At 73.4% G+C, this 456,853-nt stretch carries 399 protein-coding genes, 4 pseudogenes and 1 riboswitch (2 of these 404 running past the window's edge); of the genes and pseudogenes, 189 read left to right on the top strand and 214 right to left on the bottom strand.

Going from position 1 to position 456,853, the window contains the following annotated elements; translation table 11 throughout:
- From OG455_RS03880 to OG455_RS03855, 6 genes are all read right to left on the bottom strand, one after another.
- Positions 1-1,526: the 5' portion of an MFS transporter gene (locus tag OG455_RS03880; RefSeq protein ID WP_266290199.1), read on the bottom strand. Its footprint begins 61 nt before the window's first position; only the first 1,526 of its 1,587 coding nucleotides appear in the window; the start codon lies at positions 1,524-1,526; its stop codon lies beyond the left edge, outside the window.
- A complete protein-coding gene (locus OG455_RS03875; protein ID WP_266290197.1) occupies positions 1,523-2,074 on the bottom strand; it encodes a TetR/AcrR family transcriptional regulator in 552 nt (183 codons plus the stop codon). Before OG455_RS03875 ends, OG455_RS03880 begins: the two co-directional genes overlap by 4 nt.
- A 179-nt stretch (positions 2,075-2,253) precedes the next feature.
- The gene (locus OG455_RS03870; protein ID WP_266290195.1) at positions 2,254-2,649 is read right to left on the bottom strand and encodes a cell division protein SepF; all 396 of its coding nucleotides are present in this window, start codon (positions 2,647-2,649) and stop codon (positions 2,254-2,256) included.
- Positions 2,650-2,920: 271 nt separating this feature from the next.
- Positions 2,921-3,433 (bottom strand): DinB family protein, encoded by a 513-nt coding sequence (locus tag OG455_RS03865; RefSeq protein ID WP_266290193.1) that lies wholly within the window; start codon positions 3,431-3,433, stop codon positions 2,921-2,923.
- A gap of 64 nt (positions 3,434-3,497) precedes the next feature.
- Complete coding sequence (locus tag OG455_RS03860) at positions 3,498-4,178, bottom strand: TVP38/TMEM64 family protein (protein WP_266290191.1); 681 nt, start codon at positions 4,176-4,178, stop codon at positions 3,498-3,500.
- A gap of 40 nt (positions 4,179-4,218) precedes the next feature.
- Positions 4,219-5,415, bottom strand: coding sequence for an MFS transporter (locus tag OG455_RS03855; RefSeq protein WP_266290189.1), 1,197 nt, complete (start codon positions 5,413-5,415; stop codon positions 4,219-4,221).
- Between the two features lie 200 nt (positions 5,416-5,615).
- On the opposite strand from OG455_RS03855, the gene OG455_RS03850 reads away from it, so the two are divergent.
- The 6 genes from OG455_RS03850 (at position 5,616) to OG455_RS03825 (ending at position 15,347) form a co-directional block, all read left to right on the top strand.
- Positions 5,616-6,923: an ROK family transcriptional regulator gene (locus OG455_RS03850; protein WP_266290187.1), complete on the top strand. Its 1,308-nt coding sequence runs from the start codon at positions 5,616-5,618 to the stop codon at positions 6,921-6,923.
- A gap of 312 nt (positions 6,924-7,235) precedes the next feature.
- Positions 7,236-11,405 carry a Pls/PosA family non-ribosomal peptide synthetase gene (locus OG455_RS03845; RefSeq protein WP_266290185.1) on the top strand — a complete coding sequence of 1,390 codons (4,170 nt, stop codon included), beginning with the start codon at positions 7,236-7,238 and terminating at the stop codon, positions 11,403-11,405.
- A gap of 259 nt (positions 11,406-11,664) precedes the next feature.
- A complete protein-coding gene (locus OG455_RS03840; RefSeq protein ID WP_266300652.1) occupies positions 11,665-12,081 on the top strand; it encodes a molybdopterin-binding protein in 417 nt (138 codons plus the stop codon).
- Between the two features lie 83 nt (positions 12,082-12,164).
- Positions 12,165-12,929 carry a glycerophosphodiester phosphodiesterase gene (locus OG455_RS03835; RefSeq protein WP_266290184.1) on the top strand — a complete coding sequence of 255 codons (765 nt, stop codon included), beginning with the start codon at positions 12,165-12,167 and terminating at the stop codon, positions 12,927-12,929.
- A complete protein-coding gene (locus tag OG455_RS03830) occupies positions 12,929-14,044 on the top strand; it encodes a winged helix DNA-binding domain-containing protein (protein WP_266290182.1) in 1,116 nt (371 codons plus the stop codon). Before OG455_RS03835 ends, OG455_RS03830 begins: the two co-directional genes overlap by 1 nt.
- A 154-nt stretch (positions 14,045-14,198) precedes the next feature.
- A complete protein-coding gene (locus tag OG455_RS03825) occupies positions 14,199-15,347 on the top strand; it encodes an AI-2E family transporter (protein ID WP_266290177.1) in 1,149 nt (382 codons plus the stop codon).
- Positions 15,348-15,437: 90 nt separating this feature from the next.
- Here the strand turns inward: OG455_RS03825 and OG455_RS03820 are convergent, their stop codons facing one another.
- Entirely contained in the window at positions 15,438-16,394 is a 957-nt protein-coding gene (locus OG455_RS03820; protein ID WP_266290175.1) for an alpha/beta hydrolase, read from the bottom strand.
- A gap of 346 nt (positions 16,395-16,740) precedes the next feature.
- Between OG455_RS03820 and OG455_RS03815 the strand changes: the two genes are divergently transcribed.
- The 7 genes from OG455_RS03815 to OG455_RS03785 all read left to right on the top strand — a co-directional run bounded on the left by OG455_RS03815 (position 16,741) and on the right by OG455_RS03785 (position 23,459).
- Positions 16,741-17,529, top strand: coding sequence for a spermidine synthase (locus OG455_RS03815; RefSeq protein ID WP_266300651.1), 789 nt, complete (start codon positions 16,741-16,743; stop codon positions 17,527-17,529).
- A 221-nt stretch (positions 17,530-17,750) separates the two neighbouring features.
- Positions 17,751-18,617 carry a class I SAM-dependent methyltransferase gene (locus OG455_RS03810; protein WP_266290173.1) on the top strand — a complete coding sequence of 289 codons (867 nt, stop codon included), beginning with the start codon at positions 17,751-17,753 and terminating at the stop codon, positions 18,615-18,617.
- 566 nt (positions 18,618-19,183) lie between these two features.
- The gene (locus OG455_RS03805) at positions 19,184-20,071 is read left to right on the top strand and encodes an ABC transporter substrate-binding protein (protein WP_266290171.1); all 888 of its coding nucleotides are present in this window, start codon (positions 19,184-19,186) and stop codon (positions 20,069-20,071) included.
- A 40-nt stretch (positions 20,072-20,111) separates the two neighbouring features.
- Positions 20,112-20,945: an amino acid ABC transporter permease gene (locus OG455_RS03800; protein WP_266290169.1), complete on the top strand. Its 834-nt coding sequence runs from the start codon at positions 20,112-20,114 to the stop codon at positions 20,943-20,945.
- A 67-nt stretch (positions 20,946-21,012) separates the two neighbouring features.
- Entirely contained in the window at positions 21,013-21,726 is a 714-nt protein-coding gene (locus tag OG455_RS03795; RefSeq protein ID WP_266300650.1) for an amino acid ABC transporter ATP-binding protein, read from the top strand.
- Between the two features lie 223 nt (positions 21,727-21,949).
- Complete coding sequence (locus OG455_RS03790) at positions 21,950-22,651, top strand: DedA family protein (RefSeq protein ID WP_266290167.1); 702 nt, start codon at positions 21,950-21,952, stop codon at positions 22,649-22,651.
- Positions 22,652-22,790: 139 nt separating this feature from the next.
- Positions 22,791-23,459, top strand: a complete 669-nt coding sequence (locus OG455_RS03785; protein ID WP_266290165.1) for an O-methyltransferase — start codon at positions 22,791-22,793, stop codon at positions 23,457-23,459.
- Between the two features lie 139 nt (positions 23,460-23,598).
- On the opposite strand, the gene OG455_RS03780 is transcribed toward OG455_RS03785, so the two are convergent.
- The gene (locus OG455_RS03780) at positions 23,599-24,486 is read right to left on the bottom strand and encodes an SDR family NAD(P)-dependent oxidoreductase (RefSeq protein ID WP_266290163.1); all 888 of its coding nucleotides are present in this window, start codon (positions 24,484-24,486) and stop codon (positions 23,599-23,601) included.
- 144 nt (positions 24,487-24,630) lie between these two features.
- Here OG455_RS03780 and OG455_RS03775 point away from each other — a divergent pair, with 144 nt between their 5' ends.
- Positions 24,631-25,065, top strand: coding sequence for a MarR family winged helix-turn-helix transcriptional regulator (locus tag OG455_RS03775; RefSeq protein WP_266290161.1), 435 nt, complete (start codon positions 24,631-24,633; stop codon positions 25,063-25,065).
- Positions 25,066-25,105: 40 nt separating this feature from the next.
- Positions 25,106-25,546, top strand: coding sequence for a DUF3574 domain-containing protein (locus OG455_RS03770; protein ID WP_266290159.1), 441 nt, complete (start codon positions 25,106-25,108; stop codon positions 25,544-25,546).
- 88 nt (positions 25,547-25,634) lie between these two features.
- Here OG455_RS03770 and OG455_RS03765 read toward each other — a convergent pair whose 3' ends face one another.
- The 7 genes from OG455_RS03765 to OG455_RS03735 all read right to left on the bottom strand — a co-directional run bounded on the left by OG455_RS03765 (position 25,635) and on the right by OG455_RS03735 (position 32,716).
- Complete coding sequence (locus OG455_RS03765; RefSeq protein ID WP_266290157.1) at positions 25,635-25,946, bottom strand: hypothetical protein; 312 nt, start codon at positions 25,944-25,946, stop codon at positions 25,635-25,637.
- 90 nt (positions 25,947-26,036) lie between these two features.
- Entirely contained in the window at positions 26,037-27,461 is a 1,425-nt protein-coding gene (locus OG455_RS03760) for a family 2B encapsulin nanocompartment shell protein (RefSeq protein ID WP_266290155.1), read from the bottom strand.
- Between the two features lie 379 nt (positions 27,462-27,840).
- Positions 27,841-28,833, bottom strand: a complete 993-nt coding sequence (locus OG455_RS03755) for an aldo/keto reductase (RefSeq protein WP_266290153.1) — start codon at positions 28,831-28,833, stop codon at positions 27,841-27,843.
- Positions 28,834-29,112: 279 nt separating this feature from the next.
- Positions 29,113-30,204: a hypothetical protein gene (locus OG455_RS03750; RefSeq protein ID WP_266290151.1), complete on the bottom strand. Its 1,092-nt coding sequence runs from the start codon at positions 30,202-30,204 to the stop codon at positions 29,113-29,115.
- Positions 30,205-30,431: 227 nt separating this feature from the next.
- Positions 30,432-31,166 carry a hypothetical protein gene (locus OG455_RS03745; RefSeq protein ID WP_266290149.1) on the bottom strand — a complete coding sequence of 245 codons (735 nt, stop codon included), beginning with the start codon at positions 31,164-31,166 and terminating at the stop codon, positions 30,432-30,434.
- The gene (locus tag OG455_RS03740) at positions 31,163-31,321 is read right to left on the bottom strand and encodes a hypothetical protein (protein ID WP_266290144.1); all 159 of its coding nucleotides are present in this window, start codon (positions 31,319-31,321) and stop codon (positions 31,163-31,165) included. The genes OG455_RS03745 and OG455_RS03740 overlap by 4 nt, the downstream gene beginning before the upstream one ends.
- A gap of 747 nt (positions 31,322-32,068) precedes the next feature.
- Positions 32,069-32,716, bottom strand: a complete 648-nt coding sequence (locus tag OG455_RS03735; protein WP_266290142.1) for a TetR family transcriptional regulator — start codon at positions 32,714-32,716, stop codon at positions 32,069-32,071.
- Positions 32,717-33,114: 398 nt separating this feature from the next.
- Here OG455_RS03735 and OG455_RS03730 point away from each other — a divergent pair, with 398 nt between their 5' ends.
- The 3 genes from OG455_RS03730 to OG455_RS03720 all read left to right on the top strand — a co-directional run bounded on the left by OG455_RS03730 (position 33,115) and on the right by OG455_RS03720 (position 35,084).
- Positions 33,115-34,269, top strand: coding sequence for an inorganic phosphate transporter (locus OG455_RS03730; protein WP_266290140.1), 1,155 nt, complete (start codon positions 33,115-33,117; stop codon positions 34,267-34,269).
- Entirely contained in the window at positions 34,266-34,631 is a 366-nt protein-coding gene (locus tag OG455_RS03725; protein ID WP_266290138.1) for a hypothetical protein, read from the top strand. Before OG455_RS03730 ends, OG455_RS03725 begins: the two co-directional genes overlap by 4 nt.
- Before the next feature lie 102 nt (positions 34,632-34,733).
- Complete coding sequence (locus OG455_RS03720) at positions 34,734-35,084, top strand: hypothetical protein (protein WP_266290136.1); 351 nt, start codon at positions 34,734-34,736, stop codon at positions 35,082-35,084.
- 185 nt (positions 35,085-35,269) lie between these two features.
- Here the strand turns inward: OG455_RS03720 and OG455_RS03715 are convergent, their stop codons facing one another.
- Positions 35,270-35,689: an ATP-binding protein gene (locus OG455_RS03715; RefSeq protein WP_266290134.1), complete on the bottom strand. Its 420-nt coding sequence runs from the start codon at positions 35,687-35,689 to the stop codon at positions 35,270-35,272.
- A 221-nt stretch (positions 35,690-35,910) separates the two neighbouring features.
- On the opposite strand from OG455_RS03715, the gene OG455_RS42005 reads away from it, so the two are divergent.
- The 4 genes from OG455_RS42005 (at position 35,911) to OG455_RS03700 (ending at position 38,249) form a co-directional block, all read left to right on the top strand.
- The gene (locus tag OG455_RS42005) at positions 35,911-36,297 is read left to right on the top strand and encodes an STAS domain-containing protein (protein ID WP_323185408.1); all 387 of its coding nucleotides are present in this window, start codon (positions 35,911-35,913) and stop codon (positions 36,295-36,297) included.
- A gap of 100 nt (positions 36,298-36,397) precedes the next feature.
- Complete coding sequence (locus OG455_RS03710; protein WP_266290132.1) at positions 36,398-36,994, top strand: PP2C family protein-serine/threonine phosphatase; 597 nt, start codon at positions 36,398-36,400, stop codon at positions 36,992-36,994.
- 314 nt (positions 36,995-37,308) lie between these two features.
- Entirely contained in the window at positions 37,309-37,683 is a 375-nt protein-coding gene (locus OG455_RS03705) for an STAS domain-containing protein (protein WP_266290130.1), read from the top strand.
- 95 nt (positions 37,684-37,778) lie between these two features.
- On the top strand, positions 37,779-38,249 hold the full coding sequence (locus tag OG455_RS03700) for an ATP-binding protein (RefSeq protein ID WP_266290128.1): 471 nt from the start codon (positions 37,779-37,781) through the stop codon (positions 38,247-38,249).
- A gap of 151 nt (positions 38,250-38,400) precedes the next feature.
- Here OG455_RS03700 and OG455_RS03695 read toward each other — a convergent pair whose 3' ends face one another.
- From OG455_RS03695 to OG455_RS03665, 7 genes are all read right to left on the bottom strand, one after another.
- A complete protein-coding gene (locus OG455_RS03695; RefSeq protein WP_266290126.1) occupies positions 38,401-38,835 on the bottom strand; it encodes an ATP-binding protein in 435 nt (144 codons plus the stop codon).
- A gap of 146 nt (positions 38,836-38,981) precedes the next feature.
- Entirely contained in the window at positions 38,982-40,496 is a 1,515-nt protein-coding gene (locus tag OG455_RS03690) for an MFS transporter (RefSeq protein WP_266290124.1), read from the bottom strand.
- The gene (locus OG455_RS03685; protein WP_266290119.1) at positions 40,493-41,092 is read right to left on the bottom strand and encodes a hypothetical protein; all 600 of its coding nucleotides are present in this window, start codon (positions 41,090-41,092) and stop codon (positions 40,493-40,495) included. The genes OG455_RS03690 and OG455_RS03685 overlap by 4 nt, the downstream gene beginning before the upstream one ends.
- Positions 41,093-41,201: 109 nt before the next feature.
- Entirely contained in the window at positions 41,202-43,964 is a 2,763-nt protein-coding gene (locus OG455_RS03680) for a LuxR C-terminal-related transcriptional regulator (protein WP_266290117.1), read from the bottom strand.
- A 125-nt stretch (positions 43,965-44,089) separates the two neighbouring features.
- The gene (locus OG455_RS03675; RefSeq protein ID WP_266290112.1) at positions 44,090-44,752 is read right to left on the bottom strand and encodes a PRC-barrel domain-containing protein; all 663 of its coding nucleotides are present in this window, start codon (positions 44,750-44,752) and stop codon (positions 44,090-44,092) included.
- 94 nt (positions 44,753-44,846) lie between these two features.
- Positions 44,847-46,052, bottom strand: a complete 1,206-nt coding sequence (locus tag OG455_RS03670; RefSeq protein WP_266290109.1) for a PP2C family protein-serine/threonine phosphatase — start codon at positions 46,050-46,052, stop codon at positions 44,847-44,849.
- Complete coding sequence (locus OG455_RS03665) at positions 46,049-47,728, bottom strand: ATP-binding protein (RefSeq protein ID WP_266290107.1); 1,680 nt, start codon at positions 47,726-47,728, stop codon at positions 46,049-46,051. Before OG455_RS03665 ends, OG455_RS03670 begins: the two co-directional genes overlap by 4 nt.
- Before the next feature lie 279 nt (positions 47,729-48,007).
- Between OG455_RS03665 and OG455_RS03660 the strand changes: the two genes are divergently transcribed.
- Positions 48,008-48,442, top strand: a complete 435-nt coding sequence (locus OG455_RS03660) for a response regulator (protein ID WP_266290101.1) — start codon at positions 48,008-48,010, stop codon at positions 48,440-48,442.
- Between the two features lie 28 nt (positions 48,443-48,470).
- Here OG455_RS03660 and OG455_RS03655 read toward each other — a convergent pair whose 3' ends face one another.
- Positions 48,471-48,857 carry a hypothetical protein gene (locus OG455_RS03655; protein WP_266290099.1) on the bottom strand — a complete coding sequence of 129 codons (387 nt, stop codon included), beginning with the start codon at positions 48,855-48,857 and terminating at the stop codon, positions 48,471-48,473.
- Positions 48,858-49,001: 144 nt separating this feature from the next.
- Between OG455_RS03655 and OG455_RS03650 the strand changes: the two genes are divergently transcribed.
- The 3 genes from OG455_RS03650 (at position 49,002) to OG455_RS03640 (ending at position 51,452) form a co-directional block, all read left to right on the top strand.
- Positions 49,002-50,258, top strand: coding sequence for a PP2C family protein-serine/threonine phosphatase (locus OG455_RS03650; RefSeq protein ID WP_266290097.1), 1,257 nt, complete (start codon positions 49,002-49,004; stop codon positions 50,256-50,258).
- A 4-nt stretch (positions 50,259-50,262) separates the two neighbouring features.
- Complete coding sequence (locus OG455_RS03645) at positions 50,263-50,757, top strand: MarR family transcriptional regulator (protein ID WP_266290095.1); 495 nt, start codon at positions 50,263-50,265, stop codon at positions 50,755-50,757.
- A gap of 248 nt (positions 50,758-51,005) precedes the next feature.
- A complete protein-coding gene (locus tag OG455_RS03640) occupies positions 51,006-51,452 on the top strand; it encodes an STAS domain-containing protein (protein ID WP_266290093.1) in 447 nt (148 codons plus the stop codon).
- 324 nt (positions 51,453-51,776) lie between these two features.
- Here OG455_RS03640 and OG455_RS03635 read toward each other — a convergent pair whose 3' ends face one another.
- The 11 genes from OG455_RS03635 to OG455_RS03585 all read right to left on the bottom strand — a co-directional run bounded on the left by OG455_RS03635 (position 51,777) and on the right by OG455_RS03585 (position 66,595).
- Complete coding sequence (locus OG455_RS03635) at positions 51,777-53,390, bottom strand: fused response regulator/phosphatase (RefSeq protein WP_266290091.1); 1,614 nt, start codon at positions 53,388-53,390, stop codon at positions 51,777-51,779.
- Complete coding sequence (locus tag OG455_RS03630; protein ID WP_266290089.1) at positions 53,387-55,387, bottom strand: ATP-binding protein; 2,001 nt, start codon at positions 55,385-55,387, stop codon at positions 53,387-53,389. Before OG455_RS03630 ends, OG455_RS03635 begins: the two co-directional genes overlap by 4 nt.
- Complete coding sequence (locus tag OG455_RS03625; RefSeq protein ID WP_266290083.1) at positions 55,384-56,439, bottom strand: SpoIIE family protein phosphatase; 1,056 nt, start codon at positions 56,437-56,439, stop codon at positions 55,384-55,386. The genes OG455_RS03630 and OG455_RS03625 overlap by 4 nt, the downstream gene beginning before the upstream one ends.
- Positions 56,427-56,810, bottom strand: a complete 384-nt coding sequence (locus OG455_RS03620) for an anti-sigma regulatory factor (RefSeq protein WP_266300649.1) — start codon at positions 56,808-56,810, stop codon at positions 56,427-56,429. The genes OG455_RS03625 and OG455_RS03620 overlap by 13 nt, the downstream gene beginning before the upstream one ends.
- 41 nt (positions 56,811-56,851) lie before the next feature.
- Positions 56,852-57,223 (bottom strand): STAS domain-containing protein, encoded by a 372-nt coding sequence (locus tag OG455_RS03615; protein WP_266290082.1) that lies wholly within the window; start codon positions 57,221-57,223, stop codon positions 56,852-56,854.
- A complete protein-coding gene (locus tag OG455_RS03610; RefSeq protein WP_266290081.1) occupies positions 57,220-58,068 on the bottom strand; it encodes an STAS domain-containing protein in 849 nt (282 codons plus the stop codon). The genes OG455_RS03615 and OG455_RS03610 overlap by 4 nt, the downstream gene beginning before the upstream one ends.
- A 130-nt stretch (positions 58,069-58,198) precedes the next feature.
- Entirely contained in the window at positions 58,199-59,032 is an 834-nt protein-coding gene (locus OG455_RS03605) for a hypothetical protein (protein WP_323185405.1), read from the bottom strand.
- Positions 59,033-59,087: 55 nt separating this feature from the next.
- Entirely contained in the window at positions 59,088-63,398 is a 4,311-nt protein-coding gene (locus OG455_RS03600) for a caspase family protein (protein WP_266290079.1), read from the bottom strand.
- 43 nt (positions 63,399-63,441) lie between these two features.
- A complete protein-coding gene (locus tag OG455_RS03595; protein WP_266290077.1) occupies positions 63,442-64,455 on the bottom strand; it encodes an NAD(P)-dependent oxidoreductase in 1,014 nt (337 codons plus the stop codon).
- Positions 64,452-65,660 carry an aminotransferase class I/II-fold pyridoxal phosphate-dependent enzyme gene (locus OG455_RS03590; RefSeq protein ID WP_266290075.1) on the bottom strand — a complete coding sequence of 403 codons (1,209 nt, stop codon included), beginning with the start codon at positions 65,658-65,660 and terminating at the stop codon, positions 64,452-64,454. The genes OG455_RS03595 and OG455_RS03590 overlap by 4 nt, the downstream gene beginning before the upstream one ends.
- A gap of 29 nt (positions 65,661-65,689) precedes the next feature.
- Complete coding sequence (locus OG455_RS03585; protein ID WP_266290073.1) at positions 65,690-66,595, bottom strand: hypothetical protein; 906 nt, start codon at positions 66,593-66,595, stop codon at positions 65,690-65,692.
- 122 nt (positions 66,596-66,717) lie between these two features.
- On the opposite strand from OG455_RS03585, the gene OG455_RS03580 reads away from it, so the two are divergent.
- The 3 genes from OG455_RS03580 to OG455_RS03570 all read left to right on the top strand — a co-directional run bounded on the left by OG455_RS03580 (position 66,718) and on the right by OG455_RS03570 (position 69,973).
- On the top strand, positions 66,718-67,236 hold the full coding sequence (locus tag OG455_RS03580) for a GNAT family N-acetyltransferase (protein ID WP_266290071.1): 519 nt from the start codon (positions 66,718-66,720) through the stop codon (positions 67,234-67,236).
- Between the two features lie 412 nt (positions 67,237-67,648).
- Positions 67,649-68,329 (top strand): alpha/beta fold hydrolase, encoded by a 681-nt coding sequence (locus tag OG455_RS03575; RefSeq protein ID WP_266290069.1) that lies wholly within the window; start codon positions 67,649-67,651, stop codon positions 68,327-68,329.
- Between the two features lie 285 nt (positions 68,330-68,614).
- Positions 68,615-69,973, top strand: coding sequence for a GH1 family beta-glucosidase (locus OG455_RS03570; RefSeq protein WP_266290067.1), 1,359 nt, complete (start codon positions 68,615-68,617; stop codon positions 69,971-69,973).
- 667 nt (positions 69,974-70,640) lie between these two features.
- On the opposite strand, the gene OG455_RS03565 is transcribed toward OG455_RS03570, so the two are convergent.
- The 3 genes and pseudogenes from OG455_RS03565 to OG455_RS03555 all read right to left on the bottom strand — a co-directional run bounded on the left by OG455_RS03565 (position 70,641) and on the right by OG455_RS03555 (position 73,184).
- On the bottom strand, positions 70,641-71,900 hold the full coding sequence (locus OG455_RS03565) for an ammonium transporter (RefSeq protein WP_266290065.1): 1,260 nt from the start codon (positions 71,898-71,900) through the stop codon (positions 70,641-70,643).
- Positions 71,901-72,088: 188 nt separating this feature from the next.
- Positions 72,089-72,232: pseudogene (locus OG455_RS03560) on the bottom strand (FAD-dependent monooxygenase); the annotation flags it as partial.
- A 46-nt stretch (positions 72,233-72,278) separates the two neighbouring features.
- Positions 72,279-73,184, bottom strand: a complete 906-nt coding sequence (locus OG455_RS03555) for a LysR family transcriptional regulator (protein WP_266300648.1) — start codon at positions 73,182-73,184, stop codon at positions 72,279-72,281.
- Between the two features lie 140 nt (positions 73,185-73,324).
- Between OG455_RS03555 and OG455_RS03550 the strand changes: the two genes are divergently transcribed.
- The 3 genes from OG455_RS03550 (at position 73,325) to OG455_RS03540 (ending at position 75,461) form a co-directional block, all read left to right on the top strand.
- Positions 73,325-74,143, top strand: coding sequence for a 3'(2'),5'-bisphosphate nucleotidase CysQ (locus tag OG455_RS03550; RefSeq protein ID WP_266290063.1), 819 nt, complete (start codon positions 73,325-73,327; stop codon positions 74,141-74,143).
- A 41-nt stretch (positions 74,144-74,184) separates the two neighbouring features.
- Positions 74,185-74,781, top strand: coding sequence for an NADPH-dependent F420 reductase (locus tag OG455_RS03545; protein ID WP_266290056.1), 597 nt, complete (start codon positions 74,185-74,187; stop codon positions 74,779-74,781).
- 578 nt (positions 74,782-75,359) lie between these two features.
- Positions 75,360-75,461: a hypothetical protein gene (locus tag OG455_RS03540; protein WP_266300647.1), complete on the top strand. Its 102-nt coding sequence runs from the start codon at positions 75,360-75,362 to the stop codon at positions 75,459-75,461.
- A gap of 83 nt (positions 75,462-75,544) precedes the next feature.
- Here the strand turns inward: OG455_RS03540 and OG455_RS03535 are convergent, their stop codons facing one another.
- Entirely contained in the window at positions 75,545-76,789 is a 1,245-nt protein-coding gene (locus OG455_RS03535) for a hypothetical protein (RefSeq protein WP_266290054.1), read from the bottom strand.
- Positions 76,786-77,958 (bottom strand): TOMM precursor leader peptide-binding protein, encoded by a 1,173-nt coding sequence (locus OG455_RS03530; RefSeq protein ID WP_266290052.1) that lies wholly within the window; start codon positions 77,956-77,958, stop codon positions 76,786-76,788. Before OG455_RS03530 ends, OG455_RS03535 begins: the two co-directional genes overlap by 4 nt.
- 288 nt (positions 77,959-78,246) lie before the next feature.
- On the opposite strand from OG455_RS03530, the gene OG455_RS03525 reads away from it, so the two are divergent.
- The 7 genes from OG455_RS03525 (at position 78,247) to OG455_RS03495 (ending at position 85,566) form a co-directional block, all read left to right on the top strand.
- Positions 78,247-79,551, top strand: a complete 1,305-nt coding sequence (locus tag OG455_RS03525) for a M14 family zinc carboxypeptidase (RefSeq protein WP_266290050.1) — start codon at positions 78,247-78,249, stop codon at positions 79,549-79,551.
- 347 nt (positions 79,552-79,898) lie between these two features.
- Entirely contained in the window at positions 79,899-81,179 is a 1,281-nt protein-coding gene (locus tag OG455_RS03520) for a lipase family protein (protein WP_266290049.1), read from the top strand.
- A gap of 461 nt (positions 81,180-81,640) precedes the next feature.
- Positions 81,641-82,999: an MFS transporter gene (locus OG455_RS03515; RefSeq protein WP_266290047.1), complete on the top strand. Its 1,359-nt coding sequence runs from the start codon at positions 81,641-81,643 to the stop codon at positions 82,997-82,999.
- A gap of 133 nt (positions 83,000-83,132) precedes the next feature.
- Positions 83,133-83,750: a GNAT family N-acetyltransferase gene (locus OG455_RS03510; protein ID WP_266290046.1), complete on the top strand. Its 618-nt coding sequence runs from the start codon at positions 83,133-83,135 to the stop codon at positions 83,748-83,750.
- Entirely contained in the window at positions 83,750-84,490 is a 741-nt protein-coding gene (locus OG455_RS03505; protein ID WP_266290045.1) for a class I SAM-dependent methyltransferase, read from the top strand. Before OG455_RS03510 ends, OG455_RS03505 begins: the two co-directional genes overlap by 1 nt.
- A 63-nt stretch (positions 84,491-84,553) precedes the next feature.
- The gene (locus OG455_RS03500; RefSeq protein ID WP_323185403.1) at positions 84,554-85,150 is read left to right on the top strand and encodes a GNAT family protein; all 597 of its coding nucleotides are present in this window, start codon (positions 84,554-84,556) and stop codon (positions 85,148-85,150) included.
- 125 nt (positions 85,151-85,275) lie between these two features.
- A complete protein-coding gene (locus OG455_RS03495) occupies positions 85,276-85,566 on the top strand; it encodes a hypothetical protein (RefSeq protein ID WP_266290044.1) in 291 nt (96 codons plus the stop codon).
- A 56-nt stretch (positions 85,567-85,622) separates the two neighbouring features.
- Here OG455_RS03495 and OG455_RS03490 read toward each other — a convergent pair whose 3' ends face one another.
- Positions 85,623-86,906, bottom strand: a complete 1,284-nt coding sequence (locus OG455_RS03490; RefSeq protein ID WP_266290043.1) for an MFS transporter — start codon at positions 86,904-86,906, stop codon at positions 85,623-85,625.
- A gap of 107 nt (positions 86,907-87,013) precedes the next feature.
- Here OG455_RS03490 and OG455_RS03485 point away from each other — a divergent pair, with 107 nt between their 5' ends.
- Positions 87,014-87,514, top strand: coding sequence for a MarR family winged helix-turn-helix transcriptional regulator (locus OG455_RS03485; protein ID WP_266290041.1), 501 nt, complete (start codon positions 87,014-87,016; stop codon positions 87,512-87,514).
- Between the two features lie 90 nt (positions 87,515-87,604).
- Here the strand turns inward: OG455_RS03485 and OG455_RS03480 are convergent, their stop codons facing one another.
- The 3 genes from OG455_RS03480 to OG455_RS03470 form a co-directional block, all read right to left on the bottom strand.
- Positions 87,605-88,378 carry a hypothetical protein gene (locus tag OG455_RS03480; protein ID WP_266290039.1) on the bottom strand — a complete coding sequence of 258 codons (774 nt, stop codon included), beginning with the start codon at positions 88,376-88,378 and terminating at the stop codon, positions 87,605-87,607.
- Between the two features lie 517 nt (positions 88,379-88,895).
- Positions 88,896-89,486, bottom strand: coding sequence for a hypothetical protein (locus tag OG455_RS03475; RefSeq protein ID WP_266290037.1), 591 nt, complete (start codon positions 89,484-89,486; stop codon positions 88,896-88,898).
- 264 nt (positions 89,487-89,750) lie between these two features.
- Positions 89,751-90,974, bottom strand: coding sequence for a beta-ketoacyl synthase (locus OG455_RS03470; protein ID WP_266290035.1), 1,224 nt, complete (start codon positions 90,972-90,974; stop codon positions 89,751-89,753).
- 303 nt (positions 90,975-91,277) lie between these two features.
- On the opposite strand from OG455_RS03470, the gene OG455_RS03465 reads away from it, so the two are divergent.
- Entirely contained in the window at positions 91,278-92,252 is a 975-nt protein-coding gene (locus OG455_RS03465; protein ID WP_266290030.1) for an amidohydrolase family protein, read from the top strand.
- Here OG455_RS03465 and OG455_RS03460 read toward each other — a convergent pair.
- Complete coding sequence (locus OG455_RS03460) at positions 92,226-92,519, bottom strand: MTH1187 family thiamine-binding protein (RefSeq protein WP_266290028.1); 294 nt, start codon at positions 92,517-92,519, stop codon at positions 92,226-92,228. The two genes, OG455_RS03465 and OG455_RS03460, sit on opposite strands and share 27 nt — an antisense overlap.
- A 1,344-nt stretch (positions 92,520-93,863) precedes the next feature.
- On the opposite strand from OG455_RS03460, the gene OG455_RS03455 reads away from it, so the two are divergent.
- On the top strand, positions 93,864-94,727 hold the full coding sequence (locus tag OG455_RS03455; protein WP_266290026.1) for a DUF3626 domain-containing protein: 864 nt from the start codon (positions 93,864-93,866) through the stop codon (positions 94,725-94,727).
- A 272-nt stretch (positions 94,728-94,999) separates the two neighbouring features.
- Here the strand turns inward: OG455_RS03455 and OG455_RS03450 are convergent, their stop codons facing one another.
- The 3 genes from OG455_RS03450 to OG455_RS03440 all read right to left on the bottom strand — a co-directional run bounded on the left by OG455_RS03450 (position 95,000) and on the right by OG455_RS03440 (position 97,157).
- Positions 95,000-95,341 carry a hypothetical protein gene (locus tag OG455_RS03450; RefSeq protein ID WP_266290024.1) on the bottom strand — a complete coding sequence of 114 codons (342 nt, stop codon included), beginning with the start codon at positions 95,339-95,341 and terminating at the stop codon, positions 95,000-95,002.
- 77 nt (positions 95,342-95,418) lie between these two features.
- Positions 95,419-96,804 (bottom strand): DUF4331 domain-containing protein, encoded by a 1,386-nt coding sequence (locus OG455_RS03445; protein WP_266290022.1) that lies wholly within the window; start codon positions 96,802-96,804, stop codon positions 95,419-95,421.
- Between the two features lie 95 nt (positions 96,805-96,899).
- Positions 96,900-97,157 (bottom strand): hypothetical protein, encoded by a 258-nt coding sequence (locus tag OG455_RS03440; RefSeq protein ID WP_266290020.1) that lies wholly within the window; start codon positions 97,155-97,157, stop codon positions 96,900-96,902.
- 517 nt (positions 97,158-97,674) lie between these two features.
- Here OG455_RS03440 and tatA point away from each other — a divergent pair.
- From tatA to OG455_RS03420, 4 genes are all read left to right on the top strand, one after another.
- Positions 97,675-97,929 (top strand): Sec-independent protein translocase subunit TatA, encoded by a 255-nt coding sequence (gene tatA / locus OG455_RS03435; RefSeq protein ID WP_323185401.1) that lies wholly within the window; start codon positions 97,675-97,677, stop codon positions 97,927-97,929.
- Positions 97,930-97,959: 30 nt separating this feature from the next.
- A complete protein-coding gene (gene tatC, locus OG455_RS03430; RefSeq protein ID WP_266290016.1) occupies positions 97,960-98,850 on the top strand; it encodes a twin-arginine translocase subunit TatC in 891 nt (296 codons plus the stop codon).
- A gap of 103 nt (positions 98,851-98,953) precedes the next feature.
- Positions 98,954-99,367: a hypothetical protein gene (locus OG455_RS03425; RefSeq protein WP_266290014.1), complete on the top strand. Its 414-nt coding sequence runs from the start codon at positions 98,954-98,956 to the stop codon at positions 99,365-99,367.
- A gap of 173 nt (positions 99,368-99,540) precedes the next feature.
- Entirely contained in the window at positions 99,541-101,649 is a 2,109-nt protein-coding gene (locus OG455_RS03420) for a protease pro-enzyme activation domain-containing protein (protein ID WP_266290012.1), read from the top strand.
- Between the two features lie 121 nt (positions 101,650-101,770).
- Here the strand turns inward: OG455_RS03420 and OG455_RS03415 are convergent, their stop codons facing one another.
- From OG455_RS03415 to OG455_RS03395, 5 genes are all read right to left on the bottom strand, one after another.
- A complete protein-coding gene (locus OG455_RS03415) occupies positions 101,771-102,781 on the bottom strand; it encodes a TIGR03842 family LLM class F420-dependent oxidoreductase (RefSeq protein WP_266290010.1) in 1,011 nt (336 codons plus the stop codon).
- Positions 102,782-102,816: 35 nt separating this feature from the next.
- Positions 102,817-104,220 (bottom strand): dihydropyrimidinase, encoded by a 1,404-nt coding sequence (gene hydA / locus OG455_RS03410; protein WP_266290008.1) that lies wholly within the window; start codon positions 104,218-104,220, stop codon positions 102,817-102,819.
- Complete coding sequence (locus tag OG455_RS03405; RefSeq protein WP_266290002.1) at positions 104,217-105,584, bottom strand: aspartate aminotransferase family protein; 1,368 nt, start codon at positions 105,582-105,584, stop codon at positions 104,217-104,219. Before OG455_RS03405 ends, hydA begins: the two co-directional genes overlap by 4 nt.
- An 85-nt stretch (positions 105,585-105,669) precedes the next feature.
- Entirely contained in the window at positions 105,670-106,518 is an 849-nt protein-coding gene (locus OG455_RS03400) for a nitrilase-related carbon-nitrogen hydrolase (RefSeq protein WP_266290000.1), read from the bottom strand.
- A 375-nt stretch (positions 106,519-106,893) separates the two neighbouring features.
- On the bottom strand, positions 106,894-107,781 hold the full coding sequence (locus tag OG455_RS03395) for a DMT family transporter (RefSeq protein WP_266289998.1): 888 nt from the start codon (positions 107,779-107,781) through the stop codon (positions 106,894-106,896).
- Between the two features lie 266 nt (positions 107,782-108,047).
- Between OG455_RS03395 and OG455_RS03390 the strand changes: the two genes are divergently transcribed.
- Positions 108,048-108,353, top strand: a complete 306-nt coding sequence (locus OG455_RS03390; protein ID WP_266289996.1) for an antibiotic biosynthesis monooxygenase — start codon at positions 108,048-108,050, stop codon at positions 108,351-108,353.
- Positions 108,354-108,526: 173 nt separating this feature from the next.
- Positions 108,527-108,934: a pyridoxamine 5'-phosphate oxidase family protein gene (locus OG455_RS03385; RefSeq protein WP_266289994.1), complete on the top strand. Its 408-nt coding sequence runs from the start codon at positions 108,527-108,529 to the stop codon at positions 108,932-108,934.
- A gap of 85 nt (positions 108,935-109,019) precedes the next feature.
- Here OG455_RS03385 and OG455_RS03380 read toward each other — a convergent pair whose 3' ends face one another.
- Positions 109,020-109,349 (bottom strand): hypothetical protein, encoded by a 330-nt coding sequence (locus OG455_RS03380; protein WP_266289992.1) that lies wholly within the window; start codon positions 109,347-109,349, stop codon positions 109,020-109,022.
- A 290-nt stretch (positions 109,350-109,639) separates the two neighbouring features.
- On the opposite strand from OG455_RS03380, the gene OG455_RS03375 reads away from it, so the two are divergent.
- Entirely contained in the window at positions 109,640-110,170 is a 531-nt protein-coding gene (locus tag OG455_RS03375; RefSeq protein WP_266289990.1) for a methylated-DNA--[protein]-cysteine S-methyltransferase, read from the top strand.
- Positions 110,171-110,629: 459 nt separating this feature from the next.
- Here the strand turns inward: OG455_RS03375 and OG455_RS03370 are convergent, their stop codons facing one another.
- On the bottom strand, positions 110,630-111,001 hold the full coding sequence (locus tag OG455_RS03370) for a helix-turn-helix domain-containing protein (protein ID WP_266289988.1): 372 nt from the start codon (positions 110,999-111,001) through the stop codon (positions 110,630-110,632).
- A gap of 91 nt (positions 111,002-111,092) precedes the next feature.
- Here OG455_RS03370 and OG455_RS03365 point away from each other — a divergent pair, with 91 nt between their 5' ends.
- Positions 111,093-111,932 carry an SDR family oxidoreductase gene (locus OG455_RS03365; protein ID WP_266289986.1) on the top strand — a complete coding sequence of 280 codons (840 nt, stop codon included), beginning with the start codon at positions 111,093-111,095 and terminating at the stop codon, positions 111,930-111,932.
- 248 nt (positions 111,933-112,180) lie between these two features.
- Here OG455_RS03365 and OG455_RS03360 read toward each other — a convergent pair whose 3' ends face one another.
- From OG455_RS03360 to OG455_RS03340, 5 genes are all read right to left on the bottom strand, one after another.
- Complete coding sequence (locus tag OG455_RS03360) at positions 112,181-112,633, bottom strand: hypothetical protein (RefSeq protein WP_266289984.1); 453 nt, start codon at positions 112,631-112,633, stop codon at positions 112,181-112,183.
- Positions 112,634-112,644: 11 nt separating this feature from the next.
- Entirely contained in the window at positions 112,645-113,622 is a 978-nt protein-coding gene (locus OG455_RS03355) for a C40 family peptidase (protein ID WP_266289982.1), read from the bottom strand.
- A gap of 237 nt (positions 113,623-113,859) precedes the next feature.
- Positions 113,860-117,801, bottom strand: coding sequence for a helix-turn-helix domain-containing protein (locus OG455_RS03350; protein ID WP_266289976.1), 3,942 nt, complete (start codon positions 117,799-117,801; stop codon positions 113,860-113,862).
- A gap of 290 nt (positions 117,802-118,091) precedes the next feature.
- Positions 118,092-118,988, bottom strand: coding sequence for a LysM peptidoglycan-binding domain-containing protein (locus OG455_RS03345; RefSeq protein WP_266289974.1), 897 nt, complete (start codon positions 118,986-118,988; stop codon positions 118,092-118,094).
- Between the two features lie 8 nt (positions 118,989-118,996).
- Positions 118,997-119,194, bottom strand: a riboswitch (cyclic di-AMP (ydaO/yuaA leader).
- Positions 119,195-119,358: 164 nt separating this feature from the next.
- Positions 119,359-120,738: a serine hydrolase gene (locus OG455_RS03340; protein ID WP_266300645.1), complete on the bottom strand. Its 1,380-nt coding sequence runs from the start codon at positions 120,736-120,738 to the stop codon at positions 119,359-119,361.
- A 309-nt stretch (positions 120,739-121,047) separates the two neighbouring features.
- Here OG455_RS03340 and OG455_RS03335 point away from each other — a divergent pair, with 309 nt between their 5' ends.
- Together OG455_RS03335 and OG455_RS03330 are read left to right on the top strand one after the other, a co-directional pair.
- Positions 121,048-121,845 (top strand): SAM-dependent methyltransferase, encoded by a 798-nt coding sequence (locus OG455_RS03335; RefSeq protein ID WP_266289972.1) that lies wholly within the window; start codon positions 121,048-121,050, stop codon positions 121,843-121,845.
- Between the two features lie 289 nt (positions 121,846-122,134).
- A complete protein-coding gene (locus tag OG455_RS03330) occupies positions 122,135-124,243 on the top strand; it encodes an alpha-galactosidase (RefSeq protein WP_266289971.1) in 2,109 nt (702 codons plus the stop codon).
- A 209-nt stretch (positions 124,244-124,452) separates the two neighbouring features.
- On the opposite strand, the gene OG455_RS03325 is transcribed toward OG455_RS03330, so the two are convergent.
- Complete coding sequence (locus OG455_RS03325; protein ID WP_266289970.1) at positions 124,453-125,400, bottom strand: carbohydrate kinase; 948 nt, start codon at positions 125,398-125,400, stop codon at positions 124,453-124,455.
- A 95-nt stretch (positions 125,401-125,495) separates the two neighbouring features.
- Here OG455_RS03325 and OG455_RS03320 point away from each other — a divergent pair, with 95 nt between their 5' ends.
- The 4 genes from OG455_RS03320 to lpdA all read left to right on the top strand — a co-directional run bounded on the left by OG455_RS03320 (position 125,496) and on the right by lpdA (position 129,909).
- Positions 125,496-126,425 (top strand): pseudouridine synthase, encoded by a 930-nt coding sequence (locus tag OG455_RS03320; RefSeq protein WP_266289969.1) that lies wholly within the window; start codon positions 125,496-125,498, stop codon positions 126,423-126,425.
- Positions 126,422-127,171 (top strand): pyridoxal 5'-phosphate synthase, encoded by a 750-nt coding sequence (locus tag OG455_RS03315; RefSeq protein ID WP_266289968.1) that lies wholly within the window; start codon positions 126,422-126,424, stop codon positions 127,169-127,171. Before OG455_RS03320 ends, OG455_RS03315 begins: the two co-directional genes overlap by 4 nt.
- A gap of 187 nt (positions 127,172-127,358) precedes the next feature.
- Positions 127,359-128,336: an alpha/beta fold hydrolase gene (locus OG455_RS03310; RefSeq protein ID WP_266289967.1), complete on the top strand. Its 978-nt coding sequence runs from the start codon at positions 127,359-127,361 to the stop codon at positions 128,334-128,336.
- Between the two features lie 163 nt (positions 128,337-128,499).
- On the top strand, positions 128,500-129,909 hold the full coding sequence (gene lpdA, locus OG455_RS03305) for a dihydrolipoyl dehydrogenase (RefSeq protein WP_266289965.1): 1,410 nt from the start codon (positions 128,500-128,502) through the stop codon (positions 129,907-129,909).
- 91 nt (positions 129,910-130,000) lie between these two features.
- Here lpdA and OG455_RS03300 read toward each other — a convergent pair whose 3' ends face one another.
- The gene (locus OG455_RS03300) at positions 130,001-133,120 is read right to left on the bottom strand and encodes an acyltransferase family protein (protein ID WP_266289963.1); all 3,120 of its coding nucleotides are present in this window, start codon (positions 133,118-133,120) and stop codon (positions 130,001-130,003) included.
- 12 nt (positions 133,121-133,132) lie between these two features.
- Positions 133,133-134,869 (bottom strand): cellulose synthase catalytic subunit, encoded by a 1,737-nt coding sequence (locus OG455_RS03295; protein ID WP_266289962.1) that lies wholly within the window; start codon positions 134,867-134,869, stop codon positions 133,133-133,135.
- 164 nt (positions 134,870-135,033) lie between these two features.
- On the opposite strand from OG455_RS03295, the gene OG455_RS03290 reads away from it, so the two are divergent.
- On the top strand, positions 135,034-135,165 hold the full coding sequence (locus OG455_RS03290) for a hypothetical protein (protein WP_266289961.1): 132 nt from the start codon (positions 135,034-135,036) through the stop codon (positions 135,163-135,165).
- Positions 135,166-135,169: 4 nt separating this feature from the next.
- Here the strand turns inward: OG455_RS03290 and OG455_RS03285 are convergent, their stop codons facing one another.
- Entirely contained in the window at positions 135,170-135,514 is a 345-nt protein-coding gene (locus OG455_RS03285) for a rodlet layer protein (protein WP_266289956.1), read from the bottom strand.
- Between the two features lie 181 nt (positions 135,515-135,695).
- Positions 135,696-136,346, bottom strand: coding sequence for a TetR family transcriptional regulator (locus tag OG455_RS03280; protein ID WP_266289954.1), 651 nt, complete (start codon positions 136,344-136,346; stop codon positions 135,696-135,698).
- Between the two features lie 135 nt (positions 136,347-136,481).
- On the opposite strand from OG455_RS03280, the gene OG455_RS03275 reads away from it, so the two are divergent.
- A complete protein-coding gene (locus OG455_RS03275) occupies positions 136,482-136,640 on the top strand; it encodes a hypothetical protein (RefSeq protein ID WP_266289952.1) in 159 nt (52 codons plus the stop codon).
- A 175-nt stretch (positions 136,641-136,815) separates the two neighbouring features.
- On the top strand, positions 136,816-137,031 hold the full coding sequence (locus OG455_RS03270; RefSeq protein ID WP_266300644.1) for a DUF4190 domain-containing protein: 216 nt from the start codon (positions 136,816-136,818) through the stop codon (positions 137,029-137,031).
- Between the two features lie 187 nt (positions 137,032-137,218).
- On the opposite strand, the gene OG455_RS03265 is transcribed toward OG455_RS03270, so the two are convergent.
- Together OG455_RS03265 and OG455_RS03260 are read right to left on the bottom strand one after the other, a co-directional pair.
- Positions 137,219-138,004 carry an SGNH/GDSL hydrolase family protein gene (locus OG455_RS03265; protein WP_266289950.1) on the bottom strand — a complete coding sequence of 262 codons (786 nt, stop codon included), beginning with the start codon at positions 138,002-138,004 and terminating at the stop codon, positions 137,219-137,221.
- A gap of 194 nt (positions 138,005-138,198) precedes the next feature.
- Entirely contained in the window at positions 138,199-138,483 is a 285-nt protein-coding gene (locus OG455_RS03260) for a DUF427 domain-containing protein (protein ID WP_266289948.1), read from the bottom strand.
- Between the two features lie 316 nt (positions 138,484-138,799).
- Between OG455_RS03260 and OG455_RS03255 the strand changes: the two genes are divergently transcribed.
- The gene (locus tag OG455_RS03255; RefSeq protein ID WP_266289946.1) at positions 138,800-139,039 is read left to right on the top strand and encodes a hypothetical protein; all 240 of its coding nucleotides are present in this window, start codon (positions 138,800-138,802) and stop codon (positions 139,037-139,039) included.
- 120 nt (positions 139,040-139,159) lie between these two features.
- Here OG455_RS03255 and OG455_RS03250 read toward each other — a convergent pair whose 3' ends face one another.
- Positions 139,160-140,083 carry a hypothetical protein gene (locus tag OG455_RS03250; RefSeq protein ID WP_266289944.1) on the bottom strand — a complete coding sequence of 308 codons (924 nt, stop codon included), beginning with the start codon at positions 140,081-140,083 and terminating at the stop codon, positions 139,160-139,162.
- A gap of 370 nt (positions 140,084-140,453) precedes the next feature.
- Between OG455_RS03250 and OG455_RS42205 the strand changes: the two are divergent.
- The 3 genes and pseudogenes from OG455_RS42205 to OG455_RS03245 form a co-directional block, all read left to right on the top strand.
- A pseudogene (locus tag OG455_RS42205) lies at positions 140,454-140,666 on the top strand (PT domain-containing protein); the annotation flags it as partial.
- Positions 140,585-140,800 (top strand): annotated as a pseudogene (locus tag OG455_RS42200) (PT domain-containing protein); the annotation flags it as partial. The pseudogenes OG455_RS42205 and OG455_RS42200, both read left to right, overlap by 82 nt.
- Positions 140,739-141,836 carry a serine hydrolase gene (locus OG455_RS03245; protein WP_266289942.1) on the top strand — a complete coding sequence of 366 codons (1,098 nt, stop codon included), beginning with the start codon at positions 140,739-140,741 and terminating at the stop codon, positions 141,834-141,836. The pseudogene OG455_RS42200 and the gene OG455_RS03245, both read left to right, overlap by 62 nt.
- Positions 141,837-142,075: 239 nt before the next feature.
- Here OG455_RS03245 and OG455_RS03240 read toward each other — a convergent pair whose 3' ends face one another.
- The 3 genes from OG455_RS03240 to OG455_RS03230 are packed head-to-tail and all read right to left on the bottom strand — an operon-like array spanning position 142,076 to position 145,670.
- Positions 142,076-144,406 (bottom strand): ABC transporter permease, encoded by a 2,331-nt coding sequence (locus OG455_RS03240; protein WP_266289940.1) that lies wholly within the window; start codon positions 144,404-144,406, stop codon positions 142,076-142,078.
- A complete protein-coding gene (locus OG455_RS03235) occupies positions 144,403-145,146 on the bottom strand; it encodes an ABC transporter ATP-binding protein (RefSeq protein ID WP_266289938.1) in 744 nt (247 codons plus the stop codon). The genes OG455_RS03240 and OG455_RS03235 overlap by 4 nt, the downstream gene beginning before the upstream one ends.
- Complete coding sequence (locus tag OG455_RS03230) at positions 145,146-145,670, bottom strand: PadR family transcriptional regulator (protein WP_266289936.1); 525 nt, start codon at positions 145,668-145,670, stop codon at positions 145,146-145,148. Before OG455_RS03230 ends, OG455_RS03235 begins: the two co-directional genes overlap by 1 nt.
- Before the next feature lie 303 nt (positions 145,671-145,973).
- On the opposite strand from OG455_RS03230, the gene gndA reads away from it, so the two are divergent.
- The 3 genes from gndA to OG455_RS03215 are packed head-to-tail and all read left to right on the top strand — an operon-like array spanning position 145,974 to position 149,379.
- A complete protein-coding gene (gene gndA, locus OG455_RS03225) occupies positions 145,974-147,410 on the top strand; it encodes an NADP-dependent phosphogluconate dehydrogenase (protein WP_266300643.1) in 1,437 nt (478 codons plus the stop codon).
- On the top strand, positions 147,407-148,555 hold the full coding sequence (locus tag OG455_RS03220) for a Dyp-type peroxidase (RefSeq protein ID WP_266289934.1): 1,149 nt from the start codon (positions 147,407-147,409) through the stop codon (positions 148,553-148,555). The genes gndA and OG455_RS03220 overlap by 4 nt, the downstream gene beginning before the upstream one ends.
- Entirely contained in the window at positions 148,552-149,379 is an 828-nt protein-coding gene (locus OG455_RS03215) for a family 1 encapsulin nanocompartment shell protein (protein ID WP_266289928.1), read from the top strand. Before OG455_RS03220 ends, OG455_RS03215 begins: the two co-directional genes overlap by 4 nt.
- On the opposite strand, the gene OG455_RS03210 is transcribed toward OG455_RS03215, so the two are convergent.
- From OG455_RS03210 to OG455_RS03190, 5 genes are all read right to left on the bottom strand, one after another.
- Entirely contained in the window at positions 149,369-150,481 is a 1,113-nt protein-coding gene (locus OG455_RS03210; protein WP_266289926.1) for a calcium:proton antiporter, read from the bottom strand. The genes OG455_RS03215 and OG455_RS03210 overlap by 11 nt on opposite strands.
- A gap of 37 nt (positions 150,482-150,518) precedes the next feature.
- Complete coding sequence (locus OG455_RS03205; RefSeq protein ID WP_266289924.1) at positions 150,519-150,944, bottom strand: NUDIX domain-containing protein; 426 nt, start codon at positions 150,942-150,944, stop codon at positions 150,519-150,521.
- Positions 150,944-151,639 carry an HAD family hydrolase gene (locus OG455_RS03200; protein ID WP_266289922.1) on the bottom strand — a complete coding sequence of 232 codons (696 nt, stop codon included), beginning with the start codon at positions 151,637-151,639 and terminating at the stop codon, positions 150,944-150,946. Before OG455_RS03200 ends, OG455_RS03205 begins: the two co-directional genes overlap by 1 nt.
- A 113-nt stretch (positions 151,640-151,752) precedes the next feature.
- The gene (locus OG455_RS03195) at positions 151,753-153,030 is read right to left on the bottom strand and encodes a glycoside hydrolase family 3 N-terminal domain-containing protein (protein ID WP_266289920.1); all 1,278 of its coding nucleotides are present in this window, start codon (positions 153,028-153,030) and stop codon (positions 151,753-151,755) included.
- A 60-nt stretch (positions 153,031-153,090) separates the two neighbouring features.
- On the bottom strand, positions 153,091-154,632 hold the full coding sequence (locus OG455_RS03190) for a PLP-dependent aminotransferase family protein (RefSeq protein WP_266289918.1): 1,542 nt from the start codon (positions 154,630-154,632) through the stop codon (positions 153,091-153,093).
- Between the two features lie 47 nt (positions 154,633-154,679).
- Here OG455_RS03190 and OG455_RS03185 point away from each other — a divergent pair, with 47 nt between their 5' ends.
- Positions 154,680-155,183: a carboxymuconolactone decarboxylase family protein gene (locus OG455_RS03185; protein WP_266289916.1), complete on the top strand. Its 504-nt coding sequence runs from the start codon at positions 154,680-154,682 to the stop codon at positions 155,181-155,183.
- Between the two features lie 136 nt (positions 155,184-155,319).
- Here the strand turns inward: OG455_RS03185 and OG455_RS03180 are convergent, their stop codons facing one another.
- The gene (locus OG455_RS03180; RefSeq protein WP_266289914.1) at positions 155,320-155,607 is read right to left on the bottom strand and encodes a DUF6296 family protein; all 288 of its coding nucleotides are present in this window, start codon (positions 155,605-155,607) and stop codon (positions 155,320-155,322) included.
- A 310-nt stretch (positions 155,608-155,917) separates the two neighbouring features.
- On the opposite strand from OG455_RS03180, the gene OG455_RS03175 reads away from it, so the two are divergent.
- The 4 genes from OG455_RS03175 to OG455_RS03160 all read left to right on the top strand — a co-directional run bounded on the left by OG455_RS03175 (position 155,918) and on the right by OG455_RS03160 (position 157,552).
- Positions 155,918-156,088 carry a hypothetical protein gene (locus tag OG455_RS03175; RefSeq protein ID WP_266289912.1) on the top strand — a complete coding sequence of 57 codons (171 nt, stop codon included), beginning with the start codon at positions 155,918-155,920 and terminating at the stop codon, positions 156,086-156,088.
- Between the two features lie 132 nt (positions 156,089-156,220).
- On the top strand, positions 156,221-156,394 hold the full coding sequence (locus tag OG455_RS03170; RefSeq protein ID WP_266289910.1) for a CsbD family protein: 174 nt from the start codon (positions 156,221-156,223) through the stop codon (positions 156,392-156,394).
- Between the two features lie 358 nt (positions 156,395-156,752).
- Complete coding sequence (locus OG455_RS03165) at positions 156,753-156,905, top strand: hypothetical protein (RefSeq protein ID WP_266289908.1); 153 nt, start codon at positions 156,753-156,755, stop codon at positions 156,903-156,905.
- Between the two features lie 227 nt (positions 156,906-157,132).
- Entirely contained in the window at positions 157,133-157,552 is a 420-nt protein-coding gene (locus OG455_RS03160; RefSeq protein WP_266289906.1) for a YidH family protein, read from the top strand.
- 42 nt (positions 157,553-157,594) lie between these two features.
- Here OG455_RS03160 and OG455_RS03155 read toward each other — a convergent pair whose 3' ends face one another.
- Positions 157,595-158,392, bottom strand: coding sequence for a DedA family protein (locus OG455_RS03155; RefSeq protein WP_266289902.1), 798 nt, complete (start codon positions 158,390-158,392; stop codon positions 157,595-157,597).
- Between the two features lie 304 nt (positions 158,393-158,696).
- On the opposite strand from OG455_RS03155, the gene OG455_RS03150 reads away from it, so the two are divergent.
- Together OG455_RS03150 and OG455_RS03145 are read left to right on the top strand one after the other, a co-directional pair.
- On the top strand, positions 158,697-160,226 hold the full coding sequence (locus OG455_RS03150; protein ID WP_266289899.1) for an MFS transporter: 1,530 nt from the start codon (positions 158,697-158,699) through the stop codon (positions 160,224-160,226).
- The gene (locus tag OG455_RS03145; protein WP_266289897.1) at positions 160,223-160,843 is read left to right on the top strand and encodes a TetR/AcrR family transcriptional regulator; all 621 of its coding nucleotides are present in this window, start codon (positions 160,223-160,225) and stop codon (positions 160,841-160,843) included. Before OG455_RS03150 ends, OG455_RS03145 begins: the two co-directional genes overlap by 4 nt.
- Positions 160,844-160,912: 69 nt before the next feature.
- Here the strand turns inward: OG455_RS03145 and OG455_RS03140 are convergent, their stop codons facing one another.
- Together OG455_RS03140 and OG455_RS03135 are read right to left on the bottom strand one after the other, a co-directional pair.
- A complete protein-coding gene (locus tag OG455_RS03140; protein ID WP_266289895.1) occupies positions 160,913-161,197 on the bottom strand; it encodes a hypothetical protein in 285 nt (94 codons plus the stop codon).
- Positions 161,198-161,359: 162 nt separating this feature from the next.
- Complete coding sequence (locus OG455_RS03135; protein WP_266289893.1) at positions 161,360-162,103, bottom strand: PIG-L deacetylase family protein; 744 nt, start codon at positions 162,101-162,103, stop codon at positions 161,360-161,362.
- 93 nt (positions 162,104-162,196) lie between these two features.
- Between OG455_RS03135 and OG455_RS03130 the strand changes: the two genes are divergently transcribed.
- Together OG455_RS03130 and OG455_RS03125 are read left to right on the top strand one after the other, a co-directional pair.
- A complete protein-coding gene (locus OG455_RS03130) occupies positions 162,197-162,538 on the top strand; it encodes a helix-turn-helix transcriptional regulator (RefSeq protein WP_266289891.1) in 342 nt (113 codons plus the stop codon).
- A 132-nt stretch (positions 162,539-162,670) separates the two neighbouring features.
- Positions 162,671-163,909 (top strand): ROK family transcriptional regulator, encoded by a 1,239-nt coding sequence (locus tag OG455_RS03125; RefSeq protein WP_266289889.1) that lies wholly within the window; start codon positions 162,671-162,673, stop codon positions 163,907-163,909.
- Positions 163,910-163,979: 70 nt separating this feature from the next.
- Here OG455_RS03125 and OG455_RS03120 read toward each other — a convergent pair whose 3' ends face one another.
- Both OG455_RS03120 and OG455_RS03115 read right to left on the bottom strand, forming a co-directional pair.
- A complete protein-coding gene (locus OG455_RS03120; protein WP_266289887.1) occupies positions 163,980-165,416 on the bottom strand; it encodes an APC family permease in 1,437 nt (478 codons plus the stop codon).
- Positions 165,417-165,489: 73 nt separating this feature from the next.
- The gene (locus OG455_RS03115; RefSeq protein WP_266289885.1) at positions 165,490-166,005 is read right to left on the bottom strand and encodes a DUF664 domain-containing protein; all 516 of its coding nucleotides are present in this window, start codon (positions 166,003-166,005) and stop codon (positions 165,490-165,492) included.
- Between the two features lie 238 nt (positions 166,006-166,243).
- On the opposite strand from OG455_RS03115, the gene OG455_RS03110 reads away from it, so the two are divergent.
- Positions 166,244-166,825 (top strand): DJ-1/PfpI family protein, encoded by a 582-nt coding sequence (locus OG455_RS03110; RefSeq protein WP_323185398.1) that lies wholly within the window; start codon positions 166,244-166,246, stop codon positions 166,823-166,825.
- A gap of 123 nt (positions 166,826-166,948) precedes the next feature.
- On the opposite strand, the gene OG455_RS03105 is transcribed toward OG455_RS03110, so the two are convergent.
- Both OG455_RS03105 and OG455_RS03100 read right to left on the bottom strand, forming a co-directional pair.
- The gene (locus tag OG455_RS03105) at positions 166,949-167,632 is read right to left on the bottom strand and encodes an NADPH-dependent F420 reductase (RefSeq protein WP_266289883.1); all 684 of its coding nucleotides are present in this window, start codon (positions 167,630-167,632) and stop codon (positions 166,949-166,951) included.
- Positions 167,633-167,682: 50 nt separating this feature from the next.
- Complete coding sequence (locus OG455_RS03100) at positions 167,683-167,874, bottom strand: hypothetical protein (protein WP_266301089.1); 192 nt, start codon at positions 167,872-167,874, stop codon at positions 167,683-167,685.
- Between the two features lie 95 nt (positions 167,875-167,969).
- Between OG455_RS03100 and OG455_RS03095 the strand changes: the two genes are divergently transcribed.
- Positions 167,970-169,085: a hypothetical protein gene (locus OG455_RS03095; RefSeq protein WP_266289881.1), complete on the top strand. Its 1,116-nt coding sequence runs from the start codon at positions 167,970-167,972 to the stop codon at positions 169,083-169,085.
- A gap of 38 nt (positions 169,086-169,123) precedes the next feature.
- Here OG455_RS03095 and OG455_RS03090 read toward each other — a convergent pair whose 3' ends face one another.
- The 8 genes from OG455_RS03090 to OG455_RS03055 all read right to left on the bottom strand — a co-directional run bounded on the left by OG455_RS03090 (position 169,124) and on the right by OG455_RS03055 (position 177,610).
- Positions 169,124-169,561, bottom strand: coding sequence for a hypothetical protein (locus tag OG455_RS03090; RefSeq protein WP_266289879.1), 438 nt, complete (start codon positions 169,559-169,561; stop codon positions 169,124-169,126).
- The gene (locus OG455_RS03085) at positions 169,558-171,654 is read right to left on the bottom strand and encodes an integrase (RefSeq protein ID WP_266289877.1); all 2,097 of its coding nucleotides are present in this window, start codon (positions 171,652-171,654) and stop codon (positions 169,558-169,560) included. The genes OG455_RS03090 and OG455_RS03085 overlap by 4 nt, the downstream gene beginning before the upstream one ends.
- Positions 171,651-173,588: a hypothetical protein gene (locus tag OG455_RS03080; RefSeq protein ID WP_266289875.1), complete on the bottom strand. Its 1,938-nt coding sequence runs from the start codon at positions 173,586-173,588 to the stop codon at positions 171,651-171,653. The genes OG455_RS03085 and OG455_RS03080 overlap by 4 nt, the downstream gene beginning before the upstream one ends.
- On the bottom strand, positions 173,588-174,400 hold the full coding sequence (locus OG455_RS03075) for a hypothetical protein (protein ID WP_266289873.1): 813 nt from the start codon (positions 174,398-174,400) through the stop codon (positions 173,588-173,590). Before OG455_RS03075 ends, OG455_RS03080 begins: the two co-directional genes overlap by 1 nt.
- A 109-nt stretch (positions 174,401-174,509) precedes the next feature.
- Positions 174,510-175,067: a hypothetical protein gene (locus tag OG455_RS03070; RefSeq protein ID WP_266289871.1), complete on the bottom strand. Its 558-nt coding sequence runs from the start codon at positions 175,065-175,067 to the stop codon at positions 174,510-174,512.
- 89 nt (positions 175,068-175,156) lie between these two features.
- Entirely contained in the window at positions 175,157-175,474 is a 318-nt protein-coding gene (locus tag OG455_RS03065) for an HIT family protein (RefSeq protein WP_323185396.1), read from the bottom strand.
- 7 nt (positions 175,475-175,481) lie between these two features.
- Positions 175,482-176,876, bottom strand: a complete 1,395-nt coding sequence (locus OG455_RS03060; RefSeq protein WP_266300641.1) for an MFS transporter — start codon at positions 176,874-176,876, stop codon at positions 175,482-175,484.
- A gap of 101 nt (positions 176,877-176,977) precedes the next feature.
- On the bottom strand, positions 176,978-177,610 hold the full coding sequence (locus OG455_RS03055; RefSeq protein WP_266289869.1) for a TetR/AcrR family transcriptional regulator: 633 nt from the start codon (positions 177,608-177,610) through the stop codon (positions 176,978-176,980).
- 466 nt (positions 177,611-178,076) lie between these two features.
- Here OG455_RS03055 and OG455_RS03050 point away from each other — a divergent pair, with 466 nt between their 5' ends.
- From OG455_RS03050 to OG455_RS03035, 4 genes are all read left to right on the top strand, one after another.
- Positions 178,077-178,841, top strand: coding sequence for a transglycosylase family protein (locus tag OG455_RS03050; RefSeq protein ID WP_323185394.1), 765 nt, complete (start codon positions 178,077-178,079; stop codon positions 178,839-178,841).
- A gap of 185 nt (positions 178,842-179,026) precedes the next feature.
- Complete coding sequence (locus OG455_RS03045) at positions 179,027-179,755, top strand: maleylpyruvate isomerase family mycothiol-dependent enzyme (RefSeq protein ID WP_266289867.1); 729 nt, start codon at positions 179,027-179,029, stop codon at positions 179,753-179,755.
- An 87-nt stretch (positions 179,756-179,842) separates the two neighbouring features.
- Positions 179,843-181,099, top strand: coding sequence for an SLC13 family permease (locus OG455_RS03040; RefSeq protein ID WP_266300639.1), 1,257 nt, complete (start codon positions 179,843-179,845; stop codon positions 181,097-181,099).
- A 4-nt stretch (positions 181,100-181,103) separates the two neighbouring features.
- Positions 181,104-181,562, top strand: coding sequence for a universal stress protein (locus tag OG455_RS03035; RefSeq protein WP_266289865.1), 459 nt, complete (start codon positions 181,104-181,106; stop codon positions 181,560-181,562).
- On the opposite strand, the gene OG455_RS03030 is transcribed toward OG455_RS03035, so the two are convergent.
- The 6 genes from OG455_RS03030 to OG455_RS03005 form a co-directional block, all read right to left on the bottom strand.
- On the bottom strand, positions 181,551-183,356 hold the full coding sequence (locus OG455_RS03030; protein ID WP_266289863.1) for a condensation domain-containing protein: 1,806 nt from the start codon (positions 183,354-183,356) through the stop codon (positions 181,551-181,553). The genes OG455_RS03035 and OG455_RS03030 overlap by 12 nt on opposite strands.
- Positions 183,353-184,234, bottom strand: a complete 882-nt coding sequence (locus tag OG455_RS03025; protein WP_266289861.1) for a hypothetical protein — start codon at positions 184,232-184,234, stop codon at positions 183,353-183,355. Before OG455_RS03025 ends, OG455_RS03030 begins: the two co-directional genes overlap by 4 nt.
- Positions 184,231-185,001 carry a 4'-phosphopantetheinyl transferase superfamily protein gene (locus OG455_RS03020; RefSeq protein ID WP_266289859.1) on the bottom strand — a complete coding sequence of 257 codons (771 nt, stop codon included), beginning with the start codon at positions 184,999-185,001 and terminating at the stop codon, positions 184,231-184,233. Before OG455_RS03020 ends, OG455_RS03025 begins: the two co-directional genes overlap by 4 nt.
- A complete protein-coding gene (locus OG455_RS03015) occupies positions 184,995-185,960 on the bottom strand; it encodes a hypothetical protein (protein ID WP_266289857.1) in 966 nt (321 codons plus the stop codon). Before OG455_RS03015 ends, OG455_RS03020 begins: the two co-directional genes overlap by 7 nt.
- A gap of 4 nt (positions 185,961-185,964) precedes the next feature.
- Positions 185,965-186,282 (bottom strand): phosphopantetheine-binding protein, encoded by a 318-nt coding sequence (locus OG455_RS03010; protein WP_266289855.1) that lies wholly within the window; start codon positions 186,280-186,282, stop codon positions 185,965-185,967.
- 200 nt (positions 186,283-186,482) lie between these two features.
- Complete coding sequence (locus OG455_RS03005; protein WP_266289853.1) at positions 186,483-187,415, bottom strand: 3-oxoacyl-[acyl-carrier-protein] synthase III C-terminal domain-containing protein; 933 nt, start codon at positions 187,413-187,415, stop codon at positions 186,483-186,485.
- Between the two features lie 144 nt (positions 187,416-187,559).
- Here OG455_RS03005 and OG455_RS03000 point away from each other — a divergent pair, with 144 nt between their 5' ends.
- The 3 genes from OG455_RS03000 to OG455_RS02990 all read left to right on the top strand — a co-directional run bounded on the left by OG455_RS03000 (position 187,560) and on the right by OG455_RS02990 (position 190,724).
- Positions 187,560-188,804: a glycosyltransferase gene (locus OG455_RS03000; RefSeq protein ID WP_266289851.1), complete on the top strand. Its 1,245-nt coding sequence runs from the start codon at positions 187,560-187,562 to the stop codon at positions 188,802-188,804.
- A gap of 164 nt (positions 188,805-188,968) precedes the next feature.
- Positions 188,969-189,934 (top strand): ATP-binding cassette domain-containing protein, encoded by a 966-nt coding sequence (locus tag OG455_RS02995; RefSeq protein WP_266300638.1) that lies wholly within the window; start codon positions 188,969-188,971, stop codon positions 189,932-189,934.
- A gap of 31 nt (positions 189,935-189,965) precedes the next feature.
- Positions 189,966-190,724: an ABC transporter permease gene (locus OG455_RS02990; protein ID WP_266289849.1), complete on the top strand. Its 759-nt coding sequence runs from the start codon at positions 189,966-189,968 to the stop codon at positions 190,722-190,724.
- Positions 190,725-191,200: 476 nt separating this feature from the next.
- Here OG455_RS02990 and nagB read toward each other — a convergent pair whose 3' ends face one another.
- Positions 191,201-191,983, bottom strand: coding sequence for a glucosamine-6-phosphate deaminase (gene nagB / locus OG455_RS02985; protein WP_266289847.1), 783 nt, complete (start codon positions 191,981-191,983; stop codon positions 191,201-191,203).
- A 198-nt stretch (positions 191,984-192,181) separates the two neighbouring features.
- On the opposite strand from nagB, the gene OG455_RS02980 reads away from it, so the two are divergent.
- Together OG455_RS02980 and OG455_RS02975 are read left to right on the top strand one after the other, a co-directional pair.
- Entirely contained in the window at positions 192,182-192,535 is a 354-nt protein-coding gene (locus tag OG455_RS02980; RefSeq protein WP_266289845.1) for a helix-turn-helix transcriptional regulator, read from the top strand.
- A complete protein-coding gene (locus OG455_RS02975; protein ID WP_266289843.1) occupies positions 192,532-192,666 on the top strand; it encodes a DUF6126 family protein in 135 nt (44 codons plus the stop codon). Before OG455_RS02980 ends, OG455_RS02975 begins: the two co-directional genes overlap by 4 nt.
- A gap of 94 nt (positions 192,667-192,760) precedes the next feature.
- Here OG455_RS02975 and OG455_RS02970 read toward each other — a convergent pair whose 3' ends face one another.
- Both OG455_RS02970 and OG455_RS02965 read right to left on the bottom strand, forming a co-directional pair.
- Complete coding sequence (locus OG455_RS02970) at positions 192,761-193,351, bottom strand: hypothetical protein (RefSeq protein ID WP_266289842.1); 591 nt, start codon at positions 193,349-193,351, stop codon at positions 192,761-192,763.
- 267 nt (positions 193,352-193,618) lie between these two features.
- Complete coding sequence (locus OG455_RS02965; protein ID WP_266289841.1) at positions 193,619-193,861, bottom strand: hypothetical protein; 243 nt, start codon at positions 193,859-193,861, stop codon at positions 193,619-193,621.
- Between the two features lie 126 nt (positions 193,862-193,987).
- On the opposite strand from OG455_RS02965, the gene OG455_RS02960 reads away from it, so the two are divergent.
- Positions 193,988-196,180, top strand: coding sequence for an RHS repeat-associated core domain-containing protein (locus tag OG455_RS02960; protein ID WP_266289840.1), 2,193 nt, complete (start codon positions 193,988-193,990; stop codon positions 196,178-196,180).
- A gap of 287 nt (positions 196,181-196,467) precedes the next feature.
- Here OG455_RS02960 and OG455_RS02955 read toward each other — a convergent pair whose 3' ends face one another.
- Entirely contained in the window at positions 196,468-197,502 is a 1,035-nt protein-coding gene (locus OG455_RS02955; protein ID WP_266289839.1) for a GNAT family N-acetyltransferase, read from the bottom strand.
- Positions 197,503-197,768: 266 nt separating this feature from the next.
- On the opposite strand from OG455_RS02955, the gene OG455_RS02950 reads away from it, so the two are divergent.
- Entirely contained in the window at positions 197,769-199,079 is a 1,311-nt protein-coding gene (locus OG455_RS02950; protein ID WP_266289838.1) for a S8 family serine peptidase, read from the top strand.
- 113 nt (positions 199,080-199,192) lie between these two features.
- Here OG455_RS02950 and OG455_RS02945 read toward each other — a convergent pair whose 3' ends face one another.
- The 7 genes from OG455_RS02945 to OG455_RS02915 all read right to left on the bottom strand — a co-directional run bounded on the left by OG455_RS02945 (position 199,193) and on the right by OG455_RS02915 (position 208,193).
- Positions 199,193-200,551 (bottom strand): ricin-type beta-trefoil lectin domain protein, encoded by a 1,359-nt coding sequence (locus OG455_RS02945; RefSeq protein WP_266289837.1) that lies wholly within the window; start codon positions 200,549-200,551, stop codon positions 199,193-199,195.
- A 298-nt stretch (positions 200,552-200,849) separates the two neighbouring features.
- Positions 200,850-202,463, bottom strand: a complete 1,614-nt coding sequence (locus tag OG455_RS02940; protein ID WP_266300637.1) for a glycoside hydrolase family 13 protein — start codon at positions 202,461-202,463, stop codon at positions 200,850-200,852.
- A 66-nt stretch (positions 202,464-202,529) separates the two neighbouring features.
- Positions 202,530-203,420 carry a carbohydrate ABC transporter permease gene (locus OG455_RS02935; protein ID WP_266289835.1) on the bottom strand — a complete coding sequence of 297 codons (891 nt, stop codon included), beginning with the start codon at positions 203,418-203,420 and terminating at the stop codon, positions 202,530-202,532.
- An 83-nt stretch (positions 203,421-203,503) separates the two neighbouring features.
- Positions 203,504-204,430: a carbohydrate ABC transporter permease gene (locus tag OG455_RS02930; RefSeq protein WP_266289833.1), complete on the bottom strand. Its 927-nt coding sequence runs from the start codon at positions 204,428-204,430 to the stop codon at positions 203,504-203,506.
- A gap of 68 nt (positions 204,431-204,498) precedes the next feature.
- Positions 204,499-205,905, bottom strand: a complete 1,407-nt coding sequence (locus OG455_RS02925) for an extracellular solute-binding protein (protein WP_266289831.1) — start codon at positions 205,903-205,905, stop codon at positions 204,499-204,501.
- Positions 205,906-206,306: 401 nt separating this feature from the next.
- The gene (locus OG455_RS02920; protein ID WP_266289829.1) at positions 206,307-207,326 is read right to left on the bottom strand and encodes a LacI family DNA-binding transcriptional regulator; all 1,020 of its coding nucleotides are present in this window, start codon (positions 207,324-207,326) and stop codon (positions 206,307-206,309) included.
- A gap of 66 nt (positions 207,327-207,392) precedes the next feature.
- The gene (locus OG455_RS02915; protein ID WP_266289827.1) at positions 207,393-208,193 is read right to left on the bottom strand and encodes a thioesterase family protein; all 801 of its coding nucleotides are present in this window, start codon (positions 208,191-208,193) and stop codon (positions 207,393-207,395) included.
- A 267-nt stretch (positions 208,194-208,460) separates the two neighbouring features.
- On the opposite strand from OG455_RS02915, the gene OG455_RS02910 reads away from it, so the two are divergent.
- A complete protein-coding gene (locus OG455_RS02910) occupies positions 208,461-208,946 on the top strand; it encodes a hypothetical protein (RefSeq protein WP_266289825.1) in 486 nt (161 codons plus the stop codon).
- A 103-nt stretch (positions 208,947-209,049) separates the two neighbouring features.
- On the opposite strand, the gene OG455_RS02905 is transcribed toward OG455_RS02910, so the two are convergent.
- Together OG455_RS02905 and OG455_RS02900 are read right to left on the bottom strand one after the other, a co-directional pair.
- Positions 209,050-210,492 (bottom strand): hypothetical protein, encoded by a 1,443-nt coding sequence (locus OG455_RS02905; RefSeq protein ID WP_266289823.1) that lies wholly within the window; start codon positions 210,490-210,492, stop codon positions 209,050-209,052.
- Between the two features lie 205 nt (positions 210,493-210,697).
- On the bottom strand, positions 210,698-211,246 hold the full coding sequence (locus OG455_RS02900; RefSeq protein ID WP_266289821.1) for a GNAT family N-acetyltransferase: 549 nt from the start codon (positions 211,244-211,246) through the stop codon (positions 210,698-210,700).
- Positions 211,247-211,409: 163 nt separating this feature from the next.
- On the opposite strand from OG455_RS02900, the gene OG455_RS02895 reads away from it, so the two are divergent.
- Complete coding sequence (locus OG455_RS02895) at positions 211,410-212,270, top strand: NAD(P)-dependent oxidoreductase (RefSeq protein ID WP_266289819.1); 861 nt, start codon at positions 211,410-211,412, stop codon at positions 212,268-212,270.
- Positions 212,271-212,359: 89 nt separating this feature from the next.
- Here the strand turns inward: OG455_RS02895 and pepN are convergent, their stop codons facing one another.
- On the bottom strand, positions 212,360-214,849 hold the full coding sequence (pepN, locus tag OG455_RS02890) for an aminopeptidase N (RefSeq protein ID WP_266289817.1): 2,490 nt from the start codon (positions 214,847-214,849) through the stop codon (positions 212,360-212,362).
- Here pepN and OG455_RS02885 point away from each other — a divergent pair.
- The 19 genes from OG455_RS02885 (at position 214,848) to OG455_RS02795 (ending at position 232,578) form a co-directional block, all read left to right on the top strand.
- The gene (locus OG455_RS02885; protein WP_266289815.1) at positions 214,848-215,624 is read left to right on the top strand and encodes a hypothetical protein; all 777 of its coding nucleotides are present in this window, start codon (positions 214,848-214,850) and stop codon (positions 215,622-215,624) included. The two genes, pepN and OG455_RS02885, sit on opposite strands and share 2 nt — an antisense overlap.
- Positions 215,625-215,665: 41 nt before the next feature.
- The gene (locus tag OG455_RS02880; protein WP_266289813.1) at positions 215,666-216,187 is read left to right on the top strand and encodes a MarR family winged helix-turn-helix transcriptional regulator; all 522 of its coding nucleotides are present in this window, start codon (positions 215,666-215,668) and stop codon (positions 216,185-216,187) included.
- 87 nt (positions 216,188-216,274) lie between these two features.
- A complete protein-coding gene (locus OG455_RS02875; protein WP_266289811.1) occupies positions 216,275-216,766 on the top strand; it encodes a hypothetical protein in 492 nt (163 codons plus the stop codon).
- Positions 216,763-217,629, top strand: a complete 867-nt coding sequence (locus OG455_RS02870) for an NmrA family NAD(P)-binding protein (protein ID WP_266289809.1) — start codon at positions 216,763-216,765, stop codon at positions 217,627-217,629. Before OG455_RS02875 ends, OG455_RS02870 begins: the two co-directional genes overlap by 4 nt.
- A gap of 403 nt (positions 217,630-218,032) precedes the next feature.
- Entirely contained in the window at positions 218,033-219,121 is a 1,089-nt protein-coding gene (locus OG455_RS02865) for a hydrogenase expression protein HypE (RefSeq protein ID WP_266289807.1), read from the top strand.
- Between the two features lie 121 nt (positions 219,122-219,242).
- On the top strand, positions 219,243-221,027 hold the full coding sequence (locus OG455_RS02860; protein ID WP_266289805.1) for a nickel-dependent hydrogenase large subunit: 1,785 nt from the start codon (positions 219,243-219,245) through the stop codon (positions 221,025-221,027).
- Positions 221,024-221,488, top strand: coding sequence for a thioredoxin (locus OG455_RS02855; protein ID WP_266289803.1), 465 nt, complete (start codon positions 221,024-221,026; stop codon positions 221,486-221,488). Before OG455_RS02860 ends, OG455_RS02855 begins: the two co-directional genes overlap by 4 nt.
- 2 nt (positions 221,489-221,490) lie before the next feature.
- Positions 221,491-222,132 carry a DUF5947 family protein gene (locus OG455_RS02850; RefSeq protein WP_266300636.1) on the top strand — a complete coding sequence of 214 codons (642 nt, stop codon included), beginning with the start codon at positions 221,491-221,493 and terminating at the stop codon, positions 222,130-222,132.
- The gene (locus OG455_RS02845; protein ID WP_266289801.1) at positions 222,129-222,773 is read left to right on the top strand and encodes a DUF6084 family protein; all 645 of its coding nucleotides are present in this window, start codon (positions 222,129-222,131) and stop codon (positions 222,771-222,773) included. Before OG455_RS02850 ends, OG455_RS02845 begins: the two co-directional genes overlap by 4 nt.
- The gene (locus tag OG455_RS02840) at positions 222,770-224,143 is read left to right on the top strand and encodes a hypothetical protein (protein WP_266289799.1); all 1,374 of its coding nucleotides are present in this window, start codon (positions 222,770-222,772) and stop codon (positions 224,141-224,143) included. Before OG455_RS02845 ends, OG455_RS02840 begins: the two co-directional genes overlap by 4 nt.
- The gene (locus tag OG455_RS02835; RefSeq protein ID WP_266289797.1) at positions 224,140-224,745 is read left to right on the top strand and encodes a hydrogenase maturation protease; all 606 of its coding nucleotides are present in this window, start codon (positions 224,140-224,142) and stop codon (positions 224,743-224,745) included. The genes OG455_RS02840 and OG455_RS02835 overlap by 4 nt, the downstream gene beginning before the upstream one ends.
- Before the next feature lie 255 nt (positions 224,746-225,000).
- Positions 225,001-225,381 (top strand): hydrogenase maturation nickel metallochaperone HypA, encoded by a 381-nt coding sequence (hypA, locus tag OG455_RS02830; RefSeq protein ID WP_266289795.1) that lies wholly within the window; start codon positions 225,001-225,003, stop codon positions 225,379-225,381.
- Between the two features lie 5 nt (positions 225,382-225,386).
- Positions 225,387-226,214, top strand: a complete 828-nt coding sequence (gene hypB / locus OG455_RS02825; protein ID WP_266289793.1) for a hydrogenase nickel incorporation protein HypB — start codon at positions 225,387-225,389, stop codon at positions 226,212-226,214.
- Positions 226,211-228,532 carry a carbamoyltransferase HypF gene (hypF, locus tag OG455_RS02820; RefSeq protein ID WP_266289791.1) on the top strand — a complete coding sequence of 774 codons (2,322 nt, stop codon included), beginning with the start codon at positions 226,211-226,213 and terminating at the stop codon, positions 228,530-228,532. The genes hypB and hypF overlap by 4 nt, the downstream gene beginning before the upstream one ends.
- A gap of 5 nt (positions 228,533-228,537) precedes the next feature.
- Complete coding sequence (locus tag OG455_RS02815) at positions 228,538-228,840, top strand: HypC/HybG/HupF family hydrogenase formation chaperone (protein ID WP_266289789.1); 303 nt, start codon at positions 228,538-228,540, stop codon at positions 228,838-228,840.
- Entirely contained in the window at positions 228,837-229,958 is a 1,122-nt protein-coding gene (gene hypD, locus OG455_RS02810) for a hydrogenase formation protein HypD (protein ID WP_266289787.1), read from the top strand. The genes OG455_RS02815 and hypD overlap by 4 nt, the downstream gene beginning before the upstream one ends.
- Positions 229,959-230,004: 46 nt before the next feature.
- On the top strand, positions 230,005-231,015 hold the full coding sequence (hypE, locus tag OG455_RS02805) for a hydrogenase expression/formation protein HypE (protein ID WP_266300635.1): 1,011 nt from the start codon (positions 230,005-230,007) through the stop codon (positions 231,013-231,015).
- Between the two features lie 157 nt (positions 231,016-231,172).
- Positions 231,173-231,820, top strand: coding sequence for a TMEM175 family protein (locus OG455_RS02800; RefSeq protein WP_266289785.1), 648 nt, complete (start codon positions 231,173-231,175; stop codon positions 231,818-231,820).
- 158 nt (positions 231,821-231,978) lie between these two features.
- Positions 231,979-232,578: a hypothetical protein gene (locus OG455_RS02795; RefSeq protein ID WP_266289783.1), complete on the top strand. Its 600-nt coding sequence runs from the start codon at positions 231,979-231,981 to the stop codon at positions 232,576-232,578.
- Positions 232,579-232,611: 33 nt separating this feature from the next.
- Here OG455_RS02795 and OG455_RS02790 read toward each other — a convergent pair whose 3' ends face one another.
- The 9 genes from OG455_RS02790 to OG455_RS02750 all read right to left on the bottom strand — a co-directional run bounded on the left by OG455_RS02790 (position 232,612) and on the right by OG455_RS02750 (position 246,590).
- Positions 232,612-233,637 carry an aldo/keto reductase gene (locus tag OG455_RS02790; protein ID WP_266289781.1) on the bottom strand — a complete coding sequence of 342 codons (1,026 nt, stop codon included), beginning with the start codon at positions 233,635-233,637 and terminating at the stop codon, positions 232,612-232,614.
- A gap of 8 nt (positions 233,638-233,645) precedes the next feature.
- Positions 233,646-234,110 (bottom strand): MerR family transcriptional regulator, encoded by a 465-nt coding sequence (locus OG455_RS02785; protein WP_266289779.1) that lies wholly within the window; start codon positions 234,108-234,110, stop codon positions 233,646-233,648.
- A gap of 80 nt (positions 234,111-234,190) precedes the next feature.
- Positions 234,191-235,021 (bottom strand): alpha/beta fold hydrolase, encoded by an 831-nt coding sequence (locus OG455_RS02780; protein ID WP_266289777.1) that lies wholly within the window; start codon positions 235,019-235,021, stop codon positions 234,191-234,193.
- Between the two features lie 56 nt (positions 235,022-235,077).
- Positions 235,078-237,186 carry a hypothetical protein gene (locus OG455_RS02775; RefSeq protein WP_266289775.1) on the bottom strand — a complete coding sequence of 703 codons (2,109 nt, stop codon included), beginning with the start codon at positions 237,184-237,186 and terminating at the stop codon, positions 235,078-235,080.
- A 103-nt stretch (positions 237,187-237,289) separates the two neighbouring features.
- Positions 237,290-238,480 (bottom strand): VWA domain-containing protein, encoded by a 1,191-nt coding sequence (locus OG455_RS02770; RefSeq protein WP_266289773.1) that lies wholly within the window; start codon positions 238,478-238,480, stop codon positions 237,290-237,292.
- A complete protein-coding gene (locus tag OG455_RS02765) occupies positions 238,477-240,927 on the bottom strand; it encodes a DUF5682 family protein (protein ID WP_266289771.1) in 2,451 nt (816 codons plus the stop codon). The genes OG455_RS02770 and OG455_RS02765 overlap by 4 nt, the downstream gene beginning before the upstream one ends.
- The gene (locus OG455_RS02760; protein WP_266289769.1) at positions 240,927-242,069 is read right to left on the bottom strand and encodes an AAA family ATPase; all 1,143 of its coding nucleotides are present in this window, start codon (positions 242,067-242,069) and stop codon (positions 240,927-240,929) included. Before OG455_RS02760 ends, OG455_RS02765 begins: the two co-directional genes overlap by 1 nt.
- A 95-nt stretch (positions 242,070-242,164) precedes the next feature.
- Positions 242,165-245,989: a DUF4132 domain-containing protein gene (locus tag OG455_RS02755; protein WP_266289767.1), complete on the bottom strand. Its 3,825-nt coding sequence runs from the start codon at positions 245,987-245,989 to the stop codon at positions 242,165-242,167.
- A gap of 148 nt (positions 245,990-246,137) precedes the next feature.
- The gene (locus OG455_RS02750; protein ID WP_266289765.1) at positions 246,138-246,590 is read right to left on the bottom strand and encodes a nuclear transport factor 2 family protein; all 453 of its coding nucleotides are present in this window, start codon (positions 246,588-246,590) and stop codon (positions 246,138-246,140) included.
- 255 nt (positions 246,591-246,845) lie between these two features.
- Here OG455_RS02750 and OG455_RS02745 point away from each other — a divergent pair, with 255 nt between their 5' ends.
- Positions 246,846-247,478: a TMEM175 family protein gene (locus OG455_RS02745; protein ID WP_266289763.1), complete on the top strand. Its 633-nt coding sequence runs from the start codon at positions 246,846-246,848 to the stop codon at positions 247,476-247,478.
- Between the two features lie 100 nt (positions 247,479-247,578).
- Here the strand turns inward: OG455_RS02745 and OG455_RS02740 are convergent, their stop codons facing one another.
- The 5 genes from OG455_RS02740 to pip all read right to left on the bottom strand — a co-directional run bounded on the left by OG455_RS02740 (position 247,579) and on the right by pip (position 254,374).
- A complete protein-coding gene (locus tag OG455_RS02740) occupies positions 247,579-249,783 on the bottom strand; it encodes an MMPL family transporter (protein ID WP_266289761.1) in 2,205 nt (734 codons plus the stop codon).
- A gap of 344 nt (positions 249,784-250,127) precedes the next feature.
- The gene (locus OG455_RS02735) at positions 250,128-250,805 is read right to left on the bottom strand and encodes a YoaK family protein (protein ID WP_266289759.1); all 678 of its coding nucleotides are present in this window, start codon (positions 250,803-250,805) and stop codon (positions 250,128-250,130) included.
- A 239-nt stretch (positions 250,806-251,044) separates the two neighbouring features.
- Positions 251,045-251,674, bottom strand: a complete 630-nt coding sequence (locus OG455_RS02730) for an alpha-ketoglutarate-dependent dioxygenase AlkB (protein ID WP_266289757.1) — start codon at positions 251,672-251,674, stop codon at positions 251,045-251,047.
- Positions 251,675-251,931: 257 nt separating this feature from the next.
- Positions 251,932-253,062, bottom strand: coding sequence for a C40 family peptidase (locus OG455_RS02725; protein ID WP_266289755.1), 1,131 nt, complete (start codon positions 253,060-253,062; stop codon positions 251,932-251,934).
- A gap of 352 nt (positions 253,063-253,414) precedes the next feature.
- Positions 253,415-254,374, bottom strand: coding sequence for a prolyl aminopeptidase (gene pip / locus OG455_RS02720; RefSeq protein WP_266289753.1), 960 nt, complete (start codon positions 254,372-254,374; stop codon positions 253,415-253,417).
- A gap of 358 nt (positions 254,375-254,732) precedes the next feature.
- On the opposite strand from pip, the gene OG455_RS02715 reads away from it, so the two are divergent.
- Together OG455_RS02715 and OG455_RS02710 are read left to right on the top strand one after the other, a co-directional pair.
- Positions 254,733-256,586, top strand: coding sequence for a hypothetical protein (locus tag OG455_RS02715; RefSeq protein WP_266289751.1), 1,854 nt, complete (start codon positions 254,733-254,735; stop codon positions 256,584-256,586).
- A gap of 114 nt (positions 256,587-256,700) precedes the next feature.
- Complete coding sequence (locus OG455_RS02710; protein WP_266289749.1) at positions 256,701-257,147, top strand: DUF5955 family protein; 447 nt, start codon at positions 256,701-256,703, stop codon at positions 257,145-257,147.
- A gap of 57 nt (positions 257,148-257,204) precedes the next feature.
- On the opposite strand, the gene OG455_RS02705 is transcribed toward OG455_RS02710, so the two are convergent.
- Positions 257,205-257,957, bottom strand: coding sequence for a class I SAM-dependent methyltransferase (locus tag OG455_RS02705; RefSeq protein WP_266289747.1), 753 nt, complete (start codon positions 257,955-257,957; stop codon positions 257,205-257,207).
- Positions 257,958-258,075: 118 nt separating this feature from the next.
- Here OG455_RS02705 and OG455_RS02700 point away from each other — a divergent pair, with 118 nt between their 5' ends.
- Positions 258,076-258,666, top strand: a complete 591-nt coding sequence (locus OG455_RS02700) for a DinB family protein (protein ID WP_266289745.1) — start codon at positions 258,076-258,078, stop codon at positions 258,664-258,666.
- A 44-nt stretch (positions 258,667-258,710) separates the two neighbouring features.
- Here the strand turns inward: OG455_RS02700 and OG455_RS02695 are convergent, their stop codons facing one another.
- The 3 genes from OG455_RS02695 to OG455_RS02685 form a co-directional block, all read right to left on the bottom strand.
- Complete coding sequence (locus tag OG455_RS02695) at positions 258,711-259,229, bottom strand: MarR family winged helix-turn-helix transcriptional regulator (RefSeq protein ID WP_266289743.1); 519 nt, start codon at positions 259,227-259,229, stop codon at positions 258,711-258,713.
- Positions 259,226-260,950, bottom strand: a complete 1,725-nt coding sequence (locus OG455_RS02690) for an MFS transporter (RefSeq protein WP_266300634.1) — start codon at positions 260,948-260,950, stop codon at positions 259,226-259,228. Before OG455_RS02690 ends, OG455_RS02695 begins: the two co-directional genes overlap by 4 nt.
- Before the next feature lie 238 nt (positions 260,951-261,188).
- Positions 261,189-261,698: a DinB family protein gene (locus OG455_RS02685; protein WP_266289741.1), complete on the bottom strand. Its 510-nt coding sequence runs from the start codon at positions 261,696-261,698 to the stop codon at positions 261,189-261,191.
- A 433-nt stretch (positions 261,699-262,131) separates the two neighbouring features.
- Between OG455_RS02685 and OG455_RS02680 the strand changes: the two genes are divergently transcribed.
- Positions 262,132-263,142, top strand: coding sequence for a LuxR C-terminal-related transcriptional regulator (locus tag OG455_RS02680; protein WP_266289739.1), 1,011 nt, complete (start codon positions 262,132-262,134; stop codon positions 263,140-263,142).
- Here OG455_RS02680 and OG455_RS02675 read toward each other — a convergent pair.
- The 7 genes from OG455_RS02675 to OG455_RS02645 all read right to left on the bottom strand — a co-directional run bounded on the left by OG455_RS02675 (position 263,132) and on the right by OG455_RS02645 (position 272,028).
- Positions 263,132-264,520, bottom strand: a complete 1,389-nt coding sequence (locus OG455_RS02675) for a cytochrome P450 (protein ID WP_266289737.1) — start codon at positions 264,518-264,520, stop codon at positions 263,132-263,134. The genes OG455_RS02680 and OG455_RS02675 overlap by 11 nt on opposite strands.
- Before the next feature lie 93 nt (positions 264,521-264,613).
- The gene (locus OG455_RS02670) at positions 264,614-265,219 is read right to left on the bottom strand and encodes a GAF domain-containing protein (protein WP_266289735.1); all 606 of its coding nucleotides are present in this window, start codon (positions 265,217-265,219) and stop codon (positions 264,614-264,616) included.
- Complete coding sequence (locus OG455_RS02665) at positions 265,216-266,052, bottom strand: S8 family serine peptidase (protein WP_266289733.1); 837 nt, start codon at positions 266,050-266,052, stop codon at positions 265,216-265,218. Before OG455_RS02665 ends, OG455_RS02670 begins: the two co-directional genes overlap by 4 nt.
- Positions 266,049-269,519: an adenylate/guanylate cyclase domain-containing protein gene (locus OG455_RS02660; RefSeq protein WP_266289731.1), complete on the bottom strand. Its 3,471-nt coding sequence runs from the start codon at positions 269,517-269,519 to the stop codon at positions 266,049-266,051. Before OG455_RS02660 ends, OG455_RS02665 begins: the two co-directional genes overlap by 4 nt.
- Positions 269,520-269,702: 183 nt before the next feature.
- A complete protein-coding gene (locus OG455_RS02655) occupies positions 269,703-269,906 on the bottom strand; it encodes an aroma-sacti cluster domain-containing protein (protein ID WP_266289729.1) in 204 nt (67 codons plus the stop codon).
- Between the two features lie 95 nt (positions 269,907-270,001).
- Positions 270,002-270,625: an iron-containing redox enzyme family protein gene (locus OG455_RS02650; protein ID WP_266300633.1), complete on the bottom strand. Its 624-nt coding sequence runs from the start codon at positions 270,623-270,625 to the stop codon at positions 270,002-270,004.
- 125 nt (positions 270,626-270,750) lie between these two features.
- Complete coding sequence (locus OG455_RS02645; RefSeq protein WP_266289727.1) at positions 270,751-272,028, bottom strand: radical SAM protein; 1,278 nt, start codon at positions 272,026-272,028, stop codon at positions 270,751-270,753.
- Positions 272,029-272,396: 368 nt separating this feature from the next.
- Here OG455_RS02645 and OG455_RS02640 point away from each other — a divergent pair, with 368 nt between their 5' ends.
- From OG455_RS02640 to OG455_RS02605, 8 genes are all read left to right on the top strand, one after another.
- Entirely contained in the window at positions 272,397-272,714 is a 318-nt protein-coding gene (locus OG455_RS02640) for a hypothetical protein (protein WP_266289725.1), read from the top strand.
- Between the two features lie 137 nt (positions 272,715-272,851).
- The gene (locus tag OG455_RS02635) at positions 272,852-274,063 is read left to right on the top strand and encodes a radical SAM protein (protein ID WP_266289723.1); all 1,212 of its coding nucleotides are present in this window, start codon (positions 272,852-272,854) and stop codon (positions 274,061-274,063) included.
- Positions 274,064-274,113: 50 nt separating this feature from the next.
- Positions 274,114-275,358 carry an MFS transporter gene (locus tag OG455_RS02630; RefSeq protein ID WP_266289721.1) on the top strand — a complete coding sequence of 415 codons (1,245 nt, stop codon included), beginning with the start codon at positions 274,114-274,116 and terminating at the stop codon, positions 275,356-275,358.
- Positions 275,359-275,573: 215 nt separating this feature from the next.
- Positions 275,574-277,799 carry a prolyl oligopeptidase family protein gene (locus OG455_RS02625; protein WP_266289719.1) on the top strand — a complete coding sequence of 742 codons (2,226 nt, stop codon included), beginning with the start codon at positions 275,574-275,576 and terminating at the stop codon, positions 277,797-277,799.
- Entirely contained in the window at positions 277,796-279,037 is a 1,242-nt protein-coding gene (locus tag OG455_RS02620; RefSeq protein WP_266289717.1) for a glycosyltransferase, read from the top strand. The genes OG455_RS02625 and OG455_RS02620 overlap by 4 nt, the downstream gene beginning before the upstream one ends.
- Positions 279,038-279,364: 327 nt before the next feature.
- On the top strand, positions 279,365-279,586 hold the full coding sequence (locus OG455_RS02615) for a hypothetical protein (protein ID WP_266289715.1): 222 nt from the start codon (positions 279,365-279,367) through the stop codon (positions 279,584-279,586).
- 2 nt (positions 279,587-279,588) lie between these two features.
- On the top strand, positions 279,589-279,837 hold the full coding sequence (locus tag OG455_RS02610) for a hypothetical protein (RefSeq protein WP_266289713.1): 249 nt from the start codon (positions 279,589-279,591) through the stop codon (positions 279,835-279,837).
- A 92-nt stretch (positions 279,838-279,929) separates the two neighbouring features.
- Positions 279,930-281,795 (top strand): BTAD domain-containing putative transcriptional regulator, encoded by a 1,866-nt coding sequence (locus tag OG455_RS02605; protein WP_266289712.1) that lies wholly within the window; start codon positions 279,930-279,932, stop codon positions 281,793-281,795.
- Between the two features lie 7 nt (positions 281,796-281,802).
- Here the strand turns inward: OG455_RS02605 and OG455_RS02600 are convergent, their stop codons facing one another.
- The gene (locus tag OG455_RS02600) at positions 281,803-282,462 is read right to left on the bottom strand and encodes an HD domain-containing protein (RefSeq protein ID WP_266289710.1); all 660 of its coding nucleotides are present in this window, start codon (positions 282,460-282,462) and stop codon (positions 281,803-281,805) included.
- Between the two features lie 129 nt (positions 282,463-282,591).
- Between OG455_RS02600 and OG455_RS02595 the strand changes: the two genes are divergently transcribed.
- Positions 282,592-286,185: a tetratricopeptide repeat protein gene (locus OG455_RS02595; protein WP_266289708.1), complete on the top strand. Its 3,594-nt coding sequence runs from the start codon at positions 282,592-282,594 to the stop codon at positions 286,183-286,185.
- A 51-nt stretch (positions 286,186-286,236) separates the two neighbouring features.
- Here OG455_RS02595 and OG455_RS02590 read toward each other — a convergent pair whose 3' ends face one another.
- The 3 genes from OG455_RS02590 to OG455_RS02580 all read right to left on the bottom strand — a co-directional run bounded on the left by OG455_RS02590 (position 286,237) and on the right by OG455_RS02580 (position 289,369).
- Positions 286,237-287,463: an NAD(P)/FAD-dependent oxidoreductase gene (locus OG455_RS02590; RefSeq protein ID WP_266289706.1), complete on the bottom strand. Its 1,227-nt coding sequence runs from the start codon at positions 287,461-287,463 to the stop codon at positions 286,237-286,239.
- A 140-nt stretch (positions 287,464-287,603) separates the two neighbouring features.
- On the bottom strand, positions 287,604-288,503 hold the full coding sequence (locus OG455_RS02585) for a metallophosphoesterase (RefSeq protein WP_266289704.1): 900 nt from the start codon (positions 288,501-288,503) through the stop codon (positions 287,604-287,606).
- Positions 288,504-288,586: 83 nt separating this feature from the next.
- On the bottom strand, positions 288,587-289,369 hold the full coding sequence (locus OG455_RS02580) for a ferritin-like domain-containing protein (protein WP_266289702.1): 783 nt from the start codon (positions 289,367-289,369) through the stop codon (positions 288,587-288,589).
- Positions 289,370-289,678: 309 nt separating this feature from the next.
- Here OG455_RS02580 and OG455_RS02575 point away from each other — a divergent pair, with 309 nt between their 5' ends.
- From OG455_RS02575 to OG455_RS02560, 4 genes are all read left to right on the top strand, one after another.
- Positions 289,679-291,187 carry an FAD/NAD(P)-binding protein gene (locus tag OG455_RS02575; protein ID WP_266289701.1) on the top strand — a complete coding sequence of 503 codons (1,509 nt, stop codon included), beginning with the start codon at positions 289,679-289,681 and terminating at the stop codon, positions 291,185-291,187.
- A 204-nt stretch (positions 291,188-291,391) separates the two neighbouring features.
- Complete coding sequence (locus OG455_RS02570) at positions 291,392-292,183, top strand: hypothetical protein (protein ID WP_266289699.1); 792 nt, start codon at positions 291,392-291,394, stop codon at positions 292,181-292,183.
- Between the two features lie 70 nt (positions 292,184-292,253).
- Entirely contained in the window at positions 292,254-292,949 is a 696-nt protein-coding gene (locus OG455_RS02565) for a YcnI family protein (protein WP_266289697.1), read from the top strand.
- Positions 292,950-293,047: 98 nt separating this feature from the next.
- Positions 293,048-293,497 carry a hypothetical protein gene (locus OG455_RS02560; protein WP_266289695.1) on the top strand — a complete coding sequence of 150 codons (450 nt, stop codon included), beginning with the start codon at positions 293,048-293,050 and terminating at the stop codon, positions 293,495-293,497.
- 47 nt (positions 293,498-293,544) lie between these two features.
- Here the strand turns inward: OG455_RS02560 and OG455_RS02555 are convergent, their stop codons facing one another.
- Entirely contained in the window at positions 293,545-293,901 is a 357-nt protein-coding gene (locus OG455_RS02555) for a PRC-barrel domain-containing protein (RefSeq protein WP_266289693.1), read from the bottom strand.
- A 337-nt stretch (positions 293,902-294,238) separates the two neighbouring features.
- Between OG455_RS02555 and OG455_RS02550 the strand changes: the two genes are divergently transcribed.
- Genes OG455_RS02550 through OG455_RS02540 form a run of 3 tightly spaced genes read left to right on the top strand, consistent with a single transcriptional unit; the run spans position 294,239 to position 296,810 of the window.
- Complete coding sequence (locus tag OG455_RS02550) at positions 294,239-294,589, top strand: acyl carrier protein (RefSeq protein WP_266289691.1); 351 nt, start codon at positions 294,239-294,241, stop codon at positions 294,587-294,589.
- The gene (locus OG455_RS02545) at positions 294,586-295,803 is read left to right on the top strand and encodes a beta-ketoacyl synthase (RefSeq protein WP_266289689.1); all 1,218 of its coding nucleotides are present in this window, start codon (positions 294,586-294,588) and stop codon (positions 295,801-295,803) included. Before OG455_RS02550 ends, OG455_RS02545 begins: the two co-directional genes overlap by 4 nt.
- 29 nt (positions 295,804-295,832) lie before the next feature.
- The gene (locus OG455_RS02540) at positions 295,833-296,810 is read left to right on the top strand and encodes an ACP S-malonyltransferase (RefSeq protein WP_266289687.1); all 978 of its coding nucleotides are present in this window, start codon (positions 295,833-295,835) and stop codon (positions 296,808-296,810) included.
- A gap of 12 nt (positions 296,811-296,822) precedes the next feature.
- Here the strand turns inward: OG455_RS02540 and OG455_RS02535 are convergent, their stop codons facing one another.
- The 4 genes from OG455_RS02535 to OG455_RS02520 are packed head-to-tail and all read right to left on the bottom strand — an operon-like array spanning position 296,823 to position 301,835.
- A complete protein-coding gene (locus OG455_RS02535) occupies positions 296,823-297,665 on the bottom strand; it encodes an SDR family NAD(P)-dependent oxidoreductase (RefSeq protein WP_266289685.1) in 843 nt (280 codons plus the stop codon).
- On the bottom strand, positions 297,662-298,774 hold the full coding sequence (locus tag OG455_RS02530) for a 3-oxoacyl-ACP synthase III family protein (protein ID WP_266289683.1): 1,113 nt from the start codon (positions 298,772-298,774) through the stop codon (positions 297,662-297,664). The genes OG455_RS02535 and OG455_RS02530 overlap by 4 nt, the downstream gene beginning before the upstream one ends.
- Entirely contained in the window at positions 298,771-300,825 is a 2,055-nt protein-coding gene (locus tag OG455_RS02525) for a hypothetical protein (protein WP_266289681.1), read from the bottom strand. The genes OG455_RS02530 and OG455_RS02525 overlap by 4 nt, the downstream gene beginning before the upstream one ends.
- Positions 300,822-301,835 carry an ACP S-malonyltransferase gene (locus OG455_RS02520; RefSeq protein ID WP_266289679.1) on the bottom strand — a complete coding sequence of 338 codons (1,014 nt, stop codon included), beginning with the start codon at positions 301,833-301,835 and terminating at the stop codon, positions 300,822-300,824. Before OG455_RS02520 ends, OG455_RS02525 begins: the two co-directional genes overlap by 4 nt.
- A gap of 395 nt (positions 301,836-302,230) precedes the next feature.
- On the opposite strand from OG455_RS02520, the gene OG455_RS02515 reads away from it, so the two are divergent.
- The 4 genes from OG455_RS02515 to OG455_RS02500 all read left to right on the top strand — a co-directional run bounded on the left by OG455_RS02515 (position 302,231) and on the right by OG455_RS02500 (position 304,940).
- Positions 302,231-303,646, top strand: a complete 1,416-nt coding sequence (locus OG455_RS02515) for a hypothetical protein (protein ID WP_266289677.1) — start codon at positions 302,231-302,233, stop codon at positions 303,644-303,646.
- Positions 303,647-303,932: 286 nt separating this feature from the next.
- Positions 303,933-304,259, top strand: coding sequence for a PadR family transcriptional regulator (locus OG455_RS02510; RefSeq protein ID WP_266289675.1), 327 nt, complete (start codon positions 303,933-303,935; stop codon positions 304,257-304,259).
- On the top strand, positions 304,256-304,612 hold the full coding sequence (locus OG455_RS02505) for a DUF1048 domain-containing protein (protein WP_266289673.1): 357 nt from the start codon (positions 304,256-304,258) through the stop codon (positions 304,610-304,612). Before OG455_RS02510 ends, OG455_RS02505 begins: the two co-directional genes overlap by 4 nt.
- Position 304,613: 1 nt before the next feature.
- The gene (locus OG455_RS02500; RefSeq protein WP_266289671.1) at positions 304,614-304,940 is read left to right on the top strand and encodes a DUF1048 domain-containing protein; all 327 of its coding nucleotides are present in this window, start codon (positions 304,614-304,616) and stop codon (positions 304,938-304,940) included.
- A 207-nt stretch (positions 304,941-305,147) separates the two neighbouring features.
- On the opposite strand, the gene OG455_RS02495 is transcribed toward OG455_RS02500, so the two are convergent.
- Both OG455_RS02495 and OG455_RS02490 read right to left on the bottom strand, forming a co-directional pair.
- On the bottom strand, positions 305,148-306,488 hold the full coding sequence (locus OG455_RS02495) for a serine hydrolase (RefSeq protein WP_266289669.1): 1,341 nt from the start codon (positions 306,486-306,488) through the stop codon (positions 305,148-305,150).
- Positions 306,489-306,637: 149 nt separating this feature from the next.
- Complete coding sequence (locus OG455_RS02490) at positions 306,638-307,546, bottom strand: DUF2797 domain-containing protein (RefSeq protein WP_266289667.1); 909 nt, start codon at positions 307,544-307,546, stop codon at positions 306,638-306,640.
- 413 nt (positions 307,547-307,959) lie between these two features.
- Between OG455_RS02490 and thrS the strand changes: the two genes are divergently transcribed.
- Together thrS and OG455_RS02480 are read left to right on the top strand one after the other, a co-directional pair.
- Positions 307,960-309,207, top strand: a complete 1,248-nt coding sequence (thrS, locus tag OG455_RS02485) for a threonine--tRNA ligase (RefSeq protein WP_266300632.1) — start codon at positions 307,960-307,962, stop codon at positions 309,205-309,207.
- 116 nt (positions 309,208-309,323) lie between these two features.
- On the top strand, positions 309,324-310,142 hold the full coding sequence (locus OG455_RS02480; RefSeq protein ID WP_266289665.1) for a VOC family protein: 819 nt from the start codon (positions 309,324-309,326) through the stop codon (positions 310,140-310,142).
- A gap of 31 nt (positions 310,143-310,173) precedes the next feature.
- Here the strand turns inward: OG455_RS02480 and OG455_RS02475 are convergent, their stop codons facing one another.
- Together OG455_RS02475 and OG455_RS02470 are read right to left on the bottom strand one after the other, a co-directional pair.
- Positions 310,174-311,655: an amidase gene (locus OG455_RS02475; protein WP_266289663.1), complete on the bottom strand. Its 1,482-nt coding sequence runs from the start codon at positions 311,653-311,655 to the stop codon at positions 310,174-310,176.
- A gap of 100 nt (positions 311,656-311,755) precedes the next feature.
- Positions 311,756-312,907, bottom strand: coding sequence for a sigma-70 family RNA polymerase sigma factor (locus tag OG455_RS02470; protein ID WP_323185391.1), 1,152 nt, complete (start codon positions 312,905-312,907; stop codon positions 311,756-311,758).
- A 78-nt stretch (positions 312,908-312,985) separates the two neighbouring features.
- On the opposite strand from OG455_RS02470, the gene OG455_RS02465 reads away from it, so the two are divergent.
- Entirely contained in the window at positions 312,986-313,726 is a 741-nt protein-coding gene (locus OG455_RS02465; RefSeq protein WP_266289661.1) for an FMN-dependent NADH-azoreductase, read from the top strand.
- 26 nt (positions 313,727-313,752) lie between these two features.
- Here the strand turns inward: OG455_RS02465 and OG455_RS02460 are convergent, their stop codons facing one another.
- From OG455_RS02460 to OG455_RS02440, 5 genes are all read right to left on the bottom strand, one after another.
- Positions 313,753-314,631, bottom strand: coding sequence for a hypothetical protein (locus OG455_RS02460; protein ID WP_266289659.1), 879 nt, complete (start codon positions 314,629-314,631; stop codon positions 313,753-313,755).
- Positions 314,628-316,436 carry a GMC family oxidoreductase gene (locus tag OG455_RS02455; RefSeq protein WP_266289657.1) on the bottom strand — a complete coding sequence of 603 codons (1,809 nt, stop codon included), beginning with the start codon at positions 316,434-316,436 and terminating at the stop codon, positions 314,628-314,630. Before OG455_RS02455 ends, OG455_RS02460 begins: the two co-directional genes overlap by 4 nt.
- Entirely contained in the window at positions 316,433-316,795 is a 363-nt protein-coding gene (locus OG455_RS02450) for a hypothetical protein (RefSeq protein ID WP_266289655.1), read from the bottom strand. Before OG455_RS02450 ends, OG455_RS02455 begins: the two co-directional genes overlap by 4 nt.
- A 221-nt stretch (positions 316,796-317,016) precedes the next feature.
- Entirely contained in the window at positions 317,017-317,736 is a 720-nt protein-coding gene (locus tag OG455_RS02445; protein ID WP_266289653.1) for a hypothetical protein, read from the bottom strand.
- A 92-nt stretch (positions 317,737-317,828) separates the two neighbouring features.
- Entirely contained in the window at positions 317,829-318,437 is a 609-nt protein-coding gene (locus OG455_RS02440) for an RNA polymerase sigma factor (protein WP_266289651.1), read from the bottom strand.
- Between the two features lie 316 nt (positions 318,438-318,753).
- Between OG455_RS02440 and OG455_RS02435 the strand changes: the two genes are divergently transcribed.
- A complete protein-coding gene (locus OG455_RS02435) occupies positions 318,754-319,560 on the top strand; it encodes an SAM-dependent methyltransferase (RefSeq protein ID WP_266289649.1) in 807 nt (268 codons plus the stop codon).
- 124 nt (positions 319,561-319,684) lie between these two features.
- Here OG455_RS02435 and OG455_RS02430 read toward each other — a convergent pair whose 3' ends face one another.
- Positions 319,685-320,977 carry a globin domain-containing protein gene (locus tag OG455_RS02430; RefSeq protein WP_266289647.1) on the bottom strand — a complete coding sequence of 431 codons (1,293 nt, stop codon included), beginning with the start codon at positions 320,975-320,977 and terminating at the stop codon, positions 319,685-319,687.
- Positions 320,978-321,367: 390 nt separating this feature from the next.
- Here OG455_RS02430 and OG455_RS02425 point away from each other — a divergent pair, with 390 nt between their 5' ends.
- Positions 321,368-322,804 carry a glycosyl hydrolase family 28-related protein gene (locus OG455_RS02425; protein ID WP_323185390.1) on the top strand — a complete coding sequence of 479 codons (1,437 nt, stop codon included), beginning with the start codon at positions 321,368-321,370 and terminating at the stop codon, positions 322,802-322,804.
- Between the two features lie 67 nt (positions 322,805-322,871).
- Here OG455_RS02425 and OG455_RS02420 read toward each other — a convergent pair whose 3' ends face one another.
- On the bottom strand, positions 322,872-323,120 hold the full coding sequence (locus OG455_RS02420; RefSeq protein ID WP_266289645.1) for a hypothetical protein: 249 nt from the start codon (positions 323,118-323,120) through the stop codon (positions 322,872-322,874).
- 72 nt (positions 323,121-323,192) lie between these two features.
- Complete coding sequence (locus OG455_RS02415; protein ID WP_266289643.1) at positions 323,193-325,004, bottom strand: sodium:solute symporter family protein; 1,812 nt, start codon at positions 325,002-325,004, stop codon at positions 323,193-323,195.
- 342 nt (positions 325,005-325,346) lie between these two features.
- Between OG455_RS02415 and OG455_RS02410 the strand changes: the two genes are divergently transcribed.
- The 5 genes from OG455_RS02410 (at position 325,347) to OG455_RS02390 (ending at position 334,742) form a co-directional block, all read left to right on the top strand.
- Positions 325,347-327,116, top strand: coding sequence for a hypothetical protein (locus tag OG455_RS02410; protein ID WP_266289641.1), 1,770 nt, complete (start codon positions 325,347-325,349; stop codon positions 327,114-327,116).
- A gap of 291 nt (positions 327,117-327,407) precedes the next feature.
- Entirely contained in the window at positions 327,408-329,192 is a 1,785-nt protein-coding gene (locus OG455_RS02405) for an alkaline phosphatase family protein (RefSeq protein WP_266289639.1), read from the top strand.
- Positions 329,193-329,815: 623 nt separating this feature from the next.
- Entirely contained in the window at positions 329,816-331,033 is a 1,218-nt protein-coding gene (locus OG455_RS02400; protein WP_266289637.1) for a GNAT family N-acetyltransferase, read from the top strand.
- Entirely contained in the window at positions 331,030-332,202 is a 1,173-nt protein-coding gene (locus OG455_RS02395; protein WP_266289635.1) for an acyl-protein synthase, read from the top strand. The genes OG455_RS02400 and OG455_RS02395 overlap by 4 nt, the downstream gene beginning before the upstream one ends.
- Complete coding sequence (locus OG455_RS02390) at positions 332,199-334,742, top strand: acyl-CoA reductase (protein WP_266289633.1); 2,544 nt, start codon at positions 332,199-332,201, stop codon at positions 334,740-334,742. Before OG455_RS02395 ends, OG455_RS02390 begins: the two co-directional genes overlap by 4 nt.
- 60 nt (positions 334,743-334,802) lie before the next feature.
- On the opposite strand, the gene OG455_RS02385 is transcribed toward OG455_RS02390, so the two are convergent.
- On the bottom strand, positions 334,803-335,909 hold the full coding sequence (locus tag OG455_RS02385) for a WD40 repeat domain-containing protein (RefSeq protein ID WP_266289631.1): 1,107 nt from the start codon (positions 335,907-335,909) through the stop codon (positions 334,803-334,805).
- 84 nt (positions 335,910-335,993) lie between these two features.
- Positions 335,994-337,292, bottom strand: a complete 1,299-nt coding sequence (locus OG455_RS02380) for a phenylacetate--CoA ligase family protein (RefSeq protein ID WP_266289629.1) — start codon at positions 337,290-337,292, stop codon at positions 335,994-335,996.
- Between OG455_RS02380 and OG455_RS02375 the strand changes: the two genes are divergently transcribed.
- Positions 337,291-337,806: a hypothetical protein gene (locus tag OG455_RS02375; RefSeq protein WP_266289627.1), complete on the top strand. Its 516-nt coding sequence runs from the start codon at positions 337,291-337,293 to the stop codon at positions 337,804-337,806. The two genes, OG455_RS02380 and OG455_RS02375, sit on opposite strands and share 2 nt — an antisense overlap.
- 290 nt (positions 337,807-338,096) lie before the next feature.
- On the opposite strand, the gene OG455_RS02370 is transcribed toward OG455_RS02375, so the two are convergent.
- The 3 genes from OG455_RS02370 to OG455_RS02360 all read right to left on the bottom strand — a co-directional run bounded on the left by OG455_RS02370 (position 338,097) and on the right by OG455_RS02360 (position 340,368).
- Entirely contained in the window at positions 338,097-338,279 is a 183-nt protein-coding gene (locus tag OG455_RS02370; RefSeq protein ID WP_266289625.1) for a hypothetical protein, read from the bottom strand.
- Positions 338,280-338,538: 259 nt separating this feature from the next.
- Positions 338,539-339,390, bottom strand: coding sequence for a YhjD/YihY/BrkB family envelope integrity protein (locus OG455_RS02365; RefSeq protein WP_266289623.1), 852 nt, complete (start codon positions 339,388-339,390; stop codon positions 338,539-338,541).
- A 261-nt stretch (positions 339,391-339,651) separates the two neighbouring features.
- Positions 339,652-340,368, bottom strand: a complete 717-nt coding sequence (locus tag OG455_RS02360; RefSeq protein ID WP_266289621.1) for a TetR/AcrR family transcriptional regulator — start codon at positions 340,366-340,368, stop codon at positions 339,652-339,654.
- A 156-nt stretch (positions 340,369-340,524) separates the two neighbouring features.
- Between OG455_RS02360 and OG455_RS02355 the strand changes: the two genes are divergently transcribed.
- The 3 genes from OG455_RS02355 to OG455_RS02345 all read left to right on the top strand — a co-directional run bounded on the left by OG455_RS02355 (position 340,525) and on the right by OG455_RS02345 (position 344,048).
- Positions 340,525-342,369: an FAD-dependent monooxygenase gene (locus tag OG455_RS02355; protein WP_266289619.1), complete on the top strand. Its 1,845-nt coding sequence runs from the start codon at positions 340,525-340,527 to the stop codon at positions 342,367-342,369.
- 133 nt (positions 342,370-342,502) lie between these two features.
- Positions 342,503-343,198, top strand: coding sequence for a type 1 glutamine amidotransferase domain-containing protein (locus tag OG455_RS02350; RefSeq protein WP_266289617.1), 696 nt, complete (start codon positions 342,503-342,505; stop codon positions 343,196-343,198).
- Between the two features lie 208 nt (positions 343,199-343,406).
- Entirely contained in the window at positions 343,407-344,048 is a 642-nt protein-coding gene (locus OG455_RS02345) for a hypothetical protein (RefSeq protein WP_266289615.1), read from the top strand.
- A gap of 85 nt (positions 344,049-344,133) precedes the next feature.
- Here the strand turns inward: OG455_RS02345 and OG455_RS02340 are convergent, their stop codons facing one another.
- From OG455_RS02340 to dacB, 7 genes are all read right to left on the bottom strand, one after another.
- Positions 344,134-345,777, bottom strand: coding sequence for an NAD(P)/FAD-dependent oxidoreductase (locus tag OG455_RS02340; RefSeq protein WP_266289613.1), 1,644 nt, complete (start codon positions 345,775-345,777; stop codon positions 344,134-344,136).
- A 3-nt stretch (positions 345,778-345,780) separates the two neighbouring features.
- Positions 345,781-346,227 (bottom strand): nucleoside deaminase, encoded by a 447-nt coding sequence (locus OG455_RS02335; RefSeq protein ID WP_266289611.1) that lies wholly within the window; start codon positions 346,225-346,227, stop codon positions 345,781-345,783.
- Positions 346,228-346,316: 89 nt separating this feature from the next.
- Complete coding sequence (locus OG455_RS02330) at positions 346,317-347,150, bottom strand: M55 family metallopeptidase (RefSeq protein ID WP_266289609.1); 834 nt, start codon at positions 347,148-347,150, stop codon at positions 346,317-346,319.
- Between the two features lie 125 nt (positions 347,151-347,275).
- Positions 347,276-348,169: an ABC transporter permease gene (locus tag OG455_RS02325; RefSeq protein WP_266289607.1), complete on the bottom strand. Its 894-nt coding sequence runs from the start codon at positions 348,167-348,169 to the stop codon at positions 347,276-347,278.
- Entirely contained in the window at positions 348,162-349,088 is a 927-nt protein-coding gene (locus OG455_RS02320; RefSeq protein ID WP_266289605.1) for an ABC transporter permease, read from the bottom strand. The genes OG455_RS02325 and OG455_RS02320 overlap by 8 nt, the downstream gene beginning before the upstream one ends.
- 35 nt (positions 349,089-349,123) lie before the next feature.
- On the bottom strand, positions 349,124-350,800 hold the full coding sequence (locus OG455_RS02315) for an ABC transporter substrate-binding protein (protein WP_266289603.1): 1,677 nt from the start codon (positions 350,798-350,800) through the stop codon (positions 349,124-349,126).
- Positions 350,794-352,335 (bottom strand): D-alanyl-D-alanine carboxypeptidase/D-alanyl-D-alanine-endopeptidase, encoded by a 1,542-nt coding sequence (gene dacB / locus OG455_RS02310; protein ID WP_266289601.1) that lies wholly within the window; start codon positions 352,333-352,335, stop codon positions 350,794-350,796. Before dacB ends, OG455_RS02315 begins: the two co-directional genes overlap by 7 nt.
- A 166-nt stretch (positions 352,336-352,501) precedes the next feature.
- Between dacB and OG455_RS02305 the strand changes: the two genes are divergently transcribed.
- Positions 352,502-353,143, top strand: a complete 642-nt coding sequence (locus OG455_RS02305) for an HAD-IA family hydrolase (protein ID WP_266289599.1) — start codon at positions 352,502-352,504, stop codon at positions 353,141-353,143.
- Positions 353,144-353,366: 223 nt separating this feature from the next.
- The gene (locus OG455_RS02300) at positions 353,367-355,502 is read left to right on the top strand and encodes a SpoIIE family protein phosphatase (protein ID WP_266289597.1); all 2,136 of its coding nucleotides are present in this window, start codon (positions 353,367-353,369) and stop codon (positions 355,500-355,502) included.
- Positions 355,503-355,532: 30 nt separating this feature from the next.
- Here OG455_RS02300 and OG455_RS02295 read toward each other — a convergent pair whose 3' ends face one another.
- The 3 genes from OG455_RS02295 to OG455_RS02285 form a co-directional block, all read right to left on the bottom strand.
- Complete coding sequence (locus tag OG455_RS02295) at positions 355,533-358,442, bottom strand: helix-turn-helix transcriptional regulator (protein ID WP_266289595.1); 2,910 nt, start codon at positions 358,440-358,442, stop codon at positions 355,533-355,535.
- A gap of 105 nt (positions 358,443-358,547) precedes the next feature.
- Positions 358,548-358,721 (bottom strand): hypothetical protein, encoded by a 174-nt coding sequence (locus OG455_RS02290; RefSeq protein WP_266289593.1) that lies wholly within the window; start codon positions 358,719-358,721, stop codon positions 358,548-358,550.
- A 186-nt stretch (positions 358,722-358,907) separates the two neighbouring features.
- Positions 358,908-359,723 carry a leucyl/phenylalanyl-tRNA--protein transferase gene (locus OG455_RS02285; RefSeq protein ID WP_266289591.1) on the bottom strand — a complete coding sequence of 272 codons (816 nt, stop codon included), beginning with the start codon at positions 359,721-359,723 and terminating at the stop codon, positions 358,908-358,910.
- Positions 359,724-360,067: 344 nt separating this feature from the next.
- Between OG455_RS02285 and OG455_RS02280 the strand changes: the two genes are divergently transcribed.
- Complete coding sequence (locus OG455_RS02280) at positions 360,068-361,063, top strand: helix-turn-helix domain-containing protein (protein ID WP_266289589.1); 996 nt, start codon at positions 360,068-360,070, stop codon at positions 361,061-361,063.
- A 140-nt stretch (positions 361,064-361,203) separates the two neighbouring features.
- On the opposite strand, the gene OG455_RS02275 is transcribed toward OG455_RS02280, so the two are convergent.
- Both OG455_RS02275 and OG455_RS02270 read right to left on the bottom strand, forming a co-directional pair.
- Entirely contained in the window at positions 361,204-361,608 is a 405-nt protein-coding gene (locus OG455_RS02275; RefSeq protein WP_266289587.1) for a nuclear transport factor 2 family protein, read from the bottom strand.
- Positions 361,609-361,789: 181 nt separating this feature from the next.
- Positions 361,790-362,371 carry a hypothetical protein gene (locus OG455_RS02270; RefSeq protein WP_266289585.1) on the bottom strand — a complete coding sequence of 194 codons (582 nt, stop codon included), beginning with the start codon at positions 362,369-362,371 and terminating at the stop codon, positions 361,790-361,792.
- 517 nt (positions 362,372-362,888) lie between these two features.
- Between OG455_RS02270 and OG455_RS02265 the strand changes: the two genes are divergently transcribed.
- Entirely contained in the window at positions 362,889-363,794 is a 906-nt protein-coding gene (locus OG455_RS02265) for a carbon-nitrogen hydrolase family protein (protein ID WP_266289583.1), read from the top strand.
- Between the two features lie 87 nt (positions 363,795-363,881).
- Here the strand turns inward: OG455_RS02265 and OG455_RS02260 are convergent, their stop codons facing one another.
- Positions 363,882-372,641, bottom strand: a complete 8,760-nt coding sequence (locus OG455_RS02260; RefSeq protein WP_266289581.1) for a non-ribosomal peptide synthetase — start codon at positions 372,639-372,641, stop codon at positions 363,882-363,884.
- Positions 372,642-372,914: 273 nt separating this feature from the next.
- On the opposite strand from OG455_RS02260, the gene OG455_RS02255 reads away from it, so the two are divergent.
- From OG455_RS02255 to OG455_RS02225, 7 genes are all read left to right on the top strand, one after another.
- Positions 372,915-373,448 carry a cobalamin B12-binding domain-containing protein gene (locus tag OG455_RS02255; protein WP_266289579.1) on the top strand — a complete coding sequence of 178 codons (534 nt, stop codon included), beginning with the start codon at positions 372,915-372,917 and terminating at the stop codon, positions 373,446-373,448.
- Positions 373,435-374,781: a methylaspartate mutase gene (locus OG455_RS02250; protein WP_266289577.1), complete on the top strand. Its 1,347-nt coding sequence runs from the start codon at positions 373,435-373,437 to the stop codon at positions 374,779-374,781. Before OG455_RS02255 ends, OG455_RS02250 begins: the two co-directional genes overlap by 14 nt.
- Before the next feature lie 21 nt (positions 374,782-374,802).
- Positions 374,803-375,822, top strand: coding sequence for an asparagine synthetase A (locus OG455_RS02245; RefSeq protein ID WP_266289575.1), 1,020 nt, complete (start codon positions 374,803-374,805; stop codon positions 375,820-375,822).
- Entirely contained in the window at positions 375,819-377,102 is a 1,284-nt protein-coding gene (locus OG455_RS02240) for a glutamate synthase-related protein (RefSeq protein ID WP_266289573.1), read from the top strand. The genes OG455_RS02245 and OG455_RS02240 overlap by 4 nt, the downstream gene beginning before the upstream one ends.
- Positions 377,099-378,049 carry a 2,3-diaminopropionate biosynthesis protein SbnA gene (gene sbnA, locus OG455_RS02235; RefSeq protein ID WP_266289571.1) on the top strand — a complete coding sequence of 317 codons (951 nt, stop codon included), beginning with the start codon at positions 377,099-377,101 and terminating at the stop codon, positions 378,047-378,049. The genes OG455_RS02240 and sbnA overlap by 4 nt, the downstream gene beginning before the upstream one ends.
- A 226-nt stretch (positions 378,050-378,275) precedes the next feature.
- Positions 378,276-379,286 (top strand): 2,3-diaminopropionate biosynthesis protein SbnB, encoded by a 1,011-nt coding sequence (sbnB, locus tag OG455_RS02230; RefSeq protein WP_266289569.1) that lies wholly within the window; start codon positions 378,276-378,278, stop codon positions 379,284-379,286.
- Positions 379,287-379,727: 441 nt separating this feature from the next.
- Positions 379,728-380,378, top strand: a complete 651-nt coding sequence (locus OG455_RS02225; protein WP_266289567.1) for a DUF5994 family protein — start codon at positions 379,728-379,730, stop codon at positions 380,376-380,378.
- Positions 380,379-380,438: 60 nt separating this feature from the next.
- On the opposite strand, the gene OG455_RS02220 is transcribed toward OG455_RS02225, so the two are convergent.
- Positions 380,439-380,690 (bottom strand): hypothetical protein, encoded by a 252-nt coding sequence (locus OG455_RS02220; RefSeq protein WP_266289565.1) that lies wholly within the window; start codon positions 380,688-380,690, stop codon positions 380,439-380,441.
- Positions 380,691-380,875: 185 nt separating this feature from the next.
- Here OG455_RS02220 and OG455_RS02215 point away from each other — a divergent pair, with 185 nt between their 5' ends.
- Positions 380,876-381,343: a hypothetical protein gene (locus OG455_RS02215; RefSeq protein ID WP_266289563.1), complete on the top strand. Its 468-nt coding sequence runs from the start codon at positions 380,876-380,878 to the stop codon at positions 381,341-381,343.
- A gap of 78 nt (positions 381,344-381,421) precedes the next feature.
- A complete protein-coding gene (locus OG455_RS02210; protein WP_266289561.1) occupies positions 381,422-382,048 on the top strand; it encodes a class I SAM-dependent methyltransferase in 627 nt (208 codons plus the stop codon).
- A 69-nt stretch (positions 382,049-382,117) separates the two neighbouring features.
- On the opposite strand, the gene OG455_RS02205 is transcribed toward OG455_RS02210, so the two are convergent.
- Both OG455_RS02205 and OG455_RS02200 read right to left on the bottom strand, forming a co-directional pair.
- A complete protein-coding gene (locus OG455_RS02205; protein WP_266289559.1) occupies positions 382,118-382,528 on the bottom strand; it encodes a DUF3224 domain-containing protein in 411 nt (136 codons plus the stop codon).
- Between the two features lie 46 nt (positions 382,529-382,574).
- Positions 382,575-383,822 (bottom strand): M20/M25/M40 family metallo-hydrolase, encoded by a 1,248-nt coding sequence (locus OG455_RS02200; protein ID WP_323185388.1) that lies wholly within the window; start codon positions 383,820-383,822, stop codon positions 382,575-382,577.
- Positions 383,823-384,162: 340 nt separating this feature from the next.
- Between OG455_RS02200 and OG455_RS02195 the strand changes: the two genes are divergently transcribed.
- On the top strand, positions 384,163-385,779 hold the full coding sequence (locus tag OG455_RS02195) for a WD40 repeat domain-containing protein (protein WP_266289557.1): 1,617 nt from the start codon (positions 384,163-384,165) through the stop codon (positions 385,777-385,779).
- Positions 385,780-385,856: 77 nt separating this feature from the next.
- Here the strand turns inward: OG455_RS02195 and OG455_RS02190 are convergent, their stop codons facing one another.
- The 4 genes from OG455_RS02190 to OG455_RS02175 all read right to left on the bottom strand — a co-directional run bounded on the left by OG455_RS02190 (position 385,857) and on the right by OG455_RS02175 (position 405,652).
- Entirely contained in the window at positions 385,857-389,840 is a 3,984-nt protein-coding gene (locus tag OG455_RS02190; RefSeq protein WP_266289555.1) for an amino acid adenylation domain-containing protein, read from the bottom strand.
- Positions 389,837-397,789 (bottom strand): non-ribosomal peptide synthetase, encoded by a 7,953-nt coding sequence (locus tag OG455_RS02185; protein ID WP_266289553.1) that lies wholly within the window; start codon positions 397,787-397,789, stop codon positions 389,837-389,839. Before OG455_RS02185 ends, OG455_RS02190 begins: the two co-directional genes overlap by 4 nt.
- 84 nt (positions 397,790-397,873) lie before the next feature.
- The gene (locus OG455_RS02180) at positions 397,874-404,899 is read right to left on the bottom strand and encodes a non-ribosomal peptide synthetase (protein ID WP_266289551.1); all 7,026 of its coding nucleotides are present in this window, start codon (positions 404,897-404,899) and stop codon (positions 397,874-397,876) included.
- A 231-nt stretch (positions 404,900-405,130) separates the two neighbouring features.
- Positions 405,131-405,652, bottom strand: a complete 522-nt coding sequence (locus OG455_RS02175; protein WP_266289549.1) for a pyridoxamine 5'-phosphate oxidase family protein — start codon at positions 405,650-405,652, stop codon at positions 405,131-405,133.
- A 132-nt stretch (positions 405,653-405,784) separates the two neighbouring features.
- On the opposite strand from OG455_RS02175, the gene OG455_RS02170 reads away from it, so the two are divergent.
- The gene (locus tag OG455_RS02170; protein WP_266289547.1) at positions 405,785-406,543 is read left to right on the top strand and encodes a hypothetical protein; all 759 of its coding nucleotides are present in this window, start codon (positions 405,785-405,787) and stop codon (positions 406,541-406,543) included.
- A gap of 136 nt (positions 406,544-406,679) precedes the next feature.
- Here the strand turns inward: OG455_RS02170 and OG455_RS02165 are convergent, their stop codons facing one another.
- The 5 genes and pseudogenes from OG455_RS02165 to OG455_RS02145 form a co-directional block, all read right to left on the bottom strand.
- Complete coding sequence (locus OG455_RS02165; protein WP_266289545.1) at positions 406,680-408,098, bottom strand: MFS transporter; 1,419 nt, start codon at positions 408,096-408,098, stop codon at positions 406,680-406,682.
- A gap of 4 nt (positions 408,099-408,102) precedes the next feature.
- Positions 408,103-408,756 carry a transcriptional regulator gene (locus tag OG455_RS02160; RefSeq protein WP_266289543.1) on the bottom strand — a complete coding sequence of 218 codons (654 nt, stop codon included), beginning with the start codon at positions 408,754-408,756 and terminating at the stop codon, positions 408,103-408,105.
- Between the two features lie 132 nt (positions 408,757-408,888).
- Positions 408,889-409,032, bottom strand: a pseudogene (locus OG455_RS02155) (cytochrome P450); the annotation flags it as partial.
- Between the two features lie 18 nt (positions 409,033-409,050).
- Entirely contained in the window at positions 409,051-410,871 is a 1,821-nt protein-coding gene (locus OG455_RS02150) for a hypothetical protein (RefSeq protein ID WP_266289541.1), read from the bottom strand.
- Between the two features lie 196 nt (positions 410,872-411,067).
- Positions 411,068-411,847, bottom strand: a complete 780-nt coding sequence (locus tag OG455_RS02145; RefSeq protein WP_266289539.1) for an NAD(P)H-dependent oxidoreductase — start codon at positions 411,845-411,847, stop codon at positions 411,068-411,070.
- A gap of 138 nt (positions 411,848-411,985) precedes the next feature.
- Here OG455_RS02145 and OG455_RS02140 point away from each other — a divergent pair, with 138 nt between their 5' ends.
- Positions 411,986-412,834, top strand: coding sequence for a helix-turn-helix transcriptional regulator (locus OG455_RS02140; RefSeq protein WP_266289537.1), 849 nt, complete (start codon positions 411,986-411,988; stop codon positions 412,832-412,834).
- A 36-nt stretch (positions 412,835-412,870) separates the two neighbouring features.
- On the opposite strand, the gene OG455_RS02135 is transcribed toward OG455_RS02140, so the two are convergent.
- Positions 412,871-413,851: a serine hydrolase gene (locus OG455_RS02135; protein ID WP_266289534.1), complete on the bottom strand. Its 981-nt coding sequence runs from the start codon at positions 413,849-413,851 to the stop codon at positions 412,871-412,873.
- A 419-nt stretch (positions 413,852-414,270) separates the two neighbouring features.
- On the opposite strand from OG455_RS02135, the gene OG455_RS02130 reads away from it, so the two are divergent.
- The 3 genes from OG455_RS02130 to OG455_RS02120 all read left to right on the top strand — a co-directional run bounded on the left by OG455_RS02130 (position 414,271) and on the right by OG455_RS02120 (position 418,737).
- The gene (locus OG455_RS02130) at positions 414,271-415,161 is read left to right on the top strand and encodes a xanthine dehydrogenase family protein subunit M (RefSeq protein ID WP_266289532.1); all 891 of its coding nucleotides are present in this window, start codon (positions 414,271-414,273) and stop codon (positions 415,159-415,161) included.
- Entirely contained in the window at positions 415,158-417,941 is a 2,784-nt protein-coding gene (locus OG455_RS02125; RefSeq protein WP_266289530.1) for a molybdopterin-dependent oxidoreductase, read from the top strand. The genes OG455_RS02130 and OG455_RS02125 overlap by 4 nt, the downstream gene beginning before the upstream one ends.
- A 100-nt stretch (positions 417,942-418,041) precedes the next feature.
- Positions 418,042-418,737 carry a Type 1 glutamine amidotransferase-like domain-containing protein gene (locus OG455_RS02120; protein ID WP_323185386.1) on the top strand — a complete coding sequence of 232 codons (696 nt, stop codon included), beginning with the start codon at positions 418,042-418,044 and terminating at the stop codon, positions 418,735-418,737.
- Positions 418,738-419,057: 320 nt separating this feature from the next.
- On the opposite strand, the gene OG455_RS02115 is transcribed toward OG455_RS02120, so the two are convergent.
- On the bottom strand, positions 419,058-420,368 hold the full coding sequence (locus OG455_RS02115) for an MFS transporter (protein ID WP_266289526.1): 1,311 nt from the start codon (positions 420,366-420,368) through the stop codon (positions 419,058-419,060).
- Positions 420,369-420,446: 78 nt separating this feature from the next.
- On the opposite strand from OG455_RS02115, the gene OG455_RS02110 reads away from it, so the two are divergent.
- Positions 420,447-421,034 (top strand): CGNR zinc finger domain-containing protein, encoded by a 588-nt coding sequence (locus OG455_RS02110; RefSeq protein ID WP_266300628.1) that lies wholly within the window; start codon positions 420,447-420,449, stop codon positions 421,032-421,034.
- A gap of 65 nt (positions 421,035-421,099) precedes the next feature.
- Here the strand turns inward: OG455_RS02110 and OG455_RS02105 are convergent, their stop codons facing one another.
- Genes OG455_RS02105 through OG455_RS02095 form a run of 3 tightly spaced genes read right to left on the bottom strand, consistent with a single transcriptional unit; the run spans position 421,100 to position 422,552 of the window.
- Positions 421,100-421,525: a DUF3052 domain-containing protein gene (locus OG455_RS02105; protein ID WP_266289524.1), complete on the bottom strand. Its 426-nt coding sequence runs from the start codon at positions 421,523-421,525 to the stop codon at positions 421,100-421,102.
- On the bottom strand, positions 421,522-421,668 hold the full coding sequence (locus OG455_RS02100; RefSeq protein ID WP_266289522.1) for a hypothetical protein: 147 nt from the start codon (positions 421,666-421,668) through the stop codon (positions 421,522-421,524). Before OG455_RS02100 ends, OG455_RS02105 begins: the two co-directional genes overlap by 4 nt.
- A 35-nt stretch (positions 421,669-421,703) precedes the next feature.
- On the bottom strand, positions 421,704-422,552 hold the full coding sequence (locus OG455_RS02095; protein ID WP_266289520.1) for a patatin-like phospholipase family protein: 849 nt from the start codon (positions 422,550-422,552) through the stop codon (positions 421,704-421,706).
- Between the two features lie 115 nt (positions 422,553-422,667).
- Between OG455_RS02095 and OG455_RS02090 the strand changes: the two genes are divergently transcribed.
- Complete coding sequence (locus OG455_RS02090; protein WP_266289518.1) at positions 422,668-423,234, top strand: TetR/AcrR family transcriptional regulator; 567 nt, start codon at positions 422,668-422,670, stop codon at positions 423,232-423,234.
- A 99-nt stretch (positions 423,235-423,333) separates the two neighbouring features.
- Here OG455_RS02090 and OG455_RS02085 read toward each other — a convergent pair whose 3' ends face one another.
- Positions 423,334-424,089: a bifunctional 2-polyprenyl-6-hydroxyphenol methylase/3-demethylubiquinol 3-O-methyltransferase UbiG gene (locus OG455_RS02085; RefSeq protein ID WP_266289516.1), complete on the bottom strand. Its 756-nt coding sequence runs from the start codon at positions 424,087-424,089 to the stop codon at positions 423,334-423,336.
- 151 nt (positions 424,090-424,240) lie between these two features.
- Between OG455_RS02085 and OG455_RS02080 the strand changes: the two genes are divergently transcribed.
- A complete protein-coding gene (locus OG455_RS02080) occupies positions 424,241-425,251 on the top strand; it encodes a ketopantoate reductase family protein (protein WP_266289514.1) in 1,011 nt (336 codons plus the stop codon).
- A 27-nt stretch (positions 425,252-425,278) separates the two neighbouring features.
- Here OG455_RS02080 and OG455_RS02075 read toward each other — a convergent pair whose 3' ends face one another.
- Positions 425,279-426,178 (bottom strand): alpha/beta fold hydrolase, encoded by a 900-nt coding sequence (locus OG455_RS02075; protein ID WP_266289512.1) that lies wholly within the window; start codon positions 426,176-426,178, stop codon positions 425,279-425,281.
- Positions 426,179-426,280: 102 nt separating this feature from the next.
- Between OG455_RS02075 and OG455_RS02070 the strand changes: the two genes are divergently transcribed.
- Positions 426,281-426,934, top strand: coding sequence for a TetR/AcrR family transcriptional regulator (locus OG455_RS02070; RefSeq protein ID WP_266289510.1), 654 nt, complete (start codon positions 426,281-426,283; stop codon positions 426,932-426,934).
- Positions 426,935-427,082: 148 nt separating this feature from the next.
- On the opposite strand, the gene OG455_RS02065 is transcribed toward OG455_RS02070, so the two are convergent.
- On the bottom strand, positions 427,083-428,195 hold the full coding sequence (locus OG455_RS02065) for a protein kinase family protein (protein ID WP_266289508.1): 1,113 nt from the start codon (positions 428,193-428,195) through the stop codon (positions 427,083-427,085).
- A 465-nt stretch (positions 428,196-428,660) separates the two neighbouring features.
- Here OG455_RS02065 and OG455_RS02060 point away from each other — a divergent pair, with 465 nt between their 5' ends.
- Entirely contained in the window at positions 428,661-430,199 is a 1,539-nt protein-coding gene (locus OG455_RS02060) for an FAD-dependent monooxygenase (protein ID WP_266289506.1), read from the top strand.
- A 30-nt stretch (positions 430,200-430,229) separates the two neighbouring features.
- Here the strand turns inward: OG455_RS02060 and OG455_RS02055 are convergent, their stop codons facing one another.
- On the bottom strand, positions 430,230-430,799 hold the full coding sequence (locus OG455_RS02055; RefSeq protein WP_266289504.1) for a DinB family protein: 570 nt from the start codon (positions 430,797-430,799) through the stop codon (positions 430,230-430,232).
- 85 nt (positions 430,800-430,884) lie between these two features.
- Positions 430,885-431,103 (bottom strand): hypothetical protein, encoded by a 219-nt coding sequence (locus tag OG455_RS02050; RefSeq protein ID WP_266289502.1) that lies wholly within the window; start codon positions 431,101-431,103, stop codon positions 430,885-430,887.
- A gap of 126 nt (positions 431,104-431,229) precedes the next feature.
- Between OG455_RS02050 and OG455_RS02045 the strand changes: the two genes are divergently transcribed.
- Positions 431,230-431,532 carry a DUF6011 domain-containing protein gene (locus OG455_RS02045; protein WP_266289500.1) on the top strand — a complete coding sequence of 101 codons (303 nt, stop codon included), beginning with the start codon at positions 431,230-431,232 and terminating at the stop codon, positions 431,530-431,532.
- A 69-nt stretch (positions 431,533-431,601) separates the two neighbouring features.
- Here the strand turns inward: OG455_RS02045 and OG455_RS02040 are convergent, their stop codons facing one another.
- The 4 genes from OG455_RS02040 to OG455_RS02025 all read right to left on the bottom strand — a co-directional run bounded on the left by OG455_RS02040 (position 431,602) and on the right by OG455_RS02025 (position 434,116).
- Positions 431,602-431,976: a hypothetical protein gene (locus OG455_RS02040; RefSeq protein WP_266289498.1), complete on the bottom strand. Its 375-nt coding sequence runs from the start codon at positions 431,974-431,976 to the stop codon at positions 431,602-431,604.
- 155 nt (positions 431,977-432,131) lie between these two features.
- Positions 432,132-432,557, bottom strand: coding sequence for a roadblock/LC7 domain-containing protein (locus OG455_RS02035; protein ID WP_266289496.1), 426 nt, complete (start codon positions 432,555-432,557; stop codon positions 432,132-432,134).
- 43 nt (positions 432,558-432,600) lie between these two features.
- The gene (locus OG455_RS02030) at positions 432,601-433,614 is read right to left on the bottom strand and encodes a hypothetical protein (RefSeq protein WP_266289494.1); all 1,014 of its coding nucleotides are present in this window, start codon (positions 433,612-433,614) and stop codon (positions 432,601-432,603) included.
- Positions 433,615-433,732: 118 nt separating this feature from the next.
- The gene (locus OG455_RS02025) at positions 433,733-434,116 is read right to left on the bottom strand and encodes a hypothetical protein (protein ID WP_266289492.1); all 384 of its coding nucleotides are present in this window, start codon (positions 434,114-434,116) and stop codon (positions 433,733-433,735) included.
- Between the two features lie 509 nt (positions 434,117-434,625).
- Here OG455_RS02025 and OG455_RS02020 point away from each other — a divergent pair.
- The gene (locus OG455_RS02020; protein ID WP_266289490.1) at positions 434,626-435,018 is read left to right on the top strand and encodes an alpha/beta fold hydrolase; all 393 of its coding nucleotides are present in this window, start codon (positions 434,626-434,628) and stop codon (positions 435,016-435,018) included.
- 79 nt (positions 435,019-435,097) lie between these two features.
- Here the strand turns inward: OG455_RS02020 and OG455_RS02015 are convergent, their stop codons facing one another.
- Together OG455_RS02015 and OG455_RS02010 are read right to left on the bottom strand one after the other, a co-directional pair.
- Positions 435,098-435,607 (bottom strand): GNAT family N-acetyltransferase, encoded by a 510-nt coding sequence (locus OG455_RS02015; RefSeq protein WP_266300627.1) that lies wholly within the window; start codon positions 435,605-435,607, stop codon positions 435,098-435,100.
- A 44-nt stretch (positions 435,608-435,651) separates the two neighbouring features.
- The gene (locus tag OG455_RS02010) at positions 435,652-436,020 is read right to left on the bottom strand and encodes a hypothetical protein (protein WP_266289488.1); all 369 of its coding nucleotides are present in this window, start codon (positions 436,018-436,020) and stop codon (positions 435,652-435,654) included.
- Positions 436,021-436,182: 162 nt separating this feature from the next.
- Between OG455_RS02010 and OG455_RS02005 the strand changes: the two genes are divergently transcribed.
- From OG455_RS02005 to OG455_RS01995, 3 genes are all read left to right on the top strand, one after another.
- Complete coding sequence (locus tag OG455_RS02005) at positions 436,183-436,545, top strand: hypothetical protein (protein WP_266289486.1); 363 nt, start codon at positions 436,183-436,185, stop codon at positions 436,543-436,545.
- Positions 436,546-436,645: 100 nt separating this feature from the next.
- Entirely contained in the window at positions 436,646-437,425 is a 780-nt protein-coding gene (locus OG455_RS02000) for an SDR family NAD(P)-dependent oxidoreductase (RefSeq protein WP_266289484.1), read from the top strand.
- Positions 437,426-437,478: 53 nt separating this feature from the next.
- Entirely contained in the window at positions 437,479-438,378 is a 900-nt protein-coding gene (locus tag OG455_RS01995; protein WP_266289482.1) for a hypothetical protein, read from the top strand.
- Positions 438,379-438,481: 103 nt separating this feature from the next.
- On the opposite strand, the gene OG455_RS01990 is transcribed toward OG455_RS01995, so the two are convergent.
- Together OG455_RS01990 and OG455_RS01985 are read right to left on the bottom strand one after the other, a co-directional pair.
- The gene (locus OG455_RS01990; protein WP_266289480.1) at positions 438,482-439,036 is read right to left on the bottom strand and encodes an isochorismatase family protein; all 555 of its coding nucleotides are present in this window, start codon (positions 439,034-439,036) and stop codon (positions 438,482-438,484) included.
- 116 nt (positions 439,037-439,152) lie between these two features.
- On the bottom strand, positions 439,153-439,617 hold the full coding sequence (locus OG455_RS01985; RefSeq protein WP_266289478.1) for a MarR family winged helix-turn-helix transcriptional regulator: 465 nt from the start codon (positions 439,615-439,617) through the stop codon (positions 439,153-439,155).
- A 236-nt stretch (positions 439,618-439,853) separates the two neighbouring features.
- Between OG455_RS01985 and OG455_RS01980 the strand changes: the two genes are divergently transcribed.
- On the top strand, positions 439,854-440,345 hold the full coding sequence (locus OG455_RS01980; protein ID WP_266289476.1) for an NUDIX hydrolase: 492 nt from the start codon (positions 439,854-439,856) through the stop codon (positions 440,343-440,345).
- A gap of 175 nt (positions 440,346-440,520) precedes the next feature.
- Complete coding sequence (locus OG455_RS01975; protein WP_266289474.1) at positions 440,521-440,973, top strand: nuclear transport factor 2 family protein; 453 nt, start codon at positions 440,521-440,523, stop codon at positions 440,971-440,973.
- A 249-nt stretch (positions 440,974-441,222) separates the two neighbouring features.
- Here OG455_RS01975 and OG455_RS01970 read toward each other — a convergent pair whose 3' ends face one another.
- The 3 genes from OG455_RS01970 to OG455_RS01960 form a co-directional block, all read right to left on the bottom strand.
- Positions 441,223-441,591, bottom strand: a complete 369-nt coding sequence (locus OG455_RS01970) for a hypothetical protein (RefSeq protein WP_266289472.1) — start codon at positions 441,589-441,591, stop codon at positions 441,223-441,225.
- Entirely contained in the window at positions 441,575-442,033 is a 459-nt protein-coding gene (locus OG455_RS01965) for a hypothetical protein (protein ID WP_266301088.1), read from the bottom strand. Before OG455_RS01965 ends, OG455_RS01970 begins: the two co-directional genes overlap by 17 nt.
- A 225-nt stretch (positions 442,034-442,258) precedes the next feature.
- Positions 442,259-442,744 carry a hypothetical protein gene (locus tag OG455_RS01960; protein ID WP_266289470.1) on the bottom strand — a complete coding sequence of 162 codons (486 nt, stop codon included), beginning with the start codon at positions 442,742-442,744 and terminating at the stop codon, positions 442,259-442,261.
- Positions 442,745-442,998: 254 nt separating this feature from the next.
- On the opposite strand from OG455_RS01960, the gene OG455_RS01955 reads away from it, so the two are divergent.
- From OG455_RS01955 to OG455_RS01940, 4 genes are all read left to right on the top strand, one after another.
- Positions 442,999-444,009, top strand: coding sequence for a quinone oxidoreductase (locus OG455_RS01955; protein ID WP_266289468.1), 1,011 nt, complete (start codon positions 442,999-443,001; stop codon positions 444,007-444,009).
- A 228-nt stretch (positions 444,010-444,237) separates the two neighbouring features.
- Positions 444,238-444,402 (top strand): hypothetical protein, encoded by a 165-nt coding sequence (locus OG455_RS01950; protein ID WP_266289466.1) that lies wholly within the window; start codon positions 444,238-444,240, stop codon positions 444,400-444,402.
- A gap of 55 nt (positions 444,403-444,457) precedes the next feature.
- Positions 444,458-444,586, top strand: a complete 129-nt coding sequence (locus OG455_RS01945) for a hypothetical protein (RefSeq protein WP_266289463.1) — start codon at positions 444,458-444,460, stop codon at positions 444,584-444,586.
- Between the two features lie 144 nt (positions 444,587-444,730).
- Positions 444,731-445,792, top strand: a complete 1,062-nt coding sequence (locus OG455_RS01940) for a HEAT repeat domain-containing protein (protein WP_266289461.1) — start codon at positions 444,731-444,733, stop codon at positions 445,790-445,792.
- A 374-nt stretch (positions 445,793-446,166) separates the two neighbouring features.
- Here the strand turns inward: OG455_RS01940 and OG455_RS01935 are convergent, their stop codons facing one another.
- The 3 genes from OG455_RS01935 to OG455_RS01925 form a co-directional block, all read right to left on the bottom strand.
- Positions 446,167-447,135 (bottom strand): NADP-dependent oxidoreductase, encoded by a 969-nt coding sequence (locus tag OG455_RS01935; protein ID WP_266289459.1) that lies wholly within the window; start codon positions 447,133-447,135, stop codon positions 446,167-446,169.
- A gap of 151 nt (positions 447,136-447,286) precedes the next feature.
- Positions 447,287-449,692 (bottom strand): alpha-N-acetylglucosaminidase, encoded by a 2,406-nt coding sequence (locus tag OG455_RS01930; RefSeq protein WP_266289457.1) that lies wholly within the window; start codon positions 449,690-449,692, stop codon positions 447,287-447,289.
- 203 nt (positions 449,693-449,895) lie between these two features.
- Positions 449,896-450,978: a HEAT repeat domain-containing protein gene (locus tag OG455_RS01925; RefSeq protein ID WP_266289455.1), complete on the bottom strand. Its 1,083-nt coding sequence runs from the start codon at positions 450,976-450,978 to the stop codon at positions 449,896-449,898.
- Between the two features lie 42 nt (positions 450,979-451,020).
- Here OG455_RS01925 and OG455_RS01920 point away from each other — a divergent pair, with 42 nt between their 5' ends.
- Positions 451,021-451,197, top strand: coding sequence for a hypothetical protein (locus OG455_RS01920; protein WP_266289453.1), 177 nt, complete (start codon positions 451,021-451,023; stop codon positions 451,195-451,197).
- 117 nt (positions 451,198-451,314) lie between these two features.
- Positions 451,315-451,461, top strand: coding sequence for a hypothetical protein (locus OG455_RS01915; protein ID WP_266289451.1), 147 nt, complete (start codon positions 451,315-451,317; stop codon positions 451,459-451,461).
- A gap of 100 nt (positions 451,462-451,561) precedes the next feature.
- Here OG455_RS01915 and OG455_RS01910 read toward each other — a convergent pair whose 3' ends face one another.
- A complete protein-coding gene (locus OG455_RS01910; RefSeq protein ID WP_266289449.1) occupies positions 451,562-452,041 on the bottom strand; it encodes a MarR family winged helix-turn-helix transcriptional regulator in 480 nt (159 codons plus the stop codon).
- Positions 452,042-452,255: 214 nt separating this feature from the next.
- Between OG455_RS01910 and OG455_RS01905 the strand changes: the two genes are divergently transcribed.
- Positions 452,256-452,885: a hypothetical protein gene (locus OG455_RS01905; protein ID WP_266289447.1), complete on the top strand. Its 630-nt coding sequence runs from the start codon at positions 452,256-452,258 to the stop codon at positions 452,883-452,885.
- Positions 452,886-452,914: 29 nt separating this feature from the next.
- Here OG455_RS01905 and OG455_RS01900 read toward each other — a convergent pair whose 3' ends face one another.
- The gene (locus tag OG455_RS01900; protein ID WP_266289445.1) at positions 452,915-454,429 is read right to left on the bottom strand and encodes an MFS transporter; all 1,515 of its coding nucleotides are present in this window, start codon (positions 454,427-454,429) and stop codon (positions 452,915-452,917) included.
- A gap of 314 nt (positions 454,430-454,743) precedes the next feature.
- Here OG455_RS01900 and OG455_RS01895 point away from each other — a divergent pair, with 314 nt between their 5' ends.
- The 3 genes from OG455_RS01895 to OG455_RS01885 form a co-directional block, all read left to right on the top strand.
- On the top strand, positions 454,744-455,121 hold the full coding sequence (locus tag OG455_RS01895; protein ID WP_266289443.1) for a TetR family transcriptional regulator: 378 nt from the start codon (positions 454,744-454,746) through the stop codon (positions 455,119-455,121).
- A 24-nt stretch (positions 455,122-455,145) separates the two neighbouring features.
- A complete protein-coding gene (gene rfbB, locus OG455_RS01890) occupies positions 455,146-456,108 on the top strand; it encodes a dTDP-glucose 4,6-dehydratase (RefSeq protein WP_266289441.1) in 963 nt (320 codons plus the stop codon).
- A gap of 229 nt (positions 456,109-456,337) precedes the next feature.
- Positions 456,338-456,853: the beginning of an SUKH-4 family immunity protein gene (locus OG455_RS01885; protein ID WP_266289439.1), read on the top strand. The gene runs 699 nt beyond the window's last position; the window shows 516 of its 1,215 coding nt (coding positions 1-516); the start codon lies at positions 456,338-456,340; its stop codon lies off the right edge, out of view.

The following is a 456,853-nucleotide window of genomic DNA, read 5'->3' as shown; positions in this document are numbered from 1 at the left end:
CAGAGCGCCGCCAGGCTCATGCCCTGCACGAACGCGCCCCGGGCCGCCTCGGCCAGCGCCTGGCCCGCGGCGCCCGGCAGCGTGTGGGCCGCCTCCACCGCAGCGCCCAGCGACTGGTGCGCCTTGGCGGCCGTCGCCTCGTCCACGCCCGGCGGGGTGCCGACCGCGCCGGGGTAGACGGCGGTGAGGACGGAGCCGAAGAGCGCGATGCCCAGGGCGGTGCCCAGCTCGTAGGCCGTCTCGGAGACCGCTGAGGCGGCCCCCGACTTCTCGGCGGGCGCGGCGGTCAGCACCAGGTCCGAGGCGAGCGTGTAGACCAGCCCCTCGGCGGCGCCGACCCCGAGGAAGGCCACCGCGAGCACCAGGTACGGGGTGTCCTGGCGCAGCCAGCCCAGCATCCCGAGCGCCAGGCCGAGCAGCACCATGCCGCCCACCAGCGCGCCCCTGGCGCCGGCCCGCCGGGCCAGCCGGGCGGTCACCATCGAGGCGATCGCCGCGCCCGCGAAGGCCGGCATCTCGGCCAGCCCCGCCTTGAGCGGCGAGAACCCGCGGACCAACTGGAGGTACTGCGAGGTGAAGAAGACCACGCCGGCCAGCCCGAAGACGGCGATCAGCGCGCCCAGCACCGCGGCGGTGAACCGGCGGTCGGCGAACAGCCGCACGTCCAGCAGCGGGCTGGCCAGCCGCAGCTGGCGGCGTACGAAGAGCCAGAGGCCGAGCCCGCCCAGCACGGCGGCGAGCGGCACGTCCCAGCGCTCCACGCCGTGCGCGGCGCCCTCCTTGATCGCGTAGACCAGGGCGATCAGGCCGCCCATCGAGCAGAAGACGCTGGGCAGGTCGAACCGGCCCGGCTCCGGGTTCTTCGACTCCGGCAGCAGCCAGCCGCCGAACACCAGCAGCAGCGCGACCAGCGGCAGGTTGAGCAGGAAGACCGAGCCCCACCAGAAGTGCTCCAGCAGCAGCCCGCCGATCAGCGGCCCGGCCGCCGCGCCCGCGGTCGCCGCGGCGCCCCAGATGCCGATCGCCCTGGCCCGCTCCCGGGCGTCGGGGAAGAGAGCGCGGATCAGCGAGAGGGTCGAGGGCATGATGGTCGCCCCCGCGACGCCGAGCAGCGCGCGGGCGCCGATCAGCCAGCCCGGGCCCGGCGCGTACGCGGCCAGCAGCGAGGCCGCGCCGAAGGCGGCGGCGCCGATCAGCAGCAGGCGCTTGCGCCCGATCCGGTCGCTCAGCGCGCCCATGCTGACCAGCAGGCCGGCCAGCACGAAGGAGTAGATGTCGCCGATCCAGAGCAGCCCGGTCGAGCTGGGCGCCAGCGTCTCGGTGATCGAGGGGATCGCCAGCACCAGTACCGTCGCGTCGACCACGACGACGGTGACGGCCAGGACCAGCACGGCCAGCCCGGACCAGCGGTGCGGGCGCGGCGCGGCGGGGGAGGCGGTGGCCGGGCCGGTGGTGCTCGGGCCGGTGGTGCTCGGGCCGGAGGTGGTAGAGGTCGCGGTGCTGGTCGGGGAGGTGGTGCTGGTCATGAGCTGGTTCTCCTGAGTGCCCCGCCGAGGAAGAGCTCGGTGAGGGCGAAGGCGCTGTCACGCGGGGCGAGCCGACCGTCCTGCACGGCCCAGCCGACGCCGGCCAGCAGGTCGAAGAAGGCCTCGCTGAGCCAGCCGGCCGGCAGCTCGACGCGGAACACCCCCTCCTGCTGCCCGCGCAGGAAGAAGGCCCGCACCCGGGCGTCCTGCTCCTCCCAGAGGGCGCAGAGCTCGGGGTCGTCGAAGAGCTGGTTCTCCCCGGCCAGGAAGGCGCAGAGCGCGGCGTCGGGGACCATCACCCCGATCAGCCGGCGCAGGGCCGCGGCGGTGTCGCCGGTCTCGATCGCGGCGGTGTCGAGCGCGTTGTTGTAGCGGCGCAGCCCGAGCAGGCCCACTTCGCGGATCAGCGCCTCGCGCCCGGGGAAGATCCGGTGCAGCGAGGCCCGGCTGATCCCGGCCGCGCGGGCGATCTCGTCCAGATGTGCGGTCGGCTGCCGGGACAGGACGCCGACGGCTGCTTTGAGTACCGCGTCGCGGTCGATGGCCATGAGAACAGGATAGCTCATCTGAGACATGCGCGTCTCATTTGAGACTGATCGTGCCCATAGCCGCCCGGGTGCCGGGTGCCGGTGCTGGTTGCCGCTGGTAGTCCGCGGTCCGGATGCCGAAAAGCCGGCGGCGGCCCCCCGCTCGGGGACCGCCGCCGGCCTCTCGCTGCCTGATCCGGTCAGCTCTGGTTGTAGAACCCGCTGTCGTCCAGTGGCCGGTCGATCACCATCACCTCGACCTCCGGCGGCGTCAGCAGGAAGACCCGCCGGGCGATCCGCTCGATGCCGCCACGGGTGCCGAAGACCAGGCCCGAGGCGAAGTCGACCATGCGCTTGGCCTCGGCGTCGTCCATCTCCGTCACGTCCATGACCACGGGCGTGCCGCAGCGGATGTGCTCGCCGACCGTGCGGGCCGACTCGAAGCCGGTGGGCTTCACCGAGACGATCTTCGCCGGGTTCGGCAGCATCGGGACGGTGTCCGCGGTCGCCCACGGCTCCTCCCCGTACACCGCGGCGGGGTAGCTCCCGGACGGCATTAGCCACCCGTTGTGGTGCTCGTCGCGAAGTGCTCCCATGCCGCGCCTCCCTGTCCCTGTCCCCGTCTGGCCCCGGGCGTCGCGCAGCCTGCTGACGCGTCGTCCACTCACCGGAGCTGTCCGAGTATCGCACTGATCACCGCTTCGGCGCCCGCGCTGGCGCGCCGTTCAGGTTGTGGCGTGTGCCGGTGGCACAAGCCGTCCTCATGGAGAGCGGACGCCGCAGCTCGGCCGGTGGTTGCGCGGGCCGGCTGAGATCATTCCGACGGCGCGTCGAACGTCCATTCGACGTACCGGAGTTGACGTGAGGTCACTCCCCGGTGACGCCGTCCAGTGCCTCGCGCAGCAGATCCGCGTGGCCGTTGTGCCGGGCGTACTCCTCGATCATGTGGACCTGGATCCAACGCAGCGTCACCTCGTCGTCGCGGCGCAGCCGCTTGCCGACCGTCTCCAGCGGCAGGTCGCCCACGGCCTGCTCGGCCAGCCGGATCTGCTGGCGCCAGGTGGCGAAGGCCTCGGCCGGATCGGCGTCGGCGACCCCGTTGAAGTCGAAGTCCGGATCCTCCGCGGTGCCGTAGAGGTACGTCGGCTCGCCGCCGAGCAGGACCACCTGGTACCAGTAGTGCTCCACCTCGGCGAGATGGCGCACCAGGCCGAGCAGGGTGAGCGTGGAGGGGGAGACCGGGCGCCGCTTCAGCTGCTCCCCGGTCAGGCCGGCCGTCTTGAGTGCCAGGGTCTTGCGGTGGAAGTCCAACCACGAGGCGAGCATGGTCCCCTCGTCCGCGGCGAAGGGCGGGTCGAGCCGGTCTGTCGTGTCGTCCATGGGGCCATCCTGGCGCAGAGCCGGAGGGCACGGCGAATGCGTTTTCCGGCGCGGCCCGTCGGGCTCAGCCGGTGGAGGGCGCCGCTGTGGCCGGTGCCGTGCCCCGGCGGTGGGCGCGCCGGGCGCCGAGCAGGCTCGCCGCGCCCAGCAACACGATCACCGCACCCGAGGCGAGGAAGGCGGGCGAGCCGGGTGAGCCGGCCGAGGCGCCTGCCACCACGTAGGCCGCCGTGCCCGGCAGCACGCCCAGCGCGGTGCCCGCCAGGTAGGGCCGCAGCCGCACCCCGGACACGGCCGCGCCCAGGTTCACCGCCTGGAACGGGACGCCGGGTACCAGCCGCATCAGCAGCACCGTGCGGAAGCCGTGCTCGGTCAGCCCCCGGTCCAGGGCCAGCAGCGCCCGGCCGCGCAGCAGCGGCCGCAGCGCCCGCTGACCGAGGCCCCGGCCCAGGGCGAAGGCCAGCAGGGCGCCCGCCGTCGTGCCCAGCACCGCGACCGGCACGCCCCAGCGGGCGCCGAACAGCAGGCCGGCCGCCACACTCAGCGCGGGCTTGGGCAGGAAGGCGAGCGTGCCCAGTGCGAAGAACAGCACGAACGCGGGCGCCCGCCAGGCCCCGGGCACCGATGCGGCCAGTTGCCGCGGGTCCCAGAAGAGCACCGACCCGGCCGCCGCCGCCAGGATGAGCGCCAGCAGCGCGGGGCGGGCCCAGCGCGCGTGCGGCAGCGCCAGGCGGATCGGTGTCATGCGGGCGAGTGTAGCCAGCCGCGGCCCGCACCTTCGCAGCTCAGACCGCGGCCCGTCGCTCGGCCGGCTCCGCCGCCCGCGCCCGCACCGCGCCCGCGGCCCGTAGCGCGCCCGCCGTCACGGTCAGGGCGGCGGCCAGCACGGTCACCACCGCGAACGACACCCGCAGCGAGCTGCCCTGGGCGATCGTTCCCACGATCGCGGGCGCGACCAGCCCCGAGGTGTAGGTGACGGTGGCCACGCCCGCGATCGCCTGGCTCGGGTTGGGCCCCGCGTGTCCGGCGGCGGCGAAGGCCAGCGGCACCACCACCGCGATCCCGACGCCGAGCAGCGCGAAGCCCGGGATCGCCACCGCCGGGCTGCTCGCGCTCACCACCAGTACCCCGCCCAGCGCCGCGACCGCTCCGCCGACCCGCACGGTGCGCACCGCCCCGAGTCGCCGCACCACCACGTCGCCCGCCAGCCGGGCCACCGCCATGGTGCACGCGAAGGCGGTGTAGGCGAAGGCCGCGGTGCCGGCGGCCGCGCCGGTCAGGTCGCGCAGGTAGACGCTCGACCAGTCCGCCCCCGCGCCCTCGGCGAAGACCGCGCAGAAACCGACCAGGCCGATCGCCAGCGCCGAGCGCGGCGGCAGCGCGAACCGGGGCGGCGCCTCGGCCTCGGGCTCGGGGCGCACGTCCAGCAGCCAGGTGCAGACCAGCTGGCCGACGGCGAGCAGCACCACGGCGGCGATCGCCAGGTGCGGCGCGGCGGCCAGGTGCTGGTGGGCCGCCAGGGCACCGCACGCCGCGGCGATCAGGCCGCCCAGGCTCCACATCCCGTGCAGCCCCGACATGATCGACTTGCCCATCCGGTGCTCGACCTCGACGCCCTCGGCGTTCATCGCCACGTCCGCCATCCCGGCGGCACCGCCGAAGAGCAGTAGGGCCAGGCAGAACCAGGGCAGGCCGGGGGCGAGCGCGGGCAGCGCCAGCGAGAGGCACCAGAGCGCCAGCAGCAGCCGGATCGCGGCCCGCGCGCCGAGCCGGTGGGCGATCCGGCCGGCCAGCGGCATCGCGGTGGAGGCGCCGATCGCGGGCATCACCAGGGCCAGTCCGAGCTGGCCCGGGCTCAGGTGCAGCCGGTCCTGCAGGGCCGGGATGCGAGTGGCGAAACTGCCGCTGACCGCGCCGTGGACGGCGAAGACCAGCGCGATGCTGAGCCGGGCCCGGCGCAGCGGATGGGCAGGTGTCGGCATGTCGGAATTCTCCCCGTTCGACGGATGGACCACGCGGCGGATAAATTATCAGGAAGGGACCCTGATAGATAGCGGAATTCCGTCGGAAAGTCCGGCGCTCCGCGGCGTCCTGCGGAGCCTGGTGCCCCTGCGGCGCTCGGTGACCGGGCCGCTCGGCGTCCGGGCCGACCCCTCCGACCGATCTGGAAGGATGCGTGGTCATGACCACCGCGCGCACGGCCACCCCGAGCACCGCCCGTGCGATCAACGACCGGTTGGCCCTCGACCTGCTGCTCGGCCACGGCCCGCTGACCGCCACCGAGCTGCGCACCCTCACCGGGCTCTCCCGCCCCACCATCGCGGACCTGCTGGAACGGCTGCAGCGCGGCGGCCTGGTGGCCATCGTCGGGGAGCGCGGCGAGCAGCGGCGCGGACCCAACGCCCGCCTGTACGCGCTGCGCGCCGACCGGGCCCACGTGGCCGGGATCGACGCGCGGATCTCCGGGGTCACCCTGATCGTCGCCGACCTGACCGGGCGGACCCTGGCCAGCGCCGCACTGCCGGTCGAACCCGGCCAACCCGGCCAACCCGGCCACCCCGAGCTCCCCGGCCACCCCGAGTTCCCCGCCGACGAGGCCCACCCGGAAGGCCCCGCCGACCCGGCCCGTCCCGCCGGCCCGCCGGCCGGCTTCGCCGAGCAGGTGCTGCGGACCCTGCTCGACACCGCGCGCCGGGCCGGCGCGCACACGCTGCACACCGTCGCCATCGGCGCCCCCGGCCTGATCGACCCGGCCACCGGAGCGCTGAGCAGCACCTCGCGACTGCAGCACTGGCACGCCCGGCTGGTCGCCACCCTGCGCGCGGGGCTGGACTGCGAAGTGCTGCTGGAGAACGAGGCCAACCTGGCCGGCATCGCCGAGCACCGGCTGGGCGCCGCCACCGACCGGGACACCTTCGTGCTGCTCTGGCTGGGCCACGGCACCGGCGCCTCGGTGGTGCTGGACGGCCGGCTGCGCCGCGGTGCCTCCGGCGGCACCGGCGAGATCGGCTTCCTGCCGGTGCCCGGCACCGGGGGGCTGCCCGACACGGAGAGCTGCGACGGCGGCTTCCACAGCCTGGCCGGCGCCCAGGCCGTCTGCGCGCTGGCCCGCTCTCACGGCCTGCCGGTCAGCGACGGCGCGGAGGACGCGGGCGGCGCCGGGCCGGCCGAGGCGGTGGTGCGCGCCGCGGTCGCGGCCGGCCCGGCGGGGGAGCCGTTCCTGGACGAGCTGGCCGACCGGGTGGCGATCGGCGTCTCGGCGCTGAGCGTGATCCTGGACCCGGGCTGCGTGGTGCTGGGCGGCGAGGTCGGCCGGGCGGGCGGTGTGGCGCTGGCCGATCGGGTGGCGGTCCGGCTGGCGCGGCTCTCCCCGCTGCGCACCGAGGTGCGGGCCAGTACGACCGGCGGCGACGCGGTGCTGAGCGGGGCGGTGCTGACGGCCTCGGACGTGGTGCGGCGCGATCTCTTCGGCGGGCTCGACCTGGCCTGAGGCGGGCTCGACCTGGCCTGAGACGGCCTCGACCTGCTCTGAGACGGCCTCGACCTGTGCCTGAGGCGGGCTCCAGGCCCGGCTGATCATGTGATGAGCTTTGTCCGGTTCATGAGGGTTTCATGAACAATCGGCGCCGTCGTCGGGGTTGTCGAGATCGCCCGCCTACTCTCCGTTGTGGGGTCAGTGGGCCGGATGGGTCGATTTGTGCCGATCGTCCAACCGTTCGCCACCACGCCGCGTCCCCACGCACGCGGCCGGGTTCCCATCGCCCGCTGCCGACCCGCAAGCCGTCCGGCGAGAGCAAGGTCCATGGAAGCAGTAGAAGATCTAGGCGCCCCGCTGCGCGAATCCTGGGGAGCGGCGCAGGCCGCCCAGCCGGCGCAGGCCACCGGCGTACTCTGGCCGGTCGCGCCCCCCGCGCCCGCCCGCACCCTGGTGGACGTCCTGGAGGCCGCCGCGCACGCCTGGCCGCAGGCGCCCGCGCTGGACGCCGACGGGCAGGTGCTCGACTACCGGACGCTGCTGGCCGCCGTGGCGGAGTCGGCCCGGCACCTGGCCGCCGCCGGGATCGGCCGTGGTGACCGGGTCGGCGTACGGGTCCCGTCGGGCACCGCCGACCTCTACCTCGCGATCCTCGCCGTGCTGGAGGTCGGCGCCGCCTACGTCCCGGTGGACTTCGACGACCCGGACGAGCGGGCCGAGCTGATCTGGGCCGACGCCGGTGTCTGCGCCGTGATCGGTGCCGGGCGCACGTTCACCCTGCGCCCCGCCGTGGCGCCCGGCCGCCGCCCGGCCCGGCCCACCCCTGGGGACGACGCCTGGATCATCTTCACCTCCGGCACCACCGGCCGCCCCAAGGGCGTCGCCGTCAGCCACCGCTCGGCGGCCGCCTTCGTGGACGCCGAGGCCGGACTCTTCCTGCGCGGGAACGAGCTGCGCCCGGGCGATCGGGTGCTGGCCGGCCTCTCGGTCGCCTTCGACGCCTCCTGCGAGGAGATGTGGCTGGCCTGGCGGCACGCGGCCTGCCTGGTACCCGCGCCGCGCGCGCTGGTCAAGGCCGGCGCCGACCTGGGGCCCTGGCTGGTACAGCGCGGGATCACGGTGGTCTCCACCGTCCCCACCCTGGTCGCGCTCTGGCCGGTGGCCTGCCTGCGGCAGGTGCGGCTGCTGATCCTGGGCGGTGAGGCCTGCCCGGCCGAGCTGGTCGAGCGGCTGGCCGCCCCGCACCGCGAGCTGTGGAACACCTACGGCCCCACCGAGACCACCGTGGTCGCCTGCGCCGCGCCGCTGGTACCAGGGGAGCCGGTGCGGATCGGCGTGCCGCTGGCCGGCTGGGAGCTCGCCGTCGTCGACCGCGCGGGCGACCCGGTCGCCTGGCACGAGACCGGTGAGCTGCTGATCGGCGGCGTCGGTGCCGCCCGCTACCTCGACGCGGCCAAGGACGCCGAGAAGTTCCGTCCGCACCCGTCGCTGCGCGCCCCGCGGGTCTACCGCAGCGGCGACCTGGTCCGGGCCGATCCCGCGGGGCTCGTCTTCGTCGGCCGCGCCGACGAGCAGGTCAAGCTGGCGGGGCGCCGGGTCGAGCTCGGCGAGATCGACGCCGCGCTGCAGGCGCTGCCCGGTGTGCGGGCCGCCGCGGCGGCCGTGCGCGGGACCGCCGGGGGCGGCGAGGTGCTGGTCGGCTACCTGGTCCAGGAGCGGGCGGCGGGTTTCGACACCGAGGCCGCCCGCGCGCTGCTGCTGGAGCGGCTGCCCCGTTCGCTGGTCCCGGTGCTCGCCCTGGTCGAGGAGCTGCCCACCCGCACCTCGGGCAAGGTGGACCGGGCCGCGCTGCCCTGGCCGCTGACCGGCCAGGCCGACCAGCGGACGGCCGGTGGCGCCGCCAGTGGCGCCGACGCCGACGGGCTGGCGGGCACCGCCGCCTGGTTGGCCGCCCGCTGGCGCGAGCTGCTCGGCCTGCCGGTGACCGGGCGATCCGACTTCTTCGCGCTCGGCGGCACCAGCCTGGCCGCCGCGCGGCTGGTCTCGGCACTGCGCGAGCGCCACCCCGGCGTCTCGGTGGCCGATGTCTACGGCCACCCGACGCTGCGCGCGCTGGCCGCCCGGCTGGACGAGCTGACCGGCCCGCCGCCGGAACACTCCTGCGGCGCGCCGTTCACCACCGCGTCCGGCGCGCCGTTCACCACCGCGTCCGGTGCCCCGTCCGGTGCCCCGACCGGCGCGCCGCACGTCTCGGCGCCGCAGGCCGTGCGCGGCGAGCCCCGCCCCGTGCGGCCCACTCCGCGCCGCGCCGGGCTGGTCCAGCTGCTGGTGCTCACCGTCGCCTACACCGTCAGCGGCCTGCGCTGGGTGCTGGCGCTGGCCGCGCTCGACAACCTCACCGGCCGGGTGCCGTGGGCTCCGCACGCGCCCTGGTGGCTGATCATCACCGGCTGGCTGGTGCTGGCCAGCGCGCCCGGCCGGCTGCTCCTGGGCGCCGGCGCGGCCCGGCTGCTCACCGCCGGCCTGCGGCCCGGCAACTACCCGCGCGGCGGCTCGGTCCACCTGCGGCTGTGGACCGCCGAACGGGCGGTGGCGGCCTTCAACCTGGCCGCGCTGATCGGCACCCCCTGGGCCCGGCACTACGCCCGCGCGCTCGGCTGCCGGGTCGGCCGGGGCGCCGACCTGCACACCATGCCGCCGGTCAGCGGCCTGGGCCGGTTCGGCCCCGGCTGCTCGGTCGAGCCCGAGGCCGACCTGGCCGGCTGGTGGCTGGAGGGCGACATGCTGCGGCTGGGCCGGATCGGGGTCGGCGCCGGCGCCCGGGTCGGCACCCGCGCGATGCTGATGCCCGACGCCCGGCTGGGCGCCGGTGCCGACCTGGCGGCCGGCTCCTGCCTCTTCGGCGAGCTGCCGGCCGGCGAGCGCTGGCACGGCTCCCCGGCCCGCCCGCTGGACGGCCCGGGCGTGGCCCGGGCCGGCGAAGGCTGGCCGGCCCCCGCGCACGGCAGCTCGCGCACCTGGCGCCTCGCCTACGCGCTGGCCCTGCCGCTGCTCGGCCTGCTGCCGCTCCTCGCCGCCGCGCCCGCGCTGCTGGTGGTCTTCCAACTGGTCGACCAGGACCGTTCGCTGGGCGCCGTGCTGGTCCAGCTGCTGACCGTCTCGCCGCTGGCCGCGCTCGTCTCGATGGTCTGCTACGCGGGCCTGCTGGTGCTGCTGGTCCGCCTGCTCGGCCGGGCCATCACGCCCGGCTTCCACCCCGCGCACGGCAAGGCCGCCTGGTGCACCTGGGTGGTCAGCCGCCTGATGGGCACCGCGCGCGGCGCGCTCTTCCCGTTCTACGCCAGCCTCTTCACCCCCGTCTGGCTGCGGCTGCTCGGCGCCGGCGTCGGTCGCCGGGTGGAGGCCTCCACGGTGCTCACCCTGCCCGGCCTGATGCGGGTGGCGGACGGCGCCTTCCTCGCCGACGACACGCTGATCGCGCCCTTCGAGATGCGCGGCGGCTGGCTGCGCCTGGGTATCGCCCGGGTCGGCCGCCGGGCTTTCGTCGGCAACTCCGGCATCGTCGGCCCCGGCCGCTCGCTGCCCGACGACGCCCTGGTCGGCGTGCTCTCCGACGCCCCGCCGCAGGCCGAGCCCGGCTCGTCCTGGCTGGGCCGCCCCGGCCTGGCGCTGCCCCGGATCGCCGAGACGGGTGACCCGAGCCGCACCTACGAACCGCCGCGCCGGCTGATCCTGGCCCGCGCCGCGGTGGAGCTGTGCCGGGTGGTGCCGGTGCTCTTCGCCGTGCTGCTCGGCGACCTCGCGGTGGTCGCCATGCAGGAGCTGGTCGACAGCGACGGGCTGGTCCTGGGCGGCGCCCTGGTCGGCCCGGTGCTGATCGGCGCGGGCATCGCCGCCTGCCTGGTCACCACCGCCGCCAAGTGGCTGCTGGTGGGCCGCTTCAAGAGCGGTGAGCACCCGCTCTGGTCCTCCTTCGTCTGGCGCAACGAGCTCTACGACACCTTCGTCGAGGAGCTGGCGATGCCCTGGCTGGGCCGGACCCTGGTCGGCACCCCGTTCCTCAACCTCTGGCTGCGCTCGCTCGGCGCCCGGATCGGCCGGGGCGTCTGGTGCGAGACGCACTGGCTGCCGGAGACCGACCTGGTCGCCGTCGCCGACGGGGCGAGTGTCAACCGGGGCTGCGTGCTGCAGACCCACCTCTTCCACGACCGGGTGATGCGCCTGGACCAGGTCCGCCTCGGCGCCGGTGCCACCCTGGGCCCGCACTCCATCGTGCTCCCGGGCTCGGCGGTCGGCGCCGGCACGGCCGTTGGCGCCTCCTCCCTGGTGATGCGGGGCGAGGAGATGCCCGACGGCACCCGCTGGGCCGGCAACCCGGTCGCCGCCTGGCCCACCGCGCAGCGCACCACCGCCGCCCGCACCCCGCGCCGCCACGCCACCCCGGCCCGCCACCGCCCGGCCCCCCGCCGGCCCGCCTCCCCGGGCCGCCAGCGCTGACGCCACCGCCCGCCCCCGACCGCCGCTCGCCCCCACCGCCGGCCGGGGGTGGGCGGCGCCGGCCTCGCGGCACGGCGGTGAGAACGTCCGACCGGTGGTCCGGTTCGACAACCGACCGGGTGCGGCCTTCGGCGGCGTGCGGCGTGCGGCGTCCGGGGCTCGGTGTGCGGGGGCTCGGTGTGCGGCGGGTCGGGGACGATGCGGCAGGATGGAGACCGCATTCGATCACCACGAGCGCCACGAGATCCCGGGGAGTGCCATGGGACAGCCCGCCCGTCCGGTCCACCACTACCGCATCGGCGAGGCCGCGGCCATGCTCGGTGTCAGCGCGGACACCATGCGCCGCTGGGTCGACGCGGGCCGGCTGGCCGCCGAGCGGGACGAGCACGGGCACCGGATCATCGCCGGGGACAAGCTGGCCACCTTCGCGCGTGAACTGGCCAAGCCCGGGGTCGCCGAGGCCGAGGGGCGGACGTCCTCCGCGCGCAACCGCTTCCCCGGGATCGTCACGCACGTGGTGCTGGGGGACGTGGCCGCGCAGGTGGAGATCCAGGCCGGGCCGTTCCGGGTGGTCTCGCTGATCAGCCGCGAGTCGGCCGAGGAACTGGGCCTGGTGCCCGGCGCCCGGGCCACCGCGGTGATCAAGTCGACCAATGTGATGATCGAGGGACACTGACCCGGAAGCACCGGCGCCCACCGCCGTCGCACCGCCCGAGGCGGTGTCAGGTCCCGCACCACGAGCCGCAGTTGAGGAGAGCCGTGTCCCGAGCCGTTCCGTCCACCCCCCAGGCCGCGGTGGACGCCGCCCCGGTCCCCGCCGGTGCCGGCCCCCGCCCGCTGGCCGTCGCGCACCGGGGCGATCCGTACCGCTTCCGCGAGAACACCCTGCCCTCGGTGGCCGCGGCGCTGGCCGCCGGGGCCGACGCGGTGGAGGTCGACGTGCGGCTCACCCGCGACGGCGTCCCGATGCTGCTGCACGATTCCACGCTCAAGCGGCTGTGGGGCCTGGACCGTCCGCTGCACGCGCTCACCGCCGAGAAGTTGGCCGCCCAGCGCTTCGAGGGCGGCGAGCGGGTCCCGACGCTGGCCGAGGCGCTCCAGCTGGTGGCCGAGCACCCCAGCGCCAGGCTGATGATCGACCTGGACGACCCGGCGCCCGCCGCGGCGGCCTGGCAGGCCGTCAGCGAGCGGCGGGCCGCGGACCGGGTGCTCTTCTGCGGGCCCGCGACCGCCCTGCTGGCGGTGCGCGCGCTGGCGCCGGAGGTGCCGCTCGCGCTCACCTGGGAGCGGCCGGGCCTGCCGGTCGCCGCGCTGCTGGCCGACTTGCGCCCGCGGTACCTCAACCCGCCCTTCGGGCTGGTCGACCAGGCCCTGGTGGACCGGGCGGCGCAGGCCGGGCTGGCGGTCAGCACCTGGACGGTGGACCGCCGCCGCACCATGCGCCGGATGCGCGCGGCCGGGGTCGCCTCGGTGACCTCCAACCGGATCGGTCTGCTGCGCTCCGTGCTCGACGGCCGTCCCTGATGCCCGCCGTCCTCGGCCGGCGCGCCCTGAACCGCGCCCTGCTGGCCCGCCAGCACCTGCTCGCCCCGGCCGAGCTGACGCCCGAGCAGCTGCTCACCCACCTGGTCGGCCTGCAGTCGCAGGCCACCGATCCGCCCTACTACGGCCTCTGGTGCCGACTGCCCGACTTCGCCCCCGAGCAGCTCGGCGGGCTGCTCGAAACGCGGGCCGCGGTCCGGCTCGGGCTGCAGCGCGGCACCATCCACCTGGTCACCGCCGCGGACGGCCTGCGGCTGCGCCCGCTGCTGCAGCCGGTGCTGGACCAGGGCCTGCGCGGCGGCTACGGCAAGCTGCTGGCCGGCCTCGACCTGGCGGCGATGACCGAGCGCGGCCGTCGACTGGTGGACGAGGCGCCGCGGACCTTCCAGGAGCTCGGCGCGCTGCTCGGCGCCGACCACCCCGAGCGCGACCCCGCCGCGCTGGCCCAGGCGCTGCGGGCCCGCCTCGCCCTGGTCCAGGTGCCGCCGCGCGGTCTGTGGCGCACCGGCGGGGCGGCGGCGCACACCACCGCCGAGCACTGGCTGGGCCGACCGCTGGACACCCCGGCCGACCCCGCCGAGCAGGAGCTGCGCCTGGACGAACTCGTGCTGCGCTACCTGGCCGCCTTCGGTCCCGCCACCGTGGCCGACGCGCAGAAGTGGTCCGGCCTGACCCGCCTCGGCGCCGTCTTCACCCGGCTGCGCCCGCGGTTGACCGAACTGCGGGACGAGGCCGGCCGCACCCTCCACGACCTGCCCGACGCGCCCCGGCCCGGCCCGGCCGCCCCGGCTCCGGTGCGGCTGCTGGCGCCGTTCGACAACCTGCTGCTCTCGCACGCCGACCGGACCCGGGTGCTGCCGGAGGAGTACCGGACGCGGGTGATGACGCAGAACGGCATCGTGCCGGGCACCCTGCTGGTGGACGGCTTCGTGGCCGGCACCTGGCGGGTGGAGCGCTCGGGCGACCGGGCGGCCGCCGAGCTGACGGTGTTCGCGCCGCTGGCCGCATCGGCCCGGCGGGCGGCCGAGGAGGAGGCGGAGCGCCTGCTGGCCTTCGCGGCACCGGAGGCGACGGCGCGTGAGGTGACGCTGCGGTAGGTGACGCCGCGGTAGGCGCGGGTCGAATCGGGTCTCGGGGTGCCAAATATGCTCATATGTAACTCGCTGACGCGGCGGAGTCAGCCGGGCCGGTAGCGGTACGGAGACGGCGGCGGAGGCAGAGTCGCGGAGGCAGAGTCGGAGGCGGAGGAGCATGCGGGCCGGAGAAGCCGAGCACCCCGAGAGCTCGGGTCAGCCCGGGCGCCCCGCCCAGGTGCTGCCGCCCGGTGTGCGCACCGCCGCGGCCTGGTCCGTCGCGGTGATCCTCTTCATCGCCGTCGGCACCCTGGTCGTCTACGCCCTGGTCGCGCTGCGCGCCGCGACCGTCCCGCTGCTCCTCGCGCTGCTGGGCACCGCGCTGCTCTACCCGGTGATGCCCTGGCTGGTCGGGCGCGGCGTGCGGCGTGGCCTGGCCGCCGCGCTCACCTGCGCGGTACTGGTCGCGATGGTCTTCGCGGTGCTGGCCGTGCTCACCAACTCCCTGGTGCACAGCGCGCCGCAGATCGCCTCCTCGCTCCAGGAGGCCGGCCGCCAGATCGCGAGCCGGCTCGGTCCACTCGGGGACAAGATCAAGTACGCGCTCTCCCAGTCCGCCGGCTCCGGCAGCTCGCTGGTCTCCTCGCTGGCCGACGGCGTGCTCTCGGGCCTCGGCTTCGCCACCCAGGTGGCCACCGGCGGGGTACTGGTCCTCGCTCTGGTCTTCTTCTTCCTGCGCGACGGCCACCGCAGCGGCGACCTGGTCCGCTCCGTGCTGCCGGGTGAGCGCGCGGAGACGGTGATCGCCTGCGGTCAGCGGGCCTTCGACGCGATGGCCGGCTTCATGCGCGGCACCTCCCTGATCGCCCTGATCGACGCCACCTGCATCGGCGTCGGCCTGCTGATCCTGGGCGTCCCCGGCGCGGCGGGGCTGGCCGCGCTGGTCTTCCTAGGCGCCTTCGTCCCGTTCATCGGTGCCTTCCTCTCCGGCACCGTGGCGGTGCTGGTCGCGCTGGCGGACGGCGGACCCGGCAAGGCGCTCTGGACGCTGGGCGTGGTGCTGGCCGTCCAGATGGTCGAGGGCAACATCCTGCAGCCGGTGATCCAGAGCCGGACCGTGGAGCTGCACCCCGCGACGATCATGATCGCGGTGGTGGCCGGCGCCGGCGTGGCCGGGATCCTCGGCGCGCTGCTCGCCGTCCCGCTCAGCGCCGCCGTGCTCGGGGTGGTCTCCGTGCTGCGCGGCCGAGGCTTCGGCGAGCCGCCGCCGGGGGCGCCGCCCCGGTCGGCGGCGGCCCCTGCCCCGGGGGCCGCGCCCGCGGAGTGATGCGGAGTGCGGCCCCCAGGGCAGTCGGTGACTGACGACCGGTCTGACGGCCGGTCAGACAGCCGGTCAGACAGCCGGTCAGGCGGCCGGTCAGGCGGCCGGAGCGGGGACGTACGCGCCGATCCAGCGGTCCAGCTCGGCGAAGACCTGGGCACGGGCCCGCTCACCGGAGAGGACCAGGTCGTGCATGCCGCCCTCGATCCGCACGGTGGTGACGTGGCGGCCCAGTCGGGGTGCGAGCGCGGCGATGTCGTCGGCGCGCAGCACCGCGTCGCGCTGGTGCATCGCCGGGTCCCACTTGGAGGTGATGATCGAGGCGGTGGAGGCCATCAGCAGGACCGGGCAGTCGATCCGCAGGCCGCGCCGCACCTCGCGGTGACCGCGCTGGATGGCCGCCAGCCAGCCGGCGTACATCGGGAAGCCCTCGGCGGGCTTGAAGGCGAGGTCGAAGTCCCACTCGCCCCGGTGGTCGCGGTGCAGGCTGTGCACGTAGTGCGGGTTGAGCGGGGCGGGCAGCTTGCGGGTGGCGGCGAGGCGGCCCAGGGCGCCGACGGCCGGGGCGCCGAGGGTGCGCATGGCGGGGCTGGTGGGCATCGACAGGAACGGGCTGTTGAGGAAGAGCCCGTCCACCAGGCCCTGGCCGCTGCGGCGCGAGGCCCACAGCGCGGCGACCAGGCCACCGGTGGAGTGGCCGTTGAGCAGCAGCTGGGTGTGGCCGTCGGCCCGGATGGTCCGCACCGCCTGCTCCAACTCCTCGTCGTAGGCGGCGAGGTCGCGTACGAAGTTCGGTGACTGGTGCGGCCGCAGCGAGCGGCCGTACTTGCGCAGGTCCAGCGCGTAGAAGGAGAAGCCCGCCGCGACGAAGTGGTCGGCGAGGTTCGTCTGGAAGAAGTAGTCGGTGTAGCCGTGGAGGTACAGCACGGCCTTCGCGGCACCGGGGAACAGCCGCCTGACCAGGGTCGCGCCGACCGGGCCCTCCTCGTCCGGAGCCAGGGCCAGCTCCGCCGCCTCGTACGGGGCACCCAGGATGTCTTCTCGAAAGTCCACGTCTGCTGCCGCACCCAATCTCTGCTCTGCTCCGACCTGCTCGGGAGCACCGACGATACCGGCCGGTAGCCTGCGGGGTGCGGTGCACGGGCCGATGATCCGGGGCCTATGCTGCCGACATGTCGATCACCGCCGCCGCCGGGCAGAGCCGCCGCGTGGCGTCCGGGCCGCCCCGGCTTCATCGCAGGCCCCGACACCGGCCTCACCACCGGCCTCACCACCGGCCTTGTCGCCGGCCTCACCACCGGTCGGGGGCCCGCCGGTGACGGCGTCCCCGCCCGTCGGCGGTGCGGCGGGCGAGCCGGTGCCGGTGCAGCGCGAGACCGCCTTCGGCACGGCCAAGCTGATGCCGGACCTCGACGAGGAGGGCGGCTGGCTGCTCACCCTGGACGGCACCCCGCAGTCCTACGTCGACCTCGCCGACCCCGGTCACCTCGAATTCGAGTACACCCAGCGGCTCGGCCACTTCGCCGACACGCTGGCCGCCGAGGGGCAGGGTCTGGCGGTGCTGCACCTCGGCGGCGGCGCCCTCACCCTGCCCCGCTACCTCGCCGCCACCCGACCCGGCTCGCGCCAGCGGGTGGCGGAGGCGGACGGCCCGCTGGTCGAACTGATCCGCGAGGTGCTGCCCTGGCCGGAGCCGGACATCACGGTGACCGTCGGCGACGCCCGAGAGGTGCTGGCCACCACCGCGCCCGCGTCGCTGGACCTGGTGATCGCCGACGTCTTCCAGGGCTCGCGCACCCCCGCCCACCTCACCAGCACCGAGTTCGTCCAGCAGGCCGCCGCCGTCCTGCGCCCCGGCGGCAGCTACGCGGCCAACCTCGCGGACAGCGCGCCGCTCGACTTCGCCCGTGCGCAGGCCGCCACGGTGCGAGCGGTCTTCGCGCACAGCTGCCTGATCGCCGAGCCCTCGGTGCTGCGCGGCCGCCGCTACGGCAACCTGCTGCTGATCGGCTCGCAGGCCCCGCTCCCGGTGGAGCCGCTGGCCCGCCGCCTGGCCGGCGACCCGTTCCCGGCCCGCCTGGTCGAGGGCGCCGAGCTGCGCCGCCTGATCGGCGCCGCCGTCCCGGTGGGCGACGCGCAGGCGCGCCGCTCGCCACCGCCGCCGGCCGGGGCGTTCAGCATCGGCTGAGGCTGAGGCTGAGGCTGAGGCTGAGGGAGGCTGAGGCTGCGGTCGGATCGGGGCCCGTGGTGGCGGCCAGAGTCTCGGCAGGTGGCCCGGCTGACGCGGTGTCAGAATGTCGGTACGCCCCGAGAACCGAGGAGTCGACCGCGTTGCCCGCATCCGATGGCCGCCCTGAGTCCGCCCCGGGTTCCGACGCTCCTGAAGCCGCTGCTCCTGAGGAGACCTGCATGGCCCCTGACGCACCGTCGACACCGCCGTCCACCGGAATGCTGCCGGCCACGCTCAGCGCCGTGCCCGAGACCGCGCTCTGGACCCTCTACCAGCGTGCCGCCGAAGCCCGTCGCCCGGACGCGCTGCTGCACGATCCCAAGGCCGTCGAGCTGGTGGACCGGATCGACTACCCGTTCGCCGAGCGGTTCGGCCACAGTTCCCTCCAGGCCCAGTTGCAGGCGCTGCGGGTGGCGTGCTTCGACCGCGAGGTGGCGGATTTCCTGGCCCGGGAGCCGCGCGGCACGGTGGTGTGTCTGGGGGAGGGGTTGGAGACCCAGTTCTGGCGCGTCGACAACGGGCGGGCCCGCTGGCTCAGTGTGGACCTGCCCGAGTCGATCGCGCTGCGCGAGGAGTTGCTGCCGCCCGGGTCGCGGCAGCGCTATCTTGCCGCTGACGTCACGGAGTTCGGTTGGGCCGGGGAGGTGGACCGCAGCCGTGCGGTGCTCGTCACCGCGCAGGGATTGCTGATGTATCTGCACCCGGCGAAGGTGCGGGCCCTGATCGCGGGCTGCGCCGAGCGGTTCCCCGGCGGCTCGCTGGTGCTGGACGCCGTGCCGCACTGGTTCAGCCGGATCACCTTGAGCGGCAGGATGGGCAACCGCGACTACCAGGTGCCGCCGATGCCCTGGGCGATGGACGCGGGCGAACGGGACAAGCTCCGCACCGCGAGCCCGGCGGTGGCCGCGGTGCGGGACGTGCGGCCGGTCGGCGGGCGCGGGCTGGTCGGTGCCCTGCTGCCGCTGGCCCTGACCGTTCCGCCGCTGGCGACCCGTCGTCCCTCGGTCACCGTCCTGGACTTCGCCGAGCGGCTCCAACGGTCGTAGTGCTCCGACGGGCGTGGTGCTCCAACAGTCGTAGTGCTCCGACGGTCGTAGTGGCCGACCGCGGCGACCGCGCCGCGGAGTTCGCCTGCCCGGAGCGGGACCGTGCCGGGTGGTTCAGTGCCGCGATCCCACCCCCGCACCCCGGCACCCCGGCACCCGCAAGCGAACGCCTGCGCCGAGAGATTCGTACGGTCCTCGGGCCCCGGTTCGCAGCCGCCTCCGGCCGGCGAGGGAGCCCTTCGAACACGGATTTGACTCCGGCGCTGGTCAGCACGCATAGTGCCGACATGGCTGGATATCTGGTGACCCGCAGGCACATCGACCTGCGCCGCGTGACGGCGATGAGCTGTCGCGCCGGTCGCTGACCCCATTCGCGGGCGTGTTCGCGGGCGTGTACTGACGCCGCCTGCGTCTCTTCCGCACATCGGCCGCCTTCTCGGCCTGTTTCTCACCAATCACTCTGTCGCATAAGGCTGTTCGCCGCTGCCTGCTGCCCTGTGGTCCGTCGACCCCGGGCGGGTCCGGCATGCGCCCGTCCACGCGTCACCATGCCCTCAGGAGCTCCCGTGCGCCCCCGTATCGTCCTCGGCACCCTCACCGCCCTCGCCACCCTGCTGTCGGTCGCCGCCTGCAGCAGCAGCGGCTCCTCCACGAGCTCGGCCGACGGCAACCCGTACCAGCTCGCCACGCCCGGCACGATCCAGGTCGGCACGCTCTCCGACGCCCCGCCGAACGTCTACCTCAAGGACGGGAAGTTCACCGGCTTCGACAACGACCTCTTCACCGCGGTCGCCGCCAAGGTCGGGCTCAAGGTGCAGTTCGCCTCCACCGACTTCTCCGCGCTGCTCTCCCAGGTCGCCAACCACAAGTTCGATGTGGGTAGTTCCTCCATCACCATCACGGAGGCCCGGAAGAAGACGGTGGACTTCAGCAACGGTTACGACTTCGGCTACTTCGGCCTCGACGTCCCCGCCGGCTCCCCGATCACCAGCTTCGACCAGCTCTCCGGCAAGCGGGTCGTGGTGGTCCAGGGCACCGTCCAGGACGACTACGCGACCCAGAAGAACCTCAACCCGGTGCGAGTGCCCGACTACAACAGCGCGCTCAACCAGCTGAAGGCCGGCACCTCGCAGGCCTGGATCTCGCCCGCCGAGATCGGCGAGCAGAGCGCCACGGAGAGCGGCGGCAAGGTGGTGCTCGCGCAGAAGCAGCTCAGCTCGGCGCCGACCGCCTTCGCGGTGGCACACGACCGCCCCAAGCTGCTCGCCGCGCTCAACAAGGGCCTCGACGAGGTGATCGCCGACGGCACCTGGACCAAGCTGCAGGAGCAGTACTACCCGGGGCGGTCGGTGCCGGCCGACTTCAAGCCCGGCAGCGGATCGGTCGCCTTCCCGCCGGTCACCGGAGCCAGCACCTCGCCCAGCACCTCGTCCAGCGCCTCGCCCAGCTCCTGATTCTCCGTCCGTTCCCGCGACCCACCGAAAGGAGGACGACGTGGACCAGCTCGGCGTGCTGGCGCAGACGTTCTTCAACTGGGGATCGATGCGTGCCGCGATCTCCGACCTGCTCACGACCGGCGTGCCGAACACGCTGATCCTCTCGGTGTCCGCCGCGGCCGCCGGCACCCTGCTCGGCCTGCCGCTGGCGGTCGCGGGAACGGCCAGGTCACGCTGGCTGCGCTGGCCGGCCAGGGTGTACACCGATGTGTTCCGCGGCCTGCCGGCCGCGGTCACGATCCTGCTGATCGGCGTCGGTCTGGCACCCCAGGGGCTGGCCGTCTGGGGCCCGGACCCGTACCCGCTCGGCATTCTGGCACTCTCGCTGATCGCCGCCGCCTACTTCGGCGAGATCTTCCGCTCCGGCATCCAGAGCGTGGAGGGCGGCCAGCTGGAGGCCGCGCGCGCCCTCGGGTTCTCCTACCCGGCGGCGATGCGGCTGGTGATCATCCCCCTGGGCGTCAGGCGGGTGCTGCCGGCCTGGGTCAACCAGCTCATCGGGCTGGTCAAGGACTCCAGCCTGATCTACTTCCTCGGACTGACGGCTGATCAGCGGGACCTGTTCCGGATCGGACAGGACGCGGCGGCCAACACCGGGAACGAGTCCGCGCTGGTCCTGGCCGGACTGTTCTACCTGCTGCTCACGGTGCCGCTGACCCACCTCGTCAACGTGATCGACCGGCGGCTGCGGAACGGGCGGCGGGTGGTCGAGGAACCGGCGGACCTGCCGGAAGCCGAGGCGCCTGACAGCACACCACCCGACGCCGCCGCACCTGACACGGCCGCACCCGCCCCCGCCGCACCCGCTGCCGAGGGAGCTTCCCGTGCCTGACCAGCGACCCACCGCACCCACCGCACCCACTGCCACCGGCGTCGGAGCGTCCTTCTCCCCGGTCAGCCTGGCCACCCGGGACCTGCGCCTGTCGCTCGGCGGCAACCCCATCCTGCGCGGCGTGAACCTCGACGTGCCGCGTGGCCACACCCTCTGCGTCATCGGCCCGTCCGGTTCCGGCAAGTCCACCCTGCTGCGGACCGTCAACCGGCTGCTGGAACCAGATCACGGAGACGTGCTGCTGGACGGCGAGAGCGTGCTGCGGCGCGACCCGAATCTGCTGCGGCAGCAAGTCGGCATGGTGTTCCAGCAGTTCAACCTGTTCCCGCACCTGAGCGTGCTGCGCAACCTCACCCTTCCGCTGCGCAAGCTGCGTGGGCTCTCCCGCGAGGAGGCGGACGAGACCGCGCTGCGCCAGCTCGACCAGGTCGGTCTGCGGCACAAGGCCCAGGCGCGGTCCGGACGGCTCTCCGGGGGCCAGCAGCAGCGGGTGGCCATCGCCCGGGCGCTGGTGATGGCACCTCAGGTGATGCTCTTCGACGAGGCCACCTCCGCACTCGACCCCGAGCTGGTCAAGGGCGTGCTCGGTCTGATGGCGGAGCTCGGCCGCGAGGGAATGACCATGGTGGTCGTCACCCATGAGATGGGCTTCGCCCGCGAGGTCGCGGACCGGGTGGCCTTCATGGACCACGGGGTGGTGGTGGAATCCGGCTCACCGGAGGCGCTGTTCGAAGCCCCGAGCAGCCCGCGCCTGCGGCAGTTCCTCGCGGATGTGCTGTGAGCGGTGGCCGGCACGGCGTCGGTCGGCACGGCGTCGGTCGGTGTGGCGCCGGCCGACGTGGCGTCGGTCGGTGTGGCGCCGGCCGACGTGGCGTCGGCCGGCGCTGCGCCAGGGCCTCCGCCGGGTCCGAGGGAACTTAAAGGGACGGTAAAGCGTTCGGGCTTTCAGTGGCAGACTAGGCTGCCGTCGCTACCGACCGACCCGCGTTCTGGAGGAACCGGCCTTGCACATCGACGTGTGGATGCAGAGTGTGCCGCCGAACGCGGTCTATGCCCTGGTCGCCCTGATCATCGGCATCGAGAGCCTCGGCATCCCGCTGCCCGGCGAGCTCGCGCTCGTCGGCGCCGGCATGCTGGCCGCCAAGGGGACGGTCAACCCGGAGCTGGTCGCGGCCTGCGCGGTGGCCGGTGCGGTGATCGGCGACTCGATCGGCTACGCGATCGGGCGCAAGGGCGGCAAGCCGCTCTTCGACAAGCTCGGGCGGAAGTTCCCGCGCCACTTCGGGCCGGACCACCTGGCCACCGCCGAGCGCTCGTTCCACAAGTGGGGCATGTGGGCGGTCTTCTTCGGCCGCTTCATCGCGCTGCTGCGGATCTTCGCCGGCCCGCTGGCCGGTGCGCTGCGGATGCCGTACTGGAAGTTCCTGATCGCCAACGTGCTCGGCGGGATCTGCTGGGCCGGCGGCACCACGATGGCGGTCTACTACGTGGGCAAGGCGGTGGAGCAGTACATGGCGAACTTCTCCTACATCGCCCTGGTGCTGGCGGTGGTGGCCGGGGCCGTCTCGGGCCTGGTGGTCAAGCGCCGGGCGGCGCGTGCCCACGCCGCTCACGAGGCCGAGGACCAGGCCGCCGAGCCGGTCGGGTCCACCCCGTCCGGCCGGTCCGCCGAGCCGCTGGACTCGCAGGTGGCCGCGGGGGAGTGAGCGGTTCGCCCCGCCACCCCGCCACCCCGACTCCGGCCGATGCCCCGCCACTGGTGTCCTGCCACCGGTGGCCCGGCGCCGCACGTAAGATCGTCGCCGGTACGTCCGGTGGGCGCGGGTGAGAGTGCGGAGAGAACCGATGGCAGATCAGCAGTGGGGCGTGGTCGACCAGTACCTCAACGAGGCGCTGGTCGGGGAGGACGCGGCGCTGACCGCCGCGCTGGCGACCAGCGCGAAGGCCGGCCTGCCGCAGATCGCCGTCTCGCCCACCCAGGGCAAGCTGCTCCACCTGCTGGCCCTGACGGTGGGGGCCAAGCGGATCCTGGAGGTCGGCTCGCTCGGCGGATACAGCGCGATCTGGCTGGGCCGGGCGCTGCCCGCCGGCGGGCGGTTGGTCTCGCTGGAGCTCTCCCCGGCACACGCCGCCGTCGCCCGGGCCAACCTGCACGAGGCGGGGCTGGAGAAGGTGGCCGAGGTGCGTACCGGCCGGGCCGCCGACAGCCTGGCGGAGCTGGTGGACGACGGCGCCGAGCCGTTCGACCTGGTCTTCATCGACGCGGACAAGCCCAGCAACCCCGAATACCTCGAATGGGCGCTGCGGCTGACCCGCCCCGGCTCGCTGATCATCGTGGACAACGTGGTGCGCGGTGGCGCGGTCGCTGACGCCGACAGCACCGACCCGTCGGTCGTCGGGATCCGCAGGATGCACGAGCTGATCGCCGCTGAGCCCCGGGTGGAGGCGACGGCGGTGCAGACCGTCGGCAGCAAGGGGTACGACGGGTTCACGCTGATCCGCGTGATGAGCTGATCGGCGGCGACCGGTGCGAGGGCCGGGCCCTCGGCGCGTGCTTCGGTTCTGGCGGCGCCGGGGGTCTTGACGTTCTGCGGGTCGCCGTTCCGGGATCAGCCGTGCCGGGGTCGGCGGCTCCGGGATCGGTCGTTCGCTGTCAGCGGCTGCGGGGCCGGTCGATCGGGGCGCTGAACGGTGCGGTGAGGCGCTCGGTCAGTTCGGCCAGGCGCGCGCGGGCCTCGGGGTCGTAGGCCTGTTCGTGGGCGCGGGTGTCGGTGAACTGGTCGAAGTAGCGGCCGGTGACGCCCGCCAGCTCCGGGTCCGCGATCAGCCGGACGGTCGGGCGAACCCCCTCCTCCACCCCGACCCGCGGGGTCAGGCCGTAGGCGCGGACGCCCTCGGTGTCCATCAGGTGCGCCGGGTGCAGGGTGTTGACCGTGACCTGCTGTGCGGGGAGGGCGGCCGCCAGGTCGAAGGTCGACATGATCAGGGCGAGCTTGCTGCGGCAGTACGCCTCCAGACCCTCGTAGTCCTGCTCCAGCATCGGGTCGGTGAAGTCGATCGCCGCTTGCCCGATCGAGGCGATGTTGACCACCCGGGCGGCGGCGGCGCCGGCCTCGGCCCGGCCTCGCACGAGCAGCGGCAGCAGCAGCTGGGTCAGCAGGTGCGGCGCCAGGTGGTTGACGGTGAGTCGGAGCTCGTGACCCTGCGCCCCGGTCTCGCGGACGGTGGGCTGGGTCCCGCCACCGGCCACGGCGTTGTTGACCAGGACGTCCAGACGCGGTTCGGCCGCCGAGAGGCGGACGGCCAGCGCCCGCACCTGGTCGAGGTCGGCCAGGTCGGCCAGGTAGCCGCGGGCCTGCGGAGCGCCGGCCTCGCGTACGTCCGCGAGGACCGAGTCGAGCCGGGCGGCGTCGCGTCCGTGCAGCAGCAGGGTGGCACCTCGGCGGGCGAGTTCGAGGGCGAGGCCGCGGCCGAGGCCCTGGGTGGCGCCGGTGATGAGGACGGTGCGGTCTCGGAGGGTGGGGGGAGTCAGGGCATCCATGAGCTGATTTATATCAATGTATTGATACTATGCCAAGGCTTGTCATGTGATCGATGCTTGATCATCGATCGAGCATTGAGGAACATCAGGCATCTGGGCGTTGCCACAGCGCTGACCTATGTTCGAGTCTGTAGGATCCCGCTCATGGGTATGCCTCCCGAGGAGCGGCTCGGTCTGGACCTCAAGCGCACCGAGCAGGCGGTGATGGCCGCCAAGGCCGCCGCGCTGAGCGGTTCGGGGCTGAGCGTGCCGCAGTACGCGGCGCTCGCCGTGCTCGCCGAGAATCCGGGGATCTCCGGTGCGGCGCTGGCCCGCGCCTGCCTGGTCACGCCGCAGGCGATGGCGGCACTGCTGAAGAACCTCCAGGAGATCGGCCTGATCGAGCGTTCACCCCACCCCTGGCACCAGAAGATGCTGGAGACCCGCCTCACCGCGGAGGGCCAGGAGTCCGTGCGGATCGCCGAGACCCGGGCCGTCGCCTTCGAGCGGCGCCTCGCGGGCGAGTTCACCCCTGCCGAGCGGGAGACCCTGCGCGCGCTGCTGGCCCGCTGCGTCGAGGCGGCCACGCGCAAGCCCTGACCAGGCGTGACCTCGGGCGCCCGGTCGCGTTGGACCGGCTGTGGACACCAAGAACCGGATCTGGCTGTTCGGCGGCCTGGCCCTGCTGGCGGGCGGCGCGCTGCTCGGGTCGGAGTCGGCCGCCATCGGACTGCCCCGTGCTCCGCACGACGCCTACACCCGCACCGAGTTGTACTTCGGCACCCAGCGCCCGGACGGTGGGTCGGCGATCAGCGAGCAGGAGTTCCAGGACTTCCTGGACCAGCGGGTGACCCCGATGTTCCCGGACGGTGTCACCGTGCAGGAGGGGCGCGGCCAGTACCGCGACAGCGCGGGGGTGATCCAGAAGGAGCGGTCCTACCAGGTGATCGTGTTCTATCCACGCGTCATGACCGCGGCGGCGGACAGCAGGATCGAGAGCATCCGCCGCCAGTACGACCTGGCCTTCCAGCAGGAGTCGGTCGGCAGGGTCGATGAACCGGTGCGGGCCTCGTTCAGCTGACGGCGAGGACGGCTGAACGAGGCCCGGCGGCCGGGCCGACCCTGAGACGGGCCGCTCGGGGTGGGCGCCCCGGTCTGTCCGGCCCGGGTCAGCGCACCGGAGGAGCGGGTTGCCCAGGGACGGCGGACAGCCCGAAGCCGGTGGTGCCCAGACCGGTCGGGCCGCTGGGGATCCGTCCGCCCGATGCCCGGGCCGACGCCGTCCCAACCGCGCGGGCGGCCCCGTTCGCGGCGCGGGTCGCCACCGCTTCGGCGGCCGCGGGCCGCCGGTCGGTCGAGCGCTCCTGCACCGCCCGGTCGATCCCGGGTCGGGCGGGCAGCCGGGCCGCTGCCGTGCCGAGCCCCGTCGGCCCGGCGTTGAAGCGGCTCCGGGAGGGTGGGGTCGGCTCTGCTGATGTCATGTCAGTTCTCCTTCCGTGGTCCGTGGTCCGTGCTGGAGCGGTGGAGCGGTGGAGGGGGTGCCGGCGGGGACGTCCTCTTGTGGGATCCCGTCAGTCACGAGGGCGCGACACCTCGACGTTCTCCAGCACGCCGAGCGCGTCGGGCACCAGGATGGCGGCGGAGTAGTAGGTGCTGACCAGGTAGGAGATCACGGCCTTCTCGTTGATGCCCATGAACCGGACGTTCAGCCCGGGCTCGTACTCGTCCGGGATGCCCGTCTGGTGCAGGCCGACCACGCCCTGGTTGGACTCGCCGGCCCGCATCGCGATGATCGAGGAGGTGTGCCCGTCGGCCACCGGGATCTTGCCGCAGGGGAAGATCGGCACGCCGCGCCAGGCCGGGATGTGGTGGCCGCCGACATCGACCGAACCGAAGTAGATGCCGCGCTTGCTGCACTCGCGCCCGAAGGCGGCGATGGCGCGCGGGTGGGCGAAGAGGTGGGAGGTCTCGCGCCGCAGGCTGAGCAGCTCGTCCAGGTCGTCGGGGGTGGGCGGGCCGGAGTGGGTCTGGATCCGCTGCTCGTAGTCGGCGTTGGCGAGCAGGCCGAACTCCGGGTTGTTGACCACCTCGAACTCCTGGCGCTCGCGCAGCGCCTCGACGGTCAGCTTCAGCTGCTGCTCGATCTGGTTCATCGGGTCGTTGAAGAGGTCGGCGACCCGGCTGTGCACCCGCAGCACGGTCTGCGCCACGCTCAGCTCGTACTCGCGCGGGGCCAGCTCGTAGTCCACGAAGGTGCTCGGCAGCTCCGGCTCGCCGTCGTGCCCCGCGGCCAGCTCGATGTCGGCCTCGCCGTGCTGGTTCTGCGCCTGGCCCGCCCCGGTCAGGTACTGGTTGATCTGCTCGCGCAGCTCCGCGGAGCGGTCGGCCAGCTCCTGGAACGCGCCCCAGGGGAGGGTGAGCACGGTGCCGGAGGTGGCCGCCTTGATGGTGTACTCCCACAGGGCGTCCGACTGGCGGACCGCCTCGTCCCCCAGGTGGTCGCCGTCGGCGAGGTTGCCGAGCACGGCGGCCTCGCCGTACTTGCCGGTGCCGATCTTGTCGATCTTGCCGTGGGCGATCAGGTAGATCTCGTCGACCGGCTGGCCGGCCTCGACCAGCACCTCGCCGGCGGCGACCTCGCGCTGGGCGAAGCGGCCGGCCAGCTCGCCCAGCAGCGCCTCGTCCGCCACTCCGCGCAGCACCGGGATCTCGCGCAGCGACGGCGGGACGACCCGCACCTCGGTTCCGGTCTTCACGAAGCTCACCCGGCCGCGGCCGACCGTGTAGCTCAGGCGGCGGTTCACCCGGTAGGTGCCGCCGGAGACCTGCACCCAGGGCAGGGCACGCAGCAGCCAGCGCGAGCTGATCCCCTGCATCTGGGGCTGGGACTTGGTGGTGGTGGCGAGGTTGCGCGCCGCCACCGTGCTCAGGCTGAGCTGAGCGCGCACCTGGACGTTCTGCGGTTCGGTCGGTGCCGGCCCGGTCTCGATCGACATCGGCTATCTCCATTCGTCACGGTCGCCGGCAGCCGGGCGAGATCCGCTGCCGCGAGGGATCCGTTGCGTACTCAGATTCCACCGCACGGCCGACGTTCAGGAGTGGGAGATCAGCAAAATCACCGGCTTTTCCGGGAAGCACTCCTCCCGGCCCGCGCCCCCGCGGGGCAGCCGGTGCTCGACGGGGCGTGTGAACTGCGGAAATGCGCCGTTTGAGGCGAACGCATCAGCCTTTATCGACTAACAGTTCGAATATGCCGCCGAGTGGGTTCAGTGGGTGGCTCCGGGCAGCGTTTCTCCTATTGGGAACCATAAGTAGGATTGTCGCATTAATGATCCGCTGGACCTTGTGCAATTAGTGGATTCCGGCTCTGCGGACCTATGCCTGACCGGCCTCGTCCAACTGCCGGCGCTGCTCCTCGGTCAGCTCCAGCTCGACCGCCGCCAGGCTCTCGTCCAACTGCGCCACCGAGGAGGCGCCGACCAGGGGGATCACCGGGACCTGGCCGCCGATCAGCCAGGCCAGCACCACCTGGCCGGCGCTCGCACCGGTCTCCTTGGCCACCGCGTGCAGCGCGGCGAGTCGGGCCGCGGTGCCCGGGTGCTCGAACTCCGGGCCGAGCGGGCGGTCCGGTCGGACGTAGGAGCCGGCGAGCAGCGGCGAGTAGGCGACCAGCGCGAGGCCCGGCTCGGCGCGCAGGTAGCTCAGCACCTCGCCGCTCGCCACTCCGATGCTGCCGTCCGCCGAGCGCAGGGTCGGGAGGTCGGTGCGTCGGCGCAGGTAGGTGTGGTGGTACTGGAGCACCTCGTACCCGGGCAGCCCGGCCGCCGCCGCCAGGGCCCGGGCGCGCTCCACCCGCCAGGTCCAGTGGTTGCTCACCCCGAGCAGGCCCACGCTCCCCTCCGCCACCAGCTCGGCGAAGGCGGCCACCGTCTCGGCGGGGGCCACCCGCTCGTCCTCGATGTGCGCGTACAGCAGGTCGAGCTTCTCGACGCCGAGCCGCTCCCGGCTCGCGGCGGCGGAGTCGCGGATCACCTGGGCGGAGAGACCCTCGACGCCCTTGGTGAAGTCGGTGGCGGGAGTCAGTGGGCGGGCGCCCAGCTTGGTGGCGATGACCACCTCGTCGGTGATCCCGCGGCTGCGCCGCCAGCGCCCGAGTAGCGACTCGCTCTCGCCGCCCTGGGTTCCACTCACCCAGAAGGCGTAGTTGTTCGACGTGTCGATGAAGGTGCCGCCCGCGGCGACGTACCGGTCCAGGACGGCGAACGAGGTCTTCTCGTCGGTCCTGCTGCCGAAGTTCATCGCGCCCAGGCTGAGCACGCTCACCTCCCGGCGGGTCGCTGGGTCCTGGCCGATGGTGCGGTACTTCACGGGGGCTCCTCGTGCTCGCTCATCCGGCGGCTGCCGTAGCGCCGGTGCAGGTGAGGAGTCTGCATGCTGGAGTGCGCTCCATGTCAACGCGCGCTGGGGCGTCAACGGTCGAACCGGTGTCAAGGGATGAACCGGTGTCAATAGTCGAACCAGTGCCAAGGGATGAACCGGTGTCAGTGGTCGAACCGGTGTCAGTGGCTGAACCAGAGCCAGTGGCTGAACCAGAGCCAGCGGTCGAACCGGTGTCGATCATCGAACGGGTGGCGATGCTCCGACCGGTCACGGCACCAGCCCCGGCCTGCGGTCGGCCGGTCGGCGCGGCGGGATCGGGGTGGCCGGGAAGTCGCGCGGGCCCGTCCACAGTGCGGGCACCGCGTCCGAGCGTCGGGCCAGTTCGTAGGCGATGGCCTCGTAGTTGACCCGCCAGCCGTTGAAGTGCGGCCAGGCCAGTATCGTCGGGCGCTCGGTGGCGAAGCCGGCCGCGGTGATCATGGTGACCGCCGCGTCGAACTCGGCGTAGCTGATCCGGATCGGGCTGTTCGGCTCCGGATCGGCTTCGTAGTCGATCCGGACCACCCGGGCGATGTCGCGCAGCGCGGTGAAACCGGCGCGCAGTACCAGCCGGGCCTCCGGCGGTGCGTTGCGCGGGCTGACGGCGAGTTGGATCGCGGCGGCGTCCATCACGGCGATCAGGGCGACGATCCAGCTGCGGTGCGGCTGTGGCGAGCGGAAGGAGAGCAGCACCGGGTAGTTGGAGTGGCTCTCGCCCAGTTCGGCGGCCAGCCGCTCCCAGTCGCGGTAGAGCTGCGGCAGCGCCGTCTCGGTGTCCACCAGGGACTGCCGCGCCAGCAGCTCGGGCCCCCAGGCCGGTTCGCCCGCCCGGGACTGCAGCAGGGTGACCTCGACCTCCCGGCGGTTGTACGAGCCGTACAGCGTGGGCAGGTAGGCGATCTGCAGGGCGATCATCACCGGGCCGGTCGCCGCGGCCAGGAAGTCCAGCGCCGAGAGCCGCAGCCGCTCGCCGCTCGCGAACCCGAGGGTGAAGAGGCTGGACCCGGCCTCGCGCAGCGAGACGCCCCAGGAGAGTCCCGAGCTCGCGTACATCAGCAGCGTGAAGGACCCCAGCAGGGCGCAGAGCCAGCAGAACAGCATGCCGACCAGGATCAGCGGCGCCAGCCAGGCCTGGGCCCGGTCGTGCGCGCGGTAGTTGCCGAAGGGCGCCGCGCAGAGGTGCAGCAGGGCACGCAGTGAGCGCCACAGCCGCGTCACCAGCGAGGAGTAGAGCCCGCGGGGCACCACCAGGGTGCGCAGGATGCTGGCGAGCGTGAGTGCGAGCAGCAGGACGCCGACCAGCGCCGAGATCAACCTCATGGCGGACATTGTCGATCATCCGACCGCGGGCTTGTCGGACCGGCTCGGTCGTTCTGGCCCGGCAGGGGCCTGGATGGCCGGATTCGAGGGCGGCTCAAGGCCGGACGTGGGGCCCGCTCGCCGGCCGACCCGCCCGCCGGACCTGGGCCCGCCTGCCGCCCGTCCGCCGGCCGGACGTGGGGCCGGCCGGCCCGCTGTCGAGCCGGCTGGCGGGCGGACCGGGTGGCTCAGCCGGCTTGCTCGGAGAGCTGGCTGAAGCGCTGCAGACTCTGCTGGTAGGCGACGGGCGTGACGTGCATCGGGCCGATGTACGGGTGCGTCATGTGCAGCACCAGGTAGACGCCGAAGCCCACCACCGAGCCGACCAGGCCCAGCGCGATCGCCTCCCGGCGGTGGAAGGTGAGCCCGGCGATCGGCGCGTAGAGCAGCACCAGCAGTCCGGTGCCGATCAGTGCGGGGTAGAGGGGGGAGGGCAGCGACAGCGAGGTGTCCGCGAGCCGGATCTGCCGCTTGGTGTAGATGTCGTCCAGGTCGCTCAGCTCGGCGGTCCGCTGCGGCGAGTTGGCCTCGGCCTCGACGTGCTGCCGCGCGGCGTCCAGGCCGGCCCAGGTGCCGGGATCGGCGCTGCCGTGGGTCATCGCCGCGAAGTCCGGGCCGATCACGTCGGTGACGTAGGTGCGCAGCAGTGGCCGGGTGCTGGCGTCCGCGTCGGTGTAGGCGGCGTTGAGCGAGCGGGCCTCGTCCCAGGTGTGGCCGCGCGCGGTGTTCAGGTTTGACCAGGAGCCGGCGATCAGGAAGGCGGCCACCAGGATGAAGGAGGAGAGCGAGGCCGAGCCGAGGAAGCTGAGCGCGCCACCGGAGAAGGTGCCCTCGCGCGAGCGGGTGGTACGGCCGAGGGCGGCGAGGATGCCCACGGCGATGGCGGCGCCGAGGACCACGGCGATGACGATTCCCAGGCTCAACGACGTCTCCCGATGGTGTGGTTGATGAAGCCGACCGCCGCGGCGAGGACGGCGGGAACGGTGATGGCGACGAAGACGAACGCGCTCTGCGCGTCGCCAGGCAGCGCGAGGCTCTCGTCCGGAGGCCGGGTCGGCACGGCGGTGACCGCGTGCACCTGGCCCGGGGGTGGCGGTGCGGGCAGCGCGGGGGTCGGGCGCGGCTGCCGCGGGGCCGCTGGGGGTGGCGCGTGGGTGACGGGCGCGACCGCCTTCGGGACGACTGCCTTCGGGGCGGGCGGTTTGGGGGCGGGCGGTTTGGGTGGGGGCGGGGCGGCCTGGTGCGGGGGCGGGGGCGGGGGCGGCGGAGGTGGTGGGGGCGGCGGTGGGGTGGGGTGTGGTGGGGGCGCCGGGGGTGGGGGCGGTGTCGGCGGTGAAGGCGGGGTGGGTGGTGGTGGCGGTGGCGGTGGACAGGGAGGAGGCGGCGGGGGCGGGGGAGGAGGCGTTGGCGGACACGGTGGGGGTGGCGGGCAGGGGTGCGGCGGGCACGGGGGATGGGGAGGGTGCGGCGGGTGCGGCGGCTCATGGTGCGGTGGTGGGGAGGGCGGCCCGGGATGGTCGTGCCCCGATCCGTGGTCCCCTGATCCGTGGTCCCCAGGCCCGTGGTCCCCGGGGTCGTGGTCCCCAGGCCCGTGGTCCCCGGGCGGGTGCGGTCCGGGTTCCGGCCGCCCCGGGGTGTGCTGATGGCCCGGCACCTGCTGCGGGCCGTCGTCGTCGCCTTGCATGCGCAGGACGATAATCAGCTGCCAACGTGCCGGTACATGGAATGGTGTCCCCGGCCGGGGAATTGACCCTTGCGGGGGTTCAATGCTCGCCAGCGCGTACGTGCGGCGAACTCATGTTCTGCGAGATGTCCGGCCGGCTGATCAGCCGGCCAGGTAGCGCCGGAGCAGTACCTTGCATTCGGCGATCAGCGTGGGATCGCCGTCCCGGTCGCTCCGGAAGGCGAGTTTGAGCACCGCGTCCGCGCACTCCAGGGCCACTCGTAGCGCCAGCGGGCCGGGGCGCACGCCATCGCCCGCCAGGTGCTCGAAGGTGAGTTGGTGCAGCAGCCGGGCCACCGCGCTGTTGTTGTCCAGCGTGCCGTCGAGCAGGTGCTCAACGTCCGCCAGTGCGGGCGGGGTCGGACCGGTGAGCCCGAAGTCGAGTGCTCCGAAGCCTGGCACCGCGCGCTTCATCGCGACGAACTCCTCGACCGCCAGATCCACGAAGCCGCCGATGTCCTGCGGGGATTCGGCCGCCAGCCGCCGGGTCAGCCGATCCAGGTAGCGCCGCAGGTTGCGGCGGGCGAGCGCGGCCAGCAGACTCTGCTTGCCGGTGAAGAACTGGTAGAGCGTGCCGATCGGCACCTGGGCCCGAGCGGCGATCTCCTTGGTGGTCAGCGCGTTCGTGCCCACCTCGTCGAGCAGTTCCGCGCAGGCGTCCAGGATCCGCTCCAGGCGCTCCTGGCTGCGCTGTTGCACCGGCTTGCGGCGAAGCTCGGGCTCCGCCGCCTCGACGCTCAGCTCGTTCATCCGCCGCCCAGCTCCCGTCGTCAACCGCGCGCGCCGACCGCGTGCACCCGCACCGGCTACCACTGTGCCGCATCGGGCGTCCGGCGCGCGAATCACTATCATGAGTCAACCTCATGTTCTCGCGGAACCAGGCCGGACGCCACCCCCGGCGCCCCTCTGCGCAACCCCGCCCCGCTGCTCGCGCCTGTCCGGCGAGGGCGGGCGCGTCGTTCGATGCCCGGATGTGGGCCCACCTGGACCAGGACGAGACGGCGCCGGCCCGAGGAGCTCGGCCCCGAGCAGCACGCGGGCGGCCCGGGGCCATGGTGTTGGTCCGATCGGATGGCGACTCCGGGCCGCCCGGCGTGCCGGGCTGTCGGGGGCCGTGCCCGCCGGAGCGGCGGGCTAGGTTCGAGCGTGTGACCGGTAATGACGCGGTCCTGGCGCTGGTCATCGTCACCGCGCTGGGCTTTGACTTCACCAACGGATTCCATGACACCGGCAACGCCATGGCCACCTCGATCGTCACCGGTGCCCTACGGCCGCGCCTGGCGGTCGGCATCTCGGCGGCGCTGAACCTGGCCGGGGCGTTCCTGTCGACGGCCGTCGCGGCGACCATCGCCAGTGGCCTGGTCAACAGTCACGACGTGACCCTGACGGTGGTCTTCGCCGGACTGACCGGCAGCATCCTGTGGAACCTGGCCACCTGGTTCCGTGGGATCCCCTCAAGTTCCTCGCACGCGCTGATCGGTGGCGTCGTGGGAGCGACGATGGCGGCGGCGGGTGGCTCGGCCGTCAACTGGCAGGGCCTGGTCTCCAAGGTGATCGTGCCCGCCGCGCTGTCGCCGTTCATCGCCGGCGCGGTCGCCGCCCTCGGCACCTACCTGGTCTACCGCCTCACCCGCGAGGTGCCCGAACGCCCGCGCGGGCACGGTTTCCGGCTCGGCCAGATCGGCTCGGCCTCCATGGTCTCGCTCGCCCACGGCACCAATGACGCGCAGAAGACCATGGGCGTCATCACTCTGGCGCTGATCGCCAACGGGACCCTGCACACCGGCGCGAAGGCGCCGACCTGGGTGATCGCCTCCTGTGCCATCGCGATCGCGCTGGGCACCTACTTCGGCGGCTGGCGGGTCATCAGGGCGCTGGGCAAGGGGCTGGTGGAGATCGAGTCGCCGCAGGGCATGGCCAGCGAGTCGGCCTCGGCGGCGGTGATCCTCGCCTCCACCGACTTCGGCTACTCGCTCTCCACCACCCATGTGGCCACCGGGTCGATCCTGGGCGCGGGGGTGGGCAAGAAGAGCGGCGTGGTGCGCTGGCACGTCGCCCGGCGGATGGTGGGAGCCTGGCTGCTCGCCCTGCCGGCCGCGGCCGTGGTCGGTGCGCTGGCCTACTGGACCGCCCACGGGATCGGCGGGACGCCGGGGGTGCTGGTTGTCTTCATCGTGCTGGTGCTGGCCTCGATCGTCTTCTTCGCCGCCTCCCGCCGCCCGGCGGTGACGCCGGAGAACGTCAACGCCACGTGGACCGATTCGCTCGCCCCGACGCCGGAGTCGAAGGAGGTTGCCTCGTGAACTCCTGGATCAATCTGAACGCGCTGTGGAAGATCGTCGTGGTCGGCCTGCTCGCCGGAGCCGGTCTGCCCGCGCTCTTCGCGATCGGCCTGCGCTTGCTCAGCCCGCCGCCCGCAGCCGGGCGGGGCACGGTGGACCGGGGCGGGGTCGATCGGGGCGCGGCCGAATGGGCTATCGGTGAGCGTGCTGCCGGTGAGCGTGCTGCCGGTGAGCGGGCTGATGGCGAGTGGACTGCCGGTGAGCCGGCCGCCGGTGAGCGGACCACCGCCGGGCCGGTCGGCTTCGCCCTGGCGGGTCTCTGCTTCGCGGTGGTGCTCGCGGCGACCGGCTGGGGGATCTCCGTCGTCGTCAACCACAGCTGACGGTCCGGCAGGCCCACCGGATCGGCGCACGCTGTCGCCCGGGCAGCCTTACTCGCGGCTTCACCATCCGTTCATATGAAGTTCGGCGCGTAGACTCTTCATATGGCTGACCATCACACACTGCTCGGCTCGATCGCCCACACGCTCCGCGAGGCGGGCCTCCCGCTCGCCGACCAGGGCGGCCGGGCCACGGCCGGGGCGGTGCTCTCCAGCCACGCCCACGGCGTGACCGTCTCCTGGCGGAGCGGCCCGCAGGGCGGCACGGTGGAGCCGGCGGGTGCGGGTGCGGGCGGCGGCGGTGCCGATGCCTCTGCCCGGGCTCGTGGAGCCGCCACCATCCACTCCCGGGATTTCCGGCTCACCCTCTGCCTCGCGGCGCTGCTGGCCGAGGCCGGCTACCAGAGCGAGCACGCGGGGGACCGGGTGCTGGTCAGCAACCCCGCCGGTCGCTGACGCCCCGCCCGCGCCCGCTGCTCGACCATGCGTCAGCAGGCGCAGGGGCCCGGCTGACGTGCGGTCAAGCACCGGGCGCCAGCAGTATTCGGCGGCAGTATGAGGTGTGCTCATGTTCCTCGGTCGCCGGAGCCGAGGCCGGAGCTGCGGCGCGGGCCGGCGCTGGGGGGTCAGGCCCGCGGGGATCAGGCCTGGGGGAAGGGCAGGACGGCGACGATGGTCTTCCCGTCCGCCCCGTGGCGGGCGATGTGGATGTCCTTGGTGAGGCTGGTGAGTACGTTCCAACCGAATCCGCCGCTGCCGGTGAGGAGGTCGCCGGGGCGGCGCCGGGGCAGCTCGGGGCCGGTGTCGCTGATCGCGATCACCAGGCTGGAGCCGTCGTACACCAGGCCCAGCGAGCAGGGCCCCGGCGCGTGGCGGACGGCGTTGGTGACCAGCTCGCTGACCAGCACCAAGACGTCGCTCGCCGCGGTGTGCTCGCTCTCCCGGAGGGGGATCTGCGCGAGGAACGCACGAGCGTGGTTCCGGGCGGTGGCGATCGACCCGGGCAGGCCGTCCAGGCAGAGGACGGTGTGGAGCGGGGACGGGTACTGGTGGAGATCCATGGCCGTCCGCGCCCCTTAGCGTCTGTTTTCCGTGGTCCGCTGCCCGGGCGCGGTGGGTGAAGGCGGGCGCGGGACTGCCAGGTATCTTAATCGGCGCCCTCGTGCGTTCGTCCTGCGACTTCCCCGGACGGGACGGCGGACACCTCGGCTCGGCTCCCGGTACGGCCAACTCCGGCGAGGTCGTCATGAGGGGCCGGACGCGGGCTTCGGCAAATTGAGGCATGACCACTGACGGCGGTCCCTTCGCGTCCTTGCCGGTCATCGCTGCGAGCGGTGAGCCGGACGCCGACACGCTGGGGCCGTTGACCGCCGAACTCGAAGCCGCCGCCGCGTCGCACCCCGTGGTGATCCTCGACGCCAGTGGCATCACGTTCGGTGACTCCGCGTTCCTGCGCACGGTCACAGCGTGGTCCAGGACTACGTCGCCGAAGCCCTCCGGAGGAGCCCGCCGCCCGGCGAGGGCCGGAGCCCGCCGCCCGGCGAGGACGAGGGTACCGGCCCGCGCGGCGCCCGCACACCGGGCAGAGGCACGGTGCTGGTGGCCGAGGACAACGCCGACCTGCGGACCTGTCTCGCGGCCCTGCTGGCCCCCGAGTACACCGTCCTGAGCGGCAGGTCGCCCTCGCTCTCCAGCGCGCCATCCTGGGCCCCGCCGACCTGCCCGGCGGCTTCGCCGTCCGCTACGAACCCGGCGGTTCCACCCTGGAGGTGGGAGGCGACTGGTACGACGTCGTCGAACTGCCCGGCCGCCGCTTCGGCGTGGTCGTCGGCGACGTGGTCGGACGCGGCCTGGACGCGGCCGCCACCATGGGCCAACTGCGCAGCGCGGCGCGGGCCCTGCTGCTGGAGAACAACGGCCCGGCCCGCGTCCTGGAGGCCCTGGACCGGTTCGCCGACCTCCTGCCCGGCGCGTTCTGCACCACCGTCTTCTGCGGAGTCATCGACCCCGCCACGCGGACCGTGCGCTACAGCAGCGCGGGCCACCTGCCGGCCCTTCTGGTCGAGCCCGGCGGCGTCGTGCACCGCCTGCAGGACGCCCAGAGCCCGCCGCTGGCCGTCAGCACGGGCAGCGAGCGGCCCGAGAGCACGGCGATCCTCGCCACCGGCGCCCGCCTGCTGCTCTACACCGATGGACTGGTCGAACGGCGCGACGAGATCATCGACTCCGGCATCGAACGAGCCCAGGCGGCGCTGGCCGCGGAACTCCCGACAGCCGAAGCCGTGGTCGACCACCTCTGCACCGTGCTGCTCGGCCAGGGCCGCCACGGGGACGACGTGGCCCTCCTCGTCTACCTGCAGTCCTGAGCCCGGTCGCCGTCGAGTGAGGAGCAGCGGGGCAGCGGGGGGTGAGGAGCAGTGGAGCAGTGAGGAGCAGTGGAGCAGTGAGGAGCAGTGGAGGTACGCCTCGGAGATGCCCGCCGTGGGCGAGCCCTGGGACCACACCGACGGCTGCCCCCGATCCGGGCGGCCAAGCCGCCCGGCCGGCAACCTTCACCGTTTCTTCGCATGTTTCCAGGTTTTCGGATCGTGCCGGGCGTCGACCGCGCAGGTCCCTGACCAGAGGGCCCACGGGCATGGCAGACTGGCGGCCGCGTCACCACCCAGTGCAGAGGAGTGTCATGCAGAGCAGTGCCGGCGAAGGGACCGGGACCCCAGCCGACCGATTGACCGTAGCTGTCCGGGTCCACGGCCGGAGCGTCGTCGTCTCGCCGGCCGGCGAGTTGGACCACGACAGCGTCGGCCTGCTCCACGAGCGGCTCGTCGACGCGCTGAGCCGGCCTGACAGCGACCGCTTGGTGGTGGACTGCCGCGACCTCTGGTTCTGCGACTCCACCGGGCTGAACACGCTGCTCGCCGCCCGGCGCGACGCCGAGCAGGCCGGCGCCGCGCTGGTGCTGGCAGGTCTGCAGCCCGCGGTGGCCCGGGTCTTCGAGATCACCGGCGCCGACACGGTCTTCGACATCCGCCCGGATCTGGACGCCGTCCTGCGGTAGACCCCCCGGTCGTGTGTCCTGTCCCGATCAGGGGGCAGAGGAGTGCACAGCTGTTGACCCGTTTCCCAGCATCCCGGCTGTCAGAGTGAGGAAAGATGAGCGCTAGCGATCCCCGGACGACAGGCCGGGCAGTGCTGCCCTCGCTCCCTCCGCACGGCCAGATCCGCCGGCTCGCCCTGACCGGGGCCGCCGGCACGGTGGGGCGCTGCCGCGACCACACCCGCCAGGCCCTGCACGACTGGGGCTGGCTGCCCACCGACGACCCGGACCAGCAGGCCCGCGCCGACGACGTACTGCTCGTCGTCTCCGAGCTGGTCACCAATGCCTCCCGGCACGCCCAGGGCCCTGACCAGCTGATCCTGAGCGCTACCGAGCGGATGCTGCGCGTCGACGTCCTCGACGGGCTCGCCGCACCCCCGCAGCCCCAGCTCCCGCACTCGCCGGGGCGCCTCGGCGGCCACGGCCTGCACACCGTCGCGCTGCTGACCAGCCGCTGGGGATCCACGCCGCGCGGTGACGCGCCGGGCAAGTCCGTCTGGGCCGAGTTCGACGTCCCCACGGCCTGACCCGTCCCGATCCGGCCTGACCTGTCCCGATCCGGCCTGACCTGTCCCGATCCGGCCTGACCCGTCCCGATCCGGCCTGACCCGTCCCGATCCGGCCTGGTCCGCCCCGATCCGGCCCCGTCGGGCGGCCCGACCGAAGCGATACCGCCGTTCAGCCGTTGGTACGGGCCTCGGCTTCGGGTTGCTCCGGGGCGAGGAAGCAGGCCGCGATGGTCTTGCCGTCCGCCTGCGGCCGGGTCCGCCAGCTGTCGGCGAGCGCGTCGATGATGGCCAGGCCCCGCCCGTCGGGCCGGCCCGCGTCCGGCGGCTTGGGGCGGGGCAGCGCGGAGGAGGAGTCATGGACGTAGACGTGCAGGTGGCGCCGGTCCCGGAGCAGGACGAGCTGGGCGCTGCTGTGCGCGTGGACGTGGGCGTTGGTGATCAGTTCCGACACCGTCAGCAGCACGTCGTCCACGGTGTCGGGCGCCGCGGAGGCCCACCCCAGGGCGTCCAGGTGTTCGCGCGCCCACTGCCGGCCCGCCCGCACACCGCCGCTCACCGGGAAGGACCGGGCCCATCCCGTGGCTCTGATCGATGTCTCACCCATCACGTGCCTCCCTCTCCGTGGTCGGCGTCCGCCTACCCCGGTTCGCGCCGGGCACCGTTCAGAGCCGCGGTCCGTCGGACGGGGCGGCGGGGTTCCACTCGATTCCGCCCGCTGTCGCCCGCACGGGGCCGGCTGCCGGGTGGGATTCACCCGTCCGCCGCCGGGTGCCGGGCCGGTGCCGCAGCCCGTCCGCGCGGGAGCAGCAGCCAGGCGGCGGCGAGCCCGAGCCCGAAGACCGCCGCGGCCACCGCGAACCCCGCCGTCATCGCCTCCGCGGTGTCGTGGACCCGGGCGGCGGGCGGCACGAGGTGGAGGCGGGCCGTGACGACGGCCCCGACCACCGCGACGCCCAGCGTCCCGCCGAGCTGGCGCACGGTCTGCACGATGCCCGACGCCTGCGGCCGGTCCGCCTGCGACACCCGGCTCAGCGCGTCGGTGTTGATCGGGGACATCACCAGGCCCAGGCCGAGCCCGACCAGCGCCATGCCCGGCACCTTGGAGACGTACTCGATGTGCGGCAGCATCGAGGTCCACTGCGCCGCCCCGACGGTGGCCAGGGTGAGGCCGGTGAGGAGCGGCGGCCTCACTCCGGAGCGGTCGTACCAGCGACCGGCGATCTGGGCGCCGAGCATCAGCGGCAGGATCATGGCCAGCGCGCACAGGCCGGCCTTCACCGGGCTGTAGCCCAGCAGGTTCTGCGAGTAGAGCGCGGAGAACAGCACCATGGCCAGCATGCTGAACTGGGTGGTGAACAGCACCAGGACGTCCCCGAGGAAGCCCCGGAGCCGGAACAGCCGGACCTGCACCAGCGGATCGGCGGCGCGCAGCTGGGTGAGCACGAAGGTCACTGTCAGCGCGAGGCCGACGCCCAGGCACACCAGGGTCTTCGGGGAGCCCCAGCCCCACGGGCCGGACTGCTGGAGCGCGTACACGGTGCCGCCGATCCCGCCCATGAGCAGCAGGGTGTGGACCGGTGAGATCGTCAGCCCCGGCTGCGCCGGGTTGGCGGGGCGGGCGCGCCGGACGAGGAGGAGGGCGACGATGCCGACCGGCACGTTGATCCAGAAGACCGCGCGCCAGCTGACCCACTCGGTGAGCGTTCCGCCGAGCAGCGGTCCCAGGGCCAGGAAGATCTGACTGATCCCGACGTAGACGCCCATGGCGCGGCCGCGGATCGCGAGCGGGAAGGCCGCCATCACGATGCTCGCGCTCACCGGCATCATCAGTGCCGCGCCGCAGCCCTGCGCCACCCGGGCGGCGATCAGCCACCCCTGGCCCAGCGACCCGGTCGGGGCCAGGCCGCACAGGGCCGAGGCGATGAAGAAGAGGCCCACGCCCACCCGGAAGGTGGTGACCGGGCCGAGCTTGCTGCCCAGTTTGCCGCCGAGGGCGACGGTGGCGGCCATGGCCAGGACGTAGGCGTTGACGACCCACTGCTGACCGCTCGCCGACAGGGCGAGCTGGCGGCTCATGGTGGGGAGGGCGACCGAGACGACGGTCTGGTCGAGCATGATCATGGACAGGCCGCCGGTCATCGCGACCAGGGTGGTCCAGGCTCCCCGAGGCACTCGGGTGGCCTCCGGAGCCGTGGTCCCGATCGTCGCGGTGGTCGTCGCGGCGCCGGTGGTCGCGGCGCCGGTGGTCCTCCTGGTCTCGCTCATGCCCGACCACCGGCCGTGGCGCCGACCCCCGCGTCGGTGGCGATCTGCTGGCTGCGCTTGAGGCCGCCGAGGATCAGCAGCACCGGGATGACCCAGTTGAGCAGCAGGTTGCCGGTGTCGCCGTGGCCGGAGGCCTGCAGGGCACCGGCGCTGAGGTGGCACAGGGCCATCACGAGGATGACTGCCGACCAGAGCAGCGAGATCCGCCGGTTGAGCGCGCGGAAGACGGGGCTCGCCCAGTAGCGCCGGTCCACGCCGGCACGGGCGTACTGCTCGGTGAACGGCACGGTGAACGCCGACACCAGCATGACGGCCGCGAGCACCAGCGCCGAACCGCCGCGGCCGTAGTCGACCAGCAGCGTCCGGACCTGGTGGCCGCTCGCGAAGCCGACGGCGGCCAGGGCGCCGAAGGTGAGCACCCCGGCGGCGTCGATCAGCTTGAGTCCGCCGTGCAGGGTGCCCCGGACGGTCAGCACCAGCGAGCCCAGGCAGGCGGCCAGCGCCGCGAGACCGACCGCTCCCGCGCCGATGTGCTCGGCGATCATCGAGAACAGGACCCAAGGGGCCAGTCCTAGCAGCATATTCGTCGGTTTCATGGCGTCTCTCCGCAGTCGCCGGATGGGATGCCTCCACCCTGCTGGCACCGCGGCCGCCGAACATCCGTCGGATGACAGAGGAAACCGTGCCAGCCGTCAGCCCGCTCCGTCAGCCCGCTCCGGCACCCTTCGCGGCAACCGCCGCGGCGCGGGCCGCGCCGGCCGCCGCCAGCTCGACGCGGCTGCTCAGCCCGAGCTTGGCCAGCACGTGCGAGACGTGCGTCTGCACCGTCCGCGGTGAGACGTGCAGCCGGCGGGCGACCTCGGGCCCGGGGAGCCCCGACGCGACGAGCTCGGCGACCAGCGTCTCCGTCGGGGTGAGCGCGTCCCAGCCGCGGGTGGGGCGGCGGCGCCCGGCGGTGGCGCCCAACCGTACGCCGAGCGAGCGCAGCCGGCCCGCCACGCGTACCGCCACTGTCACCGCGCCGGTCTCCTCCGCCAGTTCGAGGGCCCGCCGGGCGTACCGCCGGGCCGCCTCCTTGTCGCCCTGCCCCGCCGAGGCGACGGCTGCCTCCTCCCAGGCGGAGGTCTCCACCAGCGCGTCCCCGACCCGGGCCGCGTGGGCCGCCGCGGTGGCCGCCCGGTCGGCGAGGCCGTGGTCGGCGGGCCCGGTGAGGGCCTCGGCCAGCCGGACGGAGGCGATCGCGGCGGGGCTCAGCGGGCGCGGGAGCAGGGCGAGGTCCCGCGCGATCATCACCCGCAACCGGTCGTCGGCGGCCCGCAGCGCGACGCGGCCGAGATCCGGTGCCACGGCGGCCAGCCAGGTGTGGCAGTGCTGCGCGCGGGCCGTCGCCCACACGTCGCGGGCGAGCCGGGCCGCCTCCACGTGCCGCCGCCGTGCCTCCAGCAGCGCGACCCGCGCGCGGGCCGGCTGCGGGATGCCGAACTGCAGGACGCGCGGCTCGGCGTCCCACTCCCGCAGCCGGCGGTCCGCGGCGTCCAGGTCGCCGCGCAGCACGTCGACCATCGTGCGGGCCCCGACCGCCAGCGAGGTCCAGGCGAACTCACCCGGCTCCACGAGCTCCAGCGCCGCGTCGAACGCCGCCGCGGCGTCGGCCAGCCGCCCGGCCACCAGGTCGATCGAGGCGCCGATGAGCTGGTGGGAGGGCACCTGCCAGGAGGCCCCGCGGTCCTCGCGCAGCCCCTCCACCTCGCGCAGGGCCGCCGTGGCCGAGGCGGGGCCGCCGAGCGAGAGCTCGATGAACGGCGGCCAGATGTCGCCCGAGAGGCCCTCGTACGGGTCGACGTCGCGCGACATGTGCTGCCGGGAGGCCTCCCAGGCCAGCTCGATCGCCACCTGGGGGTGACCGGTCAGGCAAGCGCGGACGGCCTCGCAGACCAGCCCGGTGAGGGTGAGGGTGCGGGGGTCGGCCACCGGGGGCCCGAGCGGGAGCGGTGCCAGCCCGGCGAGCTGGGCGGCCTGCTGCCGGTGGTCGGTGAGGATGTCGCGGACCCGTGCGGGGACCGGCCCGGCCAGCGTCTCGTCGATCAGCCGCAGCGCAGCGGGGACCTCGCCGCGTAGCGTCAGCGCGAAGATCAGCACCCGGCTCAGCTCGACCCGGTCACTCGGCCCGGTGGCCGACGCCAGCGCGCCGCGGGCGCTCTCCTCCGCGCGGCGCAGCTGCCCGGAGCGGGCCAGCGCGCGAGCCCGTCCGACGGCCAGTTCGGTGGCCGCCGAGCCCGCCGTCGAACTGTTCGCCGCGGCGGCGGCGCGGGCCAGCAGGTCGGCCTCCACCGCGGGGGCGTGCACCAGGTCGGGACCGGCCGCCCGGACGGCCCTCAGCACCTCGTCGAGCGGGGCGCCCGAGGCGATCACGTGGTGGGCCCGGTCGGCCGCGTCGGCGTGCTCGGCCGCGGCGGCGTGCAGCACGCGGCGCAGCGGGGCCGGGATCCCGTGGTGCACGACCTCGCGATAGCTGTCGTGCGCGAAGGCCAGCCGCTCGCCCGCTCCGAAGGTCACCACGCCCCGGTCGAGCAGCGCCTGCACCGGTTCCACCAGTGCGACCGGCTCCAGTCCGCTCACGGCGGCGAGATGCCGCAGGGTCGTCGGCGCGCCCATCACCGACAGCGCCCTGACGACCTCCCTGGCCGGGCCCTGCAGTCCGGCCAGCTCGGACTCGATGACCTCCTCCAGGCTGCGGCCCCCGGCGGCCCCCTGGCCGACCCGCCACCCGGGCAGCAGTTCGAGCCGGCCGTGCTCGGTGAGCGCGCCGGAGCGTCGCAGGTCGTCGATGACCGTGATCGCGTACAGCGCGTTGCCGGGGTGGCGCAGCAGCAGCGAGCGCAGGGCGGACCCGGGCCATCGGCCGGTGTACTCGTGCACCAGCGCGTCGAGGTCGATCTCGTCCAGCGCGGGCAGGGTGATCTCGCCGGTGTCGGGCCGGCGCAGCAGCCGCAGCAGGTGCTCGCGCTCCGGCAGCGGCCGACGGGCCATCAGCAGGGCCAGCGGCAGGTCGCGGGCGGCCGCCGCCACCAGGTTCAGCACGGCCAGCGAGGCGGCGTCGGCCTGATGGGCGTCGTCGACGGCGAGCACCAGCGGGCCACCCGCACAGAGCTCGTCGAGCCGTGCCAGCAGCCGCTGCTCGGCGTCCGCGGGCAGCGGCCGCCCCAGCTCCACGCCGAGCAGCCCCGCGGCCAGCGCGTACGGGTGCCGAACCGCCGCCTCGTCGGCCGCGGCCCACCGGAGCGGCACGGACAAGCCCGACACCGCGGCCCGCAGCGCATGGCTCTTGCCGGCCCCCGCCTCACCGGTGAGAACGAACGCCGTGGCCGCGCCGGTGGCGTGCGCCGACCCGTCGAGCGCGGCCGCCAGGCCCCTCGCGAGCACCGTGTCGACGTCGCGACGGCTCCTGGTCGGCGGCATCCTGCTCATCCTCAAAGCCTAGAGCCGCTCGGGCCGCCTTTCGCGACCGGTGGGGGCGGGCGGGAGGCGCGGATGTGCGCGGCCCGGTCGGTTGGTTGCCACCGACCGGGCCGCGCACATCCGCGCCGCGGGCCCTACCGGAGGGCGTGGACGTCCACCGAGGGCAGCTCGGCCAGCTCCGCCTTGCTGAGCCGCACGGTGACGCTCCCCGCGCTCCAGCTCACCTCGCCGATCGGGATGGCGACGGTCTTCCTGCCCCACAGGTGGCCCTCCTTGAGGAGCACGTGGGTCACGCCGTGGTCCTGCGGATCGACCACCAGGCCCTGGACCCGGCCGATCTCGCCGTCGGTGGCCTCGACCCGGTCGCCGTGGCGGATCTGGACCTGGTCGCCGGGCACCCGCTCGTGCACGACGGTGGACGGCTCCAGCTGGACGGGCTCCGGCCCGGGGATCATGCCGACGCCGCCCACGCCCATGCCGTAGACGGGCAGGGTGACCAGTTGCTCCGGCTGGTAGCCGAGCTGGTCCGAGGAGCCCGGGAGGTACTCCGTCTCCTCGGCCGGCTCCAACTGCCGCACCGCCGCGCTGTCGCAGCGCAGCCTGATGTGCTCGGCGTCGGTGGCCTGCCCGTCGACCAGGTCGACGGGCACCAGTCGGTCCTCGTCGTGGTGCCCGCCGACCACGAGGTGGGTGACCCGCAGGGCCAGCGGGTCGATCACCACGCGCTTCAGCTCGCCGTAGGTGTCGTCCTGGCTGTGGACCTCGGCGCCTATCGCGTACGGCACGGTCGTCGTCATGTCGTCCTCCCAATCGCTCCGCCGGGTCGCATCCATGAGATCCGGGCGACGCTCGTCTGCCCGCGACGCGCGGTCCGACACCTGCGAGGTCGGCTCAGGGGGCCGGGCGGCCCGCGCCGTCCCAGGCGAGGTGGAGGATGGCCAGGTCGTCGGCGTGCCGGCCCGCGTTGAGCCGTTGCGCGGCGCTGATCAGCCGGTCGAGGAAGGGCGCGGTGTCATGGTCCGGGGTCCGGGCGATCAGGTCGAGCAGGCCCTCGGTGCCCAGCCGCTCGGCACCGGGCCCCCGGTGGCCCTCGATCAGGCCGTCGGTGTAGAGCATCAGCGATCCGGTGGCCGGCAGCGGCACGGTGCTGGCCTGCCAGTGGCGCAGCCCGGGCGCGATGCCCAGGGCGATGCCGTGCGCGGCCTCGGCGGGCGCGGTGCGCCCGGCGGTGAGCAGCGGCTCGTGGTGCCCGGCCAGGTGGACGGTCGCGCGGGCGGCCGCCAGGTCGAGGTCGAGCAGGGTGCAGGTGGCGAACATGTCGGAGCGGGTGCGCTCGGCGACGAGCACCTGCTCCAGCAGGTCGAGCAGTTCGGTGCCGCGGTGGCCGGCCAGCACCAGGGCGCGCCAGGTGATCCGCAGGCACACGCCGAGGGCGGCCTCGTCCGGCCCGTGGCCGCTGACGTCGCCGATCACGGCGTGCACGACACCGTCCGCGGTCTGCACCGCGTCCAGGAAGTCCCCGCCCAGCTGGGCCCGTTCACGGCCGGGCAGGTAGCGGGTGGTCACCGTGACCGCGCTGTCGCGCAGCAGCGGGGTGGGCAGCAGGCCGCGCTCCAGACGGGCGTTCTCCTGCGCCCGGATGCGGTTCTCGCGCAGTTCGGCACCGGCCTGTTCGGCCTGCTTGCGGTGCACCGCGTAGCGCAGCACGCGCTGCAGCAGGGCGCCGTCGACCTGGCCCTTGATCAGGTAGTCCTGGGCGCCGACGGAGACCGCCTCGACGCCCGCCCGGGTGTCGCCCAGCCCGGTCAGCACGATCACCGCCCCCTGCGGGCAGGCCTGCTGGACGGCTGTCAGGACGGCGAGGCCGGTGGCGTCGGGCAGGTGCAGGTCCACCACGACGCAGTCGGCCGGCCGCCGGGTCAGCTCGGCGACGGCCTCGGCCAGGGTCTGCTGCCACTGCAGGGTGTGCTGGAGCCCGGTGTCCCGCAGGAGTTCCTCGAAGAGCAGGGCGTCACCGGCGTCGTCCTCCAGCAGGAGGATCCGGTACGGCCCGTCCAGCGTCGGGCCGGCCTGCGGGAGCCGGAGGGAGGAGGTCATGGCCGCCCGGCTCCGTCCAGCTCCGCCGCCCGCCCGCCGTCGGTGGCCGCCTTCGCCGGTCCGCCGGGTTCGGCGGGCAGGGTGAACGTGATCCGGGTGCCGGGGGAGTGGGCGAGGTCGACGCCGATGGTGCCGCCGTGGAAGTCGACGATCTTCTTGCACATGGCCAGGCCGATCCCGTTGCCGGGGTAGGCGATCCGGGTGTGCAGGCGCTGGAAGATGACGAAGACCTTGTCCGCGAACTCCGGCTCGATGCCGATCCCGTTGTCGCGCACGGCGAGCTGCCAATGGTCGCCGGCCAGCACCGCCTCCAGGTGGATCCGCGGTGCCCGCTCCGGACTGCGGAACTTGATGGCGTTGCTGAGCAGGTTCTGCAGCAGCACGCTCAACTGGGTGGCGTCGCCGCGGATCTCGGGGAGCGGGTCGTGGCTGATCTCGGCGCCGCTCTCCTCGATCGCCATGCTCAGCGCGTCGACCGTGTCGGCGAAGACGCCTTCCAGGGCGACGGGCTGGTGGTCGGCGTGCAGGCGGCCGACCCGGGAGAACGCGAGCAGGTCGTTGATCAGGGTCTGCATCCGGTTGGCGCCGTCGACCGCGAAGGCGATGTACTGGTCGGCCCGGTCGTCCAGTTGTCCGGCGTAGCGGCGCTGCAGCAGCTGGCAGAAGCTGGCCACCTTGCGCAGCGGTTCCTGGAGGTCGTGCGAGGCCACGTAGGCGAACTGCTCCAACTCGGTGTTGGAGCGGCGCAGATCGGCGGCCTGCTCGTCCAGGGTGCGGCGGGCCTGGTCGCTGAAGGACAGCTCCTCGGCCAGCCGTCGGCGCATGGCTTCGATGGTCCGGGCGAGTTGGCGCAGGTCGGCCGGCCCTGTGGGGTTGATCGGGTGCTCGAAGGAGCCCCGGGTCACCAGCTCGGCGTCGGCTGCCAGCAGCTCCAGCGGCTTGGTGACACCGCGTCGGAGCCCTTCGAAGACCAGGATGGCGAGCGTCAGGAGGACGGCGCCGATCAGCGAGAAGATCAGGTCGCGCAGCTCCCGGGCGGACTGCAGGTCGGTGCGGGCGGCGGCGCGCTCGGCCTGCAGGTGCTGCTGCTGGGCGGCGGTGGCGGTCCGTACCGCGTCGAAGAGCTGCTTTCCCTCGTCGGCCAGCGCGGTGGCGGCGGGGTTCGCGGCGCCGGCCGGGGCGGCGGCCAGCGGCCGGGCGATCCGGGCCTGCCAGTCCTCGGCGCGCCGCAGCACGAGGGCCAGGTCGGCGCGGTCCGTGCTGTCCTCGGCGACCAGCGGAGTGAGGGTGTCCAGCGACTGCTGCTGCTCGGTGAGTCCCGCCTGGTACGGATCGAGGAACTCGGTGCGGCCGGTGAGGCCGTAACCGCGTATCCCGGTCTCCTGGTCGACCAGGCCGGCCTCCAGCCGGACGGCCGCGACCAGCGCTGGTGAGCTGCGGTCCACCAGCTTGTCGGTGACCTCGCTGGAGTGGGCGAAGTCCCAGCTGACCAGGAGGCCCAGCAGGACCAGTACCGCCAGTGAGGCCGTGACACCGCCGCGCAGCCACTGGCGGGTCGTCCAGCGCGCGGCGCGGCCGGGGCCGGCCGGCCCAGGGGCGTCGGCCGGCGGGGCGTCCGGGGCGTCCGGGGTGTCCGGGGCGCGGTGGCCGGTCCCCGGCGGGGTCTGTCCTACCATGCTGCGTTTCCTTCCCGCCGCGCCGATGGGCGCGGGCGGCTCTTGCGCGGTGAACGCGCGCTCCCCGGGCCGGGCAGACGTACCTTACAGGCATGGTGACAACCCTGGTTGTCGCCAGGGTGCGGAAGGGCGGTAGGGTGATCGCATGCCGCCTCCCGCGGCCTCGGCGCCGGGTGACCCGCGCGAGGGGAGCCCGCGGGACTTCCCCGGGGGTCGGCCGCGGTCGGCCGGGCCCACCGCCGCTTCGCGGCGCCGCCCTGCCACTGACCGGAGTTCTCGATGTCCCAGCCCGGCCCCGCCAAGTCCTACCGTGTCCTGCTGGTCGAGGACGACCACGCCGACGCGATGCTCATCGAGGAGGCCCTCTTCGACCGCGGCGCCGCGCGGACGATCACGCGGGCCGAGGACGGCGTCGCCGCGCTCGAACACCTGCGCGCGACCCGTCCGCTGCCCGACCTGATCATCCTGGACCTCAACATGCCCCGGATGAACGGCCGGGAGCTCCTCGCCGTGCTGAAGGGCGACGCCCTCCTCCGGGCCATCCCGGTGGTCGTGCTCACCACCTCGGGGGCGCCCGACGACGTCTCCGGCGCCTACAGCGGCCACGCCAACGCCTACGTCACGAAGCCGGTCAACCTCGACGACTTCACCCAGGCCGTCCAGAGCATCGACAGCTTCTACCTGGAGACCGCCGCCGTGCTCCCGCGGGTCTGAGCGCTCACGCCGCCGCGGGGCCGAGCTCTCACGCCACCGGGCCGGCGGCCGGGCGGGGCGGTGCGCCGACCAGTCCCGGCCAGCGCTTGCGGGCGCCCTGACGGCTCATTTCGAGCGCGTCGCCGAGCTGGGGGTAGCCCGCCCCGGCCTCGGCCGCCTCGCGCGCGGCCTGGTCGGTGAGGCGCTCCACCGCGCGCTGCAGGTGCAGCAGGGTGTGCAGTCGGGCGAGTGCGTCGCCCTGGGCCGGCTCCCAGACGGGCGCCGCCCCCTGGTCGGCGGCGTCGGGTGCCGTCAGCGACGGGAGCGGCCGGAAGGCGCGCGCGGCCAGTCGGGAGGCCAGGTCCGCCACCGCCGCGTCCGCGAGCGCGGCGATCTGTTCCTCGCTCATCAACGGGGAGAACTGGGCAGGCGACATGGGCGCAGTTTACTGGGTTCCAGTCATCTCACACGACAACCGCGGTTGTCGGTTTGGCGGTATGGTGTCCTGTGCCGTGCCGATCGGGAGGGTCGTGCCGGATCGGCCGGACCAACTGACGTTCCGAAGAGAAGAACCCCAAGGATGACCGCTGATCTCGCCACCGTGGAGCGGGCACTGCGCGGCGCGGCACCTCATGCGCTGCTGGACGCCCTGGCCACCGCTCTCGCCCCGTGCGGGGTGTTCGATGTCCGCCTGCTGATGGCCGACTACGGCCTGACCGTGCTGCAGCCGGTCACCAGCCTGCCGCGCACCGCGCAGCCACTGGCGGTGCACGCCGGCGCGCCCGGACGGGCCTTCGGCGCGCAACTGCCGTACGCCGAGCCGCTGGCGGATCCGCCGCCCGGACGCGCCGAAGGCACGGCGACGCTGCTGCACCTGCCGGTCTCCGTGCGCGGCGACCGCCTCGGGGTGCTCAGCCTCGCGCTGGACGCGGACCGGCTGACCGAGGAGCTGCGGGAGGAGCTCGCCGAGGTGGCCGAGATGCTGGGCCACCAGATCGTGGTGGCCGAGCGCGACACCGACCTGTACCTCCAGGCGCGTCGCAAGGACCGCCTCACGCTGGCCGCCGAGATGCAGTGGCAGCTGCTGCCGGCCCGGGCGTGCTCCCGCGCGGAGTACGCCATCGGCGCGCAGCTGGAGCCGGCCTACGCCATCCACGGAGACAACTTCGACTGGTCCGCCACCGGCGACCGGCTCACCCTGACCATCACCAACGGAATGGGCGAGGGCATCGAGGCCTCGCTGCTGACCAACCTCGCCATCAGCGCGTTGCGCAACGCGCGCCGGGCCGGCGTCGACCTGGCGGACCAGGCCGCGCTCGCGGACCAGGCGGTCTACGGGCAGTACCGGGGGCGGGCCTACGTCTCGGTCCTGCTGCTGGAGTTCCACCTCGACACCGGGGCGGTGGAGATCGTCGACGCGGGCTCGCCCGAGCTGCTGCGGCTGCGGGACGGCCTGGTCGAGCGCATCCCCTTCGAGGCGCAGCTGCCGCTCGGCCTCGCGGACGACACTCCCTATGTCGCGCAGCGGATCCAGGTGCTGGCGGGCGACCGGTTGATCTTCGTCAGCGACGGCGTCCACGCGGTCGCGGGTGCCGCCGACGAGTCCCGCGGGGAGCGGGCGCTGGCACGGGCCATCCGGGCCAGCAGGATGCTGCCCGCCGCCGAGGTGCCGCGCAAGGTGCTCAGTGAGCTCGCCAGGCGCCAGGACCAGGCTCCGGCGGACGACGCCCTGGTGGTCTGCCTCGACTGGTTCGGCCGGTCCGCCGGTGCCGCCGGCGCGGAAGGAGGTGATGGCGCCAATGGGCTCCCGCACCGCGCACCCGGGATGTCAGACTGACTCCATGGAACCCGCCGCCCCGCTCCCGCACCGCACGGATGGCCCCGCCGTGGCGTCGTCCGTGGTGGAACTGCTGGAGGTGCTCTGGGGTGGCGGCCGGGACCTGTCGGCCGCGCCGGTGTCGGTGTCCCAGCTGCGGGTCCTCTACGTCCTGGAGGCGAACGATGGCATCAACCTGCGTACGCTGACGGACCAGTTGGGCTCGCTCCCGTCCTCGGTCAGCCGGCTCTGCGACCGGCTGGAGGCGGTCGGTTTCGTGCAGCGCACGCCGAGCGCCGTGAGTCGGCGCGAGCTGGGGCTGCACCTCACGCCGATGGGCCAGGCGTTCCTGGCCGACCTCCGGGCCCGCCGCGAGGAGGAGTTGGCGCAGGTGCTCGCCACCATGACGCCGACCGGCCGGCGGGCCCTGATCACCGGTCTGGAGGCCTTCCGGGCCGCCGCGGGTGCGCGCCGGGAGGTCGGCGCCGACGGCTCGGCGGGCGCCTCGCGCACCGCGTAGCGCCGCTGCCCGCTGCCCGCGAAGCCCGGTCCGGCTGCGCCGAAGCGCAAGTCGTCCCCCCGGCAGGTTGGTTGACCTCTGGTGCTGGTCCGGCGCTGGTCCGGCGCTCGTCCGGTGCTGGTCCGGTGTGCCTGCGAACCGTTGCCGGGCGTGGAATGTTGTCGAATGGCAAATATTGCCCCTAGGATAGCCAGCGCCGCAGCGCGCGGTCCCAGGTGCCCTCTCGCACCTGGTGAAGGGAGGCCTGCGTGGCCGAACGACCGAGAACCCCGAGTACTCCCCAGAGCTGCCCGGTCCCGGTGCGGGCGGCCGGCGGCGGCCCGCTGCTCAGCGTCGGCCTCGCGGTGGTCGGCACGGTGGTCCGGGTCGACCTGTTGGGCGACCTCGACCTCGACACCGGCCCGCAGCTCACCGAGGCGGTCTCGCGGGGTCTGATCGACCGTCCGCGGGTGGTGATCATCGACCTGTCGGGCGTGGGCTTCTGCGATTGTGCCGGCCTCACCGCGCTGCTCCGGGCCGGCCGCAGGATCGCCGGCACCGGAGCCGCCTTCCACCTTGAGCGGCCCTCCGCCGTGGTGCGGCGGCTGCTGCAGCTCACCGGGACCGCGGCCGCCCTCGGCCTGCCCGACGGCGCCAGGCTGGTCGGCCCACGCGGCGGACCGGCCCGGACGGCTTCGCCGCGGCCCACCTGCTGAGCGGACTTCAACTTTTTCTCGCGCACCGGGACATGGGACGCCGGAACCGGGGGAGCCGTGCTGGGACCGGTTCGACTCGGCGGTGCGCAGAGAGGAATTCACGTGTACATAGGACTTGGCACACTCGTGGCGATCGTGGTTGTGGTGCTGGTCGTTCGCGCGCTGCTGCGCGGCTGACGGCTCGACTCGGGAGCAAGCGGCGCTCGGGCCCCCGCGCAACGGGGGCCCGAGCGCCGCTCCGTGCTGTCGGTCCGGGCGCCGCGGGTCGGGTCAGGCCGCTCAGCGCAGTCAGGCCGGTCGCGCCGGTCGCTCCAGTCGCGCCGGTCAGTCCAGGCGGACCGCGAGGAGTGCGATGTCGTCGCTGTTCTCCGTGCCGAAGCCGTCCAGCAGCGCGTCGCAGAGCTGACCGGGTGCCTCGGGGCCGGTCGCGACCGCCTGCCGGAAGGCTTCGAGGCTCGTGTCCAGGTTCTCGCCGCGGACCTCGACCAGGCCGTCGGTGAACAGGACCAGGGTGGCGCCGGCCGGGACCGGGTGGCTGACCGCGGGCGGGTGGGGCACCCCCAGGCCCAGGAGGGTGCCGTGCTCGGTCAGGTACCGGGCGGTGCCGTCGGGGTGGCGCAGCAGGAGCGGGAGGTGGCCGGCGTTGGCGAGTCGCAGGCGGCGGCGGTCGGCGTCCACCAGGACCAGGCAGACCGTCGCGGTGACGTCGGGGTGCAGCGTGGTGAGCAGGGTGTCGAGGCGGTCCAGGACCGCGGCCGGATCGTGGCCCTCCACGACGTAGGCCCGCAGCGCGTGGCGCAGTTCGCCCATGACGAAGGCGGCGGCCAGCGAGTGGCCGGCCACGTCGCCGATCACCAGCAGCAGCCCGGCCGGGGTCTCCAGCGCCTCGTAGAAGTCGCCGCCGATCTCGGTGCGGTCGCTGGCCGGGACGTAGCGGACCGTCATCCGCACACCGGGCACCGACGGGAGAGCGCCGGGGAGGAAGGTGCGCTGGAGGGTGAGGGCCAGGTCGTGCTCCTCGCGGAAGCTGTGCTGCGCCTCCAGCGCCAGGGCGCAGGTCTGGGCGAGCTGGGTGAGCAGATCGCGGTCGTCATCGCCGGTCACCGCCCGGGCCGGCAGGGCCAGCAGCACGGGCGCGCGGCCGCGCTTGGTGCGGGCGAGCACCACGGCCACCTCGGGCTCGTCCGCGAACACGCCGCAGGAGGAGAGCTCGGACCAGCGGCTGCCCGGCAGGGTGGCGGTCGCGATGCCGGTGGCGTCGCCCAGCGACTCCTCGGCCAGCCGGTCCAGTTGGGCCGGCTCACCCTCGTGGAAGGCCGGGGCGGCCCCGGGGGCGGCGACGGCGTGCACCAGCGAGCCGCGGGTGTCGAGCGCGAGTACGGCGGCCGGCGCCGACATCAGGGAGACGGCCGCCGTCACCGCCGCCGCCGCGAAGGACCGGCCGTCCTGCCGGTCGTAGATGGCCAGCGTCGCGCGGTTCAGTTCGGCGATCCGCTCGGCCAGCCGCTCGGCCCGGCGGCGGGCCCGGGCGTAGCGCAGCGCGGCGGTGACGGTGGCCAGGAACTCGGTGGGGGCGATCGGTTCGGTCAGGTACGCGTCGGCACCCCGGTAGAGGCCCTGCGCGCGGTCGCTGACGTCGATGGCGGTGGCGGAGACGTGGATGACGGGCAGGTGGGCGGTGCGGGGATCGGCCTTGATCACCTCGCAGACCTGGAAACCGCTCATGTCGGGCAGTCGCACGTCGACCACGGCCAGTTCGGGCTGCTCGGCCCCCTCGGTGGCGGCGAGCAGCGCCAGGCCCTGCGTCCCGTCCGCCGCCTCGACGACGGTGTGGCCGGCCCTGCGCAGCCAACTCCCCATGATGTAGCGGTTGGTGTCGCTGTCGTCGATGATCAGTACGGAGGCGGCCGCACTGTCGGTGGTGCTGCCCTCGCTCATGGGCGGCCTTCCCTCTCGTCCGAGTGCCCGTTCCGCGACTGGTGCGACTGGTGCGACTGAGGCGGCTGCTGCGACCGGTGGCCGACGGCGGCCGGCGGCGCGGCCCGGTCGGACCCCCGGGGCGCGATCCCCTCCCGGGCGAACGCTTCGGCGAGGGCGCCGGCAGTGAGCCCGCGCTTGTCCAGCACCGCGCGGGCGTGGCCGAGCCGGGCGGTGTCCAGCAGGGCGGCCGCCGCGGAGGTGAGCAGGAAGGTGGGGATCTCGCGCAGCAGCGGGTCCTCCGCCAGCTGGGCCAGCAGGGTGTAGCCGTCGGGGTCGGGCATGTTGAGGTCCAGCAGCACGGCGTCCGGCCGCTCGCGCCGGATCGTGGCCAGGGCCTCGGAGCTGCGGGCCACCTCGACGACCCGCTCGGCCAGCTGGGCCAGGATCGGACGGATGCCGGCGCGGAAGGCCGCGTCGTCGTCGACCGTCAGCAGGGTGGCGAGGCGGCCGCCCGTCCCGCCGGGGTACGGGTCGGCCGGCACGGCGGGGCCCGCCGCCCGCGCCCTGACGGGCAGCCGCAGGGTGAAGACGCTGCCGTGGTCCGGGCGGTCGCCCACGGTGAGGGTGCCGCCGAGCAGTTCGGCCAGCCGTCGCGCGTAGGGCAGGCCGAGGCCGGTGCCAGCGCGGCCGCGCTGGTGCGGACCACGGACCTGGTAGAACTCCTCGAAGATCCGCTCCTGCTCCGGCACCGGGATGCCGACCCCGGTGTCGGCCACGGTGAACACCAGCCACGCGCCCTCCTCGGGCGCCCCGCCGGCCTCGCCCGACACGCACTGCGGCTCGGTCTCGGCCGTCAGCCGCACCTCGCCCTCGGCGGTGAACTTCAGCGCGTTGGAGAGCAGGTTGCGCAGGATCCGGGTGAGCATCACCTCGTCGCTGACCAGTTCGGCGGCGGCGGGGGGCTCCGGGACCACCAGGGCCACCCCGTCCCCGGCCAGGTCCCGCATGGTTCCGTGCAGTTGCCCCAGCAGGGCCCGCAGGTCCACCCGGGTCCAGTGCGGCTCCAGCGTGCCGGACTCCGCCTTCGCCACGTCGAGCAGCTCGTCCACCAGCGCGAGCAGGGTGGCGCCCGAGGCCGCGATCAGCGAGAGCTGGTGCCGGCGCTCCTGGGCCGCTGCCGCCTTGTCGTCGAGGTCGTCGGGGTCGTCGGGGTTGTCGGGGTTGTCGGGGTCGTCGAGGTCGTCGAGCAGCAGTCTGGACAGGCCGATCACCGAGTTCACGGGGCTGCGCAGCTCATGGCTGATGTTGGCCCAGAAGCGGGTCTTGGCCTGGCTCGCCTCGCGGAGCAGCCGGGACTTGTCGTCGAGTTCGGCGTAGAGGGCGACCACACCGCTGTTGGTCTCCTCCAGCTCCTGGGAGAGCTCGGTGTAGAGCGCCAGGACACCTTGGTTGGTCTCCTGCAGCTCCTGGTTGAGCCGCTGCAGTTCGTTGTTGAGCTGCTGCAGCTCCTCGCGCCGGGCCCGCGAGTCCTCCAGCGCCGTGATCAGCTCCCGCCCCTGGGCCCGCAGCTCCTCCATGGAGGTGGTCCCGGGCAGTGAACGCAGTGCGCCGCGGGCCCGCTCCGCCAGCTGCCCGGCCGGTCGGGCGGTGGGCGGCAAGGGCTGTTCGAGAAGGACCTTCCCCGGGGCGCCGCCCTGGTGCGCGATGGCCGGAACCAGGCGCCGGGCCGCGCGCAGCGACTCGGCGCTCAGGCCCGCGCCGCCCTCCCAGCGCAGCGTGACGACCAGCGTGGCAGGACTGCGCGGCGCGAGGGCGAAGTCCGCGGTCAGGCCGGTGGAGCCGAGCAGGTCGCGACCGAGCTCGCTCAGCGCGGTGGCGAACCTGACCTGGTCCTGGTTCTCCAGGCCGAGCTCCTGCGCCACGGTCCGGCCGGCCCGCCGCAGCGCGAACACGTCCGTCTCGGTGGCGACCGTGGTGGTGAGCAGGGCGATCCGGGACGGGTCCACGGCGTTCACCGCAGCACCCGGGCCACGACCACTCCGGCGTCGTCGCGCCGGACCCCCGCCTCGCGCAGCAGCAGGCCGGCGGTCACCACCGGGAGGTGGCGCAGCAGCCCGGGCAGTGCCGCGGGCTGCCAGCGCTCGGTGAGGCCGTCCGAGTGCAGGACGACGGCGCCGTCGGGCGGCAGCGGCTGCTCGTGGGTGCGCAGCGTGGGCAGTTGGTGCCCCACGATCCCCGGCGCGGAGAGCAGCGCGTGGCGCTTCTGCGGGTCGCTGGTGAACCCGCTGATGTTGCCGACCCCGCAGAACCGCACGCGCCCGGCGGCGGGTTCGATCCGGACGACCGCCGCCGCACCGCCGCGCGTCCCGTTCAGGGCGTGGTGGATGCCCGTGAGCACGTCCGCGGGTGCCTCGGCGGTGCCGGCCCGGAAGGCGGCCACGGCGCGCTGCGAGGCCACCGCCGCGAGCGGGCCGTGGCCCAGCCCGTCGCAGAACATCACCAGCAGGGCGCGGTCCGGGCCGGCCGGCCCCGCCGCCCAGCGGGCCGCCCAGGCGTCGCCGCAGCTCTCCTCCCCACTGATCGGACGGGTCAGGCCCGCCACGCCCAGGCTGCCGGGTGCCGCCGCGGCGGGGACCCGCCCGCGGCCCCAGAAGCGGGCGACGAGGACGGTGCCGCGGTCCGGCAGCGAGTGGACGTCGAAGGTGTCCGCCAGGCGGGCGATCGCGCCCAGGCCGATCCCCAGGGTGCCCGCCGAGGAGGTGCCGTCGGCCATCGCGTAGGGGATGTCCCGCATCCCGGGGCCGTTGTCCAGGGTGAGGAACTCGACCGCGGCGTCCTCCTCGGTGCGCAGCACCCGCAGCAGCAACGAGCCGTCCACCGCGTGCCGGCGCAGGTTCGTGGCCGCCTCGGTGATCGCCAGGGCCACCTCGGCGGCCCGCTGGTCGCCGAGGCCGATCCGCCGGGCCAGCGCGGTGGCCGCACTGCGCGCGGCCACCGGCAGGCTCTCGGAGTCGCGGAACCAGGCGATGTCCTGGGACTCCGGCAACGCCGTGCTCAACGGGCCCACTTGGTGATGGTGACGGTGGTGCCCCGGCCGGCCGTGGTGTCGATGGTGAAGTCGTCGGTCAGCCGCCGGGCCCCGCTCAGGCCCAGGCCCATGCCGCTGCCTGAGGTCCAGCCGTCGGTCAGCGCCAGCTCCAGGTCCGGGATGCCGGGGCCGGAGTCCTCGAAGAGGGCCGTGACCCCGGTCCGGCTCCCCTGGTGCACCAGGAGCGTGCGCATCGTCCCACCACCACCGTGTACCAGGGTGTTGCGGGCCAGCTCGCTGGCCGCCGTCACGAGCTTCGTCTGGTCCACGAGGGACAGCTTCGCCTGCTGGGCCAGGTTACGCACCACCTGCCGGGCCCGGACCACGTCGCCGTTGGACGTGATCGGCAGCCGCTCCGCGTCGGACGTGCCGAGGTCGTGCCCCGCTCCCGTCACCGGCTTCGGCCCGCACCGGCGCTGCCGAGCAGGGCGAGGCCCTTCTCCAGGCTCAGCGCGGTGCGCACCCCGCCGAGCGAGAGTCCCAGTTCCACCAGCGTGATGGCCACGGCCGGCCGCATGCCGACCAGGACCGTCTCGGCGTCCAGCAGTCGCGAGATCGAGGCGGTGGTGGCGAGCATCCGGCCCACGAAGGAGTCGACGATCTCCAGGGCGGTGATGTCGATCACCACCCCGTGCGCGCCGGTCTCCACGATCCTGGCCGCCAGGTCCTCCTGGAGGTTCAGCACCGACTGGTCCTCCAGGTCCGTCTGGATGGAGACCAGGAGCACGCCCCCGATCCGAAGCACCGGAATCCGCTCGGTCACCGCGCGCTCCGCTCGGCGGTCGGGCCCGAGGCGTCGAGCCGCTTCATCGCGTGCTTGAGGGCGTCGGCCAGGGTCGCCTTGGTGACGATGTCACCGAACTGGATGCCGAGCGCGACGATGGTCTGCGCGATCTGCGGACGGATGCCGGAGATGGTGCACTCCGCCCCCATCAGCCGGGCGGCCACCACTGTCTTCAGCAGGTGCTGGGCGACCTCGGTGTCCACCGCCGGCACCCCGGTGATGTCGATGATCGCCTGGTCGGAGCCGGTGTCGACCAGCGTCTGCAGCAGCTTCTCCATCACCACCTGGGTGCGCGCCGAGTCCAGCGTCCCCACCAGGGGCACCGCGACCACGCCGTCCCACAGCTTGACCACGGGGGTGGAGAGCTCCAGCAGCTGCTCGGCCTGGGACCCGATGATCTCCTCGCGCGTCCTGGAGTAGGTCTCGACCGTGAACAGGCCCAGCGCGTCGACCAGCCGGTTCAGCTGGAGGTAGGCGGCGATGTCCTCCTGCGAGGTCCCGGTGTCGGGGACGAGCAGGTCCTTGAACGCGAAGACCGCGGTGGCCGTCTCCGTCGGGGTGAACCCCTGCCGGGCCCGGTTGCGCGACAGCTCGGTGAGCAGCGCCCGCACCTCGGAGAACTCCTCCGCCCGCCAGTCGTCGCCCGACCGCAGGCCCCGCACCAGCGCGGTGTACAGCTCGCGCAGCTCCGAAGCGAGTTCGGCGGCGCTCAGACGCCCGCGCAGGGTGTGGGAGACCTCGGCGATCCACTGCCTGGCCAGTGCCTCCTCCTGCTCCGAGAGCAGTTCGACAAGACGTGCGGAATCTCGACGTTCAGCCGTCACGGCAATCCCTTCACAACCACCGGAACACTCCGGTTGTCCAGCAGGCAGCCTATGACACGGGGGAGCGGACCCGACCACGTGACCCCGCGGCCCAGGTCGGGGCGCGGCGGGTGCTGTGCGCTCGCGTCCCTCAGGTGAGCCCGGCGGCGAGCGCCGCTCCGGTGACGGCCTTGGTCAGGTAGTGGGAGGCGTCGTGAGCGTGCGAGCCGTTCGGCACGAGGTGGCAGGCGACGCCGGGGCCGAAGCATGGGCGCAGGTCCTTGACCAAGGCGACGACGTCCCGGGCGTCGGCGATGTTCGTCCATCGCAACGACGGCTCGCCGGGCCAGTGGCCGAGCCCGTCGACCGGTGCGGGCACGAGGCGATCGAAGATCAGATTGGGTATCCCGAGTGGGGACCCGAGGGTGATCAGTGCGCGGACCGGGTGCCCCGGCAGTGCGCACAGCGCCTCGTAGGCCACCAGCGTGCCGAGCGAGTGGGCCACCACCACCGCCGTGTCCGGCCCGACGAGTGCCCGGACACGATCGCGCGCCGCTTCCCGCAACGTGCGGTCGGCGAGGTAGCGGCGCGTCTGCTTGAGGTCGAGGATCAGGGCGCGTTCAGCCAAGCCGGCGAAGAACCGGGACTGGGACAGGGCGAGGAGCGCACCCTGGACCGAGGCCGTGAGGCCACCGAGCATGCCGGCCGCGTCCGGTCCGGCGATCTGCGGCTCGGCCTGGGCCGCCTGCTCCCACCAGTGCGTCAGCAGATCGGTCTCCCAGCCCGGCAGGACGTCGGACCAGCTGAAGAACGGATCGTCGGCGGCGAGCAGTTGACCCGGCGGCAGGAACAGGTCGCCGTAGAAGGCCATGGCGACATCCGACTCGGACACCGTGACCGCCGTCCCCGCCCTGCTCAGCCCGTCCCGCAGGGCCGGCAACCAGTGCTGGAGCAGGGTGGCCTCGCCGAACTGCTGCTTTCCCACACCGTGTACGCACACCACGCGCGGCATTCCGTTCCCCTCACCTCGTCCTGGTGGCCTAGCGGGAGAGGCCGACTCCCGCGACGCTGCCCAGCTCGAAGGCGACGACCTCGTGGCCGGTGCCGATGATGATGTCCGCGCCCGGCGTCAACGTGACGGCCCTGGCCGGATAGGGGGTGGCCCAGCGCAGCAGCTCGATGCCCGCGGCCAGGTTCCACACCCGCACGGTGTAGTCGTCGCCCACGGTCACGGCGATGGGCACGCCGTCGAGCCGCCGCGCGGCGACCGCGTTCACGACGCCGGTGTGCCCGGCGAGCCCGCCGAGTCGCTCCCCGGTGTGCACGTCCCAGGTGCGCATGGCACCGTCGTCGCCGACGGTGAGGGCGACCTGCCGGTCGCCGGTTGTCGTGCAGGCGATGCCGTTGACGACACCCGTGTGTGCGACGAACGAGCCCAACTGCTCGCCCGTGCGCAGGTCCCAGGTGCGCATGGCACCGTCGTCGCCGACGGTGAGGGCGACCTGTCGGTCGCCGGTTGTCGTGCAGGCGATGCCGTTGACGACACCCGTGTGTGCGACGAACGAGCCCAACTGCTCGCTCGTGCGCAGGTCCCAGGTGCGAACCGTACCGGCGGCGTCGCCGGTGACCGCCAGTGGACGACCGTCGACCTCGGCGGTGTCGACCGCCCAGATCCAGTCCGTGTGCCCGCGCAGCGCCGGGCGCCGACGGCTGGTCGACAGGTCCCACACGGAGAGCGAGTGGTCGCCGCCACCTCCGACGATGGCGACCGGTACGCCGTCCACACGGGTGCAGGCGACGGAGTTGACCGCCCCCGTGTACCCGCTGAGCACCTCGCGCCGCAGGCCGGTGCGCAGGTCCCACAGCCGTACCGCGCCCTCCCCGTCGCCGCCCACGGTCACCGCGACCGGTACGCCGTCCACCGTTGTGTGTGCCACCGACCAGAGCCATCCGGTGTGCCCGCTGAAGACACCGCGGTCCGGCTCCGAGAGCGCGGTGGCCGGCGAGGCCTCGGCAGGGGGGCCGGGCGGATCGTCCCGGATGACCGGTTCGGGGCGCCCCATCGTCAGCCGCGGCCGACCGGTGCGCAGGTCCCACGCCCGGACGGAACCGTCCGCGCCCCCCGTCACCGCCACCGGGTCGCCCGCCACCGTGGTCGTGGCGACGGCGTTCACGGCACCGGCGTGGCCCGCCAGTACCGCGCGCTGGGTGCCCCTGGCCAGATCCCGGACCCGCACCGTGAAGTCGCCGCCGCCGACCACCGCCAGCGGGCTGCCGTCGAGGTCGGCGCAGGCCACGCCGTTCACCCAGCCGGTGTCCCCGCTGAGCACCTGCCGGGAGGCGCGCTCCCGCAGGTCCCACACGCAGAGGTGGCCGTCACCACCGCCGCCCGAGACGGCCACCGGCGTCCCGGCCAGGTCGGCGCAGCTCACCGCCCACACCCAACTGGTGTGGCCGTGGAAGACCGCCGTCCCGACCCGGTCCTGCAGGTTCCACAGGCGCACCGCCCCCTCGGCGCCGACGCTGACGGCGTGCGGCAACCCGTCCACGGTGGTGCAGGCGACGCCGTTGACCGCGCCCGTGTGACCGACGAGGGTGGCGATCTGGTCGCCGGTGCTGAGGTCCCACAGGCGCACCGCCGCGTCCCCACCGCCGACGACGGCGACCGGCACCCGGTTCACCGTCGTACAGGCCAGGCCGTTCACGGCGCCGGCCTGGCCGCTGAGTACGGCCACGGTGCTGCCGGTCAGCAGATTCCAGACCCGAACGGTGTAGTCGTCCCCGCCGGTGACGGCGACGGGGGTGTCACCGAGCATGGTGCAACCAACGGCGTTCACCGCTCCCTGATGACCGGTGAGCAGCCACCGTTGGGCGCCGCTGACCAGGTCCCAGACCCGCACGGCACCGTCGGTGCCGGCACTCACCGCGACCGGCCGCCCCTCCACCTCACCGCAGGCGACACCGTTGACCGCACTGGAGTGGTCCTTGAAGGCCCCCGTGATCTGGCTGTCGGTGGCCCAGGCCGGCCGCCAGGCGCTGCCCTGGCTCAGGGCCCGGGCCAGGTCCCGGTCGCCGAAGCGCGCCGCGTCGACCGCCAGCAACTCCCGACGGATCCGCGGATCGGTGCGCCGGTGGTCTCCCGCGGAGGCCCGGTAGACGGCGGCCCACCGGCGGGCCGGCTCGGTCGTCAGCTGGTCGAGGGCCGGCAGCAGGCCGGTGGGCTCTGCGTGGACGAGGAACTCGCAGTCGGCGACCAGCGCGTCGAGTTGCCCACTGCGTGCCGCGTGGGTGGACAGGTAGCCGAGCGTGTAGGGGTGTGCTCGCGCCCAGTCGGGGCGCCCCAGGGCGTTGCGCGGCAGGGTCCGCCGCAGTACCTCCACGTAGGCGCGATGAGCCGCCGGCTCGTCATCGTCCCGGCGCAGGTGCTCGGAGAGGGCCTGGTGGTACAGGCGGTACGCGGAGTGCCCGGATTCGGTGGCCTCGACGACGTAGCGCCCGGTGGAGCGCTGGAGCCACAGCAGGTCCTCGTCGCTGTAGGGACGGCCGGCCAGCCGGGCGGCCAGCGGAGCCCAGATGTCCTCCCACGGCAGGCCCTGGCCCTCCGCGTAGGCGAGCGGGCGCAGCAGGTGCCTGGCCCGCTCGGCGTCCGCGCCGAGTCGTTCGTTCAGGTCCTGGGCCATGGCGGAGTCGGCCGTCTTCGGCAGGGTACGCAGCCAGTCCGGGTCGCCCGGATCGACCGTGCCGTCCTGAGCGGCGAGGGTGCCGGAGGTGATGCGCGCGACCAGGAAGGACGGGAAGGCGGCGTCCGCGACGGCGCGCGCCACGTCGCTGACGAGCCTGGGACGGGCGGTGGCGTAGGGGCTGCGCGGATGCGAGTCGGTCAGCCCGCGCATGGCGTAGGCGCCGAGCGCGGCGCGGTCCGCGAAGTCGGGGCTGTCCAGGTCGAGGACGGCGGTGTCGGCCTTGAGGTGGCGCAGCAGGTGCGGGCGGGTACCGAGGAGCAGGCGCAGCCGCCCGTTGCCGTACCGGATCAGCGGATGGAGGAGATGGGTGAGCAGCGTGTCGGGAGTCGCCGCTTCGTCGAGCGCGTCGATTATCGCGGTGAACGGCTGGTCCCTGGCGCTCAGCGCGTCCAGGAACGCTCCTGGGGTGGACGCGCTCACCTGGGCGGCCGCGGTCAGTCCCTTGAGCACGTCCTCGTTGGTCAACGCCTGGGCGTAGACGGCGACATCGACGCTGCCCGGCCGCGGGATGGCGCGCTCCGGCAGGTCCAGCAGGTGCACCGGCACGCTGTGGTGACGCTCGGTGTGGGTGAGCACCGCGATCAGCCCGAGCACGGCGGTCTTCCCCGATCCCGGCCCCCCGGTGACCACCAGGGCGGGCCGCAACGGGTCGGCTCCGTGCACCCAGGCGGTGATCTCGGTGAGCGCGTGCCGACGGCCGGCGAACCACCAGCCGCCCTCCTCACCGAAGGAGGCCTTGGCACGGACGAGCATGCGCCGGGCCAGCTCGGTCTCCCGCCGCTGGGCTTGGCTCTGCCATTCGGCGGCCTGCTGAATGGCGAGGTCGGCCTCGAAGGGACGCTCATGGTGGCGGGGGTTGGGGAAGAACGGCGGCACCCGGCCGAGCATCTTGGCCGAGTGCCATTCGATGCTCTGGGTGGGCGGCCGCCGCGGGCTGGCGTTCATGTGGGCGACGAGTGACCCCAGGCTGAGGATCTCCGGCTTCTCCCCGGCTGTCGCCAGGCTGTCCACGGCTGCGCGGAGCAGTTCGGGGAAGGCCTCGGCCAGGGCGGGCTGGGCCGGCTGCGCGGAGGCGACGAAGGCGACGCCCGCGCTGTCGTTGTCCGGATCGCGGCGCAGGCTCTCCAACGCCGCGGCCACGGCGTCGGAGGTGCCCTGGCCGGCGTGGCAGGTGTCGAGCAGTAGCAGCAGATGGTTGATCTTCGTGTCGTCGAGCAGGACGGAGGCGATCTGCGCGGTCGGCAACGCCTGCTTCGGGCGGGCCAGATCGGCGTCCGACGGGAAGAACATGTGGGAGCGGCGGGAGGAGCCGAGAAGCTGACCGTGACCCGCGAGGTACACCACGACGATGTCGTCCGGTCGCCGGTCGGGGTCGGTGGCGAAACGCTCCAACTGGTCGAGGAGCGCACCGCGGTCCGGGTCCAGGCCCAGGCTGCTGACGTGGGTGTACCCGAGCCGGGTGGTGAAGAGATCGATGATCTCCTGCCGTGCCCTGACCAGCCCCGGCCGGTCACCTCCTGGCGACCGGGGCAGATGTGCGACGGCGGTGGCGATCAGCAGGCGCCGCGGCGGCCGCCCGCCGGCACCCGGCTGTCGACTCGATGTCATGCGCTCCCCCCGCAGCCCGGCCGACGGCCTCGGCCGGCCGACGTCACCTGGCGCCGTCTTGATCTGACTCGTCGTCAACTGTACCGAGCAGAGGGGCATGGCGCTGCGCATCCAGCAGATCGCACACCGCCCGTGCGGCCGTGCGGCTTGCCGCCTCGTTCGCCTCAAGGGTGTGGTAGCCGGCGGTCGGCCCGGCGATCAGGCCATGGGAGCCGCGTGCGGTCAGGGCGTCCCAGGCGGGTCCCTCGCCCTGCCCGTCGAAGGCGCAGCGCACCTGCCTGTGCTCGATGGCCTCCAGCAGGGCGGCGAAGTCCACCAGAGCCGGGTGGACGGTGTCGATGACCAGCGTTCCCGGCCTCATGGCGGTGAACTCCTCGGCGCCGAGCTCGGGGGCTTCCCCCGTAGCCGGTCCTGGCCGGTGCAGGGACACGATGTCGCTCCAGCCCAGCAGTTCGGGCTTGGGGCACCGGCGCAGGCCAAGGGCCCGCGCCGTGGCGGGGTTCGGTCGCGGCGCGCTGTAGCGGACCTCCATCCCGAAGCCCTGCCCCGCGATCCGGGCGACCTCGGCCCCGATGCGGCCCAGGCCGATGACGCCCAGGCGGCGACCGCGCAGCGCCCTTCCCAGTGGCGGGGCGCCGACCGCCGTGGTCCGCGCGGGGCCGACAGCGCCGGTGCGGCCCCGTGCGAGGCCGAGCATCAGCAGCAGGGTGTACTCCGCGACCGACACCGCGTTCGCCCCCGGTGCACTGACCACCGCCATGCCCAGCTGGCGCGCTCGGCGCCAACCGGGCACGTAGAGCTGGTAGTCGGTGCCGACGAACCCGATCGCCGCCAGTCCGCGAACCGTCTCGAAGACCCGGTCGGTGGGCGTCTCCCAGCCCCCGAGCAGATAGCCCAGCGCGCCGTCCAGGACGGCGATGAGTTCGTCCTCGCTCAGGTCGTCCCGGCGGACCCGGCGCGGGGTGTAGCCACGGGCCCGCACGTAGTCGACGACCGAGTCCGGTACCAGGTCGGTGCCGGTGATCAGGATCTCCGGGTCCCGCCGGGGGGCGTTCACGTCGTCCACCGGCGGCCGGCGGCCGGCGAGACCGCCACCGACTCGCCGTGGGTTCGCACGGCGTCGAGGAGGATCGCGACCCCGCGCCGGACGTCGGCGGGGTCGCGCAGTAGCGCCACTCTCACCCATCCGGTGGGCCGTTCGCCTGCCCCGGTCGACCAGAAGAAGGGTTGGCCGGGCAGGATCTGGAGGCCCGCCGCACGGCAGTGCTCCAGGATCCGCTGCTGAGCGGGACCGACGTGCAGCCATTCGACGTTGATCGTGCTGCCGTCGTCGGGCGCCCCGGCGGGCAGCAGTGCGGCCAGTCCGGCTGCGCGGAGGGCGTCACGCAGGGTTCCCCGGTTGCTCCGCGCGATGTCCCGGGCCCTGAGGACCTCGTCGCAGTGCTGGGACGGGGTCAGCACGGTGGTCAGCAGGCGCAGGTCCAGGCACGAGACGTTCAGCAGGTACTGGCTGACGATCTCGGAGACGGCGGGGGCCAGGCCGGACGTGACCGTGAGCACGCTCGCCTTGGTGTCCTGCAGTGGCAGGGCCTTCCCCGTGTCGTCGATCACCGCGGCGTCCGCCGCACACCGCTCCGCCAGCGCGAGGACGTCCCAGCAGGACGACGGGTCCAGGAGGCGGAACGAGGCGTCGAAGACGACCAGGACGTCGCGTTCGCCCGCCCACCGGAGCAGCCTGCGGGCCGCGTTCGGCGCCATCCCGGTGCCGGTCGGATTGTTCGGCAGGACCACGACGAGCGCGGCGAGCCCGAGCGCGTCGAGGCGGTCGAGGTCGGGTTCGGGCAGCAGGCTCCTCTCGTGGACGGGTACCACCTCGACGCCGGCCATGGTGACCAGGGCGGGGATGTTGTCGAAGGTCGGCGCGATCACCCCTGTCCTGCGGCCGGTCAGGGCCAGGTGCTTCGCGACGATGTCGGTGGCGACGGAGGCCGAGTACACGATGTGGGCCCTGGCCGGGTGGTACTCCTGGCCGGTGTGGTGGCCGAGCGCGTCCAGGAAACGCCGCTCCACCCGCTTGACCTGACCGTGGCGGGGTTCCTCGAAGGAGCGGGCGAACGTCCTGCCGAGCGCGGTCCGGGTCCCGTGGTGGAGGCTGTGGTTCGCGTGCCCGTCGGCGAGGTCGAGCTGCGAGGACTGGGCCTGGAGCTCGTACTCGGTCAGGTTGCGCGGGCCGGCGGGGTCCATTGGGTCCTTGTGGTTCATGGGGCCGATGGGGTCGATGGGGTCCATGGTCAGAACCGGCAGACCAGGAGGGAGAGCGGACCGCCGGCGGAGAACGTGCCGACACGGAGGATCTCCACACTCTCCGCGCCCACCTCGCCGACGATGCGCTCGGCCACCGCGGGCAGCCTGTCCCCGGTGCTGGAGCCCGGCTCGTGCTCGATGATCGCGGTGGCGTGCGGTGCCGCCGTCCGGATGGCCCGCAGCGCACCCACCACCAGATCGCCGTAGCCGCGTGGCGTGGGGCCCGGCGTGGTGCCGGTACCGGCACCGGGGTCGCCGTCCCCGGACGGGTGCCGGGCCGCGAGGGCCGCCCGCGCCTCGGAGCGCAGGCCGGCGGGTACCTCGGGTCCGGCCCAGGCGTCGTAGAACGGGGGCGAGGTGAAAACGACCACGCCGTCGGCCGGGACCGGCAGGCCGTCCCAGGAGTGCGGGTCGGTGGCGTCGCCGTGCACCACCGCGCTGCCCGGCGGGAGCGCGGGTCCGCGTACCAGGTCGTCGGCGAGCTGCCGCTCACTGAGCGAACCGCCTCCGGCGGCGCCTTGCAACCGATGGACGAACCGGAGGCACCGCAGCGCCACACCTTCCCGCCCCTCCGGAGGCCGCAGCAGGGCTTCGCCCTCGGCCGGCCCGCAGAGCGCCTTGGCGGTACTGACACAGGCGAGGACCGGATCGACCTCGGCGCCGATGAAGGGGATCCCGAGATGACGGGCCGCCAGGCAACCGCTGCCCGCACCGCAGAACGGATCGATCAGAACGGTGGGAGCCACCGGGCTCAGATCGAGGACGGTCTTCGCCACGGCTTGCGAGTTGCCGGTGTTCGGCATGGTGAACCAGCGGCCGATGGGCTCGTCAGGATCCGGCAGATACTCCGCCGTGCAGCCTGGAATTCCGTACGCGCGTACCGAGTGCTCCATTGGCCCCCCTGAATCGCACCGACTGCGTCCTCAGCCAATCGCAGAGTATGATGGACCGTCAAGATGCTTACTGGATACGGGGATAGCGGCCCTCGGTCAGCAGCGCGACAGTCGGGAGCGAGATGTCTCGGTACCACGACGATCACCTCCAGCCGGACGGCGCGGCGGAGCGGCTCCTCGCCGCCCGGGGCGCTTCGATCACGGTGCGGCCGGCCCTGGAGGGCGACCTCCCGGCTCTGGCCCGGCTCGAGGCGCTGTGCTTCGCGGAGCAGCCATACCCCTTCTTCGTCCTGCGCCAGCTCTTCGACGTCCACGGCCGCCACCTCCTGGTGATCGGCACGAGTACCGAGGTGTACGGCTACGTGCTACTGGCCGCCGGGCCCGGCCGCGACCGCAACTGGGTCCTGTCCATCGCCGTCGCGGCGGAGTACCGCGGGCACGGCTACGGGCGGCGCCTGATGACCGAACTGCATCTCCTGGCAAGCGCGGAGGGTATCGGCGACCTGTGGGTGACCGTGGCTCCGGAGAACGCTGCCTCGCTCACTCTCGCCCACTCGCTCGGATACGTCGTCGCGGGTCGCGCGCAGGACTACCTCGGACCAGGGCAGGACCGACTGGTGATGGTGTGCAGGGCCGGTTGAGTGGTCCGGTCGGACCTCGGCGTCGAGGTGTCCCGGGGCAGACACGGTACGGGCAGGGACCCGGCTCGTGCTCCGGGGCGAGGGCGGCGGCACGAGCTCTTCGCTGGGCGTCAGCGGCTGCAACGGCCGGCTGTAACGGCACGAGCCGCCAGCGGCCGCGGCACACGTGCGACCTCGTTGTCTCCTCCTGATCCCGCTGCCCGGCCGGCACCGGGAATCGCGGTTCAGTCGTCCGACATGAGCTGACGCACCTCGACTCCGCCGAACGGGTGCGGGCATCTCGTCGCCCTGGGGCGCGGCGTCGGTTGGCGAGGGCGCACTACGCGACGATCGTGATCAGGCAGCACTCCTGACCACCCGGGGGATGGTCGACGCGGCGCATCGTGCAGGTACTCATGGAGGAGGAACCATCATGGCGGGCAAGCCCAGCATCGTCTTCGCCCACGGGCTCTGGGCCGACGGGTCGTGCTTCAGCAAGCTCATCCCGGCACTCCAGGCCGAGGGGCACGAGGTCTTCGCCTCGCAGCACGGCCTCAACTCCCTGGAGAGCGACGTCGCTTGCGTGAACTTCACGCTCAACCACGTCCCGGGGCCGATCGTACTCGTCGGTCACTCGTACGGTGGGACGCTGATCACCAAGGCGGGTACCCACGACCGGGTCGGTGCGCTGGTGTACATCGCCGCGCTCGCCCCGGACGAGGACGAGACCTCGCAGCAGCATCAGGAGCAGTTCGCCCCCATGCCCGTCTTCGAGCACATCGAGGTCGCTGACGGGCGTCTGTGGCTCAAGTCCTCGGGTGTCGCGGACTTCTGCGGCGACCTCCCGGAGGCGGAGCGGAAGCTCGTCCTGGCGACGGGTGCGGTACCGACGGCGGACCTGTTCAGTCAGCAGGTGCCCGGCACCGCCTGGCGTGACACGCCGAGCTGGTACATCGTGGCCAACAACGACCGTACCGTGAACCCCGAGCTGGAGCGCTTCGCCGCCGAGCGGATGGGCGCGAAGACCTATGACGTCGACAGCAGTCACGTCCCGATGCTCTCGCACCCCGACTTCGTGCTGGACGTGATCCGCGACGCGGCGAAGTCCTTGTAGGCAGGTGCGGGCCCTGGTTCGACTCCATGGGGCCGCTGGGCTCTCGCCGGGTGTGCGGCGGGGCGGAGTTGATCCGGCCGGGCCTCGGCGGGGAGGTGCCGAGGCCCGGCCGGCGGGTGATTCAGTCGCCCAGCAGCGGTTCGACCGTGCCCGGCAGCGCCCGGCGCCCTCGGCGCCGGGCGCCCGTCGTTCACCGACGGGCGGTCGCCCGTGCGAACGTCTGGCGTTCCGGCGGTGTGTCGCTAACATGAGTTCTCCTCGTGTTTGATGAAAGGGGATGGCGAGATGGCGAATCGACGCGACCTGCCGGCCGGTTTCCAGTGGGGTGCCGCCACGGCGGCGTACCAGGTGGAGGGGGCGGTGGCGGAGGACGGGCGTGGGCCCTCGATCTGGGACGTGTTCGCCGCTCGCCCCGGGGCTGTGCGTGACGGTCACACGGGGGAGTTGGCCTGTGACCACTACCATCGCTACGGCGAGGACGTGGAGTTGATGCGCGGCCTCGGCCTGGATGGGTACCGCTTCTCGATCGCCTGGCCCCGGGTGCGGCCTTCGGGCAGCGGGGCGGTCAACAAGGCCGGACTCGACTTCTACGACCGGCTGGTGGACGAGCTGCTCGCCGCCGGGATCACGCCGCTGCCGACGCTCTTCCACTGGGACCTGCCGCAGGCGTTGGAGGACGGCGGCGGCTGGCTGGCCCGGGACACCGCGTACCGCTTCGCGGAGTACGCCCGGATCGTCGTGGACCGGCTGGGGGACCGGGTGCCGGCCTGGATCACGCTCAACGAGCCCTTCGTGCACATGGTGTACGGCTACGCGCTTGGCGTGCACGCCCCGGGGCGCGCGCTGATGCTGGACGCGCTGCCCGCCGCGCACCACCAGCTCCTCGGCCACGGCCTGGCAGCCGCCGTGCTGCGCGAGCGTGGCCACCAGGTGCTGATCGCCAACAACCTCACCCCGGTGTGGTCCGCGAGCGAGGCGGTGGCGGATGTGGCGGCCGCGGCGGCGTATGACGCGCTGCACAACCGGCTCTTCACCGACCCGCTGCTGCTCGGGCGCTACCCCGACCTGTCCGCGTACGGCGTCGCCCCTGACCTCGGCGGCAGCGTCCGCCCCGGAGACCTGGAGCTGATCGCGGGCGCGGGGTTGGACGGGCTCGGCGTCAACTACTACAACCCGACCCGGATCGCCGCCCCGACCGAGCCCGCCGGACTCCCGTTCGCCGAGGCCGAGATCGAGGGTGTGCCGCGAACCGCCTTCGGCTGGCCGGTCGTTCCGGACGGCCTGCGCGAACTCCTGGTCGGCCTGCGGGACCGCTACGGCACGGCGCTGCCGCCGATCACCATCACTGAGAACGGCTGCTCGGTGGACGATCGGGTCGCCGCCGACGGCACGGTCCATGACCAGCCCCGGATCGACTATCTGGCCGGCCACCTCGACGCCCTCGCGGCGGCGGTGGCGCAAGGGGTGGACGTGCGCGGCTACTACACCTGGTCGCTGCTCGACAACTACGAGTGGGCGGAGGGGTACCACCAGCGCTTCGGCCTGGTCCACGTCGACTTCGCGACGCAGCGGCGCACCCCGAAGGCGTCGTACGGCTGGTACCGCGACCTGATGACAGCTCACCGAGTGTCGCATGGAAGGTAGTTGGGATCGGTGCCGGAGGTGGCAGCCGTCAGGCGCGATGCAGATCCGGCGGGGCTCTACGAGGCAGGCCCATAGCTGGGCACTGCACCCGGGGAGGAGATGACAGGGTGTTCGACTGGTGCGATGGTCTTCACCAGTGGTTCATCCGCCGGCCCGCACCAAGCGGAAGGTCGGCCCCGACCGAACGCTCCGGGTGTTCGTCGCCCGCGCGTACCGGCGGCTCGACGTCATCGGCAGCTGTGGTGATGATCTGGAACGGTCGTGCCACCGGGGCGACTTGTTGTTCTCGCTGGCGCCCATCGGCGGGTTCTTCCTCGTCCCGTTCGGCGTGCTGACCGTGCTGGCCTTCTCGGCCGGCGACCTTGCTGCTGCCCGGTACGGTCGTGCTCGGCGCCGCGGTCTGTGTGCTGCTGGACGCCGTGGTGGACCCGGGGTAGTACCCCGGGTCCCTCCAGACTGACGGGCGGCGTGGCTGAAGTGTCTACGGCCTAGGCCGTGTCTGACAATTCCCGCCGGGCCCGCGACGCCGGGCATCCCGGCTGGACGCACCGCCGAGCCACCCAAGTACGACCCAGTACGAGGGCGACTCGGCGGCACGCCCAGCCGGGCGCCCAACGCCGCGGGCCTGGCCGACGCGAATTGTCAGACACGGCCTGGGGCCGAGGCGTCACGGCTCGGTCAGTACGTACGCGGTCTCACCGTGGTGGCTGAGGTCGAGCCCGCGCTCTTCCTCCTCCTCGGAGACCCGGTCGCCGATCAGCCTCTTGAGAACCAGGGCGATGGCGAGCGTCACCGCCACTGTGTAGCCGAGGGCCGCGCCGACGCCGATCGCCTGCCTGCCCAGCTGTGTCAGGCCGCCGCCGTAGAACAGGCCGTTCGCCCCGGCCGGGTTGATCGACCTGGTGGCGAACAGGCCGACCGCGAGGGCGCCGAACACGCCGCCCACCAGGTGCACGCCCACCACGTCCAGGGCGTCGTCGTAGCCGAGGTGGTGCTTCCAGTCGACGGCGAACTCGCAGAGCACGCCGGCCGCCGCCCCGATCGCGAGCGCGCCGAGCGGGCTGACGAACCCGGCGCACGGCGTGATCGCGGCGAGGCCGGCGACGGCACCCCCGGCCGCGCCGACCGTGCTGGTCCTGCCGTGCCGGAGCCTCTCCACGGCCAGCCAGCCGAGCAGTGCCGCGGCGCCCGCGGTGTTCGTGTTGAGGAACGCGCTGGCGGCCAACTCGTTGGCGCCGAGGGCGGAGCCGCCGTTGAAGCCGAACCAGCCGAACCACAGGATCCCCGCGCCGACCAGCATCAGGGGCAGGCTGCTCTGCGGCATCTGCCGGCTCGGCCAGCCGTTGCGCTTGCCCAGGACGAGCGCCATGACGAGCGCGGCGGCGCCCGCAGTGGTGTGCACGACGATCCCTCCGGCGAAGTCGAGCACGCCGAGTCGGGCGGCCCATCCGGTCGGTGAGAATATCCAGTGGGCGACCGGGCTGTAGACCAGCAGTGACCACAGGACGACGAACGGCACGAACGTGTTGAACCGCCAGCGGTCCGCCGTGGCCCCGGTGATGAGCGACGGGGTGATCACGGCGAACATCATCTGATAGACGACGAAGACCAGCGGCGGAATGGCCATCGCACTGCTCCCGGTGAAGCCGGGAACCACCTGGTCCAGATGGGCGAGACCGGCGAAATGCAGATCGCCGATGAATCCGTCGCCCTTTCCGAAGGCGAGGGTGTAGCCGACCAGCACCCACGCCACGCTCACCAGCGCGATGGCCATGAAGTTCTGCATCAACATACTCATGACGTGCTTCGCGCGGACCATGCCGCCGTAGAAGAACGCGACGCCCGGCGTCATGAAGAGGACGAGTGCTGCGCTGACCAGGACCCAGGCGGTCGAACCGGAGTCGACCCGTGCGAAGTCAAATGTCATGGGGCCTTCCGAGGCCGGATGCGGATGGCGCGGATCAGGGGTTCGAGGCGCGCCGACGGGCTGGAGCCCGGCCGAACCGTCCTCGGGGTCTCCGCAGGGGGCGAGCGGGCGCCGGATGGAAAAGATAGGCCCAGCTTGCGCGTTCGCTCAGTCACGGGATGGCAAAAAAGGGCTCAGCGCCGTTGCTGCGGCAGGGTGTGGATCATGCGTGCCACCGGGGCCGGGGCGGTCTCGCCGTCGGTGATCAGCGCGGTGAGGTGCGGCGTCCACCCGTCGAACTCGGCCGCGACCCGGGTGGTGGCCGCCGCGGTGTCGGTGAAGTCCGTGGCGGCGACGGTCGTGCCGGACAGGCCGCAGCGCGCGGCCGTACGGCGTCGGCTACGACGCTCCGCAGGTGGCCAGTGCGTTTCGCGCCAGCGCGCGCAGCCAGGTGTGGGCGTGGTCGGTGTCGTAGCGCTGATGCCACGACAGGTAAACCGGTGCCGACGGCAGTTCGAGCGGCAGGGGGAGCACGACCAGACCGAGGCCGGCGGCCGCGGTGCGTATGGTGATTTCGGGGACGCTGATGAGGAGATCGGAGCCGCGCGCGAACTCCAGCGCGGCCGCTTCCGTGGGCGCGGCCGCCACCACCCGGCGGGTGAGGCCGAGCCGAGCGAGGGCGTCGTCGACCGCGTTGCTGAGGTTCCCACGTCGCGAGACGGTGACGTGTTCGGCGGCGGCGTACCGCTCTGTGGTGACGGTTCGGGCGCGGGTGAGGGGGTGCCCCTGCCTCACGACCGCGACGAGGCGGGTCTCGCCCACCTTCTCGGCGCGGATGTCGGGTGCGCTCGGACGGTTGGCGTTCGCCTCCAGATCGACCTCGCCACGCCGCAACTCGGCGGTGTCGACGCTCGATTCCGCGACGAAGCGCAATCGCACGCCCGGCGCCTGTCCGCGTACGGCCGCGAGCAGCGTGGGGCCACTCATGGCGACCAGGGAATCGTGCCAGCGGAGTGTGAAGGTGCGTTCCAGCGTTGCCGGATCGAGTTCACGGCTCGGGGCCAGCACGCCCCGGACCTGGTGCAGCAGCTCGTGCACCTGCTCCCGGACGGCGATCGCATAGGGCGTCGGGGTCATGGTGCGGCCGGTGCGCACCAGGATCTGGTCTCCGGTCGTGCGCCGGATCCGGCCCAGACTCCGGCTCATCGCGGGGGCAGTGACGTGCAGTCGTGCGGCCGCCCCGGCCACGCTGCCCTCCTCCAGCAGCGCGTCGAGCGCGGTGAGCAGATTCAAATCCAATTGCATGGGAGTAATCCCAGCCGTGCTTGACATGCATTTGATGTTAATGGAGGGGGTGGATAGCGTCGTCACCACGGCGCAGGACGGAACGCGCGTCCTGGCCCGAAATCCTCTTCAACGCCACTTCCTCAGACGGGAGTTCCACCATGTCCGAAACGCTTCGGACCACTGACGTCACCGGCTCCGACGCCGGCCTGCTCGACCGGACCGCGGCCGCCGTGCGTGAGGCCGGTTCGGCACTGCGCGAGCGGTACGGCGAGGTGGTCCCCTACCGGACCCGCGAAGAGCTGATGAGCGCGCTCGCCGCCAACGACGACACGGCCCTCGGCATCCTGCGTCCCCGCCTCACGAGCCTGCGCCCGGACGCCGGCTGGGTGGAGGACGAACTGGACGGCGGGGCGCTGCCGCCCGGCGAGTGGTGGGTCGTGGATCCGGCCGAAGGCAACGTCAACCACCTGCACGCCCTGCCGGAGTGGGCGGTGACCGCCACCCTCGTGCGCGACAGCCAGCCGGTGCTCACCGTGGTCCACCTGCCGTTGACCGGCGAGACCTACACCGCGCTCACCGGCGCCGGCGCCCACCTCGACGGCCGGCGTCTGCACGTCTCCCGGACCGCGGACCTCGGCCTGAGCATCGTGGCCACCAGCCAGGCCCGGCCGGACGAGGACGAGAAGGTCGTGCGGCGCGTCGGCTCCTCGATCACCGCGATGCTCGTCGACGCACTCGTCGTCCGCGTCGCCGTGCCCGCGACCCTGCACCTGCTGAATGTGGCCGCCGGCCGGCTCGACGCCTTCTGGCAGTTCGCCGGCGCCCGAGCGGACCTGCTGCCCGGCGTGCTCCTCGTCACCGAGGCCGGCGGACGGATCTCCGACGCCGAGGGCCGCCCCTGGACCCCGCAGAGCGAAAGCTTCCTGGCTGCCGCGCCCGGCGTCCACGCCGAGGCCGTCGCCACGCTTTCACGCTGACTCCGCACCACAACCCGCACGCACGGAAGGACCAGATCATCATGACCACGATCGCCGTTCTCGGAAACGGCCGCGTCGGCGGCAACCTGGCCACCGCCCTCACCCGGGCAGGACATGAGGTGACCGTGGCGGACCGTGCGCCGGGCGCCGCCGCCGGCGCCGCCCGAACAGCCCGGATCGTCATCAACGCCACCCCGGGCGCCGGCTCCCTGGACCGGCTCGCCGCCCTGCGCGACGAACTGCGCGACAAGATCCTCGTCGACGTCTCCAACGCCACGATCGACGGACCGGACGGCCTGCCCGCCGACCTGCTCCACCCCGGTTCGAGCCTCGCCGAGCAACTCCAGGAAGCGCTCCCCGAGACACACGTCGTCAAGACCCTCAACACCATGCTCTTCCCGGTGATGACCGCGCCGGCCTCGCTCACCCAGACGCCCACGGTGTTCGTCTCCGGCGAGGATCCAGGGGCCAAGCAGACCGTGCGCGAACTCCTCTCCGACCTCGGCTGGCGCAAGGAGTGGATCACTGACCTCGGCGGGATCCGGACCGCCCGCGCCACGGAGGCCGCGATCCTGTTCGTACCCCACGTGATCCGCTCCAGCGGATTCGTCCCCTTCGCGATTTCGATCACCCGCTGACCCCGGATCGCGGTGCCTCCGGCGACACAGCGGTAGGCGGTCGCTCGCGAGACGTCGAACCCGGCGCCGAGGGCTTGTCGGGTGGACACGGGCCTCCGCGGAAGCGGTGCGGGCCTGCGGACACACCGCGTGGCCGGAGCCTTGAGGCACGGCGGGGCCGGGGGCGCCTGCTTCCACGCTGATCCGGCCCTCCTCGGTCCAGTAGACGTCCCGCAGGGTCAGCAGCAGCGCGAACTCGTCGGCCGCCCCGGATGCCGTGGGTGATCAGCCGGACGGTGCCGAAGGTCGTACCGAGACGGTCCAGGTCACCAGGAGGGGCCTCTTGGCGGTGTCAGGTAAGTGGCGGCAGCCTGGCTCCACCGATGTGCCAGGCCTGTCGGCGGGGAGCCGCGCCGGGCCCCGCGCGGGGCTCTCCCCGCGATCTGCCACCCGCCCGGCGCAAGGCCGCTGCCGCCGGCCCGACGGTCGAAGGCCCGGCAGAGGAGGCAGAGGAGGCAGAGGAGGCAGAGGCCGAGCCTGCCGTCCGGGTACGGTGACAGGGTGTTCGACGGGCTGAGGGGTACCACCAGCGCTTCGGCCTGGTCCACGTCGACTTCGCCACGCAGCTTCGTACTCCGAAAGCCTCGTACGCCTGGTACCGCGATCTGATCGACGTCCATCGAGCCCGGCGCGAGGGGTAGTTGGGCTCTTCGTGACGTCGGCGGCACCGTGGGCGAGTGGTCCGGCCGAGCCCGGTCGGAACGGCTGGTCCTGATCCGACTGGCTACCGCGGAGAGGGCCGGGTCGTGCCGGCGCTTGCCCGTCGCCGCCGGTACGCGGCCCACCTGGTGCGGACCCAGAGCGCCTGGGCCCCGCCGAGGAAGAGCAGTACGGCCAGGCCGTCGGTCCGCTGCAACGCGCTGTGGCCGGGGCCGACCCGGCGGGCGGCGCGCAGCAGTACGGTGAGGTCGGTGGGCGCGGTGATCGTGGCCAGGACGGCCAGGCAGAGCACGGTCCCGATGACCAGGACGGTGCTGTAGAGCCTGACAGCGCGTCGCTGCGCGGGCGGCAGGTGGCGGCTGGGGTCCTCAGGGGTGACCTTGCGCCAGGGCAGCGCACGGCGGGCGAGGTAGCGCGCGTAGGCTCGCCCGTCGCCGAAGAGGTCATGGCAGCGGGTGAGGTCCTGCAGTACGAAGTACAGGTCGGTCCGCATGAACACCATGCCCTGGAACGGCAGCGGGATCAGGGCCATGAGCACCAGGATCGCGACCACCCGGTGGGCAGGGGTGTGCGGTCCGGTCGCGGCCAGCAGGAGGAGGCCGCCGGCCGCGACCGCGAGGTTGACCGCGATGCCGGCGAGGTAGGCCGTGAGCCGGTGGCGCCGCGGTGCCAGGTCGATGCCGCTCATGTCCGTCTGGAGCACCAGGAACTGCAGCCGGGTGCCGAGTCCGATCCGGGCGGGTACGCCGGTCGCGCGCGCGGTGACCAGATGTGCGGCCTCGTGGAGGAGGAGCAGGGGCCAGCCCAGGCAGAACGACCCCAGCAGGACCAGGCCCCCGTACGGGCTCCAGAGCAGCGCGTGGTAGCCGGGCATCACTCGGGGGCGCAGCGCCAGGACGATCACGGCTGCCGCCACCAGGGCGCCCACCCCGATGGCGGGCAGTGGGCTGAGCGACCACGCGGCGCGCGACGGGGTGAGCCAGGGCAGGGTGGGCCGTGGTGGCTCGGCGCCCGGCACGGGCATGCCATCGATCTCCGCTACGAACCCCAGGGCCACCAGGTTGTCCAGGAAGTCGACCACATCGACCTCCGAGCCGGTCTCCGCCGCCAGCCGGTCGCGGGCTTCCCCGGCGGTGAGCCGCAGGCCGAGCAGCTCGATCGCACGCGCGCCGACGGGGGGCAGCGCGACGAAGTCACCAGTGGCCAGTCGCCCGACGATGACCTCGTCGCCGTCCGGACGGGTGGCCAGCTCGTGGAGGCGCACCACCGTGTGCTCGGTGACCGGCGGTAGCGGAGCCGGCGCCGTCACCGGCCCGCTCCGTCGCTTCGCGCCGCTGCGCCGGCGGCCGAGTCCGGCCGTTCCTCCTGGGGCGTGCCGCAAGCGGGGCAGTCGGGCCGGCGTGGAAACCGCTGCCGCACGGTGTCGTCCAGGGCGGCGAGATTGATCCCGTAGCGGAAACCGGGCTCCATCGGCGGAGCACCGGTGACCAGGGCCAGGGCGGCGTGTGCGATCAGCAGGCCCGAGAGGCCCGCGGTGACCGCGGTGACCGGGTTCCACGGCATCCGCGGTGAGGCTGCCTCCTCGTCCTGGCCCGGCGCGAGCCCCAGGTCCCGGCGTTCGACCTCGCCCGCGCGCAGACACTCCCAGCACGCCCCCTCGCCCGGGACGTGGACGCCCGCCGTGACGAGCGGGCCGTGGTAGCCGGCGTCCACCCAGGGGGTTCCGGTGGCCAGGCAGACGCGGTTGGCCCAGCGCCGGATCTCGGGCGGCTGGTCGGCGCAGACCAGGAGCACGTCGTACCGGCCCTCCCCGGAGCCCAGCAGCTCGGCCAGCTCCGCCGGTCCCCCCACCCGGCGCCGCTCGCCGGTGACCCGCACGGCGGAGTTCCGGGCCCGCAGGTCCCGCAGGGCCGCCTCGACCTTGGGGCGGCCCAGGTCCTGCTCGCGGTAGAGCGGCTGGCGGTTGAGGTTGGACAGCTCCACGGTGTCGGGATCGACGCAGTGCAGGTGCCCGACACCCGAGGCCACCAGGGCCTGCGCGGCGTAGCCGCCGGTGCCGCCGAGGCCGACCAGCAGCATCCGGGCGGCTCGCAGGAGTTCTTGCAGCTCCCAGGCGGACGGGCGCGGGCTGCGGTCCAGCCAGCGCAGCAGCGGGACGCCGCGGCTGTACCGCTCCCGCTCGTTGGCTGACAGCTCGGGCGCGGGAGCACCCGTGTCCTCCAGGTGGCCGGCCGCCTGCAGATCGGTGATCGCCTGCACGACCTCGGTCGCGGTCACCTCCGGGTGCGTGGCGGCGACCAATCTGCCGAGCTCGTCGGGGGTTCTGCCGCCGTCCATGGCTTGGACCAGGGTCCAGACCCAGCCGCTCGGGTCGTCGATCTCGACCCCGATCCCGTAGATCACGCTGCCCAGCCGGACCGTGCCGGAGACAGTTCTGTACCCGGAGTGCTCGGGCTTTATCCGGGGGCGCAACATCATCGGTCGAATCCTCCAGCACAATAGGTCACTTGACACCAAACCTGGCCCGTGAGCTACTGATGGTACGTCAACGTACTTTTGTTTGACGCACTTTGATCGCCTCGGGAAAGGGTGTGCCATGAACAAGATCGTGATCAAGCCGCTGGACAAGAAGCAGACCACCGGCGACAGCAACAGCTACGGCAACTGACCGATCGGCGCGGTGACCGGCCCGGTCGGGCACCGCGCCACGGCGGCCGCCGGCTCCCGGCGGTCGCGGCAATGGCTCCGGCAGGCGGGGAGGCCGCGATGTTCCCCTTCCACACGTCGACCGCGGCAGGCCGAGCGGTGGTGGTCCACGACCGCTACCCGACCCTGGATGCCGTGGTGGAGGCCGCACAGCGGCTGGCTGCCGCCCGGCCGCGGGAGTGCCGACTGCGCGTTGTCGGTTCCTCGCGCGGCGGTCGGCCGCTGCATCTGCTGTCGGTCGGGCACGGGAGTGACCAGGTGCTCGTGGTGGCCGGCGCGCACGCCAACGAGCCGGTGGGTGGCGCCACGGTGGTGGAGCTGGCCCACCGGGTGCTGGCCGAGCCGGACCGTCTTGCGGGGATCGCCTGGAACTTCCTGCTCTGCGCGGATCCGGACGGTGCGTTTCTGGCGCAGGGCGAGGGCCGACACCCCAGCGAACTGCTGGGCCACCTGCTGGACTTCTTCCGCCCGGTGCCCGAGGAGCAGCCCGAGTGGGCACCGTCCACCGGTGTGCTGCTGCCGGAGAGCCGAGTGCTCCTGGGCTTGATCGAGGAACTGCGCCCGTTCCTGCAGGTCTCGCTGCACGGTTCCGAGGTTGGCGGGACCTTTCTCCAGGCCACCCGTGAACTGCCCGGCCTGGCCGAGCCGTTCGCCAGGTCCGCGGCCGGTCTCGGGATCCCGGTGGACGCCGGCCCCTACGACACCCTCTACTGGCCCAGTGTCGGATCGGGCGTCTACCTGATGCCGCCGGTGGCCGAGGTCGAGCTGTCCGCACCCGCCTCCTGGGCGGTGGGCACCACCACCTGGCACGCGCCGCACCGATTCGGCGGTGCCACGGTGATCGTCGAGGTGCCGCTCTGGGTCACCGAACGGGTGGCCGACACCACCCCGCTCGCCTGCCCGGCGCCGGGTCTGACTGCCGCCGCCGACCGCCTGCGGCAGCGTGGACGACTGCTCGGCGAGCTTCTCGCGGCCGCCGCACCGCACTTGGGCGACGGGGACGACCCGCTGCTCCGCTCCGCGCGTGGCCATCAGTCGGTCTGCGCGCCGCTGGCCGATGAATGGGATCCGCGGGTGCGCCAGCCGCAGGCGCAACCCATGCCACCGATGACCGCCGCCCGCCAGGCCGGGTTGGAGCTGTGGGCGCACCGGTTGCCACTGCGTGCCGCGGCGATGCTCCGCAGGCTGCTCGCGCCGGCGCAGTCCGGCACCGGAGCGCTCCATTCGCACCTGGAACGGTTGATCGAGCAGTGGTGTGCCGAGTACCAGGCATGCTTCAGTCCCGTGTGGCTGCCGGTCGCCCGGCAGGTCGAACAGCAGATCAGTGCCGTCCGGGCCGCCGTCGAGATCGCGCGGCCGCGCTGACCGAGGCTCGGGCGAAGGCAGTTGCGGCGTCCGCCGCCGACGCTCACGTCGGGCCGCCGCGGCCGGGGTGCGGTGCCGGGACGATCGACGCCTTGAGGGGCATCACCGGGGCATCGCCGGGGCATCGCCAGCGCTTCGGCCTGGGCCGCGTCCCGATGCCCTTGGTCGTACTGCGCTCGGCGCAGCCTTCACCAAGTGCCCACACGATGCCTTGTCGTCTCCCTGTACGGGCGTCCTACTGGTAGGTAACTTACTTCTCGGTCAGGAGTGTGACCCGTCTCACCAACTTCGGGGGAGCCATGTACAGAAGATCTGCTCGGCGCCTGGTCGTTCTCGCCGTCGCGGCCATGGCCGCGTCCGCCGCCCCGTGCGCCTGGGCCGCGCCGGCAAGCAGCGCCACGGGCGATCCCTTCTACACCTACAGCGGCAGCGCGCCGCTGTCCTCCTTCGCGCCCGGCTCCGTGCTCAAGACGCGGACGCTGCAGTACCACATCGAGGGCATCGCCACGCCGGTCACCGCGATCCAACTGCTCTACCGCACGACCGACGCCCAGGGACGACCGGCCGCGAACGTGACCTCGGTGGTGCGCAGCCTCACGGGCAGCAGCGCGAAGGCCGTGTCCTACCAGTCGTTCTACGACTCCCTGAACCCGCAGGACGGACCGTCCCGGGCCATCGCCGGGAACGTGACCCTGGGAGGCACGATCGCCAACTTCGAATCCGCCGCCCTCTCGGCGCTGTTGCTGCAAGGCGACAACCTCGTCATCCCGGACACCGAGGGCCAGTCCGCGGACTTCGCGGCCGGACCGGAGTACGCCTTCAACACGCTGGACTCGATCCGGGCCGCGATCAACTCCCCCTCGACCGGGCTGAACGGTGGGAGCAAGTTCGGTTTGATGGGCTACTCCGGCGGCTCCATCGCGACCGACTGGGCGGCGGCACTCGCCCCGAGCTATGCGCCCGACGTCAACAAGGACCTCGTCGGCTTCGCCGAGGGCGGGGTGCTCGTCGACCCGGCGCACAACCTGAACTACGTCAACGGCTCCCTGGTCTGGTCCGGCGTCATCCCCATGTCGATCATCGGGGTCTCCCGTTCGTACGGCATCGATCTGACGCCGTACATGAACAGCTACGGTGTCCAGATCTACAACCGGCTGCAGAACGGCTCGCTCCTCGACGCACTCGGCCACTTCCCCGGTCTGACCTGGCAGCAGATCGCGAAGCCCCAGTACGCCGACCCGGACTCGGCGACCGCGTTCGTCGAGGCGGTGAACAAGATCAACCTGGGCTCGGCCCCCAGCCCGACCGTCCCCGGCTACCTCGCCCAGGGCGACGGGGGCGTGCTGGAGGGAACCTTCGCCGACCCGGCCGGCATCGGGACCGGCGACGGCGTCATGGTCGCCGGTGATGTGCGGGCGCTGGCCAACCAGTACTGCGCCGCCGGCGACAGTTCGATCACCTACGACCAGTACGACCTGCTCAGCCATGTCGGAGCGGCGGCGGTATGGGCGCCCAAGGCGGTGTCGTGGCTCAACGACCGGTTCGCGGGTGAGCCGGCTCCGTCCGACTGCGGACAGATCCCGGCGGGCAACTCGCTCGCGCCGGAGCGGACCGTTCCCCCGTCCTGACCTCTGCTTCGGTCGTGTCGAACTCGGCCGCCGCCCACCGGCGCGGCCTGAGTTCGGCAGGCGAACGGGATGACAGGGCGTTCGACGGCAACGGCACGCCGCGCAACGACACCTACCGCCCGCCCGTCTGGATCGGTCCAGCCTCCGACCCGTCGCCGGCGCGCACAGCGCGCCGGCGGCACCCGGCTGTCCGACTGCCCGACTGCCCGGCCCTCACGGATCTCTGCCGCGCATCTGGTGTTTTGCCGGCACGTCACTAACATGAGGACAACTCATCTTCAGAGGGCAACTCGTCTTCAACGGAAGGGCTGGACATGCCGCACCGATGGCGCTGCTCGACCGGCGGATCGCGCTCATCGAGGACGGCATCTCCTTCGCCGATGTGCCCAGCCCGGGAGGCGCCGGGCGCACGGTGCCGCGGCCTGACCGCCCGGCTCCGCGCGGGGAGATGAGGTGCCCTCATGATCAGCGGCGACTGCCCGGGCCCTGTCCCGTCGCGGAACCCCGCGGAGGTCCCCCTCGACCCCCTCGACCCCCTCGCTCCTCAAGCCCCCTTCACCCCGAGTGCCCCTCACGCCTCGCGCGCCGTTCCGGCGGCGCTGGCCGAGCCCAGGGTCCGGGTCGGCACCCGCTTCACCGGCTCGCTCAGCCTGGCCAACCTGGCCGTCTTCATGGGGTTCTTCACCCCGATCCAGATCCTGCTGCCCGAGCAACTGGCCAGGCTGGACGCCGCGCACAAGGCCGCCGACCTCTCCTGGGTGACCGGCGCCGGAGCGCTGGTCGCGCTGCTCGCCAACCCGCTGGCCGGCGCCCTCTCCGACCGCACCGCCGGGCGCTTCGGGCGCCGCCGTCCGTGGATCCTCGGTGGCGCGCTGGCCGGGGCGCTCGGCCTGCTGCTCACCGCAGCCGCGCACTCGGTGCCGGGGCTGGTGCTCGGCTGGGTGGTCGCCCAGGCCGGGTTGAACGCGATGCTGGCCGGGGTCACCGCGCCGGTGGCCGACCAAGTGCCCACCGAGCAGCGGGCGGTGGTCTCCGGGTGGACCGGCATCAGCCAGTCGCTGGGCCTGGTGGTCGGCGCCCTGCTGGCCACCCTGCTGGTCCAGGGCATCGCGAGCGGCTACGCCCTCACGGCCGCCCTGACCGTGGTCCTCGCGCTGCCCTTCGTCCTCGGCTGCCCCGACCCGGTGCTGCCACGCTCGGCCCGCCGCCCACTGCGGGCGCGCGCACTTGCCGCGGGCTACTGGGTCAGCCCGCGCCGGTACCCGGACTTCGGATGGGCGTGGGCCACCCGGTTCCTGATCAACCTGGGGAACGCGATCGGCACCCTCTACCTGCTCTTCTACCTCACCGACGCCGTGCACTACCCGTCTCCCGACGACGGCGTCCTCATCCTCACCGCCGTCTACACGCTGGCCGCCCTGCTCACGGCGATCCCCAGCGGGGTGGTCTCCGACCGCACCGGGCGCCGCAGGGCGCTGGTGGTCGTCTCCTGCGTGGTGATGGCTCTGGCCGCCGCGCTGCTGGCCGCCGTTCACACGTGGCCGGCCACGGTGCTGGCCGCCGGGGTGCTCGGCGCGGGCTACGGGATCTACCTGGCCGTCGACCAGGCCCTGGTCACCCAGGTGCTCCCCGCCGCCGCCGACCGGGCGAAGGACCTCGGCGTGATCAACATCGCCAACTCCGGCCCCCAGGTGCTCGCCCCGGCGCTCGCGGCGCCCATCGTCGCCCACCTCGGCGGCTACGGCGGCCTCTACACCGCCACCGCGCTGGTCACCCTGCTGGCCGGTCTCCTGGTCCACCGCATCCGGGGCGTCGCCTGACGGGAGAGGGGGATCGGCGGGAGCGGCGGGAGAGGTGGGAGGGGGCGGGAAGGTGGCAGGGGCTTTGACGGGCAGTGCGCGGCGGCCGGAAATTCGATTGCCCCCCTGGCACCCGCTGCCCAGAATCCTGGCCATGGACGAGCAACCGGCCGCGGCCGCCTTCGCCGAGAAGCCGACCCTGATCGGTGAGCACGCGCTGCTTCGCCCGTTCCGCCTCGACGAGGACGTGGACGTGCTGCGCGAGCTGCTCACCGACCCAGAGGTCAGCCGCTTCACCGCGGCCGACCCGGGCCTGACCCCGCCCCCGCCCTGGGACGAGGCGGCCGAGCAGCGGATGCGCGCCTGGTACGGCAGCCGGGCCGACCAGTCGGACCGGCTCGACCTCGCGGTGGTCGACCGCGCCGCCGGCCGATGTGTCGGCGAGGTGGTGCTCAACGAGTGGGAGCCCGCCCACCGCAGCTGCAACATCCGGATCTGCCTGACCGCAGCCGGCCGCGACCGGGGTCTGGGCACCGAGGCGATGCGCCTGATGGCCGGCCACGGCTTCGAGCGGCTCGGCCTGCACCGGATCTCGCTCGGCGTCTTCTCCTTCAACCCGAGGGCCCGGCGCAGCTACCGGAAGGTCGGGTTCGTGCCGGAGGGGGTGCGCCGGCAGGCCGTGTGGTTCGGTGACCACTGGGCGGACGACGAGCTGATGGCGGTGCTCGCCACCGAGTGGGAGCAGCACCGCGGTTATCCCGAGGGCCGCTGATGGCCGCCGTCGAGTACGACCAGCGGCTGGCCGAGCAGTACCGGGCGGCGCGTGAGATCCCGCGCGAGGGCCTGGCCGACTGGCGGGCCGTGATCGGCGCCGAGGCGCGCCTGGCACCGGGCCGGACGGTGCTCGACGTCGGCGCGGGCACCGGCGGCTTCGCGGCCGCGCTGCGGGACTGGTTCGGCGTGCGGGTGCTGGCCGTCGAGCCGGCCGAGGCGATGCGGCGGCTGATCCCGGCCGGCGACGGGATCGAGGTGCTGGACGGGCGTGCGGAGGCCCTGCCGGTGGCGGACGGCACCGCGGACGCGGCCTGGCTGGCATCGGTGCTGCACCACCTCAGTGACCTGCCGGCCGCCGCCCGCGAACTGCGCCGGGTGCTCAAGCCCGGTGCCCCGGTGCTGATCCGGAACATCTTCCCGGGGCGCGCCGAGCGGGATCTGCGGGTGCGTTTCTTCCCCGAGACGGCGCGCGGGATCGAGCACTACCCGAGCGTCGAGCAGACCTGCGCCGCCTTCACCGACGCCGGGTTCCGGCGGGTCGCGCTGCACTCCGTGCCGCAGCGCAACGCCGCGACCCTGGGCGAGTTCGCCGACCGGCTGCGGCGCGAGACGGACTCCAAGCTCCGGGGCCTGACCGACGAGCAGTACGCCGTGGGCCTGGCCCGCCTGCGGGCGGCAGCCGCCGACGCGCCGACGGGGCCGGCGTGCAGTTGGATGGACCTGCTGGTACTGGCCTGATCGGTGCTGTGCTGTGCTGTGCTGTGCGGGGCGGTGCCGTGCTTGCTGAGGGAGCGTCAGAACATGTCCGAACCGTTGAGACCCGCGTCCGCGTCCGCGTCCGCGTCCGGGTACCGCACGCCCGCCGACCCGACCCTGCGCGGTGCCCAGGTGCTGCTGCGCCCCGTCACCGCCGACGACATCCCGGCGCTGGCCGAGATCCGCCGCACCCCCGAGGTCTACCGGCGCTGGCGCGGTGGCACCGACCTGGCGGCGGCGGTCGCCGAGGACTTCGCCGAGCCCGGCAGCCACTCGCTGGCCATCGTCCACCAGGGCAAGGTGGCCGGGGCGATCCAGTGGGCGGAGGAGACCGAGCCCGAGTACCGGCACGCGAGCATCGACATCTACCTCGATCCCGCGCTGCACGGCCGGGGACTGGGCGCTGACGCCGTGCGCACGTTGGCCCGCCATCTGCTCACCGCGCAGGGGCACCACCGGCTGGTGATCGACCCCGCGGCCGACAACACCGCCGCGATCCGCTGCTACACGAAGGTCGGCTTCCGCCCGGTGGGTGTGATGCGCCGCTACGAGCGCGGTGCGGACGGCGACTGGCACGACGGGCTGCTGATGGACCTGCTCGCGGAGGAGCTGACAGCGGAGGGTCCGGCCGCCGGCGGCTGACCACGGGCCGAGCGGTGCCCCGGTCCGACCCGCCCGGTGTCGACCGAAGGGACCCGGACTACCCTGCACGACCAAGGCCATCCGCGACGACCGGGCTGGCGGGGACTCGATCATGGGGGTGGAGCATGCAGAACCCGGACAGCGGCACCGAGGACGACTGGCCGTCCGACGGATCGACCTACCACGCACCGCAGGCCTGCCCGCTCTGCGCCGGCGAGCTGCGCGGCGTGGAGGTGGACGCCCACACCGACCGGTCGGGCCGGCTGCTGGTCAAGGCCTTCGTGCCGGGCAAGATGTTCTCGCGCAAGAGCAGCGTGGAGGCACTGGCCTGCCGGGGCTGCGGTCACCTGCTCCTCTTCATGGCGAATCCGGAGATCATGGACGCGCCGCCGCCGCGCACCCGCCGCTGGCGCTGACCGCTGACCGCTGACCGCTGGCGCTGACCGCTGGCGCTGACCGTTCGGGCGACCGCTCAGGCGACCTCTTCGGTGACGTCGGCGGCGGCCACACCAGCGGCCTCGTCGCTGTCCGGGTCGCCGACCGCGCCGGTGGGAGCGCCCGGTCGGCCCGTCGCGGTCAGTCGGCGGACGTCCGGGAACGCGGCGGTCGCCAGGCAACTGCCCGCGACCAGCACGGCGGCGATCAGCAGCGGGGCGGAGGTGCCCCAGGCGCTCGCCGCCACCGGGGTCAGCGCGTACCCGACCGGGGTCGCGGCCAGCGAGAGCAGCCAGTCGTACGAGGTGACCCGCGCCAGCACGTGGGCCGGGATGTGCTGCTGGACCGTGGTCTGCCAGACCGGGTTGAGGAATCCGAGCGCACCCATCGCCACTGCGTAGCCGCCGACCAGCAGCGGCACCGGGGCGGCCAGGGCCAGCAGGACCAGCGGGAGGGCGTACGACGCCAGACCCAGGTTGCCGACCAGCACCGGCCGACGCGGCGTCAGGCGGCCGGCCAGCACGGATCCGACGGTGAGCCCGACCGCGCCGGCCTCCAGCACCACGATCCACGCCCCGTCACCGCCCAGTCGGCGCGCGGCGACCAGCGGACCGAGGGTGGCCAGCACGGCCGCTGCCCCGTTCCAGACCGAGTGGGCCACCAGACTGCTCCAGTACCAGCCGCGCGAGCGCACCTCCGACCAGCCCTCGGCGAGATCGGCCAGCATCGTGCGGCGGGCGATGGGCGTGCGGCGGACCCGGATCACCGCCAGCATGCTCGCGCTCACCAGGAACGAGGCCGAGTCCAGGACGAAGGCCCAGCCCGCGCCGACACCGTAGATCAGCAGACCGGCCAACGCCGGGCCGCAGAGCTGGATCAGCGCGGTGGCCGAGCCGGTGAGTGCGTTGGCCTTGAGCCGGGCCGGTCCGTCGACCGTCCCCGCGACCAGCGCCATCCGGGTGGGCATGGCGAAGGCGGACGCGGCACCCCCGAGCGCGGCGGTGGCCGCCAGGTGGACCAGGTCCGGTCGGCCGCCCAGCAGTTCGAGCCCGACGACGAGCTGGCACAGGCAGCGCACCAGGTCGCTGGCGACCGCCACCCGCCGGGCGTCCCACCGATCGGCGACGACCCCGCCGATCGGCAGGAGCAGCAACCGTGGCAGCATCGCGCAGCCCAGCACCGTGGCCAGGGCCGCGGCCGACCCGGTGGCCTGGGTGACCGCGATCGCGAGCGCGGTGGGCACCACGGCGTCGCCGACCGAGGAGATGGTGCGACCGATGAAGAGCAGTCGGAAGGCGCGGATGCGCAGCGGGTGTGTCATGGCGGCGATAGTATTTCGGTGACGAAAGTTTCGTCAACGAAATAAGCGCGTTCGAGGCCGTTGCTCGGAGGGCGGCCACCTGGAGGGAGGCTGCCTAGAATCAGGTCATGGAGCCCAGCACCTCACCCGAGGACAGCACCGATCGCCACGTCGAGCGCTGGCTTCCGGTGCTCCCCGAACTCGACGCCGACATCGAAGGCGCGGTCACCAGGATGCTGGTGGTGACGAAGCACCTGCGGCGGGTCCGCGAGCGGTCGCTGGTCGAGTTCGACCTGCAGAAGCACGAGCACGACACGTTGCACGCCCTTGCAGGCCGGGGCGGCGGGGCCACCCCCTCCGAGCTCGTCCATGACCTGGACCTGGCCCCCGCCTCGGTCACCGGGCGCCTCGAAGCCCTGGAGCGCCGAGACTTCGTCCGGCGCACCCCCTCCCGCGCCGACCGCCGGCGGGTCGACGTCCAGCTGACCGAGTCGGGCTGGCAGGCCTGGCGTCAGGCGATCGCCGTGGTCGGCCGCGAGGAGCACCGGATCCTGGCCGCCCTGGACCCCGACGAGCGCCGGCTCCTCTCCGACCTGCTGCGCCGCGTGGTGCTGCGGATCGAGGAGTGATCGAGGAGCGATCGAGGAGTGATCGAGGAGTAGCGGCGCCGGGATCGGAGAGCCGGGACCAGCGCGGGAGGCGGCGGCGCGGCGCGGCCGTCAGCTGCTGAAGCCGATGTGTACGTGGTCGTGGTGGGTGTCATCCGTGAAGAACTGGTTCGGTGTCGCCCCGCCGGACAGTTGACGCGGCCCGCCCACGTTGTACGACCCGGCCGCCGCGGCGGCGCGCATGAAGCCGTCCACCAGGTCGGTCGGCGTGCTCGGGTCCACCACGGCGCGGCCGTTGATCCGCCAGACATCGAAGGCCCGCCCCAATGGGTGATCGCTCGGCCGGTCGGTGCCGAACACGTCCAGCGGGTGTCCTGAGCGGACCACGCTGACCGAGATCGTGTAGGCCTGGGCCAGCGTCAGCATCGCCCGCAGCACGGTGTCGTGCACCGAGCCGCTGCGCACGTCCGCGAGCGCGGCCGGGGGCAGGTCGATCCGGGCGTCGGCGAGCACCTGGGTCGCGGTGGCGGAGAGGGCGGCGGCCGGCGGACCGGGGTCCGCCGGGTGGAGCGCCGTGACGGTCCAGCGCGGTGCGGCGGCGCTCAGCCTGACGTCCACCGTGGTGCCGCCCGCGGTCACGGCGCTGCCCGGCCCGGCGCTGGTCCACTGGTCGCAGACCACCAGGACGCTGGCGGTGGTGGCCAGGATTCCGCCGTACTGGGCGTCGATCACCTGCAGGGCGGCCTGGTCGGCGGGGGTGAGCAGCGGGCCGGCCTGGTCGACGAGCGCGCCGTCCACGCCGCCGAGCGTGCCGACCCGCGCGCGGGCCGCCGGCGCACCCGAGCCGCCGGGCGGCCAGCTGCTGAGCGCCTCGACCAGCTGCACCGCCCGCAGTTTGACGTCCGGTTGGATCTCACCGGGCCCGGGGACCCACGGCGTGGTGGCCGGCAGGCCGCCCGAACCGGTCGTGGTTGGTGAGGAGGGCGACGATGTCGCGGTACCGCCAGCGCCGGCGGAGGTGGTCGTGCTGGGAGTCGCTGTCGTTGTCCGGGCCGCCGTGCCCGTGCCCGTGGCTCCGCTGGGGCCCGGCTTGCTCCCGCCGGCGCATCCGGCGAGGGCGAGCACCCCGGCGCCGACCCCCGCCACCAGTGCCGACCGCCGGCTGACCGGTGCTGCTCCTTGTGCTGCCGTTTCCCCGGCCGGTGCTGATCCGGTGGGCCGCGCGCCATGCTCCATGACCCACTATGGGCACGCTCCGTTCCGTGCGGCGAGCCTCCCCGCCGCACGGAGGGGGCGTCGACACCGGATCAGCCCAGCCCAGCCCTGCCCGGCCCAGCCCAGCCCTGCCCGGCCTGGCTCAGCCGGCCGCTGCCTGGGTCGGGCCCTGGCCCGCCTTCGTACGTCAGGCCAGGCCCAGCGTGCTGAGCGCGGTGGTCCAGTCCGTCGCGATCGCGTTCTGCGCGGGGGCCAGTTGCACCTTTCCCGAGCAGACGGCGTTCTTCAACTTGGTCTCCACGCCGTCCTTCCCGTAGGAGGTGCCGCCGTTGGTGTTGTAGTGCGGCTCGGGCCAGAGGTTGAGCGGCGAGGTGGGGGAGCCGCCCAGCTCCAGTGGTATGAAGTGGTCCTCCTCGTAGTCCGCCATGCTGGTGTCCGCGTAGCCGTAGGCCACGATCTGCTGCGCCTTCAGGCGGTTGGTGTAGGAGGTCGACGGCCGAACGGTCGCGGTCCAACCGGACACGCATATCGTCGAGTTGATGGTGCTCTGGGAGACGGTCGGGTTGAGCGCGCCGGGCGTGCACGCGGGGTCGGGCAGCGGCAGGTAGGCCTGGGAGCAACTGGCCCCGGCGGTCGCGGTGTGCGGCTGCGGGGCGTGCCGTGCCGGGGCGTCGGCCGCGTGTGCGGCGGGCGCCCCGGCCAGCGCGATGGTGCCTGCGGTGAAGGCGAGCGCGAGCGCGCTCCCGCTGCCGGCGAACCTGCGGTGCATCGAACGCATGGACGCTCCTGTGGGGTTGACCCGGCGTGGGGCCGAGTGGATGCGTCCATGACAGCGATTGGTCGGCGTCCTCGGAAGGGGGTGCGCGGTGAATTGTTCGTGACGCGCGTAGAACGTCTTGGCTGCCGGAGCTGCACCTGACCGCAACCGTCGACGGTCGCCCCGCCCCGCCCCGCCCCGCCCCGCCCCGCCCCGCCCGGCCCCGCCCGGCCCCGCTACCCCGCTAGCGCGTTCTGCTACCCCACCCGGTCGCCCCCGGCGGCCTCACCCCGTCCTGGTGAAGACCAGCGAGACGTTGTGCCCGCCGAAGCCGAACGCGTTCGCCACTGCCGCGCCGTACTGGCCGCGCCGCGCCGCGCCCATGGCCACGTCGAGCTTCACTCGCGGATCCAGCTCCGTCAGGTTGCGGGTCGCCGGCAGTACGCCGTCCCGCAGCGCCAGGATCGCCACCAGCGCGCCGAGCGACCCGGCGGCACCGAACAGATGGCCCGTCATCGACTTGCTGGCGGTGACGACCGGGTGAGTGCCGATCGCCTCGGTGATCGTCCCGGCCTCCGTCAGGTCGCCCAGTTCGGTCGACGTCGCGTGCGCGTGCACCAGGTCGATCTGCTGCGGACTCAGGTCGGCCGCAGCCAGTGCCAGCCGGACCGCGCGGACCTGGCCGTCCTGGCTGCCCGCCGTGATGTGGTAGGCGTCGGAGTTGACCCCGGCCCCCGCGAGGGCGGCGTGCACCTGAGCGCCGCGGGCCGCCGCGAACTCGGGACGCTCCAGCACCACCACGGCCGCGCCCTCACCGAAGACGAAGCCGTCCCGGCCGGTGTCGAACGGGCGCGAGGCCTCGTGCGGTGCGTCGTTGCGGGTCGAGTGCGCCTTGGCCTGGGCGAACGCGGCGATCGGCAGCGGGTGGACGCAGGCGTCGGTGCCCCCGGCGACCACCACGTCCGCCCGGCCCAGCCGGATCAGATCCAGACCTGCCGCGATCGCCTCGGCCCCGGACGCGCAGGCGCTGACCGGGGCGTGGGCCCCGCCCCGCGCGCCGAGTTCGATGCTGACACAGGCGGCGGGGCCGTTGGGCATCATCATCGGGATGGTGTGCGGGGAGACCCGGCGGACCCCGGCGGTCTCCAGCACGTCGTCCTGCCCGAGCGCGGTCAGCAGGCCGGCGTTGCCGGTACCGATGACCACGGCCAGCCGATGCGGATCGACCTCGGGGCGCCCGGCGTGGGCCCATGCCTCCCGTGCGGCGACCAGGGCGACCTGCTGCGCCCGGTCCAGCCGCCGGGCCTGCACCCGGTCCAGGACCAGCGAGGGCTCGATCCGCAGTCGTGCCGCGATCCGGACCGGCAATCCGGCCGCCCACGGCTCGTCGAGCACGCTCACGCCGGACTCCCCGGCCAGCATCGCGGCCCAGGTCGAGTCGACGTCGCCCCCTAGCGGTGTCGTCGCGCCGAGGCCGGTCACCACGGCTGCTGCCTGACCGGTCGTCATCGGAATCATTCTTTGTTCCCCTCCACTAGTGCAAAGCGTACCGAGTCGCCCTCAGCCGGGCGATCTCCATCGCTTGACCCAACTCTGGCAAGGAGATTGAACCCGGGCCGATATGGTTTGCGCTCCACTTTGACCACGATCTCTTGTCTGGTCCGGACAACTATCACGAAAACCGTCGGCTCATCGCCCATCGGCCCGTACCGACGCGTAGGTTGGGTGCGGGTGATCAGCCGGGCGGTGACCGCCCGCAGGGCCTGTGAGCGCACCGGGTGCTCAGGGGCGGACCACGGGAGGTGGCGGCCAATGGCGGTGAACCAGCGGCGGGCGGCAGGCGCGCCCGACGGAGCCGGCGAGGGCGGGCCGGTCGAGGACGGGCCGGTCGAGGGCGGGGCGGTCGTCGCCTTCTGGCAGCGCCTCGGGCTGCCCGGACTGATCGACGTGCACACCCACTTCATGCCGGAGAACGTGCTCGCCAAGGTCTGGGCCTACTTCGACGCGGCCGGGCCGCTGATCGGGCGGGACTGGGGGATCACCTACCGCGAGGGCGAGGCCGAACGGCTCGCCGTGCTGCGCGGGTTCGGCGTCCGGGCGTTCACCGCGATGCTGTACCCGCACAAGGCGGGTATGGCCGAGTGGCTCAACCGCTGGGCGGCCGACTTCGCCGCGCGGACCCCGGACTGCCTGCACACCGCGACCTTCTTCCCCGAGCCGGGGGCCGAGCGCTACGTGACCGAGGCGGTCGAGGCCGGTGCCCGGGTCTTCAAGGCGCACCTGCAGGTCGGCGGCTACGACCCGACGGACCCGCTGCTGGACGGTGTCTGGGGTCTGCTGGCCGAGCGGGGGATCCCGGTGGTCACCCACTGCGGCTCAGGTCCGGCGCCCGGCAAGCACACCGGCCCCGGGCCGATCGGCGAGGTGATGGCCCGTCACCCGCGGCTGCCGCTGATCGTGGCGCACCTGGGGCTGCCGGAGTACGCGGAGTTCCTCGACCTGGCGGAGGCCTACCCGTCCGTGTACCTGGACACCACGATGGCGTTCACCGACTTCATCGAGCAGCGGGCGCCGTTCCCGGTCGAGGCTCGTCCTCGCCTGCTGGAGCTCCAGGACCGGATCCTGCTCGGTACCGACTTTCCGAACATCCCCTATCCGTACCGCCACGCCCTGGACTCGCTGGCGCGCCTCGACCTCGGCGACGCCTGGCTGCGTGCGGTCTGCCACCACAACGCGGCCCGGCTCTTCCAACTGCCGGACTCAGCCGGTCAGGTGGTGCTCCAGTGAGGCCATCTTGCGGGTCAGCCCGTCCGTGACACCGGTCCGATCATCGATCTTGATGACGGTGCTCACCCGGTTGGCGAAGGGCTTCACGGCCGCCACGGCCTCCTTGATCACGGCCATCACCTCGTCCCACTCGCCTTCGATCGAGGTGAACATGGCGTCGGTCTGGTTGGGCAGGCCGCTGGCCCGCACCACCCGGACAGCTGCCGCGACCGCCTCGGCGACGTCCTCGCCGATGCCGAGCGGGGTCACGCTGAATGCGGCGATCATGATTCCTCCACAGCGAGCGGGGTGAAGCGGGGGACGAACGGGTGAATGTGATCACCAGCATGCTGCCACAGTGCGAACCGGCGACCGGTGACCGGCGACCAGTGGCGGTGACCGGCGGCGGTGACCGGCGACCGGCGACCGGCGGCACGCTGGGTGTCCGTCCGCATCGTCCTGATCACTCGTCATCCACCGTATACACCACGGCAGATCCGTTCCTGTTCGGATCCGGGGGGCCAGTTCCCGTAGGTCTGCGCCAGTGCGCAGACCCCTGAGCCGCCCGAACCACCTGTGTCGCCCGGCCCGGCGGCGGGTGCCGGCCGCTGCTCCCCCGGGCGTCCTCCCGCCGCGGTGGCAGGTGTGCCGACCGGGGCGGGGGAGGGCGCGGGGGAGGGCGCCGGTCGTGGCGCGGCCGCCGGACCGCCGCGCCCCGCCGAGCCCGATCCCCGGCCCGCGCCGCCGGCCGACACCCCGGACCGGCCGCCACGCGAGTAGCCTGCCCCGGGCGGGAGGGTCGGGCCCGGCTCGCCGCTGTCGTCCGAGGCCGCCGGATCCGTCCTTTGGCCTTCGGCGCTCGACCCCGCCGCTCCATCGCCGCCCTCGGTGGATGGCGGAACGGTGCTGGCGCCCGGGCCCCCGGCCTCAGCGGCGCCCGCGGCGGGCATACTCACGGCGCTGTGCTCCAGCCGGTTCCGGAGACTGCCCGGTGCGGCGGACGGCTGAACCGGTGTCAGCGGACCGGGGCCACGGGTCGGCGTCGTCGACGCCCCGGACTGCTCACCACCGTTGGCCGCCGGGCCCGGCGGAGTGTCGAGCCGCTGGGCGCTCTGGTCCTGGCAGCCTGCCAGGGCCAGCGTCACGGCGCAGCCCAACCCGGCGAGCGCGGTCCGCAGCAGCAGGCGCGGGCGTGGTCGGAACGGTGCGGCGGAGAGCGAGTTGTGGTCCACACGAGAGCAACGAGCCGACCGCGCACAAGGAGACCGGCCGTCAACTCGACTCTTCCGCCGTCACGCTTCCCGGTCTTCAGCGGCCGCCCAGGCCGCCCACCACGTTTCCTCGGGTTTCCCAGAACCGGTGAAGGGGTTTCCCAAGGGTTTCCCGCTTCCTGAGGGAAACGGGAAACCCCTCGACACCCGGCCGGCGGCAGTCGACTGTTGATGGTGTCGGAACCAGCGGCTCCCCGGAATGCGCCGCAGCAGCTCCGCAGCAGTTCCGCACCAGTTCCGCACCAGCTCCCGGGCCCGATCGGACCCGCCGCACGACCGGGCCCGGGCTCGCTCCTTCTCAACTGCACAGTGGTGGGGAAACCCCTTTCCCCGGTGATCGACTTTCGGGCAGACTGCACCGGTGAGTAAAGATACGGACGAGCTGCCCGGCCCGCGCGCCATTGGCCACGTCGCCGCGCGCTCCAGCGGCGCGGCGGTCGATCCGGACCTTCGCGTGACGCTGAACTTCCACCCCGACCGGCTGGTGCGCGGGCAGTGGATCCTGGAGGCGATGGCGGTCGACGGACAGTACCGCTCACAGTTCGTCACCGGAACGAGCAACGGCGGGCTCACGGCCCATCAGGGCGGGGACCGCTGGCGGTGGGAGCAGCGGATCTTCGGCGGCGCCTATGACGAGGCGCCCGCGCACCAGCGCCCGGTCTACGGGGCGCTGAACTTCCGGCGCCAGGTGGTGGGCGCCGCACCGCGGTTCGGGTCCGCGCACTTCCGGCTCGGCGCCGAGCCGGTCGCGCGCTGCACCTTCTGCTACCCGGACAGCTTCACCGAGCCTGCGGACTTCGGGGTCGCCGCGGCCATGCCCCTGGTCGAGCTGGCCGCGGCGGACAGCAGGGACGCGCTGGACGACTACATCGAGGCACACGTGCACGGTCCGGTCCGCTTCGACCAGCACATGGAGGCGCTGGTCCTGGATCCGAGCTTCCGGGGCACCGAGGTCGAGGAGGCCGCTCGCCGACTGCCCTGCCCGATCGAATGGCATCCCGGATACCGCCTCTCGGTCGAGGAGCTGCGCCGCCACCCCGACTTCCGCGGCCCCGAGTTCGTGGCGCTCGGCGTCGAACTGGCACGGGACGGGCAGCTCGACCCCGCCATCCTCGGCGCCGCCTCACGCTCCGGCCGCTACGACGAGCAGGCCCTGAAGCGGGTCTGGCACTACCTCGCCCGCTTCGGCGCCCCGGCTCCCGCCTTCACGCCCCCTGTGGCCTGAGGCCGTCCGGCCGCCAACGCATCTCGGCTGCCCGGCATCTGGTCAGCGCAGAGCGAGTCGGCCTTCATCGTCACCTCGGTCTGCGCGATCCCGCTGTTCTCGGCGCCCGCCAACGAGAGCTTGCCCAACCCGATCAGGGCACCATCCACGTGGGCGGCCCAGTCGCAGGCGGGCAGGCCTGCGGGCAGGCCCTGAGTATCGCTGGTTCTCCGGCCCCGCCAGTTGATCAGATGGTCATCAGCCGACCGGACCGCCATGCGCCAGGACGCACCTCAGGACCAGCGGTGCTCGGTGACTTCACCGCCCCGGACGGTGACCGTTGCCTCGGGGGTGTCGGCGGTTCGCCAGATGGTGTAGTCCCCTTCCTGGAGCGGGGAGATCACCACGCAGTGGATGCTGCGTCCGACCAGGTGGCGGGGGCGGACGGCGGCATGGGTGCGGGGTTCGGGAGCGTCGATCGGGTCGGCTCCGATCGGGCTGACCTCGATCTCCAGGCCGTCCTCAGCGGCGCTGGTGTGGATGATCAGGGCGCCGAGATCGCCCCCGATCTCCAGGACGACGCTGCCCTCGCGGGAGGGAGCGGGCAGGGGCGGGTGCTCATGGGTGTGTGACATGGATGCCTCCGGAGGCCGGGACCGGAACGGGGGCGGTGCGGGCGATTCCAGATCGCCCGCACCGCGGTGCCGCTGTGTCAGTTCGACGGGTTGTGGTAGCCGTCGTAGGGGACGCCGAGGTAGGGGAAGACGTCCAGGTAGGGGTTCTTGACGTCGGCAGGGGTGAGCCCGTCGGTGATCACGCCGGCCGCGCCGTCCGGGGTGTAGGTCGGGTCCACCAGGTGGTAGGTGAGGCCCGCGATGGCGCGCAGCTCGACGGTGACCACATCGTCGAAGACACGGCGTCCGTTGGGGAACCCGGCCGCGTCACCGGCGACCAGCCCGAGGATGTTCGGGGAGGAGCTCGGCGGAACCGCCACGTTCAGGCGCAGCATGTCGGCCTGGGTGTCGCCGGTGTAGTTCTGGAAGCCGGCGATGATTCCGCTCGGGATGCCGGTGAGCAGGATGGCGAGCAGGTCGGCGCGGGGCTTGCCGGAGGTGTCCAGGCCCGCGAGGTTGGGGAACACACCCGGGTACAGCGCGGGCAGCAGGTTGGCCAGCTCGGGGTGGGCGACGTACTGGGCGAAGTTCTTGTCGTCGGCCGGGGGCTGGGAGTTCCACAGGTCCTTCTTGCCCATGGGCACGAGGACCTCGTTGAAGAGCGGGTTGCCGAGGCGGGAGACCTGGACGAACGGGCCGGACTCGGTGTCGCGCCCGTCGGGGTTGATGATGCGGGCCTTGCGGCGCGAGGCGGTGGTCCAGACACCGATGGTGGCGTGCGGGTCCAGCACATCGGTGGGGCGCCGGTGGTCCTTGGTCAGGTCGGTGATCGGGACCTGCAGCGCGATGCTGTGGACGTTGAGCGCCTTGGTGGTGTTCACGCCGGGGGCGGGCTGGGTGAACGCGGGCATCACGTGCAGCTGCTGGAAGGGGCGCAGGGTGCCGAGGTCGAAGATCGAGCCGAGGTCCACGTAGAAGCCCTCGGCGCGCTGGCCGGCGAAGACCCGGCGGTCGCCGTCCAGCTTGTGCACCGCCATGGCCGCCAGCGAGGCGTAGTCGGGCGTGGAGAGCGGGCCGATGTTGCACGGCGGGCAGGCCAGGCCCTCGGCGAGCAGGCGGGTGCGGCCCCCGGCCTCGACCTTGGTGATGCTGTAGGTCTGGCGCCGGTTCCAGTTCGGGGAGTCCAGCGAGGTGATCGGGCCGGTGTTGTAGAGGAACGAGTCGGGGTTGCGGACCTCGACGTGGAACCGCAACTCGTAGGTGATGTCCGCCCGGCCGTCGTTGTCGTTGTCGATGTGGATCGAGTAGAGGACGTCCTCGCCGAACTCGTAGAAGTTCGGGCCGCCGGCCGGGCCCTGCAGCGGCAGGTAGTTGGCGATCAGGGTGACCGTGTCGCAGTCGTCGGGGCTGACGAACGCGTAGACGTCGGTACTGTCGGCGACCGGGTCCTTGGAGATCTCGGGGGCTTCGCGGTGGGACGACACAGGAACCTCACAGGGGGAAGGGCAGGTTGACGGGTTGGCGGGCCGGCCGCCCCCGGCAGCTGTCTGCCGGGGACAACAGGTGTCCTGAGGGCTGGTCAGCCCAGCGCGCGGACCAGCGCGGCGGCCAGCGCCGGGTCCTGGACGCGGTGGTGCTGCTCACCGCTGAACAGGTCGAGGTGGCCCGATCGCACGTCGCGCACGTGGACGATCATCGGCTGGGCGTGCTCGTCGGCCGGCGCGGGCGCGGCGTCGTCCGCCGGCTCCTGGTCGGCGGGCTTGGCAGCGGCGACGGCGCTGCCGGCCAGCAGGTTGACGGCGAGGCCGGCGGCGCCGACGGCTGCCGCCTTACGCATCAGCCGCCTGCGGGACAGGCCTTCTGACGCACTGTCGGACGCACTGTCGGCCGTATCGGTATCCAGGGACATGGTTCCTCCGAATCGGTGAGAGGGAGCGAGGTGCCGCCGGCTCCGCCTGATCTGCCGCACGCAAAGTTGGCCGATCCCGGTCCGGGACACGCCGGGGCGGGAGGGACGATTGAAGGTGACGGCCATAGCCCCAGGAAGTGGCGGGCGGTCAGAGGGAAGTGAAATGGTGACGGATTATCCACGTCAAGGCGACACGCGCCCACCCGGAGCGGCCAACCGTTCGACCGCCCGCACTGCGCCGCAGCTCAGTGCCATCGCACTGGCCCTTACGGGTGAACCTGTACCCGGGTCGAGATCGGGACCCATCCGCCGGGGACAGGGCGACGAATGACTATGCGACGGGGCAGTCCGGTTCTCTCCGGCCCTGCGATCCCGCCGCGTTCAAAACAAAGCCAGATCGTGCACGGAAAATCGAGGTGGTCTTGAAGTGTTCCAGACTCGCGGATTGGAAATCATCATTATCGGCCTGGTGGTGCTGGTGCTCTTCGGCGCCAAGCGACTCCCGGACTCCGCGCGGGCATTGGGCAAATCGCTGCGGATCCTCAAGGCGGAGGCGAACGCGCTGAAGACGGACGGGGTCGACGCGGCCGCGGCTCCCGCTCCCGCGCCTGGTCAGCGGGTCGAGGCGTCCGCCCTGGAGGGCGAGATCGTCGAGCCGGCCGCTGCCCGCGCCGCCGAGCCGCGCCGCGCCACCGTCTGAGCCCTCCCACCAGCGTCCGGAGCACACACCGTGAAACTGCCTGGCCCGCGGGCCGACAACCCGCACAGCGCCACGATGCCGCTCGGCGCCCATCTGCGGGAGCTGCGCGGTCGATTGACCAAGGTCGCGCTCTCCCTGCTGGCCGGCTCCGCGGCGGGCTGGCTGGTGCACGCCCAGGTCATCGCGGCGCTGACCGGGCCGGCCTGCCGCATCGAGCACGTGCACGGGGTGGGCGCGGCGACACCGGCCTGCCCCAACGGACTGCTCGTGCTGCAGGGCGCGTTGGCCCCGCTCAGCTTCTCCTTCAAGGTCGCCCTGGTCGTCGGGGTCCTGCTCGCCAGTCCCCTCTGGTCGTACCAGCTGTGGGCGTTCGTCGCGCCGGGCCTCTACCGCCGCGAGCGCCGCTACGGCCTGGCCTTCGCCGCCGCGGCCGTGCCGCTGTTCGCCTCCGGCGCCGCTCTGGCCTACATGGTCTTCCCGAAGACCATCGAGCTGCTCGCCTCCTTCACCCCGGTCTCCTTCGGCCTGGTGCTGCCCGGCGACGAGTTCCTTGACTTCTTCCTGCGGATGGTGGTGGTCTTCGGCCTCTCCTTCCAGTTCCCGCTGCTGCTGGTGGTCCTCAACCTCGTCGGCGTGGTCAGCGCCCGTCGGCTGCGCGGCTGGTGGCGGATCATCATCTTCCTGATCTTCGTCTTCGCCGCCGTCGTCGTACCTACCGGGGACCCACTGACGATGCTGGTGCTCGCGGTCCCGATCTGCCTGCTGTTCCTGGTCGCCCTGGGGATCTGCTCGCTGCACGACCGCCGCGGGGCCGTGCGAGCCGCGCGCGAGGCCGCCACCGAGCCGCCCGACGACCAGGCCTCGCCGGCTCCGACTGCTGATCCGGTCGAGCGCTCCGAGTTCGCGGATGCGGACCGCTGATGACGTCCCTGCTCCCGTCCGCCCTGCTCCGGTCCGCCCCGATCCGGTCCGCCCTGCTCCGGTCCGCCCCGATCCTGACTGCCCCGATCCCGAGGAGACCGCCGTGCTCGATCTGAGCTTCGTCAAGATCGCCGTTCTGATGGCCCTCGCCGTCATGATCTTCGGACCGGAGAAGGTCCCGGTGCTGATCGCCGACGCCCTGCGCCTGCTGCGCAATCTCCAGGCCTTCGCCCGCACCGGTACGGACGAGCTGAAGAAGACCCTCGGCCCCGAGTTCGCCGACCTCCGCCCGCAGGACCTGCACCCCAAGGCACTGATGACCAGGGCTGTCACCGGAGCGATTCCGGAACTCGGCGAACTCGGGCAGGAGCTCCGCTCCACCGTGCACCCGGTCCAGCAGGCACTGAGGGAACACCACGACCCGGATATTCCCTCTGCCCCCGGCCCCGGCCCCGGCACGGCCTCCGCCCCGTCGACCGCCACCATGCCCGCGGCTGACCGCGTCGCGGCCCGGTAGCCGAGCGCGCGTCACCGAGGAGGGCAGCAGCCGAGTGACCCGGTGCGACCGAAACCGCGCGTCGACACGTTTCCAGCTGCTGAGCGGCCGTCGCCGCCGGTGCACCGCGGGTGCATCGGCGATCGAGGCGGTCCGTGGGGTCCGCCCACCGCCGGTCGGACCGAAGCCTCTTGATGGAGCGTGAGACCTTGGCCCAGCAGCAGCAGTCCGCCACCCCGACCGCCCGACGCCCCGGAGCCGGCACCATGGCGGGCGCCGCGGCGCTGGCCGCGGCCACGCTGGTCGCGGCGGGTGCGGTCGCGCCGGTCGCCGGCGCCGCGACCCCCACCCGCACCGCCCTGCCGTCCGCCGTCCCGAGCTGGACCGCATCCTCCCAGCCGCCCGCCGACACCGGTGCGGCCCCGGGAAGCTGGACCTTGTCGCTGCGGGTCTACCTGGCGGGGCAGGATCCGATGGGTCTGGCCGAGGCAGCCCGGTCGGTCTCCGATCCGTCCGGCCGCGACTACGCCCACTACCTGACGCCCACCCAGTTCGAGCAGCGCTACGGCACCACCGCGGCCCAGACGGCGAAGGTCAGCAGCTGGCTGAGCGGCCTGGGCATGCACGTCACGGGCAGCAACGCCCACTACCTGACGGTCACCGGCACCGTGGCCGAGGCGCAGCAGGCGTTCGCCACCACGTTGCACAGCTACGCCTGGTCGTGGGGCGTCGGTTACGCCCCGGTGAGCGGGATCTCGGTGCCGGCGGCGCTCGGCCACGACATCACCACGGTCATCGGGCTCGACAACCCGTCCGCCAACGAGCCGACGGACCCGGCCCCGCCCGCGGCTCCCACCGGCACCACCCCGACGGCCACCCCCAGGGGCACGGCCGCCAAGCCCACTGCCCCCACGCCCGCCGCCGCCAGGGCCGCCGCCCCCACGCCCGCCGCCGGGTCGAGCGGCGGAGCCGTTCCGCAGCCGTGCTCGCAGTGGTGGGGCGAGAGCAGCTCCCCGATCCCGGCGGTCAACGGCCGCACCACTGCCATCGACCAGGTCTGCGGCTACACGCCCCAGCAGATGCGGGACGCCTACGGGGTGACGAACAGTCCGTACACGGGCAGGGGCCGCACGGTGGCCGTGGTGCTGGACGGCGCGCTGCCCACCATGGAGGCCGACGCCGACACGTTCTTCGCCGCGCACGGCGTGCCCGGCTTCGCCCCCGGCCAGTACAGCGAGAACTTCGGCCCGAACTTCGCCGCCAGCTGCCGCACATCCGCCCAGGCGACCGAGGAGTCGCTGGACGTGGAGACGATCCACATCGCCGCCCCGGACGCCAAGGTGGTGTACGTCGGCGCGGACTGCACGTCCGACGAGGGCTACGGTGGCGGCTCGCTGGCCTACCTCGACGCCACCACCCGGATCGTCGACCAGCACCTCGCGGACGTGGCGACCGACTCGTACAGCACCGACGAGCGGACCAGCACGCCCACCACGATGGCGGCCTGGGACCAGATGTTCCAGCAGGGCACGCTGGAGGGCATCGGCTTCGACTACGCCTCCGGCGACTTTGGTGACGGGCTGGACGGCGAGCCGGCCGGCACCCCCGGCATGGTGGTCTTCCCGGCAGCCGACCAGTGGGCGACCTCCGTCGGCGGCACCACCCTGGAGATCGGCAGGTCCGGCAAGGTGGCCGGCGAGCTCGCCTGGGGCAGCGACGCGGTCCAGCTCGACCCGCAGGGCACCGGCTACCTCACGCCGCCGCCCGGGACGTTCCAGATGGGTTCGACCGGTGGCCGCAGCTCCCTGATCAGTGAGCCCTGGTACCAGAAGGGCAAGGTCCCCTCGGCCCTTGCGACCGCCGGCGGCACGGCGCCGGCCCACCGCGTGCAGCCGGACCTCTCGGCCGACGCCGACCCGGCCAGCGGCTGGCTGGTCGGCTACACCCCGCTCGGCGGCGCCTACCAGGAGGTCATGGGCGGCGGCACCAGTGGCTCGTCCCCGCTGATCGCGGGACTGGAGGCGGACGCGGCCCAGGCCGCGGGCCACGCGCTGGGCTTCGCCAATCCGCTGCTCTACTCGATGGGTGGTACGCCGGCGATCCACGACGTGCTCCCGGCCCCGGCCGGTCAGGCGCCGTGGGTGCGGACCTACCAGGCCGACTGGGAGCACCCGGGGGCCTTCCTCACCTTCCTGTCACTGGAGGACCAGGACACCTCGCTGAAGGCCGCGCCGGGTTACGACGACGCCACCGGGCTCGGCTCGGCGACCGCGAGCTTCGTGCGCACCTTCGCCCGGCACTGATGGCTCACCCACCGGCGCCGGTGGCCGGCCCCGCCGGCCGCCCGGCCCGGCCCCCGGCAGCGAGATCACGGCAGCGAGATCACGGCAGCGAGATCACGGCAACGGGATCACGGCAACGGGATCACAGCAGCGGGATCACATCGCTCCCGTACGTCTCGATGGTGCTGTCGATCGCGTCGTGCATCGCGTAGACCGCGAACTGGTCGACGCCGAGTGCGCGCAGCTCGGCCAGCCGCGCCAGGTGGGTGGCGGGCGGGCCGATCAGGCAGAACCGGTCGACGATCTCGTCCGGCACGAAGGTGGTGTCCGGATTGCCCGCCCGGCCGTGGTGGCTGTAGTCGTAGCCGTGCCGGTCCTTGATGTAGGCGGTGAGCGCCTCCGGCACCAGGTCGGAGTGCTCGCCGTAGTGGGTCACCAGGTCCGCCACGTGGTTGCCGACCATGCCGCCGAACCAGCGGCACTGCTCGCGGGCGTGGGCGAGCGCGGCGGGGGAGTCGTCCGCCGTCACATAGGCGGGGGCGGCGACGCAGATCCGCACCGAGCCCGGGTCGCGCCCGGCCGCCGCCGCGGCCGAGCGCACCGCCTTGATCATGTACTCGGTCAGGTACGGGTCGGCCAGCTGCAGGATGAAGCCGTCGGCCTGGCGGCCGGTCAGCTCCAAGGCCCTGGGGCCGTAGGCACCCATCCAGATCGGCAGCGCGCCGTCCCGCACCCACGGCAGTCGCAGCTCGGTGCCGTCGACCACCGCCGAGCGACCCTCGGCGAGTTCCTTGATCGCGTGCATCGCCTCGCTGAGCCGGGCCAGCGTGGCCGGGCGCCGCCCGGCCACCCGCATCGCCGAGTCGCCGCGCCCGATCCCGCACACCGTGCGGTTGCCGAACAGGTCGTTGAGCGTGGCGAAGAGCGAGGCGGTCACCTCCCAGGTCCGGGTGGACGGGTTGGTGACCATCGGCCCGACGGTCAACCTGACCGTCTGGCTCAGGATCTGACTGTAGATCACGAAAGGCTCCTGCCACAGCACGCAGGAGTCGAAGGTCCAGCCGTGGGTGAAGCCGGCCAACTCGGCGCGGCGCATCCGCTCGATCAGCAGGCGGGCCGGGGGGTCGGTCTGGAGCACGAGCCCGATGTCCATCCGCACTCTCCGTTCGTCGGGGTCAGGGGGTGGTGTCAGCCGAGGTACTGGCAGGTCCCCCGGCGCAGGAACGACCCGTGCCCGGCCCGGCCGTGCCAGCGGCCGTCCGCCACCACCACGCTGCCGCGCGACAGCACCAGCTCCGCCCGCCCGGTCACCTGCCGGCCCTCGTAGGCCGAGTAGTCGACGTTCATGTGGTGGGTGGCGGCCGAGAGGGTCTGGACCGCGCCGGGGTCGTAGATGACGATGTCGGCGTCGGCACCCGGCGCGATGGTGCCCTTGCGCGGGTAGAGGCCGAACATCCGGGCCGGTGCGGCGCAGGCGATCTCGACCCAGCGGCGCCGCGAGATCCGCCCCTCCAGCACCGCTTGGTGCAGCAGGTCCATCCGGTTCTCCACGCCGGGCAGCCCGTTGGGGATCTTCGAGAAGTCGTCGCGCCCCAGCTCCTTCTGGCCGGCGAAGCAGAACGGGCAGTGGTCGGTGGAGACCACCTGCAGGTCGTCGGTGCGCAGGCCCTTCCACAGCTCGGCCTGGTGCTCGCGCGGGCGCAGCGGGGTGGAGCAGACGTACTTGGCGCCTTCGAAGCCGGGTTCGGCCAGGTTGTCGGTGGAGAGGAAGAGGTACTGCGGGCAGGTCTCACCGAAGACCGGCAGGCCCTGGTCCCGGGCGGTGGCCAGCTCGGCCAGCGCGGAGGCGGCCGAGACGTGCACCACGTAGAGCGGGGAACCGGCCACCTGGGCCAGCTTGATCGCCCGGTGGGTGGCCTCGGCCTCCAGCAGCTCGCGGCGTACCTCGCCGTGGTAGCGCGGGTCGGTGTGCCCGGCGGCCAGCGCCTGCGCGACCAGCACGTCGATGGCGATCCCGTTCTCCGCGTGCATCATGATCAGGCCGCCGTTGCCCGCGCAGCGCTGCATCGCCCGCAGGATCTGGCCGTCGTCGCTGTAGAAGACGCCGGGATAGGCCATGAAGAGCTTGAAGGAGGTCGACTCGCCGCTCTCGGTGAGCAGGTCCAACTCCTTCAGCACCTCGTCGGTGACGTCCGAGACGATGGTGTGGAAGGCGTAGTCGATGGCGCAGTTGCCCTCGGCCTTGGCGTGCCAGCTGTCCAGGCCGGCCCGCAGCGAGCCGCCCCTCGGCTGGACCGCGAAGTCCACGATGGTGGTGGTGCCGCCCCACGCGGCGGCCCGGGTGCCGGTCTCGAAGGTGTCGGAGGCGCTGGTGCCGCCGAACGGCAGCTCCATGTGGGTGTGGGCGTCCACCCCGCCGGGGATCACGTACCGGCCGCTCGCGTCGATCACCCGGTCGGCCTGCCAGCCGGCTGCCACGTCGCTGCCGGTGGTGGCGAGCGCGACGATCCGCTCGCCCTCGATCAGCACGTCGGCCAGGAGCTCCTCGGCGGCGGTGATCACCAGGCCGCCGGTGATCCGGATGCGCGTCACGCCCGCAGCTCCGCCCCGGTCGCCCCGGTCGCCCCGGTCGTGCCGGCAGCCCCGGTGCCCCCGGCCGCCTGCTCGCGCTCGGCGCCGGCCCGGCGCAGCGCCTCGACGAGCAGGTCGGCCCCCTCGCGCGCCTCGACCTCGGTCAGCGACAGCGGCGGAGCGATCCGCAGCACGTCACCGGCCCGGCCGCCCTTGCCGATCAGCAGGCCCAGCGCCCTCGCGTGCTCCAGGGTCGCGGTGGCCGCGGCGGCGTCCGTCAGCGCGACACCCAGCATCAGGCCGCGGCCGCGCACCTCCCGCACGATCGGCAGTTCCAGCCGCGCGGCCTCCAACTGGGCGCGCAGCACGGCGCCGGTGCGCCGGGCATTGGCCTGCAGGTCGTGTTCCAGCAGGTGGCGCAGGTTGGCCAGGGCGGCGGCACAGGTGATCGGACTGCCACCGAAGGTGGAGATCGAGTTGGCGCCCAGGCAGTCCATCACCTCGGCGCGGGCCACCACACCGCCCATCGACATCCCGTTGGCGATGCCCTTGGCGAAGGTGAGGATGTCGGGTGGGCCGGCCTGACCGTGCGCCTGCCAGCCCCAGAAGTGGTCGCCGGTGCGGCCCCAGCCGGTCTGCACCTCGTCGCTGATCCACAGGATCCCGTGCTCATCGAGCACCTCGCGGAAGGCGGCCAGCAGCCCGTCCGGGCCGTGGGTGAAGCCGCCGACGCCCTGGATCGGCTCGGCGATCAGCGCGGCCACCGTGCCCTCGGCCTGGCCGAGCATCTCGCGCAGGTCCGTCACGCAGGCGGCGATGAACTCGGCGTCGGTCAGCCGCGCGTACGGGCCGCTGTCACGCACGCCGCCGTGCACGTAGAGCGTCTGCAGCGGCGAGAGGCTGGTGGGGGACCAGGCGGTGTTGCCCGTGATGCCCACGGTGGTGAACGAGCGGCCGTGGTAGCTGTTGCGCAGCGCCAGGATCTGGTTGGAGCGGCGGTAGCTGGTGGCCAGCAGCAGCGCGGCGTCATTGGCCTCGGTGCCGGAGGTGGTGAAGAAGACCTTGGCGTCCGGGATGCCGGAGAGCTCGGCGATCTGCTCGGCCAACTCCACCATCCCCGAGGAGAGGTAGAGCGTGGAGGTGTGCAGGATCCGGCCGGCCTGCTCGGCCACCGCCTTGGTCACCTCGGGCAGCGCGTGGGCGGTCATCGTGGTGAGGATGCCGCCGAAGAAGTCGAGGTAGCGGTTGCCCTCGGCGTCCCAGACGTGCCGGCCCTCACCGTGGGTCAGCTCGATCGGCTCGCGGTAGTAGGTGGCCAGCCAGGCGGGCAGGACGGCACGGTGCCGGGCCCGCAGCTGGTCGGTCGCGAGGTCGGTGGTGGTCATCGGGTGGATCCTCCTCGGCAAGGGGGTGCGGCGTTCGGTGGTCGCGCGTGGCGCGGGCTCGGGCCTCCGCGCGGCGTGCGCGGGCTCAGGCCTCGCTCAGCGACCCGTAGGCCTCCGGCCGCCGGTCGCGGTAGAACGCCCACTGCTGGCGGACCTCGTCGATCAGTCCCAGGTCCAGATCCCGGACCACCAGTTCCTCCTCCTTGTCGGAGGCCACCTCGCCCACGAACTGGCCGCGCGGGTCCACGAAGTACGAGGTCCCGTAGAAGTCGTTGTCCCCGTACTCCTCCACCCCGACCCGGTTGATCGCGGCCACGAAGTACTCGTTGGCGACGGCCGCGGCCGGTTGCTCCAGCTGCCACAGGTAGCCGGAGAGGCCGCGGCTGGTCGCCGAGGGGTTGTAGACGATCTGCGCCCCGGCCAGTCCGAGCGCCCGCCAGCCCTCGGGGAAGTGCCGGTCGTAGCAGATGTAGACGCCCACCTTGCCCACGGCGGTGTCGAAGACCGGCCAGCCGAGGTTGCCGGGCTTGAAGTAGTACTTCTCCCAGAACCCCTTGACCTGCGGGATGTGGTGCTTGCGGTACTTGCCCAGGTAGCTGCCGTCGGCGTCGATCACGGCGGCGGTGTTGTAGTACACCCCGCTCTGCTCCACCTCGTACACCGGCACGACCATCACCAGGCCCAGCTCGGCGGCCAGTTCGCGCATCCGGCTGACAGTGGGGCCGTCCGGCACCGGCTCGGCCCAGCGGTAGTGCTCGGGCTCCTGCACCTGGCAGAAGTAGGGCGCGTTGAAGACTTCCTGGAACCCGATGATCCGCGCTCCCCGCGCGGCGGCCTCGCGGGCGTACCGCTCGTGGAGTTCGAGCATCGAGGACTGCTCGCCCGTCCACCGGGTCTGGACGAGGGCGGCACGGACGATCCGGGACTGCGACATGGGACCGCTCCTGAATCAGTGAGAGCTGATGGGGAACTGGAGCTGGTGGGGCCTGGAGCTGCTGGGACTTGGAGCTGATGGGGCCTGGACCAGTGGGACCAGGCGTTGACGGGAGCCGGCGCCGGCGGGACGGGTCGGTGAGATACCAACGATCCACCGGCCAACGAGCCGGACGCCTCCGCGTCACCCAGGCGATCGGGTGATCTCAAATGATCACGGGTGCTCACGGGTGCTCACGGGTGTCATCGGGTGCTTTCGGGTGTCCTTGCAGCCTCCCCACCCGGTGTCAGCCCAATCCCGACAACCTGTCAGCTCTCAGGCGGCCTTCGGCCCAGGCCGGTGACACACCGCACCTAGCCGGTGCTGCGCCGGCGCTCACGGGTGCGGCAGCTTCGTCGCGCCGGGCCCGGCCCCGCAGGCGTTCGGCAGCGACGGGTGGCGGCCGATCACCACGACGCCCAGCACCATCGCCAGCAGACCGACGGCCTCCCAGGCCAGCGCGACCGGCGTCACCCGCAGCCGGTCGCCGAGGAACCCGACCGCGCAGACGATTCCCGCCAGTGGTTGCGCCGCGGTGAGCGCCGGCAGCGACATCCGCAGCGGCGCGACCTCGAAGGCGCTCTGCACCAGCAGCAGCCCGGTGGCGCCGAGCCCGATCACCGCGTACGGCTCCCAGTGGTGCAGCACCGCCCGCAGCCCGCCGGCGTCGATGTGGGTCGCGGTGGCACGGGTGAGCGCGTCCTGCAGTCCGTAGAGCAGCCCGGCGGCCAGCGCCAGGATGGTGGCCTCCTCGAAGAGCGGCAGGCGCCGTCCGAAGGAGACCAGCAGCAGTGCCAGCCCGGCCACCACGCCGAAGACCAGCCAGTGCCGCAGCTGGCCCGCCACCGCGCCGCCTCCGTGCGGATCGCCCGCCACGATGAAGGCCGTCACGCCCAGACCCAGCAGTAGCACCCCGCCCCAGCCCGAGCGCCCCAGCCGCTGCCGGGTCAGCACGCTGGCCAGCGCCATCGCGAAGACGAGGTTGGTGGTGAGCAGCGGCTCGACCAGCGAGACCTCGCCCAGGGCCAGTGCCCAGGCACTGAGCACCAGGCCCACCACCATGGCCCCGATCCCGGCCAGCCACTCGGGCATCTTGAGCAGGTCCAGCAGCAGCCGCCAGCGCAGCAGGTCGGCCCGCGGCGCCCGCTGGGCGGCGTGCTGCTGCAGCACGAAACCCAGGCCCAGGCAACAGGCCGAGCCGATCGCCAGGAGGAAGACCGCCACGCAGGATCACCCGGCCGTCGTGTGGTCCGGACGCGCCGACCCGGCGCCCTCGTGGGGCGGCGGGGTCCGGCGCTCGATTGGCGGCCAGCCTACCTCCGCCCGGCCGGTGCGGCCCCGAGTGTGTGGCCGGCGCGTGTCGGGGTGGTGTCGGGGTGGTGTCGGGGTGCGCCTGTCGGGTGGCAGCGGGTGGCAGCGCCTGGTCGCAGTCGATAATGGAGTCCTGAGACTTCCGCCGGGACGTACGGACCGCGGGGGAGGAGGCAGCGATGATCATCCGGATCTGGGAGGCGCAGGTCGCGCCCAGGATGATGAGCGATTTCTGCGCGGTGATCCAGTCGGAGATGCTGCCGGAGCTGAACGGCCTCGACGGCTACCTCGGTGGTGAGCTGCTGCGTTCGCTGCCGGACAGCGCGCACCGTGTCCTGGTGGTGACCAGGTGGCGCGACGAGCCGGCGCTGCGTGCCTACGCGGGGCCGATGTGGGCGATGCGCCCGGTCTGGTCGGAGAACGAGCTGACCTATCTGGAGCACCCGCCGGAGGTGCGTCACTACACGGTGGTCAGCACGAACTGAGGTCGCCCGCCGGAGTTCAGCGCGTGCAGGGCGCCCCGTAGGGTGGGGCGATGACCAGCCCCGATGCCGGCCGCGACGCCGCCCCCGCCCCTGCCGACGCCGCGACGGTGACTGTGCCCGCGCCTGTGCCCGCGCCTGTGCCCGTGCCTGTGCCCGTGCCCGTGCCTGTGCCCGTGCTCAGTGACGAGTTCCTCGCCTTCTGGACCGAGCGGCACCTGTGCACCCTCACCACGCTGCGGCCCGACGGCACACCGCACGTCGTTCCGGTCGGAGCCACCTACGACCCGGCCACCGGCACCGCCCGGGTGATCACCAGCGCCGGCAGCCGCAAGGCCCGCAATGTCGCGGCGGCGGGCGAGCGGGGTGCCCGGGTCGCGCTCTGCCAGGTGGACGGTGCTCGCTGGGCGACGCTGGAGGGGATCGCGGTGCTGCGTCGCGAGCCCGAGGCGGTGGCGGACGCCGAGGACAGGTACGCCCGGCGCTACCGCGCCCCGCGCCCGAACCCGGAGCGGGCGGTCATCGAGATCACGGTCACCCGCACGCTCGGCCGCGGCACCAGCCCGCGTCCGGCCGCCGGGTGACTGCGTTCCTGACCGCGTTCCTGACCGCGTTCCTGAGCGCGCTCCTGGCTGCGCCCTCGACGCCGTGGGCGCGTCGGGCCGCGGTTCAGCCGACCGGCCTTGCGGCCGCCTCCCGCAGTGCGCACAGCGCCTCGGCCTCGACGCCCAGCACCCGGGCCCGGACCAGCACCGGATGCTCCCGCACCGCGGCACCGGCCCGCACGTACGCCTCCCAGCGGCGGTCGAACTCGGTCTCCTCGCCCGCCGCCCGGGTACACCGCTGCACGGCCTGCGACGGTTCGGGAAAGGCGGCCCGCCTGCGGTCGCGCACGGCGAGCGCGAAGTCGCCCACCGCCCGATCGGCGGCGAGCAGCGCCTGCTGGAGGGCGATCAGATCGACTGGCAGGGCGAGGGCCCGGGTCGGCGCGGTGAACACGGAGCCCACGTTAGGCACTGCCCCTGACAATCGCTCGATCCGCGCTGGAGCGACCGCGGCGACCGCGGCGACAGCAGTCACCGCGGCCGGCAGCAGTCACCGCGGCCGGCAGCAGTCACTGCGGCCGGCAGCTCCGGCCGCCCGCCGTGGCCCGGCCCGGCCCAGCTCCGTGCGGTAGCTTGAACGAGCGGACAGTGCCTGAGGGCGAGGTCCGAAATCCGCCGGTCGGGGGGCCCAGGGCACGGCAGAGTAGAGGGGTACACCGCCTTCAGCCAGAGAGGTCAGCCGCCGTGACCACCACCGTGACCAGCACTCTTTACACCACGACCGACAGCCCGCTCGGCGAGTTGCTGCTGGTTGGTGAGGAGTCGACGAGCTCGCCCGCAGGGCTCGCGCTCCGTTCGCTCACGGTGACCGGCCAGCGCCGTGCGGCCACCGTCCAGCCGGACTGGCGGTCGGCCCCCGGGGCGTTCCCGGAGATCGTCGACCAGCTGCGCGCCTACTTCGCCGGGGATCGCGAGGAATTCGCCCTGGAGCTGCGCGCCGGCGGCACCGAGTTCCAGCAGCGGGTCTGGCAGGCGATCGACACCATCCCGTTCGGCAGCACCACCACGTACGGGCGGCTGGCCGAGCAGATCGGTGCGCCGCGCGCGGCGGTCCGCGCGGTCGGGACCGCGATCGGCGCCAACCCGCTGCTCATCGTCCGCCCGTGCCACCGGATCATCGGCGCGAACGGTTCGCTCACCGGCTACGCCGCCGGGCTGGAGCGCAAGGAGTACCTGCTCACCCACGAAGGGTCGCTCCCGGCCGCGTTGCTGTGACCGCGGTTGCGGATGCGGTGGACTCCGCGCAACCTACGTCGCCACGGCAGCATCCGACCTGTCGTCAGGTATTGCCGTCGGAGGGCTGCTCGCTGTCGCGGGCCTGGGCCGGAGGGGCTCGGATCAGAACATCGAAACCCGGATGCCGGCCCCGACGATGCCCATGGTGTGGATCGCAGAGCATCGTCGGACCCCGGCGGTGACGTCTTGACGGACATCCCATGAGCCGACGTGTCCCACGGTGAGTGCGTGGCGCGGCGCGACCAGCCGGTCGTCTCGTCGCACAGTTGCCGGTCGCTCGGCCCGAACCTCACCGGCCCGTCGGCGCACAACACCGGCCGCCTCGGCGCGAGCTGAGCGTGAGTCAAGCCCGCCTCCTGGCGGACCGGCCGTACCAAGGTCTCGGGCCGTGGGGCGCTCGGACAGATTGGATGCGCTTTGGTGGTGGCCGCTCCCACGCTATCCGGCGTCGCGCGGCGACAGCCGCCGCGTGATCCGGTCGAACAGCTCCGCCAGCGGCTCGCCGACGTCCCGGCCGAACTCGGTCAGCCCGTAGGTGACCTGGGGCGGCGTCGTCGGCTCGACCTCCCGCCGGAGCAGCCCGTCCTGGACCAGTGCGCGCAGGGTCTGGGCGAGCATCTTCTCGCTGATGCCCTGGATGCTCTCGCGCAGCTCGTAGAACCGGAGGTCGTTGCTCCGCAAGGAGATCAGCACCCAGACACCCCACCTGCTGGTCACATGGTCGACCACATCACGCGCGGGGCACTCGGTGTGAAACACCTCATACCGTTCCCCCGCCTCGGCCCGTGTGTGCTGCGCGCTTCCCGTCACGTGTTGAGCTTACCTAAAGGTATGTACTTACCAAGAGTTAGCCGGACTCCTACCGTGAAGGCCACAGAAGGCACTGGACAAGGAGCTGGACATGATCGTGGTGACCGGGGCTACCGGGAATGTGGGCCGGCCGTTGACCCGGGCATTGGCCGAGGCGGGCCAGCGGGTGACGGCGGTGTCACGGCACGCGGCGGCGGTGCCGGACGGCGTCCGCCACGTGGTGGCCGACCTGGCCGAGCCCGCCGGCCTTGAGCCCGCGCTGGCCGGAGCGAAATCGCTGTTCCTGCTGCTGTCCGGCGACCTGCACGCCGCCGGAGCCGGCCCGGCCGACATCATCGGCGCAGCCGAGGCCGGCGGGGTCCGTCGGGTCGTCCTGCTCTCCACACAGGGCGCGGCGACCAGGCCCTTCGGCGCAACGCGGATCGCGATGCGCGCGCTGGAGGACGTGCTGCGCAAGTCCGGCCTGGAGTGGGCCGTCCTGCGGCCGGGCGGCTTCGCCTCCAACGCCCTGTGGTGGGCCGATTCCATCCGCGCGCGGCGGGTCGTCGCCGCTCCCTTCGGCGACATCGGTGTGCCGATCATCGACCCGGCGGACATCGCGGACGTCGCGGCGGCCTGCTTGCTGGATGACCGGCACACCGGTGGCGTGTACGAGCTGACCGGCCCGGAGGTGATCACGCCGCGCCAGCAGGCGGCGGCCATCGCCACCGCGCTGGGCTCGCCAGTGCGGTTCCACGAGCTCACCCGCGACGAGGCCAAGGCCGCCATGGCCCGGACCATGCCGGCGGAGCTCGCCGAGGACACCCTGGACATCCTCGGTTCCCCGAACCCGGCCGAACTGCGCGTGAGTCCGGACGTCCGGCGCGTCCTCGGCCGCGCCCCGCGCCCGTTCGCCGACTGGGCCGCCCGCAATATCGCCGCGTTCCGCTGACACCGGTCAGCGCCGCTGGAACTGCTCGGCGTGCTCGGCGATCACTGCTGATGGTCGAGGAACCTGATCCGAAGCCGGCGCCGCGGCAGCTCCTACAGCGGACGGCGTCCAGCGAAACGGCGTATGGGGCGAGCGCGGCTCGGTGAGCAGGACCTTCACCGCGTTGCTGCTCGCCGCGCGGGGCCGTGCGCCCCGCTCGGCCCGCCCTGCCTGGCCCGAGCGGGGCGCACGGCCCCGGGCCGCGTGGTCTACCACCAGTCGGTACAGCTGATCGCCTGGTCGAGGGTCAGGCCGCAGGCGCGGAACCGGTAGTTCGGGTCGGAGCTGGTGGTCTTGGCAGCAGAGGTCTTGGTGGAGCCGTCGCCGTGGTCGACGCCGAACGGGCCGCACTGGAGCCAGGTGTGGCCGCCGTCGCGGGTCCAGTCCATCCAGATGCTCTCGCCGGAGCGGGTGGCACCCTCGATCTTCGCGAAGCCCTTGCCGCCGGTGGACTGCAGGGTGATCGTGTCGCCCTGGTGGGAGATCGAGCGCTGGACGGTGCCGGAGGCGCTGTCGGAGATGTCGGTGAAGCCGTTGGCCCCGCCGGCGCAGTCGGCGGCCGAGGCCGAGGCCGGGCCGGCCGGGGCGGCGATCAGCAGACCGGCGCCGAGGGCGAGAGCGGCGGTGACCGCCGCGGTGCGGAAGGTGGGCAGGCAGGACATGGGAGTTCTCCTCAGCAGGTGGGGACGGAGTCGAGCCAGGCCGGGCCCTGGAGATAGATGTTGCTCAGCCAGGCCCGGTAGTCGGGCAGGTAGGACCAGGCGTCGTTGGTGATGCCTTCGGCCGTGACGCTCTGGGCGTGCTCCTGGCAGGAGACCCGCACGGTGGTGGCGTCGGCGAAGGCGTAGACGCGGGGGCTGTCGGTGGACGGCTGGGCGTGGGTCCAGACGCCGGTGCCCCAGGTCTGCTCGGTGGTTCCGGACACCGGGCCCGGGTCGATCCGGACCGCGCCGAAGTAGTCGCCGCCGAGCCGGGCGTCGCTGACCATGATGTGGGTGCCGGACTGGCGGGCCTCGACCATCTTGCCCGCGCCCAGGTAGATGGCGATGTGGTGGAGGTTGTCGGAGCTGCCGTAGGCGAGCAGGTCGCCGGGGAGCAGCGGGCCGCCGCCCTGCTCGGGGGTGAAGCGCTGGGCCGTGTGCGGGGTGTAGAACTGCTGGCCGGCATCGCCGTTCAGCAAGTCCTGCCCGGTGGCCTGGGCGTAGGCGTAGCGGACCAGGCCGGAGCAGTCGAAGCCGAGGCGCTCACCGTCATGGTCGCTGGCCGGATCGACCCCGTCGGGGTAGCCGTAGGTCGCGCCCGGGGTCGCGCCGTGGCCGCCGCCCCAGGTGTACCAGACACCGAGTTGCCCGCAGGCGGCTCGGACCGCGCTCTCGGCCGTTGCCGAGGCACCCGGCGCGAGCGGCGCGCACTCGCCGGTGTCGGCGGCCTGGCCCGGGTAGGCGCTGTCCGGCACGGGCCCGGCACGGCCCGTGGCCGGCGCGGCGTGGGCGGCCACGGGCGGCCCGGTCAGCAGCAGGAGCAGGCAGGCGATGGTGGTGAGCGCGACGCGGAGCCTGGCCCGGACCGTGGCAGCGTGCAGGACGGCGCTCACGTCGGCGTTCGGTGCGTTCGGTGCGTTCGAGGTGGGCATGGTAGGCAAGGTGGGCATGGCGGGGCTCCCAGAGAGCACGGGGCACAGGGCACGGGGCATGGTGGTCACTGATGAACCGTCAGGGCCGCAGGGCTGTGGAACCGCTGCGGCGACTGCCGCGACAGCGCCGCGACTGACGGTGCTTCGAGAGTGGTCGCCGGCTCCCGGTGGTGTCCAGTGGACAGCTGTCGCCCAATCACCGGGAAACGGGAAACGCTCTGGGAAACCCCTGCTGAGCTGCGCTTCTCTGCCGGCTCAGCAGCCGGGCCGATAGGGCTGGTCGGGGAGCAGTCGGGCCCACTGCTCCGGGCTGACCACGCCCAGCAACCGGCAGATCTCGGCGGCACGGTCCTCGGTGCTGGCGTTCCACAGGCGCACGGTGCCGTCACTGCCGCTGCTCGCCAGGGTGCGGCCGTCCGGGCTGAATGACACCGACCAGACGGCGTCGGTGTGGCCGGTGAGGGTGGCGGTGAGGGTGCGGTCGCGGGTGTCCCAGGTGCGGACGGTGCCGTCGTTCCCGGCGCTGGCCAGGGTGCGGCTGTCGGGGGCGAACGCGATGCCGCGGACCGACCCGGTGTGCCCGGTGAGTGTCGCGATGGCGGTGGGGATGGCGCCAGGTGCGTGGTCGTGGGTGTCCCAGGTGCGGACGGTGCCGTCGTTCCCGGCGCTGGCCAGGGTGCGGCCGTCCGGGGCGAAGGCCACGGCGCGCACCGCGCCGGTGTGCCCGGTCAGCGTGGTGGCGAGCCGCCGGTCGGCGACGTCCCAGAGCCGGACCGTCAGATCATCGCTCCCGGAGGCCAGGCGTCGGCCGTCCGGGCTGAAGGCGACCGCGTTCACGAAGTCGGTGTGCCCGCTCAGCACGCCCACCGGTCGCCGGGTGCGGACGTCCCAGAGGCGCACGGTGCGGTCCTCGCCCGCCGAGGCGAGCAACTGCCCGTCCGGGCTGAAGGCCACGGCGAAGACCGAGCCCTGATGGCCGCTGAGCACCGCCAGTTGGCTGCCACTTGCGAGGTCCCACAAGCGGACGGTCTGATCGGCGCCGGCGGAGGCGAGTAGCCGCCCGTCCGGGCTGAAGGCGACACCGAAGACCGAGCCGCTATGACCGCCGAGCGTACCGGCCGGCCGGTGCCGGGCCACGTCCCAGAGCCGCACGGTGTGCGCGGCGTCCGCCGCCGCGACGGTGCGGCCGTCGGGGCTGATGGCGCTCTGCCAGATCTCGGTGAACGGGTGCGCGGTGAGCGCCGACGCGCCGGGCCGCCAGAGCGCGGCGGTCTGGTCGAAGCCGGCGGTGGCGATCACGGCACCGTCCGGGCTGACGGCCACGCCCTGGACGTAGTCGGTGTGACCGCACAGGGTGGCGGTGATCCGGCGGGTGGCCAGGTCCCAGAGCCGGACCGTGCCGTCGCCGCTCGCGCTCACCAGAGTGGCGCCGCCGTCGGTGTAGGCCACGCCATTGACGTCGTCGCTGTGGCCGGTGAGGGTGGTGAGCAGGGTGTGGCTGGTGGTGTCCCAGAGGCGGACGGTGCGGTCGGCGGAGGCGGAGGCGAGTGTGTGGCCGTCGGGGCTGAACGCCACGCCGAGGACTTCGTCGCTGTGGCCGGTGAGCGCGCCGAGCAGCCTGTCGCCGATGGTGTCCCAGAGCCGGATGTCATGGTCGGCGGAGGCGGAGGCGAGGGTGTGGCCGTCGGGGCTGAACGCCAGGCCGAGGACTTCGTCGCTGTGGCCGGTGAGGGTGGCGAGCAGGGTGTGGCTGGTGGTGTCCCAGAGCCGGACAGCGCGGTCGGCCCCGCCGGAGGCCAGGGTCCGGCCGTCTGGACTGAACGCCACCGAGCGGACGCCGCCGCCGTTACCGAAGAGGGTGACCGGCAGCTGACGGCCGGTCAGGTCCCACAGGCGCGCGGTGCCATCGCTGCTGCCGGAGGCCAGGGTCCGGCCGTCGGGGCTGAACGCGACGGCGCGCACCGGTCCGCCGTGGCCGGTGAGGGTGGTGTCGAGCCGCCGGTCCGCGGGCTGCCAGAGCTTCAGCGTGCCGTCCGAACTCGCGGTGGCCAGCCGGGTGGAGTCCGGGCTGAACGCGACGGCGTTGACCGGCCCGGTGTGGCCGAAGAGCCGGCCCGCGAAGGCCTGCGACTGGGTGCTGAGCAGCGCGCCGCGCGCCTCCGTGGTGGGCGCGGTGCGGAAGGCCTCGTCCGCCAGCAGCATCGAGGCCTCGGGCCGGCCGGCCGCGAGCCCGGCCGATTCGGCGGCCAGTGCCTTGGAGAGCGCGGTCCGGCGCTCGGCGAAGGCGGCGGCCCGTTGCCGGTAGGCGGTGGCGCTCGCGGTGACGGCCAGCACCAGTAGCACCGCGAGGGTGACCAGCAGTTGGCGTCGCCGACGGGCTTGGCGCCGCGCGGTCCGCTGCCGCTCGGCCTCCTGCTGGTGACCTGCGGTCAGGAACTCGACTTCGCCCGGGGTCAGTTCGGCCCGTCGTCGCGGATCGTGCAGATGCTCGACGGCGGTGGCGAGTCTGCTGCCCCGGTAGAGCAGGGCGGGATCATGGCGGGTGCGCTCCCATTCGGCGGCGGCCTCGGCGAGCTGCTGGCGGACCAGCAGGCCGGCCCGGTCGGCCTGCAGCCAGCCGCGCAGCCGGGGCCAGGCCCGCAGCAGCGCCTCGTGGGTGATCAGTACGGTCTGGCTGTCGACGGTCAGCAGTCTGGCCTGCACGAAGGCGTCGAGCACGGGCGCGGCCGGATTGCCGGTGCCCCCCGGGCCCCGGAGCTGGTCGAGCGGCACGGGCCGGCGCGTCGCCTCGCTCTCCTCGCCGACGTGGACCAGGCGGAGCAGCAGTTGTCGGGCCGCCTGCCGGCCTTCGCCGGTCAGCCCGGCGAAGAGGTTCTCGGCGGTCGCGGCGATCGCGCCCTGCACGCCGCCGGTGCGAAGGTAGCCCGCGACGGTGAGGGTGCGCCCCTCGCGCTGCTGCCAGGTCGCGAGCAGAGCGTGCGAGAGCAGCGGCAGCACCCCGGCCGGCCCGGCCCGCAGCGGAGCGGCGCCGAGCGCGTCGGACTCCTCCGGCGAGCCGCCCTGGTGCGGGACGCCGGCCAGGCCGAGGTCACGCAGCAGCACCTCGACCAGGCCGGGTTCGAGCAGCAGGCCGGCCGCCACCGCCGGAGCGGTGATCGCCTCGCGCAGCTCGGTGGCGCTCATCGGGCCGAGGGCGAGCAGACCGCGGCTGAGGACCGGGACGAGGTCGGGGTGGTCCAGGCAGCGCCCGCAGAAGTCGGCCCGGACGCCGAGGACGACCAGGGCGGGTGCGCGGTCTGTGCTGGTGGCGAGGGCGCAGAGGGCCTGGATGAACGCTTGCCGCTCGACGGGGTCCTGGCAGAGGGTGAAGACCTCCTCGAACTGGTCCACCACCAGCACCAGGCCGCTCCGGGCCTGCTCGCCGCCGGTCGGGGCGTTGGTCGGGGCGTTGGTCGGAGCGCCGGTCGAGCCGCCGGTCGAGGTGTTGATCGGGGCGTTGGCCGAGGCGCCGGCGAGGACGCGGCGCAGCTCGGCGAGTGGGTGGGCGGTGGGGGTGCAGACCACCGCCCGGCGCGGACCGGGCTCCGTGACGGGCAGCTCGCCGCGCCGCAGCGCGGGCAGCAGGCCGGCCCGCAGCAGCGAGGACTTCCCGGCGCCGGACGGCGCGACCAGGGCGAGCGGGCCGTGGCCCGCACGCTCGGCCAGCCGGTCGAGCAGGGCTGCCAGCGCGCTCGCGCGACCGGCGAACCAGCGGGCGTCCTGTGGCCCGAAGGCGGCCAGGCCCAAGTACGGGCAGGGGAGGTCGGGCTCGGCCGGCACCGCCCCGGAGGGCGCCCCGGGCACGAGGACCATCGGCGCGGGGGGCACCGGCGCGGGGGGCACCGGCACGGGGTGCATCGGCACGGGGGGCACCGGCACGGTGGGTGCGACCTCGGCGTCGGCCACGGGGTCGGCGAGGCGCAGCAGTGCGCCCTGGGCGTCCAGCAGCGCGTCGCAGCGGCGGGCCAGATCGGGGCCGGCCGGCTTGCCGCCGTTCTCGATCTTGCTGAGATAGCCCTTGCTGTAGTGCAGCAGTCGGGAGAGCGCGCTGAGCGAGAGGCCGCGCTCGGTCCGAAGACGGCGCAGCTCGGCGCCGAACTCCGGCTGCGGGGCGGCGGACGGGTGGACGGGATGCCCCGTCGGCGGAAGCCGGTCCATGCGTAACCCCATGACGGCCTGTCGGATCTACCGGTTCTGTCATCGACAGGTTACCGGCTGTGATGGGGTCCTCCCGGCATCCCGGATCGGGATACCGCAGATCCGATGCCGAGGGTCCACCCCCGCAGATCCGACCCCCGCAGATCCGGCGCCGGGAGCCGACGCCGAGCGGCCGACACCGAGCAGTGGCCGCCGAGCAGTGGCCGCCGAAAAGCCGCCGGCCGGTCGGCAGGTGGAGGACCTGTCGACCGGCCGGGCGGTTCAGCTGCGGCTGGTGATCACCGGAGTGATCAGTACGCCGAGTGGGTCTGCCAGAAGGCCCACGCCTGGTTCGGGCTGCCGTACGTGGTGTTCATGTACTGCAGCGCCCACTTGAGCTGGGTGGCGGGGTTGGTCGCCCAGTCGGAACCGGCCGATGCCATCTTGTTGCCGGGCAGGGCCTGCGGCAGGCCGTAGGCGCCGGAGCTCGGGTTGGTGGCGGTGACGTTCCAGCCGCTCTCGTGGGTGATGATCTGGTCGAACGACGCCAGCTGGTCGGCCGGGACGATGGAGGCGGCGAGCGCCTGCAGCGAGCCCGGGCTGTTGTCGGTCGGGGCCGTGACGGCGGCGGCGGGCGCGGCCGGAGCGGCGGCCTGGGTGCTGGTGCTGGTGCTCGGCGCGGCCGGGGCGCTCTGCTGCTTGGCGGGCGCGGCGGCGGCCGGGGCCGGGGCGGCCTGCGGGGCAGCGGCGGCCTGGGCGTCGCCCAGCACCAGGTGCTGGCCGGGGTAGAGCACGTCCGGACCCTGGTTCAGCACGGACTTGTTCAGGTCGTACAGCTTCTGCCAGCCGCCCTGGACGTTGTGGGTGGTGGCGATCTTGGAGAGCCAGTCGCCGCTCGCCACGGTGTAGCCGGCCGGCGCGGCGGCGGGGGCCGGGGTGGCCTGCGCGGCAGCGGCGGGCGCGGCCGGGGCCGGGGCGGAGGTCCGCTGGACCGGAGCCTGCTGGTGGGTGGCGGCCTGGGGAGCGGTGTAGGCGTGGCCGGCACCGTGGTGGTGGCCGTAGCCGCCCTGGTGGAGCGGGGCCGCGCTGGCGCCGGTGGCGGCGATCACGGGCAGGCCGGCGCCGACACCGGCGACGACGGCGATGGCGACGGCGCGCTTGATGGTGGCGCGGCTGGGCAGGCTGGAGCGACCGTTGACGGACAGCATGAAAAAGCGTTTCCTCTCCCACGCCTGCGAGGTGAGCTGTCGGATTCGGGCTGGAGTTGCCCGGCCGCGCAATGCGCGGCTTCACCCCAAGTCCCACCCGGAGAAATCCGGGTGGGACGACTTACCTTGGGTCCCCCGCCCCTGCCGTGGTGCTTTGGATGCACGTGCCCGCTCCGTCCGGCGGCAGGATTCGGCGTTCCGGAGAGCGGGGTTCGTGTGAAGACGAACGAGATGCACCGTAAGCGGGTCGAAGGTCCTATCACAAGCCGATGTGAGGTGTCTCATGTTCGGCTTCGCGACAGGCTTTCCGATTCCCGCGTGATTCCCTTCACAAAGCGGGGCCGTTATCTCCCCGTGATTTGATAATCCGTCAGCCCGCGTGCCAGCCCAGTGGGTCGACGCCGCCCGGCACGGCCCCGGCCGGGTCGTAGGGGGTGCGGGTCAGCACGAAGCTGCCCAGGTCGAGGTGGCTGACCGAGCCGTCGTCGGCCCGCACGACGCGCAGCGTCTCCCCGGCGTAGTAGCCCTCCAGGCCGATCCAGGTGCCGTCGGACTCCGGCTGGAAGGCCGAGCTGCGCGCCTGGCTGCCGAGCGCGGTGAGTTCCAGGACCTGGCCCGCCCGCAGGTGCAGGGCCAGCGCGGTGGGCCCCCAGTACCAGGGCCCGGTCAGCGCGAGCAGCTCCGGATCGGCGTCGGTGAACGGGCGCCAGGGCTCGGGGATGCGCGGTTCGCGCTCGGCAACGATGGCGACCAGGTCGATGGCCACGTCCCAGACCGCCGCGCTGGCCGTCACGTTGGTGAGCGTGACGGCCGCCACATCGTCCTCCGGGCTCAGCCAGAGGCCGGCCAGGAAGCCGGGCATCGAACCGCCGTGGCCGATCAGCAGCCGGCCGTCCCGGCGCAGCAGCTGCAGCCCGAGCCCGTAGCAGGCGGTCCAGTCGCCCTCCGGCGCGCCGGCCGGCAGGCGCATCTCGGCGAGCGTGGCGGGGGCGAGCACCTTCTCGGCGCCGCCCGCGGCGGTGCCGGCCAGGAACGAGGCCCAGCGGGCGAGGTCGGCGGTGGTGGACCAGAGCTGGCCGGCCGGTGCCATCAGGGCGGTGTCGGTGAGCGGCTCGGGGAGCATCACGTCCGCCCACGGGTGCACCGCGAAGCCGCCCGCGTGCGGGGCCTGCGGCAGCAGCGTGGTGCGGGTCAGGCCGAGCGGCTCCAGCACCTCCTGGCGCAGCGCCTCGCCCCAGGGCAGGCCGCGGACCTTGGCCACCAGTGCGCCGAGCAGTGCGTAGCCGGTGTTGGAGTAGTGGAAGCGTTCGCCGGTGGCGTGCCGGAACGGCTGGTCCTCCAGCAGGTGGCCCAGCTCGGGGCGCAGCTCGCCGGCGGTGCGCTCCCACCAGGGGCCGGGCGTCTCGGCGGCCAGACCGCTGGTGTGGCTGAGCAGTTGGCGGATGGTGGCGCCGCCTGCGGCGGTGTCGGGCAGGTGCTGCTCCAACGGGTCGGCCAGGTCGATCAGGCCTTCGTCGCGCAGCCGCATGACCAGGACCGCGACGAAGGTCTTGGTGATCGAGCCGATCCGGTACTGGACGTTCTCGTCCGGTGCGTGACCCTCGATCATGCTGCGGGCGCCGGTCCACACCAGGTGGCCGCCGCGAACCACCGCGGCGGCCAGGGAAGGGGTTCGGCCCTGCGCCTGGCCGACGGCGACGCGGCGCAGCAGTGCCCGTCGGGTCCCGGGCAGGAGTTCGGGTGCGGTCAGGGCAGGGGGTGACAGCTCGTCGGCTCGCTGCTCGTTGAAGGGCAACTCGGCGGCCGGGTCGGTCATCTGAACTCGCATTCGCAGCTGGGACGGGGGCAGCGGCACGCGCTGGACCGCTCGACCTTACCGGGGCCGACCCGACGTTGCGCGGCATTAAATCCGACTCGTTCGACCGCGCCGCGCGCCCGCCACCGACCGCGCCGCGCGCCCCCGTCCATGGTCGCCCCGCCCCTGCCCCCGCCGCTGTTCGAACGCCCGCTATGCTGCACCCGGCCGCCCGGCAGGCGGGCCCGGCGCAAGGGGGAGACGGTGCAGCAGTCCGATCAAGGCAGCGATCTGACGGATCTTCAGACAAGCCGCCCGCACCCTGCCCGGATCTACGACTACTGGCTCGGTGGCAAGGACAACTTCCCGCCGGACCGGGAGGCGGCCGAGCACGCGATCAGCGTCTCGGCGGACATCCCGGCCGCCGCCCGGGAGAACCGCGCCTTCCTGCGCCGGGCGGTGCAGCTGGTCGCGCGGGCCGGGATCCGGCAGTTCATCGACATCGGCGCGGGCCTGCCCTCGCCCGGCAACGTCCACCAGGTGGCGCAGGACGTCGACCCGCTGGCCCGGGTGGTCTACGTGGACAACGACCCGATCGTGCTCACGCACGGCCGCGCGCTGCTCTCCGACAACCGCACGACCACGGTGCTGACCGGGGATGTCCGCGACCTGGACGAGCTCTTCGAGCGTCCGGAGCTGCGCGAGTTGGTGGACCTCGACGAGCCGGTGGCCGTGCTGCTGCTCGCGGTGCTGCACTTCGTCACGGACGAGCAGGCGCACGAGGCGGTGCGGCGGATCCACGAGCGGGTGGCGCCCGGCAGCTACCTGCTGCTCTCGCACAGCACGCACGAGGGCAACCCGGAGCGGGCCGCCGAGGCGGCCAAGACCTGGGACAAGACGGCCTCGGGGATCCGGCTGCGCACGCGCGAGCAGGTGACCGCGCTGTTCGACGGTTGGGAGCTGCTGGAGCCCGGCGTGGACTTCGTCCCCCTCTGGCGGCCGGAGGGGTCGACGGAGGCCACCACTCGCTGGATGTACGCGGGGGCCGGCCGCAAGAACTGACGGATGATCAGCCGTCCGGGCCGCTGGGCCGGTCGACTGGACCGAGGGCGAGACGAGTGGGGCGTGGCCGTGGCGGCCGCGCCCCACTCGGCGTCTCCGTGTCCGTATCTGGGCGCCTTGGCATCTGGGCGCCTGGGCGTCTGTGCTGGTCAGTGGCCGGATCGGCCTGCGCTGCGTGACGGTTCGTGCGGATTCGGTGAGTTCTGCCCGAAACGTTGACATATTCCAACAGAACCAAATACTTCTCAACAGCGGCGGGCAGCCGCTTCCCCCACAGAAGGTATCCGGAATGGTTGAGTCCTGGTCGACCGCGTCACGCCGTCTCGGCGCGCTCGCGCTCTCCTCCCTCGTGCTGACCTCCCTCGCGCTGACCGGCGCTCAGCACGGATCCGCGGCCCCCACCGCGGTCGGCGCCGCCGCCACCCCGCCGCTCGGCAACGGCCTGGCCCTGACCCCGCCGATGGGCTGGAACTCCTGGAACAGCCTGGGCACCGATGTGACCGAGCAGCAGGTGGCCGACACCATCGACTTCATGTCGGCCAACGGCCTGGTGGCCGCCGGCTACAACACCGTCACCATCGACGACGGCTGGTCGCTCTGGCACCGCACGGGCCAGAGCACCGACCTGGTCAAGAACTCCTACGGCGCGCTGCAGCTCTACGACGGCAACGGCAGCCCGGTCAGCGGCACCGACGGCACGGGCAACGACCCGACCTCCGGCCACCTGATCCCCAACCCGGCCCACTTCCCGTCCCAGGTGGTGAACGGCCAGACGCTCAACGGCATCCAGTACCTGGCCTGGTACGCGCACAGCAAGGGCATGAAGTTCGGCCTCTACGCCACCGACACCTACACCACCTGCCAGAGCCACCCCGGCAGCCTGGGCCACGAGGCGACCGACGCGAGCGACTTCGTCTCCTGGGGCGTCGACTACGTGAAGTACGACGACTGCCCCTACGGCCCGGCGATCACCGGCCCGGACGGCCACAACTACGGCACCCAGGGCGAGGGCAGGGAACTCACCGAGTCCATGTACGCCCGGGTGCAGGCCTTCCAGCAGGCCCTGGACGCGGCCTCCGCAGCCCAGGGCCGCCCGAAGGTCGCCCTCAGCGTCTCCGCGCAGCCGGTGCACACCGGTGTCCCGTACCTGGAGTCCGCCGGTGACCCGGCCCGCGCCGACTCGCTGGTCGCCGCCGCCGGCACCCCGCAGTACGACGCGCCCGGCTACGCGCCCACCGGTGTCTGGTGCGGCCAGGTGGCCAACCTGTGCCGGATCGGCGGCGACCGGGCCAGTGACCTGAGCGGTGTGCTCTACGGCGGGGCGCTGCAGACCGCGCTCCAGTACCCGGGCAACGTCCGGCCCGGCAGCTGGAACGACATGGACATGATGTTCGCCGGCTGGAACGACCCCTACGGGTCGTGGGGCGTCACCGACACCTGCACCTGCCACAAGCCGTTCAACGACACCGAGTCGGCCACCGAGCTCTCCGTGCTGTCGATGATGGCCTCGCCGCTCATCTCCGGCGCCGACTTCCGTACCGCCGCCGCCTCGCAGCGCAGCGCCAACGGTGCCACCTGGTCGACCGGCGTCAGCGCCTCCTCGCTCGCCGTCTACAAGAACGCCGATGTCGTCGCCGTCGACCAGGACGCGCTCGGCAAGCCCGCCACCCTGGTCGGCAGCCCGCCCAACTCCTCGACCGCGCCGGTGGTGCTGCGCCGTCAGCTCGCCAACGGCGACGTCGCGGTGCTGCTGCTCAACCAGGACCCGAACAGCAGCCAGACCATCTCCACCAGCCTGAGCGCGCTGGGCCTGTCCGGCAGCGGCTACCGGATGGAGGACCTCTGGTCCAAGGCCACCGGCACGGTCAGCGGCACGCTGAGCGCGAGCGTGGCCCCGCACGGGGTCGCGATGTACCGGATCACGGCCGGCGTCACCACCACTCCGGCGATCATCGGCGACGGCAAGTACCACGGTCTCTCCAACAGCGGCGCCGCCGGCAGCGCCCTGGAGGTGGCCGGCCACTGCGACGCCCCCGCGAACGGCGCGGCCGACCTGAACGCCTTCGACCCGACCCACACCTCCGAGCAGTGGCAGTTCACCGCGAACGGTGACGGCACCGTCCGGATCACCGACAACTGCTACACCGGCACCCAGGTCCACGGCACCCTGACCGCCACCGGCGGCGCGGGCTCCACCGTCACGGTGCTGAACAGCTACGACCCGACCAGCGCCGCGCAGAAGTGGCGGGTCACGCAGAACGCCGCCGGCGCGCTCACCCTCGTCAACGCGGCCTCCGGTGACGCCCTCGACTCGGCCGGCACCGCCGCGGGCGCCCTGGTGCTCGTCGACCCGCCGAGTGCGGCCGTCGGCACGCAGGCCTGGGTGACGCTCGGCTGACCATCCGTCGGCAATCGTCGACCACCGGCCGCTGAGTGGCCGGTGGTCGGCGGCCGGGGCCCCGGGACGCGCTCGCGCCGCGCACCGGGGCTCCGGCGTCCGCGCGGCACCGGCGGGAATCGTCGGTCAGCCGGTCCGGCCCGGCCGTCCGGTGGTCCGGCCCGGCGGTTCGGTGGTCCGGCCCGGCCGTCCGGTGGATCGGACAGGCCTTACGGCCGGGCCGCCAGGGCGGTGGCCAGCTCGCGGGTGTCCGGCGGGTTGGCGCCGGGGCGGGAGACGGTGACGGCGGCGGCGGTCGTGGCGTGCCGGAGCAACTCGGTGAGCGCCCGCTCGTCCAGCGCGCGCAGGGCCGGTCGGGCGGTGGGGCCGAGCAGCGCGCGGGCGGCCAGGGCGTCCAGGGTCGCGGACATGAAGGAGTCGCCCGCCCCGACGGTGTCCACCACCGCGGCCTGCCGCGCGGGCAGCTCGGCGCCGGCCGCGTGGGAGCGCGCGAAGGCGCCCTGCCCACCGCGGGTCACCAGGACCGCGGCCGGGCCGAGCGTGAGCCAGTCGGCCGCCACCTCCTGCGGCGTGCGGTGCGGGTAGAGCCAGGCGAGGTCCTCATCGCTGGCCTTCACCAGGTCGCTGAGCGCCACGCAGCGCTCCACCTGGGCGAGCACCTGGGCCGGGTCGGCCAGCAGCGCGGGGCGGATGTTGGGGTCGTAGCTCACCGTGGCCCGGGCCCGGCGGCAGGCCACCAGGTCGAGCGTCGGCGCGGCCCCGGGCGCCAGCAGTGCGGCGATCGAGCCGAAGTGCAGGTGGGGCGCCGGGCCCGCGGGTTCCGCGAGGGGCCCGGCGGCGGGCGGCAGGGACCAGTGGATGTCGAAGGTGTAGCTCGCGCGCCCCCCGGCGTCCAGGCTGACGATCGCGGTCGGGGTGCGCAGGCCCGGCAGCTGCCCCTGCGGCAGCAGCTCGACCCCGGCCGACCGCAGGTGGGCGCCGATCAGCTCACCGGCGGCGTCCGCGCCGAGCTGGGTGAGCAGGGCGGTGGGGCGGCCGAGCCGGGCCAGGCCGTAGGCGACATTGGCCGGACTGCCGCCCGGGTGCGGGACATCGGGGTGGCCGGAGGTGCGGACGACGTCCGCGACGCTCTCGCCGATCACGAGGAAGTTGGGCATTCCGCTGGACTCCCGTGCTGGACTGGGTGGACAGCCATCTTCGCGGTCCCGGCGGGCGGCCGTGAACTCCCGCAGGTCACCGTAGGCTCTGCGGCATGAGACGCAGGACGAAGTCGGTCGGATCCCCGCTGCCGCAGCGCGCCGGGGTGGACCCGGTCCGGATCCGGCTGCCCGTCGAGGGCCCCTGGCCGACGGTGGCCGACTACCTGGCGCACCGGCTGCCGGACGACGTCGGCGAACGGCTGGCGCAGATGCTGCGGTCCGGTGAGATCGTCGGCCTGGACGGGCCCATCGGTCCGGACACCCCGTACGAGCCCGGCGCGAGCGTCTGGTTCCACCGGGACCTGGCCCCCGAGGTCCCGGTGCCCTTCGAGATCGAGGTGGTCCACCGGGACGAGCACCTGGTGGTCGTGGACAAGCCGCACTTCCTGGCCACCACCCCGCGCGGCAGCCACGTGGTGGAGACCGCGCTCTCCCGGCTGCGGCGCGACCTGGACCTGCCCGAGCTGATCCCCGCCCACCGGTTGGACCGGCTGACGGCCGGGCTGGTGATGTTCGTGGCGAGTGCCCGGGCGCGTGGCGCCTACCAGACGATGTTCCGGGACCGGCTGGTGACGAAGGAGTACGAGGCCGTCGCGCGCTACGACGCGGAGGTGGCACTGCCCCGCCTGGTGCGCAGCCGGATCGTCAAGGAGCGTGGGGTGATCGCGGCGCGTGAGGTGCCGGGCGAGGTCAACGCGGAGAGCAGGATCGAGCTGATCGAGCGGCGCGGGGAGCTGGCCCGCTACCGGCTCGCCCCGCTGACCGGCCGCACCCACCAGCTGCGGCTGCACATGAGCGGCCTGGGGCTGCCGATCCTGGGCGACCCGGTCTACCCCGAGCTGCTGCCCGAGCCCGCGCCGGACGACTTCGGGACACCGCTGCAGCTGCTCGCCGTCGGCCTGGCCTTCACCGACCCGCTGAGCGGTCGGCCCGTGCGGCTGCGCTCGCGGCGGACCCTGGCAGCCTGGGAGGCGGCGGTATGAGCGGGCCGGAGGAACTGAGCGGGCCGGAGGAGCTGAGCGGGCCGAGGGAGCAGCGGGAGCAGCGGGTGGCGGGGGAGGGCGGGGAGCTGGCGGAGCTGCGCGAGCTGCTGGCCACCCGGCCGGCGATGGCGCGTGAGCTGCCCGGGTTCGACCCGCGGCAGGCGCCGGCCGGCCCGGGCGAGCTCTTCGTGAGCTGGCTGTCGGCTGCGCTGCGGGCGGAGGTGCCGGACGCGCAGGTGGCCACGCTCGGCACGCTCGGTCTGGACGGCGCGCCGGACGCGCGGATCCTGGTGCTGCGCGACGTGGACCCCGAGGGCGGCGCCTGGTGGTTCGCCGGGGACGCCCGCAGTCCCAAGGGGCGGCAGCTGGCCGCGCTGCCGCTGGCCTCGCTCACCTGGTACTGGCCCGAGCTCGGTCGGCAGGTGCGGGTGCGCGGGCAGGTGGTGACCGGCCCGGCCGAGGCGGCCGACCAGGTCTTCCGGCGGCTCGGGCCGGCGACCCGGGTGGCGGCACTGGTGGGGCGGCAGAGCGAGCCGCTGGCCACGGCGGACGAGTTCTGGGTGGCCTGGGACGAGGCGGCACGGGAGTTGGCTGCCGAGCCGGAGATCGTCGCGCCCGGGTACACGCAGTACGGGGTGCGGGCGGAGCAGGTCGAGTTCTGGCAGGGCGCCCGCGATCGGCGGCACGTGCGGCTGGCGTACCGGCGGCGGGGCGAGGAGTGGGAGCGGGGGCTGCTCTGGCCCTGAGCGCGGTCGACCCCGCGCGTGGCTGGACGGGAGTGGGTGAGCGGGGTGTTCGGTGCCGGGCGACCAGCGTTTTCCGGAGGTTGGCCGAACCGGCCCTACTGGTTGGTAAGTTGGCTCGCTAGGCTGCTGTTCGCCAGCGAGCGCCCACAGCCGGTGCCCACAGCCAGTGCCCAGTGAAGGAGCCACCGTGGTCCACGCGATCGAGCACAGCCATGTCGAGGTCAACGGGATCCGCCTGCACATCGCCGAGCTGGGCGAAGGCCCGCTGGTCCTGCTGCTGCACGGGTTCCCCGAGAGCTGGTACTCCTGGCGCCACCAGTTCGAGCCGCTGGCCGCCGCCGGCTACCGCGTGGTGGCCCCCGACCAGCGCGGCTACGCGCGCAGCGACCGGCCCGGCGAGGTGGACGCCTACACGCTGCCGCACCTGGTCGGCGACGTGGTCGGCCTGATCCGGGCGCTCGGCGCCGAGCAGGCGGTGGTGGTCGGCCACGACTGGGGCGCGCCGGTCGCCTGGATCTCCGCGATGCTGCGGCCGGACGTGGTGCGCGCGGTCGCCGGGCTGAGCGTGCCGCCGCTGCTGCCGGGCGGCCTGGCGCCGCTGGCCGTGAGCCGGAAGAACTACGGGGAGGGCTTCTACCAGAGCTACTTCCAGCGGCCGGGGGTGGCCGATGCGGAGCTGGCGCGGGACCGGGCGACCACCTTCCGCCGCACCCTCTTCGGCGCCTCCGGGGACAACCCGCGGCAGCCCGCGCCCTGGGTGCTCCACGAGGGGCAGACGCTGCTGGACTCGCTGCCCGAGCCGGCGGAGCTGCCCGGCTGGCTGACCGAGGAGGACATCGCCGCGTTCGCCGAGGACTACGCGCGGCACGGCGAGCACGCGTTCACCGGGCCGCTCAACTGGTACCGCAACATCGACCGCAACTGGGAGCTGCTGGCGGCGTTCCAGGGGCTGGGGATCACGGTGCCCGCGCTCTACGTGGTCGGCGACCGCGACCTGGTGACCGTGCTGCGCGGGGTGGACCGCCGGGTGGCCGAGCTGCCGAACATCGCGCCGAAGCTGTTCCGCAGCGTGACACTGCCGGGCTGCGGTCACTGGACCCAGCAGGAACGCCCGGCCGAGGTCAACGCGGAACTGCTCGCCTTCCTGACCCACCTGGACGGCTGACGCCCCGCCTGTCCGCCTGTCCGCCTGGCTGCCCGGCCGGCGGCTCGCCCTGCCTGCTCGCGCCGCCTGCCGACCGGGTGGGCAGGGCCCGCGTGGTCACCGCGGACCCCTGGGAATACAGTCAGCTGCGTCAACGTCTCACCGAAGGACCGGAACGAGGATCATGAGCACCAACCATTACGACGTCGTCGTCCTGGGAGCGGGTCCCGGTGGTTACACCGCGGCCATCCGCTCGGCCCAGCTCGGACTGAAGACCGCGGTCATCGAGGAGAAGTACTGGGGCGGGGTCTGCCTCAACGTCGGCTGCATCCCCTCGAAGGCGCTGCTGCGCAACGCGGAGCTGGCCACCATCTTCACCCGTGAGGCGAAGACCTTCGGCATCAAGGTCGAGGGCCAGGTCACGTTCGACTACCGCGAGGCGTTCCTGCGCAGCCGCAAGGTGGCCGACGGCCGGGTGGCCGGCATCCACTACCTGATGAAGAAGAACGCCATCGACGAGTTCGACGGCCGCGGCACCTTCGTCGACGACCGCACCCTGCAGGTCGCGCTGACCGCGGGCGGCTTCGCCACCGTCACCTTCGACCACGTGATCATCGCGGCCGGCGCCACCACCCGCCTGCTGCCCGGCACCTCACTGAGCGACCGGGTGGTGACCTACGAGGAGCAGATCCTCTCCGACACGCTGCCCGAGAGCGTCATCATCGCGGGCGCCGGCGCGATCGGCGTGGAGTTCGCCTACGTGCTGAACAGCTACGGCGTGCAGGTGACGATCGTCGAGTTCCTGGACCGGATGGTCCCGCTGGAGGACGCCGACATCTCTGCCGAGCTGGCCAAGCAGTACAAGAAGCTCGGCATCCAGGTCCTCACCTCGACCCGGGTGGACTCGATCGACGACGCCGACCCGGCCGCCAAGGTCAAGGTCACCGTCACCCGCAACGGTCAGCAGGAGGTGCTGGAGGCCGACAAGGTGCTCCAGGCGATCGGCTTCGCGCCCCGGGTCCAGGGCTACGGCCTGGAGGCCACCGGTGTCGCGCTGACCGAGCGCGGCGCGATCGCGGTGGACGGGCGCGGCCGCACCAACGTGCCGCACATCTTCGCCATCGGCGACGTCACGGCCAAGCTGATGCTGGCGCACGCGGCCGAGGCCATGGCCGTGATCGCGGCCGAGACCATCGGCGGCGCCGAGACCATGGAGGTGGACTTCGTGATGATCCCGCGGGCCACCTACTGCCAGCCGCAGGTGGCCAGCTTCGGCTACACCGAGGCGCAGGCCCGCGAGCTGGGCCACGACGTCAAGGTCGTCAAGTTCCCGTTCACCGCGAACGGCAAGGCGCACGGCCTGGGCCACCCGATCGGCTTCGTCAAGATCGTCAGCGACGCGAAGTACGGCGAGCTGCTGGGCGCCCACCTGATCGGCCCCGAGGTCACCGAGCTGCTGCCCGAGCTGACCCTGGCCCAGCAGTGGGACCTGACGGTGCACGAGGTGGCCCGCAACGTGCACGCCCACCCGACCCTGGGCGAGGCGGTCAAGGAGGCCATCCACGGCCTGGCCGGACACATGATCAACTTCTGACACGGCCGCCGGCCCGGTCGCTGATGGTACGTCAGCGACCGGGCCGGTCCGTGCGGTTGGTCGGTTCCGTGGGTCCATGCGGTTGCCCCGGCTACGGACGGGTGGCCACCGAGACGTAGTCGACCCGCATCGGGTGCCCCGGCTCCGTGGCCGGCGAGAGCGACCCGCCGAACGCGGCGGGCAGCTTGCCGCCGACCGCGACGTCCAGGATCAGGAACACCCCGTGGTGCACCGCCTGGTCCCAGGTGGCCGGGTCCATCTGGTCCGCCGACACCCGGTGGTACTCCTTGCCGTCCAGGTACCAGCGCACCTGCTCGGGGCTGGTCGAGCGGTCCACCTCCACCGCGTAGGTGTGGAAGCCGCCCTGGCACGCGGGGCACGGCTGCTCGCCCGAGCCCAGACCCTGCGGCTCCTGGCAGGGACCGCCTTGTGCGGTGCCGCAGTGCATGGTGCCGAAGACCGAGCCGCGCCCGTTGACCGACTCCATCACGTCCAGCTCGCCGATCCCGGGCCAGCCGGTGAAGCCGTTGCGCAGGCCGGCGCCCAGGGTCCAGAAGGCGGGCCAGTAGCCGGCCGCCGCCGGGCCGCTGACCTGCGGCAGCTGGATCGAGGCCTCGATCCGCAGCACCCCGCCCGCGGGGGCGGCGAAGTCGGCCCCCTTGGTCTCCAGCCGCCCCGAACTCCACTGCCCGTTCTGCTCGGTGGGGGTGATCTCCAGGGCGCCCCGCCCGTCCAGCGCGACGTTGCCGGGCGCGTCGGTCATCGACTCCACCTCGCCGGTGCCCCATTGGGCGGCTGGGCAGCCCGGGTAGCAGGTGCCGGTGTCGTACTGCCAGAGCGCGCTGGAGGGCTTGGCGCCGGCCGGGCCCTGGAAGTCGTCGCGCAGCAGCTGGGTCCAGCCCGCCGGTGCGGCGGCGCTCGCGCTCGGTCCACCCGTCCCGCTCGCCCCGCCCGCCCCGCTGGGTCCACCCGCCCCGCTGTCCCGCGCGGGCACCAACGAGGCGTCCACCAGCAGCTGTTCAACGCGCGGGGTGAGCACCACCACCGCCGTGTTGGTCAGGTGCGCGTCGTCGCGGTAGAGCAGGATCCGCTGCAGCACCGCCGGGCAGTTCGGCCCCGAGCCGGGGCAGAGCACCGAGTTGACCGAGATCGCCCGCACTCCCGGCTCGCGGCCCGCGGCGATCGCCTCGGCCAGCGGGTCGGGCCAGTTCGCCTGGCCGCGCGGGAAGTCGCAGGCGCCCGGGTCCGCGGTGTGCCCGGAGACACAGGCCGGGACGTCCTGGCCCGGGATCGGGGGGTCGGTCAGGTAGACGATCGGCACCCCGATCGCGCGCAGCGGGGTCAGCGTCTGCTCCCACGCCTGGGCCAGCAAAGTGTCGTCGGCCGTGTAGCGGTTGAGCGAAGCCACCACGATCAGGCTCGGCTTGGGTTCGCGCTGCAGACGGGCCAGGCTGTCGGCCCGCCAGCTGTCGCACTCCTTGTAGGTGCGGCCGAGCTGCGGGTTGGTCACCGTCAGCTGCGGCAGCGGACAGCCCTGCTTGACCAACTCCTCCAGCGCCCAGTGCCGTTCGGCGGCGATGGCGAGCATGGCCGAGAACCACTGGCCGGCGTGCGAGTCGCCGAGCAGCACGATCCGGTTGCTGCTCGCGGTGTCACCGAAGAGGCAGGGCGGGCTGCTGGTGGCGGTCGGCGGCACCTCGCAGGCGCCGTCCGGCGGGAAGTCCTTGCGGGCCTGGGCCGCGCTGGGCACGATCGTGTGCCCGGTGGGCCCGGTGGCGGGCTGCAGCAGCGAGGGCCCGGTGGCGGCGCCCGGTGGCAGACCGGCCAGGTCGATCGGACCGCCGGAACCGAGCACACGCAGTGTGCCGGTGCCCACCACCAGCGCCAGCACCACCGGGATGATCACCGCGCTCAGACCCAGCGAGAGTCCCCGGCGCGGGAGTTCGGTCACCACCGGGTTGCGGCGCAGCGGCCGCTCGACCCAGCGCATGGTGGCCAGTGCGGGCAGCGCGGCGGCCGCGGTGAGCGCGAGCCTGACCGGCCAGCCGAGCTGGCCGAAGCGGGCCTCGGCCAGCACCAGCACCGGCCAGTGCCACAGGTAGAGGTTGTACGAGAGCCGGCCGACGGCGCGCGGCGCGGCCAGCGCCAGCAGTCGCCCCGGTCCGACCGGGCCGGCCTGCGGTGCCTGCCCGCGTCCGGGGATCCCGGCCAGGATCAGCGCGCCCGCGCCGAGCGTCGGCAGCAGCGCGGCGTAGCCGGGGTACGGGGTGCTCGCGGTGTAGACGATCACCGACCAGGCGATCGCCGCCGCTCCCGCCCAGCCGACCAGCGCGCGCAACCCGCGCGGGCCGGGCAGCCGGTGCCAGGGCAGCAGTGCGATCAGCGCACCCACGCCGAACTGCCAGACGCGCGAGGGCGAACCGAGATAGGCGAGCGAGACCTCGCGGTGCGTCCAGTAGAGCGCGAGCAGCAGCGAGACGGCGGTCACCGAAGCGGTGACCGCGATCACCGCGGCCCTTGCGTGGCGCCTGCTGTGACGGATCGTCAGATAGACGAGCAGGGCCAGCAGCGGTGCCCAGACCAGGTAGAACTGCTCCTCGACGGCCAGCGACCAGAAGTGCAGCAGCGGACTCGGATCGCGGCCCGCCGCCAGGTAGTCGGTCTGCTGGGCCACGAATCGCCAGTTGGCCACCGAGAGCGCCGAGGCCAGGACGTCGTACTCCAGGTCGGTCCGGCGCAGTGGCGCGGTCAGCCAGACGCTCGCGAGCGCCACCACCGCCAGCACCAGGGCGGCCGAGGGCAGCAGGCGCCGGGCGCGGCGGGAGAAGAACTCGGCCAGCCGGATCCGCCCGGTGCCCAGCGCCTCGCGCAGCAGCTGACCAGTGATCAGGTAGCCGGAGATGACGAAGAAGACGTCCACCCCGACGAAGCCGCCGGCCAGGTGCGGCACACCCGCGTGAAAGCCGAGGACCGCCAGCAGCGCGACCGCGCGCAAGCCCTCGATGTCCGGCCGGAAGCCGGTGGTCCCCTCACCCGGTCCGCCCGGCGCGCCGGGGGCGTGTGGTCGGCCGGGAAGGACCGGCCCGTTCGGCCGGCCCGGCCTGCCGAGGCCCCCGGGCTCGCTCGGCGCGCCGGTCCGGGTCGGCTCGTGCGGCTTGGTCAGCGTCTTCAGTGTCGTCAACTCGTTCAGGTCGTCGGGTTGGTTCAGCACCTGTGCCATCGCTCAGCCCAGCCAGGGGAACATCGGCGTCACCCAGCCGGAGGCCAGCAGCGCGGTCAGTACCAGGGCGGCGGTCACGGCCAGCCCCTCCGGCCAGCGGCGCGGCAGCATGCCGGCCCGCGCGGCGGACGTGCCGGACGTGGCGGGTGCGGCGGGTGCGGTGGGCGCGGCGGGTGCGGTGGAGGTGGCGGCCTCGGCGGCCTCTGCGCGCCGGGTCGTCCCCGCGCGCAGCTCCACCAGCAGGTCGCGCAGCAGCGGCAGGCCGATCTGCGCCTGCACCAGGAGGTAGAGCGCGAGGCCCCAGTTGGGCGCCCAGCCCTGACCGGCCACGTCCAGCGCGAGACCCACGGCCGCGGCCAGCAGCGAGCCGCCGACCCAGGCGAAGGAGACCAGCACTACCCGGCGGGCCAGGCCGCCCGGCTTGGCCCGACCCGCGCCGGTCGGCACCCAGGCGGCGCTGCGGCCGCGCAGGGTGTGCAGGAAGGCGGCGGCAGCGGCCACGCTCAGCAGGGTGTTGGCGCGGACCACCTCGACCCGCCAGCGGGTGCGGCTCACCCGGGGCAGCAGCACGTGCCAGAGCCAGAGCGGGGCGAGCAGCGGCAGCACGTGCCAGGGCCGGATCTGCGCCGGATAGAAGTACATCATCACCAGCGGCGGCAGCGGGGCGGCGAAGAGGTTCACCGCCATGGTCAGATAGCCGATGATGCCCTCGTAGAAGCAGAGCCGCATCCGCCAGGGCGCGCGCATCCGCTTCAGGTCCCGGCTGGTGAGCAGGTGCAGGTTGCCCATCGCCCACCGGTACTGCTGGTTGACGAAGGAGGCCAGGCTGTCCGGCGAGGTGCCCTTGGCGAGCAGGACCGGCACGTAGAGCGTGCGGTAGCCCAACTCGTAGAGGGCGAGGCCGGTGTACAGGTCCTCGCTGTGGTCGAGTTTGGCGAAGCCCCCGGCGGCCTCGATCGCGCTGCGCCGGTAGACGGCGTTGCTGCCGCAGCAGATCGCCGCGTCACTGGCGTCGCGGGAGGGCTGGATCCAGCGGAAGAACCACTCCTGCGCCGAGCCGGCCGCGCGCTCGATCCAGTTCATCGAACCGTCGGTGTCGAAGCACTGCGGGCTCTGCACGATGCCGGTCGCCGGGTCGGCGAAGTACGGCAGCAGGTGCTGCAGGAAGTCGGTGCGCGGCGCGAAGTCGGCGTCCAGGATGGCGATGTACTCGCCGGTACCCAGGCCCAGCGCGTGGTTGAGGTTGCCTGCTTTCTTCAGGTGCCCGCGGTCCGGGCGGACCACGTAGCGGTAGCCGAACTCGGCGGCCAGTTCGGCGACTTCGCCGCGATCCGCGTCATCCAGCACCCAGACCGCCAACTCGCCCGGCCAGCGCACCGCGTGGACCGCCCGGTAGGCGTTGGCGAGCACGTCCAGCGGCTCGCCGCAGGTCGGCAGGTAGAGGTCGACGCTCGGAGCCTCGGCCGGCTGCCAGGCGCGGACCAGGATCTCGTGCGACTGCTGGGTGAGCCGGCGCTTGCGCAGGCTGTTCACCGAGGAGAGCAGCAGCGCCAGCACGTTGAGTGCCAGCACCGCGAGGAAGGCCCAGAGCGCTGGTGTGCGCAGGGCGAAAGTGAGCATGGTCGCCGCCGTCAGGACGAAGGCGAGCGATGTGCAGAGCAGGACCCACCGGCGTTGCGGACCGAAGTACCAGTAGAGCTCCTGGTCGTTCGGTGGCGCCGGAAGGTGATGGACGGTCATATGGCCCCCACAGCCGTGTCGAACAGCTTCCGGCCACCAGGATAGCCGATTGGTATAGACCACTGTTACGTGGCAGGTGAACACTGACACAACGACAGGTGGGGACGGCGCGAGGCCCCCGCGGAAGATCCGCGAGGGCCTCGGGGGCGGCGCCGTTGGCGCCGATGGAGCTGGTTGAGCCGATGGAGCTGGTTGAGCTGGTTGAGCCGATGGAGCTGGTTGGGCTGGTTGAGCCGATGGAGCTGGTTGAGCTGGTCGAGCGGGTCTGCAGCCGGTCGAGCGGGGCGAGCGGGTGAAGGGTCAGCCGATCGCGTGCGAGAGCAGCGCGCCGTCGCCCTCGCCCTGGGTGGTCTGGCCCACGTTGCAGATCTGGTGCTGCTGCTGGTTGGCGATCGGCACGTCCACCTGGACCGGGACCAGCACGCCGACCTGCACGTGGTGCACCTCGGGCAGGCAGAGGTTCAGGTTGTCGGCGGCGTGGTAGGACGCGCTGTGCTCGCCGACGGTGCCGGTGTGGTTGGTGCCGCCGTTGCCGGAGACCGAGGCCGCCGAGCCGTCGGCGTCGCCGATCGCCATGGCGGGGGAGGCCACCGCGGCGAGCGAGGCGAAGGCGAGGCCGGCGCCCGCCAGAGTCTTCTTCAGCATGAGTCATATCCTCTCGACAAGAACCGGCGCGGGCAGTGTGTGAAGGGGCCGTGCGCCGGCGTCCGAACGTTGTTCGCGACGCCGCGTTCAACGCCCGGACCGCGGCGAGGACACTGGCGGCGGCTCGGACTCACCCGTCCGGCGTGATCAACGCCCGGTGCGGGGTGACCCGGGCGGGTGGTCACCGCTGCGGCGCGGTCGGCCAGTGCCGGCGGCCCAGGCTGATCAGGCGCAGCTGGTCGCGGGCCAGTGCCGCGATGCGGCGCTCGGCCGCGCGCGCCGCGGCCGGCGGTTCGGTGGGCGCCTCCAGGAAGGCGGCCGCGGTGGCCACCAGGTGCTCCACGTAGAGCCCGGCGAGCATCCGCAGATCGGCCCGGCTCCAGTCGGCGCTCTGCGGCTGGCCGCCCAGCGCCGCGGCGGTCTCCTCGGTGAAGGTGGCGAGTTCGGCCGCGATCGCCTCGCGCACCGGGCGCACCCCGCCGTGCCGCTCGCGGGCCAGGAAGCGGATGTGCGACCGGTGTTCGCGTACGTGCCGGGCGATCACCGCGATCGTCCCGTCGATCAGCTCGTTGGCCTCGCTCTGGCCGGCCAGGATCGTGCGGATCATCAGGTGCAGGCTCTGCAGCGACTCGGTGACCAGCACCACACCCAACTCGTCCAGGTCGCGGAAGTGCCGGTAGAAGCCGGCCGGTGAGAGGCCGGCCTCCCGGGTCACCTCCCGGACGCCGAGGCCGCTGAGGTTCTGGTGCTCGAGCAGTCGCAGGCCCGCGTCGAGCAGTGCGCGGCGGCTCTGCTCCTTCTGGGCGGCTCTGACTCCGACAGTGTGACTCACATCATTCAGTAAACAACTGTTTGCCGACTTCCACCAGCGTAGAGTGGCGATGTCGGCGAACACTTGTTAGCTCAACTGGAGTGCGGGGGTCTGCCGACGGCACCCGGTACGTCCCGTCGTTCGAAGGGTCCGACCATGATCTTCCTGTTCGCGGCACTCGCGGCTGCCGGCTTCCTGCTCGGTGCCGCCGCGCACACCACGCTGTCCCAGTTCGCGCTGGCCGGTGCGCTGATCGGCGGCTGGCTGCTGCTCTTCGGCGCCCGCGAGGGTGCCGCCTGGCTGCGCCGCCGCTGACCGGCGGCCGCCACCCGTGTCGCGGTGCGCCGTGACGGCCTGTGCTGCCACGGCTCGTACCGCTCGTACTGCTCGTACCGCTCGTACTGCTACAGCTCGTACTGCTGCTGCTCGCTCTGTCATCCGAAAGGGGAATCCGGTGGAGACTCGGACGCTGACCCGTGAGGCGGACGGGATGGCCGTCGCCTCGTTCGTCCTCGGCCTGATCGGCCTGCTGCTCTTCAACATCGTCTTCGGGCCGCTGGCGCTGGCGCTCGGTGCGCTCGCACTGCTGCGCGGCACCGCCCGTCGCGGGCGGGCACTGCTCGGTCTCGCGCTGGGCGCCGCCGACCTGGCCGTGTTCGCCGTGGCGCTGGCCGGCAGCCACGGCTCACTCTGGCAGGTCGGCTGACGGCTGGTCAGACGGACGGGTGCGTACTTCAGACGTTCAGGTACTCAGACGTTCAGGTACTCAGACGTTCAGGTACTCAGACGTTCAGGTACTCAGACGTTCAGGAACTCAGACGTTCAGGAACTCAGACGTTCAGGAACTCGGCTACGCCCGGATGCCCCCCGTGGGCATCCGGGCGTCGCGCTGCTCACAGCGGCAGCAGGTCGGGGCGCTTGGCCTCCACGTGGTCGCCCGAGGACTCACCGCGCAGCCGCCGACCGACCCAGGGCAGCAGGTAGTCCCGCGCCCACTGCAGGTTCTCCCGGCGCAGCTCGGCGGCGCTGTGCTCCGCCTCGGCGGGCCACGGCGCGGCCGGATCCTCCTCGGTGGCCAGGCCGAGCGCCCGGGCGGCGAGCAGTGCGACCCGCTGGTGCCCCTCGGGGGACAGGTGCAGTCGGTCCCCGCTCCAGGCCCGGCGGCCCTGCAGCGGACGCAGCGACCAGAGGTCGGCCACCGCGCAGTCGTTGCGGTCCGCGATGGCCCGCAGGTGCGCGTTGTACGTCGCGATCTTGCCGCGCAGGTGCTTGAGCACCGGCACGCCCCGGGTGTCGAATCCGGTGCAGATCAGCACCGTGCCGGCCGACTCGCGCAGTTGCACGACGGCGGCCTCGAAGCGCTCGGCCACCTCGTCCGGGTCGCTGCCCGGGCGCAGGATGTCGTTGCCACCGGCGCAGAAGGTCACCAGGTCCGGCTGGATCCGCCGGACCTGGGGGACCTGCTCGGTGACGACCTGGTCGAGCAGCCGCCCGCGCACCGCGAGGTTGGCGTAGCGGAACTCGCCCCCCGGGTCCCGGTCGGCCAGCAGGGCTGCCAGCCGATCGGCCCAGCCGGCGAAGGTGCCGTCCGGGTTGGGGTCGTTGAGGCCCTCGGTGAAGCTGTCGCCGAGGGCCGCGTAGGAGCTGATGGGGTCAAGGATCTCCAGATGGTCAGCCATGGGCTGAATATTTCACTGTCTCAAGTGACCTACGCCACCGTAGGGCCGCGGCTCGGTGCGTGACATTGGCCACCCGGACGCCGGGAATACCAGGGCGGGTAGTGTGCGGAGCGTCCGACCCGCGTGGGGCGGACGGCTGATGTCGCGTCAGGTTCCTGGGACGGGCGCGGCAGGCGCGATGCCCGCGGCGCGGCTCAGGAGCGGACCTCCACCCCGCGCCAGAACGCGACCCGGCCGCGGATCTGCTCGGCCTCTGGGCTTGGGTCGGTGTAGTACCAGACGGCGTCCTCGTTGCGCTCGCCGTCGACCACCAGTGTGTAGTAGTTCGCCGTCCCCTTCCACGGGCAGACGCTGGTGGTCGCCGAGTCGGTCAGGTATTCGGACCGGACGGCGCTCAGCGGGAAGTAGTGGTTCTGCTCGACGACCACGGTGTCGTCGCTCTCGGCGATCACCTGGCCGTTCCAGTGCGCGGTGGGCATCGGGGACTCCGCTCGCTCGGTTCTGATCGGGTCTGTTCGAGGGCCTGCTCCAGGTCCTGCCCACAGGCTCGCCGGAGGGCCTGCCTCTGCTGCGGGACCGGGTGCTGCTCCTGGTCCAGTTTAGGTCTGATGGGTTGTCAGCCGGTCGGTTACGGCTCCTCACCCGGACGGGACCGGCGTGCGGCCGATCGCCCAGGGGCGGCTCGGCCCGCCGGGTGACCGGCCCGGGCGAAGGTGTGACGGGCGGTTACCGGGCGGGTGTGCGGGCGAGACTGCTACTCGGGCCGTTCGCCGACGATCGGAAGAGGTGTCCGCCATGACGCTGACCATGCTGCTGCTGACCGTCCCGCCGTTGCTGGCCCTGCTGCTCAGTCTCACTGACCCGGCCCGGGCCCGGGCCCGCGCGGCCCGGTCGGCCCCCGCCTGGCTCCGCCCGCGCCGTCGTGGCGCTGGCGGTGGCCGTGGCGGTGGTGGTGGCCGTGGTCCTGGGCACGGGCGGGCGCGCGGGCGGCACGCGGCTCCGGCGGGGCAGCGAGTGCTCAGCCGGGTCCTGTGACGCCGGCCGGGCGAGGCCGACCGGCGCGCGTGGCGCTGACCGACGGCCGTCCGGCCGTCCGGCCCGTCCGGCGGTCCGGCCCGTCCGGCGTCACAGCCGACCGGCCGTCGGCAGGTCGGGTCAGCTGAACGCAGGCCTGGCCAGCAGCGAGGTGACGCAGAGGCTGGTCTCGGCGGCCGAACCGACGAACGGCAGCCGCAGCCGGCGCAGCGAGTAGTGGTAGGCCTCGCGCTCCCGGGCGTCGGCGAAGTGCCGTTGGTGGCGCGGGGCCGGATCGGGCCTGGTGACGGTGAGGCGATGGCTCGCCAGGCAGCGGGCCAGTGATTCGGTGGGCTGACCGTAGAGCGGCCACCCCAGCACCACCGGTGGCGCGGCCTGCAGGGCGAGGACGCGGTCCAAGGTGGCCGGGCCGAGGTAGCTGAACGCCCCGGTGGCCAGCACCAGGTCGGCCCCGGCCAGTGCGGCCTGGTCGGCCGGGGTGGGGTCCTGGTGCTCCAGATCGGTGTTGACGGCCGCGTCCAGCAGCCCGGTGGCGAGCGCGTACTCGGTCGCCGGACGCGAGACGTCCAGCCCGACGATGGTCAGCTCGGTGTCGGTGGGCCGGGTTCGCAGGAACGCGGTGTCCCGGGCGACGGCGTGGCGGGTGCCCTCACCGCCGCGGCCGGCCGGGTCGAGCCGGTGCGCCCGGACCGGGTCGAGCGGATGGGCCCGGACCGGGTCGAGCGGATGGTGCGCGGCCTGCTCGTCCGGCGCGGCTTGGTAGCACCTGGCGAAGGTCGCGAAGTCGACGCCGAACTTGAGCAGCGCCCCGTTGATCCCGTAGCCGCAGGCCAGGTCGAGGATCTTCAGCCGTTGCCGGCCGGTGCGTCGCCGCAGACGGGCGATGGTCTGCGGGAGCAACCCGCGGGCGAAGTCCGGGCTCCGGTAGCGCAGCGGTGCCAGTCGGTGGAAGTAGCCGCGCGGTAGCGGCTGTTGGTAGAGGGTTTCGAAGGACTGCTTGGCGAAGGAATGCTTGCTGAACGACTGCTTGGCGAAGGTGCCCACGCGGCCTCCTGGATCGGGCGCCCGCAGCCGGAGCGGCTCGGGGCGGGACCTGACGGCCCGTCAAGCTTGACATGGCCAGGGCGGCTCTGGTCATCGCCGCTCCGGGGGCGGCCGTAACTCGCCCGGAACTGGCCCGGAACTTGGGCGAAACCCGGCGCCCGCGAGGCGTCGAGGATTCATCAGAGCGAGTGAACGAGCTCGCCCGGTTCCGGATCCGGTGGCCTGAATGACCGTCAGGGACAGTCCGATCCGCCATCGCGACCGCCCAGTACCGCGACGCGGGCATACGTGTGAGCAACTGGCCTGCCGAGCCGCTAAGTTCACCGGGCATGAGTGAGCGGGGGGAGGGGAGACGCTGGTGCCCGCTCCGATGAAGCTGTCCTGGGCCGCGCGGCCGCTCCTGGTCCTGGAGCGGTACGCAGGAGCGAGTCCGGGGAATCCTTCCTTCACGGTAGCGCCGCCGCCACCACCGGGTCAGTACGCTGCGCCGACCGACCGACCGACCGACCGACCGACCGACCGACCGACCGACCGACCGACCGACCGACCGACCGACCGACCGACCGACCGACCGACCGACCGACCGACCGACCGACCGACCGACCGACCGACCGACCGACCGACCGGGCCAGGGTCCGGACCGAACCGGGGGACGATGAGCGCCACCACCGACCGCATCCGCCACATCCGTCGACTCATCGCGGACGGCGCCGATGAGCAACAGGTCTACCCCGGTGCCGTGTGGGCCGTCGGCGATGCGGCCGGGACGTTGGCCGGCGGGGCCGTCGGGCTGCTCGACCCCGCCGTGCCGCAGGTGCCGATGCGCCCTGACACCCTCTTCGACCTCGCCAGCCTGACCAAGATCCTGGCCGTCTGGTCGACCCTGGGCACCCTCTGGGAGACCGGTCGGCTCGTGCTGGACGAGCCGCTCGGTGCCCACTGGCCCGAGGTGGCCGGGCGCCCGCTCGGCCGGATCACCGCCGGCCAGCTCCTCACGCACACCGCCGGGCTGCCCCTGCACGCACGGCTGCGTGAGTGCTTCGGCACGGACCCCGCCGCCATCCGCGCCGGGGTGCTCGCCGCCGCCCCGCACCGCCCACCCGGCGAGGCCGTGGAGTACACCGACCGGGCCGGACTGGTCCTCGGCTACCTCGCCGAGTACCGCACGGGCCGGCCGCTCGACGAGCTGGCCGCCGAGCGGATCTGGCGGCCGCTCGGCATGCGAGCCACCCGCTTCGGTCCGCTGCCCGCCGAACTGACCACCCGCTGTGCGCCCACCGAGGCCGATCCGGCCACCGGCGCGCCGTTCCGGGGTGTGGTGCACGACCCCTCCGCGCGGCTGCTCGGCGGCATCTGCGGGATCGCCGGAGTCTTCTCGACCGCCGAGGACCTGGCGCTGTTCCTGCGGCACTTGCTCGACCCGGCGGCCCGGCCCGGCCCGCCATACAAGCCGGGCAGGTCGGACGGGGCGCACGGAGCGGGCCCGGGCTTCGGTGCGGCCTGGACGGCACAGTCGCTGACCGTGCGCACCGGCTCCCTCGAGCCCGCCCGTGGCCTGTTCTGGCAGGTCGCGCCGCGAAGCGACCCGGCCGCCGACATTTGGGTGCACTACGGCTTCACCGGGACCGGCATGTGGCTCTCACCCCGGCTGGGGCGGTGGGCGGTGCTGCTCACCAACCGGGTCCGGCTGTCGCGGGAGAGTCAGCCGCTGACCGATCTTCGCGACGCCTTCCGCGCTCTCGCCTTCGGCTGAGGCCCGCGTCTGAGACCGGGGTCTGAGACCGGGGTCTGAGGCTCACGTCTGAGACCCGCGTCTGAGACCTGCGTCCGAGACCCAGGTCTGAGACCCAGGTCTGAGACCCAGGTCTGAGACCCAGGTCTGAGACCCAGGTCTGAGACTCAGGTCTGAGACTCAGGTCCGAGACCCGGACCTGAGACTCACGTCTGAGACCCCCGTCCCACCCCACGCACCCACCCCACGCACCCGCACCCTCACTCGTACCGCAGCCCCGCCGTCGCCCGCCGCCGCCAGAGCACCGGCAGGCTCAGCGCGCTGATCAGCAGCACCGCCCCCGCCCCCGCGCCCGTCATCAGCGCGATGTCGCCCCAGGCGAAGGCGACCGGCAAGTGCGCCAGGGTGACGAGCACCCCGCCCAGGCCCAGCCCGGCGACCAGCGCCAGGGCCAGGCCGAGCACCACGGGCAGCACGCTCTGCCAGAGCAGCGCGAGCGCCATCGTGCGCGGACGGGTGCCGAAGGCGGCGAGCACGGCCAAGGTGCGTCGGCGGTCACGGAGCTGTTCGAGCAGGCCCACCAGCATCCCGGCGCCGATCAGGGCCAGGATCGCCACCGTCCCCGCGGTCAGCGCGCGGCGGATGCTGGTGAAGCCGGGATCGGTCTGCCGTGCGGCGGGATCGCCGAGCCTGCCCTGGAGGTCGAGGAGGGCCACGGCGGTGCGCAGCCGCTCCTCGGCGTCGGGCGTGCCGGGGGCCGGCCGCAGCTCCACGATGGCCTCCTGACTGCTGACCAGCGCGCTCGGGATCGCCCCCGGGGTCACCAGCAGGCCGCCGCGGTCCGGCACGCCGTACGGGTCCGGCCGCTGGTCGACGGTGGCGCGCGAGGCGGGCACCTGCCAGGGCGCCGACCACGAGCCGCCGAGGTCGATGACGAGCTGCGGGCTGACGGCCGGGGCGGCACCGTCGCCCCGCGCCGTGAAGACGTCGCCGTCCACGCAGTCGGTGACGCCGGCCAGGGCGCGCAGATCGGCGCAGTCGGCCACGGTGACCGGCAGGAAGTCCTCGGTCCGCGTGGGCGGTCGCGCCACCAGCGAGGTGTAGCCGGTCGCCTCGGCGACGCCCGGGGTGTGCCGCAGCTGCTCGGCGAGGCGCGCGGCGCGGTCGCCGGCGGCGGGGAAGCTCGCCACCAGTCGGGTACCGTCCGCCGGGGCACTGTCCACCGGCGGCCCGGTGCGCTCGGTGGCGAGGGCGCCGAGCAGGGTCTGCAGCGCGATCGCGCCGGCCACGGCGACCACGATGCCGGCCACCGGGCGGGCGGCCGTCTCGGGGCTGAACCGCAGCCGCCCGACGGCCAGTTGCCAGGCGGGCGGCCCGCCGGTGCGGCCCAGCGCCCGCGCGGTCAGGTCGATCACCGGCGGGAGCAGCGCGGTGGCACCGAGCAGGAGCAGCAGCAGCCCGGCGACCAGCACCACGAGCGGCCGTTTGCCGTCCATCACGGCCAGTTGGTCGTGCTGGGTGTAGAGCAGCGCGGCGCCCACCAGCGGCAGGCAGAGCCGCCAGGACCACAGGCGCGGCAGCCGGGCCGAGCCGCGCAGCACGCCGAGCGGTTCGGCGGTGATCCGACGCATCGTCAGCAGCGTGACCACCACCGCGAGAATCGGCACGGCGGCCAGCGCGAGGGCGGCCAGCACCGGTTGCGGCTGGACGTCGACGGCGAAGACGCTCAGGCCCTGCACGGTGATCCGCTCGATCAGCGCGCGCCCGAGCAGGAAGAAGGGCACGCCGAGTCCGAGTCCGAGCAGCGCGCCCGCCAGCGACTCGCCGGCGGCGATCCGCGCGGTGCTGCCCCGGTCCGCGCCGCCCAGGCGCAGCGCGGCCAGCCGCCGGTCGCGGGCCTCGCCGCCGAACCGCGCGGCGGCGGCGATGAACACGGCCACCGGACTGAGCAGAATCACCACGCCGGCCACGGTCAGCAGCACCAGCACCGGATCGGTGGGCTTGGGCGGCAGCTTGCCGGCGAAGTGGTCGATCCGCTCGGTGTCGGGCGAGTCGGCGGTCAGCGTCGGGCTGCCCAGGTAGAAGGCGTAGTCGCCGGGGCCGACCAGGCCCGCTTCGCCGATGGTGCCGGTGATCGGCCCGGGCAGCCGCTCGCGCAGCAGTTCGCCGCCGGACGAGCGCAGCAGCGCGGCCAGCGCGGGGGAGACGGCGAGCGCGCCGGGGCCCGGATAGGCGGTGAGGCCGGGTGGCAGCGGGGCGTGCGGACCGTCGGGGCGCACCGCGCGGCCGGTCACCGTGCGGCCGTGGAAGGTGGTGCTGATGTCGGCCATCAGCAGGCTGTGCGAGGAGAGCGGGGCCTGCTCGGCCGAGATCAGCGCGCCCGACTGGGCCCGCAGCCGGTCGTCGCGGTGCTCGCGCACGCTCGGGAAGGAGGCGGCCAGCAGCAGGGTCGCCACGCCGAGGCCCACCCCGATCGCGGTCAGCACGGTGCGCAGCCGGCTGTCCCGGCCGCCGGTGCAGGCCAGCCGCAGGCCCAGGGCCAGTTCGGCCGCCCGGCGGGTGATCAGGCCGTTGGTTCGAGGCTCGCTCACCACTCCTCGCCCGCCTCGCCGGTGTGCCCGTCGCGGACCACGATCTCGCGGTCCGCGTAGGCGGCCACCCGCAGGTCGTGGGTGACCAGCAGGACGGCCGCGCCGGCCTCCCGGGCGGCCGCGCCGAGCAGCGCCATCACCTGCTCGCTGTGCAGCGAGTCGAGCGAGCCGGTCGGCTCGTCGGCGAAGACCACCGCCGGGTCGGTGACCAGCGCGCGGGCGATCGCGACCCGCTGGCCCTGGCCGCCGGAGAGCTCGCCGGGCCGCTTGGCCGCCAGCTCCGCCACCTCCAGGCGCTCCAGCCAGGCCAGCGCCCGCTCCTCGGCGGCCCGCCGGCGCAGGCCGTTCAGCCGCAGCGGCAGCGCGACGTTGGTCAGGCAGTCGAGCTCGGGCACCAGCTGGCCGAACTGGAAGACGAAGCCGAAGTCGGAGCGGCGCAGCGCGCTGCGCGCGGCGTCGGAGAGCCGGCCGAGGTCCTGGCCGCGGTAGCTGACGGTGCCCTCGTCGGGCTTGATCAGGCCGGCCAGGCAGTGCAGCAGGGTGGACTTGCCGGAGCCGGAGGTGCCGAGCACCGCGACCAGTTCGCCGGCGGCCAGGTCCAGGGTGGCGCCGGTCAGCGCGGCTGTGGGGCCGAAGCTCTTGCGCAGGCCGACGGCGGCCAGCAGCGCGTCCGGGCGGACGGTGCCGGCGGCGAGGACGTCGGCGGATTCGGCGGCGGACTCGACGGGGGAGACGGGCATCAGGCGCGCACCTTCCGGGCCAGCTCGTCCAGCCGGGCCGCGGTCAGCTCCAGCCAGCGCAGATCGGCCTCCAGGTGGAACAGCGCGTGGTCGCAGAGCAGTTGGTCGACCAGGTCGCCGGCCAGCTTGCGCCGGGTCAGCTCGCGCATCTGGCGCAGGTGCTCGGTGCGCTGGGTGTCCAGCAGCCGCTGGGCCGAGCGTCCGGTCAGCAGGGCCAGCACCACCTTGGTGTAGAGGGTGCTCTGCAGGTGTGCCGAGGGGCTCTCCGGCTCCGTCAGCCAGTGGTTGACGTCGGTGATCCCGGCCTCGGTGATGATGTAGCGCTTGCGCTCGGGGCCCTCGCCCGGTTCGGTGCCGTCCACCTCGACCAGGCCGTTCTTCAGCAGCCGGGAGAGGGTCGCGTAGACCTGGCCGTAGGGCAGTGCCCGGGTCTGGCCGAAGCGCTCGTCGTAGGCGCGCTTGAGGTCGTAGCCGTGGCGCGGATGGGACTCCAGGAGCCCGAGGATGGTGTGGCCCAGTGACATGCGGGCGACTATACACATGATGTATACCCGAGGTGTATACCGCCCTTCGGGAGACTGACGGGCTCTCAGCTGCGGCGCGACCGCACTGGAGTACGGTTCGACCAAGAGCTGACGCTGTACCAGTGCCCCGCGTGCCGGGGTGCATCGGAGGGGTGGGCACGGCAGGCTATGGGCTGTTCACTGTGCTGTGCCGAACGCTGCGTCCAACGCTTTGCCCAACGCCGTGCCGAACGCTGTGCCGATCACCCGCCCTCACCGACCGCGTCACCGTGCCGACGAGCGACTGGAGTCATCTGAATGAGCGTGCAGAAGTCAGCCGACATCGGCGTCACCGGACTGGCCGTCATGGGTCGCAACCTGGCCCGGAACTTCGCCCGGCACGGCCACCGGGTCGCCCTGCACAACCGCAGCGTCGGCCGCACCACCGCGCTGGTGGCCGAGTTCGGCCACGAGGGCGCCTTCGTGCCGACCGAGACGATGGAGCAGTTCGTCGCCGCCCTGGAACGGCCCCGGCAGATCATCATCATGGTCAAGGCGGGCGAGCCCACCGACGCGGTGATCGACGAACTGGTCCCGCTGCTCGAACCAGGCGACATCGTGGTCGACGGCGGCAACGCGCACTTCCTGGACACCCGCCGGCGCGAGGCCGCGCTGCGCGAGCACGGCCTGCACTTCGTCGGCGCCGGCATCTCCGGTGGCGAGGAGGGCGCGCTGGAGGGGCCGAGCATCATGCCCGGCGGCACCGCCGAGGCCTACAAGTCGCTCGGGCCGGTGCTGGAGTCGATCGCCGCCAAGGTGGACGGCGAGCCCTGCTGCACCCACGTCGGCCCCGACGGGGCCGGGCACTTCGTCAAGATGGTGCACAACGGCATCGAGTACGCCGACATGCAGCTGATCGCCGAGGCCTACGACCTGCTGCGGCACGGCGCGGGGCGCCAGCCCGCCGAGATCGCCAAGATCTTCCGGTCCTGGAACGAGGACCGCCTGGAGTCCTACCTGGTCGAGATCACCGCCGAGGTGCTCGGCCACACCGACGCCGCCACCGGGCAGCCGTTCGTCGACATCGTCCAGGACCGCGCCGAGCAGAAGGGCACCGGGCGCTGGACGGTGCAGACCGCGCTCGAACTCGGCGTGCCGGTCAGCGGCATCGCCGAGGCGGTCTTCGCCCGCTCGCTCTCCGGCAGCGCGGCGCTGCGCGAGGCGGCCCGCGGCCTGCCGGGCCCGAGCGAGACCTGGCTGGACAGCGCCGCCGCCGACCGGTTCGCCGGTGACGTGGAGAAGGCGCTCTACGCCTCGAAGATCGTCGCCTACGCGCAGGGCTTCAACCAGATCCAGGCCGGCAGCGCGGAGTACGGCTGGCGGATCGCGCCGGGCGCGATGGCCTCCATCTGGCGCGGCGGCTGCATCATCCGGGCCCGGTTCCTGAACCGGATCGAGGCCGCCTACCAGGCCGACGCGCAGCTGCCCACGCTGCTCACCGACGAGTACTTCCAGGAGGCGCTGGGCGACGCCCAGTCCGCCTGGCGCCGGGTGGTCTCGACGGCCGCCCAGCTCGGCGTGCCGGTGCCCGGCTTCGCCACCGCGCTCGCCTACTACGACTCGCTGCGGGCCGGCCGGCTGCCGGCCGCACTGATCCAGGGCCAGCGCGACTTCTTCGGCGCGCACACCTACCGCCGCACCGACCGGGACGGCGTCTTCCACACCCTCTGGGCCGGGGATCGCAGCGAGCAGGAGCGATGACCGCTGAGCACGAAGCCGCCGTCCGGGCCCCCAGCGGGCCCGGCCGGCGGCCGCAAGCCGTCCGGGACCCGCTGAGCGCCGCCGCGCTCTTCCTGGTGCTCACCGTGCGCCCCGGCGGCGAGGCGGCGGTGCGCGAACTGCTGCCCGAGGTGGCCGCGCTGCGCCGCTCGGTGGGCTTCCGGGTGCCCGAGGCGCAGCTGAGCTGCGTGCTGGGGATCGGCTCGCGGCTCTGGGACCGGCTCTTCGCCGGCCCGCGCCCGGCCGAACTGCACCCCTTCCGCGAGCTGCGCGGACCCCGGCACACCGCCCCGGCCACCCCCGGTGACCTGCTGCTGCACCTGCGCGCCGGGCGCCAGGACGCCTGCTTCGAGCTGGCCGGGCAGCTGCTGGCCCGGCTGGCCGGCGCGGCGGACGTGGTGGACGAGGTGGCCGGCTTCTCCTACTTCGACCAGCGCGACCTGCTCGGCTTCGTGGACGGCACCGAGAACCCGGAGGGCGCCGAGGGCGACGCCGCGGCGCTGATCGGTGCCGAGGACCCGGAGTTCGCCGGCGGCAGCTACGTGGTCACGCAGAAGTACCTGCACGACCTGGCGGCCTGGCAGGCGCTGCCGGTCGAGCGGCAGGAGCACGCGGTGGGCCGCACCAAGCTCGCCGACATCGAGCTGTCCGCCGCCGAGCAGCCCGCCGACTCGCACGTGGCGCTCACCAGCCTGGACCCGGCGCCGGACGGCACCGAGCGGCAGATCGTGCGGCTGAACATGCCCTTCGGCAGCTACGCGGACGGTGAGTTCGGCACCTACTTCATCGGCTACTGCCGCACGCCCGCGGTGACCGAGGAGATGCTGGAGAACATGTTCCTCGGGCGGCCGCCGGGCACCCACGACCGCCTGCTCGACTTCTCCACCGCCGTGACCGGGGTGTCGTTCTTCGTCCCGTCCGCCGATCTGCTGGACGACCCGCCGCCCCCGCCGGCGGGCGCGGGCGCGCGCGCCGATGGCTCGCTCGGCATCGGCAGCCTCAAGACCGCAAACCCGCAGACCACCGGCCCGCAGACTGCAAACCCGCAGACCACCGGCCCGCAGACCACCGGCCCGGAGAGCGGCAGTCTGATGATCGGCAGCCTGAAGAGGAGTAGCACGGCATGAACAACCTGCACCGCGAACTCGCCCCGATCGCCGCCGAGGCCTGGGCGCAGATCGAGGACGAGGCCAGGCGCACCTTCACCCTGCACCTGGCCGGCCGCCGGGTGGTCGACCTGGCCGGACCGGCCGGGCCAGGGCTGGCGGCGGTCGGCTCCGGCCACCGGCGCGAGATCAGCCCACTGGTGCCCGGCACCGAGGCGCACGCGCGCCAGGCGCTCCCGGTGGTGGAGCTGCGGGTGCCGTTCACGCTCAGCCGGCCCGCCGTGGACAGCGTGGAGCGCGGCGCCAAGGACCCCGACTGGCAGCCGGTCAAGGACGCCGCCCGCACCATCGCCCAGGCCGAGGACACCGCGATCTTCGAGGGCTGGCCGGCCGCCGCCATCACCGGGATGCGCACCGGTTCGGACAATCCGCCGATCGCGCTGCCCGCCGACGTGGTCGACTACCCGGACGCGGTCAGCCGCGCGCTCAGCACCCTGCGACTGGCCGGGGTGGACGGCCCGTACTCGCTGCTGCTGGGCGCCGACGTCTACACGGCCGTCAACGAGACCTCCAACCACGGCTACCCGGTGCGCCAGCACCTGGCCCGGGTGGTCACCGGCGAGATCATCTGGGCGCCGGCCCTGGAGGGCGCGGTGGTGCTCTCCACCCGTGGCGGTGACTTCGAGCTGCACCTGGGCCAGGACCTGTCGATCGGCTACCTCGACCACGACGCCGACTCGGTGCGGCTCTACCTGCAGGAGTCGCTGACCTTCGCCCTCCACTCGCCGGAGGCCGCCGTCACGCTCACCGCCGGCACCCTCACCGCCGACTCCGCTAGGGGCTGACCGCCAGGACCACGTAGGCGGCCAGGACGGACAGGTGCACCCCGCCCTGCAGCGGGGTGGCCCGGCCCGGGATCACGGTCAGCGTGCCCACCGCCACGGTGAGCGCGAGCAGCACCAGGTGGCTGGCGCCCAGCCCCAGCACCAGTGGCCCGCTCAGCCAGACCGAAGCCAGCGCCACGGCCGGGATGGTCAGCCCGATGCTGGCCATCGCCGAGCCGAGCGCCAGGTTGAGCCCGATCTGCACCTGGTCGCGCCGGGCGGAACGGACCGCGGCGATGGTCTCCGGCAGCAGCACCAGCATCGCGATCACCACGCCCATCACCGAGGCGGGCAGCCCGGCCGCGGTGACGCCGCGCTCGATGGTGGGCGAGACCGCCTTGGCCAGCCCGACCACGGCGATCAGCGCGATCATCAGCAGTACCAGGCTCAGGGCCGCCGCGCGGCTGGTGGGGCGCTCGTCGTGCGGGTCGGGGTCGGTGGGGGTGTCGTGCAGGTTGGGCGGCAGGAAGTACTCGCGGTGCCGCACCGTCTGGGTGGCCACGAAGAGCCCGTACAGCACCAGGGCGGCCACCGAGGCGAAGGTGAGCTGGGTCGGCGAGAAGAGCGGCCCCGGGGTGCTGGTGGTGAAGGAGGGCAGCGCCAGGCTGAGCGTGGCCAGGGTCGCCACGGTGGCCAGCGCCGCGCCGGTGCCTTCCGGGTTGAAGACCGCCACCCGGGTGCGCAGCGCGCCGAGCAGCAGGCAGAGGCCGACGATCCCGTTGCAGGTGATCATGATGGCCGCGAAGACGGTGTCCCGGGCGAGGGTGGAGTTCTTGTCCGGGGCGTCCACCATCAGGGTCAGGATCAGCGCGACCTCGATCACCGTCACCGCGACCGCCAGCAGCAGCGACCCGAGCGGCTCACCGACCCGGTGCGCGACCACCTCGGCGTGGTGCACGGCCGCCAGCACCGCGCCCACCAGCACCAGGCCGGTCAGCGCCGCCGCCGCGGCGGGCAGGTCCCGCCCCCAGACCAGCAGGAGCAACACCGCCGCCAGCGGGGGCAGCAGCAGGGTCCACCGGCTCAGGGCGGCGGTCACGGTGGTGGTCAGTGGTCCGGTCATCGCACCGAGCTTGGCAGACCGTCGACCTGCCGAACCGTCAGAAACGCCGCAGATCGACCAAGGCGAGGGTGGCGTCGAGTTGGGAGTGCCGGGGCTCGGGCAGCTGGTCCGGGGCGAACCAGCCGAGCGCGTCGAACTTCGCCGGCTCGCCGATCGCCACCTGGGCCGGGTCGACCCGCACCGCGCAGACCACGGCCACCCAGTGCGAGTCCACCGGCTCGCCGCGCAGCACGTTGCGCACCCCGAGCACGGTGGTCGCCAGCGCCGGGGCCGTGTACTCCTCGCGCACCTCGCGGGCCACCGCCGCCTCGAAGCTCTCGCCGAACTCCAGCGCGCCGGCCCCGCAGTCCCAGCGCCCCGGCTCGTCGCGGGCGCCGGCGGCGCGCCGGGCCAGCAGCAGCCGGCCGGTGCCGTCGTGGCAGACGAAGACGCAGGAGACCGCGATGCCCTCGGGGCGGGCCATCAGAAGTGCTCCCCGAGCTCGGCGAAGGCCGCCAGCTGGAGCACCCCGCCGTCGTGCGGGTCCAGTTCGGCGTCGTTCTCCAGCACCCAGGTGTGCTGGTGCGGGATGAAGACGGCGTTCAGCCCGGCCAGCCGGGCGGGCAGGATGTCGGACTTCGGCGAGTTGCCGACCATCCAGGTGCGCTCGGGGGTGAGCGTGTGCTGTTCGGCCAGCCGGCGGTACACCACGACGTCCTTCTCCGGCACGATGTGCACCGCCGCGAAGAGCCCGGCCAGGCCCGAGGCGTCCACCTTGGCCTGCTGCTCGGCCCGGTCGCCCTTGGTGAGCAGCAGCAGCTGGTGCCGCTCGGCGAGCGAGGCCAGGGTCTCGGCCACCCCGGGGAGCAGCTCCACCTCGGCGGTGGTGATCGTGGCGGCCAGTGCCGCGAAGCCGGCCAGCTCGGCCGCGGTGGCCGGCCGCCGGTGCAGCTGCTCGAAGCACTCGCCCAGGCTCCGCAGGAAGACCTGGGCGCCGTAGCCGTGGGTGGCGGCGTTGGCCGCCTCGATCACGTCGAGCGCCGCGCGCGCGGCGGCGCGGTCGGGTGCGGGCGGGACCACCTGGTCCAGGAAGGCCTCGATCGCCCGCTCGAAGCGGATGTTGTTCTCCCAGAGGGTGTCGTCGGCATCGAAGACGAGTACCTGCCTGTCGCGTCGCATGCGAACACCGTAGGTGGTGGGGGAGGTCGGGCACAGCTGGTTTTCGCCCGGTCCCTACTCACCGGTCCCTACTCACCGCTACGTCACTCACCGCTACGTCACTCACCGCTACGTCAATGCAGGCCGGCGCGCAGGGCGTTGACCCGGGCGACCGCGGCGGCGAAGCCGGTCCGGTCCAACCGGCCGGTGGTCAGCGCGTCGGCGAGCGCGGTGGTGGCGTCCTGTCCCTGGTCGGGGTCCTGGGCGGAGCAGAGCAGCAGGTCCATGCCCGCGTGCGCGGCGGCCACGGCACGCTGCCCGGTGCCGCCGTAGGCCTTGAGCGCACCGGCCTCCAGCGCGTCGGTGACGGTCACGCCGTGGAAGCCCAGCCGGTCGCGCAGCTCGCCGCCGACCACGGCGGGTGACAGGCCGGCCGGGTGGTCCGGGTCGAGCGCGGGGTAGACCGCCCAGGAGACCATCACCAGGTCGACCCCGGCGCCGATCGCGGCCGGGTACGGTGCCTCGTCGGCCTCGGCCAGCTGCTGCCGGGAGACGGTCAGCGTGACCGGACCCTGGTCGGTGTTGGCCCCGGCGGGCGCGGTGCCCAGACCCGGGAAGTGCTTGGCCGTCGCCGCCACCCCGGCCTGCTGCTGCGCGGTGATGAAGGCGCTGCCGAGCGAGGCCACGGCCGTCGGGTCGTCGCTGTAGGAGCGCTGGGTGGCGTCGATGAAGTCGCCGTCCCGCGCGTAGACGTCCAGCACGGGGGCGAGGTTGACGTTCAGTCCGGCGGCGCTCAGGTTCCGGGCGGCCGAGCTGCCGGCCTCGGCCGCGGCCGCCTGTGGGTTCGTGCTCCGGCCGATCGCCTGTGCGGAGAGGTCCGGCGCCCCGGCCAGCCGGCGGATCTGGCCGCCCTCCTGGTCGGTCATCAGCAGCAGCGGCAGCTGCACCGGGCTCTGCCGCTGGGCCTGGCGCAGCGCGGCGACCGCGCGCTGGAAGGCGACCGGGTCGGCGGTGTTGGCCCCGAAGAAGATCACCCCGGCGGCCCGTCCGGAGCGCACGGCGGTCAGCAGCGACTCGGGGACGGTGGCGCCCTGGTAGGAGTAGACGACGCGCTGACCGGCCAACTGGTCGGGGGTGAGGGTGGGCGCGCCCGGAGCGGCGGGGGAGGTCAGCGCGGCGGGCGGGGCCAGCGAGGGGGAGTCGGCGGCCGAGGGCGCGGCGGCGGGCGCGGAAGCGGTGCCCGGGCCGGCGGCGGGGACGGGTGACGCGGCGCCGGCCGCGCCGGGCACGGCACTCGGTGTGGCCGGCGCGGCCGGGGTGGCGGCCAGGCCGGCGCGCGGCGCCGCGGCGGGGCCGCAGCCGGCCAGCAGCAGGGCGAGGCAGCCGATCAGCCAGCGGGTGCGTGAGTCCATGGCCAGGTGCCCTTCGGATGGACCGACTCGTACCCCTGAGGATCGCTCACCAGAACGGGATCAGCGCGGATGTTCGGACGATTGCCGCCGTGTCGCGCCGTCCGGGGCTGCCGCCGGGCCTCGGAGCGGTGCCGGGACCGTCACCCGGAGAACCCCGCAGAGCGCTGCCAGCGCCGCTGGATAGGCGTGCTCCGACGGCGTCGCGTAGCCGATCACCAGCCCCGCCGGCCCGGTCCCGGTGGCCTCCGGATGGCGGAAGGTGCTCAGCCCGTCCAGCGCGATGCCCTGCGCGGCGGCTGCCCAGTAGGCGGCCGCCTCGGTCCCCGGTGGCAGGCGCAGCACCGCGTGCAGGCCGGCCGCGATGCCGGTCGGGGCGAGGTGCGGGGTGCGCTCGGCCAGCGCGGTCACCAACTGGTCACGGCGGCGGCGGTAGCGCAGGCGCATCCGGCGGATGTGGCGGTCGTAGGCACCGGACTCGATCAGCTCGGCCAGGGTCAGCTGGTCCAGCACGCTCGCCCAGGCCTCCCGCTCGCCCTTGGCCGCGAGCACCGGGCCGACCAGCCGCTCCGGCAGCACCAGCCAACCCAGCCGTACCGCGGGCGACAGGCTCTTGCTGACCGAGCCGAGGTAGACCACCCGGTCCGGGTCCAGCCCCTGCAGCGCGCCCACCGGCTGGCGGTCGTGCCGGAACTCGCCGTCGTAGTCGTCCTCCAGGATCAGCCCCTCACTGCCGCGCGCCCAGTCGATCGCCGCCGCGCGCCGCTCGGGGCCGAGCGCGGCACCGGTCGGGAACTGGTGGGCCGGTGTGAGCAGCACCGCGCGCGGGCGCGGCAGCCGGGCCAGCTCGGTGGTGCGCGCCCCGTGCTCGTCCACGGTCAGCGGGTCGGTGCGCACCCCCGCCCGCTCCAGCAGGGCGCGGTGGAACGGCAGCCCGTAGCCCTCCACCGCCAGCCGCCCGCGCAGCACCTGGCCGCCGAAGAGCAGCCGCAGCGCGTGCGCGACGCCCGAGCAGACCACGATCCGCTCCGGGTCGGTGCGCACGCCGCGGACGCGGGCCAGGTAGTCGGCCAGCGCCCGGCGCAGCTCGGCCCGGCCGCGCGGGTCACCCGGGCCGAAGGCCTCGGTCGGTGCGGCGGTCAGCGCCCGGCGGGCGGCGGCCAGCCAGGCGCCGCGCGGGAAGGAGGCGGGATCCGGCTGGCCCTGGCGCAGGTTGTGCCGGGGCTGCTCGGGCTGCTCGGGCTGCTCGGGGGGTGCGGCGGCCTGCCCGTGAGGTGTGGTGGGTGGCGCGGCGGGTGCGGTGGGCGGGCTGGTGCGGCGGGGGCGGGTCCGCTCCGCGACGTGGGTACCGGAGCCCTGCCGGGCCGTCAGCCAGCCCTCGGCGACCAGCTCCGCGTAGGCGTCGGCGACCGTGTTGCGGGCCAGACCCAGGTCGGCGGCGAGTGAGCGGTACGGCGGCAGCCGGGTGCCCGGGGCCAGCCGCCCGTCCCGTACCGCCTCGCGCAGCGCCCGGATCAGCACGGCCCGCCTGCTGCCCGGGCCGGTGAGGTCCAGGTGCAGGTCACGACCGATGCGCTGGGCCGAATTGACCCATGATTCTGTCATGAAAATGCACCCTATCCGGGGTCTATCCGGCTCGTAGAGTACTGATCATGACGAACGAGACCGTGACCGAAGCCCCCGCCCCCGCCGCTGACGCCCCCGCCACCCGCCTGCAGCTGCCCCGGGTCGCTCCGAAGGTCTTCAAGGCCGTGATCGCCCTGGAGACCGCCGCCGCCGAGGGCCTGGACCCGGTGCTGGCCGAGCTGGTGCGGATCCGCGCCTCCCAGCTGAACGGCTGCGCGTACTGCCTGCACATGCACACCAGCGACGCCCGCAAGGCGGGCGAGAGCGAGGAGCGCATGCACCTGGTGGCGCTCTGGCGGGAGGCGGCGCACTTCTTCACCGCCCAGGAGCAGGCGGCCCTGGCGCTGACCGAGGCGGTCACCCTGGTCGCCGAGGGCGGCGTGCCGGACGCGGTCTACGCCCGGGCCGCCGAGCACTTCGAGGAGCCGGAGCTGGCGCAGTTGCTCGGGCTGATCCTCGCGATCAACACCTGGAACCGGATCGCGATCACCTCGGCCAAGCGGGCCGGCACCGACGAGCGCCGCCCCTGAGCCGATGGCGGCAGCGGGGTGGTGGCGCCGGAGTGGAGGCGTCGAGGTGGCGGCACCGCCAGGCCGTGTGCCCCGGCGCACGGCGAGGGGTCCCGGGGCGCACCCCGGGACCCCTCGGCCTGCCGCAGATCGTGCCTCAGCTCACCGGGCCGCCCCAGGCCTCCCGGTAGGGCGGCGCCGCCGAGGAGCGCGCCCGCTGCAGCGGCACGGCGTGCAGGCACTGGTGCTGGTGCCCCTCATCGGCGTTGAGCAGGCTGGCCACCCCGCCGGCGTCGATGGAGACCTTGAAGTCCCCGGCGTCGTCGGTGTAGACGGCACTGCCGCCGACGGTCTTGGGCGTCCAGTGCACCACGACCACGGTCGCGGGGCGGTGCCCGCCGACCGGGCCGGGCATGGAGATTGCATAGCGCTGGACGGGTTCCACGATCGGACCTCCTAGAGACCGGCGAACCGGGCGGCCCGGACCGCCGTCCGGGCCGATCCTTGAGCGTCTGCCCAGCAATCCGCCGTTCAATCCCATTTTGGCATGGCCATTTCGCCATAGACCGCGCTAATGATGAGAATCTGATCGATCTCGCCGGGTCCGAGGCCGCCCGGGCGGATGTCAGTTGATCATCGACGCGCCGCTCACCGGGTGCGCCGTTCGGTCGGGTGTGGGAGCAAGGAGAGAGGGCAGCCGCCTGGTGTCTCCTCCGTTCCGGTGAGGTGACGCGGCCCGGCGAGAGGATGGCGCGATGAACACCCCCGACGATGACACGGCGCGGGACGACGACCAGGTGCGGGAGCGGTCCGCGGAGGAGCGGGAGATCGTGGCCCCCACCCCGGCGGATGTCCGGGCCAAGGACAAGGGCTCGAAGGGCGACGAGGAGCCCGAGCCGCCGGCGGCCGACGTCCAGGCTCCATGACGGGCGATGGGTCGGGCGAGGGGTCGGGCGAGGGGTTCGCGGCGGTCACGGATCCGGGGGAGTGTTCCCGCACTTCCTGGGCAGGCGACTCCCCGCCAGGACGAGGTGGACCGGTGACGTGAGGAGATCGCGATGGGCATGGGCGACAAGATCGAGAACGCTGCTGACAAGGTCAAGGGCGCGGTCAAGGAGGGCGCCGGCAAGGTGACCGGCAACGAGCGCCTCCAGGCCGAGGGCAAGGCGGACCAGGTCAAGGGCGACGTCAAGCAGGCCGCCGAGCACGTGAAGGACGCCTTCAAGCACTGAGTGCGGTCGGTCAGCGCGGGTGGCCCGACCGGAGAGCCGGTCGGGCCACCCGCTTCTGTCGGGAGGGACCTCGTGGACGCCCAACCCTCGCGCCGGCGGATCGCAGGGGGCGCACGCCGTGCGGCGGCTGACAGCCGGACCTGTCGCCCCGCGTGTCCCGAAGTCCGACGCATACCGGCGGAGAATCGTGGAACACGACCGCCATGACTCGCGCCCACCTGGCATCCCTCGCCGATGCTTTCAGCTTCGGCACCCTTGCCGCATTCGTCCTCGTCCAAGCCGCGCTCATCCTGCGGGCGGTCACGTCATGAGCGCCCCGGACCGCACCGCGCCGGGGAGCGCGGGGACAATGACCCGCATGATCCACTGCGCTGCCACCGGAGCCATCGTCCTCGACGGCCGGATCGCCCGCGTCGTCTGCGACCGCACGCCGCACGACCTCTCCGAGGAGCACAACGACGCCGTGCTCGGCGACTGGTCCGGGGCCCCCGGCCAGCAGCCGGAGACCTGAGAGCTGAGACCTGCCGCGGAAGCCGTCCGGCGGTCCGGCCGTCCAGCCGCTCCCTCGGGCTCACGGCTGCCCAGGTCGGCCGGACGGGTGAGCGAGGAGCGCTCCGGTCGGCCGGACGTGTCGGCGGCGAGCGGGCCTGCCATGGCCACCTAACCTGATCATCCACCGGACCAGGGCGGTCGGCCGGGACGAGCACGCCCGGGCCGCGAGCGCAGGAAGCAGGTCCCATGGCGACCGAGGACCGGCCGACGGCCGACGGAGCGCGAGACGGGGCGCGAGACGCGGCGGGCGACGGCCCGCTGGCCTGGTGGGAGCAGGGGGAGGAGCCCGACTACCGCGCCACCCTCGCCAACGAGCGCACCTTCCTCGCCTGGACCCGCACCGCCCTGGCGATGCTGGCCGGCTCGCTGGCCATCCTGCAACTGCCCCGGGTGGCCCCCTTCGTCCTGCGGTTGGCCCTGTCCGCCTATCTGATCGCCGCCGCCGTCGCGACCACGCTGGTCGGCTACCACCAGTGGCGGACCCGCCAGGCCCGGATGCGCCATCGCCGACCGCTGGGGCACGGCCCGGTGCAGGCGCTGCTCGCGCTGGCCTTCGTGGTGCTGGCGGCGCTGATCTGCGCCGTCGTCGTGGTGGGCGCCCACTGAGCGGGCCGGGACGGCGCCGGGCCGGGCGCGGCGCGTGGCCGCTCAGTCGACCCGGGCCGTCTGGGCCGTCCGGGCCGTCCGGGCCGTCAAATCCGAGGGTCCGGCCGGCCGGGCGGCCGGGACCGGGGACGACGCCGCCTCCAGCGGTGCGGTCCCCGTCGCGGGCGGGGACGGCACAGTGGTCGCGGGCGCGGTTGTGATGCCGGTCATGGTGGCGGTCGTGGTCGACCGCGGCTCGGGGCGGCTCCGGCGGCGCAGTCGCAGCACCAGCAGGGCGAGCAGTGCCATGGCGGCCAGTGTGCCCGCGCCCGCCAGGCCCGCCGAGTGCAGCAGGCGCTCCGCGGGGGCGCCCAGGAAGTAGCCGAGCGTCACATTGCCCAACCCCCAGGCCGCGGCGGCGGCGGCGCTGACGCCGAGGAAGCGCCGGTAGGGCATCCGCGCGGCCCCGGCGGCGAACGGGACGAACGAGCGGACGAAACCCAGGAAGCGCCCGGTGAAGACGGCACGGCCGCCGTGCGCGCGCAGGAAGCCGCCGGCCCGGTCGATCCGGCCGCCCGGGCGCACCGGCCGGGAGCGGCGGCGGTCCGCGACCCGCCGCCCGAGGAGCCGGCCCAGCGCGTAGCCGATGCTGTCGCCGGTCACGCCGCCGGCGACCACCGCTGCGGCCAGCGGCAGCGGGGCGAGCGTGCCGTGGGCGGCCAGCACCGCGGCGGCCAGGATCATCGTCTCGCTCGGCAGGACGACGCCGACGAAGGCACTGGTCTCGGCGGCGGTGAGGACGAAGACCAGCGCGTACGACCACAGGCCGGCTGCCTGGATCAGCGTGGTCAGCGAGCCCATCGTCGTCCCTGTTCCTCTCGCGTCCCTGATCGATCGTCCAGCCGCATCGCCAGGCCCGCGGCGGCGGGGACCCCCGCACCCATCAGCGGCAACGCGTGGGGTGGGCCCGCTGTTCCGCCCGCATCCCGTCCGTTCCTGTCCGGCCGCCGCTGGCCGCCGCTGGGCCCGTGGCGGGCCCGGTGCGGCCGGGAGGTTTCCGTCCGCGCGTCATTATGTCATCATCAGATGACATCGCACGATGACTTACCCGTGGACGCCATGGCCGCCATGGACCCCGCGGTCCGATCAGAGGGAGGGCGCGTCCGTGGCGACGTACCTGCAGGCTCCGGCCGCACAACCGACGCTCCGTCACCGGGCCCTGGTGCCCGTGCTGGTCTTCCTCGGCATGGTGGTCGCCGTGATCAGCAGTCTCGGGGCGCCGCTGGTGCCGACCATCGCCCAGGTCGACCACGTCTCGCTGGCCGACGCCCAGTGGTCGCTGACCATCACGATGCTGGTCGGCGCCGTCGCCACCCCGGTCCTGGGGCGGCTCGGCGACGGACCGCGGCGGCGCACGGTGACCCTGGTGGCGGCTGCCGTGGTGGTGCTCGGCAGCGTGCTGGCCGCGCTGCCGCTCGGCTTCGGCTGGCTGGTGGTCGGGCGCGGTCTGCAGGGCATCGGTCTCGGGCTGACGCCGCTGGCCATCGCCACCGCCCGGGACAGCCTGCCCGCCGAGCGGTCGCGCTCGGCGGTCGCGCTGCTCTCGATCACCACGGTGGCCGGGGTCGGCCTCGGCTACCCGATCACCGGACTGATCGCCCAGTCCTTCGGCATCCATGCCGGCTTCTGGTTCGGTGCCGTGATCAGCGGCCTGGCGCTGCTGCTCGCCGCCCTGGTGCTGCCCTCCACCACGCACCGCGCCGCGCGTCCGCTGGACGGGCTCGGCGCGGTGCTGCTCGGTCTGGCGCTGACCGGTCTGCTGCTGGTGCTGAGCGAGGGGGAGACCTGGGGCTGGGCCAGCGGTCGGCTCTGGGCGGTGGCCGCCGCCGCGGTGCTGCTGCTCGGCTGCTGGGTCCGGCACGAGCTGCGCACCGAGCACCCGCTGGTCGAGCTGCGCGCGCTGAAGCACCGGGTGGTGCTGACCGCCGACGTGGCCGGGCTGGTGGCCGGCGTCGGGATGTACCTGCTGATGTCGCTGGTGATCCGCTACGTCCAGACCCCCACCGCCACCGGCTACGGCCTGGGCGAGTCGGTGGTGGTGGCCGGTCTGGTGCTGCTGCCCTTCTCGGTGGTGAGCGTGCTCTCCAGCAAGGTGGTCCCGCTGCTGATCCGGCGCACCTCCACCGCGCTGGTGCTGCCGCTGGGCTGCGCGGTCTCGCTGGTCTCGGTGCTGGTCTTCCTCGGCGCCCGCGACCAGCTCTGGGAGCTGCTGGTGGTGATGGCGATCGCGGGTCTCGGGGTCGGCTGCACCTTCGCGGTGATGCCCGGACTGATCGTCAGCTCGGTGCCGGCGCACGAGGTGGGCAGTGCGGTCAGCTTCAACCAGGTGCTGCGCTACGTCGGCTACTCGACCGGCAGCGCGCTCTGCGGCGCGGTGCTGCAGGCGCACACCGCTCCCGGTCAGCTGCTGCCCACGAACGCCGGCTACACCTTCGCCGCGCTGATCAGTTGTGCGGTCTGGGTGGCGATCGGGGTGGTTACCATCGTCCTGCCCCGGCGCGGCGCCGGGGCGGTGGGCCACGCGACGGTGGACCACGTGGCGGTGGACGAGGAGCTGATGGTGGACGAGAGCATCGCGGACATCGCGCCCGGTGAGGACGAGGTCCCCTTCACCTCGGCCCGGGCCGAGCGGTGACCGATCCCGCTGACGGCACCCCGGCCGGTGCGCCGCCCGCCGCTCCGCCGCCGGTCCGCCGCCGGGACGCCGCGCGCAGCCGTGAACTCCTGGTGCGGGCGGCGGTCGAGCTCTTCGCGGACCGTGGTTTCGAGCGCACCACCACCCGGGAGATCGGCGAGCGCGCAGGCGTCGACCCGGCACTGATCGCCCGGTACTTCGGCGGCAAGACCCAGCTCTACCTGGCCGCCGTGCGGGTCGAGCAGGGGGACGCGACCCCGGCCGACCTGCTGGACCCGGAGCGCTTGCGGGATCTGGTGGAGCGCATCGACCGGCGCGGCCCCGGGCCCTCGTTCCAGGCCGCGGTGCTGCCGAACGAGAACAGCGAGGTCCAGCGGACCGCTCGCGGCTACCTGACCGAGCGGCTGGTGCGGCCGCTGGGCGACCGGCTCACCGAGCAGGGGGCGGACCGGGCTCAGCTGCGCGCCGAGCTGGCGGTGGCGGCGTTCGCCGGGGTGGTCCTGGCCCGCACCAGTGGCGCCTTCGAGGAGCTGGCGCAGGCCGCACCGGAGGAGCTGCTGCCGCTGCTGCGCGAAGTGCTGGGCGCGGTCCGGCCCGCCGACTCGCCCGGCGACTGAGCGGACGTGAGCCGGGTCGCGGCAGCTGCCGCGACCCGGCTCACGTCACTCCGGTGGACGGGTGGTGCCTCAGTCGAGGGCCGCGCCGCCGCCGGCCTTGACCGCGTTGACGGCGGCCTGGTGCAGATCACGGGCGACCAGCTCCTCGGTCACCGCCTTGGGGCTGCCCTGCAGGGTGAACCAGTCCAGCGCGTCGGTGTACTGGACGGTGAGGATCGCCTCGGTGCCCGTCCATGTGGTGTGCACACTCAGGTCGCCGGTGAGCTTGGCGCCCTCCGCGGTGAGCACGCCACCGGGGCCCGAGCGCACGTTCTTGGTGGTCCAGGCCGCCCAGCAAGCCGCTTCCTCAGCCATTGCGTTCGCTCCACTCCGGGGGATCGCGCGGGGGATCGCGCTGCGCCAAGGGCGGCAACCGGTGCCGACCCGCGATTCTGACAACCAGTCAATCCTAGCCGCAGCGGTGGGGCCGTGCTTGCCGGGCCCCGCGCGCGGGCGCGGGTCGAGCACGTCGAGCACTCAGAAGCGGAGGTTGATCACCTCGAAGGCCGCCGCCAGCCTGGTGCCGAGCCGACTGCCGGTGGCCCGCCCCATCGACTCCAGGAAGCCGCGGGCGTCCGCCATCTGTCCGCCCAGGCCCGCGAGATAGGCCGCGTGGGCCTCCAGCGAGGCCACCCCCGCCTCGAAGGTGTCGGTGGTGTCCACGCCGTGCCCGGAGAGCGGGGAGCCGGCCGCCCAGACCTGACGCACGCCGTCCCACGGCTCGTGGCCCTCGGCGGTCAGCTCGCGGAAGACCCAGCGGTTCCCGGCGTCGCGGACCGCGTCCAGGGTGGCCCGCCCGGCGGCGATGTGGTCGGCCTGGTTGGGGAAGACGCCGCCGTAGGTCTCGCGGAAGTTGGTGGTGATCACGATCTCCGGGCGGTACCGGCGCACCAGGCGGGCCAGGTCCCGGCGCAGCGGCAGGCCGTACTCGACCACGCCGTCCGGATGGCGCAGGAACTCCACGGTGTCCACGCCGACCAGTGCGGCGGAGGCGATCTGCTCCGCTTCGCGCAGCGGGCCGCACTGCGCCGGGTCGATCGCGTCGATGCCGGCCTCGCCGCTGGTGACCATGGCGTAGACGACGGTCTTGCCCTGCCCCGTCCAGCGGGCCACGGCGGCCGCCGCGCCGTACTCCATGTCGTCCGGGTGGGCCACCACCGCCAGGGCGCGCTGCCACTCCTCGTCGAGCGGGGCCAGTGGGGCGAGGGTCTCTTCGGTCATCGCTCTGCTCCTTGACCGGTCACGGGTGAAGTGAGGCGTGCGTGGTCAGCATATGCCTTGACGGGTATATAACCCTAGAGGCATGCTGGGCTGGTGACGTCGGTCTTCGAGGTGCTCGCCGAGCCGCGCCGCCGCCGGATACTCGAACTGGTCCGAGGTGGCGAGCGGTCGGTCGGCGAGCTGGCGCGGGCCCTGGCGGCCAGTCAGCCTGCGGTCTCCAAGCACTTGCGGGTGCTGCGCGAAGCCGGCCTGGTGGAGGTGCGGGTGGCCGAGCAGCGCCGGCTCTACCGGCTGCGCGCCGAGCCGCTGCGGGAGCTGGAGCAGTGGCTGGCGCCCTACCGGGCGCTCTGGGAGGAGAACCCGGACCTGCCGGCACGCCACCCGGCCGCACCGGACGCACCGTGCGCGGCAGACGTGCCGGCGGCACCGGGCTGACGCTCCGTCGCCCGCCCCGGGTCTCCCCGCTGCTCAGGCGGGGTGCCTAGAGTGGAGAGGCGTGGAACAGGCGCGGCAGGTATGGCAGGCGGACGTAGGTACGGCAGGCATGACAACGGCCCGGAGGCATCGATGAGCACCCGCCCGGCGACAGGTGCCGGTTCGCAGGGTGGGCCGCAGACGGCGCAGCCCTGGAACCGGCAGCGGCTGCGCAGCAACAACGAGTGGCTGCTGCTGGAACGGCTGCGCACCGACGGCCCGCTGTCGCGGGCTCAGCTGGCCCGGGACACGGGGCTCTCCAAGCCCACCGTGTCGGCCGCGCTGGCGATGCTGGAGCGGGCCGGGCTGGTCCGCGAGGCCGGACTGCTGGCCCCCGAGCGCGGCCGGATCGCGGTGCTCTACGAGCCGGATCCGCTGGCCGGGCACGTGCTCGGGGTGGACATCGGGCGGGCCCGGCTGCGGGTGGCGGTGGCCGATCTGAGCGGACGGATCGTGGCCCGTCGCGACGTGCCCAACCGCGGCCGCAGCGCCAACGCCGTCGCCGACGCGGTGGTGGCCGCCGCGAACGAGGCCACCGCCGAGGCCGGTCTGCGCCCCGAGGACGTGGTGCACGCGGCGATCGGCTCACCAGGGGTCTGGGACGAGTCGCAGCGCCGGGTCCATTACGCGGCCAACCTGCCGGGCTGGGGGCGGCGCGGGCTCTTCGAGCGGCTCGCGGCCGGCCTGGGCACCGGGATCAGCCTGCACAACGACGCCAACCTGGCCGCCCTGGGCGAGTACGCCGCCGGGGTGGGCGCGGGCAGCCGGGTCTTCGTCTACCTGCTGATCGGCACCGGCGTGGGCATGGGCGTGGTGGTCGGCGGTGAACTGCAGCCGGGCGCCAGCGGTGCGGCCGGCGAGATCGGGCTGCTGCCGATGGCGGGCGGTGCGGCCGCGCCCGAGGGCAGTGGCGTGCCGGGGGCCCCGGCCACGCTGGAGGGCACGGCCGCGGCCGAGTCGGTGGTGCGGTCGGCCAGGGAGCTGGGCATGAGCGGCAGTCTGACGGCCAAGCGGGTCTTCGAGGCGGCCCGCGCGGGGGACGGCGCCGCGTGCGCCGCCGTGCGCCGTGAGGCCGAGCAACTCGCCTTCGCCGTCGCGGTGGTGGCCGCGGTGCTCGACCCTGATCTGGTGGTGCTCGGCGGTGGCCTGGGCAACGGGGCCGACCTGCTGCTCGCCCCGCTGGAGGAGGAGCTGCACCGCCTCACCCCGCTGCGGCCGCGCTTGGCGGCGAGCCTGCTGGGGGACGAGGCGGTGCTGCGCGGCGCGCTGGCCACCGCGCTGCTGGACGCGCGCGCGGAGGTCTTCGAGCGCCGGACGGCGGCGGTCGGATAGTGCCGTCGCTCACCATCTGCCGTACGGTCCAGGTGTCCTGACGATCAGTCGGCTGTCTGTCGGGCGTTCATCAGGCATCCACCGGCTCGCCGGGGGCGGTCTCCGGGTGGCGGAACTGCTCGCGGATCTCCCGCGGCCCGAACGGCCAGGTCCGCTCGAAGCGGGACCAGATCAGGTACGCCGCCCCGCCCGCCGCGACCCAGGCCAGCGACCACTCGATCGGGTGGTAGCCGGGCGCGTTGCGGTCGGCGTACCCGTAGATCACCACCCAGCCGACGGCCGCGACCACGCTCGGCAGCGGGTAGCGCCACATCAGGTAGGGGCGGCGCAGGTCGGGCTGGCGGCGGCGCAGCACGGTGACGGCGAGCACCTGGGCGAAGGCCTGGACGATCACCATCACGGTGGTGAGCAGGTTGATCAGGGTGTTCAGGTTGGTGTGCCGGCCGATCAGGAAGCCGACCGCGGTGACCGCGCCCATGGTGAGCAGGCCGAGGGTGGGGAACTCGTGGGTGCGGTGCAGTCGGGAGTAGGAGCGGAAGAAGACGCCGTCGCGGGCCGCGTCGAACGGCACCCGGGAGCCGCCGAGCAGGCCGGTCAACACCGAGGCGAAGGCGGTGACCAGGATCAGCACGGTGACCACGTCGGCGGCCGTCCTGCCCCAGGTGGCCTGCAGCACGGCGGAGGCGACCGAGGTGGAGGCGATCGAGTTCGGGTCGAGCATCTGGTGCCAGTCGAGCGCGCCGAGCACCCCGATCTGCAGCAGCAGGTAGATCACCATGATGCCGAGGATCGAGTAGATGATCGAGCGCGGCATCGCCCGGCCCGGGTCCTTGATCTCGGAGCCCAGGTAGGCGCTGGTGTTGTAGCCGAGGTAGTCGTAGATGCCGATGGTCAGCCCGGCCGCGAAGCCGAGCCAGAAGTGACCGTGCGTCACGTCGATCGCGTGCGCGGGCCAGGTGAAGGCGCGTGACGGTGAGAAGTGGGTGTAGGAGGCGAGCATGACCGCGCCGACGGCGGCCAGCATCACGCCCCACATCACCGTGGTGAGTTTGGCGATGCTCTCCACCCGGCGCCAGAGCAGCAGGACGACCAGCACGATCACGGCCAGGCCCACCAGATCGCCCTGGGCCTTGGTCATCTGCGGCCACAGGTAGGCCAGGTACTGGACGAAGCCGACCACGCCGGTGGACATGATCAGCGGTATGAAGAGCATCGCGGTCCAGACGAAGAGGAACGGCATCAGCCGGCCCGTCCGGTACTGGAACGCCTCGCGCAGGTAGACGTAGGAGCCGCCGGAGCCCGGCAGCGAGGCGCCGAGCTCGGCCCAGACCAGTCCGTCGACCAGGGCCAGCAGGGCGCCGGCCAGCCAGCCGATGACGGCCTGCGGGCCGCCGAACGCGGCCACCATCAGCGGGATCGTGACGAACGGGCCGATCCCGCACATCTGGCTCATGTTGATGGTGATGGCCTGGAACAGGCCGATCCGTCTGCTGAGTGTCGCGGACACGGGGTACTCCAGAGGGGAAGGCGGCGCGCGCGGGAGTTGGGTGTCCATAAGTTAAGTTTCCTAACTAGAGCAGTCAAGAGCTGCGACGGAGCAGCACGCCGCGAATGAAGGCCGCCTGGCCGGCGTGCTGCAGGCACTCGGTGACCACACTCACCAGGCGGACCCCGAGTGTCACCGGCGGACTCCAGCGCTCGTCCACCACCCGGTCGAGGTCGGCGTCGGTCAATGTGCGTACGAACTCCAGGGTCTGCCGGTGCACCGCGTCGTAGTAGTCGGTGAGCAGGCGGCGGGAGGTGAGCTGGACCCGTGCGACCTGCTCCGGGTCGTGGCCGTAGCCGGTCTCGTCCGCCGGGAAGGGCAGGTCGAACTTCTCCCGCCAGCCCGCCGCCGTCCAGAGCTGCTCGGTCGCCATCACGTCGGCGAGGTGGTCGTCCTGGACCCGGGTCAGGTGCCAGACCAGCCAGGCCACCGAGTTCGCCTCCTCGTCCAGCCGGGCGGTCAGCTGCTTCGGTCCCAGGCCCTTGACCGCCTCGTGGACGGCCTCCTTGGCGCGGCCGAAGGCGTCGGTCAGCAGGTCGGCGCTCGTCATCTGTGCTCCTGATCGGGGGCGGTGCGGTTGGGGGAGGGGGTGGTGGTGCGGTGGTGCGGTGATGCCGTGGTGCGGGCCGGGGCGGTCGGTGGTGTGCCGCCGGTGCAGGCATCCCCCGTCCGGCGCGTGGTGGATCGGGGCCGACCGGGTGAGCCTCGGGGCGGGTGGCGCGGCGGCGGCCCGACCGCCGGTGCGCGGGAGAGGATGCCAGGGGGCCGGAACAGGAGGTGTGGTGCAGGTGATCACCTTGCAAGGGCTGACCCTCGCGCTTCTCGCCGCCCCCGAGGGGGTCGAGCAGCGCGACCTCGCGGTGTGCCGACAGGCGGTGCTCGAAGCGGGTGGCGTGCCGCGGCTGCTGGCCACCGCGGCGGGGCGGGTGCAGGCCTACCGGCAGTTGGAACGGGCGGACACCTTCGGCGTCGACGCGGTGGTCGGGGAGAGCGACCCCGCCGACTACGCGGCCCTGGTGCTGCCGGGCGGAGTGGCCGGTGTCGACGCGCTGCGGCTCGACCCCGGAGCGGTCGACTTCGTCCGGGCCTGCTGCGCGGCGGGCAAGCCGGTGGCGGCGATCGGGCACGCGCCCTGGCTGCTGATCGAGGCGGACGCGGTGCGCGGGCGGAGTCTGACCTCCTGGCCGAGCCTGCGCACCGATCTGGTGAACGCGGGTGCCGACTGGGTGGACGAGCAGGTGCGGCTCTGCGAGGCCGGCCCCGGACCGCTGATCACCAGCCGAAAGCCCGCTGACCTGGTGCTCTTCACCGATGAGCTGGTCACCGTGTGCGCCAAGCTGCGCACGGGGATCGGGCCCTGGTCACGGTGATCCGGGCCCTGCCCAAGGCGGCGCCCGGGGCTTGGTGACGCCGAGCCGCCGCCCGGATGGGCGGCGGCCCGGTGGCCGGTCAGTGTGCCCCCAGCGATGGCCGAGTGGCGCCGGGGCGGTGGCTCAGCGGGTCGCGGCGGCGAGGGCCTGCTCGATGGTGGCGGTGTCGGCGGGCTGCCCCGGATCCTGGTCGAGGCGGGCGGCCGGGTCCTTCAGGTAGGGCAGGCCGTAGGCGGGGGTGCCGGGCTGGAAGCGCCAGCTCGCCGCGAGCGGACCGGCGTCGACCGCGTCGTAGCCGAGGGTGTCCAGCAGGGTGGTGGCGCGCTCCTTGGCCGCGGCGTCGTCACCGGCGATCGGCAGGGCCGAGCGGTCGGGCGCGCCGCTGGGGCGGGCGAGGTCAAGCAGGTGGCCGAAGTAGATGTTGTTGAAGACCTTGACCACCTTGGAGTCGGCCAGGTGCTCCTGGACCAGCTCGCTGCTGGTGGCCTCGCCGGAGTCGAGCCGGGCGAAGTGGCCGTCGCGGTCGGGGTAGTAGTTGCCGGTGTCGAGCACGATGCGGCCGGCCAGCGGGGCGGCGGGGAGCTGGAAGGCGTTCTTCAGGGGGATGGTGACCACCACCCAGTCGCCCGCCTCGGCGGCCTGTGCCGGGGTCGCGGCGCGGGCGCGCGGGCCGAGCTCGGCCACCAGTTGTGCGAGGGTCTCGGGCCCGCGCGAGTTGCTGAGCACCACGTCGAGGCCAGCGTTCACCGCGAGCCGGGCCAGGGTGCCGCCGATGTTTCCGCTGCCGATCAGTCCAAGAGTTGCCATGCCGATGACAGTGCCCAGCTCGGCCGCGATATTCCTGACCCGGCGTCATATCACCCGAAAGGGTCAGTGCCAGGATCGTCGAGCAGTGCGGCGGCGCGGGCCTGGATCAGCTCGGCGGTCCGCCGCGCCTCGGTGTCGTCTGCGTAGCGGCCGCGCGGCCAGAAGAAGCCGCGCAGCCCGTCCTTCCGGTTGCGCGGCACCACGTGCACGTGCAGGTGTTCTTCGCGATTCGTATGTCTCACGAGACATGGACTGCTGACGTGGGGCTGGTCACAAGTGGAGTTGACGTGGAGGGCTCCGAGGGTGTCGAAGATCGCTTCCCGGATACACTCCGCGAATGCCGCTCACCCGCTTGGACATGGTCGACGAAGACGTGCTGCTGGGCCTTGCCGGTCCAGACGTACGGGTGTTCCCGGTGCCTGGCGCTGTGGTGGCCCTGGGTGCGTCGGGCACGGCGATCGTTGCGGATGCCGGCGATGACGCCGCGGTCAGCGGGGTGTGGAACGAGGAGGAGTTCCGACTGATCGGTCCGGCACCCGAGCCGGTCAGAGCGCGGCTTATGGGCCCCATGCCCTTCACAACCCACCTGGCCGACGACCCGGAACTGCCGATACACCTCGCGGTCCGGGTCGACGGACGCTGCCTCTACCTCGGCGTCGTCCAAGTCGGCGGCTGCGAGGGGGCCGAAGATGAGCTGACCAGCTGTGACCTGTGGATCGACCCGTCGCTGAGCCGCGAGACGCTCGCTGTGGTCCGGCCACCGGGCGCCATGCCCATCCTCCCCGGCCTGGAATGGTTGGAGGGGATCGGGCGTGACCCGCAGCATGCCTTGGAGATGTTCGTTACTGGCTGGTATCCGGAAACCGATACGGTGCCGTCCGTCCGTACGGTCCCTGACTTCGTTCCGCCCGCGTTGGCCGACTTCTACCGTCTTGCCGAGAAACGTCCTGCCATTCTCGGGGAGCAGAACTTCATCGAACCGTTGGCAGCGCTCGCGCCGGGCGGACGGGAGGGGCGCCTGAGGTTCGCTGACGAGAACCAGGGAGGCTGGGACTGGTCGGTGTCTTGGGAGCCCGATGCCGCGAGCACCGACCCGGCTGTCCTGCTTACCAGTGGTGATGTCTCCACACCGGAGCAGGAGCCTCTGAGTCGGTTCCTCCTGCAGTTCTCCCTTCACGAAGCGGCCATCACCGCGCCTTACCAGGCGGCTGCGCGGGGCCTGCCCGGCCAGTTGCTGCCGGTGCTTGAGAGCTTTCTGCAGCGTGTTCCGCTCCGCCCGTTCATGTCGCCGGTCGTTGCGAAGAACTTCCTCGTCGCGCCTGGTGTTGTCGCTCAGGTCTCGCCGAGCTATCGCAACGAGAGCGAGGTCACCGTCCAGATCGGGGCATGCCACCGCGGCGCGCTGCAGCCACTTAGCGAACTCGGCCTTGAATGGCGGCGATTCGACGGGTAGCTCTCGGGTCAGCGACATCGCGAATTCGCCGGTCAAGCTCAGCCAGATCGGGGGTGCAACAGAGCGACGCGGCCACCGCTAGCGGCGAGTTCTTGGCGGAGCTGGGTGTTGTCGTGGTGGAGGGCCGCGATGGCGGTGGCGGCCGCTTCCAGCCGGCGGTTCGCCAGGGCGCACTCGTGGGTCTTCTCTGCGAGCTTCCGGCGGAGCTGTGCGATCTCGTCATCCCGGCGGGCTTCGCCGGGCGTGGCGGTGCCGTGTTCGGCGACGTGGTTGTCCCACTCGGCGAGGATGGCGGCGGCACGGTTCATGGTGGCCCGGCTGACCTGGGCTTCTCGCCAAAGGTTCTCCTTGGTGAGGCGGCCGTCGGTGTGCTGGGGCTTGCCGTCGAACAGCCGCCGCATCGCAGCCCGCAGGGATTCGGCGGTCTTCGAGGAAACGCCGTCTTCCGTGAGGGCGCGACCGTGTGGTGTCGTCACTGTGTCTCCTCGTGGACCTTCGCCAGAACGGCCTCGGTCCGTTCCAGTTCGCGGGTGATGAGTGCCTTGCGGGCGGAAGGCAGGGCAGGGTTGTTCAGGAGCGTGAGCTGAGTCCGTCGGTGCGAGTCGTAGATCGGGACGTGCTCGGGGCCGATCACGCTGTTGTGGCAGCGGTCGGGCCGGCAGCGGTTCTCCAGGGGGCCGGTGTGGCCGCTGGGGACGATCGCGTTCTCCAGGCAGACGGCCCCGGCCGGGTTCGCCTCGTCGAACAGGCAGTGATTCAGCGTCCCGAAGCGAATCGTGATTCGGGCCTTGCGCAGGAGGCTGTCCTCAACCCGGGCGTCGCCGCCGCGGGCCGCGACCGTTTCCTTGATCTGGTCGAAGGTTTCCTTGATCCGTTCGGCGCCAGGACCGTAGCCGATGGTGTTGCCGTTGGAGTGGTCGCTGTAGAGGTCCTTGATACGGCGGAACTTGGCGGCGTCGACCGCGGACTGGAGATGGTCGGCCCAGGCCGTGTCGGAGGCGGCATAGCCGAGGGTGGACCGGTTGGCCAGCGCCCGGGTGGCGACGTGCTTGAGCTGGATGCCCAACGCGATTTCCGAGCCGGGGAACTGGTCGGTCAGCATCGCCATGGTGCGGCGGAACATGTGGGGCCGGGCCTTGCCCGGCGGGATTTCGTCAAGCCCTGACCAGGTCCGGCCGGCGTTGGCGAACGTGATGAACTGTCGTGTCATTCCCGGGCCTTGTACGGAGCTGCTGAAGCCCGGGCGTCCGAGCGGGGCGAAGACCCGTTCCGCGTGGACGGAGACGGCTTCGGCGACCGCGATGGCCTCCGCGACAGGCTCGGTGATCCACCAGTGTTTGCGGGGCAGGCCCGGATGATCCTTCTGGAGGGTGGAGGCGATGGCGGGAGAGTTGTAGTGCTCGACCACGCTGCCACGGACGATCGCTTGGATTTCCGAGTCCCGCATCATCGAAAGCGCCGCGACCAGGATGAAAGCGGCATTGCGAAGCGCGACATGCAGCTGGAACAGGTTGTCCGGAGTGATGCCGGGGTGCCAGGGGCCCGTGGTGCCGTCCGGACGCCGGACCTCGGTCAGATCCGCGACGAGTCCTTCGCGCGTGATCCGGCCTTCGGCGACCGCCTGCATGACCTTGTGACGGCGGCCCAAGGAATCGGCGAGCCTGCAACCACCGCCCCTCCGTCCGGACAGGCCGACTGCAAGCCCCAGGAGATTCCGGTGGACGCGCGGGCTGCCGTCTTCGCGGGTCCGGTCGGAGTAGACCGGAATCTTGTTCGCCGGGTCGTCCAGCCAGATGTCGATCTCGGCTTTGCGGTCGACTGCCGGCAGAGGGCGGGCCGCTCGCCGTAGCTCTTCGTAGCGGTGGGTGGCCCGCAGGATGTCCGGTGCGAAGGTGTGGACGTAGGCCCAAGCCGCGCGGACGAGCGGGAACCAGATCTCCGGCTTGATCGCCTCGGTCGAAAGTTCGTGTCTGCCAGGGCATTTGGCGACCTGCCGTGCGCTTCGCCCTTCCCAGGGGTCCCCGGTCGGCCAGCCTCCGGTGATCGCCGGTGCGATGACAGCCATCTTCTTCAGGAACGTGACCGTCGAGGCAGCTGTGCTCGGCTTGCGGACCGCCAGAAGATCGCGGATGCGCCGGTGCAGGTCGCGGTGCGTCCATTCGGCCGGGCGGGAAGGCAGGTCCTTCCTCGTGGCCCAGGTGATGAGCTGCCGGAGCTGCGACGCGGTTTGGATCAGTGTGCCGACCGCAGCACGCTCGGCGCCGAGGTGCACTCCGAGGTCGTGGAGCGCCTCGTGTTGCGGGTTGGCCATGGCCATGAAGACCTCGCGGGCCAGCAGGTTCCAGGCCGGATCGGTCAACTCGCCGCTGAACCGGACTCTCCACTGGCAGTGGGAGAGGTTGGGCGGCCGACGGACGACACCGTTGAAGTCCCAGACCTCCGTGTCACCGAACCTGGGCATGGCCGCCGTCCCGTCGTGGGTCCCGCTCAGCAGCGGGTGGCTTTGCAGGACCGGCTCATCGTCGCCGAACAGCGAAGCGGTCCGGGACACAGGCTGATTGAGAATCATTGATCGAACTCCGTGTGTGCGGTGAGGGGAAGGTGGAGGGCTTCACGCCCCTCTGCGATGTGCAGGCGGGCCAGATCCAGTTCCTCGGGCGTCCGGTCGGCGAGGACGGCCAGCAGGTTCGCCCAGCTCTGGCCCCACTGGGCGGTGAATACGGCGGGCGGAAGCCGCTGCTTCGACCTCTCCAAATGGCTCCTGAACAAGAGGAGTTGAGGCAGGTTGGTGGGGAGGATCCAGGCGTTCCGGCATTCCAGACAGCGCAACGGGGCGACCGCACAGAGCTCGCCGGACGGGCTGTAGGGCGACTGCCGCGGATCCCGACAGTGGGACAGTCCCATGTCCAGCTGGCCGCTGATGATTCCTTCGGCCTCCGGGGGTTCCAGACCAAAGCCGTCAAGTCCGGTGCCGGCAGCGGTCTCTGCGGCCTCGGCGGTAATGACCGTGGGCCCGTCGACGGCTTGGCGGAACCAGTGCTCCTGCGCGGCGGTGATGACATCGCCGGAGATGATCCGCAGCGTGGTGCCCTGGGCATAGTGGCCCGCGAAGGTCTCCTCCAGGTGGTCGTCGGCGGCGACACTGACCCGGCCGCGGGCGACGATCGCCTTCTCGACCTTGGTCGACTTCCGTAGCCGGGCGATGTGCAGGTCGCCGGAGACCGTGATGTTGCGGCTCCTGGCCCAGGCGACGAACGACGAACTGGGGCCCGCGAAGTTCCACCGGTCGAAGACGAGCCTCCCGCCTGGCAGCACCGCGGCCCTTACGAACAGCGTGTCCTCGACCTCGCGGGTCTGATCACGGACCTTTGCAGTTACGTTGATCATCCGGCGAACCACTGCGCCGGCCTCGCGCCGGGGCCGGTCCGCGATCTCGTGGGTGACTGGTTCCGCCTCATCCGGTTGAAGACTGTTGTCGCCGTCCCGGAAGGCTCGGTGTCGGATACGGCCGGCCCGCTTCTTCAGAAATGTCAGCCGGACGCCTTTCGCAAGGAACTCCACGTCCTTGGCGCCGAAGCCGGTCACCTCCTCGGAGGTGCGCCCCGTAGCGTCCATCAGCAGCACGCGGAAAGCGTGCAGGTCGAGCGAGGTCGGGTAGAGGTGGGCGACGAGCTCGCATACGAGCCTCTGCTTCGCGGTGTTCACGGTGATGCGGCCGTCCGGCCGGGCCACCAAACTCCGTAGGTCGTCCGGCCATCCGGCCACCGATGGAAGACGGGACGTGATCTCCTTCGGACTGACCTCGCCGTGAGCCAGGCCCCAGAGGAGGTCGGGCAGGTGCAGCCAGCTCCCGGCGTCGGGATGCCGCCCTTCCTCCACCAGTCGCCATCCCGCGGCCAGTCGCTTCTCCAACTCATTGACCGCCGCCCAGGCGGCGCGGACGAGGGCCTGCTTGTCCTTGCGGGAGAACTCGTCGTGCTCGGCTTTCTCGCCCCAGGAGACCAGCAGCGGCCCGCGGACCGTGCGAGCCAGAACGGGATCCACGGCCCGCTCGGGATGATCGTCGCGCCTGATCAGCAGCGTTCGCAGTGACGTCGCCAGGTAGGCCGGCCAATTCGAGCCGGGCGAATACGTCGCGGCAAGGCCTCGTTCCCATTTCGCCAGCAGCCGGGCCGTCCGAGGATCGGTCAGGTCGACCGGTGCGACGGTGCTCTCCAACTCGGTGTCGACCATGCTGCAGAAGCGGTCGATGGCCCGCCGATAGGCGCTCGCTGGACCCGCCGTGATCTCGGTCGCCTCCACATATTCGACCCACTCGTCCGCGAGTTGCGCCGCAACCCGCGAACAGCGGAAGCGCCCAGGATCGAGCTCGATCACCTGGTTCCGGCCCGCGGACTTCGCGCAGGTCACGGAGCGGACCCCGATTCGGGCCATCGGCTGGTGGCTGTCCTGAGCATCTTCGCTGTACTCGCCGAAGGTGCCGTAGTTGTGCCGCCGCGCCATCACCGACCACCCCCGGAGCCGGCCTCCAGGCCGAAGGCGTGCGCGGCGATCTGCGCGTAGGTCGCTTCCTCGCCCGCATCGCCGACCCAGCCGCAGAACGCCTCCTCGAACTCGTTCACCAAGTCGTCGGTGTACTGGAGGTACGCATAGGCGGTTTCCGGGCTCGCGTGACCGAGCCTGCGGCTGACGATCAGCAGCGGATTGTGCCGGATGTGGCTCGACAGGTAGCGGTCGTGACGGCGGCGCCGAGCGACGTGGTCAGGCTCCTCACCGTCCATCAGCCGTTCCAGATACGACAGCAGATGAAGCGCGTGGGTGTGGCGCAGGTCGTGCCAGCGCCATCTCTTCGCCGGCAGGTGTGGCGTAGTCGCATCCGCATGCGCCCGCATCCGGCGCCAGGCCGCATGCCGATAGCGCTTCCACGAGTCCGCCCCGGGCATCAGCCCGCTGCGGCAGACGAACACCGCCAGCGCCTCCAGCCCGAACTCGCCCTCGTAGACGGTGATCCGACGCAGATCTGCAGGCATCGCCTGCATGTCGAACTCGCGCAGCACTCCGTCCAGCAGCCCGCGGACGCGCCGGGTTCCGTGGTCGATGCGCGAAACAACGAACAGGTCCCGATGCCGCCGGCCCAGGTTCCGGGCGGCGGCCGCCGTCAGCTCCGGGCGTTCGAGCATCACGTAGGTGTCGACCGACCTGACCGCGTCCTCGGGGACGTAGACGGTGCGGGCCTTGCCGTACTTCGCACAGGCTTGGACCGCGAACTCAGCAGCCTGCCTTGGGGAGTTGACGCCGATTCCGAGCTCTGGCAACAGGATCGTCGCCCACTCCTGCCAGCGTGTCCCCGAGCCCAGAGCAAGGTCGGAACCCGCGCGGTTCCGGAGCGGAGCCCAGCCCCGAAAATTCCGGTCGACCTGGGAGTCAGGCCTCTGCCCCGCCCAGGCCGACGTCTCGGAAGTAGCGGTACTGAGCGAGAGTGAGGTGCCGGATGTCCATGCCGCTTCGGACCCGTGGCGCGAGCGGATTACGACCGCGGGCCGCGACTCGCACCGGCCGCTGCGACAGGTACTTCTCGTCGACGGCGAACTTGAAGAACTGGTCCAGCAGCCCCGACTCCTTGCCCCAGGCTGACGAGCCGATGGGACGCTCCTGGAACTGCGTTCGGGCCTTCTTGAAGGCCACCAAGTCCGACTCGGTGGCCGACAGGACGTCACGACCGCGGCCCTCCTGGTGACCTGCGAACCGAGCCATGATCCGCCCGTAGTCCTTCAGCGTGGACAGAGCCAGATCGGCGTACGACAGGTTCCGCCCCCACGAGCACAGCGGCTCGACGGGCATCATCGTCTCGTCGTCCAGGTAGACCGGCGCCCCGTCCGAGATCGAGCGGTGTACCAGCAGCCGGGCGGCATCCTCCCCAGACAGCACCGGACTCTCCAGGTGGTTCCGCACCACCTTCGAGTCCACCGAGAACAACAGCATCTTCATCTCCCTGTGAGACAGCGCAGGAGACGAGAGATACCAGCGAGCCGAGCGGCTCCAGGACCACGTTCATCCTTCCGAGCGATACATCATGAGACAGATTCAAACCGTCCCAAGAAGAGGTGCGGCACCGACTGGCTGACCCGGTTGTTCAGCGCGACGAACGAGCCCTGCGCCGCCATCGCCTGCTCGACGGCCCCGGTCAGCAGCCGTACCCGCTCGAAGAACGGGCCGACCAGCTCCGGCGGCAGGTCGGTGAGCGTGCGAGCGTGGCGGACCGGCACCACCAGCAGGTGGCCGGGGAAGAGCGGCCGGTGGTCCAGGAAGGCCAGCGCCGTGCCGTCCCGGAAGACCGGGTGGATCGGTGCGGCGGGGTCGGCCAGCAGGGTGCAGAAGGCGCAGTCCATCCGGTCATCAGAGCACGGCGTGTGGTGGCGCCGGTGGATCTCGCAGGTGCGGCGGATCTGATGGACCATTAGGTGATGTTCCGTCAGTAGTGGTCACCTGGTGGTCTGGTGGCCTGGTGCGTGAGGGCAGTAGTGCGGCTGGCAGCAGGCCGAGCGCCGCGACGACGGTCAGGGCCGGCAGGGCGGTGCCCGGCGCCGGTGCCGCCGCCACCGGGGCGGCGCCGACGGCGATGGCGATGCCCAGGGTCGGGCCGATGTTCATCGCGGTCTGCTTGAGCCCGCCGACCACCCCGGCGTAGCCGGGCGGCGTGTCGCCGACGACCGTCCCGGTCGCGGTGACCATCACGGCGGCGAAGCCCGCGCCGAGGACGGCGAAGAGCGCGCAGATGCCCGGCCAGCCGCTGTCCGGGCCGAGCCGGGACAGCCCGGCGATGGCCAGCGTGACCAGGCCCGTCCCGGCCAGGGCGACGCGACGCGGCCCGTGGCGCCGCAGCAGCGCGGCGGCGACCGGCGAGCCGAGCACCATCAGCGCGGTGAGCGGGAGCCCGCGCAGGCTGCTGGCGAGCGGGTCCAGGCGCTGCGCGTCCTGCAGGAAGAAGGTGGTCACGAAGAGGGTGCCGAAGAGGCCGCTGCCGCAGGCCAGCAGCAGCGCCATCGCGGCCGTCACCGGGCGGGACCGGGCCACGGCCGGCGGCACGATCGGGAGCGCGGTGCGGTGCTGGTGGCCGGCGAACAGCGCGGCTGCCACCGCGGTGGCGGCGAGGCCGAGCAGCGTCGAGGTGCCCGTCCAGCCGTGCGCCGGGACGCCGGCCAGGGTGTGGACCAGGACGGCGAGGGCGGCCGCGAGCAGGGCCGCGCCGGTGAGGCCGAGCCGCGCGGACCGGTTCGCGGCGGGGGCCGGAATCCGGACGGCGAGCGCGCAGGCGGCGATCGCGAGGGTGATCGGGACGTTGATCAGGAACACGGCCTGCCAGCCCAGGTGGGCCACCAGCGCGCCGCCGAGCAGCGGACCCAGGCCGGAGGCCACCCCGATCCCGCTGGTCCGGATGGCGATCGCTCGGCCCAACCGATCAGGTGGCGAGGCCAGTTGGAGCAGCGCCAGGGTGGCGGGCTGGAGCAGCGCGCCGAAGACGCCCTGGAGCGCGCGCAGGCCGATCACCCAGCCGATCCCGGGCGCCAGCGCGACCCCGCCCGAGGCGGCCCCGAAGCCGAGCACGCCCACCAGCAGCAGCCGCTGGTGGCCGTAGCGGTCGCCCAGCCGACCGGCGACGACCAGCAGCGCCGCCACGGTGAGCAGGTAACTGGTGCTGGTCCACTGGACCTGGTCCGCACTCGCCCCGAGCTCGCGTTGCAGGCTGGGCTGCGCCACGATCAGCGCGGTGCCGTCCAGTGCGACGATCATCGCGCCGGCCACGGAGGCGAGCAGTGCCAGGCGCTGCCGGGTCGGGGCGGGGCCCGCGGCCGGATCAGCGGTGCTGGTGGTGGTACTGGCGGCGGGGGCGGTCATGCGGGCACCGGCCCCAGATGGGCGTCCAGAGCGGCGGTCACGAGCCGGTCGAGCGGGTCGAGCCGGTCGCCGTCGAGGGCGAGCTGCAGGCTGCCCCAGAACCAGAGTTGGACGATGCCGTGCAGGTTGGCCCAGAGCGCGGCGGCGGTCACGGCGGGGTCGGCTCCGCCTGGTTGGCCTGGTTGGCCGGCGAGTTCGGCGAGTTCGATGAGTTCGACGAAGCGGGCGAAGAGCGGGAGGGACGAGTCGCGCAACCGGGGACGGCCGCTGGTGCCGATCGGGTCGTTCGGCTCGCTGTTGAGCAGATCATGACGGAACATCAGCTCGAACATGCCGCGCCGCTCCAGTGCGTAGTCGACGTAGGTCCGGGCGAAGGCGGCGAGTTGCGCGCGTGGCGGGGCCGCCCCGTCGGTCGCGGTGGCGAACCGGGCCGCGAGGTCTGCGAAGCCCCGGTGGGCGATCGCGGAGAGCAGTGCCTGGTGCGTGGGGAAGTAGCGGCGCGGGGCGCCGTGCGACACGCCTGCCCGGCGGGCGATCTCGCGCAGGCCCAGGGAGGCGGTGCCTTCGGTGAGGACGAGCTCCACGCCGACATCGACCAGCCGTTCGCGCAGGGAGGGCTCGGGATCCATGGGCACTGTCTACCAGCCCGGCGTAGACACTGTCTACGTCGGGCTGTCCCGTGAGGTGCGGGGATGTGGCGGGGGCCACTGGGGGGCGGTTCGGTGGGCGCTGGGTGGTGGCGTGGTTGCTGTGAGTGGTGGATCCGGGGGTTGGTGGGGGTGGGGTGCGTCACGTGAATGGGGTGGTGAGTGGGGTGTTTTGGCTTGTTTTCGTCGGCTTGAGACGGTTTTGGGGGTGCGGTTTCCGGGGGTAACGGGGTGTGGCCTGGGATGTTGTGGTTCTGGTTGTGCCCGGGGGTGGGGGTTCGTAGGTTCGTTGTCGGCGCCGGTGAGTGCGCCGCCTGGGACCGTCCTTGGGGCTTGCGGGTTTTCGCGGGTCGGGTCGGGTCGTACCGGAGCCTTTCCTCTCCCCTTCGTGGTGTGCGGGTGTGGTTCCGCGTGTGTTCGTCCGGGATCTTGCGATGAGGGAGAAACCTTGACTTTCCGTGCCGAGAACGCCGCTTCTGCCGCTGCCGCCACTGCTTCGCCCGCTGGGAAGAACGGGAAGCGTTCGCGGCTGCGCCTGGCTGTGCTGGGTGGGGCCGTGGTGGTGCTGCCGGTGGCGGGGCTGGTGACGGCTTCGGCGGCGTCCGCGGCGTCGTCGTCGACGTGGGACGCGGTGGCGCAGTGCGAGAGCACGGGGAACTGGTCGATCGACAGCGGCAACGGGTTCTCGGGCGGTCTGCAGTTCACGCCGAGTACGTGGGCGGCCTACGGGGGCACGCAGTACGCGGCGTCGGCGGCGCAGGCTTCGCAGGGGCAGCAGATCGCGGTGGCGGAGAAGGTGCTGGCGGATCAGGGTCCGGGTGCCTGGCCGGTGTGCTCGGTGAAGGCGGGGCTGACGGCGGGTGGGGCGCCGGCGCAGGTGGACACCAGCAGCACCAGCGCCTCCAGCACCACCACGACGACGGCTCCGGCCCAGGCCCCGGCCGCCGCCCAGGCCCCGGCTCCGGCTGCGACGTCGAAGCAGCAGGCGGCGCCGGTGGCCAAGTCGGCGCCGGTGCAGCAGGTGCCGTTCAAGCACAAGGCGGCCGGCAAGGACGCGTCCGGTGGCGGGACCTACACCGTGAAGAGCGGTGACACGCTGAGCGCGATCGCGGCCTCGCACGGGACCACGGTGGCCAAGCTGTTCGCCGCCAACGCGCAGACCATCGGTGCCAGTGCGGACGTCATCCTGCCGGGCCAGGTCCTGAGCATCTGACCCCTGGTGCTCGCCTGCCGGTTGCCCCCGTCCCTCTCGGCGGTTTCCAGGGGACGGGGGCAACCGGCGTTTCCGGCGGCGGACAGGGGCGAACCGGCGTTTCCGGCGGCGGACAGGGGTGAACCGGCCGCCCGTCTTGGGGGAGGAGTGGATCATCGGTAGGCTCCCGTCCCATGCTGACTACCGTGAGCACGTGGAAGGGCCCGGCGCCGGAAGGCGGTGTGCAGCGTCTCCTCGGGGAGGTCACCCGGTCCGCCGACCGAGTGCTGTCCGCCCTCGACGCGTTGGACGACGAGGCGGTCCGCGGGCCGTCGGCGCTGCCGGGTTGGCACCGCGGCCAGGTGATCGTCCACCTGGTGGGCGCAGCTGACGCCTATCTGCGGCTGCTGGCCGGTGCCCGCGCCGGTGCCGCTGTTCAGGCCGGCGCCGGCCAGGACGATGTCGAGCGCCCCGCCGCCGAACTCGCGGCCGTGCTGCGCGAGCGGCTGGCGCGCTTGGCGGCGGATGCCGCCGGGATGCCGGAGGACCGCTGGGAGGTGCTGGTCACGGCGCTCGCGGGTTGGCGGCACCCCGCATGGTTCACCCTCTACCGGTGCTGGCGGGAGCTGGAGACCCATCACGTCGATCTGGCTGTCGGCTACCGGCCCGGCGACTGGCCCACCGCCTACGTGTCCTGGGCCCTGGACGACACCTTGGCCGCGCTGGCCGCCCGCGAGTTCCCACTCACCCGGGTGACGGCCCTCGATCTGGGACGCGACTGGACCCTGGCGGCGACCGGCCCCACGGTCAGCGGCGCCGGTCACGAGCTGCTCGGCTGGCTCGCCGGACGGACCGACGGCAGCGCGCTCGCCTCGGACCTCCCGCTGCCGGAGCCGCCGCGCTGGCCGCTGCCACCCGTGCCGGGCTGGGGATGATCGGACGTCGCGTCGCGTCGCGCCGACCGGTGCCGGATCGCCTGATGCCTGACCGCCTGATGCCTGACCAGCCGTGAGGAGCCGATCCTGAACTCGTCGTTCGCCGAACTGCTCTCGGTCGGCCTGCTGGTGCTCGTGCTCGGCTGCGCGGTGGTGCGCCCGTGGGGCTGGCCGGAGGCGGTGGTCGCGGTGCCCGCGGCCGGGGTGCTGGTGGCCACCGGGGCGATCGCGCCCGCGCACGCCAGGGCCGAGGCCGCGCAGCTGGGGCCGGTGATCGGATTCCTCGCGGCGGTCCTGGTGCTGGCCCAACTCTGCGACGATGAAGGCCTGTTCCAGGCCTGCGGGGCCTGGATGGCCCGGTCGGCGGCCGGGCGGCCGCGGCGGCTGCTGGTCCAGGTCTTCGGGCTCGCCTCGGTGATCACGGCGGTGCTCAGCCTGGACGCCACCATCGTGCTGCTGACTCCCGTGGTCTTCGCCACCGCCGCCCGCCTCGGCGCCCGTCCCAAGCCGCACGTCTACGCCTGCACGCACCTGTCGAACACCGCCTCACTGCTGCTGCCGGTCTCCAACCTCACCAATCTGCTCGCCTTCGCCGCCAGCGGGCTCGGCTTCGTCCGGTTCGCCGGGCTGATGGCGCTGCCCTGGCTGGTCGCCATCGGGGTGGAGTACGTGGTGCTGCGCCGGTTCTTCGCCGCCGACCTGGACGCCGGGGCGCGGGCCGAGCCCGTCGGCGAGGCGCCCGAGCTGCCGCTGTTCGCCCTGCTCACCGTCGGCGGCACGCTGGCCGGCTTCGTCCTCGCCTCCGCGCTCGGGGTCGATCCGGCCTGGGCCGCGCTGCTCGGGGCGCTGGTGCTCGCCGTTCGCGCCCTCGTCCGGCGGCGCAGCACGCCGGTGGCGATCGTGCGTTCGGCCGCGCTGCCGTTCCTGGCGTTCGTGCTGGCGCTGGGCATCGTGGTGCGCGCGGTGGTGGACAACGGGCTCGCCACCGCGCTGACCCACCTGGTGCCGGGCGGCACCGCGCTGCCCGCGCTGCTCGGGATCGCCGTGCTGGCGGCCGTGCTGGCCAACGTGATCAACAACCTGCCGGCCGTGCTGGTGCTGCTGCCGCTCACCGCGCCCGCCGGACCGGGTGCGGTGCTCGCCGTGCTGCTCGGCGTCAACATCGGGCCCAACCTCACTTATGCCGGCTCGCTGGCCACCCTGCTGTGGCGGCGGATCGTGCGCGAGCACGAGAGCGAGGTGGACCTCGGCGAGTTCACCCGGCTGGGGCTGCTCGTGGTCCCCGCGGCCCTGCTGCTCTCCGTGGTAGCACTGTGGGTGTCGCTGCACCTGCTGGGAGGTTGACCGGTTGACCGTCATCGTCTGGATCGCCGAGGGCACGTGGCCCGCCTGCGTGGACGCCGCGCGGCGGCACGCGCCGGCCGGATCCGGGATCGTCCTGCTGCACGTCAGCGGTCCGGGGGCGCCGGGCGCGGCGCACGGTGCCTATGCCGGGCTGCTCGGGCGCGCGCGGCCGGCCCGCGATCCCGGGCCCCGGGTGGCCTCGCTGGCGGCGGCCGCGGCGGCCGAGCTGCTGGCGGCCGCCGCCGAGCGGCTCGGGCGGCCCTGCGGCACGGTCGAGCGGGTCGGGCGGGTGGAGCGCGAGGTGGTGGCCGCGGCCGAGGGCGCCGAGTTGCTCGTGCTGGCCCGCGACGGCGACCGGGGTCACCTGGGCCCGCGCGGTCTGGGACCGGCCGGCCGCTTCGTCGTCGACCACGCGCCGTGCCCGGTGCTGCTGGTCCGGCCGGAGCCGGTGTCAGGCCAGTAGCGCCTGCCAGTCGGGCACTTGGGGATCGCGGCCCGAGCCTTCGGCGAGCACCAGGTCACCGTCGCGGATCACGTAGTGGTGGGGTGCCATCGCGGTGTGGTGCTCGGGGAGGGCGGCGAGCACGGCTGCGTGCGCGGACTCCGGGGTGAGCGGGGCTCCGGCCGACTCCAGGTAGGCGGTCAACCTGCCGTCCTTGACGGTCACTTCGCCGACCCTGCCGCGTGCCTCGGTGAGCGGCTCGGTGAGCGGCTCGGTGAGTGCCTCGGTGAGCAGCTCGCGCACTGCCGCCAGGTCGATCCAGCAACCGTCGATCAGCTGCCAGCCCGGGCGCTCGCGCCGACCCGGCACCAGCGTGGTGAGCGTGCCCAACTCGTCGAGAGGGACCGGACGTTTGGCGACCAGGTCGAGCAGCCGGAGCAGGGCGTTGGCGAACTCCTCGGTGGCGGCGGGCGGGAAGAGCCGCGGATCGGCGTGCAGGGTCAGTTCGAGCACGCCGCCGGTGCGCCAGATGTTCAGCATGATCCGGGTCGGGATGGTCTCGGCGGGCAGCCACCAGAACTCCGGCTCGACCCGCGGGGGCAGCGGCTGCCGCGCGGTGTCGGCGGGGACCGTGGCGCTGAGGTCGTTGACCACCATGTGGCGGGCGTAGCGCAGGCCGCGGTGGTGGGCGGTGTCGTCCACCAGGCGCCAGACCTGTTCGGCGTCGAAGGCGCTGTGCCAGTAGGCCGCGAGCGCGGCGGCCTGGGTGCGCTGCACCAGTTGGTCGAAGTCGGGGACGGCGGTGTCGAGCGAGAGCAGCGCGTCCTGGGCCAGGGTGCCGATGTGCTCGGCGAGCGCCTGGCGGTGGCGGTTGGCGGAGAGGGCGGCCACCACCAAGGTGGACTGGCCGGCCAGGTGGGCGACCAGTGCGGCGTAGGCGGCCAGCAGCAGCGTCGAGGGGCCCGCGCCGGTGCGCTCGGCGGCGCGCGCCAGGGCCTCGGCGCCGGTCGCCGAACGGAGCGCCAGGGTGGGGAGTTGGGCGTCGGAGTGGGTGACGCCGTCGTGCGCGAAGACCACCGGCGGGTCGCAGCGCAGGACCTTCTCCCAGTGCCGGAGCGAGGCCTTCGCCCGCCGCCGGCCGGCTGGGCTCCGCTCCAGTTTGGCTATCTCACGCGGGGTGTGCGAGGTGGGCTCCGGGAGCGGCTGCCCGGCGATCAGCGCCAGCCACTCGGTGACCAGCAGCGCGGTGGCGGCGCCGTCGAGGTGGGCGTGGCAGACGACGACCACCAGCCGTACCGGCCGGCCCTGGCGGGTGAGCAGGGTGAAGCGCAGGGGGAAGTCGCGGGCCAGGTCGAAGGCGCGGTGGCGGTCGCGCAGGCCCAGTTCGCCGGCCAGCTTGTCGAGGTCCTCGCCGGGGGCCACCGGAACCACGGCGATGGTGAACTCGCCTTCGGCGCGCTCCTCCTGGCACTCGAAGTGGCTGCCGGGAAAGACCGTGCGCAGGGCAGGGTGCCGCTCGGCCAGGGTGCGCAGTGCGGCCAGCGTGGCGGGCAGGTCGGTGCCCTCGGGGACCGGCCAGAGCGCCTGCTTGCTCATATGGGCTGGTTCGTCGCGCAGCACGCAGCGGATCATGTTGTCCTGGCCGAGCGTCAGCGGACCGGATCCCGAACTGCTCGCCTGGTAGCGGACGATGAGCCGCTGCGGGGATTCCTCGGTGTCGACGGTGTCGTCGGTGCCACTGGTGTCGCTGGGGCCACTGGGGCCGCCGGTGCTGCCGATGCCGTCAGGGTCGCCGGGGCCGCCGGGGCCGGTCACCGGGTCTCTCCCGCCAGGGCGGTGCGGATCGCGGGGGGCCAGCGGTCCGGGAAGGGGCCGTGGGTGTGCAGCAGGGCCAGGGCGATCCGCTCCAGGCCGAAGGCGGTGCACGCGGTGTTGCCGGGCGCCCCGCCGCTGGTGAAGTCGAAGGCGAGGCCGAAATGGTCCTTGTGGATGTTGGCCGAGGCGACCGCCTGGACCAGCCCGTCGGCCAGCTCCACCCGCAGCTCGTACTTCAACTGCTGCGCGCGCTGGGCCGCTTGGTAGAACTTGGCGGTCGAGCCGAAGAACGGGTCGTCGGCCACCTCGATGGACGGCTTCAGCGACAGGCCGGTCAGCCAGTCGGCGACCCGGTCCAGCCAGTGGCCGCGCCAGGCGAGGCAGTGCCCCTCGTCTCCGGCAGTGACCAGCTCGGCCATCCGGAAGCTGCGCAACCGGCCGGTCTCGCTGGTGAGTTCCTGACGGAAGCAGGCTGCCTCGACCGCGAACCTGAGCGGCTCGGCCAGCTCGCGCCCGGCCAGGGTCGCGTACACCGGGTAGCAGGCGGCGGGCAGCAGCACCAGGTCGCCGATCTCCTGCCGGGCATGCCAGGCGCCGCCGTCGGTGGCCAGTGGCGCGAGTGCGGCCCACTCCTTCGGGGTGCCCCGGAAGCCGTGCACGGTGCCCAGCAGCTGGGGGAAGGCCGCGACGTAGCCGGCCCGCTCGATGGTGCGGCGGGCGATCACCGGGGGGATGGTCAGCCGCTCGAAGGGCTCGGCGGCGGCGAGCCCGGCGATCCCGGCCCGCAGCCCGTCGAGCAGTCGCTCGAAGGCGGCGGGGTGCAGGAACACCCCGGTCACCTCGGTGGGCAGCGGGCGGGCGTCGGCGTTGTCGGTCATCGATCCACCACCACTTCGGAGTTGAATTTCGCTTGCGGTTCGGCGGCCCAGTCGTGCAGCCGGACCAGATAGGGCGCGGTGCCGGCCAGGGCCAAGGCCGCGCGGTACGGGCCCAGGCGAGGCAGGTCGGTGATCCGGCAGGCGCGGTCGGGGCCGGGCAGCACGAGTGGCCCGTCGCCGGGCATGGGCTGCCGCAGCCCCTCGGCCAGCCGGCCGCCGAAGGCCTTCACATAGGCCTCCTTGCGGGTCCAGAGCCGGGCGAACCGGTCGGCGGCACCCGAGCCGGTGCCGACCAGTTCGGCGTCGGCGGGCGGGTAGAAGCGCTGGGCCAGGCGCTCCGCGGCGGCCTGGGCCGGTGCCCGTTCCAGGTCGACGCCGAGCGGGCGGCCGCGGGTGACCGCGAACAGTGCCAGGTGCTCGCAGTGGGTCAGACTGGTCGTCAGATCTCGTTCTGGAAAGCTGAGTTCCGGCTTCCCGTGCGGGCCGGTCCGCCAGCGCAGCGCGGTCGGGGCGAGGCCGGTGCGGCGGGCCAGGATCTCGCGGGCGGCGCCGTGCGCGATGACGTACCGGTCGCGGCCGAGCGGGTGGCGGGCGCCCAGTGCGCGGCGGCGCTCGTCGGCGTCGAGCAGTCCGTGGAGCGCTGCCCGGCGGGCCGCCCCCGGTCGGTCGGTGCGGATCAGCCAGAGGTCCACCAGGGTCGCGCCCGAGGTCGGGTCCGGGGCCGGGTCCGGGGCCGAGCCGGGGCCCGGTGGCGTGGTGGTCAGCACGTGGCCACCTCCTGGACGAACGGCCGTGCTGTTTCTTGACGATGCACAGTCGAACACGAGCAGGAGCGCCGCGCAGTCGCCTGCCACCGTGCCAGGCTCAGATAGCCGAGTGTCGCGTCGTGGTCGGCGAGCACCAGCGGTCGGTTGGCGGCCTGCCAGCCGGGCAGCCCCTCGGCCAGCGCGGACCAGAGTCCGGTGTACGGACTGCCCGTGCGGGCCCGGACCACGTCGCCGAAGCCGAGCGGCGTCGGGACGCCCGCGAGCCCGGCGCCCAACAGCAGCACCGCCGTGGGATCGGCCAGTCCGGCCAGCTCCGCGAGCAGCAGGCCCGGCAGGCGCTCACTCGACACGGCCGAGTGGTCGAGCAACTCGCCCAGCCCGTGCGGACCGCCCAGCCCGTCCCCCCTGCTGCCGTCCCCCGCCTCGCAGAGCAGGCCGACCACGGCGTGCCGATCCGGCCACGGCGCTCCGGCGGTGAGCGGGTAGTGCAGTTCAGCCTGCTCGGCCACCACCACCAGCGCCCGCCGGCAGTCGCCGGATCGCACGTACTCACGGGCGATCCGCAGCGCGCTGAAGGCGCCGGCCGTACCCTGGTCGCCGAGGGCGAAGGCGAGCGGCCCGCCGGGGCAGTGCCGACTCAGGTGCACGGCGGCGGCCCGCCCGGGCTGCACGTCGGGTGAGCCGAAGACCAGGATCAGCAGGTCCACCGGCCGGTCGTCCGGCACCAGTTCGCGCACCAGGGCTTCGGCCATCTCCCCGTACGACTGGCCGCGCCCGGCCGCCAGCGCCGCCTCGTCCGGGAGCTGCCCGTAGGGCCGGAGCAGATCGGCGACGAAGACCCGCAGGTCCGGGTCGAGCGCGGTGGCGGAGTGGGTGCCGAACTCCCGGGCGAGCGCGCGGTCCAGGCGCAAGGCCGGCGCACCGCCCGGAGCCTGGCCGCCGGGGCCGGCGACGAACATCGGGTCAGTCCTCCGTGATCGCGTGGTCGGTCACGAAGTCGGCCAGGGCACCGAGCGAGCGCAGGTCGTCCTGGTCGATGTCCTCGACGTCGATCTGGATGTCCAGCCGCTCCTCCAGCTCCAGCAGCAGTTCCAGGGTGCTGGCCGAGGTCAGGCCGAGCTCGTCGAAGAGGCAGGCGTTCTCGGCCGGCATCGGGACCTCGCGCTTCAGCACCCGGGGCAGCAGCACCCCGATGCCGGCCACCACGCGCTCGCGCAGGTCGCCGCCGGTAGGGCTGTCGGGCAGTTCGGTGGGGTCGAGGGCAATCGCAGAGTCCGTCACGGTCCGTCCCTGGAAGGATGATTGAGGAGGAGGATGTTTGAGGCGGAGGATGGAGCCGGGGAGAGCGCACGGAGCTGGCGGAGGAGAGAGGCGAGCGGCGGCCGATCGGGCGGCGCACGCGGCGCGGGCCGCGCTCGCGGGCCGCCTCGGGGAGAGCCGCACGCGGGAGAGGATCGGCCCGAGGGCCGGGGCCGGTGTCCTCAGTGTTCGAGGACCATGGCCGAGAAGGTCGCGCCGAGACCGGCCGCCGCGATCAGGTACCGGTCGCCCGACCGGAGCAGACCGCGGGTGGTGGCGGTGCGGTGGTTGATGAACGCGTCCGCGGCGAAACTGTGCCCCACCACGGCGACATTGTCCAGTACCACCTTGTCGAGCGGGATTCCGACCAGGCGGCTGAGCCGCTGCCAGGAGACCTGGTTGACGTTGTGCGGCAGCACCAGGGCCAGTGACTCCCAACTCTCGCCGGCACGCTCCAGCGCGGCCGTCATCACCTCGACCAGCAGCTCCGGATAGGCGCGCTGGTAGCGGCTCAGCAGCTCCGGGTCCACCGCCAGCCGACCGTCGAACTCACCGCGCTGGCTGCTCACGAAGGAGACCACCCGGTCCCGCGTGCCACCCGCGCTGACCAGGCACGCGGCCGCTCCCTCGCCGAACATCGCGGTCTCCGGAACGAGTTGCGCGTCCCTGGTGAAGGTCTTCTCGCCGGCCACGATCAGCGCCAGCGCGTTCGGGTCGGGCTCCGCGGCCAGCAGGCGTCCGGCCAGGTCGATGGCCAGCAGCGAGGTGGCACAGGCATGGTGGGTGACGGTGAACGCACGTGCGTGCCGCAGACCGGTGCGGTCGAGCAGCTCGTGCAGGGGGTTGACGGGGTAGGGGACGCCGACCGGCATGCTGCGCGCGTGCAGCACGTACCGGACGTCCTGTTCGCGCCCGGCCAGCTCGGCCAGGCCGCGCACGGCGGGTAACAGCAGGTCGAGCAGGCTCCCGGTGGGGTCCAGGCGCACCTGGTCCAGGCCGTGGAAGCGGCGGAGGAGTTTGGTCTGACGGGGACTCAACCCGAGGCGTTCACCCAGTGCTTCGACCGGCACGGACTCGGGGGGAAGGTGGACGGCGACTGCCGCCAGTGCGGTCACCCGGGCTAGTATTCCCCCGCCCCGCGGGCCGCACAAGCGGCCGGCGGATCATCCGGGCCGCGACCGTCCACCTGCTGAGACGCCGTCAGGGCCTGCCGCCGCGCGCTCCCGCCGGCCCCCTTCCGCCTGTTCGGAGGTCCCCGCATGCCGCTCGTTCCCGCCGTTCCGCCGCGCCCGCCGCGTCCGCTGCGCTGCCTGATCGTGGTCCCGCCGCTGGCCGGGCACGTCCACCCGGCCGCCGCGCTGGCCGAGGAACTGCTCGCACGCGGCCACCAGGTGGCCTGGGCGGGTTCCGGGCCGGTGCTGCGCGAGTTGCTCGGCCCGGACGCGGAGGTGCACTCCACCGGCAGCCGCCTGTTCCGGCCGCAGGGCGGTGGCGGGGCGGCCGCGCTGCGTTCGCTCTGGGAGGGCTTCGTGGTGCCCTACGCCCGGTTCACCCGCAAGGCGCTGGACGGGGTTGTCCAGGAGTGGCGCCCTGACCTGCTGCTGGTCGACCAGCACGCCCCTGCCGGGGCGCTGGTGGCGCACCGGCACGGCCTGCCCTGGGTGAGCCTGGCCCCCTCGGCGCTGGAGCTCGCGGGGCTGCCGCGCGAGGCGCGCGAGGCGCGCGAGCACGCCGACCAGGCCGAGCTGGCTGAGCTGGCCGAGCTGGCCGTCTGGCAGTGCGAACTGCTGCGCGAGCTGTGGCGGCAGGCGGGCCTGCCCTCCGCCGAGTACACCGATCCGCGCTTCTCGCCCACCCTGCTGCTGGCCTTCACCGGTCCGGCGCTCACCGGCGCCCGGCCGTTCCCCGCACACTTCGCGCTGGTCGGCCCGCTGCTCGGGCACCGCCCCGCCGCGCCGCCGTTCCCCTGGGCGCGGTTGGACCCGGGCCGCAGGAACGTGCTGGTCACCCTGGGCACGCTGGCCGCCGACGTGGCCGGGGACTTCCACCAGCGGGCGGCCGAGGCGCTGCGCCCGCTGGCCGACCGGGTGCAGGCGGTGGTGGCCGCCCCGGCCGGGGGTTTGGCCGGGCTGCCCGCGCACGTGCTCGGGGTCGAGCGGGTGCCGACCCTGGAGCTGCTGGCCCGGGCGCCGGTCGGCGCGGTGCTCTGCCACGGCGGCATGAACACGGTCAATGAGGCGCTCGCCCACGGCGTGCCGCTGGTACTCGCGCCGATCCGGCACGACCAGCCGATCGTCGCGGCGCAGGTCGCGGCAGCCGGCGCGGGCCTGGTGGTGGACTTCGCCGCCGCCACCCCCGCTGAGCTGCGCGAGGCGCTGTGCGCGGTGCTGGAGCGGCCCGCCCACCGGGCGGCCGCCGCGCGGGTGGGTCGCGAGCTGCTCGCACAAGGCGGTGCACGCACGGCAGTTGACCGCATTGAGGAGGCGCTTTCCATGGTGTCCTGACGGACCGCCAACAAGGTCCAGACCATTGTTCCGGAGCCGGTCCACCCCCTAGGGTGAGCCGCGGGACGTACGCGGGATCCCCCGCCACCGGTCCGCGCCGTGTAGTGCGCGCGAGCCCCTCACATCCTCAATCACCCCACCACTCATCGGAGTTCCGGTTGATCGTGACCAAGGGGCTGCGGAAATCCTTCCCGTCGCGGCAAGGCCGACGAGCCGCCGCGGTCGAGGCGGTGCGCGGCTTGGACCTCAACGTCGACGAGGGCGAGATCTTCGGCCTGCTCGGCCCCAATGGCGCCGGCAAGACGACCACCATGCGGATGCTCGCCACGCTGATCCGCCCCGACGGCGGGGACGCGAGCCTGGCGGGGGCGGACCTGCGGGCCGAACCCGGCCAGGTGCGGCGCCGGATCGGCTACGTCTCACAGGGCGGCGGCACCACCGACGGCGCCAGCGCCCGCGAGGAGCTGGTGATGCAGGCCAGGATGTACGGCATCGGCAAGGCCGAGGCCGGCCGCCGGGCCGAAGCAGCTCTGGCCGCTTTCCAGTTGACCGAGTTCGCCGACCGCCACTGCCGCACCTACTCCGGCGGCCAGCGCCGCCGGGTCGACCTGGCACTCGGCATCATCCACCGGCCCAAGCTGCTCTTCCTGGACGAGCCGACCGTGGGCCTCGATCCGCAGAGCCGGGCCACCGTCTGGGCCGAGGTGCGCCGGCTGCGCGAGCAGGGCATGACCGTCTTCCTGACCACCCACTACCTGGACGAGGCCGACGCGCTCTGCGACCGGATCGGCATCGTCGACCACGGCCTGCTGGTCACCGAGGGCACCCCCGAGCAGCTCAAGCGCGAGATCTCGGGTGACGCGCTGAGCGTCGAGGTGCCCGAGGTGGCCGGGGCCGACATCGCGGAGCGGGCCCAGGCCGCGCTGGCCCCGCTGGCCTGCGTGCAGCGCCTTGAGCTGCGCGAGGCCGGTGAGCTGCGGCTCTACGTGGACGACGGCGCCGCCGCCATCCCGCAGGTGCTGCGCGCGCTGGAGGCGGCCGGGGTCGAGCCGACCCAGCTGCGGCTGCGGCGCCCGAGTCTGGACGACGTCTTCCTGGCCCGCACCGGGCGCTCGCTCGGCGGCATCTGACCCAACGTCACATCGTCACTGGAGGTGGGCGGTGAAACTCGCCCGGGACACCTGGTTGGTCTTCCAGCGGCAGTTGCTGCTGATGGTCCGTACCCCGGTCTGGATCGCCGTCGGCGTCATCCAGCCGCTCTTCTACCTGCTGCTCTTCGCCCCGCTGCTGCGCTCGGTGCTGGCGCCCGGCGGCGGCTACACCGCGGCCTACCGGATCTACGTGCCGGGGCTGCTCACCGCGCTGGTCATCATGGGCGGTCTGTTCACCGGCTTCACACTGCTCGGTGAGTTGCAGGCCGGCATCATCGAGCGCTCCCGGGTGACCCCGGTGAGCAGGGTGGCGCTGCTGCTCGGGCGGGCGCTGCGCGAGGTGGTGGCGCTGATGGCGCAGGCCGTCATCATCACGCTGCTGGCGCTGCCGTTCGGGCTGGTCGTGCCGATCGGCCAACTGCTGCTCGCCTACCTGCTGCTGGCGCTGATGGCGCTGATGGCCTCGGCGGTCTCCTACGGCATCGCGCTGCTGGTGCCGACCGATGCCGCCCTGGCACCGGTGGTGAACACCATCGCGCAGCCGATCGCACTGCTCTCCGGGGTGCTGCTACCGCTCTCGCTGGCGCCGAACTGGCTGCGCTCGGTGGCTGCTTGGAACCCGTTCTACTGGGCGGTGCAGGGGATGCGGGCGCTCTTCGCCGGGCATCCCGGCGATCCGGTGGTCTGGCGCAGCCTGGTGCTGGTGGTGGCGCTGACCGTGGTCACGGTGGGGTGGGCGGCGCGGCTCTTCACCGACCGGGTGCGCTGACCGGGTGCGCTGACCGGGTGCGCTGACCGGGTCCGGGTCCGGGTCCGAGGGCAGCGGGGTTGAGCAGGCGTCAGCTGAGATGGACGCCAACTGGTATAGACCTTGACCGCGTGAAGTAGCTGTGCCAAGGTCGGAGGACGTGAGGAGGGAGCTTCACGGCAAGTCCGCCAAGTCTGCCAGGTTCGCTAGATTCGCCAAGTCTGCACAGTGCCATCGGCGTCGAGGTGTTCGCCCGCACCGCCGCGCCCTGATCAGGATCGAGATCCTCATGGCCCCAGCTCCCGGCCCGCCGGCCCCGCCCGCTCCGGCGGGCCCCGCCGTTCGGCCTCGCGGTGCGCGTGCCCCGGTCGGCGAACGCGCGTGGTCCCCCGGCCCGAGGCCGGGGGACCACGACGTCACCGGATCAGCGAATCGGTGGAACCCACTGCTGAACTCTGCGACGGCAGCGACGAGTTGATGGCCCGGCGGCCGTTGCCTCAGATCGACTGCCAGGCCGGCTTGGCGGCGTAGGTGGCGCGGAAGTAGGCGGCGAGCTTGAGGCGGCCGGCCGCGGCCTCGTCGACCACGACGGTGGCGTGCGGGTGCAGCTGCAGCGCGGAGGCGGGCACCAGCGCGGAGAGCGGGCCCTCCACCGCCTGCGCGACGGCCTCGGCCTTCGCCTCTCCGGTGGCCAGCAGCACCAGGTGGCGGGCCTCCAGGATGGTGCCGATGCCCTGGGTGATGACGTGGTGCGGGACCTCGTCCAGGCTGTCGAAGAAGCGGGCGTTGTCCACCCGGGTCTGCTCGGTGAGCGTCTTGATCCGGGTCCGCGAGGCGAGCGAGGAGCACGGCTCGTTGAAGCCTATGTGCCCGTCGGTGCCGATCCCGAGCAACTGCAGGTCCACGCCGCCGGCCGCGGCCAGCTCGGTGTCGTAGGCCTGGGCGGCGGCCGCGATGTCCTCGGCGGATCCGTCCGGACCGAGGAAGGCGTCCTCGGTGATGCCGAGCGGTTCGAGCACCTCGCGCAGCACGACCGAGCGGTAGGACTCCGGGTGCCCCTTGGGCAGGCCCACGTATTCGTCGAGCTGGCAGATCCGGGCGCGCGACACGTCCAGCGTCCCGTCCTGCACCCGGGTGGCCAGCGCCCGGTAGATCGGCAGCGGCGTCGACCCGGTGGCCACGCCGACCAGCGCCTCGGGCTTGCCGGTGAGCAGGTCCGCGATCGCCTTGGCGATCAGCTCACCGCCCGCAGCGGCGTCGGGAACGATCACAATCTCCATCTTGACCAACCGTCCGAAAGCGTGTATTTAGTGGTCTAGACCAATCTCGGAGAGTTTACCGCAGTCCGCGGGTGCTTCGAAAGCCTGGTCGACCGATGGGTCCGGGCTGTGTCGGTTTCCGGGCGCCGAGCGTGCACGGCTTGAAGAATTCTTCACGTTCGGAGAAGCTGTCCCCCGACGTGGATCGAGAGGACGGGAATGCCGGTTCCGCTGTACCAGGCGAAGGCCGAGTTCTTCCGCACCCTGGGGCACCCGGCCCGGATCCGGGTCCTGGAGCTGCTCCAGGACGGGCCGCGCCCGGTGCGCGAGCTGCTCGCGGCGATCGAGATCGAGCCCTCCAGCCTCTCGCAGCAGCTCGGCGTGCTGCGCCGGAGCAACCTGGTGACCGCGACCCGCGAGGGCAGCACCGTCGTCTACGCGCTGAGCACCCCCGATGTGGCCGAGCTGCTGCGGGCGGCCCGGCGGATCCTGACCGAGATGATCGTCGACCAGGAGCAACTGCTGGTGCAGCTGCGCTCCGGTGCCGGCCGGACGGAGGAGCGAGTCCGGTGAGCGAGACCGTGCGCGACGAGAACACCAAGCGCAGGGCCATGCTGGTGCGGGCCGGGATCTACATCGCCGGTACGCACTTCTTCGCCTTCTTCGTGATGCTGCTCTTCTACCTGGGCGGCCACCGCCACTGACCTGGGCGGCCGCCGTCACTGACCTCGGCGGGCCGCCGTCACTGACCTGGGCGGGCCACCGCCATTGACCGCGGGCGCTCCCGCCCAGGGTCCCTCAGGCCGCGCCCTGCCGACCGGCCGGCGAGCGCAGCAGCGCCCGCACCTCGGCCGGGGTCGCGCCGGCGTAGAAGTGGGCGAAGACCACCCGCCCCTCGGGGGTCATCGGGGTGGCGGCGCCGATCCAGAGCGAGCCGAAGCCGTAGCGGGCGTGGATCAGCGGCCGGATCTCGCCGTCCGGTCCGGTGCGGCCGGCCAGCCGCAGCGGCCCGCCCACGGTGCGCTCGGTCCAGCGGGCCAGCTCCATCAGCTCCGGCTGGTTCGGGAACTCCTCCAACAGGCTGTCCAGCTGCGGCACCACCCGGCGCATCCAGTACTTGTTGTGCTCGGGGAGCTGGTCGCGGCCCTCCCAGACCATCCACTTGAACATGTTCTCCGGCACCCGTCGGCCGGTGAACGCATCCGCGAAGGCGTCGTTGTAGGCGACCACCCGCCAGGAGGCGTCGACCATGTAGGCGATCGGCCCGACCAGCTGCCTGCCCGGCCCGTGCTCGGTGACCTGGGCGACGGTGCCGCGGACGAAGCCGGCCCAGGTGGAGTCGGCGCTCGCCGGTGCCGCGCCGATCTGCGGTTCCTCCGAATGCGTCATGAGCACGATTGTGCCCCGCGGGTCGCGCACCGGGCCAGGGAGGCCGGGCCGCTACTCGGGTTCCCCGGCCACCCGGAGGGGTACTGGCCCAGGTGCGAGTGGGACAAGGGGCGCAGCACGGTGGAAACCGACCTCCCGCCCTCGCCGGCCTCGCCGACCTCGCCGATCTCCCGGCCTCGCCGATCTCGCCGATCTCCCGGCCGGGTCCGGGCCGGCTTGGCTCGGCGCCCCCGTCGGCCCGGCCATCGGCTCGGTCAATCGGACGGGTCAGAAGCCGTCGACACCGATCCGGCAATCGAGGGCCAGTTCCTGGGGTTCGGGCAGGGCATAGGTCCATGTCTGGAAGCCGGAGACCATGCCCGGGAAGAAGTCGGCGGGCTTGCCACCGACCAGGTCCGCGCCGATGGTGAGGCTGCCGTTCGCCGCAATGTTAGGTAGGAGACGCCGAGTGGGCGCCTGGCCTGCGCAGTCAGTTGGTAGACGGTTGAATTCTGTGGTCGCTGTCGCCACGACACCACCGGCACCCAGACCCTGTCGGCCGCAAACAAGCTGGCCGGCTGGACCTACGACACCCTGGACAAGGGCCTGCCGACCTCCACCACCTCGTACTCCGGCGGTGACACCTACACCACGACGGTGCTGCAGTACAACAACCTCGGCCAGGTGGCGGCGAGTCAGACCACCCTGACCGGACCGGACAGTGGCCTGGTCCCCGCGGCCGGCCTGACCACCACCTACGGCTACAGCCTGACCGGCAAACTCAGCACCCTGAACGACCCGACCGAGGGAGGCCTGCCGGCCGAGGGCCTGACCTACGGGTACGACCAGTTCGGCGAGCCGATCTCGGTCATCTCCAGTGGACTCAGCGCCGCCTGGAGCTACGTCAGCGCCGTCGGCTACAACGAGTTCGGCCAGCCGCTGCGCTACACCCTCGGTCCCACCAGCGACCAGGTCTGGGAGGACTACACCTACGACCCGCAGACCGGGAGCGCCACCGACGTCCAGACCAGCGCCTCGGCGGTCTCCGGGGTCATCGACGCCCTGCACTACACCTACGGCAACAGCGCCGGCACCGTCTCGAAGGGCGCCGGTCTGCTGACCGCCACCACCGACACGCAGAACGCCGGCAGCACGACGGACACCCAGTGCTACCAGTACGACTACGCCGCCCGGATCCAGCAGGCCTGGAGCGCGACCGACAACTGCGCCGCCACACCGACCCCCGGCAGCAGCGCGAGCGTGGGCGGTCCGCAGGCCCCGTACTGGCAGTCCTGGAGCTATGACGCGGCGGGCAACCGGCTCACCCAGACCGACCACGACACCACCGGGAACACCGGGAACGACACCACCACGACCTACGCCTACCCGACCGCCGGCACCACCGGCGACCAGCCGCACACCCTGACCGCCACGACCGCGAGCGGGCCCAACGCGGCCGCCGACACCGCCTCCTACGGCTACGACGCCGCGGGCAACACCACGAGCGTCAACGGCGGCGCCCTCGGCAGCCAGACCCTGACCTGGAACGACCAGGGCAAGCTGGCCAAGGACACCACCAGCACGGGCGCCACGTCCTACGTCTACGACGCGGACGGCAACGTGCTGCTGCGCCGCGACCCCGGCAGCACCACCCTGTACAACGGCGACTCCCAACTCGTCCTCAACACCGCGACCCAGAGCGTCTCCGGCACCCGCTACTACTCCCTCGGCGGGACCACACTGGCCGCCCGCACCAGCGGCGGCGCCGTCAGCTACCTCACCCCGGACCGACAGGGCACCGGCACGCTGACCATCGACGCCAACACCGCGGCGGTCACCCGCCGCCAGTACCTGCCGTTCGGTCAGGACCGCGGCAGCGCGACGGGCGGCTTCCCCGGCGACACCGGATACGTCGGTGGCCACGACGACACCGCCACCGGCCTGGAGACCCTCGGCGCCCGCCTCTACGACCCGGTCTCCGGCCGGTTCCTCAGCGCGGACCCGGTGCTGGAGACGACCGACCCGACCCAGACCAACGGCTACGACTACGCCGGCAACGACCCCGTCACCGGCTCGGACCCCACCGGCCAGATGCGCCCGCCGGACTTCTACGGTGGCGGTGGCGATTCGGGCGCCTGCGACCTGTCCTGCCAGAGCACCCTGCCGACCAACGTGCCCGAGCCGCCCATCCCGGACACCAGCGGTCTCGGCGGTGGCCACGGCGGCAAGATGCCGCCGGTGGTCAAGGCCAAGGTGTGCGACGCGCTCTGCGGGGAACTGGGCTACGAGAGCGACGACGATCCGGGCTACCTGGCACTGATCAAGAGCCTGCACACGCCGCCGACGTACATCGACGGGTCGACGGGCCCCGGTGGGTTCAGTTACAAGTACCACTACAAGGAGACCGTCGGCAGCATCGCCCAGACCGGTTCGCCGGAATCCGCGATGGCGAAGTTCGAGGCCGCCCCGACCAAGGTCTTCCCGTTCCCGATCACCCAGTGCACCACGGCCGGGTTCCAGGAGGGCACGGAGTGCACCCTCCGTCCCGGGTTCGGATTCTACGGCGACGGTAGGGTGCGGGTCTCGCTGGTGAGCCCGACCCGCTTCACCTTCACGGTGATCAGTGGCAAGTACATCGACGGGCCGGGCTCGACCGTCTCGTTCGGCCTGACCGAGGAGCACGGCAACCTCGTCCTCCATCAGGATGCCGACGGGCACAATTCGGACCCCTTCGCGTGGGTCCTCACGAAGCTGGGCGTCGTGCGCCACGTAGTCTGGCAGGAGCAGGCCGACAACTTTGGCCACCTACTGGGGGTGCCGCAGACGTCGCCCCGTATGCCACAGCACTGATCCGGCCGGGCCGCCCTGCGTGCGGCCGCACTCGCCCCTGAAAACGCCTCGCACGGCACTCGTCGTGCGGGGCGTTCGGCTGCCCGGAGGCGCGCCGTGGATCGTCATGGAACTGCTCGCCGGGACCTCGCCGGCGCTCGCCCTCGCCTTCGTCCCCGGGAAGTGAGCGGGCGGCGGGCCGCGAACCCGCTTGACGCCGTGACCCGCCGCCCGGCTTCTTGCGGCGATGCCAGGGCGTGAACCGGGCGTGAACCGGCGGTGACCCCCGGCGGCCGCGCCCGGGTCCGTCAGCGCGCGGAGAGCACCAGCCGGCGCGCGTTGTTGCGGTAGCCCACCCGCTCGAACGCGGCCGCCATCGGCGCGTTCGTCAGGTCGGTGTCGGCACGGACCACCTCGGGCGCCGCCTCGGCGGCCAGGATGCGGGTGATCTCGGTCAGGATCTCGTCCACGTAGCCGCGCCCCCGGTGCTCGGGCAGCACGCCGAGGTAGCCGACCACCGGGAAGACGTGGTTGCGGGACGGGAGGCCGAAGCCGACCGCCTCACCCGCCTCGGTCCGGGCGACCCGCCACCAGGCGCGGTCGCCGACCATGTCGTCGCGGTAGAACGCGACATCGGCGCGGGCCTGCGCCTCGGCACCCAGCTCCGCCGCCTCCTTGCCGCTGGCGGCGTCGAGGGTGCCGGTCAGCGCGCGGCGGAAGAGGTCGACGAAGACCTCGTCATCGGGCTCGGCGGTGAAGCGCAGCCGGCCGGAGGGCGCCGCGAGGCCCGCCTCGGGTGTCCACTCGTAGCGCAGCCGCTCCACCGCGACCGGCAATCCGGCTCGCCGGGCCGCCTCTTGACGCCACGTCAGGGCGGCTGCGACAGAGGGCTGTTCGCGCCAGTCGCCGGGCAGGAAGACGTGGTACTCCGGCGGAGCGGGGGCGCCGGCGGCGGCGTAGGCCCTGTGCGCGGTGCTGAGCAGCGCGGCCGCGAGTTCGATCCGCCGCTCGTGCGACTCGGTGCTGCCCGAGTCGGTGCTGCCCGACTCGGTGCGACCCGACTCGATGCCGTCCGGCACGACCAGGACGGCGTCCAGCGCGCTCGGCAGCTCGCGCTCGGGGGAGCCCCACCAGACGGCGACGGCCGCCAGGGTGCCGTCCGGCTCCTCGGCGAGCCAGGTCCAAGGCAGGCGGTACTGGCGGTCGGCGAGCTTCGCCAGATACTGGTCAGTCGTCAGGGAGCTGGCGGGATCGGCGATCAGCAGCGGCAGCACCCGATCGAGGTCGGCCTCGATGGCGTGACGGAAGGTGGTGGAACGGGGGAGGGTGGAGCGGAAGAACACGGTGCCTCCGAGGCAAGGAGCTGGAGGCGCGTCCGATCGATCGGTCAGGAGCTGGTCATCGGAAGCGCCGGGTGCGGGGTGAACATCGGGAGCCTCCTTCCGGTTGCGAGCGGCGGCCTGTCAGCGGCTCAGCCTAGGGGCCCGGTCGAGCACCGGGCAACGGCTTTTGTGATGAGTCATTGACAACACGAGGCGAATGCTGTGGCCTGAACACCTCAACAACACCTCAGCCGCGCTACCGCCTCAACCCGGAAGGGGACTCCGCCGTGCCCGTGTCCGCCCGCCTGCGCCTCGCGGCCGCCGCCGCAGGGGCCTTCGCGCTCGCCCTGCTTCCGACGGTCGGTCAGGCCACCACCGCCACCGCCGGTGCGGCCGCCGCGCTGCCCGCGGTGCACCCGCTGCGGCACTCGAACCCCGCCGACGACCCGGTGCTCGCCGCGCCGCTGCCGACGAGCCAGTGCCTCACCCAGCTGCACCGCGCCTGCTACTCGCCGCTCCAGTACCGCACCGCCTACGACCTCGACCCGCTCTACCAGCACGGGATCACCGGCCAGGGCCGCACCATCGTGATCGTCGACTCCTACGGCTCGCCGACCATCCAGCACGACCTGGACGTCTGGTCGGCGCACTGGGGCATCCCCAGCAGCCACGTCGAGGTGGTCAAGTCGGGCCAGGTCCCGCCGTTCGACCCGACCAACGCGGACATGGACGGCTGGGCGGGCGAGAGCACCCTCGACGTGGAGGCCGCGCACGCGGTGGCACCCGGGGCGAAGATCATCCTGCTGGAGACCGGTGTCTCGGAGACCGAGGGCACGGTCGGGGTGCCCGAGATGATGGACGGCATCAAGCACCTGGTCGACAACGGCCGGGCCGATGTGGTGTCGATGAGCTGGGCCACCAGCGAGGGCCAGTTCCCCGGCTTCGACCAGGGCGACTACAGCAGCCTGACCAACCTGCGCTACGCCTTCACCGACGCCGCCGCGCACGGCGTGACGCTGACCGCCAGCTCCGGCGACGGCGGCGGCGACTCGACCAAGCTGGACGCGGCCTGGCCGGCCGGTGACCCGCTGGTGACCGCGATCGGCGGCACCGAGCTCTCGCTGGACGACCAGGGCACCAGGACCGCCCCGGACACCGCGTGGTCCGGCAGCGGCGGCGAGCTGTCCAAGGTCTTCGCCCGCCCGGCGTACCAGAACCCGGTGCGCTCGGTGGTCGGTGACCAGCGCGGCACACCGGACATCAGCATGGCGGGCTCGCCGAACGGCGCGCTCTGGCTCTACTCCAGCTTCGACCCGGCCAACACCGGCTGGACGGCGGACGGCGCGGGCACCAGCGAGTCCTCCCCGCTCTTCGCCGCCGTGGTCGCGCTGGCCGACCAGGCCGCCGGTCACCGGCTCGGCGTGATCGACCAGGACCTCTACCGGCTCTACGCCCAGCACTCGCCGGGCCTGGTGGACATCACCAGCGGCTCGACCGGCAGCACCGGATACACCGCGGGCCCCGGCTACGACCAGGCGACCGGCGTCGGCACGGTGGACGCCGCCAAGCTCGTCCGGGCCCTCGCCCACCTGCGCTGACACTCACACTCACACTCACACTCACACCGCGACGGGGCGGGGCGGGACGGTCGGCCGCGCAGTGCGGCCGACCCTCCCGCCCCGTCGCCGTTCCCCCGGGGCTGCCCGCGCCGTCAGGCGGCCGGCAGCGTCCAGTGCTGGTTGGCGTTGCCGCTGCAGTCCCAGATCTGCACCTGGGTGCCCGGTGTGGTGGACCACCCGGTGTCGTCCAGGCAGCGGCCGGACTGCGGATTGAAGAGCGAACCGTCCGAGCGCGGGATCCAGACCTGGGCCGCGGTGTTGTTGCAGTCGTAGAGGTCGACGGCGGTGCCGTTCGCGGTGCCGCCCGCGTCGACGTCCAGGCACTTGCCGAGCACGTGCAGGGTGGTGCCCGCCGGGTTGAAGGTCCACTGCTGGGCGGCGGTGCCATTGCAGGTGTAGACCTGGACCGGGTTGTAGTTCGCCGTGCTCGACGAGCGGTCGTCCAGGCAGAGGCCCGCGTATCCCGTGACCGGCCCGGTGCCGGTCGAACCGCCGCCGCCACCGGTGGTGGTGTAGGCGGCGACGTACCCGACGCTCATGGTCGCGCCCGAACTGGTGGCGCCGGTCGGCGTGGTGCAGCCGCAGACCCCGTTGGGGAAGCCGCCGCCGATGGCCAGGTCGAAGATGATCGACAGGTTGTGGTCGAAGGCCTGCTGCCAGGTGGCGGTGCCGACCTGACCCTCCGTCACCGAGAAGTACGCGTTGCCGTCGAGGTACCAGGTGATCGACTCGGCCGCGGTGTTCGTCCGGTCCAGGACCATCGTGTACGTGTGGTAGCCGCCCTGGCAGCCGGGGCAGGCGACCAGGCCGCTGCCGATCCCGTTGCCCTCGTTGCACGGCCCGCCCGGGTAGGTGCCGCAGTGGATGGTGCCCGCCACGTCGGAGAGCGCGTTGACGTCCTCCATGATGTCGATCTCGCCGTTCTCCGGCCACTGGCCGGGGCCCAGCAGCCAGAACGCCGGCCAGTAGCCCTGTCCGGAGCCCGGGTTCGGCTGCATGATCGAGGCGGTCACCTCCAGCTTGCCGCCGGCCGGTGCGCCGACCTGCGCGGACGGCGTCTGGATCCGTCCGGAGGTCCAACTACCGCCGTTCTGCAGCGCGGTGATGTCCAGGTGCCCGCTGCCGTCGAGGTGCACGTTGCTGGTCGAGTTGGTCATGGTCTCGATCTCGCCGGTGCCGAAGTTCGAGCCGGGGCCGGTGTCGTAGATCCAGTTCGCGCCCGAGGGCGCGCTGCCGGCCGCGCCGGCGAAGTCGTCGCTGAACACCGTTGTCCACCCGGCGGGCGGCGCGGGGACGGCCACGGCGTGCGCGGTGGCCGGGAGGGCGAACGCGGCGAGCAGCCCGGCGGCCAGCCAGGTGACGGCCCGGCGCAGCCGGCGGATCGGCGCGCCGGACCGGGGGCGGGCACCGCCGCGGGCCGGCGGGGCGAAGGAGGTGGACCCTGCTGTCATCTACGGCTCCCGAAGGACCATCGGCCGGCGGCTGCTGTGGGGGACCGCCGGCGGTGCGGATGTGGTGGCCGCCGCGCGGGGGCGGCGGCAGGAGCGAGGGTTGAGCCGGCTGCCCGCCGGTGTCTGGCGTTTCTGGGTGTCTGGGCGTCTGGCGTTTCTGGGCGTCTGGGCGTCCGGGCGTCCGGGCGTCTCTGATTGTCTGGGAGTATCTGGTCCTGGTCATGACACGTCAAGACTTCCGGCGTGATGGCACCTTCTTCCCGTGGCGTGCCGGGTTCTTGCGCCCGCCCTTCCGGGGTCAGCCGGTGCGCAGCCAGGCCGCGCTGTCAGGTCCGAGCTGGCCCTGCTTCAACTCGGCGCTGCTGAGCAGCACTTCGCGGTGCCCGGGAAGCGCCACCGGCTCGGCCGAGAGGTTAACCACGCAGCACAGGCCGGCGCCGCGCCGGAAGGACAGCACCCCGGGTGCCTCGGGCAGCCACTCGAACTCGTCCCCGCGCAGGCCCGGTTCGGCGCGGCGCAGGCCGAGCGCGGTGCGGTAGAGGGCCAGCATCGAGTGCGGGTCGGCCTGCTGCGCGGCGACCGTGCGTGCCGCCCAGTCGGCCGGCTGCGGCAGCCACGGCTCGACCCCGGCCGGGCTGAAGCCGAACGGCGGTGCGGCGCCCGCCCAGGGCAGCGGCACCCGGCAGCCGTCCCGCCCCGGGTCGGTGCCCCCCGAGCGCAGGTGCATCGGATCCTGGCGACGCTCGGCCGGCAGCTCCTCGACCTCGGGCAGGCCCAGCTCCTCGCCCTGGTAGAGGTAGAGGGAGCCCGGCAGGGCCAGGCTCAGCAGCGCGGCGGCCCGTGCCCGGCGCAGGCCCAGTGCCGGGTCGGTCGGGGTGCCGAACGCCTTGGTGGCGAAGTCGAATCGGGTGTCGCGGCGGCCGTAGCGGGTCACCGTGCGGGTGACGTCGTGGTTGCTGAGCACCCAGGTGGCCGGTGCGCCGACCGGCGCGTGGCGGCTCAGCGTGGCCTCGATCGAGGTCCGCAGTTCGGCGGCGTCCCAGGGCCGGGCCAGGAAGTCGAAGTTGAAGGCGGTGTGCAGCTCGTCGGGGCGCAGGTAGCGGGCGAAGCGCTCGGCGTCCGGCAGCCAGACCTCGCCCACCAGGATCCGCTCACCGGGGTAGGAGTCGGCCACCGCCCGCCAGGACCGGTAGATCCCGTGCAGCTCCTCGCGGTCCAGGTACGGGTGAGGGTCGCGGGCCGGATCGAAGTCGGGCAGGGCCGGATCCTTGGCGGGCAGCGCGGCCGAGTCGATCCGCACCCCGGCCGCGCCCCGGTCGAACCAGAACCGCAGGATCGCCTCGTGCTCGGCCCGCACCAGCGGATGGGCCCAGTTGAGGTCGGGCTGCTGGGTGGCGAACAGGTGCAGGTACCACTGCCCGTCGCCGATCCTGGTCCACGGGCAGCCGCCGAACTCCGACACCCAGTCGTTGGGCGGCAGTTCGCCCGCCGTGCCGCGCCCGGCGCGGAAGTGGAAGAGCTCGCGCTCGGGGCTGCCCGGCGCGGCCGCCAGCGCGGCGCGGAACCAGGGGTGCTGGTCCGAGACGTGGTTGGGGACGATGTCCACGATGGTGCGCAGGCCCAGGTCGAGCGCTTCGGCGATCAGCTTCTCGGCCTCGGCCAGGGTGCCGAAGAGCGGGTCGATGCCGCGGTAGTCGGCCACGTCGTAGCCCCCGTCGGCCATCGGCGAGGGGTACCACGGGTTGAACCAGAGCGCGTCGACGCCCAGTTCGGCCAGGTAGGGCAGGCGGGCCCGGACACCGGCCAGATCGCCGGTGCCGTCCCCGTTGCCGTCGGCGAAGCTGCGCGGATAGACCTGGTAGATCGCCGCGTTCCGCCACCAGGCGGTGGGCTCGGGACGTGGGGCCACGATGGCGGTGTCCTTTCGTCGGATGACGGTTGATCAGGAAGTGACGGTCGATCAGTCATTCTGCCCGTCTCAACCTTTCAGGCCGCCGGAGGTCAGACCCGACATGATCGAGCGCTGGAAGATCAGGAAGAAGACGATGGTGGGGGCCGAGGCGATCGCCAGGGCCGCGATCACCACGTTCTGCGGCACCCCGGTGGCAAGCGAGTTGATGCCGATGTTCAGCGGCTGGTGCCGCGGGTCGGGTTCCACCAGCATCGGCCAGAGGAAGTCCTTCCAGACGTTGACCACGGCGAAGATCGCGACCACGCCGAGGATCGGCCGGGACATCGGCAGCACGATCGAGCGGAGCGTGCGCAGCGGTCCCGCCCCGTCGATCGCGGCGGCGGCCAGCAACTCCTCGGGGATCGAGTCGAAGAAGCGCTTCAGCAGGAAGATGTTGAAGGCGTTGGCCACGGTCGGCAGCCAGATCGCCCAGGGCGTGTTGATCAGGTTCAGGTGCAGCACCGGCAGGTCGAGCACGGTCAGGTACTGCGGCACGATCAGCACGGCCGAGGGGATCATCAGGGTGGCCAGCATCATGCCCAGGATCAGGTTGCCGAGCACCGGCCGCAGCTTGGAGAGGGCGTAGGCGGCCGCCACGTCGAAGACGAGTTGGAGGAGGAGCGCGCCGAACGCGTAGTAGAGCGTGTTGAAGAGCAGCCGGCCCAGGCCCAGCTTGCTCCAGGCTTCGCTGTAGGTGCTGGGCCGCGGGTGGGCGGGAATGAGGGTGGGCGGGTTCTGGATCACCTCGGCGGTGGACTTCAGCCCGCCGGTCACCAGCCAGTAGAGCGGGCCGAGGAAGACCAGGGTGAAGCCGCCCACCACCAGGACCAGGACCGTCCAGTAGACGAGCCTGCCCATCGGGCGGTTGAGCTGGGTGGCGGAGATCAGGGTGCGGGGCTGCGGTTCCGCGGCGGCCATGGCCGGCTCCAGGGGGCGAGGCGGGGGCGGGGCAGGGGGCGGGGCAGGGGGTGGGGTAGGGGGCAGAAGCTGGGAGGCGGGCGTCAGTCCTCGGCGCGGCTGAGGCGCACGTAGAGGGCCGAGAAGCCGGCCAGCACCAGCAGCATCACCAGGCCGAGCGCGGCCGCGCTCCCGTAGTTGCCGAAGTTGAAGGCGTACTGGTAGACGAGGTTGACCACGGTGAGCGTCGAGTCCTGCGGCCCGTCGCCGCCGGTCAGCAGATAGGGCTCGACGAAGACCTGCATGGTGGCGACGAGTTGCAGGAGTAGCAGCAGCGAGAGGATCAGCCGGGTCTGCGGGATGGTGACGTGCCAGACCTTGCGCAGCAGCCCCGCGCCGTCCAACTCGGCGGCCTCGTACAGCTCGCCGGGGATGCCCTGCAGCGCGGCCAGGTAGATCAGCGTGGCGCCGCCCATGTTCATCCAGGTGGCCGCGATCACCACCGAGAGCATCGCGCTGCCGGGGGAGTTGAGCCAGGCCGAGGTCGGCAGGTGCAGGGCGCGCAGCAGGTGGTCGAAGAGGCCGTAGTTCGGGTCGTAGCAGTACTTGAAGAGCAGCACGCCCGCCACCGGCGGCAGCATCACCGGCAGGTAGACCAGGACCCGCAGGTAGGCCCTGGCGTGGCGAAGTTCGTTCAGCAGCACGGCGATCAGGAACGGCAGTGCGAAGCCCAGCACCAGGGCGAGCAGGGTGAACCGCAGGGTGTTGCCCCAGGCGTGCCAGAAGGCCGGGTCGTGGACGATCCGCCGCAGGTTGTCCAGGCCCACCCAGCTGGTCCGGCCGCGCTTGGTGCGCTGGAAGCTCATCACCACCTCGCGCACCATCGGGTACCAGGTGAAGAGGCCGAAGCTGACCAGGGCGCCGAACAGGAAGGCGTGCGCGGTCAGGTTCTGACGCAGCTTCAGCCCTCGGCGCGACCGGGCGGCGGTGCGCGGGCGGCCGCGGGCGCGGGAGGCGGTGATCGCTGCCATGGTGACTCCGGATCTGCTGGGGGCGGGCCGGCCCGGCGGGCGGCCCTGGCGGGTGCGGCCGGCCTGGGCTACTGGTTGTTGGCGATGACCTGGTCGACCTGGCTCGCCGCGTCGGAGAGCAGCTTGTCGATGTTCGCGTCGCGGTCGGTGAGGACGGCGGAGACGGCGTTGTCGAGCACCTTGTAGATCTGCTGGGCGTTCGCCGGCTCGGTCTTGCCGGGCACCGAAGTCGTCAGGTAGGGGGCGTAGTTGGCGACCGGGACGGTGGCGCTGGCGGCCTTGGCCTGGTTGTCGGCGGCCAGGCTCGCGCCGCCGAAGAAGAACGGCTCGGGCAGACCCACCGGCAGCCCGTCGCCCTTGCTGCGGGCGTAGTCGAACTGCCCCTTGCCGATGGTGAGGTACTTGAAGTCGATCCAGGCGATCCCGGCCTTGATCTGGTCGGGGGTGTCGCCCTTCTTGAAGAGGTAGTCGTTGCCGCCGAGCAGTGCGCCCTGCAGGCCGGGCATCGGGCCCATGCCGTAGGCGGAGTAGTCGCCCTTGAGGGTCTGCACCATGTAGGTGATGTCATCGGGGGCGCCGATGTACATGCCGAGCTTCCCGGCAGCCATCTGGGTCATCAGGTCGGGCCATTTGAGGCCCTCGGTGGCGCTCATGCTCTGGTCGTTCCAGCGCATGTCGTGCAGGTGCTGCAGGACCTGCTTGCCCTGGTCGGTGTCGAAGGCCGCCTTGCTGCCGTCGGCGGTGAGCATCGAGCCGCCCAGGCCGTAGAGTTCGGCGGTGAAGTGCCAGCCGCCCTGGTTGGTCGCGCTGTAGTCGCCGTAGCCGCTGATGCCGTTGCCGAGTGCCGCGATCTTCTTGGCGTCGGCCTCGACCTCGTCCCAACTGGTGGGCGGTTGGTCGGGGTCGAGCCCCGCCTGGGCGAAGAGCTGCCGGTTGTAGAGCAGCCCCATCTTGTAGTTGCTGGTCGGCAGGCCGTAGAGCTTGCCGTCGGACTTGAGGGTGGCCAGCACCGAAGGGTCGATGTCCTTCAGCGCCGGGACCGTCCTGTCGTTGACGTAGGCGGAGATGTCGGCGGCCTGGCCGGCGTCGAGCACCTGGTTGAGGTCGGTGAAGTAGCTGTAGAAGACGTCGGGTTGGCTCTTGCCCGCCAGCTGGGCGGTGAAGGTGGCCGGGTCCTCGCAGGGTGAGGCGTCCTTGGCGTCGACCGTCACGTTCGGGTAGAGCTGGTGGAAGGCCGCGATGTCCTCGCCCCACTCCTTGCGCTCGGCGGTCTTGGTCACCGGCGGCTCGCAGTCGATGCTGATCGTCACCTTGGCGGCCGGGTCGAGGGGGGCCGCCGCGTCACCGCTCGACCCGCTCCCGCCGGAGCCGGCCGAGCCGCCGCCACCCGAACTGCCGCAGGCGGCGAGCGAGACGGCCAGGCCGGTGACGGCCGCGAGGGTGACGGATCTGCGCAGGAGCTGCTTGCTCTTCATGGGTGACCCTTCCGCGGGGCACGCGGGCATGGAGGAGCCCGGGTACGAAGTGGTGGGAGCCGCCGTGCCGGGCGCGTACGCCTTCGGCGGTGAGCACACTTAACCAGCCCGAAACGGTTGGCCACAAGATGTCGACGAAAGAATGCAAAAAATCGACAGCATCCTGTCGTGTCCGCGCTGTCCGCGCTGTCCGCGCCGCCCGCGCCGCCCGTACTGTCCGCGCTGGCCGCGCCGCCCGCGCCGCCCGTACTGTCCGCGCTGGCCGCGCCGCCCGTACTGCCCGCGCTGGCCGCGCCGCCCGCGCTGTCCGCGGCAACGCGAGCGGGCGGGCACCGTCGGTGCCCGCCCGCTCGTCCATCTCTCCCGCCGCCCGGCCCGCCTCGCGCAGGCCCCTCGTCGGCTCAGCCGCGGCCCCCCGCGGGGGCCGGCGCGGTCGAGCCGCGCACCACCAGCTCCGGCTCGAAGAGCAGCTCGTCATGGGTGACCCGGACCCCGCCGATGGCTCCGGTGAGCAGCTCGACCACGGCCCGCCCCATCGCCTCGATCGGCTGGCGCACCGTGGTCAGCGGCGGATCGGTGCAGGTCATGAAGGAGGAGTCGTCATAGCCGACGACCGAGACATCGGTCGGCACCGAGAGCCCGAACCGCCGCACCGCGCGCACCGCCCCCAGTGCCAGCGGGTCGCTCGCGCAGATCACCGCCGTCACCCCCTGGCGCAGCAGCCTGGTGGTGGCGGCCTGCCCGCCCTCCAGCGAGAAGAGCGCCCGCTCCACCAGCTCGTCGCCGAGCTCCAGCCCCGCCTGCGCGGCGGCGGCCCGCCCGGCGGCGAGCTTGCGCTGCGAGGGGACGTGGTCGGGCGGGCCGAGCACCAGGCCGATCCGGGTGTGCCCGAGCTGGCGCAGATGGCCCATCGCCTGCTCCACGGCGACCGCGTCGTCGCAGGAGACCCGGGGGAAGTCCAGGTTGTCGATGGCCGCGTTGAGCAGCACGGTCGGCAGGTTGCGCTCGGCGAGCCGCTCGTAGTGCTCGTGCGGGGCGTCGCCCTGGGCGTAGCAGCCGCCGAAGAAGATCACCCCGGACACCTGCTGCTCCAGCAGCAGGTCCACGTAGTCCGCCTCGGAGACGCCGCCGGCCGTCTGGGTGCAGAGCACCGGGGTGTAGCCCTGGCCGGCCAGGGCGCCGCCGACCACCTCGGCGAAGGCGGGGAAGATCGGGTTCTGCAGCTCCGGCAGTACCAGGCCGACCAGCCGGGCCCGTTCGCCGCGCAACTGCGAGGGCCGCTCGTAGCCGAGCACATCGAGCGCGGTGAGCACCGCGGCCCGGGTCGCCTCCGAGACGCCGGGCTTCTCGTTCAGCACCCGGCTCACGGTGGCCTCGCTCACCCCGACCTTCTTGGCCACCTGCGCAAGTCGTCGTGTCATACGGGTGATCCTACGACAGTGAGCGCAAGTTTCTTACAACTTTTTGCGATCCTTTGCAGGCGCCGCTCAGCACTCCGCGATGAAGAGCGTCTGCAGCACCCGGCCGCAGTCGCCCAGCTGGTCCTCCAGCCGCCCGAGCGCCAGGCCCGAGCCGGCCGGGCTGGCGGTGGTGGCCGCGCTCAGGCAGAGCCACTCGCCCACCGGGTCGCGGTGCAGGGCCAGCGTGACATCGGTGTTGATGACCTGTCGGCCGACGTGGTCGAGCTCGAAGGCCACCGCCCAGTTGCTGTCCGCCAGCGTCAGCGCCCGGATCAGCGGGGTGTCCCGCTCGCCCGCCACCAGCGGCACCCGCTGGCGGGCCCAGGCCGCGCCGGGGCCTGGTCGGTCGAAGCCCCCGCCCGCCGGCCAGCGCCACTCCATCGCCGCGATGTAGCCGTCCAGGTAGGCGCCGCGCAGCGTGTGCGGCGGCTGCGGAGCGGGCAGCGGCGGCGCGGCCGGTTCGGGGCGCAGGGCCGGCGTGTCCGCCGGGCTCGCCGTCACCCGCCAGGCCCGGGCCAGCATCACGACCTGGCCGCGCGCCGTGATCTCGCCCTCGATCAGCTCGGTGCGCGCGCCCGCCCGGACGGTGCGCACCGCGACCGCCAGCTCGTCGACCGGCACCGGTCGCGGAATCTCCAGCGTCACCCGGGCGATCCGGAACCCCTCGCGCGCCTGGTGCCGCTCCATCGCCCGGCCCAGCAGCGCGGACGGCGGCCCGGCGTGCTGCGCCTTCGGGCTCCACGGCCCCGCGGTGAAGCCGGTGCTCTCGAACCGCCCCTCGCCCAGGTCCCGGTAGAACGACGTGGGCTCGCCCGCCGTCTGGTCCATTCGTCCATCCCCCTCGCCCGCGGACAGCGCCTGTCAGGAGACGACGATAGGCGATCCCGGCGGCGGGCGGCTCGGCGCCCGCGGTGGGCCGCAGTGGACAGCCCCCGGCCTCGGTGACGCCTCGGTGACGCGTCGACAGCCCCGTTCGGGACCGCCCCGGGTGCGCCGAACGGGGCTGCCGCCTGGCGTTGCGCCGCCCGGTCCCGGTGCGCCGGCCCTAGCGTGGCGGTGTCCGAGAGCCTGCCACTGCTGTGAGGGTGTGACCGAATGCTGCGCAGAATGGTGATGACGGTGGGGACCTGCTGCGCGGTCGCCGCGCTGCTGGGCGCCGCGCCGACCGTGATCCGGGCCGAAACTGGCCATCTGACGGTGGTGCAGGAGGACCCCGACCCGGTGCCGGCCGGTGGCCAGACCGTGCTCCACCCGACCGTGGCCAACGGCGGCCCCGGCGCCGCGGGCGAGTTCACCCTCACCGTCAGCCTGCCGGACGGCGCGAGCGCGCCGCCGAAGGACTCCGTCCCGCCGGGCTCCTACTTCCCGAAGAGCTGCGAGCCGGCGCCGGACGGCCGCACGGTCAGCTGCACCTTCCGGGCCGGCCTGCCGACGGAGCAGACGGCCAGCGCCCGGGTGCCGCTGCAGATCTCCCCGGACGCCTCCGGCGTGCTGACCGGTGGCCAGGTGAGTGTCAGCAGCCCCGCCGACCAGGACCAGAGCGGCCACACGGACGGGTTCCAGATCCAGATCGACGGCTGAGCGCCGGGCTGAGCGCCGGGCTGAGCGCCCAGCGGAGAGCCCGCCGGCCCGTCAGCTGTCGAGCTGACGGGCCGGCGGGCTCGGGCGTGCACCGCGCGGTCCGCTACCGGAAGACCCGCACGTAGTCCGCGTCGAAGGTGACCGGCTTGGTGCCGACCGGGTCCGGGTGGTAGTCGCCGGAGCAGATCGACAGGTTGAGGATCAGGTAGGCCGACCAGTTCGCGCCGACCCCCTTGCCGTCCTCGAAGACGTTCACGCCGTTGATGTACCACCCCACCGAGTTCGCGCCGTAGCGGGTGCCGATGGTGACCCACTGGTCGGGCTTCACCGCGTCCCTGTTCTCCCAGTACTTCTGGGCCGGCCTGGTGTGGTTGGTCAGCTCCAGCAGGTTCGGGTTGTCGGGGTGGTACTCGAAGGAGTCCACCTCGTTGCCGCCGTCGCGCCAGGTCCACAGGGCCGGCCAGGCGCCGAGGCCCGAAGGCAACTTGACCCGGGTCTCGGCGTAGTCGCCGGTCTTGACCATGAACCGCTCGCCGGAGTTCTCCGTGGTGAGCAGCCCGGTGTCCCAGGCGGCCCGGCCGCCGCCGGGCAGCGCGAAGGTGCTGGGCCTGGCGGTGAAGGTGGCGACACCGCCCGCCACCTTGACGCCGTTCGGGTCGATCCGGTCGAGCTTGTCGTCCTGCGGGTTGTGGGTGCCGTACCGGTACGCGCTGCTGTTGACGCGGTTCCACTTGGCGCTGGAGAGCGAGCCGTCGAACTCGTCCGACCAGACCAGGCTGGTGCCGGGGACCGGCGAGACCGGGCCGGGCGGCTTGGCCGCGCCGACGGTGAGCTGCTGCTCGGGGAGGTTCTTCCAGGCGCCGGCCTGGTCCTGGTAGAAGCCGAAGATCCGGTAGGTGCCGGCCGGGAAGCTGCGGGCGCCGGTGGTCAGGGTCAGGCCGGTGGGGCAGATCTGGGTGCTGCCGAGGCCACCGGGGAAGTCGAGGTTGTTGTCCTGGGCGTCACGCACCGCGATGCCGAGCGCCTGGACGGTGAAGCAGAAGTTCGAACGGACCGTCAGCTGGGCGGTCACCGGGCTGTCGGCGCTCGCGCTGGTCGGGCCGAGCTGCTCCTGGGTGACGATCGGGACCCGGGCGCCGACGACGAGCTGCTGCTCGGGCAGGTTCTTCCAGGCGCCGGCCTGGTCCTGGTAGAAGCCGAAGATCCGGTAGGTGCCGGCCGGGAAGCTACGGGCGCCGGTGGTCAGGCTGACCCCGGTGGGGCAGATCTGGGTGCTGCCCAGGTTCCCGGGGAAGTCGAGGTTGTCGCCCTTGGCGTCGCGCACGCCGACCCCGAGGGCCTTGGCGGTGAAGCAGGCGCTCGAATGGACCGTCAGCTGGGCGGTCACCGGGGTGTCGGCGACGGCGGTGGTGGGGGTGAGCCGGTCCTGCGTCACCTGGGCTGTCGCCCGGTCCCGGGCGTGGGCCGGGCCGGCGGTCACGGCCACCAGGACGGCCAGGGCACCGGCGAGCATGCCGGTGCGCGAGGGTGAGTTGCGAGTAAGCACGGGCAGCTCCCAGACGCCTCCGCCGCCCGGTGCCCCCGGCGGTCTCCCCGGGGCACCGGGCTCTGCGCACTCCTGCCTGTCTGCGGTGAGCCGGGGCCGCCGACGGGTAGGCAGGAGGTGGCAGCCCGACGGATCGTCCCGCCAAAGGCGGGCAAAACGTACGTTAAGCACACGGATGGTTACTCACAACTTGTCCTCCGGTCGGTCATTGACCTGCCGCCAGGCGCGCCCAGCGCTCGGCGAGCAGGCCGAAGAGCAGGTCATCGGTCCACTCGCCCTTGAGCCAGGTGTGCTCCGGACGCCGCCCCTCCAGCTGGAACCCCACCCGCTCCAGCAGACGGGCGGAGTCGTGGTTGCGCGCGTCGCACTCCGCCGAGACCCGGTGCAGCCCGCGCCGCTCGAACAGGTCGCGCAGCACCGCGCGGACCGCCTCCGTCGCGTAGCCGTGCCCCTGGTGCTCGGGCGCGAGGGTGAAGCCGAGCTCGGCCTGCCGCAGGTTCTCGTGCAGGCACACGCCCAGGTCGCCGACCAGCTCGCCGCTCGCGGTGAGCTCCAGCGCGTACTGGCACCAGCCGGCTCGCGCCGGGTCGCCCGCGGCGAAGTCCCGCACCAGCGCGTCGGCCTCGGCGGCGGGCACCGGCGCGGTCCAGCCCTGGTAGCGCGCGATGGCGGGTTCGGATCGGTAGGCGGCGAGGGCGGGGGCATCGGCCGGGGCGAAGCGGCGCAGTCGCAGGCGAGGGGTCAAGAGCAGCATGGGGGCGAGCCTGCCATCCGGCCTGCTCCGCTGTCGGCTGGTTTTCCGGTGGCCCGCCGGGGCCGGGGCCGGGGCCGGAGGTGGGGGCGGCGCGGTCGAGTTCCGCTCGAGTGCGATCATGGATGATCGCGGTGGATACGAACTGACCGGCAGGGGAGTCGAGATGGCGGACGTCGCAGTGGTGGGCCTGGGCATCATGGGCCGGGGCATGGTGGAGAACCTGCTCAAGCACGGCCACCGGGTGGTGGTCTGGAACCGCAGCCCCGAACGGGCTCGCGCGCTGGCGGAGGCCGGTGCCGAACCGGCGGCCACACCCGCCCGGGCGGTGGAGCGGGCCGAGGTGGTCTTCGAGGTGACCGCCGACGACAGCTCCTCGCGCCAGGTCTGGCTGGGCCCCGACGGCATCCTGGCCGGCGCCCGCGCCGAGGCCGTGCTGATCACCTCGGCGACCCTGTCGGTCGGCTGGGTCGAGGAGCTGGCCGCCGCCTGCGCGGAGCTCGGGCGGACCTTCCTCGACATGCCGCTCACCGGCGGCAGCGCCGGCGCCGCCAGCGGCAACCTGGTGCTGCTCACCGGTGGCGACGCCGCGGCCGTGGAGCTGATCGCCCCGGTCCTGGAGGCGATCTCCCGGGAGGTCAAGCACTTCGGCCCGGTGGGCGCGGGCACCCGGTTCAAGCTGGTGCTCAACACGTTGCAGGCGATCCACCTGGCCGGCTTCGGCGAGGCACTCCGGCTGGCCACCGCGGCGGGCCTGGACCCGCGCCAGGTCGGCCCGGCGCTGATCGACCGCCCGGGCGGGGCGATCACCCAGCAGGCCTGGAACAGCCTGGTCACCCCACCCGAGCCGATCAACTTCTCCGCCGAGTGGGCCGCCAAGGACCTGGACTACGCGGCGCTGCTGGCCGACCGGATCGATCTCCCGGTCCTGGCGAGCGTCCGCGCGCTCTTCGCCGCCGCCCTCGCGGACGGGCGCGGCGGGCAGGACTGGAGCACCATCAACACCTCCGCCAACACCTCCGCCTGAGACACGGGCGCTGAGCCCGCCGCCGGGCGCGCCGGGTCAGCCGGATCCGGTCGATCCGGTCGATCCGACCGGATCCGGCTGACCTTTCGTCATTTCCCGTCCACCGCACGGGCCCTGGCCGCCCGCCGGAGGTTGTCGAGCTGGTCCAGCACGCCCCGCCGGGTGGCCGGGATCAGGTCCTCGCGCGCCAGGCAGGCCTCGGCCGCCCGCACCGTGGCCCCGGTGGCCGCGAAGGACGGGAAGCCGTGCCTGGTGAGCACCGAGGCCATCGCCGGGCCGCGCGCGGCGGTGGTGGCCACCACGTCCTCGAAGTAGCGCAGCGTCAGGTCGTCCAGCAGTTCGGCCTGCTCGGGCTGCCAGAGGCCCTCGGTGGTGGCGTTGGCCAGGTAGGCGGAGAGCTCCCCGTGGAACAGCGCGGCCCAGGCCGCCTCCTTGGCGTCGCGCCGCGGTCGGGCCGCGCGGCAGCGGGCCGCGCCCTCCTCGCTGGTGGCGCTCGGGTCGCGGGCCAACTCGGCGGCGATCTCCGGCTCGTCCGCCGCGCCGAGCACGCACAGGCGCAGCAGCAGTCGCCAGCGCAGGTCCGGGTCGAGTGCCGGGCCGCCGGGCACGGTGCCGGCCGCCAGCCAGTCCCGCAGCTCGGCCGTCTCGGCCTCGGTCGCCGCGGTGGCGAGCAGGCCGCGCACGGCCAGCAGGCGCAGGCCGCTGCCGTCCGCCGAGCCCTCGGTGCGGCTCAGCAGCGCGCGGTGGACGCCGGCCAGCAGGGCGAGCCCCCACGGACGCCGGGCGGGCGAGAGGCAGCGGTCGACCACGAACTCGCCGGCGAAGGTCAGCACCGCCTGGACCAGGTGGACCGAGGACTCCCCGGGCAGGTGCGCGGCGACCAGCTCCAGGTACTGGCCCGGCGTCAACTCGCCGTCCCTGACCTGGTCGCGGGCCGAACTCCAGAGCACGGCCCGGGCCAGCTCCTCGGGCACGGCGCCGAGCGAATCGCGCACGGTCTGCCAGGACCGCTCGTCCAGGCGGACCTTGACGAAGCTGAGGTCGGTGTCGTTCAGCAGGGTCAGGTCCGAGTCCTGCACGCTCACCTCGGCGGGCGCCGCGGCCAGCTCCAGCGGTTCGCGCGAGGCCAGCGTCAAGGCGCCGTCCGGGGTGCGCAGGTAGCGGCCGACGCTCACCTGGTGCGGCCGCGGCCGCCCGTCGCCGGCGCTGTGCCGCACCTGTCCGCCCTCGATCCGCAGCGTGTCCACGCCGGTGGTGCGCAGCCAGCGCTCGGCCCAGCCGTGCACGTCCCGGCCACTGGCGGCGGCCAGCGAGCGCAGCAGGTCGTCCAGCGTGGCGTTGCCGAAGGCGTGCTGCTCGAAGTAGTCGTTGACGCCCGCCAGGAACTGCTCCTCGCCGAGCCAGGCGACCAGCTGGCGCAGCGCGGAGGCGCCCTTGGCGTAGGAGATGCCGTCGAAGTTCTGCAGCGCCTGCGCGGTGTCCTCGACCGCCGTGGGGGCCACCGGGTGGGTGGAGGGCCGCTGGTCGGCGTCGTAGCCCCAGGTCTTGCGGGCGGCGGCGAATCCGGTCCAGGCACCGGTGAAGCGGGTGGACTCGGCGGTGACGGTGTAGGCCATGTACTCGGCGAAGGACTCGTTCAGCCACAGGTCGTCCCACCACTTCATGGTGACCAGGTCGCCGAACCACATGTGCGCCATCTCGTGCGTGACGACGATGGCGCGCTCCTCGCGCTCGGTGTCGGCCACGGCGGAGCGGAAGACGTACTCGTCGCGCAGCGTCACGCAGCCCGGGTTCTCCATCGCGCCGGCGTTGAACTCGGGGACGAAGCACTGGTCGTAGCTGTCGAACGGGTAGCGGTGGCGGAAGACCCGGTGGTAGTGGTCGAAGCCCTGCCGGGTGACCTCCAGCAGCTCCGCCGCGTCCGCGTCCAGGTGGGCGGCCAGCGAGCGGCGGCAGTGCAGGCCCAGCGGGATGCCGTCGTGCTCGGTGAGCACCGAGTGCAGCGGTCCGGCGACCAGCGAGACCAGGTAGCTGCTGATCGGCGGGGTGGGCGCGAAGGTCCAGCGGCCCGCCTCGCCCCGGGTGGCGATCCCGTTGGAGACCACGGTCCACCGCGCCGGCGCGGTGACCGACAGCGTGTGCACCGCCTTGAGGTCGGGCTGGTCGAAGGAGGCGAAGACCCGCGGGCCGTCGTCCAGGAACGACTGGGTGTAGAGGTAGTCCTCGCCGTCGGCCGGGTCGGTGTAGCGGTGCATGCCCTCGCCGGTGTGCGAGTACGCCATGTCCGCCTCGACCGTCAGCTCGTTCTCCGCCGCCAGCCCGGTGAGCGGGAACCGCCCGGCGGCCAGCGCCGCGACGTCCAGCTCGATGCCGTTCAGCAGCACCCGGTGCAGCCGGGCGGGTTTGACGTCGACGAAGGTCGCCGCACCCGCCTCGGCGCAGGAGAAGCGGATGACCGTGGTGGAGCCGAAGAACTCGGAACCCTTGGTGAGGTCGAGGTCGATCTCGGCGGTGCGGACCTTGAGCAGGCGGTGGCGCTCGACGGCCTCGGCACGCGTCAGTACGGAGGTGGCAGACATGGGCCCATGCTGCCCTATCCGGGGCACCGGCCCTGCGGGCAGGGGGGATCCGGCACCATGGGCGGATGCTGCTGACACTGACCGGCGGGGCCGGCGCGGGCAAGACCACGCTGGCGACGGAGCTCGCCGCCACCGCCGGGGCGCGCACGGTGCGGGTGCTGCACGGCGACGACTACTACGCCACCGGTCGGGAGAGCGGGGTGTGGGCGCCGGACCGGGCGGGCACCTGGCGCCTGGACGTCGGCGATCCGCGCTCGATCGACGCCGCCAGACCAGGAGCTGTCCGGCCGATCTTGCCGGGCGCGCGGCGCCGGGCATCCCGGCTGGACGCACGCCCGAATCATCCAAGTACGTCCAGTACGAGGACGACTCGAGCGCACGCCCAGCCGGGCGCCCAACACCGCGCGCTGATCCGACAAGATCGACCGGACAGCTCCTGGCCCGCGACACGGACGCCGCGCTGGCCGGGGCGGCGGTGGTCGTGGTGGAGGGGCTCTTCGCCGAGCGGGTCGCCCCGCGCACGCGCTGCGCCCGCCTGGACGTCTTCGTGGACCTGGCGGCCGACCTGCGGCTGGCCCGCAAGATCGAGCGCAAGGTGCTGCGCGACGGCTTCCCGCTGGAGGTGCTGCTGAGCAACTACCTGGCGCACCGCCGCGACGCCCACGAGCGGCACGTCGAGCCCGCGCGGCACCGGGCCGACCTGGTGGTGGACGGCGCGCTGGCCCCCGGGCCGCTGGCCGGGCAGATCTGGGCGGCGCTCCCGGCGAGCACGTGAACCGCTTGACCGGGCAAGTGATTAGCTGCCATATTACTTTCATGAGCCAGGAGACGGACGACCCCGCCGCCCAGCCGACGCTGGATCAGGCCCGGCGCCAGATCCAGCGCTACGGTCTGGCGACCGACCCGCAGGCCGTGCTGGTCGCGGTGCGGCTGATGGCCGCCGGCGCCCGGCTCGGGCAGGCGTCGGAGGTGCACTTCGGCCGCTTCGGGCTCTCCACCGGGCGCTACCGGCTGCTCGCCGATCTGGAGGACCACGGCGGCGAGAAGTCGCCCTCGCGGCTGGCTGCCGGGCTCGGGGTCTCCCGGGCCACGGTGACCGGGCTGGTGGACGGGCTGGAGCGGGAGGGGCTGGTGGCCCGGCGCTCCTCCCGGGAGGACGGGCGCGGCACCGTCGTGGTGCTGACGGCCCGTGGGGCCGAGCGGCTGCGCGAGATGGCGCCGGAGCACTTCGAGCGGCTGCAGGCGATGGTCGGCGCGCTCAGCGTGGCCGAGCGCGGCGTCTTCCTGGAGCTGCTGGGCCGGATCGTGCGGGGGGTCGGCGCGCTGACCGCCGAGTAGTCGGGCGAACGGGTTGCCCCGCCACTGGCGGGGTCCTTTTCATACCCACATAGTTAGCTGCCTAATTATTTATCGAGGGGATGGCACATGTTCAAGGAAGACCAGCGGACCCACCGCCGCAGAACCGGCGGCCCGCCGCCGTTCACGCTCTGGCGGGAGGTGGTGGTCGCCTACCTGGCGCCGGCCCTGTCCGCGGGGGCGGGCGGGCTGGCCCGGGGGAGTGCGGAGCTGACCTGGGCCGCCGGCACCTCCATCGCGGGCACCTCGGCCCTCGTCGCCCTGGTCACCGGCGGCTGGCTGCGACGGGCCGGCACCCGCCGCCGGTGGCCCAGCGCGCTGCCCCGGACGGTGCTCGCCCCCGCCCTGGGCCTGCTGGCGGCCGGGCTCGCGCTGGGCGTGGCGTTCGGCCTGGGCTGGTCGGCCCGCCACGGGCTGCCCGGATGGAACTGGTCGCCGACCGCCTCCTGGCTCGACCGGCTGCGGCTGGACCTGCCGATCTCGGCGGCGCTCGCCGCCACCATCATCAGCTGGCGCTGGCGCGGCCGGACCGGCGCCGACACCGTGAGGGGAAACCGATGATCATCGTGATGGGGGCCACCGGGGCCACCGGCGGCGCGCTGCTGCGCGCCCTGGCCGACCTGGGCCTGCCGAGCCGCGCCCTGAGTCGGGCGCCGCGGGGGCTGCGGGCCGGCCTCGACCCGGCCGCGGCGGCGCTGGTCGAGGTCCGCGAGGCCGACGCCGGTGACCCGGCCTCGCTGCTCGCCGCCTTCGCGGGCGGCAGCCAGCTCTTCCTGACCATGGCGAACGGCCCGCGCCAGGTCGAGTTCGAACTGCGCGTGATCGAGGCCGCGTTGGAGTGCGGCATCGAGCACATCGTCAAGATCTCCTCGCCGGCCGCCGAGCCGGACTCGCCGGTCGCCGTCGCCCGCGGCCACCACACCGTGGAGGCCTACCTGCGCACCGCCGGTGTCCAGGCCACCGTGCTGCGCCCGTACGCGTTCATGCAGAACCTGCTGTTGCTCGCGCCCGGGGTGGCGCGCGGGGGTGTGGTGGCCGCCGCGCTCGGGGACGCCCCGTGCAACTACATCGACTGCCGGGACATCGGCGAGGTGGCCGCCGCCGTGCTGGCCCGCCCCGAGCTGGTCGGCGGTACCTACACGCTGACCGGGGCCGAGGCGGTGGGCCACGGCCGGCTCGCCGAGCTGCTGACCGGGCTGCTCGGGCGGCCGGTGCGCCACCTGGAGCTGGCGCCGGAGCAACTGCGCGCCCAGCTGATCGAGCAGGGGCGGCTGCCCGGCTGGCTGGCCGACCACGTGGTGGAGATCCAGCGGCTCGCGGTGGCCAGGCCCGAGCGGCCGACCGACGCGGTGGCCCGGCTCCTCGGACGGGCGCCGCGCGGCCTGGAGGCCTTCCTGGTGGAGCACCTCGACCTCTTCCGCTGAGCGCCCGGCCCGGGGCCCGGCCAGTGCTCGGCCCAGTGCCCAGCGCCCGGCCCAGTGCCCGGCCCTGGTGCGGGCCCTGGGCCGCTCCGCTCCGGCCCGCCGTCACCGGGAAGGAGTACCCGGCCACCCCCGCGCCGACCCGGCCCGTACCGGCTACGGCGTGCCGCCTCCGCCGCGCGCACCCGGGCCCCGTCGCAACGCCCCGGCCGTCCCGTGCCCCGCGGCGCCCGCCGCCCGGGCCCGATGCCCGCCGGCGCCCGCTGACCCCCGATCGGCGGTATCACCGCGCCGCTGTTCGGGGTACCGACGCGGCCCTTCGTCCACCCCGCGACCGCACCGGGCTGCTATGAAGAGGTCTGAGTCCGATTTGTCGGCCTCATCCCTTTACTGAGGAGGCATCCTCATGGGTGCTACAGAAACGACCGCGACCGAGGAAGGCCGCGGCGGATCCCAGGGCGGCGACGAGCAGCCGCTGATCCACATTCTCTGGATCAACGCCGGGCTCAGTTGCGACGGCGACTCCGTCTCGCTGACCGCCGCGATGCAGCCGAGCATCGAGGAGATCGTCACCGGCGCGCTGCCGGGCCTGCCGAAGATCGCGGTGCACTGGCCGCTGATCGACTTCGAGTGCGGGCCCGTGCAGGGCGCGGACAACTTCATCGAGTGGTTCTTCAAGGCCGACCGGGGCGAGTTGGAGCCCTTCGTCCTGGTGGTCGAAGGCTCGATCCCGAACGAGTCCATCAAGCAGGAGGGCTACTGGTGCGGCTTCGGCGACGATCCGGCCACCGGTCAGCCCATCACCACCAGTGAGTGGCTGGACCGGCTCGCCTCCAAGGCCACGGCCGTGGTCGCGATCGGCACCTGCGCCACCTACGGCGGCATCCACGCGATGGCGGGCAACCCGACCGGCGCGATGGGTGTGCCCGACTACCTCGGCTGGGAGTGGAAGTCGAAGGCCGGCCTGCCGATCGTCTGCGTGCCGGGCTGCCCGATCCAGCCGGACAACTTCGCCGAGACGCTCACCTACCTGCTCTACCAGCTGGCCGGGTCGGCGCCGATGATCCCGCTGGACGACAAGCTCCGCCCCACCTGGCTCTTCGGCGCCACCGTGCACGAGGGCTGCGACCGCGGCGGCTACTACGAGCAGGGCCAGTTCGCCACCGAGTACGGCCGGCCCGAGTGCCTGGTGCGGCTCGGCTGCTGGGGCCCGGTGGTCAAGTGCAACGTCGCCAAGCGTGGCTGGATCAACGGGGTGGGCGGCTGCCCCAACGTCGGCGGCATCTGCATCGCCTGCACGATGCCCGGCTTCCCGGACAAGTTCATGCCGTTCATGGACGCGCCGCCCGGCTCGCACATCTCCAGCAACGCCAGCTCGGCGTACGGCTCGGTGATCCGCAAGCTGCGCGAGATCACCACGAAGACGGTGGACAAGGAACCCAAGTGGCGGCACAGCGGCGACCGGCTGACCACCGGCTACCGCCCGCCGTGGTGACCCGCTGACCCACCGGCGGGCCGCACGCCCCCGCGTGCGGCCCGCCGCCGCGTCCCCCCAAGTCGCGAGCGGATCCTCCGCGAGCAGAGGCAGAGCAGAGCAGAAGGGCACGACAGAGACGATGGCACCGACGACGAAAGCGGCCGGCGACGGCAGCGGCCTGGTGGAGATGTCCTGGGACCCGATCACCCGGATCGTGGGCAGCCTGGGCATCCACACGAAGATCGACTTCAAGCAGAAGAAGGTCGCCGAGTGCTACAGCACGTCGTCGGTCTTCCGCGGCTACAGCGTCTTCATGCGCGGCAAGGATCCGCGTGACGCGCACTTCATCACCAGCCGGATCTGCGGCATCTGCGGCGACAACCACGCCACCTGTTCCGTCTACGCGCAGAACATGGCCTACGGCGTGAAGCCGCCGCACCTGGGCGAGTGGATCATCAACCTCGGCGAGGCCGCCGAGTACATGTTCGACCACAACATCTTCCAGGAGAACCTGGTCGGGGTCGACTACTGCGAGAAGATGGTCCGCGAGACCAACCCCGGTGTGCTGGAGCTGGCCGAGCGCACCGAGGCGCCGCACGCGGGCGACCACGGCTACAAGACCATCGCCGACATCATGCGCTCGCTCAACCCGATCGAGGGCGAGTTCTACCGCGAGGCGCTCCAGGTCAGCCGCTACACCCGGGAGATGTTCTGCCTGATGGAGGGGCGCCACGTGCACCCCTCCACGCTCTACCCGGGCGGCGTCGGCACGGTGGCCACGGTGCAGCTCTTCACCGACTACCTGACCCGGCTGATGCGCTACGTGGAGTTCATGAAGAAGGTCGTGCCGCTGCACGACGACCTCTTCGACTTCTTCTACCAGGCGCTGCCCGGCTACGAGGAGGTCGGCCGCCGCCGGATCCTGCTCGGCTGCTGGGGCAGCCTCAACGACCCCGACCACTGCGACTTCACGTACCGGAACATGACGGACTGGGGTCGCAAGATGTTCGTCACCCCGGGCGTGGTGGTGGACGGCAAGCTGGTCACCAACGACCTCACCGAGATCAACCTCGGCATCCGGATCCTGCTCGGCAGCTCGTACTACGAGGACTGGCAGGGCCAGGAGCAGTTCGTCACCCACGACCCGCTCGGCAACCCGGTCGACCCGCGCCACCCGTGGAACCAGCACACCATCCCGCAGCCGCAGAAGCGCAACTTCGACGACAAGTACAGCTGGGTGATGTCCCCGCGCTGGTTCGACGGCAAGGACCACCTGGCGCTGGACACCGGCGGCGGCCCGATCGCCAGGCTCTGGTCCACCGCGCTGTCCGGGCTGGTCGACATCGGCTACATCAAGGCCACCGGGCACAGCGTGGTGATCAACCTGCCCCGCTCCATGACCAAGCCGGAGACCACCTTCGAGTGGAAGATCCCGCAGTGGAGCAACGCGATCGAGCGCAACCGCGCCCGCACCTACTTCCAGGCCTACGCGGCCGCCGCCGCCCTGCACTTCGCCGAGAAGGCGCTCGCCGAGGTGCGCGCCGGCAAGACCCAGACCTGGGAGAAGTTCGAGGTGCCCGACGAGGGCCTGGGCTGCGGCTTCACCGAGGCGGTGCGCGGCGTGCTCTCGCACCACATGGTGATCAGGGACGGCAAGATCGCCAACTACCACCCGTACCCGCCCACCCCGTGGAACGCCAGCGTGCGCGACAGCTACGGGACCCCCGGGCCGTACGAGGACGCGGTGCAGAACACCCCGATCTTCGAGGAGAACTCCCCGGAGAACTTCAAGGGCATCGACATCATGCGCGCCGTGCGCAGCTTCGACCCCTGTCTGCCCTGCGGTGTCCACATGTACGTGGGCAACGGCAAGACGGTGCAGACCATGCACGTGCCCACCGGTCTGAGCGGACTCACCGCATGACGGCGGAGGAGCTGGGCCTGCGGGTGCAGGAGGTGCTGGACGAGCTGACCGAGGCCGGCCAGCGCGAGGCCGCCGAGGAACTGGTCCGCACCCTGATGGACTTCTACGGTGCGGGCCTGGGCCGGATGGCCGCGCTGCTGCCCGCCGAGGCGTTCGGGGACGAGCTGGTGGCCGGACTGCTGGTGCTGCACGACCTGCACCCGCAGGACGTGCCGACCAGGATCGGGCACGCGCTGGCGGCCGTACCCGGCTGGGAGGTGCAGCGGTTCGACGCCGAGAGCGGCGAGTTGACGCTGCGTCAGGACGGCGAGGGCGGCGGTTGCGGTTGCGGCGGCGCACAGGACGGCGCGCGGCTGGAGGAGGCGCTGGCCTGCTTCGCGCCCGAGGTCACCGCGGTCGAACTGGCCCGGCAGCCCACGTTGCTGCAGATCGGCACCCGCCCCGTGGCGGAGGTCCGGTGAGCCTGCGACATCTCACCCGCCCCGGCACCGCGCTGCTGCGCCGGCTGCGCGAGCCCGCGCCGCCGCAGCCCGAGCGCTGCGAGTTCTGCGACATCCACCTGCCGGGCCGGCACCGACACCTGGCGGACCGCGACGAGCGCGCGCTGGTCTGCGTCTGCCCGGCCTGCGCCCTGCTGTTCCAGCAGCAGGGTGCGGCGGGCGGCCGCTACCAGGGGCTCTCCGACCGCTATCTGGCCGACCCCGAGCACCAGTTGGACGAGAGTGCCTGGCAGGCGCTGCGGATCCCGGTCAGCACCGCGTTCCTGTTCCGGGACACCGCGCTGGAGCGGCTGGTCACCCTCTACCCGAGCCCGGCCGGGGCCGCCGAGGCCGAACTCGACGAGACGGCCTGGCAGACGGTGCTGGAGGGCAGCCGGCTGGCCGCCGAGCTGGCGCCGGACACCGAAGCGCTGCTGCTGCGCCGCACGGCGGGCCGGATCGACTGCTACCTGGTCCCGATCGACGTCTGCTACGAACTGGTCGGCCGGCTGCGGCTGTGCTGGCACGGCTTCGACGGCGGCGCCGAGGCCCGCGCCGAGCTGGACGGCTTCTTCGGCCGGCTGGCCGAGCGGGCCAGGGCCCCGCGCGCGGAGGTGCGGCCGTGACCGAACTCGGCTTCACCTGCACGCAGGTGCGCTCCGACCCGTACGCCGCGGGACCGACCCTCGTCTTCCGGTTGCGGATCACCGCCACCGGCGGGGCCCGGGTGCACGCGCTCGCGCTCCGCTGCCAGCTGCGGATCGAACCGGCCCGCCGCCCCTACGGCGAGGCCGAGGGCGAGCGGCTGGCCGACCTGTTCGGCGACCGCTCGCGCTGGGGCACCACGCTCAATCCGATCCAGTTCGCCCAGGTCTCGCTGCTGGTCCCCGGCTTCGAGGGCGAGACCGAGGCGGACCTCGTGGTGCCCTGCACCTACGACCTGGAGGTGGCCGCCTCCCGCTACCTGCGGGCGCTGGAGGGCGGCGACGTCCCGCTGCTGCTGCTCTTCTCCGGCACCGCCTTCACCGGCCCCGGCGGCTTCCAGGTCACTCCGGTGCCCTGGGACAAGGAGGCGGTGGTGCGGATGCCCGCCAAGGTCTGGCGGGACGCGATGGACCAGCACTTCCCCGGCTGCGGCTGGCTGCGGCTGCCGGGCGACCTGATGGACGAGCTGCTGCTCTACCGCTCCCAGCGGGCGCTGCCCTCCTGGGAGGCGACGGTGCGCGAACTGCTCGACCGGGCCCCGATCGAGGAGGCGGTGCGATGACGGCCCTGCCGGTGGAGCTGGAGGCCCGTTTCGCGGTGGCCCGGCAGATCGCCGACGCGGTGCTCTTCGAGGGCTACGTGCTCTACCCCTACCGGGCCTCGGCGGCCAAGAACCGGCTGCGCTGGCAGTTCGGCGTGCTGGTGCCGCCCAGCTACGGGGCGGACAGCGCGGAGCACAGCGAGCAGCGCACCGAGTGCGTGATGGAGCCGCGGCGCGGCGCCGACCTGGCGGTGCAGCTGCGGTTCCTGCGGGCCCAGCGGCGAACCGTCCAACGGGTCCTGGAGAACGGTGAGTTCGAGACCGTCCCGGAACTGGAGCTGGCCGACCGGGTGCTGGTCCCGTGGGACGAGGGGATCGAGGAGCGGGTCGAACTCATCGTTCCGGTCGACAAGTTGACCGGCACCGGGATCGAGCACCCGTTCCGCTCGCCCGCCCGCGAGGAGCAGGAGGAGGTGCTGGAGGACGGCGTGCTGGTCGGCCGGCTGCTGCGCCAGTGCGAACAGCTGGACGGCGTGGTGCGGTTGCGCACCCAGGAGCTGCCCGGTCCCTACCGGGCGGTGCGGCTGGTCGCGGAGGTGGCCAACAGCTCCACCTGGCAGCCGGGCACGGGCGACCCGCGCGAGGCCGCGCTGCCTCGTTCACTGGTCTCCGCGCACCTGCTGCTCGGGCTCGACCAGGGCGCCTTCCTCTCCGCCACCGACCCGCCGCAGTGGGCCAAGGCGGCGGTCGCCGAGTGCCGCAGCGAGCACACCTGGCCGGTGCTGGTCGGGCCGCCCGGGCAGGACTCGGTGCTGCTCTCCTCGCCGATCATCCTGGAGGACCACCCGCAGGTGGCCCCGGAGAGCCCGGGCGCGCTCTACGACGCGACCGAGATCGACGAGATCCTCGCGCTGCGCACGGCCGCGCTCACCGACCGGGAGAAGCGCGAGGCGCGCGGCACCGACGAGCGGGCCGGTGCGGTGATCGACCTCGCCGACTCGCTGCCGGCCGAGGTGCTGGAGCGACTGCACGGCGCGGTGCGGGCGCTGCGCGAGGTCACCGCGCCGACCGCGCCCGCCGCCGACCAGCCGTGGTGGGACCCGGGCAACGACCCGCAGGTGGACCCGGACCAGGACCGGGTGCTGGTGGACGGCCGCTCGGTCGGCGCGGGCAGCCGGGTGCTGCTCAAGCCGGGGCGGCGGCGCACCGACGCGCAGGACCTCTTCCTGCACGGGCGCACCGCGCTGGTGGAGGCGGTGCTGCACGACGTGGACGGCGAGGTGCACCTCGCCGTCACCGTGGAGGGCGACCCCGGTGCCGACCTGTGGCGGGCCCAGGGCCGGTTCCGCTACTTCCAGCCGGACGAGGTCACACCGCTGGAGGGGGAATGACGGAGCGGGTCGAGAGCGTGGCCGAGCCGGGCGCTGGCGTGGCCGGGCGGTTGGTCGCGGACGGCCGGGTGCTGATCGCCGGGGTGGGGAACATCTTCCTCGGCGACGACGGCTTCGGCATCGAGACGGTGCGCCGGCTCGGCGCGCAGGAGCTGCCCGAGCGGGTCGAGGTGGTCGACTTCGGAGTGCGCGGGGTCCACCTCGCCTACCAACTCCTGGACGGCTACCGGACCCTGGTGCTGGTGGACGCCACCGCGCGCGGTGGCGTACCCGGCACTGTCTACCTGATCGATGCCACCAGCGGCCCGGTCGAGCAGGTGGACCCGGTGGCCGCCGCCGTGCTGGACGGGCACCGGATGGGCCCGGACGCGGTGCTCGGCCTGCTGGCCGCGCTCGCCGCCGGGACCGGCGGTTCGCCGCCGGAGCGGGTGCTGGTGGTCGGCTGCGAGCCGGCCTCGCTGGAGGAGGGCATCGGGCTGAGCGCGCCGGTGGCGGCGGCCGTGGACGAGGCGGTCGCGGTGATCCGGTGTCTGCTGGCGGAGTCGGACCCGAGCGGGCGACCGGTCGCCCACCGGGCACAGAGAAAGGCGTCATCATGCTGAAGTTCCTGGTCCGCGGCGTGCTCGCGGCGGGTGTGGGCGTGCTGGTCTGGCAGACCCTGCCGGACGTCAAGCGGTACCTGCGGATCTCCCGCATGTGACCGCAGGTGAGCGCAGGGTACCGGGTTCCGCACCCGGTACTGCTGCGAATGGCGTACGCCCCGGGCGCGGTGGCGGCGCGGCTGCGAGCCGCTGCCGCCACCGCGCTCTCTAATGGTGCCCGCCGCGGCGTAGTCGCGTGATCCGGGAAGAGGGCCGATGCACGAGATGTCGATCGCGGTGGCCGTCGTCGAGCAGGTGGAGCAAGCGGCGCGCGAGCACGGGGCGGTCGCCGTCGAGGCGGTGCGGCTCCAGGTCGGCGAGCTGGCCGGGGTGGTGCCGGACGCGCTCGACTTCTGCTTCTCACTGGCCTGCGCCGACACGGTCCTGGCGGGGGCGGAGTTGACCGTCGAGGCGGTGCCGGCCCGGGCCAGGTGCGCGGCCTGCGCCACCGAGTGGGCCGTCGGCATGCCGCCCGACCTCTGCTGCCCGCGCTGCCCCGGGGTGGCGGGCGAGCTGCTGACCGGGCGTGAGTTGCAGATCCTGGACGTGCGCTGGGCCGAGGAGCCCGCGCTCGCCCGGGCCGACCAGGAAGGCTGAAGCCGATGTGTCGTACGGTCGATCTCCAGCAGGCGGTCCTCGCCCGCAACGACGGCAGCGCACGGGAGTTGCGCGCGGCGCTGACCGCCCGCGGCACCGTCGCCGTCAACCTGCTCTCCAGTCCGGGCAGCGGCAAGACCGCGCTGCTCGAACTCGAACTCGGCCTGGCCAGGGAGCGCGCGGTGCCGGTCGCGGCGCTCACCGCGGACCTGGCCACCGAGAACGACGCGACGCGGCTGGGGCGTTCGGGCGTGCCGGTGAAGCAGGTGCTCACCGACGGGCTGTGCCACCTGGAGGCGGTGATGCTGGCCGGCCACCTGGACGGCTGGCTGCCGGAGCCGACCCGGCTGCTCTTCGTGGAGAACGTCGGCAACCTGGTCTGCCCGGCCTCCTACGACCTGGGCGAATCGCTGCGCGTGGTGCTCGCCTCGGTCACCGAGGGCGAGGACAAGCCGCTCAAGTACCCGACCGCCTTCGGGCTGGCCAACCTGGTGCTGGTCACCAAGAGCGACCTGGCGGCGGCCGTCGACTTCGACGAGGCGGGCTTCCGGGCCAACGTCGCCCGGGTCAACCCCGGGGTCGAGGTGCTGCTGACCTCGGCGCGCACCGGGGAGGGGGTCGGCGCGCTGCTGGACCGGGCGCTCGCGGTGCTGGAGGGCGCGCCGGTGCACCAGCCGGTGATGGGCCGCCCCTCGGCGGGGCACACGCACAGCCATGGCCAGGTGGACACGCACAGCCATGGTCCGGTGGACACGCACGGCCATGCGCCGGTGGACACGCACGGCCATGCGCCGGTGGACACGCACAGCCATGGTCTGGTGGACCGGCATTGACGACCTGTCAGCGCCGACGGGTCTTCGTCCGGGGGATCGTGCAGGGGGTCGGGTTCCGGCCCTTCGTCTTCACCCTGGCCACCGAGCTCGGACTGGCCGGGCACGTCACCAACACCGGTGACGGCGTGCTCGCGGAGGTCGAGGGACCCGCGGCGGCGCTGGCGGACTTCTGCCGCCGGATCGGCGCCGACGCGCCGCCGCTGGCGCAGGTCGCGGCGGTGGAGCAGGAGAGCCTGGCGGCCACCGGCGCGAGCGGCTTCGCGATCCTCGCCTCCCGGGCCACCGGGCCGGCCCGCACGCTGATCCCGCCGGACACGGCCACCTGCGCCGACTGTCTGGCCGAGCTGGCCGACCCGGCCGACCGGCGCCACCGGCACCCGTTCATCACCTGCGTCAACTGCGGGCCGCGGTTCACCATCGTCACCGGCCTGCCCTACGACCGGGCGGCCACCACGATGGCCGGCTTCCCGATGTGCGGGGACTGCGCCCGGGAGTACGGCGACCCGGCGGACCGCCGGTTCCACGCCCAGCCGGTCTCCTGCCATGCCTGCGGGCCGCGGCTCGCGCTGGTCCGGCCCGGCGAGGCGACCCTGAGCGGCGGCGAAGTGGTCGCTCGGGCAAGGGGGTTGCTGGCCGGCGGGGCGATCCTGGCGGTCAAGGGGATCGGCGGCTACCACCTGGCCTGCGACGCCACCGACCCGGCGGCGATCGCGCGGCTGCGCCGCCGCAAGAACCGGGGCGACAAGCCCTTCGCGGTGCTGGCCCGTTCGCTCGCCGACCTCGAACCGCTGGTCCACCTCGGCCCGGTGGAGCGGGAGTTGCTGACCGGCCCGGTGCGGCCGATCGTGCTGCTGCGCCGCCGGGCGGGGGCCGGCGCGCTGGCCGAGGCCATCGCGCCGCGCTGCCCGGACCTGGGGGTCATGCTGGCGTACGCGCCACTGCACCACCTGCTGCTCGGCCTGCCCGGTGACCCGCCGGGACCAGGGCTGCTGGTGCTGACCAGCGCCAACCTGGCCGGTGAGCCGATCGTCACCGACGACGCCGAGGCGCTCACGCGCCTGGCGCCGCTGGTGGACGGCTGGTTGACGCACGACCGGCCGATCCAGGTGCCCTGCGACGACTCGGTGGTGCGGGTGGTGGACGGCGAGCAGCTGCTGGTGCGGCGCTCGCGCGGCTGGGCCCCGCTGCCGCTGCCGCTGCCGGTTCCGGTACGCCCGGCACTCGCGGTCGGCGGCGACCTGAAGAACACCTTCGCGCTCGGCCGGGACGGCTACGCCTGGCTCTCCGCGCACATCGGCGACATGGACGACCTGGCCACGCTGCGGGCCTTCGACACCGCCGTCGGGCACCTGGAAACGATCACGGGTGTGCGGCCCGAGCTGCTGGTGGCCGACCGGCACCCCGGCTACCGCTCGGGCCGGCAGGCCGAACGCACCGCGCGGGGACGGCCGGTGGTCCGGGTGCAGCACCACCACGCCCACGTGGCGGCCGCGATGGCCGAACACGGCCTGGACGGCAGCGCGCCGGTGATCGGCGTCGCCTTCGACGGCACCGGCTACGGCACGGACGGCGCGGTCTGGGGCGGCGAGGTGCTGCTCGCGGACTACGACGGGTTCCGGCGCTTCGCGCACCTGGGCTACGTGCCGCTGCCGGGCGGCGACGCGGCCGTGGCGCGCCCCTATCGGATGGCACTGGCGCACCTGCGGGCGGCCGGGCTCGGCTGGCACCCCGAGCTGCCCTGCGTGCGGGCCTGTCCGGCCGATGAACTCGCCTGTCTGGATCGTCAGTTGGATCGATCGCTGAACTGTGTGCCGACCTCCAGCATGGGCCGGCTGTTCGACGCGGTGGCCGCGCTGGCGGGCGTCTGCCAGCTGGCCGGCTACGAGGCGCAGGCGGCGATCGAGCTGGAGGCGGCGGCGGTCGCGCACGGGGACGCCGAGGGCTACGCGTTCGCGGTGCGCGGCGCGGCTGGGCGGCTCGACGCGCCGCTGGTGGCCGACCCGGCTCCGGTGCTGGCCGCGGTGCTCGCCGACCTGCGCTCCGGCGCGTCGGCGGGGCTGATCGCCGCCCGCTTCCACGCCGCTGTCGCGGAGCTGGTGCGCCGGCTCTGCGGCGCGGCCCGTGAGCGGCACGGCACCGCCGTGGTGGCGCTGACCGGCGGGGTGTTCGCCAACGCCGTGCTCTCCTCGGCCTGCGCGCGCGGGCTGGGGGCGGACGGCTTCACGGTGCTGCGGCACCGCCGGGTCCCGCCGAACGACGGGGGCCTGGCACTGGGCCAGTTGATGGTGGCGGCGCGAGCCGCCCGGCGAGAGGAGTAGCACCGATGTGCCTGGCGGTGCCCGGCAGGGTGATGGAGATCGAGGAACGCGACGGCGCCCGGATGGCCGTCATGGACTTCGGCGGAGTGGTCAAGGACGTGTGCCTGGAGTACCTGCCCGACCTCGCGGTCGGTGAGTACGCCATCGTGCACGTCGGGTTCGCGCTGCAGCGGCTGGACGAGGAGTCGGCTCGCCAGACCCTCGAACTCTTCGCCGAACTCGGCTTGCTGATGGAGGAGTTCGGCGACCCGTGGGAGGCGGCCGCGGCGGCCGAGGCGGGCGGCGCCGGTGCGGAGGTGGAGCGGTGAAGTACCTGGAGGAGTTCCGGGACCCGGAGCTGGCCCGCGGCCTGCTGGAGGACATCAGGGCCGCGGTCACCAGGCCGTGGGCGCTGATGGAGGTCTGCGGCGGCCAGACGCACACCATCATCCGGCACGGCATCGACCAACTGCTGCCGGAAGGTGTGGAGTTGATCCACGGACCGGGCTGCCCGGTCTGTGTGACGCCGCTGGAGGTGATCGACAAGGCGCTGGAGATCGCCGGGCGTCCTGGCGTCATCTTCTGCTCCTTCGGCGACATGCTGCGGGTGCCGGGCAGTGACCGCGACCTGTTCCGGGTGCGCGGCGAGGGCGGTGACGTCCGGGTGGTCTACTCGCCGCTGGACGCGCTGCGGATCGCCCGGGAGAACCCGGACCGTGAGGTGGTCTTCTTCGGCATCGGCTTCGAGACCACGGCACCGCCCAACGCCATGACGGTCCATCAGGCCCGCAAGCAGGGCATCCGCAACTTCAGCATGCTGGTCTCGCACGTGCGGGTGCCCCCGGCGATCGAGGCGATCATGACCTCACCGGACTGCCGGGTCCAGGGGTTCCTGGCGGCCGGGCACGTGTGCAGCGTGATGGGCGTCGAGGAGTACCCCGAACTGGCCGCCCGGCACCGGGTGCCGATCGTGGTCACCGGCTTCGAGCCGCTCGACATCCTGGAGGGGATCCGGCGCACCGTGCGGCAGTTGGAGCGCGGCGAGCACACCGTGGAGAACGCCTACGAGCGCGCGGTGCGGCCCGAGGGCAACCCCGCCGCCCGGGCCATGCTGGAGGACGTCTTCGAGGTGACCGACCGGGCCTGGCGCGGCATCGGGGTGATCCCAGGCAGCGGCTGGCGGCTCTCCGAGCGCTACCGCGCCTACGACGCCGAGCACCGCTTCGAGGTGAGCGGCATCACCACCCGCGAGTCCGCGCTCTGCCGCAGCGGCGAGGTGCTGCAGGGCCTGATCAAGCCGCACGAGTGCGAGGCCTTCGGCACCACCTGCACCCCGCGCAACCCGCTGGGCGCCACCATGGTCTCCACCGAGGGCGCCTGCGCCGCCTACTACCTGTACCGGCGGCTCGGCACGCCGGCCGCCCTGGAGGTGACCCCCGTTGGCTGAGACCAGCACCCTGGCGGCACCGGACTTCTCCGGCTGGAGCTGCCCGATGCCGCTGCGCGACCACCCCCGGGTGGTGATGGGCCACGGCGGCGGCGGGCTGATGTCGGCCGAGCTGGTGGAGAACATCTTCGCGCCGGCCTTCGGCGGCAGCACCCTGGCGGACTCGGCGGCGCTCACCCTGGGCGGCGCCCGACTCGCCTTCTCCACCGACTCCTTCGTGGTGCGCCCGCTCTTCTTCCCCGGCGGCTGCATCGGCGACCTGGCGGTCAACGGCACCGTCAACGACCTGGCCATGAGCGGCGCCCGGGCGGCCTACCTCTCCTGCGGGGTGATCCTGGAGGAGGGCGTGGAGATGTCCGTGGTCGGCCGGGTCGCCCAGGCGATGGGCGCGGCCGCGCGGGCGGCCGGCGTGGCGGTGGTGACCGGCGACACCAAGGTGGTGGAGGCCGGGCACGGGGACGGCATCTACCTCAACACCGCCGGGATCGGCCTGATCCCGGCCGGGGTGGACCTGCGTCCGCAGCGCGCGGTGCCGGGCGACGTGGTGATCGTCAGCGGGGAGATCGGCCTGCACGGTGTGGCGATCATGAGCGTCCGGGAGGGCCTGGAGTTCGGTGTCGAGATCGTCAGCGACTGCGCCCCGCTCGGCGGACTGGTGGACGCCATGCTGGCCGTCACCCCCGATCTGCACGTGCTGCGCGACCCCACCAGGGGCGGGCTGGCGGCGGCACTGAACGAGATCGCGGCCGCCGCCGGGGTCGGGGTCGCGGTGCGCGAGCGCGCCGTCCCGGTGCCGCCGGAGGTGGCCAACGCCTGCGCGATCCTGGGCCTGGACCCGATGTACGTGGCCAACGAGGGCAAGCTGGTCGCCTTCGTGCCGCGCGAGCACGCGGACGCGGTGCTGGCGGCCATGCGGGCCCACCCGCTGGGCGCGCGGGCGGCGGTGATCGGCGAGTGCGTGGCCGAGCACCCCGGCATGGTGGTGGCCCGCACGGCGCTGGGCGGTACCCGGGTGGTCGACCTGCCGCTGGGGGAGCAACTGCCGCGGATCTGCTGAGACACCGGCCCTGAGCGGGCGGGCGTGCCCGCGCCTGCCCGCTCCGGCCCCCACGGCGCCCGTGGGGCCGGAGCACCCGCTCGGCCCGGTGCCGCGCTCGGCCCCGGGCCGGCGGAAGTCACTCGTCGGGGCACTCTTCGGACAGGTGAGTGGTTGTATGCCGGAGCAGGCGGAAGCCGAGGACGGGCCGCAGGCGCGGGGGATCGACCGGCTGGCGGGGTTCTCCGATGCCGTGGTGGCGATCGCGATCACCCTGCTGGCCATCGACCTGCCGGTACCCGACGGCAGGGACGTGGGCGCGTTGTGGGAATCCGTGCGCGCCAACGGCGGCCACTATGCGGCCTTCTTGATCAGCTTCATCGTGATCGCCGCGGGGTGGCACAACCACCACCGGGTGTTCCTCTCCATCGAGCGGGCCGATCGGCAGCTTCGCGTGCTCAACACGGCCTGGCTCCTCGCGGTGGTGCTGAACCCGTTCGCGACCAGGCTGCTGACGACGCGCGGCGCGCAGTCCCTCGACGCCCACGCGCTGCGCTTCGGCTTCTACGCGGTGTTGCAGGTGCTGGCCTCGGCAGTGCTCCTGGCGATCGTGCGCCACTCGGCCGCACACGGCTTGGCCCCCGGCATGTCGGCGAGCTCGGTGGCGCGGTCGGCCCGGTCCTCGCGCCGGGTGATGCTCGGCTTCGCCCTGTCCATCCCGGTGTTCTTCGCCACCAACTCCGCCTGGCTGCTCTGGTTCGCCGTCCCCTGGCTGCTCAAGGGCTGGGACCGGCTGGGGCGCCGTCGCCGTCCGCGCACCGGGTGAGCGGGCGTTCACCCGCGGCGGGTGGGGCGGCCCGGTGCCCCCGCGACTATGCTGGAGGTAGTCGAAGCCTCAACGATGGTCTGCCCCATGGCCCGTAGTGCCGCCCTCGACCCGATGAGCCGGCGCTTCAGCCGACCGGGTCCCGACGGAGTTCCGCGATGAAGACCTCCACGCTCGTTCTCGCGTTCCTTCCCTTGATCGCCTTTTCGCTGCTCGCCCGGTTCCTGCCCTCGCACGCCATCGGCCTCGCCGCGCTGGTCGCCGCCCTCCTCGCGCTGATCGCCATCGCGATCAGCCGCCCGGTGTGGCCGCCAAAGGTCCTGAACGTGTGCTCGCTGGTGCTCTTCGCCGTCCTGGCCGTGCTCGGCTTCAGCCTCGGCCGCCACGACGACTCCTGGCTGGCAAGGTGGGGCGGTGCGGGCGTCGGAATCATCCTCGGGCTGGTCATCCTCGCGCTGGTCCCGGTGCTGCCGTTCACCGAGCAGTTCGCCCGCGAGAGCGTGCCGCGCGCGGCCTGGGGGTCCGCCACCTTCAAGCGGATCAACCTGGTGCTCAGCACCGCCTGGGGTCTGGCGATCCTGGCGCTCGGTGCCTCCCGGACCGTGGCGGTCGCCCTCGACCGGCACTCCTCGCATCACCTCCTGGAGGTGGTCTTCAGCCTGGCCCTGCCCGTCGTGCTCATCGTCTACATGCTGAACTTCTCCAAGGCCTACCCGGACCGCGTCACCGGTGCGGACACCACCGACACCTCCGGATAGGCCCTCGGGCCTGGGGCGATCAGGCCTCGCGGATCAGGCCTCGCGCGCCTCGGAGGTGAGGGACATGTCCGAGTAGCGCGGGCCCGCCACCTGGCCGGCGATCGGCTCCAGCAGTGCCAGCTCCGCGGCGCTCAGGGTGATCCGGGTGGCCGCGGCGTTCTCCAGGAGGCGGGCGCGCTTGCGGGTGCCGGGGATGGGCACGACGGTGAGGCCGTGCGCCTGGGCCCGCTGCTGCACCCAGGCCAGCGCGATCTGGGCGGGGGTGGCGCCGTGATCGGCCGCGATCTTGTCGAGCGGCGCCAGCAGCGCGGTGTTCGCCCTGGCGTTGTCGCCGCTGAAGCGCGGCAGCAACTGCCGGAAGTCGCCGCCGGAGAGTTCCTTGCTCGCGTCGCTGAAGGCACCCGTCAGGAAGCCCCGGCCGAGCGGTGAGTACGGCACGAAGGCGACCCCGAGCTCGGCGGCCGCGCCCACCGCGCTGCGCTCGACGTCCCGGCTGAAGAGCGACCACTCCGACTGCAGCGCGGTGATCGGGTGCACGGCGTGCGCCTCGCGCAGCTCGGCCCCGGTGACCTCGCTGAGGCCCAGGTGCCTGACCTTGCCCTCCCGCACCAGCTCGGCCATGGCACCGACCGACTCGGCGAGCGGGACGGCGGCGTCGCGGCGGTGCATGTAGTAGAGGTCGATGGCCTCGATGCCGAGCCGGCGCAGGCTCGCCTCGGCGGCGCGCCTGATGTACGCGGGGTCGTTGCTGATGCCGCGGTAGCCCGGCTCGTCGGCGCGCAGCTCGAAGCCGAACTTGGTGGCCAGCGTGACCTCGTCGCGGTGCGCCGCGAGGAACGGCGCGAGGAACTCCTCGTTGGCACCGTGGCCGTACATGTCGGCGGTGTCGATGAGGGTGACGCCCGCTTCCAGGGCGGCCTCCAGGGTGTCGCGGGCCGCCGCGGTGTCCGTCTCGCCGTAAGCGGCGCTGATGCCCATGGCGCCGAAGCCCTGGACACCGACGACGGGGCCGCCGGTACCCAGCTCGACCGTGCGGATCTGCTCGGTGGTGTTGCTCATGATGGCGCTCAGGCCCTCTCCGACGCCCGCCGGGCGTCCGCGTAGAAGTCGATCTTGTGGTCGAGCGCGGCGAGGGTGTCCTGCAACTCCGCGATGCGCGAGAGGACGTCGTGCCGGGTCTGCTCCAGGACCTCCTGCCGCTCCTCGAAGGTGTCCTCGCCCCGGCGGACCAGCTCCGCGAAGTGGACCATGGCGGCGACCGGCATCCCGGTCAGGCGCAGCGTGCCGACGAAGGCGAGCCAGTCGAGGTCCCGGTTGCCGAAGACGCGTTGGCCGTGGTGCGACCGCCCCACGTGCGTCATCAGGCCGATCTGCTCGTACCAGCGCAAGGTGTGCGCGCTGAGACCGGTCAGCGCCGCGACCTCGCTGATCGTGTACCGGTCCTGGCCGTCGGGGCGCGGATGGGCAGGACCCCAGGAGACGCAGGCGCGCGCGGGCGGGGAGTGCACGGGAGTGCTGTCGATCACCGTCATGCCGGTAACGCTAGAGGCTTCGAGTGCGCTCGAAGCAAGCGTGGTCCGCGCGACGCCTGCTGGGTCGTAGGGGTTGCGGGCTACTGGGTGCTGGTGGTGGTGCTGGTGGTGGTGAGCAGCGGGGAGCTGCTGCCCTGCAGCAGGACCCGGGCGACCAGGGTGGGGTTGTCGCCCATCGGGACGTGGCCGCAGTCGGGGAGGGGGATGAAGCGGGCGCCTGGCAGGAGGGTGCGGGCACGGCGGCCCTGGGCGTGCGGGAGCAGGCGGTCGCGGGTGCCCCAGGCGATGGTGAGCGGGACGTCGGCGGGGATCGCCGTCGGGAAGCGGTGGGCCTGTTCGGCGCGTCCGGCCCGCAGGGTCTCGCTGAAGCCGGGGGCGTCCAGCAGGGCACGGGTGTCGAGCAGCAGCTCGGCCGGATCGAGCCGCTCGGGGCGGCCGTAGATCACGCCGAACATGAGCTTGCGGCCCTGGGCCGAGCGGGCCAGCCTGGCGCGCACCGGCTCCGGGGTGCGCGCGGCCACCCGGTGCAGGCCCAGCAGGCCGGCCGCGTAGAGGTAGCCGGGCAGCCGGTAGAAGCCGGCGGGGGAGAGTGCGGTGGCCGAGGAGACCAGGCCGCGCTGGGCGGCGCGCAGTGCGAAGAGGCCGCCGAGCGAGTTGCCCGCCACGTGGGGGCGCTCGACGCCGATCGAGGCGAGGAAGTCGGCGAGCACCGTGAGCGCGCTGTCCACGGTGTAGGGCAGGCCTGGTGGCAGAGTGGGGGAGGCACCGAAGCCGGGCAGGTCGACGGCGATCACCTCCCGCTCGGCGGCGAGCAGGTCGAGCACGGGCTTCCAGCCCTGCCAGCGGTGTCCGATGCCGTGCAGCAGCAGCAGGGGCGGGCCGTCGCCCCGGCGCTCGTGTACGAGGTCCATGGCTGTCGAGGATAGGCGGAAGTTACCCGCGAGTCACTGACTTGTGAGAATCTGCGTCAACAGTCGGCCGGGGTATCACCCTCCTGGTGGAGTTCCGCGCTGATCAGCACGTGCAGCTGGGCCGCCGTCCAGGCGGCCGGGCCGTGTTCCTGAGCGGCCGTCAGCAGGGCGCGGAGCAGGGCCGCGGCGGTGGCCAGGCCGGTGCGGTCGAGTCGCGTGGCGGCTTCGGTCAGCCGGGCGTGCCGCGCGCGGTCGAGTTGGCGCAGGCCGCGGTGGGCGGTGTCCGCCAGGGCGGACAGCGCCTCCTGGAGTGCGGTGCTGATCGGGTCGGCGCTGATCGGGTCTGCGGGCGTCGGATCGGCGGCGAACGGGGCAGTGGGTGTCGGTTCGGCGGGTGCCGGCTCGGGGCCGGTCGAGGTGGTGGAGGCCAGGTCGAGGACGGTCACGCCGTCGGCCGTCAGCACGGCCAGCGGGTCGAGCAGCAGGCCGCCGCCCGAGCGCCGCAGCGTGCCGCTCAGCAGGCGCACCTCGCCCGCCAGTGCCGTGGCCAACGCGTCCAAGGCGCCTGGGGCGTAAGGATTGTGGGTGGCCAGCAGGGTGGCCCGCCGCCCGGCCGCGTCCCGTAGGACGGCGCGCAGCTGCTGTTCGGCCGGGTCGTAGCCGAGCTCCTCGACCCCGGCGATCTCGACCACGTGCACCGCCTCGGCCTCGACGCGCGGGCGCAGCAGGGCGGGCGGCAGCCGGTCGAGGCGGGCCACGTGGGCGGCGAAGTCGCGGACCAGCAGGGGCTCGGGCAGCTCGGTCCAGGCGGTGCCGACCGGGGTGACGCTGGTTGCCGCGATCCGTCCGCGGGCGATGGCGACCGTGCGGCTCGCGCTGCGGGTGGCGCTCTCGCTGACCACGTTGCCGGCCGCCAGCGCCCCGAGCGTGCTGCCCGCCAGCCTGCGGCCGGCCAGCTCGGGACCCAGGGCCTGCTGACCCTCCGCCGGCTCCCACTGCCGCCGTAGCACCAGGACCACCCCGGCCTCGGGGTGGGCGAGGAAGAGCTGGGCCACCCGCCGCCGCGCGCCGCCGCCGATCCGGCAGCCCAGCGCCGTCAGGCGGACCCGGCGCAGCGCCGTCTCGCCCGCCTCGCGGGTGCCGAGCAGCTGGGCCCGGGCGGTGGCGTCGCCGTGGGCCGCGGCCCGGTGCCTGGCGTGCAGTTCGGCGAGCAGCAGCGCGACCCGCTCGGGCCGGAAGCCGGCGCCCCGGGCGGCGTGGTCGGCGAGCTGCTCACCCAACTCGGTGAGCGCGCCGGCCGGCCAGTGCAGCGAGGCGGCGGCCAGCCGGTCGCGGACGCGCAGCACGGCGGCCCCCAGCACCGGCCCGGCGTGCGCGGTGCCGGTCAGCAGCAGCTCGTCGGCGAGCTCCAGCGCCGCGGCCAGCTCGGCTCCGCCGCGGGCCGGGTCCGGGGCGCCGCCGACGTCGAGTTGGACGTACGGGTCGAGCAGGCCGCGCTCGTCGGCCGCGCGGAAGGCCCAGACCGCGAGCGCGATCACCTCGCCACGCTGGTCGGCGCCGGCCTCGGTGATGGCGTAGCCGAGCTGGCCGGGCACCGGGAAGCGCACGGTGCAGGTGGGCAGTTCGACCTGGGCGGTCGGCGCGCCCGGGGTGGGACGGTGCAGTCGCGCCGGGTAGCCGCGGTTGTGGCCGCGCCGGGCGGCGGCGAGCGCGCGGGGGCCGATGGCGGTGGCCAGCGCCTCGTCGTCACAGGCGCCGGGGGACCAGGCGGTGAAGGCGGGTGGTGGCGCGGCGAGTTGTGCGGTGGGGTGGGTGGTGGCTTGCTCGGTGGGCTGCGTGGTGGGCTGTGTGGTGGCTTGCTCGGTGGGCTGCGCGGCGGATTGTGCGGTGGCGGTGCGCTGGTAGGCGAGGACCAGCCCGATCCGGTGCCGGCAGACCCCGGGTGCGCCGCAGTCGCAGTGCCCCGCCGCCAGGTCGGTGCCCGGCGGCAGCACGGTGCGGGTGCCGTCGGGGAAGCGGCCGTCCACCGCGCCGTCCGCGTCGACGCCGAGCTGTGGGCCGCCGCCCGCGTCCAGCTCCTTGGCGGCCCGCTTGACCAGACCGCGGTTGGCCAGCGCGGCGAGGGTCTCGGGGGTCAGCGCGAGCAGGTCGGCGCGGGGCGTCACAGGTGGCTCCCGGTGCTGGGGCGGCGTATGGGGGAGAAACCGGGGCGGCGGGTGGGGGCGGAGCCGCGGTCGCGGTGCTGGTCGGCCGGGGCGGGGGTGCCGGTCATCGGCCCAGCCGCTCGGCGACGAAGTCCGCCAGCTCGCCGGGCGTCATGGCGCCGACCTGGGCACCCGCGTTCGCCAGGCGCAGGCCCAGCTCGCGGTCGTAGACCGGGTTGGCCTCCTGGTCCAGTGCCGCGAGTCCCAGTACCGTGGTGCCCTGCTCGACCAACCGCCGCACCGTGCGGACCAGCCGGTAGGCGTCGCCGCCCTCGAAGAAGTCGCTGATCACGGCGACGATCGCGCGGCGCGGCTGGTCGATCAGCCCGGCGGCGAAGTCGACCGCGCGCGCGATATCGGTGCCGCCGCCGAGTTGCACCCCCATCAGCAGCTCGACCGGGTCGGTGACGTCGCCGGACAGGTCCACCACCTCGGTGTCGAAGGCGATCAGATGGGTGGTCAGGCCGGGTAGCCCCCACAGGCAGGCGGCGGTGACCGCCGAGTGGATGACCGAGTCGACCATCGACCCCGACTGGTCCACCAGCAGCACCAGCTGCCAGCGCTCCAACTGCCGGTGGGTGCGCGCGTGGAACCGCGGCTGCTCGATCAACAGGCGCCGCTCGGCGGGTTGGTAGTGCTTCAGGTTGGCTTGGACCGTGCCCTTGAAGTCGAAGTCCCTGGCCAGCGGCAGGCGGCTGGGACGCCGCGAGCGCGCGCCGGTGAACGCCCGGCGCACCCGCGGTTGCAGCCGCTCCAGCAGCTGGCGCACCACCGCCTCGACGATCCGCCGGGCCAGCACGCGGACCTCGGGGTTCATCAGGTGCTTGGTGCGCAGCACGGCGCGCAGCAGCGTCTGGTTGGGCTCCACCCGTTCCAGCACGGTCGGGTCGGTGACGATCTCGTGGATCTCGTACCGCTCGACGGCGTCGCGCTCCAGCCGCTCGATGGTCTCCTTCGGGAAGAGCCGGTGGATGTCGTCCAGCCAGTCGACGGCGGTGACCACCGACGCGCCGTCACCGCCCTCGCGGGTGTCCGGGCGGGCGCGCCGCACGCCGCGGTCGCGTTGGTTTGGATCGCGCCCGTAGAGCCAGTCGAGCGCGGCGTCACGGGCGGCGGCCGTCGCGCCGAGCGGTCCGGTGTGGCGCTCGGCGGGTGCGCCCAGGATCAGCCGCCAGCGCTCCAGACCGTCGTCGGGCAGGGGTGGCAGCGGAGGGAGCGGCGGCGTGGGTTGCTCCTGGGGTGCAGGCGTGCTCATCGCGCGCCGCGCAGGCCGTAGCGGTCGAGCAGGCGCGTCACGTCGTCCTCCAGGTGCCTGGCCCGCGCGATCAGCAGCGGGTCCGCGGTGGTCCGCAGCAGCGCCCGGCCCGAACCGCGCAGGCCGCGCCGCTCGATCAACTGCCGGGCGATCCGCTCGCGTTCGCGGGGCGGAAAGTAGCCGAACGCCTGCCGCAGGGCGGGCAGGCCGGCGAGGAACTCGCGCTCGGTGAGGGCGCGGACCAGCTCGTCCAGCACGCCGACCAGTCCGTGCGGGCCGTCCTCGGCGGTGGTCACCTCGGTGCGGGCCAGCGCGAACAGGCCGGCCAGCCAGTCGCCGAGCTGCTCCGGATCGGCCAACTCCCGCACGGCAGCGGCCCGGTCGGCAGCGGCCCGGTCGGCGGGTGCCCGGTTGGCGGGTGCCTGGTCGGCGGGTACCTGGTCGGTGGGTACCTGGTCGGCGGGACCCTCCGGCTCCAGCACGCAGGTCAGCCCGTAGGCGGCGCCGCGCAGGTCGGCGGGCGCCCGGCGGTCCCGGCTGATCCGGTGGCAGACCGCCACGGCGGCCGTGCGCGGGATGCTGAGCAACTCCTCGGCGTGCAGCAGCGCGTCACGCAGGGCGGCCAGCGCCCGCAGCCGTCCCACCGCCGCCCCGCCGGAGCCGTGCAGGCCCTCGGCCAGCCAGAGCACCCTGCTCACGGCGCCGTCGACCACGGCGGCGAGCAGCGGGCCGCGCGCGACCCCGTACACCTGGTCGTGCCGCCACAGCCCGAGCGCCGTCTCCAGTACCTCGCCGAGCGGTTCGAGCGCGGACAGCTCGCGCAGGCCGGTGTCGAGCGCGGTCAGCAGCGTGCTGGAGAGCTCGGTGGCGCCGCACAGCACCGCGTCGAAGAGCAGCGCCGCCAGCGGCCCGGCCGCGCCGTCGGCCGCGTGCAGCCGCAGCCCGAGCGCGGTCGTCGCGGCCTGCTCCAGGCTCGCGCCGTGGCAGCCCGCCTCGATCAGCGCAGCCTCCCGCCCGGGCGCCGGTTCGGGCTCCCACCGCTCGCCGGTCGCGGGGTCGGTGCCGTGCGCCGGGCCCGCCGTGCGGCGGTAGCCGGGCACGCCCAGCACGCGCAGCCGGTGCAGGGCGCGGCTGGTCGCCAGGTCGTCGGGCGCGGTCAGCCGCAGGGTCACCGCTCGCTCGCCCCTCAGGCCGAGCCGGGCCAGCAGCTCGTCCACCTCGCGCACCAGCGGCGGCAGCGGTGTGTCCGGATGCAGCTCGCCGACGCGGTCGCCGCCGGCCGCCGCCATCAGCTCCAGCACCACCGGATGGGTGCCGGGTGCCAGCGGGCCGCGTCCGCTCCAGGGCAGCGGCTCGGCCAGGTCCTCGCCGATCAGCGCGGCCGCCAGGCCGTCCAGCACGTCGAGCCGGGCCGGGTGCGGGTGGCCGCGCAGCGCGGCCAGGCCCTCGGCCATGGTGCGGGCCGCGATCAGCTCGGCGGTGGAGACCGGGTGCCGCCGGGCCCGCAGCCGCTCGGCGACGGAGTGGAACAGCCCGGTCGCGGCCGCCTGTTGGCCCTGCTCCCAGACCTGCTGGTAGTAGCCGGGCGAGGGCATGCCCGACTGGTACCCGGCGAACGCGTCCAGACGCCGGAACGAGTACGGCACCAGGAAGCTGCCGCCGACCGAGCCCGCGGGCGGGGCCGGGACCTCGGGCCAGTGGGCCGTCGGGCCGCCCTCGGCCACCAGCGCGCGCAGCGCCGGCTGGTGGAAGCCGCCGGTCACCACCAGCACCGGCCGCTCCCCGGCGGCGCCGAGCGCGGCCCGCACCCAGTGGGCCATGTACCGCTCGCGGGCCCGGTCGCCCTGGTCGGCCTCGGCGTCGCCGCGGACCAGCGCGAAGTACGCGTCCAGCCGCTCGGCCAGGGCGTCCGCGGCGGCGTCGGCCGCTGGGTCCTTCGTATCCGGCCCGGACGGCCCGGACGGCCCGGACGGCCCGGACGGCCCGGACGGCCCGGACGGCCCGAGCGGATCGGCCTCGAAGAGGCGGTCCCAGAGCGCGTCCGCCGAGTCCGCCGCGAACCGCTCGCAGAGCCGCCGGGTCGCCTCGGCGTAGCGCGCCTCCGCGTCCGCGTAGCGGTTGGACCGCTCGGCGAAGGCCGGGTGCCAGGCCGGCAGGTCGATGAAGAGCGGCTCGGCCCCGGTGGCCCGTGCGGCCGTGAGCGCGACCCACTCGGGCGAGTAGTCGCAGAACGGGGCCCAGGAGGTGGCGGCGTGGCGCTCGTCCCGGTGGTGGCTGAAGACCGCGATCGGCAGCCGGTGGCCGAGCAGCAGTTCGGCCAGCCGCTCGTTCAGGTCGGCCGGGCCCTCCACCAGCACGTAGGCGGGCCGCAGCGTCTCGATCCGGTGCGCGACCAGCCTGGCGCAGGCCGGGGAGTGGTGGCGCACCCCCAGGAAGACCGCGGGCATCAGCCGGCCAGCAGGTGCCGGGCCGCGTGCAGGGCCTGCCAGTGCGGGCCGCGGTGGCGCGGCACCTGCTGCTCCAGGTAGCGGCGCAGCCGGGCGAGGTCCTCCGGGCTGTCCTTGGCGGCGGTGCCGGCCAGGCAGGAGACCAGATCGGCCGGGCCGCCGGCCTCGCCGCGCAGGAACCAGGCGCGCACCCCCATCGCGTGCGCGACCGAGACCGCCTCGGCGGTGCTCAGCACCGCGCCGAGCCGGTCGGCACCGCCACCGCCACCGCCCGCCGCGGTGCGGCCGCCCGCTGCCGCGCCGCCGCCCGAGCGCAGCTCGCGGAAGGTGCTGACCAGCACCTCCAGCACGTCCGGGTCCGGCGGCGCCTCGACCCCCGAGCGGCGCAGCAGCGCGCTCGCCTCGGCCTCGACCAGGGCGAGTTCGGTGGCCAGGTCGGCGATCGGGAAGACCGTCTCGAAGTTGAACCGGCGCTTGAGCGCGGCGCTCATCTCGTTCACCCCGCGGTCGCGGGTGTTGGCGGTGGCGATCACGTTGAAGCCCTGGCGGGCGAAGACCATCCCGTCCGGGCCGTCCAGTTCGGGGATCGCCACCACGCGCTCGGAGAGCAGCGAGAGCAGCGAGTCCTGTACCTCCAGCGGGCAGCGGGTGATCTCCTCGAACCGCACGACCCGGCCCTCGGCCATGCCGCGCAGCATCGGCGCGGGCACCAGCGAGCGCGCCGATGGGCCCTCGGAGACCAGCAGGGCGTAGTTCCAGCCGTACTTGATCTGGTCCTCGGTGGTCGCGGCGCCGCCCTGCACGGTCAGCGTCGAGGTGCCGCTGACGGCGGCCGCGATCAGCTCCGAGAGCAGCGACTTGGCGGTGCCCGGCTCGCCGACCAGCAGCAGGCCGCGGTTGGTCGCGAGGGTGACCAGGGCCCGCTCCACCAGCGCGGTGTCGCCGACGAACTTGCGGCTCAGCCCGGCCGCCTCGTCGCCGACGATGAACCGGCGCGCGGCCCGCAGGCTCGACTCCCAGCCCGGCGGGCGGGGATCGCGGTCGGTGGCGCGCAGGGCGGCCAGCTCCTCGGCGTACCGGATCTCGGCGGGCGGGCGCTGCAGGGTGGGGTCGGGCTCCCGTTCCTGGCGGCTGGTGCTCATGGGTTCCTTCGGGAGGCTCTGAGAGGGGGCGGGCCGTGCGACCGTCCCCCCGGACGGCCGTACGGCCCGCTGGTGCGATCGGATCTGACGGTGAGTCAGCCCGTGGTGAGTTCGGCCGGCTCGGTGAGGTCGGTCAGGTCGGCCAGCACCTCGGAGGCCAGCACCGGGTCCAGCTCGCCGAGGCGCAGCGAGTACTCGTGCCGCCCCCAGTGGTCGCCCGGCCGGGTGTCCAGCCAGACGGTCTCCACCCGCTGCTCGGGGAAGGCGTCGATCGCGCCCACCGCGATGCCCTCGCTCGGCGCCAGCACCAGGTAGCGGCCGAGCCCGAGCCGGCGCGACAGCCACCGCTCGACCCCCGCGTCCTGCGGCTCGCCGCGCTCCCAGCCGCGCCGCACCAGCCCGAGCAGCTTGCCGGTCGTCACGGTGCGGCCCTCGAACCTGGTCAGCCGCGCGCTGCCCGCCTCCTCCTCGGTCAGCCGGTGCACCGCGCGCCCCAACTGCGGGAACGGCTGCAGGATCTCGTAGTCCGCGAAGACCTCCGACCAGGCTGCCAGCGCCTGGCCCAGGTGCAGCGGGTGGGCGAGGCGGACGGTGGCGTCCTCGGGCAGTGCGAAGAGCTCGTCCTCGACATCGGCGAAGGTGCGGTCCTCGGCCACCCGGAAGGCGGTCACCCGGCCGTCGGCCTCGGTCGCTCGGAGGTCTGTCCCGGTCGCTCGGCGGTCTGGCTCAGTCGCTCGGCCGTCTGTCCCGGTCTCGGGCTCGGTCCCGACCTGGGTCTCGGCGAGCCAGAGCAGGCGGCGCACCAGGTGCCAGAGCAGCGGGTGCTGGACGAAGAGCTCGCGGAACTCGGCCGCCGTCCAGGACCGGCCGGCCACCATCGCCTGCTCCAGGCGGTGCACCTGGTCGCCCGCCACGGTCCGGACGTCCTTCTTGAGCGCGGCGAAGCGCTTGCGCTCGGCGGGCGCCAGCTCGGCGTCGTCCCGGGCGGCGGGGGCGGGCAGGTCCTTGCGGCGCCTGCCGTCCTGGTCCAGCACGTAGGGGCGCAGCTGCTCGTCGAAGCCGACGGTGAAGTGGCGCGGGCCGTAGTCGATCACGGTGGTGCCGTCCGGATCCAGGCCGAAGTCCGGCACCAGGCGGTCGGCCAGCTGCTCGCCGGAGAGCCCGAGCCCGGCCGCCACCTCGGCGATCTTCTCCTGTGCCCGGACCTTGAGCGCCTTGAACTTCACCCGCTGGGCGATCCCGTGCAGGTGCAGCAGCGCCACGTCGCTGCCGATCGCGGCGAGCACCTCCAGGCCGTCGACGGCGCGCTGGTGGGCGCCCTCGCCGGGCCAGGCGCGCAGCACGGGCGTCAGCCGGCGGACCGTGTCGTCGTCGCCGAGCAGGGCCAGCGCGTGCAGGGCCCAGGAGTCCTTCGGGGGCATTCCCGCCAGCCGCCACAACTCGAACAGTGCCCAGCCGAATTCGGCCGCCGACGCGGGTGTGCAGAGCTCGGCCACCATGGCGACCCCCGGATACTCCGCGCCGGGCTTGGACAGAGCCAGCATGGTGATCAGGTGCTGGGCCGCGTCGGCCGGCAGCGCGTGGCGGTGCGCGGTGGTGGCAGTGAGGGTGGTGGCAGTGAGGGTGGTGGCGGTGAAGGTGGGAGCGGTGGCGGGAGCGTCAGCGGTGTCGCCGCGCAGCACCAGCTGGGGCAGCAGCCGGGCGTCCGCCCAGGCGCCGATGGCCGGCAGCCTGGCGGGCAGCGCGGCCGCCAGCGGGTCGTCGGTGAGCAGCGCGTCGAGCGCGCCGGCGGCCTCGGCGCCGTAAGGGGTGGCGGCCGCGCGCACGGCCTCGGCGCCGTGGACGGCGGCGATCAGGCGCAGCGCGCCCTCGGCGTTGCGCCGCTCCGGGCCCACCGCGCCGACCGCGTCGGGGACCAGCAGCTCGGCGGCCGCCGACCCGTGCCGGGTGAACCAGGAACGGGCGGTGGCGGCAGCCGACTTGAGCCGGGCCAGCCGGTCCGCCATCAGCCGGGCGACCTCGACCGAGCGGAACGGCAGCAGCAGCGGCAGGGCCGAGCCCAGACTGCCGACCACCCGCAGAGCCACTGGCAGCGCGGTGACGCCGTGGCGGGCGATCAGCGGCTTGAGCCCGTTCCCGCCCTCCCACAGGTTCGGCGGCCCCGGCCAGTCGGGGAGCAGCGGCGCGACCAGCTCGATCGGCCCGTGGGTGAACAGCCCCACCGCCTCGTAGGAGCCGAGCAGGCCTGCCCGCTGCCGGGAGAGCAGGTGCTCCCAATCGGCCTGCTGCGGGCTCCAGTCGGAGAACCAGGAGGTGGTGGCGCGCCACTCGTCCGACTCGCCGGGCAGCCAGTGCACGCTCCCGGTGTCCGACGCGGTCAGCCCGGTGACCAGCTGCGGCTTGCCGGCGCGCCGCTTGACCGTCCACGGCGGGCTGGTGAGCAGCGCGGGCAGCGCCTCGGCCGGGGCCGCCGGGAGTCGGTCGGCCTGCTCCGCGAGCGGCCTGATCACCTCGGCGAGTTCGGCGGGCAGCTCCGGCAGCACGGCCAGCGCCAGCTCCTGATGGGCCGTCACATGAGTGATGAGCAGCCGCTTGAGCAGGCTGCCCTGGTCCGTCCGGTCGTCCGCCGCCTTCGGCAGCAGGCGCAGCGCGCGCACCGGGTAGCGGTTCATCGCGGCCATCAGCTCGGCCCGGACGTGTTTCTCCGCGACCGCGCCCAGCAGCAGCTCGAACGCCTCGTCGCTGGGCACCTCGCGCAGGGTCGCGGCGACCGTCCTGACGGTGCCGGCGTCGATCCACACCTCCTCCAGGTGGGCGCCGATCAGCGGGGCCAGCGCGGTGCCGATGCCCTCGGCGACCGTCCCGATCACGTCCGTCGACCAGCCGTGCCAGCCGAGGTCGGACAGCTCGGTGAGCCCGGCGGCCTGCTCGGGCGAGCTCAGCGAGCGCACCAGCATCGAACGGAGGTGGGCGGCCTGGTGGCCGGCGGCGGGCGCGAGGTCGGCACAGCACTCGTCGACCCACGCGGTCTCGGTCGGGACCAGGTAGGCGGCGACGATCCGGCGCCGACCCCCGTCACGGGCGGTGGCCAGGGCCGCGACGGCGGCGCGGTAGGTCTCCTCGTCGGCCTCCGCGAGGAGTGCGCGGACCCGGTCGGCGGCCGGCAGTGCCACACGGTGGTGGGAGTTCGCGGCGCGCCAGGTCACGTGATGGTCGCTGGTCTGCCCACCCTGCTGGTGCCAGCGCGGCTCGACCTCGAAGCACTCGACCACGGTGCGGGCGGCGAAGGGCAGCCCGTGGGCGGCCACCCAGGCGTCGGCCAGCACGGCGTAGTCGGTCTGCGCGGTGTACGCCAGCACGGCGAGCACGGCGGTGCCCAACGGACTGGCGGAGCCCAGCTGCTGGGCCCGCGCGGCGGCGACCAGCTCCTGGTCGCTCTTCTCGGCGGTGAGCATCCGCTCGATCCAGTCCGCCTGGCTCCGCAGCAGCTTTTCGAGCTTCACCCCGGCACGCTCGGCGAGCGGGCCGGCCGGGCGGGCGATGCCGCCGCGCCGCGGGTGCAGGGCGCGCTGCCAGGCGGGCGGCAGGGTGAAGGTGGTCTCGTCGGGCCGCTCGGCGGTGACGGTGACGGTGGCGGTGACGGTGGCGGTGACGGCGGCGGCGTGCTGCTGGGGCTGGGCCGGCGCCTCGGTGGCGGTGGCGGCCTCGGCTGCGGCCTCGACCTCGCGATAGCCCTTGCGCTCCTTCTCGGCTATCAGCTTGGCCAACTGGTCGAGCGCGGACTGCGCGGAGTCGAGCTCCTTCGACTGCTCGCGCCCGGCGGTCCCGACGCGCCCGTACCGGACCGTCAGCGTGCCGCCCTCGGCTGCCGCCTCCCAGAACTTCGCCGAGCTCCCCTCGACGTACTCCCAGCGCCGCACCGCTCCACCTCGCCTGTCCTCGTCCGCCGACGCGCTCACCACTCGAACGCGTGATCAGGTAGCGAAACAGTAACCGGCGGAACTGACAGCCGTGACGCGGAGCCCGGCCGGTGGCTGTTGCCCGCCGCCCGCCGCCCGCCGACCGGGCCTACTGCGGACGCAAGGCCTCGGCGACCGCCATGGTGTCCCAGTAGAACGGGTGGATCTCGGAGATGAGCCCGTCCTTGACGGTGATCAGTTGCATGACCGACGTGTCCAGGGCCCGACCGGTGGCGCGGGCCCGCAGGCGACCCCGGTTCAGCACCACGACAGTGTCTCCCTCGACAACGAATCGCTGCTCGAAGAACTCCAGCGACTGCCACGCCTCGCTCATCGCGGCCATGAACTCCTCGATGCCACGCGCCCCCCGCCAGGTGCCCCCATAAGGCAACCCGGGTGCCTGGTGCATCAGCACCTCGGGGTCGAGACACTCGGCGAGCTCGTCGAAGCTCGCCCTGCCCATGCCTCCGGCGGCGATGTAAGCCGCCTCGGCCGCGTAGAACTTCTGTAGTACGGCCAAGGCGCCGCCCTGGGCCCGCGCCCCGGTTGGTGGCTCGGCCACCGGTCCCGCGCCTCGGCTTGAATTCGTCGTGCTCTCCGTCGTCATGTACCCATGGTGACGATCCGATGATCAGGACACCGGCGGCAAACGGACGGCGTGCTCCCGCGCTCTCCCGCCGGTCAGCACCACGCCCCCGCACGTGCGGTGACGATGCGTCGGCCGGACGACGCACCGCGCTCGCCCAGCAGAGCGACCCCCGCCGCGCCCGTCCGCGTGCCCCGCGCCCGGGCGCGGCCAGGCTGAGATCCTCACCGCGTGACCACCGAGCTGACGTTGACCCGGACCACCGACTCCGCCCGCGTGGAGGCCTTCAGCGACGGGGTGTTCGCGATCGCGATCACGCTGCTGGTGCTCGACATCGACGTGCCCGAGGCCCGCAGCGCCCAGGGGCTCTGGCACGCGCTGGGCGCCGAGTGGCCGTCCTACTGCGCGTACCTGGTCAGCTTCCTGGTGATCGGGGTGATGTGGGTCAATCATCACACCGTCTTCAGCTACATCGCCCGGGTCGACCGCACCCTGGTCTTCCTCAACCTGCTGCTCCTGCTGGTCGTCGCGGTGCTTCCGTTCCCCACCGCGCTGCTGGCGCAGAACCTGCGCCGCCCCGAGGCCGCCCACGTGGCCGCGGCCGTCTACGGGGCGACCATGGTGGCCCACGCCGTCACCTTCACCGTCTTCTGGTTCAACGCCACCCGCACCGGCCACTGCTTCGACGAGCGGGTCGACCTGGACGCGGCGCGGGCCACCCGGCTGCGGTTCAGCCTGGGGCTGGTGGTCTACCCGATCACCGTGCTGATCGCCTTCCTCTCCGCGCCGCTGGCGCTGGCCGTCCACGGGGTGCTGGCGGTCTACTACGCGTTCAACCAGACGCCGGTCCCGACCGTCGACTGAACAGCCTTGGCCTGGTGGCCCGGTGGCCTGGTGGCCCGGCGGCCCGGTGGCGTGACGGCCCGGTGGCGCGTCGGCGCGTCGGGTGCGTCGGGCGCGTCGGTCAGGCGGGTTGCGGCAGCAGCCGGGCGAGCGGTGCGGGCAGCCACCAGTTCAGGCTGCCGAGCAGTTCCATGATGGCCGGCACCAGCACCATCCGGACCACCGTGGCGTCCAGGAAGACCGCCACCGCCAGCCCGAGTCCGAACTCCTTCACCGCGATGTCGGGCGTGGCCAGCACCGAGAGGAAGACGGTCACCATGATGGCCGCGGCCGCCGTGATCACCCGGGCGGTGCGCCCCAGGCCGCGCGCGACCGCCTCGCCGGTCTCGGCCCCGGCGTCGTACTCCTCGCGGATCCGGGAGACCAGGAAGACCTCGTAGTCGGTGGAGAGGCCGAAGAGGATCGGGAAGATGAAGAGCGGCACCCAGGCGGTGATCGGCGCGGTGGTCGGGAACCCGAGCGGGCCGCTCAGCCAGCCCCACTGGACGATCACCGTCAGCACCCCGAAGGCCGCGCCCACCGAGAGCAGCGTCATCACCGCCGCCTTCACCGCGATCGCCACCGAGCGGACCAGGAACAGCAGCAGCACCAGCGACAGGCCGATCACCGTGCCGATCAGCCAGGGCAGCCGATCGGTGACCTCGGAGGCGAAGTCGGTGTCGCCGGCCGTGGGCCCGCCGACCCGGACCACCAGGCCGGTGCCCTGGACGGCGGCGGGGATCACCTGGCCGCGCAGCCGGTCGAGCAGTTCGGGCGTCGCGGCGTCCTGGTGCGCGGTGGTCGGGTAGGCGATGAAGAGCGCGGCCCGGCCGTCCTGGCTGATCTGCGGCGGCGTGACGGCGGCGACGCCCGGGGTGTGCGCGACGGCCGCGACCAGCGGCGCCACGGCGGTGGTGCCGACGGCGCTGCCCGAACCGCCGGTGCCCGAACCGCCGGTGCCCGAACCGCCGCTGCTGCTCGTACCGCCGCCGCCGGTGCCCGGCGGCAGTTCGGTGACCACGACGAACGGCGCGTCGAAGCCCGGGCCGAAGCCCTCGCCGAGGATCCGGTACGCGGCGTAGCCGGTGGTGTCGCGCGGTTCGGTGCTGTTGTCCTCGAAGCTCAGCCGCATCGAGAAGGCGGGGATCGCCAGCACGATCATCACGGTCCCTCCCGCCACCAGCCCGGTGACCGGACGGCGTTGGATCACCCGGGCCCAGCGCTCGGCCATCGGACTGCGCGAGCCGGTCCGGCCCAGGTAGGGGAGCTTGAAGCGGTCGATGCCGCGGCCGGCGTAGCCGAGCAGTGCGGGCAGCAGGGTGATCGCGGCGATCATCGTCATCAGTACGGTCGCCGAGGCCGCCACCGCCGTCGCGTTGAGCAGCTTCTGCTGGACCACGAAGAGCCCCAGCATCGCGATCACCACGGTGGCGCCCGCGAAGAGCACCGAGCGCCCGGCCCTGGCGATCGCGACCACCACCGCGTCCTCGGGCAGCAGGCCGTCCGCCAGGCCCTCGCGGTAGCGGGTGACGATGAACAGGGCGTAGTCGATCCCGACGCCGAGCCCGAGCAGGGTGGAGACGATCGGACTGAACGACGGGGCCGGGAAGAGGTAGCCGAGCAGGAAGATGAGGGCCAGTCCGCTGCCGATGCCGAAGAGCGCGGCCAGCATGGTCAGCCCCATCGCCAGCAGCGAGCCGAAGGCGATAAGGATCACCAGCATCGCCGCCAGCGCGCCGATCGCGTCCGAGGCGCCGCCGTACGGTGTCTCGGCCGTCACCACGTCCGCGCCCGCCAGGGCGAACACCACGCCGTTCCCGCCGGCCGCCTCGACCTGCGAGATCATCTGCTCGACCTCGGCGGTGGGGATCGGGTTCGAGGTGGATTGCAGGGTGGCGAAGGCGCTCTGCCCGTCGGCGGAGATCTGTCCGGGGGAGCTGTACGGCGAGTGGACCGCCGTGATGTTCGCGGCGCTGCCCAACTGGGCGGTCAGCGCGTCCACCCGGGCGCGCACCGCCGGGCTGGTGACACCGGCGGGCGCCTGGACCGCCAGGGTCAGCGAGCCTCCCTGGCGCTCCGGGAAGTGCTCCTTGATCAGCTGCTGCGCCTGGGCGGACTGCGACCTGCCGCCGGTGAAGTCGTTGTCGGCGGGGGCCGCGAAGCCGAAGCCGACCACCAGCAGCAGGATCGTGCCGCCCACCCAGAGCAGCAGCACCAGGCGGCGCCGACGGTAGCAGAACCGGCCGAGCCGTCCGAGGAAGCCCAGGTACGCGAGCGCCGAGGTCATGCCGGGTCCCACCTCCATCGCGGACCGGACGCGCGTCGCGGACGGAACGCGCGTCGCGGACGGAACGCGCGTCGTGGACGGAACGCGCGTCGTGGACGGAACGCGCGTCGTGGACCGCGGACCGCAAACCGCGCACCGCGGATCATCGCGGACCGAACGGATCGCGAGCACCGTAAGCCGCCGCCCCGGCACCGTCGCCCGTCGCCGCGCCCGTGCGGTCCGAGCCCGCGCCGAGGCCCACCCGATCGGCGCAGGGCGCGCACGGGCTGCGAGTGCGGTGTGCGCGGGCTGCGGGTGGGGTGTACCGGGTCCGCGTGGGGTGTGCGCGGAGAAGTGATGGCCCGTCAGATCCGGGACGCCGCCGTGACCGCCGCCAGCAGAGCGGCCGCCAGCCCCAGCGCGGCCCCCGCGCCGACGTGCAGGAAGAGCGCCGCGCCGCAGACGGCCCCGCCGAGCATCGCCGCGATCGACAGCGCCCGCCGCGCCGTGGCCGGCCCCGGCGCGTCGGCCACCAGGCCGGTGACGGTGAGGGTGAGCACGGTGGTGGTCAGGTCGGGCAGCGCGAGCTTGCGGGCGGTGCCGTTCTGCAGCCCCATCCCACCGCCCAGCAGGATGATCAGCGCGGCCTGCGCGCCGGCCCGCTCGTGTCCGGCGGTCAGCGCCACCACCAGGGCGCCGGCCACCAGAACGGTCTGGAGCGGCGCGACGGCCCGGAACAGCGGCTCGGGTGCGCCGAACCGCCGGGCCATGCCCCCCGCCGTCCAGGCGCCGACGACGAAGGCCGCGATCGCCAGTGCGGAGGCCCAGAGCGAGAGGTTTGCCGCGCCGGCCAGCGAGAACCCGAAGAAGACCACGTTGCCGGTCATGTTGGCGACGAAGACGTGGCGCAGGCCCAGGTAGCTGACCGCGTCGACCACGCCGGTGACGAAGGTCAGCGCGACGAGCAGCACCGGGAGGGTGCCGTACTTGCCCGGTTCGGCCGGGAAGAGGCGGTCGGCGGCGCGCAGCAGGATGGTTCGCATCGGACCACCTTAGGTGCGCCGACTCCGGGGCGAGACGAAGGGCATCGGCACCATGGTGACCCGACTGGTGGTGAGCCTGTGCCCGTCGGTGTGGCGCCGTACGTCGCCTTGCACGGATGGTCGGCTGGTGGCCTGCCGCGGAACGGTCCTGACTGACCGTCAAGCCGGTACGCCGCTGCTGAGCCGCCGAGTCGCTGAGCCACTGAGTCGCTGAGCGGCTGAGCCGTTGAGCGGGCCCCTCACCAGACCTGGTGCGGCCGGAACTGCACGCTGATCCGCGGCCCGGCGGGTCGGGCGGTCTTCGGCACGGCGTGCTCGAAGGTGCGCTGGCAGGAGCCGCCCATCACCAGCAGGTCGCCGTGCCCGAGCGCGTGCCGCACGCTGGGCCCGGTGCCGTCGGCCGGGCGCAGCAGCAGGCTGCGCGGCTCGCCGACCGAGAGGATCGCGATCACCGTGTCCTGACTGGCCGCCCGCCCGCCCCGGTCGCCGTGCCAGGCCACGCTGTCCCGCCCGTCGCGGTAGTAGCAGAGCCCCGCGGTGGCGAACGGCTCGCCGAGCTCCGCCGCGTAGTACGCGCCCAGCGCGCCGCGGGCCTCGGCCAGCACGGGGTGCGGCAGCGCCGCCCCCTGCCCGTAGTGGGCGAGCAGCCGTGGGACGTCGACCACCCGCTCGTACATCGGCCGCCGCTCGGCCCGCCACGGCACCTCCGCGGCCAGCTGCTCGAACAGCGTGTCCGCCCCGCTCAGCCAGCCGGGCAGCAGATCGACCCAGGCCCCGCGGCCGAGTTCGGTGCGGCGGACGGCCTCCAGCGGGCGCAGGCCGATCTCGTCGGCGCTGCCGAAGAGGGTGCTCTGCAGGTGGTGGTGCATGGGCCCAGGGTAGCGCGGATCGAACAAGTGTACGAATGGGTGCGGGCGCAGCGGGCGGGCGTCGGTTCGGTGACCGTGTGATTGGTCGGGACAGGTGCCGCCTCGTCGCGACATCCGTCACCAGCCGAGCCCACCGAGCCCACCGAGCCCACCGAGCCCACCGAGCCCACCGGGCACTCCGAGCGCAGTGGAGCTGCGGGGTCAACGAACGCGGCTCGCCATGTGCCTCGACGACCTGGAGGACATCGAAGACTGCGTCAGCCGTCGGACTGGCCGGCGGTCAGCCCGACGGACCGCTGGTCCGCGGCCGCCGGGGGCCGGACCACGCCGCGGACGGGCATGCTGTGCAGGGAGGTCAGCCGCACCACCGTGCCGGCGTGCGGCGCGTTCACGACCAGACCGTCGCCCAGGTACAGGCCGACGTGGGTCGCGCCCTCGAAGTAGACCACCAGGTCCCCGGGGCGCAGCGGTGCCCCGGGCCCCAGGTGCGGGAGCCGCGCCCACTGCTCCTGACTGGTGCGGGGGATGGTGAGGTGGGCCGCGTGCCAGGCCTGCGAGGTGAGCCCTGAGCAGTCGAACGCGTGCGGGCCGACCGCTCCCCAGACATAGGGGCTGCCGATCCTGCCGAGCGCGAAGGCCACAGCCTCGGCGGCGGGCGGATCGGGCTCCTCGTCGGCGGGATCCGTGGCGCGGTCCGTGGCCCCCTCCCGGGTGCCGTCGCCGAAACGTTCCGCCAGGCCGGTCAGCAGCTCGGAGCGGTCATCGAGCAGTCGGCGGCGCCGCTGCTCAGCGTCGGCCAGCCGGTCGACGGCCTGGTCCTCGGCCTCCAGCACCTCGCGCGCCTGCTCCTCGCGTTCGGCCTGCCAGCCGGCCAGCAGTCTGAACACGGCGGAGACATCGGCGAGCGGACCGCCCCGGACCGGACCGCCCCGGACCGGACCGCCCCGGACCGGACCGCCCCGGACCGGCCCGCCCGCAGGTGCGGAGGATGCCTCCGTCCCGGTGGGCGCCACATCGCGCGGCACCCGGACGAGGGCGGCGGCGCGGTGGCGTTCCTGAACCTCTTCGCGCAGCGAATCGAGTGCCGTGGCGGACAGCGCCAGTTCGGCTGTCAGGTCGCTCCAGCGATGCAGAACCGATTCCGCGGGGGCGGGGCCGGGGTCGGCCACCGGCGCGGGCCTGCCGTCCTCACCGGGTGCCCCCGGAGCCGCGGCGCGGGGTACGGGCGGACCGGGCGGGCCGGCCGGCGGCCGAGGGGCAGCCGGCCGCTCCACTTCGCCGGCTGCCATCGCTCGTGGCCCGCAGGCTGCGGTGGCGACCGAGAGGGACAGGGCCAGTCCCAGGGCCCAGCCACCGAGTCGGCGGCCGGTGCGGTTGGCGTACGTCATGCGGTCCAGCAGGCAGGAGCGCGGCCGGTCGGAGGGTGAGGGACACTCGCTACTCCAACTTGAGGGTGATCTCGCTGGCCTGAACGGCTGAGCCCGAGAGCGCCGCGAGGGACTGCTCATCAGGGCGGCACCGGCACTCGTCAGGGCGGCACCGGCAGGTGTCAGCGCTCCTCGGCAGGGGCGCGCACGCCATCGGCGTGGAGCGCGCCGATGGGTTGACCGGTGGCCGCCGCTCTCGCGAGGTCACCGGTCATCCGCGCCGCCGATTTTCGCTGGCTCTCGCCGTTCTTGGCCCGTTCTTGGCCCGTTCCCGCCGGTCCGAGTCGGGGCGAGTCGCGTCGGGGGAGGGCGGTCAGCGGTTCTTGAACTCCTCGATGGCCACCCGGACGGCCAGCACCATCGCCTCGCTCCCGATGTGCCCCGAGTCGTCGAAGATGTGGAGCCGCGCGCCCGGCCACGCCTTCGCCAGCTCCCACGCCGTCCGCGGCGGGCCGCCCATGTCGTGCCGGCCGTGCACCAGCACCGCCGGGATCCCGGCCAGCCTGTGGGCGTTGCGCAGCAGTTGGTCCTCCTCCAGCCACGCGCCGTTGCTGAAGAAGTGGGAGCAGATCCGGACGAAGGCGATCTGCGCGTCGACCTCCCGGTCGCTGTACATGCCGGGCTTGCCGTTGGGCTCGTTGGTGATGACCGCGTCCTCCCAGGCGAGCCACCCGGCGGCGGCCTTCTCCCGGATGGCCCGGTCGGGGTTCTCCATCAACCGCGAGTAGGCCGCGAGCAAGTTGCCGTCCCGCTCGTCCTCGGGGACGAGATCACGGAACCGGTCCCATGCCTCCGGGTAGAACCGCCCGGCGCCCCGGTAGAGCCACTCGATCTCGCCGGGGCTGGTCGTTGTCACCGCTTGGATGATGATCTCGGTGACCCGCTCGGGATGCTGCTGCGCATAGGCCAGGATGAGCGTCGAGCCCCAGGAGGCGCCGTTCAGTAACCAGCGCTCGATGCCGAGGTGTTCGCGCAGCCGTTCCATGTCGTCGATCAGGTGCTGCGTGGTGTTGAGGCTCATGTCCGCTGCCGGGTCGCTGGCGTGCGGGGTGCTGCGGCCGCAGTTGCGCTGGTCGTAGCGGATGACGCGGTAGCGCTCCGGGTCCCAGGCTCGCGTCGGGCGCGAGACCGTGCCCGCGCCCGGGCCGCCGTGGACGTAGAGGACGGGCTTGCCGTCGGGACTGCCGAGCTGCTCGTAGTAGACGCGGTTGCCGTCTCCGGTGTCGAGAATGCCGTGACTGTACGGGCCGGTGGGAGGATAGAGATCAACCATGACTGCTGATCCTAGGTCGCGATCGCGGTCGAGCCCCGTGAATATTGACAACCCGCCTCATGGATGCGGGCGTTGAGCCGAGGATTCGGCAACTCGTGCGAGTGGGAACGGCTGTGCGACCGGCTGCGAGGCCGGGGCGCGAGGCGATGGTCCGCCGCCCGCTACTGAACACGATAGGCTGACGTTCCATCACGCTCCGTACTCGCACGGTGCGTTGCCAGCCACGTCCGTGCCACGACGAACGGGAGTCACGGGAGTGACGAACCAGCCGCACGTTCCCGTGTCCGAGCCGAAGCCCCTGGGGTCCGCCGTCCTGCCACCACCGCGGCCGGCGTCGCGGCCGCTGGCCGGCGGACCGTTGCAGCATCTGATCCGGGCGCAGGCGGGCGACCGGCGCAGTGACGCGCTCGCCCGTCTGCGGGCCGCCGCGCACCTCGATCCGGTGTTCCGCGACGCGGTGATCGAGGAGCTCGTCGAGAACCCGCACCGCGTTCCGCCGCCGGCGCACGGCCTGGACCTCGTCACGGTGCTGAAGGAGTGCGTCACCACGCGGCGTTGGGCCGTGACGCGTGGCCTGTCGCTGCTCGGGCTGCCGCTGCTGGTCATCCCGGTCGACAGCCAGGGCGCACTGGTCCCGCTGTTCCTCCTGCTCGGGGTGCGCTGCTGCCTCTTCCTCGCCCGCGAACTCAGCCGGCTCCTGGAGCGGCTCGCCGAGCGGCTCGGTGGCGCCGACGGCGGCCGTTGGATCCGCCGGGCCGGTTCGCTGGTCTGGTTGGCCGCCCTGGTGTCCATCGCGGTCATGCTGTACGAAGGCGTCGGCGGCCTGTGGGGCGACGGGTGGACCAGGCCGGCCGAGCACGCCTGCGGGTACGACTACGCCATCGGCGACCTGCGCTGCACGGTCGGCACGCCGACCACGAACTCCGCGCTCTGGGCCGCGCTGATCGTGCTGCTGGGCTGGACGGCGGTGGCGGCCGTCGACGGGTACCGGCGGCTGACCACCCTGCACCTGCTGGCGACGGGTCGAGCCCCGGTGCCGGCCGACGGGGTCGGCGTCCTGGCGGCCCGCTACCAGGAGCTCCGGCAGCGGCAGGCCGACCCCGACGTGATCTACAGCGACCACGCCCCGTTCATCGGCGCCGGCGTCGAGGTGGACCACTGGTCGTTCGCCATCGAGCTGCGGCCCGACGAGGATGCCGGGGCCGAGGGCCTGCGGGCCCTGGACCCGCGGGCCCTGGAAACCGCCCTGGACCCGCGGGTCGTGGCTCCGCTGACCACTCCGACGATCCACGCGCACCTGCGGCGGGAGCTGCTGCGGCTCGGCGCGCCAGGGCCCGGACCCGGCTACCCGGGCGATCCGCTGCACGCGATCAGCATCGAGGACCACGTCTTCAAGAGCGGCATGCGACTCGGTCCCGCCCAGGACTGGAGCGGCACCGGGCCGAACACCGCCTTCGCCCACATGGCCCCGTACGCGGCCCGGGCGGCGGCCGAGCAGCTGGGACGGCCCGCCGGGCAGGCCCCCGCGACCTGGTGGCCGGACAGTCTGGACCTGGCGGCCGAGGAGCGGCTGCGCCACTACCTGGCGGTGCGGGTGAGCAGTTGGAGCGGTGAGGTGGTGCTCACCGTGTACACCAGGGCGCAGGCGCAGGGCGGCTTGCTCTACCTGGAGAGCCGGGCCTTCGTGCTGCCGCCGATCGCCCGCGCCTACCACGCGATCGACACCGTGCTGCCGCCCGACGGCGCCGGTGACTGGACGCTGCTGCTCGGCCGCTCGCTCGGCTCCTCGCTGGGCCTGGTCAGCCGGGCGCTGCCGGACCTCTTCACGGCGGTGCGCAGCGCCGTCCGGAGCACCCGCAGGAGGGTCTGGTACCGGCGGATGTGCGCGGCGAACCGCGCGGTCGACCACGGGCCGACCCGCTCGGTGCGCGAGCTGGGTGCGGAGTCCGGATACCACCAGCTCTTCCAGGAGATGGACGTCCAGCGGTTCCTGAAGAGCATCACGTCACGCACCATGAGTGCCGTGGCGGACTGCCTGAAGGAGCACGGGTACCGCGTCGACGAGTACGAGGTCCGCCAGAACGTGGTGATCAACAACGGCATCCAGGTCGGCGGGAACGTCACCGGGAACGTGCAGAGCGGATCCCATGCCCGGGCCGACTACCAGCGGGTCTCCACCCCCCAACCCCGGATCGGCACCGACCGCGACTGACGGCACCGGCCGGGACTGACGGCACCGGCCGGGAACCGACTGGCACCGGCTGGGAACCGACTGGCACCGGCCGGGAACCGACCGCCGCGGGCCACGATCAGAAAGGACGCGATCATGACGGACGAGAGCGCTCGGAGCGGCAGCATCCACATCGCCGGGTCGGTCACCGGCGTGGTGCAGAGCGGAAGCCACGCCCGCGCCGACTACCGGCAGTACGGATCTGCCGAGGCTGACGCGGACGGGCCGTCGGCGGCGACCGCGCAGCTGCTGGAGGCCGTGAGCACGCTGCATGACGAGCTGCGGGCGCTGCGGGCCGCCTCGCCGGGGGCTGTGCCGCCCGGTGCGGCCGAGGTGGTGGCGGCGGTGCTGGACGAGGTGCGGGAGGAGGCGGCCGGCCTGGGCAGTCAGAGTGGCGAGGGTGGGCAGGGCGCTCAGGGTGGCCGGAGCGGGACAGGGCGGATCCAGCGGGCGGTGTTCACGATCACCGGAGCGCTCGCCTCGGTCACGAGCCTGGCGGAGGCGGTCGACACGCTGCGCCGGGCCGCCGCGCCCTGGTGCTGAGGGAATTCGGGCTGGCGCGGTCGCCGCGGGTCGGCCGCCTCCGCGTGGCAGCGGCGCTCAGCCGATCGGCTTCTGCCAGACCGAGACGTGCTGGGCGCTGTCCTGGGCGAAGGGCTTGCGCGTCCAGTCCTCCCAGCGCCCGTGCGGCCGCAGTCCGGCGAGCTGGGCCATCAGGTCCAGCTCGGCCGGCCACACGTACCGGAACGGCACCTCGCTGTGCTCGCCACGGCCGTCGACCACATTGATGTAATGGCAGCGTGCCGCCTGGGTGGTGACGTCGTAGTCGGTGTAGGCCCAGCGGGTCGGGCTCGTGTCGAAGGGGACGATGCGCTGCCCGGCCGGGAGCTTGCGCAGCTCCGGAATCATCACCTCGATGACGAAGAAGCCCCCGGGCGCGAGGTGCTCCGCGGCGTTGCGGAAGCAGGCGACCTGGGCCTCCTGCGTGGTCAGGTTCATGATCGTGTTGTAGACGAGGTAGGACAGGGAGAAGGCTCCGTCCGCCCCGGTGTCCACGGTGGTGGTGGTCATGTCGCCGATGGTGACGCCGATCTCCTGGCCCCCGGGCTTGGCGCGCAGCCGGGCCACCATCGCGCGTGACAGCTCGATACCGTGGACCGGCACCCCGCGCCGCGCGAGCGGCAGCGCGATGCGCCCTGTCCCGACCGCCAGCTCCAGCGCCCTTCCGTCACCGGCCAGTTCCGCCAGGAAGTCCACCGTGGATTCGATGACCTCAACCTGCTCCACGGGACTTGACGGGTCGTCATATTTCGCCGCTTCACGTTCGTCGAAGTATCCGTCTTCATTGATCACCGAGGGACCGTACCCCGGCGGCGGCCGTGAGTGCCGGTATTTTCGGTCGTCCACGATCGTGACGCCGAGGTGCGCAAAGCGGTGGACGGGTGATCATGGGCTTCGGCAGAGTGAGGACATGACGGGAACCGACTTCAAGGACGACCTGCGCGTCTTCCTGCAGGACGCGCGCGACTGCCTGCTGTGGAAACTTGACGGGCTGTCGGAATACGACGTGCGCCGTCCCATGACGCCGACCGGCACCAATCTGCTGGGCCTGGTCAAGCATCTGGCCGGGGCCGAGGCGGTGTACTTCGGTGCGGCGTTCGGGCGGCCGGTCGACGGTCCCGGGCTCTGGATCACGGGTGAGGCCGAGCCGAACGCCGATCTGTGGGCGCGGCCCGACGAGACGCGTGCGGAGATCATCGGGTGCTACCGCCGGGTCTGCGCCCACTCGGACGAGACGATCCGGTCGCTGGAGCTCGACGCGGTCGGCCGGGTGCCCTGGGGGCAACGCGGTGAGGTGACGCTCCACCGGAGCCTGGTCCACATGATCGCCGAGACCGACCGGCACGTCGGGCACGCCGACATCGTCCGCGAACTCATCGACGGGGCACGGGGGATGCGCATCGGGAGCGACAACCTGGCGCCCGGAGAGGCGGCCTGGTGGGCCGCGCACCGGGAGCGGGTGGAGCAGGCGGCGAAGGAGGCCGGCGAGGTCGGGGCCTGAGGCCCGGGCCGGGCCCGAGGTCGTCGGCGGCGGCCGGGAGCGGGTCAGTCGCCGTCGGCGAGCAGGCGCTCCAGCACGGGGACGGCGGCGCCGAGGGCTTCGCGGTCCGCCGCGCCGAGCGCGCCGATCCGCCGGGTGAGCAGTTCGGAGCGCTGCCGGCGGATCCGGGCCAGCAGCGCGCGGCCGGTGGGGGTGGGCTCGACCAGGAAGGAGCGGCCGTCGCGCGGGTCCGGGAGCCGGGCGGCCAGGCCGGCGGTCACCAGGGGGGTGACGGTGCGGGTCATCGATGGGGCGGCGACCCGCTCCAGGGCCGCGAGTTCGCCCAGTCGGACCGGCCCGTGCTCCTCGATCCTGGCGAGCGCCGAGAGTTGGGCGAAGGTGAGGTCCTGGCCGCTGGAGGCCTGGGCGAGTTGCCGGTAGAGCCGGGCCACCACCAGCCGCAGCCGTGCGACGGTGGCGGGGTCGAGGGTGCCCGCGGCCGACAGGTCGGGCTCGGGGCGGTCGGGCTCGGACAGGTCGGGCTCGGGGCGGTCGGGGCCCGGGTCGGTGTCGTGGTTTGTCATTTCGGGTCCTCGGTCGGCGTGCCCGCGTTCGACGTGCCGCCCGGCGTGCCCGGCGTGCCCGGCGTACCCGCGCGCCGCCGTCCGCGGGGCAGTGAGGCGGCCGCCGCGACCAGCGACATGGCGATGGCGAGGGAGAAGACCACCACCAGCCCGTCGTGGAACGGCCCGGAGATCAGGTGGGGAAAGAACTGGCGCCCGGTCAGGGTCTGCGCGTTGGCGGCCGGCAACTGGCTCAGCACGTGCGGACCGAGCAACTGCTGCACCGGGTTGTAGCCGAGGAAGGCGGCGAAGAGGGTGCCCACCGGCGGCAGCGCGGCGATCGCGTGCGCGTCGGCCGGCGGCACGCCCTGCGCGGTGAGCCCGGCGTCCAGGGTGTGCGGCAGCGAGCCGGCCAGCCCGGCGACCATCAGCGAGAAGAAGACGCCGATCGACAGCACCATCCCGGCGTTCTGGAAGGTGGCCCGCATGCCGGAGGCGGCGCCCCGGTCGGCCGCCGGGACACTGGACATCACCAGGGAGGTGTTGGGCGCCGCGAAGAGACCGCCGCCGAGGCCGTTGAGGAAGACCAGCGCGGCGAACCACGGGTAGCCGAAGTCGGTGGGCAGCAGGAGCAGTCCGGCGAAGGAGAGCGCCATCACCACCAGGCCGCCGGCCGCGAAGAGCCGGGCGCCGTAGCGGTCGGAGAGGTGCCCGGAGACCGGCCCGGCGGCCAGAAAGCCGATGGTCAGCGGGACCAGGTAGATCCCGGCCCAGAGCGGGGTGTCGGCGTACTCGTAGCCGTGCAGCGGCAGCCAGATGCCCTGCAGCCAGATGATCAGCATGAACTGCAGCCCGCCGCGCGCGATCGAGCCGAGCAGGGTGGCCGCGTTGCCGCCGGCGAAGACCACGTCCCGGAAGAGCCGCAGCGGGAACATCGGCTCCGCGACCCTCGTCTCGATCAGGCAGAAGAGGGCCAGCACGATGCTGCCGCCGATCAGCCCGGCCACCACCCACGGGTTGGTCCAGCCCATGGTGTGGCCGCCGTAGGGCTGGATGCCGTACGTGATCGCGGCCAGCAGCGCGGTGAGGCCCACCGCGAAGCTGATGTTGCCCCACCAGTCGATCCGCCCGGGTCGGCGCACGCCGGTCTCGCGCAGCGAGCGGTAGGCCCAGAGGGTGCCGATCAGGCCGATCGGCACGTTCACCCAGAAGATGGACCGCCAGTTCCACTCGGCCAGCAGGCCGCCGAGCACCAGGCCGATGAACGAACCGGCGATCGCGGCCACCATGTTGACGCCCAGCGCCATGCCGCGCTGCCTGGCGGGGAAGGCGTCGGTGATGATCGCCGCCGCGTTGGCCATCAGCATCGCGCCGCCGACCGCCTGTGCCACCCGCCAGCCGATCAGCCAGAGCGCGCCGCCGGCCCCGTGCAGCGGATCCAGCGAGAGGATCACCGAGACGACCGTGAAGACCAGGAAGCCGGCGTTGTAGATCCGCACCCGGCCCCAGATGTCGCCCAGCCGCCCGAGCGCCACCACCAGTACGGCGGTCACCAGCATGTAGCCCATCAGCATCCAGAGCAGGTAGCTGACGTTGGACGGCTGCAGCGGATCGAGCCGGATCCCGTTGAAGATGGCGGGCAGCGAGATCAGCACGATCGAGGAGTTGATCGTCGCGATCAGCATGCCGAGCGTGGTGTTCGAGAGCGCCACCCACTTGTAGCGCGGGTGCCCGGTGTCCATCCGCCCCGGCCGCGCGTGGTCATGGGCCGCCGTGCTGCCCGTCGCGTTCCCCGTCGCCATCGCTGATCCCTCTCGCAGGTGGACGCCGAAAGTACTTAGCGCACGTCAACTAAATTACCAGCGCCAGGGGCCGGGCGGAACGGGCAACGGCCTGCTGCGGGAGCGGCGTCGGGCGGCTCCCGCAGGCACCGGCCGTTCCGTCAGGCACCGGCCGTTCCGTCAGGCACCGACCGTTCCGTCAGGCACCGACCGTGCCGTCGACGGCCTCGCGGAGGAGGTCCGCGTGCCCGTTGTGCCGTCCGTACTCCAGGAGTACGTGGACCATCACCATCCGCAACGACACCTCCTCCTCCCAGCGCGGCTGGTATCCGGCCAGGTCCAGCGACTGCGCCTGCTGCTCGATCCGGCGCGAGTTGGCCACCTCCGCCTCCCAGGCGCCGAAGGCCTCGGCCCTGGTCGACCCGCTCGCGTCGTACGCCGCCTGGAAGTCGATCTTGTCGGACCAGACCAGCGGCGCGTCATGGTCCTCGAACACCCGCCGGAACCAGGTTCGTTCGACCTCCGCGAGGTGGCGCACCAGGCCCAGCAGCGAGAGCGTGGAGGGCGGCATCGACTGCTCCCGCAGCTGCTCGTCGCTCAGCCCCGCGCACTTCATGGCCAGGGTCTCGCGGTGGAAGTCGAGGAAGGTCCGGAGCATCTCGCGCTCGGTGCCGAAGTGCGGCGGGCCGGTCCGGTTGTCGCTGGTCACTGGGTGCTCCTGGGGTGCGGTCGAGCGGTCGGGTGGGTGTGCGCCGCGCACGCGGGCACGCGTGGCGCGCAGGTGAACCTACCGTTGACCGGCGTCCCGCCAGTATCCGATTTACCGATCGGACCGCGGCCGCGGCCTCGGCGTCGCTGCGGCCGTCGCTGTGGCTTGGAGCGGCCTGAGGTGGCCTGAGGCGGCCTGAGGTGGCCTGAGGCGGACCGCGCGGAGGCTTGCCGGTGGCTGGTGGTGGTGCTGGGACGACAGGGCCGTGAGTGGTCAGCGGTGGTGTCATCGCTGTTCGCGGTGGTGTCGAGGCTCCTGTGCAGCTGGCGAGGAGGACCTAAGATGGTGTTGCATATGATCAACACCGGTCAAGTTCGACTCGACCGCGGTCGGACAGGTCTGTCGATCGGTCAGCAGGTTGGGGGAGGTACTCGTGGGCGAGTTGTCCGCAGCCGGCGCGCCCGGTGATTTTCCCGTCCTGGGAGAGAGCGAGACCCGGGTCTTCCAGTGGGTGGCGCAGCGCGGTCACCTCGTCCGGCAGGAGGCCGCCGCCGATCTCGGGATCTCCGCCCAGCGCCTGGAGCAGGCGGTCTCGGTGCTGCGCCGGCTGCACCTGCTGCGCTCCATGCCCACCGGGGCGTCGGGTGAGCTGCGGCTGACCGCCGTGCCACCGGACCGCGCCGCGGCCAGCCTGCTGGCCCCGACCGAGGCCGAACTGCGCTGCAGGCTGGCCGAGGCCGAGCGCGTGCGGGCCGAGATCGCCCTGCTCGCACCGCTCTACGACACCGGCGGCGGACAGCGCGGCAGGGCGCCGCTGGACGAGATCCGCGAGCTGGACACCGTCATCGACGTGATCGACAAACTCACCGAGAGCTGTCGCTCCGAGGTGCTCACCTGCCAGCCCGGCGGCCCGCGCGCCCCGCACCTGCTGAGCCAGGCGTTCGACCGCGACCTGGCCATGATCCGGCGCGGCGTGCGGATGCGGACGCTCTACCAGCACACCTCGCGCCGCCACCAGCCCACCCAGGAGTACGTCCGGCGGATCACCGAGGCCGGTGCCGAAGTGCGCACCCTCACCGCGCTCTTCGGCCGCATGATCGCCTTCGACCGGTCGAGTGTGATCATCCCGCACAGCGACGAGTACGACGGCGCCGTGCTGATCCGAGACCCGTCCACGGTGGCGTACCTCTGCTCGGTGTTCGACCACTCCTGGACGCTCGGCGACCCGTACGCCCCCGGCCCGCGCGGGGACTCCGCGATGGACGAGATCAAGCAGGCCATCATCCGGCTGCTGGCGGAGGGGATGAAGGACGAGATGATCGCGCGCCGCCTGGGCATGTCGCTGCGCACCTGCCGCAAGCACATCGCGGAGAGCATGGAGACGCTCGGCGCATCCAGCCGCTTCCAGGCGGGCTATCTGGCCAGGGCCCGGATCAGCGCCTGACGGGCCGTCCGTCCGCGTCGGTCGGGGCGTCCATGTCGTCCGGGGCGTCCGGGGCGTCCGGGGCGTCCGCGTCGTCCGCGGCTGGTGGGCGGCCGCCCGGCAGCAGTGGCAGGGCGTCGAGCCGGCGGTGCTGGGGGCCGCCGCTCCAGCGCAGTTCGGCGGCCGGTCGGGCCAGGCACAGCTTCGGCCAGCGGGCGAGCAGCGCGGTCAAGGCCTCGGTGAGCTCCAGCTTGGCCAGCGTGGCGCCCAGGCAGTAGTGCGGTCCGAGGCCGAACGAGAGGTGCCTGGCGGCCTGCGGCCGGTCCAGGTCCAGCCGGTCCGGATCCTGGTGGCAGCGCGGATCGCGGTTGGCCGCGGCGACCGCGAGCAGCACCCGGCTCCCGGCCGGGATGACGCTGTCGCCGATCCGGATCTCCTCCAGGGCGATCCGGGTGGTGCTGAACGGCCCCGGGGTGTCCCAGCGCAGCAACTCGTCCACCGCGCGCGGCATCAGCTCCGGCTCGGCCCGCAGCCGGTCGGCGGCGCCGGGTTCGCCCGCCTCGCCGAGCAGGCCGAGCAGGCACATGCCGAGCATCTGCACGGTGCTGTCCAGGCCGGCCAGCAGCAGCATGGCCAGCAGGTCGACGAGTTCGGCCTCGGTCACCGTGCCGTCCGCGGCCTGCCAGGCCCGGACGACGGTGGAGAACACATCGGTGCCGCCGCCGTCGAGCCGGGCGGCGATCTCGGTGCGCACCAAGGCGTCGAGGAAGCCCACCGCGGCCTCCAGCGCGGCCGCGTCGTAGCTTCGCCGGTCGACCAGCACCCGGACCGCCGAGTGCAGCGCGGGCCGGTCGGCGGGTGGGATGGCCAACACCTCGCTGAGCACCCGGAAGGCGAAGGGCTCGGCGAAGTCGGCCATCAGCTCCACGGTGCCCTGCTGGCCCGGCTGGCCCTGCTGGCCCGGCTGACGCTGCGCGTCGAGCGCGTCGAGCAACTCGGCTGCCACGGCGGCGATCCGCTCCCGGTAGGGCTCGATCCGCGCCGGTGCGAGGGCGGGGGCGGCCAGGCGGCGGATCCGGGTGTGGTCCGGCGGGTCGTAGCTCACCAGCGACATGTCCAGGGCCCGGTGCGGGCGGCCCTTCGGCGCGGGAGTGGCGCGCAGCGAGAGCCGGGGGTCCAGGAACGCCGCCCGGACGTCCGCCTCCCGGGTGACCAGCCAGCGCGGCCGGCCCGCCGGTGAGAGGACCTCGGTCACCGGGCAGGACGACTCCCGGAACCCGGCCAGCACGCGGGCGGGGTGCGCCACGAAGTCGCCGCCCAGCGGGGAGGCCGGCCGGCCGTCCGGCGCGGTCGGCAAGCGCGGTGCGGTGGGCGCGGGCTGGGTGGTCAGCTCGTTCATCGAGGGTCCCTTCGGTCCTTGGCGCCTCGGCGGCGGTCGGTGCGGCTGGTGTGGCTGGTGTTGCCGGTTCGGCCGGTCACCGGGTGGGCGTGGTCAGCGGTCGCCGGTGGCCAGCAGCAGGTCGCGCGCCGCGTCCAGCGCCCGCAGGGCAGCCGTGCGTCCGGCCGGGTCGAGGTCCTGGAGGGCCGCTTCGGCGGCGGTCGGTGCGGCGGCCCGGCCCGAACGCCGGTCGAGCACCACCCGCAGCGCGGTGGCCGCCTGCCGGGCGAAGAGCGCCAGCAGCTCCAACTCGCCCAGGTCCGAGCGGGCCTGCGGCGCCGGATCGAGCACCTCCAGCACGCCGAGCACCCCGGAGGCGTGCAGCAGCGGCGCCGCCATCAGCGAGTTCGGCACGTACTCGGTGGACTCCGCCAGGTCCCGCGCGAAGCTCCCGTTCGTGCTGAGGTCGTCCACCACCATCGGCTCGCCGGAGCTGGCCACCCAGCCGGCGATGCCCCGCCCGGCCGGGAAGCGCCTGCCGACCAGCGACTCCTCGCCCTTGCCGGAGACGGCCTGGAAGATCAGCTCGTCGGCCTCGGTGTCCAGCAGGAAGATCGAACTCGCCTGGGCGCCGAAGATGGCGCGGGCGGTGTCCACCACCGACCGCAGCAGCTCCAGGGCCGCCGGGTCGACCTGGGGGACGGTGCTGTTCTCGGTCATTCCTCACCTCTGTTGCTGACGTGGACGTTGGCGGCGGCCAGGTACAGGACGCTCTTCAGCCGGAACGTGGTGAGCGAGGGGTGCTTGGCGAGCACCCGGGCGCACAGCCCGGTGATGTACGGCGTGGCGAAGCTGTTGCCGGTGGTGCGGATGGTTGCGCCGCCCAGCCAGGGGACGGTCACGTTCTGGCCCTGGGCGAAGAACTCCACCGGCGGACTCGGGTTGTACAGGTAGAGCTCGGGGTCCTCCTCCTGGTGGCTGCCCACCGAGATCACCGAGGAGAACCGCCAGGGGTAGCTCTCCACCGGCGTGTTGTGCGCGGAGGCGACGATCACGGAGCGGGTGAAGGCGGCCTCGTCGGCGATCGCCCGCAGGGCGTCGGTGAACTGCGGCCGGGTGGTCGACAGGCTGAGGTTGATCACGTCGAACCGCTGCTCGACCGCCCAGCGCAGCCCGGCGAGCAGCACGTCGCCGGTGCCGGAGAAGCGTTCGCCGAGCACCCGCACGCTGTAGAGCTCGCAGTCCGGCGCGGTCCGCCGGATGATCCCGGCGCACGCGGTGCCGTGGCCGCAGGTGTCGCCGGTCTCGGTCGGCTCGACGGTGATGGTGCCGTCGGCGTCCTTGAGCACCACGTACGAGCCGTCGACCTGGCCGATCAGCGGATGGTCGCGCTCGACCCCGCTGTCCACCACGCAGACTCGCACGCCGCGTCCGGTGGAGCCGCCCCAGGCCCACTGCGGGGTGAGGTCGGGGCCGGTGGCGGCGATCGGGATCTCGTCCGGACTGCGTCCGCGCAGGCTCCAGGTGAGCCCGGGTGCGGCGGTGGCGCTCATCGGGTGAGGCCCTCCTGATCGGGGTTCGGCGGGGTGGTGAGTGTCGGGTCGGTGGCAGCCGGAGCGGCCCGTGCGGCCCGCGCCGCGAGCGCTTCGGCCCAGCGGACGCCGACCAGGTGGCCCTTGGCGGCGAACAGGTGGCCGGCCCGGGCGGCGGCCCGTGTGGCCGGACCGGGGCGGCCCAGCAGGAGTTCGGTGTGGGCCTGGTCCAGCGCGGCCGTCGCCCGCACCACCGGGGAGTCGGTCGACGCCGCCTCGGCGAGCGCCCGTTCGGCGAGCGCGGTGGCCGCCGCTGCCTCCTCGGCTGCCGTGGCCGGGCCGCACGAAGCCCGGAGCCGGGCGAGCGTGCCGTACAGGTCGGCGGCGTCGGAGCAGGGCAGCCGGTCCGCCGTGCCGGCCGGCGAGTTCGGCAGCGCCGCGCACTCCTCGGTCCGGCCGGCGGCCAGCAGCGCGCGGGCCAGGTCGCGGGCGATGGTGCCGAGCAGCACGGTGGCGCCCAGCTCGCGGCAGGCCCGGTCGGCGCGGCGCAGCAGTGCGACGGCGCGTCCGGGACGGTCGGCCAACTGCTCGACGGCGGCGCCGAAAACCGGCAGGAAGACGGCCGCCTCCGCGTAGCCGAGCTCATCCGCCGTGCGCCGGGCCGCCGCCAGGCAGGCGCGCGCCTCCGGCAGGCGCTCACCGAGCGCGTAGAGCACGGCCAGCGGGCAGTTCAGGGTGACCTGCACGGCGCGCCGGTTCCGGCCGTGCTCGGCCAGCAGGGCGCGGCAGCGCTCCACCGCCTCGGGCACCGGGGTCGGACCCACCCACAGCGACACCCCGACCGCGCCCAGCGCGGCAGCCCGCTCCGGCTCCGCGTCGGCCAGCACGGCGTGCTCCAGCGCCCGGTCGAGCAGTCGCTGCGCGGTGCCGTGCCGTCCGAGCAACTGCTGCTCCTGGGCGATCCGTAGGCAGCAGCGGGCGATCCCGAGCGAGTCGCCGGTGGCATCGAAGTGCGGCAGTTCGGCGCGCGCCGTCGTGGCGACCTGGCGCAGGTCGCCGCCGGGGTCGAGCACGGCGAGCGCGAGCCGCACGTGGGCGGCGACGGTGGCGGTGGCGACGGTGGCGACGGTGGCGACGGTGGTGGCGGTGGTGGTGGCTTCGGGGGTCGCCTCAGCCGTGGCCGTGGCCGTGGCCGTGGCCTCAGCCGTGGCCGTGGCCGTGGCCTCAGCCGTAACCGTGGCCCGCGCCGCGTCAGGCTGTTCGGCGACGGCCAGCACCTGTTCCAGCAGCGCGCGGCCCTGCTCCGTGCGGCCGGTGGCGAGTTGGACCTCGGCCAGCCGCCAGGCCGCCGTCAGCCAGGGCCGCTCGCCCGGGTGGCAGAGGCCGACGGCCTGGCCGAGCAGCTCCTCGGCCCAGGCCAGGTCGGCGCGGGAGAGGGCGTGTTCGCCGCCGCGGGTCAGGTGCTCGCCGGCCCGCAGGCGCAGCGCGCCGGTGTGCTGGTCGAGCAGGCCCAGCTCGCCGCGGTAGCGGTGGGCCTTGGCCAGGTGACCGCCGATCACGCTGTCCGGCGCGCCCCGCCCGATCAGCAGGTCGGCGACCCGCTCGTGCCGCTCGGCCCGGATCCGCTTGGCCATGCTCTGGTACGAGACCTCCTGCACCAGCCCGCTGCTGAAGCGGTAGAGCGCCTCACCGTCCACCGGCCGCCGGGCCGGCTCGATCAGCCGGCGCCCGCCGAGCCCGCGCAGTGCGGGTCGCACGGTGTCCAACCCGCAGGTGTCCGGAGCGAGTTCGCCGCCCTGGGCGCCCTCGGGGCCGGAGCGGGCCAGGTCGGTCAGCTCGTCGGTGCCGAACTCCCGGCCGACCACCGAGGCCAGCGACAGGGCCGTCCGCTCCGGCCCGACCAGCGCGTCGATCCGGGCGCCGAGCAACGCCTGCACAGTGGGCGGCAGTTCGGTGGGGTCGCGCTGCTCCGCCACCATGGCGAGCAGGTGCTCAAGGTGCAGCGGGTTGCCCTCGGCCCGGTCCAGCAACTGGCCGGCCACGGTGTCGCCGTGCCCCGCCACCTCGACCAGACCGGCGGCCAGCCGCAGCGACTCCCGCGGCGTGAGCGCGTCCAGCACCAGGGTCTTGGCGTGCTCCTGGCCGGTGCCCCAGTCCGGGCTGTTCTCCAGGAGTTCCAGCCGCGCCACGCAGAGCACCAGCACCGGCGCCCCGGCCAGGTCCGCGACCAGCCGCTCCAGCGCCTCGCGCAGCAGCCGGCCCGCCCAGTGGACGTCGTCCAGCACCAGCACCAGCGGCTGTCGGCGGGCCAGCGCGCTGAGCACGTCGGCCAGTGCCGCGCCGGTGTCCTCGACCGAGGGGGTGGGGGTGCCGTCCAGCAGCAGTCCGGTGCGCAGCAGCGCGAGGGACGCGGCCGACCCGTCCGTCCCGAACAGCCGTGCCAGGCCCGGGTGGGAGGCCGGATGTGAGTCCGAGTGCGAGACCTGATGTGAGTCCGAGCGGGAGTCCGGGTGTGAGTCCGAGCAGGAGTCCGAGCAGGAGTCCGGGTGGGTGCCCTCGCGAGGGTGGGGCTCCCGGCGCGGGTCCGCCAGCAGCTGCCGCAAGGCGTCGGCCAGCGGCGCCAGGCTGCCCCGCTCGCCGTACGGACGGCAACGGCCGCTGCCGATCAGCGCCGCGCCCGACCCCAGCCCGGCCAGCCACTCCCGCACCAGCCGGGTCTTGCCCATCCCCGCCTCGGCGTAGACGGTGACCAGTTGCGCCCCCGGTCCGGTGCGGGCCCGGGCGAAGCTGTCGTCCAGTTCGGCGAGTTCGCGTTCGCGGCCGACGAACGGGGTGTCGAAGCGGCGCATCAGCTCGGGCTCGTCGCCGCGCAGGCCGAGCAGCCGGTAGGCGCGCACCCGCTCGGCCTTGCCCTTGAGTTCGAGCAGCCCGACCTCGTCGACCACCGCGCAGGCGCCCGCCGACCGCAGCGTCTGCGGGCCGATCAGGATCTGGCCGGCCGCCGCGTGCTGCTCCAGCCGGGCCGCCACGTTGACCACTTCGCCCGAGACCAGCGCCTGGCGGGCGCCGGCCTCGGTGTTGGCCACCGCCTCACCGGTGTTCACCCCGATCCGGACGTCCAGCCGGACGCCGAGCGAGCTGATCAGTCCGGCGTTCAGCTCTTCCAGCGCGGCGAGCATGTCCAGCGTGGCGGCCAGCGCGCGGCGGGCGTCGTCCTCGTGCATGGCGGGGATGCCGAAGACCGCCATCACCGCGTCGCCGATGAACTTCTCCACCGTGCCACCGTGGGCGAGGAGCTGACTGCTCATCAATTCGAAGTAGCGCAGGGTGACCGAGCGCAGCGCCTCCGGGTCGAGCCGGCCGGAGAGCGCGGTGGAGCCGACCAGGTCGCAGAAGACCACGGTCACCACCTTCCGCTCCTCCGCCCGCGTCGGGGCCGCGATGGAGCCCATGGAGCCCGTGGAGCCCATGGCGGGCGTGGCGGACACGGCGGACACGGCGGGCGGGGGAGTCACCGCGCACGGGGTCCCGCAGGACGGGCAGAAGCGCGCGGACACCGGCAGGATCCCGGCACACGAAGGGCAGTTCACGGCCGCGGGCCTCCTGTCGGCGCTGGCTCGGGTGCGGTTGGCACCCCGGCTCTCAAAGGGTGGTCAGTGGGTGACGACTACTCAGAACAGAGCGCCGCCGGCGACGTTGGCGTGGGCCTGGACCTCGGGCTCGACCTCGTCGAGCTTGGCCTTGAGATCGACCAGCAGCGCCAGCTCCTCCTCAGTGAGGGCGCCGAAGACCCCCAACTGCTCGTCGGTGAAGGACTCGACGGGGAAGCCGGCAGTGGCCAGCACCTCGATGATCCGCGGGTCGGGGGTGGACATCAGGTTCCTCCTGGCAGGTGGCGGGGCGGGGTGGGTCGGGACAGGGGTGGGTCGGCGGTGCGGGTGTGTGCGTGTGTGCGTGTGTGCGCGTGCGGTCAGGGCGTCCGAGGTGTCCGGGGCCGGCCCTGGCGGGCCAGCCGGGTGAAGAGCTCGGTCGCGGCGTCCACCGTGTGCAGCGCGCTGACCGCGACGGCCGCCTCCTGGGCCGGATCCAGCGGGAGCAGGTCGAGGATCCGCTCCAGATCGACGCAGTGGCCGGTGTCCAGGGCCGCGTGGTGGCTGACGGTCTGGAACGCCGCCTGCGGCAATCCGGTGTCGGCGGCGAGCTGTTCGGCCAGCCAGGGCGCCGGGGCGTGGCCCTCCAGCACGGTGATGTAGCCGAGCAGGGCGACCGGGTGGAAGTGCTCGATCCAGTAGTACTGCGGGCCGACCAGCCGGGCCACCAGCACCGGCGGCTGCTCCCGCAGCAGCGGCGCGGGGTCGAGGCCGGCGGCCGCGAGATCGGCCAGCAGCCAGTCGTCGTGGCCGCGCTCCTCGTCGATGTGCTCGGTCAGGTAGGCGCCCAGCGGGCCGGCCACCGGGTCCCGCGGGCCGAGTTCGGCGCAGCGCCGGGCCGCCAGCTCCATCAGCGGTACGGAGGCCCGCAGCACCTCGTGCATGGCGCGCAGGTAGTGGCCGTAGCGTGCGGCCAGACCGGCGGGGCGCCAGAGTTCGGTCATGGCGGCCCGCAACGGGGTGGCGGCCAGGTCCAGTTTGAGGCGCAGGGCGGTGCTGCGCGGGGTCGCCCGGTTCATGGACGGCTTCCCGTTCATCGATGGCTCCCGGTTCGTCGACGCCTCCCTGTTCATCGACGGCTCCCGGCCCGCGCCGGTACCGCCGCCTGCCGGTCGGGCGTCCGGTCCGGCGTCCGGTCGGGCGTCCGAGCCGGTGTCCGATCAGGAGTCAGCTCCACCAGGTCGGCGTACGGCGCGCAGCCGAACCGGCGCACCAGCGCGGCCGGGCCCGCCGCCGTCTGGGCGTGCGCGGCCTGCAGGTCGAGCAGTTCGCCCACCGGCCCCGACCCGGCCCGGGCGGCACCGGCCAGCACCTCGGGGTGCTCGCCGAGCGCGCGGCAGCCGTCGCAGTAGCCGGCTCGGCGCCCGTCGGAGCCGTCGGCCCCGCCGTAGCGCGTGTACAGGTGGGCCGGGCCGACCGAGCGCAGCATCCGCAGCACCGGACCGCGCAGCGCGCGCTGCCGCACCGTCGCCCAGTCGTCCACCGCGAGGTGGCCGAGCCGCAGGTGGGCGGGGGCGGGGCGGCGGTCCACCGTCTCCTGGTTGCAGCAGGCCAGGACCGTTCCGTCGGCCGCGATCACCGGCCAGGCGGCCATCGCGCAGGGCACCGGCCGTCCCGCCGCACCGCTCGCGCCCGGCTCGGCGACGCCTTCTCCCTCGGCGACGCCCCCCATCCCGCCGACCCCGCCGGGCCCACTGACCCCGCCGGGCCCATTGACCCCATTGACCCCATTGACCCCACTGACCCCGCCCGCGCCTGCCCAAGCGGCGGCCCGGCCCACCGCGCGCACCTCGTTGACCAACATCGGCACGCCGTCGCCGAAGGTGCGGCGGACCTCGGCGGTCAGCTCGGCCAGGTACGGATCCGCGGGCCCGGTGCCGGTGATGTGCAGGCTGACCGGGATGCCCGCGTCCAGCACGCTCCGCAGCGCGCGCAGCACGTCGGCGCGGGCGACCTCGCGCTCGTGGAAGGCGTCGATGCTGGCGGAGAAGTGGTCGGTGGCGGTGATCGCCCGCAGCACCCGCTCGGGGATCCGGCTCTCGCGGGCGAAGAACATCCCGCTGAGCAGTGCGGTGCGGGTGCCGGCCGCCCGCCCGGCCTCGGCCAGTTCCTGCACCAGGTCGGGCCGCAGCAGCGGCTCGCCGCCGGTGAGGAGCATCAGCTCGGGCCGGTCGGTCGGAGTGAAGGAGCGGACGAAGCGCAGCAGTTGGGCGGAGTCCTGGTCGGTTCCACGCATCGTGGAGGCGGTCGAGCAGTGCGCGCAGGCGAGCGGGCAGCGCTGGGTGAGCATCACCAGCAGGCCCGCGCAGGGCACCGGCCGCAGACCGACCAACTCGGCCAACTCCATCGACTCGCCCCTCTCTGTCCCACCGTGTCCCAGTCCCACCGTGTCCCACCGGGTGCCGGTGGCGCCCCTGATGGTGTGTGCGGACGCCTGGCAGCACTCTTCTCGGCGCGGGTTGGCCAGGGGTTCAGGGACGCCCCGAGAGCGGTATATCCGCTGGTCAGCCGAGCCGGCGTGGGGTGCGGGCGGTGCGGCGGCCGGTGCCACGGGGTGGCGCGGCGGCCGGGACAGGGCCGCTGAGCTGGGCATACCCGGTCTCTGTACCGGAGCCGAACCGTTCCCGGGCCGAGGGTCCCTAGGTTCCTCTCTGTCGGCACGGGAGACCCTCCCGCCGAGCCCCCTGCAGATGTCAGACGTGATGGGAGAACGCCATGGCTGAGAACACCGAGCCCACCCCCGAGGTTGTCGCGCACAGCGGTGAGGACACCCCGTGGTGCATCGGGCACAGCGAGGAGAACGCGGTCGCCGGTCCCGAGGTCGTCGCGCACAGTGGCGAGGACACCCCGTGGTGCATCGGGCACAGCGAGGGCAACGCCGTCGCGGGTCCCGAGGTCGTCGCGCACAGCGGTGAGGACACCCCGTGGTGCATCGGGCACAGCGAGGAGAACGCCGTCGCGGGTCCCGAGGTCGTCGCGCACAGTGGCGAGGACACCCCGTGGTGCATCGGCCACAGCGAGAGCAACGCCTGACACCCGGCGCGCGGCCTGCCGTGACCCACGGCAGGCCGCGCCCCTCGTCCGGCCCCGCCCGCAGCCCGGCCGCACGTTGCCCCGGGCGCCCCGCGGCCCCGACCCACCACCCCCTTCACCGCCCTGAGGAGATACCCGTGGAAACGACGCACGCTTCGACCGCGACCGCGGCCGCGACGACCGCCGTCGGCAGTCGCCTGCTCAAGGCGGCGAACGGCTGGTGGTTCATGGGCGACGGCGGCTTCGCCCGGCTGCGCCCCGCGCAGGTCGCGGCGGACGGCACGCTGCTGCCCGCCACCGAGCAGTACCTGCAAGAGGCCGGGCTCTACGAGCGCAAGCCGTTCAGCTCCTACTCGCTGACCGTGCTGACCAGCACGGACTGCAACCTGGGCTGCGGCTACTGCTTCCAGAACACCGCGCAGGACCCCAAGGGCGGCGTCCGCCCGCCGCGCATCGCGCACGCCCGCCTCACCTCCGAGATGATCACCTCGGTACTGGACTTCACCCGGCAGCGGATGACCGCGGGAGACTTCCGCAAGCTCTCGCTGATGCTCTTCGGCGGCGAGCCGCTGCTCAACCCGCGCGGCGCCCGGGAACTGCTCCGTCGGGCGGCCGACTTGGGTGAGCTCAACGCGAGCATGGTCTCCAACGGCACGCTGCTCACCCCGCTGATCGCCAAGGAGCTGAACGCGGCGGGCCTGCGCTCGGTGCAGATCACCTTCGACGGCGACAAGGACGCGCACGACGCGATCCGGGTGCGGCGCTCCGGCGGCGGCACCTTCGACGTGATCATCAACAACGTGGCCAAGGCGATGGCGGCCACCTCGCTGCGCTGGCACCTTCGGGTCAACGTCTCGCACCTCAACCGGCACGGCATGGACGACCTGGTCGAGCGCCTGGCCGCCAACCTGGACCCGGCCCGCTGCGGCCTCGGCTTCTCGCTGGTCGGCGACATCGGTGTCGGCTACGGCAACGACCTCGCCTACGGCGGCGAGTTGGCGAAGGAGTTCGCCCGCTGGCACGCCCGGGCCCTGGAGCTGGGCTTCGCGGTCGCCCGCCCGCGGGCCAACCGCGGCTGCCAGGCCTGCTCGTTCAAGGACGGCCGGTACGGCGCCGTGGTCAACGCCGATGGCGTGCTGTCCAGTTGCTGGGAGACCGCGGGCCGTCCCGGGTGGCAGGTCGGCACCATCGCCGACGGCTACCTGCCCGCCGAGGAGACCGAGGGCCGCTGGATCGCCTGCAGCGACCAGAACGAGTACGGCGAGGACGCGGCGGCGGCCCTCTCCGCCTTCCAGGACGAGGTCGACTCCGTCCTGCTGGACCAGTTGAACAGCGCCGGCCGTCTCTGAGACCCGGCCCGTCTCGGAGGTGTGCCTTGGCTGATCCCGGAGTTCTGCGCGTGAACCGGGACTTCCGGCGGTACTGGGTGGGCACGGCGCTGTCGATGCTGGGCTCCCAGATGTCGCTGATCGCCTTCCCGCTGCTGGTCCTGTCGATGCACGGCGGCGCGGCGCAGGCCGGCCTGGTGGCCTCCTGCTCGCTGATCACCCGAATGCTCTTCCGGTTGCCCGCCGGGCAGTTGGCCGACCGGATGGACCGCCGCCGGCTGATGCTCGGCGCCGACCTGGTCCGCCTGGTGACGGTCGGCAGCATCCCGGTGGCCGCCGGACTCGGCGCGCTGGCCTATCCGCAGCTGCTGGTGGTCGCGCTGATCGAGGGGGTGGCCACCTCGGTCTTCAGCCCGGCGAGCACCATCGCGATCCGCGACGTGGTGCCCGAGCAGCACCTGCCGGACGCGCTGGCGAAGAACCAGGCCTCCTCGGCGACCGCCTCGCTGATCGGCCCCTTCCTGGGCGGCTGGGTCTTCACCGTCGACCGGATCCTGCCGTTCACCGCCGACGCCGCCTCCTACGCGGTCTCGGCCTACCTGCTCTGGCGGATGGCCACCCGTCCCGCCGAACGCCCCGACGGCCCCGCGGTCGACCGCAGCGTGACGGCCGGACTGCGCTGGCTGCTCAGGCAGCCGATGCTGCTGCGGACGCTGGCCTTCGGCGCCCTGCTCAACCTGGTCGCCTCGGCCGCCGAGGTGGCGATGGTGGTCACGCTGCGCAGCGGCGGCACCGGCGGCACCTCGATCGGCCTGGTGATGGCCTGCGCGGGGATCGGCGCGGTGCTCGGCTCGCTGGCCGCGCCACGGGTGCTGAAAATGCTGACGCCGGGTCAACTCTTCCTGACCATTGGTGTGGTGTGGGCGCTCGGCCTGGCCTCCTTCGCGCTGACCCAGCTGCCACAGGTGCTCGGTCCGGTGCTGGTGGTGCTGATCCTGCTGACCCCGCCGTCCGGGATCGTGATCGGCCAGGCCGTCATGAGCCAGTCGCCGCGCGAACTGCTGGGCCGGGTGAGCACCGCCACCAACCTGCTGATCGCCGGGCTGGCCGCGCTCGGTCCGATGCTGACCGGCCTCGCGCTGCAGGGGATCGGGATCTCGCGCACCTGGCTGGTCATGGCCGCGATCGTCGCGGTGTCCACGCTCTTCGCCGCCGTCCCGATGCTCCGCACCGGCACGCTCGCAACCGACGCCGCCCCGCAGCCGCCGAGCGCCGACCCGGCCGCCGAGGCGCCGACCGCGCCTGCCCCGGCCTGAGGTCGGCCTGAGGTCGGCCTGTCCCGCCCGGCCTGCCCCGGCCTGCCCCGGCCTGAGGTCGGCCTGTCCCGCCCGGCCTGAGGTCGGCCTGAGGTCGGCCTGTCCCGCCCGGCCTGCCCCGGCCTGAGGTCGGTCTGAGGTCGGCCTGAGTCGGGCCCCCGGTTCGGCGGCGCGGCCACCGCACACCCGTATCGCGACCCACGACAGGGCAGACCATGACCGCACCGATGGAGTACCCCGCCGCCGCTCGCGCCGACCTGGTCGAGGAGTTGCACGGCCACCTGGTCGCCGACCCGTACCGCTGGTTGGAGGACGAGGGCGACCCGCGCACCGCCGCCTGGTCAACCGCGCAGCGGGAACTCTTCCGCGGCCGGCAGGCGGCCTGGCCCGACCTGCCGGCGCTGCGGGCCCGACTGGCCGACCTGCTCGACACCGGGGCCCTCTCCCCGCCCGCGGCGCACGGGCCCTGGCAGCTGCGCACCCGCCGCGCGCGCGGCCGCGACCTGCCGGTGCTCGAAGCCCGCGCCGAGCGCGACGGCGCCGTCCGTACGGTCTTCGACCCGCTGGTCCTGGACCCGTCCGGCGCGACCGTGCTGGACGACTGGACGCCGTCCTGGGAGGGGGCGTCGGTCGCGGTCCAGACCTCGACCGGCGGCACCGAGGACTCGGTGCTGCGGGTGCTCGACACCGCCACCGGCGCGGTGCTCGACGGGCCGATCGACCGGCTGCGCCGCTCCGCCATCGCCTGGCTGCCGGGCGGCGGGGCGTTCTACTACGTCCGGCGCCCGGCCCCCGAGACGATCCCGGGCGAGGAGCGCTACCACCGCCGGGTCTACCTGCACCGGGTGGGCAGCGATCCGGCCGAGGACCGGCTAGTCTTCGGCGAGGGCCGGGAGATGACCCAGTACTACACCGTCGCCACCACCCCCGACGGCCGCTGGCTCACCCTCACCGCCAGCACCGGCGCCTCGCCGCGCACCGACGTCTGGCTCGCCGACCTCACCGCGAGCGAGCCGGAGCGCCCGCTGCTGCGGCCGGTCCAGGAGGGCGTGGCGGCCAGGACCGAACTCCACCTGCGGGCCGGTACCGGGCCGCGGGACGCGCTCTACCTGCGGACCAGGCGCGACGCGCCGCGTGGCCGGATCGAGCGCGCCACCCCGGCGGACCCGGGCACCCGGGAGGTGCTGATCGCCGAGGACCCGCAGGCGGTGGTGGAGGACTTCACCGTGCTGGACGGCCCCGAACTGGCCCGCCCACTCGCCCTGGTGACCAGGACCCGGCACGCGCTCAGCGAGATCACCGTGCACGACCTGGCCACCGGCGAGCAGTTGGGCGAGGTCGCGCTGCCCGGCCCCGGCACGGTCGGCGCGCTGAAGGCCCGATCCGGCCCCGGCCACGAAGTCTGGTTCCGGTACGGCGACTTCACCACCCCCTCGACCGTCCTGCACTACGACGCCCGCAGCGGGCGCACCGAGCCCTGGGACGCCGGCACCCGCGGGCCCGACCATGATGTGATGGTCCGTCAGGTCAGCTTCCCGGCCCAGGACGGCACCCAGGTACGGATGTTCCTGGTCTCGCCGACCGGCCGCCCCGACCGCCCCCGCCCGACCGTGATCACCGGATACGGCGGCTTCGGCGCCTCGATCGTGCCCGGCTTCGCTCCGCAGGCGCTGGCCTGGGCCCGGGCCGGCGGGGTCTACGCCTTCGCCTGCCTGCGCGGTGGCGGGGAGGAGGGGGAGCAGTGGCACCGTGCCGGGCGTCGCGAGCGGAAGTCGAACACCTTCGACGACCTGGCGGCCGCCGCCGACTGGCTGCTCGCGGGCGGCTGGACGGCGCCCGGGCGGCTGGGTCTGGTCGGCAGCTCCAACGGCGGGCTCACCATGGGGGCCGCGCTCACCCGCAGCCCGGCGAAGTACGCGGCGGTGGTCGCGATCGCCCCGCTGCTCGACATGGTCCGCTACGAGCTCTCCGGGATGGGCCCGAGCTGGCGCGAGGAGTACGGCAGCGCCGCCGACCCCGTCGAACTCGGCTGGCTGCTCGGCTACTCGCCCTACCACCAGGTGCGCGAGGACGTCCGCTACCCCGCCGTGCTGCTCGGCGCGGCCGACGGGGACACCCGGGTCGACCCGCTGCACGCGCGCAAGATGTGCGCCGCGCTGCAGCACGCGGCGGCGCGCGCGGGTGGCGGCCCGGTGCTCCTGCGCCTGGAGCGCGGGGTGGGTCACGGCATCCGCGGGGTGGCCACCACCGCCGAACTCCTCGCCGACATCCTGGCCTTCCTGGCCGAGCGGCTCGGGCTCCCGATCGGTGACGCGGCGGGCGGGGAAGCGGGCGGGGAAGCGGCGGAAGTAGCAGCCGGGGAAGAGACCGAAGTAACAGCCGGGGCGGCGGCCGGGGCAGTCGCGGGCGCGACGCGGCAGCAGGCGGCGGTGGCCCGGTGAACGTCCTGCTCTGCCCGCTGGTCGACCCCGGCTACCGCTACCCGAGCATCGCGGTCGGCCTGGAGCTGAGCCGCCGCGGCCACACCGTGCGGCTGCTGCAGCCGACCCCGGAGCCGGCGGCCGGCACTCCTGAGGAGCTGGTGCCCTGCCCGGTCGAGGATCTGGCCGATCCGCGCACCTTCCGGGTGCGGCGCTGGTTCATGTACGGGCTGCCGCAGTTCGAGGCGGTGGTCCGCGCGGCCCGCGAGACCCGCGCCGAGGTGCTGGTGACCTCGGTGCTCTGCCACGGGGCGCTACTGGCCGCCGAGTTCCTCGACATTCCGGTGGTCGTCCTCGGACTGGCCGCGCACCTCTGGCCCTACCAGGAGCCTGCACCGGGCGGCGCGGTCGGCGCGGTCGGAGCGGGCGGAGCGGTCGGAGCCGAGGAGCGGCGACAGCGGCGGTGGCGGGTCGGCGAGACCCTCGCGCCGTACCGCCGGGCCCGCGAGGAGGCAGGCCTGGCGCCGTACCCCGACGGCCGGCAGGAGCAGCGGGCGCTGCTCGGCTCAGGCCTGCTGCTGCGTGGCGATCCGGCGCTCGAAGTGCCGGGCGCCGTGCTCCCCGAGGGCGTCCGGCAGGTCGGGCCGTGCTGGTGGGAGCCGTCGGCGCCGCAGGACGAGCTGGACGCGATCGACGCGGCAACCGGGCGGGTCGGCAAGCCCGTGGTCTACGTCCACCTCGGGCGGAGCTTCGGCGGCAACAGCCTCTGGCCCTGGCTCAACGAGACCTTCCGCGACAGCCCGTACCAGGCCGTGGTGGAGCTCGGCCGGTCGGGCGCGGCTCAGCAGGCCCCCGGGACCGACATCCTGGTGGTGCGCAAGCCGTGGCTGGCGCCGCTGGTCGAGCGGTCCGCCGTGGTGCTGACCAACGCCACCACGGCACCGGTGCTCGGCGCGCTGCTCGGTGGGCGCCCGCTGCTGGTGGCGCCGGCCGGAGGGGAGCAGCACGTCCTCGCCGCGGCCTGCCTGCGGGCGGGCGCGGCCCGGCGGCTGCCGGCGGGCGTCGACCCGGCCCCGGCCCCGACCGGCGATGATGTTGCCGATGGCGCCGCCGAGCGGCCCGTCGACGGTGCGGCGCTGATCGCCGCCGCGCACGGGGACCACGCGGTGCGCGAGGGCGTGCGGCTGCTCGGGGAGCGGCTGCGGCAGGCGAAGAGCGAGGCGGTGGCGGCCGACCTGGTCGAGGTGGCCGCCCGCTGACGCCCGTTCGCCGGCACCTGCTCCGCCTGCCCTGCCTGCTGCCCCACCTGCCCCACCTGCCCGGTCTGCCCGGCGCCCGCTCAGCGGCACCGGGCAGACCGGGCAGTTCGTGCTGACCCGGACTCAAGCCGTGCTCGCGGTCGGACATTTGGCCATCTTCCCCGTATGGGCGATTTGCGCCACGGGTGCCTTACTGCATGCAGCATGCTGCATGTCACGCGGTCTTGGCCCGTTCCCCCGTGTGGCGGCAGGCTTCAGCCATCACCGGAATCCCGCAGCTCCGCTCGTTGATTCCGTCTGACTGAGTCATTGAGCCGAGGAGAGAACATGCCGACAGCCCGCAAGCTGATCGTGGTCGCCACCGCCTGTCTCGCGGTCGGCGTCCTGCCGGCCGTGACCGCCGTGACCGCCGTGACCGCCGAGGCCGCCACCGCGCAGCCGTCCCAGCTCGCCGCCGTGCGGGCCCGGGCCGCCGCCGTGACCCCGGCCGCCACGGCGACCGACCCGGCCCCGCACCCGACCCCGCTGGACACCGGGTGGGGACACTGAGCGTGCCCCCGGTCGACCCGTGCGCCCGGTGCCCGGCCACGGGGCACGCGGAACTGCTGCGGCTGGCCGCGGCGTTCGCCGCCGGTGCGATCAGCGGGGCAGTGATGACGGCACTGCTCCGCGCCCACCGCGAGCGGGTCCACCGGCGCCTCGCCCTCGCCGTGCTGGCCGAGCCCGCGCCGCCCGGGCCCTGGTGCGACCGGCCCCGGCCGGCACCGGCTGACGCCGGGTGGGGGCCGGCCTGGCCCTGATGCCCTTGGACCGGTCCTTGGTCCGGGTGGGGCCCAGTCTCGCCCGGCGGCCTCGCGGGTCACTTGAGTGCTGATACCAGGAGGTAGTTCTGATGCTGGACCATGCGGCGGCGACCACCCGTACCGTGTCGTCGAGCGGCCCCGCCGCGGAGCGCGACACCGTCCGCTTCCGGGTGCTGGGCGAGCTCTCGGTGGAGGCCGGCGGGCGGCCGCTGCCGCTGGGGCCGGTCAAGCAGCGCCTGGTCCTCGGGGTGCTGCTCTGCCACCCCAACACGACCGTCTCCACCGCCCTGCTGACCGAGGCCGTCTGGGGTGGTGAGCCGCCCCGCTCGGCCCGCAAGAACCTGCAGGCCTACGTCTGCGCGCTGCGCAAGCTCCTGGAGGAACCCGGTAGACCGAGCCGCCTGGTCCATCAGGGCGCGGGGTACCTGCTGCGGGTCGGGGCGGCCGAGTCCGACCTGCTGCGCTTCGAGGAGCTCGCCAGGGCGGGCCGGCAGGCCGTGCGGCTCGGCGCCGGCGGGCACGCCGCCCGGCTGCTGCGCGAGGCGCTCGACCTCTGGAGCGGGCCGCTGCTGGCGGACCTGCACGGCTGCGACCTGGTCCGGGCGGAGGCCGCGCGCCGGGGGGCGCGTCGGCTGGCCGTCCACGAGGACTGGGCCGAGGCCGAGTTGGAACTGGGCCGGGCACCGGTGGTGGCCGAGGCGCTGGCCGAGGTGCTCGCGGAGCACCCGATGCGCGAGCGGCTCTGCGCCGCCCAGATGACCGCGCTCTACCGCTCCGGGCGGCAGAGCGAGGCGCTGGGCGTCTACAACGACCTGCGGCAGCTGCTCGCCCGCAAGCTCGGCCTGCAGGTCAGTCCGGCGCTGGAGGCGCTGCACCGCTCGATGCTCAGCGGCCTGGCCGACCCCGTCCCCGCGTCCCGGCCGAGCACGGCGACCACGGCGCCGGCGCCGCCACGACCAGGAGCCGGCCCGGGCACGGTGCTGCCGGCCGACCTGCCGGACTTCACCGGCCGACAGGCGCAGGTCCACGAGCTGCTCACGGCCCTGGCCGGACCGACCAGGACGGCCGTGCTGAGCGGTCCGGTGGGGGTCGGCAAGACCAGCCTCGCCGTGCACGTCGCGCACCGCCTCCAGCAGGACTTCCCCGACGGGCGGCTCACCGTGCGGCTGAGCCGGGAGGACGGCTCGGCCCGCCCGCCCGGCCGGGTGCTGGCCGAACTGTGCCGCTTCGCCGGCCTGCTGGAGACGGCGCCGGAGGACGAGGAGGAGGCGGCGGCGCTCTGGCGCTCCTGGCTCGCCCGCCGCCGGATCCTGCTGCTGCTGGACGACGCGCCGGACGAGGGCAGCATCCGCCGCCTGCTGCCCGACGCCGGGGCGAGCGCCGTCCTGGTGACCAGCCGGTCCCGGCTGGTGGGCCTGGGCCCGGTGCACCGCCTGGAGCTGGGCCCCTACCCGCTCGGTGAGGCGGTCGAGTTGCTCGGCCGGATCGCCGGCCCCGCGCGGATCGCCACCGACCGCCTGGCCGCGGAGCGGATCGTCACCGCGGTCGGTCTGCTGCCGCTGGCGGTCCGGGTCAGCGGCTCCAAACTGGCCGTGCTCCGCCAGCTCTCCCTCGCCGAGTACGCCGCCCGGCTCGACGGCAGCCCGGCGCTGCTGGACGAACTGGCGGCGGGCGACCTCGCCGTCCGCACCCGGCTGGCCCCCTGGTGGAGCGGTCTGCCCGAGGCGGTCCGCGCCGCCCTGCGCGGGCTCGGCCGGCTGCCCGCACCGCTGTTCACCCTGACCGAGGCGATGTCCGTGCTCGGCCACGGCGAGCAGGCCACCCTGCGGATCCTGGAGAACCTGATCGAGAGCTGCGTGCTGAACTGCTCGTTCAGCGAGGTCTCCGCCCACGCCGCACTCTACGAGGTCCCCCTGCTCGCCCACCTCTACGCCCGCGAGCAGCCGGCCCACTGACGCCGGATCAGCCGTGTACGGGGTACGCCGCCTGGTAGGCGAGCCGCGCACCGGCGCCCTCGCCGATCCCGCTGAGCACCTCGTCGAGCTCCAGGAACTCCTGCCACGCCGCGCGGCCGCCCGCCGCGGCGAGGTGGGCCACGACGAGGTCCTCCAGCTCGGGGACCCGCTTGTCCTTCCACACCTTGTCGGCCAGGCTCACCAGCAGGTCCTCCACCTCGATGCCGGCGCCGTCCCACCTGGCGTGCGTCCCGGCGAACCTGGCCAGCGCCGGGCTCACCCCGTGGCGCAGCAGCAGCTCCCGGCCCGCCTCCTCGTGCGAGCTGCCGGGGCCGGAGAGCTCGGCGGGGTGCCAGATCTTGCCGATGTCGTGCGTGGCGGCCCCGAAGAGCACCGCCGAGCCGTCGAAGGCCAGGGCGGGGCGGGAGCGCGTCAGCCAGTCGACCAGCTGGCCCGCCACCTCGTGCACGGCCCGCAGGTGGGCGACCAGCCGCGGCGGGGCGTCCAACCGGTCGAGGAGTCGGGCCACCTCCTCGGGCAGGGGTCGCAGCCGCAGCCCGTCGAAGTCGCTGTGACCGCTGTGACCGCTGTGGCTGCTGTGACCGCTGTGGTCGTCGTGGCCGCCGGTCTCGGCGAGGGCGATGGCGAGCAGGGGAGTGCGGGTCATGGCGAGCAGGATAGGCGGGTGCGCCTCGGGCATCTGGTGAGCCCGGGGACGGCCGTCGGTCAGCCTCCGGCCCGTCCGACCTGCGGCTCACCCGGCGGTGCCCGAGGTGGCGGGCGGTAGCATCCGGCCATGACCACGCCCCCCGCACAGCCGCACTCCCGTTCGACGCCGACCGGGAGCCGCGCGCTGGGGCCACGGTTCGGCGTGCTCGGTCCGCTGCGGGTGCTGGACGCCGCCGGCACGGCGATCGAGCCGGCCACCCCGAAGCTGCGCACCGTGCTCGCGCTGCTGCTGCTGGACGCGAACACGGTGGTCTCCCGGGACCGGCTGCGCGCCGCGCTCTGGGGGGAGGAGCAGCCCGCGACGGCGACCACCTCGCTCAACAACCACGTGGTGCGGCTGCGTCGCCTGCTCAGCGAGAGCGAGAGCGAGAGCAATGGCGAAGGTGACGGTGACGGCGGCCGTCTGCGCACGGTCGCCCCCGGCTACCTGCTCCGGGTGGAGCCGGGCGAACTGGACACCGACCTCTTCACCCAGCACTTGGCGGCCGCCGCCACGGCGCGTCAGTGCGAGGACTGGCACGGTGTCAGCACACGGACCACCGCGGCCCTCGCGCTCTGGCGCGGCGAGCCGCTCGACGACGTCCCCGGCCTGCCCGAGGAGACGCTGCCGCGGCTCGAACAGCTCCGCGAGGGCCGCCTGCAGGCCCTGGAATGGCTGTTCGACGCCGAGCTGCGGCTCGGGCGGCACCAAGGGCTGGTCCCGGAACTGACCAGGGCGGCCGCCGAGAACCCGCTGCGCGAGGTGTTCCACGGGCAGCTGATGCTGGCCCTGCACCGGATGGACCGTCGTGCCGAGGCCCTGGCCGTCCACCGCCGGCTGCGCCGCACCCTGGTCGACGAGCTGGGCATCGAGCCGGGCGGGACCGTGCGGGCGATCCATCAGGAGATCCTCGCCACCGATCACCCGGGCCACCCGGGCTACCCGGGCCACCCAGTCCACCCGGAGCATGCCGAGCCCGCCCGCGCGCAGGCTCCCGACGCCACCCCCGGGGCACCCTCCGACGCCACCTCCGGCACCGGCACCGGCACCGCCCCCGCCCCCGGCACCGCCCCGGCCGGGATGGGCCTGCCCTGGGACATCGCCTCCTTCACCGGCCGCCTCGCCGAGGTCGACCAGCTGCTCGCCGCCTGCCGCGCCGCCGCGCGCGGGGGCGGCGGGGTGCTCGGCATCCACGCCGTGGACGGCATGCCGGGCGTGGGCAAGAGCGCCCTCGCGGTCCACGTGGCCCACCGGCTGGCCGCGGAGTTCCCCGACGGCCAGATCTTCCTGCCGCTGCACGCGCACACCCCCGGCGCCGCCCCGGTCGATCCGGCCGACGCCCTGCTCACCCTGCTGCACACCATCGGCGTGGCGCCGCAGCAGATACCGCCGGGGCTGGACGCCAGAGCCGGGCTCTGGCGCACCCGCCTTGCCGGCCAGCGGATCCTGCTGCTGCTGGACGACGCCCGCAGCACCGAGCAGGTCCGTCCGCTGCTGCCGGGCGGCGCGGGCACGGTGGTGCTGGTGACCAGCCGCCGCCGGCTCGCAGCCCTGGACGGCGCGCTGCCGATCAGCCTGCGGCCGCTGCCCCGTTCGGAGGCGCTCGCTCTCTTCACCGCGCGCGCCGGCCGGCCCGACGTGCGGCCTGAGGACCCCGCGGTCGCCGAACTGGTGCGGCTCTGCGGTCAGTTGCCGCTGGCGCTGCAGCTGACGGCGGCCCGGCTGCGCCACCACCCGGTCTGGTCGGCCGCCGACCTGGTCGCGGACCTGACGGCCGCCACCGGCCGACTGGACGCGCTGCGGGCCGAGAACGTCTCGGTCTCGGCCGCCTTCGACCTCTCCTACCGCGACCTGACGGATGATCAGCAACTGCTGTTCCGGCGGCTGGGCCTGCTCCCGGGCGACGAGGTCGACGCCGCGGCGGCCGCCGCGCTGGCCGGGATCGCACCGGCCGCCGCCGGCGGCCTGCTGGAGGAACTGGCGGACCACCACCTGGTCGAGGAGTCGGCGCGCGGCCGCTACCGGATGCACGACCTGGTCCGCGAGTACGCCCGCGGCCTGGCCGCCGCCGACCCGGCGCCGGGCGGCGCACCGCTGGACCGGCTGCTCGACCACTACCTGCGGATGGCGGCCGCCGCCAACCGCAGGCTCTCCCGGCACTCCGTCAACATCGCGGACCGCCTCACCGCGCGCCCCGCCCCCGCCCCGGGCCCGGCCCCGGACACCACCCCCACGGAGTTCGCCTCCGAGCCCGCGACCGAGCAGCAGGCCACCGACTGGCTGCGGGTCGAGCTCGGCAACCTGCGCGCGGCCGTCCAGCACGCGGCCGGGAACGGCCGTCCCGCCCACGCGATCGCGCTCTCCTCGGCCCTGCACGAGTTCCTGCGCTTCGCGGACCACTGGCACGACGCGCGCCTGCTGCACGGCATCGCGCTGACGGCGGCGCGCGAGAGCGGGGACCACCTGGGGCAGGCGGCGGCGCACACCCAGCTCGGGATCTTCGACCAGCTCGGCGGCCGCTACGAGGAGGGCCTCGACCACCACCGGCAGGCCCTGGCGCTGCTCGACGAGACGCGGACCCACCAGGAGGGCGCGCCGGCTGCCGATCCGGCCGATCCGGCCGATCCGGCCGACCTGGCCGACCTGGCCGACCGGCTGCGGATCATCGTGCTGACCAACCTGGGCGAGGTCCAGCAGCTGGCGAACGCCTTCCCGGAGGCCGCCGCCCACCACCGGCAGGCGCTGGAACTGGCCCGGCGCCTCGGCGACCGGCTGGGTGAGGCCAACGCGCTCACCTACCTGGGCCGGGTCCAGCAGCGGGCCGAGGACTTCGAGGCCGCCGCCGAGAACCACCGGCAGGCACTGGCGATCTTCCGCGAGTTCGGCCGCACGATCGGCCTGATCAACGCGCACGGCGACCTGGGCGTGGTCCAGCAGGACACCGGCCAGTACGAGCAGGCCGCGGCGAACCACCGGGAGGCCCAGCGGCTGGCCAGGGGCCGCAGTCGCAAGCACGAGGGCAACGCGCTGACGAACCTCGGCATCGTGCTCTACGCGACCGGCGACTACCCGGCCGCCGAGGACTCGCTGCGGCAGGCGACGGAGATCTTCACCAGGCTGGAGGACCGGCGCGGGCTGCAGAACGTCTTCGCCTTCCTCGGAATGACCCACCAGGCCACCGGCCAATACGAGCAGGCCGCCGCCGACCTGCGGCAGGCCCTGCGGGTCGGCGCCTCGCTCGGCACCCGGCTCGGCACCGGCCGGCTGCGCGCGCTGCTGGGCGACATCCTGCGCGAGAGCGGCGACCTCGCGGGGGCGCGCGAGCACCTGGAGGCGGCGCTGGCGGTGGCCCAGGAGGTGGGCGACCGGGGCGGCGAGTCCGGCGCACTGCTCCGGCTGGGCCGGGTGCTGCTGGTGACCGGGCCGCCGGCCGAGGCGCTGGCCCGCGCCACCCAGGCCCTGGAGATCGCCGACACGATCAAGTCGCCGCTGTACCAGGCGTTCTCGCACGAGGTCATCGGCAACAGCCAGTGCCTGCTGGGGCGGACCGCCACCGGCCTGGACCACCTGGCCCGGGCGGTGACGGTCCTGCGGGAGCTGGGCGCCCCGGACGAGCTCCGGGTGCGGGCCGCCCTCGACGACTGGACCGCCCGGGCGGCCGCCGGCGCCGTCGCCGGGTAGCGCGCCCGGTCGCCCGGTCGCCCGGTCGCCCGGCCGGCTGGCCGCCCCGCCTCAGAGCTCGCCGAGCGGTACGTCCGGGTCGGCCAGCCGGTCGAGGTCCACCACCCGCCCGGAGCGGACCAGCTCGCGGATCGGGTCGGTGACGTCCCAGATGTTGACGTTCATCCCGGCCAGCACCCGCCCACCGGCCGTCCAGAAGGCGATGAACTCGCGTCCGGCCACGTCGCCGCGGAAGACCACCCGGTCGTAGCCGTCCGGCTCGACGTAGCCGGTGTACTCCATGCCGAGGTCGTACTGGTCGGTGAAGAAGTACGGGACGCGGTCGTAGGCGACCTCCTGCCCGAGCATCGCCCGGGCGGCGGCGCGCGGCTGGTGGACGGCGTTGGCCCAGTGCTCGACCCGGATCGCGCGTCCGTAGAGCGGGTGGTGGGCCCGGGCCACGTCGCCGGCCGCGAAGACGTCCGGGTCCGAGCTGCGCAGCTGCTCGTCGGTGCTGATGCCGTCGGCCACCGCCAGGCCCGCCTGCTCGGCCAGCGCGGTGTTCGGGCGGACGCCGATGCCGACCAGCACCGCCTCGGCGGGCACCACGGCGCCATCGGCGAGTTGGACGCCCGTCACCGCGCCGTCCGCGCCGAGGATCTCGGTCACCTGGACGCCGAACCGCAGCTCGACGCCGTTCTCCCGGTGCAGTTGGGCGAAGACCTCGGCCACCTCCCGGCCCAGCACCCGCAGCAGCGGCAGCTCGGCGGCCTCCAGCACGGTCACCTCGACCCCGGCGGCCCGGGCGGCGGCGGTCACCTCCAGGCCGATCCAGCCCGCGCCGATCACCGCGATCCGCCGAGCGGTGCGGAAGAGCGTGCGCAGCCGGTCGCTCTCCTCGACCCGGCGCAGGTGGTGCACGCCGTCCAGCGCGGCGCCCGGCACCGGCAGGCGGCGCGGCGCGGCGCCGGTGGTGAGCAGCAGCCTGGCGTAGTCCAGGGTGCTGCCGTCGGCCAGCGTCAGCCGGTGGGCCGCCGGGTCCAGGCCGGTCACGGAGGTGCCCGGCCGCAGGTCGATCCGCTGCTCCTGGTACCACGCGGCGGGATGCACGTAGATCTTCTCGCGGGGGTCCTTGCCGAGCAGGTAGCCCTTCGACAGCGGCGGCCGCTCGTAAGGGAGTTCGTCCTCCTCGCCGATCAGCACCAGCGGGCCCTGGTAACCCTCCTCGCGCAGGGTCCGGGCCGCCTGGGCCCCGGCCAGTCCGGCTCCGACGATGACGTGGGGCGCTGTGGCGTCCATGCTCGCTCCTTGCTGCCGCTCGGGTGGCGCTCGGTGTGCGGCGAGTCCATCACAGGCCCCGCGGGGCAGAGAAGAGCGCCACGCGCGCACCAGGCCCGTGCGCCACCCCGCGGCTCCTGGGTTACCCCGCGCCCCCTGTGCTACCCCGCGGCCCGCACGGTGCCCGGACCGAACCGCTCGATGATCGAACGCAGCTGCGACCGGTCCAGGTCGTAGACCGGTTCGCCGGAGTGCGGGTCCCGGGCCTGCAGGGTGTGGATCAGCGGCGAGTGCGGGCCGCCAAGCTCGATCAGGCTCGCGCCGGCGCCGCGCACCGCCCGCTCGGTACCCACCGGGGCGGTCAGGTCGACCCGGCTGACCACGCCCGGGGTGACCCAGGTCGGCACCCCGGCCAGGAAGCCCAGCAGTTGCAGGTGGTAGTGGCCGCAGAGCACGATCCGCACGTCGCTGCCGCGCACCACCTCGGCCAGCTCCTCGGGGTTCTGCAGACCCAGCCCGCGCTGCACCTCGACGTCGAGCGCGACCGGTGGGTGGTGCAGCACCAGGACGCTGCCCTGCGGCGCGGGGACGCTCAGCACCTCGCGCAGCCAGTCGAGCTGGGTGCGGCCGAGCAGGCCGTGCGCCTTGCCGGGCACCAGCGTGTCGAGGGTGACGAAGCGGTAGCCGCCGACCAGGCTCACCGCGGCCCGCTCGCCCGCGGCCGACTCGACCAGCCGCTCGGCCCGCTCCGCGCCGTCGGGACCCAGGTGCCCGCTGCCGAGCACCCGGGTGAAGGCGGCGCGCTCGTCGTGGTTGCCGGTGCTGTAGACCACCGGGGCGCCGGCCGTCGCGGCGAAGCCGCCGATCAGCGCGCGCAGCGCGGTGTAGGCCTCGGGCGCGCCCGCGTCGGCGAGGTCGCCGCTGACCACGATCGCGTCGGGGGCGGGTATGGAGGCCAGGTCGGCGAGGAGCCGGCGCAGTGACTCGGTGGCGTTGACCCCGTTGGCGTTCGGCGCGTCGGTGGCGTCGAGATGGGTGTCCGAGAGGTGGAGGATCCGCATGCGAACGCACGTTAGCAGGGGTGACGGCCGGTCAGGCCCGCCGCCGTCAGCGGTACCACCGGCCGGCGGGGACCCGCCGCGGATCAGGCGAAGACCTCCTGCGGGGGCGGCCCGCCCAGGGCGTTGAGCTTCTGCGGCATCGTCAGCGTGGTCATCCGCCGCCAGCCGCCGCCGAACCGCTCGTAGCCGTAGACCCCGTGCACCCCGGCGGCCAGCACCGCCGCCTTGGCGCGCGGCCAGCGCAGGATCTCGCCCATGTGCGCCATCACCGCCAGGCTGACGGCGCGGTAGGTGCGGATCTCGGCCTGCGCGGTCTGCTGCAGGATCCGCAGGATCTGCCGGCCGTGCCCGGCCGCCGCCAGCCGCAGCAGCTCCTCGTGGCAGTAGGCGAGGTGGTTGTCCTCGTCCGCGGAGATCATCCGTACCGCACGTCCGAGCTCCGGGTGGCCGCCGAACACCGTGCGCAGCAGCCGCATCTGCTCGGCCGCCCGCTGCTCGGTGACCCGGCTGTGCGCGAGGTAGACGATCACGTCCCGCTCGGTCAGCGGCTCCTCGCGGCGCAGCCGCGCGTGCGCCAGGCCGATCCCCTGGCGCTCCAGGAGCATGGTGTAGTCGGTGTCGCCGGGTACCTCGACGGGGTGCAGGCCGCGCTTGTGCAGCAGGGCGTTGAAGATCCGGCCGTGCTTGTCCTCGTCGGCGCCGTGCCGCGCGATCTTCGGAGCGAGTTCCTGATCCGCGACCAGCCGGGCGATCCGCCCGTTCTCCCAGCCGCCCTGGTCCTCGCCCTTGGCGGCGATGGAGCAGAAGAGCTGGAACGCCTGGTCGCTGTCGTGGATCTCCTGGAACAGACTGCGGGCTGAGAGCACCTGGACCATCCTTCTCGCCTAAGACCTGATCATCGATCAGTGAACGCACCCCGGGCCGAGGCGGCAACAGCTGGCCCGTCCGCTTGCCCCGTCCGGGGGAGCGTCGTCGCGCGGACGGCCCGCGGGGGCGCACTTCCCGGCCGCGCCCCACGAGACCCGCCGAGTGCCTCGCCGACCAGCATGTGGACATGGCATTGTCTGGCGTGTGCATGCGGATCGTTGACGACCCGTCATCGGCCGCAGCGCGGCGGCACGCCCGTGACCAGCGGGCCGACCGCCGTGCCGACCCTGAAGGGGGTTCAGTTCTCCATGACCAGTGACACGGCCGACCGCGCCGCCCACCCGCCCGCGCCCCTGCGCCGGATCGCCGTGGTCGGCGCCGGAGCCGCCGGCACCCTGACCGCCGCCCAGCTGCTGCGCCGCGCCACCGCGCGGCGGCAGCCGCTGGAGGTCTGGCTGATCGACCCGGCCGAGGCCGGACTCGGCGTCGCCTACCGCACCGGCGACCCGCGCCACCTGCTCAACGTGCCCGCCGGTGCGATGAGCGCCTTCCCGGACGACCCCGACCACTTCCTGCGCTGGCTGGCCGCCTGGGAGTCCTGTCCGGGCTCCGCCGAGGGGCACCAGCCCCACCACTTCCTGCCGCGCGGCACCTTCGGCCGCTACCTGGGCGCGGTGCTGGCGCAGGCGGCCGCCGATGGCGAGGGACTCGCCGAGCTGCACCGGGTGCCGCTACGGGTGGTGGACCTCGCCGAGGAGCCGCGGGGCCTGCTGCTCACCCTGAGCGACGGCAGCCGGTTACCCGTGCAGGCCGCGGTGCTGGCGCTGGGCCTGCGCGAGCCGGGCCTGCGCTGGGCGCCGCCCGCGCTGCGCGAGCACCCCGGCCTCGTCACCGACCCGTGGGCGCCCGGCGCGCTGGCGGCGGTGCCGGAGGAGGGGGAGGTGCTGCTGGTGGGCACCGGGCTGACCATGGCCGACCTCGCGGTCAGCCTGTCCCGACCGGCCCGCGTCCTGCACGCCGTCTCGCGGCACGGCCTGGCCCCGCACGGACACCGCGTCATCCCGCTGCCGGCCTCGGCCGCCCCACGCTGGCCCCTCGCGTCGATGGGTGCGCCGGCCGGTGCGCCGACCGGTGCGCCGACCTCGGACCTGGCCGGGCTGCGGCGCGCGGTGCTGCGCCACGTCGCCGGCGCCCGGCGCGCCTGCGGCGACTGGCGGCCCGGGGTGGACAGCCTGCGCCCGCACACCAGCGCGCTCTGGCAGCGCCTCTCCGAGGCCGAGCGGATCCGCTTCCTGCGCGAGGACCTGCGGCACTGGGAGGTGCACCGCCACCGCCTGGCGCCCGCCACCGCCGCCACCGTCCAGCACCTGCGCGATCAGGGCCTGCTGACCGTCACCGCCGCCGAGGTGGCCGCCGCCGAGCCGGCCGCCGACGGCGCCCTGCGGGTGCGGCTGAGCGACGGGCGCGCGCTCACCGTCGCGGCCGTCGTCAACTGCACCGGTGCCACCGCCGAGCTGACCGGCAGCGCGGACCCCCTGCACCGGGCCCTGCTGACGCGCGGCCTGGCCGCCCCCGGGCCCGCGGGGCAGGGGCTGGCCACCACCGAGGCGGGCCGACTGCGCCGGGCCGTCGGCGGTGCCCCGGCGCCGCTCTGGACGCTGGGCGTGCTGCGCCGCGGCGAGCTGCTGGAGTCCACCGCGATCCCCGAGATCCGCAACCAGGCCGCCGAGCTGGCCCGGGCCCTGCTGCCGGATCCCGTCGAGTGCCTCGTCGACGGGGCGGGCGGGGCCCAGGCAGGCCGGACCGCACTCGCCTGACGCCCCGTCGGGGGCGGCCCCGGCGTCCGCGGCGGCGCGGGTGACCGGGGGTCGGCGCCGAGCGGCTCCGCCGGCGGTCAGCGGTCAGCGGTCACCGGCGGAGCCGCTCGGCGCGGCCGGTGCGGGCGGCCGGTGGGTCGGGTTCCCGCCGATTCCGGGGACCGCCCCCGATGCCCAGGACTCGGGTGTCATGATGTCCCGGCCATGACTGCCCCTCGACCTCCGGCCGCGCCCCCGCGGGGACGGCCCGCCGCGCTCGACCTGCGCGTGCTGCGGGCGCTGCCCTTCGCGACGGTCTGCGTCGTGCTGGCGCTGGCCGGGCACCTGCTGGCCGGCGGCACGGCGGTCCCGCCGCGGACCGTCCTGCTCGGCTGGCTGCTCATCGCGGCGGCGGCGCTCGCGGGTGCCCGGCGGGAGCGGTCGCTGGCCGCGATCACGGGCGGCCTGGCGGTGGCCCAGTTGGGGCTGCACGTGCTCTTCCATCTCGCCCAGGCAGCCCCGGCGGCGGCCGCCGCCCCGCGGCCGCCGGGCACCTCGGCCATGCCTGGGATGCCTGGGATGCCTGGGATGGACGGCATGCCCGGGGTGCCTGGGATGCCGGGCATGGCGGGCATGGCGTCCACCGGTGCGTCAGCCCCGGCGCACCTGGCGCTGCTGGGCCTCAGCCCCGCGATGCTGGCCGCCCACCTGGTGGCCGTCGTCCTGGCGGGCTGGTGGCTGCGGCGCGGTGAGGCGGCGATCTGGAGCCTGGTGCGCGGCGGTGCGCGGGCCGCCTCGGCCGCCGCGCACAGCTGGGCGGCGCGCCCGCGCCGGCTGCTCGCGCTCTGCGCCGCGCTGCGCGAGGGCCTGGGCGCGCGGTGGCGTCCCCTGCGGCGGCCCGACCCGTCGGGGGCCGCGCGACCGCGGGGGCCCGCGCAGGCCCTGCTACGGCACTGCGTGATCAGGCGCGGGCCACCCGGGCGCCCGGCCGCCCGCCGGCCCCGCCGCCTGTCCTGACCACGCGCCCCACCCCGATCTCGGGCCGGCGCGCGCGTCCCCCTGCCCGAGTACGGAGCCCACCTCACCCATGCGTACCTCTCCGCAGTCCCTGCCCCGCCGCGCCGCCGCCGTGGCCGCGCTGGCCGGCGCCGCCGTCCTGCTGGTCGCCGGACCGGCCGCCGCCCACGTCACGGTCCAGCCGCCCAGCGTCGCCAAGGACGCCACCGACCAGACCTTCGCGTTCCGGGTCCCCAACGAGGAGGACAGCGCCAACACGGTGAAGGTCGAGGTCGACTTCCCGACCGACCACCCGATCCCCTCCGCCCTGGTCGCCCCGGTGCCCGGCTGGACCGACCAGATCCAGACCACCAAGCTGACCACCCCGATCCACACCGACGACGGCGACATCACCGACGTGGTCTCGCAGATCGTCTGGACCGGTGGCCAGATCACCCCGAACCACTACCAGGACTTCACGGTCGACTTCGGCGCCCTGCCGGACGGCACCGACCAGGTGGTCTTCAAGGCGCTGCAGACCTACAGCGACGGCACCGTCGTGCGCTGGATCGACCTGCAGAAGCCGGGCCAGCCCGAGCCCGACCACCCGGCACCGGTGCTGAAGCTCACCGACCCGGCCACCGCCGCCACCGCCGCCACCGCGGCGCCGAAGAGCGGCAGCGACTCCACCGCCCGCGCGCTCGGCATCGCCGGGATCGTGGTCGGAGTCCTCGGCACGGCGGCCGGCGTCCTGCTCGCCCGCCGCGGCCGGAACAGCGCCGCCTGACCACCGGTGCGGGTGCGGGTGGCCCCTGACCCGGGCCGCCCGCACCCGCCCGATCCATCGGGAGCCGGGCCTTGCCCGAATGGGCTAACGTCCTGCCCATGACCAGCACCGATCTCGCCGAGGACGCCGTGATCCGCAGGCTACGCGTGATTCTCGACGAGCTGGCCGAGGCGTCAGCGGGCAGTTTCAGCGTCGAGGAATCGGAGGAGGAGGGCTGGCGGGTCGTCTCCGTCGCTCCCCTGCGGCGTGGCGCGCTGGGCTTCTGGTGGATCCACCGCGGCGACGTCATCTTCGGGCTCGACCCGCACGGTGTCCGCTGGGAGCTGCAACCGACCGCCGAGGACCTGGACTTCCTGGCGGCGGTCGTCCGCAGCGTGGTGGCCGGCCGGGTCCGAGCGGTCTTCGCGCCGGGGCGCGCCGAGGTGACCGTCACCCTCGCCGACGGCACGCACGAGAAGCAGAACAACGCGCGGGCGCCGGTCGGGTGCCTCCCGCTGCCTTTCTGGCCCCGCTGGGGCAAGCACCTGGACTACCTGCCCTACCAGTAGCCGGACGGGAGTCGGACGCAGGTCGCCGGACGGGCTCAGGGACAGGCTCAGGGACGGGCGAGCCGGCGCTCGCCGGTGGCACCGGTCTCGTAGGCCAGCTCGTAGTGGGCGAAGACGGCCGGCTCCTCCTCGGCGGGCAGCACGTCGTCGGTGCCGATCGACGGGGCGGCCTTGACCTGGTCACGCGGGTACTGGACCTTCAGGTAGCCGGGGCCGACGGTGGCACCGGCCAGCGGGACGAAGACCAGGTGGCGCCGGGTCGGCAGGCCGATGGTCACGGTGGCGAAGGCCGGGATGTCGGTGCGGGTGTCGACGTAGACGGCTTCCAGCGGCCCGATCCGGCGGCCCTCCGGATCGACCACGTCGTGGCCCCGCCACTCCCTGATGTCCTCGGGCTCGAACATGTGCTGACCCTCCTCGTTGCGGACGACCGTTCCATCCTCACGCGGGCGGGCCCGCCCGGCGCGTCGGGCCTGGCGGGGCAGACGGTCCGGGTGGTGCCGGCGGCCAGGACCGGGTGGGGCGGCCGGATCGGGGCGGATCGGGGCGGATCAGGGCGGTGCGGCCGGAGCGGGGCGGTGCGGCTGCGCAACGCGCGGCGAAACGCAACGCGCCCGGGGGCCGACGGTGGTTCCAGGGGGTGGGCACGGCGGGCGCTAATGGTGCTGCGGCACCGCGCCCCCCGCGCCCCGGGTGGGCCGGCCGCCGCACCGCTGCCCGGCCCCACTCCGAAGGAACCTCATGTCCGCCCTGGTGAACCCCGCTCTCGTACAGGTGCTCGTCTCCGCCTTCCAGTTGCCCGCCGACGCGTTGCGCCCGGAGGCGACGCTGGAGGAGCTGGGGCTCGACTCGCTGGCCGTCGTGGAGCTCAGCGACATCCTCGCCGAGGAGTTCGGCGTCCCGATCGTCGACGGTGAGCTCGCGGCCGCCGCCTCCCTGGACCGGCTCGGCGAGCTGCTCGCCGCCAAGGCGGGCCCGCTCGCTGCCGAGCCCCCCGCTGCCGAGCCCCCCGCTGCTGAGTCGCCCGCGCACGCTGTCACCGCCGAGTCGCCCGCCGCCGAGCTGTTCGCACCCGCGGCGGAGCTGCCGTGAACCCGGGGATCGCGGTGACCGGGCTGGGCGTGGTCAGCCCCGCCGGGCTCGGTGTCGCGGCCTGCTGGCAGCGGGTCAGGGAAGGGCGGCCCACCGCCGCCACCGATCCCGAACTGCGAGGCCTGCGGCCGGACTTCTCCTGCCGGGTGCCGGACTTCGATGCCGTCGGGCTGCTCGGTGCGAACCTGGCCAGGCGGACCGACCGGTTCACCCAGTTCGCGCTGCTCGCGGCCCGCGAGGCGCTGGCCCAGGCCGGCCTCGACCCGGCCCACTGGGACGGCGCGCGGGTCGCGGTGGTGACCGGCTCGGCGTTCGGCGGGGTGGGCACCCTCGCCCGGCAGGCCGGGCGGCTGGCCGAGGGCGGGGCCGGGCGGGTCTCGCCGCTGACCGTCCCGCTGGTGATGGCCAACATGACCGCCGGGCAGCTCTCCGCCGCGCTCGGCGCGCACGGGCCCAGCCTGGCGGTGTGCACCGCCTGCGCCTCGGGCGCCACCGCGATCGGGGTGGCCCGCGACCTGCTGCGCTCGGGCGCCTGCGACCTGGTGCTGGCCGGCGGCACCGAGGCCGCCGTCGACCGGCTGACCGCCGCCGCCTTCGCCCGGCTGGACGCGCTCGCGCCCGGCGGGGCGGACCCGGGTGCCGCCTCCCGTCCGTTCGACGCCGAGCGGAGCGGCTTCGTGCTGGCCGAGGGCGCCGCGCTGCTGGTGCTGGAGCGGGTGGCCGACGCCCGGGCGCGCGGGGCGCGGGTGCTGGGCCGCCTGGTCGGCTACGGCGCCTCGGCGGACGCCTACCACCCCACCACCCCGCACCCCGGCGGCGCGGGCCTTGAGCTGGCGCTGCTGCGCGCGCTGGCGGACGCCGGGGCCGGCACGGCGGAGGTCGGCCACGTCAACGCGCACGCCACCGGGACCCCGCTCGGCGACCTGGCGGAGGCGCGCACGCTGCACCGCCTCTTCGGCGCCGTGCCGGTCACCGCGCCCAAGGGCGTGCTCGGCCACACGCTCGGCGCGGCCGGCGCGATCGAGGCCGCGCTGACCGTGCTGACGCTGGCCGAGGGGCTGATCCCGCCGACCGCCAACCTGGCCCGCCCCGATCCGGCGATCGAGCTGGACGTGGTGCGGGGAGAGCCCCGCCCGGCGCGGCTCGACCTCGCGCTCAGCTGCTCGGCGGGCTTCGGCGGCCAGAACGCGGTGCTCGCGTTCGCCGCGGCGTGAGGGGTGTGAACGGCGTGAACGGCGCTCGTGTGAACCGCGCTCGCCTGAACGGTGCGACGACGGTGCTGCTGGTGCCCGGCATCGGCTCGCTGCGCCCCGGCTGTCTGGCCCCGTACGCGGACCGGCCGGTGGTGCGCGAGGTGCTGGCACAGGTCGGCGAGGCGCTCGGGGACGGTCGGGTGGGCGAGTTGCTCACCGCCCTCCCCGAGCACGCCCTCCCCGAGCACGCCCTCCCCGAGCACGCCGCCTCCGGGCGTGCCACTCCCGCGCCTGCCGCCTCCGCGCGGGCCGCGGCGCCGGACGACACGCTCATCCAACTGGCCGGCTACGCCCAGGCGGTGGCGTACTGCGCGCTGGCCGGTCCGGCGGCGGACCACACCCTGCTGCTCGGCCACAGCCTGGGCGAGCCGGCCGCCTTCGCCGCGGCCGGGGTGGTCTCGGTGGGTGACGGGGCGCGGCTGGTGCTGGCCTGCCTCCGGTGGCGGGCCACGCTGGAGGTCCCGCCCGGCGGACTGCTGGTGCTGCGACTGTCGGCCGCCGGGACCAGGCTGCTGCTGGCCAGGGTCGGGCTGCCAGGACTCGCCCTGGCCTGCGACAACGCCCCGGAGCAGAGCGTGGTGAGCGGGCCGCGCCCGGCCGTCGAGGCGTTGGCGGCGCTGGCACGGCAGGACGCGGTCGGCTGCACCCTGCTGCCGACCCGCACCCTCTTCCACCACCCCGCGCTGGCGCCGGTCGCCCTGCGGGTGCGGGAGCTGGCCGAGGCGATGGAGTTCCGCCCGCCCCGGCTGCCGGTGCACGGCCCGCGCACCGGGCGCGCGTACCGCTCAGCGGCGGAGTTCCGGGACGGGGTCACCGATCATCTGCTGCACCCGGTGCCGTTCCGCTCCTGCGTGGCGCGCCTGTGGGCGGCGGGTGTGGCGGGTTTCGCGGAGGCGGGGCCGCGGCCGATGCTCTCCAGACTGACGGATAGTCGGAAACTGAAAGACCTTGTCAGTCCAGAGAGTTGACGCATCATCAAGTCAGCTGACGGCGAACGGACTGGGCGGCTTGGGGATGCCGGCCAGCCCGCCGTCGGGGACCGAGACGCCGCCGTCCAGCAGCAGGGCCTGCCCGGTGAGGTAGCCGGCGGCGGGGGAGGCCAGGAAGAGCGCGGCGGCGGCCACCTCCTGCGGGTCGGCCCAGCGGCCGAGCGGGACGTGGGCCAACAGCCAGTCGTTGACCGGGCCGTTGGTGTGCGCGAAGGAGGTCATGTCGGTGCGGGTCCAGCCGGGGCAGAGCGCGTTCACCCGGATGCCCTGCCGGGCCCAGCCGACCGCCAGGCTGCGCGCCAGCGAGATCTGGGCCGCCTTGGACGCCGCGTAGGCCTCCATCAGCGGTGCCCCGATCACCCCGGCGACCGAGGACATCAGCACCAGGCTGGCCGACCCGCTCGCCGCCAGGTGCGGGTGCGCGTGCCGGCAGAGTGCGGCGGTGGCGTTCAGGTTGACGGCCACCACCTCGTCCCAGGCCGCCTGCGGCAGCAGTTGGAGCGGTGCCAGCAGCGGTGAGCCGTCCGGCAGGGTGGGCAGGATCCCGGCGTTGTGGACCACCACGTCGAGGCCGCCCAGCGCTTCGGCCGCCTGGTCGACCACCCGCCCGGGTTCGCCACCGACCGCGAGGTCCCCGGGGACGAGCAGCGCGGGCCCGCCGAGCGCCCCGACCTGCTCGGCGGTCGCCTTGAGCGCCTCACCGGTGCGGGCCGTCAGCGCCAGCCGGGCGCCGGCCTGGGCGAGGGCGACGGCGACCGCGCGGCCGATGCCGCGCGAGGCGCCGGTGACCAGCGCGCGGGCGCCGTCGAGGCGGAAGCTGTCGAGGGTGCTCATGAGGACTCCTTCTTGCTGGTCCGGCGATCGGTGGCCCGACCGGCGGGCGGCTGGGGTGGCGGGGGCGGCGCGGGTGGTGGGGGCGGCCCGGTCAGCGCGATGCCCGGGGCGCCGCTCCAGGTCAGCAGGGTGCGGCCCCAGGTCAGGCCGGCCCCGAAGACGCAGACCAGGATCCGGGCCCGCGCGGGCAGCGCCCCTCCGGCGGCGGCCGCGGTGAGCGCGAACGGGGCCGAGGCCGCGCCGATGTTGCCCGTCCGCTCACCGGTGACGATCAGCCGCTCCGCCGGGATGCCGATCTCGCCGCCGAGCCGGCGCAGCAGCACCGGATTGGGCTGGTGGGCGATCACGGCGTCGATCGCGTCGAGCTTCAGGTCGTGCTCGGCCAGGCTCTCGGCGACCAGGCGCGGGAAGACCGCGACGATGAAGTCGCGCACCGCCCGGCCGTCCATCCGGATCCGGTGCCCGCCGTCGGCCAGCGTCGCGGGGTCGGCGGGCCGGCGGCTGCCGCCCGCCGGGATCAGCACGTGGTGCGCGCCCCGCCCGTCCGAGCCCAGCCGGAAGCCGTGGAAGCCGCCGCCCTCCTCGACCGGGCCGAGCACGGCGGCGGCCGCGCCGTCGGCGAAGAGCACGGCGGTGCCCCGGTCGGCCGGGTCGATGAACTTGGAGTACGCCTCGACCCCGACCACGACGGCGTAGCCCGTCCCGGGGTCGGCGCGCAGCCAGTCGTGGGCCACCTTGGCGGCGAAGAGCCAGCCGGAGCAGGCGGCGCTCACGTCCAGTGCCGTGGCCCGCTCGGCCGCCACCAGGGCCTGGACCCGGCAGGCGGTGGCCGGCCCCAGCTCGTCGGGCGTCGAGGTGGCCACGATCAGCAGGCCGAGGTCCGCCGGGCCGATCCCGGCGGCCAGGCAGGCGGCCTGCACGGCGCGGGCGGCCAGGTCGGAGGAGGCCTCGCCGGGTGCGGCGACGTGGCGGCGGCGCACGCCGGTGCGTTCGGTGATCCAGCCGGGGCTGACTCCGGCCGCGGCGGCCACGGTCTCGTTGGAGCGCACCCCGGAGGGCAGGTAGCTGCCCATGCCGAGGATGCCGATCGGGTGGGGGAGGGGGTTCACCAGGCACCTCGGGGCCGGTCGAGGGAGGTAGCGGGCCCGGCGCCGGGCCCGCTACCGGGGACGGCGCCCGGGACCGGGCCGGGCTCGACGCCGAGCTCGATCCCGAGCTGGGCACCGAGCTGGGGACCGAGCGCCGCGTCGAGCGCGGCGGGGTAGTCGGTCGCGCCCAGCGGGGTACCGCACCGCTCGCCCTCCGGGTCGAGGGCCTCGGCGATCGCGGGCAGTCGCGGGGCGAGCGCGTCGCAGAGCCGGTCGAGCGCGGCGGGCAGCAGGCGGAAGGTGTCCGGCGTGAGCAGACCGGTGGCCAGCAGCGGCCCGGCCAACCGGCGGGCCTGCAGCACCCCGTGCAGTGCCGCGAGGTCGGCCGCCGGCTGGGCGGCCCCTGCCGGGTCAGCCCCTGCCGGGTCGAACGCGGCGGGGTCGGGCGCGCCCGGGTCGAGCGCGGCGGCCGCGCGGGCCACCGCTTCGGCGGCCAGCTGCTGGGTGGCCACCTCGCCGAGCCGCAGCGCCTGGTCGAGCAGCGGGTTCCAGAGGGCCAGCCCGTGGGCGCCGGCCGCTTCGCGCTGCCGCAGGTCGGCCCGGAGCTCGGCGGCCAGGCGGTGCCGCAGCGCGGCGACGGTGGCCGGCCACCAGGCCGGATCGGTGGGGTCGGTGACCGGAACCGGCGCGGGCGGCGGTCCGGGTTCCCGTTCGGCCAGCGCCCGGCCCGCGTCCAGCAGGATCAGTGTGTTGTCACCGCCCGCGTTCTCGAACGCCCGCGCCAGGCCCAGGTAGCCGGGCAGCCGGTTGACCGCGAAGAACCCCGAGACCCCGCAGCGGTGCTGGCACTCGTCGAGCAGCCGGGCGGCGCCGCGGGTGGCCAGCACCTTGTGCAGGGCCAGGTCGGGGTCCACGGCCGCCCACGGGGAGAAGGCCATGGCGGCCGCCCCGGCGCCGGCCGCGGTCGGCCGCCGCCGCCCCGCTGCCCAGCCGGCCAACGCCTCGTCCGCCGCGCGGCGCAGCGCGAAGGCCTCGGCCAGCGCGCCGACCACGGCGTGCTGCTGGGTCCGGTAGCCGAGCACCGGCGCGCCCGGCGCGAGGCCGCCGTGCGAGTGCCGGGACGCGCTGAACCGCCAGGCCAGCCGCGCGCCGCGGGCGGCGATCGCGGCCATCGCGGACGGCAGGGTGGCCCAGAGCGCCTGACCGACGCTCAGCGTGCGGGCCAGCCGGGCCTGCGGTGAGCCGAGCGGATCGTGCGGGGTGCCGTCGGCGGCCAGCTCGGCGCCGTCGCGCAGCCAGCGCCGGTAGGGCAGCCGCAGCTGCCGGAACCGCACGGCGGCGTAGGGCAGCGGCAGCGCGTCGAGCGTGAGCGGGCGGGAGATGGACACCCCGGGAACGGGTCGGCCGCGCTCGTCGGTGAGGTCGACCAGGAAGGAGAACACCCCGGCGTCCCGCTCGCCGCTGATCAGCCGGGCGCAGACCGCGGCCTGCTGGGGCAGCCCAGGCGCCGCGACGCTGGAGAACTTGGCGGCCCGCCCGTCGGGGGTGTGCAGGACGAACTCCCTGGTCACCGGGTCGAAGCGGGCGATGGTGCGGATGCCCAGGTGGCTGCTCGCGTCGCCCAGCTCGGTCACGAGGAACGAGCCCTTGGTGTGGGCGTGTGCGAGGCCGCCCGGGCGGCTGCTCGCGCGGCCGGTCGCGCCGCCGCCCGGGTTGCCGCCGATGAGGTCGTCCTCGGGCGGGCCGAGCAGTGCCACCGAGCCGACGCAGAGGATGTAGTGGGAGAGGAAGGTCTGGTAGAGCGGCGGGTCGGCGAGCGCGGTGGCGGCGCTGAGCTCGGCGAGCAGACCGGGGTCGGCGAACACCTCGGCGGCCGGCGGCAGCGTCGTGGCGAGCCGGCGCAGTCGGCGGTGGGCGCTCACATCGGAGGCCAGGGGATCCGGCTTCGCGCGGCGCCTGGGCTCGGCCAGGGATTCGGCGAGGTGCTCGGCCAGCCGGTCGGTGAGGGCCGCGGCCGCCGGGGTCGGCGGGCCGCCGCGCAGTTGCCGGGTGAGGTCCTCGGTGGCGGTCATGGGCATCCCCCTCGGGCCGTGCGGGTGTGCGGGACGGAGGCGTCGGTCGGCCGGGCGGCGCCGCGGGCCGAGTCCGCGATCGGGGCGCGGATGCGGGCACCCGGCACGGTGCGGCGGATGCTCTCGCTCAGCGCGCGGCCGGTGCCGGTCTCCAGCACCAGCGTTCCCGGGCCGACGGCCTGGCGCAGCACCGGCGGCAGCTCGGCGGGGCGCACCAGGCAGTCGGCCAGCGCGCGCGGCAGGTCGCTGCCCGTCTGGTAGGCGCGACCGGCGACGGCGGAGTGGACGGGCAGTCGCGGCGGGCGCCACGGCAGTGCGCGGGCGAAGGCCTCGAACGCGGCGGCCTGCTCGCGCAGCTCCGGGTGGTGCGCGCGGAACGGCAGCCGCAGCCGGGCCGCCTCGACCCCGGCCGCGCCGGCCGCCCGCTCGGCGTCCAGCAGGGCCGCCGGCGGGCCCGAAATCACCGTCTCACCGGCGTCGTTGACGCAGGCGACGACCACTTCGCGCGCCCCGCAGCGGGCCAGCAGCGCGCGCACCCGGGGCGCCGAGGCCCGCAGCACGGTCAGCCCGCCGGGCGCGGTGTGCAGCAACTGGCCCAGTCGGCACGCGAGTCGGGCGCCGTCCGGAACCGCGAGCGCACCGGCGGCGGTCAGTGCGGGAATCTCGCCGAAGCTGACCGCGAGCAGCCGGTCGGCGGGCAGGCCGCACCTGGCCAGTGCCCGGTGCGCGGCCAGGCAGAGGCCGAACAGCGCGAGTTGTGCCGTTCCCGGCACCTCGGCGGCCAGCGCGGCGCCGCTCGGCGGCGCGGGCGCGAGCAGCCAGGGCCCGAGCGGCCGCACGCCGAACTCCGCCCCGGCCGGGTCGGCGGCGCGGAACACCTCGGCCACCGCCGCGCGCAGTTCGGGGACGGCCACCAGCGCCCGGGGCAGCGGGGAGAGCGGGAAGTCTCCCTGGCCGGGGAAGGCGTGGACGGTCCCCGGGCGGACCACGGCGTCACCGGGACGGGGCATGACGGCTCCTCCTTCGGCTGTGGTGCTCCTTCGCAACGCCCAGCCAAGGGCATCGGCGCGGGGCGGGGGAGGACGGCGGCGCGGCGGAGGTGTTGAAGGGCCGCCGGGCGTTGCGCGATTGACGGAGCCTCAGGGCGATCGGACAGCCGGACAGCCGGACAGCCGGACAGCCGGACAGCCGGACAGCCGGACAGCCGGACAGCCGGGCGACCGGGCGACCGGACAGCCCGGTGCTTCGGCGCTCGGCCGGGCGCTCGCGGTCCGCGTGCGCCTTGCCGCGTCCTCGTACGCCTCTCGCGGTGCGGCCCGTCCCCGTACCACTCTGGAGTACGGGCGCCGAGCGCCCGGTCGGCCCGGTGCCAGGGCTCGCCAGGAACGTCGCAAGGAAGCCCGCGATGACCGGTACCCGCGTGCCCAACCAGCAACTGCGCGCCCTGCTCGCCGAAGCCCGCTGGAGCGGCGAGCAACTGGCCCGGGCCGTCAACCGGGCCGGGGCGAGCGACGGCCGGCACTTCCGCTACGACCGCACCGCCGTCGCGCACTGGCTGAGCGGCTCGCACCCGGCGGCCCCCGTCCCGGCCCTGGTGGCGGAGGTCCTCTCCCGGGCGCTGGGCCGACCGGTCACCGTGGCGGACACCCGCCTGGAGCGCCCCGGCCGCCGCGAGGCCGCCGCCGAACGGGCCGCTGCCGACCGCGCCGCCGCCGAACCGGTCGGCGAGCTGCTGGCCAGGCTGGCCGAGGCGGCGGTCGACCCGCGCGCCGCCGGGCCGGTCTACTCGCTCGCCCGCCGCCTGGTGCCCGCCTACCCGGCCCCGCCCGGCAGCCGCCTGCCGCTGCCGCTGCCGGCGCCGTCCGCTCCGCCGGAGTCCGCGTCCGGACCCGCGCGGTCGCTGCTGACGGCCCGGGTCGGTGCTGCCCAACTGCGCCTGGCCCAGGACCTGCTGGCCGTCCTGCTGGCCGCCGAGGAGTCGCTCGGCGCGGACCACTGCCGCCCGGCGCTCACCGCGTTGCTCGCCACCGTGGTGGCCGACTGGCTGCGCGCACCGGCCGCGCCCGCCGTCCGCCGCGAACTGCTGCTCTGCACCGGACGCCTGGCCTACCTGGCCGGCTTCTGCTGCTTCGACGGGCAGCGCCAGGGCACTGCCCAGGCCTACTACCACCTGGCCGGTGAACTGGCCGCCGAGGCGGCCGACCCCCAACTGCACGCGACGGCGCTGCGCGGGCTGAGCGTGCAGGCCCACTACCTCGGCCGCCGCCGGCACGCGCGCGAGCTGGCGGACGCGGCCGGTGCCCGGCTCACGCTCCTGACGCACCGTCAGCAGTGCTTCGTCCTCGGACAGCAGGCCCTGGGTGCGGCGGACTGCGGGGACCGCGCCGCCGCTTTCGGCCTGCTGGGCCGGGCCCAGCGCCTGCTGGAGCGCACCCCGGAGCCCTCGCCCGGCCTCGCCGACTACCACTGGGCCGCGTACGCCCACCAGGAGGCCGAGGTGCTCGCCGCGCTCGGCGACACCGAGGGCGCGATCCACTCCCTGACGCGCTCCGTGCGCGAGCGGCCGCCCGGCGAGCGCCGCGCCCGCGCGGTCACCAACGCGCGGCTGGCCGGCCTGCTCCTCGACCGCGGCCGGCTCGACCGTGCCTGCGCCACCTGGCACACCGTGCTGGACGACTACCCCCTGGTCGGCTCCGCCCGGCTGCGCACCGCCGTCGCCGCCATGCGCACCCGCCTGCACGCCCACCCGGACAGCTCGGCGGTCCGCACCCTGCTGGCCAGGGCGGCGGCACTCGCGCCGACGGGCGCCGCGGGGGCCTGACACGCCGGGTGCGGCCGGTGCGGGTGCGCCAGGTGCGCCCGGGTGCCCGGGTGCCGGGGTGGCGCGCAGGCGGGTGCGCATGGCGGCGACTCCGGAGGGCGACCGGAAAGCCAGTCGTCGCCTCCCTGTACCGGCCTGGCTGAGCGTCAGGGCCGGGCCCCTCACCGATACTGACCGTTCCGCCGGCCCCCGAGGCCGGAGGTGCTGCCGCCCTCCACTACTTGGTGATACCGTATAGTGGTACTCGGTAGCACGCAGTACCGAGGGGCGTGGAGGAGGACTCGCGATGGACGACCTGACGGAGATGCTGAAGGGCACGCTCGAAGGGTGCGTGCTCGAAATCATCGGCAGTGAGGAAACCTACGGGTACGCCATCACCCGTCAGCTCAACGAGCTCGGCTTCGCCGACGTCATCGAGGGGACGGTCTACACGATCCTGCTGCGGTTGGAGCGGAACGGACTCGTCGAGGTGACGAAGCGACCGTCCGGGGTCGGTCCGCCGCGCAAGTTCTATGCGCTCAACGATGCCGGACGCGAGGAACTCGCGAAGTTCTGGGCGAAATGGCAGTACGTCTCAGCGCGCATCAACAGGCTCAAGGAGGGCGGGAGATGAACTTCTGGGAGAAGATCACGGGCAGCGATCTCACCAGGGAATGGAAGGCGTTCGAAGCCCGGGCCGAGGCCCTGCCGGACGACCACCGGGCGACGTGGGAGCAGATCACCGCCCACCTCTTCCCCTATGGAGACCTCACCGGCCGCAACCTGATGCCGATCCTCGACGCCGCCCTGGGGCTGCTCGAAGTAGCAGCGGCGGACGGGCAGAGCGTCCACGAGGTGCTCGGCGACGACATCGGAGGCTTCTGCGCGGCGCTGGCCGGTGGAGAAGGGGCCCGAACCTATCGCGACCGGTGGCGCGAGCAGTTGAACAAGAACGTCGCAAGGAAACTGAAGCGACTGGGAGGCTGACGTGAGCATCCAGGACATCATCGAGGGCAAGAAGCAGTGGCGGGCGCACGCGGCTCGGGTCGAAGCACTCCCACCGGACTACCAGATCGTCTACAAGGAGATGCAGAGGTACCTGTTCAAGGTCGGACCGATCAACCTGCCTGACGGGCCCCTGCTCCCTGGGATCGTCGACTTCTTCGAGGAGGGCGTCGCCGCGGGCAAGGGGGTCTTGGAACTCATCGGCACCGACGTCGCCGCGTTCTGCGACGACCTGGTCAAGGACTCTCCCACCTATGCGGACGTCTACCAGGAATCCATCAGCGGGGAACCCGGCACGGCCGAGGAGTGACACCCGCCGCCCCATGCCAGCTGTGCCCACTGGTCCACTGTTCGACGCTTTGCCGACGCGGCATGAGGTTTCCGCGAACGGCAGTCATGATCATCTGCTGCCATTGCTCGCCTTGTTCGGTCAGGGTGTAGATGGTGGGTGGCGCCCAGGATGCGCCACCCACGTGGCCGGTCCCGCGGCCGGGTCAGGCCGGGCGTTGACCCGGCGTCAGCGGGAGCGCAGTACGCAGGGGTGGATCAGGTAGGCGCCGAGTCGGCCCTCTCGGTCGCCGTCCTTGAACGCCGACGCGCGGCCCACCAACCGGTCCTGCTCGGCTCGCAGTTCGAGGGCGAGGCTGGGGCTGTTCAGCCGGGCGTCGGCGGTGGGCAGTTGCAGGAGGGCGCTCAGGCGCAGGTCCCAGCGCTGGGAGGCGCCGGCCGAGGCGGTGACCGGCGGGCCGTCCGCCAGCCGAACCTCCACCTGATCTCCCGTCAGGACGCTGATCCGCAGCGGGATGTCCCCGTCCGGGGTGCTGATCTCCCCGGCCCACTCGCCCCGCGTCAGCGTCATCGGGCGGGTCCGCTCAGTGATCGGGTCGAGCTGATCGCGATGGAAGCCGGGAGCCAGCTTGCCGACCAGGTGGTCGATGACGGCGTCGCGAGCCGCCTTGTTGGTGGAGTTGGCCAGGACGGCGAGGGAGGTCTCGCGCTCGGGGATCTCGATCATCATCGCGGCGATGCCGCCCATGCCGCCGCCGTGGCTGCGGATCACGGGTCCGGCGCCGTGCGAGACGATCCGGCCGAACCCGTAGCCGAGGTGCTCGTTGATCGGCACGGCGTCGTACATGGCCGCGACCGTGGCGGGCTTGAGCAACCGGGGGGCGTTCCGGGCGAAGAGCGCGATATCGCCGGCGGTCGCCCAGCCTGCCCCGGCGGCGGGGTGACCGCTGTGGCAGGTGGCGTACGCGCGCCCGTCGGCGGAGTAGCGCTGGGCGACGGCCGCCGTCCCTGGGTAGGCCGACCCGTAGCCGAAGCTGGTCAGGCCCAACGGCTCGGCGATCCGCTCGCGCAGGTAGCCGCCCAGGTCCTGGCCGGTCGCGGCCTCCAGCAGTCGGCCCAGCTCGTGGTAGCCGATGTTGGAGTACTCGAAGTCGGTGCCCGGCTCGCGGACGAGGGTGCGGTAGCGGTCGATGTCGATCGGCAGCGGTCCGCCGTCGTAGTGGAAGTTGTAGAACGCCGGGAACCCACCGCGGTGTTGGAGCAGCTGACGAGGGGTCGGCGAGGTCCACCGGTAGCTGCCGGGGATCGGGGCGTCGAGGTCCACCAGGCCCTCGTCCGCGGCCAGGCAGACGGCTGTGGCGGTGAAGGCCTTGGTGATGGAGGCCAGCCCGTAGACCGTCTCCGGGGTGGCCGGCTGCTGGGTGGCCACGTCCGCCGAGCCGTAGGCCCGGGTGAGCACGAGTTCACCGTGTTCGGCGACGGCGAGGGATACCGACGCGCAACCGTGTTCGGCCAGCGTCTTCGTACAGAACTCGTCCAACGTGTCCAACGTGCCCAACTCGCCCAGCATGCGGTCACCCTCCCGATTTGATCTTCTCGGTCGGTCGAACGATAGCGGTCCGTCCCCGAACGGCCTCCGGCGGGGCTGCCCGGCGGCGCGCCGGGCAGGGACCGGAGGAGGGGCTCAAGGTGCGCGGATACCGCGATTCGGGTGCCTGGTCAGAACAGGGCCTGCTGGTCGCCGGCCGGTGCGGGGCGGCGGTGATCGGCCAGGTGCAGGCCCTCGCACGGGGCGTCCCCGCCGGCGGCCAGCGTCCAGCCGGCCAGCCGGCGGGTGTCGAGCAGCAGTGGGTGCGGGTGGGCGGGCGTGTCGACGAAGAGGTGCCGGCCGATCGGGGCGCGCAGCTCGCCGCCGAGCACCGCGCCCTCGGTGAGCGCGGTGACCTCGCGGTAGGCGGGCGGCGCGCCCGTGGTCAGCTCGAAGAGCGGGCGGTGGTCGAGCACCGGGTGGTCCGGGTAGAGGTCCAGCGGGTGGCCGCCGAGCAGCTCCAGGGCGCGGGTTCGAGCGGCGGCGAGCTCCCGCTCGGCGGCGGGCGCCGCGGGCAGCTCCCACCAGTGCTTGACCTTGGTCCGCACCGGGAGGCGCTCGCGGGCGATCCCGGCGCCGGAGACCGTCAGTTCGGCGCGGCGGACGGCCGGCAGCGGGCCGCCGGCGAGGAAGGTGTAGGCGAGCGCGGCCTGTTCGGCGAGGCGGTTGGTGCCGCGGTGGGCGCCGGTGAGGCCGACCTTGAGCAGGCCGGCGCCGAACCAGGCCAAGTAGAGCCGGTACGGCCGCCCGTCGTCGAGCACCTGGTCGCGGGCGATCCGCAGGCCGTGGTCCGCGCTCTGGCAGGCCTGGCACTGCGCGCCGGGGCCGGTCGACTCGACGGTGGCGTGGTGCGGGCACGCGCGATGGCCGATCGCGCCACCGAGCCAGGCGCCCACGCACCGCCGGGGGCCGTGCAGCCGCCAGCTGATCCGGGCCCCGGGCGTCAGTGCGCGGACGTGTTCGCGGGCGCCGCACACGGCCCGCAGCGTGGCACGGCCGTCGTCCCACTGCACCCCGGTGGCCAGCCAGCCGCTCGTCACACTCCACCGCCTCCCGCGCGCCGCCGCTCCTCCTGGACGCGGCCGAGGCTAACCGGTCGCACCGACAAGCCGGTCCGACAAGCCGGTCCGCCGAGCCGGTCCGCCGAGCCGGTCCGCGTCGGTCCGCCGGGCCATGCCGAGCCGAGCCGGGCCGAGCCGGTCCGTGGAGCCGCGCCTTCCCAGCCCGTGCCGCCCGGTCCCCGGACAATTCCGTGCTGGTGCGGAGGTGCCGCTGCTACCCTGGCCGGTATGAGCTTCCCGAAGCGCGCTGCCGCCACGACGACGCCGGACCCAGTCCCGGTGCGCTGACAGCTGCTTCTGTCCGACCAGCCCCGGGGCGAGTGCCCCGGGGCTTCGTCGTACCGGCACTCGTCCCACCACCGTGAGGAGTGCCCACCATGAACCCTGGCGAACTGCCCGACCACCGCAAGCTCGGTCGCGAGCTGGAGCTGTTCGACACCGACCCGCTGATCGGCGCGGGACTGCCCTACTGGCTGCCGGCCGGTGCCGCCGTCCGGCACGCGCTGGAGGAGTACGTCCGCGAGGTCGAGCGCCGGGCCGGTTACCAGCACGTGTATTCACCGGTGCTCGGCAAGCGCGAGCTGTACGAGCTCTCCGGCCACTGGGCGCACTACCGGGAGGACATGTTCCCGCCGCTGGAGGTGGGCGGCGACGAGCTGCTGCTGCGGCCCAGCCTCTGCCCGCACCACGCGGTGATCTTCCGCTCCCGGGCCCGCAGTTACCGCGAACTGCCGCTGAGGATGGCCGAGTTGGGTGGGATGTACCGAGCCGAGCGGTCCGGCGTGCTGGGTGGGCTGACCCGGGTCCGGTCGATCCAGCTCAACGACGCGCACGTCTTCTGCGCCCTGGACCAGGTGGCCGACGAGGTCAGGTCGGCGCTGGAGCTGATCCGCGGGGCCTACCGGGCGCTGGGGATCGAGGCGGCCCGCTACCGGCTCTCGCTGCCCGGTGCCGGCGACAAGTACGTGGCCGACGCGGAGATGTGGCGGCGCGGCGCCGAGCTGCTGGTCGGCGTGCTGGACGAGGCGGGCATCGAGTACGAGCGGGCCGAGGGCGAGGCCGCCTTCTACGGGCCCAAGATCGACGTGCAGATCGCCGATCCGCTGGGGCGCGAGGCCACCCTCTCCACCATCCAGGTCGACTTCCACCAGCCCGCCCGGTTCGACCTGCGCTACGTCGGCTCCGACGGCGCCGCGCACCGGCCGGTGATGGTGCACCGCGCGGTGATCGGCAGCGTCGAACGGGCGGTCGCCCACCTGATCGAGCGGCATGCCGGTGCCTTCCCGGCCTGGCTGGCGCCGGTGCAGCTGGTCGCGCTGCCGGTGAGCGAGGCGCAGGTGCCGGCCGCCGTCGCGCTGGTCGAGCGCTGCCTGGCGGCGGGGCTGCGGGCCGAGCCGGCGCTGCCCGGGGCCGGCAGTCTCGGGGCGCGGATCCGCGCTGCCCGGCTGGTGCCGTACCAGGCGGTCATCGGCTCGCGCGAGGCGGCGGCCGAGGCGGTCGCGCTGCGGTTGCGCGACGGTCGCCGCCTCGCCCCGGTGCCGGTCGCGGAGGCGCTCGACCGGATCCGGGAGGTGGTGGCGGGGCACCGGGTGGAGCTCTGGGGGGAGGAGGGGGAGTTGGTGGAGGGAGGGCGGTCATAAGATCTGATGATCCATCAGTTTCCTTCCGGAGTAAGCGAGTCGGCGGTGCGTTGTCAGTGGCGGGTGCGAGGGTGGGCGGCAGAGGAAGCACCTGACCAAGCGTAAGGAGAGGCGCCGTGCTCACCACCGACTTCGTCCCCGGCTCCCCGTGCTGGATCGACCTGGGCGCGCCCGATGTCGCCGCCGCCGTCGCGTTCTACGGCGCGGTCTTCGGCTGGGAGGCCCAGTCCTTCGGCGAGGAGGCCGAGGGCTACGCCGTCCTGCGGGTGGGCGGCCGCGCCGTCGGCGCCGTCGGCCGGCTGACCGAAGCGGGCGCCCGCTCGGCCTGGACGGTCTACTTCAACACGCCCGACGCGGGTGCCGCCGCCGAGGCCGTGCTCGACGCGGGCGGCACGGTCCGGCTGCCGCCGACCGATGCCGGCAAGGAGGGGCGGCTGGCCCAGTTCACCGACCCGCAGGGCGGCCGGTTCGCGGTCTGGCAGCCCGGCACCATGCCGGGGATGGAGCTCACCGACGAGCCCGGCAGCCTCTGCTGGGCCGAGCTCTACACCACCGACGCGGCCGCCGCGAAGCGGTTCTACGGCGGCCTCTTCGGCTGGCGGAGCAGCGAGGTCCCGATGCCCGGCGGCGAGGGCGGCTACACGCTGCTGACGCCGCACGGGCTGCCGCCGGAGCGGATGTTCGGCGGTCTGCTGGAGCTGCGGCCCGAGCACCTGACGCTGACCAGCGGCCTGCCGTACTGGCACCCCGTCTTCACGGTGGTCGACTGCGACGCCACGGTCGCCAAGGTCACCGCGCAGGGCGGCACCGTCCAGATGGGCCCGGTCGACGCTCCGGACATCGGCCGGATGGCGGTCTGCGTCGATCCGGCGGGCGCGGACTTCGTGCTGCTCACGCCCCCTCTGACGCCGCCGACGGCGACCGCGGAGGCGTGAGCCCGCGTCAGAGCGCGAGGAGGCAGGGAGGTCAGAGCGCCGGGGCGAGCGCGGCCCAGGGCCGGGCCGCCTCCAACTGGGTGGCGAGCGCGAGCAGGGTGCCCTCGCCGCCCAGCGGGCCGACGAACTGCACGCCCAGCGGTAGCCCGTCCGGCGTGCGGTAGGTCGGCACGCTCATCGCCGGGCGCCCGGTGAGGTTGGCCAGCTGGGTGTACGGGGTGGCCGAGAGGTTGGCGATCACCGCGCGCTCCCAGGCCTTGGTGCCGGCCAGCGTGCCGAGCAGCCCCAGCCGCAGCAGGACCTTGGCCACCGCGCGCACCGGCGCGGGCGTGTCGAGTTCGCCGATCCGCACGGCGGGGCGGGCCAGGGTCGGGGTGAGCAGCAGGTCGTAGCGGGAGTGGAAGGCGGCCAGCTCGCGGTTGTAGGTGTTCCAGCGCTGATGGGTCGCGTAGTGGTCGGGGGCCCGCACGGCGCGCCCGGCGGCGGCCAGCAGGTGGGTGTCCAGCTCGAAGCCGTCCGGCCCGGCGCCGGTGGTGCGGCGGATGTCGTCCACGGTGTGGGCCAGTTGGACGCACCACATGGAGAGGAAGTCGAGCGCGAGCCGGTGCTCGTCGATGCCGGTCTCGGCCGGTTCCACCACGTGGCCGAGCGAGGCGAGCAGTGCGGCGGCGTCCTCGACGGCGGCCACGGCCTGCGGGTGCACCTCGGTGCCGAGCGGTGAGCGGGTGCTGAAGCCGATCCGCAGCCGCTCGGGCGCCCGGCGGGCCAGCTCGGCGTACGGCGCGGCGGGGCGGGCCGCGAGGTAGGGGCCGCCCGGGTCGGGGGTCCCGGTGAGCACGTCGAGCATCGCTGCCGAGTCGCGCACGCTCCGCGAGAGCACGCCGTCCGTCGCGGCGCCGAGCAGGTGCTCGGCCGCCAGCGGGCCGGCCGGGACCAGGCCGCGCCCCGCCTTGAGGCCGAAGAGCCCGCAGCAGGCGGCCGGGATCCTTATCGAGCCGCCGCCGTCGTTCGCGCCCGCCATCGGGAGGATCCCGGCCGCGACGGCGGCCGCCGAGCCGCCCGAGGAGCCGCCGGGGGTGCGGCCCAGGTCCCAGGGGTTGCGGGTGGCCCCGTACACCTCGGGCTCGGTGATGCCCTTGGCGCCGAACTCCGGGGTGTTGGTCTTGCCGAAGACCACCAGGCCGGCCGCCAGCCAGCGGCTGACCACCTCGCTGTGGCGCTCGGCCGGCCGGTCGCGCAGCGCGCGGCACCCGCTGCCGGTGGGCAGGCCCGCGTAGTCCTGCATCAGGTCCTTGAGCAGGAACGGCACTCCCGCGAACGGACCGCTCAGCGGCTCGGCGGCGCGGGCCCTGGCCGCCTCGTGCATGGGGGTGATGATGGCGTTGAGCCGCCCGTTGACCGCCCCGGCCCGGGTGATCGCCAGCTCCAGCAGCTCGGTGGCGCTGACCTCGCCCGCCGCGACCAGCCCGGCCAGGCCCACGGCGTCATGGCTGCGGTACTCCGAGTACTCCACTGGATGGTCCTCCGGGGACGGGGTAGGCGGGCTGTCGGGGGATCGTACGCTCGGCGTGGCCCCGTCAGGAAGAGGCGGCCCACCGGGAAGAGGCGGCCTGTCAGGAAGCGGTGGTCCGTCGGGCGGGGCCGCCGGGTGCCGTCGGCTCCCCGGGCACGGGGGCCTCGTCGAGCACGGGGGCCTCGCCGAGTACGGCCAGATCGAGTCGCCGCAGTCGCACGGGGTCGGCGATCACCTGGTAGCCGGCGATCCGCTCGCCCTCGACGGTGAAGGTGAGCGCGAGCAGCAGCCGGCCGTGCGGGGCCACCACCAGGCCCACCGCCCCGTCGACCAGCGCGAGCGCCGCGAACCGCGAGCGCCGCCCGAAGACCAGCGTCCCCTGGGCGACCGCGAGCGCGCCGCGGGTCTCCAGCGCCGCACCGGACGGCAGCGCGGCGGGGTCGGCCCGGCGCACCACGTCGGGGGCCAGCAGGTCGAGCAGCGCCGCCAGGTCGCCGCCGCGCGAGGCGGTCAGGAACGCCTCGACGACCCGCCGCTGCCGGGCCACCTCGGCGGGCGGGGCGAGCGGGGCGCCCTGGACCCGGTGGCGGGCGCGGCTGGCGAGCTTCTTGGCGGCGACCGGCGTGCGCTCCACGATGGGGGCGATCCGGTCGAACGGTACGGCGAACAGATCGTGCAGCACGAAGGCCACCCGCTCGGCGGGGGCGAGCCGGTCCAGCACCACCAGCAGCGCACGGCCCACCTCGTCGATCAGCAGCGCCTCGTGCTCGGGGTCGCCGCCGTCCGCGGCCTCGGCGACCCGGTCGGGCGCCGGCGCGGAGTCCAACTCCTCGCGGCGTGCGGCGCGCGAGCGCAGCAGGTCCAGGCAGATCCGGGAGACGACGGTCCGCAGCCAGGCGGCCAGGTTCGCCACCTCGCCGGCATCGGCCCGGCTCAGCCGCAGCCAGGCCTCCTGCACCGCGTCCTGCGCCTCACCGGTGGGGCCGAGCATCCGCTGGGCGAGGGCCCGCAGCGCGCCGCGCTCCGCCTCGAACCGGACGGCCAGCTCCTCGATATCGCCCCCACCACCGCTCCGGACCCCGGCTGCGGACCCCGATCCGGGTACGGGCCGCCCCGCGGGTTGCTGCCGCCGCGGCTTCTCGTACTCGTCCATCGCGTCCATCGCGTCCACCACGTCCATCGCGTCCACCACGTCCATCGCGTCCACCATGTCCACCATGTCCACCACGTCCACCACGTCCGTCGCGCCCATCGGTCACCTTTCCCCGGCCTGTTCCGTCGATCTGTTTGACGGATTCGACGCACCCCAGGTGACCGGGAGAGGGCCATCATGACCACTTTGCTGCACATCGACACCAGTATCAGCACCGCCGAGGAGTCGGTCAGCCGCCGGCTGACCGAGCGCTTCGCGGCCGCCTGGCGCACGGCGCACGGCGCGGCCGGCTACCGCTACCGCGACCTGGCAGCCGACCCCGTGCCGATGATCGGCTCGGCCTACGCCCGGCTCGGGCAGCGGGTGGAGCGGCAGGGCACGCTCCACCCGGCCCAGGTGGCCGCGCTGGTTCAGGGCCCGGCCGAGGAGCGGGAGTGGGCGCTGACCCGGCCGCTGATCGAGGAGGTGCTCGCCGCCGACACCGTGCTGCTCGGCGTGCCGATGTACAACCTCGCGATCCCGGCCACGCTGAAGGCCTGGATCGACCGGATCAGCTTCCCCGGCGCCTTCACCGACCCGGGGACCGGCGAGAGCCTGCTGCGCGGCGCCGAGGTGGTGGTGGTGACCGCGCGCGGCGGAGGGTACGGTCCCGGCACCCCGCGCGAGGCCTTCGACCACCAGATGCCCTACCTGCGGGCGTACTTCGGCAACCTCGGGGTCGCCGAGGCGAACCTGCGCTTCGTGCACGCCGAGTTGACCCGGGCAGCGGACATCCCCGCGCTGGCCGGGCTCCAGGAGTTGGGCGAGGCCTCGCTGGCGGCGGCCGGGTCGGCGGTGGACGCGCTGGCGGCCGGGAACGGCGCGTCCATCGGGGCCGGATCCGGGACTGGTGGTCTCGCCCACTCAACCGTCGGGTAGTTCCGTCGGCGGTGTCCGGCGATCTCTCAGCCCTTGGCGGCCAGGTAGTACGCCCGGTTGTGCGCGGCCACCGGGGCGGACTGGTAGGTCCAGACGCCGGCGGCGGGGGCGGGGCCGATCAGCGCGGTGAGGTCCCGTCCGACCGGGGCGGTCGCATCGGTGACGGTGAGCCGGACCCGCTCCTCGCTCCCCGGCTCCAGGAAGTGGTGGCGGTAGGGTTGGTAGACGTTCATCGGCCCGGCCAGCAGCCCGGCCCGGGGGTCGGTGCCGTAGCCGGTGATCGGGGTGTTGTTGACCGGTTCGCCCGCCAGGCCGGCCAGCTCGGCCTCGAAGGAGAAGAGCGTGTGGTCCGAGCGCTCGATGCCCCCGGCGCCGTCCGCCCCCGCCGCGCCGGGTTCGGCCCGCTTGCAGGTGATCGACCAGCGCTGCTGGTCGGCCGGGCCGTTGAGGGAGGGCATCACGGTCTCGAACCAGCCGGGGTACTTCGGTTCGGCGTAGAGCCTGCGCCCGGCGTCGATGGCGAGCGGGTTGTCGCAGAGCACGTGGATCCGGGCGATGCCGAGCAGCTTGGTCTGGTCGAAGCCGCGTGCGTACTGCTGGTAGTCCAGCGCGGCCAGGCGGTGGGCGGCCTGCTCGGGGTGGGCGACGATGTTGACCTCGATCTCCTGGGTCATGCCGCCGCCGAACGGGTACTGCGCGAAGTAGAGCTGGTAGTTGAGCGAGACGCAGGCCCGCCCGTCGAAGTCGGCCGCCGCCAGCTCGGGGTGGTGCTCGGCGAGCAGGGCGCGGACCGGCACCGGGTCGACCAGGAAGTCGATTCCGATGTTGTGCAGGGCCCCGTAGTGGAAGGGCAGTTGGTAGGGCGCCGGCACGGGCGGCAGGGCGAGCGGCTGGTCCTGGGTCACGGGTGGTCGGCTCCTTCGAGGGCGGGCGGCGACGCGTTGAGGCGGCGGCGGGCGAGCAGGGTGCGGTGGATCGCCTCGGTGCTGCGCAGGGCGAGGGCCGCCATGGTCAGCGAGGGGTTGGCGGTGGCGACGCTGGGCATGCTGCCGCAGCCCACCGCGTAGAGGTTGGGGTGGTCCCAGCAGCGCTGCCACTGGTCGACCACGGAGTCGGTGGGCGAAGTGCCCATCAGGTGGGTGCCCGCGCCGTGACCGGCGGCCCGGTAGGCGTAGCCGCGGCCCTCGTGCTCGAAGTAGCCGGGCCAGCCGGCCCCGGGGGCGAAGCTGGTGAGGTCCTCGGCCCCGAGCAGCGTGAAGAGCTGGTCGGAGACGCCCTTCGCGGCGGCGATGCCACGCCGGACCCAGCCGGAGAGGTCGTAGTGCAGCGCCGGGCGCGGCAGACCCAGCGGGTCGCGCAGGCGCGGGTCGAGGGTGACCCGGTTCGCCGGGTCGGCGTCCTGCTCCATCTCGAACTGGAAGGCGAACTCGCGGCCGACCCGGTCGGCGACCGTCCGGCGCAGCTCCGTGCCGAACCGGCCCCGCCCGTCCGGTCCGCCGGAGCGCAGCAGTTCGGCGACCCGGCCGTCCGGCGGGCCCAGCGCCCAGGTCCAGCCCCAGTTGCCGATCTCCACCCGGAACGGCGCCCGGCGGGCCCGGGCCGGCCCGAACCGGAAGCCCTCCAGGCCCGAGGTCGAACCCGGGCCCCGGTAGGGCCCGATCTGACGCGGCATCAGACCCCAGGTGAGCAGCACCGGATGGTCCATCAGGTTGCGGCCGACCTGGTCGCTGCTGTTCGCGGCGCCGGAGAGCAGCAGCAGCCGGGCGTTCTCGATCGCGTGCGCGGCCAGCACCACCAGGTCGGCCCGCACGGTGCGGGTGCCGTCCGCCGGATCACCGCGGTACTCGACCCCGGTGGCCCGCCCGGCGGCGTCGAGCAGCACCCGGCTGACCACCGCCCGGGTGAGCAGGTGCACCGAGGGCCGCCAGCGCGCCTGGGTGCGCAGCGGGGTGTACTTGGCCTGGGACGGGCAGATCGGCACGCAGCTGGCGTGGCCGACGCAGCTGCCGCCCTCGACGCTGTGGCCGGGGGTCGGCAGGCTGTTGCGGGCGTGCGGCGTGCCGACCACCCGCAGCCGCACGGGGGCCGGGCCGGCCGGGTCGCGCACGCTGTGGCCGTCCAGCGCGCGGGACATCACCTGGTCCAGGTAGCTGCGCGGGATCGCGCGCAGCGGGAAGCGGTAGCCGTCCGGGAGCGGCAGGCCGACCTGCGCGCGCTGCTCCTCGGCGTCGCCGGCCACCCCGATCTCGCGCTCGGCGGCGCGGTAGTAGGGCTCCAGGTCCTGGTAGCCGATCGGCCAGTCGCGCCCGTGGCCGAAGTCCCCGGCCCGGAAGTCCTCCGGGTGCATCCGGGGAGCCAGGCCGGTCCAGGCCAGCCCGGTGCCGCCGTTGGCCCGCAGGTAGCCGCTGGCGTAGGGCAGCGGGCCGCGCTGCACGAAGTAGCCGTCCGCGTGGAAGCCGCCGCCCGCCTCGCCGCTGAGGTCGGTGACGTCGGGGGAGGGGGCGCTGGGGGTGCTGCGGTAGGGGGAGTTGGGGGTCTTGGCGGGCGCGGTGCGGTAGGCCTCCAGCGCCTCGGCGTGCGACTGCCCGGCCCCGGCCTCCAGCACCAGCACCCGCCAGCCGCGCTCGCCCAGCCCCTTGGCCACCAGTGAACCGGCGAAGCCCGCGCCGACCACCACGGCGTCCCAGTGCCGCTCCTGCGGCGTGCTCATCGGTTCGCCGGGGCGGTGCTCCAACTGCCGTGGCCGGCAGCGGTGGTGCCGGGGGCCCGGCCGCCGAAGGCGCGCCAGACCAGGCCGTTGGCGTAGGCCTGGGCGGAGACGACCTCCGGGCGCGCGCCGGGCCGGGTGCCGCAGTACCAGAGTTGGACCAGGTCCCGGGCCAGCGCGCGCAGCGGCTCGTCCGCCGGGGGCGGGGCGCCGCCGAGCGCCGTCAGCCGGGCCAGCGCCTCGGGGCCCGCGTGCTCCAGGAGCACCGCCCGGTAGGTGGCGGCCAGGCCGGTGGCCCGCAACTCGTCGACCGCGAAGCCGGTCAGCTCGGCGGAGAGGGTGAGGAACCGGTCGTCACTCATGGCAGCGGGCCTCCCGGTGGTGGTCGTCATGCCCATGCAGGCCACGGGCGCCGCGACGATCACTGCCCCGGGCACCGGGAGTTCATGCCTGCCGGGTCGGCGCGGCAGGGCGGGCCGGCATGCGGCCCGCCCGCTTCGCCCGCGCTGCCTGCTTCGCCCGTGCTCGCCGCCGGGTCGCGCTGCCTGCTTCGCCCGTGCTCGCCGCCGGTCCGCGCGCCGGTCTACGGTGCCGCGCGGCGGGGGCGGTTGTGGCAGCCGGACGCCTGCTCGCGCGCGGTGATGTCCGCCGCGCTCCGGCTCGTCGGGGCGGGCGCGGCGGGCGGCTCGGGGTCCAGCGCGGAGGCGGCGAGCGTGTCCGGCTGGGGGACGCCGGTGTGGTTCTCGTCAGCGCTCTCGACCGGCAGCCGGTCGATCACCGCCTCCACCGCGGCCGGCAGGCGCGGGGCCAGGCCGCGGTGGCAGCGCGCCAGGATGTCGCGGCGGACGGCGTCGGGCAGCAGCGGCTGGCTGGAGTGCAGCGGGCGCGGCGGGGTGGGCCGGGCCCGGGCGGCCAGGTCGCGGGACCAGGCCAGCCAGTAGTCCGCGTCGCTCAGCTCGCCCAGCCACAGGTGGTGCAGGTGCAGGCAGTAGGCGGCGATCCGGCTGCCGGAGCCGGCCGCGAAGCGCCACCAGAACTCCGCGCCGTCCCGCCGCTCGGTGGCGTAGAGCAGCGCGGCGAAGACCTCGGCGCCCTCGGGGTGGATCTGCCGGTCGTTGACCAGCAGGTCCAGGCCACGCGCCGCCTCGGGCGCGTCCAGGATCAGCGCGACGACCAGGCCGAGCTCGAACTTCGCCTGCTCGTGCTCGGTGGGCAGGTTGGCCGGGGCGGCGGTGAGCCGGGCCTGGCGGGCGGTCGCGATCAGGTCCTCGTAGGGGCGCACAGGTGTGGGGATGGAGCGCACGGGTCCGGCCTGCGTGCCCTCCGCATCGGCTGCCGCGCCGGTCGGTTCGCAGCCCAGCCACTCGGGCAGCGCGCCGGACCTGGGCCGCCGGCTCACCGCTCGGCCCGCCGGTCCGGCAGCGCACCGATCCCCAGGCGCCGGGCCAGCCGCTCGCGCGCGTGGCGCAGGTTGGAGCGCACGGTCTCCACCGGGTGGTCCAGGTAGGCGGCGATCTCCAGGTCGTCCAGGTCGAGCACGTACCGCAGGATCACCACGTCGCGCTGGCGGTCCGGCAGCGCCAGGATCGAGCCGTACAGGCCGACCTGGTCCTCCTCGCTGCGCAGGCTGTCGCCGGCCAGCTCTTTGAACCGGCCGATCACCGCCGCGAAGGTGGTGGCCTCGACCTCCACCTCGTCCTGGTGCCAGGCCCATTGGTGCAGATGGGACTTGAGCAGCCGCCAGGCGTAGGCGGCCGGCGTCGGGTGGCGCAGGGCGTGCGGCCACTGCTGCGCCAGTTCCTCCTTCATCGCCGCCACCACCAGCTCGGCGTCCGCGAGGTTGCCGATCCGGGTGCGGGCGAAGGCGAGCCAGGCGCGGCCGTGGAGCTCGCAGAACACCTGGTAGGACAGTCGCAGCCGGGCACTGGCCGCGCCCTCGCCCGTGCTGTCCACCGCCGGCCCTCCCGGGCGCCCCGGTGTGCGGCCGCCCTTGTCGATCGTCATCGGTCCTGCCTTCGTCGGTTCTCGGCGTTCGGGCAGCGGCGCGGCGGGGCCGCCTCGGGACGAGTGCTGCTCACCCTCGTGGACCATGGAACCAGAGTGCGGGCGTCCTGGCGCACGACAAGAACAGTTTGTGATGTTCATATGGTCGCACTAACTGACATCGTGTCATATGCAGGCGGCAAGAGATCTTTCGGGTTACCGGGATCGCGGCCCCGGGTCTGGGGAATCATGGTGGTCGTCCAGTTGTACGGATCACGAGACGGATCACGAGACGGATCACGAGACCGATCTCGACACCGATCACCGAGGGGGACCGATGACCGACTACGACGGTGTCAACCTGGAGCTGCACCGGGCGCACTCCGCCCGCATGTACGACTACTTCCTGGGCGGCGTCACCAACTTCGCCGCCGACCGCGAGGCGGCCGGGCAGGTCAAGGCGGTGATGCCGTTCGTGCAGACCACCGCCAGGGTCAACCGCGCCTTCATGCACCGCGCCACCCGGGCCCTCGCCGAGGCCGGGATCGACCAGTTCCTCGACATCGGCACCGGCATCCCCACCTCGCCCAACCTGCACGAGATCGCGCAGAGCGTCAACAGGTCCGCCCGGGTGGTCTACGCCGACAACGACCCCATCGTGCTCGCGCACGCCAAGGCGCTGCTGATCGGCACCCCCGAGGGCCGCACCACCTACCTCCAGGCCGATGTCACCGACCCGGCCGGTCTGCTGGCCTCGCCGGAGCTGCACTCCACCCTCGACTTCTCCCGGCCGATCGCGCTGAGCCTCAACGCGCTGCTGCACTTCGTCCCCGACGACCGCGGCACCGCCGGGATCGTGGAGCACTTCAAGGGCGCGTTGGTCTCCGGCAGCGCCCTGGCGATGACCCACGTGACGGAGGACTTCGCGCCCACCGAGATCGCCCGCCTGGTGCAGATATACCAGGCGGCGGGCACCCCGCTGCAGGCCCGCAGCGCGGCCGAGTTCGCCGCCTTCTTCGCCGGCTGGGAGCTGGTGGCGCCGGGCCTGGTGCCCACCCAGCGCTGGCGGCCGCAGAGCGTGGAGGGTGCGGCGGTGAGCGACGAGGAGTCCTCGGTCTACGCGGGAGTGGCGCTCAAGCCCTGACCCGGCATGGCCTGACGATCTGTCAGCTGACTGTTCCTCAGCTGACAGATCATCAGTCCGGCCGGCGGCAGTCAGGTCGGGCTCGCGTCGAAGGGCTCAGGTCGAAGGGCTCAGGTCGAAGGGCTCAGGGGGCATCGGTCAGCGTCACGAACGGGTCGTGGTAGATCCGCTCCAGCGGCAGGCCGGAGCGGGTCAGCACCCGGGCGGCGGTGACGATCATCGGGGCGGGCCCGCTGAGGTAGGCGTCGTGCTGCTGCCAGGGGCCGGCCTCCGCGAGCACCTTGGGCAGGCCGGCGGCGCCGCCCTGGACGCGCTGGTCGGCGATCGCTGCGCGCACGGTCAGCCAGCGGTGGCGCTGGGACATCCGCAGCAGGTCGTCCAGCCCGTAGAGCCCATCGATGGTGCGGGAGCCCAGGAACAGGTCCATCCGGCGCCGCACGCCGTCCAGCACGGCCTGTTCCACCAGGGCGCGGATCGGGGCGACGCCGGTGCCGCCCGCGACGCAGACGATGTCGCGGGTCGAGCCCGGATCGAGCACCATGTCGCCCTGCGGCGGGCCCAGTCGCAGCACGGCGCCGACCGTGGCCTGGTGCACCAAGGCGCCGCTGACCCGCCCGCCCGGCACCTCGCGGACGTGGAAGGTGAGGGTGCCGTCGGGCCGCGGCGCGTTGGCGGGGGAGTAGTAGCGCCAGATCTTCGGCCACCACGGCGTGGTCAGGCTGACGTACTGCCCGCCGACGAACGGATACGGCTGGTCGGGCTGGACGGTCAACTCGGCGAGGCCGTCGCCGAGCCCGCGGTGGGCCGTGATCCGGGCCTCCCAGGCGGCGGGGCGCACCGCGGCGTCGGCCCTGGCGGCGTGGTCCATCACCTCGGCGGCCGTCTGGTAGGCCCGGGACCAGGCGCCGGCCGTCTCCGCCGTCCAGGCGGGGCCCGCGTAGTGCGCCAGGGTGGCCAGCAGGCACTCCCCGACGGCCGCGTAGTGGGCGCTCTCGGTGCCGAACTTGCGGTGGTCGCGCCCCAGGTGCGAGCAGAACCGGATCAGATTGGCGCGGTCGTCCACCAGATCGACGATCATCAGCAGGGCCCGCAGCAGCCGGTCGTGCTGGACGTCCATGTCGGGCGGGAACAGTTCGCGGACCTGTGGATAGCGTCCGAACAACGTTCCGTAGAAGAAGCCGGGCAGGTTCGCGGCATGCGGTTCGATCACGGAGAGACTGGCTCTGATCAGCGCGCTGTCGTTCGCGGACAGCGGCACCGCGGCGGGTGCCAGGGCCGCCGCGGGGGATCCCGCGCCGACCGGCGTCGGGCGCTGCGACAAGGTCAGCGCCGCCGACGGAACCGGCGCCTGCCCGCCGCCTTGCGGAACCGAGGGCGTGCGGACGTCGTCGGTGGCGCGCTTGGCGCGGAACTTCACGGTGGAGCTCTCCTGTCCAGCTCGATCTCCCCCCGGAGCTGTCGCTGTACGGCCAGAACGACTCGATTCTGCCCATAGCCCTGATGGGCGTCGCAAGCAGCGCCTGGTGAAGTATTTGTGAAACCGGCGGCGTTCGTCCTCGGTCGGAGGAAATCGCCGACCGGAGGCGATCCTTGTCACTCTTCCCGGCAGTCCGCGTGCCTGCCGGTATTTTCGGGAAGCAGAATTCCGCGTCACGGCGGAGCCGTTCGCGGACCAACCGCTGACTGGGGCGTCAAGCGGGAGAACTGGTTCCGCTTGACTGATTCTCGGCGCCGCTGAGATCTTGTGCGTTGACCAACCAGCGGCTCGAACTGCCAACGGTTCCAACCATACTGAAGGGACGTCAGAATGATCAAAACGGGGGGATCGGGCACCGGCGCCGGCCGTCGCGCACTGCTCACGGGGGCCGTCGCCGGGCTCGCGGGCGCCGCCACTCTGCCGTCGGCCCAGCCCGCCGCGGCTGCCGCCGGTTCGGCCGCACTCGGCCGGGCCACGGTGGGTCCGGCCGGGATGGGTTCGGCCACGGTGGGTCCGGCCACGGCCGGCTCCGCGCTGGACTGGTACAGCGTCACGGACTACGGCGCGGTCGGGGACGGCACCACCGACGACACCGCGGCCGTGCAGCGCGCACTCACCGCCGCGGGCGCGGGCGGCGGCACCGTCTACTTCCCGGCCGGCGCCTATCTGGTCACCCCGGCGGGTGGCAGCCCCGCGCTCGCGGTGACCGGCAAGGGTGTGCGGTTGCTCGGCGCCAGCAGCAAGTCCGCCACCCTGGTCAAGGGCGGCAACGGCATCCTGCTGCGGATGTCGGGGCAGGGCAGCGACCCGAGCGGGGCGACCCATCTGAGCTACTGCTCGGTGGAGAACCTCGGCTTCAACGGCAACGGCAGGACCGGCCTGCTGCTGGAGCTCTACTACAACAACAACTCCTACGTACGCGACGTCTTCATGTCGAGCAACAACGACCTGTGCGTCGACGCGGTGGAGTGCTGGGACTCCCGCTTCTACAACCTGGTGATCGAGTCCAGCACCGGCACCCCGGGCAGCACCACCCAGCCCAACATCTGGCTGCGCAACTCCTCCTCCGCCACCAAGGGGAGTTGGGGCTACAGCTCCGACTGCGTCAACCAACTTCACTTCATCGGCTGCCGGTTGGAGAACTTCGGCACCGGCGCGCTGTGGATCACGCAGGGGCCGGCCGGCACCGACAATCCCAACGGGATCTACCTGACGGACTGCAAGTTCGAGACCTCCAGCATGCAGGGCGGCCCGCACCTGAAGACCGACGCCTCCTGCACGCATGTCTACGCGACCAACATCTACTGCTACGCGGGCGGTTTCGCGCCCGGCTACAGCACCGCGCAGAACATCATCGCCTGGGCGACCAGCGGTGGCGCGCTGGAGAACGTACTGATCGCCAACGGCCCGGTGGCGACCGTCAACTCCGGCGTCGACCTCTACTCGGGCCCCGGCTCGACCGCCGTGCTGCGCAACGTCGAGGGGCACTACGCCACCCAGCCCACCGGGAGCCACATCTACTACGAGAGCTCCAGCACCGGCGACTTCCTGGTGGAGAACTCCTACGGCAGCAAGGGCGGCCAGGCCGGTGGCACGCTGCCGGCCAGGAACCAGCCGGCCGCTGCGCTGCGCCTGGTGGCCGGCCCGGTCAGCGACGCCTCGTTCAGCCACGCCCCGCTCGACGGGACGATGGCGGTGGACACCGTGGACAAGCGCCTGTACGTCCGGGTCGGCGGGGTCTGGCTCTGGTCGGCGCTCAACTCGTAGCCTCCGTAACGCTGTCGCGCCGCCGGGCCGCTGCCCGGCGGCTGGTCGCCGTCCCGCCGCCCGGCCGCTACCCCTCCCCGGATCCCGGGGCCGGCGCGGCCGGCTCGGGCGGCGTGGCCGGCCGTACCGGGCGCAGCCGGGCCCAGGCACCGAACAGGGCCGCCGCGATCAGCATGGCGATGCCCATCCAGAGGTTCACGTTGATACCGCCGGCCCGGTCCAGGTCCCGCTGGGAGGTGAAGGCCGCGCCCATGACGGTGAGCACCGCGCCGTAGAAGGTGAAGAGCAGGGCGAGGATCCAACGCAGGTCGAACACGGGGAAGTTGTCCTTAGCAGGAGATCACGTACCGGACGGCCACTCGGCAGCACGGGCGCCGAGGCGAGCGCCTCACCAGAAGACCACGCTGAGCGCGGTCGCCAGCGTCAGCGCGCCCACCCCCAGCAGCACGGGGCTGCGGTACCACCCGGCGTCCTGCGCGCCGCCCGCCTCGCGGTGGGACTCACGCGGCGTCAGCGACCAGACCAACCCGACCAGTTCACGGTCCGGCTTGGACTCGGTGACCAGTGAGACGGCGACGCTGACCGCGATGTCCATCACGAAGGCGGCGATGGCGGCGACGAAGCTGGGACCCTGGCCCGACATGTGCAGCACGTGGTGCCGGTTCAGCTGGTCCACCGTGAAGGCCGAGGCGGTGCCCACGATCAGGCCGATGCCGCCGGCCATCGGGGTGGTGCGCTTCCAGAACATGCCCAGGATGAAGGTGGCGAAGAGCGGGGCGTTGAAGAAGGAGAACAGGGTCTGGAGGTAGTCCATGATGTTGTTGTAGCCACTGGCGATGAACGCCGTGCCGATCGCGATCGCGCAGCCCAGCACGGTGACGGTGCGGCCGACCCGCAGGTAGTAGGCGTCCGGGCGGTCCTTGACCACGTAGGCCTGCCACAGGTCGTAGGTGAAGACCGTGTTGAACGAGCTGACGTTGGCCGCCATCCCGGCCATGAAGGCCGCCAGCAGGCCGGTGATCGCCACGCCCAGCATGCCGTTCGGCAGCAGGTCGCGGATCAGCAGCTCGATCGCGTTGTTGTAGGTCACCCCGTTGTCCAGGGTTCCGCCGCTGGCCTTGTAGGCGGCCAGCTCGGGGGAGATGACGGCGGCCAGCATGCCCGGGATCACGATCACCAGGGCGATCAGCGCCTTCGGATAGGCGCCGATCAACGGGGTGCGGCGGGCAGCGGACATGTTGCGGGCGGCGAGCGCGCGCTGCACCTCGGCGAAGTTGGTGGTCCAGTAGCCGAAGGAGAGCACGAAGCCGAGGCCGAAGACGATGCCCAGCACCGAGAGGGTGGCGTTGGCGATCCCGGTGAGGTTGGTGCCGGGCCAGGAGTGCAGCTGGACGGCCGAGTCGGTGTTCGCGGCCTTGATCCGGTCGGTCAACCCGTGCCAGCCGCCGACCGTGTGCAGGCCCACCAGGGTGAGCGGGACCAGCATCGCCACGATGACGAAGAACTGCATCACCTCGTTGTAGACCGCCGCGGACAGCCCGCCCAGCGTGGTGTAGGCCAGCACGATGACGGCGGCCGCGATGACGGAGACCCAGAGCGGCCAGCCCAGCAGCAGGTTGACCACCGTCGCGAGCGCGTAGAGGTTCACCCCGGCGATCAGCACCTGGGCGAGCGCGAAGCTGAGCCCGTTGACCAGGTGCGCGAACCGGCCGAAGCGGTGCAGCAGGAACTCGGGGACGCTGCGCACCTTCGAGCCGTAGTAGAACGGCATCATCACCAGGCCGAGGAAGACCATGGCCGGGATCGCGCCGATCCAGTAGTAGTGCACGGTCGGGATGCCGAACTGCGCGCCGTTGGCGGTCATGCCGAAGATCTCGACGGCACCCAGGTTGGCGGAGATGAACGCCAGCCCGGTCATCCACGCGGGCAGCGAACGGCCGGAGAGGAAGAAGTCGAGGCTGGAGGAGACCGAGCGGCGCGCCAGCGCGCCGATGCCGAGCACCACGGTGAAGTAGACGGCGAGCAGCACGTAGTCGATCGGCCGCGCGTCCAACCGCAGCACGGCGGCGGCCAGCTGCCGGGCGGCCGGGCTGTGCACGGACGGGCCGTGCGCGGTCAGGCCGTTCGCGGCCGTCAGGCCTCGCTCGGCGGTCGGGATCCTTGTGGTGATCGGGATCTGTGTGATGGTCAGCTTGTGCATGGAGAGCCTCACCCCTCGGGCGTCCCGTTCTAGCAGCGCGCGGGGGTGGCCGGGTGCCTTGCGCCCGGTGGTGGGCGTGTCGTGGTGGGCGGGTCGTGGTGCGCGGGTCGTGGTGCGCGGGTCGTGGTGCGCGGTTCGCGGGGGCGGGCCACCGGTCGCGGTCCGGTTGAGCCCAGTGCGCGGGCTCAGCCGTAGTGGCTATGCGGGACCACTTCCTGGAGACCGGCGCCCGGTCCGGTCACCGCTAGGTGGTCCCGGATCCACTCCTCGTCCGAACCGGCCGCTGCCATCGACAGCGGCGAGAATGGTGAACTACCAGTGATATCAAGGACATCGACAGCGTTGGCGATAGCGCTCGCGGTGGCGCTGCCGACCCTGGGCCTCGTGCCGTCGGCCACTGCGGCAACCAGCACTGCGGCAACCACCACCGCGGCAACGACCGCTGCCGGCGCACCCGTGGCGCCGTCCGCGAGCTCCGCTGCCGGCGCCGGCCCGCACCTGACGCCCCCGCGCGACGTGCGTGACGCCTCCGTACCGGAACCCACGGCGGCCGGCGGCGGACCGCTGGTCAACGGTGGCGGCCCGGTCCAGACCGCGCCACGGATCTACGTCGACTACTGGGGCTGGACCTCGGACCCGGCGGGCGTCCAGCCCTACCTCAACCGGTTCTACTCCTCGGTCGGCTCCTCGCCCTGGCTGGCGACCGTCGAGCAGTACGGCGCCGGCTCGCCCTCCGGCCTGTTGGCCGGCACCTGGTCGGATCCGGCCCCGGTGCCCGCAGCGCCGACCGATGCGCAGATCCAGGCCGAGGCCGTCAGCGCCGCGCAGCACTTCGGCGCCGCCACCTCGGTGAACACCCAGATCGTCGTGGCGACCCCGACCGGCCACTCGACGGCGGGCTTCGGCAGCAGCTACTGCGGCTACCACGGCGCGGTCGCGGCGCTGGCCGGCGTCACCTACACCGACCTGCCCTACATGCCGGACGCGGCCGGCTCCTGCGGTGCGGGCAGCGCCAACGGCGCCGCCGGCGCCCTGGACGGCGTCAGCATCGTCGCGGGGCACGAGATGGCCGAGACCATCACCGACCCCCTGATCAACGCCTGGCGGGACAGCACCTACGCGGAGATCGCCGACAAGTGCTCCTGGATCAACATCGGGAACACCAACCTCTCCGGGAACACCTTCGCCATGCAGCCGCTGTGGAGCAACAGCTCCGGTGGCTGCAGCATGGGTTCGGGCTCCTGGTCCGACTGGCAGCAGCACGACGCGCCGGCGCCGGGGTTGGCCGCCGGAGCCTCCCCGGTGGTCTCCTCGTGGGGTCCGAAGCGCCTGGACCTGTTCGTCCGGGGCAAGGACGGGGCGATCTGGCACCAGCCGTACGACACCGGCGGCGCGGGCTGGTACCCCTGGGAGTCGATGGGCGGAAGTTTCGCCTCCAACCCCGCCGCGGTCTCCTGGGACTCGACCCGGGTCGACCTGTTCGGCGTGGGCACGGACGGCAACATCCAGCACCGCTTCTGGAACAACCCGGGCGGCTGGAGCAACTGGAACGTCGACTTCGCGGCCCCGCCGCCGGGGCTGGCCGCCGGCGCCACGCCGACCGTGACCTCCTGGGGCACCGGCCGACTCGACCTGTTCGTCCGGGGCAAGGACAACGCGATCTGGCACCTGAGCTACAGCAACGGCTGGAGCAAGTGGGAGAGCCTCGGCGCGAAGATCGTCTCCGACCCGGCGGCGACCTCCCCCGACAGCGGCCGCATCGACCTCTTCGGCCTCGGTACCGACAACAACATCTGGCACAAGTACTGGACCCCGACCGCCGGTTGGAACAAGTGGTCGCCGAACCTGCCGGCCCTGCCCGTCGGCATCGCGCCCGGTAGCGCGCCGGCGGCCTCCCTGTGGCAGCCGAACACCGGCGACATCGAGGTCTACGTCCGCGGCAAGGACGGCGCGATCTGGAGCAGCCTCTACAGCGGCGGCAGCTGGGGGGCCTGGACGTCCCAGGGCGGCACGCCGGCGTCCAACACCACGGCGATCTCCCCCGGCTCCAACCTGATCGACCTGTTCGTGGTCGGCACGAACGGTTCGCTGTACCAGAGGCTCTGGGCCTGACGGACGGGTGCCGGGGCCGCGCTCGACCGGGGCCCCGGCGCCCCGCCGGCCGGCGGGGCACCAGCAGGCCGGGCTCGGCCGAGCGGCTCGACCGGCCCAGCGGCTCGACCGGCCCAGCGGCTCGACCGACTTCGAGATGTTGTCTGTACAACTCACCTCATCTTCCTGCCATTTCGGCCAGGGCGCGTTGGCCCGGTGTTAGCCCAGCGGACAGCGGGGACCGTTAGTCATGACCCGGCACTGACAAACGGCGGCTTGACGGAAGGGTCAGCGAAGACAATGAGAAGACTGATGCGAGCGCTCGGCGCGGTCCTCGCCCTGCTGGGCGGACTGCTCGCGGTGGTGCAGCCCGCGGGTGCGGCGACCACCAGTGGGAACCTGATCGTGAACGGCGGTGCCGAGGCCGGCTACTGCACCAAGGACTGGACCGCGGCCACCACCCTGCCGGGCTGGACGGTGCTCTCCGGCAGCCCGGACGTGGTCTGCTACTCCGTCGGCAGCCTGGGCCACCCGGCGAGCCCGGCGCCCGGCACCGCCTTCTTCGCCCCCGGCAACCAGGGCGACGGCGCGATCGAGCAGAGCGTCGACGTCTCCTCCGCCGCGAGCGCCATCGACGGCGGCGGCATCAGCTACAACCTCTCCGGCTGGCTCGGCGGCTGGACCACCTACGCGGGCCACGTCCAGGTCACGCTGCAGTTCCAGAACGCCTCCGGGGCGCAGCTCGGCTCGACGGCCACGCTGCCCACCGTCACCACCGCGGACCGCTCCAGCGCCACCGAGTTCCTGGCCCGCAGCAGCACGGGTGCCGTCCCGGCCGGCACCCGGTCGATCCTGGTCGAGGCGCAGTTCCTGCAGAGTTCGAGCGAGGCCGGCTACCTGGACAACCTCTCGCTGACCCTGAACACCCCGGTCACCGCCGCCACCCTGGCGCCCCCGGTCTCCAAGGTGCCGGGCTACGACCACGTCTTCATGGTCATGATGGAGAACACCGACTACAACCAGGTGATGGGCGACCCGGCGGACACCCCGTACCTGCACAGCCTGATGGCGCAGGGCGCCTCGATGAGCAACTACCACGCGGTCTACCACCCCAGCGACGAGAACTACCTGGCCGTCGCGGGCGGTGACACCTACACCACCGGTGCCACCTACTACCCGAACATCAACGACCCGGGCACCAACCTGGGCGACCGGCTGGAGGCCGCCGGGAAGAGCTGGAAGGCCTACGAGCAGGGCATGGGCACGCCCTGCAACACCAGCACCCAGTACGACGCGAAGTACGAGCCGGACGACGCGCCGTTCATCAACTACACCGACGTCAGCGGCAACGCCGCCCGCTGCGCGGCGCACCTCTTCGACACCACCCAGCTGACCACCGACCTGCAGAGCGCGGCCACCACCCCGGCCTTCTCCTGGCTGGCCGCCGACGACTACTACGACGGCGAGGCCTCCGGCAACGGCAGCGCGACCAGCCTCAAGACGCAGGACGGCTGGCTGAAGCAGACCCTGGCCCCGATCATGCAGTCGCCGGCCTGGACCACGCAGAAGTCGCTGCTGATCGTCACCTGGGACGAGGACGAGAGCCAGGGCGGCAACCAGGTCGCCGCGATCGTCGACGGCTCGCAGGGCACCGTGCCGGCCGGAACCACCAGCGCCACCCGCTACGACCACTACAGCACCGCCCGCACCATTGAGGCGGCGCTCGGCGTGCCCGGCATCACCGCGAACGACACCTACGCGACGCCGCTCAACGACGCCTTCGTGCCCGGCTCCGCACCCGCGCCGGCCAACACGTTGACCACGGCCACGCCGAGCGTGGCGAACGGATCGAGCGTCACCTTCCAGTACTCGACGCCGCCGGCGACCGCCGGCTCGACCAACTGGATCGGCATCTACCCGACCGGCGTGACGCCCGGTTCGCAGTCCTCGATCACCTGGCAGTACGCGCCGAACGGCAGCGGCAGCCTGACCTTCGACACCAGCAAGCTGAGCGGCGCGGGCAACTACGCCGTCTGGTACCTCTACGACGACGGCTACACCGCGCTGGCCGGTCCGCTCGCCCTCACCGTGAGCTGACCGCCCACCACGGCACCGAACGACGGCGGCCGGTCGCACCCCCTCGGCAGGGGTGCGAACGGCCGCCGTCGTGCTGTCCCGTCCCGTCCCGTGCCGTGCCGTGCCGCGCCGTCCCGTGCCGTCCTGTCCCGCGCGACGACGCCGTCGTGCTGCCGGGAATCCGTCGGTGATTTCCCTGGTATTCACCGGACTTGAGGCACCGGCCCGATCGCCGGGCAGCCGGGATCCCCGCCCTCGTTGGTACGCGACCACGTAATCTGGCCGAAATACCGGGCAACCCCGGCCGGAAACCCCCCGACGAGCATTCGTTCCGCTGTGATCTCCATCGCATCTCCACCGCATCTGACGGTAGCTCAGCTCGCTCCGTATGCTGACTGTTCATCAGTCGCCATGCGCCCGAGCTAGGGTGAAGCACGCCGGTCACGCACCCCGTGGCCACCTCCTCCTTTCGGCCGACGAGCCATCGGGCACCCCGCCCCGGTGGCGCCGCGGCACGGAATCCGCCCTACGCGGACTTCCGCATGCGACCCACCCCACCAGGGCCTGCGCATTCGATCGCGAGGACTCCTTGCACGATGCACCGCGCTGATCCGCGGCCGCGTCAGCAGAACCGGGGAGGTATTTTGACGTTTCAACAATTCGCGCCGGTACAGCTCGATGACATCGACGGGCTGCTCGCCCTCTACCGCGAGGTCTACGGCAGCGGCTACGCGCTGCCCATCGGCACCGACCCCGCCGTGATGGCCCGGGAGATCGCCGCGCCGGACACCACCTGGCTGGCCGCCCGCGAGCCGGGCGGCGGGCGGATCGTCGGCACCATCATCGGCACCCTCGACGCGCGGGAGCGGCTCGGCAAGCTCCAGGGCCTGGTCGTGCACCCCGACGCCCGCGGCACCGGGCTCGCCCATCAGGCCGTGCGGCAGCTCAGCGAGGCGCTGCTCGGCGGCGACCGGGCCGCCGACTCCGTCTACGCCACCGCGCGCACCAACTCCACCGCGCCGCAACGGGTCTGCCTGAGCGCCGGGTTCCGCGCGCTCGGCATCTTCCCGAACCTGCGCAAGGCCGAGCAGCACGAGACCATGGTGCTGCTCGCCAAGCACCGGCCCGGCGTGCTGGAGGGCCGCCTGCCGGTGGACCGGGTGCCGGCCGGCCTGGCCGACCTGGTGCTGGCCCTGCACGAGGCGGTCGGCCTGCCGGGGCAGCCGCTGCCCGTGGTCGACCACGAGCCGCTGCCGGCCCGCCGGGCCGCCGCGGACGGGGCGGAGTTGGAGCTGATCGGCGCCCCGCGCTTCGTGCTGCGCCGGATCGCCGAGACGCTGCCCGACCCCGAGCAGCGCTTCTACCCCTTCCACACCCCCGACACCATGCTGACCTCGGCCGACGGCGGTTACGAGGTCTACGCCCAGCTGAACCCCTCGGACGGCTACTGCGCGCTGATCGGGGCCACCCCGTCGGAGCAGGGCCGGCAGTCCGAGCCGGGCGAGCTGTCCGGCCTGTCCGGGCCATCCGAGCCGTCCGGGCTCTCCGGGCTCTCCGAGGTCTTCGAGACGGTGATCGCCAAGCTCGCCGAGCACGGCGCCTCGCACCTGGAGGCCCTGCTCCCGCTCGACAGCTACCAGGACCTGCGGCTGCTGCTCGCCCACGGCTTCCTGCCCGCCGCCGCCTACCCGGCGATGCGCCGCCAGGGCGAGGGCTGGCGCGACTACGTGGTGATGGCCCGCAGCCTGCAGCCGCTGGACTTCCGCGGCCTGTCCATCGACGCGGCCTTCCAGCCCTTCACCGAGCAGTACATCGAGCAGTGGAAGCAGCAGTACCTCAACACGCACGGGGTGTTCCAGTGAGCGACTACCTTGCCCCGGTCCGGGTTCCGGACCCCGGGGCCCTCCCGCACGTCCAGCGGCTCTGCGACCTCGCCGAGCCCTACGCGGTCTCCGCCGAGAACGACCGGCTCTTCGCCCTCGCGATGAACGAGTCCAACGCCTGGCACGCTGCCCGCTCCCCGTTCTTCGCCAAGCTCTGGGCGGCGAGCGAGGCGGCCAAGGAGCCGCTGGAGTCCGTCGCCGACCTGGCCCGACTGCCGTTCGTGCACGCCAACTTCTTCAAGGCGCACGAAGTGGTCTCGATCCCCGAGCAGGACGTCAAGCTCCATGTGACCTCCTCCGGCACCACCGGCCAGAAGTCGCAGATGTTCTTCGACGAGTGGACGCTGCGCAACGGACAGCGGATGGTCGCCCGGGTCTTCGACTCCTACGGCTGGCTGGGCGAGGACGAGCCGGTCAACTACCTGCTCTCCAACTACCAGCCCCGGCCGGGCCTGAACCTCGGCACCTCGTTCACCGACGAGTACCTGTGCCACTTCGCCCCGGTCCGCTCGGTCGAGTACGCGCTCAAGCACACCGGCAGCGGTCACGAGTTCGACCCCTTCGGCTGCGTGCGGGCGCTGCTGCGCTACGCCGAGGAGGGCGCCCCGGTGCGCATCCTCGGGTTCCCCGCCTTCCTCTCCTTCACCCTGGACCGGATGCGCGAACTGGGCCTGCCGCCGATCGAGTTGCACCCCAAGTCGCTGGTGGTCTTCGGCGGCGGCTGGAAGGGCCACGCCGACAAGCAGGTCGCCAAGCCGGAGCTGTACCGGCGGATCCACGACCAGCTGGGCATCCCGGACGAGCGGATCCGGGACGGCTACGGCGCGGTGGAGCACTCGGTGCTCTACATGGAGTGCGCCAACCACCGCCTGCACGTGCCGACCTGGTCGCGGCTGCTGGTCCGCGACGTGCGCACGCTCGCACCGCTGGGCCACGGCGAGCGCGGCTACGCGCAGTTCGTCTCGCCCTACATCACCTCGGTGCCGGCCCAGTCCGTCCTGATGGGCGATCTGGTCTCGCAGCACGCGCCCGAGGAGTGCGGCTGCGGCCTGCCCACGCCCTGGTTCGCCGTGCACGGGCGGGCCGGACTCAGCCGCAACCGCAGCTGCGCCATCGCCGCCGCCGAACTGCTCAAGGGGACCTCGTGACCACTGCTCCTTCTCCTGACCAGCGCGTCCACTACTGGCAGGGCGAGTTCGTCGACGACGCCGAGGCCGAGCGGCGGCTGACGGCACTCGACGAGCGGGTGCGCGCCGTCCTGGCCGAGCCGCGGCTGGGCCCGCTGACCGTGCTCGCCGCCTGCGACCGGCTCGCCGCCGCGCTGCGCGATCCGGCGAGCCGTCAGACCAAGCTGCTCACCGAGGAACTGACGCTTCATCAGATATCCGCCGCCGAGACCGAGCGGACCCTGGCCGACATCGCCGAGGCGCTGGACCGCGAGGCCCTGGAAGCCAAGCTGATGCGCGAGCTGGGCGGGATCGACCCGGGCCGCCTGGCCCGCTTCGACTTCCGCCGGGAGATCTTCGAGGGCTGGCTGCCGGTCGGACTGCTGGTGCACGTCGCGCCGGGCAACGCGCCCGCCGCCGGGGCGCTCAGTGTGATCGAGGGCCTGCTCGCGGGCAATGTCAACGCGGCCAAGACCAGCGGGAGTTCGCACTTCACCCAGCTGCTGCTGGCTGAGCTGGCCGAGCTCGACCCGAGCGGGGCGATCGCGGCCCGGACGATCGTGCTGGCCTTCTCCTCCAGCCGCACGGCCTGGCTGGCCGCGCTGCTGGCCCCCGCCGACGCGGTCGCCGCCTGGGGCGGCGAGGAGGCGCTGGCCGGGGTGGCCGCTCTGGTGCCGGCCGGCTGCCGGCTGGTCGACTGGGGGCCCAAGCTCTCCTTCGCCTACCTGACCGCGGACGCCTGGGCCGAGCCGGCCGCGCTGCGCGGCATCGCCGCCGACATCTGCCGCCTGGACCAGCAGGCCTGCTCCAGCCCGCAGTTGGTCTACCTGGACACCGAGGACCCGGAGCAGGTCTTCGCCTTCGCCGAGCGGTTCGCCGCCGTGCTGGCCGAGGCGGTCGCCGACCTCGCACCGCGCGAGCCGGAGCTGCTGGAGAGTGCGGAGATCAGCAACACCGTCATCGTGGCCGGGCTGGAGGAGCACCTGGGCCTGACCCGGGTGCACGCCGCCCCCGACGGCAGCTGGCACGTGCTGGCCGACCTGCGCAGCGCGCTGCGCGCCTCCCCGCTGCACCGCACGGTCTGGGTCAAGCCGCTGCCCCGCACCCGGATCCTGGAGGTGCTGCGCCCGATGCGCCGCTACCTGCAGACGGTCGGCATCGGCGCGGAGCGGGCCGACACCGCCCTGCTGGCCGGCCAGGTGCTGGCGGCCGGCGCGCAGCGGGTCACCGTCCCCGGCGGGATGCTCGGCTCCTACGACGGCGAGCCGCACGACGGCGTCTACGCGCTGCAGCGCTACAGCCGCCGGGTGGACGTCCAGCTGGACGGGCGGTTCACCGCCGACGCCTGCCTGGACGACCTGGTCGGTGCCCGCGAACTGACCCCGCCCCAGGTGGAGGTGACGGCCAAGACCGAGTTCGAGCAGCTGCAGGGAGACCTGCGCCGCGCCGAGGTCTTCTTCCGCAGCGGCGGCAGCTCGGGCGCGCCCAAGCTCTCCGCCTTCGCCTGGGACGACTATCACGAGCACATGCGGTCGGGTGCCGAGGGCCTGCTCGCCGCGGGCTTCGAGCCGCGCACCGACCGGGCGATGAACCTCTTCTTCGGCGGGCAGCTCTACGGCGGGTTCCTCAGCTTCTACTCGGTGCTGGAGACCCTTCAGGCGGTGCAGTTCCCGATGGCGGCCCAGGACGACCACGCGCTGGTCGCCCGCTCGATCGTCGAGCACCGGGTGGACACCGTCTTCGGCATGCCGAACTACCTGCTGCGGGTCTTCACCGAGGGTGCGGCGGAGCTGCGCGCCTACCGGGGCGTGCGCAAGGTCTTCTTCGGCGGCGAGCACTTCCCGCAGGCCCAGCAGGACTGGCTGCGCGAGGAGTTCGGCGTCGAGCTGGTCCGCTCGGCCGCCTACGGCAGCGTGGACGCGGGGCCGCTGGGCTACCAGTGCGAGCACGCCCCGGCCCGGGTGCACCACCTGTTCAGCGGGCTGCAGACGCTGGAGATCCTGGACCTGGACACGGACCGCCCGGCCCCGATCGGCGAGGCGGGTCGACTGGTCTTCACCGCCCACACCCGGCGCGGCCAGCGGCTGGACCGCTACGAGATCGGCGATCTGGGCCGCTGGGTCGCGGGGGAGTGCGCGTGCGGGCGGCGCACCCCGCGCTTCGAACTGCTGGGCCGCTTCGGTGACATCTTCCGCAGCGGCAGCCACTTCCTCAACTACCGCCGCTTCACCGCGGTGGCCGAGGAGGTGCTCGGCCACCGCGGCGCCCTGCAGATCGTGCTCGACGAGCAGGGCGGCGACGAGTGGCTGACGGTCCGTCTGGAAAGCTCCGAGGACGGCGTGTTCGACAGCGCGGCGGCGTCCCGCGCCTTCCTTGACGGCTATGTCGAGCTGGCGGCGGCGGTCGAGCGGGACCGCCTGGTGGAGTTGCGCGTCGAGTCCGTGCCGGCGGACGCCTTCGAGCGCACGGCGGCCAGCGGCAAGCTCCGCGAGGTACTGGACCTGCGCGAGCGCAACCGCTGACGCGTCAGGGTGCCGGGGGGCGGCGGCTGCCCTCGCCCCCCCGCACCTGTGGCCCGCCGGTCAGCGGTGGGCCAGGAGCGCGACCTCGTCGCCGAAACCGACCAGCAGCCGGCCGACCAGCAGCCGGCCACCCGGCGCCGCGGCGAGCGCGCGGACGCCCGGGAGGACCAGGGCCTCCCCGAGCTGCCCGCCCGTGGCCGGCTCCCAGAACCGCACCGTGCCGTCGCGGCTGCCGGTGACGGCCACGACGCGGCCGTCCAGCACCGCCGTCGTCACCGCCCAGACCCGGTCGGAGTGCCCTGTCAGGGGCTCGCCGACCGGCTTCCCGGCCGCCAGGTCCCACACCCGCGCCGTCGCGTCCTCGCCACCGCTCACGGCGACCGGTCGGCCGTCCAGCACCGCCGTCGCCAGCGCGCACACCGGGCCGGTGTGGCCGCTCAGCGGCCTGCCGAGCTGCCTGCCGGTGGCCAGGTCCCACACCCGAACCATCCCGCGGCGGACCCCGCTGCCGGTGACGGCGACGGGCCGGCCGTCCAGTACCGTGGTCGCCACCGCCTGCACCCACCCCGTGTGGCCGGTCAACGGCGCACCCGCCTGCTCGCCGGTGGCCAGGTCCCACACCCGGGCCGTCCGGCCCACACCGCCGCTGACGGCGATCGGCAGGCCCGCCCGCTCCGCCACGGCCACCGCCGACACCCCGCCGTCGTAGGCGTTCAGCGGGCCACCCAGTCGTTGGCCGGTGGCCAGGTCCCACCTGCGCACACTCTGGTCGCTGCTCCCGGTGACCGCGACAAGCCGGCCGCCCACCAGGGCCGTTGCCACCGCGCAGACCTCGCCGGTGTGGCCCCACAGCGGTCCGCCGAGCCGCTCGCCGGTGGCGAGGTCCCAGATCCGCACCGTCGAGTCGGCGCTGCCGGTGACGGCGACCGGGCGGCCGTCCAGCACCGCCGCGGCCACCGCCCGCACCTCGGCGTCGTGACCGGGCACCCGGCCGCCGGTCGCCCACGCGACCTGCCACCCCCGCGAGGCGCCCGCACCCGCCGCCTGCCGCGGCTGCCCCGGCAGCCCCTCCTGATCCGGGTCCGCCAGGAGCCCCGGACCCGTCAACCAGTCGCCCGTCGCGGTGGGTCCACCACGCCGGCTGCCATCCCGCGGATCGTCGGACATGACCGGCACAGTAGCCGGTGCCACCGACGGCGGCCGGCGGCCCCGGGGTGCCACCGAAACCGACCGCTCCCCGGAGGCCCCGGGTCAGCCCAGGCGCTCGTCCAGCAGGCGGATCGCCTTGCCGGTGCGCGGGTTGATGCTCAGGCCGTCCGCGGCGACCCACTCCACGGCGAGCGGGTGGATCAGGCCGCGCACGACGTGGTCGGCGAACATCGGCCGGGAGTCGGCGAGTTCCTCGGTGAGCCGGCACTCCAGGAAGCTGCGTCCGTCGGCCTGCGCGGTGTTGTCGGCCAGCCGGAGGACCAGCTGGTCGAGCCCGCCGTGGTGCCGGAGCACGATCTGCACCCCGTCCACCCGCCGTTCGGTGTCCAGGCCCGCCACCAGGGCGCGCAGGTCCTCCAGGTAGACGGTGACCGGGCCGACCCGGGCGCCCTCCTCGGAGCGACCCAGCAGGCGGAACCGGCGCTGTGGGAAGTCGACCCACTCGGCGAGGTCGCCGACGGGGTAGCGGATCATCGGCATCAGCCGGCGGGCCAGGTCGGTGGCGACGACCCGGCCCGGGCGGCCCGGCTCCTCGATCGCCTCGCCGGTCTCGGGGTCGAGCAGTTCCACCACCTTGTCGGGGCTGAAGACCTGGTGCACCCGGGCGTCCGGCTCGCCGGCAACCGGGCCGGCCAGGATGCCGGCGTCCACGCTCGCGTAGCCGATCGAGCGGACCGCGCAGTTGGGGAACGCCTGGGCCATCAGGGCCAGTTGGTCCGGGTAGAAGGCCTCGCCGCTGAAGAGCGCGAGGCGGATGCCGGGCAGTTCGCCCACCGTGTCCACCACCTCGCGGGCGAGGCGGCAGAGCGAGGTGGGCGGCGCGGTCAGCACGGTCGCCGCGAAGTCCCGCAGGGTGGCGATCACGTACTCCAGCGGGGCGGCGCCGGCGATCGGCAGCTGCACCGTGGGGATCGGCGCCTCCTGGAGCAGGTTGAGCGTGAAGACGAAACTGGAGTACAGCTCCCCGGCGTAGAACAGGTTGGCCACCCGGTCGCCCGCCCGCAGCCCGGCGGCCGGCAGCCCGTCGCCGAACCGGCGGGCCATCGCCCGCCACTCCTCGCGGGTGTAGAAGGAGACCCGGGGTGCCCCGGTGGTGCCGCCGGTCTTGAAGACGATGCCGTCCCGGTGCGTCCCGGTCAGCACCCGGCTGTCGGTGATCCCGTGCGAGCCCCAGAAGGCGGCGTGGTCGATCAGCGGCAGCGCGGGGAGGTCCGCGACGTCCTCGGGGAGGTCCGCGTAGTGCTCGCGGTAGAAGGGGGAGGCGGTCCGCACGAAGCGGACGAGTTCGGCGATCCGGGCGCCGGGAGCTGCGGAGGGACTGGTTATCTGAGGGTCAGTCATGACATTCACCTTTGAAGATCATCGTGAATCACGATCATATCTTCATAGTGATGACGGTCCCTCAGCTGCGCTCTCTCGGCTGCTCTCCCTCAACCACGGCCCGGCTCATGGGTCGGCCGGGACGCTGCGCGGTGTCGGCCACCGGGCCGTCCAGCAGTTCGGCGGCCGGGCAGCCGGAAGCAAGGACCAGCGCGCTGCCAGAACCCGGCAACACGGTTCCACCGCCCCGGACGGCGATCTCGCTGCTCAGCGATATGTGCTGCCCGGCTTTCGCCGACAGCGCAACAAGGCGATCCTGGCCGCGATCACGCGACTTCGGGGCTTGACCGGGCAGGCAGCCGAAGCGCACGCCAAGCCCCAGATAGGCTCGGGCTCCGAGTATGCCGTGGATTTCTTCAGCGACGCCCAGCACACCATCCTCGTCGGGATACGCCAGAACGGCCCGTGCGGAGCGTTTTCCTATGGGATCACCACGGCCTACGCCGTCGGCGGTTACATCCCCTGCTCCGCTTGAACCGCTGAGCAGTTCAAGTGAACTTGATTGAGTGATGTCGGTGCCGTTCGCCTGACAGCTGGATGCCGGCACCCGTAACCCCGGGGTGTGAGGTACGCGCACGGCGGCGGGCCGGCCGATGCCGAGAGAACCATGTGGGAGCGCTTACGGCTTCAGGCCGTGGAGCGTTTCGTTTCAAGGGCGGGCAGAAGACCGCGGAGATTGCCGCTGTCCTGCGGATCAGCGTGCGGCCGATCAGCGGCCCCGCGCACCATCCGGTGCGTGGGGCCGCTGTGTGTCTACCGGCAGGTTCAGACGCAGTGGGGCACGCCGGGCACGTTGTGGAACGCCGCCGCGTAGTCCACATACGGTGCGAAGGTATAGGCAGCCCCCACGTAGAAGTCCCCGCCGCCGCTGAAGCGCAAATCCGCAGTGCGGTACCACACGTCGCCGGCATTGCCGACGTATCCCCCGACCACCCAGCAGGTCGCCACGCGGAGCTTCCCGAGGCCGCGGATGTCCGGCTCTCCACATCGGGAGATGACGGGCAGGATCCGGCGCCTGATCAGCTCTCGCCGGGCGTCCGCCTGCTGTCGTACCCCTTGTGGCCGAGAAGGGACTCGGGCCGCTTGCGGGGTCGCCCCGGTAAGCCGGCCACCGGTGGGAAGCATCGGGTCGGTCGACGGTCGGACGTGCCGCTGACCGGCCGTCAGCAGCGAACGCACGTCCACGCGGGCGGGGGTCGACGCGGTGTCAGCTGCCGCCCTCGCGAGGGGCCGGGGGCAACTGCTCGACGCCGAGCAGCTGGTTCAGCGGCGGCTCCTGGGCGAGCACGGCGCCGGCGGTGATGGTGACGGTGATCGTCGTACAGAAGACGATCAGCCAGGTCAGGATGGTGAGCACCAGCCCCAGCGACCCGTACTCGGCCAGGCTGCGGTTGAGCGCCCTGGACATGTAGAGGCGGGCGGTCAGGGAGAGCGCGGAGGTGCAGGCGGCCGTCAGCAGGGCGGCCGGCAGCAGTGGCAGCCACGGCTTGCGGGCGGCCAGCAGCAGGTGCTGGGTCCACCACCAGACGCAGGTGCTCACCACGAAGGTCACCGGTACGCCGAGCCAGAGCCCCACCCCGAAGCCGGACCGCAGCGGCCCCTGCAGGATCAGGATCGCCAGCCAGCTGAGCACCCAGGCCAGCCAGCGCCAGGCGGTCAGCCGGACCGGGGCGTTCGGCAGTCGCCAGGCCCGCTGGCAGGTGCGGGTCATCGCCCGGCTGCAGCTGGTCGCGGAGAGCACCGCCATCAGGGCGCCGATCAGGCCGGTGGTCTCGCGCAACTCCTCGTCGTGGGTGCCCCCGCTGGCCAGGTCGCGCAGCTGCTGGGCCGCGTTGCCGCTGAGCCCGAAGACCTCGCGCAGCGAGTCGAGCATCTGGTCGCGCACGCTCTGCGGGGCGAAGGCGGCCAGCGCGAAGAGCAGGGGCACGGTGGTCAGGAAGAGCTGGGCGGCCAGTCGGGTGGCGGAGTCCAGCACGTTCGCGGTGACCAGCCGCTCGGTCAGGGTGGTCAGCACCGGCAGGCGCCGCTCCGTCCGGGCGCGCGCCGATACCGCCGTCATGACCAGCCGGCGTTGGCGCACGCGCAGCGCGCGGCGCAAGCGTTGGTGGCGTGGGCCGACGGGTGGGCCGACGGGCGGGCCGTTGGGTGGGCCGCTGGGCGGGCCGGTCTGATGGGGCATCAGGTCCATCTAACCGCCGAGTGCCCGGTCGGCGGCGCATTGGTGGGCGGTCCGTCCGGGTGGCCTCCGGGTGGCCGAGCGAGGTGGCCGAGCGAGGTGGCCGAGTCGGGTGGCCGGCCCGGATGGCCGGGCCCGCGCGGGTCAGCGGCCGCCCGTGCTGACCCGCGCCGCGATCCCGTCCAGCAGGCAGTCCAGGCCGAAGGCGAACTGGTGGTCGGCGTCGAGATCCTCGGCCTCGATCACCGAGCGGGCGAAGTGCGGGTGCTCGCCGCTCTCGACGATGGTGCGGACGTACGGGCCCACGCTCGCCCGCCACTCCTCCAGGGTCAGGCCGGTGCGCCGCCGGGTGTCCTGCTCGGCGAGCTCGTCGGAGACCGCGCCGAGCACGTAGTGGTTCAGCGCCCGGATCAGGGTGACGGCGAGGGTCGGGTCGGCGGTCAGCTCGGCGGCGGCGGCCAGCGCCAGGTCGGTCTGGCGCACGGAGTTCGGCCCGAGGGCGGGGCGGGCCATCAGGGTGCCGGCCAGCCAGGGGTGGCGCAGCAGGTCGGCGCGGAGGCGGTGGCCGAGGCCGGCCAGGTCGGCGCGCCAGTCACCGGTGGCCTCGGGGGCCGGCTGCTCGCTGCGCACCGCGTCGACCATCAGGTCCAGCAGTTCGTCGCGGCCGGCCACCTGGCGGTAGAGCGAGGTGGTGCCGGAGCCCAGGTCGGTGGCGATCCGCCGCATCGAGAGCGCCTCCAGGCCCTCGGTGTCGGCGATGCCGATGGCCGCCGCGACGATCCGCTCCGGGGTCAGGCTCTGGCGGCGCGGGGCTCTGGGTGGCCGAGCCCAGACCAGGGCGGGGACCGGCTCTTCGGGCATCGCGGCAACTCCTCGGGTGGATCGGGTGGGCACATCGTACGCCGACGGGCACAGTGTTCCCGAATGTGGGAACACTGTGCCCACATGGGGTACGGTGTTCCCAGTCGGGGGGCGGACCGCGCTCGCCCGTTCGGATCGGACTGCCGAGGAGCTGTCATGCACGACGCCCTGCCGCACGCCCTGCCGCACGCCCAGGCCCAGGCCCAGGCCCAGGTTCAGCCACCCGCACACCCCGATGCCCAGGTCCAGGTCCAGGTCCTGGTCGCCGGGGCCGGCACGGTCGGGCTGGCCGCCGCGCTCTGCCTGGCCCACCACGGGGTCGAGGTGCTGGCGGTGGAGAGCCAGGCAGGACCGTCCGTGCACCCCAGGGCCACCGGGGTCGGTCAGCGGACCCTGGAGATCCTGCGCGAGCTGGGCCTGGCCGAGGCGGTGGACGCGGTGGCCGTCGACATGCGGGCGGGCAACCTCGGCCTGATCATGGCCGAGAGCCTGGCCACCGCCTCCGCGCTCGCCGCCCCGGAGCACCCGCTCGCCGCTGCGGCCACCGGCGCGCTCGCCGCCCCACCCGCCGACCCGGCGCGCGATCTCAGCCCCGGCCGGGTGCGCGGCACCTGCCCGCAGAACCGGCTGGACGCGGTGCTGCTGCCCGCGGCCCGGCAGCGCGGTGCCACGGTCGTCCACGGCACGCGCCTGGTCTCGTTCGACCAGGACGACGAGGGCGTCACGGCGCTGCTCGACGGCCCGGACGGCCGGCGCACGGTGCGGGCCGACTACCTGATCGCCGCCGACGGCGCGCGCAGCCAGATCCGCGAGGCGCTCGGCATCCAGGCCCAGGGGCCTGGTGCGATCGGCGGTCCGAAGGTGAACATCCTCTTCCGCGCCGACCTGAGCGCGCTGACCCGCGGCCGGTCCTTCCTCGGCTGCGAGATCGTCCGGCCGGACTTCCACGCCATGCTGATGACGATGGACGGCGTCTCGCAGTGGGTGCTGCACGTCGGCTACGACCCCGAGACGGGCGAGTCGGTGCACGACTTCACTCCCGAGCGCTGCCGCGAGCTGGTCCGCTCGGCGCTGGGCGAGCCGGCCGCCGGGCTGCCGGTGGAGATCGTCAGCGTGCTGCCGTGGCGGGTGCGGGCGCTGCTCGCCGAGCGCTTCTCGGCCGGCCGGGTCTTCCTGGTCGGCGACGCGGCCCACGCCATCCCGCCGCTGGGCGCGTTCGGGATGAACACCGGCATCGCCGACGCGCACAACCTGGCCTGGAAGCTGGCCCTGGTGCTGCGCGGCCAGGCCGGGCCCGGCCTGCTGGACAGCTACGACGCCGAGCGGCGTCCGGTCGGGGCGCTCTCCGTCGAGCAGGGCCGGCTGCGGCTGGCCGCGCCGCACCTGCACTGGGACCGCAGCCCGCGGTCGGCGGCCGAGCGGGCCGCGGCAGGCGTGGTGAACGCCCCGATCGTGCAGCTTGGTTACCGGTACGACTCGGGTGCGGTGCTCGACGCCGTCCCCGAGCCGCCCTCCACCGAGGACCTCGCGCTCGACCTGGACGGCACCCCTGGCTCCCGGCTGCCGCACCTCTGGGTCGAGCGGCACGGCACCCGCCTCTCCACGCTGGACCTGGTGCGCTCGCGCTTCACGCTGCTCACCGGCCCGGGCGGGCGGGCCTGGTGCGCGGCGGCCGAGGCGGTGGCCGAGCGGCTCGGGATCGCGCTGGGTGCCGAGCTGATCGCGGCGGAGGGGTCCGGTGCTGCCGAGGCCGCTGGAGGTGCCACGAGGTGGGACCCGGTGCTGGACGCCGAGGGCCGCTGGCCCGCCGCCGCCGGGATCGGTCCGGGGGGTGCGCTGCTGGTCCGTCCCGACGGCTTCGTCGCCTGGCGCACCGCCGGGCTGACCGAGCGGCCGGAGCGTGACCTGACGCGGGTGCTGCGGCGGCTGCTCTCGGCCGCTGCTGGGGTGACCGCCGCCGCTGGGGTGACCGCCGCCGACGCAGCAGCCGCCGTCGGCTGATGCCCACCCTCGGCACCGGCGTTTTTGCCGGGTGCCGCCGCCCGGGCGCCCTACGGTCGGGGCACGAGCGCCCCGACCCGCGCCGCCCGGGCGCCGGACCGTCCGGGGCGTGGACCCCTGGAAGCGACGTGACATGGCAAAGATCCTTTTCGTGATGACGGGCGCCGACCACTGGACGCTGGCCGACGGCACCGAGCACCCCACCGGATTCTGGGCCGAGGAGGCGGCGGCTCCCTACGAGGCCGTCAAGGCCGCCGGCCACGAGGTCGTGGTCGCCACCCCGGGCGGCGTGCGGCCGACGGTCGACCGGGCCAGCCTGGCGCCCGAGTTCAACGGCGGTCAGCAGGGCGCGGACCGGGTCGCGGGCGTGCTGGCCTCGATGACCGAGCTCCAGCACCCGATCGCGCTCACCGACGTCCGGCTCGACGACTACGCGGCCGTCTTCTACCCCGGCGGCCACGGCCCGATGGAGGACCTCTCGGTGAACGCCGACTCCGGGCGGCTGCTCACCCTCGCGCTGCGGTCCGGCAAGCCGCTCGGCGTGGTCTGCCACGCCCCGGCGGCACTGCTGGCCGCCAGGGACGAGGACGGCGGCTCGCCCTTCGCCGGCTACCGGCTGACCGGCTTCAGCAACGCGGAGGAGGCTCAGGCGGGCTTCGCCGACAAGGCCCGCTGGCTGCTCCAGGACCGACTGGTCGAGCTGGGCGCGGACTACCAGGAGGGCGAGCCCTGGGCGCCGCACGTGGTGGTCGACCGCACCCTGGTGACCGGGCAGAACCCCGCCTCCGCCGCGCCGCTGGCCGCCGAACTGCTGAGCAGGCTGGGCTGACCACGGGCACGCGGGGCTGACCAGAGGCGCGCAGGGCTGACCGTGAGCAGGGCCTGGCTGACCCGGCGCACCCCGGGTGTCACGCTCCGTGCGCGGCGAAGCGGCGGAGAACACGGTCAGTGCCCGTCGGCCCTGGAGGACATGGCCCGCAGGGGAGAGACTGAGAGGGAGACCCATCGGTCGCGCACCACCACTGAGGAGGCGCGCCATGTCCACCGCATCCGTCCCGCGTCGGCACCGGGGGAATGGCACGCCACTGGCCCGGCAGCTGCGGCGCGCCCTCGGGCACGACGAGAATCCGCTCTGCCGGTCGGTGGACCGCTCGCGCAGCCGCCTGCTGCTCGCGCTGGCTGCGGGGCTGGTGCTGGCCCTGGCCGTCGGCGCGCTGGTGGCCCTGCTGCTGCTGGGCGGCATGCGGGCGCACGCCCGCCAGGTCGGCGCGCACCTGCACCCGGTCACCGCGACCACGCTGAGCGCGGCCACCGACAGCCCCACCCGCTCGCTCTGGTCGGCCCAGGCCAACGCGTCCTGGGCCTACCCCGGGGCCAGCGCGCACACCGGCGTCATCGGCGTGCCGGCCGGGACCGCGCAGGGCAGTCGGCTGCCGCTCTGGGTCGACGACAGCGGCGGGCCGGCCTCGCCGCCCCCGCCGGACAGCGAGCTGGCGACCGCCGCCGCGCTGTACGGCATCGGCGCGCTGGCCGGGGTGGGCGCGGTGTCGTGGGTCGGCTACCAGCTGCGCCGACGCTGCCTGGACCGCCGCGCCGAGCGCGCCTGGGAGCCGGACTGGGAGCGGGTCGAGCCGCTCTGGTCCGGGCGCGGGCACTGGCGGGAGACGGGCGGCCTCTGAGACCGACCGGCCTGAGCGGCCCCCGTCGGGCCCGGCGCGCGCAACCGTCCGTGTGCAATCGGCCGCGCGCAACCGTCCGCGCGCGTCAGTCCTCCAGCACCGCCATCGCCGCGTTGTGCCCCGGGATCCCGCTCACCCCGCCGCCGCGCAGCGCCCCCGCGCCGCAGAGCAGGATCGCGGGGTGCGCGGTGGCCACGCCCCAGCGGTGCGCCGCGCTGCCGGGATCGCCGCTCGCGGCCGGGTCCGGGCGGTCGCCCCCCTCGGGGGAGGCGTCCGGGTCCTGCTCCGCGTACGGGAAGGCCAGGTCGCGGTGGAAGATGTTGCCGCCGGGCAGGCCGAGTTCGCGCTCCAGGTCGAGCGGGGTCTTCACCTCCAGGCAGGGCCGGCCCAGCTCGTCCAGGGCCAGGCAGTCGGCGAGTGGTTCGGCCAGCACGGCGTCGAGCGGCGCCAGCACCGCGCGCAGCGCCTGGTCCGCCGTGGTGCCCGCGCTGAAGAGGCGGGCCGGCTGGTGCAGGCCGAAGAGGGTGAGGGTGTGGTAGCCCCGGGCGGCCAGGTCGGGGCCGAGGATCGAGGGGTCGGTCAGCGAGTGGCAGTACAGCTCGGACGGCGCCGGGTCGGGCAGCGCGCCGGCGGCGGCCTGCCGGTGGGCGGCGGCCAGCTCGCGGTAGGACTCGGCCAGGTGCAGGGTGCCGGCGAAGGCGTCGCGCGCGTCCACGCCCCGGTCCCGCAGCCGGGGCAGCCGGCGCAGCAGCATGTTGACCTTGAGCTGGGAGCCCTCGGGGCCCGGGGTGGCCGGCTCCTCGCCGAGCAACCGGGCCAGGGTGTGCGGCGCGGCGCCGCAGAGCACCCGGCGGGCACCCACCCGGTACTCGCGCTCGCCCTCGCGGTAGCTGACCTCGGCGCTCGCGCCGTCGGTGGCCAGCGCCGTCACCTCGCAGCCGGTGCGCAGCTCGGCACCGGCCGCCGTGGCCGCCTCGGCCAGCGCGTCGGTGAGCGCGCCCATGCCGCCGACGGGCACGCCCCAGTCGCCGGTGCCACCCCCGATCACGTGGTAGAGGAAGCAGCGGTTCTGGCGCAGCGAGGGGTCGTGGGCGTGGGTGAAGGTGCCGATCAGCGCGTCGGTGAGGACCACGCCCCGGACCAGGTCGTCGGCGAACCACTGCTCCACGCTCTCGCCCAGCGGGCGCTCGAAGAGCGCCGTCCAGGCCCGCTCGTCGGCCACCCGGGCGCGCAGCTCGGCGCGGCTGGGCAGCGGCTCGGTGAGGGAGGGGAAGACCCGCTGGGCGACCTGCGCGGTCATCGCGTAGAACTCCTGCCAGGCCTTGAACTCAGCTTCCGATCCGGTCAGTTCGCGGAACGAGGCGGCGGTGCGGGCCGGGTCGGCGCGATCCACCAGCAGGCCGGTGTCCCGCCCGCCGCGCACGGTGGGGGTGTAGGAGGAGATCCGCCGGTGCCGGACCGCGAACCGCAGGCCCAGCTCGTCGACGATCCGCCGGGGCAGCAGGCTGACCAGGTAGGAGTAGCGGGAGAGCCGGGCCGGCAGCCCGGCGAAGGCCTGGCTGGAGACGGCCGCCCCGCCGGTGTGCGCCAGGCGTTCGAGCAGCAGCACGCTGCGCCCGGCGCGGGCCAGGTAGGCGGCGGCGACCAGGCCGTTGTGGCCGCCGCCGACGATCACGACGTCGTAGCCGCCCAGGGCGGGCGCGGTGGGCGCGGTGGGATCAGTGGGCACGGTTCACCGTCCGATGTCCTCGTACCAGAGTTCGGGGCGGGCCGCGATGAAGTCCCGCATCAGCGCGGCGCAGACGGGGTCGTCCAGCACCGTCACCAGCACGCCGTGCTCGGCCAGCCAGTCGTGGCCGCCGTGGAAGGTGCGGGCCTCGCCCACCACCAGCCGGCCGATGCCGAACTGCCGCACCAGGCCGCTGCAGTACCAGCAGGGCGAGAGCGTGGTGACCATCGTGGTGGGCCGGTAGCCGCGCAGCCGGCCCGCCGCGCGGAAGGCGGCCGTCTCGGCGTGGGTGGACGGGTCGCCGTCCTGGACCCGTCGGTTGCGGCCGCGCCCGAGCACCTCGCCGTCCGGGCCGAAGAGCGCGGCGCCGATCGGGATGCCGCCCTCGGCCAGGCCGAGCCGGGCCTCGGCCAGCGCCACCGAGAGCATCGCCCGCGCGTCCGTCGCCATGCCACCACTCTCCCCGAGCCTCCCGCGCACCGCAATGACCGGGACCGAACAACTGCCGCGCGCGGTCGCACCCGTGCCCGCGCCGCCGCTCAGCCGTACTGGGCCTCGGCCGCCCCGCTCGCGATGGCGCAGCAGATCTTGAAGGTCAGCGCCGCCCGGGTCGCGGTCGGCGCGCTGAAGGCGACCGTGCACGGGCCGGTCTGCTCGACGGTGGGCACCAGCGCCACGGCGGCGGCCTGATGGGTGGCGTGGAAGTCGATCTCGAAGCGGTGCGGCCCGCTCACCGGCTCGGGCCGCCCGTGCCTGCGGTGGTCGCCCATCGCCTGCTCGGCCCGCTCGCGGATCAGCGCGGCGCTGCGCGCGGGCGGCAGGCAGAGGGCCGCGTACCGGCTGACGCACTCCTTGACCGCCGCCGTGCGCGCGCCCGGTGCCCAGCGGGCGGCGGCCGCGCAGGTCAGGTCGTCGCCGGTGACCAGGATGACCGGCACCCCGTGCTCGGCGGCGGTCAGCGCGTTCATCCGCCCCTCGTCGGCGTGCTCGCCGTCGATCCGGAAGCCCGTCAGGCCCGCGCCCAGGTAGGTGTGGGCGAGTACGCCGTGCACGCCCGCGCCGGTGTGGTAGCCGAGGAAGACCACGGCGTCGGCCTCCTGGACGCCCTGCATCATGGCCAGCGGCTTGTGCCGGCCGGTCAGCAGCCGGGCGCGCGGGTCGAGTTCGGCCAGCAGCAGGTTGCGCTGGGTGTCGTGCGCCTCGTTGACCACCACCTGGTCGGCGCCGCCGTTGAAGAGTCCGGCCACGCAGGCGTTGACGTCGCCGGTGAAGAGCGGGCGCATCCGCTCCCAGCCGGGGGTGCCGGGCAGGATGTCGCCGGGCCAGGTGGTGCCGGTGGCGCCTTCCATGTCGGCGGAGACCAGTACGCGCATCGTGGCGCCTCCAGGGTTCGTGCGGGTCGGGGGTTCGGCGCGGGGTCGGGGGTTCGTGCGGGTCGGGGGTTCGGCGCGGGGTCGGGGGTTCGTGCGGGTCGGGGGTTCGGCGCAAGGTCGGGGTTTCAGCGCAGGGTCGGGTCGTAGGCGTCCCGGACCGCGTCGCCGAGCAGCAGGAAGCTCAGCACGGTCCCCGACAGGAAGAGGGCCGGGAAGAGCAGCAGGTGCGGGAAGTCGAGCAGGTAGGCCTGGGCGGCGTTGAGCTGGAGCCCCCAGGAGAGCGCCGGGTACTGCAGGCCGACGCCGAGGAAGTCCAGCGTCGCCTCACCGGAGATGACGTTGCCGACGTTCAGCATCGCGACCACCACCACCGGTGTCACGGCGTTCGGCAGGACGTGGCGGACCATCAGCCGCACCGGTCCGGCGCCGGTGGCGCGCGCGGCCCGCACGTACTCGGCGTCCTTGGCCCCGATCACCTGGGCCCGCATCACCCGGGTCATCGTGGTCCAGCCGAGCGCCACCAGCACCAGCGTCATCGCGCCCAGCCCGTGGTCGGGGAAGGCGACCAGGATCACCGTGGCGCCGAGCACGAAGGGCAGGCCGAAGAAGACGTCGGTGACCCGGGAGAGCAGCCCGTCCACCCAGCCGCCGTAGAAGCCGGCCAGCAGCCCGAGCAGCACCGAGAGCGCCAGCGCGCCGACCGTCACCACCAGGCCGATCACCAGCGGCGGACGGGCGCCCCGGACGATCTGCGCCAGGTAGTCGCAGCCCTGGGTGTCGAAGCCGAACGGGTGCGCCGGGCTGGGCCCCACCCGGGCGTCGGCCAGCTCGCAGCGCCCGTTGTCATGGGTGAGCAGCGCGATGAACGGCTCGGGCAGCGCGGCCATCAACGCGATCAGCACCAGGAAGGCACCGCAGGCCACCAGGCCGGGGCGGGCGGTGAGTCGGCGCGGTGTCCTGGCCGGTGGCAGCGGCTGGTCCTCGACCGGGGCGGGAGCGGCCCGCTGCAGGCTAGTCATGCCGGATCCGTGGGTCGAGCAGCCCGTACAGCACGTCGACCGCCAGGTTGGCCAGGCAGAAGACCAGGACCAGGACGGTGGTCACGCCCACCACCGTGGGCCCCTCGCGCAGTTGGATCGCCTGGAAGACCTGCTGGCCGATGCCCGGCAGGTTGAAGATGTACTCGGTGACCACCGCCCCGGCCAGCAGCGAGCCCAGCTCGACGCCGAGGAAGGTGACCACCGGCAGCAGCGAGTTGCGCAGCGCGTGCGCCACCACCACCCGGCGCCGGGGCAGGCCCTTGGCGGTGGCGGTGCGCACGTAGTCGGCGCGCAGGTGCTCCAGCAGCGCTGAGCGGGTCAGCCGGGCCACGTAACCGGCCCCGAAGGAGGCGAGCACCAGGCCGGGCAGCAGGTAGGCGGTGGGCCAGCCGGCCTCGGTGCCGGAGACCGGGAACCAGCCCAGCCGCACCCCGAGCACCAGTTGGGCCAGGTAGCCCAGGATGTAGACGGGCACGGCGACCACCAGTGTGGTGCCGCCCAGCACCGCGCGGTCCGCCCAGCGCCCGCGCCGCAGCCCGGCCCAGACGCCCAGCGCCATGCCGAGCGCGGCCTCCAGGAACCAGGCGGTCAGCCCCAGTCGCAGCGTCACCGGCCAGCGCCCGGCCAGCGCGTCGGCGACCGGCTCGCCGGTGAAGGTGCGGCCCAGGTCGCCGTGCAGCAGCCCGCGCAGGTACTCGGCGTACTGGACGACGAGCGGCTGGTCCAGGTGGTTGCGGTGGCGCAGTTCGGCGAGCACCGAGGCGGGCAGCGGCCGGTCACCGGCCAGCCCCTGGATCGGGTCGCCGGGCAGCACGAAGACCAGGGTGTGGATCAGGAAGGTGGTGGCCAGCAGGACGGGGACGGTGTAGAGCAGGCGGCGGGCGAGGTATCGGCCCATCTGTTCTCCTTCCGGCGGGACGGGACGCGGTGGCGTCAGTGGCGGACCGTGATCTCCTCCAGGCGCAGCCCGGCGCTGTACGGGTCGAGCCGGACGTTGCCGACCCGACCGCTCCAGGCGGTCTGGTCCTGCCAGTTCCAGAGCGGGATCAGCGGCAGCTCCCGCAGCGCCAGGTCCTCGGCCTGGTGGTAGTGGGCGATGCTCTGCTCGGCGGTGGGGGCCGCGTCGCCCTGGGCGAGCAGGGCGTCGAAGGCGGGGCTGGACCAGCCGGAGCGGGTGCCGGGGCCGAGCAGCCCGGCCAGGTAGTTCTGCTCGCTGGGGTAGTCGGCCACCCAGTTCTGCCGGTAGGGGCCGGTGGCCTGGTGGTGGTTGAGGATCGGGCCCAGGTCGGCGGCGGCCATGGTGCGCAGCGTGATGTCCCGGATGCCGAGGTTCTGCCGCAGCTCGTTGGCCACCGCCGTCATCCACTGCAGGTAGCTGGGGTCGGAGTTGGCGAAGTACAGCGCCAGCGTGCCGGTGAAGCCGCCGGCCTGCTGGAGCAGTTGCCTGGCCTCGGCGGGCCGGTACTCGCAGGTCTCGCCGCAGGCGCCGGCCCGGTGGCCGGGGATGGTGGCGCCGACCAGCGAGTCGGCCGGGGTGAAGACCTCGTTGTAGATCGCCCGGGTGATGCCCTTGCGGTCGATCGCCATCGACAGCGCCCGGCGCAGCTCCGGCTTCGCGTAGCGCGGGTCCCAGAGCGGCAGGCCCAGGTAGTCCATGGTGCCGCTGGGGCGCACGGCGTAGTGCCGGCCGAAGGTGCGCTTGGCCTCGTAGGCCCGGGTGGCGGGCACGCTGGTGACGAAGTCGACGTGGCCGGCCCGTAGTTCGGTGAAGGCGGTGTCCTTGCTGGTGAAGATCTCGAAGTGCACGGCGTCGGCCATCGGCGGGCGCGGTCCGGTGTAGCCGGCGGCCCGCTTCAGGTCGATCCGCTGGTTGTGCCGCCAGGCGCCGTCCAGTTGGAACGGGCCGTTGCCGATCGGGTGCAGGTCGAAGCCGTCCGGGTCGCTGAACGCCGCCTGCGGCAGGGGCGCGAAGGCGGGGAAGCTGAGCAGCATCGGGAACTGGCTGAACGGGGCCTTGAGGGTGACCCGCAGGGTGCTGTCGTCCAGCACCGTCAGGCCGCGCAGGTGGCGGGTGGCGGGTTGTCGGTCGCCGGGCGGGTTGAGGTCGTCGTACCCGTCGATCTGGGTGAAGTAGGCGTTGGCGTCCCAGCCGTTGGGGGCGTAGGCGGCCGCGTCCCAGGCGGCGGCGAAGCTGCGGGCGGTGACCGGTTCGCCGTTGTGGAAGCGGGCGCCCTGGCGCAGCGTCAGGGTCCAGACCCGCTGGTCGGTGGTGCTCAGCGCGCTGGCGGCCAGCGGCACGGGGTGGCCGTCGCCCGGGTCCAGGCCGACGGGGGTGTCGAAGACGCCGGACAGCACCTGCAGGGCGTAACTGCTGGTGGTGCGGCCCGGGGTGAGGTGGTCGGGCTCGGTGAGCGCGACGGAGTAGGCGCCGCCTGGCACGTCCGGTACCGGCCGGTCGTCCTCGGCACCGGTGCGCGCGCAGCCGGTCGTCGCGGCGGCCAGCAGGGCCAGCGCCAGCACCGCGCGGGTCAGCACCGCGCGGGTCAGTACCGCGCGGGTCAGTACCGCGCGGGCCAGCACAGGGCGGGGCAGTACGGTGCGGGTCAGCACCGGGCGGCCGCCGCGCAGGCGGTCTCCCAGTCGTGCGGGGCGGCGGGCACGGCCCGGCGCGGGGCGGAGGCCGCGTCGGAGGCCAGGCGCACCACCAGCGCGTCGATCACCGGACGCGGGCTCGCCCCGGCGAAGTCGTTGACCAGCACGCTGAAGGCGAGGGTGCGCCCGTCCACCCTCTCCAGGTAGCCGGCCAGCGCGTCCACGCCGGTCATCGAACCGGTCTTGGCGTGCACCCGGCCGGCGGCGGGGGTGTCGCGCATCCGCTCGGTGAGGGTGCCGCCGACCATCCGGCGCGGGTCGCCGGCCACCGGCAGCGCGTCGTACCAGGCGCTGAACCAGGGCTGCTGCCGGGCGAAGCGCAGCAGGGCCACCAGCCGCCGGCCGGTCATCAGGTTCTGCCGCGACAGCCCCGAGCCGTCGACCAGCCGGGCCGGCGTGCTCTCCAGCCCGCCCCGGCGCAGGAAGCCGCGCACCTGGTCGAGCCCGGCGGCCCAACTGCCGGAGCCGGCCCGCACGGCGCCGATCTCCTTCACCAGGTGCTCGGCGATGCCGTTGTTGCTGAGCTTGAGGAAGGGCACCAGCAGGTCGCCGAGCGGCGCCGAGTCGTGCGCGGCCAGCAGCGCGGCGCCGTCCGGGGCCCGGCCGGCGCGCAGCGCGCCGCGCACCGTGACGCCGTGGTCGGCCAGCGCCGCCGCGAAGACCGTGCCGGCCAGCCGCGCCGGGTCGTCGATCGCCACCCACTCCTCGGTGGGGCCGGCGTCGGCGGGCAGGCTGCCGGAGAGCACCAGGTCGTTGCCGCCGGGGTGCCGGTCCACCTGGACGGTGTCGGTGCCGCCCGCCGCGCCGGTGGCGACCTGGCCGCTGATCCGCACCGGTGCCCGCGCGGGGGTGAGCCGCACCGTCGCCGGGCCGCCGGGCGCCTGCGCGGGGGTGAGGGTCAGGCGCACGCTGCCCACGTCGTCGTCGCTGTCGGTGGTCAGGGTGAGGGCGGAGATCTGCGGGCTGTAGTAGGCGGCCTGGTCGTCCCAGGCCCAGGCCGCGCCGAGCGGCACGTCGTCGTAGCGCGAGGCGTCGGCCAGCACCGAGCCGGTCACCTCGGTGACCCCGGCGGCGGCCACCCGGCCGGCCAGCGCGTCCAGGTCGGCCGGCAGCAGGCTGGGGTCGCCGCCGCCGCGCAGCACCAGGTCGCCGTCGAGCCGGCCGCCGGTGCGCGGGCCGGCCGCCAGCACCTGGGTGGTGAAGCGGTGGTCCTGGCCGAGCAGGTCGAGCGCGGCGGCCGCCGTGACGGTCTTCAGGGTGGAGGCCGGCAGCAGCAGCGCGTCCGGATCGTGCTGGTAGAGCACCTGCCCGGTGGCGGCGTCGGTGACCAGCACCGAGGCCTGCGCCCCGGCCAGGGCCGGGTCGGCGAGCAGCCGGTCCAGGTCACCGGCCAGCGGGGCCGGGGCGGCGGCGGGTGCCGAGCCGCTGAGCAGCAGCGCGACGAGGACGGCGGCCAGTGGCGCGGCGAGCCGCCGGACCGGAATGCTCTGCACGGCGCCTCCAGGGGCGGACGGGCTGCGGGACTCCCCACCTTCACGCGGTTGGCCCGCCTCCGGGTGCGGATGACACGCCAGGGGCGACAATTCGCCCGCCCGGCGGACAGCCGGACCCCTGGCCGGCGACCCCGGCCGCTTAGTCGGCTGCTGATATGACTACGGGATGATCTTTCCGACGCCTTTCCCCTTCGCCGCCGTCCTGTGCGACCTGGACAACGTCGTCCGCTTCTTCGACCACACCGAGCTGGCCCGCCTGGAGCTGGCCGCCGGGCTGAGCGCGGGCAGCACCGCCGCGGTCGCCTTCGCCCCCGAGCACGACGGACCCCTGCTGCTCGGGGAGATCACCAAGGAGCAGTGGGTCGAGGCGATCGCCCGCGCCCTGGCCGCCAGGGTGCCGGCCGACCAGGCCCGCGCCCTGGCCACCGCCTTCGGCAGCGCGCCGTTCCGGGCCGACCCGGAGGTGGTGGGGCTGCTGCGGGCGGTCCGCGCGCACTGCCCGGTCGTCCTGGTCACCAACGCCACCGCCTGGCTGGAGCAGGACCTCGACCTGCTCGGGCTGCTGGACCTCGCGGACCACGTGGTCAACAGCTCGCGGGTCGGCGTCGCCAAGCCGGACCCGCGGATCTACAAGATCGCGGCCGAGCGGGCCGGCGCCGAGCCGGGGCGCTGCCTCTTCGTGGACGACCGGGCGGAGAACGTCGAGGCCGCGATCGCGCTGGGCATGGCCGGGGTGGTCTACCGCGAGCCTGCCGACCTGCGCGCCGCGTTCGGCGTGACGCGCGGGGTCGTGGGCGCGTCGGACTGATCCGGGCGGCGCGGGCCCACCCGGGCCCACCCGGGCCCACCCGGGCCCACCCGGGCCTGTCCGGTCCGGGCTCACCCGGGCTCACCTGCGCTCGCTCGGGCCGGTCCGGGCCGGCCCGGCGCGATCCGGCAGCGCCGTCCCGGGGCATCTGCCACCCGGACGGGCCAGTATGGGAGGGAGCCGTGCGGGCGCGCACCCCGCCGGCCGGAGCGAGGTGGTTGCGGTGAGCGTGTCACGGCCCGCGTCCGCGCGGCTCGGCGCCGCGGATGCCGAGGCGGCGGCGCGGGCAGGCCTGGACACGCTGGTGGAACCGCTGCGGTCGGCGCCCGAGCTGCTGGGGGCGCACATGGGCGGCGTCTACCTGCTGTCGGCGGACGGGCAGGCGCTGGAGATGGCGCTGAGTCTCGGGGCGATCCGGCAGTTCGTCCGGGGCTGGCAGCACGTGGGACTGGCGGCGGCGATCCCGGTGGCGGACGCGGTGCGTGAGGGTGAGCTGGTCTGGGTGGGCGGCGCGGGGGAGATGGCGCGGCGCTACCCGCGGGTGGCGGTCGCCATGCCGTACGCGTTCAGCCTGGCGGCCGTGCCGCTGACCGCCGGCGGGCGGCGGCTGGGCGCGGTGTTCTTCCTCTGGCCCGCCGCGCACCCCGCCGAGCTCTCGCCGACCGAGCGCGGCGCGCTGGGCGAGATCGCCGGGCGCCTGGCGCGCCGGGTGGCGGCCGCCGACCCGCCGCTGCGGGCCGGCCCGCGCCCGCTGCCCGTCGTGCCGCCCGGCGGCGCCGCCGACCTGCTCGCCGCGACGGTGGCGCGGCTGCCGGACGGGGTCTGCGCGATCGGCCTGGACGGGCGGCTGACCCTGGTGTCCGCGCAGGCGGCCCGGCTGCTCGCGCGGCCCGCCGACCAGCTGTTGGGTGCCCGACCGTGGACGGCACTGCCCTGGCTGCGCGATCCGATCTACGAGTACCACTACCGGGCGGCGGTGATCAGCGGCGAGCCGTCCTCCTTCGTGGCACTGCGCCCGCCGGACCAGTGGCTCTCGTTCCGGCTCTTCCCCGACGCCTTCGGCGTCACCGCGCGGATCGCGGCCGCCCAGGTGACCCGGCGCGCGCTGCCCGTCGACCCGGTGCCCCTCGAACCGGTCCCGCACACCCGCCCCGGCGCGCTCTACTGGATCCTGCACCTGGCCACCGCGCTGACCGAGGCGGCCAGCGTGCAGGACGTGGTGAGCATGGTCGCCGACCAGATCGTGCCGGGCTTCGGCGGCCGGGCCGTCGCGGTGCTGCTGGCCGAGGGCGGCAAGCTGCGGATCGCCGGGCACCGCGGCTACCCACCCGGCCTGGTGGACCAGTTCGACGGGACCCCGCTGACCGAGTCCACCCCCGGGGTGCGGGCCTCCACCAACCCGGTGCCGGCCTTCTTCGAGAACCGGGCCGAGCTGGAGCGGATCTACGCCGGGCGCCGCGAGACCCAGGACGGCATGGCCGCCTGGGCCTACCTGCCGCTGGTCACCTCGGGCCGGCTGATCGGCACCTGCGTGCTGGCCTTCGCCGAGCCGCACCACTTCGCCCTGGAGGAGCGCGCGGTGCTCACCGCACTGGGCGGCCTGATCGCCCAGGCGCTGGACCGGGCCCGCCTCTACGACACCAAGTCGGGCCTGGCCCACGGCCTGCAGGACAGCCTGCTGCCGAGCGCGCTGCCGGTGGTCCCCGGGCTGCGCACCGCCGCGCGCTACCTGCCGGCCACCGAGGGGATGGAGGTCGGCGGCGACTTCTACGACCTGATCCGGGTGGACGACGGCGGGCTGGCCGTGGTGATCGGCGACGTGCAGGGCCACAACGTCAACGCGGCCGCGCTGATGGGCCAGATCCGCACCGCCGTGCGCGCCTTCGCCAGCGTCGACGCCGATCCGAGCAGCGTGCTGGCGGGTACCAACCGCCTGCTGGCCGACCTCGGCACCACGCTGCTCGCCAGTTGCGCCTACCTGCGGGTGGACCTGGCCCGCCGCGAGGCCTGGCTGGCCGACGCCGGGCACCCGGTGCCGCTGCTGCGCGGCCCCGACGGCCGGGCCCGGCTGCTGAGCCCGCGCAGCGGCCTGGTGCTCAACGTGGACCCTGACGCCGAGTACCCGCAGATCCGGATCCGGCTGCCGGTCGGCACCACGCTGCTGCTCTACACCGACGGCCTGGTGGAGACCCCCGGCGGCGACCTGGACCAGGCGTTGGCCCGGCTGGCCGACACCTTCGCCCGGCACGGCGGCGAGCCGCTGGACCGGCTGGCGGACACGCTGATCGACCAGTCCGGGCAGGCCGAGCAGCGCACCGACGACGTGGCGGTGCTGCTGGTCCGCTCGGTGGTGGGCTGACCCCGAGGGCCATTCCGGGCGGGGAGAGGCTCAGGTCAGCTCCAGGCCGGTCACCAGTTCGGACAGCTCCCGGCGGTCCGCGCTGTCCAACTTGCCCATCAGGCTCGCCACGTGCTTCTCCACCGTGCGCGGTGAGATGAAGAGCAGCTTGGCGATCTCCGGGTTGGCCCGACGCTCGCCGAGCAGCACCAGCACCTCGTACTCGCGCGCGGTGACCCCCTTGCCCGCCAGCTGGGCCGGCACCGCCTCGTTGCCGCTGCGCCGCTGCATCACCCGGACCCCCGCCTTGCGCAGCAGCGCCCGGCAGGCGCCCGCCAGCGCGGCCACGTCGCTGCCGTGGAAGTGCTGCTCGGCGGCGCGCAGCCAGTCCACCGGAGTGCCCCAGCGGTCGGCCAGCGCGGCTTCGGCGACCAGCCGCAGCACCAGGTGGCGGGCCATCGGGAAGGGGGCGGCGGCGGCCTGCGATTCGGCGAGCTTGGCGGTGGCGGCGGCGGCCTGCCCGGCGCGGCCGAGCAGCACCGCCTCAGCTGCCAGGACGAACTGGAGGTTCCATCTCAGCTGTGCGGCATGGGCCGATCGGGTCTCGGTCAGCAGCTCCTGGCCGGCCCGGTCGGCCAGCACCTCCAGCAGCACGCCCAGGCCGTAGCGGCCCGACTGGTAGTAGATCGTGGGGTGCGTGCGCTCCCACTCGCGCACCCGTGCCATCTCCGCCTCCGCGCCCGGCCGGTCCTCGCCCAGCAGCGCGCAGATCGCCCGGTGCCCGAAGACCACCGGCGCGTGGAAGGACTGCTCTCCGCCGCGCTGGCGGAACTCGGCCAGCACCGCCCGCATCCCCTCGCGGCGGCCCTGGTGGGCCCGCGCCGCGATCTTGATCACCAGGCAGAACTGGGACTCGCCCTCCTGGTGCATCCGCCCCGTGGACTCCAGCAGCTTGTCCGCGAGCGCCTCGGCCTGGTCGAACTCGCAGTAGAGCACGTGCTGCATCGCGATCGTGGCATCCGCCTGCGCCCCCGCGGTGACCGCGCCGATCGCCAGCGCCGCCTGCCGGGCCAGCAGGATCTGCTCGGCCTCGCCGGTGCGCATCAGCTCGTTGGTGGCCAGCCGGATCTGCGCGCGCAGCCGCCAGATCGGCAGCCCGTGCGCGTCGGCCGTGCCGAACATGTGGCGCAGGTGCACGTCGGCCTCGTCGAAGCTCTGCCGCCGGGCCAGCAGGGCCAGCACCTGGCGTCCCTGGCAGGCGGTGGCCGGCAGCGGCACCTCCTCGGCGGTCCGCACCGCGCGCAGCGCCAGCGCCTCGGCCCGCGCCGCCTGGTCGTCGCCCTGCCCGCCCGCCAGGGTCAGCAGGTGCGCCTCGACCACGTCCAGCGGCGCCAGCTGGGCCGGGGCGGCCGCGCCGGTCAGCAGCCGGCGGGCCAGCGCGACCTGCTCGGCGGCCTTCTCCCAGTGCCCGCCCACCACGCAGACCCAGGCCAGCCGGGTGAGCAACTCGGCCCGCTGCTGCGGCGAGAGCAGCACCGAGCCGTACAGGTCGGCGCCCCGGCGCAGCGCCCGCTCCACGTCGCCCGCCTCGGTCAGCGCGTAGAGCAGCGACTCCAGCACCTCGGCCCGCTGGCCGGGGTGGGAGTGGGCCGGCAGCAGTTCCAGGGCCCGGTCGAGCAGGCGCTCCGCCGAGGCCGCCGCGCCCTCGCCGAGCACCCGCCGCCCGGCTCGCGCGTAGAGCAGCCCGGCGGCAGGCTCGTCGCCGGTCGCCAGCCGCAGCCGGGCGGCGAGTTGGCACAGCTCGCCCGGCAGGTCGGGGTCCATCGACTCCACCGCGGTGGCGGCGGCCGCGGCCAGCATCCGGCGTTGGGCCGGCAGCACCCCGCTGGCCAGCGCCTCGGCGGTCCAGGAGTGGCGGAAGGCGCACCAGTCGGGGGCGCTCAGCGAGGGCGCGAGGAGCTGCGCCTCGGTGCCGGCCCGGACCAGCGCGTGCAGTTCGTCCTCGCCGAGCCCCGAGACCCGGCGCAGCGCGTCGAGCGGGAAGCGGCGGCCGATGATCGCGGCGGCCTGCAGTGCGTTGTGCCATTCGGGGCCCAGCCGGCGGGCGCGGTCGCTGACGCTGGAGGCCACCGTGGAGGGCATGTCGCGCGGTACCCCCTCGACCATCCGCCAGCCCTCGGCGGTGCGGGCCAGGGCGCCGGCGTCGATGCCGCCGCGCAGCAGCTCCTCGACGATGAACGGATTGCCCTCGGCGCTCTGGGTCAGCCAGCCGAGCAGCCCCGGCGGCAGCCGCGGCACCTCGACGTCGAGGCAGGAGGCGGCGAGTTCGGCCACCTGATCGTCGGTCAGCGCGCCCAGCTCCACCAGCCGGGCCACCCGGTGCCGCGCGCTGGACTGCGCCAGGTTCAGCGCGGGGGAGGGCGTGGAACGGACCGTGGCCAGCAGCAGCACCGGCAGGTCGGCCAGGTTGTCGACCAGGTACTCGACGATCCCCATCGTCTCGGCGTCGCAGTCCTGCAGGTCGCTCAGGCAGATCAGCGCGCCGCGGCCGCGGCCGACCACGCTCAGCAGGCGCAGAACCGATTCTGCAAGCACCACCGGCGAATCATCGCTCTCGTACGGGACCCCGTCGCGCCACTCCGGGATCAGCCGCCCCAGGGCCGGGCGGTAGGGCGCCAGCTCGGGATCGTCCGGTACCGCGCCCGAGCGCACGATCGAGAAGAGCGCCTCGGTGAGCGGCCGGTAGGGCACCGTCGCGCCGGCCTGGGTGGCCCGGCCGCGCAGCACGGCCATCCCGCCGCCCTGGGCCATCGTGATGCACTCCTGCACGAGCCTGGACTTGCCGAGGCCCGCGTCGGCGACCATGAAGACCGACCCGCCGCGTCCGGCTCGTGCTCCGTTGAGCGCGCTGTCGAGGAGCTGGAGCTCCCCCGCCCGCCCGATCACTATCGGTGACGACACCTGCACCCGCGCAACCTACCCCAAACCCCCTGGGATATGCACGTGCTGAGGAGTATTCAGCGAAAATCTGTTTGATATGCGGGCTTTGATGTGCGGGCGGTGCGCTCAGCCGTTGGCGGTGCCGCCGTCGGCCGGGCAGCTGGTGGTCGAGGTCACCACGCAGGTGGGGTCGGCCTGGGCGGTACCGGCGCTCGCGGCGGTCGCGCCCAGTGCCCCGAGGAGGACCAGTGCGCTCAGCACGAGGGCGGAGACCGCGGACTTCAGCTGCTGCTTCTTCATTGTCGTCGCCTGCTCTCTGTCGTTTCCGGCTTCGAGAAGAAGCCTGTCAGCGCAGGTAGACGGCCACATGGGTGTGACTCACCCATATCTTCGGACCGCCACCCACCCCCGCTGGGTGGGTGGGGTGGGTGGGATCGGCAGGTGGGCAGGTGGGCAGGTGGGCAGGCGTCGGTCGGCAGGCGTCGGTCAGCCTGCGTCGGGTCCCGCCGGTTCGAGGGCCAGCACCCCCGCCCGCAATGCCACCGGCAGATCCACCGTCAGCAGCGCGTCCAGGTATTCAGCCCGGCTGATCGACCGGGTGCCGAGCGCGGCCGCGTACGGGTGCGGCACCTGCATGTCGATGTACGCCGCCCGTCCGCGCAGCCGCCGGCTCAGGTCGGCGAAGGCCGCGCCGGTCGCCTGGGGATGCCGGCCGAAGGCCGAGTCCACGCTGAAGACCTGGCCGATCCCGGTGCCGAAGAGGCCGGCGATCAGCTCCTCGCCGTGCCAGATCTCGATGCTGTGCGCCCAACCCGCTTGGTGCAGGCTGAGCAGTGAGGCGCGCAGCGGGTCGGTCAGCCAGCGGGCCGCCGCCTGGTCCCGGCAACTGCTGACCACCCCCGCGAAGGCGTGGTCGCAGGTGGCGATCCAGCCGGGGGCGGCGCCGCCCGGGTGCCGGCGCAGGCTTCCGGCCAGGTGGGCGGAGCCGACCTCCAGCACCGGACGCCAGGTCGGGCTCCACCAGGTCAGCGCGTAGGCGTCGGGCTCCTCCAGGGTCGGGAACGCGGCGATCCGCCCGTCGGCCACGTGGCGGGCATAGAGCGCCCGACGCTCGTCGCCGGCCCGCGGCGGCTGCTGCGGGCGGTGGAGCTCGTCGCGCGGGTAGGGGAACGCGCCGTGGCGGTGCGCCTCCAGCAGGCGGTGCGGGGCGGTGGAGCCGCCGACCGCGATCGGCAGGTCCAGCTCGGCCGCCGACAGGTCGACCCGCTCCCAGGGCATGTCGGCGAATGACTTGGTGTGCATGCCTCCCAAGTTGCCGCCCAGGCCGCCGTGGGACATGGGTGGAAAGGCCCCATATTCCGGCGCTGAGCCAGGTCCTGAGCGGGACTCGGGCAGGTCGCCTCCGCTTGTGCGTGCCCGGTGTGGGGCGGCAAGTGCCGGGGGCGGGTGCCCGCCGGGCCGTCCGAACGGCCGGTAGGTGGGTGGCCGGCGGTCCTGCCGACCGGGGGGTGCAGCGGGGTCGCCGGTGAACATGGGTGCCGGTCACGCATCCGCGCCGATCCGACGCCTCGTTAACTGTTGTGCATGAGAGCCGGTCGCCCATCAGCTGGCGACGGTGCGCAGATCACGATCGAGGAGGGTACGAGTTGCGGACCTCACTGGGGATCGATGTGGTGGCACAGCAGGTCTACTTGGCGATGGTGGCGGAGCCGCGCGCTGATGTGCAGAAGCTGGCCGAGCAGTTGGACGAGAGCACCGCGGCGGTCGAGCAGGCGCTCGCCCAACTCGCCCGGTTGTCGCTGATCGCCCCGGGCGACGGCGCCACCGGCTGGCTGCCGGTCGATCCCGAGGTCGGCCTGGCCGCCATGCTGGCCCGCCAGCAGGCCGAACTGGCACAGCGTCAGCAGCAGTTCGAGGACAGCCGACTGGCCGTCGCGCAACTGCTGGCCAGCCAGGGCCGCCGCCCCCAGGGCCAGGTGCCCGGGGTGGAGTGGCTCTCCGGCGAGGCGGCGCTGTGGGAGCGGGTGGCCGAACTGGCCGAGGGCTGCGAGGAGGAGGTGCTCACCCTGGGCCCGACCGAGCGGCTGACCGACTCGGTGCTGCGGGCCGCCAGGACGCTGGACGAGACCGTGCTGCGCCGCGGCGCGCGCTCCCGCTCGGTGCTGCTGGAAAGCGCGCGCAACGACAGCTCGGCCATGCCCTACCTGCGCTGGAAGATGGACGCGCTCGGCGGCGTGCGCACGCTGCCCTCGCTGCCGGTCTGGATGATCCTGATCGACCGCCGGCACGTGGTGGTGCCGGTCAGCTCCTTCCGGTCGGTGATGGGCGGCCTGGTCTGCACCGCCGATTCCATGGTCAACACCTTCGCCGCCCTCTTCGCCACCCTGTGGAAGGAGGCGCTGCCGCTCACCGAGGCCCGCCCGCGCACCGGCGGCCACCTCTCGCTCCAGGAGCAGCACATCCTGCGGCTCTGGGCCCAGGGGCTCACCGACGCCTCCGCCGCCCGCCAGATGGACGTCTCGTTGCGCACCGTGCGCCGCCTCTCCGACAAGCTCACCGACCGCTTCGGCGCCCACAGCCGGTTCCAGCTGGGGGCGATGGCGATCGCGGAGGGGAGCATCCGGGCGGAGGACATGATCTGACGGCCCCGGAAGCCCAGCGGCCTCCTGGACATCACGTCCTGGCGGCCCGGTCCGTTCCGGTGAGGCTGGGCCACGCGAGGTCGTCAACGGCGAGAAACGGCTCGCCGGCCACGCCCCGGTGGAGCCACCGGCGGCCCGGTTCAGCTCCCGGCGATGTGCCTGCCCGGCATCGGCTCCGCGAGTGCTGCCCGCCACTCAGGCGCGCCGAACGCCTCCGGGAAGTACTGCGTCTCGTGCACCACGGCCCCGCCGGCGAACTCCATGATGCTCACGGACCAGGTGGGCACTCCGTCGTAGGTGATGACGCACTCGCTCACCCACAGGTCCCCGCTGCCCGTGATCCGCTGGACGGTGAAGTGCCGGTCGGCCGGGTGCCCGCCACGTTGGGCCGCGATCGCCGCGCGGCCCACGAACCGCTCACCTGACTGGGGGTAGTCGAGGATCGCGTCCGCGGCGTAGATGGCGTGCTCCGTGTCGGTGTCCCCGCGCTCCGAGGCCCGCCAGTGTTCTTCGATCGCGGCCGTGATCTGGAGGTCGGGATCCATCGCGTCGTCCCTTCGGCAGGCGTCCGGAGCGGTCCGGGGACCTGGGAGCGTCTTCGGGACTTCCTCCCGGGCTGCCGTGCGCAGCCGCTACCCCCAACGCTCGAACCGCGTGCCCCCGCCCGCAAGCGCAGCACGGCCGGCCCCCGGTTGCCGGGGGCAGCGGGGCGTGTGGCGCGGTCGGTCAGGCGGGGGGCGTGCGGCGTGGCGGCCCCTGCCGGAAGAGGCTCAGCGGCACCGGGCCGCGGTGCAGGACGTGTGGCACGTCGCCCCAGGGCAGCAGCGGATCGTCCGGACCGAGGGTGCGCAGCCGCCGCAGCGCGCGGTCGGTCACCTCGGCGACCGCCCGCAGCGTGGCGGTGGTCAGCGGGAGGTAGTCGTCCGCGGTGCCGGGGTCGGCGGTGCGGGCCCCGGGCGTGGTGCGCATGAGCCGGACGCAGCAGCGCGCCGGATCCAGCCGCGAGGCGTCGAGTGTCCAGACCGGGCCGTCCCAGACCTGCCGGCCCGAGTCGCGCGCCGCGTCGAAGAGCACGGTCGAGTCGAGCGGCGACAGGAAGACCACGTCGGACCAGGCACAGTCGAGCGGTATGACGCGCTCGCGCAGCCGGTCCTCACGGCCGGCGTACTTGGCGACGTGGCGGGCGTGGAGGTCCGGGTGGTGCTCCCGGAGCATGGACAGCGGTAGCAGGTCCTCGCCGCGCGGGTCCGCGATCCCGGTCCGGTAGAGGGTGCCGTGGGCGCGTGGCTGTTGATCTTGAGTGGGCATGAAAAAAGCGTCGGACTCCCTGGGGGAGATCGACGCTGCACTATAAGTATATCAGCTGATGACTGCGGATCAGTTGTGCGTGCCGTGTTCGACCGGGGCGGGTCGGGTCGGCGCGACCCGGGCTGGCGGTGGCGGGCGGTGACTGGCGGTGGTTGACGGTGACTGGCGGTGGTTGGCGGTGGTTGACGGTGGTTGACGGTGGTTGACGGTGGTTGACGGTGGTTGACGGGGCCGGTGGGCGGCGGCATGATGAGCAATGGCGTGGCCTACGCCGAACCTCCCGCGACCGTCCCCAGCACGGTCCCCCGGTGGAGGCAAAGGGACCAGGGTCTCAGGTCGCTGTCGCAGCCGTTTCGCCTCGGGCGTGGTTGCTGGGGAACTGTCGCTCAAGGCGTGGAAGGCCGCGATGACAGCCCACAGGAATTTCAAGCGCCAGGTGCGCGCCCGAGCCGCCAAGACCGGCGAGTCCTACACGTCTGCCCTGCGGCACTTCCGCCCGACGCCATCAGGAGACGTCATGTCGGAAGCAAGGAACCCCAGGAGCGTGCGGTTCGCCGTCGCGCAGACCCCCGTCCGCGAGGACCCCCGGGACGGTGACGCGCTGCGTGAGAGCGGCCGTCAGGTCCGCGCGCTGATGCGCGAGGCCAGTGCCGAGGGCGCGCGGATCGTGCACTTCCCGGAGGGCGCGATCTGCGCGCCCCACAAGCTCGTCCTGTCCGTCGACGGCCCGGACGCGGTCGGACCGGCGGACTGGGAGCGGTGCCGGTGGCCGGTGCTGCAGGGGGAGCTGGCCGCGATCGCCGAGTTGGCGGGCGAGTTGCGGCTCTGGACGGTGATCGCCTCGGCGCACCGCCTGACCGGGCCGAACCGCCCGCACAACAGCCTCTACGTCGTCTCCGACCGCGGCGAGGTCGTCACGCGCTACGACGAGCGCCTGCTGTCGAGCACGAAGGTCTCGTACCTGTACTCGCCGGGCACCTCGCCGGTGGTCTTCGACGTGGACGGTGTCCGCTTCGGCTGCCTGCTCGGCACGGAGGTCCACTACCCGGAGCTGTTCGCCGAGTACGAGAGGCTGGACGTCGACTGCGTCCTGTTCTCCACGACCGGTGTCGCCCCGGGCAACGCCGCCGTCCAGGCGAGGGGCCACGCCGCGGCCAACAGTTACTGGGTCAGCTTCTCGGTGCCCACGCAGCACGCCGCCACCGCGCCGTCCGGGGTCGCCGCCCCCAACGGGGAGTGGATCGCGCGGTGCCGCGCGGACGGTTCGCCGTCGGTGGCGGTGGTGGACCTCGACGACGGTTCCGAGGCCGCCGCCGACGCGGTGGCGTACGCGCGGCCCTGGCGTCGTGAATCGCGCGCGGGCGTCCACCGCGGGTACCGGGTGGCCGACCCGCGCAGCGAGGACCGCACGGCGGCCTTCTGACGCGGGACGGCTGTGACGGTGGCCGCCTGACACCGGACGGCCGTGCGCCCCCGAGCGATGAGTCGCTCGGGGGCGCACAGCCGTCGGTCAGCGGGCCCGGCCGAAGCGGTCGGCGATGCCGGCCAGCATCAGTTCGCGGATCGCGGTGGCGAGCCGGGCGGGGGTGGGGGCGGTGAAGAGGGTGCGCACGGGCAGGTCGACGCCGAGGGTGGTGCGGATCCGGCTGGTGACCTGGGTGGCGAGCAGCGAGTGGCCGCCGAGGTGGAAGAAGTCGTCGTGGATGCCGACCGTGTCGATGCCCAGGATGTCGCTCCAGAGGGCGGTGATGGCCTTCTCGACCGGGTTGCGGGGCGCGGCGTAGGAGGCGACCTCGGGGCGGTGGTTGTCGGGGGCGGGCAGCGCCCGGCGGTCGGTCTTGCCGTTGGGGGTGAGCGGCAGCCGCTCCAGGACGACGAAGGCGGCGGGGATCATGTAGCCGGGCAGGTGCGGCGCCAGGTGGGCATGCAACTCGGCGGCGGTCGGGGCGGGTTCGGCCACCAGGTAGCCGACAAGACGCTTCTCCCCGGGCGTGTCCTCGCGGACCGTCACGGTGGCGGCGGTGACCGCCGGGTGGGTCAGCAGGGTGGCCTCGATCTCGCCCAGCTCGATCCGGAAGCCGCGTAGCTTCACCTGGTTGTCGATCCGGCCGAGGAACTCCAACTGCCCGTCCGACCGCCACTTCACCAGGTCGCCGCTGCGGTAGACCCGGCGGGTGGTGCCGTCGAGGGTGAGGTCCACGAACTTCTCCGCCGTCAGGTCCGGTCGGCCCAGGTAGCCGCGGGCCACCCCGACGCCGCCGATCAGCAGCTCGCCGGGGACCCCGGTGGGCTGCGGGCGGTGCTGCGGATCCACCACGTAGACCTGGGTGTTGGCGATCGGCCGGCCGATCGGCGGGACCGGGTCGCCGGGGGTGACCTCCGCCGAGGTCACGATCACGGTGGTCTCGGTGGGACCGTAGCCGTTGACCACCCGGAACGGCAGGTGCTTGCCGGCCGGCAGCCGCAGCAGGTCGCCGCCGGTCAGGATGTAGTCGAGGCTGGTGGCCACCGAGTCCCAGGACAGGGCGGCGAGCGACTCCAACATCGGGGTGGAGAGGAAGGTGCCGCGGATCTCCTGCTCGTTCAGCCACTGCTGGAGCAGCGCCGGGGTGAGCCGCACCGTCTCGCTGGTGGTGCAGCAGGTGGCCCCTGAGGTGAGGGCGAGCCAGAGCTCCCAGGCCCCCGCGTCGAAGGCGACCCCGGCCAGCAGCGCTACCCGGTCACCCGGACCGGTCCGGTAGTTGCGCGTGGTCCAGTTGATGAGGTTGACGATGCTGCGGTGCTGCACCTGGACGCCCTTGGGCTTGCCGGTCGAGCCGGAGGTGTAGATGGTGTACGCCAGGTTCTCCGGCCCGCTGACGGCCGGCGGGTTCTCGACGGGCTGCGCGGCCAGGCCCGTCCAGTCGTGGTCGGTCAGGAAGGCGGGCACACCGGCCGGGAAGAGCGGCGCGTGTCCGGTGTCGGTGATCACCAGCGGCGTGCCGGAGTCCTCCACCATGAAGGCGAGCCGGTCGGCCGGGTAGTCCGGGTCCAGCGGCAGGTAGCCCGCCCCGGACTTGAGCACCCCGAGGACCGCGCAGATGAGATCCGCCCCGCGCTGCAGGCAGACGGCCACCAGGGAGTCGGGGCGGACCCCGAGGCCGCGCAGGTGGTGGGCGAGCCGGTTGGCCCGCTCGTTGACCTGACGGTACGTCAACTCGCCCTGCTCGCCGCGGGTGGCGAGGGCGTCAGGGGTGCGCTCGGCCCACTCCTCGAAGAAGCTGTGGATGGTGGCGGCGTCGGGGTGGTCGGTGGTGGTGTCGTTCCACTCGACCAGCACCTGGCGCCGCTCGGCCCCCGCCAGAAGCTCCAGTTCGGACAGGCGCGCGCCCGGGGTGGCGGTGGCGGCGGCCAGCAGCGTCTGGAAGTGCCCGATCAGCCGCTCGATCGTCGCCCGCTCGAAGAGGTCGGCGCGGTACTCCAGCGAGCCGATCAGCGAGCCGTGCTGCGTGTCGTGCTGCGTGTCGAGCCGCGTGTCGTGCGGTGCGCCGTCCGCTGCTTCGCTGAGCGAGAGCGTGAGGTCGAACTTGGCCTGCCGTCCGGTGACCGGCAGTGGGGTCACCGTGGTGCCCGGCAGCTGCCAGTGGCCGGCCTCGGTGGCGTTCTGCAGCACGAACATGGTCTGGAAGAGCGGGTTGCGGGCGGGGTCGCGGTCGGGTGCGAGTTCTTCGACGAGGCGTTCGAAGGGGAGGTCCTGGTGGTCGTAGGCGCCGAGGGCGGTTTCCTTGACGCGGTCGAGGAGTTCGGTGAAGGTCGGGTCGCCGCTGAGGTCGGTGCGGATGACGAGGGTGTTGACGAAGAAGCCGATCATGTCTTCGATCTCGGCGCGGTTGCGGCCGGCGATCGGGGTGCCGACGGTGATGTCCTGCTGGCGGCTGTACTTGGCCAGCAGTAGCTGGAAGGTGGCCAGCAGCACCATGAAGAGGCTCACGCCGCTCTCGGTGGCGATGGCCCGCACCCGCTCCGCGAGCTCGGCGGGGACGGTGAAGAGCACCGTGTCGTCGTCGCCCCCGTCGCGCTGGGTGGGGCGGCGGTGGTCGGTGGGCAGCTCCAGCGGCTCGATGGCGGACAGCTGCGCACGCCAGTAGTCCAGTTGGCGATCCAGCACCTCACCGGTGAGCCACCCGCGCTGCCAGGACGCGAAGTCGGCGTACTGCGCGCCCGGTTCCGGCAGGGCAGGGGTTGAACCCCGCAGCGCCGCGCCGTAGAGCTCGCGCAGTTCGCCGGCCAGGACAGCCTCGGACCAGCCGTCCGCCACGATGTGATGGACCGTCAGCTGCACCAGCTGCTCCTGGTCCGCGAGTCGGACCAGGTCGACCCTCAGCAGGGGGCCGGCTGCCAGGTCGAAGGGGCGGCGGCCCGCGTCGAGCAGCAGCTGCCGGGCGGCGGCCTCGCGGGCGGCGGCCTCGCTCGCTCCGGCGGCGGGGTGTTCGCGCAGGTCGTGGACGGTGACGGTGGGCGAGGTGGGCGGATCGATGTGCTGGGCGGGCTCGCCCGCGGCGTCGGCGACGAACCGGGTGCGCAGGATCTCGTGCCGGGCGAGCAGCCCCGCGAGGGCGGTCCGCAGTGCGGTGAGGTCGAGCGGGCCGTTGACGCGCAGGGCGAAGGGGATGAGGTAGTCGCTGCTGCCGGGCTCCAGCTGGTCGAGGAACCAGAGGCGCTGCTGGGCGAAGGAGAGCGGCAGCGGGGTGCCGTCACGCGGTACCAGGGCGAGGGAGTGGGCGGCCGGGCCGGTGGCGTCCGGCTGTGCGGTGGCCGACTCGGCGATCTCGGTGGCGAGTTCGGCGGGGGTGGGGGCGGTGAAGAGGGTGCGTACGGGCAGGTCGACGCCGAGGGCGGCGCGGATCCGGCTGGTGACCCGGGTGGCGAGCAGCGAATGCCCGCCGAGCTGGAAGAAGTTGTCGTGCACGCCGATCGACTCGACCCCCAGGATCTCGCGCCAGATGGCGGTGACCGCCTCCTCGGTGGGGGTGCGCGGGGCCACCTGGGCCGAGGCCTCGGGCTGGGCGGCGGGGGCGGGTAGGGCTTTGCGGTCGATTTTGCCGTTGGGGGTGAGGGGGAGGTGGTCGAGGGTGATGTAGGTGGTGGGGATCATGTAGTCGGGGAGGGTGCGGGTGAGGTGGGTGCGGAGGTCGTGGTGGGGGGTGTTGGTGGGGGTGAGGTAGGCGGTGAGTTGTTTGTGGCCGGGGGTGTCTTCGCGGACGATGACGGTGGCGGTGGTGACTGCTGGGTGGGTGAGGAGGGTGGCTTCGATTTCGCCGAGTTCGATGCGGTGGCCGCGGATTTTGACTTGGTTGTCGATGCGGCCGAGGAATTCGAGTTGGCCGTCGGTGCGCCATTTGACGAGGTCGCCGGTGTGGTAGGCGCGGCCGTAGGGGGTGTGGGTGAACTTCTCGGCGGTGAGGGTGGGTTGGTTGAGGTAGCCGCGGGCGAGGGGGGTGCCGCTGATGAGGAGTTCGCCGGGGATGCCGATGGGGACGAGGTGTCCGTGGGGGTCGACGACGTGGAGGGAGCTGTTGTTGATGGGGCGGCCGATGGGGGGGATGGGGTCGCCGGGGGTGATGTGGGTGGAGGTGACCAGGACGGTGGCTTCGGTGGGTCCGTAGTTGTTGATGATGCGGAAGGGGAGGTGTTGGTCGGTGGGGAGGTGTAGTTGGTCGCCGCCGGTGAGGACGTGTTCGAGGGTGGTGGTGTGGGGGTTCCAGGGGAGGGTGGCGAGGGCTTCGAGCATGGGGGTGGAGAGGAAGGTGCCGCGGATGTGTTGGTCGGTGAGCCATTGCTGGAGGAGGGTGGGGGTGAGGCGGGTGGTTTCGTTGGTGGTGCGGCAGTTGGCGCCGGCGGCGAGGGCGGGCCAGAGTTCCCAGGCGGCGGCGTCGAAGGCGACGCCGGCGAGGAGGGCGACGCGGTTGCCGGGTTGGGTGTTGAAGGTGGTGTTGTGCCAGTGGATGAGGTTGACGAGGCTGCGGTGTTCGACTTGGACGCCTTTGGGGTGGCCGGTGGATCCGCTGGTGTAGATGGTGTAGGCGAGGTCGTCGGGGGTGGCGAGGGGGTCGGGGTTGTTGGTGGGGCCGGTGGGCCAGTTGCGGTCGGTCAGGAGGAGTGGTGTGTTGGTGGGGAGTTGGTGGGTGTGGGTGGTGTTGGTGATGACGAGGGGGGTGGCTGAGTCGGTGATGAGGTAGGTGAGGCGGTCGGTGGGGTATTCGGGGTCCATGGGGATGTAGGCGGCGCCGGATTTGAGGATGCCGAGCAGGGTGGTGACGAGTTCGGGTCCGCGTTCCAGGCAGACGGCGATCAGGGTGCCGGGTGTGATGCCTTGTGCGCGCAGGTGGTGGGCGAGTTGGTTGGCCCGCTCGTTTAGTTCGCGGTAGGTGAGGTCGCCGACGGCGGTGAGTTCCGGGTTCTGGGCGGCTTGCTGTTCGACGAGTTGGTGGACCGTCAGGTGTGCGGGAAAGTCGACGGTGGGGCCGTTCCAGTCCGTCAGGAGTTGGCGGCGTTCGGCGTCGGTGAGTAGCTCCAGTTCGGACAGGCGGGCGCTGGGGCTGGCGGTGGCGGCGGCCAGCAGCGTGCGGTAGTGGCCGGCCAGACGGGCGATCGTAGCCGGCTCGAACAGATCGGTCCGGTACTCGACCGTCGCCCGCAGTTCCTCGCCCGCGCCCTCGACGACGGTGAGCGTCAGGTCGAACTTGGCGTCCTGCACGTCCGGTGTCAGCACCTCCACGGCTGCCCCCGCCAGCTGCCAGGAGTCGAGGTCGGGGACGTTCTGCAGCGCGAAGGCGGTCTGGAAGAGCGGGTTGCGGGCGGGGTCGCGGTCGGGTGCGAGTTCTTCGACGAGGCGTTCGAAGGGGAGGTCCTGGTGGTCGTAGGCGCCGAGGGCGGTTTCCTTGACGCGGTCGAGGAGTTCGGTGAAGGTCGGGTCGCCGCTGAGGTCGGTGCGGATGACGAGGGTGTTGACGAAGAAGCCGATCATGTCTTCGATCTCGGCGCGGTTGCGGCCGGCGATCGGGGTGCCGACGGTGATGTCGTGTTGGCGGCTGTACTTGGCCAGCAGTAGCTGGAAGGTGGCCAGCAGCACCATGAAGAGGCTCGCACCGCTCTCGGTGGCGGTGGCCCGCAGGCGCGCGGCCAGCTCGGCGGGGATCGTGAAGGCCGTGGCGGCTCCGGCCGCACCGCGGCGGGCGGGGCGGCGGTGGTCGGTGGGCAGCTCCAGCGGCTCGATGGCGGCCAACTGGCCTCGCCAGTAGTCGAGCTGCCCGGCGATCCGCTCCTCGCTCAGCCACTGCCGCTGCCAGAGTGCGAAGTCGGCGTACTGCAAGGGGAGTTCTGCCGGCTCCTGGGTGCCGCTGCCGGGCGCCGGGTCGACCGCGGCTGCGTATCGATCGGTGAGTTCACGGGCGAGCAGCGCAACCGACCAGCCGTCGAAGGCGATGTGATGGACAGTCAGCGCGAGGACGGACTCCGCATCGGCGAGCCGGAGCAGTGTGGCGCGCAGCAGCGGACCGGTGGCCAGGTCGATCGGGCGCCGGCTCTCGGTGCGCAGCAGCTCGCGCGCGGCGGCCTCGCGGGCCTCGGCATCGGGCAGTTCGCGCAGGTCGCGCAGGTCGCGCCGGTCACGCAGGTCACGCAGGTCATGGACGGCGACGGTCAGCGGCGCGGGCGGGTCGAGGTGCTGCGCGGGCTGCCCGTCGGCGTCCGCGACGAAGCGGGTGCGCAGCACCTCGTGGCGCGCCACGATGCCGGACAGCGCGCTCTCCAGTGCGGTGAGGTCGAGCGGGCCGTTGACGCGCAGGGCGAAGGGGATGAGGTAGTCGCTGCTGCCGGGCTCCAGCTGGTCGAGGAACCAGAGGCGCTGCTGGGCGAAGGAGAGCGGCAGCGGGGCGCCGTCACGTGGGACGGGGACCGGACGGCTCGCCTCGCTGGTGTCCAGCGCGGCGATCGCGGCAGCCAGGCGGGCCGGCGTGGGCGCGGCGAAGAGGGTGCGGAAGGGGATGTCGACGCCGAGGGCCGTGTGCAGCCGCGAGGTGACCCGGGTGGCGAGCAGGGAGTGTCCGCCGAGCTGGAAGAAGTCGTCATCGCGGCCGACCCGCTCGACGCCCAGTACCTCGGCCCAGACCGCGGTGATCGCCTGCTCGACCGGGGTCTGCGGCGCGACGTAGGCGGTGGTTGTCAGCTCGGGGGCGGGTAGGGCTTTGCGGTCGATTTTGCCGTTGGGGGTGAGGGGGAGGTGGTCGAGGGTGATGTAGGTGGTGGGGATCATGTAGTCGGGCAGGGTGCGGGTGAGGTGGGTGCGGAGGTCGTGGTGGGGGGTGTTGGTGGGGGTGAGGTAGGCGGTGAGTTGTTTGTGGCCGGGGGTGTCTTCGCGGACGATGACGGTGGCGGTGGTGACTGCTGGGTGGGTGAGGAGGGTGGCTTCGATTTCGCCGAGTTCGATGCGGTGGCCGCGGATTTTGACTTGGTTGTCGATGCGGCCGAGGAATTCGAGTTGGCCGTCGGTGCGCCATTTGACGAGGTCGCCGGTGTGGTAGGCGCGGCCGTAGGGGGTGTGGGTGAACTTCTCGGCGGTGAGGGTGGGTTGGTTGAGGTAGCCGCGGGCGAGGGGGGTGCCGCTGATGAGGAGTTCGCCGGGGATGCCGATGGGGACGAGGTGTCCGTGGGGGTCGACGACGTGGAGGGAGCTGTTGTTGATGGGGCGGCCGATGGGGGGGATGGGGTCGCCGGGGGTGATGTGGGTGGAGGTGACCAGGACGGTGGCTTCGGTGGGTCCGTAGTTGTTGATGATGCGGAAGGGGAGGTGTTGGTCGGTGGGGAGGTGTAGTTGGTCGCCGCCGGTGAGGACGTGTTCGAGGGTGGTGGTGTGGGGGTTCCAGGGGAGGGTGGCGAGGGCTTCGAGCATGGGGGTGGAGAGGAAGGTGCCGCGGATGTGTTGGTCGGTGAGCCATTGCTGGAGGAGGGTGGGGGTGAGGCGGGTGGTTTCGTTGGTGGTGCGGCAGTTGGCGCCGGCGGCGAGGGCGGGCCAGAGTTCCCAGGCGGCGGCGTCGAAGGCGACGCCGGCGAGGAGGGCGACGCGGTTGCCGGGTTGGGTGTTGAAGGTGGTGTTGTGCCAGTGGATGAGGTTGACGAGGCTGCGGTGTTCGACTTGGACGCCTTTGGGGTGGCCGGTGGATCCGCTGGTGTAGATGGTGTAGGCGAGGTCGTCGGGGGTGGCGAGGGGGTCGGGGTTGTTGGTGGGGCCGGTGGGCCAGTTGCGGTCGGTCAGGAGGAGTGGTGTGTTGGTGGGGAGTTGGTGGGTGTGGGTGGTGTTGGTGATGACGAGGGGGGTGGCTGAGTCGGTGATGAGGTAGGTGAGGCGGTCGGTGGGGTATTCGGGGTCCATGGGGATGTAGGCGGCGCCGGATTTGAGGATGCCGAGCAGGGTGGTGACGAGTTCGGGTCCGCGTTCCAGGCAGACGGCGATCAGGGTGCCGGGTGTGATGCCTTGTGCGCGCAGGTGGTGGGCGAGTTGGTTGGCCCGCTCGTTTAGTTCGCGGTAGGTGAGGTCGCCGACGGCGGTGAGTTCCGGGTTCTGGGCGGCTTGCTGTTCGACGAGTTGGTGGACCGTCAGGTGTGCGGGAAAGTCGACGGTGGGGCCGTTCCAGTCCGTCAGGAGTTGGCGGCGTTCGGCGTCGGTGAGTAGCTCCAGTTCGGACAGGCGGGCGCTGGGGCTGGCGGTGGCGGCGGCCAGCAGCGTGCGGTAGTGGCCGGCCAGACGGGCGATCGTAGCCGGCTCGAACAGATCGGTCCGGTACTCGACCGTCGCCCGCGAGCCGGTGGCGCCCAGGCCCAAGTCGCCGGCCCCGGGCAGGCCGAGGGCCGGCAGCCGCAGCAGGTCGGCGTCGTCGCGGAGCGCGGCGGGCAGCTCGGGGTGCCGGGCGGCCGCGTCGGCGGCGGCCGCGACCCGGTCGAGCAGCTCGTCGAAGCCCGGGTCGCCGGAGAGATCGGTGCGCACGAGCACGCTGCCGCCGTCCCGGCCGGCCGGGACCCGCACGGCGAGGTCCTGCTGACCGCTGTACTTCGCCAGCAGCAGCTGGAAGACCGCGAGCAGCGTCGCCGGCGCCACCGGGCCGGGCAGCTCGAAGTCCAGGCTCGCCCGGGCCGGTTCGGCGGTCATCGCGGACCGGCGACGGTCGGTCGGCAGCTGCAGCGGCTCCAGGCCGGCCAACGTCCGCTGCCAGTAGTCCTTCTGGTGGTCGGTCACCGTTCCACTCCCAACGCGTCGTCAGTCTTTCACTCATCGCAGACGCTAGGGCGCACCCGCCGCCGCCCCCAGTGGTCGGAAGTGCCACCCCGGCCGGCGGTCACATGTACCCAGTTCCACCGGCGCGGTTCCGCTGGCCACGATGAGTCCGTCGCCGAACGGATCCGCACCGAACGGATCCGCACCGCACGGCGGCGAGACACCAGCCACGGAGTACCAGGCCCGATCACTCCGATCGCGGTCGCACACACGGTGAAGAGAGGCAGGTCGGCTGTGGTACTGCGGCAGCAGCCCCAGAGCAACGCGCCAACGCCCGGCGCGGGCACGCACAGCGCCGGAAAGCGCAAGGTCGTACTGAGCACCATCCCGTCCGATTCGCACACCTGGAACCTGCTGTTCCTGCAACTGCTGCTGGAGGAGCACGGCTGTGCCGTCACCAACCTGGGCGCCTGCGTTCCGGTGGCCACGCTGGTCGGCGAGTCGGCGCAGAGCCGGCCCGATCTGATCGTGATCAGCACCGTCAACGGCCACGGCCTGCACGAGGGCCAGGACCTGGCCCGCGCGGTGCGGGCCAGCGCCGAGCTGCGCCAGGTGCCGCTGGTGATCGGCGGCAAGATCGACACCGCCGGATCGGGCGCCGACACCGACTTCCTGCCGCTCTTCGAGGCGGGCTTCGACGCGGTGCTGGTGGGTGAGACGGCCGTGCCGGAGCTGCTGGCGCTGCTGGACCGGCTGCCGGCCGCCGCCGCGCTCGCGCCGTCGGCCGCCGCCCTGGCCCGGAAGGCGTACGCCCATGCGACCCGCTGAACCCCACCGCGCCCTGGAGCTCGCCGCCGAGCGAGCGAGCGGTCCGGCCGGTACCTTCCACGCGGTGCTGGACGCGGCCCGCCGCCGCGGCGCCCTGGTGGTCCAGCCCCGGATGGGCTTCAGCGACCCGGCCAGGATGCGGGCCGGGCTGAGCGCCACCAAGGCGGCCAACGCCACCACCGTCGGCACCCTCACCCTGGACAGCTTCACCCGGGTGGGCGACTTCGCCGCCGTCGACCGCGCGCTGCGCGAGCGCGGGCCGCTCAACGGCTACCCGATCGTCAACTTCCCCACCGCCACCACCACGGCGATGCTGGCTGGCCTGCGCGGGCGGGACTTCCCCGTCCAGGTCCGGCACGGCTCCCCGCTGCCCGGCCGGATCGTCGACGCGCTGATCGAGGCAGGCCTCGACGCCACCGAGGGCGGCCCGATCTCCTACTGCCTGCCCTACAGCCGCACCCCCGTGCAGCGCTCGGTGCTGGCCTGGCAGGAGGCCTGCCAGAAGCTCGCCGCGCTGCGCGAGGGCGGCATCGAGCCGCACCTGGAGAGCTTCGGCGGCTGCATGCTGGGCCAGCTCTGCCCGCCCTCGCTGCTGATCGCGATCACCGTGCTGGAGGGCCTCTTCTTCCGGCGCCACGGGATCCGCAGCATCTCGCTGAGCTACGCCCAGCAGACCAACGAGGAGCAGGACCGGGAGGCCGTGCTCGCGCTGCACGAGATCGCGGCGGAGCTGCTGGGCGACACCAGCTGGCACGTCGTCATCTACGCCTACATGGGCCTCTACCCGGAGACCGAGCACGGCGCGCTGAACCTGGTGGCCGACGCCGCCCGGCTCGCGGTGCGCACCGGCTCCACCCGGCTGATCGTCAAGACCGCCGCGGAGGCCCACCGGATCCCCTCGATCGCGGAGAACGTGACCGCGCTCGAAGTGGCCGCCCGGGCCGCCGCCGGCACCGGACGCCGCCCGGCGCCGCCCGTCGACACCGGGATCAAGGCCGAGGCCCGCGCGCTGATCGAGGCGGTGCTCGACCTCAACGAGGACATCGGCAAGGCGCTGGTGCGGGCCTTCGCCCAGGGCTACCTGGACGTGCCGTACTGCCTGCACCCGGACAACGCCGGCCGCGCCCGGAGCGTGATCTCCGAGCAGGGCCGCCTGGAGTGGAGCCGCACCGGCTCGCTGCCGATCGGCCACCTGGCACCCGCCCGCCGCGCCACCCAGCTGACCTCGACCCGCCTGCTGCACGCCCTGAGCTATGTGAAGTCCCGCTACGACGATGCCGACCACGCCACCGACCACGCCGCCGACCACGCCACGCTGCGCCGCAGCGCCTGAGCAACGACCCGAGGACCCGAGATGACCACCCAGATCGATCGGCCGCTGACGGCCGTCCCCGCCGCCGACGCCCTTCCGCTGCCCCGCCTGCACCTGGCCGACCCGCGCACCCGCGCCACGCTGCGCATCCAGCAGACCCTGCTGGCAGGCGCCCGCGAGTTCCTGCGGGCAGGCGGCTCGGTGGAGATGGCGCACCCGATCATCGGGCCGGTGACCGACCCCGGCTCGCGCGGCGCCAAGCAGGCCGACATCGACTTCTACGGCCACCGCTACAAGCTGATGACCAGTGCGATCCTCTACAAGCAGGCCTCGCTGCTCACCTTCGACCGGATCTTCCTGGTGGCGCCAAACGTCCGCCTGGAGCCGATCGAGACCAGCTCCACCCGCCGCCACCTGGCGGAGTTCCGGCAGATCGACGTCGAGGTGGCCGGGGCCGGGCGCGACGAGGCGATGGACCTGGTCGAGGGCGTCATCCGGCACGCCGTGACCAAGGTGCTGAGCGAGAACGCCGAGGACCTCGCGGTGCTGGAGCGCGACACCGCCGCGCTGCGCGCCTTCGTGGCCCAGCCGTTCGCCCGGCTGCCGCACGGCGAGGTTGTCGAGCGGCTGCGCGCCAAGGGCTATCCGCAGGCGGCCGGCACCGAGATCGAGTGGCAGGCCGAGGAGTTGATCTCCAAGGACGCCACGGCACCGTTCTTCGTGGTCGGCTACCCCAAGGGCTCGCGCGGCTTCTACGACAAGGAGAGCACCACCGAGCCCGGCACCCTGCTCAACTTCGACCTGATCGCCCCCGAGGGCTGCGGTGAGCTGTGCAGCGGCAGCGAGCGGGAGTTCGAGTACGCCAAGATCATCACCCGGATGCGGGAGACCGGCGAGAACCCGGCCAAGTACGCCTGGTACCTGGACGTGGTGCGCAACGGGATCCCGAACAGCGCCGGCTTCGGCATCGGCGTCGAGCGGCTGACCCGCTGGGTGGCCGGGCTGGACGCCGTGTGGGAGGCCACCGCCTTCCCGAAGCTCGCGGGGGTGGTCTCGCCGTGACGTACCTGACCGCACCCGGATTCCCCGAGGACGAGGTCCGCCGCCGGGCCCGCGACGGCGCGGCCGCCCTCTTCCCCCCGCTGGAGGAGTACGGCACCGCCGTGTACGGCGGCACCGGCGCCAGCAGTGCGACCGGCGCCAGCAGTGCGACCGGCGCAAGCGGTGCGAGCGGCGGCGCCGCGCAGCCCGGTGACGCGATCGACGCGCTGCGGCTGGCCCCGCCGCTCTTCATGCCCGGCCGGCTCGCCAAGCTGATCGACCTGGGCCGCGAGCCGCTCTACTCCGACGTCCGCCTGGACACCTCCTTCGGCGGTCTGGCCTCCCCGCTGCCGGTCTACGTCTCCGCGCTCGGCTCGACCCGGGTGGCCAACGCCAGCCTGGGGATCAGCCGCCAGGCCGGCCGGCTCGGCATCCCGATGATCATCGGGGAGAACGTCGCGCCGATGAACGGCTTCCGCACCAGCGGCGACGAGCACCGCAAGGGCCTGCTGGAGCGGATCCACGCCTACCTGGAGGAGCTGCCCGAGGGCCTGGGCGGCATCTGCGTCCAGCAGAGCACCGAGGACGCCAACTCCGAGGTCTGGAACCAGGTGTACAGCGACCCGGCGGTCGGCGAGCTGCTCGCCACCGGACGGCTGGTCTTCGAGCTGAAGGTCGGCCAGGGCGCCAAGCCGGGACTCGGCGGCCTCACCATGATCAGTGAGGCGGCGGTGGCCGGGCTGGACGACCAGTACGCCATCGAGCGGCTGGTCGCCGACGGACCGGTGCTGCGCTGCTCCTCCCCGGGCACCTTCACCGAGGAGATCTTCCGCCAGCAGATCCACCTGATGCGCAACAACTACCCGCGGGCCCGCTGCTGGGTGAAGCTCTTCCCCGGCCGCGACGTCGGCCACGCGGCCGAGGTCGCCTGGCTGGCCGGCGCGGACGCCGTCACCGTCGACGGCGCCGAGGGCGGCACCGGGTGGGCACCCAGCGCCTTCCTGGACCACGTCGGCCTGCCGCTCGCCGAGTGCCTGCGCCGGGTCGGCCCCGCCCGGGGCAGCCTGCTGGCCAGCGGCCGGGTCTGGCAGGGGCCGCGCGCGGTCAAGCTGCTCGCCCTCGGTGCCTCGGCCGTGGGGTTGGGCCGGGCGGCGCTGGTCGCGGTCGACGAGGACCCCGAGGACGGCCTCGAACGGCTGCTGGCCGCCCTGGAGTTGGAGATGAAGCTGCTCATCAGCGCGCTGGGCAAGTACAGCACGGCGGAACTCGGCCGTGAGGACCTGTGGGAGACCGCATCATGATCTACCAGCACACCTACGACATGGTCACCGACGACATCTTCCTCCGGCTGCCCGAACTGGCCCCGGGCGCGGACGTCTTCCTCAAGATCGAGGGCCTCAACCCGGCCGGCTCGGTCAAGCTCAAGACCGCGCTGAGCCTGATCGAGGACGCCGAGCACCGCGGCCTGCTGGCTCCCGGCACCCGGATCATCGAGTCCTCCTCCGGCAACCTCGGCATCGCGCTCAGCTCGATCTGCGCCACCAAGGGCTACCCCTTCACCTGCGTGGTCGACCCCAACACCTCGACCACCAGCGCCGACCACATGCGGGCGCTGGGCACCGAGGTCGTGGTGGTGGAGAACCTGGACGCCAACGGCGGCTTCCTGGCCTCCCGGATCGCCTACATCCAGCAGCGCACCGCCGCCGACCCGGGCATGCTCTGGCTCAACCAGTACGCCAACCAGGCCAACCCCCGTGCGCACTACGAGCAGACCGGGCGCAGCATGCTCAAGGAGCTGCAGCAGATCGACTACCTCTTCGTCGGGGCCGGCTCCACCGGCACCTTCGTCGGCTGCGCCCAGTACCTGCGGGAGTACTCGCCCGACACCCGGATCGTCGCGGTCGACGCCGTCGGCTCGGTGATCTTCGGCAGCCGCGCCGGCCAGCGCTACCTGCCGGGCCTGGGCGCCAGCCGCCGGCCGGAGCTGTGCCGGCCCGAACTCGCCGACGAGGTCGTGCTGGTGGCCGAGCCGGACGCGATCCGCGAGTGCCGCCGACTGGCCCGCGACCACGGCCTGCTGGCCGGCGGCTCCACCGGCTCGGTGCTCGCCGCGATCCGCCACTACGCGGCCGGCTTCCCGCCCGGCAGCCGGATCGCCGCCGTCTCGCCCGACCTGGGCGAGCGCTACCTCAAGACGGTCTACAACGACGGTTGGGTGGCGGAGCGGTTCGGCGCGCTCGCCGGCTGAGGGCCCGTCCCGCACGACTGTCTCGGACGCCCGTCTTGCACATACGTCTTGTACGCACGTCTTGTAGGCACGTCTTGTACGCCGGTCTTGTACGCCGGTCTTGAACGTACGTCTCGCACGACCGTCTTGCACGCACGTCTCGCACACCCGTCATGCACACCCGTCCCGCACACCCGCCCAACGGCGCCGAAGCGCTGATCCGCCGAAAGGCTGAGAGGAAACCCCGATGAGCTCCTTCCATGTGGTCGACGGCACGCTCACCCAGGAGGTGATCGCCGCCTCGCCGGCGAAGATCCTGGAGTTGGTCCGCGACACCTACCTGCAGCACAGCCTGGGTGCCACGGTGAACCCGAACAGCTACTTCCTGCGGTTCCCCGACCAGCCCAGCTGCCGGATCATCGCGCTACCCGCGCACCTCGGCGGCGAGCAGCCGGTCTCCGGGATCAAGTGGATCGCCAGCTACCCGCCCAACGTCGAGCGCAACCTGCAGCGGGCCTCCGCCGTGCTGATCCTCAACGACGCGGAGACCGGCTACCCCTTCGCCTGCCTGGAGGCCTCGCAGATCAGCGCCGCCCGCACCGCCGCCTCGGCGGCGCTCGCGGTGGAGACCCTGCAGCCCGGCGACCGGCCGCGCACCGTCCTCTTCGTGGGCGCCGGAGTGATCGGGCGGACCGTCTCCGACTTCCTGGCCGCCCGCGACCTGGCGGTCGGCGAGTGCCTGGTCTACGACCACGTGGAGGGCTACGCCGAGACCTTCGCCGACTACCTGCGCACCACCCACGGCTGGTCGCAGGCGCAGCGGGCCGAGGACATCGACTCGGCGCTCGCCATGGCCGACCTGGTCGTCCTCGCCACCACCGCCCCCGCACCCTGGCTCAGCGACGAGCAGACGCTGCGCCCCGACCAGCTCATCCTCAACCTCTCGCTGCGGGACATCCACCCGACCGTGATGATCAAGTGCCACAACATCCTGGACGACCTGGACCACTGCCTGACCGCCCAGACCTCCCCGCACCTGACCGAACTCGAGTACGGCACCCGCGACTTCATCGACGGCACGCTGGCCGACGTGCTGAGCGGCAAGGTGACGGTCCATCAGGACCGCACCACCATCTTCTCCCCGTTCGGGCTGGGCGTGCTGGACCTGGCGGTCGGCGCGCACATCTACCGGACCGCGCTGGAGCAGGGCCGGGCCACCGAGATCCCCGGCTTCTTCCCCGACCTGGCCCGGTGGTGAGGGCCCTGGCCCGCTCAGCCGGTTCCTGCTCCGCTCGTTCCCGCTCAGCCGGTTCCTGCTCCGCTCGTTCCCGCTCAGCCGGTTCCTGCTCCGCCCGTTCCCGCTCCGCCGGTTCCTGCTGAGCCGGCGCCGATCGCGGCACCCTCCGTTCCACGGACCCGTCGGGCCCGGTTCCGGCGCCACCTTCCCCCAACTGGGCCAGGCGGCACCGGAACCGGGCCCGACGGGTCCGCGTGGTGGTCCGGGAGGCCCGCGCGGTGGAGCGCGTGGCTTCCCGCGCCCGAGGACGTCTCCGGCAGGACGTCTCCGGCGCGGGGCTGCGCGGAGTAACCTGGATATCACCGAAGGCACCTCGCATGCTGGTCCCGACACCGGCGTCGTCTTTGGCGGACGATAATCGCGGATCCGGCCCGAGCCGGGTCCGCAGACGGGTCCTTCGTGATGACCACCTACCTCGATCAGGCGGCTACGCCTGTTCTCCCGCTCGAACCTCAGGCGGCTACGCCTGGCCCCTCGCTCGAACCCCTGCGCACAGCCGCGCGCCTCTCCCGGGCGCCCGACGGCGTCGCCCCCGGCCGCCTGGACGGCGCCTGGTGGCCGCGCTCGCGTGACCTCCTCGTCGAACTCCCCGCACTGGCTGATGCGTTGGCCGAGCGCTGGGGTCAGATCACCCGGATCACGGTGAACCCGGCGCAGTGGCCCGTCATCCCCGGGCGGATCCCGATCACGGGACACGTCGTGCACGCGGGCTGGTTCACCGCGGAGCAGGACGAGCACCTGATCATGGTGTTCTCCTTCGGCTCCCGCCGGCTCGACCTGCTGGTCGTCCCGCCGGAGACGGATGTCGTGGATGCCACGAGGCTGCTGCGTGAGGCCGCCGACCCCGCCAACGGCCTGACCGCGAGTGGTCTGATGGCCACCTCCGCGGGCCCCGCCATTCCTGTCGGCACTGCCACTGCCACTGCCACTGCCGCGGCCGTCGCCCCCGAGTTCCTGACGTCGTCCGTCGCGCCGGCCGACGGCTCGATCGCGGCGGCCAGGCGTGCGGCTGTCGCCCGGACCCGGGCCGCCGCCTGGCCGACCCCGGCGTAGGCCGGCCCGCGACCACCCGCGCGACCGGACCCGCGACCACCCGCGCGACCGGACCCGCGGCTACTCGCGCGACCACTCGGTCTCGGCCTGAGGCGCGCCGTCCGGCCGGTGCCCCTCCCAGAGCCGGATCCTGATCGCCCGGGGGCCGGGCGCGGGTGAGGCGAGCGTGCGCACGAACACCTCCCGCAGGTGGTTGGCCGCCTGCTGGGGCGGTCCGTCGTAGGCCACGGGGTTGGGCGTCGGGGCACCGTCGTGGCGGGACCAGCGCCCGGTGTCGTCCTGGGTCTCGAGAATCCACCAGTGGTTCGGCATCCCGGCCTCCTGGGCTCGGTCCGTGCGCGGTAGCGGCCCCGCCACCCCCACCGTACTGCCGTGGAGGCGGGGAGCGCCGTGCGGCGGTGGTCAACGGCCCCGGTACGGTGTGTTCGAGTACGGTGTGTTCGAGTTGAGGGTGGAACGGACAGGGTTCGGGGCGGAACGGACAGGGTGGGGTCACGTTGGTCGCGGCAATCAGCGCTTTCATCGGCGTCACCCTGTTTCTCGTCCTCCTGGCCGCCTTCCTCCTGCGCGCCGCCTGGCTGTCCTGGCGGCACCCGCTGCGGGCGCCCCGGTTGCGGCTGACCAAGTCCTCCGACCCGGCCGTCATCCGCGGTCACGAACGCGGCATCGTGCCCTTCGCGGCGGGATGGGCGCTGATGCCCCTGCTCGTGGTCGACGGCACGGTGGACGACGGGCTGGGCGGGGTGACCGGAGCCGTCGCGGCCCTCACCGCCCTGCTGAGCCTCGTCGGCTTCCTCCTCGGGATGGTGCTGCACGCCACCATCGCGTGGTTCAACCGCCCGAGGCTCCTCGTGCCGCCGCACCGGCGGGACGAGACCGGTTCGCTGGTCGAATGGTTCCACCACCGCCGGGAGTCGGCCGCCGCGCTCAAGTCGGCCGCCGAGCAGGCCGGCCCGGGGGCCTGAGGTCGGATCCCCGTGTCCCGCAGGCCCCCGTGAAAACCGTTCGCGGCGCGCGGAGGGGGCCTACTAGCGTGTCCCGACATGGACATTGACGATCCCAAGGAGCTGGTCCGGCGCGGATACGACGCCCTGTCCTCGCGCTACGACGAGGTGTACGGCTCCGAGACGAAGTACCAGTCCTGGCTCAGCGAACTCTGTCGCCGCGTCCCGGCCGGAAGCAGGGTACTCGACCTGGGTTGTGGCAGCGGAGTGCCCGTCGCGCGTGACCTGACGGCCGCGGGGTGCCAGGTCACGGGCGTCGACATCAGCGACGTCCAGATCCGCAGGGCCCGCGAGCGCGTGCCGCGGGCGGAGTTCGTCCGCGCCGATGCCACGACCCTGGACTTCGGCGGCGGATCCTTCGACGCGATCGTCTCCTTCTACGCCCTGATCCACATCCCCCTGGAGGAACAGCCGCCGCTGCTGCGGAAGATGGCCTCGTGGCTGCGGCCCGGGGGATGGTTCCTGGGCACCACCGGGCACCGCGCGTGGACCGGACTCGACGAGAACTGGCTCGACGGCGGGACGGCCATGTGGTGGAGCCACGCGGACACCCCCACCTACCGGGCCTGGCTCACCCGCGCGGGCCTGGTGGTCGAACAGGAGGAGTTCGTCCCCGAGGGCGAAGGCGGACACGCGCTGTTCTGGGCCCGCCGTCCGGAGAGCTGAGCCCGCCGTCCCGGCCGAGCCGCCAGGCGTGGTGGCTCGGCCGGGCGAGCCACCGCGCCTGGCGCGACCTCAGCCGATGATCTCGTAGTCGAACCAGACCCGGTGCGTGCCATCGGCGTCGACCGTCATCCCGCCGGCGCCGGTGATGCCGGTCAGCTCCCCGGTGCCGCTGGAGGGGACGATGGTGAAGAACTCGGCGGTGCGGTCGCTGCCCGTGGTCGTCGCCGAGTGCGCGAAGTTGAAGGTGCCGGCCCGGCCGTGCAGCGAGCCCTCGAAGGACTCCAGGGCCAGATAGGTGCCGACTCCGGTCGTCTGGTCGAACGCCGCGGTGAAGAGGGTGGCGGAGTGGCCGACGACCTCGCCCTCGTAGTGCTTCTCCATCGTCGCGACACCCGCCGGGGTGCCGGTGGCCACGGCCGGGGTCGGCACCACGTCGGTCGGGACGAAGTTCTTCACGCTGAACGTTCCAGTGGATCTCATGGGGCTGACCGTATCGACGCGGTCCGACAGCCGTCGATGGGTTTGATCAGGTGTTTCCCCGCGCGACTGCCGCGCGGCCCGGTGCGGTGCGGCCGGGTGCGGTGCGGCCCGGTGCGGTGCTGTCCGGTCCGGTGTGGTCCGGTCCGGTCCGCAGGTCATCGATCAAGTGGGCCAGCAGTGCGGCGCGTTCGGGCAGGTCGGCGATCGAGATGTGCTCGCCCTCGGCGTGCGCCCCGTCGCCGACGGCCCCCAGGCCGTCCAGGGTGGGACACCCCACCGCGGCGGTGAAGTTCCCGTCGGAGGCGCCTCCGACCACGACGCTCCGCAACTCGCCCAGGCCGAGCGCGCTCGCCCGGGCACCCGCCCGCCGGAACAGCGCGGCACTGGAGCTCGGCGGCAGCGGCGGCCGGTGCGGACCGCCGCTGACGGTCAGCGAGGTGCCGGGCACCACGGGTGCCGTGGTCGCCAGGGAGCGCAGCGCGGCATCGATGCGCTCGGCCTCCTGCTGGCCGCTGACCCGCACGTCCAGCTCGACGTAGGCGTGCGCCGGGACGGTGTTGCCGGCCGTGCCCGCCGCACTCAGGGTCGGGGTGACGGTGGATCCCAGTTCCGGCCTGGCCAGCGCGTCGACGGCCAGCAGCAGATGGGCCAGCGCGGTGAGGGCGTTGGCTCCCTTCTCCGGCTCCAGGCCCGCGTGCGCGGCGCGGCCCGTCACCTCCAGCCGGTACATGCCCGTGCCCTTGCGCCCGGTCTTCAGCGCACCGCGACCGGAGCCTTCGAGGACCAGCGCGGCGGTGGCCCGCCGGCCCAGTTCCTCGATCAGCTGCCGGCTGCTCTGGGAGCCGACCTCCTCGTCCGAGGTCAGCAGGATCTCGACCCCGGCCCGGTCGTCCAGCACCGAGACCGCGTGGAGCAGCTGCACGATCCCGGCCTTCATGTCGAAGCAGCCCGGACCGGTGGCGGTGCCGGCGGCCTCGTCCACGGCGAACGGCCAGCGCCCCAGCGTGCCCAGTGGCCAGACGGTGTCGAAGTGCCCGATCAGCGCGATGGTGGCCCCACCCGGACGGGCGGGCCACCGCCACCGCAGGTGGGTCCGGCCGTCGACCTCGACGAACTCGGCCGGGTCGCCCAGGATCTCCTTCCCCAGGCCGGAGACGACCTGCGCGCCGGCGGCACAGGCGGCCAGGTCCTCCGACGGGGTCTCGGCCGAGACCAGCCTGCCGAGCTGCTCCACCATCTGACCGGTCCGCCGACGCAGCTCCGCCAGCAGGCCGTCTTCCTTGATCGTCTCCACCACGGCATCATCGCGCACCGCCCGCGCGACCCGGTGGGCGGGCCCTCGGCTTGTACGCGTTCACGGGGGAGGCGGCGTCGGCCCGGTTCGCGTCGGCGCGCGGTTGGTGGCGCCGGTGGAGTGCTTGACGGGTGTACGGCGCGCGTCTGCTGGACGTCGTGGTGCCTGCGTTGGGCGTCGCGGTGCCCGCGTTGGGCGTCCCGCCGGGCGGCCGGGCGGCCGGGCGCGTGGTCCGGCCGCCCGGCGGGACGCGGCGGTTGCGCCCGTTAGAGTGCCGATCATGTCCGATGCTCAGCGATATGACGGTCCGCGCGCCGAACCAGCCACGAGGGAAGCGTGGTTGACCGACCCCCAGTTCCTGGTACGTGCGGCCCCGGGGGAGGTCGAGGCGCTGCTGGAGGGTGCGTCGGGCCCCGCGGCGCGGTTGGCGGCGGCGGTGTACCGGGCTTCGGCGCACCTGCACCGGGCCGCGACCGGGGGTGTGCGCCGGCAGTTGCTGGCCCTGGATGCCGCGCGCTTCGGCGACCTGGAGCTCTCCGCGCGGATCACCTCGGCACCGGTGGCCGGGGAGCCGGCGGCGCGGTGGGGGGTGGACTGGGCGACCGGCTCACTGGTCGACCACCGGTTCCGACACGTCCTCGCCGGGCACACCGGCCGGGTGTGCGCGCTGGCGACGGCGGTGGTGGACGGCCGGACGCTCGCCGTGACCGGCAGCGAGGACGGGACGCTCCGCCTGTGGGACCTGGCCACCGGGGAGCCGGTCGGCGAACCCATGGGCCGCGGCGACTGGGTGGCCGAGGTGCTGGCGGTGGCGACCGTCGAGCTGGACGGCCGGACGCTCGCGGTCACCGGCGACGTCGACGGTATGGTGCGCCGCTGGGACCTGGTCACCCGGGAGCCGGTCGGAGCGCCCCTCGCCGGGCACACCGGCTGGGTGTGCGCGGTGGCGACGGTGGTGCTCGACGGTCGGCCCCTCGCGGTCACCACCGGCGAGGACGGGACGGTGCGGCGCTGGGACCTGATCACCGGTGCGCAGTTCGGCGAGCCACTCACCGGCCACGCCGAGGGGGTGTGGGCGGTGGCGACCGTCGAGCTGGACGGCCGGACGCTCGCGGTCACCGGCGGCGACGACGAGATGGTGCGGGTGTGGGACCTGGCCGCCGGCGAGGAGTTCGGCGCGGCCTGCATCGGCCACACCGGCCGCGTGGTGGCGGTGGCGACCCTGGTGCTGGACGGCCGGACGCTCGCCGTGACCGGCAGCGAGGACGGGACGCTCCAGGCGTGGGACCTGGCCACCCGGGCACCGGTCGGCGCGCCCATCGCCGGCCATGTCGGCGGGGTGAGCGCCCTGGCGGCGGTGCTGCTGGACGGCCGGGCCCTGGCCGTCGTCGGTGATCCCGACGGGACGGTCCGGGTGTGGGAGCTGCTCACGGGCGCACAGCTCGGCACCGCTGTCACCCTCCATGAGGACGTCGTGCTGGCGGTGGCGACCGCGGTGGTGGACGGCCGCCCGCTCGCCCTGACGGGCGATGGCGACGGCATGGTGAGGGCGTGGGACCTGACGTCCGAGCACCAGGTCGGCGAGCCCTTCGACGGGGACGGGCAGGAGGAGGCGGCGATGGCGACGGCGGTGCTGGACGGTCGCCCGGTCGCGGTAGCCAGTTCCGGTCAAGGCGGCACACCAGTAGGGGATCTGATGGATGGTCGGCAACTCGGCGAGGAGATCGCCGGACACAGCGGAAGGGGGCGTGCGGTGGCAGCGCTGATGATGGACGGCCGGCTCCTCGTCGCCACCGGCGGCCAGGACCGGACGGTGCGGCTGTGGGATCCGGCGACGCGCGAGCAGGTCGGGGTGCCGCTGGTATTCCCCCTGCCGGTCCGCGCGCTGGGCGCCGCGCCGGAGGGCCGGCTGGTGGTGAGCTTCGGAGCGGAGCTCGCGGTGCTGTCACGGCGTTGACCTGCCCCGCGCGTCACGGCGCGCCGGTGGGCGGCCGGGCTCGTGGCCCGGCCGCCCAGCACTGATCTGACGATCCGTCAGGAGTGCGCCCGTAGCTTCTCGATGGCCGAGACCAGCGCCTCCAGCTGCTCCTCGCCCTTGACCATCCGCAGGTGGCGGCCCGGCATCTCCAGGATCTCCAGACCGGCGGGGTAGCGCTGCTGCCAGTGGGCGGTGTACCGGGCGGGGCCGACCTCGTCCTCGGTGCCCTCGGGGCCGGCGGCGCGCACCGACTCGCTGACGAAGAGGGTGGCGCGGGTGAAGGCGCGGCCGGGCCGGTAGGCGGCGAGCGAGCGGACCTCGGCCTCCAGCACCGCGTACGGCAGCCACTCGTCCAGGGTGACGGCCTCCACCTCGATGTTCATCCGCGGGGCCAGCTCCTTGAGAGCCCGTTCTGTCCCGGCGCGGGCCGGCCCGCTCTGCCCCTGCCCCTGCTGCCAGAGCGCGTCCACCTGCCGGTAGACCTCGGAGTAGCGCTCGAACCGTTCCCGCTGCTCGGGGCCGGTGACGGCCGGCTCCAGCAGGAAGGCCGCCTGGACCTCGTCCGGGCGCTGGACGCACAGCTCGTGCACCACCACCGCCCCCGTGGACCACCCCAGCAGCAGGCAGGGCCCCTGCGGCTGGACGGAGCGGATCTCCGCCCAGTAGCGGGCCGCCATCGCCTCGATGCCCGTGATGGGCTCCTCGCCGGGGTTCAGCCCGGCCGCCTGCACGCCGTAGACGTCGTACGAGTCGGCCAGCCGGGCGGCCAGCTCCCGGTAGGAGTGGGTGCTGCCGCCGCCGGGGTGGACGCAGAAGAGGCGGGGCAGATCCGTCACCGGGCCTTCGGAGAGCCGCACGATCAGACCGGCGGTCGCCTGCTGCGGGGCGGTGATCGCGGCGGCCAGCTCGGCGATCGTGGCGTGCCGCATGATCTGCTGCAGGGTCACCCGCCAGCCGGCCTCGCTGATCCGGGAGGCGACCCGCACCGCGTTGATCGACTGCCCGCCCAACTCGAAGAAGTTGTCGTGGACGCCCACCGTGGCCACCCCCAGCACCGCGCTCCAGACGGCGGCGATCGCCTCCTCCACGGGTGTGCGGGGTGCGGTGTAGGTGGCGGCGAGGTCGGGGCGGTGGTGGTCGGGGGCGGGGAGGGCTTTCTGGTCGACCTTGCCGTTGGGGGTGAGGGGGAGGTGGTCGAGGGTGATGTAGGTGGTGGGGACCATGTAGTCGGGTAGGTGCTGCTGGAGGTGGGTGCGGAGTTCGGTGGTGGTGGGGGTGGCCGCGCCGGCGGGGACGAGGTAGGCGACGAGGCGCTTGTCGCCGGGGGTGTCCTGGCGGACGACGACGGTGGTGGCGCTGATGGCGGGGTGGGCGGCGAGGTTGTTCTCGATTTCGCCGAGTTCGATGCGGTAGCCGCGGAGTTTGACCTGGTTGTCGATGCGGCCGATGAATTCCATTTCGCCGTTGGGGCGCAGGCGGACGAGGTCGCCGGTGCGGTAGGCGCGGGCGGTGGGGTCGGTGGTGTTGAAGGGGTCGGGGATGAAGCGGGTGGTGGTGAGTTCGGGGCGGTTGAGGTAGCCGCGGGCGACGCAGATGCCGCCGAGGAGGCATTCGCCGGGGACGCCGATGGGGACGGGGTGGTTGAAGCGGTCGACGACGTAGGCGGTGGTGTTGGTGATGGGGACGCCGACCGAGGAGGTGGGGTAGGTGGGGTCGATGGTGGTGGTCAGGCTCATGACGTTGGCGACGGAGCCTTCGGTGGCGCCGTATTCGTTGGCGATGACGGTGTGGCCGGTGCCGGTGGTCAGGATGCGGTTGGCGAGGGTGGGGGAGAGGTCTTCGCCGCCGGCGACGATGGTGGCGATGTTGTGTTTGGCGTTGGCGAGTTCGAGTTGGGCGGTGAGGACTTCGAGGTGGGAGGGGGTGGCTTTGAGGAAGCTGATGGGGGTGCCGGTGAGGATGAGGTCGATGGCGGCGTCGAAGGCGCTCTGGTCGGGTGTGGGGGTGGGGATGGTGAGTTGTTGGCCTTGGATGAGGGGGAGGAAGAGGGCGGTGATGGTGAGGTCGAAGGTGACGGAGGAGTAGAGGAGGGTGCCGATGCCGTTCGCTGACTGGGTGGGGTAGTTGAGGTCGCACCAGTGGAGGTAGTTGACGACGCCGCGGTGGTCGAGTTGGACGCCCTTGGGTCGGCCGGTGGAGCCGCTGGTGTAGATGACGTAGGCGAGGTGGTCGGGGGTGGCGACGGGCGTGGGGTTGTGGGTGGCCTCCGTGCTGGGCCAGTTGTGGTCCACGAGGAGCAGGGGGGTGCCGGTGGGGAGGCGGTGGGCGTGATCAGTGTGGGTGATGACGAGGGGTGTCGCGGTGTCCTGGATCATGTAGGTGATGCGGTCGGTGGGGTAGTCGGGGTCCAGGGGGATGAAGGCGGCGCCGGCTTTGAGGATGCCGAGGAGGGTGGTGATGAGTTCGGGGCTGCGGTCCAGGCAGACGGCGATGAGGGTGTCGGGGGTGATGCCGTTGATGGTGCGTAGGTGGTGGGCGAGTTGGTTGGCCTGCTCGTTGACCTGGCGGTAGGTCAGGGAGACGTCGCCGTGGGTGAGGGCGATGGCGTCGGGTTCGCGTTCGCTGCGTTCTTCGATGAGGGAGTGGATGGTGGCGGTGTCGGGGTAGGGGCCCTGGGTGGCGTTCCAGTCGATGACGATCTGCTGCCGCTCGGCGGCCGTGAGCATCTCCAACTCGGAGAGCCTCGTCTCCGGTCGCCCGCCCACCACGGAGGCCAGCAGGGTCTGGAAGTGCCCGACCAGCCGCCGCACCGTCGCGTCGTCGAAGAACGCGCGGTCGTGGACGAAGCGGAACTCCAGGGCGCGCCCGGCCGAGGCCACCAGCGTCAGCGGATACCCGGTCCGCTCCACGCAGTTGACCAGGCGGCTGGTCATCTCCGCCGGGATGTCCGCGGCCTCCTGGAGCACCGGGTAGTTCTCGAAGACCAGGATCGAGCGGAACAGCGGCTCGCCGCGCGGGATCTGGCTGTACTCGCGGACGTCGACCAGGTGGCAGTACTCCCACTGGCGCATGTCCAGCTGCTCGTCCTGGAGCGCCCGCAGCCACTCGGCCACCGGCTGCTCGCCGGCCACCCGGCCGCGCACCGGGAGGGTGTTGATGAAGAGCCCCATCATCGACTCCACACCCGGGAGTTCGATCGACCGGCCCGAGATGGTCGAGCCGAAGAGGACGTCGTCCTGCCCGCTGTACCGGGAGAGCAGGATCGCCCAGAGGCCCTGGACCAGGGTGTTCATGGTGATCCGCTGGGTCCGGGCGTAGCCGCGTGCCGCCGTGAAGAGCTCCTCCTCGGCCACCACCTCGATCTCGCCGATGCCCGTCTCGCCGGTCGCCCGGTCGACGTGCAGGTCGGTCGGCTCGGTGACGCCGCTCAGGTAGTCGGTCCAGAACGCCTTCGAGTCCGCCGGCGACTGGGAGTTGAGCCACTCGATGTACCGCCGGTAGGGCAGCGCCGGCGGCAGCTGAGCGGGTCGGCCGGTCAGCAGGCCGCGGTAGAGCGTGAGCAGCTCCTGTTGCAGGATCTGGATGCTCCACCCGTCCAGCAGGATGTGGTGGAACGACCAGACCACGATCCGGCGCTCATCGTCCATCCGCAGGCTGGCCACCCGCACCAGCGGCGCCCGGGTGAGGTCGAACCCGCGCTCCCAGTCCGCCGCCAGGAACTCCGCCAGCCGGGCCTCCTGGGCCTCGGCCGGCAGGCCCCGCAAGTCCTGTCGCTCGTACGGAAGTTTCGCCGTGCGCTGCACCACCTGGACCGGCTCCGAGACGCCCTCCCAGATGAAGGCGCTCCGCAGGATCGGGTGCCGGTCGATCAGCTGCTGCCAGGCGTCCCGGAAGCAGTCGTCATCGAAGGCCCCGCTGATCTCCTCGGTCATCTGCACCAGGTAGGGGCGGGTGTCGGAGGAGTCCTCCAGCGAGTGGAAGAGCATCCCGAACTGCAGGGGGGAGAGTCCGTAGACGTCTTCGACGTTGTGCGCGCTCATGCGGAGAACCTCTTCAGAATCGCGGCCATGTCGGTGGCGCTGACATCGGTGAGGGGGGTGCCTTCGGTGGCCCGGGCGGGGCCGGTGGCGGGCCCGGCGGCAGGGTCGGTGCCGGCCGAGATGAGTTGTCGCAGACCGTCCAGGATGGCGTCGGCCAGCCGCTGGACGGTGCGCCGGTCGTGCAGCGCCGCGGAGTAGGTGATGTTGAGACCGAACGTGTCACCCTCGACGGCGGCGGTGATGTCGAGCACGTTCCAGCGCATGCCGTCCGGGCTGGTGGACTGGCCCTTGGGCTCGGTTGGGTCGGCGTAGCGGCCGATCCCCGGCAACTGCTCGGTGAACTGGCCCAGGTAGTTGAAGTTGATCTCGGGCGTGGGCTGCGCCTGGAGGGCGGCGGTCACCGCCGGGCTGCCGAGGTAGCGCAGGATCCCGTAGCCGACACCCTTGTTGGGGATGCGGGCCAGCTGCTCCTTGACCCCGCCCAGCGAGGTGGCCGGGTCGGCCGCGGGGTCCACCGTCAGGGCGACGGGGAAGACACTGGTGAACCAGCCGACCGTGCGGGACAGGTCCACGTCGTTGAAGAGGTCCTCGCGGCCGTGGCCCTCCAGCCCGATCAGCGTGCTGCCGCTGCCGGTCCACCGCGCCACCGCGCGGGCCAGCGCGGTGAGCAGCGCGTCGTTGATCTGGGTGTTGAACGCGCGCGGCACGTCCCGCAGCAGGGCGCCGGTCTCCGTCGGGGTGAGCGACACGCTGACGGTGTCGCCTGAGCGCGCCTCGTTGGCGCCGCGGCGGTCGCGCGGCAGCCGCCCGTCCGGCTTGGGCTCCGACCAGTACGCGAACTCCGCCTCCGCCTCGGGGGAGACGGCGAACCGGCGCAGGTGCTCCGCCCAGGCCTTGAACGAGCTCGTCTTGGGCGGCAGTTGCGGTGTCCGGCCGGCGGCCCGCTGTTCGTAGGCGCTGCCCAGGTCCTCCAGCAGGATCCGCCAGGAGACGCTGTCGACCGCCAGGTGGTGCACGGTGAGCAGCAGCCGCTGCCCGCGCCCGGCGCCCAGCTCCAGCAGGGCGCCCCGCAGGATCGGCCCGTCGCGCAGGTCGAGGCTCCGCTGCACCTGCTCGCCGATCCCGCGCATCACCGACCACAGCTCGTCGTCGCCGACCCCGGAGAGGTCGTGCAGCTGGAGCACGTCCGGACCGGCGGTCTCCGCCAGGTGCTGGCTCCAGCTCGACCCCTGGCCGCGGTAGCGCAGCCGCAGGGCATCGTGATGCTCCGTCAGATCGCCCAGGGCGGTGGCCAGCAGGGCCGGGTCGAGGCCGTCGGTGGCCAGCAGCTCGGCCTGGTTGAAGTGGTGGCCGGAGGGCAGTTCCTTCTCGAAGAACCAGTGCTGGATCGGCGTCAGCACCACCTCGCCCCGCACCCGGCCCTGCTCCGCGTCGACCGAGCCGCCGGCCTGCGCGTGCTCGGCGATCTCCGCGATGGTCTGGTGCTTGAAGATCATCCGCGGCGTCAGGTGCAGGCCGAACTTCTTGGCCTTGGCGATCACCTGGATGCTGATGATCGAGTCGCCGCCGAGCTCGAAGAAGTTGTCGTGCACCCCGATCGGGTCGACCCCCAGGATCTCGCTCCAGATGGTGGCGAGGGTCCGCTCCACGGGTGTGCGGGGTGCGGTGTAGGTGGCGGCGAGGTCGGGGCGGTGGTGGTCGGGGGCGGGGAGGGCTTTCTGGTCGACCTTGCCGTTGGGGGTGAGGGGGAGGTGGTCGAGGGTGATGTAGGTGGTGGGGACCATGTAGTCGGGTAGGTGCTGCTGGAGGTGGGTGCGGAGTTCGGTGGTGGTGGGGGTGGCCGCGCCGGCGGGGACGAGGTAGGCGACGAGGCGCTTGTCGCCGGGGGTGTCCTGGCGGACGACGACGGTGGTGGCGCTGATGGCGGGGTGGGCGGCGAGGTTGTTCTCGATTTCGCCGAGTTCGATGCGGTAGCCGCGGAGTTTGACCTGGTTGTCGATGCGGCCGATGAATTCCATTTCGCCGTTGGGGCGCAGGCGGACGAGGTCGCCGGTGCGGTAGGCGCGGGCGGTGGGATCGGTGGTGTTGAAGGGGTCGGCGATGAAGCGGGTGGTGGTGAGTTCGGGGCGGTTGAGGTAGCCGCGGGCGACGCAGATGCCGCCGAGGAGGCATTCGCCGGGGACGCCGATGGGGACGGGGTGGTTGAAGCGGTCGACGACGTAGGCGGTGGTGTTGGTGATCGGAACACCCACCGAGGTGGTACCGGCGGTCGGGTCGACGTCGGTGGTCAGGCTCATCACGTTGGCGACCGAACCCTCGGTCGCACCGTACTCGTTGGCGATGACCGTGGTGCGACCGCTGGTGGCGAAGATGCGGTTGGCGAGGGTCGGCGTCAGCTCCTCGCCGCCGGCGACGATGGTGGCGATGTTGTGTTTGGCGTTGGCGAGTTCGAGTTGGGCGGTGAGGACTTCGAGGTGGGAGGGGGTGGCTTTGAGGAAGCTGATGGGGGTGCCGGTGAGGATGAGGTCGATGGCGGCGTCGAAGGCGCTCTGGTCGGGTGTGGGGGTGGGGATGGTGAGTTGTTGGCCTTGGATGAGGGGGAGGAAGAGGGCGGTGATGGTGAGGTCGAAGGTGACGGAGGAGTAGAGGAGGGTGCCGATGCCGTTCGCTGACTGGGTGGGGTAGTTGAGGTCGCACCAGTGGAGGTAGTTGACGACGCCGCGGTGGTCGAGTTGGACGCCCTTGGGTCGGCCGGTGGAGCCGCTGGTGTAGATGACGTAGGCGAGGTGGTCGGGGGTGGCGACGGGCGTGGGGTTGTGGGTGGCCTCCGTGCTGGGCCAGTTGTGGTCCACGAGCAGGAGTGGGGTGCCGGTGGGGAGGCGGTGGGCGTGATCGGTGTGGGTGATGACGAGGGGTGTTGCGGTGTCCTGGATCATGTAGGTGATGCGGTCGGTGGGGTAGTCGGGGTCCAGGGGGACGAAGGCGGCGCCGGCTTTGAGGATGCCGAGGAGGGTGGTGATGAGTTCGGGGCTGCGGTCCAGGCACACCGCGATGAGGGTGTCGGGGGTGATGCCGTTGATGGTGCGTAGGTGGTGGGCGAGTTGGTTGGCCTGCTCGTTGACCTGGCGGTAGGTCAGAGAGACGTCGCCGTGGGTGAGGGCGATGGCGTCGGGTTCGCGCTCGGCCCGTTCTTCGATGAGGGAGTGGATGGTGGCGGTGTCGGGGTAGGGGCCCTGGGTGGCGTTCCAGTCGATGACGATCTGCTGCCGCTCGGCGGCCGTGAGCATCTCCAACTCGGAGAGCCTCGCGTCGGGGCGGGCGGCCACGGCGGCCAGCAGGGTCTGGAAGTGTCCGACCAGCCGCCGCACCGTCGCCGCCTCGAAGAGGTCGGTCCGGTACTCCACCGCCGCGTGGAGCTCGCCGCCGCTCTCCACCACGGTCAGTTGCAGGTCGAACTTGACCGCCTGGCCGCGCACGCCGACCGGCTCGACCGCCAGGCCGGGCAGCGTCCAGGTGTCCCCCTCGGGGACGTTCTGCAGCACGAACATGGTCTGGAAGAGCGGGTTGCGGCTCAGGTCGCGCTCGGGCGCCAGCTCGTCGACCAGCCGCTCGAAGGGCAGGTCCTGGTGGTCGTAGGCGCCCAGGGCGGTCTCCTTGACCTGCTCCAGCACCTGCCGGAAGGTCGGGTCACCGCTCAGGTCGGCGCGCATGACGAGCGTGTTGACGAAGAATCCGACCATCTCCTCGACCTCGGCCCGGTTGCGGCCTGCGATCGGGGTGCCGACCGTGATGTCCTGCTGGCCGCTGTACTTGGAGAGCAGCAGCTGGAAGGTGCCCAGCAGCGTCATGAAGAGGCTCGCGCCCTGCTCGGCGCTCGCTGCCTTCAGCCGCTCGGTCACCTCGGCCGGGACGCCGAACCGGACCGCGTCCCCCGTGCCGCCGCGCTCGGCGGGGCGGCGGTGGTCGGTGGGCAGCTCCAGCGGTTCGATGCCCGTCAACTGACCGCGCCAGTAGTCCAGCTGCCGGTCCAGCACCTCGCCGGTCAGCCACTCGCGCTGCCACAGGGCGAAGTCGGCGTACTGCGCCGCCAGTTCCGGCAGCTCGGCGGGCCGCTGCCGAACGGCCGCGGAGTAGAACTCGCGCAGTTCGCGGGCCAGGATGCCTTCCGACCAGCCGTCCGAGACGATGTGATGGAGCGTCAGTAGCAGGAACTGGTCCTCGTCGGCGAGCCGCACCACGTCCGCCCGCAGCAGGGCGTCGGCCGCCAGGTCGAACGGCCGGGCACCCTCGCTCGCCAGCAGCCGCTGCGCGGCCTCCTCGCGTGCCCCGGCGTCGGCGATCCCGCGCAGGTCGTGCAGGGTCACCGGAACCGGGTGCGGGGCGTCGATCCGCTGGGTCGGGTGGCCGTCCTCGTCGGCGGTGAACCGCGTCCGCAGCACCTCGTGCCGCGCGACCAGCCCGGCCAGGGCGGCTTCCAGCGCCGGGAGGTCCAGTCGGCCCCGCAGCCGGAGTCCGAACGGCACCAGGTACTCGGCGCTGCCCGGCTCCAGCTGGTCGAGGAACCAGAGCCGCTGCTGCGCGAAGGAGAGCGGCAGCGGCCCGCCGTCCCGAGGCGCTGCGGTGATCGGCGTGGCCGGACCAGCGGCCTGGTCGGCGCCCAGCTCCGTGACGACGGCGGCGAGTTCGGCCGGCGTGGGCGCAATGAAGACGGCTCGGACCGGAACCTCTACCCCCAGCTCCTTGCGCAACCGGGAGGTGACCTGGGTGGCGAGTAGCGAGTGACCGCCGAGCTGGAAGAAGTTGTCGTGGACGCCGATCGGGTCGACGCCCAGGATGGCGGACCAGATCGCGGTGACCGCCTGCTCGACGGGCGTGCGCGGCGCGGTGTAGGCGGACGCCAGCTCGGGGCGTTCGCCGTCCGGGGCCGGCAGCGCCTTCTGGTCGACCTTGCCGTTGGGCGTCAGCGGCAGCTGGTCGAGGAAGACGTATCCCGTGGGGACCATGTAGTCGGGCAGGTGCTGCTGGAGGTGGGTGCGGAGCTCGGCGGCGCTCGGCGCGGCCGCGGCGACCAGGTAGGCGACCAGGCGCTTGTCGCCGGGGGTGTCCTCACGCAGGATCACGGTCACGTCCGAGAGCTGCGGGTGGGTGAGGAGGTTGTTCTCGATTTCGCCGAGTTCGATGCGGTAGCCGCGGAGTTTGACCTGGTTGTCGATGCGGCCGATGAATTCCATTTCGCCGTTGGGGCGCAGGCGGACGAGGTCGCCGGTGCGGTAGACGTGCTGGGTGGTGCCGTTGATCGCCAGGTCGATGAAGCGGGTGGTGGTGAGTTCGGGGCGGTTGAGGTAGCCGCGGGCGACGCAGATGCCGCCGAGGAGGCATTCGCCGGGGACGCCGATGGGGACGGGGTGGTTGAAGCGGTCGACGATGTAGGCGGTGGTGTTGGTGATGGGGACGCCGACCGAGGAGGTGGGGTAGGTGGGGTCGATGGTGGTGGTCAGGCTCATGACGTTGGCGACGGAGCCTTCGGTGGCGCCGTATTCGTTGGCGATGACGGTGTGGCCGGTGCCGGTGGTCAGGATGCGGTTGGCGAGGGTGGGGGAGAGGTCTTCGCCGCCGGCGACGATGGTGGTGATGTTGTGGTGTTTGCCGGTCAGTTCGAGTTGGGCGGTGAGGACTTCGAGGTGGGAGGGGGTGGCTTTGAGGAAGCTGATGGGGGTGCCGGTGAGGATGAGGTCGATGGCGGCGTCGAAGGCGCTCTGGTCGGGTGTGGGTACGGGGATGGTGAGTTGTTGGCCTTGGATGAGGGGGAGGAAGAGGGCGGTGATGGTGAGGTCGAAGGTGACGGAGGAGTAGAGGAGGGTGCCGATGCCGTTGGGGGTCTGGGTGGGGTAGTTGAGGTTGCACCAGTGGAGGTAGTTGACGACGCCGCGGTGGTCGAGTTGGACGCCCTTGGGTCGGCCGGTGGAGCCGCTGGTGTAGATGACGTAGGCGAGGTGGTCGGGGGTGGCGACGGGCGTGGGGTTGGTGGTCGTCTCCGACGTGGGCCAGTTGTGGTCCACGAGGAGGAGTGGGGTTTCGGTGGGGAGGCGGTGGGCGTGATCGGTGTGGGTGATGACGAGGGGTGTCGCGGTGTCCTGGATCATGTAGGTGATGCGGTCGGTGGGGTAGTCGGAGTCCAGGGGGACGAAGGCGGCGCCGGCTTTGAGGATGCCGAGGAGGGTGGTGATGAGTTCGGGGCTGCGGTCCAGGCAGACGGCGATGAGGGTGTCGGGGGTGATGCCGTTGATGGTGCGTAGGTGGTGGGCGAGTTGGTTGGCCTGCTCGTTGACCTGGCGGTAGGTCAGAGAGACGTCGCCGTGGGTGAGGGCGATGGCGTCGGGTTCGCGTTCGCTGCGTTCTTCGATGAGGGAGTGGATGGTGGCGGTGTCGGGGTAGGGGCCCTGGGTGGCGTTCCAGTCGATGACGATCTGCTGCCGCTCGGCGGCCGTGAGCATCTCCAACTCGCTCAGCGCGGCTGTCGGCCGCTCGGCGATCGCCGCCAGCAGGGTCTGGAAGTGCCCGACCAGCCGCCGCACCGTCGCCGCCTCGAAGAGGTCGGTCCGGTACTCAACCGCCGCGTCCAGGCCGTCACCGGTCTCCACCAGCGTGAGCGTCAGGTCGAACTTCGCCACGCCCCGCCGGATCTCCACGGGCTCCACCCGCGTCCCGGCGAACTGCCACCCGCCCGCGTCCGCCCCGGCGTCCGTCCCCGCCCCCGCCGCGGCGTCGCCGCCCGGTGCCTGGAGCACCAGCATCGTCTGGAAGAGCGGGTTGCGGCTCAGGTCGCGCTCGGGCGCCAGCTCCTCCACCAGCCGCTCGAAGGGCAGGTCCTGGTGGTCATAGGCGCCCAGCGCGGTCTCCTTGACCCGCTCCAGCAACTCGGTGAAGGTCGGATCGCCGGAGAGGTCGGTGCGCAGCACCAGGGTGTTGACGAAGAACCCGATCAGGGACTCGACCTCTGCCCGGTTGCGGCCGGCGATGGGGGTGCCCACCGCGATGTCCTGCTGGCCGCTGTACTTGGACAGCAGCAGCTGGAACGCCGCTAGCAGCACCATGAAGAGGCTCGCGCCCTGGCCGGCTGCCGCGCTCCTGAGCCGCTCGGCGATCTCGGCCGGGACGGCGAACGGCACCGAGTCGCCGGCGCCGCCGTGCCGTGCGGGCCGCCGGTGGTCGGTCGGCAGCTCCAGCGGCTCGACGCCGGCCAGCTGACCGCGCCAGTAGTCCAGCTGCCGCTCCAGCGTGCCGCCGCTCAGCCACTGCCGCTGCCACACCGCGAAGTCGGCGTACTGCAGGGTCGGTTCGGGCAGTTCGGCCGCCCGATCGGCCAGCGCGGCGGCGTAGAGCTCGCGCAGTTCGCGGGCCAGGATGCCCTCCGACCAGCCATCGGCCACGATGTGATGGACCGTCAGGAGCAGGTACTGCTCCTCGTCCGCCAGCCGCACCAGGTCCGCCCGCAGCGGCCGCCCCGCCGCGAGGTCGAAGGGCCGCAGCGCGGCGCTCCGCAGCAGGTCCCGGGCCGCCGCCTCGCGCTCCTCGGCCTCCCGCAGGTCGTGCACGCCGACCTCGACCGGCCAGGGCGCGTCGACCAACTGCGCGGGCTGCCCCGCCTCGTCGGCGGTGAACCGGGTGCGCAGCACCTCGTGGCGCACCACCAGCCCGGACAGCGCGGTCCGCAGCGCGCTGACGTCCAGCGGCCCGGTGACCCGCAGACCGAAGGGGATCAGGTACTCCGCCCCGCCCGGTTCGAGCTGGTCCAGGAACCAGAGCCGCTGCTGCGCGAAGGAGAGTGGCACCGGGCCGGTCGTGGCGCGGCGGGCGATCCGGTCGGCGGTGGCGCGCTGCCGCATCCGGGAGAGCAGTCGGGACTCGCTGGACTTCTCGATGGACGTCTCGCTGGACTTCTCGCTCATGATGATTCGTTCCTCACTGTCCACGTGATCGCGGACGGACGATTGCCTGGGAGAGCCGGTCTTCCGTGTCGGTCCGGGCGCGGGTCAGGAGGTCGAGCGGGCGTCGGCCCCGAGGGCCTCGCCGCTGCCGCCGCTGCCGCTGCCGTCGCTGTCGGACTCGGCGTCGAGCAGCTCGATGAGCTGGCTCTTTATGCCGAGGACCGTCGGGACCAGGAAGAGCTTCCGCAGGCTCACGCGGACTCCGGTCAGGGTTTCGATCCGGTTGACGAGTTGGGTGGCGAGCAGCGAGTGCCCGCCGAGTTCGAAGAAGCTGTCGTGGATGCCGATCCGGTCCAGGCCGAGCACCTCGCCCATGATCTCCGCGATGGCGATCTCGATCTCGTCGCGCGGCGCGGTGAACCCGGCTCCGGTCTCGACCCCGGCGCCGTCGGGCGCGGGCAGCGCCTTGTGGTCGACCTTGCCGTTGGCGGAGAGCGGCAGTTCGGCCAGCACCATGAAGGCGGCCGGCACCATGGCCCGGGGCAACACCTCGCCGGCCCAGGCCCGCAGCGCGGTCAGGTCGATCTCCCGCCCGGGCGCCGCCACGCAGTAGGCGGTCAGCCGCTTCCCGCCGCCCGGGGCTCCGGCCCGGCCGGCTGCGCCGGCCGCCTCGTCCTCGCGGACCACGACGGCGCAGCTGCCGACGGTGTCGTGGCCGAGCAGGGTGGCCTCGATCTCGCCGAGCTCGATCCGCACGCCGCGCAGCTTCACCTGCCGGTCGACCCGGCCGAGCAGGTCCAGCTCGCCGGCGGCGGTGAACCGGCCGAGGTCGCCGGTGCGGTACATCCGCGCCCGCGGACCTGCCGCGAACGGGTCGGGCAGGAACCGCTCGGCGGTCAACTCGGTCCGGTTGTGGTAGCCCTGGCCGACGCTGGCCCCGCCCAGGTAGACCTCGCCCAGCACCCCGGAGGGCACCGGGCGGCCGTCCCGGTCGAGCACGTAGACCGTCTGGTTGATCATCGGCCGCCCGGCCAGCACCGGGCCGGTGGGCGCGGAGCGGTCGGCGCGCCAGAAGGTGGTGTCCACCGAGACCTCGGTGGCGCCGTAGAGGTTGATCAGGTCGCCGGGGAAGCGGTCCAGGAACCGGCTGACCAGGGCCGGCTGCAGCGGCTCGCCGCTGGCGAAGGCGTACCGCAGGTGGGTGCAGTCCTCGGGGCGGGCCTCGGTGACGAAGAGGTCGAGCAGGCTGGGCACGAAGTGCAGTCCGACGATCCGGTTCTCGCGCATCAGCCGGGTGACGCGGGTCATGTCGAGCCGCTCCGAGCCGGGCACCAGGACGACGTTCGCCCCGCGCCAGAGCGGCCAGAAGATCTCGTAGGCGGAGACGTCGAAGGAGAGCGGGGTGGCCTGCAGGAAGCCCTCGCCGGCCGCGATCGGGAACTCGTCCTGCATTCCCGCCAGGTAGTTGACCACACCGCCGTGTTCGATCCGCACGCCCTTGGGCCGGCCGGTGGAGCCGCTGGTGTGGATCAGGTAGCAGAGGTGCTCGGGGCCGGCCAGCGGGGTCGGGTCGGTGGTCGGCCGGGTGGCGATCTCGGCGTGGTCGCGGTCCAGGTCCAGCACGGGGGTACCGGCGGGCAGCCGGTCGGCGAGCGCCGTGCGGGTGAGGACCAGCGGCGTCGCGGTGTCATCGATGAGGTAGCCGAGCCGCTCGGCGGGGTGCTCCGGGTCGAGCGGGACGTAGGCGGCGCCGGCCTTGAGGATGCCGAGCAGGGCGCAGATCAGCTCCGGGCTCCGCTCCAGGCAGACCCCGACCGGGGTGTCCGGGCCGAGGCCCAGGCCACGCAGGTGGTGGGCGAGCTGGTTGGCCCGCTCGTTCAGCTGACGGTACGTCAGGGTCCGCTCCCCGCAGGTGACGGCGGTGGCGGCGGGGTCGCGCTCGGCCCGCTCCTCGAAGAGGCGGTGGATCGTCGCGGTGTCGGGGTAGGGGGTGGCGGTGTCGTTCCAGTCGACCAGGATCCGCCGCCGCTCGGCCGCGCCGAGCAGTTCCAGCTCGGACAGCTTCGCCCCGGGGCGCGCGGTGACGGCGGCCAGCAGGGTCTGGAAGTGGCCGACCAGCCGGGTGACGGTGGCCTGCTCGAAGAGGTCGGTGCTGTAGACGACCGCGCCCTCCAGGCCGCCGTCCGCCGCCTCGGTGAGGTACATCGCCAGGTCGAACTTGGCGTCCTGCGCCGACAGTTGAACCGGCTCCACGGTCAGGTCCGGGAGCTGCCAGGTGTCGAAGTCCGGCACGTTCTGCAGCACGAACAGGGTCTGGAAGAGCGGGTTGCGGCTCAGGTCGCGCTGCGGGGCCAGCTCCCCCACCAGTCGCTCGAAGGGCAGGTCCTGGTGCTCGTAGGCGCCGAGCGCGGTCTCCTTGACCCGCTCCAGCAGCTCGGCGAAGGTCGGATCGCCGGAGAGGTCGGTGCGCAGCACCAGCGTGTTCACGAAGAAGCCGATCAGCTCCTCCAGTTCGGCCCGGTTGCGCCCGGCGATCGGCGTGCCCACCGCGATGTCCTGCTGGCCGCTGTACTTGGCCAGCAGCAGCTGGAAGGTGCCCAGCAGCGTCATGAACAGGCTCGCGCCCTGCCCGGCGGCCGTGCTCCTCAGCCGCTCGCCCAGCTCGGCGGGGACGGTGAAGGCGACGGCGGCGCCCGCGCCGGTGCGCTGCGCGGGGCGGCGGTGGTCGGTGGGCAGCTCCAGCGGCTCCAGTCCGGTCAACCGCTCGCGCCAGTAGCCGAGTTGCCGATCCAGGGTGTCGCCGCTGAGCCACTCGCGCTGCCAGACGGCGTAGTCGGCGTACTGCACCGCCGGCGTGGGCAGTTCGGGCGTGCGCCGCTCGCGGGCGGCCGTGTACAGCTCGGTGAGCTCGCGCGAGAGCACGGTCACCGACCAGCCGTCGAAGGCGATGTGGTGGACGGTGACGGTGAGGATCGCCTCCTGCTCGGTGAGCCGGACCAGCGCCGCGCGCAGCATCGGGCCCGCCGTCAGCTCGACCGGTCGGAACGCCTGGGCCGCGACGATCCGCTGCGCCGCCGCCTCCCGCTCGGCCGGGTCCGCGAGGTGGTCCAGCTGGTGGATGGTCAGCTCGGCCTCGGCCGGCGGGTCGATCAGCTGCGCGGGCTGTCCGGCGGCGTCGGCGGTGAAGCGGGTGCGCAGCACCTCGTGGCGGGCCGTCAGCGCGCCCAGCGCGGTGCGCAGCGCGGCGGTGTCCAGCGGGCCGGTCAGGCGCAGGGCGAACGGGATCAGGTACTCGGCGCGGTCCGGCTGCAGCTGGTCGAGGAACCAGAGCCGCTGCTGGGCGAAGGAGAGCGGCAGCGGGCCGCCGTCCCGGGGGAGGGGGGTGATCCGGCTGGTCTCGGCGGCCTCCAGGCCCTCGATCACGGCGGCGAGTTGGGCCGGGGTCGGCGCGCCGAACAGCGCCCGCACGGGCAGTTCGACACCGAGCGCCTTGCGCAGCCGGCTGGTGACCTGGGTGGCGAGCAGCGAGTGGCCGCCCAGGTGGAAGAAGTTGTCGTGCACGCCGATGCTCTCGATGCCCAGCACCTCGGACCAGCTGGCCGTGACGGCGAGTTCGACGGGGGTGCGTGGGGCGGTGTAGGCGGCGTCCAGTTCGGGGCGGGCGCTGTCGGGGGCGGGCAGGGCGCGGCGGTCGATCTTGCCGTTCGGGTTGAGCGGGAAGCGCTCCAGGGCGACGAAGGCGGCGGGCACCATGTAGTCCGGCAGCAGCCGCTGCAGGTGGGTGCGCAGTTCGCCGGTGGTCGGCGCCGTCCCGGTGGCGACCAGGTAGGCGACCAGCCTGGCCGCGCCCGTACCGCCCGTACTGCCCGTACCGCCGGCGTCGCTGCCCGCGGGGGCGTCCTCGCGCAGCACCACGACCGCCGCGTCGACGGCCGGGTGGTCGGCCAGTGCCGCCTCGATCTCGCCCAGCTCGATCCGGTAGCCGCGCAGCTTGACCTGGTTGTCGGCGCGACCGATGAACTCCAGCTGCCCGTCCGGGTGCCACTTGGCCAGGTCGCCGGTGCGGTAGACCCGGCGGGTGGTGCCGTCGAGCTCGTAGGCGGTGAACTTCTCGGCCGTCAGCTCCGGCTGGTTCAGATAGCCGCGGGCCAGGCCGGGGCAGCTGATCAGGATCTCGCCGGGGACCCCGACCGGGACCGGGTGCCCGTGCCGGTCGACCAGGAAGACCTCGGTGTTGCCCACCGGCTGCCCGATCGGCACGAAGCGGCCCGGCGCCTCGATCCGCGCGGTAGCGGCCTCCTGCGCGCCCTCGCTGGGGCCGTAGCCGTTGACCAGCGGCACGTCGCAGCGCTCGAACCACTGCCGGACCTGCTCCTGCTGCAGCGCCTCGCCGCCGAGCCGGACCAGCCGCAGCTCCTCGCCCAGCGACCCGGGCCCCTCGATCTGCGCGGTCAGCGCGCCGAAGGCGGTCGGGGTGAGCCAGGCGACCGTCACGCCCGAGCGGCGGATCAGCTCCGCCAGTCCGGCCGGGTCCCACTGGGCGTCGCGCAGCGCCACCGAGGCGCCGCAGCTGAGCGGCGCGAAGGTCTGGCCGACCGAGGAGTCGAAGGCGATCGAGGCGAACTGCAGCACCCGGTCGCGCGGGGTGAGGTCGAGCCGCCGCACGGTCTCGCGCATCCTGGCCCGCAGCGCGCCGTGCTCGATCTGCACGCCCTTGGGCCGCCCGGTGGAGCCGCTGGTGTAGACGAGGTAGGCGAGGTCATCGGGCCCGGCGGCCGGTGCCGGGTCCCGCGTCTCGCCGGTGGGCCACTCCCGGTCGAGGAGCAGCCGCGGGACGGCGGCGGCGAAGCGGTCCCGGTGGTCGTGCTGGGTGATGATCAGCGGCGCGCCGGAGTCCTCGACCATGTAGTCGAGCCGTTCGGTGGGGTACTCGGGGTCGAGCGGGACATAGGCGGCGCCGGCCTTGAGGATGCCGAGCAGCGCGCAGATCAGGTCCGGGCCGCGCTCCAGGCAGAGGCCGATCGGTGTGCCGGTCGTGATGCCGTGCCGCTCGCGCAGGTGGTGGGCGAGCTGGTTGGCCCGTTCGTTGAGTTGACGATAGGTCAGAACAGTGGCGGTGGCGGTGGCGGTGCCTGTGGCGGTGACAGCGACGGCGTCCGGGCGCAGCGCGGCCTGCCGCTCGAAGAGCTGAGGGATCGTCAGATCATCGACCGCGTCCAGGCGGGCGCCGTTCCAGTCGACCAGCAGCTGCCGGCGCTCGGTGGCGGTGAGCAGCTCCAGCTCGGAGATCCGGCGCTCCGGGTCGGCGGTGGCGGCGGCCAGCAGCGCCTGGAAGTGGCCGGCCAGGCGGTCCATGGTGGCCGCCTCGAACAGGTCCGTGGTGAAGACGATCATCCCGTCGAGACCGCCGGCGGCGGTCTCGGTCAGGTAGCAGGTGAAGTCGAACTTGGCGTCCTGGGCTTCGAGTTCCATCGGCTCGACGGCCAGCCCGGCGAGGTTCCAGCTGCTGGTGTCGGGGACGTTCTGCAGCACGAACATGGTCTGGAAGAGCGGGTTGCGGCTCAGGTCGCGCTCGGGCGCCAGCTCCTCGACGATCCGCTCGAAGGGCAGGTCCTGGTGGTCGTAGGCGCCGAGCGCACTCTCCTTGACCCGCTCCAGCAGCTGGCGGAAGGTCGGGTCGCCGGTGAGATCGGTGCGCATGACGAGCGTGTTGACGAAGAACCCGATCATCTCCTCGATCTCGGCCCGGTTGCGTCCGGCGATCGGGGTGCCGACCGTGATGTCCTGCTGGCCGCTGTACTTGGAGAGCAGCAGCTGGAAGGTGGCCAGCAGGGTCATGAAGAGGCTCGCGCCGGTCTCGGCGGCCAGCGCGCGCGCCCGGTCGGCGAGTTCGGTCGGGACGCTGAAGGTGATCTCGGCGCCGTTGCCGCTGCGGGCGGCCGGGCGGCGGTGGTCGGTGGGCAGCTCCAGCGGCTCGGTGCCGGTCAGCCGGTCGCGCCAGTAGCCCAGTTGCCGATCCAGCACCTCGCCGGTCAGCCAGCCGCGCTGCCAGACGGCGAAGTCTGCGTACTGCAGCGGTGGTTCGGGCAGGGCGGGCGCGGTCCCGGGCGCATAGGAGACGCCGGGCGCATACGAGACGCCGGACGCGCCGGACGCCGCCGCGTACAGCGCGGTCAGCTCGCGCGAGAAGATCCCGGTGGACCAGCCGTCGAAGACGGCGTGGTGCACGGTGACCGCGAGGATGTGCTCGGCGTCGGCCAGCCGGACCAGCACCGCGCGCAGCAGTGGCCCGGTGGCCAGGTCGACCGGCTGGAACGCCTCGCCGTCCACGATCCGCCGGGCGCTCTCCTCGCGCGCGTCCGGGTCACTCAGGTGGCGAAGGTCGTGCGCGCTGAGGGCGACCGGCCGCGGCGCGCCGATCACCTGCGCGGGCTGGCCGTCCTCGTCGGTGACGAACCGGGTGCGCAGCACCTCGTGCCGCGCCACCAGCCCGGACAGCGCCGCCGTCAGTGCGGCGGTGTCCAGTGCGCCGGTGATCCGCAGCCCGATCGGGATCAGGTACTCGGCCCGCCCGGGGTCGAGCTGGTCCAGGAACCAGAGCCGCTGCTGCGCGAAGCTCATCGGCAGCGGCCCGCCGTCCCGGACGGCCGCGGGGATGGCCGGCTCCTCGGCCCCGCCCGCCGCCTCAAGCTCGAAATCCGCGCCGTCCTCGAAGAGCCGCATCGCCTGCAACACGGCCTGGTCGGCGAGATGCGAGGAGATCGAACCCACCGTCAGCGGAGCCGACACCGCGTCGAGGCGGAACTCCGTCCCGAAGGCGGCCGCGACGAGGTCGGCCATCTCCGCCGCGAGCGCCGCACTGCCGCCGAGCGCGTAGAAGTCGCTGTCGCCGGTGATCGCGTCCACCCCGATCGCGTCAGCACTGGGCGCGTCAGCACTGGGCGCGTCCACCCCGATCGCGTCAGCACTGGGCGCGTCGGCACCGATCGCGTCGGCACCGGGCGCGTCAGCACCGATCGCGTGGGCGGTCGATGTGTCGGCGGTGAGCAGCTCGCACCAGATCTCGGCAATGCGCTGCTCCGCCGGGGAGAGCTCGTCGCGCCTCGGTTCCGCCATCGGGTTCGTCGTCATCAGTTCACCAGATCCTCGTCATCGACCAGCTCCGGTTGAGCCGTTGGCCGATATCGAGGCTCGCAGAGGCGCCCTGGCGGGATAACTGGGCACTTTCACCCGGCCGTCGGCGGGGCACTTCTGACCAACACGGCCCCGGGTGGCGGCCGCACCCGTGGGGACGGGCGCGGCCGCCACCCGGGGCCGTCGGAAACCTGGTGAACGGTGAGGCCGGTGAGGCCGGCCAGTTGGTCAGCCGGCCTTCGGTCGGGTCCAGAACTGGCGCGGAGCGAGACCGTCACGCCGCAGCCAGTGCTCGGTGTAGACGATGCGCTCGGCCTCGACCACCACCACGGGCCCGACCGGGGGCTCGGTCAGCGGCAGCGAGCGCTCGACATGGTCCGACTGCCACCGGAAGGCCTGCCAGTAGTGTTCGAAGTCGGTGTCCTCCGGCCCCAACACCCGGGCCCGGCCGAAGATCTGGGCACCGCGGCTGCTGGCCTGGCCGACCAGCGGAGCGAAGACGCCGATCGACACGCGAGGGTCGGCCGCGATGTTCCGCATCTTCGGGGACGCACCCGACGCGGTGAACATCAGGGCGAAGTCGAGGTGGTAGTACCGCACAGGTGTGGCCAGAGGGCCGGCATCCCCCGAGGTCGCCAGCACGCACATGTTCTGCGAGGAGAGCAGGTTCAGGATCCGCTCCTCCAGGCGCTCGCGGTCGAGTCGTTCCTTGGGGGCCGGCCCAGCCAACCAGGGGTTCGTCACAGCCATGATCAATATTCGCACGGACGTGCCACCGGCAGGTCACCCCCCGCGCCCCACCGGTGCCCGAGGTCTGTGGCACTCTCCTCGTCGGTACAGTGACCGCCGCACCATCATCAGGCCGGGAACGGGCAGGGCTTCATGACGAGCAAGGCACAGCGCAGGAACCGGCCGCAGCCCGGCCCTCGTTCGCGGACCGGGCGGGCCGAGCCCGACAAGCGCAGGGAGGCGCTCCTGGCGAAGGTGGGCCCGGACGGGGTCCCCGGCGAAGTGAGCCTGCGGCGCGGCAGGTTGGGTTACACCGTGCTCGGCGCGGGTGCGGCGGCCGGAGTGCTGGTCCCCGCGTTGCTGGAGCGCTCGCACGTCGTCGGTTCGGGCGCGCCGGTGGCGGGAGCGCTCACCGGCACAGCTGTCGGGGTCATCTTCCCTGACCTGTTCAGCGCGGGGCGCACGGTGTGCCACGGTCCCGGCGGAAGCCTGGTGAGCGCACGGACCCTGGTGGGACCGCGTACGGTCGACACGGCCTCCCTGACCCGGATACGCCGCTCCCGCACGCCCAAGCGCGGTGGCGGCCTGTGGTTCGACGAGCTGGTGGTCAGGGACGGCCGCGGTGTCGTGCTGCGGATCGCTGACAAGACGGCCGTCCGGCGCATCGCCACCCTCGTCGAGGCGGCCGGGGTGGCCGGGGTGGCCGGGGTGGCCGGGGTGGCGACCGCCGGCGAGCCGTCGGCCCGCGGCCCGCGGATCTCCCGGCACGCCAGGGTCCGGCTGGGCCTGGTCACCCCCACGAGGGCTGAGCGCGCGGGCCGAGCGGTGGCCGACTTCGTCCTGGGGATCATCGTGCCGATGTCGGCGGCCGGTGCGGGCGCCCTGCTCACCTGGGTAGTGGCGAGGGGCTGACGAGGAGCTGACGACGGGCTGACGGAGGGGCGGGTGCGGCGCGCGGACATGCGCCTCTCCCCGTCGTCCTGGATTCGGTCGAGAATCCAGGACGACGGGGAGAGGCGCTGCCCGTCGAACCGCCCGCCCGTCGGGCTCAGGTGCTGGCCAGCTCCGGGACGGTGGTACCGGTGGTCGTTCCGTTGCTGCTCCCGGTGGTGCCGGCGGCCTCCTCGGCGCCCGACCCGGTCTCGGTCCCAGCCCCGGTCCCAGCCCCGGTCTCAGCCCCGGTCCCGATCTCGCTTGCCGCCTCGCCGTCGGCTGCGCCCTGCTGCTTGCGCATCCCGGACCAGTCGCCGCTCAGGCCCGGCACCACGATGGCGACCAGGTAGAGCCCACCGACGATCCACAGCGCGCCGCTCACCCCGGCGAGCGTCACCAGGCCGGCGCCGACCAGGCCACCGAACGGGATGCCGGCCCAAGTGACCGCCTGGGCCAGGGTCTTGACCCGGCCGAGCAGGGCGGTGGGGATCAACTCGTAGGTCACCGCGCCGAGGATCGGGTTGACGAAGCCGGAGCCGAGACCACCGGCGGCCAGCACCACCAGGACGCCCCAGAGCGGCACACCGGCGGCCATCGCCACGAAGCGGGGGATGCCGCCGATCACGAAGCCGACCAGGTAGACGGTGCGGCGCGGCAGCCGCTCGGCGAATCCGGCGGCGACCAGGGCGGCGATGATCGAGGTGGCGGCGAAGACGCTGACCACCAGGCCGATCGCCTCGGCGCCGTTGCCGGAGTGCTTGGCCCAGACGGGGAGCAGCACCGACATGAAGGTCTGGTCCAGCAGATTGGTCGCGGCGAGCATCAGGATGATCGAGCGCAGCAGGCCTGCGCTGCGCAGGAAGTCGGCGCCCTCGCGCAGCCGGGTGAAGTAGCCGGCGTCCTGGGCGGTCGGGGCCTCGTGCGGCTCGGGGACCGGGTTGCTGAGGGTGGTGGAGACGACCAGCGCGGAGAGGGCGAAGAGCGAGGCCGTGACCCAGAGCGCGAAGACGCTGCCGAAGGAGGCGACGACCACACCGGCGAGCGCGGGTCCGACCGTGGTGGCGGTGCGTTCGACCACGGCGCACAGGCCGGTGCCGCGTTCGATCGAGACCTTGGCCGCTCGGGTGGCGCCGGGCAGGAAGAGCCCCTTGGCACCGTTGGCCGGCCCGTCGGCGATGCCGATCACGGCCATCAGGCCCAGCAGCACCGGGAACGAGAGCGCCCCGCCGAGGTAGAGCAGCGGCGCGATGGCCATCGCCGTCATCGAGACCAGGTCGCCCAGCACGCTGATCCGCTTGGGGCCGACCCGGTCGATGATCGGTCCGGAGAGCGCCTGCGAGATGACGTAGGGGAGGACCTGGCAGAAGGCGACCAGACCGGTCTTGGTGATGCTGCCGGTCGTGGTGAGCACGAACCAGGGTAGGGCGATCGAGAGCACCCGGTTGGCGGAGAGGGACGCGGCGCTGGCCGAGAGGATGCCGATCAGGCCACGCAGTAAGCGGCGGTTCGGGTCGGCGATCGTAGCCGTGGTCATCGTCTCACTCCGTTTCGGGGGCGGTCGGGGAGATGCGCTGGTGCTGGTCCTCGGGGTGGTTCTCGTCCTGGGGGTGCCGCTGGTCCTCGGGGTTGGGGAACAGCTGGAACTGGAAGGTCACCCGGGCCGAGTCGGCGTCGGCCGCCCCGGCATCCGTGCGGTGATGGCGCTTCAGCACCTCGTGGAGCTCGGCCATCAGGTGCTTCGCCTCGTCGGGCGTGAGGTTGAACATGTAGTCGCCGAAGTCCTGCGCGTCGCGCCAGGCCGGCGGCAGCGTCGGGGTCGCCTCGACGGCCCGCAGCATGCTGTCGGCCCAGACCCGGGCGAGGGACTCCAGGAAGACCGGGCCGAGCCCCTGACGGTCGGTCAGCAGCTCGTTGTCGGGCACCACCGTGTTGGCGTGCGCGGCCTGCCACCAGCGCTCCCGGCGCGCCCCGCGGGCGGGCACCTCGGTGATGAAGCCGTGCTCGGCCAACTGCCGCAGGTGGTAGCTGGTCGCGCCGGTGTTGACGTCCAGTCGGCGGGCCAGCATCGAGGCCGTGGCCGGTCCGTCCGTCCGCAGGATGCCCAGGATCCGCACCCGCAGGGGGTGCGCGATCCCGCGCAGGTTGCGCGCGTCCAGGCTGACCTGGGCGAGCTGTTCGGTGGGCTCTTCCATGGCTCAACGATAGGACATCACAGGGTTCTTTGCAAAGAAAATTATGTACTCATCAGTAACTTGATGCCGACTTGATGCCGAGGTGCCTCCATGGGGCTTGTTTCCGCTGGTGGGAAGGGGTGTGACGCGAAATCAGGACTGCACAGGCAGGTGCAACAGGCCCCGGGCGCGCAGCGAGGGGCGGTAGGCGAGCGGCTCCTCGGGCCGCTCCCGAGCGTGGTCGAGGGCCAGGGTCGGGAAGCGCCGCAGCAGCGCGCTCAGCGCGATCCCGGTCTCGGTGGTCGGGTGCCGGGCTCAGTGCGCCCGGCGCTGCAGCTCCCCGGCGAACGCGGAGATGCAGGCGCTCAGTTGGCCGGGGGTGAGCTCGGCCGGATCGCCGCCGCAGTCCACCGACCCGCTCGGCGCGGGCCCCGGCGCGGGGGATCCCGGCGGGGCGGCTCCCGGGGAGGCGGGTGAGGGTGAGGGTGAGGCGGGGGGCTGCGCGCCTCCCGGCGCGGGGATGCTGCCCTTCAGGAACACCAGATTGGGCGTCACGCTCGCGTCGGCGGAGAGGTCGACGTAGTCCTGGGTCTGGCCGTCGATGTCCACGAAGCCGCGCCACATGTCGTGCCCGAACGGGATGATCTCCTGCAACTCGCCGCCGGTGCCCGAGGTCACCGTCACCGAGGTCTGCTGGGAGATCCACGAGACCATCCGGCTGGTCAGCCCGCTGAGGTTGACCGCCGGGTCGCTGTCGGCGCGGACGTACACGTGCAGCTCGTTGAGCCCGTTCCCGACCTGGTCGGCCTGGACCACGGCGAAGGCGACGATGGCCTGCGAGGAGCTGTCCCGGGGCACCAGCGGTGTGACGTAGTAGAAGTGCCCATCGGTGTCGGAGCGGAGCAGGAACTCGCCGGGGTTGCCCGCGTTGGTGTCGGCGGAGGTGTGCGAGTAGCCGAAGCTGCTGTCGTCCTTGGCGCCGCGGCCGGCCAGCCACTGCACCTCGTGGATCTGGTCGCGGACCACCGAGGCGGGGTAGGCCGCGCCCGGCAGCTCGCCCGGGTGCACCACCGCGCGGTAGTCGATCACCGGCCGTCCACTCGGCGAGCCCTTGAGCACCAGCACGCCGGCCGGCTGGAGCACCGTGCGGTCGGCGAAGGCCACTTGGCGCTCCACCGAGATCACGATCACCGGCGCCGCGGTGCTCGGGTCCGACCCGTCGCAGTAGCCCCAGATGTCCTGGTCGTCGTAGACGAGGGCGGGGAAGCGCTGGGCGAGCAGGTTGCGCAGGCTGTTGGCGCCGTCACCGCCGAAGGCCCGGTCGAAGGCGTGATCGCCCTGGAACTCGCAGGAGCTGACGGTGTTGGAGCTGCCGTCCCAGAGGGCCACCCCCTCGGTGGGCTGCAGGCCCGATCCGTCCAGCACCGCCGTCCAGACCCCCTTCCCCGGTTGGGCGCCGGGCAGGTAGTGCACACTGTGCTGCATCAGCCGCACCCGCGAGGCCAGCCCCGACCCGGCGCTCAGCGCGGTGGTGGCCGCGCCGTACGAGGCGGTGCGCGGGTCGAAGTCGAAGTCCGGCATCGGCGCGGTCTTCACGCAGGACGGCACGTCGCCGGTGCCGACCAGGTCGCAGCGCCCGCCGCCGCCCGGCTTCGCGTGGTCGGTCACCGGGAGCACGGAGGCGGGCGCCCGGCCACCGCCCGGGACGTCCAGCACCGTCGCCGCGGCGTAGAAGCGGCCCACCTCCTTGTCGTTGTCCCACAGCCCGGTCCCCGTGCGCACCGCGCTCAGCAGCGTGGCGAGCACCAGGCCGACCATCACCACCCGCCTCGGCCACGACATGACGTCCCAGCTGCCGAACGCGCCCTCGTCGACCAGCGGGATGATGATCAGGCTGCCGACCAGCCCGATGAAGACCCAGACCCAGAACAGCGGCGCCGCGCCGAGCGGCCAACCGTGCGGGAAGAACTCCGCCCGCAGGAAGAGCACGTAGCTCTGGTCCTGCTGCCCGAATCCGCCGAAGACCTCATGCTTGACCAGCCACACCAGCAACGCCCCCAGCGGCATCCACAGCCACCAGAGCGCGAGCCACAGCGCGACCTGCGATATGCGCGTCCCTGTCCGATCCCGTGTCACGGCCGTCCTCCTCATCGTCGCCAACGGTCCGCTGCCGGAGACAGGTCGGACCCGCGTCCGGTTCCCGGAGCTGCTCGACGGTACGTCAAGGTGCTGTCAGGCGCCGCTGTTTCGGCGCGCCTGATGGCGAAGGCCTGCCGGCGAAGGCCTGGCGGCGAAGGCCTGGCGGTGCGCGGCGGCAGGCCTTCGCCGGTGGTCAGCCGCGCACGTGCAGCGCGAAGCCCGAGCGGCCCGCGGGCTCCAGCCCCTGCTTCAGCCGGATCGAGGGGATCTCGTAGTCACCGAAGTTCTGCCGCCGGAAGGCGATCGGCTCGGTCGACTCCAGGGTGAGCAGGCGCTGCTCCCAGGCCTTGGCGACGTCCGGGTAGTCCGCGTCGGTCATCCGGTCGGCGCCGTGGAGCACGAACGGCGGCAGCACCTCGATGCCCGGGTAGTAGAGGATGCCGTGCTGGATCGGGAACAGCAGGTCGTCGACGGGGCCGTTGATCCCGCGAGCGGAGTAGTGCGACCCCGGGCCGCCGACGGTCACCGACAGCAGGGCCCGCCGGCCCGCGAGGGTGCCTTCGCCGAAGCGCTCGCCGTACTTGGTGTCGCTGTGTTCGCCGACGCCGTACGCGAAGTGGTAGGTGAACACCCGGTCCACCCAGCCCTTGAGGATCGCGGGCATGGTGTACCACCACAGCGGGAACTGGAAGATGACGGTGTCGGCCCACAGCAGCTTCTCCTGCTCAGCGCGGACGTCGGGGGTGAGCGCCCCGGCGTCGAAGGCCCGGCCCGAGTCCAGGGCGACCTTGAGCGGCGTCGAGGCGTGCGGGCCGTAGTCCGCGGCGTCCACGACCGCCTTCCAGTTCATCGCGTAGAGGTCGCTCACCCGCACCTCGTGCCCGGCGCCCTCCAAGGTGGACACCGCGAGGTCCTTCAGTGAGCCGTTGAGCGACTTCGGCTCGGGGTGGGCGTGGACGATCAGTGTCTTCACGGGAACTCCTTCTCATCGGATGCCCTCGATCCTGGGCGCCACGGCGCCCGGCGTTCAGGGGCTCCGCTTCCATCGGACGGGAGTTCCTGGTATCGGCAGGACCACCTTCGCGGGCGTCGCCGAGGACATACTGGGGGCATGGACGATCTCGCGGGATTCCTGCGGACCCGGCGTTCCCGGGTCGACCCGGCGACCGTCGGCATCCCCACCGACAGCCGCCGCCGGGTCGAAGGGCTGCGCCGCGAGGAGGTCGCGCACCTGTCCGGAGTCAGCGTCGACTACTACGTACGCCTGGAGCAGGGCCGCGCGACCCAGCCCTCCGAGCAGGTCCTCGACGCGCTCGCCCGGGTCCTCGGCCTCGACGGGACCGAACGCGGGCACCTCCACCGGCTCGCCCGGCAGCGCCGCCGCCGGGCGAAGGCGCCGAGCGGGAGGGTCCGGCCGGAGCTGCTGCGCGTCCTCGGCCTGGTCGCCGGCGCACCCGCGCTGATCATGGACCACCGCCTGGACGTGCTCGCCGGGAACCGCCTCGCCGAACTCCTCCTCGGCCGCTCGCTGCCGGGCCTGAACACCGCTCGGCACATCTTCCTGGAGGAGGCCGAGCGCGGCCTGTACGCGGACTGGGAGGGCTGCACCCTCGACGTGGTCGGGCACCTGCGCCTGGCCGCGGGCAAGTACCCCGAGGACCCCCGCCTGGCCTCGCTCATCGGCGAGTTGGCGATGGGCAGCGAGCGCTTCCGCCGCCTCTGGGCCTGCGCGGACGTGCGCGCCCGCACCCATGGACGCAAGGCGTACCGGCACCCGCTGGTCGGACTGCTCGAACTGCACCAGGAGAACTTCGCGCTGCCGGACGAGTCGGGCATGGAGCTGTTGGTGCTCTCCGCGGCCCCCGGCAGCCCCGCCGAGGACGGGCTGCGCCTGCTCGCGGGCCTGGGCGCGGAGAGCGGTGACGCGCGTTCCGCGGTGAACGCCCAGGTCGGCGAGTAGCCCGACGGTGCCTCGCCGACCACGTGACGGCGTTGCTCAGGCCCCCGCCGCCGCCGCGCGCAGCGCCTCGACGGCCCGTGCGGCCGCCGCGCCGATCGCGGCGCTGATCGCGCTGTCGTCCGAGCCCGGCCGGGAACGGGTGAAGACGGCGGCGGCGTAGTGCCGGCCACCGGGGTGCTCCGGGTGCTCCGGGTGATCCGGGTGCTCGGGGTGCTCGGGGTAGGAGATCACCCCGATCTCGTTGCGCACCACGCCGACCAGGCTGCCGCTCTTGGCCGCCACCCGCACCGGCCGGCGGAAGCCGCTCGCCAGTCGATGGCGGGTCAGCTGATGGCCCAGCACGGTGCGGACCCGGGCGCAGGCGGCGGCCGGGCCGGCCTGGTCGGTCCAGATCAGCCGGAGCAGCTCGGCCATCTCGCGCGGGGTGCTCCGGGTGCCGCGTTCCGGGTCCAGCGCACGGGCGGAGAGCAGCAGTTCGTCGGCCCGGGCCATCTCCGCCTCGGTCGCCTCGCGCGCCCAGTCGACCAGATCGGCCCAGTCGGCGCGGCCGAGGTCCTGGGCGATCGAATCGATCATGGTCCGCTTGTCCGACTCCAGTACGGTGCGGGTCAGCCCGAGCCGGGCGGCCGTGGCGTTGACGCTGTCGACGCCGACCCGGCCCAGCAGGGCGTCGGTGGTCTGGTTGTCGCTGATGGTGAGCATCAGGACGACCATGTCCCGCCAGGTGAGCACGACGTCGTCCGCCATGAGCGAGAGCCCGGTGGGGCCCAGGGTCCGTTCGGCGGCGGGCAGGGTCACCGGCTCGCGCGGGTCCAGCCGGCCTTCGGCGAACCAGGTCTCGGCCTCCAGGGCGACCAGCACCTTGGAGACCGAGGCCAGGACCACCGGTTCATCGCCGTGGAGGTCGAACGCCGAACCGTCCGTCAACGACTGGACGCGCAGGGCGCCCGTGCAGCCGGCCCGCTCGAACATCGCCTCGATCGCCGCCCGGGCCGCCACCGTGTTGTCGTCGGTCATGGAAAGCATTCTGGCAGAGCCGCCGGTGCCGGCCCCGGGCGGCCCGGCGGGCGCTCCGCGAGCTGACAGTACGTCAACTGAGCTTGTTGGCAGGCGGGGAGGTCAGCCGCTCCGCATGGGCGCGGATCCGCTCCCGGTCCTCGGGGAAGCTGCTCGCCCACGGCACGCCCAGCGGCACCCAGCGGCACCCAGCAGGCCCGCTGGTCCGGCTCCGGCCGCAGCGGCACCGCGTCCGACCTGCGCCGTTCCGCGTCGGGCCCGTGCCGCTCCGGCCCGGGCCGGCAGCCGGCGCCGTTGGCCGGCGCCGTTGGTCGATCACCCAGCCGGGCCCGGTGGAGCTGGTGTCCCGCACCACTCGTCGCCGCCTCGGCGCGTTGCTTCAATCGCCGTATCGAGCTGGTCGAGGACGGTGGGACAACGTGGATCTGAACACGGTGGTGGAGGTGCGCGACGCCCGCGAACGCGGTGCGTGGCGGACCGGTGACGCGTGGCTGGGCGGCGGCACGTACCTCTTCTCCGAGCCGCAGCCGCACCTGCTCCGCCTGATCGACCTGAGCCGCACCGGCTGGGAGCCGCTGCGCGTCACCGCCGCCGGGGACCTGGAGATCGCCGCCACCTGCACCATCGCCGAGCTCTCGCGCTACGCTGAATCAGCCCCCTGGACGGCGGTGCCGCTCTTCGAGCAGTGCTGCCGGGCCTTTCTGGCCTCCTGGAAGATCTGGAACATGGCCACCTTCGGCGGCAACCTGTGCAACTCGCTGCCCGCCGGTCCGATGATCTCCCTGGCGGCCGGTCTGGACGGGGTGGCCGTGCTGCTCGACCAGGGCGGCGGCATCCGCCGGGTGCCGGTGGCGCAGTTCGTGGTGGGCGCCGGGCGCAATGTGCTGCGGCGCGGCGAACTGCTGCGCGCGGTGGTCCTGCCGGCCCGCGCGCTGGCCGCCCGCACCGCCTTCCGGCAGGCCTCGCTCTACGGGCTCGGCCGCTCCGGCGCACTGCTGATCGGCGCGCTCGATCCTCCCTCGGCCTCCGGCCGGCAGACGCCCCAGGCGAGCGGTACGCTGACCCTCACCATCACCGCCTCCACCGTGCGCCCGATCCAGCTGCGCTTCCCGGTGCCGCCGAACGCCGAGGCGGTGCGCGAGGCCGTGGAGAACGCCGTCGAGCCGCACGAGTACTTCGACGACATCCACGGCCACCCGGCCTGGCGCCGGCACATGACCTTCCGGTACGCCGAGGAGATCCGCCGCGAACTGACCGGGCCCGCGCAGGGACAGTGTGACCTCACCCCCACCGAGGAGGCCGGACGATGAGCTTCGCCATCCGCGTCAACGACCAGGACTTCGACGCCGAGCCCCGCCCCGGCCAGTGCCTGCGCACCTACCTGCGCGAACGCGGCTGGTTCGGTGTGAAGAAGGGCTGCGACGCGGGCGACTGCGGCGCCTGCTCCGTGCAGGTCGACGGCCGGCCCGTGCACAGCTGCGTCTATCCGGCGGTCCGCGCCGAGGGCCGCTCGGTGACCACCGTCGAGGGCCTGGCCAAGGACGGTGAGCTGCACCCCGTGCAGCAGAGGTTCCTGGACGCCCAGGGCTTCCAGTGCGGCTTCTGCACCGCCGGGTTCCTGATGACCACCTCCGCCCTGAACGAGGAGCAGCTCACCGACCTGCCCCGCTCGCTCAAGGGCAACCTCTGCCGCTGCACCGGCTACCGCGCGATCGAGGACTCGATCCGCGGCGTCAAGCACGTCGAGGAGCCGTGCGCGGGGCAGGCCGTCGGCCGCAGCCTGGGCGCCCCGGCGGGGCCGCTGGTGGTCACCGGCACCGCCCGCTACACCTTCGACGTCGAGGTGGCGGGCCTGCTGCACATGAAGCTGCTGCGCTCCCCGCACCCGCACGCCCGGATCCTCTCCATCGACGCCTCGGCCGCGCTGCGGGTGCCCGGCGTGCACGCGGTCCTCACCCACCGCGACGCGCCCGACAAGCTCTACTCCTCCGCCCGCCACGAGCACCCCACCGAGGACCCGGACGACACCCGGGTGCTGGACGACGTGGTCCGCTTCGTCGGCCAGCGCGTGGCCGCCGTGGTCGCGGAGAGCGAGGGCGCGGCGGAGGAGGGCTGCCGGCGGATCGTGGTCGAGTACGAGCAACTCCCGTTCGTCATCGACCCGGAGCTCGCGATGCTGCCCGGCGCCCCGGTGATCCATCCGAAGGGCCCCGAGTCGCGGATCTTCCGCGCCGAGGACAACGTCTGCGGCGAGGTGCACGGCGAACTGGGCAGCGTGGAGCAGGGCTTCACCGAGGCGGACGTGATCTACGAGGAGACCTTCCAGACCCAGCGGGTGCAGCACGCCAGCCTGGAGACGCACGGCTGCGTCGTCTACTTCGAGCCGGCCCCCGGTGAGGACGGGACGGAGCCGGGGTCGGAGACGGCGGAGGAGCGGATCGTGGTCCGCTCCAGCACCCAGGTGCCGTTCCTGACCCGGCGCGCGCTCTGCGACCTGTACGACCTGCCGATGGAGAAGGTCCGGGTGATCGCCGGCCGGGTCGGCGGCGGCTTCGGCGGCAAGCAGGAGATGCTCACCGAGGACATCGCGGTGCTCGCCGCGATGAAGCTGCACCGACCGGTCAAGCTGGAGTTCACCCGCCCCGAGCAGTTCTACGGCGCCACCACCCGGCACCCGTTCAAGGTCACGGTGAAGCTCGGCGCCAGGCGCGACGGCACGCTGACGGCCATTCAGTTCCGGGTGGTCGCCAACACCGGCGCCTACGGCAACCACGGCCCCGCGGTGATGTTCCACAGCGTCGGCGAGTCGATGGGCGTCTACCGGGCGCCGAACAAGAAGGTGAACGCCTACTCGGTCTACACCAACGGCGTGCCCGCCGGGGCCTTCCGCGGCTACGGCCTGGGCCAGGTGACCTTCGCCCTGGAGTCGGCGATGGACGAGCTGGCCCGCGAGTTGGAGATCGACCCGCTGGTGCTGCGCGAGAAGAACGTCATCGGCCCCGGCGAGCACATGGAGGGCCCGTGCGGCGAGGAGGAGGACCTGCACATCGCCAGCTACGGCCTGGACCAGTGCCTACAGGTGGTGCGCGACGCCCTCGCCGACGACCGCAGCGCCGAACTCGCGCCCGAGGGCTGGCTGGTGGGACAGGGCTTCGCGATGTCCGCGATCGCCACCGGCCCGCCGGGCGGCCACTTCGCCGACGCCACGGTGAAGCTGCTGGAGGACGGCACCTACGACATCGCGGTCGGCACCGCGGAGTTCGGCAACGGCACCACCACCGTCCACAAGCAGATCACCGCCGGGGCGCTGGGCACCACGGTGGACCGGATCGCCATCCGGCAGTCCGACACCGACGTGGTCAAGCACGACACCGGCGCCTTCGGCTCGGCGGGCACGGTGGTCGCGGGCAAGGCCGTGATGAAGGCCGCCAACGCGCTCGCCGAGCAACTCCTCTCCTTCACCGCCGAATACGCCCGCACGCCACGCAGCCTGCTGCGGCTGACCGCGGACTCGGTGGAGTGCGACGGCCGGCTGGTCTCGCTCAAGGAGGTCTTCGAGGCGGCGCGCGGCAAGGGGGTCGAGCTCAGCGCGGACGGGCACTGGGGCGGCACGCCCCGCTCGGTGGCCTTCAACTCGCAGTGGTTCCGGCTCGCGGTCGACCCGGACAGCGGCGAGATCAAGATCCTGCGCAGCGTCCACGGGGCCGACGCCGGCAAGGTGATGAACCCCATGCAGTGCCGCGGCCAGGTCGAGGGCGGCGTCGCCCAGGCGCTCGGCGCGACCCTCTTCGAACAGGTCCTGGTCGACGAGCGCGGCGAGGTCAGCACCGCCGCCTTCCGCCGCTACCGGCTGCCCGCCTACGCCGATGTCCCGCGCACCGAGGTCCACTTCACCGAGACCTCCGACTCGATCGGCCCGCTCGGCGCCAAGTCGATGAGCGAGAGCCCCTTCAACCCCGTGCCGCCCGCCTTCGCCAACGCCCTGCGCGACGCGACCGGCGTGCGCTTCACCGACGCCCCGTTCCTGCGCGACAAGGTCTGGCTGGGGCTGGTGGCGCACCGGGCGCGCCTGCGGGAGTCGGAGCGCTAGCCGGCCCGGGAGCCTCGGTGCGCCGGGTCTCCCACGTCAACCATCGAACCGCGACGCTGCTTCGCGGTCGGTCGTGTTAGCGTCGCTCGACCACTTCACCATGAGATCAGTGCGGGGCGTGATGAAGCTTCTCCTTACCGACTCCGGCGTCAGGAACGCGAGCATTCTGGCGGCGCTGGTCGATCTCCTGGGCAAACCCGTCGCCGAGGCCAGTGCCCTCTGCATCCCCACCGCGGGGTACGGGGGCCCGTACGGGGGGCCGGGCGGGCCATGGCGTTTCGTCAGCGGAAATTCCCCCTGTCCCATGACCGAGTTGGGGTGGAAGTCGGTGGGCCTGCTGGAGCTCACCGCACTGCCCAGCATCGACAAGGAACGCTGGGTCTCCTGGGTCCGGGAGGCGGACGTCCTGCTGGTGAACGGCGGCGACGCGCTGTACCTGGGCCACTGGATGCGGGAGTCCGGACTGGCCGACCTCCTCCCCTCGCTGAGCGACACGGTCTACGTGGGGCTCAGCGCCGGGAGCATGGTGCTGACTCCCCGCATCGGGGAGGAGTTCGTCGGCTGGAAGCCGCCCACCGGTGGCGACAGCACGCTGGGAGTCGTCGATTTCTCCGTCTTCCCGCACCTCGACAGCCCGGATTGTCCGGAGAACACGATGGCCGAGGCGGAACGCTGGGCCGCCAAGATCGAGGGCCCGGCGTACGCCATCGACGCCCAGACCGCCATCAAGGTGACCGACGGCGACGTCGAGGTCATCTCCGAGGGCCACTGGAAGCTGTTCAACGCGGCATCGTGAACGTCGAACCGGCCTCGACGAGTCCGGCCGCCAAGGACGGAATCGGCCGACGGCAGCCGTGCGGTGGCCGAGGGGGTGGAGGGTCGTGCGGGTGGCCTGCTTGAGGTCAGGCGGTGCCCGCACGGCTCCCCGCGCCCTGGCCGGGCACGGCTGCCGTCGGCGGCCCGGGTGTGGGGGAGGCCGCGAGCCAGGCCCTGTGCGGTAGGGCCGGGGCCTATCCAAACAGGGTGGTGACCGGGTGGGCGACTGGCGCGGGGCACCAGGCGGTCGGCCGCTGGTTAGGTGATCGACCAGGGCGCCGGCCTCGCGGCTGCGGCTGGTCAGACACCGATGTCCTCGCTCTTGCGAGGGTGGGCGGGGAGCAGGAGGGGCTGGCCGACCGCGAGCAGCAGGCAGCCGCCCGCCAGAGCGAGCCAGAGTCCGGCGCTGCCCGTGCGCGTCAGCAGTTGGGTCCCGACCAGGGGTGCGGCGACGGCGGCGGCTCCCCAACTGGTCCCGTAGGCGGCCAGGTAGCGGCCGGTGCCGCCGGGCGGGGCCAGGTCGGCGACCACGGCGTAGGCCCGGCCGACCAGCAGCAGGTCGCCGAGGCTCCACAGCACCGTCGACCCGAGCAGCGGCGCCAGGCTGCCGGCCGCCGCGTAGCCGGCCAGCCCGGCCGCGAGCAGCAGGTAGCCCGCGCGCAGCGCCGTCGGTGCGGTGAGGCCGGCCAGGCGCGGGCGCCGGAGCAGGGGCTGGCCGGCCAGTACCGTCACCGCCGAGGCGGTGAGGAGCAGCCCCGCGTCGGCCGGCGGCAGGCCGTGGCGGGCCAGCGAGAGCGGCAGCGCGATGGTGAGCTGCAGGTAGATCAGCGCGAAGAGGGTGCCCGAGACGACCATGGCGAGCAGTGCGCGGTCCCGCCAGGGGTTGACCGGTGACGGGCCGCCGGCAGCGGGGGCGGATCCGCTCTGGCCGCGGCGGTCGGCGCGGCCGGCGCGGTCGGAGGGCAGCACCGCGCGGTCGGTGGGCAGCACCGCGCGGTCGGTGGGCAGCACCGCGCGGTCGGTGGGCAGCACCGCGCGGACCACCGCGGCGCAGGCCAGGCAGCTCAGCGCGTCCGCCGCGAAGAGCCATCGCAGGTCCCAGCGCCCGAGGGTCGCCGCCAGCAGCCCCGCCGCGACGCCGGCCCCCGCCAGGGCTGCGTTCAGCAGACCGTAGGCCCGCACGCGGTGCTCCGGTCCCACCGCGTCGGCGATCATCGCCTGACTCGGCGGTTCGTACAGTTCGAAGGCGAGTCCGAGCAGCACCGCGCACCCGGTCGCCACCGCCAGGCCGCCGGCGAGCGCGAGGCCCAGTTGGGCCGCCGCGCAGCCGGTGAGCCCGAGCACGATGGTGCGCCGCCGCCCGAGCCGGTCCGCCAGGCGTCCGCCGAGCAGTCGGGAGGGGATGGTCGCCAGCCCGAAGGCGGCGCCGATCAGGCCGGCGGTCGCGGTGCCGGTGTGGAAGTCGGTGCTGAGCAGCACGGTCAGGAAGGGGAGCGAGAACGCCGCGAGGCGGTTGACAGCCCGGGCCGCGACGAGCAGCCGAACGGTGCGCGGCAGCGGTGGTGGCAGCGGTGGTGGCAGCGGTGGTGGCAGCGGTGGTGACAGGGGCATGGCTGGGCCCAATCGTGACTGGTGAACCGTGTATCGTCAGTGACGAACGCTAGGCGCGAAGGAGTAACTGGTCAAGTGATGTTCGACAGTCACGTAGCGGCACTGCTGGATGCGTCGGTCGCCCTGGTCAACGCGCTGACCGACGGCAGCGCGCGCGGCAAGCCCTACGTCGCCCCCCGGGACGCCCAGCTCGCGCCCGCGATCCTCGCGGCCCTGCTGCCGGGCGGCGAGCACTCCCCGGAGGCCGCGCCGGACGCCCTCGCCCCCGAGCAGGCCGCCTACCTGGCCGCCGCGGCGCGGCAACTGCGCGCGGTCTTCACGGCGGTGGACACGGGCGACCTCGACGCGGCCGCCGCCGCCCTGAACCCGTTGCTGCGCTCCTCCGGCGCCCGCCCCCAGCTGGACCGGGTCGCGGGTGAGCCCTGGCAGCTGCACTTCCACGGCAGCGACGACTCGTTCGCGGTGGGCTGGACCGCGGGCTGTGCGACGGCGCTCGCGCTCGCGGTCGGCAGCGACCTCGCCGGCCGGTTGGGGGTCTGCCAAGCCGCCCGCTGCGACCGGGTGTTCGTGGACGGTTCGCGCAACGCGGGCAGGCAGTTCTGCTCGACCGCCTGCCAGAACCGGGTCAAGGCGGCGGCCTTCCGGGCCCGCCGCACCGACGGCTGAGGTGGCGACGGCTGAGGTGGCGGGGGGCTGACGTCCCGGTGGCCGCCGCACCCGCGCCCGCTCGGTCAGGGGCGCCGCCGGTTCTCCTTGCGGCGGACGAACTTCAACCCCGACCAGTCCTCGCCGAGCGCGGCGACCTTCACATCCACCACGCCGAGCGGGAGGAGCAGTTCGCGCAGCGTGCTGTCGGTGATGTCGCTGCGGTGACCGGCCGCGCGGCGGGGCCAGGCGATCCAGAGCATTGCCTGATCGGCGAGCTCATCGACCAGGGCGGGCGCCGCGGCGGACAGCTCGGCGGCGGAGCGGTAGAACGCGATGGTGACATCCGCGCCGGCCGGGCCGCCCTCGCCGACCGTGCAGCCCGCGGGCAAGCCGGGCAGCTCCCACCGGGCCGGCCCGTGGCACAGGTGGACCAGCTGACCGGGCTTGATGCCGATCTTCCTGGCCAGCGGCGTGCCGGAAGGGCCGCCGCCCGCCGCGGTGGCGCTCATGCCGCCCACACCTCCCACGTCTCGCCGCACGTGTGCCCGGTTTCGCCCTCGGCCTCGGGCTCGGCCACACCCACGGCCACACCCACGGCCTCGGGCTCGGTCACACCCACGGCCTCGGGCTCGGCCGCATGGATCGGCCGCATGGATCAGCCTACGTCCAAGCTGATCCGATCGATGGTCAGCTCGCCCCGGCCGCCGCTCGCCACGCGGAGCGGAGCTGTGCGCCGACCTCGGCGGCCTGCTGAACACCCGCCTGGAAACTCGGTCCCCAGGCGGCCAGGTCGCCCGGGTCCGTGCCGAAGGCGCGCACGGCGGCCGGATCGGGGCCGAGCGTCACCACGGTGTCCGCCCCGACGCTCGCCAACTGCTGGTCGAGCGCCTCGCGGGGGAAGAGGTGCGCCATCGGTTCCACCACGACCAGCGTGCGGGCGCCGGCCGCGAGATCGGCGTTGGTCCCCTCCCGCAGCGCACCGTCCATGTACCGCCGGCCGTCGATCGCGACCGGTGGCGCGGCCCCGGGGAAGGCGCTGCTCGCCGCCACCGCGGAGACCAGCGGCACACCGCTGTCGCGGTCCCACAGCACCGGCTCACCGGTGCTCGCGTCAACGGCGGTGATCAGCAGTCGCCGCTCGGGCCACGCCTGCGCGCCGATCAGGGCGGCACGTCCCGCGAGCAACGCCTGCTCGGCCTCGGGGTCGGCGCCGTCGAGCGCGAGCCGGCCGACGCGCCGCCTGGCCTCGCCCCGTTCCAGGCCGCGGTCGCCGAGCACGGCGAACACCTCGCCCATCCGCCCGGGGTCCACCTTGGGCCGGTGGGCGGGGTCGCGGGTCGACGCCGCGAGCCGTTCCAGGTCCTGCCCGGTGGCGAGCAGCGCTCCGACGATCGCGCCGGCCGACGTGCCGACGATCAGGTCGGCCTCGCCCAGGTCCACGCCGTCGCGGCGCAGACCGTGGGCCAGCCCGACCGTCCAGGCCGTGCCGGCGAGGCCACCGGGGCCCAGGACGAGTCCTCGGTCGAAGGTGTGCATGGCGATCTCCCCTCGTTAGTGAAACAGTCGTATCATATACGTGTTGAAGCCGGCGTGGACGATGATGTTCCTGTTGACGCTGCTTCAGTTCCGGCCTGCCGAGAGGAGATCGATCGTGGGGCGACCGGCGGACCCCGCCCGACGCGAGCGCACGCTGGCGCGGGCGACCGACTACGTGCTGTGCCACGGGTTGGCCGGGCTGAGCCTGCGCCCGCTGGCCGCGGCCCTCGACACCAGCCCGCGGATGCTGCTGTACGACTTCGGCAGCAAACAGGAGTTGGTCGCCGCGGTGCTCGCCGAGGCCCGCCGCCGAGGTGCCGGGCGGCTGGCCGAGCAGCTCCCACCGGGCACGGGCACGGGCTCCGCGCGGGAGCGGCTCCGCGCCATCTGGGAGTGGATCAGCGCGGATGAGCGCTTGCCGTTCGTCCGGCTCTTCTTCGAGGTGCACGCCGACGGCCTGGTGCACCCCGAGAACTACCCGGGCCAGGGCGAGGCGATCACGGACTGGTTCGACACCCTCGGAGCCACCTTCCGCGATGTCTCCACCGGACCGGACGACACCGTCACGTCCACGTTGGTCATGGCCGTCGTCCGGGGACTGTTGTTCGATCTCACCGTCACCGGCGACCGCCAACGCACCGATGGCGCGTTGGACCGCTTCGCCGAACTCCTGGTGCGGTGACCGGGGCAGGTCGTGCCAGGCCGGGACGGGTCGTGCCAGGCCAGGCCGGGGCGGGCCGTGCCAGGCCGTGCCAGGCCGGGGGTGCGCCCGTCGGCTCCGTCAGGCCCGCCGGGCGACGGTGACGATCTCCGGGCTCGCCCCGGTCAGCGGGCCGCCGCGCAGATCGCCGTACTGCTCCTCGATCACCAGCCCCGCGCCCGTCAGGAACTCCGCGAGCGCGGCCCGGCCGAGGAACCGCAGGGTACTGGCGGTGCGCCGGGGCTGCGCCCGGCCGGGCGCGGCGAAGGTGTGCCGGAAGCGCACGATGTCCCCCGTCACCGGCTCCGCCACCTCTCGCCAGAACCGCACCACCGTCCCGTCCGGCCCCCGCACCTCGCTGACCCGGTCGGGTGTCCACCGCTCCCACTCCCGCGCCGCCGGATTGCGCGTCTCGAAGACGAACCGGCCGCCGGGGGCCAGGAGCGAGTGGACCGCGCCGAGCGCGGTCCGCAGTTCCTCGTCCGTCAGGTACACCTGGAACGTGTGCCCGGTCATCACCACCAGCTCGAACCGCTGCTGCCAGGAGAGCGGGACCGTGGTCAGGTCGCCGAGCACCCACTCGACGCCGGAGCGCTCGGCAGCGGTGCGTGCCCGCGCGTGTGCCAGCATCGCCGCTGCCGGGTCGAGGCCGCACAGCCGCCCCGAGTGCCCCGCCAGGCGGGCCCGGTGCAGCAACTCTCCCGTGCCGCAGCCGACATCGAGCACGGAGGCGGCGGAGCGCAGCAGCGGGAGGTAGAAGTCGAGGTCGTCGCGACCGGCGCAGAGCGGGTCGTACAGGGCGGCGAGGTCGGGATCCGCGAAGAGTTGATCAACCATCAGGCCTGTTTACCATCGGGCCTGTTCGAACACGAGTGAATTCCGCCGCCCGCCCGCCCGCCACCTGCTGCCCGACGCCTGCCGTCTGCCGTCTGCTCCGCGCAGAGCGAAAGCCCTTCCGGCTCGCCCGAGCCCGTGCGAGGCTCGCCGGATGCGCTACATCATCATCGGGGCAGGGGCGATCGGCGGCGGCATCGGCGGTCGGCTGCAGGAGAGCGGGCACGACGTGGTCCTGGTCGCGCGCGGCCCGCACCTGGCGGCCCTGCGCGCGGACGGCCTGCGGTTCAGCACGCCCGAGGGGACCAGGACGCTCGCCGTTGCGGCGGTCGGCGGCCCCGAGGAGCTGGACCTGGCGCCCGAGGACGTCCTGGTGGTCGCGGTCAAGTCCCAGCACACCGTCGGCGTCCTGCAGGAGTGGGCGGGCCGGCCGGTGAGCGGTGGCGGCACGGCGGGCGAGGCGCTGCCCGTGGTCTGCGCCCAGAACGGCGTGGGCAACGAGCGCCTCGCCCTTCGCTGGTTCCGCCGGGTCTACGGGATGTCGGTCTGGATGCCCGCCACGTACCTGGAGCCCGGCCGGGTCGCCGTCCCCGGCGCGCCGTTCTCCGGCATCCTGCACCTGGGCCGCTACCCGCGCGGCAGCGACGGGACGGTGCGCGCCATCGCCGCGGACCTGGAGCGCTCGCGCTTCCAGGCACCCGTCGACGAGGACGTGATGCGGTGGAAGTACGGCAAGCTCATCGGCAACCTGCCTAACGCGCTCGACGCCGTGGCCGGCCCGATCGAGGGGAACGAGCCAGTGACGGAGCTCTTCCACCGGACCATGGCCGAGGGCGCGGCGGTGCTGACCGCGGCGGGGATCGCCTACGCCACCGTCGACGAGCAGTTGGAGCGACGCGGAGACCTGATGCGGACCCTCCCGCTGGACGGCGTGGAACTCGGCGGCAGCTCCTCGCGGCAGAGCCTGACCCGGGGCACCGGCTCGATCGAGTCGGACTACCTCAACGGCGAGATCGTGCTGCTCGCCCGCGAACACGGCGTGCCCGCCCCGCTCAACGAGGCGCTGCAGCGCCTGGCCTCCGGATACGCCCGGGAGGGCCGCGCCCCGGGCGGCCTGCCGGCGGCGGAGCTGGCCGCGCTGCTCGCGCTCGGCACGGAGGCGTAGACCGACCGCCGCCGACCGGTCCCGTCGCTACGGGGTGGCTGTCGACCGGCAGGAGGCGATGAACCGCAGCAGGCGTTCGTTGACCAGGTCCGGGCGCTCCAGGTTGAGTCCGTGGCCGGTGCGCTGCACGATCTCGGCCCGGACGCCCGGGATCAGCGCGGTGACCCTCGCCAGCACGTGGCGCGGCCGGAGCAGGGCGCTGCGGCTGCCCAGCAGGACGAGCGCGGGCAGCTCGATGGAGCCCAACTCCTCGTCGGTGAACGGTCTGGCGGCGGGGCGGGTGTTCGGCCTGTAGGTCCGCATGCCCAGTATCAGGGGGGCGATCATCTCGGGCGGTGAGCTGAGCGCGGGGTTGGCGAGCAGACGTCCCAGCGCGGGTCGCAGGCGCCGCGGGGCGAGCAGCCCGAACAGGCCGCCGACCATGTGGGCGTAGAACCGGGCGGGGACCTTCTCGATCCCGCCAGGGTCCAGCGGCGCGATCGAGGCGAGGCGCTCGGGCGCGTGGATGGCCTGGTTGAGGGCCAGCCAGCCGCCGTAGGACAGGCCGACCAGGTGGATCCGCTCCAGTCCGAGGCCGGCGAACACCTCGCTGAGCCAGGCGGCGTTCTCCGTCGAACCGGCTGCGACGGCGCGCTGAACACCGCGGCCGGGGTCGTCCAGCGTGTCGATCGCGTAGACCGGGTGGTGCCGGCCCAGCGCGGCGATCTGGGGGTACCAGTTGGCGGGGTGTCCGGCGTGGCCGTGCAGCAGCACGACCGGTTCGCCGGTCCGGGGCCCGTAGTGGTGGACGTGGACCGTTCCGTAGGCGGTCTCGACATCGAGTTCCTGGCGGGGGCTCGGCCACAGCGCCATCGCGCGGTCGTACGCCTCAAGGAACTTCGCTCGGGCTTCCTCACTGACGAAGCGTCCGACGGTCGTCCTGGTCATGTTCCCTCCCGGTGCGCGAAGCAGCGGCAGCGGCGCTGTGCGCTGAACGGCGGCGGCATTTGATGGTATGTTTGTACCATAAAAGTTCTTGAAGGGAACCCGATGCCGAAGCTGGTGGATCACGAGGAGCGGCGCGCCCACATCATCGACGCGCTGCTGCGCGCGGCGGCGAGCGAGGGCCTGCACGCCGTCACCATGCGGTCCGTCGCGATCGAGGCGGGCGTCTCGGTGCGGCTCGTGCAGTACTACTTCGACACCAAGGAGCAGTTGCTCCTCGCGGCGCTCACCCGCCTGGCCGTGCGGATGGGCGAGCGGGTGCGCGACCGGGTCAGGGCGGCCGGCTCCCCGACGGCCCCGCGCGAGGTCATCGAGGCGGTCCTCCTCGAAGCCGTACCGACCGATGAGGAGAGCCGGGCTTTCCACCTCGTCTACACCGAGTACGCGGTGCTCTCCGTCACCGACCCCGCGCTCGCCGATCAGTCGTTCCTCACGGCGCCCAACGAGATGGAGGGCTTCCTGGTCGGCCTGCTCACCGCCGCCCAGCAGGCCGGCGACACCGATCCACGCCTGGACGCCCGCCAGGAGGCCGTCGTCCTGCTGGCGGCCTCCGCCGGCCTCGGCCTGAGCGTCCTCCTCGGCCAGCGCACGGCGGGCGACGCGGCCGCGGTCCTGCGCTACCACCTCGGCCGGCTCTTCCCCGAGCCGGCAGAGGAAGACCGGCCGGGCACGCCTCGGTCCGCCGCGCACCCCCAGTAGCCGACCTCCGCCGGGACACCGTCGTGGTACAGCACCGTGCAGCGGCCGACGCCGCGGCCAACGGTTTCCTGCAACGCGTCGAAGGCGACCGTCCACCGCTCGTACGTGGGGCGGCCGTCCGGAGCCCACTCGCGGATCTCGGCGTCCGTCAGCGGCCCACCCACCCGTCGGTGGCCGCCGTGGGGAGGAAGCGGCGCAGGCGGGCGACGGGGAACGGGGTCTCGCGGCTCTCCCGCTGCAGGTCGCGGTAGAACTCCGCCATCACCGCCGCCAGTGGTGCGTGTCGGCGCAGGAGGGCCGTGGCCGCGGTGGGGAGGTGGCCGCCGGGTGGAGCGGAGGGTGCGCGGCCCGCGGCGTAGGCGTGGACGATCGCGTCGCACTCGGAGCCGCTGCGGTGGTGGAGCTCGGTCACCAGCCAGCGAACCAGGTGGGTGAGTGCGTAGCAGTGGTCGTAGCCGCGGTGGTGGTCGAGGAAGGCGGCCTCCGCCGGGGCGAGTTCGAAGCTGTCGGCGACGGCCAGGCCGAAGTCGGCGAAGTAGAGGCGCCGGCCGTCGGTGAGGATGTTCTCGAAGTGGGCGTCGAAGTGCAGCAGCCCGCGCGCGTGCAGGAAGGCCGTGGTGGCCGTCAACTCCCGCTCCACCATGGCGCAGGCCCGCCCGGCGGCGGCCTCGCCCGCGCGCAGCCGCTCGCCGAGCCAGGAGTGCAGCGTCTGCGGGAGGTATTCGAGGAACAGCACCAGGCTCGCGGCGGAGTCGGCGAGCTCCTCGATCCGGCGGCGCACCTCGGGCCGGCCGCCCCAGTACGCGACGGCCGCGTCGGCGTCGGCCAGCTCCGCCGGTAGCGGCCGACGCGGGCTCGGCAGCGCCCGGGCGTGGTGGAGCAGCGGGAAGCCCTCGTGCTCGCCGGCGCGCACCCAGCCGGTGGTCAGCTCGTGCGCGGCGAGTTCGCGCCAAGCGCCGAAGCCGGGCCCGCCGATGCCGTAGTGGCAGAAGGCGGGCAGCGCGAAGAGGTTCGCGGTGGACCGGGCGTGCCGGGGCAGCAGCTCGGTCGCGGTGAGGGGCACCTGCTTCACGAAGACCGACGAGCCGGCCACCTCCAGCAGCGACACCGCACCGCCGATGCCGGCACCGAGCGGCCTGGCCGCCGCCAGCAGGTCGAGCAACTCGCGGTCGGTGAGCCCGGTCAGCGCGGTGGCGACGGCGTCGTGCGTTGACAGCCGGGCGGCGGATCGGCCGGTCGCGGTGGAATTCGGGATGCTCACGTCCGGGCTCCTCGGTGGCTGTGCCGCGATCTTGACCGGGCTGGAGGCTACCCGGCCGGGCAAGTCGGCAACCCGGACCGGGGCCTGCTCCTCCGTACCCGGACTGCTGCGCGCGGATCGCTGGGTTCGGCCGGCTGCGCCCGGACCGCCGCGTCCGTTCCGGTGCGCCGTGCCGTGCCCCGGGTGTCGTCGGGGCGGATACTGGCGGGATGAGGAGCGGCGCTGATCCGGTGGAGAGCGGTCCGTGCTGAGCCACTGCTCCGCTGAGTTGTTGAGCTGAGTTGTTGAGCCGAGGTGTTGAGCCGAGCTGCTGCGCCGGCGTCGGCTCGGGAGTTCGGGGAGGAGGTCACCCACTCCTTGCCACTCTCAACTTATAGCGCACCGGGGGGCTTGCGGCAAGACCCCGGTCGTGCCGCAGAATCGCCGACCGAGGCCAGAACGCGCGGAAACGGATGAGGGTTTGTGATGATCGACGTGATCGTGGCGGGCGGTGGACCGACCGGTCTGATGCTGGCCGGCGAGCTGCGGCTGCACGGTGTGCGCGTGCTCGTGCTGGAGAAGCTGGCGGAGCCGACCGGGCATTCCCGTTCGCAGGGTCTGCACGTGCGCAGCATCGAGGTGATGGACCAGCGCGGTCTGCTGGAGCGGTTCCTCGCGAACGGCCGGCGGCACGCCACCAGCAGCTTCTTCGCCGGCATCATCAAGCCGTGGCCCGAGCGGCTGGACACCGCGCACTCGTACATCCTCGGCATTCCGCAGGCGGTCACCGAGCGGCTGCTGGCCGAGCACGCCCGTGAGCGCGGCGCGGAGATCCGGCGCGGGTGCGAACTGGTCGGGCTGTCCCAGGACGAGGAGGGCGTGACCGTCGAACTGGCCGACGGCACGCGGTTGCGCTCGCGCTACCTCGTCGGCTGCGACGGCGGGCGCAGTACGGTGCGCAAGCTGCTCGGTGTGGGCTTCCCGGGGGAGCCCAGCAGGGTCGAGACGCTGCTGGGCGAGGTGGAGATGGGCGTTCCGCCCGAGGAACTGGCCGCGGTGGTGGCCGAAGTCCGCAAGACCCACCTGCGGTTCGGCGCCGGCCCCATGGGGGAGGGGCTCTACCGCGTGATCGTGCCCGCCGAAGGGGTGAGCGAGGACCGCGAGGTCCCGCCGACCCTTGAGGAGTTCAAGCAGCGGATGCGGGTCTTCGCCGGCACCGACTTCGGCATGCACTCACCGCGCTGGCTCTCCCGCTTCGGCGACGCCACCCGGCTGGCCGAGCGCTACCGGACCGGCCGGGTGCTGCTGGCCGGCGACGCGGCGCACATCCACCCGCCGACCGGCGGGCAGGGCCTCAACCTCGGCATCCAGGACGCGTTCAACCTCGGCTGGAAGCTGGCCGCCGAGGTCAACGGCTGGGCGCCGGAGGGACTGCTGGACAGCTACCACACGGAACGGCACCCGGTGGCAGCCTCGGTGCTGGACAACACCCGGGCGCAGATGCTGCTGCTCTCCCCCGAGCCCGGCCCCCTGGCGGTGCGCCGGCTGCTGTCGGAGCTGATGGACTTCGACGAGGTGAACCGGCACCTGATCGAGAAGGTCACCGCGATCGGGGTCCGCTACGACGTCGGTGGTGCGGGTGGTGCGGGTGGTGCGCGTGGCGAGGGTGACGTGGGCGAGGGTGACGTGGGTGATGGTGATGCGGGTGACGCCGATGGGACCGGTGGCGTCGGTGACTTCGCCGGGGGCCGTGAACTGCTGGGCCGCAGGATGCGGGACGTGGGCCTGAAGCGCGGCCGCCTCTACGGGCTGCTGCACGGCGGCCGCGGGCTCCTGCTCGACCAGACCGGCCGGCTCTCGGCGGCGGGCTGGGCGGACCGGGTCGACCACGTCGTCGGGGTCAGCGAAGAGCTGGACGTGCCCGCGGTGCTGCTGCGCCCGGACGGCCACGTGGCGTGGGTCGGTGACGACCAGCGGGACCTGCTCGCCCGGCTGCCCCAGTGGTTCGGCGCCGCCACCGGCTGAGTCGCCACCCGGCGATCCGGCCGCTCCGCGCTACTGCCCCACCCGGCCGTCGACGCGTTCGCGCAGCAGATCGGCGTGCCCGCAGTGGCGGGCGTACTCCTCGATCCGGTGGACCCACAGCCCGCGGACGGGGAGGCCGTCGTGACCCACCCGCGCACCGAGATCCGTGCACCCGGCCAGCGCAGCGTCGGTCGCGGCCTGTTCGCGGGCGAGATCGGCGAACGCGCCGTCGACCAGCCCCTGCTCCGCCAAGGCTCCCTCGAAGTCGCCGTCACCCGCGCCGTACAGCTTCGGCGCCGGGTCCGCCGGCTGGACCCAGTTGCGCCAATCCCGCTCCACCTCGGCGAGATGGCGGACCAGTCCCAGCAAGGACATGGTCGACGGCGGCACCGACCGGTGCGTCAGCTGTTCCGGATCCAGTCCCTCGCACTTCATCAGCAGGGTCAGCCGGTAGCTCGTCAGGAAGTCCCGCAGCGTCGCCAACTCGCCCTCCGGGAGGGCTCCGTCGCTGCTCCGGGGGTCCTTGTCCGGGTCCGCCCACATGTCGGGGTAGACGCTCGCCTGGCTCCACCGCTCGGGTACGTCGTTCACCGTGGTCATGATTCTGACGGATGGTCAGACAGGCAAGCGATTATCCGGCAGGCAAGCGGTTGCCCCGAGCACCCGCCCGGGTGCGAGCCGGGGCTCAGTGGCCGAGCAGACCCGCGAAGTCCGTGCCCAGGTTCGCGACCTTGGTGAGATCCCCCAGATCCGAGATCCCCCCGACCGGGATGCTGTAGGTGTGCTCCTGCTTCGAGGGAGCCGGGTAGGCCGTCGTCCCGGCCGCCGAGGCCGAGGTGGCGGCCGCCAGGCCGGCCGCGATGAGCAGGGCGCCGGTGAAGGTGAATCGGATCGCGGTACGCATGCGGGCCTCTGGTCCTCTGGTCATCGGGCGGTGGGGTGTGTCGTCCTGCTCAACTGCCGACGGGCGCCTTGGTCACGGGCTGACCGGGTCCGGCGACCCGTGGTCCGTGCGCGATAGGCTGCGCCGGTGAGCGATCTGTCGGCGGTAGGCCCTGGACCGAGTCCCGTACCGAGTCCCGTACCGGGACCTGGGCGGAGTCGTGCCCCGGGGCCCGACGCGAGTTCTGGGCCGGGTCCCGAGGCGGCGCAGCGACTGCCCGGAACGGCGGTCCAGGAGCGGCTGGCCGAGCTGGTCACCTGCCGTGGCTGCGGGCGGCTGCTGCACGACCCCGAGTCGCGGATGCTCCGGTTGGGCCCCGGGTGCCGCCACACCGGTGGTGAGCCGGTGCGGCGGCACGAGGTGGCGCAGGACGCGCTGCCCGGACTGTGAGCCCTGCGGCGCGCATGATGTGACGGCGTATCAGAGCGCGTCAGACGCGTCAGAGGGTGTCAGAGCGTGTCAGACCTCCAGGTCTGCCTCGATCTTGGCCAGCTGGTGCCGCGCCATGGCGAGGTTCGCCCGGCGCTTGTCGAGCGCGAGGTAGAGGAAGAGGCCCTTGCCGGTGCGGCCGGTCAGCGGCCGGATCATGTGGTACTGGCTGCTGAGCGTGATCAGGATGTCCTCGATGCCGTCGTTCAGCCCCAGCATCTCCATCGTCCGGAACTTGGCCCGCACCACATCCGTGTTCCCGGCGGCGGCCACGGTCAGGTCCAGCCCGCCGCCGCCGTCCAGAGTGCCCAGGGCCATCCCGCTGCCGTAGTCCACGAGTGCGGCGCCGATCGCGCCCTCGATGTTGTTGATTGCCTGCCGGAGTGCGGTGTCGGCGTCTGCCATGGTGATCTCCTGAAGTGGGGCTGGAAGTGGACAGCGGAACGAAAGGTCTTTGGTCGTAACCGAGTTGGTCTGATGGCCTGTTGGTCTGATGGCCTGTTGGTCTGATGGCCTGTTGGTCTGGTGGGCGGTGGGCGGTGGGCGGTGGGGGGCTGGGTCTAGGGGGAGGAGGCTTGCGGCTCGCCCCCGCGCAGTACCTCGGCGAGGCGCTGCGCGGAGCGGCGCCCCTCCAGCCGTAGCCGGCCGATGCTCACGTCGGGGTGCGAGAGCAGTGTCAGGACGCAGTTCGGTCCGGCCGCGTAGGTCGCGATGAAGCCGTGCTCGCCGCGGAAGAGCGACTCGCGGAACTCTCCCTGGCCGGTGGCATCGGCCAACCGCTGGGCCACCCCGAGCGCGGTCGCGGTGAGCGCGGCCAGGCCGTCCGGGTCGGTGTCGTGGGTGTCGTGGGCGAGCAGCAGACCGTTCACCCCCGCGACCAGGCCGCCGGCCAGGTGCGGCACGCGCAGCCGCAAGACGCGCAGTTCGGCGAGCAAGGTGCTCTCCAGGGCCGCGAGTTGGCGCCGATCGTAGCGCGGCTTCAGCATCCGCCTCATGACCGGGCGTTCGGGGTGGCGGGTGGGGCGGGGGTCATAGTCGGGCCTCCAGTGCGATGCGGACGCGGGTCAGCAGAGCGATGTCCGGTTCGGTGGGCGCGGGGCGGGGCGGCGGCGGGTTGCGCCCGGTGGCACGGCGCAGGGTTGCGCCCGGCACCCGGTGGTCCAGCGCGTCGCGCGGGGGCGGCACGGACAACCCGGCCCCGACGCCGGTCAGTTCGCCGACCGGCCGCTGGTCCTGAGGTCGCTGGTCCTGAGGTCGCTGGTCCTGAGGTCGCTGGTCCTGAGGATGCTGGTCCTGGGACCGCTGATCCTGCGGCTGCCGCGCTCGCGGTTCCTGGCACAGCCGCTCGTACGACTCCTCGCGGGGCGTCGCGATCAGGCCGGCCGCCGCCAGTCGCCGGACCTCGACGATCGTCGCGTAGGTCGAGCGTCCCAGCAGCCGGGCCAGCTCGGTCGGTGTCCGGCGGCCGTCGGCGAGGCCCAGCAGCTCGCGCCGTCGTGGACTTCCGGCCGGCCCCGCGCTGTTCCCGTGCGGCGCGGCCGCCCGCCGCACGGGCGCGGTGTCCACCTGCGGCCAGGGCCAGATGCGCTCCAGCAGATCCCGGCGCCGTACCGCCTCGCGCCGCAGCAGCCTGGGGTCCACCTCGTTCACCGGGCCGAGCCAGTGCCGCGCTCCGGGCTCGAAGCGGGCGTCCGGGGAGAGCGCGCCGAGGGCGAAGAAGGCCGCGTCGTGCAGGGCGGCGAGGTGGCAGAGTTCCAACTCGCCTCGTGTCAGGCTCCCTTGGGCGACCAGCATGCGGCCGACCAGGCAGTTGTCGGCGAACTGGTCCAGGGTGTGCTGCCAGCGGTCCGGGGTGAGCCGGCCGCAGCGGGTCAGCAGTTCCCCGAGGTCGAGGGAGTGCGGGCTGTCCGCGTGGACGACGGCGCCGTGGTCCAGGTAGACGGTGCCGGTCTCCGTGTGCAGGGCCCCGGTGGCCCGGGTGTCGGCCAGCCGCTCGACAGCCGGGCCCGGTGGCTGCCAGCGGCGTGACATGGGTGTGCTCACATCCTCAGCTCCCGTACGTGGAGGCGGACTTGTGGGGGTACGGCGATGCTGCGGCGCCGCGTGCCGGGCCGTCCGGGCCGTGCTGGAGGCGCGGTGCGGTGCAGTGCGGTGCGGTGCTTCAGCCGAGCACCAGCTCCTCCGCCAGAGCCTGCAGGCGTAGGCGCGCGCCGGCCAGATTGGCTTCCTCGCGGTCGAGCCACAGGTGCAGCAGCAGTCGGCTGTCGAAGACCGTGCCGATCAGCCGGAACAGGTGGTAGCTGCGTTCCGTGGTCAGGATCAGGTCCTGCAGCGGCAGTCGTGGGTCGCTCGCTTCGGCGAAGCTCAGGCTCTCGGCGGCGAGCCTGACCAGGTCGGTGGCCTCGGCGGCGGTGGCTTCGTGGTCCTCGGCCGGGCTCACCCCCGCCGTGCCGAGCGCCAGTCCGCTGCCCCAGTCGAGCAGGCCCGCACCGCGCGCGCCGGCGATTCTCATCGCCGCCGACAGGCAGTCCTCGATCCCCGGCACCTGGGCTCCTTCGGAATGGTAGGGATGTCGGCGGGAGTGGGAGGTGGTGGTCAGCACCGGCCACCGGCCACCGACTACTGGCCGCCAGCCGCCAGCCGCCAGCCGCCAGCCGCCAGCCGTCGACCGCCAGCCGTCGACCGCCACGACGCGTTGCTCGACTGCCACGGAAGGTTACTGAGTGAGAGATGCCGTATGACAATGCCGTTGGCATATTTACTACTTGAGCGCTGCTTTTCGGCCAACTCAGCCCGGAGTGCTGCCGCCGCCTCCAGGCCCTGGGCTTCGAGCCTTCTGCCGGCCGGCGACAGCGTGAACTCGCCGACCAGCACAGGGTGGTTGGCTCAATCGCACCCCTCGGCCCGAGTCCGACTACTGCGCGGTCCGCCCCGGACGCTATGGCGTGGCGGCGGTCGGCGCACGAGTGGTTCGGCCGCTGGTGAACTCCGTCGCTCCGGCACACGCCTTCCGCGTCTCCTCCGGAGACGGTTGCTGATCAACACTCGGTCGAGGTGGGCGGGATCCGGTTGGCCTACCAGCTGTCGGGTCCGCCGGACGCCCCGCCGCTCGTCCTGCTGCAGGCGCTGGGCGAGGGAGCCGCCGACTGGCGGGAGGTGACGCCGGTCCTCGCCCGCGGCCGACGGGTGTACGCGCTCGACCTCCGCGGGGATCCCGCGTGGCTGGAACGGCTCGGTGAGATCACCGCCCGGACCCTGGTGCTGGCCGGCGGCCCATCCAGCCACGTCGCCCAGGAAGGCATCGCCGAACTGGCCGGCCGCCTCCCCGACGGGCGGGTGGTGACCATCCCGGTGGGGCACCTGATCCACCACGCGGCCCCGGGGGAGTTCCTGGCGGCGGTCTCACCGTTCCTGCTCGCGGACGGGGAGTTCGGCCCCGGTTCCTGACCGGCGGGCGCCGGCCGCGGCCTGCCGAGGTGGCCCGCGCCGGAGCGGACCGCTGGTGGCACAGGCCTTGCGCGATCCGTCAGCCGATGGTTCGCCGCATGGACAACCGCGGCCACCGGTCCAGACCGTGGGCCGCTTCCCGCGCGCGGACCTCCCGCAGACCGGGGCCGAGTAGCTCCTCGGCGAGCGGTTGGAACCCGCAGCGGGCGTAGTAGGGGGCGTTCCACGGCACGTCGGTGAACGTGGTGAGGGTCAGGGCGCGGATGCCGCCGGCTGCAGCCAGGTCGGCGAGATGGTCCAGGAGCGCGCGTCCGATTCCCCTGCGGGCACTGTCAGGGTGCACCGAGACCTGTTCGACGTGGAGGCTGCCGTCGACGTGGTCTGCGATGAGGTAGGCCACCGGGGCGCCGGTCCCGTCGCCGGCCACCCAGGCCAGGCCGGCTCGCTGGTATCGGGCGAGTTCGTCCAGCGGCAGCGGCTCGTCGTCCGCGACAGCGGCCATGCCGATATCGCGGAAGCAGCGGCCCGCCGCCCTCTCGATCTCCTGGAGAAGGGGAAGTTCGTTGCTGTGGGCCTCTCGGATGCGCATGGGCTCCTTCTCCAGTTCGAGCATCAGCAGGATGTCGCGATGTCTCAACGGCTCTGGAGCCGGCGGAACTCGTGCACCACCTGGATCTCGCCGACGATGTGGGCGTTGAACTCGTCAAGCTCCGCGGCCGGTACCCACAGTTCGAGGATCGTCCGGCCGCCGACCTGCTGGACGGGGTACCGGCGCAGGAACTCCGACTCGACCTCGAAGCGCGTGACGAACCCGGCACCGCTGTGCTTGACGTTCCAGTCCCGCGCGATCTTGATCGCGTAGTCCTCGTCGAGGACGGGGTAGAAGATCGGCTGCTCGGGCAACCGGGCCGGCCAGGCACGCCAGTTCAGCTCCCGGACCAGGGCCAGCTCCTCGGGCCCTGTGGGTCTCCAGAGGGTCGTCGTCGATCGCCGGCCGGTCATGGGAGTCGCTCTCCGTGTGTCTGCTGCCGCTGATGCGGCCCGTGGGAGATCGGACGGTACCGGCCCACGGGCCGCGCCGGCCACCGGGTTTCGGAGCGCATCCCGCGGCCTGCCGGCTGCCCGGCTGCCCGGTGGAGGCGAGAGCCGTTCTAGGGTGACCGGATGAGTGAGGAGCAACCCTTCGCCGACGGCCGCAACCTGCTCTGGCTGCTGAGCGGCTTCGGAGCCGACGACCGGCTCCGCGCGTCCGTCCCGCTGAACAGGCAGCAGTACTTGCGGATCCGCCCTTTGCTGCGCGAGCACTGCGACGTCCGTGACGACGACTGGCTGACGGGGGGCGAGTACCAGATCCTGCCCGCGCTCCGGGAGCCGCTGCGCGCGACCCTGGCGGCGGCCGCGGCGGACGGCTCCGCCGACGACGGCTCTGCTGTGGACGTCGAGTTCGAGCCGGACCTGGTCTACTTCCTCGGCGCTCGCCAGGACCTCCCCGACGGGTCGGCCGCCCCGCCACCCGGAGCGCTGTGAGGTGGGGCCGCCGCGCCCGCCCGGCCCGCTGGTCCGCAGCGGTACCGCGTCCCCTGTAACCCGGGTGCTGGCGCCGCGGCACGTCGTCTAGGGTGCGGGCATGGAGTCGCAGAGCTATCTCGCTGAGCTGTTCTCGCTGGACGGACGTGTTGCCGTGGTCACCGGCGGCAGTTCCGGCATCGGCCGTGCCATCGCCGGAGCGCTGGCCCGGGCAGGGGCGAGCGTCGTGATCGTGGCGCGCAGGGAGGCGGAACTGGCGGCGGCGGTAGGCGAGCTGACGGCGCACGGCGGCCGGGCGGCCTGGGTGAGCGGCGATCTGAGCACGCGCGACGGCGCCCGCCGCGTGGCCGATGAGGCGGCCGGGGTGTTCGGCGAGCCCGACATCCTCGTCAACTCCGCCGGGGTGAACCTGCGGCCGCCCATGGGCGAGCTGGGTGACGACGTCTGGGACACCACCATGGCGGTGAACCTGGCGGCGCCGTACGCGCTGGGACAGCGGTTCGGGCCCGGCATGGCCGAGCGCGGCTTCGGGCGGATCATCCACGTCACCTCCCAGCAAGCGCACCGGGCGTTCGTGCAGAGTGGAGCCTACGGAGTCTCCAAGGGGGCGCTGGAGTCGCTGGCCCGTTCGCAGGCCGAGGCCTGGTCGCCGTACGGCGTCACCTGCAACACACTGGTGCCGGGGTTCGTGATGACGCCGCTCAACGCGCGGCTGTCGTCGGACCCGGAGCGGGTGGCGGCGCTGGCCGCGCGCACGATGGTCGGGCGCAACGGTCTGGCCGAGGACTTCGAGGGTGCGGCGGTGTTCCTGGCGAGCCGCGCCTCCGCCTACGTCACCGGGCAGTCGGTCTTCGTCGACGGCGGCTTCTCCGTGCACTGACACGCCGTGTCCGGCGGGCGTTGTGACGGTCGGTCAGTGCCTAGGATGTCCGTATGCCAACTCCGATATCCGGGCCGGTTCCGGCGCCGACAGCCGCGTCCGCGGCGCGACCTGAGCCGCAGCCGCCCGCGCCTTCCGCGCAGCCGTCACTGCCGCCCGAGGTGCGGCGGACCACGTCGACCTTCCTCGCGGCGATCGACGAGACCGCACCCGGGCTGGTCGAAGGCCTGTACCTGCACGGCTCGTTGGGCTTCGGCGAGTTCTACGCCGACCGCAGCGACATCGACTTCGTCGCCGTCCTGGCCGAACGCCCCGACGAGGCCGCGCTCGCGGCGCTCGCCACGGCGCACCGGGTGGTGCGGGAGCGCTGCCCAGGGCCGTACTTCGACGGATTCCACCTCTTGCGCGCCGATCTGGGCCGGTCGCCGGAGCAGTGCCCGGACGTGCCGTGCGTCAAGGACGCCACCTTCACGGAGGCCGACCGGTTCGACGTCTCTCCGGTCACCTGGCACGAACTCGCGCGCCACGGCGTGACGGTGCGCGGGCCGGTGCTCACCGGGACGGAGGTCTGGACGGACGACGCCGCGCTGCGCGCCTTCAGCCACGCGAACCTGGCCGACTACTGGGCGGGCGCCGTCCAGGAGCTCACCGAGGACCCGGCGGGTGCGGCCACACCCCTGGCGGCGGAGTGGTGCGTGCTCGGGGTCAGCCGCCTGCACCACCTGCTCGCCACCGGCGCGCTCACCGCCAAGAGCGCCGCCGGACGGTACGCCTTGACCGCGTTCGAACCGCGCTGGCACCCGATCGTCACCGAGGCGCTGCGGGTCCGGGAGGCGGCGGGCACTCCCTCCGCCTACGCGGGCGACGAGGCGCGGCGGGGGCGCGAGACGACGGCGTTCACGGCGATGGCCGTCGAAGCGGGGCTGGCTCTCGGGGTGTCCAGCGGCGGCTGAGCTGAGCCGTACTGAGCCGTACTGAGCCGTACTCAGTCGACCTGAGCTGCGGCCGGTGCCGGTGCCCAGGGCACTGGCACCGGCGGTCCGCCGGGCGCTCGGGTCAGCCGCGGTCGTTCAACAGGGCGATCAGCTCCGCCGTGCCGCCGGTCTCGCCGAGCTTCGGGAAGACCCGGGTGAGGCTGTGCTCGTGCGAGACCGGGTCCAGGTCGGCCACCGCGTCGGTGGCGATGGTGACGTGGTAGCCGTGCTCGTACGCCGCGCGGGCCGTCGACTCGACGCCCACGCTGGTGGCGACACCGCCGATGACGACCTGGGTGACACCGCGGCGCCGCAGCTCCTGGTCGAGCTCGGTGCCGTGGAAGGCGCCCCAGGTCCGCTTGCTGACGGTGATGTCGCCCGGCTGGGCGGGCAGCACCAGGTCGGCCCAGTCCGCCGGGAGGTCGCCGCCGCGGGCGGGACGCTCGGTGCGGCCGGGCGCCCCGCCGGTGACGTTGACCAGGACGATCGGCAGCTCGCGCTCGCGGAACGCCGCGACCAACTGCTCGGCGTTGGCCAGGACCTGATCGATGCCGGCGTCCGCGGCGATGGCGGTGATGCCCTTCTGCAGGTCGACCAGGATGAGGGCGGTGTCGCGGTCCAGCGTGGTGGCAGTCATGGCTGTGCTTCCTTGTTCCTGGAGGGGTTGCTCCCGGCGGTGATGGCGCCGGTGATTGGAGCCGGGGTTGATGCCGGGGTTGGTGCCGGAGTTGGTGCCGGGGGTCCGGCGCGCGCTCACTGGTCGTCGCCGGCCGCCAGGCTGCGCAGCAGCGGCAGCGCCTGGGCGAGCGTGGCGCGCTGCGCGGCGTCGAGTTGGGTGCCGAGGGCGCTGGTCAGCCAGTCGCGCTTGGCCCGCAGGATCGAGTCCACCGCGGCCCGGCCCTCCTCGGTCAGCTCGATCAGCAGCTGCCGCCCGTCGGTGGGGTGCGGCGTGCGCCGGACGTAGCCCCGCTCCTCCAGCGCCGCCACGGTCATCCGCATCGACTGCGGACGGACGAACTCCGCGCGGGCCAGATCGGCCGTGGTGGCCGCGCCGTCCCGCAGCAGCCGCGCGACGGCCGAGCGCTGGGAGGCGGTCAGCTCGCTGGCCGCCGAGGCGGCGCGCGCCCGGCGGGCGAGTTGCCCGAGGACGGTGTGGATCTCGGCGGCGAAGCCGGGCAGGTCCTCGGGGTCCTGGTGGGCGGGGGTGGCGGGGGACATGCCGTCGAGCCTATGGGTCGGCAGGGGAACTTGCAAGGCGAACTGTTGAGCTTCGCTGTGGAGCTCGGGTGTGGAGCTCGGGTGTGGAGCTCGGGTGTGGTGCTTGGCTGTGGTGCTTGGCTGTGGAGTTCCGCTAGGCCTCGCCCGCCCGTGCCCTCGCCCGCCCACGCCGTGCCCGCCCGCGCCGCCGTTCGTTGAGCAGGTCGAGCATCCGCCGCACCGAGAGAGGGCCGAGATTGACGACCCTGGCCATGCCGCCCGACGAGTTCGCCGCCACCCTTCCCAAGCACGTCGTCTCCGCCGCCGTCCTGCTGGCCGACCGGGCCGGGCGGATCCTGATGCTCCACCAGGCCCACGCCTACCCCGGGCACCCCGCCTGGTGGCAGCTGCCCGGCGGCCTGGCCGACCACGGCGAGCGCCCGAGTGAGACGGCGGTGCGCGAGACGCGCGAGGAGACCGGCATCGCGCTGCCCGCCGCGCTGCCCCTGCTGGTGGTCGACCACCGCGTCCCGGCCGACGACTGGCCCCCGGTGATCGACTTCTGCTTCGACGCCGGTCCGGCCGGGGACGGCGTCGCGGTGGTGCTCAGCGCCGAGCACGACGAGTTCGCCTGGCGGGCCCCGGAGCAGTGGCGGCCCTACCTGCAGCCCGAGCAGCGCCCGTGGTTCGCGGCCGTGTTGCGGGCCCGTGCCGACGGAGCGGCGCGCTACCTCCAGAACGGTCGGTAGTGCCGCGGTTCCGACTCCCGAACGGGTTGATCGCGTTCGATCGCTGAGGCTGAGGCTGAGGCTGAGGGCCGGGAAGGGGGTCGGACAGAGAAGCGTGCGCTGTGCACGGATAAGTGCTACTGTCCTATCCGTGCACAGCGCACGCATCGCGTCACGACCTCAGGAGCCATCAGCCATGGACATCGCAGCCGCCCCCGCCACGCCCGTCACCGCCCCCGCCGCACCTGCCCCCGCCGCCTTCCGCACCGACATCGCCGGCGCCCTGACCGACCTCCTCTTCACCCCGGGCCTCGACCTGGACGAAGCCGTCGACCGCCACTTCGCCCCCGACTACCGCCAGCGCACCGACGGACGTTGGGACGACCGCGCGGCCTTCCTGACGCACATCGCCCACCTGCGCTCCGTCGTCGCCGGCGGTTCGGTGACGGTGCTCGACGAGCTGAGCGACGGGGACCGGTACGCCGACCGCCACGTCGTCGAGGTCACCAAGACCGATGGCAGCACCGTGCGCATGGAGGTCTACCTGTTCGCCGAGTTCGCACCCGACGGACGGTTCCGCCGGATCGAGGAGACCACCCTGCTGCTGGCCGGCGACGAGGCCGACCGCGACCTCGGCAGCGCCCGCTGAGGGCGGAACGATCCGCGCGCCCGGCGGGGTCGGGAAGGGGGCCCCGGAGCCTGTCTGTGATGAGGGCCTGACAGTGGTGGCAGGTGTGGCTCCAGTGGGCTGTCGCGAAACCCCTTGGCCGCGGAGCGTGCCGATCGGCTGACGGCCGAGCAGGTCGCCCGGCTGGATCGGCTCGACCTCTCATTGCCGTTCTCACTTCTGTTCTCATCTCGCTTCTGGTTGCCGCTTGCCGCTTCTCGTTCCCGCTTCTCACAGCACGATCATCAGGACGAACGTCGGCACTGCGGTCAGCAGGCCGCTCACCGGCCAGTACAGCCGGGAGGGCGGTGCCATCGACCGCCGCACGCGCCGGTTGGCGAGCCACCAGAGCAGTCCGAACAGGGTCAGCACCGGGAGGCCGATCATCAGCCACGGCAGCACGCCGTCGTTCTCGGTCGCCTCCCGGGTCGCCCAGCCGAGCGCGGCCAGCGGCCAGTTGACGGCGAGGTACCAGAGCAGCCAGACCGGCACCACGCCGGGGACGCCCAGCGTCAGGTTCACCAGCACGGCCGTCGACCAGCTCCGCACCCGGGCGGTGGCCGCGCGGTCCGGGTTGTTCAGGTCATCCACGGGCGTCACGGCATGCGCGTCCACGGCCGGCGCCACTTGCCGCGCGAGAGCCGGTTGTAGTTCTCCGGCACGGTGTGCAGCCGGCCGGCTCGCGCCCGTTCTTCACGGCCTCGTCCGCCAGGAAGTCCGGGGGGTTCGGCTTGCGCGGCTCCCGGAGCACGGGTGCCTGGCGGAGCACGGGCGCCTGGATCAGGGCCTCGCGCGGCTTGAGCCGGCGCGCCGGCGAGGTGAAGAGCCAGTCCGCGTTCGACAGTGCGCTGATGCCCATCTCGTACCGGAGCGCCCGGGTCAGGGCGTACGTCGTGGTCCAGCCGGTGCGGCCGTCCTCCTCCAGCTTGGATACGCCGAGGGTGGCGCCGTTGCCGTAGGTCGTGTTCACGAACCGCCGGGTGAGGCGAACCATCTCGTCGGCCATGTGGAATTCCCCCAGGAAAGGCAAAGGAAAGGTCAAGGAATGATCATATCAACCTCCCGCCCGGGTGTGGTGGAACGGCCCGCTGCCGGCCGGGCCGGGCCGGGCGGGCCGGCCGGGCGGTGGCGCGGGTCAGCTCGGATGTGCGACATCCCGTGAGTTCTTGGACGCGTCGACCGCCTGTCGTCAAACGATCGTTTGCCGACAGGCGGTCGACGCACCTGTGAGTTGGAGCGGGCGGCTCGCCGCCGCCTCGTAGTCCCGTTACGACAGATGACGGGCGAAGAAGGTCCCCACCCGGCGCCGTACCTCAGCGAGTGTCACCGCAGGGTCGCCGGTACCGACGAGCGCGGTCCGCGCCGTCGCTGTCACGAGACCGGAAGTCTGGAGTCGAGGGACGAGCGAGCCGTAGTCGGTGAACGCCCAGGGGTTCGCGTCGGGGAGCAGCACGCGGTGGCCGGGAAGGCCCGCCCAGGACGACTCGATTCGGGCGGCGCCGTCGAATCCGTCGGTGCGGAACAGCAGTAGCGGCTGGTCGAGGCCGGCCAGCGTCGGGTGCCGGTCGAGATAGCCCTCCAGGTTCGCCACCGCGCCGACCCGGCGGTCGTCACGGGCCGCGTACACCGCCGCGGTGCCGCCTGTGGAGTGCCCGTACAACCCGATCCGGCGGGAGTCCATGGCCCGGGCGAGCGGAAGGCGGCTGAGCCGGTCCAGGACGAGCCGGAGGTCCGCGATCCGGGTGTCCACCATCGTGCGGAAGGTTGCCGGGTCCGGGGGGCGAACAAGACGGTCGTCCGCGGCCCGTTTGTGGTGGGTGGCCGTGCGGCGGTGCGGAAGCGGCGGGTGGTGCCTTCGTCGACCCTTGACGGCCTCGGTCTCCTGTCCCGGACCCGGGTGCAAAGCGGGCGTCTCAGCTCTCGGCGGGGGCGGCGGGCTGGTCTGCTTGCCGGGAATCGGATCGCCATCAACGGGGTTGGTGGGGGATGAGCCGTTATTGGAGGATCATGCGAGCGATTCAGGTGTACGAAGTGGGCGGTCCCGAGGTGCTGCGGGAGGCCGAGGTGGACCAGCCGCGGCCGGGTCCGGGCGAGGCGATCGTGGAGGTCGCCGCATCCGGGGTCAACTTCCTCGACGTCTACCACCGCGAAGGCCGGTACAGCCTCCCGCTGCCCTTCACCCCGGGCGCTGAGGGCGCCGGCACGGTCGTCGACGTTGGACCCGGCGTCGCTGACGTCGCAGTCGGGGACCGGGTCGGTTGGGTGGAGATTCCCGGCACGTATGCCGAGCGGGCCGTCGTGGACTCCTCCCGGCTGGTGCCGCTGCCCGACGATATCGGCTTCGAGACAGCCGCCGCCGTGCTCCTCCAAGGCATGACCGCGCACTATCTCGTCAAGGACGCCTACCCGGTTCAGGGGGGCGACACGGTGCTCGTGCATGCGGCTGCTGGTGGCATGGGGCTGCTTTTGACCCAGCTCATCACCCATCTCGGCGGCAGGGTGATCGGCACGACGTCGACCACGGCGAAGGCCGAGCTGGCGAAGCGTGCCGGGGCCGCCGAGGTGATCCTTTCCTCCGCAGTCGACGATCTCGCAGCCGAGGTGAGGCGGCTCAACGGCGGTCAGGGACTGCCGGTTGTCTTCGACGGCGTCGGCGCGCACACCTTCGATGCGAGCCTCGCCAGCCTGCGAACCCGCGGCCATCTCGTGCTCTTCGGCGCGGCAAGTGGTGCCGTGCCTCCGTTTGATCCGATTCGGCTCGCCCACGGCGGTTCGCTGACCCTGATCCGGCCCAGCCTCGGGGACTTCATCGCCGATCGGTCCGAACTGCTCCGACGGGCCGCCGATGTGTTCGAGTGGGTGCGCTCCAAGGCGCTTGAGGTCACCGTAACGGGCCGCTACGCATTGTCCGAGGCCGCCCAGGCCCACAGCGATCTGGAGGCTCGGCGTACCACCGGCAAGCTGCTCGTCGTACCCGATGCGGCCGCTATTGGACGCCGCGAGGAGACGCAGAGCTGATCGCGGGTGACGAGGTCGGGGATCTTGCCCCGAGAGCCGTTCGGATCACCGTCACTGCGACGGTGATCCGAACGGCTTCCCTGGACTCCAGGGCCCGACAGCTCGCTGACAGTCACCGCGGGTTCGGGCCAGGGGCGTTTCAAAGTCCCCGCGAGTGCTTGAGTCCGTCGGTCGCGAGAGGCGAGGGGCCGTCGGGACTGGGCCGTTACGCATGCGACGAAGCTCCGCGTGCGCATCCTGCGGCACCGCACCGACCTGAAGTCCGGCAGGACCAGCCGCGAGACCGATTACGCGATCGCGGACCTGATCTCGTATCACGCGTCGCCGCGGCGGCTCGGCCGCCTCGCCCGGTCGCAGTGGACCATCGAGAACCGGCTCCGCTTCGGTCAGTGACACCACCTTCCGCGAGGACGCCTCGAAGATCCGCACCGGCCACGGCCCGGAGAACATGGCAACCCTGCGCAACCTGGCCATCAACACCATCCGAGCCGCGGGGCAGCAGAACGTCGCTGCCGGCCTCCGGCAAGCCTCCTACGAGCCCCTCACTCGCCCGCTCGACCTCCTGGCCATCGCCTGACCAGCACACTCACAAGATCGTCAGACTTTGCAACGCCCCTGGGGTTCTCGTTGTTTAACCTCCGGCCGGCGACCAGAGGTCAGAACAAGCTGGGTCGGCGACAATTCCCGGGCGTATTCGCGGTTCGTGCGCCAGAATGCCCGGATGGAAGCGGGCACGGTGGCGGAACTGGTCGGGCAGGCCCTGGCGGCGGCGCGCGTTGCCGAGGAGACGGATGAGTGGGACGAGTACGGGACGCTGCTGTGGCGGGCGGCCGCCGACGGGTTGGGGTCGCTGCCGCTCGGCCTGGAGCTGATCGGTTCGGATGATCCGGTCGAGCGTGCGACGGGCTGTGATCTGCTGGGCGACGCGAGCGACCAGAACGAGGCGGTCCGTGCCGAGACGGCGGCCGCGTTGGTCGCGCTCGCGGAGCGGGAGACCGAGGGCCACGTGCTGTGGTCCCTGGCGCGCGCGATCGAGAGGACGTACGACCAGCGCGCCGTCCCCGTCCTCGCCGCCCTCGCCGGGCATCCCGACGCCGAGATCCGCCAGCGGGTGGCCAGCTCCTTCGCGGGGGTCGTCACCGGCCTGCCGGACGGACCGGACATCCGCGCACTCATCATGCTGACCCGCGACAAGGATCCGGAGGTCCGTAACTGGGCGACGTTCACACTGGGCTTCCAGGCCGAGGTCGACAGCCCCGCGATCCGGGCCGCGCTCTGGGAGCGGACGACCGACGAGTCCGCGGATGCCCGCGAGGAGGGCATCCGCGGACTCGCCCGGCGACACGACCTGCGCGCCGTCCCGCTGCTGGCGGAACTGCTCGACAACCCCGAGGGCGCGCACACCCTCACCTTCAGCGCGGCAGAGATCATGGGCATCCCCGAACTGCTTCCGTCCCTGCTGGAGTACGAGCCCGACGGCGTCTGGGTCACCGCTGCCGTCAACGCCTGCGACCCGGTGCGGCGGGCCCAGTTGGACGCCTCCGCCTGGGACCTGCTGTGCGCGCTCGACCAGCTCCGCCCCGACCTGGATGCCTCTGTGTACATGGAGCGCTTCGACCACGGCGTGTCCCTCGGCCTCGGCGACAACTTCGAATCATCGGGCTACGACGTCGAGGCGCTGCTCGAGCGGGCGGACGGCGAACCCGCGCGCGCCGCCGAACTGGTCGCGTCCGACCAGCCGAGGAGCCCTGGGCCGTCTGGTCGTGGCCGGCCACTGGGTTGAAGGTGACCCGGCCATCGTGGTGGTCATGGAAAGCCGCCTACACCCAACTCCGCCTGGCGCCCTTCTCGTCGGCGAGCACCGGCTGCCCTGGCAGCCGCCCCTTCCGCCGAACAGGCGCACACCCGGCCGCGTCCGTCGCGGCTATGGCCATCTACTTGCACAACTACCCCGTGTCGCACGCGCACCGAGACCGTCCGGCCGCCCACCAGGCCGACCCCAAGGGCGCCGCTCGGAGCCGGCACCACGCTACCCAGCCATCAAGAAAACCGCATAACAGACACACAGGCGCCAGTAGCCACTACGGACGACGGGGGGCCATCGATCACCAGTCGATGGCCCCGCCGATGAATGCCCGCAGAAGTAAAAACCGAAGCTCAGGTGACCACTCGGAGGACGATCTTGCCCTGCAGGTGGCCCTGTTCGGCGCGGGTGTGAGCCTGCGCCGCGGCGCTCAGGGGGAAGACGCTGTCGATGCCGACCCGCAGCAGGCCGGCATTGATCAAGCGTGCCAGCTCGGTCAGTTGCTCCCCGCTGGAGCGCACCTGCCAGCCGCCCACCGTGATGCCGAGCTCCGCGGCGCGCTCGCGGTGGTACTCCCCGAAGTAGACCGGGGCCAGCGTGCCGCCGCGCCGCAGCACCGGCAGGAAGCGGTGGCCGTCCGGGCCGCCGACCGTGTCGATCAGGATGTCCACCTCCCGCACGACGTCCTCGACGGCGTCCCGGGTGTAGTCCACGAACCGGTCGGCGCCCAGGTCCTTCAGGAACGCCTCGTGACGTCCGGAGGCCACGCCGATCACCTGCGCGGCGCCCGCGGCCTTGGCCAACTGCAGGGCGAAGTGGCCCACTCCGCCGCCCGCGCCGTTGACCAGCACCGTACTGCCCGCTTCGATGCGCAGGTGCTCGAAGAGGAACTGGTAGGCGGTGAGGCCCGCCATCGGCACGGCCGCGGCCTCCACATGCCCCAGCGCGGCAGGCTTGGGCGCGAGGTGCGCGGCGGGCGAGGTGGCGAACTCCGCGTACCCGGAGGCCCGGCCGGGGAAGTTCACCAGCCCGAACACCTCGTCGCCGACCTGCCACTCGGTGACCCCGGTGCCCACGGCCGCGATCACGCCGGAGATGTCGGAGCCCGGTGTGAACGGCACAGGCCACACCGGACGCATCGCCTCCGGGATGTTCGCGAAGCCCCGGCGCGCGTACCAGTCGGGCGGGTTGACCCCGGCCGCGTGGACCCGTACCAGTACCTCGCCGGGCCCTGCCTCGGGCCGCGGCACCTCCTCGTGCACCAGCTGCTCGGGGTCGCCGAAGGCGTGCACCCGTACGGCCCACATCGTTGCTGTCCCCATGCTGTTCCCCCAGGTGTCGACTGGTGCACCCCGTCCGAACGCAATCCGGTGCACTGCTCCGAATAATAAGCGGAGCAGTGCTTCGTTTGTCAATGTCGCTTGTTCCCGGGCCAGATGAACCTGCTCGGTAGGGCCGGCGCCCGGAGCGGGTCTAATCGGCGGCTGCCTGGCCCGTGACTGCTCGGCCCGTGACCGCCTGGCTCGTGACTGCCTGGCCCGTGACTGCTCGGCCTGCGACGTCATGGCCCGCGACGTCCTGGTTGGCAGCCTTCTGGTCGGCCACGGCTCGGGCCGCCTCGACGGGGTCGCCGACCGGTGTGGTGGGATAGGCGGTGGTCCGGTGCGCCCAGGCGTCGTCCAGGGAGAACCAGTCGATCGCGACCGGCTCCCGCCCGTCCGCCATCGCCGTGTCCAGACTCGCGAAGTAGGCGGCCCAGCGCGGCGCGTAGACGTCCGCGACCAGGCCCGACCACTCGCGGTTGGCGTAGTCGTGCAGTTGCCCCTGCTCGCTGGGGCCGCGGCCGCCCCAGGTGGTGAGCAACGAGCGTGCGTCGTACTCCAGTTGGTCGCTCTCGGCGCCGCCCTCGCCCCAGGAGCGCGCGGCGGTGAGCCAAGGGCCCAGCAGGAAGCGGGAGTCGGTGGCGAGCAGCCGATCCAGCAGTGCCTCGTCGGCGGTCCACCGCTCGGCCAGGGCGCGGAAAGCGGCGCGGTCGTGCGCGCCGTAGGCGGCGGCCAGGTGCGGCAGCAGGGCCCGGGCGCGGTTGCCGAGCACTTGCCGGGCCACGTCCACCAGGTCGAAGCGGTAGGCGTCCGTGCCGCGCGACTCCGGTGCCACCCGCAGCAGTTCGCCGAGCGCGGCCGCCACCGCCGCGGGCGGGTAGCGGGTGGCGCCGGGGCTCCAGGTCGCCGCCGTGCCGGCGTCCAGCGCGGGCCGGGCGGCGAAGAGGCTGTCCGCCGGCTCGCTCCAGCCGTCGGACGGGGTGCTGTACGGGCCGCTCCGCAGCAGCTCCCAGGCCGCGGCGGCGTGCTCGTCCGGTCCGCCGTACCGGCGTGCGGCGTAGTCGGCGAACCAGGCGCGCTGGTCGACGGGCCGCTGCTGCCAGGCGAGTTCGGTGAACAGCGCGAAGGCCGCCGGGTTGCCGCCGGTGCCCTCGGGCAGGTAGGCGAGGCCGGCGAGTGCGCTGCCCGGCTTGGTCAGCCAGCGGCGGAACCGGTCCGTCCAGACAGCCGTGTTGGCGCCCAGGCCGGTGTGTCCGCCGAAGTTGTCGATGGTGCCGAAGGCATAGGGCGTCCCGCCCCACTGGCCCTCCCGGTCCAGGCCGTCGTAGCGGTCGGCCAGGCCGTCCAGGATCAGCATCCGGGCCCGGTCCACGCCGTTCAGCACGGCGGCGGTGGGGTTCTGCTCCCAGCCCAGCAGCACCCAGGTCGCGCCGGGGTGCGCGGCGTCCAGCGCCTGTTGCACCGCCCGGGCGGCACCCGTCGCGTCGACGGGGCCGAGCAGGCCGCCCTCGTGCAGCAGGTCCATCTTGTACATCGTGCTGTCGCCGAACCGCTCCCGCTGGGCACGATAGTAGGCCGCCGCCAACTGGTCGAAGACCGGGCCGGTGGGGTCGAGCCAGTCCGGCCGTGCGAAGCCGACCCACTCGCCCTGCGGCACCGTGCGGGCACCCGCGTTGCGCTGCGCGAACCCGGGTGGCACGGTGCCGAAGAAGCCGGGCAGCACCGGCGTCATGCCCAGCGCCCGGAGCTGGTCGGTGATCAGCCGCCCGAGCGCGGCGCGCGCCTCGGCCAGCCGGGCCGACTCCGGGCCGCCGAAGCCCGCCATGTTCTGCAGCAGCCACCAGCTCTGATGGCCGGGTGCAGGCACCCAGGCTCGCAACTCCTCGTCGCGGTAGCCGAACTGACGCAGCGCCCGGAGGTACGGATACTCCGCGCCGGTCTGCACGAAGACCTCGTTGACCCCGTGCAGCGCCAGCAGGTCGATCTCGTGCTGGTAGGCGGCGAAGTCGCGGTATGGTCCCGAGTACCCGGCGTCGGTGTCGTTCAGCGCGTACCGGTGCGGCACCGCCGCGGTCCGGGTGGTGCCGCCGGCCGGCGCGGGCAGCGTGGCCGGGAGCCGGTCGAGGCTGTCACCCGGCCAGCCCAGGTCCACCCCGGCGACGTGCGCCAGGTACCAGCCGACGCCGCTGAGCAGGGTCGCGGGGGAGGTGGCGCGGACCGTGATCGCGCCCGCCGTGCCGCCGAGGGTGAAGGAGTCCGCGGGGTGGTGGGCCGCGGTGGTGGTTGGCGCGGTGGTTGACGCGGCGGTGGTTGACGCGGTGGTGGCCCGCGCCTCGGCGAGCAGCCGGAACTGCGTGGCGTGCGCGGGGAGCAGCCGTCGCAGGCTCGCCTCGGCGGGCGCGGTGTCGAAGGCGGGGGCCCGGTCGCGCGCGGCTGCGGTGACGGCTGCGGATGCGGGCGCCTGTGCAGGGGCGGCGGCCGGGACGGGCAGGACCAGCCCGGTCAGCGCCACGGCCAGCAGCAGCGTGGTGCCGGACCACGCGAGCGGCATCGCCATCGTCCTCGCCACCTTCACCTCCACCTCGGCCCCCAGCGGCACGCCCGGGCGGGCTGGGGTGATCCTCGCAGGGAGCGTGGCGCGGATGGCGGACTGTCAAGGCCCCGGCGAGCCGCCCACCGCGGCCCGGGAGGCCTGCTGCCCGGTGGCGTGGGTGGCGCCGGTGAGCCGCGTCGTCAGGGTCCGGCCCAGTGGGGGAGCCTTCACAGGTCCCGGTCGAGGCGGTGGCACAGCTCGGCCAGCGCGGTCTCGGCCGCGGTGGCGACCCCGGGGAACGGATCGTCGAGGGCCGCGCGAACCACCGGAGCGTGTTCTCCTTCTCCCACGACTCCCAGCCCCCGGACGGCTGCGGCGCGGACCCGGGGGATCTCGTCGTCGGCCAGCGCGGCCAGCAGCTCCACCGCCTCGCCGAGCTCCCGCAGCGCCACCAGCTTCGCGGCCGTCTCCCGCACCCGCCAGGAGGGGTCGGCCAAGGCCCGGCCCACCACCGGAGCGGCGGCCGGGGTCCAGCAGTAGCGCAGTGCGCGCACTGCCCACACCCGGGGCCAGTGGTCCTGGTCGGGATCGGTGAGCCGCCCCCGGCGCAGCGCGGCGGCGGCGGGAGCACCGCCGAGCCAGGCCAGGGAGGGGTGCTCCGGATCGTCAGGGGCCAGACGGCCGGCCAGGAGGCCGACGCACCAGTCGGCGACCTGGCCGTGCCCGAGTCGCGAGCATGCCTGGGCGACCAGCGCCCCGGGGTGCTGCCCCAGATCGGCATCGGCAGGAATCGGCAGTGCCATGGCTTTTCGCCCCCCGTTGTCGTGCGCACTGATCGTACCGGTATCAGTCGTCCTGCCCCGGCCTGCCCCGGCCCGGCCCGGCCTGCCCCGGCCCGGCCCGGCCTGCCCCGGCCCGGCCTCGCGCCCCCGCACCAGGGCGGTGGCGAGCCGGGTGAGCTGGGTGCGCTGGGTGCGCTGGCCGGCGGTGAGGTGGCCGGTGAGCTCGGTGACACGGCTGGTGATCTCGGCGGTGCACCGGTCGGTGAGCTGCCGGCCGTGCGGGGTGAGCGAGACGAGGACCGCACGGCCGTCGTGGGGTGAGGGCGAGCGCTCGACCAGGTCGCGCTTCTCGGCGCGGCTGACCAGGCCGGTCATGGCGGACTTGTCCAGGCCGAGGTGGCGGCCGAGTTCGAGCATGCCGGCCCGGCGGTCGCGCAGGATGCCCAGCAGCCTGATCCGGATCATCGACAGGTCGTGCTCGGCGCCGGTGGTGGCCAGGACGCGCTGGACCAGCAGGGACAGCTGCACCAGGGCGTCCACCGTGTTCAGGGATCGGCTGTCGCTCAGCGGTTGGCCGTCGCTCAGCTGGCGGTTGTCGCCGATGTCGTCGCCGAACTGCCCTCCCTCGCCGAGCGGATCGCCACCGGCGCGCTGGCGGTGGATCCGGTATCCGTGCCGCTGGCGCGGGTCGAGCAGGTGTGGCACACCCCGACCGCCCCGGGGCGGCGGATCGTTCTGACGCCCTGAGGTTCTGGGGGCTCGGCGGCCTTGACAGTGGCATGAGCTGAGATGAATGCTTCATTGCATCTCATCCGCTCTTGTTCACTGGCCGTCCTTCCGGTCAGGGACGTACCGGAGGTGCCCGTGTCCAAGCACGTCGTCAAGAAGGCTGTCTCGGTGGCCTGTTCGGTGGCCGCCCTGCTCGCGGTGGTGGCGATCTCGGCGCCGGCGGCCAACGCCGCGCCGGCCAAGCCCGCCTGCACCGTCACCGGCCCGCACCACTGCTTCTGAGCCACCGACCGCTTCTGAGCCACCGACCGCTTCTGAGTCACCGACGCGGCGTGGGACCGATCGGCCCCACCCCGCGTCGCCCGCCCTGCCGCTGCGGCTCTCAGGCCTCGGCTTCGTCCTTCGCCTCACCCCGGTCCGGGGCGAACGGACCCTCGGTGACGAAGCGCCGCAACTGGTGGGCGAAGGAGCGGGCCTCGGCGGGCGGCCAGTCGTGCAGCGCGCGCTCGATCTCAGTGGTCAGCCGCTCGCGAGTGGCCCGAACCGTCCGCTCGCCGTGATCGGTGAGCACCAGCAGGGCCGCGCGGCGGTCGGCCGGGTCGGGCTCGCGGCGCAGCAGGCCGGCGGCCTCCAGGCGGCTGGCGCGGCGGGTCACGTTCGAGCGGTCCAGGCCGACCTCCTGGGCGAGCTCGGCGGCGCTGCGCGGCCCCGTCCTGGCCAGCCCGCTGAGCACGGGATAGGTGAGCTCGTCCACGCCCTCGCCGAGGCCCTCGGTCAGCCGCTGGTACAGCCGTGCCCGGGTGGTCCGCTTGAGCAGCAGCCCCAGTGCCTCAGCGATCTCGTGCGCCGCTTCTGTCTCCACGCCTCCAGCGTAGCGTGTCGGACGCACGCGTACGGCACGGCCGCGGCAGAGAGCCGGTGCCGCGTCCGCCCCGCGTCCGCCCCGCGTCCGCGTCGGGGCCGCGTCGGGGCAGGCCGTAGCAGCGGACCTGCGCCGGTCCGTCCGTCGGTCTGTCAGACTCGCTCCTCGGCAAGGGATTTAGCGCGGCGCAGGTCGAGGGAGGAGGTGGGGCCGGGTGAGTGCCACCGGGATCTGGGTGCTGCTGCCGGTCCCCGACGAGGCGGTGGCCCGCTTCGCACCGCTGCTGGATCCGCCGGTGGCGCGGCAGCGGCAGGCGGCGCGCACCCGGCGGCTGTGGCGCGACTGGCAGGCGGCGCCCGAGCTGGTCGGCGGCCTGCGGCAGGTCGGTGCCAACGGGCGGGCGCTGGAGGAGGCGAGCGAGGCGTTCCAGGAACTCTCCGGCGCCTGCCCGCTGGACGCGCACATCGAGACGGTCTACGAGCTCTGGGGCCACGGCGACCAGCAGGGCCCGCTGCTCACCGCCGGCTGCCGAAAGGGCCACCCCGCGGCGGCGTTGGCCCATGGATTGGGACCGGCGCGGTTCGCGCGGCTGCCCGGCTGGTTCGGTGACCTCACGATCGGCTCCGCCCGGGTCCGGGCCGAACTGCCGCACGTGGAGGCGGCCCTGGACCTCACTTCCGCCGAGCGCCGGGCCGCCGAGGAACGGACGGTGACCTGGCTGTGCGAGAGCGGTGACGGCGACGCGGCGGAGGCGGCGGCCATGCTGGACGGCATCGTGCCCGTCTGGCAGGCCGCCGCGCGGGCCGGGCGCGGGCTCAGCGGCGCCATGGTGATTCCTTGCTGACATTGGGGATGGGCTGATCTGACGTCACATCACTGATCAGTGACTTGGCTTGACGGTTCGTCAGTCGAAGTCGAACTGGATGGCCCCGTCCTTCCGTCGGTGGTGTGCCGCAGCAGCAGGCCCACCGCGAGAGCGGCGAGGAGGGCGGCCGCCACCCCGCCGAGCAGGGCATCGTGCATGCCCGCCAGGAACGCGGTGCGTGCGTGGTCCAACACCGGCCCGCCCATCGCGGCGGCGGCAGCCAGCGAGGAGTGGGCGGCCGCCACCACGTGGTCGGGGGCCCCGGGCAGGCTCAGGTGGCTGCGGTAGGAGGCGCTCAGGATGCTGCCGAGCACCGCGATGCCCAGTGCGCCGCCGAGTTCGCGCGACAGGTCGTTCATCGCGGATCCGACGTTCTGCAGGGCCGGTGGCAGTGCGTCGGTGATCGCGGTGGTCGCCGGGGTCATCGCCAGGCCCATCCCGGCGCCGAGGACCAGCAGCGCCGTGGCGAGCAGCCCGTAGGAGCTGGCGCGGCCCAGCTGGGTGAAGAGTGCCAGGCCGGCCGCGACCAGCAGCAGGCCGATCAGCCACGGGCGGCGCACGCCGAACCGGGTGCTGAGCTTGGGGCTGAGCCGAGAGCAGGGCACCATGGCCGCCGCCATCGGCAGCACGCTCACGGCGGCGGTCAACGCACTGTCACCACGTACGAGTTGCAGATACTGCATGATGACGAAGATGTAGCCGAAGAAGGCGAAGAACTGCAGCGCGACCGAGAGCGAGCCGGCCGCGAACTCGGCGTTGCGGAACAGTCGCGGATCCAGCAGCGGGTGCGGCCGCCGCAGCTCCCAGGCCAGGAAGCCGACCAGGACCAGCAGTCCGACCGCGATCCCGCCGAGGGTGCGCGTGCTGCCCCAGCCCGCCACCGGCGCCTCGATCACGCTGTGGACCAGGGCGCCCAGGCCGAGCGCCACCAGGACCGCGCCCGTCCTGTCGAGCGCGGGGCGCCCGGCCTCGGCCGACTCCGGGACGAGGAGCAGCGTGCCGATCAGGGCCAGCGCCGCGAGCAGCACGTTCAGCAGGAAGACCGAGCGCCAGGACCACTCCTGCAGCAGTGAGCCGGAGGCCAGCAGCCCGACCACGGCGCTGGCGCCCGCCACTGCCGCCCACACGCTGACCGCCCGTCCGCGCTGCTCGCGCGGGAAGGTGGCGGTGATGGTCGAGAGGGTGGCGGGCATGACCAGGGCGGCACCCACCCCGAGCACCGCGCGCAGGACGATCAGCAGGTCGGGGGAGGTGGTGAGCAGGGCCGCGCCGGAGGCCCCGGCGAAGATCGCCAGCCCGGTGAGCAGCGCGCGGCGGCGCCCGAACCGGTCGCCCAGCGCACCGGCCGGCAGTAGCAGCGCGGCGAAGGCCAGGCTGTAGGCGTCGATGATCCAGGAGAGCTGGGTCTGGTCGGCGTGGGTCTCGCGGGCGACGGAGGGCAGCGCGACGTTCAGCGAGGACATCGCGGCCACCACCGTGGCCAGGGCGAGGCAGGTGATCGCCAGGACGGCGTTCTGCCGCACCGGGACTTCCTGCCGTACGGGGACTTCCTGTCGTACGGGGACTTGCTGCCGTACGGGGCCCAACGGCCGCACGGGCGCCCCGTGTTGCGGTGGTGATGCGTCGCGCGCCGGTGTGCCGGGTGCGTCGGCCGCGCTGTGCCGGGCGGCTGGTTGCCGGGTGGATGACATGCTTCTCGCTCTCCCGCTCTGATCGCTGGGCAAGGTGGGTGACCGCTCCGGACTCATCGCCCCGGGCACAGCATTTCAACGGTGATGAACAGATCCGCTCCGCGCGGCCGCCGGCCCGCCGGCCCGGCGGCCCGGACACCCGCGGGGTGATCCTCGACATCGCCCGCCGCCGCTTCCTGGCCGAGGGCTACCACGCTGTCACGCTGCGCTCGATCGCCGCCGAAGCCGGCGTGGACCTGGCCTTGATCAGCTACTTCTTCGGCTCCGAGAAGGGCCTGTTCGGCGCCGTGCTCGCGTTGGCCGCCAACCCCGCCGAGGTGCTCGCCCAGGCCCTCACGGGGGACCCGGCCACCGGCCACTCTCCCGCAGCGCCTGGTGCGCGGTGCGCTCACGGTCTGGGCGGACCCGTAGGCCGGTCCCACCCTGCTGGCCATGCTCCGCAACGCCGCCGTGGAGCCCGCGTTCGGGGCCCACCGCCCGTGCGGCGCCCCCCGTGGCCCCCGCCCCCGCGGCTACGGCCCTGAGCTGCGCGTTAGGCTGGCCACACCATGCGGATTCTTGTAACCGGCGGCGCCGGATTCATCGGCTCGGAGTTCGTCCGCTCCCACCTGGCGGCCGACCCGGCGGCACGGGTGACGGTGTTCGACAAGCTCACCTACTGCGGCCTCCTCGCCAACCTCGACCCGATCGCCGGGCATCCGGGCTACACCTTCGTGCAGGGCGACGTTTGCGACCCGGCCGCCGTGGACACGGTGATGGCCGGTCACGACGCGGTGGTGCACTTCGCCGCCGAGTCGCACGTGGACCGGTCGATCGACAGCGCGGCGCCGTTCGTGCGCACCAACGTGCTCGGCACCCAGGTCCTGCTGGACGCCGCACTGCGCCACCGGATCGGACGGTTCGTCCAGGTGTCGACCGACGAGGTCTACGGCTCGATCGCCGACGGCTCCTGGCGCGAGAGCCAGCCGCCCGCGCCCACCTCGCCCTACGCCGCCTCGAAGGCCGGCGCCGACCTGCTGGCGCTGGCCTACCACCGCACCCACGGTCTGGACGTGGTGGTCACCCGCTGCTCCAACAACTACGGGCCGTACCAGTTCCCGGAGAAGGTCATCCCGCTCTTCACCACCCGGCTGCTGGAGGGCCGGCGCGTCCCGCTCTACGGCGACGGGCGCAACGTGCGCGACTGGCTGCACGTCAGCGACCACTGCCGGGGCATCGAGCTGGTGCTGCGCGGCGGCCGGGCGGGGGAGGTCTACCACATCGGCGGCGGCACCGAGGTCAGCAACCGGGAGCTCACCGGACTGCTGCTGGCGGCGGTGGGCGCCGGGTGGGAGCTGGTCGAGCGGGTCGCCGACCGCAAGGGCCACGACCTGCGCTACGCGCTCGACACCGGCAAGATCCGTACCGAGCTGGGCTACCGGCCGCAGGTCGACTTCGCGGACGGGCTGGCGCGGACGGTGGCCTGGTACCGCGAGCACCGCTCGTGGTGGGAGCCGCTGCGCCGCCCGTAGCCCCCGGCGCCGCCCGTAGCCCCCCGGCGCCGCCCGGGCCCCGGGCCGGTCCGTGGCGCACGGTCAAAAGGAAGCCCTCGACCGGTGGTAGCCCCGCCCGGTGGTAGCCCTGCCCGTCAGGAGCCCCGGTGGGCGGGCCAAGCGCGGGAGGGGCTCCCGGCCGGGCCGCCGGGGTCGTGCTGGATGATCACCTCCACGGGACTCACGACTCACCACCGCGGAGGCAAGGGTGCAGCTGAAGGTCGACCTCGATCGGGACCGGCTCGCCGACTGGTTCGGCCAGGACGGCACCCGCCTGGTGCCCGGGTCGGCGCTGCCCGACGCCCTCGTCCACCAGCCCAGCAGGTGGCTGCTCACCGAGCTCGGCCTGCCCCGCGAGGGCGGTGCGCGCGTGGAGTTCGCCACCGGGCCCGAGCTGCTGCTCCGTCCGCTGGCCGAGCTGCTGGACGGGCCGTCCACCGGCGCCGAGCAGCTGCTGGTGCTCGGGCGGGTCGGGTGCGACCGGCTGGTGCTGGACGGCGTGACCGGCCGGATCGCCCTCGCCGGGACGACGTACGGGCAGCCTGCCGAGGTGCTCATCGACCTGGTGGCGAGTGACCTGTCGGTGCTGCTCCTCTTCATCCACGAGCTGGAGGTCCTGCGCGCGGACGCCGCCGACCCGAGTGCCCTGGACGGGCTGCGCGGGCCCGCGGTGGTCGCCGAGGTGACCAGCGCCCTGACCGAACGGCTGCGCGCCCTCGACCCG

It is taken from the genome of Kitasatospora sp. NBC_01287 (assembly GCF_026340565.1).
Classification (GTDB): domain Bacteria; phylum Actinomycetota; class Actinomycetes; order Streptomycetales; family Streptomycetaceae; genus Kitasatospora.
The sequence above is the reverse complement of the archived record's forward strand: the minus strand, read 5'-3'. Positions and strand labels throughout refer to the sequence as shown.

Excerpts from the sequence above, each read along its gene's own strand:
- OG455_RS03875 (WP_266290197.1), bottom strand. The coding sequence starts at position 2,074 with ATGGCCATCGACCGCGACGCGGTACTCAAAGCAGCCGTCGGCGTCCTG.
- OG455_RS03870 (WP_266290195.1), bottom strand. The coding sequence starts at position 2,649 with ATGGGAGCACTTCGCGACGAGCACCACAACGGGTGGCTAATGCCGTCC.
- OG455_RS03865 (WP_266290193.1), bottom strand. The coding sequence starts at position 3,433 with ATGGACGACACGACAGACCGGCTCGACCCGCCCTTCGCCGCGGACGAG.
- OG455_RS03860 (WP_266290191.1), bottom strand. The coding sequence starts at position 4,178 with ATGACACCGATCCGCCTGGCGCTGCCGCACGCGCGCTGGGCCCGCCCC.
- OG455_RS03855 (WP_266290189.1), bottom strand. The coding sequence starts at position 5,415 with ATGCCGACACCTGCCCATCCGCTGCGCCGGGCCCGGCTCAGCATCGCG.
- OG455_RS03850 (WP_266290187.1), top strand. The coding sequence starts at position 5,616 with ATGACCACCGCGCGCACGGCCACCCCGAGCACCGCCCGTGCGATCAAC.
- OG455_RS03845 (WP_266290185.1), top strand. The coding sequence starts at position 7,236 with ATGGAAGCAGTAGAAGATCTAGGCGCCCCGCTGCGCGAATCCTGGGGA.
- OG455_RS03840 (WP_266300652.1), top strand. The coding sequence starts at position 11,665 with ATGGGACAGCCCGCCCGTCCGGTCCACCACTACCGCATCGGCGAGGCC.
- OG455_RS03830 (WP_266290182.1), top strand. The coding sequence starts at position 12,929 with ATGCCCGCCGTCCTCGGCCGGCGCGCCCTGAACCGCGCCCTGCTGGCC.
- OG455_RS03825 (WP_266290177.1), top strand. The coding sequence starts at position 14,199 with ATGCGGGCCGGAGAAGCCGAGCACCCCGAGAGCTCGGGTCAGCCCGGG.
- OG455_RS03815 (WP_266300651.1), top strand. The coding sequence starts at position 16,741 with ATGCCGGACCTCGACGAGGAGGGCGGCTGGCTGCTCACCCTGGACGGC.
- OG455_RS03810 (WP_266290173.1), top strand. The coding sequence starts at position 17,751 with ATGGCCCCTGACGCACCGTCGACACCGCCGTCCACCGGAATGCTGCCG.
- OG455_RS03785 (WP_266290165.1), top strand. The coding sequence starts at position 22,791 with ATGGCAGATCAGCAGTGGGGCGTGGTCGACCAGTACCTCAACGAGGCG.
- OG455_RS03780 (WP_266290163.1), bottom strand. The coding sequence starts at position 24,486 with ATGGATGCCCTGACTCCCCCCACCCTCCGAGACCGCACCGTCCTCATC.
- OG455_RS03775 (WP_266290161.1), top strand. The coding sequence starts at position 24,631 with ATGGGTATGCCTCCCGAGGAGCGGCTCGGTCTGGACCTCAAGCGCACC.
- OG455_RS03765 (WP_266290157.1), bottom strand. The coding sequence starts at position 25,946 with ATGACATCAGCAGAGCCGACCCCACCCTCCCGGAGCCGCTTCAACGCC.
- OG455_RS03760 (WP_266290155.1), bottom strand. The coding sequence starts at position 27,461 with ATGTCGATCGAGACCGGGCCGGCACCGACCGAACCGCAGAACGTCCAG.
- OG455_RS03750 (WP_266290151.1), bottom strand. The coding sequence starts at position 30,204 with ATGAGGTTGATCTCGGCGCTGGTCGGCGTCCTGCTGCTCGCACTCACG.
- OG455_RS03735 (WP_266290142.1), bottom strand. The coding sequence starts at position 32,716 with ATGAACGAGCTGAGCGTCGAGGCGGCGGAGCCCGAGCTTCGCCGCAAG.
- OG455_RS03720 (WP_266290136.1), top strand. The coding sequence starts at position 34,734 with ATGGCTGACCATCACACACTGCTCGGCTCGATCGCCCACACGCTCCGC.
- OG455_RS03715 (WP_266290134.1), bottom strand. The coding sequence starts at position 35,689 with ATGGATCTCCACCAGTACCCGTCCCCGCTCCACACCGTCCTCTGCCTG.
- OG455_RS42005 (WP_323185408.1), top strand. The coding sequence starts at position 35,911 with ATGACCACTGACGGCGGTCCCTTCGCGTCCTTGCCGGTCATCGCTGCG.
- OG455_RS03705 (WP_266290130.1), top strand. The coding sequence starts at position 37,309 with ATGCAGAGCAGTGCCGGCGAAGGGACCGGGACCCCAGCCGACCGATTG.
- OG455_RS03700 (WP_266290128.1), top strand. The coding sequence starts at position 37,779 with ATGAGCGCTAGCGATCCCCGGACGACAGGCCGGGCAGTGCTGCCCTCG.
- OG455_RS03695 (WP_266290126.1), bottom strand. The coding sequence starts at position 38,835 with ATGGGTGAGACATCGATCAGAGCCACGGGATGGGCCCGGTCCTTCCCG.
- OG455_RS03690 (WP_266290124.1), bottom strand. The coding sequence starts at position 40,496 with ATGAGCGAGACCAGGAGGACCACCGGCGCCGCGACCACCGGCGCCGCG.
- OG455_RS03685 (WP_266290119.1), bottom strand. The coding sequence starts at position 41,092 with ATGAAACCGACGAATATGCTGCTAGGACTGGCCCCTTGGGTCCTGTTC.
- OG455_RS03680 (WP_266290117.1), bottom strand. The coding sequence starts at position 43,964 with ATGAGCAGGATGCCGCCGACCAGGAGCCGTCGCGACGTCGACACGGTG.
- OG455_RS03675 (WP_266290112.1), bottom strand. The coding sequence starts at position 44,752 with ATGACGACGACCGTGCCGTACGCGATAGGCGCCGAGGTCCACAGCCAG.
- OG455_RS03670 (WP_266290109.1), bottom strand. The coding sequence starts at position 46,052 with ATGACCTCCTCCCTCCGGCTCCCGCAGGCCGGCCCGACGCTGGACGGG.
- OG455_RS03665 (WP_266290107.1), bottom strand. The coding sequence starts at position 47,728 with ATGGTAGGACAGACCCCGCCGGGGACCGGCCACCGCGCCCCGGACACC.
- OG455_RS03660 (WP_266290101.1), top strand. The coding sequence starts at position 48,008 with ATGTCCCAGCCCGGCCCCGCCAAGTCCTACCGTGTCCTGCTGGTCGAG.
- OG455_RS03655 (WP_266290099.1), bottom strand. The coding sequence starts at position 48,857 with ATGTCGCCTGCCCAGTTCTCCCCGTTGATGAGCGAGGAACAGATCGCC.
- OG455_RS03650 (WP_266290097.1), top strand. The coding sequence starts at position 49,002 with ATGACCGCTGATCTCGCCACCGTGGAGCGGGCACTGCGCGGCGCGGCA.
- OG455_RS03645 (WP_266290095.1), top strand. The coding sequence starts at position 50,263 with ATGGAACCCGCCGCCCCGCTCCCGCACCGCACGGATGGCCCCGCCGTG.
- OG455_RS03635 (WP_266290091.1), bottom strand. The coding sequence starts at position 53,390 with ATGAGCGAGGGCAGCACCACCGACAGTGCGGCCGCCTCCGTACTGATC.
- OG455_RS03600 (WP_266290079.1), bottom strand. The coding sequence starts at position 63,398 with ATGACATCGAGTCGACAGCCGGGTGCCGGCGGGCGGCCGCCGCGGCGC.
- OG455_RS03590 (WP_266290075.1), bottom strand. The coding sequence starts at position 65,660 with ATGAACCACAAGGACCCAATGGACCCCGCCGGCCCGCGCAACCTGACC.
- OG455_RS03585 (WP_266290073.1), bottom strand. The coding sequence starts at position 66,595 with ATGGAGCACTCGGTACGCGCGTACGGAATTCCAGGCTGCACGGCGGAG.
- OG455_RS03580 (WP_266290071.1), top strand. The coding sequence starts at position 66,718 with ATGTCTCGGTACCACGACGATCACCTCCAGCCGGACGGCGCGGCGGAG.
- OG455_RS03575 (WP_266290069.1), top strand. The coding sequence starts at position 67,649 with ATGGCGGGCAAGCCCAGCATCGTCTTCGCCCACGGGCTCTGGGCCGAC.
- OG455_RS03570 (WP_266290067.1), top strand. The coding sequence starts at position 68,615 with ATGGCGAATCGACGCGACCTGCCGGCCGGTTTCCAGTGGGGTGCCGCC.
- OG455_RS03565 (WP_266290065.1), bottom strand. The coding sequence starts at position 71,900 with ATGACATTTGACTTCGCACGGGTCGACTCCGGTTCGACCGCCTGGGTC.
- OG455_RS03555 (WP_266300648.1), bottom strand. The coding sequence starts at position 73,184 with ATGCAATTGGATTTGAATCTGCTCACCGCGCTCGACGCGCTGCTGGAG.
- OG455_RS03550 (WP_266290063.1), top strand. The coding sequence starts at position 73,325 with ATGTCCGAAACGCTTCGGACCACTGACGTCACCGGCTCCGACGCCGGC.
- OG455_RS03545 (WP_266290056.1), top strand. The coding sequence starts at position 74,185 with ATGACCACGATCGCCGTTCTCGGAAACGGCCGCGTCGGCGGCAACCTG.
- OG455_RS03530 (WP_266290052.1), bottom strand. The coding sequence starts at position 77,958 with ATGATGTTGCGCCCCCGGATAAAGCCCGAGCACTCCGGGTACAGAACT.
- OG455_RS03525 (WP_266290050.1), top strand. The coding sequence starts at position 78,247 with ATGTTCCCCTTCCACACGTCGACCGCGGCAGGCCGAGCGGTGGTGGTC.
- OG455_RS03520 (WP_266290049.1), top strand. The coding sequence starts at position 79,899 with ATGGCCGCGTCCGCCGCCCCGTGCGCCTGGGCCGCGCCGGCAAGCAGC.
- OG455_RS03515 (WP_266290047.1), top strand. The coding sequence starts at position 81,641 with ATGATCAGCGGCGACTGCCCGGGCCCTGTCCCGTCGCGGAACCCCGCG.
- OG455_RS03510 (WP_266290046.1), top strand. The coding sequence starts at position 83,133 with ATGGACGAGCAACCGGCCGCGGCCGCCTTCGCCGAGAAGCCGACCCTG.
- OG455_RS03505 (WP_266290045.1), top strand. The coding sequence starts at position 83,750 with ATGGCCGCCGTCGAGTACGACCAGCGGCTGGCCGAGCAGTACCGGGCG.
- OG455_RS03500 (WP_323185403.1), top strand. The coding sequence starts at position 84,554 with ATGTCCGAACCGTTGAGACCCGCGTCCGCGTCCGCGTCCGCGTCCGGG.
- OG455_RS03495 (WP_266290044.1), top strand. The coding sequence starts at position 85,276 with ATGCAGAACCCGGACAGCGGCACCGAGGACGACTGGCCGTCCGACGGA.
- OG455_RS03490 (WP_266290043.1), bottom strand. The coding sequence starts at position 86,906 with ATGACACACCCGCTGCGCATCCGCGCCTTCCGACTGCTCTTCATCGGT.
- OG455_RS03485 (WP_266290041.1), top strand. The coding sequence starts at position 87,014 with ATGGAGCCCAGCACCTCACCCGAGGACAGCACCGATCGCCACGTCGAG.
- OG455_RS03475 (WP_266290037.1), bottom strand. The coding sequence starts at position 89,486 with ATGCGTTCGATGCACCGCAGGTTCGCCGGCAGCGGGAGCGCGCTCGCG.
- OG455_RS03470 (WP_266290035.1), bottom strand. The coding sequence starts at position 90,974 with ATGACGACCGGTCAGGCAGCAGCCGTGGTGACCGGCCTCGGCGCGACG.
- OG455_RS03465 (WP_266290030.1), top strand. The coding sequence starts at position 91,278 with ATGGCGGTGAACCAGCGGCGGGCGGCAGGCGCGCCCGACGGAGCCGGC.
- OG455_RS03460 (WP_266290028.1), bottom strand. The coding sequence starts at position 92,519 with ATGATCGCCGCATTCAGCGTGACCCCGCTCGGCATCGGCGAGGACGTC.
- OG455_RS03450 (WP_266290024.1), bottom strand. The coding sequence starts at position 95,341 with ATGTCACACACCCATGAGCACCCGCCCCTGCCCGCTCCCTCCCGCGAG.
- OG455_RS03440 (WP_266290020.1), bottom strand. The coding sequence starts at position 97,157 with ATGCGTAAGGCGGCAGCCGTCGGCGCCGCCGGCCTCGCCGTCAACCTG.
- OG455_RS03420 (WP_266290012.1), top strand. The coding sequence starts at position 99,541 with ATGGAGCGTGAGACCTTGGCCCAGCAGCAGCAGTCCGCCACCCCGACC.
- OG455_RS03415 (WP_266290010.1), bottom strand. The coding sequence starts at position 102,781 with ATGGACATCGGGCTCGTGCTCCAGACCGACCCCCCGGCCCGCCTGCTG.
- OG455_RS03405 (WP_266290002.1), bottom strand. The coding sequence starts at position 105,584 with ATGACCACCACCGACCTCGCGACCGACCAGCTGCGGGCCCGGCACCGT.
- OG455_RS03400 (WP_266290000.1), bottom strand. The coding sequence starts at position 106,518 with ATGTCGCAGTCCCGGATCGTCCGTGCCGCCCTCGTCCAGACCCGGTGG.
- OG455_RS03390 (WP_266289996.1), top strand. The coding sequence starts at position 108,048 with ATGATCATCCGGATCTGGGAGGCGCAGGTCGCGCCCAGGATGATGAGC.
- OG455_RS03365 (WP_266289986.1), top strand. The coding sequence starts at position 111,093 with ATGATCGTGGTGACCGGGGCTACCGGGAATGTGGGCCGGCCGTTGACC.
- OG455_RS03360 (WP_266289984.1), bottom strand. The coding sequence starts at position 112,633 with ATGTCCTGCCTGCCCACCTTCCGCACCGCGGCGGTCACCGCCGCTCTC.
- OG455_RS03355 (WP_266289982.1), bottom strand. The coding sequence starts at position 113,622 with ATGCCCACCTTGCCTACCATGCCCACCTCGAACGCACCGAACGCACCG.
- OG455_RS03350 (WP_266289976.1), bottom strand. The coding sequence starts at position 117,801 with ATGGACCGGCTTCCGCCGACGGGGCATCCCGTCCACCCGTCCGCCGCC.
- OG455_RS03345 (WP_266289974.1), bottom strand. The coding sequence starts at position 118,988 with ATGCTGTCCGTCAACGGTCGCTCCAGCCTGCCCAGCCGCGCCACCATC.
- OG455_RS03330 (WP_266289971.1), top strand. The coding sequence starts at position 122,135 with ATGGTTGAGTCCTGGTCGACCGCGTCACGCCGTCTCGGCGCGCTCGCG.
- OG455_RS03325 (WP_266289970.1), bottom strand. The coding sequence starts at position 125,400 with ATGCCCAACTTCCTCGTGATCGGCGAGAGCGTCGCGGACGTCGTCCGC.
- OG455_RS03320 (WP_266289969.1), top strand. The coding sequence starts at position 125,496 with ATGAGACGCAGGACGAAGTCGGTCGGATCCCCGCTGCCGCAGCGCGCC.
- OG455_RS03315 (WP_266289968.1), top strand. The coding sequence starts at position 126,422 with ATGAGCGGGCCGGAGGAACTGAGCGGGCCGGAGGAGCTGAGCGGGCCG.
- lpdA (WP_266289965.1), top strand. The coding sequence starts at position 128,500 with ATGAGCACCAACCATTACGACGTCGTCGTCCTGGGAGCGGGTCCCGGT.
- OG455_RS03295 (WP_266289962.1), bottom strand. The coding sequence starts at position 134,869 with ATGACCGTCCATCACCTTCCGGCGCCACCGAACGACCAGGAGCTCTAC.
- OG455_RS03290 (WP_266289961.1), top strand. The coding sequence starts at position 135,034 with ATGGAGCTGGTTGAGCCGATGGAGCTGGTTGAGCTGGTTGAGCCGATG.
- OG455_RS03285 (WP_266289956.1), bottom strand. The coding sequence starts at position 135,514 with ATGCTGAAGAAGACTCTGGCGGGCGCCGGCCTCGCCTTCGCCTCGCTC.
- OG455_RS03275 (WP_266289952.1), top strand. The coding sequence starts at position 136,482 with ATGATCTTCCTGTTCGCGGCACTCGCGGCTGCCGGCTTCCTGCTCGGT.
- OG455_RS03270 (WP_266300644.1), top strand. The coding sequence starts at position 136,816 with ATGGCCGTCGCCTCGTTCGTCCTCGGCCTGATCGGCCTGCTGCTCTTC.
- OG455_RS03265 (WP_266289950.1), bottom strand. The coding sequence starts at position 138,004 with ATGGCTGACCATCTGGAGATCCTTGACCCCATCAGCTCCTACGCGGCC.
- OG455_RS03260 (WP_266289948.1), bottom strand. The coding sequence starts at position 138,483 with ATGCCCACCGCGCACTGGAACGGCCAGGTGATCGCCGAGAGCGACGAC.
- OG455_RS03255 (WP_266289946.1), top strand. The coding sequence starts at position 138,800 with ATGACGCTGACCATGCTGCTGCTGACCGTCCCGCCGTTGCTGGCCCTG.
- OG455_RS03245 (WP_266289942.1), top strand. The coding sequence starts at position 140,739 with ATGAGCGCCACCACCGACCGCATCCGCCACATCCGTCGACTCATCGCG.
- OG455_RS03235 (WP_266289938.1), bottom strand. The coding sequence starts at position 145,146 with ATGCCCGTCTCCCCCGTCGAGTCCGCCGCCGAATCCGCCGACGTCCTC.
- OG455_RS03230 (WP_266289936.1), bottom strand. The coding sequence starts at position 145,670 with ATGTCACTGGGCCACACCATCCTCGGGCTCCTGGAGTCCCATCCGCGC.
- OG455_RS03220 (WP_266289934.1), top strand. The coding sequence starts at position 147,407 with ATGACCGCTGAGCACGAAGCCGCCGTCCGGGCCCCCAGCGGGCCCGGC.
- OG455_RS03215 (WP_266289928.1), top strand. The coding sequence starts at position 148,552 with ATGAACAACCTGCACCGCGAACTCGCCCCGATCGCCGCCGAGGCCTGG.
- OG455_RS03210 (WP_266289926.1), bottom strand. The coding sequence starts at position 150,481 with ATGACCGGACCACTGACCACCACCGTGACCGCCGCCCTGAGCCGGTGG.
- OG455_RS03205 (WP_266289924.1), bottom strand. The coding sequence starts at position 150,944 with ATGGCCCGCCCCGAGGGCATCGCGGTCTCCTGCGTCTTCGTCTGCCAC.
- OG455_RS03200 (WP_266289922.1), bottom strand. The coding sequence starts at position 151,639 with ATGCGACGCGACAGGCAGGTACTCGTCTTCGATGCCGACGACACCCTC.
- OG455_RS03195 (WP_266289920.1), bottom strand. The coding sequence starts at position 153,030 with ATGGACTCACGCACCCGCTGGCTGATCGGCTGCCTCGCCCTGCTGCTG.
- OG455_RS03190 (WP_266289918.1), bottom strand. The coding sequence starts at position 154,632 with ATGACAGAATCATGGGTCAATTCGGCCCAGCGCATCGGTCGTGACCTG.
- OG455_RS03185 (WP_266289916.1), top strand. The coding sequence starts at position 154,680 with ATGACGAACGAGACCGTGACCGAAGCCCCCGCCCCCGCCGCTGACGCC.
- OG455_RS03175 (WP_266289912.1), top strand. The coding sequence starts at position 155,918 with ATGAACACCCCCGACGATGACACGGCGCGGGACGACGACCAGGTGCGG.
- OG455_RS03170 (WP_266289910.1), top strand. The coding sequence starts at position 156,221 with ATGGGCATGGGCGACAAGATCGAGAACGCTGCTGACAAGGTCAAGGGC.
- OG455_RS03165 (WP_266289908.1), top strand. The coding sequence starts at position 156,753 with ATGATCCACTGCGCTGCCACCGGAGCCATCGTCCTCGACGGCCGGATC.
- OG455_RS03160 (WP_266289906.1), top strand. The coding sequence starts at position 157,133 with ATGGCGACCGAGGACCGGCCGACGGCCGACGGAGCGCGAGACGGGGCG.
- OG455_RS03155 (WP_266289902.1), bottom strand. The coding sequence starts at position 158,392 with ATGGGCTCGCTGACCACGCTGATCCAGGCAGCCGGCCTGTGGTCGTAC.
- OG455_RS03140 (WP_266289895.1), bottom strand. The coding sequence starts at position 161,197 with ATGGCTGAGGAAGCGGCTTGCTGGGCGGCCTGGACCACCAAGAACGTG.
- OG455_RS03135 (WP_266289893.1), bottom strand. The coding sequence starts at position 162,103 with ATGACCGAAGAGACCCTCGCCCCACTGGCCCCGCTCGACGAGGAGTGG.
- OG455_RS03125 (WP_266289889.1), top strand. The coding sequence starts at position 162,671 with ATGAGCACCCGCCCGGCGACAGGTGCCGGTTCGCAGGGTGGGCCGCAG.
- OG455_RS03115 (WP_266289885.1), bottom strand. The coding sequence starts at position 166,005 with ATGACGAGCGCCGACCTGCTGACCGACGCCTTCGGCCGCGCCAAGGAG.
- OG455_RS03105 (WP_266289883.1), bottom strand. The coding sequence starts at position 167,632 with ATGGCAACTCTTGGACTGATCGGCAGCGGAAACATCGGCGGCACCCTG.
- OG455_RS03095 (WP_266289881.1), top strand. The coding sequence starts at position 167,970 with ATGCCGCTCACCCGCTTGGACATGGTCGACGAAGACGTGCTGCTGGGC.
- OG455_RS03085 (WP_266289877.1), bottom strand. The coding sequence starts at position 171,654 with ATGATTCTCAATCAGCCTGTGTCCCGGACCGCTTCGCTGTTCGGCGAC.
- OG455_RS03080 (WP_266289875.1), bottom strand. The coding sequence starts at position 173,588 with ATGGCGCGGCGGCACAACTACGGCACCTTCGGCGAGTACAGCGAAGAT.
- OG455_RS03070 (WP_266289871.1), bottom strand. The coding sequence starts at position 175,067 with ATGCTGTTGTTCTCGGTGGACTCGAAGGTGGTGCGGAACCACCTGGAG.
- OG455_RS03065 (WP_323185396.1), bottom strand. The coding sequence starts at position 175,474 with ATGGACTGCGCCTTCTGCACCCTGCTGGCCGACCCCGCCGCACCGATC.
- OG455_RS03060 (WP_266300641.1), bottom strand. The coding sequence starts at position 176,876 with ATGATCGTCGCACTGGACGGCACCGCGCTGATCGTGGCGCAGCCCAGC.
- OG455_RS03055 (WP_266289869.1), bottom strand. The coding sequence starts at position 177,610 with ATGGATCCCGAGCCCTCCCTGCGCGAACGGCTGGTCGATGTCGGCGTG.
- OG455_RS03025 (WP_266289861.1), bottom strand. The coding sequence starts at position 184,234 with ATGACCGACAACGCCGACGCCCGCCCGCTGCCCACCGAGGTGACCGGG.
- OG455_RS03015 (WP_266289857.1), bottom strand. The coding sequence starts at position 185,960 with ATGTTCGTCGCCGGCCCCGGCGGCCAGGCTCCGGGCGGTGCGCCGGCC.
- OG455_RS03000 (WP_266289851.1), top strand. The coding sequence starts at position 187,560 with ATGCCGCTCGTTCCCGCCGTTCCGCCGCGCCCGCCGCGTCCGCTGCGC.
- nagB (WP_266289847.1), bottom strand. The coding sequence starts at position 191,983 with ATGGAGATTGTGATCGTTCCCGACGCCGCTGCGGGCGGTGAGCTGATC.
- OG455_RS02980 (WP_266289845.1), top strand. The coding sequence starts at position 192,182 with ATGCCGGTTCCGCTGTACCAGGCGAAGGCCGAGTTCTTCCGCACCCTG.
- OG455_RS02970 (WP_266289842.1), bottom strand. The coding sequence starts at position 193,351 with ATGACGCATTCGGAGGAACCGCAGATCGGCGCGGCACCGGCGAGCGCC.
- OG455_RS02945 (WP_266289837.1), bottom strand. The coding sequence starts at position 200,551 with ATGACAGCAGGGTCCACCTCCTTCGCCCCGCCGGCCCGCGGCGGTGCC.
- OG455_RS02935 (WP_266289835.1), bottom strand. The coding sequence starts at position 203,420 with ATGGCCGCCGCGGAACCGCAGCCCCGCACCCTGATCTCCGCCACCCAG.
- OG455_RS02930 (WP_266289833.1), bottom strand. The coding sequence starts at position 204,430 with ATGGCAGCGATCACCGCCTCCCGCGCCCGCGGCCGCCCGCGCACCGCC.
- OG455_RS02925 (WP_266289831.1), bottom strand. The coding sequence starts at position 205,905 with ATGAAGAGCAAGCAGCTCCTGCGCAGATCCGTCACCCTCGCGGCCGTC.
- OG455_RS02920 (WP_266289829.1), bottom strand. The coding sequence starts at position 207,326 with ATGACACGACGACTTGCGCAGGTGGCCAAGAAGGTCGGGGTGAGCGAG.
- OG455_RS02915 (WP_266289827.1), bottom strand. The coding sequence starts at position 208,193 with ATGGACCAGACGGCGGGCGAGCCCACGTCGTTCTACCGGGACCTGGGC.
- OG455_RS02910 (WP_266289825.1), top strand. The coding sequence starts at position 208,461 with ATGCTGCGCAGAATGGTGATGACGGTGGGGACCTGCTGCGCGGTCGCC.
- OG455_RS02900 (WP_266289821.1), bottom strand. The coding sequence starts at position 211,246 with ATGCTGCTCTTGACCCCTCGCCTGCGACTGCGCCGCTTCGCCCCGGCC.
- OG455_RS02895 (WP_266289819.1), top strand. The coding sequence starts at position 211,410 with ATGGCGGACGTCGCAGTGGTGGGCCTGGGCATCATGGGCCGGGGCATG.
- OG455_RS02885 (WP_266289815.1), top strand. The coding sequence starts at position 214,848 with ATGGGCCCATGCTGCCCTATCCGGGGCACCGGCCCTGCGGGCAGGGGG.
- pepN (WP_266289817.1), bottom strand. The coding sequence starts at position 214,849 with ATGTCTGCCACCTCCGTACTGACGCGTGCCGAGGCCGTCGAGCGCCAC.
- OG455_RS02880 (WP_266289813.1), top strand. The coding sequence starts at position 215,666 with ATGAGCCAGGAGACGGACGACCCCGCCGCCCAGCCGACGCTGGATCAG.
- OG455_RS02875 (WP_266289811.1), top strand. The coding sequence starts at position 216,275 with ATGTTCAAGGAAGACCAGCGGACCCACCGCCGCAGAACCGGCGGCCCG.
- OG455_RS02870 (WP_266289809.1), top strand. The coding sequence starts at position 216,763 with ATGATCATCGTGATGGGGGCCACCGGGGCCACCGGCGGCGCGCTGCTG.
- OG455_RS02865 (WP_266289807.1), top strand. The coding sequence starts at position 218,033 with ATGGGTGCTACAGAAACGACCGCGACCGAGGAAGGCCGCGGCGGATCC.
- OG455_RS02860 (WP_266289805.1), top strand. The coding sequence starts at position 219,243 with ATGGCACCGACGACGAAAGCGGCCGGCGACGGCAGCGGCCTGGTGGAG.
- OG455_RS02855 (WP_266289803.1), top strand. The coding sequence starts at position 221,024 with ATGACGGCGGAGGAGCTGGGCCTGCGGGTGCAGGAGGTGCTGGACGAG.
- OG455_RS02840 (WP_266289799.1), top strand. The coding sequence starts at position 222,770 with ATGACGGCCCTGCCGGTGGAGCTGGAGGCCCGTTTCGCGGTGGCCCGG.
- OG455_RS02835 (WP_266289797.1), top strand. The coding sequence starts at position 224,140 with ATGACGGAGCGGGTCGAGAGCGTGGCCGAGCCGGGCGCTGGCGTGGCC.
- hypA (WP_266289795.1), top strand. The coding sequence starts at position 225,001 with ATGCACGAGATGTCGATCGCGGTGGCCGTCGTCGAGCAGGTGGAGCAA.
- hypB (WP_266289793.1), top strand. The coding sequence starts at position 225,387 with ATGTGTCGTACGGTCGATCTCCAGCAGGCGGTCCTCGCCCGCAACGAC.
- OG455_RS02815 (WP_266289789.1), top strand. The coding sequence starts at position 228,538 with ATGTGCCTGGCGGTGCCCGGCAGGGTGATGGAGATCGAGGAACGCGAC.
- hypE (WP_266300635.1), top strand. The coding sequence starts at position 230,005 with ATGCCGCTGCGCGACCACCCCCGGGTGGTGATGGGCCACGGCGGCGGC.
- OG455_RS02800 (WP_266289785.1), top strand. The coding sequence starts at position 231,173 with ATGCCGGAGCAGGCGGAAGCCGAGGACGGGCCGCAGGCGCGGGGGATC.
- OG455_RS02795 (WP_266289783.1), top strand. The coding sequence starts at position 231,979 with ATGAAGACCTCCACGCTCGTTCTCGCGTTCCTTCCCTTGATCGCCTTT.
- OG455_RS02790 (WP_266289781.1), bottom strand. The coding sequence starts at position 233,637 with ATGAGCAACACCACCGAGCAGATCCGCACGGTCGAGCTGGGTACCGGC.
- OG455_RS02785 (WP_266289779.1), bottom strand. The coding sequence starts at position 234,110 with ATGACGGTGATCGACAGCACTCCCGTGCACTCCCCGCCCGCGCGCGCC.
- OG455_RS02780 (WP_266289777.1), bottom strand. The coding sequence starts at position 235,021 with ATGGACCTCGTACACGAGCGCCGGGGCGACGGCCCGCCCCTGCTGCTG.
- OG455_RS02770 (WP_266289773.1), bottom strand. The coding sequence starts at position 238,480 with ATGAGCACGCCTGCACCCCAGGAGCAACCCACGCCGCCGCTCCCTCCG.
- OG455_RS02765 (WP_266289771.1), bottom strand. The coding sequence starts at position 240,927 with ATGCCCGCGGTCTTCCTGGGGGTGCGCCACCACTCCCCGGCCTGCGCC.
- OG455_RS02760 (WP_266289769.1), bottom strand. The coding sequence starts at position 242,069 with ATGAGCACCAGCCGCCAGGAACGGGAGCCCGACCCCACCCTGCAGCGC.
- OG455_RS02740 (WP_266289761.1), bottom strand. The coding sequence starts at position 249,783 with ATGACCTCGGCGCTCGCGTACCTGGGCTTCCTCGGACGGCTCGGCCGG.
- OG455_RS02735 (WP_266289759.1), bottom strand. The coding sequence starts at position 250,805 with ATGCGAACCATCCTGCTGCGCGCCGCCGACCGCCTCTTCCCGGCCGAA.
- OG455_RS02730 (WP_266289757.1), bottom strand. The coding sequence starts at position 251,674 with ATGCACCACCACCTGCAGAGCACCCTCTTCGGCAGCGCCGACGAGATC.
- OG455_RS02725 (WP_266289755.1), bottom strand. The coding sequence starts at position 253,062 with ATGACGTACGCCAACCGCACCGGCCGCCGACTCGGTGGCTGGGCCCTG.
- pip (WP_266289753.1), bottom strand. The coding sequence starts at position 254,374 with ATGGTTGATCTCTATCCTCCCACCGGCCCGTACAGTCACGGCATTCTC.
- OG455_RS02710 (WP_266289749.1), top strand. The coding sequence starts at position 256,701 with ATGACGGACGAGAGCGCTCGGAGCGGCAGCATCCACATCGCCGGGTCG.
- OG455_RS02700 (WP_266289745.1), top strand. The coding sequence starts at position 258,076 with ATGACGGGAACCGACTTCAAGGACGACCTGCGCGTCTTCCTGCAGGAC.
- OG455_RS02695 (WP_266289743.1), bottom strand. The coding sequence starts at position 259,229 with ATGACAAACCACGACACCGACCCGGGCCCCGACCGCCCCGAGCCCGAC.
- OG455_RS02690 (WP_266300634.1), bottom strand. The coding sequence starts at position 260,950 with ATGGACACCGGGCACCCGCGCTACAAGTGGGTGGCGCTCTCGAACACC.
- OG455_RS02675 (WP_266289737.1), bottom strand. The coding sequence starts at position 264,520 with ATGAACGAGCTGACCACCCAGCCCGCGCCCACCGCACCGCGCTTGCCG.
- OG455_RS02670 (WP_266289735.1), bottom strand. The coding sequence starts at position 265,219 with ATGACCGAGAACAGCACCGTCCCCCAGGTCGACCCGGCGGCCCTGGAG.
- OG455_RS02665 (WP_266289733.1), bottom strand. The coding sequence starts at position 266,052 with ATGAGCGCCACCGCCGCACCCGGGCTCACCTGGAGCCTGCGCGGACGC.
- OG455_RS02655 (WP_266289729.1), bottom strand. The coding sequence starts at position 269,906 with ATGTCCACCCCCGACCCGCGGATCATCGAGGTGCTGGCCACTGCCGGC.
- OG455_RS02650 (WP_266300633.1), bottom strand. The coding sequence starts at position 270,625 with ATGACCGAACTCTGGCGCCCCGCCGGTCTGGCCGCACGCTACGGCCAC.
- OG455_RS02645 (WP_266289727.1), bottom strand. The coding sequence starts at position 272,028 with ATGGAGTTGGCCGAGTTGGTCGGTCTGCGGCCGGTGCCCTGCGCGGGC.
- OG455_RS02640 (WP_266289725.1), top strand. The coding sequence starts at position 272,397 with ATGGCTGAGAACACCGAGCCCACCCCCGAGGTTGTCGCGCACAGCGGT.
- OG455_RS02625 (WP_266289719.1), top strand. The coding sequence starts at position 275,574 with ATGACCGCACCGATGGAGTACCCCGCCGCCGCTCGCGCCGACCTGGTC.
- OG455_RS02615 (WP_266289715.1), top strand. The coding sequence starts at position 279,365 with ATGCCGACAGCCCGCAAGCTGATCGTGGTCGCCACCGCCTGTCTCGCG.
- OG455_RS02605 (WP_266289712.1), top strand. The coding sequence starts at position 279,930 with ATGCTGGACCATGCGGCGGCGACCACCCGTACCGTGTCGTCGAGCGGC.
- OG455_RS02600 (WP_266289710.1), bottom strand. The coding sequence starts at position 282,462 with ATGACCCGCACTCCCCTGCTCGCCATCGCCCTCGCCGAGACCGGCGGC.
- OG455_RS02595 (WP_266289708.1), top strand. The coding sequence starts at position 282,592 with ATGACCACGCCCCCCGCACAGCCGCACTCCCGTTCGACGCCGACCGGG.
- OG455_RS02590 (WP_266289706.1), bottom strand. The coding sequence starts at position 287,463 with ATGGACGCCACAGCGCCCCACGTCATCGTCGGAGCCGGACTGGCCGGG.
- OG455_RS02585 (WP_266289704.1), bottom strand. The coding sequence starts at position 288,503 with ATGCGGATCCTCCACCTCTCGGACACCCATCTCGACGCCACCGACGCG.
- OG455_RS02575 (WP_266289701.1), top strand. The coding sequence starts at position 289,679 with ATGACCAGTGACACGGCCGACCGCGCCGCCCACCCGCCCGCGCCCCTG.
- OG455_RS02570 (WP_266289699.1), top strand. The coding sequence starts at position 291,392 with ATGACTGCCCCTCGACCTCCGGCCGCGCCCCCGCGGGGACGGCCCGCC.
- OG455_RS02565 (WP_266289697.1), top strand. The coding sequence starts at position 292,254 with ATGCGTACCTCTCCGCAGTCCCTGCCCCGCCGCGCCGCCGCCGTGGCC.
- OG455_RS02560 (WP_266289695.1), top strand. The coding sequence starts at position 293,048 with ATGACCAGCACCGATCTCGCCGAGGACGCCGTGATCCGCAGGCTACGC.
- OG455_RS02555 (WP_266289693.1), bottom strand. The coding sequence starts at position 293,901 with ATGTTCGAGCCCGAGGACATCAGGGAGTGGCGGGGCCACGACGTGGTC.
- OG455_RS02550 (WP_266289691.1), top strand. The coding sequence starts at position 294,239 with ATGTCCGCCCTGGTGAACCCCGCTCTCGTACAGGTGCTCGTCTCCGCC.
- OG455_RS02535 (WP_266289685.1), bottom strand. The coding sequence starts at position 297,665 with ATGAGCACCCTCGACAGCTTCCGCCTCGACGGCGCCCGCGCGCTGGTC.
- OG455_RS02525 (WP_266289681.1), bottom strand. The coding sequence starts at position 300,825 with ATGACCGCCACCGAGGACCTCACCCGGCAACTGCGCGGCGGCCCGCCG.
- OG455_RS02520 (WP_266289679.1), bottom strand. The coding sequence starts at position 301,835 with ATGCCCCGTCCCGGTGACGCCGTGGTCCGCCCGGGGACCGTCCACGCC.
- OG455_RS02515 (WP_266289677.1), top strand. The coding sequence starts at position 302,231 with ATGACCGGTACCCGCGTGCCCAACCAGCAACTGCGCGCCCTGCTCGCC.
- OG455_RS02510 (WP_266289675.1), top strand. The coding sequence starts at position 303,933 with ATGGACGACCTGACGGAGATGCTGAAGGGCACGCTCGAAGGGTGCGTG.
- OG455_RS02505 (WP_266289673.1), top strand. The coding sequence starts at position 304,256 with ATGAACTTCTGGGAGAAGATCACGGGCAGCGATCTCACCAGGGAATGG.
- OG455_RS02495 (WP_266289669.1), bottom strand. The coding sequence starts at position 306,488 with ATGCTGGGCGAGTTGGGCACGTTGGACACGTTGGACGAGTTCTGTACG.
- OG455_RS02470 (WP_323185391.1), bottom strand. The coding sequence starts at position 312,907 with ATGGGCGCGACGGACGTGGTGGACGTGGTGGACATGGTGGACATGGTG.
- OG455_RS02465 (WP_266289661.1), top strand. The coding sequence starts at position 312,986 with ATGACCACTTTGCTGCACATCGACACCAGTATCAGCACCGCCGAGGAG.
- OG455_RS02455 (WP_266289657.1), bottom strand. The coding sequence starts at position 316,436 with ATGAGCACGCCGCAGGAGCGGCACTGGGACGCCGTGGTGGTCGGCGCG.
- OG455_RS02450 (WP_266289655.1), bottom strand. The coding sequence starts at position 316,795 with ATGAGTGACGACCGGTTCCTCACCCTCTCCGCCGAGCTGACCGGCTTC.
- OG455_RS02440 (WP_266289651.1), bottom strand. The coding sequence starts at position 318,437 with ATGACGATCGACAAGGGCGGCCGCACACCGGGGCGCCCGGGAGGGCCG.
- OG455_RS02435 (WP_266289649.1), top strand. The coding sequence starts at position 318,754 with ATGACCGACTACGACGGTGTCAACCTGGAGCTGCACCGGGCGCACTCC.
- OG455_RS02425 (WP_323185390.1), top strand. The coding sequence starts at position 321,368 with ATGATCAAAACGGGGGGATCGGGCACCGGCGCCGGCCGTCGCGCACTG.
- OG455_RS02415 (WP_266289643.1), bottom strand. The coding sequence starts at position 325,004 with ATGCACAAGCTGACCATCACACAGATCCCGATCACCACAAGGATCCCG.
- OG455_RS02405 (WP_266289639.1), top strand. The coding sequence starts at position 327,408 with ATGCGAGCGCTCGGCGCGGTCCTCGCCCTGCTGGGCGGACTGCTCGCG.
- OG455_RS02385 (WP_266289631.1), bottom strand. The coding sequence starts at position 335,909 with ATGTCCGACGATCCGCGGGATGGCAGCCGGCGTGGTGGACCCACCGCG.
- OG455_RS02375 (WP_266289627.1), top strand. The coding sequence starts at position 337,291 with ATGACATTCACCTTTGAAGATCATCGTGAATCACGATCATATCTTCAT.
- OG455_RS02380 (WP_266289629.1), bottom strand. The coding sequence starts at position 337,292 with ATGACTGACCCTCAGATAACCAGTCCCTCCGCAGCTCCCGGCGCCCGG.
- OG455_RS02365 (WP_266289623.1), bottom strand. The coding sequence starts at position 339,390 with ATGACGGCGGTATCGGCGCGCGCCCGGACGGAGCGGCGCCTGCCGGTG.
- OG455_RS02360 (WP_266289621.1), bottom strand. The coding sequence starts at position 340,368 with ATGCCCGAAGAGCCGGTCCCCGCCCTGGTCTGGGCTCGGCCACCCAGA.
- OG455_RS02355 (WP_266289619.1), top strand. The coding sequence starts at position 340,525 with ATGCACGACGCCCTGCCGCACGCCCTGCCGCACGCCCAGGCCCAGGCC.
- OG455_RS02350 (WP_266289617.1), top strand. The coding sequence starts at position 342,503 with ATGGCAAAGATCCTTTTCGTGATGACGGGCGCCGACCACTGGACGCTG.
- OG455_RS02345 (WP_266289615.1), top strand. The coding sequence starts at position 343,407 with ATGTCCACCGCATCCGTCCCGCGTCGGCACCGGGGGAATGGCACGCCA.
- OG455_RS02335 (WP_266289611.1), bottom strand. The coding sequence starts at position 346,227 with ATGGCGACGGACGCGCGGGCGATGCTCTCGGTGGCGCTGGCCGAGGCC.
- OG455_RS02330 (WP_266289609.1), bottom strand. The coding sequence starts at position 347,150 with ATGCGCGTACTGGTCTCCGCCGACATGGAAGGCGCCACCGGCACCACC.
- OG455_RS02325 (WP_266289607.1), bottom strand. The coding sequence starts at position 348,169 with ATGACTAGCCTGCAGCGGGCCGCTCCCGCCCCGGTCGAGGACCAGCCG.
- OG455_RS02320 (WP_266289605.1), bottom strand. The coding sequence starts at position 349,088 with ATGGGCCGATACCTCGCCCGCCGCCTGCTCTACACCGTCCCCGTCCTG.
- OG455_RS02305 (WP_266289599.1), top strand. The coding sequence starts at position 352,502 with ATGATCTTTCCGACGCCTTTCCCCTTCGCCGCCGTCCTGTGCGACCTG.
- OG455_RS02290 (WP_266289593.1), bottom strand. The coding sequence starts at position 358,721 with ATGAAGAAGCAGCAGCTGAAGTCCGCGGTCTCCGCCCTCGTGCTGAGC.
- OG455_RS02285 (WP_266289591.1), bottom strand. The coding sequence starts at position 359,723 with ATGCACACCAAGTCATTCGCCGACATGCCCTGGGAGCGGGTCGACCTG.
- OG455_RS02275 (WP_266289587.1), bottom strand. The coding sequence starts at position 361,608 with ATGGATCCCGACCTCCAGATCACGGCCGCGATCGAAGAACACTGGCGG.
- OG455_RS02270 (WP_266289585.1), bottom strand. The coding sequence starts at position 362,371 with ATGCCCACTCAAGATCAACAGCCACGCGCCCACGGCACCCTCTACCGG.
- OG455_RS02265 (WP_266289583.1), top strand. The coding sequence starts at position 362,889 with ATGTCGGAAGCAAGGAACCCCAGGAGCGTGCGGTTCGCCGTCGCGCAG.
- OG455_RS02250 (WP_266289577.1), top strand. The coding sequence starts at position 373,435 with ATGCGACCCGCTGAACCCCACCGCGCCCTGGAGCTCGCCGCCGAGCGA.
- OG455_RS02245 (WP_266289575.1), top strand. The coding sequence starts at position 374,803 with ATGACCACCCAGATCGATCGGCCGCTGACGGCCGTCCCCGCCGCCGAC.
- sbnA (WP_266289571.1), top strand. The coding sequence starts at position 377,099 with ATGATCTACCAGCACACCTACGACATGGTCACCGACGACATCTTCCTC.
- sbnB (WP_266289569.1), top strand. The coding sequence starts at position 378,276 with ATGAGCTCCTTCCATGTGGTCGACGGCACGCTCACCCAGGAGGTGATC.
- OG455_RS02225 (WP_266289567.1), top strand. The coding sequence starts at position 379,728 with ATGACCACCTACCTCGATCAGGCGGCTACGCCTGTTCTCCCGCTCGAA.
- OG455_RS02220 (WP_266289565.1), bottom strand. The coding sequence starts at position 380,690 with ATGCCGAACCACTGGTGGATTCTCGAGACCCAGGACGACACCGGGCGC.
- OG455_RS02210 (WP_266289561.1), top strand. The coding sequence starts at position 381,422 with ATGGACATTGACGATCCCAAGGAGCTGGTCCGGCGCGGATACGACGCC.
- OG455_RS02205 (WP_266289559.1), bottom strand. The coding sequence starts at position 382,528 with ATGAGATCCACTGGAACGTTCAGCGTGAAGAACTTCGTCCCGACCGAC.
- OG455_RS02190 (WP_266289555.1), bottom strand. The coding sequence starts at position 389,840 with ATGAGCGCGCACAACGTCGAAGACGTCTACGGACTCTCCCCCCTGCAG.
- OG455_RS02185 (WP_266289553.1), bottom strand. The coding sequence starts at position 397,789 with ATGAGCGAGAAGTCCAGCGAGACGTCCATCGAGAAGTCCAGCGAGTCC.
- OG455_RS02180 (WP_266289551.1), bottom strand. The coding sequence starts at position 404,899 with ATGACGACGAACCCGATGGCGGAACCGAGGCGCGACGAGCTCTCCCCG.
- OG455_RS02175 (WP_266289549.1), bottom strand. The coding sequence starts at position 405,652 with ATGGCTGTGACGAACCCCTGGTTGGCTGGGCCGGCCCCCAAGGAACGA.
- OG455_RS02170 (WP_266289547.1), top strand. The coding sequence starts at position 405,785 with ATGACGAGCAAGGCACAGCGCAGGAACCGGCCGCAGCCCGGCCCTCGT.
- OG455_RS02165 (WP_266289545.1), bottom strand. The coding sequence starts at position 408,098 with ATGACCACGGCTACGATCGCCGACCCGAACCGCCGCTTACTGCGTGGC.
- OG455_RS02160 (WP_266289543.1), bottom strand. The coding sequence starts at position 408,756 with ATGGAAGAGCCCACCGAACAGCTCGCCCAGGTCAGCCTGGACGCGCGC.
- OG455_RS02140 (WP_266289537.1), top strand. The coding sequence starts at position 411,986 with ATGGACGATCTCGCGGGATTCCTGCGGACCCGGCGTTCCCGGGTCGAC.
- OG455_RS02135 (WP_266289534.1), bottom strand. The coding sequence starts at position 413,851 with ATGACCGACGACAACACGGTGGCGGCCCGGGCGGCGATCGAGGCGATG.
- OG455_RS02125 (WP_266289530.1), top strand. The coding sequence starts at position 415,158 with ATGAGCTTCGCCATCCGCGTCAACGACCAGGACTTCGACGCCGAGCCC.
- OG455_RS02120 (WP_323185386.1), top strand. The coding sequence starts at position 418,042 with ATGAGATCAGTGCGGGGCGTGATGAAGCTTCTCCTTACCGACTCCGGC.
- OG455_RS02115 (WP_266289526.1), bottom strand. The coding sequence starts at position 420,368 with ATGCCCCTGTCACCACCGCTGCCACCACCGCTGCCACCACCGCTGCCA.
- OG455_RS02110 (WP_266300628.1), top strand. The coding sequence starts at position 420,447 with ATGTTCGACAGTCACGTAGCGGCACTGCTGGATGCGTCGGTCGCCCTG.
- OG455_RS02105 (WP_266289524.1), bottom strand. The coding sequence starts at position 421,525 with ATGAGCGCCACCGCGGCGGGCGGCGGCCCTTCCGGCACGCCGCTGGCC.
- OG455_RS02100 (WP_266289522.1), bottom strand. The coding sequence starts at position 421,668 with ATGCGGCCGATCCATGCGGCCGAGCCCGAGGCCGTGGGTGTGACCGAG.
- OG455_RS02095 (WP_266289520.1), bottom strand. The coding sequence starts at position 422,552 with ATGCACACCTTCGACCGAGGACTCGTCCTGGGCCCCGGTGGCCTCGCC.
- OG455_RS02085 (WP_266289516.1), bottom strand. The coding sequence starts at position 424,089 with ATGGTTGATCAACTCTTCGCGGATCCCGACCTCGCCGCCCTGTACGAC.
- OG455_RS02080 (WP_266289514.1), top strand. The coding sequence starts at position 424,241 with ATGCGCTACATCATCATCGGGGCAGGGGCGATCGGCGGCGGCATCGGC.
- OG455_RS02075 (WP_266289512.1), bottom strand. The coding sequence starts at position 426,178 with ATGACCAGGACGACCGTCGGACGCTTCGTCAGTGAGGAAGCCCGAGCG.
- OG455_RS02070 (WP_266289510.1), top strand. The coding sequence starts at position 426,281 with ATGCCGAAGCTGGTGGATCACGAGGAGCGGCGCGCCCACATCATCGAC.
- OG455_RS02060 (WP_266289506.1), top strand. The coding sequence starts at position 428,661 with ATGATCGACGTGATCGTGGCGGGCGGTGGACCGACCGGTCTGATGCTG.
- OG455_RS02055 (WP_266289504.1), bottom strand. The coding sequence starts at position 430,799 with ATGACCACGGTGAACGACGTACCCGAGCGGTGGAGCCAGGCGAGCGTC.
- OG455_RS02050 (WP_266289502.1), bottom strand. The coding sequence starts at position 431,103 with ATGCGTACCGCGATCCGATTCACCTTCACCGGCGCCCTGCTCATCGCG.
- OG455_RS02040 (WP_266289498.1), bottom strand. The coding sequence starts at position 431,976 with ATGGCAGACGCCGACACCGCACTCCGGCAGGCAATCAACAACATCGAG.
- OG455_RS02035 (WP_266289496.1), bottom strand. The coding sequence starts at position 432,557 with ATGCTGAAGCCGCGCTACGATCGGCGCCAACTCGCGGCCCTGGAGAGC.
- OG455_RS02015 (WP_266300627.1), bottom strand. The coding sequence starts at position 435,607 with ATGCGCATCCGAGAGGCCCACAGCAACGAACTTCCCCTTCTCCAGGAG.
- OG455_RS02010 (WP_266289488.1), bottom strand. The coding sequence starts at position 436,020 with ATGACCGGCCGGCGATCGACGACGACCCTCTGGAGACCCACAGGGCCC.
- OG455_RS02005 (WP_266289486.1), top strand. The coding sequence starts at position 436,183 with ATGAGTGAGGAGCAACCCTTCGCCGACGGCCGCAACCTGCTCTGGCTG.
- OG455_RS02000 (WP_266289484.1), top strand. The coding sequence starts at position 436,646 with ATGGAGTCGCAGAGCTATCTCGCTGAGCTGTTCTCGCTGGACGGACGT.
- OG455_RS01995 (WP_266289482.1), top strand. The coding sequence starts at position 437,479 with ATGCCAACTCCGATATCCGGGCCGGTTCCGGCGCCGACAGCCGCGTCC.
- OG455_RS01990 (WP_266289480.1), bottom strand. The coding sequence starts at position 439,036 with ATGACTGCCACCACGCTGGACCGCGACACCGCCCTCATCCTGGTCGAC.
- OG455_RS01985 (WP_266289478.1), bottom strand. The coding sequence starts at position 439,617 with ATGTCCCCCGCCACCCCCGCCCACCAGGACCCCGAGGACCTGCCCGGC.
- OG455_RS01975 (WP_266289474.1), top strand. The coding sequence starts at position 440,521 with ATGGACATCGCAGCCGCCCCCGCCACGCCCGTCACCGCCCCCGCCGCA.
- OG455_RS01960 (WP_266289470.1), bottom strand. The coding sequence starts at position 442,744 with ATGGTGGACACCCGGATCGCGGACCTCCGGCTCGTCCTGGACCGGCTC.
- OG455_RS01955 (WP_266289468.1), top strand. The coding sequence starts at position 442,999 with ATGCGAGCGATTCAGGTGTACGAAGTGGGCGGTCCCGAGGTGCTGCGG.
- OG455_RS01945 (WP_266289463.1), top strand. The coding sequence starts at position 444,458 with ATGGCAACCCTGCGCAACCTGGCCATCAACACCATCCGAGCCGCGGGG.
- OG455_RS01940 (WP_266289461.1), top strand. The coding sequence starts at position 444,731 with ATGGAAGCGGGCACGGTGGCGGAACTGGTCGGGCAGGCCCTGGCGGCG.
- OG455_RS01935 (WP_266289459.1), bottom strand. The coding sequence starts at position 447,135 with ATGGGGACAGCAACGATGTGGGCCGTACGGGTGCACGCCTTCGGCGAC.
- OG455_RS01930 (WP_266289457.1), bottom strand. The coding sequence starts at position 449,692 with ATGGCGATGCCGCTCGCGTGGTCCGGCACCACGCTGCTGCTGGCCGTG.
- rfbB (WP_266289441.1), top strand. The coding sequence starts at position 455,146 with ATGCGGATTCTTGTAACCGGCGGCGCCGGATTCATCGGCTCGGAGTTC.